This is a genomic window from Dorea longicatena (genome assembly GCF_024168045.1).
Classification (GTDB): domain Bacteria; phylum Bacillota; class Clostridia; order Lachnospirales; family Lachnospiraceae; genus Dorea_A.
This window is the reverse complement of sequence record NZ_CP100126.1, coordinates 1,055,586-1,516,958: the sequence shown is the minus strand read 5'-3', so window position 1 is coordinate 1,516,958 and position 461,373 is coordinate 1,055,586. Positions and strand designations below refer to the sequence as shown.

The window sequence follows — 461,373 nt, the reverse complement described above, 5'->3', positions numbered from 1 at the left end:
AGCTTGTAGATACTTGGCTCAGTAGAGCCATTGAACAAGAAGCCCCCACTTCAAAATCAGAGATTTAAGTGGTGGGAGCATGTCACAACAATAGAAATTGTATCGCAACAGCGATATAATAAATAAAAAGATCATATGCCTGACATGGGAAATATAAGAATCAAGGATGAAAATATGAATAAAACAACAATCATAACCAACGTACAAACCCGTCTTTTTGAGCTGCAAGACTTAAAATACCGCGACTTCCATGCAAAACTAATGCCGACAGTCAACAAAGAAAAGATCATCGGTGTCCGGACGCCGGCACTTCGTGTATTTGCGAAGAAGTATGGAAAAACGGATGAAGCAAAAGAATATCTGCAGATGCTGCCACATCAGTACTACGAAGAAAATAATTTGCACGGACTTTTGATCGAACAGATTAAAGACTATGACACATGTCTGGAAGAACTGGAACGTTTTCTTCCGTATATTGATAACTGGGCGACCTGCGATATGCTTGCGGTCAAGGTAGTGAAGAAACATCTGGATACATTTATAGATGAAGTATACCGATGGATGGAATCCGACCATGCATATACCATCCGGTTCGGTATCAGTATGCTGATGCGCTATTATCTGGAAGATGCATTTCAGATGGAGTACCCGGAGAAAGTGGCACAGATCCGTTCGGAAGAATATTATGTAAATATGATGCGTGCATGGTATTTTGCGACGGCGCTTGCAAAGCAGTATGATAAGATTCTCCCGTTTGTCGAAAAGCAAAAATTAGATGTCTGGACGCATAATAAGACGATCCAGAAAGCTATCGAAAGTTACCGGATCACGCCAGAGCAGAAAGAATATCTAAGAGGGTTAAAGATTAAAAAATGAAATCCATATCCATTTATACGATCACAAGAAATCAGAATATCGAACAGTTGCAAAAACTGGAACGTCAGTTATCCGGAAGAGACTATTTTCTGAAAATGCGGGAATGGGAACTGGAAAGTATGAAAGCACTGACAGCCGAATTGGAAACCTGTATGGAGGATGTATATGCACTTCGTTTCTTTTATTCGTTTCAGATTCCGAGACTGGGAAAAGAATTTGATCTTCTGCAGATCAAGGAAGATCAGATTATTAATATTGAATTAAAAAGCGGTGTGGTATCGGATGAGGCCATTCGCAGACAGCTTTTGCAGAACCGCTATTATCTGTCGGTGCTTGGAAGAACGATTCATTCGTATACTTATATCAGCAGCCAGAACCGTCTGGTAAGACTGACGAATCATGATCATATCGCAGAGGCAGACTGGGACGAATTATGCAGAGCTTTGAAAAGAGAAAGTCCGGATTATGATGGGAATATCGAAGAACTGTTCCGCGCAGAACTCTATCTGATCTCACCGCTCAGAGAGCCGGAACGCTTTTTACAGAAAGAATATTTTCTGACGGCACAGCAAAGAGATATCGAACGACAGATCCTGAAAGGAATCCGTGCAAAACATTCCGACTATTACTGGTTCAGCGGACTTCCGGGGACGGGAAAGACATTGCTTCTGTATGATCTTGCGATGAAGTTGTCGGTACGTCAGAGAGTCTGCATGATTCATTGCGGAGAATCAGGAGAGGACTGGAGAATTTTACATAAACGTCTGCTCCGGATTGATTTTCTGTCGGATCGTCAGTTATCACTTCAGGCAGCAAAGCAGACGATGACAGAAAATGTGTGTGCGGAAGAAGCGTTTGATACATTCTTAAAACCATACAGTGCTATTCTGGTGGATGAGGCACATCTGCTTTCTGTGGAGCAATTAAAGATATTAGAAGAATGTAAAAAGCAGATTCCGATAATCTTCTCCAGTGATACGGAAGACATGATCTCGCCTGAAGAACTGGATCGTGAAATATCGCAAAGACTTGCGAGCCTGCCGGATGTGCAGAGCTTTCATATGACGAACCGTATCCGTACAAATGCAGAACTTTCTTCCTTTATTCAGAACATGCTGGATCTGTCGCGGAGAAAAGGGCAGAAGGGCTATCCTAATATTGAAGTAGTGTATGCGAATGATGATACAGAAGCGGTATGTTTGATGCAAGGCTATGCGAGACGGGGATATCTCTATCAGAATCCGGCAATGCGGGATGTGAACCGCCTGGTAGCCGTACTGGATGAACAGTATTATTATGATGAGGACGGTTATCTCCGTGCGGGAAAGATTAGTGAAGCTTCTTATGAAATAACCCGTATAACAACGAGTGAAGGCAGAAAATCAAATGTGAGACTTCTTTTTCATCAGCTGAATCAGGCAAAAGAAAAACTGGCGATTGTGATCAAAGACAATCCGTCAGTGTATGATACGATTTTGGATATATTATAGATGCGTAAAAACAGATAAAGAACTGTTTTTACGCATTTTTCTGTATCAGTCATTTCCAGATATTTTCAGAAAGAAAATTTGCCCGGTTCCGAAATGCGTGGTACAATATTCTTCAGATAAAATATTGAATCAGAGAGGTTTTTACAATGGGAGAAAAAAATTACAGTAAAGTACCTGTATTTGAAAATGGACTGGCACAGCCTGTTTTCAAATTCACAGACGGAAAGACAGGAGAAAACTATGATCCTGCCACATCAAGTATCGTAAGATACTGCGTATATGTGGAATCTGACTACGACATGGACGGTGATGGAAAAAGAGATCTCGTCAAAGCATTTATTCAGGTTCCGAGAAGTGCTGTAGAAGGCAGTTATAAGGCGGCAACATTATATGAAGCACGTCCGTATTGTGCAGGAGTGCAGGCAGACGGATATGATCATATGAAAGAAGTAGAAAGCAAAGAATACCGCAAATTTGACTTTGCAGATCTTGACAAAGAAGTGCCTGCACGTATTCCGGAAGGGACGATCAGTGCCATGGATCTTGCATTAAAGGCAGATCCGGCAGACTGGTATTATCCGGATAAAGGAAACAATAACAGCATGGTATATGAAAATCTAGATAACTTCAATTATTATCTGGTGCGCGGCTTTGCAGTGGTTGTAAGTGCCGGATTCGGAGCGCTTGGCTCAGATGGATTCAACTATGTCGGTTCAGAGTATGAAAGAGATGCATTCAAATCTGTTGTAGAATGGCTGCATGGCGACAGAGTGGCTTACGCAGACCGTGAAGGAAAGATCGAGACGAAGGCAGACTGGGCGAATGGGAATGTTGCCATGACCGGAAGATCTTATGCCGGAACCATGCCGTTTGCAGTTGCAACCACAGGCGTAGAAGGCCTGAAAACAATTGTTCCGGTTGCAGGTATCGCAGACTGGTATACACAGCAGAATATGCAGGGTGCACAGCGTTACTGGCCGAAAGAGATGCTGAACAGTTTCCTGGCATATTTCTGTTCCAGCCGTTATAACGATGAGACATTATCTGAGAAACAGTTGGATGATATTGCAGCATTCCATCATGAATTAAGTCTTCAGCAGTTAAAATGCGGATTCGACTATGATCCGGATTTCTGGGGAGCCGGAAACTACCGTCTGCATGCAGACCAGATCAAGTGCAGTGCGCTGATCGTACATGGATTCAATGATGAAAATGTATCTACAAAACAGTTCGAAATGATGCATACCGCATTCGAACAGGCAGGACAGACTGTGAAACTGATCCTTCATCAGGGTCCACATATCACACCGACCATGGCGAATAAGAATTACGGAATCCTGATCGATGGAAAATTCTATGATGATATCGTAAATGAATGGATATCCCATTATCTGTACGGAGTAGAAAATGGTGCCGAAAAGATGCCGGAAGTACTTGCTCAGACGAACTATGATCAGAAAAAATGGGAAACAGAAAGTGCATGGGAAACAGAGTATACCATGAAGCTTACTTCAAAAGAAGAGAGTAAGACAGTGATTGATACAGACTGGGAAAAAGCCGGTGTCAGTGCAGAAAACTTTGATGATGTGATGGCACTGAAGTCTACAAATATGGCTCAGCGTTATGTGACAGATCCATTTGAAAAAGCCGTGACTGTACAGGGAACGGTATGCCTGAACTTAAAGGCAGCATTAAAAGACGGAAATATCGAAACAGATTTCGATCCGGAAAACAGAAACGATGTGGATACACTGACCATGCAGCTTGGTAATTCCAAAGTATCCGGCAAAATGGATGATGTAGAGATTGCAGTGCTTCTCTGTGATGTATGTGACGAAGAATTCGACAGTATCCAGACTGTAGATCCGGAAAGAAATATTGTTCCGGTCACGACAGTAAAAGAAGGCGGAATCATGAATGGCGGAGATCTTCCGGCATTTGATGAGGCAGAATTCAATACTGTACATAAAAAATACCGTGTGATCACACGTGCATTTGCAGATCTGTGTAATCCGGAAGCAGGTTACGCACCGGAAACGGCACAGAACAGCATCGAGCTTAAAAAAGGTGAATATCATGATTATACCGTATATCTCAATGCGACAAGATATACTGTAGAGCCGGGACACAGACTTGCAGTAGTTGTTGCAACAGAAGATCCGGTAAACTGCCTGATCCATAAGACATATTCGGTAGAGATTGATGACAACTCTGTGATGGTGGAAGTTCCTGTGACAAAAGCGAGTGAGGACATGGGACTGAATAAAGCGGAATAGATAGAATATCTATCGGAAATGAGAAAAGTACGAGCTGCTGGTTGAAATATTAGAAGTAAATGATTGAAAAAATAAGAACTGCTGTTTTAGGAGTAAAGTCTTAAAATAGCAGTTCTTTTGTGTTGCCATGTGTTCGTAAGGAGCTGCTTGGCTGCCAAAACATCTGTAAGGAGCTTTGCCAATGGTAAGTTTTTTGTATCAGCAGACGTTTTTTCAAGAATTCATGGCCACAAATCCCGGAATTCATGGCCAGTTATAACAATATTTGTAACTATCGTGGTACAATGAATGCAATAATTATGTGAATAAATACGGAGAAAATATAAATGTTTCAGATAGCAATGATAGAAGATGAAGAACATACAAGACAGGAAGTGGAAAGACTTATTAGCCGGGAGTTCGAGAAACTTAAGGTGCAGGATATAACTACCGAAATATATAAAACAGCCGAAGAATTTCTGGAAGTTAAGAAGCACTACGATGTAGTTATCTCAGATATTGATCTTCCGGGGAAAAGCGGGATCGATCTGGGAAGAATTTTAAAGGCAGAACAAAAAGATATCTGCCTGGTATTCCTGACATCGTACGCCGAATTTGCAGTGGATAGTTATGTCCTCGAGGCATATCAGTATATTTTGAAAAGAGATATGAAGGAACGTTTGCCGGCAGTATTACAGAAAATTTATCAGGAAAAGCAAAAAGAGAGCCAGAATTTCTTCTGGATCGGTGGGGTGACGGACCAGAGAAAATTATATCATAAAGACATTATCTGTATCCGCAAGGTCAAAGGGCAGAAGTATGTTGAATTTGTAATGGTAAATGGCGCATACAAAGAACGTCTGGCACTGCATCAGATTTTTGAAGATTTGAAAAGCCCGGCTTTTATATTTGCCGGAAGAAGTTATATTATCAATATCGATCATGTGGATCGGATCACGACGGCTGCCATCTATCTGGAAGACGGGATTAAGATTCAGGCAGGGGCAGAGACTATTCAGGATGTGAAGACACGGATCATGGAATACTGGAGAAATGTAGAATGAAAGAATGGACGAGAAAGCGAAAAGCAGATGTTTGTATGGGGATTCTGCTACAAATATATTTCTTCTTTCCATGGATCCGTATAGACGGAGGGTATCACACGATTCACGTGTATCTGATCGAGATATTCCGGAAAGAAAGCTGCATCAAGGCATATAATTATATTTTCTTATCTGGGCATCCAATCTTATGGAAATATTCCGGTTTTGCGGCAGTGACATTTACCATGATCATAGCATTTATGATTGTGATGCAGATGATCGAACTATGGCAATTGTACAGACATATGAAAGGGATCAAAACGTTTGATATACACAGGTATGTCTGGGTTCTTGCCATCGTTCTTTTTTTCTTATATCTTGATGCTTCATACATCTATCTGGATGACAGTGCGCTGTTCAAGCTTAGAATCTATATGTATATGGTGATATTCATAGGTATTATTGGAATCTGGATGTTTCTGGATATCGAGGCGGCTGCATGGGATACGGAGACAGCAAAGCATAAGACAGAACTGAAAGAGCGGGACGAACAGTTGCTGCAGGTAAAAGTGAAAGCGCTGGAAGAAAAATATCAGGAAATGTTAAAGAGCCGGAAGGTTGTACATGATATGAAAAATCACCTGCTTGCATTGAAAAAATACGATCAGGAGAGAGACTGGGAAGGACTGCACCAGTATCTGAATGAATTAAGTGATGATATGCTGGATGACAGCTATCAGATCTGGACGGGTAACCGCATGCTGGATATGATCCTCAATCAAAAGACGAAAGATGCAAAAGAGAAAGAGACGGATATGCAGATTGAGACAGAAGTATTTGCAACCCTTCCGTTTTCAGACAGGGAGATTATTTCACTTTTTGGAAACGTTCTAGATAATGCGCTGGAAGCCTGTGAACGGATCCAAGATAAAAAGCGCTGGATAAAAATTAAGATAAAAAAGAAGAATCATTTATTATATATTGAGACCTCAAATGCAATTAAAGAAATGCCGGTGCAGAATCAGAAGGAATTTGTATCAGTAAAAGAAGATGAGATACTTCATGGATATGGAATGAAGAACATACAGGATATTGTCAGAAAATATGACGGCATATTCCGATATAAAATTTACGGGGAGTATCTGGTCTGTATCATCTCGATATATGATATAAGAGGGGCGGAAGAGGAATGAGAATGGAAGAGAAAAAGAGACGGATGAATATTATTCTGGGGATCATACTTCAGATATATTTTCTGTTTCCGTGGATGAATATAACGGGAGAACGGAAGAATTTTATTATGTATGTAATTGCTGTGTTGAGAAATCACAGTTGTGCAGATACATATAACACGACGTTTTTAGACGGAGTAGCAGATGCATTACCACTGGATATTCATACACTGGCAAAAACATTCACGGTATGTGTTATGCTGTATGTCGTTCTTGAAGTAATCGAAACAATACGGCTTATCTGTAACATCAAGGGATGGGAAATAAAATTTTTATCTATCATAGAACTTATCGGATTATTTGCAATGCTGTCGGTAGTGGCCGAGATTGGACTTAACAGTTCATGGAGCAGTGCGGGTACGATACAGGTGTTCCCGATGTATCTACTTGGGTATCTGGCAGTATTTCCGATATGGACGGGGATACGGTTACTGATGCATAAATCCATGGAAGAATGGGAAGAATCCGGTGAACAGATCCTGAAAACGCAGGAAAATGATAAGCATTATAAACAGGAACGGAAAAGAAGATTATATTTTCCAGGGAAATATTCGAAGCTTTATTACCATGTGCTGTGGGAGAATTTTAAATATCACTGGAGAGATTTTTCTTTTTTATTTGTATCGGTTCTGTTATCGGCAGCATTTCTGTTCATTGGATTTGGAATGAGAGAGGCATTTTCCGGAAGCTATGGATATGATAATGAATTACTAGGGCTTGGGCTGACTGAGATTATGAAGGACTGCCTGATCGTGATCGTACTGATATCATTGTTTTTGATTACGGTTGTCATGGTATTCTACCGGAAAAAACGGATGGCGGATGATGGGATTTTCCGGACACTTGGCATGCGGAGCAATGCCGTGTTCTGGTCCTGGATCGGAGAATTACTTGCCGGATTTGCGGTGGCACTGGTGACGGCATTTGTGATTGGAAGAGCCATTTTGTTTGGCATATATGCCGCTGTTATACAGCATTTTCCTAAAATCGATATGAAATCAGAGGTATCGTGGAAGGTGTATCTGATCACGGCAATCGTGATAGCTGTTATCTGTTTGTTTGCTTTTGGTATCTCTGGGGATATCCATGCAGGAGAACGTTCCGCCGATGCCAGAAATGCAGCGGTGAAAAGTGAGAAGATTCCGGGAATATGCAGAAAAGCAGGGGCGTTGATCAGCGGGCTGCTGGGAGTAATCGTCCTGTATCTGTATACACAGAGAAGATTTTCAGAGAGTATCTTTCTTTTGTGTGGGTTCTTCCTGTGTTTGTATGTTTTTCTGTATAATATAGGTGCCATGATCCTGCGTAAAAAAGAAACGTCTATGGATCAATACCTGCGAACCCTTCCGGAAGAACATATGATACGACACAGATACCAGACAACTGTAAAGTATCTGACACTTATGATCGTGATACATGTATGTGTGATGTCCTTTTTCTCGGTAAAAGTTGTATCTAACAGAATCGCAGATAAGACGGATACGCTGTACCCATACGACTATGTATGGCTTGCGAATAGTAATGATACAGGGATTATCGAAAAGCTTAAGCAAGAATGCAAAGCAGAAGTGACCAGTATTCCGATGGTCCGGGCAACAACGATAGATAATACAGAACGTCTGGAAGGACCATTTGATCTTGTCTGGCAGCAAGGCCAGAATATCGGTATATCAGAGAGCAGTTATCGAAAGTTAAAGAAGGCAGTCGGAGAAAAACCGAAAAAGCATCTGAATCTTGACAAGAACGGAAAGAAAATTTATGTCGTGTATCAGCAAGATCAGGGAACAAAGGCGAAACCAATTGATCACTATCAGTTGATGATACATCCGAATCTACATATCGGACAGCCATTGTTTGGCTTTGATACAATGGAGCACCAGACTTATTATCCGGTACGGACGATTACAGGCTCCGAGACTTCGAGTCTGATCGGCGCATTCAAACAGGGAAAATACGAGAATCTTATTGTATTCGCTGATGCATATTTTGACAAAATAAAAGACTATTGGAAAACGACAGACATGAGTACGGGAGAAAAAATAAAAACGTCGGATGCGGTATTGGAAGAAAATATCCATGAATGGCCGACGAAACTTGTCCTTGCAAATCTACCGGAAAAATACCAGAAAAAAGCAGATCAGTTGACAATAGATTTTGCAAAGCAACATGCATATGATGAGTCATTTGATTCGCTTGTAAAAAGTACATATACGAAGACAGAAGCAGCGAAAAAGCGGCAGATGGAGCGAATCCTTGAATGTGTGATGAATGGATTTGTGCTTATTATTTTATCTGTGATCAGTATGCTCCTACTTCATATGAAGGTTCAGATGGAACTGCCGGATATGCGGAAACGGTATCAGTTCATGAACCGTCTGGGAATGAATCGCAGGGAACGGATCTGCATCGAGAAAAAGGAAATCAGCCGGTTTGTGACGATCCCATCTGTTATTGCCGTTATAGTTACGGTACTGTATTCTGGAATTGTATTTGGACTCAGGGATTATCATCTGAATGATGTGAAGAATTATGTGATAAATGCAGGTGTACTCTGGATTATATATTTCATATTACAGTGGCTGAATCTGAAGTGGCTGGAAGATACGATTGTGAAAAAGATTGAAAAGGGAGCAGATTTGTAATGAATGAAAAATTAGAAAAGAATGAAAATAAAAAAACGGCAGACGTATTAAGAGCAGAGAATCTGGTCCGTGATTATGTGCAGTATGGAGAAGATGGTGAAAAGAAGAAAGAGATCCACGTCTTGAAGGGATTAAATTTTTCTATCCAGAGACAGGAGTTTGTCGGAATTATGGGAAGATCCGGATGTGGAAAGACGACACTTTTGAAACTATTGGGTATGATAGACCGTCAGACCGGAGGAAAGCTGTTCTTTGAAGAACATGATACGGAAGATTTGTGGAAGGATGAATTTGCGGACATACGACGAAGAAAGATCGGATTCGTGTTCCAGGACTTCTATTTGATGGACAGTCTGTCCGTCAGGGAAAATATCATGCTTCCGAAGATCCTGGATAAGAAGAGTGCGAAAGAGTGTATGGAAGAATCGCAGAAATATGCAGAACAGTTCGGAATTACACATCTGATGAACAAGAAGCCGTATGAATTATCCGGAGGTGAAAAGCAGCGAGTGGCGATATCCAGAGCATTGATCAACAATCCGGATCTGATACTTGCGGATGAGCCGACCGGAAACCTCGACTCTAAGTCCGGTGATGTGGTAATCCATACACTGAGTCATATCAATCGGGAACTTGGCAAGACAATTGTTATGGTAACACATGATCCGAAGATGGCAAGTTATTGCAGCAGGCTGATTCTTCTGAAAGATGGAATGATTCTGGAAGATATGAGAAATGGCGTGGATCAGGAAGCGTTTTATCAGGAGATTCTTGGGAAGATGAAGGAGTTGTAGAAAGTTCACAAAAAATCAGTATTTCTAGAAATTGCATTGAAAATAAAAATCAGGCATGTTATTCTAGCGGCACGCAGATAAATTCTAGCATCTGCAACGTATCTATATTTATCAATTCATTTACTTCAAGCCCAGATATTCGGGCATTAATCAAAAATGAAAACCACAGAAAACAGATAAATACATGCCTGATAAAGAAAGTTGTTCATATATACTGGTATATATATATAAAATGTATGCTATGATATTCATAAAAATAAGCAGTTTTTCTTTTAAAGGAGTTATATCTGTATAAGAAAGGAGAGCTGTTTATGAACAAATGAAAATCATTAAAAGAATTAAAAGAATTAAACTTGCTGGACAAATTTCTATTCGATGAAGCAATGGATGACCCTGAAAATGTAAAGACGATGTTAGACATCATATTAAGTAAAAAGACGAATCTGAAGCATCCACCGCAGACAGAGAAGGAACAGAGAACGTCTACGGATAATCGGCAGGTCCGGTTAGATGTCTATGCTATGGATGAAGACGATGTGATATACGAAGTGGAGGCGCAGAAAGAAAATACGCATAATCTTCTGAAAAGAAGTCGTTTGTATCAGGGAATCATCGACAGTAAACTGCTGCCGCCAGGTGGTATCCCAAGAACTGATAGAACTTTTGAAATATATGGAACACAGTACAGATGAAGTGTCAGAACAGTGCAAAAGTGAACGGATTCAAAAGATGCGTAGACGAGTTTGTCGGATTAAAGCAAGTGAAAAAACAGAGGTGAAGTATATGCAGGCATGGGAAGAAATATTGCTGGAAAGACAAAAAGAGAATTGCTCAGAAAAATGAATCATAAGATGTCCATTGAGAAAATTGCAGATGTATTGGATATGGATGTTTCAGAGGTGAAACATATCATTGAGGAACAATATGATACAGAAGATTAAATCGGAAAATAATCGCAACGGGAGAGACCATCTGACATTATTCAGATGGCCTCTCCTGCCATTTTTTAATGCTTATACTGTTCCGGTAATTGTCAGAGTGCTAAATCCCGGATTAGAACTCCATTCACCGGTAGTCTCGTTGACGGTAAATGTTGCTGCAGGAACAGTAACTTTTCCGGAACCGGTAGCAAAAGTACCGGTAGTTTTATCATAAGTGTAGTCTTCACCTTCTGTCCATGTGCTTCCGTTAAAGGTGACAGTCAGATTAGAAAGTATTGGATTAAACGTATCGGTAACGATTACGGCCGTGGCTTCATTTGCAGGAACGTTTCCTTCATTCTGAATCAGGAACGTGTAGGTCAGGCTTCCGTTTTCAGTAACAGGTACCGGACTGATAGATTTTGTGATACCTAAGAGCGGCAAGGCTTCTGCATTTACCGTTTCCTTAGCGGTGATAGAAGTAATGCCGTCTCCACTTGCAGTAACCGTGTTGGTAATGAATGATTCATTGGTGAGAGGAGCGTATTGATTTACAGCTGTTTCATAGACCAGTGTCAGATTACCATTTGCAGGAACAGTTAATCCAGAGAAGACAAGCGGAGGACCTGCGGTTACAGCAGGTACAGCCTGTAACGTTCCGTTTGTATAGTATTTTACCGTGTTATCCAGATACGTTAACGGTGTCAGTGAAGTAGTAGAAAATGCATACGCACCAAGGTCATCTGTGAGTGTAAGTCCTGTAATAGGAGTGGTACCGGAGTTAACAATACTTATAATATAGGTGACAGTACCTCCCGGATGATAGGTATTTTTTACTGCAGTTTTCGAGATTGACAATACTTCGAGAATCTCACCGACGGCAATATTTGAATTAGTAACAGAATTTCCGTAACGGAGTTGTGCCTGGTTTGTAAATTGAGCCATATTTTTAACCTTCCTTTCATATATGTGTCTACAATATAATATATGTCTGTGGAGTAAAATTGCCCGGGGATAATTTGTAGAAGATTTACAAAAATTGAGCATTTCTAAAATATATATTGAAAGCATGAATAGAGCATGTTATCCTATCAACACGCAGATGAATTCTAATATCTGCAACGCATCTATATTTACCAATTCATTTATTTCAAGCCCAAACAATCGGGTAAGAATCCAAGATGAAAATCATAAAAAACAGATAAATACATGTCTGATAAAAGAAGATAACGGTATATACTGGTATATATATAAATTCTGTGTTATCATATGCATAAAGCTAAACAGTTCTTCTTTGCAGGTATTATATCTGTACAAGAGAGGAGAACTGCTTATGAACCAAAGAAAATCATTAAAAGAATTAAACTTGCTGGATAAATTTCTGTTCGATGAAGCGATGGATGATCCGGAAAATGTAAAGACGATGTTGGATATCATACTTCTGAATACCAGGGGCAAACATCCCGAGCTGGTGTCACCAGAATTGATAGAATTGTTTAAGTATATGGAACGTAGTACGGATGAAGTATCAGGGAAGTGTAAAAGTAAGCGGATTCAAGAGATGCATAGACGAGTTTGTCAGATCAAAGCAAGTGAAAAGACAGAGGTGAAGTATATGCAGACATGGGAAGAACAGATAATGATAAGGCAGGAGGGAATTACTGAGGGAAGAATAGAAGGCGAGAAAATTGGACGATTAAGAGGAAAAAGAGAACTCTTAGAAAAATTGTCTGATAAATTTTCGATTGAGCAAATTTCAGAAATGTTAGAGATCGATATTTCAGAATTAAAGAATATTATGAAAGAAATACAGAACGAAAAGTATCTGTAAGAAATTGTTAGTGGCAGGTTCTGTGGGTAGCAGCTTTATACTAATGCATGGTCATATTATAAGAACGGTCAGATATGTTTATCAAGACATGTCTGACCGTTTTTCGTATAGCAGGGGATGAAAGAAAACATGCGGTTTTTCTGTGTGTAATTACCACGGTAGATCCATACTTTTAAAATTTCATGGTCAGAAAACCCGCTATTCATGGCCATTATAAGGCGGAAGAAGAAAAGGCATGGTACAATAACTATAAAGATTTCACGTGAAAATAAGATGGAGAACGATAAAATGAATGGATGGACAAAAAAGAGAAAAGTAGATACTTTTATGGGGATTTTATTGCAAGTGTACTGTTTCTTCCCGTGGATGCGCATAAATAGAAAATGGAATACGATTCACAGGTATGTAATTAAGACCTTTCAGGAAAATGATTACATCAAGATGTATAATCATACATTTTTAAAACAGCATATGTGGAAATGGAAACATTCACAGGTAGTTGCGTTTATATTTTTACTGATGTTAATATTCCTGATTTTGCTTCAGAGTATAGAATTGTATGAATTATACCAGTGCATAAAAAACGGGAATCAATCAACAAATTATCATGTATTTGTTTGGATTACTTATCTTGCAGCATTTTACATCTTTATGGCTATAGCATCTACCGGATTTGCAGAATTTTATTCTATGCCGATGTTTTGTTATATGATGCTGTTTCTGGCTGTCATAGAAATCTGGATATTTCTTGATATTCAGGCAGAAGCATGGGACGTTGAGACAGAACAGCACAGAGCTGAACTGGAAGAGCAGGATAAGAAGATGCTCCAGATGAAAGTAAAGGCGATGGAAGAACAATATAGGGAAATGTTAAAGAGCCGGAAGATTGTTCATGATATGAAGAATCATTTGCTTGCATTAAAGAAATATACGCAGGAACAGGACTGGAAGGGATTGGAAGAATATCTGAACGAACTCAGCCAGGACATGTTGGATTACAATTACCAGATCTGGACAGGAAACCATATGCTGGATATGATTCTTAACCAGAAAGAGAAGGAGGCAGAGAAGCAAAAGACGCAGATGCAGATCAGCACGGAAGTATTCACAACGCTTCCGTTTTCTGACAGAGAGATCATTTCACTTTTTGGAAATCTTTTGGACAATGCGTTGGAAGCGTGTGAGCAGATCAAAGAAGGAGAACGCTGGATACATATAAAAATGAAAAAGAAGAATCAGCTCTTATACATCGAGATTGTAAATGCGGCTAAAAATACGGGAATACAGACAGATGAAAATTTTGTATCAAAAAAAAAGGATGGAGTGTTACATGGTTATGGAATGAAAAATATCCGGGATATTGTAGAACAATACAATGGAATGTTTCAGTGTAAAAGCCAGGAGGATCGGTTTGAGGTTGTGATTACTATTTACGGATAGGAGGCGGGTGAATATGAAAGAAACAAAGAAAAGAAGATATATTGTATCGACAATTATGTACGGTATGATTTTGATTTTTATTCAGCTTCCGTGGGTGGTTTTGAAAGGGAAAAATTACAGTATATATGCAGCATATTTCCGAATCAAAGAAAAAGGAATAAAAGCACTTTCGGAGATGGCAGCGTCTGACTGGGATGGGAATATTACGATAATCAGGATACAGTTAATACTGCTTATTGTATTTCAGATTGTGATTGTATTACATATAGTGACGCAGTGGCTGCATAAGGAATATTATCTGAATATCGCTGCGTTAGTTGTTCTAGGTGTATATATTGTGGTGAATGAATCCGGATTTGGAATGCTTGCGGATAATTCAACAAAAACGATTCTGATTTCTGCAATCATCATGATATTTGTTATGGCAGAAGTGCTGATCAGAAAAATGCTTGATGTATGGAAAGATGCCAAGGAATCAGCAGAAATATTTGCGGAAAAGGAACGGGAAGAAAAAGAAGAAGAGCGCAGGAGATTATATTTTCCGGGGAATTATACCAAACTTTTTTATCAGATGGTCTGGCACAATTTTAAATATGACTGGAAAGATTACGGCCTCCTGCTGTTCTGTGGCGTAATCGTTTCTGCATTCTCCTTTGCAGGACTTGGAATATATCAGATGATGGCGAAGGCTCACCGGGCAGAGAATTTCCTGCTGGGTGAAGGACTTGGAAGGATATTGCTGAATGCAATGCTTCCGATGGCGGTATGTGCCATCTTTTTGATGGTGTTTGTTCTCGTATTTTACATGAAAAAATGGACGCAGAATTACAGTGTATTCGTGACGCTGGGAATTCGAAAAAAAGCGTTGTATACGATTATTGGGATAGAGATCGTAGTCGCTTTTTTGTGTTCGCTGATTGCCGGCGGTCTATTGGGAAATATGATCATGTTTCTGTTCCGGAAAGTGATTTTCTCAATGCTGGCAAAAGGAATTGTTCTGTCAAAGGTGACGTGGCTTACTTATGTGAAAGGTACGTTGGTGGTGTTGGCAGTGTATATAATTGTATTGATGGCGACCAGGGATATCGTATCGGATTTCAATCTGGTCAGGGCATCGATCAGAAACATTGCAAAAGAACCTATGCCGCAGAGGAGGACAAAGTTATTCATAACAGCCGGAATCATAATCTGTATGATCGCTATATTCGAATACCGGCAGTTGAGAAATCATGAAAGTATGTATCTGCTCTTTGCATTCTTTGCGGGTATATTTTTACTGATTCGTTTTGTAGGAGCCGGATATTTGAGACGTGCAAAAAAGACACCGGCATATCTGCCACAGATGCTGAACCGGAATCATTTGTATTATAAATCAAAGACAACTGCAAGGTATGTGCTGGCACTTACAATATTGAACGTATGCGCAGTGTTTTACTTTCTGTTTCAGGTAGTTTCGGTAACGATTGCAGAGGAGCCGGAAAGTCTGTATCCGTATGATTTTGTCTGTATTGCAGATGATGGAGATGATGCGATTTTTGATAGGATAAAAAACGGTTATCAGGCAAAAATCATAGAATATCCGATGGTGCGCGTGGCAAATGCAGATAAGACAGAACAAAACGAAGGCGTGCAACAAGGAAAAAGACCGCAGGGACAACAGATCGGGATTTCTGAATCGACATACAAACAATTGAAAAAATATGTAGATCCATCGTATAAGGAAGAAGCAATGCATCTTGATCGAAATGGAAAGAAGATATATCTGGTGCACCAACAGGATCGCTCCGTGAAGGCACAGCCGGTGGATTGGACATTTGGAAAGAAGAAACCATTTTTGCATATCGGTCTTCCGTGTGAATATTATACCTTATATTCGCCGAGCAAAGCATATCCGAAAAGAACAATAGAAGGGGAAGAAATTGGAAGTCTGATTGGATGTTTCCGTCAGGGAAAACTGGAAAATATCGTTGTATTCTCGGATGCATATTTCAAGAAAGCACAGGGAATGTGGAAATACACGAACATATTAACCGGAGACAAGATAGAAGAAAAGGCCTTGCGAATAGATGGTGTCACAATTAAGCAGGGTCCGACGAAGCTTGTACTGATCCAGGCAGACCCAAAATACCAGAAAGCAATTGAAAAGAAAATGAAAAAGCTGGAAAAGAATCATACATATGAAGCGCAGTATGATTTCGAAGTACATTGCTGGTATTCAAAAAAGACGGCAGTCAATGATCTGAAGACAGAATATACGATGAAACTGATCATAAATACATTCGTATTGCTTACAATGACCATCTTCGGCCTTTTCCTGATGTATATTAAATCGTTATCAGAAATGAGTGATAAGAAAGTAAGGGCTGACTTTTTGAAATGTATGGGAATGCGAAAGAAAGAACGAGTATCACTCCTGAAAAGAGAACTGTATTACTTTTACTGGCTGCCGGAGCTGATAACGATAGTCGTGACCAGTATCTTTACAGCAGCAACGTTTCATGCCCGGATGTATACGCATGCCGTCAGAATTGCATGGCTGAAACATGCTGTCTGGATATGGCTTATGTATCTGGCAGTACAGTGGGGCTTTGCATGGATATTAGGAAGATTTATCATTCGAAAGGTGGAAGGAAAAGATGAATAAACGGGAAGTTATGAAAGTGGAGAACCTTGTCCGGAATTATAAAATGGTTCATTCTGACAGACAGGATGAAGAAGAAATTAAAGTTTTAAAAGGGCTGGATTTTACCATTGAAGAACAGGAATTTGTCGGGATCATGGGAAAATCAGGCTGCGGTAAGACAACACTTTTAAAAGTGCTTGGCTTGATCGACAAACCGACTTCCGGGAAGATTTTCTTTACGGGAAAGGATGCGTCAGAATTATGGAGTGATGAACTGGCGGATATACGAAGAAGAGAGATTGGATTTGTGTTTCAGGATTTTTATCTGTTAAATAGTCTGTCTGTAAAGGAGAACATCATGCTGCCGATGGTGTTGGACAAGGCAGCGGTTGATAAGTGTTATAAGAATGTAGAAGCATATGCCAAAAACTTTGGTTTATCACACCTTCTCGAGAAGCAGCCATATGAAGTATCCGGCGGAGAAAAACAGAGAGTTGCAATCTGCCGTGCGCTGATCAATAACCCGGATCTGATCCTCGCAGATGAACCGACCGGAAACCTCGATTCCAAGTCCGGGAAGATCGTGATTGATGCATTGAAGGACATTAATGAACATATGGGAAAGACGATTATTATGGTCACACATGACCCACAGATGGCAAGCTATTGCAGCCGGCTGATCCTGTTGAAAGATGGTGTGATACTGGAAGATCTGAAGAACAGTGGGGATCAGGAGGCATTTTATCAGGAGATTCTTGGGAAGATGAAAGAGTTGTAAAAGATTCACAAAAAGAGCTCTCTGTGGAATACACAGGGAGCCTTTTGCATATTTTTATTTTTTTGTGCTATCAGCATCGATGACAGACTGAATCTGTTTCATCAAAGTATCATAGTTATCTTGATTATCAATTCCGCCGAGCATCGGATCACCTACAATATTACCATTTCTATCGACCAGTATTGTTGTAGGAAATGCCATGATATCGGATGCGTATTTCCCTGCATCTGAAGAAGAGTCAATGGAAAGATTGCGATATTTAGCACCCTGCTTTTCGAGAATAGTCTTTGCTTCTTTTATAGCAGTTTTGTTTCCGTCGAAGGTTTCTGTGTTGATACCTACAACTTCTCCACCCATTGATTTGATTGCATCGTTTAATTCGTTAAGTTTAGATAATTCGGCAACACAAGGTTTGCAGCCGGTGAACCAGAAATTGATGACAGTTACTGCATTTTTGGAAAACAGGCTTTCATCAACAGAATTCCCATCATAATCCTGACCAGAGAAATTCTTGAAAGGAGATGCGTCTTTGGAACTGTTTTTCTGATCAGTCTTATCAGATCCTGTATTTTTCTTTTCAATCTCAGCGATCTGTTCCTCGATTTTTCGGATAGTTTCAATATCAGCGGTAAGTGTTTTCAGCTCGTCATCTGTAAAAGACTCCTTGTTTGATTCAACAGTGTCAGCCAGAGAATCCGCATAATTTCCATTTGGATCCGCAGCACTTTTACTCATCATGCCAAATGCTTTGTTCCATACATCTTCATGATCTGCGAAGATCTGATTTTCCTGCTGATATAAATCATTCAGTTTAGAGTCGGAATCGTCTGCAGATTTTGAGCCGGATTCAGTCTTGGTATTCTGAGATTTTTCTGTGTCTGCAGTTCCTTTCCCGCTACATGCTGTAAATAATAATGCTATGCAAAGTGTTAAAATAGAGAGAAATGTTCTTTTTGTTTTCATAAATAATTGCTCCTTAAAATAATAGTAATAAAATTAATAGTTACCGGTTGGTTATGGTTGATTGCTGCTGTTCTTTTTTGGGGCATGTTTTTCCCAGAAACTGATATTGGATCGCATCTTTTGGACAAGCCTTGATGCATGCCCCGCATCGTATACATTCTGGATGATTCGGAGTCTTGCACACATCAATATCCATTTTACATGCCTTTGAACATTGATTGCATCCGACACATTTGCTGCCTTCAACTTTAATATTAAGAAAGCTGATCTTATTAAATAATGAATAGATCGCTCCAAGAGGACAGATCCATTTACAGAACGGCCTGTAAAACAAAATACTCAACACAACAACTGTAATTAAAATAAGACATTTAAAAGAAAAAAGTGTTCCAAGTGCAGACCTTATAGCGGTATTTCCAAGTGACAGTGGTATGGCTCCTTCCAAAACACCTTGTGGGCAAATGTATTTACAGAAGAATGGATCCCCCATCCCTATAGAATTCGTTACAAACAATGGCAGAAGAATAACGAAAACAATGAGGATTATATATTTCAGGTATCTTAGCGGTTTCAACCGGGCTGTGGAAAATTTTTTCCCGGGGATTTTATGAAGTAAATCCTGAAACCAGCCAAACGGGCATAAAAAACCACAGATAAATCTTCCGAGTGTCACACCGAGCAGAATGAAAAAACCGGTTATGTAATATGAAAATTTAAATCGGGAGGATCCGATAACCGCCTGAAAGGCTCCAATGGGGCAGGCTCCTGTCGCAGCAGGACAGGAATAGCAGTTTAATCCTGGCACACATACTGTTTTAATCTTGCCCTGATATATTTTGCCTTTAAGTAAATTGGAAATATGGATATTGGTAAGTAATGTGGCAATTGCCTGTATCCATCCCCGTATTCTGGCAACTTTTTTTGATAGTAATTTCGTTTTTTTATCCAATTCCAACACACTCCAGACATAATTTTATTGCTTTGCCAAAGACGGCAGCAGCTTCACCTCGGATCACACCATAGCCAATCATGGCTGTACCTGTGATGAATATTACAAATTGAAATATTTTTTTGCACTTCAAGATTTTGTTACTCCTTTCGTTGGTTGTATTTGTTGACCAGCTGACTTCGGTATTATACAATAGTTAGTGTGAAATTTTCGTTAAGAAGAGGGTGGAATGATTTTGAGATTATTAATAGTTGAAGATGAAAAACAAATATGTGATGCGGTTGCGAAAAGTCTGTATGATGCCGGGTACGAGGTGGATACCTGTTATGATGGGGAAGAGGCATTGGAATACATCCTGACAGAAAATTATGATTTGATTGTTCTGGATCTGAATCTGCCCGGCATGGATGGGATGGAAATCCTAAAAGAACTCAGACAGAGCAATGAGGAGACAAAGGTTCTTATATTATCGGCAAGAGGGCAGATTGCAGATAAAGTCGAAGGGTTGGATGCTGGTGCGAATGATTATATGGAAAAGCCGTTTCATCTACAGGAACTTGAGGCTCGTATCAGAAGTCTGACAAGAAGGAAATTTGTACAAAAGGATGTATGTCTGGAAAGTGGCGATATCATGTTCGACACGATAAAACGTGAGGCATATGCAAAGGAAACAAAGATTTCCCTGACAAGAAAAGAAAAAGGAATTTTGGAATATTTGCTTCTTAACCTGGGAAGACCGGTAAGTCAAGAGGAATTGATGGAGCATGTCTGGGATGCATCTGTGGATAGCTTCAGTGGAGCCATCCGGGTGCATATGTCTTCGCTAAGGAGAAAGCTTAAGGCAGTGCTTGGATATGATGCGATTATGAATAAGGTGGGAGAAGGATATAAAATACGAGAGGAGTCTGATTGATGAAAAAAATGTCACTGCAGTGGAGACTTACGTGTATAACTACATTGTGTATTGCGATTATATGTGGGTGCCTGACAATGTTCGTCTATAAAAATGGTGTGTATTATATGGATTCCCTGCAAAAGGCTGTTGACGCTCAGGGAGATGACAGCGGAGGTGGTTCGGAAGAAATATACATCACCATACCAGAGGATAAGTGGGATGAGTTCTCAAATGATTTTTCTGTTCAAGTGTACAATAATAAAGAAGACTACAAAAGAAACAGTCTGATAGTTTCGGCTTTATTGGCTCTCCTTGGTGGAGTGGCCGCATATTTTATAAGTGGACATGCGCTTAAACCAATTCGTGAGTTTTCTGATAAAATTGAAGAAGTGCAGGCTCAAAACCTGGCAGATTCGGGAATAGAAGAATGTAAGATTAAAGAACTGAATCAGCTTAGTGTTTCGTATAACAAGATGCTTGAACGCCTCTCGGATGCATTTGAGATACAGAGACAATTTACTGCGAGTGCAGCACATGAGCTTCGAACTCCATTATCGTTAATGCAGGTACAGCTTGACTTGTATCATTCCACTCAGCATCCGGGCAGTGATGCAGACACCGTACAGATGATAAAGATGTTGACGGAACAAAATGACAGGCTTGGCAAGATGGTAAAAACACTTCTTGACATGAGTGAGCTTCAGACTGTAGGACGGGATGAAAAAATTATCCTTAATGATCTCGTTGACGAGGTATTGGAAGATTTGGAACCTCTTGCACAGGAAAAGAATATAAAACTTATTGGAAAATATAAGAATATAACGATGATTGGAAGTGATATCCTTATTTATAGGCTGGTATACAATCTTGTTGAGAATGCTATAAAATACAATCATTCAGATGGACAGGTTACAGTAAATGCATACAAAAAACAAAAACATATTTACCTGTCAGTAGAGGATACCGGAAGCGGAATTCCGAAAGAACTCAGGGAACGTGTATTTGAACCATTCTTTCGCGTGGATAAATCCAGAAGCCGAGAGCTTGGTGGTGTAGGACTTGGACTTGCTCTGGTTCATGAGATCGTGAGAGTGCACGATGGCAGTATCAGCATTAAGTCAAACCCTGCAGGTGGAACAATCTTTGAGGTGATTTTTGACCAGAAATCAAAGGAATAGTTATTCAAAAAAAGAACAAAAAAAGATGCTTGTAAATAGGATTGACTCCTAACGGATTACCATATATTATTATATATTAGTAAACATTGCTGAACATTGGTAAACGTTAGTCAGTATTTAGTGTTTTGCAGGTTTTGTAGTAATTTGCGATTTTGACCCCAAAATGCGACGAAAAACAGAAAAAAAACAGGCAGAAAAAAAGCCTAAAAAAAAGAAAATAATTAAAGATTTACGAAAAAAACAATAAGAAAATTATTGTGCAACATGTACAAAAATACAAGGAGATTTAATGAGAAAGCTTGCGTTAAATGATGAAATATTACTAAAAATAGAGAAACCGGCACGTTATATCGGGAATGAAGTGAACTCAGTCATGAAAGACCCTGAAAAGGTGTCTATTAGATTTGCCATGTGCTTCCCGGACGTTTACGAAATAGGAATGTCGCATCTGGGAATACAGATCCTTTATGACATGTTCAACCGCCGGGATGATGTGTGGTGTGAACGTGTCTATTCGCCGTGGACCGATCTGGATCAGATTATGAGAGAACAGAAGATTCCGCTGTTCGCACTGGAGTCGCAGGATCCGATTAAGGATTTCGATTTTCTTGGAATCACGATCCAGTATGAGATGTGTTATACCAACATTTTACAGGTGTTGGACTTAAGTGGGATTCCGATGCAGGCAGCAGACCGTACCTGGGATGATCCAATTGTGATCGGCGGGGGACCTTGTACGTATAATCCGGAACCGCTGGCGGAGTTCTTTGACCTTTTTTACATGGGGGAAGGCGAGACAGTCTATGATGAACTGCTAAATGTCTACAAAGAGAACAAGAAACGTGGCGGGACGAGAAAAGAATTTCTGGAGATGGCAGCAGAAATCGAAGGAATCTATGTGCCTGCGTTCTATGATGTGACATATAAGGAAGACGGAACGATCGAGAGCTTCCGTCCGAACAATCCACATGCAAAAGAAAAGATCAAAAAGCAGGTGGTTATGGACATGACCGGTGCAACGTATCCGGAGAAACCGGTCGTGCCGTTTATCAAGGCAACACAGGATAGAGTTGTTCTTGAGATTCAGAGAGGCTGTATCCGTGGATGCCGTTTCTGCCAGGCCGGAATGTTATACCGTCCAACCCGTGAAAAGGATGTAGAGGTATTAAAAGAATATGCATACAAGATGTTAAAGAGTACCGGACACGAGGAGATTTCCCTCAGTTCATTAAGCTCCAGTGATTACAGCCATTTAAGAGAACTGGTAACCTTCCTGATCGATGAGTTTAAATCTCAGGGAATCAATATCAGTCTTCCGTCCCTACGTATAGATGCATTTTCACTGGATGTGATGGGACAGGTACAGGATATCCGAAAGAGCAGCCTGACATTTGCACCGGAAGCCGGTTCGCAGAGAATGCGTAATGTGATCAACAAAGGCCTTACGGTAGAGGACATCATTGGGGGAGCCGGACAGGCGTTTGACGGTGGCTGGAATAAGGTAAAACTTTACTTTATGCTGGGACTTCCGACTGAAACCGAAGAGGACATGCGGGCAATCCCGGAACTTGCAGATCAGATTGCCAGACGTTACTATGAGATCCCGAAAGAGCAGCGGAATGGAAAATGTCAGATTACAACGAGTACATCATTCTTCATTCCAAAGCCGTTCACACCATTCCAGTGGGCAAGAATGTATACGAATGAAGAATACATTTCCAGAGCAGCGATCGTAAAGCATGCATTTAATGAACAGCTTAACCGAAAGAGCCTGAAGTATCACTGGCACGATGCGGAAGTTACTGTTCTGGAAGGTGTATTTGCAAGAGGTGATAGAAAAACTTCTGAAGTCATCAAAGAAGCTTACCGTCTGGGATGCCTGTATGACTCCTGGAGCGATCAGTTTGATAATGACAAATGGATGCAGGCATTTGAAAATACGGGCATTGATATCGCATTCTATAATCTCAGGGAAAGGCCTTTAGATGAGGTGTTCCCATGGGATTTCATCGATATCGGCGTAACAAAAGAATTCCTGAAACAAGAGTGGAATCATGCAATGAATGCAGAAGTAACACCGAACTGCCGTATGAAATGTTCCGGTTGCGGTGTCGCAAAATGGAAAGGAGGTGTCTGTATTGAAAGTAAGAATTAAATTCCGCAAATATGGAGTCATGCGTTTCATCGGACACCTGGATGTGATGCGTTATTTCCAGAAGGCGATCCGCAGGGCAGAGATTCCGATTGCATTTACAACTGGATACAGCCCGCATATGATCATGTCATTCGCACAGCCGCTCGGAGTCGGTGTGACAAGTGATGGGGAATATTTTGATATCGAGATCACGAAACCGATTTCTTCCGAAAACGCGGTTGCGCAGTTGAATGCAGTGATGGTGGAAGGAATAGAAGTCATAAGCTTCCGTGAGATTTCATCGGATAAGAAAGCCAGTGGTATGACGATCGTTGCTGCCGCAGATTATAAAGTAACATTTCCTGAGACGTTCAGGCATGCAGAAGAGATCCGCGTGCTCCCGGAAAGCTGGAAAGGAAAGGTGGAGTCATTCATGGCGCAGCCGGAGATTGTGGTGTTGAAAAAGACCAAGCGAAGTGAAAAAGAAGTTGATATCAAACCGATGATCTACAAAATGGCTGCACTGGACGATGGCATCTATCTGTATCTTGCAACCGGAAGTGAGCAGAATCTGAAGCCGGATCTGGTGGCAGAAGCGTTCTTGAAATTTGCAGGAGAAGATCCGGAAGAAACACCGGTGCATATTCATAGAATTGATGTGTATGCAAAGAATCCGGACGCAGAAGAAGGAAAGACAGAGTTCATTTCGCTGGATGGACTTGGGAAAGATATTTTATAAAGATATAACGGACTTCCATCAATCTGACAGGAGTGATTAAACATGAGTAAAAAGGAAGTAAAGACAAATGCCATGCGTATGCTGGACCGCGCAAAAGTTTCATATAGTTATGAAGAATATGAATGCGATGATTTTACAGACGGTATCCAGACCGCAGACAAACTTGGATACGACCACAAGCTGGTCTATAAGACGCTGGTAACAACGGGAAAAACAGGGAACCATTATGTATTCGTGATTCCGATCGAAGCCGAGATTGATTTTAAGAAAGCGGCAAAAGTTGTTGGTGAGAAATCACTGGAGATGCTGCATTTAAAGGATCTGACGAAAGTGACCGGATATGTCCGCGGGGGCTGCACGGCGATCGGCATGAAGAAGCAGTTCCCTACCGTGATTCAGGAAGATGCAAAGGAACTGGAATATATGCATGTCAGCGGCGGGAAACTTGGAATGCAGATCCGGCTTGCACCACAGGATCTTCAGAAGGTTGCAAAAGCAGAATTTGCAGATGTGATCCGCCCATAACCGCATGCAGTGATGCTGTGGGGAGAATCAGAGAGTACCTGAAAAGCATGTATATTTATGCAGTAGTTCTAAAAATCAATCGTTATTCCCGCACATATTAACACATTATTGCATTGAAGTGCGCACAAAAATGATGTAAGATAAATACAGTTACGTTTTTTATAGCGAAAGAATATGAATGCATTTCAGAAAATACTTGGTTGGAGGAATACGAAAAGTGAAAAAAGTTGTAAAATTTGGTGGTAGTTCGCTTGCAAGTGCCGAGCAGTTTAAAAAAGTAGGTAACATTATCAGAAAAGAGGAATCCAGAAGATATGTCATTCCGTCTGCACCTGGTAAACGTACGCCGGATGATACAAAAGTAACGGATATGTTATACAGTTGTTATGGACAGGCAATCCTTGGGGAAGATGCGGAAAAAGACTTTGAAGAGCAGTTAGAAGCAATCAAAGAGAGATATAACAGCATTATCAGAGGATTGGATCTGGAACTGAGTCTGGATGAGGAATTTAAGACAATCCGTACAAACTTCAGCAAGAAAATCGGAAGAGATTATGCGGCTTCCCGTGGAGAATATCTGAATGGTATCATTATGGCAGCATATCTTGGATATGAATTTATCGATGCTGCAGAAGTGATCGTATTTGATGAGAATGGTAATTTTGACGGAGATAAGACGCATGAGATCCTGTCTGCAAGACTGGAGAATACGGAACGTGCAGTCATCCCGGGATTCTACGGGGCAAAACCTGACGGAAGTATCCAGACATTTTCCCGTGGCGGATCTGATATTACAGGATCGATCGTTGCAAAGGCTGTGCATGCAGACATGTATGAGAACTGGACCGATGTATCTGGTTTCCTGATCGCTGATCCTAGAATCATCAAGAATCCAAAGCCGATCGATGTGATCACATACAGAGAATTGCGCGAGTTATCTTATATGGGAGCAACCGTACTTCATGAAGATGCAATCTTCCCGGTACGTAAAGAAGGCATTCCAATCAACATCCGCAATACCAATTCACCGGAAGATAAGGGAACTCTGATCGTAGAAGATACCTGCAGAAAACCTCGTTTTACGATCACTGGTATTGCCGGTAAGAAGGATTTCGCTTCTATCACGATCGAAAAAGCAATGATGAACTCAGAAGTCGGATTCTGCCGCAAGGTATTAGAAGTTTTTGAAAATAATCATATTTCTATTGAACACATGCCGTCAGGAATCGATACTATGACGATCTTCGTTCACAGAGATGAATTTGAAGAAAAAGAACAGGATGTCATTGCGGGAATTCACAGAGCCGTAGAGCCTGACTTCCTGGAACTGGAGTCAGATCTGGCACTGATTGCTGTTGTAGGAAGAGGTATGCGTGCGACCAGGGGAACTTCCGGACGTATATTTGCAGCACTTGCACATGCAAATGTCAATGTCAAGATGATCGATCAGGGTTCCAGTGAGCTGAATATCATCATTGGTGTCAGAAGCCATGATTTTAATGCTGCTATCAATGCGGTTTATGATATTTTTGTAAATACAATAGTTTAATAAATTGGGGAGGCTTTCATTAGCTATGAATATTATGTTTTTTCTGAAGCCGAAAAGTGATCTTGCTTACATTTATGATTATCACACTTTGCGACAGGCTTTGGAGATTATGGAATATCACAAGTATTCCTGTGTACCGATATTAAATAAAGAGGGGAAATATGTCGGTTCTATCACAGAGGGAGATCTTTTATGGTCACTGAAGGAGCTGGATCTATTTAATATTAAAGAGGCAGAATCAATCAGTATCATGAAGATTAAAAGACGTGTGGATTATCAGTGCGTGACAGCAGAATCGAATATGGAAGATCTGATCGGACGCGCAATGGAACAGAATTTTGTTCCGGTGATCGATGATCAGGGACATTTCATCGGAATTATCACCAGAAGAGATATTATAGGTTACTGTTATGACAGATTAAAAGAATGTGGAGAGTAAAATGATCATTGATTTTCATACACACATATTTCCAGATAAGATAGCCGGGCGGACGCTCGACTATCTTTCTGACATTTTTGGAGCAAGTCCGTTTGCAGACGGAACACATACCGGACTTTGTGATTCTATGAAGAAAGCGGGAGTTGATGTTTCTGTTTCACTTCCGGCGGTGACGAAAGTATCGCAGGTAGAATCTATTAACCGTTTTGCTTCTGCTTTTACAGAAGGGACAGTTATTTCATTCGGAGGAATCCATCCGGAATGTGAAAATTATAAAGAAATATTAAAAGAGATCAAAAATCTGGGATTGAAGGGAATCAAACTTCATCCGGATTATCAGGATATGTATTTTGATGATATCCGTTATGAACACATTGTCGATACAGCATCGGAACTTGGACTTATCACGGTAGTCCATGCCGGAGCGGATCCGAAATGTCCAAAAGATGTACATTGCACGCCAAAGATGGCAAGAAAGCTTCTGGATGATGTAAAGCCGGAAAAACTGGTACTTGCCCATATGGGTGGAAACGAAATGTGGGATGAGGTGGAAAAATATCTGGTAGGGCAGAATGTATATTTTGATACGGGTGTCATTCTGGATAGAATGCCGGAGGAACAGTTCTTGCGGATGGTACATATGCATGGCGCAGACAGGATCCTGTTCGGAACGGATTCTCCATGGGCCGATCAGAAGAAATTTGTGACATTATTCGATCAGATGCCGTTGACAGAGGAAGAGAAGATGGCAGTCTTTTCAGGAAATGCGAAAAAACTGCTTGGAATATAAAAGATAAAAAATATTTCTGATAATGCTTGCATTTTCGGAAAACATATGCTATTATCTTCTAGTATGCCGCACAGTGAGGTTGAAGTTCTGCCGGAATCATCAGTCAGACACCGTAACTGGCGAGTAATGATAATAGGAGGTGCCATATGTACGCAATTATAGCAACAGGTGGTAAACAGTACAAAGTAGCCGAAGGCGATATCATTAAAGTAGAGAAACTTGGTGTAGAGGCTGGAGAGACTTTTACATTTGACCAGGTTCTTGCAGTAAGTGACAACGGATTAAAAGTTGGTAATCCGACAGTTGCAGGTGCAACAGTTGAAGCTTCTGTAGTTGAAAACGGTAAAGCTAGAAAAGTTATCGTTTACAAGTACAAGAGAAAATCTGGATACCACAAGAAAAACGGTCACAGACAGCAGTATACTGCAGTTAAGATTGAAAAAATCAACGCTTAATATTGGAGAGCATCCATGATTCATGTAACGATCTTTCAGAACAAGTATAAAGAGTGTGTAGGTTTTCAGACGGAAGGACATGCCGAATATGCAAATCCGGGACAGGATATTGTATGTGCCGCTGCTTCTATTCTGGTAATCAACACAATAAATGCAATTGAAGAATTTACGGAAGATGACGCAAGTCTGATTTCGGAAGATGAGACGGGAATGATTTCTTATCATCTGAATCATCCTTCAAAAGATGCAAGACTTTTGCTGAATGCAATGATTCTTGGCCTGGAACAGATGGTAGATGATGACAACTATGCAGAATATATTGATTTAACATTCGAGGAGGTGTAACAACCATGATGAAATTAAACCTTCAGTTTTTCGCTCATAAAAAAGGTGTAGGTTCTACAAAGAACGGTAGAGATTCTGAGTCTAAAAGACTTGGTGCTAAAAGAGCTGATGGACAGTTTGTAAAAGCTGGTAACATTCTTTACAGACAGCGCGGAACAAAGATTCACCCGGGAATCAATGTAGGACGCGGCGGTGACGATACATTATTCGCACTCGTTGATGGCGTTGTAAGATTTGAAAGAAAAGGAAGAGATAAGAAACAGGTTTCTATCTATCCAGTAGCTTAATTATGAGTTGAAAAAGTGCGTTGCAATGATTAACTTCTTTCGGTTATGATGCAGCGCGCTTTTTTTGACTTCCGTTTATTTATTATAGATGAAAGGAATACAGTATGTTTGCAGACAGAGCAAGGATATTTATTAGAGCAGGAAAAGGCGGAGACGGTCATGTGAGTTTCCGGCGCGAGAAGTATGTAGCGAATGGAGGTCCGGATGGCGGTGACGGCGGACGTGGCGGTGACGTTATATTTGAAGTCGACGAAGGACTGAATACGCTTCAGGATTACAGGCACAAGAGAAAATTTACAGCAAGAGACGGTGAACAGGGCGGTAAACGCAGATGCCATGGTGCGGACGGTGAAGATATTGTCCTGAAAGTTCCGGAGGGAACGGTTATTAAAGAATCAGAATCCGGTAAAGTCATCGCAGATATGTCCGGAGACAACCGCAGACAGATCATCTTAAAAGGTGGCAAAGGTGGTCTTGGAAACCAGCATTTTGCAACTGCAACCATGCAGGTTCCAAAGTATGCACAGCCGGGACAGCCTGCAAAAGAATTGTATGTTGATCTGGAATTAAAAGTGATCGCTGATGTAGGGCTTGTGGGATTTCCGAATGTCGGAAAGTCTACGTTCTTATCACGCGTAACTAACGCACAGCCGAAGATTGCCAATTATCATTTTACAACACTGAATCCAAATCTTGGTGTTGTAGATCTTCCGGATGCGAATGGATTTGTAATTGCAGATATTCCAGGACTGATCGAAGGAGCATCAGAGGGTGTCGGACTTGGACATCAGTTCCTGCGTCATATCGAACGCACCAAACTGATGATCCATGTAGTAGATGCGGCTGGAACAGAAGGACGGGATCCGGTAGATGATATCTATAAGATCAACAACGAATTAAAGGCATATAATGCTGACATTGCGAACCGTCCACAGGTGATCGCAGCGAATAAGATTGATGCGATCTTTACAGAGGATGATCCGGTACAGCGCCTGAAAGACGAATTCGAACCACAGGGAGTAAAAGTATTTCCGATTTCCGGAGTAACCGGACAGGGAATTAAGGAATTACTTTATTATGTATCGAACGAATTACAGCATCTGGATCAGGAGACAATTGTATTTGAACAGGAATATTTCCCTGAGGAAGAGATTCCTATGAACGATCTTCCGTATACAGTCGAAAAAGAAGACGATATGTACGTGGTAGAAGGGCCGAAGATCGAAAAGATGCTGGGATATACAAATCTGGATTCCGAGAGAGGATTTGCATTTTTCCAGAAATTCCTCAAGGATTCAGGAATTCTGGAGCAGCTTGAAGAAGCTGGTATCCAGGAGGGAGATACAGTACGAATGTATGGCCTGCAGTTTGACTATTACAAATAATAGTTCAGATGCGGTCCGTTGATGGTATAAAGAGGAGATTAAAGATGACAACAAAACAGAGAGCTTATTTAAAAGGTCTTGCTATGAATTTAGATCCAATCTTCCAGATTGGAAAGAACAGCATGACACCGGAAGTTACCAAAGCTATCCAGGAGGCACTGGACGCAAGAGAACTGATCAAAGTCAGTGTACTTAAGAACTGCGCAGATGATCCGCGTGCACTTGCAGAAGTGATCGCAGAACGTACACATTCACAGGTCGTACAGGTAATCGGTAAGAAGATCGTATTATATAAAGAAGGCAAAGACAAACACAAGAAGATAGAGCTGCCAAAATAATACAGGTAGGAGATTCAAATGAAGATAGGGATTATGGGAGGAACCTTTGATCCGGTCCATAACGGGCATCTGATGCTGGGACATGCTGCATATAAAGCATTTTCCCTGGATCAGATCTGGTTTATGCCGAACGGGAACCCTCCGCATAAAAAGAGCGAGACAATAAAATCCACTGCAGAAGACCGGATGAAGATGACCAGTCTTGCGATTGCACCGTTTCCAGAGTTTGTTCTGCAGCCATACGAGGCATTGAGAGCGGAAGTATCCTGTTCTTACCAGACGATGGAACATTTTAGCAAAATATATCCGGACGATGAATTCTATTTTATCATTGGTGCGGACTCTCTTATGGCAATCGAGACGTGGATACATCCGGAACGAATCTTTCCGACATGCACAATTCTTGCTACCTATCGCAATGAGGTGAAGACAAAAGAGGAGATGAACAGACAGATACAATATTTGTCTGAAAAATATCATGCAAAGATACGTCTGCTGGAGACGCCTCTTATGCCTGTCTCATCTCATGAACTGCGTGCCAGTCTTCAGTCCGGGGATTCCGTCTCGGAATATATGCCGGCTGCTGTATGCAGTTATATAAAGCAGCATCATTTATATCGATAGTATCAGAGAAAAAACAAAAGAAGGAATACGGTAATGGATGAAAGAATCATAAAAATACAGCATGTGCTAAAGAAAGAACTGGACGATAACCGCTACCAGCATACTCTGGGTGTGATGTATACGGCCGCTTCGATGGCTATGCGTTATGATGTGGACGTGCTGAAAGCCCTGTATGCCGGTTTACTGCATGACTGCGCAAAATGTATCCCGAATGATAAGAAACTGCATCTGTGCGGGAAATACGGCTTTACAGTATCAGACATAGAAAGAGAGAACCCAAGTCTGCTGCATGCAAAACTGGGTGCCTGTCTGGCTCATGAAAAATATGGTGTGACAGATAAAGAGATTATTCATGCGATTGAAAGCCATACAACAGGGTGTCCGGCTATGACGATGCTGGAAAAAATCATATACATTGCGGATTATATCGAGCCGGGCAGAAGAGAACTGCCGAATATGGCGGCCGTAAGACGGCTTGCTTTTCAGAATATTGATGAATGTCTGTACCGGATTTTAAAAGATTCACTGGTATACCTGAACAGCAGGAAGATTGCGGTGGATCCTATGACACAAAAAACGTATGATTATTATAAAAAAGAAATGGGAAAGGAGGATTAAGTATGGATCAGGCAAAGGAAATGGCAAAAATCGCATTTGAAGCGTTAGAAGATAAAAAGGGTGAAAATGTATGTGCGATTGATATTTCATCGGTATCTGTTCTTGCAGACTATTTTGTAATTGCAAATGGTAACAGTGACAGTCAGGTACGTGCACTTGTTGAGAATGTAGAAGAAAAGATGCATAAAGCAGGATATGCCGCAAAAGAGACAGAAGGACACAGAAGCGGAGCGTGGGTGTTGATCGACTTCGGTGATGTGATCGTACACATTTTTGACAGAGAAAACCGTCAGTTCTATAATCTGGAGCGTATCTGGAATGATGGAAAGAGAATTGATGATGTAAATGAATTATAAAGTATCATAAAATAAAAGTTTGTTAGTATTTAGTATGTAGAATGAACTTTTGTTAAAGACCCCAGGCAAATATATCATGTAAAACAGAAATCCGTTTTTTGATATATTGCCTGGGGTTTTTTTCTGAAAAATATCGTTTAGAAGAAACGGAAAACCCCGATCACTTTTCCCATAATCTGAAGATCACGGACGATAATTGGTTCCAACGCATCATTTTCCGGTTGTAAACGGAAGATACCTTCTTCTTTGTAAAATCTTTTGACAGTGGCACTGTCTTCAAGCAATGCGACTACAATATCTCCGTTATCGGCAACAGCAGACTGTTCGACCAGTACAAAATCTCCATCAAGAATACCAGCATTGATCATACTTTCGCCATGTACTTTGAGCATAAAAGTCTGTTTGTTAGGCATATATTCCATCGGGATAGGGAAGTAGTTCTCTATGTTCTGTTCTGCGAGAAGTGGTTCTCCTGCAGCAACATGTCCGATGACAGGCACATTTACCATTTCGCGGCGGTTAAAATTAAAAGAGTCATCCAGGATCTCAATCGCACGTGGTTTGGTTGGATCCCTTCTGATATATCCATTCTTCTCAAGAGTTTCCAGATGAGAGTGAACAGAAGAAGTAGATTTCAGATGAACTGCTTCACAGATATCTCTGACTGATGGCGGGAAGCCACGCTCCAGTATCTGGGATTTGATATATTCTAATATTTCTTCCTGCTTTGCAGTTATTTTCCCCTGCGCCATATTATGTCCTCCTTAAGATGGATTGTAAATTCGTTAATTATTATATATTTAATGATAACACAGGATATCGGAAAACGCAAACAGATGTTTAGAAAATATGTTCGAAATATATGGCGGAATCTATTGACAAACATTTGTTCGACTTGTATAATAGATGACGTAGAGAACAAATGTTCGCACAAAACTGTTTTGAAGAATAGATGGAGGGGTACGAGATGGATACAAAGAGAATCTATAGAGAAAGCAGAGGAAGTAATTATACCGGTTACAACAGGGCAAGCAGCCGAAGAAAAAGAAGTGTACATGTAAAGAAGCTATTTGTTGGTATTTTTTCTTTGTTTATGATTCTTGGACTCAGTGCATTTTATGGGAGCGGTCTTGTGAGTGCACACGATAACGTCAAGGATGATCCGGTAAGATGCAAGTACTATAAAAGTATTCAGATTCATTCAGGAGATACTCTTTGGAATATTGCAGAGGAATATATAACTGAAGATTATGAATCTTTCAATGCTTATATTACAGAAGTAAAAAAGATCAATAAGCTTTCATCCGATCAGATTCAGGACAGTCAGTATCTGACCGTTCCATATTACGATTACAGATGATTTTTTAAATCATTCTTTAAAACAGAATCATTCCGATATATATGCTGAAAGGCTTATATATATTATACTCACCCACGGCAATGAATGAAAAATAGTAGTTCATTGCCATTTTGTTATTGGTACATATCTATACGACAAATACCGATTTTTCCAAAAGATATAGACGGAAATAACGAATTCTGCTATAATTATATTGTTTTATGAGGAATTTTTATTATTTTATTGATACTTTTATTCCATCATTTCTATTCAGGAGGTTTTCTATTACATGATTGATTCATCTACCAACCTAACAAACACGGCATCAAACAAACCGCATAATTATCATGAACAGAGTCAGATTGATCAGACGTTACGCCTTCGTGAAGTCTTAAAGACTTTGCCGCCTTTTGCGAAGGACTATTTCCGTGCTATGGAACCAAAATCATCTGCACGTACCCGCATTAACTACGCTTACGATATCCGTGTGTTTTTCCATTTCCTTATGGAAAATAATCCTGTGTATAAGAATTATACGATGGACCGTTTTATGCCCCGGGATCTGGAGGACCTTGAACCTGTAGATATTGAGGAATATCTGGAATACCTGAAAGTATATAAACGCGATGAGGACGGTGAATTGATCACCAATGGGGAAAAAGGACTGGCACGTAAAATGTCTGCTCTTAGAAGTTTTTACGGATATTATTTCAAACATCAGATCATACAGAAGAATCCGACACTTCTGGTAGATATGCCAAAACTACATGATAAAGCAATCATACGTCTGGATACCGATGAAGTTGCTTTGTTGTTGGATTTTGTGGAATCTGCAGGCGATCACCTGACCGGACAGGCACTGAATTACTATAAGAAAACGCGGGACCGTGATATTGCTATTCTTACGCTGTTATTAGGAACCGGTATCCGTGTGTCCGAATGTGTCGGACTGGATCTTAAGGATGTGGATTTTAAGAACAATGGAATTACGGTTACCAGAAAAGGTGGCAATCAGATGGTTGTGTATTTTGGCGATGAAGTTGCCGGAGCACTTGAAAATTATATAACGGGTGACCGCGAGGCAGCTACTCCCCTCTCTGGCCATGAACAGGCATTGTTCTTATCGACACAGAGAAAGCGTATGGGTGTCCAGGCAGTTGAAAATATGGTGAAAAAGTATGCCAGACAGGTAACGCCGAATAAGAAGATCACACCGCACAAACTTCGCAGTACTTATGGCACATCGTTATATAAAGAGACCGGTGATATTTATCTTGTGGCAGATGTTTTGGGACATAAAGATGTAAATACGACGAAAAAGCACTATGCCGCAATAGATGATACCCGTCGCCGTAAAGCAGCTTCAGCAGTTAAATTGCGGGAATTGTAAGATATACAGAATCGAACATTTTTATGTCGTAACATGCAAAAAATCTCTGACGTAAAATATACAATTTATATTTATACGTCAGAGATTTTTGATTTACAATTTTCTGTCTGTAACAGTTTCTTTTAATGCTACTAACTGTTCGATTGCCTTTGCTGTCCCGTCAATTCCAAGAAGAGAACTGTCAAGGCAGATATTATAGCTTTCGGCAGCACCCCATTTTTTATTGCTGTAATAGTTATAATAGCTGGAACGTCTCTTATCAGTCTTTTTAATCAGATCTTTGGCTTTTGCATCTGTCAGATCATAGATCCGTGCGATTCTGCGGACTCTTGCGTCCATGTCGGCATGAATGAATACACTTAAGACATTATTAAATTCTTCCAGTGCATAGTCGGCACAACGTCCAACAAGAATACAAGGACCTTCCGATGCGATCTTGCGGATGGTATCAAATTGTGCGAGAAAAATTTTATGATTGATCGGCATGTCTGTATAACTGGATGAAGGATATCCGAATGAGTAGGAATCCATAACCAGAGAATACAGAAAACTGTTCGTAGGTTTTTCATCGTGTGTTTCAAAAAGTTCTTCGCAGATACCACTTTCCTTTGCTGCGCGTTCCAACATTTCTCTGTCGTATAATTTGATTCCGAGATCTTCAGCAACTTTATATCCGATCTGGCGTCCGGCACTACCATATTCACGGCCGATCGTAATGATTGTATTTGTCTTTGCCATATATACCACGCTCCTATACATAAATTAATATAAACATATTATACAGCAAACTCGGAGAAATGTATAGAATTTTCACATAATTTACCTGCAAATATTCCTTAGTCTGTCTAATAGTTCGATAAAATATTCCGGAAGGGGTGCGTTGACTTCCAGGTATTCCCCGGTAGATGGGTGTATGATACCAAGAGTGCGTGCATGTAAAGTCTGTCCCTGCAATCCTTTAAAAGGACACTTTTTCGGACCGTAAACTTCGTCACCGAGCAGAGGATGACCGATGCTTGCCATATGGACACGGATCTGATGGGTTCGTCCGGTTTCAAGCTCACATTGGATATAGGTATAATCTCCGAAACGTTCCAGAACTTTGTAGTGGGTAATGGCCTCCCGTCCATTTTTACAGTGAGTACTCATTTTCTTGCGGTCTGTCGGATGACGTCCGACCGGTGCATTAACCGTACCGGAATCTTCTTTGATATTACCATGTACGATCGCAACATAGATACGACGGATAGAGTGTACCTTTAATTGTTCGGAAAGGCTCTGATGAGCTTTATCGTTCTTGCAGATGACCAGTGAACCCGTGGTGTCCATATCAATGCGGTGAACAATTCCGGGACGCATACAGCCGTTGATACCGGACAGTTCATTTCCGCAGTGATACATCAGAGCATTGACCAATGTTCCGCTGTAATGTCCTGGAGCAGGGTGAACAACCATCTGCTTTGGTTTATTGATCATAATAATATCCTGATCCTCATATAAGATATCCAGTGGAATGTTCTCAGGCACGATATCAGGCTCTTTTGCTTCTGGAAGGGTAACTTCTACCCTGTCATCAAAAGAAAGCCTGTAATTGGATTTTACAGGCTTCTGGTTTACTTTTACATATCCATCTTTGATGATTTTCTGAATATAAGATCTTGATCTGTCTTCGAACTGTTCGGAAAGATAGAGGTCAATCCGCTGGCCTTCGGCATTAAGATCGATGGAAAATTCTTTCAAGGTCTTCCTCCTTATAGTAAACGAGTATTAATATAACTAACAGGAATGCTGCAACGGTAACATAGATATCTGCAACATTAAAAATCGGAAAGTCGATCAGTTTGAAATAAAAGAAATCGACTACATAATTCAGGCGGATACGGTCAATACAGTTACCGAAAGCCCCGCCAACGATCAATACCGCACAGATACGAAGTGGCAGATATTTTTTCCCCATAGGTACTTTGCTGTAGAACCAAATCACAGCTGCGGTAATCAGGAGTACACTGATGTAAAAGAAAACTCTCTGGTTTTGCAGTATACCGAATGCAGCTCCTCTGTTTTCAAGATATTCTAATTGAAATATATTTCTGATCAGTACATAAGCCGGTCGGTCTTTTAAGTGTCCGACAACAAGATATTTTGTAAACTGGTCTATGCATACCAGTACAACAACACTGATCAGTGCTGTGATATAATGTGTGATACGTTTTGTATTTGTATTCATGATACTCCTTGCCGATCATACTATGAATCTATAACTTTTTTGAATTCATAGTACAAAAACTATATATATTTGCGTACAGAAATCATATAACGTCCTTTTTTTGTCTCAGACAGGATCCCATTATAGGCAATACGACCCATTTTACGAACGGAAATTATATCATTCTCTTTTAACCGGTATCCGTTACTGGTAATCAGTTTTCCATTCACAAACACTTTTCCGGCTTCAATCTGAGACGTGATCTTACTTCTGGAAAGAGGATATGCCAAAGCGAGAACACTATCGAGACGGATGGATGATACGGTTCCTTTTAATTCTTCGTATCTCGGTTCATAATCAACCTGAACACCGGTACCGATCGTTGCTTTTACATGAGTATGTCTGATCTGAGTCAGATTATCGGTGACATATTCTGCCATTTCTTCTTTGACAAATATCAGCGCTTTATGATCTTCTGCAATAATATCTCCGATCTTACAACGTTCAATACCAAGATTCATCAGTGCACCAAGATAATCGCGGTGAGTAAGATCTTCGGAAAACTTCTTATTCAGCGGGCTGACTTCTATTGTCTGAATCGGATATTCATACTCATAATAAAGAGCATCAGGTAGAAATACAGCCATCTGACGCTCTGATAAGTCATATCCACCATACGTCTTATACTGGGATAAGAACATGTCTTTCGGTGTCGTATGAAGAATATTCAATTCATTCAAATTAAGAAAGTCAGAAAATACAACAATTCCTCTGTTATATGCAAGTCTGGAAAGTTCAACCAGACGTTTCTGTAACATACTTTCTTCTTTGTTCATAATTAAAATCTTGTCCTCATAGATGAAGAATCCAAAGAAGTGTTCAACAGATCCTGAAGATCTCCCGAAATATCTACATTTGTAGGTGTTACCAGGAATATGTAATTCGAAATCTTCTGCAGGTTACCACTGATTGCAAATGTAGCACCTGAAGTAAAATCAATAATACGCTGTGCAATCTCAAGATCCAGTCCCTCCAGATTAAGGATCACTGTGCGTCCGCTTAACAGAGTCTCTGTGATCTCTCTGGAATCTTCAACAGAAGTTGGCTTAATTACACATACTTCCATATTTACACTGCTTCTTCTTGCAGGCTGACGCATAGGTGTTACTTTATTATTAGAGAATGAAGATTTCTGCTTTACAGGTGCTGTATATTCCTCCTCGTCATTCTCATCAAAATCTTTATCATTGTCTTTTGTGCTTTTATGAAAGAGGCTTCTCTTGGGCTTTTCTTCATAATCATCATCATATTCGTCATCGTCGAAGAATTCATCATCATCGTATTCATCGTCTCCGTCGTCTAACTTCATGATACTTAAGAACTTATCTAATACTCCCATTTTTAATAAATCTCCTATCTTCCGTTTATACTTGATGAGTATAGTCTCGTGCTCCGAAGATTCCGGTACCAACACGGACCATGGTAGCTCCTTCTTCTATGGCTACCGGATAGTCATTTGTCATACCCATAGAAAGAATACTCATAGTAATATTATCAATGTTTTTCTTTGCGATGTCAACAGATAATTTGCGTAAATGAGCAAAAACAGGGCGATTATCCTCAGGATTTTCTACAAATGGAGCAATTGTCATAAGACCTTTTACACGGATATGTGAAAATTTTGATATCTGCTCTACGAATGCAGGAACTTCTTCCGGCATAAGTCCGAACTTACTTTCTTCTTTCGCAACATTCACTTCGATCAGTATATTGGCTGTAACGTTATGTTTTTCTGCTTCTTTATCAATTGTTTCAGCCAATCGGACAGAATCCACAGAATGAATAAGATCTACTTTATCAATAATATATTTGACCTTATTACGCTGCATATGACCGATCATATGCCAGTGGATATCTTTTGGCAGAACTTCATATTTGGAAGCGAGTTCCTGTGCTTTGTTCTCTCCATTGACACGAACACCCAGATCATATGCTTCCTGCAGCATCTCTACAGGTTTTGTTTTGCTTACTGCGATCAACGTAACCTCTTCTCTCTTACGGCCGGCGCGGTCGCATGCAGCCTGGATATTTTCTTCTACTTTTGCAAGATTTTCTTTTAACATAATTTCTAGCTCCTTTTCTCTTATATCAAATTAAGAAATGACATCACCCTCATGTACGTCTTTTCCTGTCAGTGCAATGTGGTCGTAATTGGACAGACCATAATCATTTCCACTTTGTACAATATAGTAATCATCGCTTTCGCATAAAATCTGTACCTGACGGAATACCGCATACCCCCGGTTGATATTATAAACTCCCTTTAATTGCTTTGTTTCTGATAATTGATAAGTATCTGAAGAGCCTGCTTTTTTTAAGGTTGTATTTTTTTCAAAATCATCCGGATCAACATAGACAGAACCGGTCTGTGTATCGCGGTAATAGATATCAACAGCCTGAAATTCTGCATTCTCTTTCCCGGTATCGATCAATACACCGGTACTGTTACTATTTCCGCCCTGGGTAAGATAATCTTCCGGAATTACATAGAAGTCCTTCTTTGTAATCGCTGATTTCGGTATTTTAAGTCCGGACTGATCTTCGAGTATCAGTTCTACGTCAACAAAACGATCCTGGGCATAGCGTACCATCGAAGAATCAAATGCAAGATATCCGAGATAAGACCCTTTTACTTTTTTCATGGAAAATGCAGCGGTCATAGTTTCATTATCTTTCGGAAAACGTACATGGACACTAGAAGAATCTTTCAACTCTTTTGCACACTCTTTGGTTAAAGGAATAACCAAAGTCCAGTCATCATCTTTGATTAATTTGTATACCGGGGTGCCGGATTTAATCCGGGTATTGTTCTTCTGCTCTTTTTTACGATAGCCTTCTTTGCTTAACATATCCGGGGTTACATCATCCGCAGTAGTTTTTTCGAATCCGTCCACATAATAACATATGATACCGTCAGAATCCGCAGAAAACACATGAAGTCCGTCGGTATCTGCATCGGTCAGAGCAGCAAGCTGAGTCTGACGGTTCTGATTTGATTTTCCATCCAGCACATTTGAGATATTACTTTTTAATGTATATACATCTCCGAAACTTTCATCAGAATAATTTTCGCAGAAAGTCTGGGTCTTCTGACGTATATTGTTCTGCTCAACGGAGGTTAATTTCTGACTTTTTCCTGATTTTGATTCAAACTGTAACTTGTGGTCAGAAAGAGAATAAATCTGTGTTTTAGCACCGACTTTACTACCGGCTGAAACAAAGTAATTAACGTATCCATTGTCTTCGGAGCGGATTACTGTTTCATTACGGATGGCAAGACCGGTATAGGAATTGTCTTTGAGAATGGATCCTTCCCGAACCTCATAAACAGAAATATGTTTTTCTGTCAGATACATTAATACAGTTACAACAAGATAAATAAATATAACACCAAAAATGATGATCCCAATATTTAAATGTTTTTTCTTCTGATATACTTTTATATTTGATGATTGCGTGTTTCCAGCCAAATTTCCGGCCTCCTATCTTTATTGCTTTAACATACGTAACGCTGATCCATTTAAATAGTGAAATGCCTTTCCCTGATAACTTTGCCTTTCTGTCATGATTTCAAATAGTTCATCTCTTAACTTCCACCAGCTGGTGTCCCAGTTACAGAATACAGCATCCTTTTCCGGAATACGGCTGAACAGGCGCTCAATTGCAATATCCGGTCTCAGATATTCCAGAAACAGGATGAGGCGGTTCAGGTACTCTTCTTTTTTACATAGAGATATTGTACCATTTTCATACGCTTCGCACAACTTTGTATTCTTAGCAATATAAAGAGAATGTGCCTTTACGATCTGTACCGGAAGTGCAGATAATATTTTTGCCGTTTCAATGCTGTCATCCAGATCATCTCCCGGAAGATTCAGGATTACATGGGTACAGATATCGAAAGAATATTTGTTGATATGCAGGACCGCATCGATAAATTCCGCAAGAGAATGACCTCTTGATATTTGTTTTAAGGTATGATAATTCACTGTTTGAAGTCCGAGTTCGATCGTAATCTGGATTCCGGTTTTTTCCCGGACTGTATGTAATACATCCAGGTAGTCATCCCGTATACAATCCGGACGTGTAGAGACGGCAATTTCAACAATATCAGGAACGCGGGATGCTTCCTCGATATATGAACGGAATATTTCAAGCGGTAAAAATGTATTCGTAAAGTTTTGAAAATACGCAATAAACTTATGCGCATGATAACGATTCTCAATGTAGTCGCGAGTTCTAAGAAGCTGTTCTGTGACAGATACGGCAGAGTCCATTGCTTCAAATCCGGTTCCCTTTTCTGCACAGAACGAACAGCCGTTTCCGTTAATTCTATTTGGACAGCTGACCGGGAGGTTTACCGGAAGTTTATATACTTTTTCTCCATATCTTTCTTTGAGATATTGTGAATATGGATAATATTTTTCACTTTTATCCATGATAAAAATCCTTTCCGCAATGTATAATTCCACTTTTCCCGGCAATACTATTATCATTCGATAAAAGGAGGATTACTCAGATGAAATGGTTTGATAACACTGCATTGACGCTTGTAATCATCGGTGCACTTAACTGGCTTCTGGTTGGTATATTTAAACTGGACATCGTAGCCGTAATCTTTGGAAATCTCACATGGATTTCCAGAATTATTTATACCATTATCGGTCTATGTGGACTTTATCTCATCAGCCTTTATGGAAGAATCGGAAGTTCATCCTAAAAAAGGGGTATCCGTATTATGGATGCCCCTTCTATATTTTTACATATTATTTTTCAGGAATTGCTTCCACAATTGCTGTCATATCTTTATAAAGCAATGGCTTTGTATCAGCATTCATTACAATAGAGATATATGGATGATTGTTCTCATCTTCTGTAAGAAGAACGAGACAATTCCCGGCCAGCTTGGTTGTTCCTGTTTTTCCGCCGATGACAGTTACATTATCTGGTTTTTCTGCTTCACCGGTAGCATAAAAATTAGTAGGTTCCCAGGTAATACTTCTTACAGCACCACTACTTCCGGTAACCTTTGCGGTATGTGATTTTGATTTGATGATTTTGACAAAATCATCATTTTTAATGCATTCATTAAAAATGAGATAAAGGTCATAAGCAGTTGTATAATGGTCATCATTATGAAGACCATTAGAATTTACAAAATGTGTGCCTGTTGCCATTAACTTTTTCGCTTCTTTATTCATCATTTTGGCAAATCCATCCATACTTCCGCCCACATATTCTGCAATTGCTGTTGCATTGTCATTTCCGGAATGAAGTAACAGACCATATAATAAATCGGATAATGTAATCTTATCGCCAGCCTGTATTCCGCAAGTCGCTTCGTCTGCAGCAAAGCTGTTCATATCGGCATTCTGAGACACTGTAACAACGTCTGACAGATCAGCGTTTTCCAAAGCAACCAAAGCAGTCATAAGCTTGGTTGTACTTGCCGGATAGATTTTATCAAACATCTGATAGGAAAAGTCAACTTTTTTTCCGTCAACATCAAACAAGGCTGCTGAATGAAGTGTATCTGTTTCGGCAGAGGTAATCCCTTTCAGATTGACATCACCAGATGCAACAAACAGATCAGAAGCAAATAAATCACCTGTATACAGATTTGTGTTATAATTTTCGATTTCATAATCTGCTACTACATTCTTTGAACCAAAACCACAACCGGTTGTCACCATTGCCGTCAATGACAGCACAGCTATTAATTTTGAGTATTTACCGATACATTTCACGCCAGTCTAAATCTCCTCTGTCAATTGCTAAGATAATAATTTCTGCTGTTGCAAGATTCGTTGCCAGCGGAATATTATAAGTGTCGCACATACGGATCACATCATTAAGATCCGGGTCGTGAGGTTTTGGATTGGAAGGCTCTCTCAAAAAGATCAGAGCATCAATATCATTCTGCGCAATCTGCGCTCCTAACTGCTGCTTTCCGCCTAAGGGACCGGCCAGATATTTATGAACTTTCAGGTTTGTAACTTCTTCAATTAATCTTCCTGTCGTTCCTGTAGCATAAAGACTGTGTTTGCTTAAAATTCCTCTATATGCGATACAGAAATTTTGCATCAGTGCTTTTTTTGAATCATGTGCTATCAGACCTATATTCATATTATTCACTCCTTACTGGTATTTTTTCGGTTGTAATCCTACGTTCAAGACTAATCCAATTCCAATATATAAACTTACAAGAGATGTCAGTCCATAACTTACAAAAGGTAATGGTACTCCAGTATTAGGTAATATCTTGGTGGCAACACCAATGTTAATAAAACTTTGTATGCCAATCAGTCCCCCAACACCACAGCATATGATTCTTCCTGCAAGGTCTTGCGATCGTATCCCAACTAAAATACATTGTATCACAATTAATAGTAATAACGCAATAATTATACAACCTCCGACAAAACCTAATTCTTCACCAATGATCGCAAAAATGAAATCTGTCTGTGGTTCAAGAATGAAATTACCGTTTTTTACGGATGTAGTCGTGTTATTATCCAGCCCTTTTCCTGTTAGCTGACCGGAACCAATTGCCATGACAGAGTTTTTCTGCTGGTAAGCTTCATCACTTTCATATTTTTCGGGTTCGATAAAAGCAAGGATACGCTTCTGCTGATAATCCTTTAAAAGCTTCTGGTCAGGCTGAACAACGATACTTAAAAAGATGACTGCGACCGGTATTAATATAACAAGGACGGTACCGATGAATTTATAACTTAGTCCGGCTACATAGATCATAAGACAGATCATAAGAGCGGTACAAATGGTTGTGGACAGGTTTGGCTCAATTAAGATCAATACCAGCGGAATACCTGCGAGGACAGCATATTTCAACAGTGTAAATTTATCATTGATATCTTCTTCGTGTTCCATCAAAAATTTTGCAAAAAATATGATCAGTAATATTTTTGCAAGTTCTGAAGGCTGGAATTGGATAAAGCCTACCTTGATCCAGCGGGTTGCACCATTTACATTCTCACCAAATAATTTTACTGCAGTAAGCATAATGATAGAAAGTATATACAATACCCAATAAAAATTTATGATCCACATATAGTCAATCAGTGACACGATGATCATAGCCGCAAGACCTATCACGACACCAAGAATCTGTTTGTTCTGAAGAGATTCTTTTGCACTGCCTACGACTAAGATACCGAAAATGGATAAAATACCTACAAGTGCAACAATTCCGAATTTGTAATTTTTCCAGTTATATGGTTTTGTAAATCTATGTGATCTCACGTTTCTTCTCCTGCTATTCTTATCACTATCTGTGAACGGTTAATCTCTACTTGAAAATCATCTTCTGTAAGTTCCACGTATTTGGAAAGGGTTTGATATAAGTCCCGGCAGATATGATCATAAACGGAAGGCGTACATTGTACCCGATCCGATACGACCAATGCGCGGAGACGGTTCTTTGCAATGGATACGGAAGAGCTTTTCAACATATTCAGGGCCTCCTAATTCTTCTTGAATGCATGTGAGATCCTTGAGAAGAATCCCTTTCCGGTATCAAGATTTATATAAGGAACTTCCAATCCCAGAATACGCTTACAAATATTTAAATATCCTTTTCCTGCCGTTGAATCGAGACCAATTACCGGTTCCCCCTGGTTAGTCCCGATAACAACCTGTTCGTCATCAGGAAGGATTCCAATTAAAGGTACCGAGAGGATTTCGGTGACATCATCAACGGACATCATATCTCCCCGCTTCACCATGTCCATCCGGATGCGGTTGATGATCAGGTCAATCTTACGGATCTGATTCTGTTCCAGAAGTCCAATGATACGGTCAGCATCACGAATGGATGATACTTCCGGAGTTGTAACAACTAATGCACGGTCAGCACCGGCAATGGCATTTTGAAAGCCTTGTTCAATACCGGCCGGACAATCCAAAAGTATGTAGTCAAATTCTTCTTTTAATTCAGAAGTGAGCTTTTTCATCTGTTCCGGTGATACCGCCGACTTGTCTTTTGTCTGGGCGGACGGGAGCAGATATAGATTTTCATATCGGCTGTCACGGATCAATGCCTGTTTCAGGCGGCATCCGCCGGTCACAACATCGACCAGATTATATACGACCAGATTTTCCATGCCCATCACAACATCCAGATTCCGGAGCCCTAGATCAGTATCTATGATCACTACCTTTTTGCCAAGCTTCGATAAACCTGCTCCTACATTTGCAGTTGTAGTCGTCTTTCCAACTCCACCTTTTCCTGATGTAATTACGATAACTTCGCCCATGAATAACTTCCTCCTATAACTGGTTTTACTTTTACTTCTCCTATCCGCAGTTTTTTCGGCTGCATACGGAGAGCTGCAATGACAGCATCTCTGCGTCCGGAGGCACCTGCGATCACCGTACCGTATATGGTACCGGTTACAATTACATTTCCTTTGGATGCAACGGTAGCACCTTCTTCGATATCACCTATGATCACAATGCTCTGCTCGGACTCAAGAACCTGCCTTCCTCTTAATGTACCCTTATAGAACTGCCCGTCTTTTTCATGGATGGCTTCAAGGCTTTCGTCCAGCATTTTTTTATGGACTTGTTCTGTAACAGTATTTTTCTCAATGATACAAAGTATTTCGATATTGGCAGCTGATTCAATTTCTCTTGTCAGCTGCCGCTCTTCATCTTCTGTGAAAGAACGGCCTTCATATTCCACAGCCATTTTTGCGTGAGCAAAGAACCTGGAAGCAGATTGGAATTTCTTTTTTACGACTTCCAGAAGTTCCTCGAATGAACTGTCTGAATCAAAATAAATAGTGATGCCGTATTTGTTACTCTTGATGAGCACCTGGTCTTTCACATAGAATCATCCTTTCTTTAATCTCCACCATTTGATCCGGTACCAATATCTGATGCAGATCCCGTGATCAATTCATTTTCCGGTGTGACTTTATAGTAGTACTCCATGACATCATTACCGACTTCAGCTGCAAATGTCGAACTGTAGCCGTTGGCAATACGGATTGCAAATGCAATCTGTGGGCTGTCACTAGGAGCAAATCCTACAAACAGACCGTGGTCTGGATGAGTCTGACTTTGCTGTGCAGTTCCGGTTTTACCGGATAATGCAATACCACTCGAATTTAATTTCGTAAAAATATCTTTATGTTCTGAAGTTACAACTGCTCTCATACCTTCATGGACTGCCTGCCATGTAGAGGCGGACACAGCGGTAACTTTATTTTTTACTTCAGGAGTATAGTCTTTGATCGTTTTCCCTTTAGGGCTTGTAACCTTATCTAAAAGACTTAAGTTGTATACGGTTCCCTCATTTGCAACTGCTGTGATATATCTTGCAAGCTGACTGGTAGTATAGTTGTTGGTACCCTGTCCGATAGCAGATAATACAGAGTTGTCATCGGATATCTGCGGGTCAGATTCAGGAATTTCCATACCCGAAGTATCTCCAAGACCGAATTCTTCCGCATATTTTTGAAGTTTTGCAATACCACGTTCGCTTGAATAATAATTCTGTGTACTCTTTCCATCTGAGGTATCACTGTCCAGCTTTGAATCACCGGCATTATTGAGCCCCAGTCTGTAACCGACTTCATAGAAAAAGTCATTACAAGAATGCTGAATACCCTGCGATACATTCAGGTTACCATGTGATGACGGGTAAATCCAGCATTTTGGATTCGGTGTGACTTTCTTATATACTCCGGCACATGGAAGATATGTGTTAACGTCAATGACACCTTCGGTCAGACCGGCAATTGCAGATAATGGTTTGTAAGTGGAACCAGGTGCTGTCTTTTCCTGTGTTGCATTGTTGTAGAATGGACGGGACTGATTGGTAAGCAGTTTGCTGTAGTAATCAGAATCCATGGTATTTGCAAGACGGTTGTTGTCATATCCGGGATAAGAGACGCATGCAAGTACTTCACCGGTGTTCGGATCTGTTGCAACCAATGAACCGGTACAAGGCTCCAGTCCTAACTGTCCGGGTGTAATCTCCAAAGACTGGATTTTACTCCGCATAAAGTCATATGCACCGACATTTCCTGCTTTCAGACCGTTATACTGCTCATCATCCTGATCCAGTATTCCCTGTTCATAGAGCATCATGCATACCTGCCTGCCGGTAATTGTTCCGGATTTTATCATATAGCGGTAGATCAGTTTGTCAAAACTATTGTCTGAATCAACATAATCCAAAATATAATTAATAATTCCCTGATATACTTCACTGGAATCAGAATACTGTTCATTTGATTTTATATAATCTTTCAATAGTGAAGTATCTATCCAGTTCTTTGAAATAGCATAATTCAGATAGCTATATACATTAATAGATTCATCATCTTTCCAGGCTTTATAAGTATCATCTTTAGTATTGATGGATTTTGACATTACTACACCTGTTCCGTTTGTCAGCACATCCGATACCAGATAGGTGAGGTACGCCTGTATTTCTTTCGGCTGATCTTTATATGCTGCTGCATTGGAATCGCTGAATATTTTCGTAAGAGAATTCTTCACTTCTTCTTTTCTTACGGCGAATGCAGATGCAACCTCTTTTTCGGCTTCACCGGCATTTGCATCTGTAAAATGCGTCATATCAAGTACGTCATTGTTGATCATAGCGTTATATACATCACCAATCGGAATGATAACGTCACTTCCGTCTTCGACTTTATTCCGGTCAAAATTCAGATTGTTTTGTATTTTGGCAAGCAGTACGCCCGCAAGTTCCTGTTCCAGAATGTTATAAGCAGCTTTTTGAAGATTAGCATCGATCGTCAGATACAGATCATTTCCGGCTTTGGGCTTTGTGCCCTTTACTGTTTTGATTACTTTTCCGACATTATTAACATAAAGTTTCTCATTTCCCTTTTTTCCCTGAAGCTGGGAATCCAGTGCCTTTTCCAGACCAGCTTTACCGACAGTATCGGTTTTGTTGTATCTTTCCTGATCTGCATCACTTAATGCGTCATACTCTTCCTGGGAAATCTGACCGGTATATCCTATAATGTTTGCAAAACAGTTACTGTCAGCATATTTTCTCAGTGATTCTTCTTCTACATTGATACCGGATAATTTGTCCAGATTTTCCATGATGTCTGCAACTGTTGCATCACTGACATCTTCGGCAATTGTAGTTGAAATGTATTTCTGATAACTGTTCAGCCAGATCTGATAACGGATATTGATCAGTTTTAATACCATGGACTTGTCCATAGATTTTTCATCAATACCAAATTTCTGCTTATTTGTACACAGATAATGAATTAGTTCATCGGCAGTAGTCTCTTTCTGTTTTTTGGAAAGCTTATCAATTGTAGATTTACCATATACATCAGCGATAAAACGTAATTTCTGCGTTTCATTCTGTGCAACAAACTGATACATATTATTACTGTCCAAAATGATTCCAAAGTTATTGATCACGGTATCACCATTGGATTCTACCATTTTAATAACAGAAGAAATCGTCTTGTTTAAAACTTTATTCTGCTGTGCAATACTGTCATAAGAACCATTGTCTTCAATTGTGACAGAGTATGCCAGTTCATTATAAGCCAGTAGGTTGCCATTGCGGTCATATATATTACCACGGGTTCCCTGAATCTCTTTTGTTTTCTGAATCTGCAGTTTATAATCGTCAAGGTATTCCTGTCCTTTTACAATCTGAAGATAAAATATCCGCTGTACCAGAATTGCCGATGTAATACAAAAGACAATGATCAGCACGAATATTCGAGATTGTACGAATTCTGCAATGCCGGATTTGATCCGTTCCCATAAACTATACAAATTTACTTGCACTCCTTTGCTCTTCTGCTTCCAGTTTCTTGTTAATGTGTAATATGATCTGATACAGAATCAGTGTGACCAGGATTGTATATACAAGCTCGGGCATAATGATCTGTCTCAGGTATGCTTCAAAAGCAAAATCCCCCCGCAAAAGATACATACAGAAGTATGTAACTAAACCATAGATCAATTCGCTGACTGCGATCAGTGCGATTGGAAGTTTAATGTCATCATCATAAAAAAGTCTTCGGAATGATCCGTTCAGATATCCGATCACCGAGAAAAGTAACGTATAGAATCCAAGTGTATTCCCCCAGAATACATCCGTCAAAAAGCCGGAAAGGAATCCTACGGCAAGCCCCTCTTTCTTTCCACGCATAAATCCGAACGATGAAGTGATGATAATCAGCAGGTTCGGTTTGATGGATGCAAAAGATAATCGGTGGAAGATGGTGCATTCCATTAAAAAGCATATGATGATAATACAAAATGTAATCAACTTTCGTTTCATGAATTACTCTCCCTTTGTATCTGCGGATTCTTGTTTGATCAGGTCGTTTTTCGTTGTGGTAATAACGAGAACCTCCTGCAGTTTAGTGAAATCTACAGCAGGTGTAATATATCCGGACCGGGTCAGGTTATTAGAATCCACTTTCACTTCACTGACGTATCCGACAAAAAGTCCCTGAAGGAACCGGTCACTGACATGAGATGTAACAACCTGTTCTCCGACTTTAATCTTATTATCGTTATTGGCAAGTTTTTCAAACCGGATCCTGCCGTTTTCCATCTGTTTCAAGTCTCCTCTGACTACGCAGGTGTCGGAAGTTGAAAGGAGCATTGCACTGATATTACTTTCGTCGTCAATAATGGAACGTACTCTCGCATAATGCGGACCAACCTCCGTTACAATTCCGACCAGTCCGCTTCCGGCGAGGACATTGCAATTCTTTTTAATGCCGTCCTTCTTTCCTTTGTCGATCGTAAAATCACTGAACCAGTTGGAGCCGTTATTGGAAATGACGTGTGCACCTACTTTTTTGTAATCAGAATAATTTTCATCCAGTTTATATAATTCTCTCAGCCTCTCCAGTTCATATTGATCCTGGCGTAGTCGCGTGTTGTCGATCGTAAGGTCGTCTACTTTGGACTGTAATTTTCTATTTTCTTTTTTCATGTCCTGTAGTGTTTCAAAGTTATCGGAAAGATCGCTCATATAGCGTCCAACATATCCGATCCCTTTCTGCATAGGAATGACTGTATAGTTTGCAACGAAACTGATTGGTCCGTTCCCTCCGGTAATACGTTCCACACCCATCAGGATGACGCATATGACGATTACGATGATCAGCCAGTATTTACTTGGAAGGGAAGATTGATTTTTTGTCTTCATTATCTCATCCACCTATAATTATCTTCTATCATTGAAAATGTCAGTTTTCTTAAGTCTTTCGACATAATAATACGTTTCAGGCCATTGACTGCACAGGTATCCGGTTCCAGGGCAGTTCTTGACTTGATGCCTACCATCTGTTCGATATAAATTTCAAGACCGGGCATATTTGCAAGTCCGCCAGTGAGGAAAATACCATTCTCATAGATTGCTTTGCGGACTTCCGGAGGTGTTCTATCAAGAAGGGAATGGATGGCTTTGACGCATTCCAGTAACGGATCTTTCATTGCAGCACGGATCAGCATGATAGAAACCGGCTTCCGCATCGGTACACCTGTGATCAGGTCTCTGCCGGCTACCGATAAGATAGAATCAGAATCTCCGGTAAAGACATTGAAATTCCGTCTCAGTACTTCAGCAGTCTGCCGACCGATCAGGAAGTCGTGACTGTGCTTTACAAGATTGATAATCCCCTGATCAAACGTATGTCCGCCTACTTTTACGAGACGGTTCAGTACCATTCCGCCTCCGGCCAGTACAGACAGTTCGGTAGTTTCACCACCGAAATTCGCGATCATGATTCCTTTTGTATTCTGAATATCCAGATTTAATCCGACTGCATCGGCAATCGAACGTTCTACGATATTTACTTCTTTTGCTTTTGCTGTTGAATGGATCACAAGATCAAAGAACGCCTTCTTTTCTACTTCGGTAACGTCTGTTGGAACAGCAATTACATATTCAGAACCACGGGAAAACTGTCTTCCTCTTTTTAATAAGTTCTGAAGAAGAAACTGCATGTCGTTAAATCTGGAAATAACGCCCTCTTTCATCGGAAATGTGATCTCGATATTTGAGGGAGCTTTCCCATACATACTAAATGCATCATCACCAACCGCAAAAATATCACGGTCACGATTGTCTTTAAATGCGATTACGTTCTTCTCTTTCCAGATCGTGTCTTTTTTCTTATCATAGACCTTGATGTCATAAGACCCAAGATCCAGTCCGTATACATTTCTTGCCATCTGACAGAATCCTTTCTATCTTGGTTGCAGAATTTTACAGCATTCCCTCTTCACGAAAACTTATATAACAATTATTGCCAATTATAATATGGTCTAACAGCTCAATTCCAATTAATGCACCTGCATCCTGAATCCTTTTTGTTGTCAGCATATCTTCCCGGCTTGGAGACGGATCTCCGCTTGGATGATTATGTAAGATGATAATGGATACTGCATTTTTCTGCAATGCTTCTATAAAAAGCTCTCTTGGCGTGACCAGGGATGCATTCACAGTCCCTTTGGAAATGGTAGTTTCGCCAAGAAGCTTTGCCTTCGAGTTTAACATTAATAATTTCATATGTTCCTGTTTCTCATGTCTTAAATCTTCCATATAATATTGCGCAATCGTTTTTGGATCGGTAAAACATACTGTATCCTGATAAGACGCTTTTGCAAGCCTTTTTGCAAGTTCAGATATACATGATATCTGAGTTGCTTTTACGTTGCCAATCCCTTTGATCTGCTTCAGACGTTCAGCGTTAAACTGATGAATTCCGAGAATGCCGATTCCGCCGGCATGATAAAGAATTCTTCCTGCAAGTTCCAATGCATTTTCACCGCGGGTACCGGTTCGTAACAGCACTGCCAGCAATTCAACGTCACTTAAATGTTCGGCTCCGAGACGGGAACACTTTTCATATGGTCGCTCGTCTCTCGGCATTTCTCTTATGGTATTTGATTGATTCATATTATTCTTCAGATTCGCACGACATTTTTACAGACTCAGTCAAAAGACAGATTCTGTAAATTATAAGAAACGATATATGATAATGGAAAGAATCACGCCAATGATACTTGCCATGGTTATCTTTATCGATAGACCAAATGTTATGACCATTACTCCGAGATTCAGAACGATCGGATCGTCTATCCCGAAAGATTGTCCATAGCCCAGCCAGGATAAAGCCGGCACCCCTTTTGCCAGTTCACCAATAAAGCCACCAAGAACTACTCCTGCCAGCAGAAGCAGAAATAAAGCCCAGGCGTTTTTACTTCCTGCACCTTTCATATGTACTCCTCCTCGTTTTTCCTATCTAAAAAACTCAATACATTTTATCACATTTCAGAAAAAGTGTATAGGTTTATGATATTAAAAAATTCTTAAACTTCTTTTCATTTTTTTACATAAAATGATCAGATTAGATAAAAAATTAAGATTCCATCTTGAACGGATGATAAACGGAAGCAATCATTTCGGCTGCTTTGATTCCGTCCATAGCCGCAGAGGTAATCCCGCCTGCATAGCCTGCGCCTTCGCCGCAAGGATAGATCCCGCGGATTTCGCTCTGAAGGGATTTGTCTCTTATGAGTCGTACAGGCGAAGAAGTCCGGCTTTCTACTCCCGAGATGACGGCATCGCACCGCGCATATCCGGGAAGCTTGTGGTCAAAGATCTGAATTCCTTCTGTCAGCGACTCTGCAATGAATTCCGGAAAAATATTTCTGACGTTTGCAAGCTGATACATACCTTTTATATGCGGAGTGACTGTACCCAGCTGCACGGAAGGTCTGTTTTCACAGAAATCCCCAAATAACTGTACCGGAACTTTGCCGTTTCCCTCGAGATATGCCGCTTCTTCAAGCTTTCTCTGGAATTCGACACCAGCGAGCGGATGATCACTTCCAAAATCATCGGGTGAAACAGTAACGATCACTGCAGTATTGGCATTCTGGCTATCCCGGCGGCTGTAACTCATTCCGTTAACGGCAAGCCGGTGTTCTTCGGAAGAAGCATTTACGACATATCCGCCCGGACACATACAGAAGGTATATACGCCTCTTCCATTATCGAGGTTAGCGGTCAGTTTATACGGTGCTGCCGGAAGAAAGGAAGGATAATTCTTACCGTATTGATCCTGATTGATCATTTCCTGCGGATGCTCGATTCGTACACCAACAGCAAATGCCTTCGGCTGCATTGGAAGGCCGTGCTGATATAACATGGAAAAAGTATCCCGTGCACTGTGACCAATGGCAAAAACTGCAAGATCTGTATCGAGCAGATATGTTTCCTTCTTTTGCGAATCGTAGATTTTAAGTTTGCGGAGAATCTTTTGACTGTTGTCGGAATGTGTCTGAATATCAGTGACTTGTGAGTGAAACCGTACTTCTCCACCATGAGCACAGATATATTTCCGCATTTCTTTTACAACTGCAGAGAGCACATCGGTACCGATATGAGGTTTGCTCTCGTAGGTGATGGATTCCGGAGCACCGTGTTCGGCAAAGATACGTAGTACTTCATGGTTGCGTCCGAATTTGTCTTTTACCAGAGTGTTCAGTTTTCCGTCAGAAAATGTTCCGGCGCCACCCTCACCGAACTGAACATTTGATGAAAGATTCAGCTGTCCGTTTTCCCAGAATGCTTCCACATCTTTTGTACGCTGATCTACATCGGCTCCGCGTTCCAGAAGAATTGGCTGATATCCGTGCGCAGCGAGCATATAACCACAGAACAGTCCGGCAGGACCTGTTCCGATAATGACCGGCCGGTGTGTCAGTTCCTTTGTCCCTTTTACTTCGAAATGGTAGCTGTCCGGCTTAACCTGGAACTGTATCTGATTATTTTTGACCGTTTTCTTAACTTTTGCTTCATCTCTTACCTGGACATCTACAGAATAGACATAGTAAAGAACAGGCTTTTTTCTGGCATCAATCGACTGTTTGCGGATTTGAAAGCCCTGAAGTTCCTCTTTTTTTATGCAAAGTGTTTTTAAAATCTTGCGTTCAAAGTCGTCTGATGTATGTTCAATGTTCAGTTTCATCTGGTTGATCCGAATCATATGTTTTTACTCCTTTACAGTTTGTCATCTATCTGATGATATATCGTTTGCAGCAGCAGTTCCGGCAAGATAACCGGTCGCCCAGGCCCATTGCAGATTGTACCCTCCGCAGATGCCGTCCACATCCAGCAATTCCCCGGCAAGATAAAGGTGCCGGACATAACGGGATTCCATAGTGTCGGGAGTGATTTCTTCTGTTGAGATTCCGCCGGCACAGACTTGTGCATTATCAAAACCATTAGTGGTATCAATTGTTACTACGTTATTCTTAACTACCTGAACAAGACTTTTTATCTGTGTATCCGACAGATCACCTGTCAGTGTATGCATCCGGATGCGTGCCTGCTCTAAAAATCTTGGGATCAGCTTCCGGTGAAAGATTCCAAGAAGATAATCTGCGCAGGTCATCTGCTCTCTTCCGTTTCTACGTTTCAGCAAGAACTCAAAAAATGCCTCTTCCGTAAAAGCAGGCAGGAAATCAATGTTCACTTTTGCATCCTGCTTTAAATACAGAGATTTGGCAATATAGCGGCTGATCTGGAAAACCGGTATTCCGGAAATGCCGTAAGCCGTAAGCTGTAATTCCCCGTGATCGGAAGCTGCCGGTTGTCCATGGCATACTGCAGTTACGACAGCATCCGTACGGACCCCTGCGGCTTTGGCAAACGGATGATTCTTTACTTTTAATTGAACCAGAGCAGGTACGACCGGAACCATCGTATGTCCGAGCTCCTTTGCAAGTGCATAACCACTTCCGTCGGATCCGAGCTTGGAATTCGCTTTCCCGCCGCAGGCAAGGATTACAGCATCTGCCTTTTGCTTTTGATGATCTGTCAGGACCGTAAAACCATGAGATGTTGGACTAATACCCGTCACAGTCACATCAGTGGTTATTTTTACATGCAGACGATCCAGTTCTGATTTCAACAAATCAAGAACGGTGGAAGCCTGGTCGGAATAAGGATAGACGTAATTTCCTCTTGCCTTTGTCAGAAGCCCAAGAGATGTGAAAAACGCAATGGTGTCTTCATAGCCGAATTTCTGTAATACTTCTTCTACAACGGAAAGATTGTCGCTGTGGAAATAAGAGGCGTTCATATCTTTGTTTGTCAGGTTGCATCTCCCGTTTCCGGTTGCAAGAATTTTTTTGCCTGCGCTGTCTTTCTTTTCGTATATCAGGATCTGTGCCTGCGGGTTCGTCCTTGCGGCTGCAATTGCCGCCACAAGACCGGAAGCACCGCCGCCAATGATTGCTATTTTCTTCATATCTATTCTTCCAAATATTGCAATGATTATATATATTGAGGGTTACAAAGTTACAATTCCGGCACGTACCAGATACTCTAATGACATCAGTATTCCAAGCTTGGCATGCGGCCAGGTGAGACCTCCCTGAAAATATACGGCATACGGCGGTTTGATTGGTCCGTCTGCACTCAATTCGATGGATGATCCCTGAACGAAAGCACCTGCTGCCATGATAACGTCAGAATCATATCCCGGCATCGGCCATGGTTCCGGAGTCACATAGGAATCGACCGGTGCTGCTGCCTGAATTCCTTTGCAGAACTCAATGACGCCTTCCGGAATTCCAAATTCTACAGCCTGAATGATATCGTGTCTGCTTTCTGTGCTGTTTGGAATAACAGGGAACCCCAGTTTTTCATAAATATTAGCTGCAAAGATTGCACCTTTTAGTGCAGCTGCTGCCACTGTCGGGGCAAGGAATAATCCCTGGTAAAAATCTTTCATGATACCAAGAGATGCACCAACCTCTCTTCCGAGGCCCGGGGAAGTCAGTCGGTATCCGCATGCATCGATCAGATCTTCGCGACCCGCGATATACCCGCCGATCGGGGCAAGTCCCCCGCCGGGGTTCTTAATCAGTGAGCCGACTGTCATATCTGCACCGACATCACTTGGTTCGATCGTTTCGACAAACTCACCGTAACAGTTGTCCACCATACAGATCAGATCCGGTTTGAGCCGTTTGACAAATGCGATCAGCTCGCCGATCTGCTCAACCGAAAAGCTCGGTCGTGTCTGATAGCCTTTGGAGCGCTGGATTGCAACCATCTTTGTTTTCTCGTTGATTGCTTTTTTGATATTTTCGTAATCAAAGGTTCCGTCTTCCAGAAGATCTACCTGAGAGTAAGTAATGCCATATTCTGCAAGGGATCCATTTGACGGGCGGATACCAATGACTTCTTCCAGCGTATCATATGGTTTTCCGGCAGGTGCCAGAAGCTCATCACCCGGTCTTAGGTTTGCTGCAAGAGCCAGTGCCAGTGCATGTGTTCCGCAAGTGATCTGCGGACGTACCAGAGCGCTTTCGGTATGGAAAATAGACGCATATACTTTTTCGAGGGTATCTCTTCCCTGGTCATCATAACCATAACCGCTGGCATAATTAAAACATCCTGCGCTGACGCGGTTATCCTGCATTGCTTTTACTACTTTTAACTGATTGTATTCGGCAATCTTATCAATTTTTTCAAAACGTTTTTTCAGGTCTTTTTCTATTGTATTTCCGAACGAAAGGACTGTTTCACGGATGCCCATTTCGCTATAAATTGTGTTGATCGGTGTCATAATCTATATTTATCCTTCTTTCTGATTTTTTATTTTGATTTGTCGTAAATATTTCGAGAAAATCAACGGACTTCCAGCAGCTTGAAACGCAGGGATTCACACATAGCATCAAATGTTGGATTAATGGATGGAATCTGTTTCAAAACCGTTTCTGCCTCACGGTATCTTCCCATGTCATATAAAAGAGAAGCTTTATTAAGATCAAACATTGCCTGCTCGCCTTCGTACCGGATCATGGATTCCAGGCCGAGCAGTTCGCGGTAAGCAAAAGCAGTGTCCTGATTACGTGAATATATTTCCATCAGTTCATTCATTTTTCTCAAAAATTTGGATTTTCCTCTTAACTTTTTCTTCAGCATATTCTTCCCTCCAGATGCGAGAGCATTGCCTTTAGGATCCTGTCTTCATCATAATCATACACTTCTTTCTGAATCCACGTCACCTGACGTTCGCGCCGGAACCAGGTGAGCTGACGTTTGGCAAAATGCCGGGTGTCACGTTTGATGGTATAGACAGCTGTGTCCAGATCACATTCCCCGTCAAGATATGCCAGGATTTCTTTATAACCGAGTCCCTGCATGGAAACCATCTCTTTCGTACAGCCAAGTTCTTTCAGGTGTTTTACTTCGTCAACGAGTCCCTCTTCTATCATCTGGTCTACACGCCTGTCAATTCTTGCATACAACTGCTCTCTTGGCGCATTCAGAACAAAATAGACGAATTCATACGGGGATTCTTTCCGACGTTCCTCTTCGTTGTGTTCTGACATTTTCTGCCCGGTCTGACGGTAATATTCCAGCGCACGGATCACTCGTTTCACATTATTCGCATGAATATCTTCTGCGGATTTCGGATCAACTTTTCGCAGCATATTATGCAGGTATGCTGCCCCCTTTTCCTTTACAAGATTTTCCAGCTCTACCCGGTAAGTGTCATCCTGGGCGGTACCGGTGAAATCAATATCGTACAGCAATGCCTGGATATAGAATCCTGTTCCGCCGACAACGATTGGAATATGTCCGTTGGCATAAATCTGCTCCATTGCATTTTTAGCCATCTGTTGAAATCGAACGACATGGAATTCATCCCATGGTTTCAAATCATCTATCAGATAATGAGGAACACCCTGCATCTCTTCCGGGCGTATCTTGGCAGAACCAATATCCATGTATTCATATACTTGCATGGAATCGGCAGAAATAATCTCCCCGCCAATCACTTTTGCTAGTCCGATCGAAGCTTTTGTCTTCCCGACGGCCGTAGGCCCTGTTAGTACTACTAGTGGTTTCTTCTTCATTTTATACGATCCTCTTGAATTTCTTTTCTAATTCTCTCTTTGTCATTGCGATAATGGTCGGTCTTCCATGCGGGCAATGATAGGGGTTGTCCAATGATAACAGTTCACCGATCAACGCATCAACTTCTTGCACGGATAATTTCATATTTCCTTTTACGGCAGCCTTGCATGACATCGAAGCAATCTTTTCATCAATGAGATCCGGAGACTGATTGCGGGCAATCTCATCCGAAAGGCTGTCCAGCATCTGGATCAGCAGTTCTTTTTTCGCAATACTGAACAGATTATCCGGAACAGCACGAACTGCATAAGAGTCCTGTCCGAACTCTTCAATTTCGAACCCTATCCTTGTAAACCGGTCCATATAAGTGTTCAGCAATTCTGCTTCCCGCATACTTAAATTCAATACAATCGGCGGACTGATCATCTGCGAGGTGAATTCCCTGGTTTGCATAGATTTCAGAGTTTTTTCATACAGAACCCGTTCATGCGCTGCATGCTGATCGATAATATACAGACTGTTATCGTATTCTACCAGCCAGTAGGTTTCGAATACCTGACCGACTACTTTATATTTCTGCATGGCCTCTCTGGTAAGCAGATGATCTTCGAAAAGTTCCATTTGTTTTGGTGGATCTGGCGCAGTTGTCTGTCTTGATATTTGCGGTCTGACGGCAGTATTCTGCATGTAAGGTGTTTTTTCTTCTGCAATAGTTTGTATCGTATTTACCGGTTGTTTTGTTACAGCCTCTTCTTTTTTCTTCTTTTCTTCATGCTCTGCCAGTACCCGTTCTTTCATTTTGGACATGAAGTATTCCAGATTATGTTCCGGAGCAGATCGGACGGCAGGCTTTGGTTCCGGAGCAGATCGGACGACTGTCTTTGGTTCCGGTGTAGACTGGACGGCAGGCTTTGGTTCCGGTGTAGACTGGATGGCAGGCTTTGGTTCCGGCATCTCTACATGCGGAATCAGTTCTTTTTCGTGAAGTCCCTGATCAACTGCCGAATAGATAGCGTTATAGACTTCCTGTTGATTGTTAAAGCGTAGTTCCATCTTCGTCGGATGTACATTGACATCTACATGTTCTCCGTCAATCTCTATATGCAGTACCACAAACGGATATTTATGCTGCATGGTAAAATCCTTATATGCATCCTCGATGGCTCTGGAAATGATACTGTTTCTGGCATACCGGCCATTCACATAATAATTTTCAAAATTCCGGTTTCCTCTGGAGATGATTGGTTTTCCTAAAAATCCGGTGATTTTAAGTCCCGGTGTATCATATTCTGCTTGCAGAAGATTTGAAGCAATTTCGCGTCCGTAAATGTGATAGATGACATCTTTCAACTTTCCGTTACCGGATGTATGTAATTTGGATTGTCCGTTATTAATAAACTGAAACGAAATGTGTGGATGAGAAAGTGCAAGTCGCGTCATCAGGTCTCCGACATGGCTCGCTTCGGTCATCGGTGTTTTCAAAAACTTCCTTCGGGCAGGTGTGTTATAAAACAACTGCCGTATGATAAAGGTTGTTCCATCCGGTGCACCGGTATCTTCCAGAGTTTCTTCTTTGCCGCCTGCAATACGGTATAACGTGCCAAATGTCTGATCTTTTGTTTTTGTGATCAGTTCTACCTGTGCAACTGCCGAGATACTGGAAAGTGCCTCTCCGCGGAATCCCAGTGAACCGATGTGAAGCAGATCATCGACAGAACGGATCTTACTCGTTGAGTGCCGCAAAAACGCAGAGCGTACATCTTCCCGGTCTATTCCGCAGCCATTGTCTGTAATACGCATGAACGAGATCCCGCCATCCTTAATCTCTACGACAACTGCTGTAGCACCGGCATCAATGGCATTTTCCACCAGCTCTTTTACAACAGAAGCTGGTCGTTCGATCACTTCTCCTGCTGCAATCTTATCAATTGTAATCGGGTCTAACACCTGAATTTTACTCATCGTTTACCACCTGTTTTTTAGTTTGTTCTGAAGTTGATATAATGTATTCAATGCATCGATCGGAGTCAGATTGGCAAGATCCAGTTCTTTGATCTCCTTGATGACATCATCATCTTTTACAGTATCAAAAAGTGACATCTGGGCAAGATCTACCTCATCAAAATGCTTTGTCTTTGGTTTGGATGCTTCCTGCCCCTGCACTTCGATCTCTTTGATCTTACCGGTTACATCTGCCTGTACCAGTTCTTCTACGATCTCTTTTGCCCTGTCTGTAACTGACTGTGGAACACCTGCAAGCCTTGCAACCTGGATTCCGTAACTTTTATCCGCACCGCCCTTGACAATCTTACGCAGGAAGATGATATCGTCACCTTTTTCCTTTACGGCAATACAGTAATTGTTAACATTTTCAATTTTTCCTTCCAGTTCAGTCAGCTCATGATAATGTGTTGCAAATAAAGTTTTTGCTCCTAACAATTTGCTGTTACTGATATATTCAATCACTGCCCAGGCAATACTCAAACCGTCAAAGGTACTGGTACCGCGACCAATCTCATCAAGGATCAGAAGGCTCTTATTCGTCGCATTTCGGAGAATATTGGCCACTTCTGTCATCTCCACCATGAAGGTACTCTGTCCGCTTGCAAGGTCATCTGAAGCACCTACACGGGTAAAGATACGGTCAACCACACCGATATTTGCCGAAGAAGCAGGGACGAACGAACCGATCTGTGCCATCAGGACAATCAGGGCTGTCTGTCTCATGTATGTTGATTTACCGGCCATATTCGGACCCGTAATAATGGAAATCCGTTCCTTTTTGTCATTCAGATATGTATCGTTACAGATGAACATGTCATTGGAGATCATCTTTTCGACTACCGGATGACGGCCGTCTTTGATATCAATGAGTCCTTTGTCATTCATCTTTGGTCTGACATAATTATTTTGTTCTGCAACCAGTGCAAGAGAGGCAAATGCGTCTAATTTTGCAATGGCTTTAGCCGTCTTCTGGATGCGGACAACTTCTTTTCCGATAGTATCTCTGACTTCGGAATAAAGCTGGTATTCAAGAGCATACAACTTATCTTCTGCACCAAGAATCGTATCTTCCAGCTCTTTTAATTCCGGTATGATATAGCGCTCTGCATTGGCAAGCGTCTGTTTTCTTGTGTAATAATCCGGCACCAGATTTTTGAATGAATTGGTAACTTCCAGATAATAGCCGAATACTTTGTTATATTTAATACGCAGGTTCTTGATACCGGTCTTTTCACGTTCTTCTGTTTCCAGCTTTGCCAGCCAGTCTTTCCCGTCAGATTTGGCGTTGCGGAGTTTGTCCACTTCTGCATTGTAACCGTCTTTGATAATGCCGCCTTCTTTCATGGCGATCGGCGGATCTTCTTTGATGGAATCACTGACCAGCTTGCACAGATCTCCGAGCGTATCCAGTTCTTCATTCAATTCCTTTAAAAGAGGTGTCTGCATATCATTCAAGATATATTTTATATGCGGAAGCATTGCAAGAGAACTTTGGAATGCGATCAGATCTCTTGGATTCGCAGACTGATATGTGATCCTGCACACAAGCCGTTCCAGATCATAGACCGGTGAAAGGTATTCACGGATCTCCTCTCTGGAAATTGCATTTTTCACTAATTCATCCACAGCATCCAGTCGTTTTTCAATAGCGCTCTTGTCAATCAACGGCTGTTCAATATATTTGCGCAGGGTTCTTGCACCCATGGCAGTCTTCGTCTTATCCAGTACCCACAGAAGGGAACCTCTTTTCTGTTTGTCACGCAGTGTTTCACACAGCTCCAGATTTCGTCTGGTTGAGCTGTCCAAAAGCATATATTTTCCGGAAGCATAGATTGTCAGGTGGGAAATGTGTGATAAATCTCGTTTTTGTGTCTCCACCAAATACTGCATGAGTGCACCGGCTGCAATTACACCGCAGTCATAATCGGTAAGTCCCAGTCCTTCAATCGTACCGGCATGGAAATGTTCTTTCAAAACACGTTCACAGACTGCATCGTCGAAATACCATGAATCCAGAGAATATACGGTAATTCCAAGCTTTTCTTTTAACAATTCAAAATCCATACCGCTCATATAAAAGGCTTCATTACAGATCAGCTCTGACGGCATGAACTTATAGATCTCGTCAAACAATTTCTCAGAATTTTCAATCTCGGTTACCATGTACTCGCCGGTTGATACATCGGCGACAGATACGCCGTAATGATCCGATGCGTAAGCAATACACATGATATAATTATTCTTTGTTTCATCCAGTGCCTGCGTGTCCAAGTTGGTTCCGGGAGTTACGATTCTTACAACATCCCTTTTTACAATTCCTTTTGCAGCAGCCGGATCTTCCAACTGTTCACAGATGGCCACTTTATAACCTTTGGATACCAGTCTGTTCAGATATCCGTCCACTGCGTGATACGGGACACCGCACATTGGTGCGCGTTCTTTCAGTCCGCAGTTCTTTCCGGTTAATGTAATCTCCAGTTCTTTGGATGCAGTCAACGCATCGTCAAAGAACATTTCATAAAAGTCTCCCAATCTATAAAAGAGGATGCAGTCCGGATATTCTTTTTTCGTCTGCATATATTGCTGCATCATTGGTGTTAATTCTGCCACTTTTTTTACTCCTCTGATCATTTAAATTTTACATTTCATTATAGCATTTATATTTTGAATTTAAAAGGATAGATTTTTTCACAAACTGAGGCTTTTCTTCATCATACAGAAGATAAAGAATATTGGCGCTCAGATAGATCCCTGCTGCGCAGAGACATGTAAATAGCATGGTGTACGGCAGACATATCTGACCGAACAACTGAAATGGCATACAGCTGTAATCCCATACATGAAGTGCAAACCATTTATTTACGATAATACCTGTAATGAATTCTGCTGCTGTTACAAAGATGCTGCAGCGGAATACCTGCAGAAGAAAATCATCCTGCCAGTGTACCTGCTGTCCCTGATAGGAGAAAAACATCATACAGATCCCGCCCAGCACGAACATGGACCAGTGGGAAAAACCACGGAAAAGAATTTCCAGCGTATAATAGATCCAACCACCGATCCCCCACAAAAATAAATACTCACTGATTTTTTTCATACAAAAACGCCCTCACTATCTTGTTGATATTACATAGTTTGAGCGTTTTCATGGTTAATTATAATACATTTATTCTGCCAGTTCTCCCATATAATAGAAACCTTTGCATTCCGTCAGTCTGACATCGGCAAGCCGTCCGATCATTCCCTTATCACCTTTGATGTGTACCAGCAGATTATTACTTAAACGTCCTGTTACCATGGATGGGTCGTGTTCACTTACCGATTCGATCAGAGCAGTCTGAATGGTTCCTTCATGTACAGCGCATACTTCTGCCGCAATCGTATGTACTTCTTTCAGCAGTCGGTCAAAACGGTTTTTGACCACATCTTCCGGTACCTGGTCTTCCATCACGGCGGCAGGTGTTCCGGTACGTTTTGAATAGATGAAAGTGAATACGCTGTCATAACGCACTTTTCTTACAATATCCATAGTTTCTTCGAAGTCTTCTTCTGTCTCTCCCGGGAAACCAACGATGATATCAGTTGTAAGAGACACATCCGGAACATTCTTGCGGATTTTTTCTACCAGTTCCAGATACTGCTCTTTTGTATAATGACGATTCATCTTCTTTAAGATCCTGCTGCTTCCGGACTGTACCGGCAGATGCAGGTGTTTGCAGATCTTTTTGGATCTTCCCATAACTTCAATGAGTTCATCAGATAAATCCTTTGGATGAGACGTCATAAAACGGATACGCTCCAATCCTTCGATCTGCTCGATCTTTTCCAAAAGCTGGGCAAACGTAATCGGATTTTCCAGATTCTTTCCGTATGAATTAACGTTCTGACCAAGCAGCATGACTTCAACCACACCATCTGCAACCAGCTGGCGGATTTCCGATAGGATTGCCTCCGGGTCACGGCTTCTTTCTCTTCCACGTACATATGGGACGATACAGTAACTGCAGAAATTATTGCATCCGAACATGATATTTACTCCGGATTTAAAGGAATATTTGCGGTCATTCGGAAGGTTTTCAACAATCTTGTCGGTATCTTTCCAGATATCGATCACCATACGTTGTGATTCAAACCGTGTCACGATCAGTTCGGCAAATTTGAAAATATTATGTGTTCCGAAGATAATATCCACATAGCGGTAACTTGTTTTCAGCTTTTCTACAACCTCCGGTTCCTGCATCATACAGCCGCAGAGACCGATCATCATATGCGGATTTTTCTTCTTTCTTGGTTTTAACTGTCCGAGACGTCCGTAGACACGCATGTTGGCGTTCTCTCTTACCGTACAGGTGTTGAAAATGATAAAGTCAGCCTCATCTTCAGGCGCTTCTACATAACCGATCTTTTCCAGGATTCCACAGAGTTTTTCGGAATCACGGGCGTTCATCTGACAACCGAATGTTGTGACACAGAATGTCAGCGGACGTCCCAGTTCTTCGGATTCGCGCTGTACATAAGCTTTTGCTTTTTCGATAAAATAATACTGACGGGCAGTATCATCCGCAGGCGGTTCTTTTGTAATATCTATATCGTAATTCATAGTATTAAGCATTCTCTTTGCTCCTTTGTATTATTCATTATTAGTCTTTCACAGAAAGTGAAGACAACAGCTTTTTGCAGAATGTATGGCAATCTAGACAAATTGCTGTATGTCTGAATCATATGCATAATCAATCAACTTCAAAGCACTTATAATTTCTTCTTTATTGACATTCATATCGTCACATAAAGCATCCAGGCTGTGATAATAGTCTCTTAGTTTTGTATTGACCACACTGAGTAACAGCATGGGATCTCTGGGTAATCCGTTTGCCATTCTGGCTCACTCCTTTAAGTATTATATTTTTTCATATCTTAATCAGAAATTACAAAAAACATTCACCTGATTCCAATGGATAGATATGCTTTTCTGTAATAACTTTTTCCGGTTTTATATCATGTTCCTCAAAAGGCAGTTCTCTGTACATCTGCAATTCAAAAGCAACTGCAATCGTATGCAGATCCGGATGTTTTTCCAGATATTTGTCATAAAAACCGCCGCCATATCCGATTCGGTGACATTCTTCGTCAAAAGCGACACCCGGCATGATCAGAAGTCCGTCATATCCGTCGGCTTTGTATTCACCTGTCGGTTCCAGAATTCCATATGCACCAGGCTGCAGATCCTCTTTTTGTTCTACCAGATAAAAATTCATCTCGCTGCCCTCGACTCTTGGAAACCATACACTTTTACCAAGTTTCCAGGCTTCCTCCATGATTGCCAAGGTTCCGGTTTCGCCATTGTAATTCGCATAACAGTAGATGTCAGTCGCTTCTAAAAACAGTGGATGATTGATCACTGTTTCCGTGATAGTATTGGTGGTCTGTTGCCACACAAGCGGATCCATCTCTTTTCTGAGACGGATGATCTTATGTCTAATTTCCTTTTTTGTTTCCAAATTTCTCACCCAAATTCGTAATACTTCCGTCTTTTTCCTTTATAGAAATGTTGTTTAGCTGTCCGCGCAGATTTCTTTTGAAAGAATCAATGTATTCTTTTCTCAATATCTGCTGTTCTTTTAATTCCTCCGGTGTCAGACCTTCGGCTTTAGACTTGTGATATAATTCATTGATTCTTGCTACTTTCTTATCATCCATTATCTTTTGTCCTTCCTTAATATACTCAGATTTAACTCGAATAATTCTCGAGAAATCCGTATAGGGCTGCTGATGTCTCAACGTATTTTCCATTATGGATCTCCTGCTGCAGTGTCTCAGGAAGACCATCCAGTGGAATATCTGTGTATTCATATACCGTTTTTTTATCATTCAGATATACGACTACATAGCCATTCAGAGATTTCAGATAGTAACAGTCTTCTTTTAAAGCCTGTCCATCTGCGGCAACAGAAAGATCTTGTGTTTTTTGCTTCTCTGCTGTTTTCTCTGCCTGAATTTCACGTTTTCCCCTGTTTAAGCTAAGCTGATAAGCACAGGTGATTCCGAATACGATGAGGATCAGAAACAGTAAAAAGCCAATACCATACTTGTTTTTCATAATGAAGACTCCTTTTTTGAGTACAGTATTCGCTCAACTCACCCTATTTATACAATTTTCTTCAATGTTCTTTCAATTAAAAGGCCTTCCCGTTCCGGATAGTCATACTTTTCGCTTTCTCTGATACAGGCACAAACAAACGCATGCGAAGCCTGTACACTTTCCAAAAGGGAATTTCCCTGCAGAAGCTTTGCCAGGAACATTCCGTCAAATGCGTCTCCGGCTCCATGAAATTCTTTCAGGTTTTCACCATTTCCGATATAAAGAAATGCATTGTCTTCGTATAACACGATACCCTTTTTACAGTCGTCTTTTGGAACGCTGGTAATGATCATGTTTTTTGCTCCCAATTCACGGAGGATTTCACACAAATGCAGTACATTTCTGTGATTGCCTGTGAGCTGATATTCTTTTCCGGCGAGCAGATACATTTCTGTCAGATTTGGCAGAATTACGTCTGCATACGGAAGGATTTTCCGCATTGCAGCACCATAAGATTCGTCAAAATTTGTATAGTAAACTCCGTGATCACCCATGATAGGATCTAAAATAACCTTTGTGTCCGGAAATTGACTAATGAAATAGATGACGGCATCAATTACATCAGCTTTTCCAAGGTATCCGACAAAAATAGCATCAAATGTAATATGTTCTTTCTTGTAATGATCTGCACATGCACGTATATAGTCTCCGGGTACATGGCAGACCGCCGGAGTGCCATAGCCACCGGTATGTGTTGATAACAGTACTGTCGGTACTGGACATACCTCGATTCCCATCATGCTTAAGATCGGTGTCATATTCATCATGGCTGCCTTGCCGACACCGCAGATATCGTGTAACAGAGCAATTTTCTTTACTGGTCTCATACTTACTTGTATTCCCCTCTTATCAAATGTAGTCTCCGGCATATTGTCACAAGGGCTGCTCCTTTTGGCATGCCAAGTAATTCTTCTTCCGTAATCCCGCCAAGTGCAACGATAGATACTCCATATGTTGCAACTGCTGCCAGAAGTGCAATGATTGTTGCGATATACGGACCAGCGAATAATTCGAAGATCAGATGAATCACAATTGCGATCACACCCATGATCAGGGAAGCAAGTGTCGGAATTAAGAATGTTTTCTTTTTCTCCTGAACATAACCGATTCTGTCACGAAGTGCTTTCGCATTCAGTATGCAGATTGCTCCGGAGAATATGATCTTACTTAATACAACCGCATAAATGTTCCATTTTAGTACTACCAGCATCAGGAATAATGTCACGATATGGATCACCAGTGAAATTGCCGCATTTTTTACCGGTGTCATCATATCATCCAGTCCCTGTAATACAGAGTTGGTCACTGTTGACAGACAGAAAAAGACAACTGAAAGCGCCCCCATCTGAAGCATCCGTGCTGCTGTAGTATTATCCTGTGTAAAATATAATAAATTCAGGATCGGTTTTGCAAGTGTGATAAATCCAACTGCACATGGGATTGCGATCAACATGTTGAAACGGCTTACGGTATTAATCTTGTTATGTACCTGCTTACGGTTACCGGTCTGTACAGTGGCAACCAGGCTCGGCACCAGTGAGGCGGCAAGTGCACTTGAGATAGAGAGCGGCACATTGATCATTGTACTGTACTGTCCCTGAAAGATTCCAAGAAGACTTGCGTATTCTTTTTTGCTGAATCCCTGGGCAGCCATGACATTGTTAAAAAGTGCAGTATCTACAAAATCACTGATATTATATACCGTTGCACTTAAAATGACAGGTGCGATGGTCACAAACAACACTTTGTATACGGTTCTGTAACTTTCTCTTTTCCTTGAATGATCGTGTTTCATTTTCTTTTTGAATACTTTGTGGTATGCGAGAAAAATGAATCCGACAAATATCAAGGCGCTCAATGCACCAAGGACTGTTCCGAGTGTTCCGCCTGCTGCCGCATAGGCAGGACCGAAGGATTTGTCGCCTCTGGTCTTTCCGACAGCTCTTCCTGCATTGAATAATAAATATGCACCTGCGATCGATACAACAGCATTTACAATCTGCTCGATCACCTGTGAGATTGCTGTCGGGATCATAGATCCCATTCCCTGGAAAAATCCGCGTAACACCCCGAGAAGTGCTACGATCAGGATGCACGGTGCGAGAACACGGAGCGCATAGGCACTCATGTCAAGATGCATAATGGTTGTTGCAATAAAATCTGCTCCGAAAAATACCAGAAGAGAGACAATTCCACCGGCAAGAAGTGCAAAGGTCATAGCACCCCGGAAGATTTTGTTTGCATTTTTATATTCGCCGACAGCCACTCTTGCCGATACAAGCTTTGACACAGCTAACGGCAGACTGTACGAAGTCAGCATCAATGCAACTGAATAAATTGAAAATGCAACCGAATAATATCCGTTTCCTTCTGTTCCGATAATATTCAAAAGCGGAATCCGGTAAAAGGCTCCGATCAGCTTTGTGATAACTCCGGCAATTGCAAGAATCGATCCCTGTATCAGGAAATTTTTTTCATTTTTTTTATGTTGTTCCGACATACAGTTTTAACTCCATCATTTTGTAAAAAATTTATTAAGATCAATGATTATCTCAGAATGTCCAGGCGTTCCATGATCTCACGCTGTTTCTGTTCCATTACCTGACGTTCTTCTTCTTCCATATGGTCATAACCTGTTAAGTGTAACACAGAATGGGCAATAAGAAAAGCATATTCTCTCTTTGGACTATGCCCGTATTCTTCTGCCTGCGAAAGAACTTTTTCTTTTGATATCACGATATCCCCAAGCGTCAGTTCTCCGCTTTCCGGATCAAAGCAATCTTCTTCCTCTTCCAGAAAATCAAATGTTCCGGGTTCCGGATAGTCGATCATCGGAAAAGACAGTACATCGGTCGCACGGTCAATGCCTCTGAATTCTCTGTTCATTTCATGAATCTGTTCATTTTCTGTCAATAGCAGATTCACCTGTGCTTCGTACGGACAATTTACATAATCCAATGCTTCTTCTACTACTTTCTTTGCAAGTGTTTCGCATTCCAGAGGAAGCTTTATTTCGCCTTCTTCTTCAAAGTATAATGTCATGATTTTCGCCTCTTATCTTTTCCTTTGTATTTTGCGTCATTACCGTGACGGTTTTGTCTGCTTTCGTAATCTTCGTATGCTTTTACGATTTTTTGTACCAGTGGATGACGTACAACGTCCTTGCTGGTAAGGTGACAGATACTGATATCTTCGATATCTTTTATAACTTTTGCCGCCACATCAAGACCGGACACCTGTCCGGACGGAAGGTCTTTTTGTGTTGCGTCACCGGTGATCACGACTTTTGAGCCGAAACCGATTCGGGTAAGAAACATCTTCATCTGTGCCGGTGTTGTGTTCTGTGCTTCATCCAGAATAATAAAGGCATTATCTAATGTACGGCCACGCATGTAAGCAAGCGGAGCAACCTCGATCAGACCTTTTTCCGAATTCTTTATAAAGCTTTCCGCACCCATGATCTGATACAGTGCATCATAGAGGGGACGCAAATAAGGATCGATCTTACTCTGAAGGTCGCCCGGAAGGAATCCAAGCTTCTCTCCTGCTTCGATTGCCGGACGTGTCAGTATGATACGTCCTACTTCATTGTTCTTGAATGCAGTGATCGCCATTGCCATCGCAAGGTAAGTCTTACCGGTACCGGCCGGTCCGAGTCCGAATACGATCATCTGTTTACGGATTGCATCGACGTATTTTTTCTGACCGAGTGTCTTCGGCTTGATCGGTTTTCCCTGTAAGGTATGGCAGATAATATCTTTATCGATCTCCAGTACGTTTTCTTCGCTGTCTTCCATAACCAGTGCCAGAGTGTAATCTACATTCTGTTCCTGGATCGTGTTGCCTCTTTTTGAAAGTTCTACAAGCTGATCCAGCACTTTTTTTGCTTTTTCTACTTTCAAAGCATCTCCCATGATCTTGACGCTTTCACCTCTTGCGATCAGTGTTACATGAAGAGCGCGTTCTATTTTTTTTGCATATGCATCGAACTGTCCGAACACATTGGCTTCGTGTTCTGCAGGTATATCGATGACTGTCTCCATTAATCCCATGCATTAGTCTCCATTCTTTGTGTCGTCTTCCGCAATATAGTCCGACGGAAGCGGTGTGGACGGAACCTGCTTTCCAACGGAGCATCTGATCTTCAGTGTTCCTTTCGCAGAGTACGTCTCAGACCCTGTGTATATTTTAACATCATTCTGGATAATTTCTACCCCTTTTTTCTTCATTTCTTTACAGTAATTCTGAAAATCTCCGGATAATATCTTCCGGATTTGCGTTTTTGTATAATTCTTTTGTCTTTTCCGGTAAGGAGTTACTGTAATTTCTTCAAAGGTAAGAGGGAATATATTCAACGGCCTGAACTGCCACTGGAAGATGTGCTTTTCAAAATAAGGATATGTATTTTTTACAGAACCGATTCGGATCATATATCTTCCTGCCCGGATTGCATATTCTTTTTTCTGGATAAAATGATATCTTGATTTGTAATATTCTTTTTCGAAATAGTTTTTTGAGAGCATCTTTTGATACGGAATACAGGTTTCGCCGGATATGTCAGCATCCGATCTGCAGGGTGAGTACCCTGTGATTTCTTTTGCATCATTGCAGATGGGGATCTGTCCTGATACCAAAAGATCACCTTTTTTTACCTGTACACCTTTTTTTACCTGTGCGATGCCGGTTCTGGTAGTAATACTTGTGATGGTGCAGTCAGTGTCGGCAATGATATCTGTAGACTGGTTGTTTATCCGGGATATAGTGCTGTTATCCGCAAGGCCGTCTTCGTTTTCTTTTATCTGAATGACCAGCCTGCAGCCATCTATGGAAGCAGATACCCATATGATCCCGTCATATGTGCGCCTTAGATCCCGGACAATCTTCTGACAGTCTACATTTGTCTTTTTCATACCATTTTTAATCTGTTCGGATGCCAGAAATTTCTTTAAAGTATCATCCGTATACGACAGGTTCCCGCGGATATCAATTCCCCAGATATAACGTGTCATAAACAGGATAAGACAAATACAGAGAATAAATCCAGGAAACAGTATATGACGTTTCCGGTAGCGGTGAAAAAGAAAAGGAAGACCGCTGCGGCGGATGATACAAACCTTTGTGCCGGTCTTCCTTATAATTTCCTTTAGTCTGTGGAACCCACTGACCGACAGATTCATTTCATATGCTCCACAGACACGTTTCAGATCCCATATATAGATGTTTTTATAACGGCAGGCATTCAGAAAACGTTCGGGTGAATATCCTGACACACGTATCCGGACATAGCCTTTCAGATACCAGATGAACTGTTCAAACACAGCGATCCCTCCTATGTTTGGTATTCGATCGTCCTGATGTGACCGTGAATCATCATCTCATCATTGGTGTAATAGATGACTTCCAGTTTCCTGCCGCCGATTTTAATCTGTCCGCATCTGGTCTGCAGCCGGACAATCTGATCTGTATATTCCGTTATTCCTCTGTAATTTTCCACACATAGTTCATCCGTACCGGTAATCGTAAGAATCGGGAGCCCCATTGCTACATCTTTTGGGACTCCCGACATTTCCGCCGCTTTTTCTTTCCATTCCTGACGATTCATATCCATACCACTTTTGTGATTTATATCACTTTATGCATTCCGCCTCAGATATATACCTGCCCGGATTTAAGGAATCTCGTGGTATGCCTCAGCGTAAAAATATTCCTGTGCATTTACCGGTGTAAGATCATTACTCACACGGTGATAATTTCCGTCTACTTCCAGTTTTCTTGCTTTCTGATTATCAGAAAGCATAACGTCGAACATTTCCTGTAATTTCGTTTTCAGTTTGTCATTATATACCGGTGCAGCAACCTCTACACGTCGTACAGTATTTCTGGTCATGAAATCTGCAGATGCAATGTAATATTTCCTTCTTTCTTTGCTTCCGAAGATATAGATTCTGGAATGTTCCAGGAATCTTCCGACAATGCTGATGATACGGATGTTTTCTGTCTTTCCTTCCACTCCGGGGATCAGGCAGCAGATACCTCGGATGATCATATCGATCTTGACTCCGGCCTCAGAAGCCTCGATCAGTTTGTCGATGATCTTTTTGTCCGTAAGGGAATTAAGTTTGAATCCTGCATAAGCTTCTTCTCCGTTTCTTGCATGTGCGATCTCTTCGTCCAGCATATCCAACACTTTATTCTGCAAACACTTCGGTGCTACAAGAAGATGCCTGGTATGTTCAACAACTTCTCCCTTCGACAGTGCCTGAAATACATTGGAAGCTTCCAGCCCGATCTCTACATTGGATGTCATTAAAGAGAGATCCGTATATAATCGGGAAGTTTTTTCATTATAATTACCTGTACCAATCTGGGTGATATATTCTACCTGTCCTGCATTTTTTCTGGTGATCAGACAGAGTTTTGAATGCACTTTATATCCGTCTAATCCATAGATCACCTGACATCCGGCATCTTCCAGACGTCTGGACCATTCAATATTATTTTCTTCATCAAAGCGGGCACGAAGTTCAACTAATACAACGACCTCTTTCCCGTTTTCTGCGGCCTCTATCAATGCCTCTACAACCTTACTCTGCTTTGCAACACGGTATAAGGTCATCTTGATCGAGATAACATCCGGGTCTTCGGCAGCTTCTGTCAGCAAATGCAAAAACGGACGGATGGATTCATAAGGATAAGATAACAGTTTATCTTCTTCTTTGATCTGTGCTATAATGCTTTTTCCATCCTGGAACTGGTCGGATTTCTGAGGTGTTCTTTTCGGAAAATATAATTCCGGATTTTTTCTCAGCAGATCCTGGATCTGGAATACGAACGAAAGATCCAATGGTGTTGAGGACATGAATACATGATTTTCATCCAGTTCCAGATACTCACACAATACGGCAATTCCTTTTTTGTCCATATCTCTGGAAAGTTCCAGACGGATCGGAGCCAGTTTCTTACGCTGTTTGATCAGACCTGCCATGAATTCGCGGTAGTCCAGATCTTCATCGTATAAAGCATCCGCATCAATGTCAGCATTTCTTGTGATGCGCAGCAAAGATTTGGATTTGATCTTATACCCTTTGAATACAACCGGTGCAAAATGAAGGATCAGTTCTTCAGCAAGCATATATGTGCCAGGCATACCCGGTACTGCGATCAGACGTCCGAAAATATTGCTTGTGCATGGAATGATTCCGAGACGGTCTTTTTTCCCTTTTGCACCGAGTACCGCTACCGCATAGATCTCCTTGTTTTTCAAAAACGGAAATGGCTGTCTCCTTCCGATAACAGTAGGCGAAATAAGCGGTGCGATCTCTGACTTAAAATAACCTTCCAGATAACGGGCACCGTCTTCATCCAGTTCATTAAAACGCAAAATACGGATTCCCTGCTCTGTCACACGTGCCATCAGTTCTTCGTATACGGCTTCTTTTCTCTTGTTGATCAATTTAGTCTGCTTTAAAATTGCATCAATCTGTTCCTGCGATGTCATTCCTGTCTTGTTTTCGCAGATCTTCTTATCGAGAAGTGTCTGATCATATAAAGAACCCACACGCACCATGAAGAATTCATCCAGATTGCTCTGATAAATCGATGCGAACGTCAGTCTTTCGCACAACGGAACTTCCGGGTTCTCTGCCTCCTCAAGAACACGTTCATTAAACTTTAACCAGGAAAGTTCCCGGTTCATATATATCTTACTCATAACTTTTTCACCTTTCTTTGTATTGCATTTTCAATGTTTCTAATGTATCATAGTATTTCCAAACGATTATTAGATTTACGTTAAATCTATGTAAAATCAGCCTGTATCATTGCATCAAGGTCAGATAGTATGGTTTTGAAAGCCATATATTTTAAGGAGGTTTTATCTATGCATACATCATTTCTTGTTTTGATCATATTGGCACTTGTTATTGTTGCATCGATCATCACATCCATTGTTACGTATCTTATCCTTGCGGGGAGAAACAAAAGAATCCGTCTTGCCGAACAGTACCGGCAGATCGGGATTACCGATGGCTATCTGAGCATTCAGGAAGAGATAGAGAAAAATATCAAATCGGAACACATTAAGTTTACAACAGTTTCTCCTGTAAAAGCTCCGGATTTTGCGGATGAAGAACATACAGAACAGGAATCCGATTCAAAAGATATCTGGGTTATTGTCCGTGGGAAAGATAGTAATACATCCGAAAAGATCTTTGAATACTGGCATTTTATATATCAGGATTCCAGATGGATCTGTAAAGAACGTAAGAAAAAAGCTGGCTAAAAATACCAGCTTTTTTTCTTATCTTTCTTCCTGTTCTTTTTTATAGACTTTCTGCTGTGAAAATCCTCTTCCTCGTACTTCATTTACATTTCCGATGATCATAAATGCATGTGGATCAGTCTCCTGTACCAGCTGGTTCAGCCGCATCAGTTCGCGGTTGGATACAACGGTAAGGATCATCGGCTGATCATTTTTCAGATATCCGGTCTGTGTGTAGACAAGTGTTGTTCCACGGTCAAGCTGCTCCTGGATCAGACGGTTCAGCTCTTCAAATTTTTCTGTCATGATCTCTACTTTTGTACGGGTAGATCCCATCAGAAGCACCTTGTCTAAAATGACTGTGTAAATCAGTACCAACAAGATACCATATACAATCTCTTCTTTATTGGTGAAGAGCATCTGTGAGATTAAGATAACAAAATCAAATACGTACAGCATCACAGATACCGGAAGACCAAACTTCTTGTTCAGAACCAGCGGCGGAATATCCATTCCTCCGGTAGAGGCTCCGCACCGGATCACGACGCCGATCCCCATCCCGATCATCAGACCGCCGCATATAGTAGATAACATCTTATCGTCTGTTACATTCTGAAGTGCAGGCATTTGCTCCAGCACTCCCAGAATAACCGGATAATAAAAGGTACTGACCAATGTCGTAAGTGCAAATTTCATTCCAAGGACAACCGCTCCAAGCAGGAACATCAATGTATTGAATAGCAATACAAAACTATGGATTGGAAGTCCGAAATAATGATGGATCGCAATACCAAGCCCTGTTGTCCCGCCTGTGATCATATTATTTGGCAGAATAAACATGACGATTGCAAGTGCATAGATCGTATTCCCAAGTAAGATCATGCACAGATTTTTGAAATTTAAGTGTTTCATAGTTATATCATACCCTCTCCTGACATTTTCATCCATATTAGTATAAAGGATGATGGATTTTGATACAAGATTTTTCTTCTATTTCGGCAGTTTACTTATGATATGGCTCATGGCTGATAATACGGTAGCTTCTGTAAATCTGTTCCAGCAGAATTACCCGCATCAGCTGATGTGGAAATGTCATCTTTGAAAAACTCAGTGCATAGTCTGAACGTTTCAGCACTTCTTTTCCAAGTCCGATCGAACCGCCAATGATAAATATAATGTGACTGGATCCCTGGATTCCTAGTGTATCGATCTTTTCTGCCAATTCTTCGGATGTCAATAGTTTTCCCTTGATTTCAAGTGTAATGACATAGGCATCATCTTTGACATATTTGAGAATCCGTTCACCTTCTTTATCACGGATGCCGTCTTCTACAGTCTCACTTGCGTTATCCGGTGTCTTTTCATCTGCTACTTCGATGATCTCTAGTTTGCAGTAACGGCTCAGACGTTTGCTGTATTCTGCAATCGCGTCTTTTAAGTATTTTTCTTTTATTTTTCCTACTGTGATTAATGTTATCTTCATTCTATTGTTCTTTCTATATACTATTCTGTTATCTGATACATATATAATTCATGCAATGCTCTCGTTGCACAGATATATTTTGCCTGGTTCTGCATCGGATTTTCAATATCCCGGAAGACTCCGAATACCTGATCGAATTCCAGTCCTTTCGCAAGATAAAAGGTTGTGACGGTAAGCCCTTTTTTGAATGCAGAACTGTTGCGGTCAATATAGTGCACTTCTTCGCCGCGGGCTTTTAACATTTGATACAATGTGAACGCTTCTGCTTCCGTCATGGTAATAATGGCAGCAGTCTCATACTCGTCTTCTCCAAGTTTTGCTTTTAAAAAGATCTCATCCAGCACAGCATCTTCATTTTGGAAATTCTCTTCAATGACTTCTTTTCCATGACGCTTTAAAAGTTCCACGTCTTTTACACCGGTTAGTTTTTCAGCGTATCTGGCAATCTCCATCGTATTTCTGTAACTTTTATTCATTACAATCTTATGGATCTTCTGATCGAACACCCCCGGAAGGAACTGTAATACATCTCGCATCTGTTCATCCAGTGTCTGGGCCTTATCGCCGAGGATTGTCATCCGGCATTTGAAGATCTGATTCAGGATCACATACTGCAGATAAGAATAATCCTGCATTTCATCAATGACCAGATGCTTGATGTGGTTATGCACAGCTTTTCCGGTCAGACGGTACTTCAGATATAACACCGGAAATACATCTTCGTATTCCAGCTTGCGCTTTTCGTATTCGACATCCGGAAGTGCCGGATAGCCGCATTCTTCCAGAAACCATCCGTAGATCTTATAGATATCTTTTGTCACATACATCTTGTCAAACTTATTCTGCACGATCAGAAGTTCTTCTTCGGAAAGATCCCGTCCAAGTAATGTTTCGTATTCATCAACGCAGTAGTCACGGATCGCATCCATACGGGTGAGCAGAGGTGCATTTTGAAATTTGAAATAAAACAGATTGATCAGTTCTTCTTCTGTTTTTTGAATTCCTTTATATTCAATCGTTCGAAAATCCATCAGTTCATCTTCCAGGCTTGCGAGAAATCCTTCCATCATTCCGACAAAGCCTTCCAACTGCTTCTCTTCAAAGCGTTCTGTCAGATACGGGTCCTGAAGCTTCATGGTTCTTTCCAGCTGGTCATAGCGATCTTCACAGTCCGGAACGATACCTTTCAATTCCCGGTATGCGAACAGATCAAAACTCATCTCCTGAATATTTTCCTCGCCCAGTTCCGGAAGAATATGAGAAATATAGTCCGAAAAAACACTGTTGGGAGAAAGGATCAGTATATTAGAGGATTTTAAATGTTCTCTGTCGTGATACAACAGGTATGCGATCCTGTGTAATGCAACGGAAGTCTTGCCGCTTCCGGCTGCCCCCTGAATTGCAAGGATCCGATCCTGTGTATTACGAATGATGGCATTCTGTTCTTTCTGGATCGTACGTACGATATTTTTCAGCTGCACATCACTGTTGGTTCCCAGTTCCTGTTTTAAAATATCGTCATCAATCTTGGTATCGCTTTCAAATGCATAGACCATTTTTCCATTTTTTACTTTATACTGCCATTTGGCGGCAATTTCGCCTTCGATAAGTCCGGCGGGAGCTTTATAAGAACCCGGTCCTTTATCATAATCGTAAAACAATCCGCTGACAGGTGCTCTCCAGTCATAGATCAAAGGCAGCATACCTGTACGCTCTGCAAAATTGCCGATACCGATATAAAAAATCTCCGGCTCTTCTTCCCCATCATAGATAAAATCTACACGTCCAAAAAATGGGGCTTCCAACATCTTACGGAGACGATGTCTCATCTTCTGCTTTTCCTGATTATCATTTACCTGATGTAAAAGTGCTTGTTGGTTATCGTAATTCTCATAACCATATTCGTCCATCTCAGTGTAATTCTCCCAGTAGTATTCGTTCATACTCTGAATGTCTTTCTGTCCGGCTTCAATGGATGCATCTACTTCTGTCAGCCGTGTACGGATCTTCTCCGTTACTTTATTTAAAAATATCTTTCCGTCTTTCAAATCTAATTCTGTCATAATCTCCAACCTGTCTTTTTGTTTTATCCTTACTTGTCAGCAGGACTGATTTTATAATTATTTTCAGTATTTAAATATGTCTTACAATCATAACACATACAGCTGTTTTTATTCAAGTACGGATACAGCATCAAAAAAGAGATACACACAAGATTTTTTCTTATGCATATCTCTTTTATCATATATTCATATCTGAATACTTATAGAATCTTTTATCCTGTGGAGAATTAAGCATTCTTCTTAGACAGATATTCGTGGATACCTTTTGCACCTGCTTTACCTGCACCCATAGCAAGAATTACAGTTGCAGCACCTGTTACGGCATCGCCGCCTGCGAATACGGCAGCTTTTGAAGTCTGTCCGTTCTCTTCTTCTGCTACGATACATTTTCTCTTGTTCGTCTCAAGACCCTTTGTTGTAGAAGAAATCAATGGGTTTGGAGAGGTTCCAAGGGACATGATAACAGTGTCTAATTCAATCTCATATTCAGATCCAGGAATTTCGATCGGACGTCTTCTTCCGGAAGCATCCGGCTCACCAAGTTCCATCTTGATCACTTTCATACCTTTTACCCATCCGTTTTCATCGACAAGGATTTCTTTTGGATTGGTAAGGAGGTCGAACTGAACACCTTCTTCTTTTGCATGATGTACTTCTTCTACTCGTGCAGGAAGTTCTGCTTCGCTTCGACGGTATACGATATGTACTTCCGCACCAAGACGAAGTGCTGTTCTGGCAGCATCCATAGCTACGTTACCACCACCGACAACGGCAACTTTCTTACCGGCTGCGATCGGTGTATCGTAAGAATCATCAAATGCCTTCATCAGGTTACTTCTTGTCAGGTATTCATTTGCAGAGAATACTCCGTTGGCTGTCTCGCCAGGGATTCCCATGAACATCGGAAGACCTGCTCCGGAACCGATGAATACAGCTTCAAAATCTTCCTCTTCCATCAACTGGTCGATGGTTGTAGATTTACCGATAACAACGTTTGTCTCGAATTTAACACCAAGCTCTTTGACTTTTTCGATTTCTTTCTTAACAACTTTCTGCTTTGGAAGACGGAATTCAGGAATACCATATACCAGAACACCGCCAAGTTCATGCAGTGCTTCGAATACAGTTACTTCGTATCCGAGTTTTGCAAGGTCGCCGGCACAGGTAAGTCCTGACGGACCGGAACCGATGACTGCTACTTTATGTCCGTTTGTCTTTTCCGGTTTTTCCGGTTTGATATCATTTTCCAGTGCATAATCTGCGACAAATCTTTCCAGTTTACCGATAGATACTGCATCACCTTTGATACCACGAACACACTTGCTCTCGCACTGTGACTCTTGTGGACATACACGTCCGCAGATAGCAGGAAGTGCAGAAGATTGACCGATCACTTTGTAAGCCTCTTCGATATTGCCTTCTTTGATCTCTGCGATAAATGCAGGAATATTAATGGATACAGGACATCCCTGGATACATCTTGCATTCTTACAGTTCAGACATCTGGTTGCTTCTTCCATTGCTTCTTCTTTATTATATCCGTAACATACTTCTTCAAAATTCGTAGCACGAACCTTTGGCTCCTGTTCTCTTACAGGAACTTTCTTTAATACATCTGCCATTACTCGTCACCTCCGCACTGACCACATCCGCCATGATGTGTGTCACCTTCCTGTAATTTCAGCATTGCACGGCCTTCCTGGGTCTTGTACATCTGCTGTCTCTTCATAGCCTCATCGAAGTTGACAAGGTGTCCGTCAAATTCTGGACCATCTACGCATGCGAACTTGATCTCATCTCCTACATGCAGACGACAGGCTCCGCACATACCCGTTCCATCTACCATGATCGGATTCATACTTACAACAGTAGGGATTTCCAGTTTCTTTGTAAGGAGACATACGAATTTCATCATGATCATTGGTCCGATTGCGATACATACGTCATATTTATTTCCCTTTTCTACCAGTTCTTCTACCATTGTCGTAACCATTCCGGCATGACCGTAAGAACCATCATCTGTACATGGATAATAATTTCCAGATACTGCTTCCATCTCTTTTTCCAGGATCAGCATGTCCTTTGTCTTGGAACCGATGATAACATCAGCATCAACACCGTGTTCATGGAGCCATTTCACCTGTGGATATACAGGTGCTGCTCCGACACCGCCTCCGACAAACAGGATCTTTTTCTTCTTCAGTTCTTCGATATCTTCCTCTACGAGTTCTGAAGCATTTCCCAACGGACCTGTGAAATCGCGGAAATAATCTCCTGCTTTTAATTCTTTCATCTTGGTTGTGGATGCTCCGACCGGCTGGAATACGATTGTGATCGTTCCGGCTTCTCTGTCATAATCACAGATTGTGAGAGGGATTCTTTCCCCTTTTTCATCCATCTTTACAATGACAAACTGTCCCGGTTCACAATGTCTTGCTACACGAGGAGCTTCTACATCCATCAGAAAGATGTTAGCAGTTAATTGTTCTGCTTTTAAAATTTTGTACATCTTATTTCCTCCTAATTCCCAATATTACTATTATCATAATACGGCTTGTTCTATTTCGCAAGTAAAACCATATTTTTCAAAAAATGTCGATAAAATTGTTCAAGATTTATTTTATTGTATATGGAATAGATTTTGATTTTTATACCAAAGTACGCAAAACGGCTGTCACATAAACCTATGTGACAGCCGCCGTTATCTGATTTTTGTTATTTAAAAATCAACTTCTGTTCCATAATATGTACATGTAAATAATTTAGCCATTGTTGCAGGATCAATTGCTCTTGGATTAGATCCTGTACAGGCATCACCAACTGCAAGTTCTGCAATCTTATCCAGTTTTTCTTTGAATTCCTCTTCGTTGATTCCGAATTCTTTCAGAGTCTTAGGAATATTCATCTTTGCATTGAACTCATCAATCTTTGCACACAAGCTGTTGATCAGAGCTTTTTCTGATGTTCCAGGAAGTCCCATTCTGCGTGCAATCTCTGCATAACGTGATGCAGCCACTTTATCTTTTGCATTGTATTTGATTACATATGGCAGATAGATCGCATTAGCACATCCGTGAGGAATATGTCCGGTTGAGAATGCTGCTCCTGTCTTATGAGCCATAGAATGTACGATTCCAAGTAATGCATTCGAGAATGCCATACCAGCCAGGCACTGTGCATAATGCATCTGCTCTCTTGCTTCCATATTCAGGTTATAAGATGCCGGCAGATAATCCAAAACCATCTCGATTGCCTGCAGTGCAAGTGGATCTGTAAATGGACAGTTGAGTGTTGATACATAAGCTTCGATCGCATGTGTCAGTGCATCCATTCCTGTGTAAGCAACCTGTTTCTGAGGAAGTCCTTCTACCAGTTCAGGATCAACGATTGCAACGTCTGGTGTGATGTTAAAGTCTGCCAGAGGATATTTGATTCCTGTATTGTAATCTGTGATTACGGAGAATGCTGTTACTTCTGTTGCAGTTCCTGATGTAGATGGAATGGCTGCAAATTTTGCTTTCTGACGAAGTTCAGGGAAACTGAATGGCGTGATGATATTCTCAAATGTCTCATCCGGATACTCATAGAATACCCACATAGCTTTAGCCGCATCGATTGGAGATCCACCGCCCATTGCTACGATCCAGTCAGGCTCGAATTCCTGCATTACTTTTGCGCCCTTCATAACAGTCTCTACAGACGGATCCGGTTCTACACCTTCAATCAGTTTGACTTCCATTCCGCCTTCTTTCAGGTAGTTCACTGCTTTGTCCAGGAATCCCTGACGCTTCATAGATCCGCCGCCAACTACGAGGACAGCTTTTTTACCTTTCAGATTCTTTAATTCGGATAAACATCCTTTTCCGTGATAAACATCTCTTGGTAATGTAAATCTTGCCATTTCAAACACGCTCCTTTTAAAATATTGTGTTAATCTTTTAACACAATTGTACTACTCGCGAATTTCTTTTTCAAGTCTTTGGGGCGATAAAATTGTGATTTTTTTAATATTATAGTGTATTTCTTCTATCTGTTTGTTACTTCTATATAACAAATGTATATTTAGAAGATTTTTTTCCGATTTATAGCTTTTTGATGTTTGTTAAAATATCTCTTATCTTAACTACTTTTAGTTGTATTTTTGTTGCTTTTCTGTTGTAACAAAATATCTTAGTTTTAAAAATTTTAAAATCTGCAAAAATTCTTTTCTGTTTCAAAAGATTTCGCTTATTTAATAACGATTAAAAATCATTGATAAGCATTAAGTATTACATATTTTTGCCAAAAGCTTTGTTAAAAATGTAACACTAAAATTAAATTAATAAATAAAAATTTGAATTGTCAGAATAGTTTAAAATAAATATTCCTGAATGAACGAAATATCATATACAGGTATGGTTCTTTCTGTTGAGTCCAGTTTTAATGACTCAATAAATGAGTTCATTACTTCACTTGTATCATAGATGATGACCTCTGGTTTATGAATGACATAAACTTCATTTGTAAATTCTTCTGAATAATGACCTAATATCTCCGATACTACTTTCATGTTCATATTGTTTTGATCTAACAGTGTTGCATAAGTGTGCCGTAAATCGTGCATACATGTTTTGTACAATCAATATTACATTTCTTCATTAGTTTCTTAAAATAATAATACGGTCTTGCGATTGCCTTCCCGTGATCCCTAAACAAAACAAAATCTAAGTTTTCATCAAATTCCGGATCATTTTTCAGTGTTTCTTCATATCGTGCTCTTGCCAGATACAGCTCATCCATAATAAAATCAGGAAGCGGGACGTATCTTTTACTGTTACGAGTTTTTAATGTCCTCTTTTGAGAAAGTAACGTATTGTCATCGAACCCCTCATTATCATATCCTCTTCCCAACTGACAGTCGATTAAGAGTTGTTTTTTTTGAAAGTCGATTTTTGAAAAACAGATCGCTCTTGTTTCACTTACACGTGCTCCTGTTGAAGCAGACAGCAGTAAAAATAAATAGAATGTATAATCCATTTTTCTTGCGGTCAATAATAAATTCATAAGTTCGTTCAGCGTAAATGCGTTTTTCTTAGTAGGTGGTTTAGTAATCTTCTTTTCTTTTTTGCAAATTTCTATTGCCAGTGGTGCCGGATTTGATATAATAATCTGCTGATTCTTTGCATATTGAAAAGAATTTTGAATCATTTGCATCATAGCTTTGTATGCGCTAAAAGTTTCGCACTTGTTGATGAAATTTTTTAAATCTGTTGTGGTTATAGAATCCATATAGGTGTCTGGTCTAAAATATTCACAAAACCTTTTAACCGGTGTTGCATAGTATTTAAACGTATTATAAGCATATTTACATCCATCTATAATGTAGTAATATAACCAGAAATTGTAAAATTCCTTTAAAGTAAATCGGTATGGCATATATTGATTTTTGGTAAGTTTTACAATTAGATTGTCACGATATTTCATAGCTTCCTTCGCAGAAGCAAACCCACCCTTTTGACGGTTCAATGTAGAACCATCACCCAAAATCAGAGTAAAACGGATACAGTATTTTCCATGTTGAAAAGTCGGGTTTTGCGGAAAATTCCAGTTAATAATATTTAACTGGTCAAATCGTGAATCATAAGGTGGACGAATAAATTGTTTTTGATTCTTATTCATAGCTTCACCCTGCCTTTCTTGCAAGATGAGTAATCCATTACCTCTGTTGTCATTTTTTTTACTGGATATTTTTTATCTTTTTCATAACAATATGGGCATCTAAAATTGCAATTCATTGTCGGAATTAGAGTCATTGTTAATGCTTTATTCGCACCAAATCTTCCTCTATAATGCATAGATTTAATAACATTAAACTCATCAAAATTCTTAGGAATTATAAAACCTCCTTCCATTAATTGATTAATTATTGCGTTTGGAAGTTCTGCTAACTCTTTCATCGAATCTAATTTTTTAAAATCACATTTATCAAAATTATCTCTATACTCCTCATCAACACTAGCATACCCACATATTTATATAAGTATTTTCCGTCTGTTCGTTGGCTCTCTCCAGTATGCAGGATACGTCCTTTGTTATCCTTAAAGTAGGAGGTGGCACAAATGGCAAATGAAGATAAAAAAGATTTTAATGCTATGTTGCATGATAGTAAGGATATGCCAAAATTTCAAATTATCATAGACCAGAAAAGTATTGAGAAATATGGTGGAAACAAAATGTATTTTGCTCCCCCGATTGACTATGACAAAGTAATGAAAAAAGTTCCGTATGGTAAAGTGATTACGGTTGGAAAAATACGAGAACACTTTGCAAAATTGAGTGGTGCAGATTTTACAGAGCCGATTACAGCGGGTATATTTGTTTCTATTGTAGCGTGGGCGAGTTATCAGCGTTCCGAAGATGAAACACCCTATTGGAGAACATTAAAAGCAAACGGAGAATTAAATGCTAAATATCCAAATGGTATTGAAGCACAGAAAGAAAAATTAGAAGCAGAGGGACATACCATTATTCAAAAGGGGCGTAAAAATATACGATACTATGTAAAGGACTATGAAAATTCTCTTTTTGATTTGAAATAGGCAAATTCTATTTCACAATTTCATATCTCTATACACAAAGCAGTTAGTCTTAGGATTGACTGCTTTTTTCATACCTAAATTTCAGATTGGAGTGATGAAATGGTGTTTGTTAGAGCTGTTCAATAAGATTATCGGTGCATAAAATTTTATTGTGGTGCAGATATGAAAATGATATAATGTGGATATGAAGAAAGCGACAAACTTGAATTTATTTAGAGGTGTTAGACAATGGAATTAAAGAACATTTTAATTGTTGTTAAAGATATTGAGAAATCAAAACAATTTTACAATGACCTGTTCGGTCTTGATTTGGTACTTGACAATGACGGTAACATGATTTTAACGGAAGGACTTGTGCTTCAAGACGAAAAAATTTGGAAAAAGTTTTTAGGAAAGGATATTATCCCTAAAAGTAATTCTTGTGAATTATATTTTGAAGAACGAGATATAGAAGCATTTGTTGAAAAGTTGGAACGGTCTTATCCTTCAATTCAGTATGCTAATAAACTTATGACACATAGTTGGGGACAAAAAGTAGTTCGTTTTTATGATTTAGACGGTAATTTGATTGAAGTAGGAACACCGATGTAACACCAGAAATTTCAGTTTGAAAAGGGGAAATGAAAAAGTGGCAATTTCAAATATAAATACAATTATTAGTAATGATATTCAAAAAGTTTGGAACATTGTTTTAGCTGTTGATAAATATAACTCATGGCGAAGTGATTTGAGCAAAACAGAAATAATAAATGACAAACAATTTATTGAATACACAAAAAATGGATATGCTACTACATTTACCGTTACCGTTGCAGAACCATATAAACGCTGGGAATTTGATATGGAGAATAGCAACATGAAAGGTCATTGGATTGGTGTTTTTATAGACAAAGGGAATGAAACACAAATAGACTTTACAGAAAATGTGATACCTAAAAAGTGGTTTATGAAACCTTTTGTAAAAACCTATTTGAAAAAACAACAAAAGCAATTTGTTCTGGACTTAAAGAAAGCATTGGAATAATAAAATTCAAGATTGGAGGGTTGGAAATGGCTTCAAGTAAAGATTATTTACAATTTGTTTTAGAACAATTATCAGAATTACAAGAAATAACATATCGTGCAATGATGGGAGAATTTATTATTTATTATCGTGGAAAAATCGTTGGCGGTATATATGATGATAGGTTACTTGTAAAACCAACAAAGTCTGCAATTTCTTATATGCCGACAGTTACTTATGAAATTCCATACGAAAACGCCAAAGAAATGTTATTGGTGGAAGAAGTTGATAATAAAGATTTTCTGACGGGGTTATTTGATGTGATGTATGATGAACTACCAACGCCAAAACCTAAAAAGAAAAAATAAACAGCTTCTAGTTTACAATTTCATATCCATATACACAAAGCAGTTAGTTTTAGGATTGACTGCTTTTTAAAAAGACACCATTTAGGTGTAATGATGTCTTTTGGGTGTTATTTTATAGGTCATATCAAGGCTCATTCAATCGTGGTAAATTCGTGGTAAAATGAGTTTTTTCTATACTTCAAAATACTTGAAAGTATAGTGTTTATGCGGATAATCGAAAATTAGATATAAAATTTAACATAAAATTATTATATCTTATCTTTTGCTTATTTTATAAATTTTTCATATTTTTCCCTCCTCTCATCGAATTCATTAGTTCTAAAAATAGAGTGCTTGAAATAACAATAAATAATTTTGTCCAGAAAATCAGGTATGAAATAATTTCTTTCATACTATTAATGAATATCAATAATATGACTATTTACATACAAGGTGGATCTATATGAATACTAAAGACTTTAAAACCCGCAGTGAAACAATCCATCGTGCAGCACCGTGCCCGGCAAACCATTGGATCATCGGTCTGGATATCGGATATTCTGCAATCAAAGGAATGAGTCCTAATAAAATTTATTCTGTTTCAGCTTACGCAAGGAAAATCCCTGCTGATCGTGTCAGGCTCAATGAACCTTCTGAAACAGATATCTATTATAAAGCAGAAAATGGTGATATCTGGGTTGTTGGCTCTCTGGCTTACAATGAACTCTCTGCATCGGATGTAATTGACAGCGAGCAGGAATTATTTGGCCGTAAAAGATACTATTCTGATATGTTCCGTGTTATCTCGGACACTGGTATCGCCATTGGATTAATGGGAAATGATAAAGGAAATTCGAAAGGAAAGAAACTTACCATTCAGACAGGACTCCCGCCAAAATATTTAAAAGCCGACCAGAATGATTTGAAGGAAGTTCTTTCCGGACATCATCATTTCAGTCTGCGTATTGGACGTGCACCTTGGCAGCAGTTTGATTTTGTGGTAGACAGCAAAGATATTTTTGTTATGCCGCAGCCGCTCGGAGCGTTGGTTTCTGCTCTTGTCGGAAAAGATGGAAAACAGCTTGCCACTGCAGCAAAAATCTTTTCAAAGAATACGATTGTGTTTGATCCAGGATTTGGAACCTGTGATGATTATCTTGTCGATCATGGTAGTGTTGTCGATGAAAACACATTCCCGGATTTTGGGATGCGGGAGGTCTTTTCAAGAACATGTAAAAAAATTCAGGACACTTATGGTGTATCATTACAGATCCCGGATCTGCAGAACCTTTTAGAAACAGGTGAAATACGGATTCTCGATCGAAAGCATATGAAACGCAGCAATGAATCCTTCCGCACACTACTGGAAGATGCATCCAGAGAAGTATGCAATGAAACAATTGAAAAGTTAAAATCAACACATAATTATTTTGCTGACATTGATTACATTGTTGCAACCGGTGGTACTTATGATGCATGGTCCGAACAGTTTAATAATGTCTTCCGTTATATGGATGGACTGCAAATTATTCCTGGTAATATCAATGATCCGGATTTAAGCAATATCTATTCAAATGTGCGGGGATATTATTACCAGCGTGTTAATCAGATCCGCTAGGAGGTGATAATATGAACGTAATCGTTCGTTTATACTGGCAGCATGATCTGGATTTGGTCGCACTTACCTTGCATCCAATGTTTGAAATGGGAAAATGGATGAAAAAGGCCATGATTGCATATGCACAGGGGGATGAGGAATTTCATATTCCGCTTCCTCCAGAAATGCCTCCAGAGAAACCTCTGGAAAATTCTGATGCGCATTTTGCTTTGGATCCCAAAAACGAAATTGAAAATGAGGTTATCAAAATTTTACAGCAGTTTCGGAATGGACAGCGCAATAGTGTAATTAAGCTTATTTTTCGCAATTATCTGGATGAACTTTTTCTGAAACCATATATCGACACAAATACCTATATTGTAAAAGCAAGGGGAAACTATGGTGGAAAGAAAAAAGAAAATAATATATCCATTCCATCCGTAACGAAACGAACAGCCAAAGGTGATAGTTATTAGACTTCGTTGCTTCACGCCAACTTATCTCTCGTAGCCTAGCCTTATATGTGATTTCTGTTCGTCGGACCAGAGATTTGCTTACAGCTTCCTTCAGATTCTACCTCGCGATAGACACCCTTGCTGTTCGGCTATACACTTCCCACTATCTGGGCATGTTCGGGACTTGCACCCGTTAGAGCGCGCCCATGGCGCGCAAACGCAAAAAAGGGACTGGCAAAACCAGATCCCCTCTTTAAAATACACGCTGCCGTCGTGATAGATAAAAAAGCAAAACTCTTTATTCGTTTCAGCAGCATACTTTATAAGATTTTCTTTCAACTCACCAATGAGCGTTTCTTCATCATCACAAATTGCTATGTTAAACACTTCTGCACCCTCTTGTAGCTAAATTTCTTCAGTCTGAAAAGGCTCTTTTAGCACTATACAAACCGTGTTATTATACCAAAATCTAAATAATGAAGTCAATATCCCCAATGATTTGTTTATGTAGAATGCTGCAGGGTTACAATTGATGTGACACCTACCCCTACTATAATATGCCCTTATTGTAACTACAAAGGCATGTTCCAAAAGTGTACATCATATTCCTTTTTTAAATAAGAAAAAAGAATATGCATATGGGATAACGATCAACACTGCCATGATGAAAAATAACAGTATATTAGAGTCCAGAAATCCATTGGCGATCATAGCCAGGCCACAAAAGATAAACAGTCTGGAGCTGACACGGTGTGTGCGATTCCAGTTTTCTTCACTGGACAGTGTCCATGGAATCCGAATGCCAGCACTATAGTTCTGTTTTGTTTTTGCCAGATAATTGCCAATTACCAAAAGCATGAGTCCAATGATCAGATAAGTGAGCAGAGTAATATTCACATTTATTCCAAGAGCAATAGCATAGCTAGAGCACACAACAATCGGGGAAAGTGCAGCCATAAACCACACAAGTGCCCGGATCAGCTTCGGACTGATGTTCTGGCGTTTTGGATCAACATGGGTGAAAAGAAAGCAAAACCACATCATTGCAAACATAAAAAGCGGAAGTCCGAAAACGGTAATTGCCTTGCTGCTCCAGCCATCTGGAGTATTTCCAGTGGAAAAATGGGTAGGGAGCTTTGTCGGAAGCTGATTCCACAAAAGCAATCCGATCAAGATTGGGCTTAAAGAAAGAAGGCTGCCAAGTAACAAAGACCATTTATATTTTTTCATCATGAGATTCGTCTCCTTTCAAGTCTTTTAACCATAGAAGTAATTCTTCTACAACGGAAGTATTCAAATCATAGTAAATAAAATTCTTTTCTTTTGTTTCCCATATCAGATCAGCCTTTTTCAAAATCTTTAGATGATAGGAAACAGTAGCACCGGTCATATGAAAATGACTACCAATTTCTCCGGCGGACATTCGGCCATTCTTTAATAACTGTAAGATTTCTCGGCGTGCAGGATCGGACAAGGCCTTAAAAGTATCTGCAAAAGCCATAGCATCACTTCTTTCAAAAGTATTTAGAAATATTTCTAAATATAATATATTCTGACGAAGCAGAATTGTCAACAACTATTTAGAAAAATATCTAAATTCTAAAATCCTTGTGTTTCAATCGCTGCTATATGAAAAATATGGTAGTATCACTGTTCAAAAGCTGTTCAACATCTGGCTTTTCCCTTCAGTTATACATGGCCCATAGATTCCGCATCTGTCTGCTCAACTGCTCATATGACCATCTTTTTTTACTGTTTGTGCGACTGTTGCTGTCATTGATGATAAAACCGTCCCTGTCATATCCGATTATCGTTTCTTAATTTCTGATTTTTCATTTCAGCTGGTTTTCAGTTACAAAATTTTATTAAAACACCAATTACAATTCCCTTAGATTTTCGACAATGCTTTGCCTCTTGCCGGCATGGTAAAGCACAGCAGGAATCAGCCAGCCCAGCAGGAGAAATACTGGTATAATCAGGATTACAGGCATAATGGTAAAATGGTATGTTACAAACCAGAACATAGCACTCATCATATTGCCAAGCATAGGGCTGAGCACCACTGAAAGTATGAGGGATGCTATGATGGAGCCCACCGCATAAAATAAGCCCTCATAAATAAGCATGAGCTTTAGCTGTCTCTTGGTCATGCCCACAGACTGTAATACGGCAAATTCTCTTTTTCTGGACAAAATTCCTGTCATAATTGCATTGAAAAAATTAAGTATGCCCACAAGTCCGATGATAGCACAGAGGGCACCACCACAGATTAAAAACATATTTTTAAACCGGGTAAATTCACGTCTGATAGATGCCTTGCTCTCATACATGAGAGTAGATGTATCTCCTGCTGTGAGCTTTTGCAGATACTGCTCAGCACTTGCTTCTGCCTGAGAATCCGGTGTGTCAAACATATAAAATTTTGGAATGACATCTGTACCGCTGTCCTCCTTAAGTTTCTCTACCGGCAAAACCATACTATAACCCAGACTTGTATAACGGAAGCTGATGGAATCAGGAACCGTCACAAGAGCACATACACTGTACTCCACCTCCTTTGCCTCTTCCTCATGGTATTCCAAATACTCCTCAGGCGTGGTCTGTTGGTCTGCCCGCTCGCCGGTTCGGCTGTCTATGTCATATCCAATCTGGTAGTTTACGGTATAAGTGTCTCCCAGCTCAGGGTAGTTGTCCAAATTTACTATATTGCCGTAATCGTCTGTGGATACAGCTACAGCGATTGCGTGGCTATCCGGGTCAGATAGTGGCTCCAGGGAGCCTTTTACTACAGTAAGCTTATCAAAAAGTCCATCGTCAAAGCCCTCTATACTGACGTCGACAAGTATGCTGTCACCTTTCTGCTCGTAGTGGGAGATTTCCTCCTGCAGCTCTTTGCCGCTTAGATAGTTTTCTGCCAGTTTACTATACTGGTCTGTCTCCATCCACATCATAGGGGATATGTCTGCCAGGTCATAGCCGCTTCCAGAGACAGTCTCATCTGTGTTTTCCTTTATCTCATCAATGGTATCTGCTCCTATATATTCATCTGCCGTATTATAGCGGAAATAATCTGTACTGCTCACGATAAAGTCTGCACAGGTTGACCTGTCCACATATTTATCCATGTCAAAGCCGTTGACAAGTGAAAAAAGCACATTTAAAAGAGTTACGGAAAGTGTCAGCGAGACTACAACCAGGATAGTTTTCTTCTTATTTCTGCCAAGATTGGCAAAAGCCATCTGATATACCTTAGCCCCACGGCTGTGGCGCTTTTTCTTTTTGCCGGTCATACCTTCTGTATATTTTGCTGCCTCAACAGGCGATACCTTTGCAGCCATTTTGCCGGGCTTCCTGCAGGACAAAAAGACAGTGATAATGGCAAATACAGCAGAACCGATAAAAATAAGCGGCGAGCTGCTGATAGCAGCCTTTGTGCCTATAATACTTGTGGTTTCTAATGCAATAGGAGTTAAAACCGCACCAATGCCATAGCCCAGAAGCAATCCTACAGGAATACCGATAATACACAAAAACAGAGCTTCCTGTGTAATTATGTGCCTTAATTGTCTTGGGGTGGTACCGATTGTCTTTAGCAGGCCATAAAACCTGATGTCCCCAGTCACTGAAATCTGGAATATATTGTATATAATCAGATAGCCTGTAAATATAATAAGCAGGAAAAAAGCAAGGATTGCAGCTACCAGTGAGAAATCTATGTCAGAGCTTACAGATGAGGCAGTAAGTCCCCAGTTCACACCGATTCTGGCGCTGTTCTCCTGGTCTCTTGTATTCCAGTCATAGCCTAAGTCTGTATCTATTTTTTCCATCTGCTCCCTGATATTAAGCTTGGAAGGAAGCATGACATTTAAGTCTATGTCAAGAGCTTCATCACCAGCGGCTATACACTTTTCGTTGATTTTATCTACATAGGCTTTTGATACGTTGATATAGTGAACAGGCATCAAATCGTCATACTCCCAATAGCCGACGAGGATAAAGCTGTCGGTCTGTGGTATCCCGGTGTCTGTTCCATTACCAGCCTGATAAGTAATCGTCACATTTGTTCCCAGCTTCGGTTCTACGCCAAGGAGTCTTAAGGCTGTAGTGTCCATGGCTATTTCATTTTCTTTTTGAGGCTCCTTTCCCGTGGTTGGGGTGGCATAGCTCCACTTGGTACAGTTTTTATCCATGTAGCTTACTTCCGCCGCTACCTTGCCGAATACGTCAGAGGAGCTGAAGCCGCACACGATACGCTCACCAGATGCCTTGATTCCCTTGTGGGCGGCTATTTTATCAGCCTGTTCTCTTGATAAATCCTTAAAGCTGCCATCGCTATAGCCACCTGCCTGTCTGAAATTGTAGGTCTCATAGCTTGAGTTTACAGACAGCATAATGGTAAATAATGATGTAAACATCAAAGTTGTGAGTGCTATAGCACAAATTGCAATAATATTTCTTTTTCTGGATGCCCACAGAGACTTGAAGCTAAGTCTGCGGATACATTTTCTGTTCTTTACTCTCATACTGCTCTCTCCTGAATATGTCCATCCTCAATTCTTATTATGCGATCCGCAAGCTGGGCGATTTCCTCGTTGTGGGTAATCATCACAATCGTCTGCGAGAACTTCTGGCTTGTCACCTTCAGAAGACCCAATACGTCCTGACTTGTACGTCCGTCTAAGTTTCCGGTGGGTTCATCCGCAAGAATTATGGCAGGCTCTGCCGCCAATGCTCTGGCTATGGCAACTCTCTGCTGTTGTCCTCCTGAGAGCTGATTTGGAAGAGCGTCAAGTCTCTGGTCGAGCCCCAGTGTCTCTGTTATTTTTTTTACAAATTCCTTATCGACTTTACCGCCATCCAGTTCGATTGGAAGCACGATGTTTTCGTATACATTTAGTACAGGCACCAGATTATATGCCTGAAATACAAAGCCGATTTTTCTTCGTCTGAAAATGGTAAGTTCCTCATCCTTCAGGGAAAAGATATCTTTGTTTTAAAATTCCCGGTAATGATTCTTCTGTCGTTTCCCTTAATTGTATATTTTCTTGTAAATTTATTACCTGGTAATGTTCTCGCAGTATAAATCCAGATATCTGCAGTAGCGCATCCGGTGTATAATCTTGGTTTCAGCTTTCCGAAATCCAGACCAATTGTTCCATATTCGCTTCGGTCCCATTGGTATACAACGTATATTTCATCATTTTTTAAATGAACCTGCTTTCCTGTAAGGCGTTTATATTCTGTTGCAGAAATTCCAGTATACGGCAAAATAAAATTCTTTTCAACTTCCATTACTAATTCTGTCATAGTTGCCCGTCGTCCCGTTGATATATAAACAAGACTGCTGCCAACAGACGTAGAAAAAAATACGACCGATATACAGAAGATTCCACTTAAAATAACTCTTATGTAATCCTTTTTCCTTTCTCCCAGCAGTTTAAAAAATATTTTTTTCAACATACTTTTCATCCCCCTATCCTTATCAGTTATTATAGATAGAAATCATAAATATCAGATGATCTTCATATACCTTATATTCGAAGATTCCATCATACTTTTTTATAATATCCTGTATATTCTTCATTCCATATCCATGAAGTCCATTATCTTTTTTATTCGAAACGAATTCTTTTTGAATTTGCTTCGGCATTTCCTCTAATGCATTTGCAATTTCAATATATAACAATAGATTTTTCTTTTTTATCTTAATCTTTATCCAACGCTTTTTATCATTGATTTTCTCACAGGCTTCCAACGCATTATCCAATAGATTCCCAAAAAGGGATATGATTTCCCGGTCTGTAAAAGGGAGTGTCGAAAAGACTTCTGTATCAATCTGCATAACGGTATTTTGATTCTGTGCATCCTTTTCCTTTTGGTTTAAGATCATATCCAGCATATGATTTCCAGTCCAGACATGAAAATTATATTCCAGCATATCATCACTAAGTTCATTCAGATATTCATGCAATCCGGGCCAGTTCTGCTCTTGATCATAGTTCTTGAGCGCTAGAATATGGTTCTTCATATCATGAACCACTTTTCGGCTTTTTAACATTTCTTGATAGCGTTCTTCCAAAATCTTGACTTTCGTTTGTAATGCATGCTTTTCCTGTTCCTCTAATTGAGATATTAATATCTGATGTTCTGCTTCCCATGTATCCAGCATTGCATCGATTAGAATCCATACTGTTTGTGTACAAATTGATTGTATATTGAAATGTATATCTTTATTTTTCTTTACATCAATTAGTGTATCTGAATCTTGTTTTCCAAAATATTTACCTGCATATAATGTACTATATCCTTCCCAATAAGCAGAATCTTTGATGTCTTCTTGTTTTTCATCAGAATTCTCTATTCTAACGGCTATTTGATTTTCTTTTAAATTTAACGCCGGCGATTTTGAAAGCTTTCTATACGTTTTCTCTGAAATTCCAATATGATTTGCCCCATAATATGTGGATACACGCATCATAGGTACCTCGGTTAATGTTCCATTATATGTAGAAGCTAATTTTTTTGCGTATTCTTTATTGCCCTTTTCTGTTATCCAGATCATGTCATAAGGATATTGGTTTCTATATTGATCAAGCGGCAATAGTTCAGCCGTTTGTACAACAAGGTACGACAATGAGAAGAAATGAACCACAATAAGAAGTATCAATAAAATCATATGGTTCAGATATCTGCTATATAATTGATTCAGATCCAGCATATATCGATAATAAAAATTCTTGCATTTTTTAAGCAAATTCAAGAATAATGCAAGTCCAAAAACTACTGCCAATATTAATCCCATCAATAAAACACCATGTGCGTACAAATATTGCGTGTCTGAACCGCAATATAAAATTATGCCGGCCATCATCAAGACAATTCCAATAACTGCCAATATAATCCACATATAACTTATAGGTCTTTTCTCATTCTTTTTATCTTCTGCCATGAGCATTCCAAGACTTCGTCCATCTAACCATATCAGCAATACAACAAATACCAATATCATGATTGAGATACTTCCCAAGCATACATTTTTATAAATCTGATATCTTAACACATACATCCGTATATATTGAGGATAATACTTTACTAATAATCTCTGGATGATATAAAGAAGAATTCTTCCTGTTCCAATCCCCAAAATAAGAGAAATAACACAACCAATACAATATTCAAATAATAATAAAAGGCTGACAGCTTTTTTCTTCATTCCTAATATAAGAAACATGCTATAATCTTTAATTCTAAGTTTGATATAACATTTCATAGCATAAAACATTAACATCAATGTAATTACAGCAATAATACCTACTGCAATTTGAAAATCTGTTTTTAATGCTTCTGCTGTAACTTTATCTGTAATCGAATTTTTAATAATCGAACGAATTCCATAAAATACAAACAGCTCCATAATTGCAACAATATTACTCAAGAAAAACAAAATATAATTCTTTAAATTACTTCGAAAATTTTTATAGATTATTTTTGTTAACATCTTCATTCCCCTCTTCATTTTGTAATCTGCAACTAGCTACTTTGCTCCGCATAATAGTATAGTTCTACTTTACACCACATAGTAGTTATTGTCAATTCGATTACTTATCTATTGTCATGTTTTCTGGCTATGTTATAATATTGATAAATAGATTAGAAAATATCAGGTGATGCAATGTATGATAAATCTCAATTAATGCGTGGAACATTAGAAGGATGTATTTTAAAAATATTATCCCAAAATACATCTTATGGTTATGAAATTGTTACAACTCTTCTGGGTTATGGATTTAAAGATATAAAGGAAGGAACCATTTATCCATTATTGGTTCGTCTTGAAAAAAAAGGAATTATTACCTCTGAGATGCAGCCTTCTCCACTGGGTCCAAGCAGAAAATATTATTCCATTACACCAGATGGAGTAGAATATTTGAACGAATTTAAAACAAACTGGAAACAGATATCCCAATCTGTAAACCAGGTATTTGATACGGAGGTATAAAATCATGTTGAATAAAAAAGATCAAAAAATAATACGGCAAATGATGCGCCATATCCGTACCTTTCCTTTGTTAGATTCTGAAATTAGGCAATTTGAACGGGATCTTACCGGAATGGCTCTTGAAGCTGAAAAACGTGGAGAAGATTTTGAAGATGTTTTGGACATGACCCCAACTGAATTTTGTGATGAATTGCTTTACTCTATCGGGGGCAGCAAGGCTCCAGGTGGTCGCTATCTGTTAAAAGGTGCCGGAATTTATTATCAATTAACAGGAATTCTTGGAACAGCACTTTTTTCACTAATCCTATTACTTGCATTATTTTATACAATTATAATTCCGTCCGAACTTGCACAAACCGGATTACTTGTATTATTTGTTGCAGCAATTGGTCTTACTTTCTTTTTGCTATCTTTATCATTTGGAAATATCGCTGAACGCGATTGTGGCACAACCGAAAAGTCTGCACAGCTTGTTAATAATGGAAAGATTTTGTTGGTAACGGCAGTTATCTTTGATATCGTGGCTACTCTTTATATGATTTTTAATGCTGGAGCGTCTGTAGGACATTTTAATTATAAGCTTCCGCTTCTTATGCAGGTTATTATCTTTTTTTCCTGTTATATGCCGGCAATTCTATACATTATCGGTGCAAAGAGGAATCTGCCACGAGAGTATGCTTTTAATGATATATAGAAAATATTAGCTAATTATGTAGAAAAGTCAGGAAGATTAAATATAATCAACCTGACTTTTTTATCAAAGATTATGATCAGTTTCTCTCTTTTCCTACTGGGCAAGCCCTCGCGAATTGCTTTCATGCAATTTAGTCAAAAAGAAAGACCCTGTATAAAACAGAGCCTCTGGCATTTTCTTTTGAGAGTCTGCATTCTCTAGCCATCAACCGACTGTAATAACTTAATTAATTGCAAAGAATATGATGGCACAAACAAGTATTGGAATCATACCAATCACACTGAATATAATGCTTAATAACTTATATACTTTGGTATCGTAGCCCGGAATATACGACTTCTTTGGATTGTCTGGATTATATCGTATCTCGATTTTTGCCCCCTTCTGTGGGACATGATGTGATAGATATGCACCAGTATTCGTATATAGGACATTATTAACTTCGTACTCGTATAATGGATAGAAACTCAGACTGTCTCCGGAATTTTTATCCAAAATATCCTTCACTGTTGCAACTGTTGTAACTGTGCATCTCGTTGTTTTACTCTTGTTAACAAATCCTAAGATAAAGGCCGGAATCAGAAAACAAATTCCCAACCCGCATAATGTGAAAGCTAATCCAGGTTCCATATATATGCCTCTCTTGTCATCTTTCTGTATGACACTAATTCAATACATAATTTCTGGTTGTAATTCCACTGACTCTTCCCTTGGCATTGACAAGCACTGCCTTAAAGATAGTCTCGCCTTCCGGCATCTCTACCGGTCCGGTGTATTTCGTGGATGAAGTTGTCGGTTCTGACTTGTCGGTTGTATAATATGCCGTATATCCATCCGGTACTTTAATCTCAATCTCCTGGGCACTGCTGTACTGTCCGGTTGACGGAGATACTGCCGGTGCATCCTCAATTGGAAGTTCTACGGTATATGATTTCCTTACAGGGAGACTTGGAATGCCGGCTTTATTTACCGCAATTGCATAGATAGTTGTGTCACCTTCTTCAATCTGGATCGGTCCGGTATACTTGCGGCTTCCTGTTGTTGGTTTTTTCTTATTCTTTGTGTAATAAATTTTACATCCGGATGCTGCCGTCAGCTTTAACTGCTGGACATCATCATAATCTTCTCCGTCATCCAGACTGAATTTCGGAGTTTTTACTATATATTCCGGAAGTGCGTCTGATATCGAAGAATCAGCTTCATCCAGAAGTTCCGGAATCTTCTCTTTCTGATCAGAACGAATATAGAATTTGATACATGCACGGTATAATTCTATATTCTCCCCCTGCTTTTTCAGTGCAGATGTAAATAAACGTTCTGCTTTATCTGCATTGTCCTGTGCCTGATATACATTGGAAAGGCCGGTATAGGCTTCCGGTCTGGTATCATCTTTTGCCAGTGCGTTGCGGAAGCTGTCCTCGGCGGTCGTATAGTCATTCCGGCCAAGCGCCCGATTTCCTTTGTTCACTGCACCGATATACGATGTCAGGTAAGCAAATACGCCGACCACTGCTATGATCAGAAGCAAAAACAGGGCAAGTAATAAAGCGCGTTTTTTCTTTTTCTTATGTCTTGCTTTCTGTCTTGCACGTTCACGATTTCTACGCCTGCGTTCTTCTTCGCTCATCTGCAGGCCGCCACTATGGCTGGTGTTCCGATTGCGGCCGGAAGCATTTCTTGCTGCCCCTGCAGTTCTTCCCGCATTTCTATTATTTCTATTTCGGGTTGAACGTGTCGTATATGAGTCATTGTATATATCTTCATCACCATCTATTGCACCTTTGATCTGTGCTGTAAGCATATCATCTAATGGGTTGTAGTCCGGAACAATGCGGACCTCTTTTCCGCAATGTCTGCAATACAATTCCCCTTCAGGTATTCTCTGACCACAATACCTACATCTCATCTTATGCCATCCTCCTACTGTGAATACTATCTTTTATCCATTTTTCTCATTCAAATATTGTTCAAATTCTTCAGAAGACATCAGAACTTTCCGAGGTTTTGTCCCCTCTTCCGGTCCGACAGCTCCTGCCTCACATAACTGATCCATAATTCTTGCCGCACGGTTAAATCCTATCTTAAAAGCCCGTTGTAACATTCCGATGGATGCTTTTTCTTTTTCGATAATCAGTCTTCCTGCATCTGCAAAATATGCATCATTTTCATTATCATCATTTCCGCCTGCTCCGCTAAGTGGATTGCCGGTCGGAACCGTATTCATGTGAGTCTCTATTTCCTGATTATATGTAACATCTCCGTTGTGCTCACGCAGATATTCCACAACCTGCTGTACTTCCTTATCCGTCACAAAGGAACCCTGCACCCTGGCCGGTTTCTGATATCCGGATGGATAGAACAGCATATCACCTTTTCCGAGAAGCTTTTCTGCCCCGTTCATATCAATGATCGTTCTGGAATCGACTCCCGATGATACAGAAAATGCGATTCTGGAAGGCATATTTGCTTTGATCAATCCGGTGATGACATTCACAGATGGTCTCTGTGTTGCGAGCACCAGATGGATTCCGGCTGCTCTGGCAAGCTGTGCCAGACGGCAGATGGCTTCTTCCACATCTCCCGGAGCAACCATCATCAGATCGGCAAGCTCGTCGACGATGATAATGATCTGCGGCATCGGATCGAGCTTTTCCCCCTCTTCTGTCTGCACGCCGAGGTTTTTGATCTTCTCATTATATCCCTTCATATCGCGGACGTTATATTTGGCAAATGCCTGATAACGTCTGGACATCTCTCCCACTGCCCAGTTCAGTGCACCTGCTGCTTTTTTCGGGTCGGTGACAACCGGAATCAGCAGATGTGGAATGCCGTTATAGACACTCAGCTCTACGACCTTCGGATCGATCATGATCAGTTTTACTTCATCGGGATCCGCTTTGTATAACACACTCATGATCAGGGTGTTGATACATACGGATTTTCCGGAACCGGTCGCACCGGCGATCAGGACATGCGGCATCTTTGCGATATCCGCAACGACTGTCTTTCCTCCGATATCTTTACCGACGGCAAATGATATCTTGGAAGGGCTGTTCTGGAATTCCGGTGATTCCAGAAGGTCACGCAGCATAACTGCGCTGTTCTCTTTATTCGGGACTTCGATTCCTACTGCTGCTTTTCCGGGGATCGGAGCCTCAATACGGATATCTGCGGCTGCAAGATTCAGCTTGATATCATCGGCAAGTCCGACGATCTTGCTGACCTTAACACCCATTTCCGGCTGTAATTCATATCTGGTGACAGACGGACCACAGCTTACATTCGTAATCGTTACATTTACACCGAAGTTTTCCAGTGTCTGCTGTAACTTCATAGCTGTTTCACGCAAATGTGCATCCGACTCACCGCCGCCACGTTTTCCGTGCTGAAGCAGGGATAACGGCGGACATTTGTATGCCTTTTTCGGTTTTGTAGAATCGGCTGCAACACTGGCTGCAACATCCGCAACTTCATCTGCCATTCCTGCAACACCCATCTTAGGATTTTTCCGCCGCGTTGGTTTTTCTTCCGGTGCTGTACCTGCTGCAGATTCTGCAGCGTTTTTAACAGGTTCCGTTCCTGCAACTGCCGTATCTGCCGTATCAGATGCTTCCGGTTCCGGATCCGCACGGTGAATGACAAATTCTGGTTTTTCCGGTCCTTTCGCTGTCTTTGGATCGATCGGAAGTTCTCTTACTTCCGGTGATTTCTTCGCAATAGAGGTATCAAAGGAAACCCCTTCTACATGTTTGTCTCTTCGTTTTTCCGTGCCGGAAGCTTCCGCTTCTGCCCGTTCTCTTTCACGTTGCGTCCGCTGTTCCATGCGTTCGCGTTTTCGTTCTTCTGCAAGTTCTTTGTGCCGTCTGGCATCTTCTCTTGCTCTCGCATATGCCTTATCACTACCGGCCTTTACACCTCTTAATGCTGACTTTCCGGTGATAATGACGAGACAAATGATCATAAAGATGATCGTAATAACATAAGTTCCTGCCACACCGATTGCAGGTGTCATAACAGATGCTACAGATTTTCCGATCTTGCCGCCCATGTCATCGATAAGGTGTAACAATACTTCTGCAAGGATCAGAAGGATCACGCCGATCAGACTCTTGACATATGCATTGCGGTTGTCTTTATTCGATATCAGAAATGATACAAGTCCGAACAGGATAAAAGGGATCACATACGCTGCAACGCCAAAGACATTCCATAAAAATCCAGATATCGCATCTCCTAAGAATCCTGCAATGCCAAAATTACTGATCAGAAGAATAATGCTGACTGCAAGAGTTGTCCAGATCAGAATCTCATCTATCAGAAAACTATTACCGTTTCCGGTTGATTTCCGGCCGGCAGTTTTTCTTTTTCCGGTTGTTTTTTTCGTTGTTTTTCTTGTTGTTTTTTTATTCGAAGACGGCTTTTTTGCTGTCGTATTCGTCTTTTTTCCAGTTGTTTTACTTTTGGTAGACTTTGCTGCCATTACAACTCCCCCTTATGATGGCAATACTAATTATAATTATAGCATTTAGGGGTTTTGATGTCATTACACATTTTCGTTCTTTTTTTTATTTCTTTCATTGATCATTTCGTGCAATTTATTCAATGCATCTTTTAATCCGCCGACTTCATTGATGAGTCCTTCCTGTACCGCATCTTTTCCTTCCAGCAATGTCCCGACATCTTTTACCAGTTCTGTCGGATTTAACATCAGGGTCTCGATCCGCTCCTGTGTCATAGACGAGTGATCTGCCAGGAATCTGGTGATCCGGTCCTGTGTTCTCAGCATATTATCCAGGCTTTGCTGCACACCGATAAACATCCCGTTCGAGCGCACCGGATGAATGACCATTGTCCCGCTTGGCACAATAAAGGAATAGTCCGCAGATACGGCAAGCGGGCCTCCGATGGAATGACTTCCTCCAAGAACCAGTGACACAGACGGTTTACTGAGTGAGGCGATCATTTCTGCAATGGAGAGTCCTGCTTCCACATCGCCGCCAAGTGTATTCAGAAGAATCAGTAATCCGTCGATCTCATTGCTGTCTTCGACTTCCGCAAGCAAAGGAAGTAAGTGCTCGTATTTGGTTGCCTTGGTGTTTCCCGATACTGCTTCATGGCCTTCAATCTCTCCTACAATAGTAAGTAATTTGATCCGGTGGCTGTCCCTGCTGTTCTCAAGATTGGCGCTTCCTGTTTCTTTCAGTTCTTCAGTCGGTTCCGCACTTTTTTCTTTTTCCTTTTTCTCTTCACTCATAAAAAATACCTCCATACTTTTTTCTTAGTATGGAGGTATCGGATTCTTTTTATTCATCCCAGTTGTGATATACATCCTGAACGTCATCGTCATCATCCAGCATATCCAGAGTTTTCTGAATATTGGCGATATCTTTTGCGTCTGTCAGTTCTACATATGTCTGAGGAATCATTGTTACTTCAGCAGATGCCATAGGAATTCCTGCTTCTTCCATTGCAAGACGGACTGCACTGAAATCGTCCGGATCAGTCAATACTTCAAAGCTGTCTTCCTCTTCTACAAAATCTTCGGCTCCTGCATCGAGTACCTGCATCATCAGCTCATCGGCATCGCCTTCGTATTCTTCTTTATCGATTACGATCTGACCTTTCTTATCGAACATGAATGATACACATCCAGGTGTTCCTACATTACCGCTTCCCTTTGTAAATGCGTTCTTTACGTTAGATGCTGTACGGTTCTTGTTATCTGTAAGAGTCTCTACGATGATAGCTGTACCGTTCGGTCCATAGCCTTCGTATGTAATGTGCTCATAGTTTGCCGCACTCATATCTCCGGATGCACGTTTGATATTTCTTTCGATGGTATCATTCGGCATGTTATTAGATTTTGCTTTTGCAATTACGTCACGTAATCTGCTGTTGTTAGAAGGATCAGAACTTCCGCCTTCTTTTACAGCTACTGCAATCTCTTTACCGATCTTTGTAAAAATCTTTCCTTTTGCAGCATCATTTTTCTCTTTCTTATGCTTAATATTGGCAAATTTTGAATGTCCTGACATGTCTTTTACCTCTCTTTATCTATTTGTTTTTATCTTTTTTTAAAATTGTATTATTACACACGTTGTCTATTCTATCACGCTTCGAAAACTTTTTCAATCTTAACTGTCTGAATTATATTATTATCGATCTGTAATACCGTGAAACGATAGCCGTCATAGTCAACAACACAGGTTTCGTCTTCTCCAGGGATGTGTTCCAGTTTATCGATCAGAAATCCATTCAGTGTCTCATAATCTTCTTTGTCAAATGTTACCGGAATCAGATCTTCCAGATCCTCCAGTTCAGTCAGACCATTGACAATCATACTTCCGTCATTCTGTTTTTTGATCATTTCGTCTTCTTCATCATATTCATCCAAAATATTTCCGACGATCTCTTCCAAGATATCTTCCATTGCGACAAGGCCAGAAGTCTGTCCGTATTCGTCCAGCACAACGACCATATGATTTTTAGCCGCCTGCATTTCTTTGAAAAGAGTATCAATGCTCTTTGTTTCAGGAATATATGTAACCGGACGGAGGTATTCCTCCAGATTTTTTACCGGACATTGCCGTTTTGACTTGTCCAGATAGCCAGACGTTGCATCTCTCAGATGAATGATCCCGATGATCTCATCGATATCTTCCTGATAGACCGGAAATCTTGAAAAGCGTTCATCCAGCATGAATTGCAAAGCCTCTTCCAGTGACCAGTCTCCATCGATTGCTACAATATTTTTTCGGTGGGTCATAATATCCTTTGCATCCTTATCCATATAACGGAAAATATTGCGGATCAGACCTGCCGCTTCTTTCTGCATCTCTTCGTCCATTTCATCTTCGTGAAATATCTGTTTCATTCGTTGGAATAAACTTCCCTCTTCCATAATTAATTATCCTTAACTCCTTCTCTATGTATGAAGCTCGAAACTGATTCGAATTGCTTCATCAACCTTGTTCATTATCTCTTCGTCCAGATGACATACCAGATCCTTAAGTCTCTGCTTATCGATCGTACGGATCTGTTCCAGTAAAACCACGGAATTTCTGACAATATGATACCTTCTTGCGTCAATTTCCACATGTGTCGGTAATTTTGCTTTGTTCATCCTTGAGGTGATCGCCGCACAGATGACGGTCGGGCTATGCCTGTTTCCAACATCATTCTGTATGATCAGGACCGGACGGATTCCACCCTGTTCCGATCCGACTACCGGACTTAAATCCGCATAATAAATATCTCCTCGTTTCACCTGCACCTTGCTTCACACTCCGATTCTTAAGATATACTAAGTATTTCCCTTTTTCTCGGATGTATTCTGCAAAATTTCAAGAACACACGGCGATTTAAAAACTGTCGACCTGTTCTACGACTTCTCCATGCCGGATGTATTCTCTCGGAATACGTTTATTTAACACACACACAAATTCATAATTGAATCTACCGGAAAGTTCTCCCAGTTTATCAACAGAAAGGAACTCTTTTCCATCACGTCCGAAGATGACAACCTTATCTCCGAATTCTACATCTTCAATTGCCGTTACATCAACCATGAACTGATCCATGCATACACGACCGATGATCGGTGCTTTTTGTCCGTGGATCAGGACGTAGCCTTTATTGGACAGACTTCTTGGATACCCGTCTCCGTATCCGACCGGAATCGTCGCCACCTTTGTCGGACGTGTTGTGATATAAGTTCCTCCATAACTTACCGGCTTTCCTTCCGTCAGCCATTTTACATGTGCAACATGGCTGATCAGTTCCATTGCAGGTTTTAATGGTACTTTATCTTTTTCCACCTCATCGGACGGATACATTCCATATGTTGTAATTCCCGCACGCACAATATCCATATTGGCTTCTTCCAGATCAATGATGCCGGCACTGTTGGAACAATGATAATACGTGAATGTAACGTTACGCTTTTTCAATTCCTCTTTCATCCAGAGGTATTTCTCCAACTGTTCTTTTGTAAATGTCTTATCTTCTTCATCGGATTTGGCAAAATGCGTGAACATACCTTCCATTACCAGATTCGGCAGCTTGCTGATTCTGGCGATCTCATCTGCATTTTCCTTCGTAATCTGGAAACCAAGTCTTGCCATTCCTGTATCAAGCTTAATATGGACATAGACGTTACATCCCATAGCTTCGGCAAGCTCAGATACTTCTTTTGCCATCTCATAGCTGTAAACGGTCATACGTATCTCGTTACGGATCATTACATCCCACTGATCAGGGAAAATGCATCCCAGTACCAGTACTGGCTTTTTCAGGCATGCATCCTTGATCAGTATCGCCTCGTCCAATGTGGCAACGGCATATCCCCAGATGTAATCCATCGGCTCCAAAAGTTTTGCGATCTGGACAGCCCCGTGCCCATAACCATCCATTTTGATGACTGCCATCATCTGGGTATTCTTATGAATATTTTTTTTCATCATTTCTATATTATATTCAACCGCATCTAAATTGACTCTGGCTAAAACTCTTGTATATTGCTTCACTGTTATTCTTCCTCCAGTTTCATTAATGCTTTACTGATATATTCTATCAGATCTCTCGCCATTACACTATATACGCCTTTTTCAAATTTTGCAAGGTCACCGGACAATCCATGTATATATGTGCCTAATTCTGCAGCATCTTCCGCTTCTTTTTCCTGCACCATCCATCCGGAGATCACGCCGGCGAGAACATCTCCCGATCCGGCTTTTGCCATCGCACTGTTCCCGGTAAGGTTCATACGTATACCTTTCTCTTCGCTTGCGATCAGAGTTCTCGAATCTTTCAGTACACAGGTAATCCGGTATCTTGAAATAAAATCTTTCAGGATCTGGATCCTGTCTGCTTTCAGTTCCTCTACAGGAGTGCCTGTAAGTCTTGACATTTCTTTCATATGCGGTGTGATCACAAATCTGCGCTCGGCCATCTGATTCAGATAATTTTTATTTTCTGCAAGAAGATTCAGTCCGTCTGCATCGATCAGACACGGTACTTTTACATATTCAATCACAGTTTTTAATATTTTTTCGGAAAGCCTGCTCATTCCAAGGCCCGAACCGATACATACGCTATCTGCCCATGTAAGAAGTGATAACAGTTCTTCTTTATTATATTCCTCATATGTTGTGACAATTGCTTCCGGAAGGAGTGTCTGTAAGATTTCCCGATTATCTGAGGAAGTGTATATTCTCACCAGTCCTGCTCCTGTCATGTAAGCGGCATGCGCATTCAGATAAGCGGCCCCGGCCATTCCTTTGCTTCCGGCTATCACGAGGAGTCTTCCGTACGTGCCTTTATTTGAATCTTCCGGTCTGTCCGGCAGCATCTTCCGATAGATATCTTTTCCGGCTGTCCGGACTATTTCCTGATCCTCACAGATAGAATCTGTAGAAATGCCGATATCCGGCACGATAACCCTGCCGGCCATAGTTCTGCCCTGTGACAGTTCCAGACCAATCTTTTTTAACTGGAATGTCACTGTATAGTCCGCTTTGAAAGCGCAGCCCAGGATACAGCCTGTTGTGGCAGAAAGTCCGGACGGGATATCTACCGCAAATTTTGTTCCCCTCATCCGGTTCATCTGTTCGATCACCTGACGATATCTGCCCTCTACTTTACGACTCAACCCCACTCCAAAGACAGCATCTATGACCACACTATAGGAGTCTTCCTGCGGCATTCCATAAGTAATCTTCCCGCCGCATTCCTGTAAGCGGTGCATCTGTTCCTGTGTTTCCTCGGTATAATGTTCCGGGTTTCCCACACAAAATGTCTCTACGGAGTATCTGTTATTTTGTAAAATGCGGGCAATTGCGAAACCGTCCCCTCCATTATTACCCGAACCACAGACAACACAGACATGCGAAAGATCAACCTTTTCATCTTCTAATACCTGTACACACGCCTGCGCCGCATGTTCCATCAATTCCAGGGAAGGAACCCCTAATTTTTGAATTGTATACTGATCTGCTGCTTTCATCTGTGCTGCATTCACCCAAAGCTGCATCCAATCATCTCCCATCAAGTCCTGCTTTATACTTACCGCAACAAAAGAACGTGTAAAAATATGTCCATCTTCCGGACTACTCCTACACGCCTTTTTCTTTTATAATAATTTACTTATGATCCTCTTTGTAACGACTGATATTGTATGACAGCTGCATCAGGCTTTCTGACAGATGTACATTCTCGACAACAATATTATCTGGAAGATTCAGATCTGTGTGCGCAAAGTTCCAAATTGCACGCACTCCGTTATCAACCAGCATATTCGCCACTTCAATTGCTTTCTCTTTTGGAATCGTCAGCACTGCAATATCAATATTATTGTTCTGTACAAATGCTTTCAGGTCATCCATCATGCGGATCGGTACGCCTCGGATAGAGACACCCTGAAGTCTTGGATTTACATCAAAGATTCCCTTCAGGATAAATCCACGGTTCTCAAAAGCTGCATAATTTGCCAGTGCCTGTCCAAGATTACCGGCACCGATGATAATGATATTATGATCTTCTTCCAATCCTAAAATTTTTCCGATCTCTGTATATAAATACTTTACGTTATAACCATATCCCTGCTGGCCGAATCCGCCAAAGTTATTCAGATCCTGACGAATCTGTGATGCAGTCACCTTCATACGCTTACTCAGATCGTTCGAAGATATACGCTCTACACCATTTTCCAGCAGTTCACCCAAATATCTGTAATACCTCGGCAATCTACGAATGACTGCACGAGAAATCTCTCTTTCTTCCACTATATTCACCCTTCCAATCATAGTCTGAAATAATTATATAAAATTGAAAGATTATTGTCAAACTATTGTTGAATTTTATACAATTTCCGTTATAATAAAATAGCATGTGCAAATGCATTTTACGAATACGAATGTATCAATTATCCACAACGCAGGAGGAAATATATGATATTAGCATGTCACGGGATCCAGAAATCTTTCGGTGAACACCTCATCGTCAGAGATGGATCCTTCCATATAGAAGATCACGAAAAAGCAGCTCTTGTCGGACCGAACGGTGCCGGTAAGTCTACTCTGCTCAAAATGATTGTAGGCGAATCAGCCCCGGATGACGGCAACGTCATTCTGACAAAAGGTAAGACGCTTGGCTATCTTGCCCAGCATCAGGAGATGCAAAGCGGTAATACGATCTATGAAGAAGTCCGCACCGCAAAGGCCGATATAATCGCTATGGAGCGCCGTATCCGCGAGATTGAGATGGAACTTAAGCATCTCTCCGGTGACGCTCTGAACGACCGTCTGGAAACTTACAATCGCCTTATGGCCACTTTTGAACGTGAGAATGGCTATTCTTGCGAAAGTGAGATTACCGGTGTGTTAAAAGGACTTGGATTTACGGAAAATGATTTCACCAAACCGGTCGACACTCTCTCCGGAGGACAGAAAACCCGTGTATCTCTTGGCAAGCTTCTGTTAACGAAACCAGACATTTTGCTTCTTGATGAGCCAACCAACCATCTGGATCTGAATTCCATTGCATGGCTTGAAACCTATCTTCTAAACTACCAGGGAGCTGTGCTGATCGTGTCTCACGACCGTTATTTTTTGAACAAAGTTGTCACGAAAGTTCTTGAAATCGAGCTTGGAGAACTTCGTACTTATATGGGAAACTACAGTGACTATGCAGCAAAGAAGCAGCAGCTTCGCGACATACGCCTGAAGGAGTATCTTAACCAGCAGCAGGAAATCAAGCATCAGGAGGCAGTTATCGAAAAGCTTCGTTCTTTCAACCGTGAAAAATCCATCAAACGTGCCGAAAGCCGTGAAAAGATGTTGGAAAAGATGCAGACTATCGAAAAACCGATAGAAGTTAATACAGATATACATCTGAAACTGGAACCATCCTGTGTAAGCGGCAATGATGTCCTGACTGTTGAACATTTAAGCAAATCTTTCCCCGGACAGGAGCTTTTTACAGACGTTAATCTTGAGATCAAACGAGGTGAACATGTTGCAGTAATCGGTGATAACGGGACAGGAAAGACTACGCTTCTTAAGATTTTAAACCGTGTGGTATCTGCCGATTCCGGTACTTATACACTTGGCTCCAATGTTAAGATCGGCTACTACGATCAGGAACATCATGTCCTTCATATGGAGAAAACAATTTTTGACGAGATTTCCGATGATTATCCGACTCTTACGAATACGGAAATCCGGAATGTGCTTGCAGCATTTCTTTTTACCGGTGATGATGTCTTCAAACAGATCAGTTCTTTGAGCGGTGGGGAACGCGGACGTGTATCTCTTGCGAAACTGATGCTCTCTGAAGCAAATTTCCTGATCCTCGACGAGCCGACCAACCATTTGGACATCGCATCCAAAGAAATCCTTGAGAATGCTTTGAATGATTATACCGGCACCGTACTTTATGTCTCTCATGACCGTTATTTCATCAATCAGACCGCTTCACGGATTCTAGATCTTGTCAATCATACATTTGTAAATTATATCGGAAATTATGACTATTATCTGGAGAAAAAAGAAGAACTCACTACCGCATATGCCGGAGCAGCTTCTACATCTTCATCCGTTTCAGATAACAGTACAGACAAGAATGTATCCGAGTCAAAACTCAGCTGGCAGGAGCAAAAGGAAGCCCAGGCAAGACTCCGCAAACGTCAGAATGAGCTTAAAAAAACGGAAGAACGTATCGGTGAACTGGAAGACCGCGACGGTGAGATTGATGCCCTGATGGTTCAGGAAGAAATCTTCACCAACTCTGTAAAATGCCAGGAATTGGCAAAAGAAAAAGCCACCATAGCGGAAGAATTAGAAGAATTATATATGAAATGGGAGGAATTAGCGGAAGACGCTTAATTTATACGCTGTTCATTCATACATAAAAACACCATACACTGTGATCCGTCAAATTCATTCGGAAATTTTCACATTGTATGGTGTTTTTGTCATATATTATCTACTTTAATTTCTCGGCAATTGCCTTAATAAATCCCTCGCTGTTCAATACAGTTGGATTTTCCAGTGTCGTGATCAATGCCAGGTCTTTTGTCATCTTACCTTCTTCAATGGTATCGATGGTTGCTTTTTCAAGCTTATCTGCGAACGCTGTCAATTCGGAATTTCCATCCATCTCACCACGTTTTCTGAGAGCACCTGTCCATGCAAAAATTGTAGCTACAGAGTTTGTAGAAGTCTCTTCCCCTTTCAGATGCTTGTAATAATGACGTTGTACCGTTCCATGAGCTGCCTCATATTCATAATTTCCGTCCGGTGATACCAGAACAGATGTCATCATTGCAAGAGAACCAAATGCGGAAGAAACCATATCACTCATTACATCTCCGTCATAGTTCTTACATGCCCAGATATATCCACCTTCTGATTTCATAACTCTTGCAACCGCATCATCGATCAAAGTATAGAAATATGTAATTCCGGCTTCTTTGAACTTCTCGGCATAATCTTTGTCAAAGATTTCCTGGAAAATATCTTTGAATGTATGGTCATACTTCTTAGAGATCGTATCTTTTGTTGCGAACCACAGATCCTGCTTTGTATCCAATGCATAATTAAAGCAGCTTCTCGCAAAGCTTTCAATAGATCCGCATAAGTTATGCATTCCCTGTGCAACACCCGGTCCTGCATAGTTGTGTACCAGTTCTCTGGTCTCTGTGCCGTCTTCTGCCGTGTATACCAGTTCTACTTTTCCAGGTCCAGGAATCTTCATCTCTGTATTTTTATATACATCTCCATATGCATGTCTTGCAATAGTGATTGGTTTTTTCCAGTTCTTTACACATGGCTCAATTCCTTTTACAACGATCGGTGCACGGAATACTGTTCCGTCCAGTATTGCACGGATCGTTCCGTTCGGGCTCTTCCACATTTCTTTCAGATCATACTCTGTCATACGTGCTGCATTTGGTGTGATGGTTGCACATTTTACGGCTACTTTATATTTCTTGGTCGCATTGGCTGCATCGATAGTCACCTGATCATTCGTCTCATTTCTGTGCTCCAGACCCAGATCATAATATTCTGTGTTCAGTTCAATATATGACTCCAGAAGGTCTTCTTTGATCATCTTCCAGAGGATTCTTGTCATTTCGTCCCCGTCCATCTCTACGATTGGTGTTGTCATTTTAATTTTTGCCATGATGTTTGTCTCCTTTCTATCTGTTCGCGGCATCTTTCATTATTCTTCCAGATGCAGATTTTCCATCACATGTAATATATGTTCGTTTGCAAGCTGTTCTGCTTTTGCCGCATCTTTTGCCTTGATTGCCTCCAGTATTTCTCGGTGTTCTTCTATTGACTTTTCGGCACGCTCCGGTGCTTCAATCGACATCGTCCTTGCAAGCTGTACATACTTGTGAAAATCTGTCAATACATGTTCCAGGATCCTGCTGTTGGATGCCTCATACAATATCTTATGAAACTTACCATCCATTTCTGACATCTGTTCAATCTGTCCGGATCCTTTCTTATGTAAATGAAATTCTGACAGAAGAATCACTTCTTCCAGTTCTTCAATCTGCGCGTCCGTAATATATTTTGTTGCCCAGTTGGCACACAGCCCTTCCAGTTGCGAACGTATCTTATAGATATCTTTCACATCTTTTCTGGTAATGGCTGTCACATATGCACCTTTATTCGGAATGATCGTAACCAGTCCTTCTAACTCCAATTGTCTTAAGGCTTCTCTTACCGGTGTTCTGCTTACCCCCAGTTCTTCACCGATTGTTACTTCCCTTAATTCTTCATGATCTTTATATACCCCATTCAGAATATCTTCCCGCAGATGCCGGAACACTCTTCCTCGTAAGGATCTGTCCTGATATTCTTCCATAAAAACACCCCAATTAAATCAAATCTATACCCAGTCTTTTGCAGTTCTGATCAATAACTGCGATCAGCTCATCATCTGTAAGAACGGTTACACGTCCTTCTTCGTACTGTTCATCTACCCAGTCTTTTACTGCGTTTACCAGTTCTGAATTCTTATCCACTTTCTTATCATCCGGAAGCTTAAAATATGTATTGATCCAGTGGGCAATACCTGCAAGTCCCGAAGTATTGGAAATTGCCACAAGCGGCGGACGGTTCAGGAATTTATCGGTATCGAATACATTATAAATCTCTTCGTTTTTCAAGAGTCCATCTGCATGGATTCCGGCTCTGGTCACATTAAAGTTCTTGCCAACGAATGGTGTCCTGGAAGGAACCCGGTAACCAATCTCTTTTTCATAATAATCTGCCATCTCTGTGATGACTGTTGTATCCATGCCATCCAGTGTACCGCGAAGCTGTGCATATTCGAATACCATCGCTTCCAGTGGTGTATTGCCGGTACGTTCCCCGATTCCGAAAAGCGAACAGTTTACGCCACAAGCACCATATAACCATGCGGTTGAAGAGTTGCTGACTGCTTTGTAGAAATCATTGTGTCCGTGGAATTCGATCAGTTCACTCGGAACACCTGCATGTACACGCAGACCATAGATAATTCCCGGAATAGATCTTGGAATTACTGCTCCCGGATAATTTACTCCATATCCCATCGTATCACAGACACGTATCTTAACCGGAATCTTATACTCATCCATCAGTTTCATCAGTTCCAGGCAGAACGGGATCACGAATCCGTAGATGTCGGAACGGGTGATATCTTCCAGATGACATCTCGGACTGATTCCTGTCTCAAGGCATTCCCTTACAATAGACAGATAATGCTCCATTGCCTCACGTCTGGTCATTTTTAATTTATAGAAAATATGATAGTCCGAACAGCTCACTAGAATACCTGTTTCTTTCATTCCAATCTCTTTTACCAGTTGAAAATCTTTCTTGCTTGCGCGGATCCAACTTGTTACTTCCGGAAATTTATAATCTCTTTCCATACATTTGTATACAGCATCTCTGTCTTTTTTACTGTAAAGAAAGAATTCGCACTGTCTGATCTTTCCTTTTGGACCACCCAGACGATGGAAATAATCATATAATGTTACGATCTGCTCCGTACTGTATGGGGCACGTGACTGTTGACCATCCCGGAATGTTGTATCTGTAATCCAGATTTCATCCGGCATACAATGCGGAACAATTCGGTCATTGAATGCGATTTTCGGAATCTCATCATAATGGAACAGATTACGAAACACATTCGGCGTCTTTACATCTACCAACGGGTACATGTGTTCTTCCAGTTGCAATAAATTTGTATGATTATCCAGGTATACTTTCCTGTTTTCCATTCTTTCATCGCCTGCTTTCTAAAAATAATTTTTCGTAGTAAAGTACTAAATTCAACATGTATAATTGTATACAATGATACATGTGTTGTCAAGTATTATTATGGATATTTATTCAAAAAAAATGATTATGGGATTTCCATAATCATTTTTTGAATAGTCGCTGAAAAAGTTCTCTGGTATCATATTAATAAAGCTTGGCATTGACTTCTCTAGGACTTAAGCCTTCGTCTTCTAACGCTTTCATAATCTGGTGCTTGTGTTCGGTTCCGAAGGCTTCCAGTGTGATTCGAAGTTCTACTGCTGCGTTTCGGTTGGTACTTACAAACTGGTTGTGTTCCAGTTTGATTACATTACCGTTTGCTTTGGCAATCGTAGATGCAACACGTACCAGTTCACCTGGTTTGTCAGGAAGCAGTACCGATACAGAGAAGATTCTGTCTCGCTGTATCAATCCATGCTGTACGATTGACGACATTGTGATCACATCCATATTTCCGCCGCTTAAGATAGATACGACTTTCTTTCCTTTCAAATCAAGCTGTCTGAGGGCTGCCACCGTCAGAAGTCCGGAATTTTCTACTATCATCTTATGATTTTCTACTACATCGAGGAATGCCCCAATCAGATCATCATCTGCAACAGTGATCACTTCATCAATATTTTTCTCTGCGTATGGGAATATCTTCTCTCCTACACGTTTCACAGCAGTACCATCTGCGATGGTGTTTGCACTGGAAAGTGTTACAGGATGTCTTTCCTTTAATGCTTCTGTCATACTTGCAGCAGCTGCCGGTTCTACACCGATTACTTTTACATTTGGATTCAGAAGTTTTGTAAGTGTAGATACACCTGTAATCAGTCCGCCGCCACCTATCGGTGCGAGGATATAATCTACATCCGGAAGTTCATCAAAGATTTCCATAGCGATACTGCCCTGTCCGGTTGCGACATCCAGATCATCGAACGGATGGACAAACGTATATCCGTTTTCTTCTGCTAATTTCATCGCATATGCGCAGGCATCATCATAGACATCCCCGTGTAATACAACTTCTGCACCATAACTCTTGGTACGGTTAACTTTGATCAGTGGGGTAACTGTCGGCATAACGACCGTTGCTTTGCAGCCAAATTTTTTTGCTGCATATGCTACGCCCTGTGCATGGTTACCGGCCGATGCTGTAACAAGACCTTTCTTTCTGTTTTCTTCGCTCATTGTGCTGATTTTATAATATGCGCCACGTACTTTGTAAGCACCCGTGTACTGCATATTTTCTGGTTTCAGATATACTTCTGCACCTGTCTGGTTGCTTAAATATTCACTGTATACCAGCTTGGTTGGAAGGGTTACTTCTTTTACGATTTCACTCGCCTGCTTGAATTTTTCTAATGTTAACATCTCGTATTTCCTCTCTTCCTCTTATTTGTTTTCTGAAACCTCTTCTGAAGTCTCATCATCTTTTGGTCTTTCGAATAACGCATTCACGAAATCATCCGCATCAAATTTCTGCAGATCATCAATGGTCTCTCCTACACCGATATATTTTACCGGAACGCCAAGTTCTGCATGGATTGCAACTGCGATACCGCCTTTTGCGGTTCCGTCCATCTTTGTCAGAACAATTCCTGTAATTTCTGCCACATCGTTGAATTCTTTTGCCTGCTGCAGAGCATTCTGCCCTGTTGTTGCATCCAGAACCACCAGCGTCTCTCTGTATGCCTCAGGAAATTCCCGGTCGATGATCTTATTCATCTTTCTGAGTTCTTCCATCAGATTCTTTTTATTATGCAGACGACCGGCTGTATCTATCATTAATACATCTGCGTGCCGTGCTTTTGCTGCCGCAACAGCATCAAACACTACCGATGCCGGGTCAGAGCCTTCCTGTCCGCCGATCAGCTCAGCCTGCGAACGGTTCGCCCATTCTTTTAACTGTTCTCCTGCTGCAGCACGGAATGTATCAGCCGCTGCAATTACCACTTTCTTATCCTCTGCGCGGAGTTTTCCGGCCAGCTTTCCGATCGTTGTAGTCTTTCCCACACCATTGACACCGATCACCATCACTACGGATGTATGGTTTTCAAATTCATATGCCGTTTCCCCGATATCCATCTGTTCTTTGATACTTTCAATCAGAAGTTCCCGGCACTCCATCGGTTCTTTGATGTGTTTTTCTTTTACCTTTGCTTTCAGATCATCCAGAATATCATAGGTTGCCTGTACACCAAGGTCTCCCATGATCAGTACTTCCTCCAATTCCTCGTAAAAGTCATCATCGATACGGGAGAATCCGTGAAAGATGCTGTCCATTCCTGATACAATATTATCTCTGGTCTTGCCAAGACCGGCAACCAGTTTTTCAAAAAATCCCATACCTTCCTCCTATTTATCCAGTTCATTTTCCAGCAGGCTGACAGATACCAGTGTAGAGACACCTTTTTCCTGCATAGTAATACCATACAGTCTGTCTGCTGCGGTCATTGTTCCTCGTCGGTGTGTAATTACAATGAACTGCGTATATTTTGTTAATTTGTGCAAATATTGCGCAAAACGGTCTACGTTGTTATCATCAAGCGCCGCCTCTATCTCATCCAGCAGGCAGAATGGTGACGGTTTCAGATTCTGGATTGCAAAAAGAAGTGCTATTGCTGTCAGTGCCTTTTCGCCTCCGGATAACTGCATCATGTTCTGCAGCTTCTTTCCTGGCGGCTGGGCAATAATCCGGATACCTGCTTCCAGAATATCCTCATCTTCCATAAGTTCCAGCGTTCCTTTTCCACCGCCGAACATCTCCTTGAATACCTGATCAAACTCTGCGGCAATTCTGGCAAACTGCTCTTTAAACTGCTTGCGCATGGCATTATCAAGTTCCTCGATGATCTGCTCCAGTGTTTCGGCTGCTTCAACCAGATCATCATGCTGTCCTTTCAGAAATTCATACCGTTCGGATACACTTTTATATTCTTCTATCGCATTGACATTGACATTTCCCAGTGCACGGATCTCACTTTTTAATTCCTGGATCCGTCTCTTCATATCTGCAAGATCGGTCAGATTCGGATTCCTAAGCTCTTTTGCATGATTCAGTGTGAGTTCATATTCTTCCCACATATAATTAATCTGCTTCTCGGAAGCTTCTTCGCAGCCTTCTTTCTGGCTTTCCAGACGGTAAACTTCTTTATCAAGATCCGCCATATGTTTCGAGATCTCTTCACGTTTTTCAAAGAACGCTTTGTGACGTTTATTCAGTTCCATTCGTTCACTTTTTGAATGTTCGATCTGAAGTTTGATCTCTTCAAACAAATCTCCGGAATGATCAATTGTTGTTTTTAACTCGTGGATCTTCTCCTCTTTTTCGGTGATCTCCCTGGAATTGCCGCCTTTATTCTTTGTCAGCTCTTCCAATTCAGTCCGGAATTTATCGACCTCTTCGCAGATACGGGTAATATTTTCCGTGATAAATGTATATTTTTGCTCTAATCCTGCATATTCCAGATGAATCTGTTCTGATTTTCTGGTCTTAATACTCTCTTTTGTATGAACATCTTCCAGTTCTTTCTGCTCTTTCTCAATGGTGAGATTCAGATCATTCTCCAGACTTTCGGATGTATCCAGCTCAATATTAATAGATTCCTGATTGTCCATGATCTCCGTGATCTGTGCATCGAGTTTCGCAGCTTCATTCCGCAGATTATCAAACTGCTGTCTGAAGCTTCTGATCCTGGTTGATGACTGATCTGCATTCATCTTCGCCGTATTCTGTACGACATATGCTTTCTGCAGTTCTGTACTGATTGCATCGGTCTTCTCATAATACCCTGCACGTTCTTCTTTCAGACCAGAGATCTGTTGTTTCATCTCCGTCATCTCCTGCTTAAGCTTCTGCACGGTCTTTTCAAATTCTTCGATTTCCCGTCGTCTGCTCAGAAGATTACTTGAGTTTTTAAATGCTCCACCGGTCATGGAACCACCTGGATTGATCAGCTCGCCTTCCAGTGTTACGATACGGATAGACTGGTGGTATTTCCTTGCAATCATTGTTGCATGATCAATATGATCTACTACCAGTGTTCTTCCCAGCAGATAATCTGCAAGGGTTTTATATTTGCTCTCCACCTGGATCAATTTGTTGGCTGTCCCGATAACTCCCGTTTCTTTCAGTACTTCCGGCCGGTTAATCCCGGAATTCGCACGGATCGACGTTAACGGCAGAAAGGTTGCACGTCCAAACTTATTCTTCTTCAGGAAATGAATCATTCGTTTTGCTGTATCCTCATCCTCCGTTACGATATTCTGGATATTTCCTCCAAGTGCAGTCTCAATAGCGATCTCATAGTCTTTTTCAACCTTCACGATATCTGCTACTACACCCAGAAGTCCCTGCTCCCGGTCCTTATTATCCATGACTTTACGAATACTGTTACCGTATCCGTCATACCGTTCCGTAATATTCTTTAATGATTCCAGTCTGGACTGTTCCCTGTGAAAAGCAGATTGTCCGATCTGCAGCTTCTGGGATTCTTTCGAAATCTTAGTCTGCAATTCCCTGATCCTGCGTTCATATTCTTTATTCTCGTCATTCAGTGAAATGATCTTGTCGGAAATAACTTTCAATTCCATTTGGAATTTATTCAGACTCTCATTCTCTTCTGCGATCTCACTGTCATTTGCAAGGATTTCACGGTTAATCTGCGATTTTCTTACCTGAATCTGCTCCATCATTGTATCGAATTTCTGAATCTGAGCCTTCGTGGATGCTCTGTTATTCAGTATTTCCATAATATGATTCTTTTTTTCATCGACAGATCCGGTAATCTGAGCAATCTTCTCCTGCAATTCCGTCAGTTCATTTTTGATCTTATCTTCTTCTGACCGCTTTTCTTCCATCTGTTTTTCAATGGAATCTTTTTCCGTGTGAAGTTCTTTCAGCTGTCCTTCACGGACATCTATCTCCGAATCAATAACACCGGCACGCTGATCGAAGTGTTCATCATTCATCCGCGCACTGTGGATCTGTTCTTTTAACAATGCAATCTGGTTCTCTAACTGTTGCTTCAGAATGGTTGTCTCATTTAACTGACGGTTCGCTTTTTCAATGGAATCATCGATCACTTCCACCTGTTCTTCAATCGACTCATATTCTGTCTTTGTATCTGCATACTTGCTGGTTGCTTCTTCTAGTTCTCCTTTTGTAATACGCAGTTTTTCATCCAGATTCCGGATCTGATCCCGGATACGTTCCATTTCCAAAAGAAACATATTGATATCGTATGTTTTTAATTCTTCTTTGCGTTTCAGATATTCCCGCGCCTTTTCAGACTGACGTTCTAACGGTCCGACCTGTTTTTCCAGTTCAGACAGAATATCATTGACACGGACCAGATTCTGGCGTTCGTCTTCCAGCTTTTTGACTGACATACTTTTTCTTCGTTTGAATTTAACAATTCCTGCCGCCTCATCAAAAAGTTCCCGCCTCTCATCCGGCTTACCACTTAAGATCTTATCAATCTGTCCCTGTCCGATAATCGAATACCCTTCTTTTCCGATACCTGTATCATAGAAAAGTTCATTTACATCTTTTAATCTGCATGCTCTTCCATTGATCAGATATTCGCTTTCTCCGGAACGGTATAGCTTTCTTGCTACCGTAACTTCTTCGTAATCAACCGGAAGCTTATGGTCTGAATTGTCCAGAGTAATCGCCACCGATGCATAACTAAGCGGCTTTCTGTTCTCAGTACCGGAAAAAATAACATCCTGCATGTTGCCGCCTCTTAACTGCTTCACACGCTGTTCCCCAAGCACCCATCTGACCGCATCTGCTACGTTACTTTTTCCACTTCCGTTCGGACCGACAATGCCGGTGATTCCATTATGGAATTCGAATTTAATTTTATTGGCAAATGATTTAAATCCCTGCACTTCTATGCTTTTTAAATACATTCCACACCTACTTTATATTCTTTTCATGCAGTTTCAAAATGCTGATATATGCAGCCTCCTGCTCTGCTGCTTTCTTCGTCCGGCCTTCTCCGACTCCGTATTCTTCTTCTCCGATATGTACCGCAACACGGAAAGTCTTATTATGATCCGGTCCCTCTTCACCAATCAGATGATACGAGATTACTTCTTTAAAATTCGCCTGCACGATTTCCTGCAGGATAGTCTTGCTATCAAAAAAGAGTTTCTTGTTCTCCAAATCTTTCAAAATAAATCGATGTATAAACTCTTTTGCATTAGCAAAACCACCATCAAGATAAATTGCTCCGATCAGAGCCTCCATTGCATCCGATGTTACAGATTCTCTCTTTCGTCCTCCGGTAGCATCTTCTCCTTTACCAAGCAGAAGGTATTCACCAAGATCCAGATCTCTTGCGCAGAATGCCAGTGCCGGTTCACATACCATACTTGCTCTTGTCTTTGTAAGTTCCCCTTCCGGAAGCTTCGGATTATTGTGAAACAGGAATTCGCTGGACACCAGTTCAAGAACCGCATCTCCCAGAAATTCCAGACGTTCATTACACTCATACTTTGGCAGATGCTTTTCGTTGGCATAAGAGCTGTGAATCATCGCCTTTGTAAACAGGGTAAAGTCATCAAATTTGTAACCAATCTTTCCTTCTAATTCTTTAAGGTCTTTGCTCATTGTAAACTCCATCCTAAAGAACGAAAAAAGCCCCTGGCAGGGCCCTTTCGTTCTTTTTATATCTGCCTAGTTATTATTTGTTGCATTCTTGATCTGCTCAACAGCATCTCCAACTGTAGAGATCTGCTCAGCGTCATCATTATCGATCTCAATGTCAAATGTTTCTTCTATTCCCATAATAATCTGGAAGATATCAAGGGAGTCTGCTCCCAGATCATCTACAAATGTTGTGTCCTCTGTAATATCATTCACTTCTACATTTAATACATCAGCGATGATTTCTTTTAATTTTTCAAGTTCCATATCAAATCTCCTTTTCTTATCATAGTTAGTAATATATTATTCAGCGGATTTTTGCTCCGATTGAATACTTTCCCTGATCTTTTCATTGATCTTCTGCTTCTTAAATGTTACACATTGGATTAATGTATTGCTGACTTCTTTTGCTTTCGAGCTTCCATGTGTCTTTACGACCAGACCGTTTAATCCAAGCAATGGCGCACCGCCATACTCACTTGCATCAAATGACTTTAAAGTTGTTTTTAACGCCGGTTTGATAAGCAATGCTCCGATCTTGCTTCTGAGTGTGGACATCAGTCCTTCTTTTACCTTACTGATCAATACCGCCCCGACACCTTCATATAGCTTAAGGATTACATTGCCCGAAAATGCTTCTGTCACAATGACATCAGCCTGTCCATGCGGAATCTCTCTTGCTTCTACACTTCCGATAAAATTCAGTTCTTTTTCTTCTTTTAAAAGAGGAAACGTCTCCTTTACCAGTGCATTACCTTTTTCTTCTTCTGCTCCGATATTTACAATCCCAACTTTCGGATTCTTAATACCAACTACATGTTCCATATAGATAGAACCCATCTTGGCAAACTGAACCAGATGTGAGGCTCTAGCATCTACATTCGCTCCACAGTCGATCAGAAGTGCTACACCCTTCTCTGTCGGGATCAGTGACGCAAGTGGTGGCCGCTCTACACCTTTGATCCTTCCAACGATTACCTGTCCGCCTACCAGGATTGCTCCGGAACTTCCGGCAGATACAAATGCATCAGCCTTTCCTTCCTTTACCATCTTCATTCCGACTACAATAGAAGAATCTTTCTTTCTTCTGATCGCATTCACCGGAGGTTCGGCAGTCTCTATTACTTCTGTTGTATTCACAACTTCCAGTCTGTTCTTATCATAAGTATACTTCTGCAATTCAGCATTCACTATATCTTCTTTGCCAAGCAGATATACCTTTATATCCTGTTCACGTCCAAGGGCATCGACTGCCCCTTTTACCATCTCACCCGGTGCATTGTCCCCGCCCATAGCGTCCAATGCGATCACCGTAATTTCTGACATATTTATTCCTCCTAATATTACTGAATTTATTCTACTAAACATCCATGCAAAAATCAATATTTTCAAAAATATTTATCAGAAGTTTGATAATATATGATCCGGTTGGTATAATACCTTTTATCATCAAAATTAGATATGGAATTATAGAAAGAAAGGGATCAATAAATGGATTATTATAAGAGAGCTCTTGAACTCAACGATGAAACCATAAAAAACAGACGTTACTTTCATATGAATGCAGAGGCCGGTCTTCATATGCCAATGGCCTGCGTATATGTAATGGACAAATTAACCGAATATGGATTGGTGCCTTCGAGGTGCGGAGAAGGTGTGACTGCTACTGTCGGAAATGGTGGTAAAGTCTTATTATTACGTGCGGACATGGATGCCCTCCCAATGCCGGAAGAAAGCGGACTTCCATTTGCCTGCCCGACCGGAAAAGAAGCACATGCCTGCGGACATGATTTTCACGCTGCCATGTTACTGACCGCTGCAAAAATGCTAAAAGAAAATGAGGCCGAGTTAAAAGGCACAGTCAAATTTATGTTCCAGCCTGCGGAAGAAACATTCAAAGGCAGTAAAAATATGATAGAACATGGTATCCTGGAGAATCCGAAAGTAGATGCGGCACTGGCCTATCATGTATCTCCAGGGCAGATGCCGGTTGGAATCTACATGTATAACAGTACAGGAACTATGATGTACTCCGTTGACGGTTTTCATATCGAAATCAAAGGAAAGGGAGCACATGGTGCCTATCCTCAGAATTCCGTTGATCCGATCAATATTGCAGCCCATGTATATTTTGCACTGCAGTCTGTAATCGCCCGTGAGACAGATCCTTCCAAAGCCTGTCTTATGACCGTCGGTAAATTCCAGGCCGGAACCGCTGCCAATATCATTCCTGATACTGCCGTTCTCGAAGGAACTATTCGAACGAACGATAAAAATTCCAGAGAACTTCTGGTACGAAGAATGAAAGAAACGGCAATCCGGACAGCCGAAACTTTCGGAGGAACAGCCAAAATCACTATGATCTCGGAAGTACCGCCTCTGATCTGCAATCCGGAATTTACCGAACAGATCGTCGGCTTCATGAAGGAACTGGATATTCCGAAACTAACCCCTTACCCTGGCATATCCGCAAGTGCTTCTGAAGATTTTGCAAATATTGCAGAACAGGTACCATCCGCTTTCATGTATCTGTCTGCCGGATATATGGATGATCGCGGGAAGTATTCTGCACATAACCCAAAGGTACAGTTTAATGAGGATGTGTGTCCGATCGGGGCTGCGTGTCTGGCGCACTGTGCGACCCGTTATTTAAATTGATTTGGGATTTAATTGGGATTTAATTTATTAACTGGGGAAGCGGCCTCTCAGTCCTTGAAGGAAACAATAGATAAGGCTTCTTGTTCAGGTTCCATACCATAAGAAACACTAAGAGAGTCAGAATCACCTAAAAGCAAAGGAACTACGCTCAAACTCGGCGTTCGCCTCAAACACGTTCGCTTCGTTCCTTTAACGGTGCTTCTGACTCTCTAACTGTTTCTAACGGCATTCCACATTCACAATAATCCTTATCTATTGTTTCCTTCAAGTCGTGACTGGCTGCGAATGTTAATAAATGAAATGCCTGGAAGTGTAATCCGGTGAAAGCCACAACTGTTACGCAATTGCCATTTAGTACCATAAAAGTGTAGTTGTTAGAGAGTAATTAACTCTAACATCTACACTTATTTTATTATAATAAGGGAAGTAGTTGGTATGACATATTGCCATTAGGATTTTCACATCCGTGAATGAAACCGTCAGCCATCCCCTTATTATAAACATTCATTTAAGCAGGTTGAAACTCGCAGGAGCTTTCGCGTAACGAACTAAACTGAATCATAATAAGTGTAGATGGGATAAACAACTGCAATTCTATAAAAAGAAAAGGAGTATATTATGATCAGCGTAGGAATTGATGTATCAAAAGGGAAAAGTACAGTATGTATTTTGAAACCATATGGAGAGATTGTTAGTAAGCCTTTCAATATTACCCATACCCAAAAGGATTTAAGCGAATTATCTTCCATGCTTTTCAGACTAAATGATGAAGTCAAAATCGTTATGGAAGCAACCGGAATTTATCATCTTCCAGTTCTTACATATTTACAGGAAAAAGGATTTTTTGTTTCTGTAATTAATCCGTATCTTATGAAAAGTTATCGTAACGAAAGTCTGCGAAAAGCCAAAACCGACAAGATTGATTCCCGTATCATTGCTAATTATGGAATTGATCATTGGTTTAAAATGAAAGAATTTCAAACTTCTGGAGAGATTTATGAAGAGTTGAAGTTGCTTGGACAGCAATATCGGCATTATATGAAGCTTCATCTTTTATCTCTCGCTGAATTGACCCATCTTTTAGATTTGACCATGCCCGGAATAAAGAATCTTCTTGCAAGTTGGAATGAAACAAATCGAAAAGATAAAAGAAGTGATTTTGTGGAACGTTTTTGGCATTATGATGTAATAACATCTATGTCTGAACAGGAATTTACTGAAGAGTATATACTTTGGGCAAAAGAAAAGAAATACGTCCCAAGCCAGGAAAAAGCCAAAGTTATATACACCCTGGCTCAGGAAAGTATTCCCACATTACCTTCAGAAACCTCATCGTTCAAAATGCTGGTGACTGAAGCAGTTCGGGTGCTCAAGGAAGTTGATGCAACCCTTGGTCTAATTTTATCACGGATGCAGGAAATAGCCAAGACTTTGCCAGAATATTCGGTTGTAAGAGAAATGGGTGGAGTGGGAAATACATTAGCCCCAAAGTTAATTGCAGAAATAGGAGATGTTCGCAGATTTCGCAACGGGAAGGCATTGGTTGCATTCGCAGGAATTGATCCACCACCGTATGAATCTGGTCAATTTGTAGGTTGTAATAGGAAAATCTCGAAACGTGGTTCAGCATCATTGCGCAAAGTAGGATACGAAACAATGAGAAGTTTAAAAATGCGTTCCAGACCAGAAGATCCGGTTTACCGATATGTTGTAAAAAAGGAATCAGAAGGTAAAAGTAAAAAATCAGCAAAGATAGCCGGATTAAATAAGTTTTTACGCATTTATTATGCTCGAGTAACCGAACTATATAAAAATATATAATCTTATATAAAATAAATAATTTTTTAGACTGCCAATCAGACAGTCTATTTGTGGTACGCAAATATATTTTGTGACAGAAAATAAAAAAGATAAAAATAATTATTGACTTTTCTTAGCAGGTTTCATTCGTAAGGCATTTGATACACACGGAATAAAGCTTGAAAAGGCGTTCCAGTGAATGTGAAAGAGGTGTTGGTAATTCTTAAGGGGTAAAATTCTGCGTTAGGTTTTCAAAATTTGACTGTCTGAGGCGTATGCCGAGTTTCAAATTTTGAAAACCTGCTTTTAGCAGAATTTTACCCCTTTAGAATTGACCCGCCGATGGAACCTGAGCAGGAACGCCTTTTCAAGCTTTATTCCGGTTCGGGTATCCACAGCCTTCCTGAATTAAATCCCAATACACTTACATTGAAATCCACCCAAATGCATTTGCTACCGAACTGACCAGAATAATAATAGCAAAGATTGGGCACAGATACTTGATCATTACGACAAATATCTTCTTTCTGCGGAATTTACTTTCCCCATGCCGGATTTCTTCTTCCATACGATCCACACCAACTACTTTAGATACAAATAAACTTGTCATCAACGCAGCAATCGGCATCATCACAGAATTGGTAAGGAAGTCAAAGAAGTCCAGGAACTGCATTCCGATAATCTTTACGAATGATAATGGTCCATATCCAAGGCATGACAATGTTCCGAGAATAATCATAATGAATCCCACAATAACCGTGGATTTCTTACGGCTCCATTTTAATTCGTCTTCTACAGTAGAAACTGAACTTTCTGTTAATGCGATAGAACTTGTAACAGCAGCAAATAATACAAGTAAAAAGAACAGGATTCCTGCAAACGTTCCAAATCCCATGCTATCAAATACCTTTGGAATTGTAATAAACATTAATGACGGACCTGCCTGCAGCGTATCCGGATCTCCACCAGAGAATGCAAATACAGCCGGAATAATCATCAGACCAGCCATAATTGCAATTGCAGTATCAAATACTTCAACATTCCTTGTCGAATCTTCGATGGACGTGTCTTTTTTCATGTAAGAGCCAAATGTGACCAAAATACCCATAGCAATTGACAGAGAATAGAACATCTGTCCCATGGCTGTTACAACCGTCATCCATGAAAAGTTTTTAGGATTTGGTACAAGGAAGTATTTCACACCAGCCAGCGCACCCGGTCTTGTCACCGAATAGATTGCAATGATCACAGACAGTACCACCAGTATCGGCATCATAAACTTGGAAACACGTTCAATTCCATTACGGACACCCGCATAGATAATGATCAATGTGAACATACAGAAAACAATAAAGCATATTTCCGTAGAAAGACCATTGGATATAAAGTTTGAAAAATATCCATCTTCTGCTAATTTTGCGCCATTCCCTTTCAGGTATTCCACAAAATATTTAATTACCCATCCACCGATGACAGAATAATACGGTACGATCAACACAGGAATAATTGCATTGATCCATCCACCGAACGACAACCATCCGGCCTTTTTGCCAAAGGCTTTAAACGCACCAACCGGACTCTTTCTTGTCATACGTCCAAGAGCTGATTCCGCAACGATCATTGTATAACCAAATGTCAGCGCAAGCAGGATGTAGATCAGGAGGAATATACCTCCACCATATTTTGCGGCCAGATAGGGGAATCTCCAGATATTTCCCAGACCGACGGATGCGCCTGCCGCAGACAGAACGAATCCTATTTTTCCTGAAAAGGAACTTCTGTTATTTTTTTCTTTTTCCATCTCTCTTTCAGTTCTGATTTTCCATGATTACAATCAGAACTTTCCCTCTTTCTTATCAGATTATATTATCAGACATTGATTATTCTTATATGCCAGACGATTTATTTTATCACATTTACGCAGTGAAGTCACTATTAATTTACAGATATCGCATTTGAAAAAGATCCCCGTCAAATGACGGAGATCTTTTTCAAATCATTTTATGTATTTTATTTATCGTATTCGTTCATCCACTTGATCAGCTCTACGCAGTAATCATCGTGTCTGTCTACGAATGTTGTATGTCTTGCTCTCTCCCAGAGGATCCATTTAGAATTCGGGATTTCATCTGCCATAGTCTTTGCAACTAATGGTGAGCACAGATCAGAGATACCACTCATGATCAGTGATGGAACTTTGATCTCGTGAAGTCTGTCGATGTACTCGAAGTCTTTCAGTGTACCAGATGGAACGAATTCGTTCGGTCCCCATCCATACAGATAAGCTTCTCCACCGGATTTCTTAGGTCTTGTACAACACTCTGGAAGATCTTCTCTCCAGTAATTACAGTATCTGTCCATATAGTTATCTACTGCTTTCAGATAAGCTTCTCCTGTGAAGTCATTGCGCTCCAGAGCATCGTTGATTGCTGCCTGATCCTCTTCAGACATCATCTTAATTCTACGCATACCTTCTCTTGCCCACAGGCTGCTGCTTGGATGTCCGGAAGAAATGATGAAGGATTTTACCCCTTCTGCTCCACGCTCGATGGCATATGCAATCTGCATCATTCCGCCCCATGACTGTCCGATAATGTGGCATTCTTTTAATCCAAGGTGTTCTCTTAAAGCATCTAATTCATCCAGCCAGAGATCCTGTGTCCACATCTCCGGATGTCCGTCAAGATAAGATTTACCACATCCTAACTGGTCGTACATAACGATCATACGATCATCATCATCTGCAACGTTATCCAGGACTTCATAATAGTTGTGTGTAGATCCAGGTCCACCGTGTAAGCAGATCAACGGAGCTTTTCCGTTATCTTTCTGTTCTCCAACGATTCTGTAATATGTCTGATAGCCATGGAAAGGCATATATCCTTCTGTAATTTTTGCCATTTTACCTATTCTCCTTTTCTTAAAAGACGCCGCAGACCGCTGGTCCGCGGCATTTTTTTATTATAATTTTCTGACACCCCTTGTCAGTTAAATTTTCTTATGAGTAAGTAAAGTTACTTACTTGCAGCTTTTTCTATGTACTTTAGAAGTATTAGATAGCTCTTGTGTATTCTTTCAGCCATTCTCTTTCTTCATCAGTCAGATATGGACCAACCTTCTCGTAGCAGGCTTTGTGATAATCATTCAGCCATTCTTTCTCTGATCTTGTCAGTTCTTCCGGATCGATACCATCAAGGTCGATTGGTACGAAGTTCAGAGTCTCAAAGTGCATGAACTGTCCATATTTATTCTTCTCACCGTTTACAGTAAGCAGGTTGTTCTCGATACGGATACCAAAATCTCCTTCTTCATAGATTCCCGGCTCATCTGTAATTACCATACCAGGCTCAAACTGATGATGTTCGTTCTTAGAAGGAACGATGTACCAGCGGAATCCTGTTGGCGGCTCGTGGATACTTCCAAGATATCCGAAACCATGTCCGGTTCCACACTGGAAGTCTTTGTTCATATCCCAGATTGGCTGTCTTGCCAATACATCCAGAGACCATCCGTGGTTACCATAGAGGAAGTTTGCTGCGCTTAAGTGCTGCATTGCTCTGTATACAGCTGTGTAATATTTCTTCAGTTCCGGTGTGATATGTCCCAGTACTGTTGTTCTGGTAATATCAGTAGAACCTTCATAATATCCGCCGCCTGTATCGCTCAGAAGCATACCGCCTTCTTTTAATACAACGTCTGTCTCTTTAGACGGTGCATAATGCATCATTGCAGCGTGCTCACCGAAAGCCTGCAGAGGTTCGAATGAGTCACGGATATATCCTTCCTGTTCTGCACGCAGAGCTGTCAGTTTATCTGAAGCAGAAAGCTCTGTAATCTCCATCTTGTCATAATTTTTCTTAACCCAGTAAATGAACTTCGTCAGTGCAATACTGTCTTTCAATTCTGCATTTTTGATATTTTCAATCTCAACAGCATTCTTAATTGCTTTCATCAAGATAGTCGGATTAGCTCCTTCTACTACCTTACATGGAAGACTCTTATACAGTGCATAGTTCATCTTCATCGGGTCAATCAGTGCAACCTCATCTGCACCAATCTTCTTAGCATCTTCGTAAATGTCATTGTATGGATGAATGTTGACATTATTCTTTGCCATCTCTTCTCTGATGCGGTCATTCAGTTTGCTGTCATCGATATACAGATCTACACTGTCTTTACGTACGATCACATAATCAAGAACCAATGGGAAGAAGTCAATATCATCTCCTCTGAAGTTCAGAAGCCATGCGTTATCATCCAGAGACGCAATCAAATGTACCGTTGCTCCGTATTCAGCCATCTTCTCACGAACTCGTTTCAGCTTGGATGCAACATTCTCTCCTGTGTATTTGTCTTCCAGGAAGAAACAAGGTTTCTTAGAAAGAGACGGGCGGTCTTCCCAGATCTGGTCGATCAGATCTACTTCATATTCGATCGTGATATTCTTTGCACCCAATACTTCTTCATATTCCTGTCCTTCACCCATAGAAAGGACACGACCATCAAATGCGACCTTACCGCCTTCCGGGATCTTCTGGGCAAGCCATTCTGTTGTAGAAGGTGTATCATCAACGAACATCTTCATCAGACGTACTCCACTGCCTTCCATCTCTGTCAGTGCCTGTGTGAAATATCTTCCATCTGTCCACAGACCTGCATCATCTTTTGCGATTACAGCCGTTCCGTAAGAACCACTGAATCCAGTAATGAACTTTCTTGCTTTGAAATGCTCTCCTACATACTCACTTTGATGGAAATCTGCAGTTGGTACAACATATGCATCGATATTCTGCTCTGCCATCAGTGCGCGAAGCTTTTCAATACGCTTTGCTACTTCTGTCATTCTGTTTTCCTCCTTAGCTACATAGTCCATCTCTTTGCCTGTAAAATGAATTTTCACTTTCCCCATCGGCAGTTTATTTATAGACTACGTTCTATATCTGGTTAAAATTATAACACTTTCAGAAAATGTTGCAACACAAAATGTAATCATTTTATCTTTTTTTCACTATTTTATACAAAATTCAGTCAAAAAAAGAGACGACCAAAACCGATCGTCTCTTTTTATCATTTTTCAAAAATTAATCCTGAGCAATGATTTCTTTTTTGTTGTATGAACCACAAGCCTTGCATACTCTGTGAGGCATCATTAATTCGCCACACTTGCTGCATTTTACCAGGTTTGGTGCGCTCATTTTCCAGTTTGCTCTTCTTTTGTCTCTTCTTGCTTTAGAAGATTTATTCTTTGGACAAATTGACATAGGTTACACCTCCTTAAAATTCTTAAATACATCACGGATAACTGACATTCTAGGGTCGAGCCCCGTATCTTCACAGTTACAGGTACCTTTATTCAGGTTCTGACCACATACGTTGCAAATACCTTTACAGTCTTCGCTGCATAGAATTTTCGTCGGCCACCCTACCAATAACTCGTTGTAGACCAATTGTTCTACATCTAAGCTATATCCGTCAATATAGTTATTCTCGTCTAAATCTTCTGACTGATCATATGCATCTGACTCTGTATCAATCTTATGCTTGAAGTCAAGTGTCACCTTCACTTCTACATCTTCCAGACATCTGTCACATGGTGCAACTGATGTAATCTTAGCTTTACCAGTCACTTCCAACTTGCGGTCACCTGCATATTCTACAGACAATTCAAGTGGTGTCTTCTCTGTAATTGCATAATCTCCCATCTCAGACTTGAAACAAGTCATTTCGATTGGAACAGATTCATGTATTGCTTTATGCTGCTCAGACAGAACGTCGGATAGGTTTAATATCATAGTATCGTCTCCTATTCACACACTAGACTATTATATCATGTAAAATTATTTTGTCAACAGAAATTTACATTCTTTTAGTCATTTAGTCTTAAACTAATTTTGCTGTTTCACGAGCAATAGCTAACTCTTCGTTTGTAGGAAGGACAATTACTTTTACTTTTGATTCTGGTGTAGAAATTACGGTTGTCTCTCCGTGAACATTCTCATTCTTTTCTTCATCGAGCTCTACGCCAAGATATCCAAGGTAATCACAGATGTCTTTTCTGAGATCCGGAGCATTCTCTCCAACACCGGCTGTAAATGTGATTGCATCTACACCGTTCATTGCTGCTGTATAAGATCCGATATATTTTGCAACACGGTATTTGTAAGTATCCATTGCAAGCTGTGCTCTTTCGTTTCCGTCAACAGCTGCCTGTCTTACATCACGGAAGTCAGAAGACACACCGCTGATTCCAAGAAGTCCTGACTTTTTGTTCAGGATATTCAGCATCTCATCTACGCTGATATCTTCATGATTGCAGATGAACTGAAGAACTGCAGGATCAACATCTCCACTACGTGTTCCCATAACAAGTCCTTCCAAAGGAGTAAGTCCCATACTTGTGTCTACGCATTTTCCACCGATAGATGCGGAGATACTTGCACCATTACCAATGTGGCATACAATAACCTTTGCATCTTCTTTTCCAAGAAGTTTTACAGTTTCACCAGATACAAACATATGGCTTGTTCCGTGGAAACCATATCTTCTGATGCTGTATTTCTCATAATATTCATATGGGATTGCATACATAGCTGCTTTCTTTGGAATATTCATACCAAATGCTGTATCGAATACTGCTACATTCGGTTTGCCAGGCATTGCTTTTTCGCAAGCTTCAATACCGATCAGGTTTGCAGGGTTATGAAGAGGTCCGAGGTCGAAGCAGTCACGAACAACTTTCTTCACGTCTTCTGTTACAAGTGTTGCATCACTGTAAATAGTACCTGCATGCAGTACACGGTGTCCGATTGCTGTAATCTCATCCGCACTTTCGATCACACCATGCTCTTTATCCTGTAAAGCATCCAGTACTAACTGTACTGCTACACCATGATCTGGCATTGCCTGCTCTACAACATATTTATCTTTTCCTGTTGGTTTGTGTGTTAATACAGATCCATCGGCTCCGATTCTTTCACAGATACCTTTTGCAAGAACGCTCTCGTTCTCCATGTCGATCAACTGATATTTTAAAGATGAACTTCCGCAGTTCATTACTAATACTTTCATATTATTTCTCCTCTTACTTTATCTCTTACTGATTCTGGCACTGAACTGCTGTGATTGCAACAACACCTTCAATATCCTTAGCACTGCATCCTCTTGAAAGGTCGTTAACAGGTGCTGCGATTCCCTGTGTCATTGGTCCGTAAGCTTCTGCTTTTGCAAGACGCTGAACAAGTTTGTATCCAATGTTACCTGCATCAAGGTTAGGGAAGATCAGAGTATTGGCTTTTCCTGCAACCTGGCTTCCTGGTGCTTTAGCTGCTCCAACAGAAGGAACAAGTGCTGCATCAAGCTGCATCTCTCCGTCTAACATAAGATCCGGATTCTCAGCTTTTGCGATCTTAACAGCTTCCTGTACTTTTGTTACGTCATCGTGTTTTGCACTTCCCATTGTTGAGTAAGAAAGCATAGCAACTCTTGGATCAGCACCAACGAGCTGTTTGAAGCTTTCTGCTGAAGACTGAGCGATTGCTGCAAGCTCTTCGGATGTAGGATTCTGGTTCAGTCCGCAGTCAGCGAATACAAATGTTCCATTCTCTCCCATATCACAATCAGGTACTACCATTACAAAGAATGCTGAGACGAGTTTTGTTCCTGGTTTTGTCTTCAGGATCTGAAGGCATGGACGAAGTGTGTCAGCTGTAGAGTGGCATGCTCCTGATACCATTCCGTCTGCATCTTTCATCTTAACCATCATTACACCATAGTATAAGTAATTAGTAAGAAGAATCTCTCTTGCCTGTTCTTCTGTCATTCCTTTTTTCTTTCTCAGTTCAACAAGTGTTGCTACATATTCATCTGTTTTCTCGTATGTAGCAGGGTCAACGATTGTTGCTCCTGTGATATCGAAATCCCCTTTATTCTTAGCGATCTCTTCTTCGCTTCCGATCAGGACCAGATTAGCTGTCCCTTCTTTTAAGATTGCCTCTGCTGCCTCATAAGTTCTGATGTCTTCGCTCTCTGGAAGAACGATTGTTTTTTTACAACTTTTTGCTTTTGCTTTGATTTCATCTATAAATCCCATGATAAATAGACTCCTTTCCAAATATTTTTCTCAGTATTTTCATTATAATACAAAGAGCCCTTGCGGACAAGGGCTCTTACGGTAATCTTATGTCTCTTTTTGCGTACAATGTACAATATTTATCCTGCTTTTGACAAAAACTATTGCAATTTCACAGTGTTATAAGCGAAATACGTAACTCACGATCGCAAAATATACACTGATCGTGCTGATATCAACCAGTGTAGAGATCAGCGGTGTCGCCATGATTGCCGGATCAAGTCCGATTTTCTTAGCGATCAGAGGGAGTGTACATCCGACTACTTTTGCGATCAACACTGTACAAGCCATCGTCAGACCAATGGTAAATGCCATCATGGCATCTCCCTGTCCCATCAACATGATACGGATTCCATTTACCACAGACAGTATGATGCTGATGCAGAATGCAATGCGGATTTCTTTCCAGATTACTTTAAACAGATCCGAAAATTCAATCTCTCCGACAGCAAGTCCGCGGATCACAAGTGTCGAGCTCTGCGATCCACAGTTTCCTCCGGTTCCGGTAAGCATCGGAACAAATCCTGCAAGCTGCGGCATCAGTGCCAGTGCATTCTCGTAGCTGTTCATGATCATCTGTGTTACCGTCGCAGACAGCATCAGAAACAACAGCCAGGGAATACGGCTCTTTACATGCTCGAATATTGATGTCCCGAAATACGAGTCTTCATTTGGATTGACACCGGCCATGATGCTGATATCTTCCGTTGTCTCATCCTGAAGTACCTGCATCGCATCATCAACGGTTACAATACCGACCATACAGTTTTCATGATCTACGATCGGCAATGCGATCAGACCATATTTTGTAATGATATTAGCAACGTCTTCCTGATCGTCTGTCGTACGGGCATACAACATATTTGTATCCATGATCTCTTCAACCGTCTTGGATTCACTGCTGGTCAGCAGTTCTTTTATGTCAACCTGCCCGATCAGATGACGTTGTTCTGTTACATAACAGGTATAAATCGTCTCCCGGTTGAGACCAACCTGTCTTATTTTTAATATGGAATCAGCAACCGTCATCTCTCTTCGCAGTGCAATATAATCTACATTCATCACACTTCCGGCACTGTCCTCCGGATACTGAAGAAGCTGATTGATCTGCTGACGTTTTTCCGCATCTGTCACCATCAGCAGTCTGTCTACCACGTTGGCAGGCATCTCTTCCAGCACATCAACGGTATCATCCAGATACATTTCCTCCATGATCTCTTCCAGTTCGGAATCCGTCAGTGCATTGATCAGGTCTTCGCGCATATCGCTGTTCATATATGAAAATGTCTCTGCCGCTTCTTCTTTTGCAAGCAGACGGAATACCAGCACCATGTGTTTCTGATCAAATTCTTCCAGAATCTCCGCAAGATCCACCGGATACATATTTGTTTCCAGTTCTTCTTTCAATTCTTTATATTCCCGGGCATCCAGCATATCCTTAATACGTTCTTCAGTCAGTTCTTCTCTGTCTTCTACATAATCAATATCATCGTCTTTTTGCCCGTCTGCCGTTAAGGCTTCCTCATTCATATTTTCTTCCATAATAATATGCCTCCTCCTTTCTTCGGATCTTGCCCGGCAAACATCCCATTTGCGTACCAAATCATTGTATAGTATAATCAATTTCAGAATGTTATACAAGGAGATTTTCATGAAAACTGTTGGACTTATCACAGAATATAACCCATTTCACAACGGACATCTTTATCATATAGAAAGAGCCAGGGAACTAACCGGTGCCGACCGGGTTGTAATCGTCATGAGCGGCGATTATGTACAGCGCGGAACTCCTGCGCTTCTATCCAAGCATTCCCGTGCGCATATGGCACTTCTAAACGGCGCATCGGCTATCTGCGAGCTTCCTGTCTGCTATGCATCCGGCAGTGCCGAATTCTTCGCCCAAGGCGCCATCTCTATTCTGGAAGGTCTGGGATGCATCGATACATTATGCTTTGGAAGTGAATGCGGAGAGCTTTCTGTTTTACAGCATATTGCACAGCTGCTTCTCTCCGAATCAGATACTTACAGCCATATGCTTCAGGATGCATTAAAAAAAGGACATTCTTTTCCTGCCGCCAGACACCAGGCTTTGGAAAAATTAACCGGTGATGCTTCCGTTTCACAGATTCTTTCTGAACCCAATAATATTCTTGGGATTGAATATCTGAAAGCACTGAAAAAGCAGAACAGCAGAATGGTACCATACACGTTAAAGCGGGACTCTTCCGGATACCACGACACAAAACTTCAGCCACAGTCAAGTTCTGCCTCTGCCATTCGGAATGCCCTGAGACATTGGGAAAAGCAGCCATTCAGCAGATATCCGGCAGATCCTCAGCAGACACCGGACGGATTCTCCGAACTGTTGCAGAACCAGCTTCCTGAAAACGCCCTGCGTCTGTTACGGGATGCATGGAATCAATCTTGTCCCATTGAAACAAATGATTTCTCCCTTTTATTAAAATACCGCCTGCTCTGCGAAACCCGGAGATCTCTATGTGAGTATCAGGATATATCCGAGGATCTTGCAAACCGTATCATCCGAAACCGGAATCAGTTTCTGAACTTCGAACAGTTCTGTCAGCTTTTAAAAACAAAAGAACTGACTTATAGCCGTATCAGCAGATGTCTGCTGCATATTCTGTTAGCTGTAAAAAAAGAAGATATGTTGAGATACCGGGAATCTTCCTGCATCTATACCAGAATTCTTGGATTTCGTAAAGAACATGCCGATGTGTTGCGTCAGATAAAAGAAAACGCCAGCATTCCGGTTATTACAAAATTAGGGCAGACAGATTCGCTTCTTCCGGAAACAATACGAATGCTGGATCAGACCACTTTTGCATCAGATCTGTACGAAAGCGTAGTGTCCGACAAGTTCGGAATTCCTTTCATAAACGAATACCAAAAGCAGATCATACATGTATAGTATATAAATCATTCTTTCGTCAGCAGCGCTCCTTTCCTGTCCAGGCACAAAAACGTGTAGCATATGATAATATAAATTGTATTCATTATCATATGCCACACGTTTTTCTTATAGCTCTGTTCTCTTTTTAGTTCTTAAAGCTGTGTACAGGAGCAGGGATTCTTCCTTTTCTATTCACAAATGCACTGCAGTCATATTCATTGACCGGAATGATTGGTGCATAACCGAGAAGCCCACCAAATTCTGCCGTCTCTCCGACATCTTTTCCAATAACCGGAATCAGACGTACTGCGGTCGTCTTCTGGTTCACCATACCAATTGCCATCTCATCTGCAATAATTCCGGAAATAGTAGAAGCACTTGTCTTACCCGGAATCGCAATCATATCAAGTCCTACCGAACATACACATGTCATTGCTTCCAGTTTTTCAATTGTGAGTGCACCCATTTCCACTGCATCGATCATACCTTTATCTTCACTTACAGGGATAAAAGCACCACTCAGTCCGCCTACGTAAGAAGAAGCCATAACACCGCCCTTTTTAACCTGATCATTTAACATTGCAAGCGCTGCCGTCGTTCCCGGCGCACCAACACGTTCCAGACCGATTTCTTCCAGAATCTCTGCGACGCTGTCCCCAATTGCCGGAGTCGGTGCCAGTGACAGATCAATAATTCCAAATGGAATACCAAGACGTTTGGATGCTTCTCCGGCAACCAACTGTCCGACACGAGTCACCTTAAATGCTGTCTTTTTAATCGTCTCACATAACTCTTCGAAGCCTTTGCCCCGCACCTGTTCAATCGCATGCTTTACAACACCAGGTCCGCTGACACCGACATTGATCACAGCATCTCCTTCTGTTACACCAAGGAATGCACCTGCCATAAATGGATTATCGTCCGGCGCGTTACAGAATACTACAAGTTTTGCACATCCGAGAGAATCATTTTCTTTTGTTGCATCAGCTGTCTTCTTTACAATTTCACCACACAGACGTACTGCATCCATGTTAATACCGGTCTTCGTTGATCCCACATTGATCGAGCTGCAGATACGGTCTGTACATGCAAGTGCCTGCGGAACCGAGCAGATCAGGTTCTCATCGCTTTTTGTCATAGACTTTGACACCAGCGCCGAATAACCACCGATGAAGTTTACACCGACTTCTTTTGCAGCTTTATCCAATGTCTTTGCAATCGTAACAAAATCCTCAGGACTTTTGCATGCCGCACCGCCGATCAGTGCTACCGGTGTTATGGAGATTCGTTTATTAACGATCGGAATACCAAATTCCTGCTCGATCTCCTCTCCGGTCTTCACAAGATCTTTCGCAACGGTAGTGATTTTGTTGTAAATATTTTCATTTAATTTATCAAGGTCTGCATCTATACAATCCAACAGGCTGATTCCAAGGGTAATTGTACGTACATCCAGATTCTCCTCTGCAATCATCTGATTTGTCTCATATACTTCATATCTGTTTATCATGTGTTTTTCCTGCCTTTCCGTGAATATTTTTAATTTGCTTATAATCTGTGCATTTTTTCAAATATTTCTTCTCTCTGACAGTGAATGGCAACACCGATAGAAGTTCCGATCTCTTCCAGCTCCTTTGAAACCACAGCCACTTCTTTGCTGCAATTTGTTACATCAACAATCGTCATCATATTAAAGTATCCATCTACGATGGTCTGAGAGATATCAAGGATATTAACATTTGCTCCTGCAAGATACTCACATACTTTTGCAATAATACCTACGGTGTCTTTTCCTACAACTGTGATTACACATTTCTTCATGATTTGTTTTCCTCCTATTGTCTTCGCCATTGTTTCTTTCTTACATTCTACTTTTCTTATAATGCAATGATATCAGATACCTGATCCCGTTTAGCTACCATCATCGGAATGTCATTTCCCTTATAAGGATTATCACCAATGCTGATTTCCAGTCTGACCGTCTCATATGCCAGTTCTTCATAATTATTCTCTTTACTTAAATGTCCAAGAACGACATACTGCAAGTCATCATGTAATATATCGCAAAGAAGCTTTCCTGACAATTCGTTAGACAGATGTCCCTTATCTCCCATAACTCTCCGTTTCAGGGGGTATGGATATGGTCCTACTTCCAACATATGTATGTCATGATTTGCTTCCAGAACGACTGCATTCAAATCTTTTAGATGTTCTACGGTATAATCATCATATATTCCAAGGTCTGTTGCAACCGCAACTGCCTTTTTACCGTTATCTATCCGGTATCCGGATGGTTCGTTCGCATCATGGGAGATTGCAAACGGATCAATGTTCAGTGTTCCCAGTGAAAATGGCTGATCAACCTCTACCTCATGTAATAGTCCGTCTGGGAGGTTTCCCAGCTTTTTATAATTCCGGATTCCCGCAATAGTTCCAGGTGTCGCATAGATTGGAATCTCATATTTTCTGCTGAACACACCAAGTCCCTGAATATGATCCACATGCTCATGCGTAATCAGGATGCCTTCCAGTTCATCTCCTTTTATCTCCAATTTTGCCAGCCCTTCTTCTATCCTTTTTTTGCTGATACCGGTATCAACCAGAAGATGTGTCTGATCATCTCCTACATAGATGCAGTTTCCACTGCTTCCACTTGCAATACTGCATAATCTCATATTAAATATTATCTGCCTTTCTATAAGTCTTCTATGATCTTATTCAGCTGGATCTTTGTCTCTTCAAACTGTCCGCTGTTATCGATCACCCGGTCACAGTGACGCATGAACAGATCTTTCGGAAGTTGTGCTTCGAAAATCTGATCCACTTTACAGTCCTCATATCCTCTTGCATATTTCAGACGTTTTCTGCGGATCGAATCTTCCACATACACATACCAAAGTTCATCACAGATCTCCTCATAATGATCCTCGATCAGAAGTGCTCCTTCAATCAGCATCAGATTCGTACTTTTGCGTTCTTCTCTTGCAATCTTCTTCTGAATTTCTTCTTTTACTTTTGGATGTACAATCCCATTCAGTACAGAAAGTTCAACCCTGTCGGCAAAAACAATGTCTGAAAGCTTTGTCCGGTCCAACTCTCCTTTTTCATCCAGAATTTTCTCTCCGAAATGTGCAACAATTTCATCAAAGCATTCTGTTCCTTTTTTCTGCAGTTTCTTTCCTACTTCATCTGCCATACAAATAGTCGCACCATATTTATTATTCAGATATTCCAAAATCTGTGTTTTCCCTGCGCCTACTCCTCCGGTAATTCCTATAATCTTCATCTCTCACACCTCTTATTTTGCTTCGTACCAGTTCACTCCTGTATGCATGTCTATTTCAAGCGGCACCTTTAATTTGGCCGCATGCTCCATCTCTTCTTTTAAAATCTTTTGAACTGCTTCCAGTTCCGGTTCGTATGCTTCTATCAGAAGTTCATCATGCACCTGTAAGACAAGTCTTGATTTCATCTTCTGTTTTTTCAGTTTCTGATTCACCCGGATCATTGCAATCTTTATGATATCTGCTGCCGCTCCCTGAATCGGAGAATTCATTGCCACCCGCTCTCCGAACGAACGTTGCATGAAATTACTGGAAGAAAGCTCCGGAACCGGACGTCTTCTTCCGAACAGTGTTACCACATACCCTTCTTCTTTTGCATGTGTCACTGCATGATCCAGAAATGTCTTGATTCCCGGATAGGTTGCAAAATAATCATCAATATATTTTGCAGCCTCTTTTCGTGTAATGCTCAGATCCTGACTCAGTCCAAATGAACTGATTCCATACACAATACCGAAATTTACGGCTTTTGCATTCCTTCTCTGCTGCGGAGTCACCTCATCAAACGGTATATGAAATACCTGCGATGCTGTAATACGGTGAATGTCACTTTGTTCTTTATATGCCCGGATCAGATGCTCATCTCCGGAACAATGTGCTAATACGCGAAGTTCGATCTGTGAATAATCGGCATCCACGAACCGGTATCCATCTTCCGGAATGAATACTTTACGGATCAGGCGGCCAAGCTCCATCCGCACCGGAATATTCTGAAGATTTGGTTCTGTACTGCTGATTCTTCCGGTTGCCGTGATCGTCTGATTGAATTTTCCATGAATCCTTCCATCATCCTGAATATAATTTGCCAGTCCGTCCGCATATGTGGATTTGAGCTTTGTATACTGTCTGTATTCCAAAATCTTTGCAACTACCGGATGTTCCGGCGCCAGTTTTTCAAGAACATCTGCAGCAGTGGAATAACCCGTCTTTGTCTTTCGCCCACCCGGAAGCTTCATATTTTCAAACAATACCACACCCAGCTGTTTTGGCGAATTAATATTAAATGTTTCGCCAGCCTCTTCGTAGATCTCCTTTTCCAGATCACCGATCTTGCCGGCAAGCTGATCACCATACTGTTTTAGTGCCTCTGCCTCAACACGGATACCATTCTGCTCCATATCGAACAATGTAAATACCAGCGGCATCTCAATTTCCCGGAACAAGGTATCCATCTTCGTATCCGCTAATTTCCGGCTCAGGACTTCTACTGATGCATAATTTGTATAAGCTTCATAGCAGGCCTTTATTTCCTGATCTGCCTTTTCATCAACCATCAGGTCCAGATGTTCTCTCGCAACATCTTCCCATGTATAATTATTCTTAAGTGGATTCAGCAGATATGCAGCCACACTCACATCAAAACAATTTTCCGGTTTCCGGATCTTAATCTGATCCATTGATTCTTTCAGATGAAACATCGAAAATGTATCTGTCGTTTCTGCCACATCTGCAAGCTTTTCCAAAAGCCATTCTCCTGATATATCATTCCCGGTTTTTATACAAAAGCCTGCTTCATTTGAGAAGCACAGACCGATACCTCCGAGTCCGGCCTGATCTGCAAATAACGGCAATACATTTTCCATATCTTTAAAAAGTACTGTTCCTGTCGTCTGTGCCTTTTCAGCCTTTGCAAAAATCTCTTCTGCCTCTCTTTTTGAAGTGATAATCCTGAAACCATCCTCGATCTTATTTGCCGGTGCCGCAACATCGAATCTGGAAAGAAGATTTTTAAACTCTAGTTTCTGAAAGAAGACATATGCTTCCTCAGTGTATATGTTACCCAGTTTTGCTTCTGAAAGTTCATATGAAAACTCAGCATTCACATTGATTGTTGCAAGTTCTTTGCTGAGCACCGCAAGATCCCAGTATTCATTTAATGATTTAGACGCTCTCGGCGGCTTCAGTTCTTCCACATGATCGTGCGCCGTTTCTATCGAGTGATACTGTGTGATGATCTTTGTCGCTGTCTTTTCCCCGATACCAGGAACTCCCGGAATATTATCTGCCGTGTCGCCCATTAACGCTTTCAGATCGATGAATTCTTCCGGTGTCACCTGATAGCGTTCAAAAACATCTTTGGCATAATAATCTTCTATCTCCGTTCTGCCCTGCTTCGTCTTCGGAATTCGGATCTTTACATGCTCAGTTGCCAGCTGCAACAGATCACGGTCTCCGGAAATAACCACAACTTCCATATCCTTGCGCTCACAACGCTTGGAAAGTGTACCGATCAGGTCATCGGCCTCCAGACCCGCACATTCGATCGTCTTCACTCCCATTGCCTGAAGCACTTCTTTGATCACAGGAACCTGCTGCCTTAGTTCATCAGCCATCGGCTTTCTGGTGCCTTTATATTCTGCATACATTTTATGTCTGAAAGTCGGAGCATGGACATCAAATGCCACCGTCAGATAGTCTGGTTTTTCTTCTTCCAGAAGTTTAAACATAATCGTCAGAAATCCATATATTGCATTTGTATGAAGGCCTTCTGCATTCGTCAGATCCGGCAGCCCGTAAAAGGCGCGGTTCAAAATACTGTGGCCATCTATCAGAACAATTTTACTGCTCATTTTATCTCTCCACCTAAATAGTTCATTTTCTTATAAAATCACTATCTTACTATACACCAATTTGCTTCTTTTTAAAAGGCTAATTTTTACTCCTACTTATTCTTCCCTTATCTGTCACATTCACCTTTTCTTTTTTTTAAAAAAAGATTGACAGACGATACATTTATAGTTATAATTTATTTTGTTGTGTGAACAACACATATGCGGATATGGCGGAATGGCAGACGCACAAGACTCAAAATCTTGCGGAGGTGACTTCGTGTGGGTTCAAGTCCCACTATCCGCATTCAAAAAACCCAGTAAAATCAAGGGGTTTAACGATTAGAGACATTTACTTTTCTTACTATTTTTGTTACTATGTTTTCGTAAGAAGTAGATGTTTCTTTTTTTATACAAAAAGCACTAACAGAAGATTCTATTTTCTTCCGCTAGTGCTTAACTTTCATCAATCCCGTTTTTTTCTATAAATTGCAATTCCGGCCGCAACCGCTGTTCCCAGAGATCCAAGCGTCAACATCCATAAAAATGTATGATTTTCCACTCCTGTCTTCGGTGATTTACGGATGGATGAAGATGGTTTCGGATTGTCTGTGTTGATTTTCGGCGATACTGCAGATTTTTCATTATTCTTATATATAATTGTCTGATCCGCATTATCTATATTCGCTTCATCTGCAATCAGATGATCTTCCTCATCATACAGATTCTCAAATACCACAACCGCTTTCCCGCCCAATTCACGTGCATCAAGTTCGAATGTCATTTCAACTGTTCCTGCTGATTTTTCCGGCGTAAATGTTGTTCTGCCTGTGATTTTTCTGTTGTTTTTATCTGTCATTTCTTTCCCGTCTGCTTTATCCATCAAAACGCCTTTTAATATGTAAGTTTCGCCAGGCAGCAGATTTTCATAAGACACCTGATCTATGATTGTCTGCTTTTCTCTTGCATCTCCTTCCTGCGTCTTTGACTTTTTATCCATAGCTTTTGTACCAATCTTCGGGAAATAAATACTTTGTTCTTTTGCCTCCGGATTTTTATGTTCTGCGATGCTTTTTCCGTCTATTTTAATCTCTTCATATATGACTGCCGTTTTTCCCGACAGATCAGTTCCATTGATTTCAAATGCAATTTCAATACTGCCATCTGCCTTTTCCGGAATAAATTCCTGCTGTTTTTCTTCACTCAACCGCTGTTCTGTCTCCTTCTCGACTACCGTTCCATGTAATGTGTAGGTTTCACCAGGCAGTAGATTCCTGTATTCTATCGTATCTGTAAGTTCTACATATTCACCGGCATATGCATGATGTGTCCCTGTATTTTTGTCAGAAGCCGTTGTTCCTGCTGCCGGCACATGGATTGTCTGATCTTCATCTTCCAGATCTGTATGTACTGCATATAATTTATCACCATAATATAATTTTTCAAATGCGACCAATGTCTTTCCTGCAAGATTACTTCCATCAAACACAAACTCTACTTCCGCTGTTCCGTCTTTTCCTTCTGCAACAAATTCTACACTTTCTGTTATCTTTCTGCCAGACGCACTTCTTGCTGCTTTTCCTGTTTCCTTATCCATTAACGTTCCGGTAATCTTGTATTTTTTCCCTTTTTTCAGATTATGATATTCTACCGTATCTATAATCCGCATATCTTTCTCAGCTTTTACCATCTTCATATCTGTTACTTCGTCTTTTACAGAAGTTTTTAATTTTGGAAAATGAATCATCTGATCTGCATCTTCCAGATCCTTATGCACTGCGATCACTGTATTATCCAACATGCATTCTTCAAATATTGTAATACTTTTTCCGGCCAGAGACTTTGCATCAAAGTCAAATTTTACTTCCACGCTGCCTTCTGCTGTCTTTGGCTTAAATCTCTTAGAAGCAGTAATATTTCCGTTTTCGCCATCCAGAATCATTTCCCCTGTTTCCCTGTCCATCAATGTACCCTTCATGACATATTCCTGCCCTTTTTTCAAACCTGTATAAGTGACGGTATCTATGATCGTTACTTTTTCGTCTGCATTTGAATAATGTGTTCCGGTTGCTTCATCTTTTGCTGATGTTGCAATTGTAAGATCTGGATTAAGTATTGTCCCAAGATCAACAACATACCGGTCCCTGGAAATACGGAATGTTCCTTTATACAGAACTTTATCTACATTTTCTTCACAGCGAAGTTCTTCCAGCTGATAGGTATCATAAGGAAATGCACCATATGCATCATTTACCTCTACACTTTCTCCGTTACTGTTCGTTCCAAACCACACACCACTTTCAGATTGTCCGCTATTGGTATCTTTGCTGTGTTTCGTATAATCAGATGCCGATGAAAAATATCCATTTTCGTCTGTCATGATCCGGTGACATTCACCCGTCGTTACCGATGTGATCTGAAACGGAATTCCTGCCATTGCCATCTGTGTTTCTTCATCTTTTTTCTGAAATTCAATATCCCCTCTACATATACGGTCTGCTATTTTATAGTTGTTTCCACCCTGTATATTGGTCTGATTTCCATTCTGAACGATCTGTGTCAGGTAATAATTTTCTGCAAGTTTTCCGTTATCTCCTTCTATATAAGCCTTTTCCAGCATATATCCTTTTGGCGCTTTGGTTTCTTCAATGCTGACTGTTCCAAGCGGAAGCACCGGCTTATCTCCATTTTCTGCATAATAAAAATCATCACCGGATATCTGATACTCTTTTCCCATTTTACTTCTGCAGACGTCATTCTCCTTTTTGGTACGTAACACCCATACTTTCGAAGGTTTTTCAGGCAAAGATTCCTGCGTATATCTGCCTGCATAAAAGCGTACTGTAAACTCTGCACCTTCCAGGCTTCCACCGCCAAGTGCTTTTCCCTCTTTGCTCTCCTGATCGATTTTATCCAGGAGCAATTCTATATCTGAATACACCGGTACATCCTTCACATTTACTTCTGCTGTCTGTCCGGATGTAACTGTTACCGGATATATCCTCTCATCCAGTTTATATCCTTTTGGTGCTTTCTTTTCTTTTACATAATACATACCTTCTTCTAATTCCAGCGTATTAGACTCTCCGTTTTTATCCGTTGTAAATACAGCGTTTTCTCTCGTTGCGCCACGATCTGAATAGACTCCGTAGGCTGCACCTTCCAAAGAATATTCTGCATTACCATCTGTAAGCGTTGTCAGTGTCTTTCCTTTTTTTAACTTTGCATAACCGTTGTAACTGCGGTGTATGACGGCAGTTCCGCTGACTCTCTGATACCCGATCAGCCTGCCGCTGCTGTCTTTTGTCACGCCATCCGTTGCCCCATTCACACTCGTACAGTATAAGTTTCCTGTAACTTCTCCCGTTGCTTTATTCACTGCAGTGATGGTGTATTTATAGGTGCATTCCTGCCCTGTATATGGCGCAGCAGCCGTATGATCCGCACACCCTCCGTTTGCAGTAACGCCGGCAAGGATTCCGGTAAATCCGCCCATGGTTACCCCGTGTACCGTATGACCGTTTCCACCATTCACAGCCGTGACCACACAATTTCCGGTAAATACATCCCCTACTTCCGGCTTTTGTTGATTTCCCCGCGCCTGTACCATTCTTCTTGAATATACACTGCTTCTTCCTGCTTCTTCCCCGAATGTTATGACTACTTTCTTGTTCATACCCATAGCTGTAATATCACGCCAGTAACTCTTCCCCTCTGTCACCGAAGTGTCTTCCAGCTCGTATCTGCCTTCTTCATCAAGTATCTTCATGCTGATCCTGGTGTCTTCTTCTGCATCCGATTGTACACGTATACACATTCCATCAGGCACTGTTATTTCACTGCCTGATTGGACCGTTCTTATACAATCCTCTACATCTGTTACTGTTACGGAACCTTCTCCTACAACTTCAAAACTCAACTTCCTTGCCGGATTTTCCGCATTCACACTGGTCTGTGACACGCCAAACGCAGAGACCTGACATAGCAATATCCCTGCCAGTAACGAAGCTATCGTTTTCTTACTTTTTTGAATCTTCGTCATACAATTCCTCTCTTTCTTGTTATTTATATTAATCCGACCGTTGTAAATACCTCCTTTCCATGTCAAACACAACGTAAAATCTGTCAGATTATTCCATATTCACTTGGATAGATTATAAATGGGTTGTCTGGCAACGTCATATGAGAAGCATGACCTGCCTTTTGATCATTTATCTGAAATTAAATAAGACCGAACAACAGAATGTTATTCAATTATTTTTGTATATAATACAACACAGATTCCAGGGATGTCAATCCCCAAAACCTGTGTTTTACATAGTTTTTAATTCATATTTTGTTTACCGGAACCTAAAGCTGATTCTGCGGGAACAATGCATCATCTACTGCCGTGAGATCATCATTCGGAATATAATATGCTCCGTCTTTATTCACCTTTACGTGAACTTCTTTTTCCATCTTATCGCCATACGTCGGGTCAGCGAGTTTTGCACTCATAATTTCATACATCTTCCGCATAATCGCCTCATTAAGCTCTTCATCTGATGGAATTGTTTCTACATTCGAATATGTGTCTGTCACCCATTGATCAAGCTCATCTGATACAGTAGAAAATGCCGTAAACGGACACACTTCAACAGTTACAGTAAATTCATCATCTTCTGTTTCTTTTGCTTCTTTCACTTTATAATTTGCACTCTTTAACATTTTTTCAAACATCGAACGATAGTCCGCTTTTAATTCATCTGATACACCGGTGTCATCAAAGCCGGCTTCTTTCATAATTGTATCAAGATTTGTCTCGTATTCTTTTTTGGCTTCTTTTTCTGTCGTCTCTGTTATCTCGGCATACTTCTTAACTTCTGCTTTGTATCCACAATCCAAGGCAGACTGTACATAATCCATTGCATCGTCCGTTGTCATACCTCCACATCCGCATAACAGTAACATCACTCCGGCCAGCACCAGCGCCAGTACACCATGTTTTTTCATTTTATTGCCTCCTCATAAAAAATGATAGTGCCCGTTTCTTAATTGAAAGGACACTATCATTATATCTAAACCTGATTTTTTCCACAACTATTTTTCAATCAGTTTTTTTCCGATATCAAAGCAGTCGAATGTTGCGAAATAATCAGCCGGTGTTTCTGCTCTTCTGATCAGTTGTGTAGTCCCGTCTTCTTTCAGAAGCACTTCGGCAGATTTTAATTTTCCATTGTAATTATATCCCATAGAGAAGCCATGTGCTCCCGTATCATGAATTACCAGCACATCACCCATATCAATCTTCGGAAGCATACGGTCGATTGCAAATTTATCATTGTTTTCACACAACGATCCTGTTATATCATATTTGTGATCGCAAGGTGCATTTTCTTTACCCATTACAGTAATGTGATGATAAGCTCCGTACATAGCAGGACGCATCAGGTTAACTGCACATGCGTCTACACCAATATATTCTTTGTGTGTATGCTTTTCATGAATTGCCGTTGTAACCAGGCATCCGTAAGGTCCCATCATAAAACGTCCCATCTCTGTATAGATTGCCACATCGCCCATACCGGCAGGTACCAGTACTTCTTCATATACGCGGCGCACACCATCACCAATCGCACGGATATCATTTGGCTCCTGATCTGGTTTATAAGGGATACCTACACCACCGGACAGGTTAATGAATTTGATATGTACACCTGTTTCTTTCTGAAGCTTTACTGCAACTTCGAACAGAACTTTCGCAAGCATCGGATAATACTCATTGGTTACTGTATTACTTGCAAGGAATGCATGAATGCCGAATTCTTTGGCACCTTTTTCCTTTAAAATCTTAAATGCATCAAATAACTGTTCTGTTGTCATTCCATATTTCGCATCTCCCGGATTATCCATGATGTCATTACTGATCTTGAACATTCCACCCGGATTGTAGCGGCAGCTGATCGTCTCCGGAATATGTCCGATTGCTTCTTCAAGAAAATCAATGTGTGTGATATCATCCAGATTGATGATTGCATTCAGCTTGTCTGCCAGTACAAATTCTTCTGCCGGAGTATCATTCGAAGAAAACATGATGTCCTCTCCTGTTGCCCCGATCGCATCGGAAAGCATCAGCTCTGTATAGGAAGAACAGTCACATCCGCATCCATACTCTCTTAAAATATTGATCAGAAACGGATTTGGCGTTGCCTTTACCGCAAAATACTCTCTGTATCCTTTATTCCACGAAAATGCTTCTTTTAAAGCTTTCATATTCTCACGGATTCCTTTTTCGTCATATAAATGAAACGGTGTCGGATAAGTTTTAATAATCTCGTCTAACTGTGCTTTTGTTACAAATGGTTCTTTTTTCATCAATCCTTGTTCTCCTCTCGTATAGATAATAACTTTATCTCATTCGCAAGTGCTGTTTTGTACAATTCTACAAAGTTTTTCTGTCCGGAATAGAGACATGTATTCATACTCCCCTCTCCGTATTCACCTGTCAGTACATATTTCGAATCGGCAATGATTCCTATCTGCATTCCTCTGTTTTCTCCAAAATATACTTTTGCATTGTGAAAGGTCGCCGGTTGATCGGTGATAATCACCACTTTTTTTCTTTCTTCCATCAATGTATCAAGCTCCCGGATCAGAAGCAGCAGATAATTTCTTGTACAACTGATATAGACTCTTTGATCAACCTGAGATAACAGATTCTTTATCTTATTCAGTATATTCTCTGCGCCTTCAATTGTAATGTATCCTTCTACATACGCTTTCTCCGTCGGCATATGTTCCTGCAGCCATTTTCCGGATTCCTCCAGCTTACGGATACGATTCTTACAGAATTCGTTAAGCGGGACAGGCACATATTTTCTGGTACTGGCCTCTTCTACAAGGTAAGCCGCACCTTTCTCTGTCATACTAGCCAGAGAATTATATGCATTGGATCTGGATATTCCGGTCTGTTTAGCAACTTCGTATCCAGTTACCTTTCCCTCTGTCAGCAGGCACTGATAAATGCTTGCTTCTTGTCTTGTGAGTCCGAATTCCATCAGGCGCTCTGTAAATGATGTCTGTTCCATCTTCGTCATCCACCTTTTGGTTCTTTAGTAGTTCTCTACAGGAACACTATAAGTGAATTTTCACTGTATGTCAAGGAGAAACTTTCTCAAAAACATGCAAAAAACCAGAAAGCCCAGGCTGATTCAGCCTCGTTGCTTTCTGGTTCTTTATAAGCAGTCCTGCTTATTTACTATTTTTATTTTCTGTCATCTACCATCGCAATTCTCATCATGTTACTTACTGTTCTGTTCTCAGATACATTTGTAGATGGAATTCCAAGCGTTAATACAACCATGTCTCCTGCTTCTGCAAGCTTCTTTGCACAGATCAGATCGATTGCCGTATCACAGATATCTTCTGTTGTATATACAGCAACTGATTTCAGCGGCATAACTCCCCAGTTGATCTGCATTCTTCTCAGTGTTGCCTCATCCGGGCTGATACCGATAATACCTGTCTTAGGTTTGAACTTAGATACAACTCTTGCCGTAGCACCTGATACAGTTGGTGTTACGATACATTTAGCACGAAGATTATTAGCCGTTGTTACTGTTGCATTTGCAAGTGCGCTGGATGCACTCTTAAGTCTGTGTTCTCCTGCTTTTCTAAGGATCATATCATAATCCAGATGCTCCTCTGTATTTTCAACAATATGAACCATCATCTGTAAAGCTTCTAACGGATATTTACCCTGAGCTGTCTCTCCGGAAAGCATGACTGCATCTGTTCCGTCATATACCGCATTGGCAACATCTGTAACCTCCGCTCTTGTAGGACGTGGATTACGCATCATAGAATCAAGCATCTGTGTAGCTGTGATAACCGGTTTAAAGTTATCGTTACATTTCTGGATAATTGTCTTCTGAAGGTATGGAACTTCCTCTGCCGGAATTTCAACACCAAGATCTCCTCTGGCTACCATGATTCCGTCTGCGCAACGGATAATCTCATCAATATTCTTGATTGCTTCAAAGTTCTCGATTTTTGCAATTACAGGAATATACGGAGCCTTACATTCTCTTAAGAATGATTTGATCTCCAGAATACATTCTGCATTTCTGACAAATGAAGCTGCAATAAAATCTACACCCTGCTCCACACCGAATTTCAGGTCATCACGGTCTTTATCTGTGATAGCTGGAAGACGGATCGCAACGTTTGGTACATTAACACCTTTCTTTTCTCCGAGCTCGCCGCCATTGACAATTTCACAATTGATGTTATTTCCCTTTTTATCTTTTACTTTCAGTTCAATCAGACCATCATCGATCAGGATCGTACTTCCGGCTTTGACATCTTCTACCAGACCTTTGTATGTAATAGAAACAATCTTGTTATCTCCGACAATCTCGTCTGTTGTCAGGGTAAATGTCTCTCCTGCTTCAAGCTGTACTTTCTTTCCATCTTTTAATACACCTGTACGGATCTCAGGTCCTTTTGTATCCAGAAGAATTGCGATCGGTTTGTTCTCTTCTTCACGAATCTTCTTTAACATATCCATACGGCCCTTCTGTTCTTCATGATCACCGTGTGAAAAGTTAAATCTTGCAATGTCCATTCCATTCTGAACTAACTTTCTCATCATGGTTTCATCATTTGTATTTGGTCCCATTGTACAGATAATTTTTGTTTTTTTCATATTTCTCCTATTCCTCTCTTAGTTATTTAACATGTGTATGTGTGAACAAATGATCCTGGCAATATTCATAATTGCCATTACATTTTGAACAATACCGGAATTCCAGATTCGGATCATCCAGTTCTGTTCTTCCGCAGACTGCGCATCTGTGTTTTGCCCCATTTGCATAGCTGTTTACCGGTCTTTCCGCATATCTCATCTTGCGTTTGAAATCATTCTTTCTTTTCATCTGACCTGGTGTGTAAGGCTTCATATTACGTGAACTCAGGAAAAAAATGATAAAGTTCAGTATTGAGATAAATGCTGCAAGCGCATTCGCCTTATAATATATACCGAAAACACCTCCGCCGTAGGCCGGAAGAAAAGCCTGCACAATCGCATAGATAAAATACAAGCCATCAAGTATAGCCAACCATTTGATCTTAATCGGAATAACGAAAAATAATAACAGCTGGATATCCGGATACAGTGCTGCAAATGCAAAGAATAACGATAAATTCAGATACCATGTATCCATTGGTAACACAGTGCCTGTCAGTAAATATGCCAGTATGGCTCCCAGTACAATAAAGAGCATTCCCGAAAAGAAATACAGATTAAAACGAAACGCCCCCCACGCTGCCTCTAACTGCTTCCCTATCATATAATAGAGATACAATGCAAATGCAATAAAGATCAGACTGTCAGACGGAGGCTGGATAATAAATGTAACAATTCTCCATATCTGCCCCTGGAGAATCTTGCTGGCATCCAGACTTAAAAACTGGCTATAGAACGTCGGGTTAATCAACTCCAGCGCAAATCCGGCTGCATATAATATTATAATATATGTGATCAAATTTGGAATAGCATATCTGCTAAATTTCCGTTCAAGTTTATCTAACCAATTGTTCATATAACTGCTCCTTTACGTTTATTCTCACACTGTAGATATTCTACCTTCCCAACTGATATTTGTCAATTGTGCCAAGTAAAGTTCATCTCTTTTTAACATATCTTCAACATTTGTTAATTGTCTTTTGAGAACTTTTGTCGTATAATGTTACAGGTTGCAATTAAGCAAAATGCATTTAATAAGAAGAAAGACATATAGATTAACATGATAAGGAGTTACATAATATGAATCAAAAAGAATTATACGCACTTGGTATCGACATCGGTTCTACAACCGTAAAGATTGCCATATTAGATGAGAATAATGAAGTGGTATTTTCTGATTATGAGAGGCATTTCGCGAACATCCAGGAAACTCTTTCCGATCTGTTAGGAAGAGCGGTACATAAATTAGGTCCTGTCCATGCATCACCGGTCATTACCGGTTCCGGCGGACTGACTCTTGCGAAACATCTTGGTGTACCGTTTGTACAGGAAGTGATCGCTGTATCTACTGCTCTCCAGGACTATGCACCTCAGACAGACGTTGCTATCGAACTCGGCGGGGAAGATGCCAAGATTATCTACTTTGAAGGTGGTAATGTAGAGCAGCGTATGAACGGCGTCTGTGCCGGTGGTACAGGATCCTTCATCGATCAGATGGCATCTCTTTTACAGACTGACGCCTCCGGACTGAACGAATATGCAAAAAATTATAAAGCTCTCTATACCATTGCTGCACGATGTGGTGTATTTGCCAAGACGGATATCCAGCCTCTGATCAATGATGGTGCTGCCAAAGAAGACCTTGCTGCTTCTATATTTCAGGCAGTTGTCAACCAGACTATCAGCGGACTGGCCTGTGGTAAACCAATCCGCGGACATGTTGCATTCTTAGGAGGACCTCTTCATTTCCTCTCTGAACTGCGCGAAGCTTTCATCCGCACACTGAAGCTGGACGATGAACACATCATCGCCCCGACACATTCCCATCTGTTTGCAGCAGCCGGTTCTGCTCTGAATTCAAAGAAAGATCTGGACGTGCCTCTCATTGATATGCAGCACCGTCTGGAAGGAAAGATCAAAATGGAATTCGAAGTGGATCGTATGGAGCCGCTGTTTGCAACGGAAGCAGATTTTAAAGAATTCGAAAACCGTCATGCAAAACATCAGGTACCTGTGAAGGATCTTGCCACTTATCAGGGAAAAGCATTCCTTGGTATTGATGCAGGTTCCACCACAACCAAAGCTGCCCTGGTAGGCGAAGACGGTACTTTATTATATTCTTTCTATCATAATAATGAAGGAGATCCTCTTGGTACAACGATCTCTGCCATCAAAGACATTTACAGTAAACTGCCGGAAGGCGTGGAGATTGTTCACTCCTGCTCTACCGGCTATGGTGAGGCACTGATCAAAGCTGCCCTCCTGTTAGACGAAGGAGAGGTAGAGACAGTTTCTCATTACTATGCCGCATCCTTCTTTGAACCGGATGTAGACTGTATCCTGGATATCGGAGGCCAGGATATGAAATGTATCAAGATCAAGAATCAGACGGTTGACAGCGTACAATTGAATGAAGCATGTTCATCCGGATGCGGTTCTTTTATTGAAACATTTGCAAAATCTCTAAATTATACGGTAGAAGATTTTGCTCATGAAGCATTATTTGCCAAAAACCCGATTGACCTTGGTACCCGCTGTACTGTTTTCATGAATTCAAAAGTAAAACAGGCTCAGAAAGAGGGTGCGGAGGTTGCAGATATTTCAGCCGGTCTTGCTTACTCCGTAATCAAGAACGCATTATTTAAAGTTATCAAGGTGTCCGATGCATCTGAACTCGGTAAACACATCGTTGTTCAGGGAGGAACATTCTACAACAACGCTGTACTGCGGAGCTTTGAAAAGATCGCCAACTGCGAAGCCATTCGTCCGGATATTGCCGGTATCATGGGCGCATTCGGTGCTGCACTGATCGCACGTGAGCGTTACGTTGACTGCGAAGGTACAACCATGCTTTCCATCGAAGATATTGAAGCCATGGAATATTCTACTACTATGACAAAATGCAAGGGATGTACGAATAACTGCCGCCTGACGATCAATCATTTCAGCGGCGGACGTAAGTTCATCACAGGTAACCGTTGTGAACGTGGTCTCGGGAAACAGAAAACAACTAACAAGCTTCCGAACTTATTTGAATATAAATTAAAACGCTATTTTGATTATGAACCATTGGCAGAGGAAAATGCTCCTCGCGGAATCATTGGTATTCCTCGTGTACTGAACATGTACGAGAATTATCCGTTCTGGTTCACATTCTTTAATGAACTGGGATTTCGGGTTGTTCTTTCTCCTGTGTCAAACCGCAAGGTATACGAACTGGGAATTGATTCCATCCCAAGTGAATCCGAATGTTATCCGGCAAAACTGGCACACGGACATGTACAATGGCTGATCAACAACGGTATCCACACCATCTTTTATCCTAGCATTCCATATGAGAGGAATGAATTTGCGGAAGCCAATAACCATTACAACTGTCCGATCGTAACTTCCTACCCGGAAAATATCAAGAATAACATTGATGCAATTGTTCACGGAGAAGTAGATTTTCTTCATCCATTTATTTCTTTTGCCAGCGAAGACACCATCTCTTACCGGCTGGTTGATGAATTATCTGGAAAGTTCCATATCCCAGCTGACGAGATCAAAAAAGCAACGCATACTGCCTGGGAAGAACTCGCCGCCTGCAGAAAAGATATGCAGAAAAAAGGCGAAGAGACGATCAGGTTCTTAAACGAAACCGGCAACCGTGGTATCGTTCTTGCAGGACGTCCGTATCACATCGACCCGGAAGTAAACCATGGTATTCCAGAACTGATCAATTCTTATAATATTGCAGTTCTGACGGAAGATTCCATCTCCCACTTAAATCCTGCCGAGCATCCGCTCAATGTTATGGACCAGTGGATGTATCATTCCCGTCTGTATGCCGCAGCAAACTACGTAAAGACGGTAGACAACCTGGATCTGATCCAATTAAATTCTTTCGGATGTGGTTTGGATGCCGTTACAACCGATCAGGTGGCATCAATACTGAATGACTCTGACAAGATCTACACCTCTTTAAAAATCGATGAGGTTAATAACTTAGGCGCCGCAAGAATCCGTGTCAGATCACTGCTTGCCGCAATCCGTGTCAGAGAGAAACGTGGGGAAAAACGTACCATTCATTCTTCTGCAATAAAAAAGGTCGTATTCACCAAAGAAATGCGTAAGAATTATACAATTCTCTGCCCACAGATGTCTCCCATCCATTTCGAGCTTCTGGAGCCTGCATTCAACGCATCCGGATATAACCTTCAGGTATTGCCTAATGACAACAAACAGGCTGTAGACGTAGGCCTGAAATATGTAAACAATGATGCCTGCTATCCATCTCTGATGGTAGTCGGTCAGATCATGGAAGCAATTCTTTCCGGTAAATATGATACAGATAAAATCGCTGTGATCATCAGTCAGACCGGCGGTGGATGCCGTGCTTCCAACTACATCGGATTCATCCGCCGTGCTCTTAAGAAGGCCGGATACGGAAATATTCCGGTTATCTCCATCAACTTAAGCGGTCTGGAAGACAATCCGGGATTCAAGCTGACTCCGAAGCTGATCTTACGAGGCATCTATGGTGCTATATTCGGTGACATTTTTATGAAATGTGTATATCGTCTGCGTCCATATGAAGCAGTTACCGGATCTGTCAATGCAATGCACAGAAAATGGGTGAAAGTATGCCAGGACTTCTTGTCTAACGGCTACCCGAGCAGGCGTAAATTCAAACGTCTCTGCCGTGAGATCATTGGAGATTTTGACAACAACATTGAATTACTGGACATTAAGAAACCTCGTGTCGGCGTTGTCGGCGAGATTCTCGTCAAATTCCTTCCGGCTGCCAATAACTACCTGGTAGACCTCCTGGAAAGTGAAGGAGCCGAAGCCGTTGTCCCGGATCTCCTGGACTTCCTGCTCTACTGCTTCTACAACCAGAACTTCAAGGTTGAAAAGCTTGGATTCGAAAAGAAAAAAGCCACAACAGCTAATCTTGGTATCAAAGCTCTGGAATGGTTCCGTGCTCCGGCAACTGAAGCATTTGCAGCAAGCAAGCACTTCACACCGCCAGCTAAGATTCAGGATCTTGGAAAGATGGCTTCGGACATCGTATCTCTTGGTAACCAGACTGGTGAAGGATGGTTCCTTACAGGAGAAATGTTAGAGCTGATCCACAGTGGTGCGCCAAATATCGTATGTACACAGCCATTCGCCTGCCTGCCGAACCATGTCGTAGGTAAGGGAGTTATCAAAGAACTTCGCAGACGCTATCCGGAGTCTAATATCGTAGCAATTGATTTCGACCCAGGTGCAAGCGAAGTCAACCAGTTGAACCGGTTGAAACTGATGCTTTCTACGGCGAATAAAAACTTAAACAAATAATTTAGGATTTAAAAAAGAGAGAACGTTTTCGTTCTCTCTTTTCAAATCCGGCCTATACAAGCCAAACTAAATATTCAATTTCTTAGAACTTACCAGCCTTAGCTGCTTCTTCTACAGAAACGGCAACTGCAACAGTCATACCAACCATCGGGTTGTTTCCTGCTCCGATCAGTCCCATCATTTCTACGTGAGCTGGTACTGATGAAGATCCTGCGAACTGTGCATCTGAGTGCATACGTCCAAGAGTATCTGTCATACCATAAGAAGCAGGACCTGCAGCCATGTTATCTGGGTGAAGTGTACGTCCTGTACCACCGCCTGATGCTACTGAGAAGTACTTCTTGCCCTGCTCGATACATTCTTTCTTATATGTACCTGCAACCGGATGCTGGAAACGTGTCGGGTTTGTAGAGTTACCTGTGATAGATACGTCTACGCCTTCTTTGTGCATGATTGCAACACCTTCACGTACGTCGTTAGCACCGTAGCAGTTAACTTTAGAACGGAGTCCGTCAGAGTAAGAGATTCTCTGTACTTCTTTCAGTTCTCCTGTGTAGTAATCATATTCTGTCTGAACATATGTGAATCCGTTAATTCTTGAGATGATCTTTGCAGCATCTTTTCCAAGACCGTTCAGGATAACACGAAGAGGTTTCTTACGAACTTTGTTAGCCTTCTCTGCGATACCGATAGCACCCTCAGCAGCTGCGAATGATTCATGACCAGCCAGGAATGCGAAACACTCTGTATCTTCTTCCAGAAGCATCTTTCCTAAGTTACCATGTCCAAGACCTACTTTTCTCTGATCAGCAACTGATCCAGGAATACAGAAAGCCTGAAGTCCTTCTCCGATTGCTGCTGCAGCTTCTGCTGCTGTCTTACATCCTTTTTTGATTGCGATTGCTGCACCTACGATGTATGCCCAGCATGCATTTTCAAAACAGATTGGCTGAATACCTTTGATCTGATTGTATACATCAAGTCCGGCATCCTTTGTGATCTGCTGTGCTTCTTCGATAGAAGAAATACCATAACCAGCCAATACTTCATTGATTTTATCAATTCTTCTTTCATATGATTCAAATAAAGCCATTAATTTATCCTCCTGATTAAATTACCTTAAAATATTGAGATTACTCCTTACGTGGGTCGATGATCTTAACTGCATCTGCAACACGTCCGTACTGTCCTTTTGCTTTCTCCCAAGCTTCGTTTGGAGTGTCTCCAGCTTTTACGAAGTCTGTGAATTTTCCAAGGCTTACGAACTGATATCCAATGATCTCATCGTTCTCATCAAGAGCGATACCTGTTACATATCCTTCTGCCATTTCAAGGTAACGAGGACCTTTCGCTAATGTTCCGTACATTGTACCAACCTGTGAACGAAGTCCTTTTCCGAGGTCTTCCAGTCCGGCTCCGATAGCAAGTCCGTCTTCAGAGAATGCACTCTGAGTTCTTCCGTATACGATCTGCAGGAATAACTCACGCATTGCTGTATTGATAGCGTCACAAACAAGGTCTGTGTTTAATGCCTCTAAAATAGTTTTTCCTGGAAGAATCTCAGAAGCCATAGCTGCTGAATGTGTCATTCCTGAACATCCGATAGTCTCAACGAGAGCCTCCTGGATGATACCGTCTTTAACATTCAGTGTTAATTTACAGGCACCCTGCTGAGGAGCACACCAGCCTACACCATGTGTAAAACCAGAGATATCTTTAATTTCCTTAGCCTGAACCCATTTTGCTTCTTCCGGAATCGGAGCTGGTCCGTGGTTTGCACCCTGAGCTACCGGACACATCATTTCTACTTCCTGTGAATAAATCATTTTAAAACTCCTTTCAACTATGTAAGTTTGCTTATCGTAAGGTTTGTTATCTCTTTAACATCCATACTTGTATTTATTTTCTCATATATTTCGACATTCGTCAATTGATTTTTCTCTACATTTTTGTATGGAATTTTCTCTTTTTTTGGCACAATTTGCAAAAGGTTCTTCTCGGGGAAATACCATTCCCGAAGAAGAACCTTCTCATATCTCTTTCGACCTGTTTTCTTTCAAAAGAATCCTTATCTGCCTTTTTTACAAATTTCTTCTGAGCCTACATACCGCCCTGTGTCAGTACCTGTACATTCTTTGCAATATAATCGATCAAAGATACGATTGTAAGTACCAGAGATACCCAGATCAGTACCTGTGCGATCATGTTAAATGCACCGCCAAGATCTGCGATCAGAAGGATCAGCATGAACATCTGGGATACCGTTTTGAATTTTCCCCAGTAGCTTGCAGCGATCACAATATCGTTGTCTGCTGCTACCAGACGGAAACCGCTGATGATAAACTCTCTTGCAATAATGACGATCACAAACCATGCCTGAAGTTTTCCAAGCGGGATCATACAGATCATAGCCGAACATACAAGCAGTTTATCTGCCAGTGGATCCATAAACTTTCCGAAATTCGTCACAAGATTTCTTGCCCTTGCAATTTTTCCATCCAGCATATCTGTGAGACTTGCCACACAGAAAATGATCAGTGCGATCCATTTGTTTGCAGCTCCGCCCACACCTGTCAGCATGAAAAATACAAAAAACGGAACCATGATTACTCTTAAAACAGTTAACTTATTTGGTAAATTCATTACATCAACTCTCCTATCAAATCATATTCTGCTGCTCCGGTAACTTTCACTTTTGCGAAATCACCAGTCATCAGTTCTTCATCGGTATTTACAAAAATCAGTCCGTCTACATTCGGTGCATCGCGGTAAGTTCTTCCGACATATGCATTCTCATCGGCAACTTTTCCTTCGATCATAACCAGTACTTCTTTTCCGATCATATCTTCTGCCTGATCGAATACAATCTCCTGCTGCAGCTCCATAATATCTGCCTGACGGTCTTCTTTTACTTCTTCGTCGATCTGATCCGGCATGGTCGCCGCCGGAGTATCTTCTTCCGGCGAATAAGTAAATACGCCCAGTCTTTCAAATTCCATCTCATCTACGAATTCCATTACTTCTTCATGCTGCTCCTGTGTCTCCCCTGGGAAACCGGTGATCAACGTTGTACGAAGTGCGATGTCCGGAATCTCTTTTCTCAGTTTTGTGATCGTATCGATCAGCTGCTGCTTGGAAGTTCTTCTTCCCATTCTCTTTAAGATCGCATCGCTTGCATGCTGGATTGGGAGATCCAGATAATGGCAGATCTTCGGTTCTTCTTTCATTACCTGTATCAGATTGTCATCAATCTCTTCCGGATAACAGTACAGAAGGCGGATCCAGCGGATTCCTTTGATCTGACATAACTCTTTCAGAAGCTTATGCAGGGATTTTTCACCGTAAATATCCTGTCCATATACCGTTGTCTCCTGTGCAACCAGAATCAGTTCTTTTACGCCCTGGTCAGCCAGTTCCTGTGCTTCTTTGATCAGACGCTCCATCGGTACACTGCGGTAATTTCCACGGACTTTCGGGATAATACAGTATGTACAGTGTTTGTCACAGCCTTCTGCAATCTTCAGATATGCATAGTGACCTCCGGTCGTCACAAGTCTCTTTGTCTCCGGAAGCGGCAGCGCATCGATATCGGCAAGTTCTACTTCTGATTTACCTTCCAGTGCTTCTTCTACTGCTTCTACAATCTTATCATACGAAGTCGTCCCAAGCACTACATCAACTTCCGGGATCTCATCAATAATCTCCTGCTTATATCTCTGTGCCAGACATCCGGTTACAACCAATGCCTTTAATCTTCCTTCTTCTTTATATCTTGCCATATCCAGAATCGTCTGGATACTTTCTTCTTTTGCGTCATGAATAAAACAACAGGTATTAATCACCATAACATCTGCCTGTGTCTCATCATCAACAATCTGGTATCCTTTCGCATCCAGAAGTCCAAGCATGACCTCTGAATCTACCAGGTTCTTATCACAGCCAAGTGATACGAAAAATATATTCATTCGGTTCTCCTTTTTATTTATTTCTGATTTTTGCAGTATGCATTCTATTCGGCACACATCTTTGCTATCTTGCTATATCCAGTTCAAGAAAGGCAGACACCTTGCGGCATCTGCCTTTTGTATCTCAGTCAGCAATGTGTCTGAAAGAATCCGTCTGCAACGGATCCTTAAGGTGTCAGATTTTATTCTTCTTCCTCTTCATCCTGTGCAATAATCGTCATCTTTCCCTGATTCATCTCATCAATTGCAATAGAAAGCGGCTTTTCGCCCATCTTTGCATCAACAAGCGGCATAGATCCGTCAATGATCTCTCTTGCTCTCTTTGCTGTGGCCATAACGATAGAGTAACGGCTGTTAACTACTTTTGTTTCGCCCTCTTCTACGTCTTTATTTACCACTTTCATTAAATCTGTGTAAGATGGATGTAACATACACTTATTCTCCTTTCAATTCTTCTTTCATATGCTCTATAAATTCAGCGTTACGGAAACTTCTTCTGTGCTCACCCTGGATGATCTGATGCATCTCTTCTACGCATTCCTGCAAGTCATCATTTATGATCAGATAATCATATTGATCCATCTCCAGCGCTTCTTCTTTCGCACGGTTCATGCGGAATTCAATCACGTCCATTGTCTCTGTTCCACGGCCCACCAGACGGCTCTTAAGTTCCTCTGCGCTCGGCGGTGTTACAAACAAAAGCAGTGTATCCGGGAATTTTTCTTTTACTTTCAACGCTCCCTGAATTTCTATCTCAAGAATCACATCTTTTCCTGCCTCTAACTGCTCCTCTACATATGCACGCGGCGTTCCATAGTAATTATCCACGTACCTAGCATACTCTATCAGTTCTTCTTTCGCAATCATTTTTTCAAAATCTTCTACAGTTTTGAAGAAATATTCCCGTCCGTCTTCTTCTCCCGAACGCGGATTTCTGGTGGTTGCGGAAATAGATAATGCATAATTATCATACTGTTTTAACAGCTCTTTCATAATGGTTCCCTTACCGGAACCTGAAAAACCTGATACAACGATCAGAATCCCTTTTTCTCTCATTTCGATACCCTCTTTTAATCTTCTTAACAATCTGATTTATTCAATATTCTGTATCTGCTCTCTGACTTTCTCAATCTCTGTCTTAAGTTCGATTCCGATATTGGAAGTCTCCAGATCATTCGCCTTCGAAAGAATCGTATTCGCTTCACGGTTCATCTCCTGTGCAATGAAATCAAGCTTACGTCCGATTCCACTGTCATCAGACTGAAGGGTTGCCTTCATATGTTCCACATGACTTCTCAGACGTACCACTTCTTCATCGGTACAGATCTTGTCCGCAAAGATCACGATCTCTGATGCGATCCGTCCCTCATCGATCTGTGTGTCCTCCAGAAGTTCTTTTACTTTTCCTTCTAGCTTTTCTCTGTACTCCGCAATGATCTTCGGTGCACGTTCTTCAATCTGTCCGACCAGTTCAAGCATACCGTCCAGCTTCGCGATCAGATCCTTCTTCAGATTCTCTCCCTCTACGGTTCTAGTCTGTACGAACTGTGCGATCGCACCATCCAGTGCTTTCTTAAGTCCTTTCCACAGTTCTTCTTCATCATCCATCTTCTCTTCCATTGTGAGGACTTCCGGATAACGGGACAATGTGGATACACGGATGTCATTCTCCAGTGAGAATTTTTCTTCCATCATTTTAAACTTTTCCAGATATTCTGCTGCCAGTGTCTCATTGTATTTTAAAGAGACCTGACTCTCTGAAAAGTCTTCATATGTAATAAAGATGTCCACCTTTCCACGATGAACACTTTCCTTTAAAAGGCTTCGAATGGCACTTTCAAAAAAATTAAGCTTCTTCGGCATACGGATATTGGCATCCAGATAACGATGATTCACTCCCTTCATCTCAACCGTGAATTTACGTTCCTCATCAGCCGCTTCGCAGCGTCCGAATCCTGTCATACTCTTAATCATGATATGATCCTCTTCTTATTCATTATTTAAAATAAACCAGCATTTATTATAAGACATTTGGCAAAGTTCGTCAACTATGCTATACTAGACAAATATGAAATTCTGTAAGGAAAGGAAGGTCTTTTTATGGCTTTTGACGGAATCACAGTCGCAGCAGTCGTTCAGGAATTAGAACATACTCTGGTCGGCGGACGTATCTCCAAGATCGCCCAGCCAGAAAATGACGAACTGCTTTTAACAATAAAAGGAAATGAAGGACAAAAAAGGCTCTATATCTCTGCCAGTGCTTCTCTTCCACTTATCTATTTAACCAACGAGAACAAACCAAGTCCGATGACAGCTCCTGGATTCTGCATGCTTCTGCGCAAGCATATCGGAGGCGGACGGATTACCGCAGTCTCCCAGCCGTCACTCGAGCGTATCATCCACCTGGATATTGAGCATCTGGATGAGATGGGTGACTTGTGCAGGAAAAAACTGATCATCGAGATCATGGGAAAACACAGCAACATTATTTTCTGTGATCTGAACGGACGCATCATCGACAGTATCAAGCACGTCTCTGCACAGATGAGTTCGGTACGTGAAGTATTGCCGGGACGCGATTACTTTATTCCGGATACGATGTCGAAAAAGAATCCGATGACGGCTACGCAGGAAGAATTCATTTCGGCAATCCTTGCAAAACCGATGACGATATCCAAAGCAATCTATTCCAGCATGACAGGTATCAGCCCGGTCATTGCCGAAGAGATCTGTTATCTTGCAGGTGTGGACTCTTCCATGACGGCGCATGATCTTTCCGAAGATGTACTGACACATCTGTACCGTCAGTTTACCTATTATATGGAGGACGTAAGACAGGGAAATTTCCATCCTTCTATTTATTATAATGGAAATGCACCAAAGGAATTCAGTGCCCTTCCGGTCACACATTTTAACGAATATACAAAAAAAGAGTTCTTTTCCATCTCGGAAGTCCTCTATACGTATTATTCCACACGTAACACACTGACCAGAATCCATCAGAAAAGTGCAGATCTCCGGCATGTTGTCCAGACAGCACTGGAACGGAACCGCAAAAAATACGATCTTCAGTCCAAGCAGTTAAAGGGAACGGAAAAGCGTGACAAATATAAAGTTTACGGAGAACTGATCAATACTTACGGCTATAATCTGGAACCGGGATCAAAAGAACTGACTGCCCTGAATTATTATACCAACGAAGAGATTACTATCCCGCTTGATCCGACACAGACTCCGGGCGAGAATGCACAACGTTATTTTGCAAAATACAACAAACAGAAGCGTACATTTGAAGCATTGACGGAGCTGATCCAGGAAACTGCCGATGATATCCAGTATCTGGAATCTATCAGCAACGCACTTGACATTGCTCTGAACGAAGCGGATCTTGCTCAGATCAAAGAGGAACTGATGCAGAGCGGCTATATCCGCAGAAAACATACGAAGAAAAAAGTTAAACTGACCAGCAAACCAATGCATTACATTTCCAGTGATGGTTATGATATGTACGTTGGAAAGAACAACCTTCAAAATGAAGAACTTACTTTTTCTTTTGCCAATGGCAATGACTGGTGGTTCCATGCAAAAGGTGCTCCGGGATCTCACGTTATCGTCAAAAGCGGCGGGGATGAACTTCCGGACCGTACCTTTGAAGAAGCAGGTCGTCTGGCCGCTTACTACTCTAAAAACCGTGGAGCAGACAAAGTGGAGATCGACTATATCCAGAAAAAACATGTCAAGAAGCCGAACGGGGCAAAGCCGGGATTCGTTGTTTACTATACAAACTATTCTCTGGTCATTGACTCCGATATTTCAAATATAAAAAATGTGCAGGATTAATTTCTGCACATTTTTTTACAATACATTACATTTTATCTGGTTCCGGCCAGATAATCGATAAACTGCTGGGCAGTTCTTCCGGATAATCCACCGTGACTTAATTCCCATTTATTTGCTTCCAGGAATAATTCATCGTCTGACATGTCAATTCCGTTTTTCTTTGCCAGTTCACGCACAATCTCCTGAAACTGTTTCTTATCCGGCTTTCCAAAGTATATAGTAACACCGAATCTTGCCACCAGAGACAGTTTTTCCTGAACGGTATCATTTGTATGAAGTTCTTCATCTCTGTCTTCTTTATCTTTGAATGTCTCGCGGATCAGATGTCTTCTGTTTGAAGTTGCATAGATCAATACATTATCAGGCTTCTTTTCAAGTCCGCCTTCGATCACAGCTTTCAGATATTTATATTCAATCTCGAATTCTTCAAAAGAAAGATCATCCATGTAAATGATAAATTTGTAATTGCGATTCTTAATCTGTGCGATCACATCATTCAGATCCTGGAACTGATGTTTGTATACTTCGATCATACGCAGTCCCTGGTCATAGTACTGGTTCAGGATTGCTTTGATAGAAGAAGATTTTCCTGTTCCCGCATCACCGAACAGCAGACAGTTATTTGCTTTCTTTCCCTCAACAAATGCTTTTGTATTATCGATCAGTTTTTTCTTGGCGATCTCGTATCCTACCAGATCATCCAGATGTACGTGCGCAATCTTTGTGATCGGTTCGATCAATGCACCCTCTTCTGTGTGCGCAATACGAAATGCTTTGTGAAGTCCAAGTTTTCCGACACCGAATTCCTTGTAAAACTGTGTTATAACAGCCTTAAATTCTTCTGCCGTCTCTGCTTTTGCAAGTGATTTGCTCAGATCGCAGATACGATCCCGGATTCTTTGGTTGAACACACTTCCGTGTCCGCTTGTTCCCACATAATCATGCAGCATGGAAATACAGTCAACGCCCATCACACTTTCCATATCTGCAAAGTCATAATCAAATAATTCTTTGAATATTTCGAAATCGTGCAGTGCAACCTGATTGATGCTTCCATCTACCGACCCGACAATTTCGCAGGATGTACTGTAAGCATTCTCATGGCTTGCCATCAGGTAAGTCAGATAATTATGCCAGAGATCACCCTCGAATCCATGGCTGACTGCCATCTCCAGGATCTCGTTGACTGCATCATATAACAGTCCTTTCATATCTTCCATATTATAATAGTCATTCTGATAATTCTCGATCAAGAATGTGATATCCTGCAGAATCTGTCCGTTCTCCATATGTTTATATAACATCAGTTCATTTGTTCTCATCGTCTTTCCTCCAATATATATCCATTCTGCCTCTGCCTGATGACTTCGACGTTGTGTTTTTTCTTTTAATAATTTCCAAGAATTCTCAAGTTTCTGCTTTCCTCACGCAAACCACGGATTGCATTCTTTACTGCCGGATCTGCAAGATTTCCCTCAAAATCAATGAAGAAGCGGTATTCCCAGCTTTTTCCTTCCATTGGTCTTGATTCAATCTTAGTCATATTCAGATCATTGTATGCAAAATGCGACAGCAGATGATAAAGAGAACTGCTTTCATGTGGAAGTTCCAGGCAGATACTGATCTTTGTTGCATCCTTCAGGAATACTTTCTGATTGGTGATCACGATAAATCTGGTAGAATTGTTCTTTTCATCATTGATATTATCTGCAAGCACGGACAGACCATACACAGATGCCGCATATGCACTGCACACTGCCGCATGACGCTTATCCTGATCTTCCAGGATCTTCTTTGCCGCCAGTGCGGTATTTGCCACACTGATCTGCTGCCAGTCACCATGATCTCCCAGAAAATGTGATGCCTGCATCAATGCTTCTGCCTTGGAATATACTCGTTCAATCTCTGAAATGTCTGTCCCCGGTAATCCGGACAGCGTATTTTTAATCGGAATGATCGTCTCTCCGACAATATAATTTTCAAATTCTACCAGCAGATCATAAATCTCATTGACTGCACCTGCTGTCGAATTTTCAATCGGAAGCACCGCATAGTCGGCTGCACCTTCTTCGATTGCTTCCATTGCTTCCCGGAACGTATGTACATGATAATTATTACAGTCTTTTCCGAAATAATGCTCCATAGCAGCCTGACTGTAAGCACCTTCCGTCCCCTGAAAGACAACTCTGGCTGTATCTTTATCCAAAAGATCAATTCCTATAAATGGCAGTCTTCCAAGTGCTCCAGCCTCAACCAGCTGCTTATACTGCAGCTTTCTGCTGATTGCAAGAAGCTGCTCATACACTTCCCCGATGCCCTTTTTATTAATATCGGATGATACCTTGTTCATCACGTCTGTTATAGTATTTTTTTCACGCTGACGGTCAAACGTCTTATAGCCATTTTCAATCTTACAGATTCCGATCTCTTCACAGAGTTTCATCCGCTTTTCGTAAAGTTCTACGATCTTGTCATCTACACTGCCAAGCTGTGCCCTAAGCTCTTCCAATGATGCCATATACTCTCTCCTTTATGTATATTATGCAGAAAATCTGCAAATCTATTAAATTATAATACATTCTTTCCATAAAATCTACCCATCCGTATCATAGCATTTCAAAAATTACATAGATTAAATTTCTTTAAAAATTATTTCAAGACATTGAAAATCCATGTTAAATATTATATGATGTATGAAAGATTTGAAAACGGAGGTAAAACCATGAATACAATTGAATGTATGAAAACAAGACGCAGTATTCGCAAATTCAAACCTGATCCTGTAAATCATGCCACATTAGAATCTGTGATCGAGGCGGCATCTTATTCTCCATCTTGGAAAAACACCCAGATCACACGTTATACAGCAATTGAAGATTCTTCTGTTCTTGATAAAATCGTTACCGATTATACCCCAGATTTCAATGCAAAAATTATAAAGCAGGCACCGATGCTGATAGCAGTTACTTTCAAAAAAGGCTGTTGCGGCTTTGAACGTGACGGTTCTTACAGTACCAAAAAAGAAGACCGCTGGCAGATGTTCGATGTAGGCGCCGCCTGCCAGACATTTTGTCTCGCCGCACATGATGCCGGTCTCGGAACTGTTATTATGGGAATCTGGGATGAAGACGGTATCACAGATCTGCTGCAGATTCCGGAAGACCAGGAACTTGCCGCTCTCATCGCGATCGGACATCCGGATATCGATCCGGACACACCTAAGAGAAAATCCGTAAGTGATTTATTAACTTATTTATAAAACAGGAGGTTTTTACATGAAACACTTATTAAGTCCACTAGATTTTTCCGTGGAAGAACTGGACAACCTGATGGATATTGCGAAAGACATTGAAGCCAATCCAGAAAAATATGCACATGCATGCGAGGGCAAAAAACTTGCCACTCTTTTCTACGAACCAAGTACACGTACCAGATTAAGCCACGAAGCAGCCATGATCAATCTTGGCGGCAGCGTTCTTGGTTTCTCATCTGCCGATTCAAGTTCTGCTTCCAAGGGGGAAAGTGTAGCAGATACAATCCGTGTAATTTCCTGCTTCGCAGACATCTGTGCAATGCGCCACCCAAAAGAAGGAGCTGCTATGGTTGCAAGCCAGCACGCCACGATTCCGGTGATCAATGCAGGGGATGGAGGACATCAGCATCCGACACAGACCCTTACTGATATGCTCACGATCCGTTCTTTAAAAGGCCGTCTTGACAATATGACAATCGGATTATGCGGGGATCTGAAATTCGGCCGTACCGTACACTCTCTGATTCATGCGCTGGTACGTTATCCGGGTATTCGTTTTGTTTTGATCTCACCGGAAGAATTAAAACTTCCAAGCTATATCAAGAATGATGTATTAGATCGTCAGAACATTCCTTACGAAGAGGTTGTACGGCTGGAAGATGCCCTTCCTGATCTGGACATTCTTTACATGACCCGTGTTCAGAAAGAACGTTTCTTTAACGAAGAAGATTATGTACGCATGAAAGACTTCTACATCCTGGATAACAAAAAGATGGAACTGGCAAAAGAAGACATGTATATTCTCCATCCGCTTCCAAGAGTAAATGAAATTGCCACAGAGGTAGATAATGATCCGAGAGCTGCTTACTTCAAGCAGGTACAATATGGTGTTTACATCCGTATGGCACTGATACTTACACTTTTGGGAATTGAAGTTTAGGAGGATAATAACAATGGTAAAAAATACATTAACTGTCGGTCGTATCGAAGAAGGATTTGTTCTGGATCATATTCAGGCAGGGCGAAGCATGGATATCTATAAATATCTGCATCTGGACAAACTTGACTGCTGTGTTGCGATCATTAAAAATGCAAAAAGTAATAAAATGGGAAAGAAAGATATCATGAAGATTGAATGCCCTATCGACTTTATGGATCTGGACATTCTCGGTTTTATTGATCATAACATCACCGTAAATATTATTAAGAATTCCGCGATTGTAGATAAGAAAGCGCTTCATCTGCCTCACGAGATCCGCAATGTGATCCACTGCAAAAACCCGCGCTGCATCACCTCGATCGAACAGGGACTGGATCATATATTTGTACTTACCGATCCTGAAAAGGAAGTCTACCGCTGTAAATACTGTGAAGAAAAATACGACGGAAGACGTAAATAATTTCTTTGGGACAAAAAAGAGAACCTGTCAACTGACAAGTTCTCTTTTTTATACAAGCAAGACGATAAGCCGGGTTATGTCATTGGATGATCATCTATCTAGACCCGCCGTTGCCAGCGGGTTCAAGCGACCTACCTAAGACGTGACGGGCCGCCACATCGTCTTTATCCGGTCTTGCTTCGGATGGGGTTTACATATGCCCCTGCTGTTACCAGCAAGGCGGTAGTCTCTTACACTGCCCTTCCAACCTTACCAGGATCAGATCCTGGCGGTACATTTCTGTTGCACTATCCTTGGAGTCACCTCCACCGGACGTTATCCGGCATCCTGCCCTGTGAAGCCCGGACTTTCCTCACCTGCTGCCTTTCGGCAATTACAGCTGCGATCATCTGTCTTACTTGCATTTTTTCAAAAGCGTTTATTATTATAACACTATTTTATTAAAATAACAAATCTTTTTTATTCTGATTCTTTGCATTACACATTCACTTCAAATACCTGCCCCGGTTCTTTTACCTCTATTACACGTTCTTTGTATGGCTCTGCCTCAGGGTTCTCCATCAGACGGTCATAAATTTCGTAATCTCCCCACATATGCATCGGAAACACATATTTTGTATGGGTATGTTTCATAAAATAATCCATTCCCCACGCATACTGATTTTCCTGTCTGGGATCCAGCGGAACAAACGCTATATCAATTACAATATCTTTCAGCTTGTCAATCTCCCTCTGATAATCCTGACGCATCTGTTCATTATAGCTTTCTGTTTCTCCTTCCCAGTGCCACCAGTTCAGATCCCCCGCATGATAGATTACCTTGTCTTCCATATACACAATAAATGCAACCCCCTCATCGGTAGAATGAAGTGTCTGTACCTTTATACCATCAAAATCATATTTCTTATTTGCAGTTACATATACAGTCCGCTCCGACTGTTCCTCTGACTGTTCTTTTCCTGCAATATCTGCTGAAAGGATGTACCGAACATCTGGATATTGCTCACTCCACCCGAAGATTTTTTTATTAAAATGATCATAATGCGAGTGACTGGCAAATACATAAATCTTTTTCTGCTGATCAAATTCCGGAAGGCTTCCCCTGTACCAGTCAAAAATCAGCACATATTCTTTATATTCTGCTGCAAACCCACTATGTTCCAGGTATGTAACCTTCATATCTCCTATACTTCTCCTTTGATGACCTTAACAGCATGTACAAGCTCCGGAAGTAAGTATCTTAAACTCTCCTTCACTGCCTGTGCTTTTCCCGGAAGATTAACAATCAGAGTCTCTCCACAGATTCCTGCCGCACTTCTATTCAGCATACTGCGTCTGGTGAGCTTCATTGTATGTGCCCGCATTGCTTCCGGGATTCCCGGAACCGGTCTTTCTACAATATCCATCGTTGCTTCCGGTGTACAATCGTCCGGATTGCACCCTGCTCCACCTGTGGTAAGGATCAGGTCTGCTGCTTTTCCATCTGCCAAACGTTTCATAATTGCGGACAATACTTCTCTGTCCAGCGGCAGTGCTCTCATAAATACAACTTCCAGTCCGGCTTCTTCCGCTACAAGCTTTACTGCCTCTCCGCTTTCATTCGCTTTTGTCCCTTTGTATATATCTGTATTTGCTGTAATAATTGCTACTTTCATATTGTACCTCCAACATTTATCTGTGATAGTCATATACCTTTATATTTTAACTCTTTTGTCATGATAATGCAATCTTATAAGCTTTATTTCCGACACTTACGGATGCCAAAAAACTTATTCCACGGCTTTCCGCATGTTCCCACAAAAAAAGATTCACATTTTCCATTTTCTAAAATATTGGTCAAAATGTGAATCTTTTTCTATTATCTTTTTTCGCTATTTTATTTACAGTGCTTTGCGGTACAACATCTCCACATCCTTTAATGTTGTCTGTCTTGGATTAGCCGCAATATTTCCACTCTTCATCGCATCTACAGCCATCTGTGGAATCTTGTCTTCTGTTACACCGACTTCGGAAAGAGTCTTTGGAATACCAAGAGATGCATTTAATTTCTTGATCTCTGCCACCAGCATCTCTGGTTTGAAATCTTTTACCGGCTCTTTATCTTCACTGATATAATTGTAGATTTTTTCATAGCGTCCGTGATCTGCCAGCGCATTATACTCTACGATCACAGGAAGCAGAATAGAGTTCGCCACTCCATGCTGTACACTAAAGAATGCGCTGACCGGATGTGACATAGCATGTACATCTCCCAGTCTTGCCCATGCAAATGCAATTCCGGCAAACATACTTCCTGACATCATTGCACATGCAGCTTCCTCGTCCTTTCTGTTTGCCACAAATCTACGGATATTACCACCGATCAGTTCCATTGCTTTTTCTGCCATTGCATCAGAAAACGGTGAAGCGCCAAGTGATGTATATGCTTCCCATGCATGGATCAGTGCATCAATTCCGCAGGAAGCCGCAACCATCGGTGGTACAGACATGATCATCTCCGGATCTAACAGTGCATATTTTGGAAGTAATTCGTAACTGAATACTGTCAGTTTATAATTTCTGGAGGTATCTGTAATAACGGAGAACGCCGTCACTTCACTTCCCGTACCGGCTGTTGTCGGAATTGCAATGATTGGTTCGATCGGTCCCGGAACAAGATGTGCACCTTCATACTCTGTAATGGATCCGCCGTATCTTGCCAGAACACCTACCGCCTTGGCAACATCCATCGGGCTTCCGCCTCCAAGTGCTACGATACTTGTCGCTCCTGATTCCTTATATACCTTTGTCGCCGCATTTACCATATCCACTGTAGGGTTTGGAAGAATATCAAGAAAACTTACTGTTTCTATACCTTCTGTCTCCACAATATCCAGCACTTTCTGTACGACTCCTAATTTCTCCAGCCCTCTGTCTGATACTACCATCATCTTTTTAGAACCGCTTTTTTCAAGAAGCTCCGGCAGTCTTTTTAAAGAACCTACACCAAATACAATATCCTGCGGTACTTTGAACGTGTAATCTTTCATTTTTATCATCCTCCAGATTCTTATTATCTATTATGGTAAAAAAAGAGACCACACCCTGACGAGTATGGCCCCTTTACCAATTTCTAATTCATATTATAGACACGGTCATTCACAGATTTCAAGTATTTTTTCATATTTATTTACTTTTTTTCTAAATGATAATGCATACCATGCCTCCATTACTGTCATTTACGATTTTCTGCATACTATCCTGAAGTTTTTCCTGGCTTTCTTCATTGATGACCGCCATCTTATTTTTCAGACCGTCCATAACCAGTTCTTCCACTGTTTTTCCGAATATACTGGTTTTCCAGATACCTCCTTCCATTTTTTCTTCATTTTTAATATACTGGATCAAATCTTCCGCCTGCTGCTCATTTCCAACAATCGGGGCTATCTCCGTCTCTATATTTGCACGGATCAAATGAATGGAAGGCGCCTGCGAATGAATTTTCACCCCATATTTATTTCCCTGCCTGATGATCTCCGGTTCATCCAGAATAATCTCTTCTTTTGTCGGACTGACTACTCCATACCCTTTCATCCGGACTGCTGTAAATGCATCTTCTACATTTTCATATTCATTCTTTAACATTGAAAGCTTCTTCATCGTCTTTATCAGATCATACTGACCTGAAATTGTAGTTCCTGTCATCTCACTCAACATTTCATAATAATACTTTTCATACATATGGATCCGAATGATAACACAGCCTGTATCCATCTGTATCTGTTCTACATACCAGTCTTTTATGTAAGAACTGTCCGGTCTTCCGGTCAAAGATACCGCATCCTTAATTTCTTCAAGATTTCCAAGAATTTCTTGTATATGTTCCAGCAGATCCTGTTTGATCTTATGCGTAACCGGAAGCATTTCCACCCATTTCGGTATATAAAATTGTACCTCCGATACCGGAAATTCATACAAAACGGCCTCCAGAATCTGGTAAATATCTTCTTCTTTTATCTGTTCACAATTTACAGTCATCGCTCTGACCTGATAGGTATCTTCCAGCTTTTTAACCTTTTCTTTAGCTTCCTGTCCATGCGGTTTTTTTGAATTTACCAATACCACGAACGGTTTCCGGATAGACTGAAGTTCCCTTATCGTACGTGCCTCCGCATCTTCATAATTATCTGACGGGATATCTGTGATCGTTCCGTCTGTTGTGACCACGATTCCTATCGTTGCATGCTCACGTATCACTTTCTGGGTACCTGTCACTGCCGCTTTGGTAAATGGTATTTCTTCCTGGTACCACGGGGTTTTTACCATACGTTCATGCCCGGCCTCCTCGTATCCCGAAGCACCCTTCACCAAATATCCGACACAGTCTATCAGACGAACCTTCACTTCAACGTCCCGGTTCAGATGTATTACTGCCGCATCTTTCGGTACAAATTTTGGTTCTGTTGTCATAATCGTTTTGCCTGCGGCAGACTGCGGAAGTTCGTCTCTTGTCTGCTCTTTCATATGTTCATCTTCCATTCTCGGCAATACCATTACATCCATAAAACGCTTAATAAATGTCGATTTTCCCGTTCTTACCGGTCCTACAACACCGATATAGATTTCTCCGTGCGTTCTTGCTTTTATATCTTTATATAACTGTTCTGTGTCCACTTTCCCTGCTCCTTCCTGCTGTGCTGTTAAAGTATATGCACTTCTTCGCTCTTTATAGAACTTGCACTACAGATCAATAGTCATTTTCTATCGTTTCCGTATCTGTTTAGCATTTGATTATACATCTGCATTTTGTTAAAATATAGGCAAACATAAAGATAATTTTTATTACAAAAAGGAGATTCTTATTATGGAAAGACATCAGATTACCGGACACACCGAATTAATCGGTCTTCTGGCTTATCCTATCCGTCACTCACAGTCACCGGCAACACATAATGCAGCTTACGAAAAGCTTGGTGTTGACATTGTAAATCTAGCATTTGAAGTAGATGCACCTGAGCTTGAGGATGCAATTAAGGGCTTACGCGCGCTGAAACTCCGTGGTGCCAATGTTTCTATGCCAAACAAAACGATCGTACATCAGTATCTGGATGAAATCTCTCCGGCTGCCAAACTCTGTGGCGCAGTAAATACTATCGTCAATAAAGATGGCTATCTGGTCGGACACATCACAGACGGTATCGGTTATGTACAGTCTTTAAAAGACAATGATATTGATCCTACCGGAAAGAAACTGACAATTGTAGGTTCCGGCGGAGCTGCTACTGCTGTTGAAATTCAGGCTGCACTGGATGGTGTCGCTGAGATGTCTATCTTCGCAAGAGACGATAAATTCAAGCAGAATGCACTGGATACAGTAAAGAAAATTAACGAAAACACCAATTGTAAAGCAACATTCTACCCTCTGGAAGATCTGGACAAATTAAAAGAAGAGATGCATTCATCTTATCTCTTCACAAATGCCACAGGTGTTGGAATGAAACCGCTCGAAGGAATTACCTATATTCCTGATCCTTCTTTCTTCCGTCCTGATCTTATCGTAACAGATGTTGTCTACGCACCACACGAAACAGCAATGCTGAAAATGGCAAGACACGCCGGATGTAAAACAATGAACGGTCAGGGCATGATGCTCTTCCAGGCAATTGCTGCTATCGAACTGATCCTCGGCAAACGTGTGGACAGTGAATATATGAAAGAAAAACTGGGAATTTCCTACGTTTATGAAGATTAAGGAGAATTTTTCTATGAACACTGTAAAAGTAAGAAATTTGGAACTCGGAAACGGAATTCCGGCAATCTGTATTCCTAATGTTGGAAAGACAAAAGAAGACATTCTTTCTCTTACCCGTACCTACCTTGACATGCATATGGATCTGATGGAATGGCGGATGGACTGGTACGAAGATGTCGAAGATATTGCAAAAGTCACAGAGCTCGTAAAAGAACTTCGCGATGTAATGGGCAATACTCCTCTTCTCTGTACATTCCGTACAGACAAAGAAGGGGGCGTACATCCAATGCCCACTGAAAAATACGCCGAACTTAACAAAGCAGTTGCTGCAACCGGCAATGCTGATATTATTGACGTAGAGATCTTTACAGGCGATGACATTGTACGGGAGATGATTGATGCAATCCACGTTTCCGGCACAAAGGTTATTGCTTCTAACCATGATTTTGACAAAACACCTGCCAAATCTGATCTCATTTACCGCCTCCGCAAAATGCAGGATATGGGAGCCGATATTCCTAAAATGGCGGTTATGCCACAAACCAAAAAAGATGTCCTGACTCTTCTTTCCGCTACTGAAGAGATGGCATCCGATTATGCCGACAGACCAATCATCACCATGTCTATGGCAGGGCTTGGAAGCATCAGTCGTATTGCCTGCGAGGCATTTGGTTCCTGTCTGACATTTGGTTCCGGAGCACAGGCTTCTGCACCTGGACAGATCGGAGCAGAAAAATTACATCAGGCACTTCAGATTGTGCACGATGCATTGTAAAAAACGAAAAAAGAGAGAGGGCCCATGGATATTCCCACAGGCCCTCATTTTATGTTTATTACATTTATTTTAATATATTATCCTGCCACACAACATAACACAGGCACATATTTTTTATCCCTGTTTTTTCTGGGCAAGAAGCCTCTGCACTTCTTCGTTTCTTTTCGCTTCTACCTGATCCAGTTCTTCCGTTGTAAGCGCTCCCAGTTTTTTCTTCTGGAAATCCATATTTGAAAGTAACAGGTTCATTACAAAACCGACAAGCAATGCCCATCCGGATCCTTTGAATGCCAATACCGCTGCCATAACACCTGCAATACTCTTATCTGTGTTAGACTGACAGTATTCCATACCTATTCTGGCACAGACATAAGCCTGGAACAATAATGTGATTGCCGATCCGACTCCCATGATTGGTTTCATGAAAGATGCGATCGGTACCAGAATAACACTGATAAATGTCGCCATACGGAAAGAACTCATTCCACCGATCAATGATTTCATTGCTTTCTTTCCTTCTTTATAACGCATTGCTACCGATACGGTCATTCCAACCCAAAGCGGTCCTGCCAGTGGTGGGAATGGTGCGAAAATCGCAAGGATCAGGTTTCTCAGTCCACTGATCAGATTTGATCTGCTCGAGTTAAAGTCAATATATTCATCGCTTCTGCTCTCCTGTGCTTCCTCTACCAGAGTCTTTGATGTAACAAAATCTCCAAATGCCAGTACATAGCAGATCAAGGCCAGAGGTATGGCACTGATGAACTTTGAAAGCGGAGGGAAACCTACCGCAAAGATACTGACTGTATGGAATATATTACTGAAATCAGGAATTCTGATGACTGTTCCAAGTTCTAATACAGGTTTTGATAACTCTCCAAGAGCAACCCCTGCTACCATAGCAATCAGATACGGGAACAAATTGCCGTATTTTGCCATGATATCTAATATTTTATATTTACTTCTGTTCTTTTCGCAGAATGGTGAAAAGCTTAAAAATGCGAGCAATAATGTACCGGCGAGTGTTGCTACCGGTGCAGTCATAAGCTGGCTTCCATCCGATAATTGTCCCTGCAATACCGTAATCGGTGCAGCGATCAGGATACCACCTTTAATTGAATTTGGCACACCATTTACAAATTTGTCTGCCAGTTTCGTAATTCCCATAAATATAAATACAAATGCGACCAGAAGCTGCAACGCGATCATTGCCTGTATTCTGTCTGGTCCCTTTTCGAACCCATTTAAATACGCCAGGGTAAATGGCAGTGTCGGAGTAATCCATCCCGGAACTACCGGATCCCCTAACCATCCATGAAGCATATACATAAATACTTCAATGATGACACAGCTCCATGCAAGTTCATATGGAAGTCCAAGATTATCTGTCAGATACGGAATAGAACTTAAAGCTGTTGCGCCAAGGATCAGACCCTGAAAAAATTCCACATATTCTACTCTGTAATGGATTCCCGGAATTCTCCATTGAAATGGACCAAGAGGAATAAAGGGAAGTTCATTGGCTCTTTTTGCTCTTTTCGGACTCATCTTTGAGTGTCCTCCTTCGTCTTATGATTTTTTCATACAAATATTCTTCGTATGCTTCAGCATCAGCTAGCTATTATGATATAACACCGGTCATTCCATAGATGTTTTCTATAGAATGACACGTATTATCCTCTAATTTTTTAGTGTTTTCTATGAATGTCTTTTTTTTAACAATCCTATGTTAAAAGGAAGGGACTGTCTATCCGCTGCCATCCGGAACAACAGTCCCTTTTTGTCCTTCATTACATTTTTTTACAATGCACTCTTTCCGAAGATTTTCTTGTGCTGCGCTACTAAGTAGAGGGAACTTAAAATAGCAAGAATTGCAAATACCAATAACATGATCATGAGGCTGTATACTGCATTTGCCTCACCCGATGCTTTTGTAAGCTGTGCTGCCACTACCGGGATCAGGTAGCTTGCTGCACCCATAAATGTGTAATAGATACCGGTGTTTCTTCCCTTTGGTCCCGGGTTGAATAACTGAACCACTGCAAGACCAGTCTGAAGAGCACCACCTGCTGCAAAGAATCCTAACATTGCAATTGCAATGTAGATAATTGCTACCTGATGAATAAACAGAACACCTGCAAGTGCTACTGCAGTACAGATAGAATCAATCAAGACAACTTTCAGTGGGCTCCATTTTAATTTAGCCATCATGAATGCCCAAAAAAGTACTGCACAGATAGAACCGATTGTATAGATAGATGTCATACCTGCTGCCTGCATCTCAGACAATCCACATACAGATAATCCGAACGCTTTCGTATACTGCTGAGCACCATACATGATTGCCATGCAGAGGAATGCATAAAACATTACCAGAAATACTACAAATTTGCTCGGTTTTGTAAGCATAGCTGCTTTCGCTGCATCAATTTCTGCCTGTACTGCATCTTTTGATTTTCCATCATTTCCTTCCGATGCCTTCTTCTGATCATCATATACGAATGGTGCAATAATTGCAAGTACTAAACAGATAATAGACATAACTACCGGAATCATAACATTTAATTTCCAGTTTCCACTGTTTGCATTATGTACTACTAGAAGTGGATATACCATACCTGACAGTGAAACAAAGAATTTGATTCCTACAAGCGCTGATCCAGGTGCTGCCGGATAAGCTTCCTGTACTGCAGGGTATCCTGAAGCATCCCAGAATCCTGAAGTTGCAACTCCAGATGCAAAACCGCATACAGAAGCAACCAGTGCACTCTTAGTAAATAAGAATCCAAGGAAGCAGATAATATATAATGCTGCTCCACCGATCATCAGTTTCTTACGTCCGACACGGTCAGAGATTTCTCCACCAATCCATACGCTTATGAATTTACCAAATCCAGTCCATGCAACTGCTGTACTTACTGCTGCAAGTCCTGCTGCATATGCTGCAGACTGCGGATCTGACATATTGAATCCCCACTGTTTTGCGAAATTCACATTATTCTGGCTTAATATAATTGCCTGAATTCCATGTGTCAGATAGCAAAAATATACGCAGATGATAGACCATAAATATTTCTTTGCTTTCATTCCCTCATTCTCCTTTGTCTTTTATTTTGCCTGTGCTTTCTGGAATTCCTGATACTCGGCAAGCGGCATTTCTTTTCCAACGAACAGTCCATAGTTTACTGCTCCCTGCTGCTGAAGCATTCCCACTCCGCCGATTGCCTTGCATCCTGCTTCTTCTGCTTCCAGGATCATTTTTGTTTTTTCCGGGCTGTATACAGTATCTGCAACAACCAGATCTTTACGGAATAACGATTTGTCAACCAGTGTCACATCCTGATGTGGTTTCATTCCCATAATTGTAGCATTTACAAGAATGTCACATGCTTTGATTGCTTCTTCCAGTTTAGCCTTGTCATCAAGGTCATCTACGGTAACTACACACTCCGGACACTTCTCTGCTAATTTAGCTTTTGTTCCTTCTGCTCTTTCAAAGAATTTATCTTTGATATTGAAGATATTTACTTCTTTTGCTCCATCCAGTGCTAACTGAACCTGAATTGCTGTAGCAGCTCCGCCTGCTCCAAGAACAACAACCTTTTTGTCTTTTACAGGTGCTCCGTTGAGTTCCAGATTCTTAACGAATCCGACACCATCTGTAATGTGTCCTGTGATTACTCCGTCATCGTTAACGAATACATTGCAGGCTCCGATGATCTCAGCTGCAGGTGATAGTTTGTCCACCAGCTGTGCAGCGATGTTCTTGCATGGCATAGTAAAGTTACCACCACGCATATTTAATAAACGGATAGATTCGAATACTTTCGGCATTTCCTCTTCTGTTACATCAAATGCCATATACGCATAATCCAATCCATCATGCTGGAAGCTGAAGTTGTACATTGCAGGAGATCCTGAATGTCCGACCGGTGTTCCAAATAACGCCATTAAGCCTGTATGTCCGGAAATTCTTTTTTCCATGATCTTAACCCTCCTGGTTTTCTTTCTAAATTCAATTATTAAAGTTTTAATGCCACATCGTAAGCTTCTTTTGTAGCATCCAAGGCACGACGTGCTCTTACTGCATCACCTACTACATGAACTTCCGGAACAATGTCCTTTAATTCATCGGCGAAGTCATATACAACATTCTGACCATCGCGGTGTGTATAACGGGAGCTGAATCCCATAGAAAGAACAACTGTGTCGAATCCTCTTGCCTCGTAAATTGTCTCATCAGATTTATCTGCGGCATTCTTATAGCTTACGCCGTCTGAGAAGATTTCAGATACTGCGGCACTTGTAATCTGTTCAATTCCGTATTTTTCAAATGCTTCCATAAGGAAGATACGGTGCTCGTGGATCACATCCGGTCCAATGGCATCTCTCATCTCGATAACAGATACTTCATGTCCCTGTTCAGCAAGGAAATCTGCTGTCTCGGCACCTACCATACCGCCGCCTACAACTAAGACTTTATGTCCTACCGGACGTGTTCCTTCCAGACAATCCACACCATATACGATATCAGGGTTGTGGATACCTTTGATAAACGGAAGGACTAATGTCTCAGATCCGGTTGCAAGGATAACTGCATCCGGTGTATCTTCTTTTAACATCTGTGCTGTTACTTTTGTGTTCATCTTGATATTTACACCGGCTTTTTCGCATTTTACGATATAGCTTCTGATCATACCTGTGATGTCACCTTTTCCCGGCGGATAAGCTGCCAGTCTCATGTTTCCACCAAGTTTATCTGTAGCTTCAAATAATGTCACGTCATGCCCACGTCTCTTAGCTGTAAATGCGGCACACATACCTGCTACTCCGCCACCGATGACATATACTTTCTTTGCCTTTTCTGCTTTCGGAAGACCTTCTGACTCACGGCCAAGCACAGGATTTACCAGACAGCAAAGAGGTTTTCCGGCATACATGTTAGCGACACATCCCTGCAGACATGCGATACAAGGTGTCATATCTTCCAGTCTCTCTTCCTGCGCTTTTTCAGGAGTATGAGGATCTGCCAGTGACTGACGTCCAAATGCCACCAGATCAGCTTTTCCAAGTTTTACCATCTGTTCTGCGAACTGTGGCTCTGTGTAACGTCCGACTGTAATAACCGGAACAGATACACAATTTTTGATATTTGCTACAAGCTCTGCCGAGAATCCGCCATGAATTCCTGTCGGAGCCCACATATACTCATCTTTCAGATGTACCGCACGTGATACATGAAGTCCATCCACTCCGCAATCTTCAAGATAAGAAGCAATTGCACACATATCATGGTTATCCAGACCGCCAAACATATCTTCTGTACTGTTGATACGTGCAAGCACTGCAATTTTACCTTCTGTTCTCTTCTTAACTTCTTCAACGATCAGACGAGAAAATCTCATTCTGTTTTCGAAGTTTCCACCAAATTCATCTACACGTTTATTCGTTCTTGGTGACATAAAAGAATTCACAAGATAACCGTGTGCCATGTGAATTTCCACTGCATCTGCTCCGCCCTTCATTGCGCGGACCGCTGCATCTCCATATCCTTTAATAAGCTCATATACCTGCTCTGTAGGAACTGCTTCCGGAATATCTCTTCCATCAGCCGCTGCAATAGCTGTTGCTGCCTGGATTGGTGCTCCCGCATTCTTGGCATTTCCTTCCGGTCCGGCATTCTGAAGCTGAATGGAAATCTTAGCACCTTCTGCATGACAGGCATCGGTAATCTTTTTCAGACTCTCAATGCTGTTGTCATCATACAGACAAGGTTTTCTCGGGCCACCCTTTGCTCCTTTATGGACAACTGTTGCTTCGATCGTGATCAGGCCAAACTGACCTTTTGCACGTTCAGCATAGTATGCAACAGACTCATCGCTCCATGTTCCATCTGTATTTGCAAAATTATTTCCCATTGGTGGTACTACAAAGCGGTTCTTTACTGTCATTGGTCCGATCTGAATCGGAGAAAACATATTTTTGAACTTCATTATTTTTTTCCTCTCTCTTTTGAACAAATCTGATTTCTATAAATTAGTCTACCAGTTCTGGCCAAGCTTCTTTTAATACTTTTTCAGTATTCTCATATGTATAAGCTGCTGCTTCGTTAATTCCTCTTCCAAGGATCTCGTCAGAAATTACTTCTACACCAACAACCTTTGGATCAATTCCTGCATCTTTGATCATCTTAACGAATCCAGCTGTATCTTTTGCTCCTGTTCCAGGTGCAAGACGGTCATGCATGGACTCATCTCTTAAGATTGAATCTGCATACGGTCTCTCATATGCATCATTGATCTGGATGGAAATAACTTTTTCAGCGATTTCCGGTGTAAGAATATCATATGGCTGATTAGCTCTTACCCAGTGCCATGTATCAAGGATAAGCATTGCATTCTCACATCCGGATGCTTTTACAACTTCCCAGCCTTTCTGAAGGTTTGGAATACCGCTGTATGGCATTGGCTCAACACCAATAATGTATTTTCCGGCTCTCTGACACAGCTCTTTTAATTTCTGCGCTGTATATTCTACGGAATAATTTTCCATCAGTCCACAGTTGATATGACCAACTCCGAAAAGTTCACACATATGGAAGCACATCTGCTCTTTGTATTTCTGCTCGTATGAACGATGCTCTTCGCACCACTGAACGATATACTCAACTTCTGTTACTTTCATGTCATGTTTATCAAGAATTGCAAGAATGTCTTTGTCATGAAGTCCCTCATTCAACGCATCAACATAAGTTTCTGCACGAAGACCGATTCCTTCATACCCTGCTTCTTTTGCAGCGATCACACGGTCTTCAAATTTGCACTGATCTCCAAGTGTCCATGAACTTACTGTAATTGGATTCTTTTTTGACATAATTCTACCTCCATTGTTAAAATTGAACAGATTCCCTTTTTGCTTAATGTTCAATCTAGTAATATTTGCTATGGTTTGATTATATATCCTTGTTAAATAAAAAACAAATTGGTTATTCTATTATAATTTATAGATTTTATTCATAGTTTTTCCACTCCGTTCATGATAAGATATAAACATATATAAATATAACAAAAGAAAGGGGGACCGGCTTTATGAATCTGTATCATCTAAGATATTTTGCCACGTTGGCACATCTGGAGCATTACACAAAAGCCGCTGAAATTCTTTCCATCACTCAGCCAAGCCTGAGTCATGCGATCGCATCTCTTGAAAAAGAACTGGGGGTAAAACTTTTTGAGAAAGAGGGCCGGAATGTAGTCCTTACAAAATGCGGGCAGGCCTTTCTCATTGATGTGGAACAGGCTCTGGATATGATCGATTCCAGTGTTAACAAGCTTCAGATGACAGGTCGTGGTGAAGGTCGTATCGACATCGTGGAACTGCGCACTCTAAGCAGTACTGTGGTTCCCGGTTTCGTAAAAGGATTCCTGGATTCTACGCCGGACAAAAAGATTGACTTCTATTTTCATAGTTCTACAGGTCTTACTTCTGATATGATCCAGGGGTTAAAAGACCGAAAATATGACATTGCATTTTGCTCTATGATGGACAATGAACCGCTGATCGAATTCATACCTGTCGCAAAACAGGAACTGGTATTGATCGTGCCAAAAGGACATCCTCTTGAAGAACGCAGCTCTATTGATCTGAAAGATACACTTTCTTATCCGCATATTGCTTTTTCCAAACGAAGCGGCTTAAGATATGTTATTGACAAATTGTTTCATAAATGTGGAGGTTACCCGCAGATTGCTTACTCCATGGAAGAAGATCAGGGCGTTGCAGGTCTTGTCGGTGCAGGTTTTGGTATTGCAGTTGTTCCAAAGATGCCCATTCTTTCTTATATGCCGGTATCTATTATCGAAATAGAAAAACCTTCGTGGGAAAGACTCTTTTATATGGCTACTTTAAAAAATGTCTATCAGGCACCTGTCATCATGGATTTCAAAAAGTATGTAATAGAACATGCGGATCTTTAAAAAATAACAGAGAGGAAAGATTTTTAACAATCTTTCCTCTCTGTTATTTTTATATCATATTGCAAAACTGACTCTTTTTATTCTTCCCATGGAAGAGCCATATGTTCCGCTTTTCCAACACGCAGCATCAGTTCATTTACCGCTTCTTTCGGACTTTTGTCCTCAAACAGCACCTTATTTACTTCTTCAATAATCGGAAGTGATACCTGATATTTCTTTCCAAGCTTCGCTGCTGCCTTTGCAGAATATACACCTTCCACTACCATCTTAACTTCATCCATAGCTTCCTGCATCGTTCTGCCCTGTCCCATCAGATATCCGGCCTTGCGGTTACGGCTGTGTACACTTGCACAGGTTACAATAAGATCTCCGATACCGGCCAGACCACCAAAAGTCTCAGCCGCTCCTCCCATCTTCACACCAAGTCTTGATATCTCGGCAATTCCACGGGTGATCAATGCAGCCTTGGTATTATCTCCATATCCCATTCCGTCTGCAACCCCGGCTGCAAGTGCAATAACATTCTTAAGCGATCCGCCAAGTTCAATTCCCAGAATATCCGGACTGATATATACGCGGAATACTTCATTCATAAAAAGCTGCTGTAAATACTTTGCAGTTGTCTCTGTATGTGCTCCGATACAGACCGTTGTAGGAAGACCTCTTCCTACTTCTTCGGCATGACTTGGTCCTGAAAGAACCGCTACATCTGCCTGCGGTATCTCCTCTTCGATCTGCTGAGACAGTGTCATCAGGGTGTCTTCTTCTATTCCTTTTGCTACATCCACTAAAATCTGTCCGCCTTTTACATATGCGTTCATCTTTTTCGCAGTATTTCTCACATGAATAGACGGTACTGCAAGTACAACTACGTCCTTTCCTTCTACCGCCTCTTTCAGATCCGCAGTAAAAAAAATCTCATTTGGAATCTTTACTCCCGGAAGCTTACTTACATGTTCTCTTTTCTCACTCAGCGTGCGCACTTCTTCTTCCTTATATGACCATACCGTCACATCATGTCCATTTTTACATAATAGTAATGCCAGTGCTGTTCCCCAGCTTCCGGCTCCGATCACACTTACGTTTGCCATAGCCTGTCCTTTCTTTTTATCTGTCATCCCTGACTATTTTTTATCCTTTCCGCCAACACTGATCTTATTCTCTGTGCCGCTTAAAAGTCTCTTAATATTCGCTCTGTGTCTCCAGAATGCCAGTATCATTAGAAACGCTGCTACACCATACATCTCATGCAGATAGGATACATTCTCCACACCAAATCCACCGTGCTGACCATATACGATTACACTGATCAGATAGATTGTAACAACCGTCATGGAACCAAGAGATACATATTTGGTTGCCGCAACAATTGCAATAAATGCTGCAAGACAGATCAGTACGATCCATATATTCGTAGTACTGATGATCAGACCTGCTGTCGCTGCTATACCTTTTCCGCCTTTGAATTTCAGATAGAATGGATAATTATGTCCGAGGACTGCTCCCATTCCGGCATACATGGAAAGTAAAGGCATCATATCTGTATGTGTCTTTCCATAGATCAGATGTACGACAACCACTGCCGCTACGCATTTAAAGCAGTCTCCAAGCAGTGTGACCGCTCCTGCTTTCCAACCCATAGTACGAAGTGCATTCGTTGTTCCTGCATTTCCGCTCCCCTTTTTTCTAAGGTCAACGCCATTCTTTTTTCCATATATGTATCCGGTCTGTATCAGACCAAACACATATCCGACAAGTACACATATCAACCGTTCCATGATTACTGATCCTTTTCCTTTCTTTCCCTGATAAAGAATTTCAAAGCTGTACCACGGAATCCAAATGCCTCCCGGATCTTATTCTCCAGATATCTAGTATAAGAAAAATGCATCAGTTCTTTATTATTTACAAAAATCACAAATGATGGCGGTTTTACCGCTACCTGTGTAATGTAATACAGTTTGAGTCTCTTTCCTTTGTCTGAAGGTGGCTGCTGCATTGCAACAGCTTCTGTCATGATCTCATTCAGAACACCTGTTGCGACACGCAGTGTCTGGTTCTCAATGACCATATCAATCATATCATATAGCTTGTTCAGGCGCTGTCCCGTCTCTGCCGATACATACATGATCTCTGCATACGGCATAAAAGAAAGCACACGGCGTACATTATTCTCGTACTCTTTCATAGTCTTGTCATTCTTTTCAATGGCATCCCATTTATTTACAACAATAATGATACCTTTCCCTCTTTCATGTGCGATACCGGCAATCTTCGCATCCTGTTCCGTTACACCTTCCGTCGCATCGATTACTACCAGAACGACATCTGCCCGTTCCACTGCAGTTACCGTACGGATGATACTGTAGCGCTCCAGTTCTTCTTTTATCTTGCTCTTTCGTCTCAGCCCTGCAGTATCAATAAACACATAATCTTTTCCATTATATTTCACATTGGTATCAATAGCATCTCTAGTTGTTCCTGCTATATCTGATACGATCACACGCTGCTTTCCGGTCAGTTTGTTGATGATTGAAGATTTTCCTACATTTGGTTTTCCTACAATCGCCACTCTCGGACGCTCGTCCTCTTTCTCTTCAGCTTCATGTTCCGGGAAATGTGCGATCACAGCATCTAACATGTCACCGATACCAAGTCTGGAAGCTGCAGATACCGGCACAGGATCACCAATCCCCAGATTATAGAATTCGTATACATCCGGCATAAACTTCTCAAAACTGTCTACTTTATTCACTGCCAGAACGACTGGTTTGCCTGATCTGCGGAGCATATCCGCAACTTTTGAATCGGCATCTACAAGTCCCTGTCTGACATCCGTAATGAAAATGATCACATCTGCAGTATCAATAGCAATCTGTGCCTGTTCTCTCATCTGTGCAAGAATGATATCTTTGCTCTCCGGCTCAATACCACCGGTATCGATCATAGTAAATTCTTTGTCCAGCCATGTGACATCTGCATAGATACGGTCTCTTGTTACTCCGGGCGTATCTTTGACGATTGAAATCATCTCTCCCGCCAGTACATTAAAAAGGGTTGACTTCCCTACATTCGGTCTTCCCACAATAGCAACTACTGGTTTACTCATCTTAACTCTCCTCTATATTTCATTCTATATTTGTCTCTTAACGATACTATTATACATTACCTTTGTCAAATAGTCCAATCAGTAGTTGACCTTTTTATAGAAAAAGTGATATAAATAATTAGGAGTAACTTAATATATAAAATACACAGGAGTTTTTATTATGCCAAATATCAAATTAATGGAAAGCGGACTTCCTGTTGCGCCATTAAAAATCGGTGCTTTGGAATCATGCCGCGAACTTGGTGAAAAAGTAAATGATTACATTGTACAATTCAGGAAAAGCACAATGGACAAGAACACAGATTCACCATTATATTATAATTACCTGCGTGACAATTATCTGATCGATTGTCCGTGTCCACGTTTTGGAAGTGGCGAAGCAAAAGGACTTCTTACAGAATCTATCCGCGGAACAGATCTGTTCCTTATGGTAGATGTCTGTAACCACAGCCTTACTTATTCTGTAAACGGCCATCTGAATCATATGTCACCGGATGATCATTTTCAGGACTTAAAGAGAATCATTGCTGCCGCCAATGGAAAAGCGCACCGTGTCAATGTGTTAATGCCTTTCCTCTATGAAAGCCGTCAGCACAAACGTACCAAACGTGAATCTTTAGACAGTGCCCTTGCACTTCAGGAACTGATCGATATGGGTGTGTCTAATATATTTACATTTGATGCCCATGATCCACGTGTACAGAATTCTATTCCTCTCCACGGATTTGACAGCTTTAACCCACCGTATCAATTTATGAAAGCATTATTAAAAGCGGAGCCGGATCTTAAAGTTGACAAGGAACATCTGATGATCATCAGCCCGGATGAGGGAGCTATGCAGCGTGCTGTATACTTTTCTAACGTTATGGGTGTTAATATGGGTATGTTCTACAAACGCCGTGACTATTCAACTATTGTAAACGGAAAGAATCCGATTGTTGCACATGAATTCTTAGGTGAACATCTGGATGGAAAAGATGCGATCATCATTGACGACATGATTTCTTCCGGTGAAAGTATGCTGGATGTTGCAAAACAGATTAAAGCCCGCGGAGCAAACCGGGTATTTGTCTGCACCACATTCGGACTCTTTACCGATGGTTTTGAAAAATTTGATGATTATTATGAAAAAGGTTACATCGACCGCGTGATCACTACTAATCTCACTTATCTTCCTGCCGAAGCAAAGGAAAAGCCTTATTTCCTGATCGCAGATATGAGTAAGTTTATCGCACTGATCATCGATTCTATGAACCATGATATCAGCATCGGAAAGGTTATGGATCCTACAGAAAAGATTCACCGTCTGTTAGCAAAACATAATACTTCGTTATAAACGAACCTAAAAACAGGATCAACTTTTACCGGTTGATCCTGTTTTATAATAGATATATCAAATTATTTTTTACTTGTACTTACAAAATCACTGTAAGCAGTTCCGTTTTCCAAGGTCTTGTTTTTTGCCGCTGCCATTTCTGAAACGGTTACGAGCTGATAGCCCTCTTCTTCCAGTTTTGGAATCAGCTGAAGCGCCGCATCTACTGTCTGTGTGTGAATATCATGCATCAGTATGATATCTCCGTCTTTCAAATTACGCATAACCTCGTCAATTGTGCTCTGTGTATTTCTCGTCTTCCAGTCCAGTGTATCCACATTCCAGAGGATCATCGGCATACCTACGCTTGATTTCACTGTATCATTAATTGCACCATACGGAGGCCTTAATACAGTAGCCGGACTTCCACAGATATTCTTGATATTTTCATTCGTATCATTGACCTCTTTGGCTATTGCTTCTGCATCAATCTTCGTCAGTTGCTGGTGATCATAGGAATGGTTTCCAAGTTCATTTCCATCTTTCAACATCTGCTTTATGGCATCCGGATAGGATTTTACATTTTTTCCGAGCATAAAAAATGTAGCATGTGCATTATATTTTTTCAACTGATCCAGAATCTCTGATGTTCTTGGTCCGGGTCCATCATCAAATGTAAGTGCCACCATCGGTTTTCCCGGATCTATCTCTGTTTTTTCTTTCGAGAGCAATTCTCCCGACTCGCTGAATTTACATTTCTCAAGTCCGAGCTTCAGCTCTCCTGTTGCCGCAATTCCTTTTGAATCAAAATAATACTCTTTTCCGTCAATGGTCTGCCAGCCGCTCAGTGCCTTTCCGTCATCACTCAGATATGCTCTTCCGTCATCCGTTGTAATCCATCCGGACTTCTGCATGATTCCTTTTTCATCAAAACAATATAACGCATTCTCAATGGTCTGCCAGCCGGTCACTTTATTTCCATCTGCATCAAAATAATATGTATTTCCCTTCGACACCACGAAATCTGATGTTACATAAGTTCCATCGTATTTTTTAAATTTATTACCATTCCATACACCGATTGGATTCTTCACGGTACAGGTTCCGTTCCTGATTGTTACCTGCGCCTTTTTCTTCCATGCTCCATTCAGTTCTTTTTTAATCTTCTCTGACAGTTTTGCTGTAATCACATAAGTTCCTTCTATATTCGAATCAGCTTTACTGGAAATGGTAATATCTTTTCCTTTTTGCAGATCTTTTGCAAAGTCCTCAGCAGTATATGTCTTTGTAAGCTTGTTCTTATCTTTGTCCTGTATCTTTACATCTGCCGTATACGACGGAAGTGCTGTTCCCTGCGTAACCTCAATATCAGCGACCTGTATCGTAATCTGTGCCGGTTTTCTTAGCATTTCACGTATGACCGGTATTGCCACAGCGATCAGGCATATGACAAAAAGAGTAAGACCCACACGAATGTTTCTTACTCTTCTCCTATATTTCTTACGTCTTGATCGAATCCCTGTATTGTCCATTCCCTGTATCCCCCGGATTTCATAAGTTCTGTTTATCAGAGATGAAGATATCTTCACTGCATCTCTTTCATTAATAGGATACTCTAATTCGACATATTTCGCAATTAAGGGATTCTTACAAATTTATTAAGTTTTATTTAACATATAACACGTACACGTAACACTTCACCGATCTGTTTCAGTTCTTCCACAACACCTTCCGGCACTTCGGAATCTACATCGATCATTGTATACGCATATTTCCCCTTGCTCTTATTCGTAAGGTCTGCAATATTCATATTATCTTTTGCAAGAACAGCGGAAATCTGACCGATCATATTCGGTACATTGTGATGTAATACAAGAATACGTGTCTTATCTCCTCTCAGCCCCATATCACAATCCGGATAGTTCACCGAATGTCTGATATTACCGTTTTCCAGATAATCCATCACTTCTTTCACTGCCATCTTTGCACAGTTATCTTCAGATTCTTCCGTAGATGCTCCGAGATGAGGAATTACAATCGCTCCCTTTACACCTGCAATCTCAGGTGTCGGGAAATCTGTAACATAATGCTTTACTTTACCGGCAACAAGTGCATCTACCATTGCTTCGGAATCCACCAGCACATCTCTTGCAAAGTTCAGAACGATCACACCTTCCTTCATAAGGCTCAGGGCATCTTTTCCGATCATTCCCTTTGTGCTGTCAAGTGCCGGCACGTGAACGGTAATGTAATCACAGTTTTCATAGATTTCATCTACATTTGTTGTATGATGAATACTTCTGGAAAGTCTCCATGCAGAATCTACCGACACATATGGATCGTATCCGTATACATCCATGCCAAGATGTGTTGCAGCATTTGCCACAAGCACACCGATTGCTCCAAGACCGATAACTCCAAGTTTCTTTCCCTGCAATTCCTGTCCCGCAAATGCTTTTTTCGCCTTTTCTGCATCTTTGGCTATGTTTCCATCCTCTTCATTCTCCTGCACCCAGTTGATGCCGCCAATGATATCTCTGGATGCCAGCAGCATACCGGCAATCACCAGTTCTTTTACTCCATTTGCATTAGCTCCCGGTGTATTAAATACAACAATTCCCTGTTCCGCACATTTCTCAAGCGGGATATTATTCACACCTGCACCGGCTCTTGCAATTGCTTTCAGATCTGTTGCAAATTCCATTTCGTGCATTGCCGCACTTCTTACCAGGATCGCATCAGCCGTCTCCGGTGTGCTTACAGGTGCATAGTCTTTTGTAAATTCATCCAGTCCTACCTGTGAAATTGGATTCAGATTATGATACTTATACATGATTACAGATTCTCCTTTTCAAATGCTTTCATAAATTCCACGAGTTTTTCCACTCCTTCAACCGGCATCGCATTGTAGATACTTGCACGCATACCTCCGACACTTCTGTGTCCTTTCAGATTTTCAAATCCGGCTTCTTTCGCTTCTTTTACAAATTTTGCATCCAGCTCTTTATTACCTGTTATAAATGGAACATTCATAAGTGAACGGTCTTTTGGAACAACTGTACCTTTGAATAATTTACTTTCATCCAGGTAATCATAGAGAATCTTTGCCTTCTTTTCATTACGCTTTTTGATTGCTTCCAGACCACCCTGCTTTTTCAGCCATTTGAATACTTTCCCGCAGATATAGATTCCATATGCCGGCGGTGTATTGTATAAAGATCCGGCATCTGCATGTGTCTTATATTTCAGCATGGTCGGTGTACCATCTAATACATCATCTGTAATCAGGTCTTCACGTATAATTGCGATCACCACACCCGCCGGTCCTACATTTTTCTGAACTCCTCCATAGATCACGCCATATTTTGACACATCTACCGGTTCAGACAGAAAGCAGGATGACACATCTGCCACCAGTGTCTTCCCTTTTGTATCCGGAAGTTCTTTGAACTTTGTACCATAAATCGTATTATTCTCGCAGATGTATACATAATCTGCATCTTCAGAGATTTCAAGATCCGAGCAGTCCGGAATATAAGAAAATGTCTTATCTTCGGAAGATGCGACTACATGAACCTCTCCGTATTTTTCTGCTTCTTTGGCTGCCTTTTTCGCCCATTGTCCGGTTACGATATAGTCAGCCACTTTATTTTTCATCAGATTCATAGGAATCATGGCAAATTGCTGAGATGCGCCGCCCTGCAGGAATAATACCTTATAATTATCCGGAATCTGCATCAGATCACGGATATCAGCTTCTGCAGTCTCAATAATCTCCTGGAACACCGATGAGCGGTGACTCATTTCCATAACCGACATTCCACAGCCTTTATAATCTAACATCTCTGCTGCTGCCTCTTTTAATACTTCTTCCGGCAATACAGCCGGACCTGCTGAAAAATTGTACACTCTGCTCATTGTTGTTCCTCCACTTTCCTTTACTTTTTGCTTCTTTTATTCTGCATTTTTTGTTTTCAGGTCTTTCTCATCAAAAGCTTCACTGATCGGGGCACCTGGGGCAACCATCGGCCATACTTTGTCATCGCTGTCAATCTGACAGTCAATCACTACCGGATGACCGCTCTTTAATGCCTTTGCAAATGCTTCTTTAAATTCTTCCCTTGTCGATGCACGTACTCCTTCTGCTCCCATAGCTTCTGCAAGTTTTACGAAATCTACTGCATCATTGAGCACAGTTGCCGAGTAGCGCTGTTCATAAAACAGATTTTGCCACTGGCGCACCATACCAAGTACATGGTTATTGATCACTACCTGAATTATCGGGATATTATGGCGTGTTGCGGTAGCAATCTCATTCATATTCATACGGAAACATCCGTCTCCTGCAATATTGACTACCGTCTTTTCCGGTCTTCCGACCTTCGCTCCAAGTGAAGCACCAAGACCATATCCCATCGTTCCAAGCCCTCCTGATGTAAGAAATGTTCTTGGTTCTGTATATTTATAATATTGCGCCGCCCACATCTGATGCTGTCCGACTTCCGTAGAAATGATTGCTTCGCCATTTGTCTGACGGTAAATTTCTTCCACTATGAACGGACCACTGAGTACATCCGGATGATATGTCATTGGATACTTCTCTTTATAAGAAATGATCTTCTCTATCCATTCCTTATGATTCTGCTGTTCCAGGCGTTCATTCATCTTCTGAAGAACGACTTTCAGATCACCGACTACCCCTTCTGTAATCAGGATGTTTTTATTCATCTCCGCTGCGTCTACGTCAAACTGCAGGATTTTTGCATCCTTGGCAAATTTCTTAGCATTTCCTGTCACACGGTCACTGAATCTTGCTCCTGTTACAATCAGAAGATCACATTCACTGACTCCGTAATTGGATGTTTTTGTGCCATGCATTCCAAGCATTCCGGTATACAGCGGATCCGTTCCCGGGAATGCACCTTTTCCCATCAGGGAATCGGTAACCGGTGCGTCTACCTTCTTTACAAATTCATATAATTCCTTGCTGGCTCCTGATAATATTGCCCCGCCGCCAACAAATATATATGGTCTTTCCGACTCCCTGATCATGCGAACTGCACTTTCCAGATCTTCTTCGCAGATATCTTCGGACGGTTTTACAATCTCTGGTTCCCGTGATATAAATTCTGCTTTATTAGCTGTTACATCCTTTGGAATATCGATCAGAACCGGACCTGGCCTTCCTTCTTTAGCGATCACAAATGCCTTGCGGATTGTATCCGCCAGGTTATTGACATCCTTTACAATATAATTATGCTTTGTGATCGGCATCGTAACACCTGCTATATCGATCTCCTGGAAACTGTCTTTTCCCAGAAGTGCTACTCCTACATTGCAGGTAATTGCAACCACCGGAATGGAATCCATGTATGCGGTTGCAATCCCAGTTACAAGGTTCGTTGCACCTGGTCCGCTGGTTGCAAGACATACACCGACTTTTCCTGTTGCTCTTGCATATCCGTCCGCCGCATGAGCAGCACCCTGTTCGTGTGATGTAAGAATATGTTTAATCTCATCTTTATGCTTATATAATTCATCGTATACGTTCAAAATCGCTCCGCCAGGATAACCGAATACGGTATCCACTCCCTGCTCTTTCAAACATTCGATTACAATTTGTGATCCTGTTAACTGCATACCATTCATTCCCCTGTCATAATTTTTATTTTGCTTTTGGAACTTCAAGGATTGCGCCTCTGTTTCCGGAAGTAACCATTGCCGCATATCTTGCAAGATATCCGGTTGTAACCTTTGGCTCTCTTGGAGTCCAGTTTTCCTTTCTCTTAGCCAGTTCTTCATCCGATACATCCAGATGAATAGAAAGATTCGGAATATCAATCTGGATCAGGTCTCCCTCCTCTACCAGTGCGATTGGTCCGCCGACAGCAGCTTCCGGAGATACATGCCCGATAGATGCTCCTCTTGATGCTCCACTGAAACGTCCGTCTGTGATCAACGCCACACTCGATCCAAGCCCCATACCTGCGATTGCAGATGTAGGATTTAACATCTCGCGCATTCCCGGACCTCCCTTTGGTCCCTCGTAACGGATAACAACAACATCACCGGCTACAATCTTACCACCTTTGATTGCTGCAATTGCATCTTCCTCACAGTCAAATACTCTTGCAGGTCCTTCGTGTACCAGCATCTCATCTACGACTGCCGAACGCTTTACAACACTTCCATCCGGTGCAAGATTGCCTTTTAACACTGCAAGCCCGCCTGTTGGTGTATATGGATTGTCAATCGGACGGATAACCTCTGGATCTTTGTTCACTACTCCTTCAATATTCTCTCCTACTGTCTTTCCTGTAACTGTCATACATTCTGTATGAAGGAGTCCCTTCTTATTCAGTTCTGCCATAACTGCATAGACACCACCTGCTTCATTCAGGTCTTCCATATAAGTAGGACCTGCCGGTGCAAGGTGACAGAGATTTGGTGTCTTTTCACTGATTCCATTTGCGAAATCAATCTCAAAATCCATTCCCACTTCATGTGCGATTGCCGGAAGATGAAGCATACTGTTTGTAGAGCATCCAAGTGCCATATCAACAGTAAGTGCATTCAGAATAGCTTCTTTTGTCATAATATCTCTTGGGCGGATATTCTTCTCAAGAAGTTCCATGACTTTCATACCTGCATGTTTTGCAAGACGGATTCTTTCTGAATATACTGCCGGGATTGTTCCGTTTCCGCGAAGTCCCATACCAAGTACCTCTGTCAGACAGTTCATGCTGTTTGCTGTGTACATACCCGAACATGATCCGCATGTAGGACATACTTTATTCTCGAATTCACACAGGTCTGCATCTGACATTGTTCCGGCCGCATTCGCTCCTACCGCCTCAAACATACTGGAAAGACTTCTCTTCTGTCCTTTTACATGTCCTGCAAGCATCGGTCCGCCACTGACAAATACAGTCGGTACATTAATTCTTGCTGCAGCCATCAGAAGTCCCGGTACATTCTTATCACAGTTCGGGATCATAACTAACGCATCAAACTGATGTGCCATCGCCATTGCTTCTGTAGAATCTGCGATCAGGTCTCTGGTTACCAGAGAATACTTCATTCCGATATGTCCCATTGCTATTCCGTCACAAACTGCAATTGCAGGAAACATGATCGGTGTACCACCTGCCATGGCAACTCCCTGTTTTACTGCATTCGCAATTTTATCCAGGTTCATATGCCCCGGCACGATTTCATTATAAGAACATACGATGCCGACCAATGGTCTGTTCATCTCTTCTTCCGTCAGTCCAAGTGCATTGAACAATGAACGGTGAGGTGCCTGCTGTTTTCCTTTTGTTACTGTATCACTTCTCATTTTTATCCTCCTGTTTTCTTTCTGTCAAATACTTCTTATCTATATATAATTCTATAATTAACGAATGTTTTCTGAAATCAGATCGCCCATCTCTTCTGTTCCAATCTGTGTCTTTCCTTCTGACATAATATCAATCGTACGGTATCCGTCTTTTAACACCTTTGCAACAGCTGCTTCGATTGCATCTGCTTCTTTATCAAGATCAAAGCTGAAACGCAACATCATTGCTGCAGAAAGGATAGTTGCGATTGGATTGGCAATTCCTTTTCCTGCTATATCCGGTGCCGATCCGCCGCTCGGCTCATACAAACCGAATTTTGTCTCATTTAAGCTGGCACTTGCAAGCATTCCGATAGATCCGGTCACCATACTTGCTTCATCGGAAAGAATATCTCCAAACATATTCTCTGTAAGAATGACATCAAACTGTTTTGGATCTTTTACAAGCTGCATTGCACAGTTGTCTACCAGCATATTTTCCACTGCCACCTCCGGATAATCTTTTGCAACTTCTTCTACCACTTTTCTCCATAATCTTGAAGAATCCAGAACATTTGCCTTATCTACGCTAGTTACTTTTTTGCGTCGCTTCATTGCAATATCAAATCCCCGTTTTGCGATTCTTCGGATCTCCTCTTCATTATATGTAAGAGAATCTTTTGCTGTCATCACTCCGTCAATCTCTTCTGTCTTTCTCTCTCCAAAGTAAAGACCACCAGTCAGTTCTCTCATGATCATCATGTCGAACCCACCTTCTGTAATCTCTTCTTTCAACGGACATGCACCTTTTAATTCCTCATAAAGTACTGCAGGTCTTAAGTTTGCAAAAAGATTCAGGGCTTTTCTGATCTTCAAAAGTCCTGCTTCCGGTCTTTTAGACGGCTCTAACTTATACCACGGAGATGTCTTTGCATCTCCTCCGATGGAACCCATCAGAACTGCATCACATGCTTTTGCCTCTGCGATTGTCTCATCTGTAAGAGGCACTCCGTGAACATCAATGGATGCTCCCCCCATGAGTAACTGTGTATAATCACAAGTGTGTCCATATACTCCTGCAACTTTATCCAGAACTTTCATTGCCTCCGTTACGATCTCCGGACCAATTCCGTCTCCCTTAATCACACCAATTTTAAGATTCATCGTTCTTCTTCCTTCCTTCGGTAAAAATCTATAAAAATAATATTATCGTATTTTTATACATGTTTCAAGACTTTAATTGGTTAAATTGACAAATTGCTACATTTTACCTACTTAAAAAACGCTTTTTATAATATTTCTTGTACACTTTGATGATTGATTGCTATAAAAAAATGCGGAACACATTATTTCCATGTGTTCCACATTTTTTATGCATGATATTTTGCTGTTTCAAGAATCCGGTTCGCATTTTCCACCCGTTCTTGCGATGGTGGATCAATGCCCTCCAACTGATACGGAATCCCCAGTTCTTTCCATTTATATACACCAAGTGTATGATACGGAAGGACTTCTACTTTCTCCACATTATCTAACGTCTCAATAAAATCATGAAGTCTGTGCAGATATTCGTCTTTATCACTTCTTTCCGGGACCAGTACATGACGGATCCAGACTGGTTTTCCGGTCTCTGAAAGATATTCTGCCATATCAAGAATATTCTTATTCGTCTGACCGGTAAGGATCTTATGCTGCTCATCATCAATATGCTTGATATCCAGCATTACAAGATCTGTCACCTTCATAAGTTCCTGGAATTTACTGAAGAATGGCTCTTCTCTTGTGAATGGATTTCCACAGGTATCCAGTGTTGTGTTGATTCCTCTTTCTTTTGCTTTCTGGAACAACTCCAGCAGAAAATCGATCTGCAGAAGCGGTTCGCCCCCACTGACGGTAATACCGCCCTTACTTCCCCAGTAAGTGCGGTATTTCCAGGCTTTATCAATCAGTTCATCTGCTGTGTAGAGAGTCCCTGAATTCATGTTCCATGTGTCCGGGTTATGACAAAACTGGCAGCGCATAGCACAACCGGTCGTAAAGATCAGATAGCGGACACCTGGACCGTCAACGGAGCCGAAACTTTCCAGAGAATGAATATATCCTTTGGTCATAGCTTTGCTCCTTTTCTTATTTATTACATGTAATTCGCCATGTACTCCGCCATGCGCAGCTCGATTCCGCTTTGCTTCATCTCGCTGACGGCTGTCGCCGTATATCATCTGATCCAGATATCATAATTCAAGCAAGCTTGATTATAACATCTGTCTCATCTGATGCATGGCTCATAGCTTTTACATATGATCGTGGCAAGTTCTTGCGATAACGTCTAACTGCTGTTCGCGGGTCAGGTCGATGAACTTAACTGCGTATCCAGATACACGAATTGTGAAGTTAGCGTATTCTGGTTTTTCCGGATGCTCCATAGCATCAATAAGTTTATCTGTACCAAATACGTTAACATTCAGGTGATGTGCTCCCTGATCGAAGTATCCGTCCATTACACGTGCAAGATTTTCTTTACGCTCATCATCTGTATGTCCAAGTGCACTTGGGCTGATTGTCTGAGTATTAGAAATACCATCCAGTGCCAGCTCGTATGGAAGCTTAGCAACAGAGTTAAGGGATGCAAGAAGTCCGTTCTTTTCTGCACCGTAAGATGGGTTAGCACCTGGTGAAAGTGGCTCTCCTGCTTTTCTTCCGTCCGGAAGAGATCCTGTAGCCTTACCGTATACTACATTGGAAGTAATTGTAAGGATTGATGTTGTAGGTACAGAATTTCTGTATGTATGGCACTTATTCAGTTTGTGCATGAATGTCTTCAGAAGCCATACAGCCATGTCGTCTGCACGATCATCGTCGTTACCGTATCTTGGGAAATCTCCTTCGATCTCGAAATCTGTTGTGATTCCATCTTCATCACGGATAGCTTTTACTTTTGCGTATTTGATAGCGCAAAGTGAATCTACCACATGAGAGAATCCAGCGATACCTGTTGCAAATGAACGCTTAACGTCTGTATCAATCAATGCCATCTGAGCTGCTTCATAGTAATACTTGTCATGCATGTAGTGAATCATATTCAGTGTATCTACATACAGTTTGCTCAGCCATTCCATCATAGCATCATATTTTTCCATTACTTCATCGAAGTCAAGATATTCAGATGTGATTGGTCTGTAAGCAGGTGCAACCTGAATTTTATTCTTTTCATCAATACCACCGTTGATAGCGTATAACAGACACTTGGCAAGGTTTGCACGAGCTCCGAAGAACTGCATCTCTTTACCTGTCTCTGTAGCAGATACGCAGCAGCAGATTGAGTAATCATCGCCCCATACCGGACGCATAACATCATCATTTTCATACTGGATTGAGCTTGTCTCTACTGAGATCAGGGCTGCAAACTTCTTGAAGTTTTCAGGCAGTCTTGAAGAGTAAAGTACAGTAAGGTTTGGTTCTGGAGAAGGTCCCATGTTTTTCAGTGTGTGAAGGAAACGGTAATCATTCTTTGTTACCATAGAACGTCCGTCCTGTCCAAGTCCACCAACTTCCAGTGTTGCCCATGTCGGGTCTCCTGAGAACAGTTCGTTGTAAGATGGGATTCTTGCGAACTTAACCATACGGAATTTCATAACCATGTGGTCAATTAATTCCTGAGCTTCTTTTTCTGTAATCTTTCCAGCTTTTAAGTCTCTTTCAATATAGATATCAAGGAATGTAGAGATACGTCCAACACTCATTGCAGCTCCGTTCTGAGTCTTGATTGCTGCAAGATATCCGAAGTACAGCCACTGTGCTGCTTCATGAGCATCTTTCGCTGGCTGTGAAATGTCATAACCGTAAGCAGCTGCCATTTCTTTCATTTCTTTCAGAGCTTTGATCTGATCAGCAAGCTCTTCGCGGAGACGGAAATCTGTTCCTTTCATTCCGTGTCTTGCATAACGCTCAAAGTCATACTGTTTTCTTTCGATCAGGAAGTCGATACCATAAAGAGCTACTCGACGGTAATCACCAACGATACGTCCTCTTCCATATGTATCCGGAAGACCTGTGATGATCTTATTGTGTCTTGCTTTCTTCATTTCAGGTGTATAGATATCGAATACTCCCTGGTTGTGTGTTTTATGATATTTTGTAAAAATCTCGTGAAGCTTTTCGCTCGGCTGATAACCATAAGTTGTACAAGCCTGCTCAGCCATCTTAATTCCACCATATGGCATAAAAGCTCTCTTCAGAGGTTTGTCTGTCTGAAGACCAACGACCTTCTCAAGATCTTTTGTCTCTTCGCTAATGTATCCAGGTCCATATGCTGTAAGTCCGGATACTACTTCTGTCTCCATATCAAGAACGCCGCCTTTTGCACGCTCCTCTTTCTGAAGTTCCTGAAGTTTACCCCACAGAATATCTGTTGCTTCTGTTGGTCCTTCCAGGAAAGATTCGTCTCCTTCATAAGGTGTGTAGTTCTCCTGGATAAAGCTGCGAACATCTACAGAATTTACCCATTCTTTTCCTTTAAAACCAGCCCACTGCTCAAAATGTGCCATTTTTTGTTCCCCTTTCCTATCTTTCATTTTCTTCTGCGCCGTCAGTATAACATTTCGTGAAGAAAATATCAACCTTTATTCTGATAATCGTTTTCAATATCACGCTTGTATGCAATTTTATGCAATTTGTGTATATTTATATGAACAATGCACTGTTATTTTGTATTTATTCCAACACAATTTCACATATATGTACTATTTTGTTTTCTGATATTTCCGTGTACAAAAAGAAAAAAGAGAACCTGCACACAACAGATTCTCTACGTTCATCTTTTATTCTGCAGAAGCCTTTTCAACCTGTGCGATTGCTGCTTTCTGCATTGGAATACGGCAGTTCTTATTGCTTCCGAATTCTACGATCACATCTTCATCACTGATGTCAATAAGCACACCGTAAAATCCACTTGTTGTCAGTACTGTATCGCCAACTTCCATCTCGTTGATCATAGCCTGAACTCTTTTCTGCTCTTTTTTCTGAGGTCTCATAAAAATCATGTAGAATCCTCCGAAAATAACTGCATATACAACAATTAAAATAACCCAGCTTGTACCACTGGAGCTCTGTGCTGCTAATGAAAACATCTCTTTTCCTCCTACTTATCTTTAAACACTATTGCTATCATACACAAAAACCTCGCATTCAGCAAGGTTTTTTATGCTTTTTTCATTATTTTATTCATTCTTTCCTGTTACAGCAGCGATTTTTTGGGTTTTATACTCTTTGTAACAGTCATGATCAATTGCATCTCTGATTTCTTCCATCATTGTATTATAGAAATAAAGGTTATGAAGGACACACAGACGCATACCAAGCATCTCTTTTGCTTTTAGCAGATGTCTGATATATGCTCTCGAATAATTACGGCATGCCGGACACTGACATCCCTCTTCAATCGGTCTGGCATCCAGCTCAAATCTGGCGTTAAACAGATTCAGTTTCCCATGGTTTGTGTACACGTGTCCGTGTCTTCCGTTTCTGCTTGGATATACACAATCAAAGAAATCCACTCCCCTGTCGACTGCTTCCAGAATGTTTGCCGGAGTTCCGACTCCCATCAGATAAGTTGGTTTATTATCCGGAAGATGTGGAACAACCGCATCCAGAATGCGATACATCTCTTCATGCGATTCACCAACCGCCAGCCCGCCGACTGCATAACCATCCAGATCCAGTTTTGAGATTTCATCTGCATGTTTGATACGGATATCTTCATACACACCGCCCTGATTAATACCAAAAAGCATCTGATGCTTATTGATCGTATCCGGAAGTGCATTCAAACGTTCCATTTCTTTCTTGCAGCGCACCAGCCATCTTGTCGTACGCGCTACGGACTTTTCCATATAATCCCTGTCTGCAACGCTGGATGGACATTCATCAAATGCCATAGCGATCGTAGATGCAAGGTTTGACTGTATCTGCATACTCTCTTCCGGTCCCATGAAGATTTTTCTTCCATCAATATGCGAATTAAAATATACGCCTTCTTCTTTAATTCTGCGAAGCCCGGCAAGTGAAAACACCTGAAATCCACCCGAGTCGGTAAGAATCGGTTTGTCCCAGTTCATAAACTTGTGAAGTCCCCCCAGTTTCTTTACTACTTCATCTCCGGGACGCACATGTAAATGATATGTATTAGACAATTCCACCTGAGTCTTTATCTCCTGAAGATCTGAGGTTGCAACAGCACCTTTGATTGCCGCTGCAGTACCCACATTCATAAATACAGGTGTCTCAATGACCCCGTGTACTGTATGTAGTCTTCCCCTTTTTGCAAGACCATCTTTTTTTATTAATTCATACATGTTCTATTTCCTTTTCCCTAATTATGTACCACTACCGGTGTGCCTGCCGAAATCAGATCAAACAGCTTTGCTGCCATCTCCGGTGGCATATTTACACATCCGTGCGAACCATTTGTCAGATATCTGCTTCCACCAAAAGTCGGCTGCCATGATGCATCGTGGAATCCCACGCCTCCATTAAATGGCATCCAGTATTTTACCGGCGTTTCATATTCATATGTTCCGTCGGCTTTTTTCGTTCCCCTAAGAGTCTGATCCTTGGCTTTGTATGCCAGTGAATATACTCCTGTCGGAGTATCGTTTCCTTTATTGGGATTACCTGTTACTACATCTGTTTCCAGTGCAATCTGTCCGTCTTTTACATAATACATATGTTGTGTTGTCAGATTTACTTCTGCATAAGTATTTCCCACATCATTGCCCTCATGACTTGCAGCGCGGCTTGAATAATTCGGTTCTCTTGTTACTGTTTCTGCATTCTGAATATTCGCGATCAACGCATTATATTCTGCATTCTGGTCAATCTTCCAGCCGTAGCTTCCACCAGAAACAGTGACAGTGTTACCACTTGCGGATGTAAATGTTCTTTCTTTTCCTTTTGTATCGTATTTTGCCGCAAGTGACTGAATGTATTCTTTGACAGCGTTATCATCAAACGTAACATTCATATCATCATCTACCTTTACCCACTGGGATATCATTGACGAGTCCACCACTTCCGTGTTTGGTTTAAAATCATAAGTAACCATGGCTCCGAGATATTTATTCATTGCATCACAGGCCTCTGTCACTTTTTTTGATTCAGCAGTATATGACGGTTTTAAATAGCAGCCTTCTTTCGAAAGATCCAGCTCCGCATTCAATCCATCTACAGCAGTGATCACTTTTTCCCTGAATGTATCTGTATCAATCTTTGTCCCGTCAGTTTCCGGTATGACTACAAATTTATCATTCTGAAATTCCGGATGTGCATTAGCCGGTTCCGTCTGATTTTCTTCCTTCATACAATCCAGATTTGCAATCAGTGCTTTCAATGCACTTTCATCGTATTCAACACCTACTTTTGCTTCCATCTTTCTGGATTTCCAAAAAGCTTCCGGCCACAGAAACGGGTTCTGGCTCTTCACAAGTTTCTCAACCTGCTTTCCTTCCACATATTTCAAAGAAATATCCTGCCCGCTGATTTCTTCCGTTTTTCCTTCTGTTTCCTTCAAAGTAAGATTATAATCAGAAACCTGCTTCTCCAGATAAGCTTCCACTTGCTTTATACTTTTATTTGAGCAGTCCACTCCGTTTATTTCTGTATTTGCGAAAAAATGTGTGCTGTAAAATACCGCTGTTGCCACATATCCGATTGCTATAACTGCCACAATCAGCGAAAGGACAATCGCTACTTTATTGCTCATTTTCCGCTTTTTTCTTCTTGATTTTCTTTCTGCTTTTTTCTCTTTTTTCATTGCTTTCTTCGATTCATGCCGGTTATCTTCTCTGTCAATATCCTCAAATCCCTCATCTGCATACTCATCATCGTTCAGCATTTCTTTCATTATTTCTTCAATCTCATCTGACTGCATATCTTTTCTGCTCATTAATCTTAACTCCTCTATATGAATATTCTACTTCTATAAGATTCATGCTTTCTAATTATAATATGCATATATCAAAAAGTACAGTCTAATTCTTATTTTTTTACAGGATATTTTATACACATTTTATGATTGCGGCTTCATTTCTTTTTATATATAATACTTTATAGATTATTATATTCACGATGACTAATACATAATTAAGGAGACTATGATATGGCAGGATCAACTTTTGGAACTTTATTTACTATTACAACATGGGGGGAATCCCATGGTCCGGCACTCGGTGTTGTTGTCGATGGATGCCCGGCAGGCATTCCCCTTACCAGTGATTATATACAGACATTCCTTGACCGCAGGAAACCCGGACAAAGCAAATTCACCACAGCAAGAAAGGAATCCGATAGCGTAGAGATTCTTTCGGGTGTCTTTGAAGGATATACAACCGGAACACCGATTTCTCTTATCGTACGCAACACTGACCAGCGTTCTCATGATTACAGCAAGATCAAAGACTGTTACCGCCCCGGACATGCTGATTATACCTTCGACCAGAAATACGGAGTGCGTGACTATCGCGGTGGCGGACGTACTTCCGGGCGTGAAACCATCGGACGGGTTGCCGGCGGTGCAATTGCCTGCCGGATTCTTGAAGCACTCGGAATTCATCTTACCACTTACACCAAAGCTATCGGACCTTTTTCTATTCCTTCTGATGCATATGATTACTCTGCAATTAACGAGAACCAGCTTTATATGCCAAATCAGAAATATGCTGAACAGGCAAGTGCATATCTCGAATCCTGTATCAGAGAACAGGATTCTTCCGGTGGACTGATCGAATGCATGATTCACGGCATGCCATCCGGTATCGGTGAACCGGTATTTAACAAACTGGATGCCGCTCTTGCAAAAGCAGTCATGTCCATCGGTGCTGTAAAAGGTGTCGAAATCGGCGATGGATTTTCTGTCGTCTCTTCTAAAGGAAGTAAGAATAACGACTCATTCTTCGCTGAAAACGGGCAGATATCCAAACTGACCAATCACAGCGGCGGAATTCTCGGAGGTCTCAGTGACGGAAGCACGATCCTTTTACGTGCGGCCATAAAGCCTACTCCATCTATTTCCCAGCCGCAGAAAACAGTGAACACTAATGGTGAAAATATTAAAATTGAGATTTCCGGACGCCACGATCCAGTTATCGTTCCTCGTGCAGTTGTTGTGGTAGAATCCATGGCTGCCGTTACACTTGTAGATCTCCTGATGCAAAATATGAGTTCCCGGATTGAATATATGAAACAAGTGTATCTTGGGATTTAATTTATTAACGGGGAAGCGGCCTCTCAGTCCTTGAAGGAAACAATAGATAAGGCTTCTTGTTCAGGTTCCATACCATAAGAAACACTAAGAGAGTCAGAATCACCTAAAAGCAAAGGAACTACGCTCAAACTCGGCGTTCGCCTCAAACACGTTCGCTTCGTTCCTTTAACGGTGCTTCTGACTCTCTAACTGTTTCTAACGGCATTCCACATTCACAATAATCCTTATCTATTGCTTCCTTCAAGTCGTGACTGGCTGCGGATGCTAATAAATGAAATGCCCGGAAGTGTACCAGTGGAGGCCACTACGGTTACGCATTTGCCATTTAGTAAGGCATTTGATACCCACGGAATAAAAAGTAGGAAGCCGTTCCAGTGAATGTGAAGAAGGTGTTGGAAATAGTTAAGCGTCAAAATTATGCGTTGGGTTTTCGAAATTTGCCTGTTTGAGCCGAATGGCGAGTTGCAAATTTCGGAAGCCCGTTTTTAGCATAATTTTGACGCTTTAGTATTTCCCACCGACGGAACCTGAACAGGAACGGCTTCCTACTTTTTATGCCGGTCCGGGTGTAATCATGCCTTCCTGAATTAAATCCCAAAAAATCACACGTGAAAACACCCGCCCCCTATAAACTCTCTAAGTAATGAATTCGCCGGTACATTCTCACTTCCGATTCCAACAAAGTAATCAAGGAATTTCAATAAACGTTTTGCTTCCAAATATTCCGGACAGTCTCGTTCAATTCCAAAGAGTTGAGCTTCTACGTATGGTTTCAATACTGCAAGTTCATAGATCAATGCTGAATTAAACATCACATCTGCCTCTTCCTGATAAGGAAAAATATTCCTCTCTTCTCCTTTTCTCACCGCCGGCCACATACGGATCGTCTCCTTTGCTGATGTACCTCTGGTTCTTGCATCGCGTACAATTCTGCGGATCAGACGTCCATCTGTTGTCGGGATACGATTATGCTCATCAATATTCAGCTGTGTAAGTGCACTGATATAAATCTTAAACTTATTTTCATCCGGAAGCTTTCTGGTCAGTTCCGGATTCAGGCAATGAATTCCCTCAATTACCAGCACTTCGTTTTCTTTTAATTTCTTTGGCCTTCTTTTGTATTCCTTATGACCGGTTACAAAGTTAAACTCCGGTATTACGACTTCTTTTCCCTCCAGAAGTTCCTGAAGCTGAAGATTGAACAATTCCACATCAACCGCACCAAGTCCTTCAAAATCAAATTCTCCATTCTCATCTCTTGGTGTCTCTTCACGTTCTTTAAAATAATTGTCCACAGCAATCGGATACGGACACAATCCATTAGCCCGCAGCTGCACAGACAGTCGATGTGAAAAAGTAGTCTTACTCGAAGACGATGGTCCTGCAATCAATACAAAGCGGACATCCGAACGCTCTTTGATCTGTTCAGCGATCTGTGCAATTTTTTCTTCCTGAAGTGCTTCCTGCACCAATACCAATTCGTTCACATCACTTTTTGTAATCTTGTCGTTCAGGTCTCCAACTGTTTCGATACCCTGAATATCTCCCCACTTGGTTGATTCCTGCAGCACACGGAACAAGTGATTCTGCGGTTCGAACGGAGGTACTGCTTCCGGCTCATTCATCACCGGCATCTGAATCACAAATCCCTCATCGTACAGGTACAATTTAAAATATTTCAGATATCCGGCACTCGGTACCATATATCCATAATAATAATCTTCAAATTCATTCAAACTGTAAATGTTCACCCGAGACACTCTCCGGTAATGGAACAGACGTTCTTTATCATGCATGCCATGCTGTCCGAACATTGCAATTGCATCATCTGTATGCACGCTTTTTTTTCTGATAGGAAGATCCATTTCCACCATAGCTCTCATACGGCTTTCTACGCGATCAAGAAATTCCTGTGTAAGATCAATATTTCCTTCTATCGTGCAATAATAACCCCTACTTACAGAATAATGAATTCTGACTTTATCGATATTCTTATGTTCTGCCACATCATAAATTGCTTTCACGAGCATCAGGCTCATACTTCTCCGGTAACTTTTATAACCCAGCGGATCCGCAGTCGTCACAAATTTCAACTCACAATCAGTTTCCAGTGTCTTGAACAATTCCTGAAGTCGTCCATCCACAAATACCAGCACAATATCATGCTGATATTCCTGCTGATATGTTCTGGCTATCTCCTGATATGTCGTTCCTTTTTTGAATTTTTTGTCTGTTCCATCTACATGGACCGTATATAAAATATCATTCATAGACACACCTCATTTTCACACTTTTACTTTGGCCGTTTCATAACTTCCTCATCTCATTTTACCTCTGGCTCACAGACTTTCTCATCTTTACACAAGCAGAAACGGATGAATGATCGGAGCCGCAATAACTTCCACATCTTTCAGATTCTTTTCCAGATACTGTCTCATATCTTCAATAAAAATGTGCTCGATTCCATAATGACCGCCATCTATGATTGCCAGCCCCTGTGCCACTGCATCAATTCCTTCATGATGACCGATATCTCCGGTAATCAGTACATCTGCATGTTTATCCAGGGCTGCCTGGATCACACTTTTCCCGGAACCCGGACAGATTGCAATACGCTTCACTTTGTCTTCCAGATTACCGAACACCTTTACTGTTCCCAGATGAAATGCATCTTTTACATCCTCACAGCACTCTCTGAGCGTCATAGGAATCTCAAGATCTGATACTCTTCCGATCCCTTCCGGCTCATCTTCTTCCCCGATATCACCTTCTGCCATCACTTCCAGTATCTCAGCGTCTTTCATATTCATCTTGTCTCCAGAAAGTTCCGCCATTCCCAGTACATCATAATTCGTATGCATTGCATAATAAGAAATGTCGTTCTGAATCAGTTTAAGAATACGACCTCCTACAAAATCAAGATTATGAATTTTCTTGATCGGTGAAAAGATCATCGGATGATGTGTAATCAGCATATCTGCACCATTCTTAACCGCTTCATCTATTACTTCATCTGTTGCATCCAGTGCGATATATATTTTTTTCACTTCTTTATCGTCTCTCCCCACCAGAAGTCCGACATTATCCCATGAAAGTGCGTAATTCAGCGGATATTCTTTTTCAATTACATTCATTACATCTCTACACAACATCTTACATACTCCCTTTCTTCTACTCGTAATACTTCAATGCCTCTTGCGTCAGTATGATCTCCTTTTTCAGTTCTTCCATTCTTCTGGCAGCACTTTCACTGTTCTGATGTTTAAAAAGCTGCCCGAATACATGCTCCTTAATTGCCATCTCCCTGTCCAGATATTTCTTGAGTACCGGATGCCGCTGCTTCAGCAGACATTTTCCATATGTATATTCACATACAGTATACTCTTCTTTTTCTCCATGTATGACTTTCATCATCGGATAAAATTTCCCATCTTCTTCTACCATATTCTCCTCTATGATCTGAAGCCGATGTTCATTCAAAAATCGTCTGACTTTTCCAATCTCCGACTGTGGCTGCAGGATCATTGTATCCAGCGCATCTGCTACCATTCTTCCTTCCATCAGGATTTTTATCACCAGACCGCCGCCCATGCCGGCAGCAATCATCGTATCCACTTCTCCCGGAAGGACTTTTTCCAATCCGTCCGAAAGTCTGGTTTCTATCTTTTCTTTCAGTCCATGGCCGACTATATGCATTCTGGCTCTCTCCAAGGGACCCCTGTTGATATCCAGTGCGATCACTTTCTCCGCTATATGATGTTCTATCAGGTAAATAGGAATATAGCCGTGATCTGTACCAATATCTGCAACAGAAGCGCCCTCTGTCACCAGATCTGCAACTGCCTGCAGTCTCTTTGATAGTTCCATAGGCGCCTCTTTTCTTAATCTAAATAATCTCTTAATTTTCTGCTCCGGCTTGGATGACGCAGCTTGCGAAGTGCTTTTGCCTCAATCTGACGGATACGTTCACGGGTAACATCGAATTCTTTTCCTACTTCCTCTAGTGTACGTGCACGTCCATCGTTCATACCGAATCTTAATCTCAATACTTTCTGTTCCCTCTCAGTCAGAGTATCCAGAACTTCATCCAACTGCTCTTTCAAAAGTGTCTGAGCTGCCGCTTCTGCCGGTACCGGCACGTTATCATCCTGAATAAAGTCTCCGAGATGACTGTCTTCTTCTTCACCGATCGGAGTCTCCAATGATACCGGTTCCTGTGAAATTTTCAAAATCTCTCTTACTCTTTCTACCGGCATATCTAATTCTGCCGCAATCTCTTCCGGCGTAGGTTCACGTCCTAATTCCTGCAACAACTGTCTAGATACACGAATCAATTTATTGATCGTCTCTACCATATGAACCGGAATACGGATTGTTCTTGCCTGATCTGCGATTGCTCTCGTAATAGCCTGTCTGATCCACCACGTAGCATAAGTACTGAATTTAAAACCTTTGTGATAATCAAATTTTTCTACTGCTTTAATCAGACCCAGGTTTCCTTCCTGAATCAGATCCAGGAATAACATACCACGTCCAACATAACGCTTTGCAATACTTACAACCAGACGCAAATTCGCTTCTGCCAGTCTTTTCTTTGCTTCTTCATCGCCCTCTGCCATTCTCTTGGCAAGTTCTACTTCTTCATCTGCTGACAGAAGCGGTACTTTACCAATCTCTTTCAGGTACATACGGACCGGATCTTCAATGCTGATTCCATCCGGCACCGAAAGGTCGATTTTCTCCACATCAATATCATCTTCGTCTGACATCACAATATCATCCGGTATATCATCGTCATCATTACTGATTCTGAGCACATCAACATTATTTGCTTCCAGGTAATCGAATACTTTTTCCATCTGATCAGAATCAAGTTCCATATCAGAGAAAAAATCATTGATTTCCTGAATCTCCAGGATTCCTTTTTTCTTCTTTCCAAGTGATACAAGTTCTCTTAACTTTTCCTGGAATTTTACGATATTTTCGTCCATGTAGTGTCCATCCTCTCATTGCTTGTTTATATTTTATCCTTAATTAATGGAAATATGCAGTGTCCGCAGATCCTGCATTTTTCTTTTTTCATTCATCAGGCGCTGCAGTCCCTGAATGTCTGTAGGATCCAGATTCTTCGTCGCTTCTTCAATACTGTAATCTTTGACCCGTAGAATTGTCTCCTGCAATGCCTTTTCCTGTTCTTTCACAGTTGTCAGTTCTTTGATCTTCGTATGGAACAGACCTGCCACTTGCCGATGTTCCTCTTCATCTGTAAAGTGATTCATGATCTGAGCCGGATTAACCTCATGCTTTTCATATTGTTCATATAAAAGTTCTGCCACTTGCCGGAAAAGCCCTTCCGAAAAATCTTCCGGTGTAATATACTTTTCAATCTGTCGAAAGATATCTTCACTTTCAATCAGCCATGTGAGCAGTATTTTCTGAGATACCAGAATTCCATCTTCTTTTTTATTCTTCCTGTTATTCTGTATCTCCCTGGGTCTTTCAACCGGTTTTGCAAGTCCTGCCTGTACCGCCATCTTTCCAACCAGTTTCCTGAGATCTTCAAATCCGACATGATAGGCTTTCGCCACTGCTTCTATGTAGTTATTGCGTTCAATCTCTTCTTCAAACTGTGTCAGCCTTCTCGCCGTTTCTTTCATAAACTCTGTCTTTCCTTCTGGCGAATTCATATCATACTCCTTCTCCAGCACTTCCAGACTGTACATAAATACATTTCTCGCACTTGCAATCCGTTCTTCGAATTTCTCTGCTCCCAAATTCTTAATAAATTCATCCGGATCTTTATACGGTTCCATCCTTATGATCTTAGCAGTAATCCCTGCATCTCTTAAAATCGGCATGGCTCTTAATGCTGCTCTTGTACCGGCTCCGTCACTGTCATAGGTCAGATACACTTCCTGTACATATCTGCGGATCAGTGCAGCATGTCCCGGTGTCAGCGCAGTTCCCAATGACGCAACAGCATTGGTGAACCCTGCCTGGTGAAGTGAAATCACATCCATATATCCTTCACACAAAAGGAAATATGGCTTCTTGGTACGTCTTGCCCTGTTCAATCCATACAAATTCCGGCTCTTATCAAAAACCATTGTTTCCGGTGAATTCAGATATTTTGGTTTTGCATCTCCCATCACACGACCACCAAATCCGATTACCCTGCTATTGACATCCATAATCGGAAACATCACACGGTTCCAGAACTTATCATACACACCATTCTTTTCATCAATACTGATCAGTCCTGCTTTGGCAATCATGTCATCCTTATATCCTTTCGACTTCAAGTAACGGTACAGATCATCACTGTACTTATTCGAATAACCCAGACCAAATGCCTTGATCGTCTCGTCACTGAGCTGTCTTTTCTTAAAATATCCAAGTCCTACGGCTCCTTGACTGCTCTTAAGCTGCACGTAATAATATTGTGCTGCAGCTTTGTTGATTTCCAAAAGAATTGCCCTTGTATCCGCACGTTCTTTTGCCTCTTTCGAGTATTCTTCCTCCGGAAGTTCTACCCCTGCTCTGTCTGCCAGATATTTCAGTGCCTCGACAAATGTATAATTCTCATACTCCATCAAAAATGTAAATACATTTCCTCCGGCACCGCATCCAAAACAATAATACATCTGCTTCTGCCTGCTGACAGAAAAAGACGGAGACTTTTCATTGTGAAACGGACACAGGCCAAAATATGAGCTGCCTTTTTTCTGCAGTTTTACATAAGTAGATATTACATCTACAATATCATTTCTTGATCTTACTTCTTCGATAATCTCATCAGAATAATACATTTTGAATCTCCTCATTATTATTATTCGACAAAACTTTTTGATTTCCTTTAATTTTTCTCTTTTTTATTAAAATTCCTTATCGTTAATCAAAAAAATTATTAGTATGTAAAAAAATAAGAAACCCAAAACAAATCAAGGGTTTCCATCTTTTAGATGAATGCGGAAGATGGGACTTGAACCCACACAAGCGCAATGCTTACAAGATCCTTAGTCTTGCTCGTCTGCCAGTTCCGACACTTCCGCATATTCACTATGTAATTTTCAGTCTCCGTTACTCTCAAAAAATAACTGCGGAAGATGGGACTTGAACCCACACAAGCGCAATGCTTACAAGATCCTTAGTCTTGCTCGTCTGCCAGTTCCGACACTTCCGCATTCATCTTTGCTCTCTCGCGAAGACAAGATATATAATACATCGAAATTGTTATTGTGTCAACAGTTTTTTTGAATTTTTTTATTTTTTTGAACTATTGCATAAACTGTTAATATTTCTTCTGTTTCAGAAGGACTCTCTTAATATACCGGAAAGTTTTTTCCTCTCCCTCTTCTGCCAGCATTTTCAACAATTCGTGCAGAAGGCCTGCTGTATCCGGATGGATCATTTTTCCAAGCCGCCCGGCTCCCTTCTCATAATACTCCAATGGATGACTGTCTCTGTATGCGTCCCCCTGATATGTCTTAGATGCCGCAATACGATCCATGAACATCTCCACAACATATTGAAGCGGCATCTTAAGGCCTATGATACCTTCCCCCGGATCTACACTATAATCGATCCAATATTCATAATGATGTTTGTTACGTCCTTTATGATGTAACCATGCCTTAGAATAACCCGTTGCCTCCCGTTCAGCATTATTCGGACTTCTATTTCCCTGGTAATACCTGCATCCAACTAAAAATTCTGTCGGTGAATATTTGGACAGGTCATGAAGAAGTCCCTGTCTGTAAAGTCCTACTTTAAAGCATTCCTTCATAACAAGATATTTATGATGATTGATCGTCTGTAAGTGTTGTAATGTTTTCATTTTTCTTCGTTTCAACCTCCACAATCCGTTCTGCTGTAAGCACTGTAACCGACCGCTCTTTTAACTCTAATTTTCTCTGATCTTTCAAAAGCACCGGCACATCTAACATCCCCCGTTCCGTCGTCGCTTTCACATACCAGCCATATCCCTTTGGTAAAGCCGGCAGTGCAAATACATGTTCCAGCCAATGCATATTATATGCAACATAACAGTCCTCGCTTTTTGTCTGTGCTCCACTGTAATATACGCCCAATTGCCTGCTCGACACCTCCCCCGGTATCTGCCACGCCTCTTCCCCGTGATAAGATACATCCGGCACACCGCAACAGCTAAGATCTATCCCCTGCAGTTCTCGCTCCGGTGTGAGAATCGGATGCGATTTACGGAATGCAATCAGTTCTTTTACAAAATCATGCAGTTCTTTCTTCTTTTCCAGTCCCCGCCAATCTGTCCATCCTATCGGATTATCCTGACAGTATACATTATTATTACCTTTCTGAGAATTTCCAAACTCATCTCCTGCAAGCATACACGGAGTTCCCTGTGCCAGAAAGAGCAGGAAAAATGCATTAAATATCTGATGATTCCGCAGTTCCATTACTGCCTTTTTCCTGCTCGGTCCTTCCGCCCCGCAGTTCCAGCTATAATTATAATCCGGTCCATCCTGATTATGTTCACCATTCTCCTCATTGTGTTTCGCATCGTAAGACACCAGATCATTCAGGGTAAATCCATTCTGATCAGTAATGTAGTTAAAGATTCCCTGCTCTTTTGAATGGTGTTTCAGCCAGTAGATCACGTCATGGATCATCCCTTCGTCACCTTTCAGAAATCTTCGCATGACTGTCTGGAATCCCAACTCGTGTTCCATAATCTTGGTGTTTTTCAAAAACGGATCCGCATGCACACTCTCCATCGAAACCACAAACGGATTCAATATAAATCCATCTATATGGTATTCCATAACATAATACCTCAGACATTCTAACATCATCATCTTATCTGCAGCCGTGCAGAATGGCATCTCCAGAACGACCTCTATTCCGGACCGATGACAAGCCTTCACCATATCTTTCAGTCCTCTGGCGCCATCTCCATCTGCAGAATATGCGCTTTTGGGTGCAAAATAGCTTCCCGCACCGTATCCCCAGTAATTTCTATATATCTGGCATTCTTCAAATTCATATACCGGCATACAATGGATCTGGTTAATCCCAAGATCTTTCAGATATTCCAGCTTTTCAATTACTCCCTGAAAAGTTCCCTTCGCCTTTACTTTTGATGATGGATGTCTTGTAAATCCGCGTATATGCAGACTGTACGCTATTACCTGATGATATGGTATCTGTAATGTATGATCTCCTTCCCAGTCATAATCACTCATCTGCAGCCGTCCCCGGATCTCATGTTCTGACAGTTCCTTTTTTACACCCCAGCGTTCTTTGCCGGCAATTGCTTTTACGTACGGATCAGTTACAACTTCTTTATTGATCAGATAATTGTATTCATAATCTCCCGGCTCGATATCCTCAAGTGCTATACACCTCACTTCACCGATCATTGGTTTCATATCAAACTGCCTGCACGGTTTCTTTCTCCCTGTGCGGTATAATAACAGTTGGCAGTCCTTATCTGCCGGAACTGCAATGGAAAAATTAACCCTGTCTTTACTTATCTGCACTCCCAATGGTAATGGATATCCTTGAACCTCTCTCATCTCTGTTATGTCCTTCCCGTTGCCCGTCTGCGCCTATTGCCATCCGTCTGCGCCATACATTTCAACATTATCTTTATTAATCATAAATACGTCTATTGCCGTCTCCGCTTCAAAATCTTTTCCGTCAAGAACATTCAATGCAATATCTACTGCTTTTTTCCCGATATTGATCGGAGACTGTGCGACTGTCCCTGCGATCTGACTATCCGCTTTCATTAATTCCTTCTTAATATCAGGCGAACCATCTACACTGTAGACAACAGTCTGATCATTATTCGCAAGATTCAGTGCTGTCTTTGCTGCAACAGCCATCTGGTCGTTTCCACACATGATTGCCGTCACATCCGGTTGTTCCTCCAAAATCTTCTTGGCTGCTTCCAGCGCACTGTCAAATGTTCCGTTTGTATCTTCTCTCGCTACAACTTCAAACCCTTTTTCCGCCTTGGCAACTGCCTGCTCAAACCCTGTAATACGGTCATTCACCGAATTCTGTGTCGTAGCCTCCAGGATTGCAACTGTACCGCCATCCGGATACTTTTCAATCAGATCATTGCCACAAAGCTTCCCTGCCTCTGTATTATCAGAGCCCACATATGCATCAATATAATCTGTGTCTTTTACCTGTGAATCAATATTAATAATTTTTACCCCTGCGTCCTGCAATGCCTGAAGCGAAGGTGTAATCTTCTCCCAATCGACCGGGCAAAGGAAAATTGCATTGATCCCCTCATTGATCATCTCCCTGATCTGCTCTGCCTGTGTATCCGCATCAGATGCCGGATCTTTTACCAACATGGTACATTCTTCTTTTTCTACGATCTGTTGTGCAGCTTCTTCCAATGTTATAAAATATGGATTCTGCATATCAATCACAGAGAACCCAAACTTGTACTTTCCTGCGTCTTCTGTCTGATCCGTATCCTCTGAATCATCTGTTGTATTCTCACTGACTGCATTATCCACCGGCTTTCCAGCCTCTTTCTTGCATGCAGATAATGCGAAAATGCATACGAGTAATACTGCAATCACTCCTAACATTCTCTTCTTCATCATGTTGTTATTCCTCCTTATTATTGCGTTACATACAGCTACATTCTACAACATTTTTACCTGTTTGACTACTATCATCTTGCTTTTTATCCGTTTCTTTGTTAAAGTTAAGATAAGTTTTAATGTTAGTAAAGGAGACTATGATATGAGCGACACAAAGGAAACTGAAAGCTACACAACCGTAGAGCTTACACTCGATAACGATGAGATCATTGAATGTGCAATCCTCACAGTATATGAAGCTGCAGGCAAAGAATACATTGCCCTGCTTCCTCTGGATGAGAATCTTGAACCTAATGAAGCCGGTGATGTTTATCTCTATCAATACAATGAAACCGAGGACGGCGAACCAGATCTCGGCAACATCGAAGATGATGACGAATACGAAATTGCCGCTGATGCTTTTGATGAATGGATGGATTCTCAGGAATTTGATGAATCAGACGTCGAAGAGTAATTCGGACACAAAACGGGAAGGAGTCATATCTTTCCCGTTTTTTTCTTTTACATAACTGATGATCAGTTTTCTCTTCGCTCTGGTCATTGCTACATAAAAAAGCCGTCTCTCTTCTTCGATTTCCTCATCCGTCACTGCTTTCTTATACGGACTGCTGCCCTCATCTGCCTCGATCACAAATACCGTATCAAATTCCAGCCCTTTTGCCGCATGCATTGTCATCAGATTCACACCCTCTGCCGCATTTTTTTTACAATTCTGCTCCTTTAATATTTCCCCGTATCGTTCTACATGTTCAAACCAGTCACCGATCGTTCTATATCCTTTGGAATTCTGCCATATCTCTTCCAACACCGCAAAAAGATCTTCCACTGAAATCTTCCGATATGCCGCATAGTCTTTTAAAAACTCATCATAACCCATATGTTTCCGGATATATTGGATTGCTGCATATGGTGTTTTGTCTTTTATCATCTTCATGTCCCATTCCAGCTGATCCACTCTGTCCCTCATCCAGTTTTTATCCCGGTAATATTCTCTGAGCGAATCATAGGTAACTGTTCCGCCTTTCATACTATCCCTTGAGAAAAACCTGTTTGGCCGGTTTGCGATCTGCAAAAAATATTTCCGGCTATATTCCCCCTGTGAAAGGTGAAAATAACTGCTGATATCCTGTGCAATAAAATGTTCATAAATATTATTCAGATGTTCTTTCATCACGAACGGAATCTGATATTCCATCATAAGTTCCGACATTGCCCTTGCATCTACATTCGTCCGGTACAACACAGCTATATCTGTATAAGCAATACCTTTTTCCTGACATTCCTTTATTTTTCCCAGCACATATTCTGCCTCCTGCACAGGGTCTTTTACTTCCTGAACATGAACTGTTTCATCTGCTTTCTGAAACGCTTCGATCTTTTTTTCAAACCGGATTTTATTATTACCGATCACTCTTAAAGCACCATTGACAATATAAGCACTGCTGCGGTAATTAATATCCAAAAGTACCCTCTTGGCCTTTGGATAATCTTTCATAAATTCCATCATGATTCCCGGCTTTGCTCCACGAAATCCATATACCGACTGATCATCATCCCCCACTACAAACAGATTATTCTGCGGTTCAGCCAGCATACGGACCACATCATACTGTGCCTGATTCACATCCTGGAACTCATCTACCAGAATATACCGGAATTTATCCTGCCATTTTTTCAGAATATCCGGATAATTAAAAAACAGATCCCTGCACTGGATCAACATATCCTCAAAATCAATCTTCCGGCATTTTTTCTTTTCTTCTTCGTAATCTTTGTATAGTGCACGGAATTTTTCTGTTGTATATTTTACCGGTTCATAGGCTTCAATAGCCATACAATTATTCTTTACATTTCCAATTTCTGCGGCCAGTTCCTGCAAATAGTCTTTTTCTTCATCCGTTTCCGGCTCCTGATCCCATCCGACTTTTGGCAGAAGAGTTCTTAACATCCGGTATTTTTCTTCATCCGTAAGGAGATTCGATGGTTCCAGACGGTACGCCCATTTCAGGATTCCGTAATAGATTCCGTGAAACGTTCCGAATGTAACAGCATAAGAAGACGGACCACAGATCCGTCTGGTTCTTTCTTTCATCTCCTGAGCTGCATACTTAGTAAAGGTAATGACCAGAATTTCTTCTGGCCTTACCTTATACTTCATGATCAGATATTCTATTCTCTTTGCAATGGTTAGAGTTTTCCCCGAACCGGGGCCGGCGAGAACCATACATGGTCCTTCATTATGGGCGACTGCCTCTGTCTGAGCATGATTTAAACTCATAGAATCCCCTTACTTGTTTAATAATTCAATTCCGTCTTTGATTCGTTTTACAGATTCTTCTTTTCCAAGAATCTCCATAATCTCTGTGGCTCCACCCGGTGTACTCTGCTTTCCTGATACAGCGGTACGGATTGGCCACATTACATAACCGACTTTTACACCCTTCTCGTCAACATAACTCTTAAGAAGCGCAAACAGCGCATCATTACTATAGTCTTCCTGTGCTTCCAGAAGCGGAAGAACTTCTCTTAATACTTCCAGTGAATTTTCTTCATTGGTTTTCATCTTCTTATGGCAATACATTGCTGTATCATATTCCGGTACTGCTTCAAAAAAGTCGATCTGCTCTGCAATATCCGGGAAGATCTCAATTCGTGATTTTACCAATGCTGCGATTTTCTTCAGGTCATAATCTTTTGTAATAACTTTGCGGATATACCCTTCCGCTCTTTCATAGAACTTATCAAAATCCATAGCTTTGATATATTCACCGTTCATCCATTTTAATTTGCCAAGATCAAATACAGCCGGTGATTTATTCATGCGGTGGAAGTCAAATGCCTTTACCAGCTCTTCCAGTGAGAATATCTCCTGATTGCCTTCCGGCGACCAACCAAGCAGTGCTACATAATTAACAACTGCCTCTGTCACAAATCCCTGCTCGATCAGATCTTCATAAGAAGAATGTCCACAGCGTTTGCTGAGTTTCTTATGGTTTTCATCTGTGATCAGCGGGCAATGTACATATATCGGCACATCCCATCCGAATGCTTCATAAATCTTGTTATATTTTGGTGCAGATGACAGATACTCATTACCACGTACAACATGTGTGATTCCCATCAGATGATCATCGACAACATTTGCGAAGTTGTAAGTCGGGTATCCATCTGATTTGATCAAAATCAGGTCATCGAGTTCTTCATTCGGAACTGTGATATCGCCATATATCTCATCGTGGAATGTAGTAGTTCCTTCTGTTGGCATGTTAAAACGGATTACATGCGGTTTTCCTGCTGCAAGGTTCGCTTCAATCTCTTCTTTACTTAAATGCAGACAATGCTTGTCATATACAACAATCTCTGTTCCGCCATCCTCGTCAGACACTTTGCTTTTCAAAGATTCCAGACGTTCTTTGTCACAAAAGCAGTAGTAAGCATCCCCCTGTTCGATCAGCTGTTCTGCATATTTCAAATAAAGTCCCTGTGCATTCCGTTCACTCTGCACATACGGTCCTACCCCGCCATCTTTATCCGGACCCTCATCATGAACCAGCCCGGTCTCTTTCAATGTACGATAAATGATATCCAGTGCACCCTCTACAAAACGTTCCTGGTCTGTATCTTCAATCCGGAGGATAAAATCTCCATCTTCATGTTTTGCGATCAAATAAGTATACAGCGCTGTTCTTAAGTTTCCTACATGCATTCTTCCTGTAGGACTTGGTGCAAATCTTGTTCTTACCTTACTCATAACTGTCATTATCTCCTGTTTCATTATTATTTTGAAATGTATGAAATCTATGTATTGCTACATACATTAGAACACTATCCGTCTCTACATTGTAGCACAAATCCAAGGCGGACAGCAACCTTTTATATCAGATCTTTCATCTGTGTCTTTCACCCGGAAGATTTACCGGATTCCTCTTTCCATTTTTCTGTTGTTTTGCAATCTTTCTTTCAACCCAGTATTCTTTCTGGAACACTTCTCTCGGGACAGATACAATGCAGACAATTCCAAGCACAATCCCAAAAGCTACTTTTATTGCTCCGATCCCTTTCGCAGCAGCCATTGCAAACTGATTTGTCACCAGATAATACGCTGTAAAATAGATGCCAGCTCCCGGCACCAGTGTAATGATACCCGAAATCATAAAGATAGTGATCGGACATTTCAGGCGGACCGTCAGCATTCTCGCAACCAATACAGCACATACCGTTCCTACAAAGGACGCAGCTGCAACCGAACAATATACAGACGCAAACTTGTACATCATCCATCCCACCGATCCGGTGATTCCGCATCCGATATAGAACCTTCTCGGCACCTGAAACATAACCGCATATGCAATCGTCCCGATAAATGAACATGCCAGATTTGCTATAATTTTTATGATCATTATAAAATGCCTCCTAACACATGATGATATACCGACAATGCCGTTCCCACACCGATTGCAATATAGACAAATACCATAATCGCATCAATCATTTTAACTGTACCTGCAAGATAATCACTGTCCGCCAGATCACGGATCGCATTCACAAATGCAAGTCCGGGCACCAGCGGCATAATCCCGCCGGTCACGATCCCTTCCATCCTAAGTTCCCCTAAAAGCGGAATCTGCATTGCTGCCAAAGCCATAGAGGCAATAATGATCCCGCCTACAATGTGAACCAGGATCTTTGAAACACCGTGTTTTCCGGCAAAAAGTGACCATGAAAACACAACACAGCCGACAAAAAATGCCACAAATGCTTCCATTGATGTTCCGCCAAGCAGATAACCCAATCCACCGGCGCTTAATCCCGCCGCCGCTATCTGATAAGGAATACGCTTGACCGGCATCTTGTCGATCTTCTTTAACTTCTTTATTGCTTCTTCAATTCCGACATGTCCTGCTGCAATTTCCCGGGACAGATCATTTACTTCTGCTACTATTCCAAGATGTGTAGAGGAAAGCGGTACCTGTTTTACTTTTGTATACAACTTTTCTTTATCCGTTCCTGCACAGATAAACAATCCATGACTCAAAGTAAACAGCTCCACATATTTCACCCCGAATCTACGACAGATTCTCATCATCGTCTCTTCTACACGAAAGATCTCGCCTCCGTTTTTCAAAAGCATTCTTCCTGCTTCCATTGCAAGATTAATTACACGTTTTGTGTCGATTTCCGACATCAGTTCCTTTTTCAGATATACCTCATCTTCATCTGTGAATCCACATTTTTCACAGAATTCCATGATGTCCCGGCATCGGTCTTTTTTCATATATCCCCAGTCATACTGTGAGCAGTAATGTTCACAGATATAATGGATCATATACCGGCCATACCCCTTGCCTCGGTCTTTTTCTATGGTTACAATATTTTTTATCTCACATTTCTTTTCTTCCGAAAATATAACCACGCACAATGTACGGAGTTTTCCATGCTCTTCAAGTAAAAAGAGTTCACCTTCTTCCAATACTTTACGGATTCTGGATTCATCCGGATCTCCCATACGAAGCAATTCTATATAATCTTCTTTGCCGTCTGTTATCTGTCGAATATTCATGCCTTTTCTTTCTGCTCCTTTTTGCTGTAAAGAACTCCATCTATGCTTTGATATGCCGGATTGTCCGGTGCAACCTCTATATACATAAGATTTTCCAGTTTTTCCAGGGCTCCAGGTTCAATCCATGTAATATTGGCCGGAATATAGATTTCTTCCACTCCCGTAATTCCAGTTAATGCTTCTGCTCCGATCCCCTTACATCTGTCGTCTGACGGCAATATAATAATTCCATCCTCGGCAGCCAGAGACGGGTTCTCACAACGTTCGATCATGCCATTTTCTCCTATGATAAATCCATCAAGATTCAGCATACCACTCTGCTGTTCTTCTGTGCTGCTCTTGTCCTCTTCAGCGCTCTCAACCGCTGCTTCCGCAGTTGTTGTATCTGCCGCAACAAGTGCAGCGTCCGCATTCTTTTCAGCTTTCAAAATCTCAGATCCATCTTCCGAAGCAGACGTGTTCATCTCTTCTGCAGCAGGCAGCTTTGTAATTCGGCTGTCATCTTTTCCGGCATCAGCTGTTGATGTGGTCACATTCATAATTGTTCGATTCGGTGCCGCTGCCTGAGCGCACAAATTTTCGATTATATTCTTCGCATTCGAAACACACGATGCTTTTATTTCCACATATCCTTTTACAGTTTTCCGTCCGCAGCCTTCCATTATGCCGCCGGCTATCTCATACCCGTTCCGGCTTTGAATATATCTTTCCCCTGTATATTCCAGCCTCGTGAAACACTGTATGGAAACTGCGATCACAAGTACCATTGCCAGATCCGTATATCTGCACCTTCTGACCCGGTATTGTTTTTCTGACGCTGTACCATTCTTCATATTCTTAATCTTTTCCATAGCCTTTTCCATATATCCGCTTTCTTCCCCCTTATACTTCCATATGGATTTATTATAAATCATATATACAAGAAAAGAAAGTGATGTTCCATTGCTCACTGAAACTCCACTTTCTTTTTCATGTTTTTATTTGTTACAGAATCTTATACATTGATCTCTGCTGTTACTCCAAGAATATCCTTATTTGCTTCCAGCACAGGATTCACGACGTTCTTCAGATATACATCGACCTGAATCGGCGCACGTCCCACATATTTTGCAGGATCCATCGTCTTCTGCAGTTCTTCCAGCGAAAGATTGAATGCAGGATCTGCAGCGATCAGTTCAAGAAGGTTGTTGTCTAATCCTTTTTCTTTGACATTGCGTCCGGCTTCCATAGACAGCTCACGGATTCTCTCATGAAGTTCCTGTCTGTCTCCACCTGCTTTTACAGCATCCATCATGATATTTTCTGTTGCCATGAACGGAAGTTCTGACATCAGTCTCTTTTCGATAACTTTCGGGTATACTACCAGTCCGTCTACAACATTCAGACACAGATCCAGGATACCATCAATTGCCAGAAATCCTTCCGGGACACTGAGACGTTTGTTAGCAGAATCGTCAAGCGTTCTCTCAAACCATTGTGTTGCAGATGTGATTGCCGGATTCATGGCATCTACCATCACATATCTAGAAAGTGAAGCAATTCTTTCACTTCTCATAGGGTTTCTCTTATATGCCATTGCCGAAGATCCGATCTGACTCTTTTCAAATGGTTCTTCAATCTCTTTCAGATGCTGAAGGAGACGGATGTCATTGGACATCTTGTGTGCGCTTGCTGCAATACCTGCAAGTACATTTACCACTCTTGTATCTACCTTACGTGAATAGGTCTGACCTGATACCGGATAACATGTCTCAAATCCCATCTTTTTGGCGATCATCGGATCGATCTTATCAATTCTCTCCTGATCTCCGTCAAAGAGTTCCAGAAAGCTTGCCTGTGTTCCGGTCGTTCCTTTTGATCCGAGAAGCTTTAAACTTCCTTTTACATATTCCAGATCTTCCAGATCCATCATGAATTCCTGCATCCAGAGTGTTGCTCTCTTACCTACTGTTGTAGGCTGTGCAGGCTGGAAATGTGTAAATGCAAGTGTCGGAAGACTCTTATGTGCATCCGCAAACTTTGCGAGTTCGGCAATCACATTGATCAGTTTCTTTCTGACAATCTCCAACGCTTCCGACATCAGAATGATATCTGTATTATCGCCTACATAGCATGAAGTCGCACCAAGATGAATGATTCCTTTTGCATTCGGACACTGTTTTCCATATGCATACACATGAGACATAACATCATGACGGACTACCTTTTCTCTTTCTTTTGCCACATCATAATTGATATCATCTGCATGTGCTTTTAATTCTTCAATCTGTTCTTCTGTAATATCCAGTCCCAGTTCTTTTTCCGTTTCAGCAAGTGCGATCCAGAGTTTTCTCCATGTACGGAACTTCTTATCCGGCGAGAAAATGTACTGCATCTCTTTGCTTGCATATCTTTCTGAAAGTGGACTTGTATATCTGTCATTACTCATACTAATAATCTCCTTCGTCAATTCTTCCACCCGACTATTTTAACCTGTTTTCTATTCAAATGCCAGCGAAACATCTCTTCCAGGTACTTCCATCGGATAATTACCGGTGAAGCATGCGTCACAATATGCCAGATCACCGACCATGTTTTTTAATTTATCAACTTCCATATAGCCAAGCGAATCTGCCCCGATCATCTCACGGATCTGCTCTGTTGTATGGGAATGTGCAATCAGTTGTTCATTCGAAGGCACATCTGTTCCGAAATAGCATGGATGCAGGAACGGTGGTGAACTGATCCTTACATGTACCTCTTTCGCTCCGGCCTTTTTGAGCATCTTGATAATGTTCGCACAGGTTGTTCCTCGTACAATAGAATCATCTACCATAACAATACGTTTTCCCTTTACAACCTCTTCGATCACGTTCAGCTTAATCTTCACACTGCTTTCCCGCTGACTCTGTTTTGGCTTGATAAATGTTCTTCCGACATAACTGTTCTTGTGGAATGCCATGCCATACGGAATTCCCGACTGTTCCGAATATCCTTTCGCCGCAACCAGCCCGGAATCCGGTACTCCGACAACCAGATCCGCATCAACCGGATAAGATTCTGCCAGAGCTTTCCCTGCAACAATTCTCGCATGATATACATTCACATCATCGATCACGCTGTCCATTCTTGCGAAATATATATATTCAAAAATACATCTTGCCTGCTTTTTGGGATCGATTGCCATAGTTTTATCTGATTTCATTCCATGTTTTGTAAAACTTACAATCTCTCCAGGCTCTACGTCTCTTACAAATTCTCCTCCGACGGCAGCAATCGCACAGCTCTCCGAAGCCAGGAAATAAGTATTATCTCTTTTTCCAATACAAAGAGGTTTCAATCCAAATGGATCTCTAGCACCGATCATCTTTCTCGGCGAACTGACAACCAGTGCATACGCTCCCTGTATCTTCTTCATCGCATTTTTTACCGCATCTTCTGCCTTCTCTACATTCAGACGTTCTCTGGCGATATGATATGCGATCACCTCCGAGTCAATCGTTGTCTGGAAAATAGCGCCTGTGTACTCCAGTTCATGGCGAAGTTCAATGGCATTTGTCAGATTGCCGTTATGTGCAATTGCAAGGATCCCTTTCACATAATTGATAACCAACGGCATCGCATTCTCAGCTCTGGAAGCACCTGCTGTCGAATATCTTACATGTCCGACACCAAGATTTCCCTTCAATTCCTGTAAAGACTCTTCATCGAACACTTCATTTACCAGTCCAAGTCCTTTCTTGGAATGTACTTTTCTTTCTCCATATGTATCCGTTACCGCAATACCACAGCTTTCCTGTCCTCTGTGCTGCAATGCAAAAAGTCCATAATAAACGGATGGTGCAACATCTCCGCCATCCATATCATAGGCTCCAAACACACCGCATTCTTCACCCAGTCCTGTTGTTACTTTTTCAAATTCACTCATAAATGCAGACTCCATTCTTTTCAAATTTTTCATTTGTCAAAACTGTCTTTAAAAAGCATTTTGCTATATCAGTATAATACAAGGCAAACGGAAAAGCAATATTTCCATCTACCTTGTATTCCTGCTGATACATTATTTATAACGCGTCGTTTAATAAGCATAGCTTATAATCCAGTTCTATTCATTAGTTTTCCCGCGGTTAATCATTGAATTTTCCGAGAAATTCTTTCATTCTTTCATTAGATGAATCGAATACTTCTTCCGGAGTTCCTTCTACTGCGATCACACCTCCATCCATGAAGATTACATGATCCGATACGTTTCTCGCAAAATTCATCTCATGCGTAACAATCACCATCGTCATATGCTCCATCGCAAGTTCCCTGATAACTTTCAGGATCTCTGCAGTCAGTTCCGGATCCAGCGCGGACGTCGGCTCATCAAAAAACAGAATATCCGGATGCAGTGCAAGTGCTCTCGCGATTGATACACGCTGCTGCTGTCCTCCCGACAACTGACAAGGATATGAATCTTCCTTGTCGGCAAGTCCCATCTTCTTCAAAAGTTCTCTCGCTTCTTTATAGACTTCTTCTTTCTTTCTCTTCTGTACTTTCAGCGGTGCATCAGTGATATTCTTCATCACCGAATAATGCGGAAACAAATTAAAATTCTGAAACACCAGTCCAAAGGTTCCGGAATAATGGATTTCCCCTGCATCCGCAGTCTCAAGCCCCGTTGCACATCGAAGAAGGGTTGATTTTCCCGAGCCGGAAGGACCGATGATACCAAGGACTTCTCCCTTTTCCACCTTCAGAGAAATGTCTTTCAGAACTTCGACCCCGTTAAAACTTTTTTTGATATTTTTCATTTCAAGCAGACTCATGATCTATTCCTCCTAGTGGTAATAATTCAACTTTTCTTCAATCTTTTCCATAATCATCGCAACAAGCAAATTAAATACATAATAGAAGATACCTGCTGCAATATACGGAACCATGGAAGTCTGTGCCGCCGCAATCTGTTTTGCCATTGTAAACATCTCCGTTACAGCCAGCACAAATGCCAGTGAAGTGTCCTTTACCAGCGTGATGATCTCATTGGTCACTGCCGGCAGAATATGCTTACATACCTGAGGAAATACGATTCGGAAAAATGTCTGGCTTTTGGAATATCCCAGTACCTTTGCCGCTTCATACTGTCCTACCGGAATTGCCTCAATCCCGCCTCTGTATATCTCAGCAAAATATGCCGCATAATTAATTGCAAAACCGATCAGCACCGCAGTCATACGGTATCCTGTGGAAATGCGCATTCCAAACAGATAATATGGTCCGAAATACACTACCATCAACTGAAGCATCAGCGGGGTTCCTCTCATAATCGATATGTATAATTTTGATATCCATCTGACCGGTGCAATCTTCGACATTCTCCCGAATGCAACCACCAGTCCAAGCGGCAGTGAAAAAAGTAATGTCAGAATAAATATCTCTGCCGAGATCCACATTCCTCCGCCAAGTTCTCTCATCAGTGTTCCTATCTCCATCTGTAATGTCCTCCAGTTTTTTCACGCTTCTTCCGAATGAATGGCGAGCCAAAAGGGACCAATCCCCTCCGGGGTTGGCCCCTTCATTTTACTTGCTGTTCTTTCCTATACAAAGAGCTCCCGGAACTCCGTAATCTGCATACTTTTCTGCAATTTTATCAACCGTTCCGTCTTCGGCCATCTCATCCAGTGTCTTCTGAACTTTATCTTTCAGCTCTGTGTTTCCTTTTTTGAATCCGACTGCATACTGTTCAGATGAAATTTCTTTGTCCAGGATCTTGTAATCATCCGGATTTTTCCTTGAATTCACCTGATAGTTTGCAACTCCGATGTCCATAGCGATCGCATCACATGCACCGGATTCCAGATCCATGAATGCTGTATTGTATTCTGCAACCTGATTAAGATCTGCGAAGGTTGCCGCCAGGTCTTTCTGATCTCCTTCCAGAGCCGCAAGTGCCGAAGAGTCTGTCTGTACTTCTACATGTTTTCCTTTCAGCCCCGAAAAGTCATCAATACCCGAATCACTTCTGACTACCACAACCTGCTTGTTGTCAATATATGGATCTGACCATGTATAATCATCTTCACGGCCATTCATAGTGAATCCATTCCAGATACAGTCAATTGTTTCCGAATTTAGTTCCGCATCCTTAGAATCCCAGTCTATCGGCTGTTTTACCAGTTTCCAAGCATTTCTATCACATACTTCCTGTGCAAGATCAAGATCGAATCCTACATATTCTCCGCTATCATCTTTATAACCATATGGAGGGAAAGAAGCATCAAACCCAACGATCAATGTGTCATCATCATTTTCTACTTTTGATTCTTTTGCCGATTTCTTTCCACTGTCAGATGAACCTGAATCTTTACTTCCACAGCCTGCCAATACCGTTGTAGCTGCCATTGCCGTAACAAGGAGCAGTACTAATCTCTTTTTCATAACATATATCCTCCTGTATTCCTTTTACGTGTGCCAAACAGCCGCTACGCTCTTTTACCAGTTTAGCAGTTGATTACTTTACCACACTAAAACCTTTTGGATATATTATCATATTCCACGGTGTTTGTCAATCCTGCGGTACTCCTTTTTCCATTCATTCAGCTTTTCTTCCGGAATATCCGCACCTATCTTTTTCTTTGTTTTTTCCATTTCATCACGCAAAATAGTGTCCAGACTCAGAAGGATTGGATTCCCCGACAGCATTTTTAAGTATTCATCATGCGGAAGAGCTTTATAACAGCTATAAAGATACGCCTTCAATATATCAGGCTGTTCACATATCTTATACGCTTCCTGATAAGCCTTTGCCGCTTCTTTATACAGGAACTGATGACCATATGCAGATCCCATGCTTGCATACACACGACCGTAAAACTTTTTATCTACCGATTCATCCCAGTCTTTGTTAAGGATGGACTGATATACTAGAATCGCTGATTCGTATTCTTTACTGTTTTGAAGCGTATCCGCCTTATATTTTTCTTTTTCTACGTCTCTCTGTGACTGCAGTTGTTCCAGAACACTCTGCATCTTATGAATTTCTGCCGCAGCATAGATATTAGATTCCTTCAGGATCGTAAGTACAAATTCTTCCATCGATCCATTCTCCCGAAGAAGCCTTCTTAATTCCTCTGCCAGCTTCGGCAGTTCCAGTTCATCCCCGACCCACCGGCACAATCGTTCATTGACGATCGTATAATCGATCAAATACAGATTATTACAGATGTAATAACACAATTCTTCTATCGTGTAAATCCGCATATGAACTCTGGATATTTCAAAAGGTCGTTTGGCCCGTTTTTTATGACAAAGAATTAAACTGCCCATTGATACCTCCTAAATGTAATTCCTTTTCTACAAGGAAATCTGATGCCGGATAAAATTCTCCGAAACCAACATCTTTAAAACGCAGCCTGCAGGTACGCTCATCCATAAACATGACTTCAATCTGAAGACGCAAAGAATAATCTGTTCGTTCCGGCAGTTCTTCCAGTGACACTGTCTCAACTTTAAGATCCTCTCCGTCAAGTGTCTCTATATGGATCTCAATATCCGATGTATCCTCCAAAATCACTTCCCACTGTCCGTCTGCCTCATACCAGTGTGTTCCCCATGCAACAATCGGATACCATCCTTCCTGTCCGCCAATTCTCATACGCAGGCAGATCTGTTCTGTCATCTTTGTTCCATCCAGATAAATCGGACCATCATCATACGGATCTGCATAGCGCATGGATGAATAACATGCACCCTTACTGTATAAGTTATTTCCAAGGAAAGCCCTCCGTCCGTTACACAGTACCTTCAGGGAATTCGGATACCAGTTATTCTCAAATCCCTCTCCTGTCAGATAAACAGACGATACCACTTTTTTATCAAATACATTCTGGATGAAAGACTTAAAACTCTCATCCGCATCTTTGGCTTTATCTACATTCAACACAGGATAGATTGCTTCCAGTTCTTTCATGTGCGCATTGGCGACTTCTTCTACTGTCACAAACATATCCCTGCTCTTGGTGCTTACTGTATTCAGGCGGCGCAGCATATATGCACGGATTTCCTGCGCATCACAATAAAACAATGCTGATTCATATTGCCACAATTCTTTCGGCTGATAAAACATATACTGACAGAAACTTTCCTTATAATCCTGTACAAATACACATTCTCCCGGAACACCGATATATTTTCCGATTCCCTTTAACATCTTCGACATATCAACATTCGTATACGGAACGGAAAACGTAATATAATCAATCTGTTCGAATTTCTTCAATGTCATGGAAATGAACTTTGCAAGAAGCCATACGCCATCATGGATTTTCCCGCCTACACGTACTTTTTTTCTTTTTACAGCTTTACGGAACAGATGAGTGACAATATCTCCCTCTCCCGCTTCTCTCAATCGTTTTGCTTCCTGTCCATATACCCATCGTTCTTTATAATAGCCAAGGATCAGAGGAATCTGATAATTATCAACTGCTGCTTCCATCGTTTCCGGTTCTTCTTTATTTTCATCATAATAACTGATCTGACAATTCTTTTCATTCAGATCATAGCCCAAAACACTTCCTTTTTGCATTATCGTCTCCTCCTTTCATTTTAATATATCTTAAATATCTGATCTGCCATCTGTTCTTCTTCTTCAAACTCAAGCATGGCTTTCGAACGTTCCGCATCCGAATCCATATCTGTCATTGCATTCAGCATCTGATATTTTCCGGCAAATACACGTTCTTTATCTGTTTTCAGCGTCTTTTTGTCTGTTGTGATCATTTCTCCGTTTCCGGATTCCTGGAAATAATAATTCACTGATTCGTCATTATAAAGGACAAATTGTTTTACATACAGGTTTTCATAGACCGGCATCATTGCCTCTGCTCGGTATCCCAGTTCTTCCCGGTCTTTTTGTTTCATCTTATAGTACAGTCTTACTTTTCCTCCTGGTTTACAGCGGTATGCTGCCATCACCTTATTATAGAGTTGTACTTCCCGCAGCCATTCCTCTTTATAATTCATGTAATATGGGAAGACTAGTTGTTTTTCGCACATTTCCCGTAGTACCTGATGAAGGACATCTTCCAGTTCACCTGTGTATTCTTTATCTGAATAATATTTCAGAAGTGCAATCTTACATACATCTGGCAGATCTTCTTTCTGATCACATTCATTTGCAATGATTTCAAATACACATTTTTCCAGGCTTCGTCCATATACGATATATTCCCTTGTAACGTAAGCAAGATATGCCTGTTTTAAGCGGAAATATACATTGTCCGACAGATAATAATCTTCAAAAATATGCTCTTCCTCATACAATGTCTCCGAAAAGACCATCTGTGTAATGATCCGTTCACTGACCTTATAAGACGGAACCCCATATTGTTTTAATACTTTCCAGAGTCGCTTCATATCTCCGATTGCGCCACAGTAATACTCCGCAAGATACGTAAGTGTCACCTTGTCATACTGTCCTCTCCGGAACATTTCAAAAGCAAGATAACTTAAGAAGTCATCCTCCGTATAATTTTCTTCCCTGATTCTTCTGCTGCAAACCAGGAAGACATCCTTATCCTCAAATGAATCTATCCCCTTTGCCTGGATCTTTTCATAATCCGGTTTTTCTTTCTCCGGCTCCTGATTCCAGAATCCTGTAGATGCTGCATATTTTCTGCACATATCTACAAAACGCGGCTCATAAAACAGTCTTTTCGTCTCATATGGAATGGAATCCGTATAATGTCTGCCCTCTACAGACTCCCATACAATTCTCGATTCCTTATCATACAGATAAATGATAGCTCCATTCTTCGTATCATACGGGATACGCTGACGTACCGAACCATCTTTTTCGATTACCAGCACACATTTCATCCCGCGTACCTTTGTCCTTACTTCATAAGAATAACAGATGTCTCGCATCGCCTCCATACGTTCTGCCGTCATCTCGTCTTCTCTGCAAAATCTTTTGTACAATGTACGCAGTGATTCTGTTATGTGGCGCTTTGCCAACTGTTCCCATGTAAATGCCACCATCTGTTCTCTGTAATTCAGATACAGATCTCCTGCCTGTTCCTCATGGATCACAAGACTTGCATACAGATACGCAGCCTTCTTATAATCGAGAGCATTTCCATGCATAAAATATAAAACCAGCGATTTCGGCAACGGTCCGTGCGCACTGTCTTCGTCGATTGTCATCATATAATATTCATAAAGCTGGGCAATCTTAAGATCTGAATCAACTGCCTTCTGATACCATGAAAAATACTTCTTTGCCGTTTTATTTCCTTTGATCAAAAGTGTACAGATCGTATTCAGTATCATCGGTTCTTCATACATCTTATAGATTCTTTCCAGGATTCTGAACAGATTGTCACTGTATTTTTTCTGCTGACTGGCAAAATTTGAAATATAAAGTGCCAGTTCTTTTGTCATCATGCGGTATTTGGTCGCAAAATTCAACACCTGAATCTCAAATGTGCCTAATTTCTTAAGAAGTGTCGGCTTTTCCTGATAGCACAGATATGCTTCCAAATAAAACATTACTGCATGGATTCCATACTCAAACTGCTGTTCCAGAACTTCCAGACGTTTATAAGGATTCTTATATCTGTTGTCAAGATTCAGGATCATATAGAGCAGCCACCAGGAATCCTGATGACGCATATATGTCTTTCCAACCTCATCCAGCACCCGTTCTTCATAGTTCACATCTCCGCGGATCTTTGCAGTCAGATACAGATAATAACAGTTTGTCAGCGGATCTTTTCCGATTGCGAACCGATTATAATTGTAATTCTCAAGAATCCATTTTGCTTCTTCCGTCTTGCCTCCGAGCAGATAGATATTACCAAGCATCAACTGATATACTTCATTCAGAGGATCCAGCTTACGCAGTGCTACCATCTTCTCGACCGCACTATCCACCCAGTGTTCCAGTGTTACTCTTCCTGCCACATATCCTACATATTCTTTGATAATCTGAGCCAGTAAAAGTTCCGGCATCCTGTGATCTTCGTCATACTCCTGATTCTGCAATACCTCAACTTCATAAGTGAGTGTCTCATATGGTGTCACGAACTTCAATGCTCCGTAATTCCGTCCGCCATGAAGTTTCTCTGCTCTTACCACATATTCAATCTCATGCGCATTTCCCACAAAATCTTCTGTGCTGATCTCAGGTCTGGACACCCGGATAAAATCACCGACTGTCTCAATATGGATTGGCATATATCCCCATGTATTTTTCATCAGAGTCAGTGTTCCCTTTGTCGACTCTGTCAGATCTTCGAATAGCATCCCCTCTCCCTGAAGCGTAAGGAAAATGCATTCTTTCTGTTTGATCCCTACCATGAATTCTTCCATGGCCTGTTCTCCGAGAGACCATTTGCGCATATTATCGTACAGATAGAATGTACGCTCATTCTCATATTTTAAAATTTCATAGAATTCTTTGGAACGGAAGAGCCTTCCCGCTTCTGAAAAATCCTTAATTGCAAGTTTGCGGAAATCATCGGTACTCTGTACTTTTCCATAGGTTGTCATCACATATGGTTTCTCAATGATTGCCGTAAAAGCCAGTTCAAACTCACCACCGGTACATACGACCGTGAACTTTCCTGCCTCTACATGTCCCGGACGAAGTCCCCGTCCGTCATACGTAAATTCCACTCTTGCCGGATTTCCCTCAAATCCCTGATCTTTAAAATGGACGCGGAAAGAAGACGAGTACACCAGTCCTCGTATCCTTCCCTCATTGTTTGCCCTCATTGTAAAACTTCCTCTGTATACTTCCCCTTCACCTATAATGAGTACCAGATTGGTCTCATCGAATATAACATCAGGTCGTATCAACTGAAAGTCGCCTTTTGAAAATTTTTGGATTTTATTTTTCAAGTCCTACACCTGCTTCTTTCGTTGCTTTTTTCTTAAAACATACTATAATAAATTATAGCATTGTTTGTCAACGAATGGCAATGCCGGAAAGAGAAAATATCAAAATTGTGTCGATAGGATGGAAAATTATGAAAAAAAAGCCAGAATTTCACGGAAGCGATTTGGAAAAGATCGCAGATTATTATCACCTTGATAGGGAAAAGATTGTTTTGTTCGGTGCCAATGTAAACCCGCTCGGATTATCCGCACAGGTAAAAAAAGATCTCGCAGAACATCTGGATATCATCAGCAGTTATCCAGACAGAGATTATACAGATCTGAAAAAAGCAATTGCTGCATATACCAATACCTCGCCGGAACATATTGTTGTCGGAAATGGTTCTACGGAGCTTATCTCACTTCTGATCAGCCAGCGCGCACCAAAAAGAGCGCTGCTTCTGGGACCGACCTATTCCGAATATGCAAGAGAGCTGAATCTGGTCGGCGGCACACTGGAATATTATAATCTGAAAGAAGAACAGGATTTCAGACTGGATATTTCCGATCTGACCGATACACTGAAAAGTGATATTGATCTTCTGATCATCTGTAATCCGAACAACCCGACCTCTTCAGCCATCAGTACCGCTGATATGAAAAAGCTGTTAACCGTATGCCGGTCACTTGGTATCTTCGTTATGATCGATGAGACTTATATCGAATTCGCACCGGAAGGCACTTCCCTCTCTGCAGTTTCTCTTGTACCGGAATTCGACAACTTCATGGTCATCCGCGGTGTATCCAAGTTCTTCGCCGCACCTGGACTTCGCTTTGGTTATGGTCTCACCAGTAATCAGGCATTTCTTCAGACGCTTCTTACCCACCAGAATCCGTGGAGCCTGAACAGTGTCGGAGCTTATGCCGGAGAACGGATGTTGAAAGATACCGATTATATTAAGAAGACCTGGACTCTCATTGATTCCGAGCGCACCCGAATGTGCAAAGAGCTTTCTGAACTGGATACTGTAAAGATTTATCCTGCTTATGCCAACTTTGTCCTTGTAAGGATTTTAAAAGAAGGACTCACTTCTTTCGATGTCTTTGAAAAAGCGATTCACCAGAATTTCATGATCCGGGACTGTTCTTCTTTCGAAAGCCTGAACGGAGAATATGTACGGTTCTGCATTATGAATCCAGAGGATAATGACCGGCTGCTGGATGTATTCCGTTCATTATAATCAATGCAGAGAACCTGCCACTGGCAGCTTCTTCCGAATGCATGGCAATACAAACACCTGTCTGCGGCCCGGTATCATTCCTGAAATGATCCCAGTTACAGACAGGTGTTTTTCATATTTTCCTATGTTATTTTTTTAAGATCAATGCCATAAAGGTAAGTTCTTCATCACCGGTGTTCTTAATTCCATGTGCATCTCCGTCTTTACACAGGAACAAATCGCCAGGATTTGCCGGCTGTTTTTCACCGTTATCGTCATAAGTTCCGTGTCCGGTCAGAATGAAGTAAGACTCCGTCTCACCATGATGATAATGGTATCCTACTTCACATCCCGGATCCAGATGAATCTTGGCATACATCTTACATGCTTCTCCAACTTCTTCCGAAGTAACCATTGCTTCTCTTACAATATAACCGTCTCCGCCATTTACATGTTCCACTTTTACCAGTTCTCTTTCGCCTTCTCTTGTCATTTTTAAGTTCCTCCTTGATTCGTAAAACATTCTAAAACAACAATACAACCTGAAAGATACAAAGTCAATGGTAAACCCTTAATCTTAATTCACGATCCGGTAATATTCTTTCGCAGTTATACTGTAAACGATGATATAGAATACCGCAAACACCGCTATCGTAATGATTGTGCATACCGCAAACAACGATACATTCGTAAGATTTAATACTCCCAGAATTTTTGTCATTACTTTAAAGGCTACTGCAACATGGATCACCGCTACAATCAGCGGGAGGAAGAATACGCTTAAGACCTGGCTTCGAATGGAACGCTTCACTTCTTTTTTACTCATGCCAACCTTCTGCATGATCTGGTAACGCTCCCTGTCATCATAACCTTCCGATATCTGTTTATAATAAATGATCAGTACCGTTGCCATAATAAACATACTTCCCAGATAGATTCCAATAAAGAACAGTCCGCCATACAATTCATAAAAAGAAGAACGGCTTAACATACGGCTTTCCATCATTCCGTCCGGGATCTTTTCATAAAATTCATTCTGTATCTGTTCCAGTGCCTCTTTTTGTTTTCCGTCATCTCCTTTCAGGTTGAATTTATCTGCATAAGAAAATGGCTCGATACGTTCAATCTGCTCTGCATTTGCAAATACAATATATAATGTCTTGTACATTTCTGCCGTACTCTTCGGCTGACTCGTCATCTCGGACAGTTCTTTTTTCACCTGATAGTTCCGTCCTGCAATGTTTATCTCTTTTTTCCCACATTTGCCGTTCGAGGTATAGGTCAGTATCTCCTGTTCCTCTAACGATACATTCCGTTTTTCTATCCGGTTATACTCATCCTGTGTCATCATCTCTACATAGTAGAAATGATTATCCGGATAATACTGATCCACATTTTCCAGTTTATCTCCCTTCAGAACCGCATTCATACTTCCATATCTGTACCAGACTCTGTCGGTTATTTTCACACCTGCTTTTTCACATTGCTCTTTCAGCAAACGTTCAATGATCTCTTCATGGTCCACATCTGCCTGTTTGCAGACAATTGAAACATCTCTCGGAAAACGTGAGTCCAGGATATCTTCCATTCCCGCATACAAAGATACCGTTGTGGATACCATAACCAGCACCATCGTACTTAACACACAGATGTTCGCAAGTCCCGCTCCGTTTTGTTTCATACGATAGATCATGCCTGATACACTGGTAAAATGCTTTGGATTATAATAATAAGCTTTATTTTTCCGGAGTATTTTCAATACCACAATGCTTCCGGCAATAAAAAGTGCATAAGTTCCAATAATCACACAGACCACTGCAACAAAGAATTTCAAAAGTGCTTCTAACGGTGCCTCTGTTGTAAGTGCAATCCAGTAACCATTGCCAAGTGCCGCCACACCGACGATCACAAGCAGCCATCTGCTCTTCGGCTCTTTCTCCCCCTGATTGCCTCCGTGCAGAAGTTCCACCGGATTCACCAGCTGTATCTGTAAAATGTTATATAAATACGTCAGAAGAAAAATTCCTGCAAATAATATGACAGTCTGTACAATTGCAGTCCCATTGACCGAAAACTGCATATCTACGCTATTGTGCAGAATCTTAAGGAGCAGCAGATACATCAGTTTCCCAAATATTATTCCAAACACCAGACCGCCAAGAATACTGATTCCAGCCGTCAGGATCGTCTCAACCGCCATCATTCGTGCAATATGCCGTTTTCCCATTCCCAGAATATTGTATACCCCGATCTCCTTCTTTCGTCGCTTGATCAGGAAACTATTTGTATAGAACAGAAAAATCACTGCAAATACAACAATCACACCCGTTGCATACTGCAGACATATCTTTAATGTATCCTGTGTAATACCTTTCCCTCTGCTCAGCGCATCAATAATATAGAACATCATGACAGTCAGAACACCGGTAAAGATATAAGGTACATAGGTCTTACGGTTATTCTTAAGATTGGTCACAGCAAGTTTTTCATAGATGAAATTATTCATCCTCCTCACCTCCTGTGGTAAGAATCTTCAGCGTATCTGAAATTCTTTCATACATTTCTTCGTTCGTAAGATTCCCCCTGTAAAGCTGATGGAATACTTTTCCGTCCTTGATAAAAAGCACCCTTTTCGCACTACTCGCCGCTTTCACACTATGTGTCACCATAACAATCGTCTGACCTTCCTGGTTAATCGTTGTAAAAAGATTCATCAGACTGTCTGCCGCTTTCGAATCCAGTGCTCCCGAAGGTTCATCGGCAAGAATCAGCTGTGGTTTCGTGATCAGCGCTCTTGCAATTGCAGCTCTTTGTTTCTGCCCACCGGACACCTCATATGGATATTTCTCCAGTAGTTTTTCAATTCCAAGTTTTTCTGCAATCGGTTTTAATCTCTTTTCCATCTCCGGATATTTCTTTCCGGATAATACCAGTGGCAGGAATATATTATCCTTTAATGAAAATGTATCTAACAAGTTAAAATCCTGAAATACAAAGCCGAGATTCTGACGTCTGAACGTTGCGATCTCTTTTTCTTTTAATTTTCCCAGATCCCTGTCTTTTAAATAAACCTTTCCTTCTGTCGGTTTATCAAGTGCCGCCAGAATATTCAGCAAAGTCGTCTTTCCCGATCCAGACTCTCCCATGATTGCAACATATTCCCCGCGTTCTACCGTAAAATTCACATCTCTTAAAGCCTCTACCTGATTGCTCCCAAAACGAGTCGTATATATCTTCTTCACATTTTTTACTTCCAGTAATGACATAAGTTTTTCTTCCTTTCTTTTTAAGATTTCTTCTTTACGGTATCTATTATAAAAAAAGAGGAAATATCCTGCCATCGAAGCATGTGACATTTCCCCTGTTTAATCTTACATTCCTGTAAGGTTTTCTCTTTTTGTCTGATCGTTATTCCGGATTCCATTCTTTCCTTGTCAATTCCAGATATACACGGGTTCCTTTTCCCACCTCTGAATCAATCCATATCTTATGTCCCATCTTATCCATGATCTTTTTGCAAAGATACAGTCCAATCCCGGTAGACTTCTTATCTGCTCTTCCATTATATCCGGTAAACCCTTTTTCAAATACTCTAGGAAGATCTTCTGCCTGAATACCGATTCCATTATCCTCGATCACCAGACACTCCCGTCCTCTTTTTTCTTCCAGACAGATTCTGATCTCGCCGCCATTCTTTGTGTATTTCAAAGCATTAGACAAAATCTGTTCTATCACAAACTCCAGCCATTTTTCATCTGTAAGAACTATTCGTTCCACCGGCCGGTAATCCAGACGGATCTTCTGAAAAATAAACATCTGAGAATATTTCCGGACAGATTGTTTCAGAATCTTATCTAAAGATACCTTCTCAAACTGCAGATCCCCTGACATATCTTCCATGCGGAGATACGTCAGCACCATCTCCACATACTGTTCCATTTTAAAAAGTTCCATCTTCATCTCTTTTAATTCCGGCAGTGCCGGGTTTTCATCTTCCACCGATTGCAGCAATATGTGCATCGCAGCGATAGGTGTCTTGATCTGATGCGCCCACATACCATAATAATCACTTAAGTCCTGGCCTTTGATTCTTGCCTCTGATTTCAACTCCAGAATCTTTTCATCAAAGATCCCCAGTAATTCCTGATAATCCAATTCCAGAAGATTCCTGCACTCTGGAAGTTCTTTTGTGCACTCCTGCGTGCTCTTCTTAAACCGTTCCAGCAGAAGATGCTTCTTCCGGAAGCGATGATATTCCGTTATTACATAAAGGAGCAGCCACAATATCACCAGCAGCAGTGCATATTTCAACGCATCCATCCTGATATTATAAAGAAATGCTACAACAATAAATATTCCGACCGTTCCGGCATAAAGGCTGATCTCTCTTGTTTTATCTTTTAAAAATGCTATTAAAAGTTTCATGCCTCCACCATATATCCTATTCCTTTTTTTGTGATGATCTTTCCACCAAGGCCAATCTGTTCCATTTTTTTACGAAGTCTTGCCACATTGACCGTCAGTGTATTGTCATCAATAAATTCATTGCTGTCCCAGAGTCTCGTCATAATACTTTCACGGCTTACGATCTTCCCCGTATTTTCCAGAAGCATCTGCAAGATCTTAAATTCGTTCTTCGTCAGTTCCTGTTTCTGATCCTGATACAAAACTGTTGCATCTGCCAGATTCAGGATCGCACCATTCCACTCCATGATATCTGCCGTTCCACGGAATTCATAGGTTCTTCTTAACACGGCCTGCACCTTTGCCGTCACCACATTCAGGTCAAATGGTTTCTCGATGAATTCATCGCCGCCCATATTCATTGCCATCACAATATTCATATTGTCATTCACAGATGACAGGAAGATAATCGGCACCTTTGATATCTTCCGGATCTCCTGACACCAGTGAAACCCATTAAAAAACGGAAGCACAATGTCCAATAACACAAGCTGCGGTTCAAATTCCAAGAATTTACCCATTACGTCTTTAAAATCTGTCATACACTCTGTCTGATAATTCCATTTCTCCAAATGGGTTTTCAGTCCACCTGCTATTGTCTCATCATCTTCCACGATTAAAATTTTATACAATTTTTTTATCTCCCCATACTTTATAAAAAGGACAAAAGTTTAAAACTTTTGCCCTTTTATCGTAATACAACCGTTATACAATTGTCAATTCCGGCTTTCTTAAGATTTCTTTGGAATTCTGTTTGAATCCTAATGGAAATAGTGCGCTCCGATCTTCATTCCGGAACCTCCCTGGTCAAAATAAAGGCAGCTTCCGATTGGATTTGATCCATTCAATGCATCTACAGCTGCCTGAAGAGCCGTCTGTGAATATCCCTTTGAACTTCTGACTCTGTTCAGCCATCCGGTTGTGGCCGGTCCGAACTGTCCGGACTGGTAGATGACTTCTTCGATGGAATTCGGATAGCTCCCACTCTTGACACGATTCATAATAACCGCACCTACAGCAACCTGCCCCTCATATGGCTGATTACCGGCTTCGCAATAGATGATGGATGCCATTAGTTCCTGATTCGCTCTTACGTACGCTTCTCTTGCTTCGCGTTCCGCCTGTTCCCTTGCTTCCTGCTCTGCCTTTTCTCTTGCAATACGTTCTTCCTCTTCTTTTTTTGCTATATTTTCTGCGATCACCTGCTGGCTTGCATCTGTCATCTCCTGTGCAGATGCAACGATACTCTGTGATATTGTCTGTACAGCGGTATGTGTATTCGCATCTTCCTTTTTTGTCTCTGTGATTGTTGTTACTTCCGGCCGTTCAGAGGCTGCCTGACTGGTAAAACCAGTTGCCATTACTGCACATGCCGAATACAGCACGAACATTGATTTCAGTCTCTTCGCTTTTAACATAATATAAATACCCTCCTGATTTTGTTGCAATGATTTACATTTCTTTTAATAAAGTATATTCACTTTTTGCAACTTTATTACAAATATTACAAATTTGTTACAAGCAACGATTGGTATCATATCATGTACATCGTGTTTTGTCAACTTTTTTATTTACTTATTTTTGAACACACAGATTACACAGTTCTTTTTTTCGTTTTTATTATTTATTTTTCTCTGTTATTTCACTGTTTCTTAAGCTTCCCTTTTACAATAACTCACCACCGTTATGACCAGAAATACCGGAATCCAGATTGCCGCCGCAATCGCAATAATATATGGTGTCCAGTAATATCCACTGCCAATCTGTACAAAGTTTCTGGCAAGCAATTCTCCCTCCAGACTGTTCATAAAGGCAAGTCCGCTGGTCGGGAAGATACACCTTAAAATCTCCAGAATATTCCGGCTGTTTGATATTGTAAAAATAACCATCGGTACAAATGCAGTTGCAAATGCACAGATCAGTGCCGACTGTACTGTCTTGCATTTTGCCGAAAAGAACAGTATACTCGCTCCAACTGCCACAAGTGAAAGCAGCCCACCCGCAACCATGACCTTATACATTTTTCCTACTGTAAATGCAGGAATATAGTACAGATATCCAAGCATCTGCAATGGATTTTTAAATACTTCCGCGCCATATAATATACGCATTATAATAGAAAAGACTGTCGTTCCGACCGCAAATACTGCGAAAATTAATGTAAATACCACAGCGATCTTTGTAATGGCAAGACGAAATCTTCCATGTTTCGTACAGCGCAGAATCTGATCCGATCCAGTCTGATACTCGGTCGCAAATACCGGTGTTATGATCACCATGAAGAAGATCATTACCAGGAACAGATAGATTTGATAATAGTCCAGCTGATCAGTTGTAAACTCCGAATAATAAGCAAGTGGTATCTGTATATGTTTCGTCATCTGATTGATTTTCTTCTGAACTTCCGGATTTTTATTCAGATTCTGAACATTTTCCCGGTATGCAGTATATACATTCTTCGCATCATCTTCACTGATCTCTGAATACTCCAATGTATACAGGTTCTTTCCATTTGGAATAATCGTCTGTTCCAGTACTGCAATGATATCCAGATGCGAATATACTTTTTTCACATATACGTCCAATGGAATATTCTGCCGCTCCAGAGACCCGTATTCTTTCAATACTTCTTTTATATCTGCGATTGTCTCACGGATCTTTGCTTCTGTCATCTCGCCATGCAGTGCTTTTTTGTCTGCTTTTTTTGCCTTTATCGCTTCGATTCCGGTGACCACCTGGATTGTTCCCGACTTGTCTGTCTTATAAGCCTGGATATAAGTTACCGGCAGATAGGACAGCACTGCCGAAAGTATCAGTGCCGCAATGATCAAAATACCGACACTTCTCGTCTTCAGCAGACGTTTTAATTCTAATACATACAGTCTCATCGTACTTCCTCCTTTCCCTGCTCCGGGAACATCCACAGATACAAATCTTCCATTCTTGCATCCGCCGGTTCCGATCCCGAAATGACCGGTCGCTCTGCCAGATAACGCAGTACCGTCTTGCCATCTTCACGGTTGTAAATGTTCACCACCGGAACTTTCGTCTCATAAGTCATTGCCTCTGCCATATCAAGAACTGCATTCCAGACTTTTCCTTCGACTTCTTTTACCAGTTCTTCTGTCTCTCCTACTGCTGCAATCTTCCCGTCTTTCATAATCGCATTGCAGGTGGCAATATATTCCACATCCGACACGATATGTGTGGAGATCAATACAATCCTGTTCCTTCCGAACTCCGATAACAGATTACGGAAACGCATTCTCTCTCCCGGATCCAAACCGCTGGTCGGCTCATCTAAGATGAGTACTTTCGGGTCATTCAACAATGCCTGTGCGATTCCCACACGGCGTTTCATTCCGCCGGATAATTTTACAATCTTCTTCTTTCTGACATCGGTAAGTGATACAATCTCCAGCAGTTCCTGTATCTTTTCCTTCGTCTCTTTTTTGCCGATTCCTTTTAATGCGGCCATATATTCCAGATAATCCTGTACCGAGAATCCTGGATAGAATCCGAATTCCTGCGGCAGATATCCGAAGATATCTCTGTATTTTTCTCCCAGTGTGTCGATCTCGATCCCGTCATAACGGATCTCACCGCCAGTCGGCTTCATGATCCCGGCGATCATCCGCATAAGCGTCGTCTTGCCTGCACCGTTAGCTCCAAGGAGTCCCCAGACTCCCGGTGTCAGTGTCAGGTTCGCATGATCAACAGCACATTTATCCTTATATTGTTTACTGACATCACATATTTCAAGTTTCATATTTTATTCCTTTCTTTGCAAAAGCTTCTGTGATTCATTTCTATTTTTAAGATTGTATGATGATAACCTTCTTTCCCTGATACAGCATAGCTCCTGCCGCAATCACGAGAATGCCGATCCACCATCCCGTATTTCCATACACAGATGGCAGCTTGATGTATAAAAGATACTGCAAAATCAAAAGTCCCACACAGGCACCTTCACAAATCTGGATACATCTTAAGGTCTGATCTTCCATATCAAATTTTGCTTCTATCTTCTGCATCCACCCCGTGCAGAAGCTTCCTATCAAGAATAACGGTGCCAGATACCACAGCAGAACCATACCGGCCGATGCATAATTCTTACTGCTGATCATGATCATGCACAACAGGACAGTAACCAGATCTCCGACTGACAATACAACCATCCTGCTTAAAAGCATCCTTGCAAATCCATTCTTTGCCGCTTTTTCCATCTCATACATCCGATACCGGAAAGACTGCATCACATAAGGGATCCCGATCATCGCCATAACAGTTCCCAGTGCTCCGACCCAAAACGCAAGCTGCCTTCCCGTGAGCAGCCATGTCATATCCACTGCCCCCCGGTCTGTTCCACAGAAGAATATGAGCGCAGTTATCATTACCAGCGCCTGTATGCTCCACATCTTCCATCCGATGAACGGAATCTGACGAATCAGAAATTCTGTAAAACCTGTCCGGGCTTTCTTCCTCTCGCTCAGTCGGTCAGCCTTGCTCATTTCCATGATTTTTTCGATCTGTTCCGACTTTTTCTCTTCGCTTACCTGCAGCGATTCTCTTAACTGCAATGCTTTATATAAATACTCCTCTTCGATTGTTTCCCGTCTCCTACGCATCCGGCTTTCCCTCCTTTTTTCTTAATTTCTTCAATGAAATCCTGAGCCTTGACTGAACCGTTCTTGCCGGAATTCCGAGTATCTCTGCGATTTCACGAAACGAAAGTTCCTGTGCATATTTTAGATATACCACTTCTCTCTGCTCCTTTGAAAGCTCCCGGATCAGTCTTAGGAAATTGATATTACCTTCTGTCTTTGCATAACCGGTTTCCAGATAGATCATTTCTTCAGACAGCTTTTTCTCGCCATCCGATTCCTCACTGTCTGTATCAAACCATTCTTCCCTTGCACATTTCCTCCACTGGTCTTTGCAGGTATTCGCAGCGACCTTATATAAGAATGCCCTGAACTTCCCCCGGTGTCTGTAGTTAGGCATATACCGGATCACTTTCAGAAATGTCTCCTGTACCGCGTCTTCTGCCGCCGTCTTATCTGGCGCATGGTAGATACAATAACGGAGGATATCTTCGTAATACATCCCGATCAATTCTTCCCAGTATTCTGTTTCACCTTTTGCTATCTTCCTAAGTAATTCATTTTCACGCATCAAAATTCTTCCTCCTAAGGGCGTCCCCTATATATAGAACGTATTACATGAGATAAATGATCATATATTTTTAATTTTTTGATTTTATAACTGCCATATGTTCGAAAAACTGTCAATGGCAGGTTCTGTCGATATCTGGTAACAAAAAAAAGCGGCATACCGCAAATACGAATGCTGTATGCCACTTCTAATTTTCTTTATTTAATTTTGGCAATATCAATCAGTGTCAGCTTCTGGATATCTGTATTCTCCAGACTGGTGATCAGTGCTTTTGCTGTATCGATCGCTGTCAGTACATTGACACCTGTCTCAATCGCATTTCTACGGATCACGAATCCGTCTCTTGAGTGATCAGCTCCCTGCGGAGGTGTGTCAATAACCAGGTCGATCTTATGTCCGAGGATCAGATCCATAAGGTTCGGTGATTCCTGCTCGATCTTATTCACTGTCATAGCCTTTACTCCGGCATCTGTCAGAACCTTGGCAGTTCCTTCTGTAGCAAAGATCTTGTAACCGATCTTCTCGAATCTGCGTCCGATCTCTACTGCTTCTTCCTTATCTTCATCACGAACTGTCATGATCATGTTCTTGTGTTTTGGAAGTTTGACTCCGGCACCGATGAATGCTTTATAAAGAGCCTCATCAAATGTCTTGGCAATTCCCAGACACTCTCCGGTAGACTTCATCTCAGGTCCAAGGCTGATATCTGCACCACGGATTTTCTCGAATGAGAATACCGGCATCTTAATTGCAAAATAATCTGCTTCCGGCTGTAATCCAGGCGTATATCCAAGTTCTTTGATCTTATGTCCGATGATCACTTTTGTTGCAAGTGGTACGATCGGAATACCTGTTACCTTACTGATGTATGGAACAGTACGGCTGGAACGAGGGTTAACTTCGATTACATATACATCTTCTCCACATACGATGAACTGGATGTTAATCAGTCCGATTACATGTAAGGATTTTGCAAGTCTTCTTGTATATTCGGCAATCGTCTCTTTTGTCTTCTGAGAGATGCTCTGTGCAGGATATACAGAGATACTGTCTCCGGAATGGATTCCGGCACGCTCGATATGCTCCATGATACCAGGAATCAGGATATCTTCTCCGTCACATACGGCATCAACCTCTATCTCTTTACCCTGTAAATACTTATCAACCAGGATTGGGTGATCCTGTGCGATACGGTTGATGATTCCGATAAACTCATCAATATCGTGATCGTTGATCGCAATCTGCATTCCCTGTCCGCCAAGTACGTAAGAAGGTCTTACCAGTACCGGATAACCCAGTCTGTTTGCAACTTTCTTCGCTTCTTCTGCTGTAAATACAGTTCCACCTGTCGGTCTTGGGATCTCGCACTGCTCAAGAATCTCATCAAACAGCTCACGGTCTTCGGCTGCATCTACATTTTCAGCAGATGTTCCAAGAATCGGAACGCCCATCTTCATAAGAGATTCTGTCAGCTTGATCGCTGTCTGTCCACCGAACTGTACAACTGCTCCGTCCGGTTTTTCCAGATCTACGATACTTTCTACATCTTCCGGTGTCAGAGGCTCGAAATACAGCTTGTCAGCGATATCGAAGTCTGTACTTACTGTCTCAGGGTTGTTATTTACAATAATCGTCTCGTATCCTTCTTTGGCAAATGCCCATGTACAATGTACAGAACAGAAGTCGAACTCGATACCCTGTCCGATACGGATCGGTCCGGAACCAAGTACCAGTACTTTCTTCTTGCCGGAAGTTTCAACTACTTCATTCTCACTTCCGAATACAGAGTAGTAATATGGTGTCTCTGCTGCGAACTCAGCCGCACAGGTATCAACCATCTTATAAGAAGCGGTGATGCCATTGTCATGACGAAGGTCATGGATCTCACGCTCTGTCTTTCCTGTCAGTTCTGCGATCACATTATCCGGGAACTCTAAGCGTTTTGCTTCTTTTAATGTCTCTGCTGTTAATTCTTCTGTCTTTAATTTCTGTTCCATCTCTACAAGAATTGCGATCTTGTCAATGAACCAGTTGTCAATCTTTGTAATTCTGTGAATGTCTTCGTAGCTGATGCCCTGACGGATTGCTTCTGCGATTTTCCAGATACGACGGTCATCTACAACTTTCAGTTCTTCTAACAGTTCTTCTCCTTTTAAATGAGAGAAGTCATAAGACATAAGGCTGTCTACATGCTGTTCCAGAGAACGGATGGCTTTCATAAGTGCTCCCTCGAAGTTATCACAGATACTCATAACTTCTCCGGTCGCTTTCATCTGTGTTGTCAGTGTACGTTTTGCACTGATGAACTTATCAAATGGAAGTCTCGGGATCTTTACAACACAGTAGTCAAGCATAGGCTCGAAACTTGCGTATGTCTTCTTTGTTACTGCGTTCTTGATCTCGTCCAGTGTATATCCAAGAGCGATCTTTGCTGCAACCTTGGCAATCGGATATCCTGTTGCCTTAGATGCAAGTGCAGAAGAACGGCTTACACGAGGGTTAACCTCGATTACACAGTACTCAAATGAATCTGGATTCAGCGCATACTGTACGTTACATCCACCAGTGATATTTAACTCACTGATAATATTAAGAGCAGATGTACGGAGCATCTGGTACTCTTTATCGCTCAGTGTCTGAGAAGGTGCTACTACGATACTGTCTCCGGTATGTACACCTACAGGGTCCAGATTTTCCATATTACATACGGTAATGCAGTTACCATTGCTGTCACGCATTACTTCGTACTCGATCTCTTTCCATCCTGCGATGCAACGTTCTACCAGAACTTCCCCAACTCGGGAAAGACGAAGTCCGTTTTCCAGGATCTCTACGAGTTCTGTTCTGTTGTCAGCGATTCCTCCGCCGCTTCCGCCAAGTGTATAAGCCGGACGAAGTACAACCGGATATCCGATGCTTTCTGCGAATTCGATACCTGTCTGCACATCCTTTACGACTTTAGAAGCTGCACAAGGCTCACCGATCTTCTCCATCGTCATCTTGAATTCCAAACGATCTTCCGCTTTTTTGATCGTCTCGGAAGTAGTACCGATCAAACGTACATTATTTCTCTTAAGGAATCCATTTTCTTCAAGTTCCATAGCCAGGTTCAGCGCTGCCTGTCCGCCAAGTGTCGGAAGAACACTGTCTGGTTTTTCTTTTAAGATCAGCTGTTCTACTACTTCAACTGTCAGAGGTTCAATGTATACGCGGTCTGCGATATCTTTATCTGTCATGATTGTAGCCGGATTAGAGTTCAGCAGAACTACTTCCAGACCTTCTTCTTTTAACGAACGGCAGGCCTGTGTACCTGCGTAGTCAAACTCCGCTGCCTGTCCAATGATAATAGGACCAGAGCCAATTACTAATACTTTCTTAATATCTTTAATTCTAGGCATTATTTTGCTCCTTTCATCATATCCATAAATCTGTCAAACAGGTATCCGGAATCCAGTGGTCCCGGACAAGCTTCCGGATGGAACTGAACTGTAAAAATGTTCTTTCCTTCATATGCAAGTCCTTCGTTGGTTCCGTCATTAACATTGATAAACGCTTCTTTTGCTACTTTCGGGTCAATTGACGTACCGTCAACTGCATAACCATGATTCTGTGAAGAAATGTAAACCCTGTTGTTAGTCAGATCCTTCACCGGATGGTTACCGCCGCGGTGTCCATATTTCAACTTATAAGTCTTTGCGCCATTTGCAAGTGCCATAAGCTGATGTCCAAGACAAATTGCAAAAATAGGAATATCAGTATTGTATAATTTCTTGATCTCTTCGATAATAGATACGCATGTCTCCGGATCTCCAGGTCCATTAGACAACATAATACCGTCCGGTTCAGAAGCAATGATTTCTTCTGCCTTTGTACCTGCCGGATAGACTGTTACTTCACAGCCGCGTTCATTTAAAGACTTGGCAATGTTCTTTTTCGCACCAAAGTCCATAAGAGCTACCTTTGGTCCATTGCCTTCTAAGACATATTTTTCATCACATGTTACTTTTGATACCACATCACCAACTGTATAAGCTTTTAGCTTCGGAAGGATCTCGTCTAAATTATAATTCTCATTGGTGGTGATCATTCCATTCATGGTTCCCTTTTCACGAAGAATCTTTGTAAGGGCACGTGTATCAATTCCTGCAATTCCCGGAATATCCTGTTCTTTCAGGAAATCCTGAATTGTTCCTTCACAACGGAAGTTGCTTGGCATTCTGGAAAGTTCTCTTACGATATATCCATCCGGCCATGCCTTCCTTGACTCCATATCCGGTGTGATGCCATAATTTCCAATCAATGGATAGGTCATTACTACGGCCTGTCCCGCATAAGAAGGGTCGGTTAATACCTCCAGATAACCTGTCATTGAAGTATTAAACACTATCTCACTAATCATGTCTTTTGTCGAACCGATACTGGTTCCGGTAAAGACAGTCCCGTCTTCTAATATAAGAAATGCTTTCATATATTCACCTTTTCCCTTCTGTGTTTCTTTTTCTTTTTTATGAAGCCATCCCGCCGTCCCTCAGGTATATTCCTATATTTGGGCAAAAAAAATTCGTTGTAACAAGGAATTTTTTCTTAAAAATATAGAACAAAAGGCAGTTTGTGCAAGCACAAAACTGCCCTGTTTTAATCCATCGGTACCAGACAATTTATGTCTTCACAAATTGTAAAAATTATACTACATAATCCGAGGATTTTCAACGGATATTTTTGTTTTTTTATGAATACTGCCAAAATATTACAATCTTGTGTAATCTCGGATCATCGATGTACTGGTACTTCACCTGTAATAACCCATAGTAGTCTGCCAGATTCTGCGCTGCTTTTGCAAGTTCTTTCTGGAAAATGTCATCATGCGCCTGTTGATAAACCGCATTGTCAGAGAACTTGAAAGTGGTCGCACTTTTCTTCGTCCAGATTGTCTGGTTCATGGCTCCCAATGCCTGTTCCGCATCATACTGCGTGTAATACATTCCATTTACCACATAATAATTGCAATCCATCTTGCTGCACTCCGGCATCTGCGTGTCTTTATCCAGGATATGTGTCTGGAACAGTTGTGTATCATCACAGCACATGTAATCATAACTGATATTTGTTTTATTCCCGGAAGTGTCTGTTTCTTGATTTGTATCCTGGGATATATCCTCGCCTTCTTCCTGCTGAAACACCGGATCTCCCCAGGTTGTGTCAACGTAATAATAATCGCCGTTGCACTTCACCAGATTCCATGCATGGTTTCCGCCTTCTGTCGTCTTTCCTGTCACATAAGTACAGAACACACCAAGCTGTTCCAGTAAGTATTGCGTTGCCTTTGAATATCCGGCACATACGGATTGCCTGTTGACAAATATACTGTAAATGTTCTGGTTATCCGGTGCACTCTCGTCATAGTCCACTTCATCTACGATTTTTTCATACACATAGAGAATTTTTTGATACTCATCTGCATCAGCATCCAGACCTGCCAGCCACTTTGCTGCCACCTGCGTAATCTCTGTCTGCATCGTCTGGCTTTCCTTAGCTGTATAAAAATATTTTGGTTTCAGAACCGTATAGCTTTCCGTTCCCTTATGCGTTGTAGCTGTCGCTGTTCCATCACACCAGAAGATATCCGGCTGATCTTTCATCAGCTTCCGGAATATCTGATTCGTCTCATCCGCATCTGTATCATGTACATAGATCTCCTCTGTATGATTTCTGACACCTTCCAGGATTTCCCGATAAACTTGCTTCTGTTCTTCCGGCAATTGCCGGTAATAGTATTTTTCTGTGTTCTCTTCTGCCGTTTTGGATACTTTCTGATAAGGAATCGCTTCCTGTTTATCGGAAATAAACTGTTCCATATCTATGTATCCGATTCGCTCTGCTGCCGCGATCCCTATGAGTAAGATGCATATCAGAATCAGGATGAGCGTTTTCTTTTCTCTTCTTTTTCTATATATTCGCAAATGTCTTCTTTTCATGCTCTGTTTTTTCGCTCCTGTTTCTATCATTCTTATGATTTCCTGCATAATGTAGGAATACTTTATTATACCGGTTTCTTTCTCTTTCCGCAATTCTCACATTTTTCTTACTTTTGCATACTCTGTCAGTAACAGAGTCTTAAAAGAGGTCCTATTATTATGAATGGAGCGACTCCAACCACTCAGGATACTCCTGATAAAGGCCGTCTGCAGATCAATCTTGTCTCCGACATCACTGCATATCCGATTCAGGGAGCCCGGATTTCCATCTCCTACACCGGTATCCCGGAAACTCCTTTAGAGCAGCTTACTACCGACAGTTCCGGACAGACCGATATGATCGATCTCGCCGCACCACCGCTGGAATACAGCCTGGACCCTGAAAATGAGATTCAGCCGTATTCAGAATACACCTTACAAATATCTGCTGCCGGATATGAATCCGTCAGCATTGCCGGAGCAGAGATTCTGCCCCACGTAACAGCCCTGCAGAATGTCAGCATGAAACCCGTCGATAACCAGGAAGAAAATGAATCTATATTCGTCATACCCGCTCATACATTATATGCCACATACCCGCCCAAGATTCCAGAGGATGAGATCAAGCCAACCATTGAATCCGGTGAGATTGTCTTAAGTCGTGTCGTCGTTCCTGAATATATTGTTGTCCACGATGGAAGCCCGCGGGATTCTACTGCAAGAAATTATTACGTAAAGTATAAAGACTATATCAAAAATGTGGCTTCCAGCGAAATCTATGCTACCTGGCCTGAAGATACAATCCGGGCAAATGTTCTGGCGATCATGTCCTTTACACTGAACCGTGTGTATACAGAATGGTACCGGAACAAAGGATATGATTTCACGATTACCTCATCTACCGCTTTTGACCATAAATGGATTCCTGAACGGAATATCTATGATACAATCTCTGTGATCGTCGATGAGTTGTTTGCCGATTATCTTTCCAGACCGAATGTGAAGCAGCCGATACTGACACAGTATTGTGACGGGCGGCAGGTGCAGTGTCCGAACTGGATGACACAATGGGGATCCAAATCATTAGGCGATCAGGGCTACTCCCCTATCGAAATCCTACGCTATTATTATGGTGATGACATGTACATCAACACCGCCGAAGCCATCTCCGGCATTCCGTCCTCCTGGCCTGGTTATACTCTGAAGATTGGCTCATCCGGCAACAAAGTCCGGCAGATGCAGGAGCAGTTAAATGTGATTGCAGGTGCTTATCCGGCTATTCCAAAGATCACTGCTGACGGTATCTATGGACCGGCAACTGCCGAAGCTGTCCGGGTATTTCAAAAAGTCTTTGGACTGCCTCAGACCGGAGAAGTGGATTATACGACCTGGTATAAGATATCGGAGATATATGTGGGGGTATCGCGGATTGCGGAATTGAACTGACAACCATTTTCCCCACATGGGAAAATGCTAACTTTGAATTCTATATCAACGAATGCTTTAAAAAGGCATGGAAAAAATGACCTTTCATTTTTCACATGCCTTTTGTTCAAAAATAATACCTATTTCTTCTATCCCCCAAAGAATATCCGATGCACATCATTAAACATCACAAACACCATAAGCGCCATCAACAGCACGATCCCTGCAAAATGTACATACCCTTCTTTCTCCGGCGGCACACGCTTTCCTCTGATTGCTTCAATGATCAGGAATACCAGTCGTCCCCCATCCAGTGCCGGAAGCGGCAGAAGGTTCATCACACCAAGGTTCGCCGACAGCAGAATTGCCAGATTCAGCATCTCTACAATGACGACAAACAGACCATAGGAACGGCTCTGCTTATAGGTGGTATCTACCGTATTAACAATTCCGACCGGTCCGGAAAGTTCGTTCACTCCAATCTGTCTGGTCACTAACATCTTCAAACTGTCCAGTGTCGTGCAGATCCAGAATTTCACTTCATAGCCGCCATATTTGACCGCCGTCAGTGCATTGGCTTTGGTATAACCGGAACTGCCGATTCCGAGTCTCTTATATCCCAGTTCTTTGTCCATCTTCGGAGTCAGTGTAACGGTCTTTTCTTTTCCGTTTCTCAGCACAGTGACAACCACGTCTTCATCAGAGTGAAACTGATTATAAAAACTGACTTCACGGAAAATGTGGATCTTTTTATTCCCCATCTGCACGATCTCGTCACCTTTTTTTAAACCAGCTTCTGCTGCCGGATATCCGGATTCCACTGCCCCGATCACCGGCTTATCGTAACCAACCATTGCCGTTATGATCACTGCAAAGATAAAAGCCAGAATAAAGTTAAACACAGGCCCTGCCGCTATGACTGAGATTCGCGCCCATACGGATTTATTATTAAAGTTATTCGGCGAATCATTCGCCTCTTCATCTTCCCCCATCGCACAGAACCCTCCGATTGGAAGGATACGTACGGCGTATCTGGTCCCTTTATATTCTTTTGAATAAATTGCCGGTCCCATTCCTATAGCAAACTCATCTACATCAATTCCATTTTTCTTCGCCAGTAAGAAATGCCCCAGCTCATGAAAAAATACGATGAAGCTGAATAACAAGATTGCTAATATAATTCCCAAATTTCTAATTACCTCCTGCTGTTGATTCTTTCATAGGTCGCTGCTTCTGTCTCCAGAATCTGTTCCAATGTTGGATTTTCAATATTTTTGTGTGCCTTCATACAGTCTTCGATGATCTCCGTGATCTCCAGATACTTGATTTCTCTGTTCAGGAACTGGCTTACCGCAAGTTCATTTGCTGCATTGAATACAGTCGGAAGGCTCCCGCCCTTTCTTCCTGCTTCGTATGCAAGCTCCAATCCATAGAATGTATCTGTATCCGGCTTCTCAAATTCCAGTTTTCCCAATGTCCAGAAGTCTACTCTGTCCCCCGGGAGGAATCTTCTCTCCGGATAATATAATGCATACTGGATTGGAAGCTTCATATCCGGTGTTCCAAGCTCTGCAATGATCGCACCATCTACATACTCTACCATAGAATGAATAATACTCTGTGGCTGTACTACAACCTGCACCCGATCCACATCTACATCAAATAACCATTTAGCTTCGATGACTTCGAGACCTTTGTTGACCATTGTAGAGGAATCAATTGTGATCTTACGCCCCATTGACCAGTTCGGATGCTTCAATGCATCTTCCACCTTGATTTCCATCAGTTCCTCTGACTTTTTGCCACGGAACGGGCCGCCGGATGCGGTCAGAAGAATCTTATGAATCGCCCCGTGACGATTGCCCTGTAATGACTGAAAAATGGCACTGTGCTCACTGTCTACCGGGAGAATCGATACTCCCATCTCTTTTGCCAGCGGCATAATGATATGCCCAGCTGTTACCAGTGTCTCTTTATTGGCAAGTGCAATGTCTTTTCCTGCCTTGATTGCTTCAATTGTAGGACGGATACCGATCATACCGACAACCGCTGTCACAAGAATCTCTGTATCATTCATGGTTGCGACTTCCAGAAGTCCATCCATGCCTGCCACGATCTGCGTGTCCGTATCTGCTACATTCACACGTAATTCCTCTGCTTTTTCTTCTGACCATACAGCCACGATCTGCGGATGGAATTCACGGATCTGTTCTTCCAGCACCTTAATATTACTTCCGGCTGCCAGTCCAAGCACTTCAATATCGCCGTTCTCTCTGACCACTTCCAGCGTCTGTGTCCCGATAGAACCAGTGGAACCTAAAATTGCTATCTTTTTCATATGAACCTCCTACAATCTGCCTGCAAGAAATGTTGCAAGATAATAAATGATCGGCGCCGTAAAGATAACACTGTCAAATCTGTCAAGAATTCCGCCATGTCCCGGAATCAGTTTTCCATAATCTTTAATGTCATGATTACGTTTGATCGCAGAAGCTGCAAGATCACCAATCTGTGAGATCATTCCTCCAACTCCACAGATAATTGCATACTGTCCCGGATTCACACCTGCTCCTGTAATCTTATTCGCTGCAAGAGCAAAGATTGCCCCAAGAAGAGCTGCTCCTACGATTCCACCGATTCCACCTTCTACAGATTTCTTCGGGCTTAACTTCGGTGCCATCTTATGCTTTCCAAGAAGCATACCTACGCAGTACGCGCAAGTGTCGCATCCCCAGGAGCTCAAAAAGATAAGCCATACTGCAACAGCTCCGTCATCCAGCATTCTTGTCTGGTATACATAAGACAGCATCACTGCAACATAAAATACACCAAAGAATACCGTCATCACCTGCTCTGCTTTAAATACCGGAAATGAAAATACATATACCGCCATCAGTACGACCAGAAATACAATCGTAAGAAATGTCACATACTGCATCTGTCCGGTATATAAGATTCCGTAATATACAACGGCTGCCAGATAACCGGTAAAGCCTAATATCTTGCTCTGCACATCCACAACTTTATAAAGTTCCGACAATCCGATCAGACTGATCAGTGCCAGAAAACCGAACAACAATCCGCCACCGGTTCCAACTGTTGCTATTAAGATAATGACCAGAACAATCCCACTTAATAATCTTGTCTTAAACATTCTGTTCTTCTTCCTCCTTCACACCGCCGTAACGTCTGTCGCGGTGATTATACTGTTCAATCGCCTTTTCCAGTTCTTCTTTACTGAAATCCGGCCATGGAACATCTGTAAAATAAAACTCTGTATACGCCAGCTGCCATAACAGATAATTGGAAAGTCTGAGTTCCCCGCTTGTGCGGATCATCAGATCAGGATCCGGAATTCCCTTTGTATCCAGATATTGTTCAAATGTCTGTTCTTCAATCTCTTCTGGATTCACTTTTCCATCTATACAATCCTTTGCAAGCTTCCGGATTGCACGGACCATCTCATCACGGCTTCCATAATTGATCGCAATCTGGAAATTCAGACCGCTATTATTCTTCGTTGCCTCTTCCAGTTCCAGAATTCTCTTCTGAATATCTTCATCCAGTCTGGTGATATCTCCAATCACACGAACCTTCATATCATTCTTTGCTGCTGTCTTCAGACATGTCTTCATATAATTACGTAAAAGCTTCATCAATGCATTGACTTCATCATCCGGACGATTCCAGTTTTCTGTAGAAAATGCATAGACAGTCAAGTACTTAATCCCCATTCTCCATGCTTCCTCACAGATACGCTCTACATTCTTACTGCCCTGTGCGTGACCATAATTCCGGGGCATTCCCTTTGCCTTTGCCCAACGGCCATTTCCATCCAATATGATTGCAACATGCTTTGGTACATTCATATGATTATTTCCTCCTACTAACACATTCGAACTTATGTAATCAAAAAACTTTTTAGTGCTCTTCAGTCATACAAGAACAGAGGGGACAGTTCCAGATTCTCTGGATCTTATCCCCTTCTTATTCTATACCTTTTTATCTGTTGCAGATCTTATACTGTCATAACCTCTTTTGATTTTGATTCTACAGCTTTATCCACTTCTTTTACATATTTATCTGTCAGTTTCTGCAGATCATCTTCCATGTCCTTGATCTCATCTTCTGAGACATCTGTTCCTTTTAATTTCTTAGCTGCATCAATTCCGTCACGACGGATGTTACGGATTGCAACTTTTGCAGCTTCCCCTTTTTTCTTAACATCTTTAACCAGTTCTTTTCTACGATCCTCTGTAAGTTCCGGGAAGAGAAGACGTACAGTTGTTCCGTCATTGGTAGGATTGATTCCGAGATCAGAAGTCATAATTGCTTTCTCGATCTCTCTTACCATGCTTTTCTCCCATGGCTGGATCTGGATCATACGCGCTTCCGGTACAGATACGTTAGCCACCTGCTGGATTGGTGTCGGTGTTCCATAATAGTCTACTACAATTTTATTTAACACATTTGGATTCGCACGTCCTGCACGGATTGCTGAAAGTTCTCCGTCCAGATTTCCAATTGTTTTTTTCATCTTTTCCTCAAATGTTTTTAATCTTTCATTCATAGCGTGATCTCCTTTTATCGCAATAATCCATAATAATACTTATACTGTTACTTTTGTTCCTGTAAATGTTCCCTTCATCGTCTCAACAATGCTGTTCTCTTCATTCAGTCCGAATACCAGCATCGGCATCTTATTCTCCAGACACATAATAGATGCTGTCAGGTCTACAGCCATCAGCTTCTTATCAATAATTTCCTGAATAGAAATCTCGTCATATTTCTTTGCTTCCGGATTAACCTTCGGATCGCTGTCATAAATCCCGTCAATTGCTTTTGCAAGAAGCATAGCATCTGCTTCAATCTCAATTGCTCTTAAAACCGCACCAGTATCTGTCGAGAAATATGGATGTCCTGTTCCGCCTGCGAAGAACACAACTTTTCCTTCATTCAGTGCTTCTACTGCCGCATCTTTAGAAAACAATGTAGTAAATGCGCCACACACAAATGGTGTAAATACTTCTGTCTTCATTCCTGCATAACGGAAAATATCAGATACATAAATACAGTTCATAACTGTTGCCAGCATCCCGATCTGGTCTGCTTTAACACGGTCTATCGTCTCGCTGGTTCTTCCTCTCCAGAAGTTACCACCACCTGTTACAATCGCAACCTGTACCCCATCATCTACAAGCTGCTTTACCTGTTTTGCAACACCCATACAGGTAGCTTCATCAAATCCTGTCTTTTTATCGCCTGCGAGAGCTTCCCCGCTGAGTTTTAACAATACTCTTTTCATAAGTTCTTACTCCTTACTATAAGTTCTCTTTATGCATTCACATACTTATCATAAAGTATAGCATAGGAATAAAAAAAAGGGAATATGAAACCCTCACATTCCCTTAAAAAATCCTTTGAATTTTAGCTGTTAATTACGGAAAACGACTTCCCCTGTCTTCTCATCCATACTTTCTACGATTGCCAGCGACTCCAGATGAATTCCTTTGGAGCGGATGATATCTCCACCAACCTGAAATCCTTTCTCGATCACAACACCAGCTCCGACCAGCTCGGCTCCTGACTTTTTAACCAGTTCTGCCAGTCCCTCCAGTGCTTTCCCGTTAGCAAGGAAATCATCAATCAGAAGAACCTTATCTCCTTTTCCAAGAAATTCTCTGGAAACGATAATATCATAAACTCTTCCGTGTGTGAATGATTCTACCTTTGTTGTATATACATCCCCTGCAATATTCTTTGTCTGTGTCTTCTTTGCAAATACAACCGGTACATCAAATACTTCAGCCGCAACACATGCGATTCCGATCCCAGAAGCTTCGATCGTAAGAATCTTCGTAATCTCCTCACCTTCAAATCTTCTCTTGAATTCCTTCCCGATTTCCTGAAATAGCTTTACATCCATCTGATGATTGAGAAAGCTGTCCACCTTTAAGACATTGCCTTCTTTTATCTTTCCATCCTTGCGGATTCTGTCTTTTAATAACTGCATCTTAGCGGCCTCCACATATTTTTCTAAACGTTACCCCATATTGTAATGACTTTTCGTTCTGATTGCAAGTCATTTATACATATATTTTTTAATATATGATCTATTTTATATCTTCCTTCTCAAAAACTCCCATTGCAATCTGCTCACTGGTAATCGGAAGTTCCTTAAACCAGATTCCTGTCGCATTGGCAATTGCATGTGCAAGTGCCGGTGCAGGAGTATTAATTACGATTTCTCCGATGGATTTTGCTCCGAACGGTCCCGTCGGCTCAAAACTGCTTTCAAATTCCACCTGGATGTTTCCCATATCTCTTCTGGACGGGATCTTGTACTGCATGAAAGAATTATTCAACATGGTTCCTTTGTCATTGTACTGGATGTTCTCATAAAGCGTCATGCCAATTCCCTGTACCAGACCACCCTCGGTCTGTACTCTTGCAAGATTTGGATTCACTACTGTTCCGCAGTCCACAACCGCTTTATAATCCAATATCTCCACATGACCGGTCTCTTTGTCCAGTTCAATCTCCACAGCTCCTGCCATGAATGGCGGCGGTGATGTCGGTGAACTGTTACTTTCTGTTGCTTCCAGTGCACAGCCATTTCCACACATTGATTTCGTACCAATATCTATCAGTGATACAGACTTCCGTGCTTTTGGCCATTCTACACGGTCGCTTGCAAATTCCAGTTCTTCCACCGGTGCATCCAGCATACCGGATGCAATCTCAAGAATTCTGGCGATCAGTTTCTGGCAGGCTTTTTCTACCGCTTTTCCTGTTACATATGTCGTACTTGACGCATAAGATCCCGAATCGTATGGAGACGAATCCGTATCTGCTCCGAGGACTTCTATATTTCCCACCGGACAATCCAGGCATTCTGCCGCCATCTGTGCAAGGATCGTATCACATCCGGTACCCATATCTGCCGCTGCGATCATCAGAGTATAGAATCCATCATCATTCATCTTAATGGTTGCAGATCCTACATCGACACCGGAGATTCCGGAACCCTGCATAGCCATTGCGATTCCCACACTTCTGACTTTGCCGTTTCCCATATCTTTGTATGGATATTTATCTTTCCATCCGATCAGCTCCGCAGTCCGTTCAAGGCAACGGTCAAGTGCACAGCTCTTCGCCGTCTCACCGTAATATGCAGGCATAACGTCGCCTTCTCTTACCATGTTCTTAAGACGGATCTCCACAGGATCCATATGAAGTCTCTGCGCCATCTCATTTACCGCAGATTCCACCGCAAAGATTCCCTGTGTTGCTCCATATCCACGGTACGCTCCTGCTGCCATGTGATTTGTATAGACAACATCATATGCAAAACGGTGTGCTTCTGCAGAACTATATAAAGGAATGGATTTGTGTCCCGATAATCCGACCGTTGTCGGACCGTGATCTCCATATGCCCCTGTATTTGACAGTGTATACACATCAATCGCACGGATTTTTCCTTCTCTAGATGCACCAAGACGTACATGAACTTCCATCTCATGTCTTGGAGACGATGCAATCTGTGATTCTTCTCTCGTAAAGATCATCTTCGATGCTTTCCCGGTCTTCCATGTAACAAATGCTGGGAATAATTCAGCCACAACCGACTGTTTTGCACCAAATCCTCCTCCGATCCTTGGCTTACTGACACGGATCCTGGATTTCGGAATTCCAAGTGCATTGGAAATGATTCGTCTTACATGATATACGATCTGCGTGGAACTTAAAATATTCAGTCTTCCATAAGCATCCATAAAGCAAGTGGTACGGAATGTCTCCATCATGGCCTGCTGCGCAGCCCTGACGTGATAAGTTCCTTCTACGACCTCATCACAATCTGCCAGCACTGCATCCACATCTCCGTCTTCCGTAGAATCGCTTGCACAGAGATTTCTCTTATTATCGGCGCCTACCTTGCAGAGTGCTTTCCAGTTATCTTCCGGATGTACCAGAACATCACCATCTTTTGCCATATGAAAATCCAGAACTGCCGGAAGCACTTCGTATTCCACCTTCAGCATCTTTAACGCTTTATCCACACATGCCTCATTCTCACCTGCAACGATTGCCACCGGATCTCCCACATATCTAACATGCCGGTCCAGGATCAGCCGGTCATATGGGCTGAACTCCGGGTAGGTCTGTCCTGCTGTTGTAAATCTTTCCTGCGGCACATCTTCCCATGTGTAAACGTCTTCAATCCCCGGCACTCTTTTTGCCACATCTGTCTTTACTGATTTTACGATCGCATTGGCATGCGGGCTTCGGAGTACCTTTACGATCAGGCAGTCCTTTGGAGCAAGATCATCCATGAATACCGGTTTTCCTGTCACCAGTGCCATTGCATCTTTTTTTCTTATCGGTTGTCCGACTGCTTTCATGATCTTTCTCCTTTCTTTCTGTATTCGATAAATGCTTCCATTGCACGAAGCTGTCCTTCATATCCGGAACATCTGCAAAGATTTCCCGCAAGATATGCCTTGATCTCTTCTCTTGTCGGCTCCGGATTCTCGCGGAACATGGCAATTGCATTCATGATCATTCCCGGATTGCAGAAACCGCACTGTTCTGCACCCTGATCTGCAACAAATGCACCGAATTCTTTTGCTTCTTCCTGAAGTCCTTCTAACGTATCTACCTTGCATCCGTCGACTCTGGCTGTCAGCATCGAACAGGATAATACCGGTTTATCATCTACAAACACTGTACACAGGCCGCAGTTCGACGTCTCACATCCACGTTTTACACTATAGCATCCATGATCTCTGACAAAATCGATCAGAAGCTGATCGCTGGATATTTCCGCTTCTCTCATTGTCCCATTTAAAAGAATCTTTACTTTCATATCCTACTGATCTCCTCCTTTTGTATTCAGTGCTTCCAATGTCCTGTGGATCAGAACATATGCCAGACGGCTTCTGTATTCTTTGCCGGCGCGCATATTACTGTCCGTCTTCACCTGTGAAGCAATGCATTCTGCCTCTTTCTTCATCTCTTCTTCAGTACAGACACCGCTCCATACTTTTTCTCTGACTGCTTCTGTCAGTTCCAGTCGGACCGCCTTCTGCGGTCTTGCACCGATACATACGCATCCATTTTCAGCATTTACTGAAACCGCACATGTCAATACCGGAAAATCTGTCTTGGAATTTCTATGTGCCAGATAGACCATATTTCTCTGATCCTTTTTTACAATGACTCTGACTAAAATGTCATTGTCTCTTTTCATCTGCGCAAATTCCTGTAATGGAACAATCCCTCCTTTATACAGTTCTACGTAACTGTCCATTGCAAGAAACACCGTCAGTACATCCGAAAATCCATAGCGTCCGAATATACTTCCACCAATCGTTGCAAGGTTCCGGAACTGTACGCCGACAATATCACTGACCGCATCTTTTACTGCGCCTTCACACCACTGGTTCAATCTTTCATGACATTCCAGTTCACGGAGTGTCGTCATACATCCGATCCGGAATTCTTCTTCTGTCTCTTCGATCTGATTCAGACCAAGTCCGGACAGATCAATCGCTTTCTGTACATTCCGGTTCGACATCTTAAGCCACAACATGCCGCCCAGAATGCAGTTCGTCCTCTTCTGGTTCAGTTCATATGCCTGTTCCAGACTTTCTGCCTTCACATATTCCTTGATTTTTAACATACGCCTTTATCCTTATCTCTCTTTACTTAGCTTTATCCAGTTTCATCTATTCTTACTTTTATCAGTCTCACCTTTTTATCTATTCGTCTTTATTCCAGTGTGATCGCACCGGGAAAACAGACTCTGACGCAGGCAGGTTCCCGCCCTTCCCTGATTCTTTCAATACACCCGTCACACTTTTTCATTTTTCCGTCCTTGTCAAAATGGATCACGTCTTTCGGGCAGACCTTTTCGCAGGCATGACATCCAATACATTTTTCTTTGTCTGTCAGTACAAATCCAGTCTTCGGATCTTTGTAAATTGCCTGCACCGGACAGGCTTTGATACAGATACCGCAGTGATCACAGCCCGGACAGATATTCTTTTCAAACTGATTTTTCACTACCTTTTTGACCGTCCGATGGCTCTTTGCATCTACATCTTCCACATCATGGTGTGCATCCAGACAGGCTATATGACAGGCATAACAGCCGACACATTTATCCGGATCAAATTTTAATCGGTAACTCATGCCTTCACCTCGCCTTTTTCTTTCTCGATTTTACAGAAATAACTTTTATATCCCGGGAATCCTGAAATTGGATCCAGATAATTTCTGTCTATCAGATCATTTGCCTCACCCTTTGCATTGCCATGATAGACGTGTACAATTCCCGGCTGGCTGTTCAGGTAAACCGCCGCAATTCCGCAGATACTTCCCACCGGGGAAGATACCCTCACCATGTCACCATCTGCAATACCATACTTTTTCGCATCTTCCGGATGGATCTCTACCAGTGTTGCCTTTTCAAGTCCTGCAAGCCACGGTACCCGGTATGTTCTTGCATGGAAAAGCTGTGGTTTTCTGGAACCGGTATTCAGAATCAGTGGATATGCTTCCCTGTCCATGCCTGACACCTCACGGAAATCTCTGTATTCCGGAAGTCCGGAATATCCGTGGCTGTCTTTGTAACGTTCGAGTATCTGTGATACAAATTCCACCTTACCGGATGGTGTATGAAAGCCTTCTTTTTCATATCTCTTAAATGCCGGCGGAATGATCACACGTCCTTTTACCCCTTCCGGATGCGCCCGCAATTCCTCCAGTGTGACACCGGATGGCTCCAGAATATATTCCATATATTTCTCATAGCCATGTTCCAATGCTTCATCATGTAACTGCATGGCACGAAGCATGCCGATCATGATCTCAATATCATTCTTCGCCTCTCCGACCGGTTCGATTGCTTTTTCTGACAGGAAGAACATTCCTCCCCGTCCATTCAGCACAACATCTCGTTCAAAGGAAGACGCTGCCGGAAGAACCAGGTCTGCCATCTTGCTTGAATCTGAAAAAAACAGATCTACATTCACATAAAAATCCAATGCTTCTAACGCCTTCTGAAAATATTCCGGTTCCGGCCACATTCTGTGGTTCAGACCGAATCCCACCACAGCTTTCAGCGCATATGGTTCTTCCTTCAGAATATAATCTGCAATTCTTGTACACTGCGCTTCCTCACACGGGAGATCAAACCATGCCGGAAAATCTTTCTCACCGATGGCTTCTATCGTATCCAACCGTTTTACTTTTCCGTATTCATTGCAAGGAGACACCGGACCCGGTCTTGACGGATTGCCGCCCGGGATATCATAATTGCCGGTAAGTGCGATCAGACACATCACTGCCCGGTAATTCTGCATTCCGTTAATATTATGTACAACCGGCGACGCTGAAAACATTATGCCTGCCGGCCCGTTAGATGCATACATTCTGGCAGCCTCACGGATCAGTTCTTTATCTACACCGGTAATCTTCTCTGCTTTTTCCGGCGGAAACTGATTCACATATGCCTGATACTCCTCAAAACCATATACATATGTTTCTACAAATTCTTTATCATACAGACCTTCTTCTATGATCACCTGCGCCATAGACAACGCCAGTGCCCCATCTGTTCCAGGCAGCAATTTCAAGTGGATATCCGCCGCCTGTGTCGTTACGGTCTCTCTTGGATCTACGGCTATGATCTTCGCCCCACGTGCTTTCAAAGCCTGATAAGATCTTGCCATCCCTGCATTGGAATGATACAGATTGTTACTCCATACCAGAACCGTCTGTGCATGCATCAGATCCGGAAAGCAGATGTCATTTCCATAAATGGATCTCCATGCCATTGCCGCCGACTGAAAACAGGTACTAGATTCTGTACAGTAATTCGGAGACCCGTAAGCATTGGAAAGCCGCAGAAGTGCCGGTCTGTACCATTTCGGATATCCCGCATAAAACGCTGTCGCCTGAGGACCATATTCTTTTTTGACCCTGAGAAGATTCTCAGAAATCATCCGATACGCTTCATCCCAGGATACTCGTTCGAATTCCCCGCTTCCTTTTTTTCCGATCCGTTTCATCGGATACAGGATCCTGTCTTTGTTATAAACATACTGTCTGGAGGCCGCTCCTTTGGAACACAATCCCCCACTCTGTCCCGGAAGATCCCGGCTGCCTTCTACCGACACAAGCGTTCCTTCTTCTACATAAGCATCGATCGGACATCCCGCTGAACAGATATTACAGCGGACTTTTTTTATTACTCTTTGATTCATGCTGTTTCACCCATCAATGTTTCTATGTTTATTCGTACATTTTATTATAACAAGTTGCTTTTCAGTTTTCTATCTATTTTTCAAATTTCTGTCTTTCTTTCCTTTCATGATCTCAAAGTACATAATAAGAAGAAGTGTTCCCGCCAGCACCCATGCCGCCGGAGATGCTAGACAGATTCCCATATAGCTGCCAAAATGTGATGCAATCAGCGATGCACCGCTCCGTCCGACAAGTTCTGCAATCCCCGCTGTCATCGGAAGCAGTCCATATCCCATTCCCTGAATTCCGTTTCTATACAAATTAACAATAACAAGAGGCAGGAATGACACGCTTACACACCTCAAATAAATATCCACATATTCCATGATCTGATTTACATTCTCTGATACAAAGAATATCGTCATATATTTTCCGACAAAGAAAATAATCACACCTGTCACAACCGCATAAATAAATCCAATCAATGTTGCACTCTTAAATCCTTTACGGATTCTCGTATATTTCCCTGCCCCCATATTCTGTGCACAGTAAGTCGCCATCGTTGTACCAAGCGCAACGTAGGCCTGCGTAAACACCTGCTCGATCTTGCTTGCTGCCGCAAATCCGGCTGCAGCTGTAGAACCGAGGATATTCAGGCAAGACTGTACAACAATCGTTCCTATCGCCGTGATGGAATATTGGAATGCCATCGGAAGTCCGATCTTCAGCTGCCATCCGGCCAGATTCTTATCTATTTCCCAGTCTTCTCTATGGAGATGCAGTACAGGAACCTTCTTTGCAATATATAGCAGACACAGGATTCCCGAAATTCCCTGTGCGATCACTGTCGCATAGGCTGCCCCTGCCGCTCCCATTCTAAATACAATGATAAACACCAGATCCAGCACAATATTCAAAAGTGCTGCAATCACAAGAAAATAAAGCGGACGCTTACTATCGCCCAGTGCCCTTAATACACTTGCAAGATAATTGTAAAGTGCCTGTGCCACAATCCCGCCGCAAATGACCATAATATATCCGTAAGCTTCTCCATACATGTCTGACGGTGTATTCATCAGATGCAGCACCTTCGCCATACTGATCATGCTCAGCAATGTAAGAATAACGGTTACGATCCCTGTAAGTACCGCACCGGATGCCACAGACTTCTTCATCGCCTTCATGTTTCCGGCTCCGAAGTGCTGTGCTGTAACAACCGTAAATCCCGCCGTAACTCCCTGCAGGAATCCAATGATCAGAAATACCAGTGTTCCACATGCTCCTACCGCCGCCAGTGCCGCATTCCCGACAAATTTCCCGACGATCACCGTATCTGCCATATTATAAAACTGCTGAAAAATATTACCGATAAAGATCGGCATTGTAAAATTGAAAATGATCTTCCCGGGAGTGCCGGCCGTCATATCTTTTTCCATCCTGTTTTCCTCCTTTTCCGTCATCTGTGTATATCGCTATCTTTCATCTTCAAGCTGCCTTCTATGTGTTTACGTCAAGAAAAGACCCTGATATCGCTTCAGAGCCTTTTCTCGCAAAACTTTATTCATTATATAAAACAGAGAAAACAATTGCAACTATTTTTCTGCAGATTTATTTACAAATCCAACTTTATTAAGCGGCCAGTACCGGAATCCTGCTTTGGCCAGAATTGCCTCTTTCTTTACATACGTGTTATCCCAGTATCTGGAATCCAGACTATTGTTCCGGTTATCCCCCATTACAAAATAACTATCTTCCGGAACTTCATAAGGTCCGAAGCTTCCTGCCATCTCTTCCGGACAGAAGCTTACCGCCTGTGTCTGCTCTTTTCCATCAATGTAAATCTTCCCGTCTTTCACGGTAACCGTCTCTCCTGGCAGTCCGATCACGCGCTTGATAAAAATCTTGGACGGATCATCTGGATATTTGAAGATTACAATGTCATATCTCTCCGGATCATCTTTGATATATGCCAGACGGTTCCCCAGCACCCGGTCTCCTTTCATGATCGTATTCTGCATAGATTCCGACGGAATCACGGCATTGATATACACCAGTTTGTTCATTGCAAATACAACACAGAATATGATCAGAAATGTTTTCAGATAATCCCATACAGCCGCCATACCGGTCAGTTCTTCCTTCTCTTCTTTTCCATTCTTCTTGGTCTCTTTTTTCTCGTCTCTGTCTTTCACCTGAAACTCCCCTTTATTACTTATTATTACCCGTCTTATTTACTTATCGTCTTCTGAACCGGCTCCCTGATCTGTTTACATCTTGATCATGACTCCATCCGGACTGACTGCAACTTCGCTCCCCTCAACAATCTCTTTCCGGTAAAGTTCCGCATCCGGAATCTCTAACTGAATCTCTTCTTCACTTTTCAGCTTCAGAAGGGTTACTTTAGCCATTGGTTCTACCCCGTCCGGTCTTCCTTCACATCCAAAATCCGGTTCATCAATTCTCATCACCAGATATCCCATATCCAGGATATCTACTGTCTGCGCATCTAATTTTCCATCAAAGAACTTATCCAGTACTCTCCGAAAGACTTCATTCTCTTTTGCCGCCAGCGCAAACAACGTCATTGACGAACGCAGTTTCAGATCATCAGGCCATCCCATGACTCTGGTTGCATCATCTGATTCCAGTTGCAAAAGTGCCTCTGAAATCTCTCTTAAATGTGCATTTGTCACTGCGTTTTCTATATATGCTTTAGCTTCTTCATAGTCTTCAATAGCGTAGTACATTGCAGTACCACTACTCCCCAACCCCTGAATCTGCGGAAAAATGTACCACATCCAGCAACTTCTCTTATGTCCACTCTTAATCTCTGCAAGAGCTGTCTTAAAGTCTGACTCCTGCGCTTTGATAAACCTCTCTAGATTATTCTCTCTCATTCTTTTTTTGAACCTCCAGTCCATACATCTGTCTGTACGCTGCTTCTTTTCCAGTACAGTTTTTATAACAACATCTTTTTCTATTTTAGCATACCTTTCTATGTCATGTATACATCAAATCATCCGACATCTATAGAATAAAGAATAACCAGAACACAAAAAGCAGAAACTGTTTTTTACACCAGCTTCCGCTTTTCTTACTTTTATTACTTATACCAATTCAGCAATCTTTTCTCCTTTTTTTATTTTGCCCGGAGATTCTTTTTCTATTTTTCTTCCATTTGCATCTGTAGCAATTAACATCACTGACATATCATAACCTTCTGCTTTTATCTTCTCTATATCCTCTGTCACAAGAATATCTCCCATTTTCACCTGATCACCAACAGCTGCCTGTACATCAAAATATTTTCCATTCAGATTAACTGTATTAATTCCAATATGAATCAAAAATTCATTGTTATTTTTATCCATCAATCCGATTGCATGTCCAGTATCCATTACCATAACCACTTCTGCATCAAACGGAGCGTATATATTTCCATTTTCAGGTATGATTGCAATTCCATCGCCCAATACCTTCTGCGCAAATGTGTCATCATCTACTTCTTCAATCGGAATCAATACACCATCTGCATATGCAGCGATCTCATTCTTTTGTGTTTCAGCCATTTTTCTCTCTGTCACATGAATCTTTTCAAATATATTTTCACCCACTTCATCTGTAGTTGTAACTGTTGCTTTTTTCTTTCCTAATAAAGTTCCAAGAATAAGTGTCATCAAAAATCCAGTTCCAAGAGCCACAACATGTGCAATTACATAATTCATATATCCATGATGTGCCGGATCTGCAAGTGCAATTCCTGGTACTACAGTTGTTCCAAATCCAAGTGCTGCAAGGTTTGTAATATATACAATTGCGCCTCCGACTGCACCCCCGATACAGCCTCCTGCCAGTGGATATCTATACCGGATGTTCACGCCAAAAAGTGCTGGTTCTGTGATTCCAAATAATACAGAAACAAAACTTGGAATACAAAGTTCTTTTGCCTTTGCATCTTTCATATTTCTCACCATATATCCAAGTACTGCTCCACCCTGTGCAATGATTGCTACAGACATTAACGGATTCAGAAAGTTTCTTCCAGTATCCACCAAAAGCTGCGATTCAATTGCTCCAAACACATGATGTAAACCAGTAATAACAATCAACTGCTGAACTCCTGAAAATGCAGCATATCCAAAAATTCCCAAGTTTCTGGTCATCCACACCAGTACATTTGTAATTCCTGATGCTAATCCCCTTCCAATTGGTCCAATCAAAAGGAATAATAAAAATGAACTTACCAATGTCGTAAGAAGTGGTGATACCAAAAGTCTGATCACTTCTGGCACTTTCCTTTCAAAGAAAATATCTAATTTAGCAGTTACAAGTCCCATAAGCAAAGCCACAATGATTCCACCCTGAAATCCCACAAGATCTACACCAAGTCCGAAAATATGTAATGTTGTTACTTCTACAGTTCCCTGTGCGGCCGCATAAGCATCTGCCAGACTCCCAGATAACATGATACATCCAATTACAATACCCATAATTGGTCTTCCACCAAATCGTTTCACTGCACTATAGGCGACACAAAGTGGAAGGAAACCAAAAATCGCACCTGACGAAATATTAATCAGTCTTGCAATTCCATATAATGTCTCATTACTTTCCACAGCTTTCATATTTCCAAGCACGCTTGAGAGTCCGGTCAGAAGCGCTGCTGCCAGGATTCCCGGCATAATCTCGATAAACACATCAGATAATGCCTTCAACGCTTTCTGAAGAAAATTCATCTTTTGTCCTGCTTTTGTCTTTAGATCTCCAAGACTCATGGTATCCATATGAAGTGTCTCTCCCAATACCTGACATATATCATTCACCAGTCCGGCGCCAAAGATAATCTGTACCTGATCCCCTGCTACAAATACACCTTTTACCAAATCTACATTTTCCATATTTTTAAGATCTGCACTGTCATTATCTTCTAATACCAGTCTTAGTCTGGTTGCACAATGTGCAATTCCGAGAATATTCTTTTTTCCTCCTGCAAGCTCTATTACCTGCTGCACAATAGCTTCATATCGTTTTCTTTTTTTAGTGTCCATTTTCTTCTCCTTTCTCTATCTCTTCAAAGCAATACATTTCTCCTCTGAAATCCTCTTTTTTCAACGGAATGCTGATACCACAATACATCAGTTCATCTCCACTGTAGATTTCTCCATTATCATATCTACGATACAATTTATCCGGATGTAAACCTTTTAATTTTAAAATTCTTACTGGTGCGGCCGGCTGACTTAATATTTCGAAAAAGAATGCAACTGCCCGCTTCTGATCTTGCGACACAAAGTTCCATGCCGCGAGATTTTCATTGAACGGATTCCTTATCCGATAAAAATCTCCATGTTGTATAACCGGGCGAATCATTTTATAACACTGAATTTGCTCTTTCACATATTCTAATTCTTCATCCGTTAAGTTGCCAAGATCCAATTCGTATCCAAAGTTTCCACTCATTGCCACATAGCCTCTTGTAGCCAACGGAGATACTCTTCCTGTCTGCTGATTCGGAACAACACTTACATGCGCTCCCATCGTGATCGGTGGATAAGTCAGTGATGTTGCATATTGGATTTTCATACGGCAAACTGCATCCGTATTATCGCTACACCATGTCTGCGGCATATAATAAAGCATTCCCGGATCAAATCTTCCACCTCCACTGGAACAGCTTTCAAATAATATTTCCGAAAATTCCGATGTTAACACGTCCATAATATAATAAAGTCCCAACACATATCGATGTGTAATCTCTCCCTGACGGTCTGGTTCAAAATACATACTTCCCACATCGGTCAGATGACGGTTCATATCCCATTTTACATAGTCAATTGGATTATCCTTTAATATCTGTCTGACAGCTGCAATCACATAATCACATACTTCTTTTCTTGACAAATCTAAAACCAACTGACCACGTCCGATTGTATACGGTCTTTCTTCTGTATGTAATACATAATCCGGATGTTTTCTGTACAACTCACTGTCCTGCGATATCATCTCCGGCTCAAACCAGAGCCCAAATTGCATACCCATATCATGAATTTTCTCTGCAAGTGATTTCAAGCCATTTGGGAGTTTTCTTTTATCAACAAACCAGTCGCCCAGCGAGCTGTCATCTGCATCCCGATGTCCAAACCATCCATCATCCAGTACAAATAGTTCTATTCCTGCAGAAGCGGCTTTTCTCGCTAGCGACAAGAGCTTTTCTTCATCAAAATCAAAAAATGTTGCTTCCCAATTGTTAATCAAAATCGGTCTTTCTTTTTTAGCATATGGGCTCCTAACCAGATGGTTTTGATAGAATTTATGAAATGTACGGGACATTTCTCCCAACCCCTGTTTTGAATATACCATTACTACTTCCGGAGTCTGAAACATCTCTCCTGCTTCTAATTTCCATTCTCCATTCCATGGATTCATTCCCATCTGGAATCTGATATTTCGGTACGGATCTACTTGTACTTCTGCCAGGAAGTTACCACTATAAACAAAATTCGCAGCAAATACCTCCCCCTGGTCTTCATCAGCACCTTTTCTTAAGAGTGCCATAAACGGTGCCTGATGTGGCGAGCTTGTACCTCTCAGACTCTCGATCTTTACCGTTCCACTACTAAGAGGCCGCCTATCCATATTACGTTCATTATTGTGTGCTCCATACAAGGTCAAAACATCAAATTCATCTTCTCTTATGTCTACTGACATACTTAACATTTTCGTCAAATGCAACGGCTTTTCCCCCTTATTCAGGAAAATGACGCTACGTGTAATAACGCTCTCGCTGGCAAATGCACTATATAAAAGACATACTTTAAGGCCTGCTACGGCATCTTCCATATACACTTTCAGGGTCTGTACATCCTTCTTACTTCCAGATGATGCTGGAAGGCCTGGAAGTTTCGGTTTTCCGTCTGAAATCTCATACCCTATATATTCAAGATTACTAATCCGGCTTCCATTCTCCTGACGTATCCCGTATGCTGGATTCCTAAAATCTCCATTTCCTGTCTGGGGATACTCCTGCGGTAATGTATCTAATGAAAATGTTCGATCTGATGCATCCGGATTAGGTGCAAAACCACGATCTTTCCAGATAATCCTCCTGCTTTCATGATATGAAGAAATGCGTCTTCCCCAATACAAATGTACAAGATACTTTTCTTTCACAATCTGCATAATATAACTTGTATCTCCAGCCTGCAAATGAAAAATTTTTCTTGATTTATCGTAAACAATCGGCATTTTCTACTCCTTTCCCATTTCCTTATTGCAATTCTAATTATAATCTGATATTTTAAATTATATATGGATTTATGTTGTTTATCTATGTGATTTTGTTGAATATTTGAAAGGTGGACACTATGAAAGATTATATATTCTCAAATGATTTTTCCCGAAATCTGGATGCCATGATTTATACTTGTGGATATGAAACCTGTATTCCCGGACACAGTTATGGTCCTGCCATCCGCAGCGGCTATATGATTCACTACATTTTAAAAGGGAAAGGAATTTATAAGACAAACGGTAAGATTTACCAGCTTTCAGAAGGAGATGCTTTTTTGATCAAACCGGATACCCTCATCTATTATGAAGCGGATCACAACCATCCATGGAGTTATACATGGATTGGATTTCAGGGGATCAAAATGCGTCAGTATTTTGAACGCACTTCTTTACTGGAACATCCATGTTTTCATTATGACAAAGATGACCGCGTCCGCCTTTGCCATGAAAAAATGTATGAAGCCTATCACCTAACCCAAAATCGTGATCTCATACTCAATAGTATCCTGTACGAATACCTATATCTTCTTGCCACCAAATATCCGCAGGAAAATATTTCACCGGAAGCTAAAAAGCGTTCTTATGTTGAAGACTCTTTACAATACATTGAAAATAATTATGATCATTCTTTCAGCATTCAGGAAATTGCAGATTCTCTCGGACTGGAACGTACTTATCTTTACCGCCTTTTTAAAAAAGCAACCGGCTTCTCCCCACAGGAATATCTTCTGGATTACCGTATCCGCAAAGCATGTGAACTTTTGCAGAATACAGATCTTCCAATTGCCCAAATTTCCAGATCTGTAGGATATGAAGATTCCTTATATTTTTCCAGGCTTTTTAAACAGTATATGAAATCCTCCCCTTCTTCTTACCGGCAGAAAAATTTTCTTGCATTTTCCGATATGCCAGACTATAATAACGATTGAACAAAGTTTTTTATAAACAGGGGAGCTGGAGAAAATCGGCTGAGAGGAAACGTAATTCCGTTTCGACCCTTTACCTGATTTGGATAATGCCAACGGAGGGATTCATACCATGTATTGATTTGACAGAGATGCCCCCGCATCTCTTCTTTTTTTACTTTTTGTACCCTCCATCCGCTTTATGAATGAAGGGTATTTTTTTATGAAAGGAATGTTTATTTATGACACACACAACTTTATCATCAGACTCTTCACGGACAAGACGACTAGCTCTTGCCGGTGTATTTACGGCTCTTGCCATCGTCGGAAGTTTCTTAAGCTTTCCGGTTGCAGGCAGTAAATGTGCACCTGTACAGCATATTATTAATATTCTGGCAGCAGTCACATTAGGACCCTGGTACAGTGTAGGAATTGCATTTTGTGCCAGCCTGTTACGAAATCTGCTTGGTCTTGGCAGCATGATGGCTTTTCCCGGAAGTATGGTTGGAGCACTTTGCTGTGGACTTGTATACTCCATTTGCCACAAGCTCAGCCTGACTTGTCTTGCAGAGGCACTCGGCACAGGAATTCTTGGCGGCCTGGCTGCTTATCCTGTTGCAGTATATATTATGGGAATCACTCCTGCCGGGATCTTCGTCTACGTAGTTCCATTTCTGATTTCTACTATTGCAGGAAGCATTCTTGCATTTCTGCTGATTACAGCGCTGAATAAAAGCGGCGCAATGGCTATGATAAAAACGACTCGTTAAGAGTTGTTTAGAAACGGTACATTGGGGACACCACCTTGTACCGCATACACAAGTATCAGATTTTCCCATCTGATATAGGCGTCAGTAATTTCATAGTTCTTTTATGAACCGCGGATCTGTGTAGAGAAATGTTTTCCCGCATCGAAATCTGTGTGTTTTTGCTGACGCATTATAACCTTATATTTATTTTTTTAAACGGAGGCAAAACATGAGAAATTACACAACACAGATGGATGCTGCAAGAAAAGGAATTGTCACTCCTGAAATTGAGATTGTAGCAAAAAAAGAAAACATGACAACAGAAGCACTTATGAAACTGGTTGCAGAAGGCAAGGTTGCAATCTGTGCCAACAAAAATCACACCAGTCTTGATCCGGAGGGTGTCGGAAGCATGCTCCGTACCAAGATCAATGTAAACCTTGGTGTATCCCGTGACTGCAAGGATTACAATATCGAAATGGAAAAAGTTATGAGTGCTGTAAAGCTTGGTGCTGAAGCCATCATGGATTTATCAAGCCACGGTAACACACAGCCATTCCGCCAGAAACTGACACATGAGTGCCCTGCTATGATCGGTACGGTTCCTGTATACGACAGTGTCATCCACTATCAGAGAGATCTTGCAACTCTGACTGCGCAGGACTTCATCGACGTTGTCCGTCTTCACGCAGAAGATGGCGTAGACTTTGTCACACTTCACTGCGGAATTACACGTAAAACGATTGAACAGATAAAAAAACACAAACGTAAAATGAATATTGTAAGCCGCGGCGGAAGTCTTGTATTTGCATGGATGTGTATGACCGGAGAAGAAAATCCTTTCTACGAACACTATGATGAGATTCTTGATATCTGCGAAGAATATGATGTTACGATCTCCCTTGGTGATGCATGCCGCCCTGGATGTCTGGCCGATGCTACCGATGTATGCCAGATTGAAGAACTGGTGCGTCTTGGAGAACTTACAAAACGCGCATGGGATCACAATGTACAGGTAATGGTAGAAGGACCGGGACATGTACCGCTTGATCAGGTTGCTGCCAACATGAAAGTACAGCAGAGTATCTGCATGGGTGCTCCGTTCTATGTACTTGGCCCTCTTGTTACGGATATCGCTCCTGGTTACGACCACATCACATCCGCTATTGGTGGTGCAGTTGCTGCTATGAATGGTGCCGCATTCTTATGTTATGTAACACCTGCAGAACATCTGGCACTTCCTAATGTAGATGACGTAAAACAGGGAATCATCGCTTCCAAGATTGCTGCACATGCTGCCGATATCGCCAAAGGTGTTCCCGGAGCACGTGATATTGATGATAAAATGGCTGAAGCACGTCAGAAACTTGACTGGGACGCACAGTATGCCTATGCATTAGACCCTGAAACAGCCAAAGCTATCCGTGACAGCCGAAGCCCGGAAGATGATCATAGTGATACCTGCAGTATGTGCGGAAAATTCTGTGCAGTCAGAAGTATGAATAAAGCTTTGGCCGGAGAATATATTGATATTCTGTAATTCTTGGGATTTAATTTATTAACTGGGGAAGCGGCCTCTCAGTCCTTGAAGGAAACAATAGATAAGGCTTCTTGTTCAGGTTCCATACCATAAGAAACACTAAGAGAGTCAGAATCACCTAAAAGCAAAGGAACTACGCTCAAACTCGGCGTTCGCCTCAAACACGTTCGCTTCGTTCCTTTAACGGTGCTTCTGACTCTCTAATTGTTTCTAACGGCATTCCACATTCACAATAATCCTTATCTATTGTTTCCTTCAAGTCGTGACTGGCAGCGGATGTTAATAAATGAAATGCCCGGAAGTGTAACCCAGCGGAAGCCACAACCGTTACGCAATTACCATTCGTAAGGCATTTGATACCCACGGAATAAAAAGTAGGAAGCCGTTCCAGTGAATGTGAAGAAGGTGTTGGAAATAGTTAAGCGTCAAAATTATGCGTTTGGTTTTCGAAATTTGCCTGTTTGAGCCGAATGGCGAGTTGCAAATTTCGGAAGCCCGTTTTTAGCATAATTTTGACGCTTTAGTATTTCCCACCGACGGAACCTGAACAGGAACGGCTTCCTACTTTTTATGCAGGTCCGGGTAATCATGCCTTCCTGAATTAAATCCCAATTTAAATCTCCACCTCAAACGGCAGCCTGTCCAGAATATCTTTCTGCATATCTACTCCTGGGTAGACTTCGATCAGTTTTAAGCCTTTTGGTGTCAGTCTGAATACACATCGTTCTGTTACATACAATACCTTTTGTCCGTTTTCAATCGCACGTTTTGCAGAAAAGCTTACACTATTGACCTTCTCTACAAATTTTGGTATCTCTCCTTCTTTCCGAATCGTTACCACACCTTTTTCCTGCGTAACATCCAATCCCTTGGCATCAAATGTCATACAGAATACAACCGTTGGTGTTTTTGCCGTAATATTCGCAAATCCACCAATTCCGGCAAAAGCTCCGGGACCTCTATGTGCATTGATGTTTCCATATCTATCCACTTCCAACGCACCCATAAAACAGATATCAAGTCCGCCATTATCATACAGATCAAACTGGTTTGCCATATCATAGACAGATGCTGCCCCGATCATTGCTCCAAAAGCCTCTCCTGATACCGGAAATCCTCCAATTCCACCCGATTCTACTGTTAAGGTTACCATATCAAGCATACCACACTTTCGTGCATATCTTGATACCATCTCCGGAATTCCGATCCCAATATTAACAATATCATCTACCCTGAGTTCCTGCGCCGCTCTTTTGCCGATAATATTTCCGGTTACACTGTTTTTCTGTGGCTTCGTAGACACATTCTCTATCTTTTCGCTCCATGCATGCCACTCCTTATAAGGAATCTCAAAACTTCCGGTAAGTGCAGTATATGCTTCGTTTCTCTTCTCCGGCTCTGTCACAACGATTGCATCTACCAAACAGCCCGGAATAATGGCATTACGTGGTCGGGATGGTGTATCAACCAATCTGTCTACCTGCACAATTACTTTTCCCCTATTTGCCTTTACTGCCTGACAAATAGAAAGCGCATCTCCCGACATGAACATATCATCAAATGTAATATTGCCTTTTCTGTCTGCCGCAGTTCCTTTGATCAACGCAATGGTAATCTTTGGAAGTTTATAATACAGAAATTCATCCCCATCCACTTCAACATGTTTTACCAGTGAGTCATCAATAGAAATTCTGTTAATTCCAGGTCCTTCTCGTCTTGGATCTACAAAAATATCCAGACCAACTTTGGAAAGAGCTCCGGGAAGCCCCCCTGCCTGTGCACGGATTGCGTGGGAAATACATCCAAGCGGCAGATTATATGCTTCAAACCGATCCTCCAGCACCAATTTTTTCGTGCTAAGCATTGCTCCAAAATGACCACAGATCAGCTTGTCCACTGCACCTTCTTTGATATATCTTTCTGCATTATGTTCCTCGTCCCAGACACCAAACCCTGCACTCGATACAATTGTCAGATGCGTCGGTGACTGCATCTTCTGATATCTTCGGTAGATTGCCTCATGAAGTTCCGTCGGATTCTCTATTCCTACAAATGAATTGACACAGATACAGTCACCGTCCCGAATCAGACGAATCGCTTCATCTGCACTCATAATTTCATACATAATTTTATCTCCTTCGTCCTGGGTATTTTTAATCAGGCGGATATTCACACTCCGCATTCTGTTAAATATTATTTTACCTGATTACTTTAACTAAGTCCAGTAAAGGAATCCACTACCTTCCTCGTCTATCAATAAAACCAAGCTTTTTCATTCCATTGACAGATCAGACGTTTTCAATATATAATATTTTTATTACAAACGTAAGATTTGGAGGGATGTCACATGAGCAATTTGCCTCAAATTTCAGAAGCTGAATTTGAAGTTATGAAAATCGTTTGGAAATACGCACCAATCAGCACCAATGAAATTACTGAAAAATTAACACAAATTTCCAGTTGGAGTCCTAAAACAATTCAGACATTGATTAAACGTCTCGTTTCTAAAAAAGCACTAACCTATGAAAAACAAAGCCGGGTTTTTGTCTATACTCCATTGGTCAAGGAAGACGAATATATTCGGCAGGAAAGTAATTCTTTTTTAAAGCGATATTATAATGGTAATATCACTTCTATGCTTGCCTCTTACATTGAGGATGATAAATTGTCTGAAGAAGACATTGCCAGCTTACGGGATTTTCTTTCCAATCATTAACCATGGGAGGAGCATATTTTGATATATTTTAGTTTTCGATTTTTACTCTGTAATGCCATCATTTGTATTTTTTTAGGTAGTTTACTGGGATTAAAAAATTTATTGCAAAGGCAATTATCCGCATGTATGCAATATAATCTTTCGATTATATTTCTTGCCGTTCTGATTGTTCCCTTTTTACCGATAAACTCTGCCCCATCTTCTATATCGTGGAGACATTTGCTGACAGCCAGTTCAAGTACCAATGGTGACATTCAAACCACTTTTCTTTCTGGTAATGGTTATAATTTGGATAAAATAAATGATTTTGCTGTCTCTGTCAGCACCCAAATACCAACTTTTATTCACACATTACTTGTATTTTTCTGGAGTATCGGTATATTCATAATGTTTTTTCTTCTCTACCGCTCAGCAAAACAAGTAAAAGCCTTACATAGTTCTGCTTTACCTCTTCAAAATGAAGAACTAAACGCTCTTTATATAGAATGTTTAAACGAAGTGAACAGCAAGCATACCATTCCGATTTATAGTACAGCATTTTTGAAATCTCCTGTTTTGGCTGGTTTCCTGCATCCTCGCATTTATCTTCCAATTCACTTGATTTCAGATTTTAACGCTGGAACTATAAGCGCAACTGATATTCGATATATGCTTCTTCATGAACTACAGCACTACAAGCATAAAGATATTCTAATTGGATATTTGATAAATACAGTAAATGTTTTCTACTGGTTCAATCCCATAATCTGGTATTTTCTAAAAAGAATACGGCAGGAACGGGAACTTGCCTGCGACAGTGCTGTATTACAATTATTGAAAGAAACAGAATACAAGTCATATGGAAATACACTGATTAACTTTGCCGAAACAATAGCTCTGTCTCCATTCCCTCTTACTATGGGAATCAGTGGAAATATAAAACAGTTAAAAGGACGCATTTTAAATATTGCATCATTCCACCAACCTACTTTTAAACAAAAAATTCGTGGATATCTTATATGCATATTCGTCTCTACTATCATCATTGGATGCATTCCCATACTTTCTGTTTATGCTTCTGTTCAGACTGGCTATCATTTTGACACAACCGAAAAGAATATTACTCAGCTAAATCTTTCTTCCAATTTTGGGGACTACACCGGAAGTTTTGTTTTATATGATCAGTCTGCTGATAGATGGAATATTTATAATATGGATCATGCTTCCACACGTGTATCACCGAATTCGACTTATAAAATATATGATGCATTACTTGGCTTGGAATCTGGAATTATTACACCGGAACATTCCACTTTCACATGGAATGGAGAACCATATCCTTTTAATTCATGGGAAGCCGATCAAGATTTAACCTCGGCTATACATAATTCCGTAAACTGGTATTTTCAGGCAATTGATTCACAGGCAGGTTTTGAAGCTGTAAGAACATTTTTACAGACAATAAACTATGGGAATCAGAATACTGGAACAAATCTAAATCTCTATTGGACAGATTTCTCTCTGAAGATATCACCCATAGAACAGGTGGAATTGTTACAGGATTTCTATCAAAATAATTTTCATTTTGACAGTAAAAATATCCAGGCAGTAAAAAAAGCCCTGCTGCTTTCCACTACTTCTTCCGGTTCTCTTTACGGGAAAACAGGAACTGGGCGTGTCAATGGTAAAGATGTCAATGGTTGGTTTATCGGATACATTGAAACAGCGAATAATACTTACTACTTCGCAACAAATATTCAATCCTCTTCTGGTGCAACTGGAAGTCAAGCTACCGAAATAACAGAATCTGTACTTTCTAATCTTGGTATTTGGAAATAAATAAAGAGAACTGATAGCATAATTTCCCGTTATCAGTTCTCTTTATTTCATTCTTCTCTACTGATCAATTCTGCAAATTACCTAACCGGTACTGATACCTCGGTATATTATCAATACCATTATCTAAAATCCTGTTTCCAACATACTGAATCGTTCCATCATCCTGAATTTTCATCGTAAGTTCGTGTGTAATAACAACATCATTACATACAACAGAATCACATACTGCATGAATTGTCAAAACAATGGTTCCATCTTCATTGTTCCTGACTTCTGTTACTTCCGGTAAAGACAAGCCAAAATGTGTTGGTGAATAATTACCATATCCCAATCGTTCCCAGATAAACATATTACTTTGTTCATCGTAGACCGCCCATTCTTTCAATTCTTCTTTTGTAACAGGAAGATATGTCATAATTACATTTTCGAACTCTTCTGCTGGAATTCCCACAACCTCTTTTTCTGCAGTAAATTTTTCTCCATATTTCATTTGATAAAAATATTCATAAAGTCCATTATAATCCAACCCCTGCATATCCTCCGCATTCCAGTTTGAACATAACAGATTGTTTCCCTGATAGCCGAACGTACTCACATATTTTTTTGAATATTCCCGACACTCCTCACTCAAAGGCTTTACCCGGATAATACAACTTCCATCTACAATCTCTGTCACTTCCGGTGGTTCAGGTACGCATAATTCATAACAGAAATTCCCATTTTCAGTATATGCCCATTCTTTTATTTTTGATAGCGATATGTATGTAAGTACAGGCTCTGTATCCTCACTCCAGATCATTTTTGCGGACATCACACTCATTTCTTTTCCATCATAACTATATTCTTTTCTGGTAATTCCACCATCTGTATCTGCTTCATATAAAATTACACTTCCTTTTTCTTCTTGTTCTGCAGATTTTAAAAATTGTTCCATCTTCTGATAATTATCCATAACAGAATAATGATCGGAACCAATGACCGGATTTCCATTTTGTTTGATAATTTCTTTCATCCGATTCATCATTTGCTCAGCAGTGTTCTGATCTGCTTCTTGTATTCCATTATATTCAGAATAAATGTCTCGGACAATGCCCATAATTTCTTCACAATCGTTCACAACTTCCTTTTTCTTGTCTTCATCGATTGGTAGATTATATCCCTTATCCAGATTTTCCATGGTAGTGTTTTTCTGATTCTTCTCATTTTTTACATCTGTGCTGTTTAACGATATCTTACTTTCACAGGAAGTCAGAATCATTCCTATACAAAGTACTAACAAAATACTTTTTCTTTTCATATTGCCCCCTAATTATTACTGTAATTCTCTTCCCACTCTTCTTCTGTTAACCTTGGCATATACCACCCTGCATTTGCATTTTGATCTGAACTAATTACCTTATTTGATAAATACTGGAAACTTCCGTCTTCCATAGGTTTTATCATCAATTCACTGGTGATTGCCTGATCTAACATTCTGATTTTCCATACTGCTTCTATCGTAAGTTTTAATGTTCCATCTTGTAATTTTTCATATGAGATAACTTCCGGATATGGCTCATATGGGAATTCACAATCATATAACCCTCGCGGTCTGTATCTAAAAGTTTTATTATCAGAGTTATAAAAAGTTCCCTTTTCAATCTCGGTATTACTAAATGGTAAATAGGTCTTTATAACCTCTTCAAACTCATCTTCTGGAACTTCATATTCTGCTCCACCATAATTTGCTTCATATGGAACTTGCTTTCCATATTTCATATAATACATTTTTTCATAAAGATCATAAAAATCAAGTTCCGTATAATTCTGGTTATCCCAATTTGTAATCAACAGATTATTAAGTGCATACCCCAACGGCATAACATATTTTCGATTCAATTCCCGGCATGTTTTATCTAATGGCTGCACTCTGAATCCAGTTTCACCCGGTGCTCCATCAAATCCCGGTGGGTGATATTCCTCCAGAAACAAGTATCCTTTTTCTGTATATTTCCACTCATATGCTTCATATTCATCATAATAATTAGCCTGTGGACTATTATCCTTCCATTTAACCTGACATAATCGAACATTTATCTTTCCATTCATTGACTCTAAATGATATTGTATAATTTCCCCTTCATCAAATACAACAACAATATCAACTGCTGCCTGTTCTTCTTTCTCCGCTGCTTTGCAAAATTCTTCTACTTTTTCACGATTGACCATATCAATCTGATTATCACAATCTACTGCCGCATATCCTTTCTCTTCCAGACAATTGATAATTTTTCTTTTCGCCTTTAATGTATTTAACTCCGACTTCTCCTTCATATAAACAGACCGAAAAGTTTGCGCTGCTTTTTTTGCTTCTGCATTCATTTCAGATTCTACGGTTTCTTTCTTTTCTTCTTTTTCCGTAATTCGATTTTGTCCGCACCCTGTAAAAACAATAAGAACTATCAATATCATTGCAAATTTCTTACATATGTAATAATTCCCCGTAAAAATTTTTTTATTTTTCAAAATATTCCTCCAATACGGTTGCATCCTTTTTAACAACATAACCACTTCCACCGATTCCTTTCACATTCTCAACCATACTGATAAGAAGAATTGGTTTGTCCACGCTTTTATCTGCCGTAAACACCGAAAACCACCCGATTTCTTTGCCAGAAGTATCTTCTTTCGTTGCCTTCAACTCGGCTGTCCCTGTTTTTCCAGCCAGCAAAATATCGTCACGATGTGCAGCATATCCGGTTCCTTCCGGATCATTTACAACACCTTCCACCCCTTGCATAATTTCTTCTACATTTTCTTTGCTAAACGCATTTTCTATCCATGTTTCACCAGATGCTTCTTCTTTGTATTTCAAATACGGTTTTATCATATTCCCTTCATTTAAAAATGAAGTATAAATACTTGCCAGATGTAATGGATTTACAAGAATCTGCCCTTGCCCATAACCACTATCTGCCAATTGTATTTCTGTTTCTATTTTATCTGTATTGGAATATGTTGATTCCTGCATCGCAATCCCAAACGGCATATTCTGATTAAATCCTATTTCATTTAAAGTATTCATAAAATTCTCACTACCAATTTTAAGAGCTGCCTTTGCAAAATAAATATTATCAGAATAGATAATTGCATTTTTCATAATAACCGGTTCATACTCATGAAGTGTTGTCACTTGATAAGACCCCCAGGACGAATCTTTCTGCCATTCCAGACCTTCATTTCCAAAATCCTCTTTTGGATCTATGGTTCCCGTTTTCAACCCAATTCCTGCTACAACTGGCTTAAATGTTGAACCAGGACACCATACTTGACAGAAACGATTATATAATGGTTTCTTTTCATCTTCGTTTAATGATGTCCATTTCTTTGATGATAAGCCCCGTATAAATTCATTATTATCATAAGATGGGGTACTTACCAAAGCCAATACTTCTCCCGTATAAGGATTCATTGCGACAGAACACCCCGGATCTTCTTTAAACTGCTCGTATAATGATTTTTGCAAATCGGAATCTATCGTTAATCTTATATCCATACCATCTTCTTTAAAAATACTTGCAAGAACCTCTTTTACTTCCCCATCATTATCCAAAATCTTTATATCACAACCATCTTTTCCTTTTAATTGCTTTTCGTATAACTTTTCCACCCCAGATCTTCCGATTACACTTTCTGCTGAATATCCTTCCCCTGGATGATTTTCCAAATCTTCTGCTGTTGCAGACTGTACATAACCAATTAAATGAGCTGCTGCCTCCCCTAACTCATAGGTTCTAACTTCCACATCTGATAGCATAACCCCTGGAATTTCCAAAAGTTTATTCTGACAATCCTGCTCCTCAAGTGTCTTTTCTTCTGGCTGTATTTTCATTAAATCTATTTCTTCTACTTTCGGAATAGTTTCAATTGGTACAAAAGAATCTTCTTTTACCCACTTTGCTGTGAGTTTGTTATTTATTGTTTCTACATCTATCTCTAATAACTCCGCTATTTTTTCAATAGATACATTCCTGTCTTCCAGCTTTCCCGGTATAATGCCAACTGATGTTGCTACTCCTTTTCCTGCAAGCATTTTACCATTCCGGTCTAATATTTCTCCTCGCTCCGCTTTTGAGGTAGTAACGCTTATTTTATCATCACTCTCTAAATCTGGAAAAATCAAACTATCCTGCCATACTAATTTATATCCCTGTTTCGTCTTCTTCAGTTCCGCCATATTGTCAAATTGTATTGTTCCGGCAATTGTATTACATGATGTTTCATACGAAAGCGTAACTGTATCTGCTTTTTTCTCTTTCACAGCTATATGACTGATTTTAATGTCACTGACCTCTATTCCTTCGTATATCTTAGAATTTCGTTGTATGTATTCTTCTTTTTCCAGATAACCTTTCTCCCCTGAATCTATCATGGCATACATCGCTTCATATTCCTTTTTTTCAATATGATTCATATATTCCACCAGTGTGTCTTCTGGTGATTCCGTAATTGATCTTTTTAATAAAACACCTCCCCAAATAGCAATTACTGTTATAGCCATTATTAACCCCAAAATCCTACAAGTGTAAGATTTTTTAGTGCTTTGTTTTTTCCGTCTTTTTTTCATAGATACCCCTTTCTTTCAACGCTTTTATTTTTTAAATCTTACACTTGTAGTATTTAAAAGTCAAGTCTTTTCTCAGGCATTATATATAGCAGACTTAGGATCAGAAAATCCTGCCTTTGCTTTATCAATATGGTTCGTGCTAAGCAACTCGTCATAAGTTTCCATACTCATAACTACCAAATCTCCATAACCATTTTTTGTAATGAAAACTGGCTGCTGCTGTTTATGACATAATTCAGATATTTCATTTGTATTACGTAAATCTGTAATTGGTTTGATTACTGGCATTGTAGCACCTCCTTTCTTTGTACATTATTACAACAGAATATTGTACATCTATAAACCAATTTATGAAATATCTAAGAATAACACTCTTCATCTTTCTCACAAAAAAAAGAAGACAAGAGTTCTGACAGCTCATTGCCTTCTTTCATCTCATGTTCAAATAAATTTATTCGTTTTCTTTGTCTATCTTATATGAAAAATCCGCTTAACAAATCAATTCATTTTTTTAAGTTTCTATAAAAACAACCCTCACAAACAGTGTCACCACCATTCGCAAGGGTTATTATCATTTCAGAAATTCAACACACTATTCGATTATGCGTTCATCTGTGCTGCAACTTCAGCTGCAAAGTCTTCATTCTTCTTCTCAAGACCTTCTCCTGTCTCAAAACGAACAAACTTCTTAACTGTCATGTTAGCTCCGTTCTCTTTAGCTACCTTCTCTACGTATTTAGCTACTGTAAGGTCGCTGTCCTGAACGTATACCTGATCTAACAGGCAGATTTCTTTCATCTCTTTGTTGAGACGTCCGATAATCATCTTTTCGATAATATTATCCGGTTTGTTTGGATTCTCCTGTTTAGCCTGAGCAAGAAGAATCTCTTTTTCATGCTCTAAGAAAGAAGCATCTACTTCATCACGTGAAGTATATTTTGGAGACATAGCTGCAACCTGCATAGCTACGTTCTTCAGGCATGATCTGATCTCATCATTAACAACATCTGTCTCAGCTTCTACAAGAACACCGATACGTCCGCCGCCGTGGATGTAAGATACTACACAACCATCAGTAACAACTTTCTCAAATCTTCTGATGCTGAGCTTTTCTCCGATTACAGAGATTTTCTCATTTAATGCATCCTGTACTGTCTTAGAAGCGTCTTCATTCCAAGCTTCAGCCATGAATCCATCCATATCTGCAGAATCAGAAGCGATTGCCTGATTAACAACTGCTTTAACGAATCCCTGGAATTCAGCATTCTTAGCAACGAAGTCTGTCTCTGAATTAACTTCTACGATAGCTGCTGTCTTGTCATCCTTAACATCAGCCATAACAATACCTTCTGCTGCGATACGTCCGGCTTTTTTAACAGCCTTAGCTTCTCCGTTCTTTCTTAAGAACTCGATAGCTGCATCCATATCACCATTTGTCTCATTAAGAGCTTTCTTGCAGTCCATCATTCCTGCACCGGTCATTTCTCTTAATTCTTTTACCATCTTAGCTGTAACTGCCATGATCTTATCCTCCAATTATGTTTTTTAAGAATCTTATTCTTCTACTGCTTCTTCAGCTTCTCCAACATACTCTTCTTCGCCTGCAACACCCTGGTTAGCTTCTACTACAGCATCAGCCATCTTAGAAACGATCAGTTTTACAGCACGAATAGCATCGTCATTTCCAGGAATTACATAATCAAGTTCCTCTGGATCACAGTTAGTATCAGCGATACCGATAAGTGGAATTCCAAGAGTGTGTGCTTCCTGAACACAGATTCTTTCCTTCTTAGGATCTACGATAAAAATAGCATCTGGAAGTGTCTTCATGTCTTTGATTCCGCCAAGGTTCTTCTCAAGTTTATCCCATTCTTTCTTTAACTGGATAACTTCTTTCTTAGGCAGTACATCAAATGTTCCGTCTTCTGACATTCTTTCGATATCTTTCAGACGAGCGATTCTGCTCTTGATTGTCTTGAAGTTTGTAAGCATTCCTCCAAGCCATCTTTCATTTACATAGTACATTCCGCAACGTTCAGCTTCTACTTTGATAGCATCCTGAGCCTGCTTCTTAGTACCTACAAAAAGGATTGTTCCACCTTCTGCAGCGATATCAGCTACTGCCTGGTAAGCTTCATCTACTTTACCTACAGATTTCTGAAGGTCAATGATATAGATACCATTTCTCTCTGTGTAGATATAAGGAGCCATCTTAGGGTTCCATCTTCTTGTCTGATGTCCAAAGTGAACACCTGCTTCTAAAAGTTGCTTCATTGAAATAACGCTCATGTTTCTTTCCTCCATTGGTTTTTTACTTCCGCATATGTTGTTATACGTCCCCGAAACCGTCCTGTTACCAGGCTTTGGCACCATCGGGACAAGCCTATGCGTGATTTTTTGCGACTTTTTAATATTACCATAAAGGTTGTCTGTTTGCAAGGATTTTCATTTTATTTTTCTGCAAACTTTAGCATAAAAAATAAAAAACCGAAGCCAGTTCCCTGATTCCGGTTTTTATTTTATTTACTTTTCATTATCTACGCACATAGATCATACCAGACTGTACCGGTCCGACTTTTACAACATCTCCTGTGTGCGGAGCATGAATCATCTGACCATTTCCGATATAAATACCACAATGTGTTGCTGTTGTTACAACATCACCAGGCTGCGGGTTACTTACTCTTGTCCATCCCATGAATGTAAGTGTTGTTCCGAGACGGCTATAGCTTCCTGTCAGACAATAGCTTACAAATCCGGAACAGTCGAAACTGTTTGGTCCGCATGCACCCCATACATAAGGTTTTCCAAGCTGGCTGTATGCTCTGCTTACGATTGAACCTCCGTTTGCATTCGTTCCACTCGTTGTAGTACTGCTGCTTGAATTGGATGGCTTTGTCGTAGCAGATGCACTTGAACTGCTTGACGAGCTGCTGCTTGTTGTGTTATTTCTGTTGCTTGTAGCTGTTGAACTGCTTGTTGTATTGTTTCTATTCGATGTTGAAGCCGAATTATTATTGCTTGCTGCTGCCTGCTGTCTTTCCGCTTCTCTTGCTGCTTTTTCCGCTGCCTCTTTTGCCGCTCTTTCTGCTGCTTCTCTGGCTGCTGCTTCTGCTGCTGCCTGAATCTCCGAATCCAGATTAGCAACTTCTGCTGATTTAGAAGTAATCAGGTTATTCAGGTTATCACCCTGTTTTTCATATTCCACCTGTTTACTTTCCAATTCTTTCTGGTCTTTTTCAAGACTGTCTTTCAGATCGGAAATCTGCTGTTTTGTCTCTACATATTCCTGCAATTGTTTTCTGTCGTAGCTATGTACATTCTGAACATATTCTGCTTTACTGAGAAGATCTGTAAAGTCTTCTGATGTAACCAGCGTCTCAAATGCTGAATCATTACCGGCTTCATACATATACTTGATACGCTTCTTCATTGCTGCATACTGTTCTTTTTCTTTTTCCTGCGCAACTTCCAAATCGCCCTGTGCTTTTGTAATGTCCTCACCGGTCTGAATCAATTCACTTTCCAGTGTATTGACTTTTCCCATTAATGTTGTCAGCTGCGACTGCAAGGAACTTACTTCACTCTGCTTTGCAGCTTTTTCCTTCTTCAAATCATCGACAGACGGTGCTGCCAAAACAGGTGTTACAATCATTGAACTTGTCACCACTGCTGTGATCAATCTGATTCCGTGTTTATTCATACTCACTCTTCTTTCTTTTTGTTTTAATTATTGCTTCCCCTCAGGCGCAAGATTATTCTTTCTTCCGCATCTGATTGCTATTATAGCTCAACATAGAGCAAATTGCAACATTTTTTAATACTTTTGTAACAATTACAGGCCGGAATATATGATTCCGACCTGTTCTTTCCTATTATAGTTCAGCTTTTTATTTTATGCAAGGAAATTTTTCGCCCATCCTTTTGCTGTACTTTTTCACTACTGGACATACATATTCGTATATCCCATCAAACTGATATCTACAGCTTTTGCAGCCTCGCGCCCTTCACGGATTGCCCACACAACCAGTGACTGTCCTCTGTGCATATCGCCTGCTGTGAAGACATTTTTAACGTTTGTACTATATGCTCCGGCTGCAGTCTTAACATTTGTGCGTTCATTTACTTCTACGCCAAATGCTTTGGTCACATAATCCTGACTTCCCAGGAATCCTGCTGCAATCAATACCAGATCTACATCCACCGTGTATTCACTTCCGGCCACCTCTGCCATCATCATACGGCCTGTCTTTTCATCTTTTTTCGGCTCTAATTTCACCAGAACTGCCTTGCAGACTTTACCGTTTTTGTCTTTTTTGAATTCTTTGACGGTTGTCTGGTATACACGCGGGTCATGTCCAAATACGGCAGCGGCTTCCTGCTGACCGTAATCTGTCTTGCAGACTCTCGGCCACTCCGGCCAAGGATTCATCTCTGTACGTTCATCCGGAGCTTTCGGCATCATCTCAAGCTGCAGTACACTCTTGGCACCATGTCTCATCGATGTTCCCACACAGTCATTTCCTGTATCTCCTCCACCGATGACCATAACATTTTTTCCTTTTGCGGAAATGTATGTGCCTTCCTTCAGACTCAGGTCATAGGTTCCATCTGCATTCGGTTTTGCATTTTTCCAGAGTGCTTTTGTTGTTGATTTTAAGAAATCTACTGCGAAATAGATGCCTTCGGCTTCTCTTCCTGGTACTTTAATATCTCTTGGATTTGATGCACCGCAGCAAAGTACTATACGGTCAAATTCTTTTAATAATGTAGCTGCTTTCTTATCTTTTCCGATATTACATCCTGTCACAAACTGAACCCCTTCTTCTTCCATGATTGCAATCTTGCGATCAATGAACTGCTTTTCCAGTTTCATATTCGGGATACCATATCGGAGGAGTCCACCGATTTTATCTTCTCTTTCAAAGACAGTCACACTGTGTCCTCTTCTGTTCAGCATATCAGCAGTTGCAAGTCCCGACGGACCGGAACCTACAACTGCAACCTTCTTACCGGTTCTTACTTTTACCAGTTTTGCTGCTGCATAACCTTTTTTGTATGCATTTTCAATAATGCTATATTCATTCGCCTTACTTGAAACTGCATCTCCGTTCAGTCCGCATGTACATGCAGCCTCACAGAGTGCCGGACATACCCTTGATGTAAATTCCGGAAAGTTGTTCGTCTTTTTCAGTCTGTAATATGCTTCTTCCCAGTTTTCCTGAAAGATCAGGTCATTCCATTCCGGTACCAGGTTGTGAAGAGGGCATCCGCTTGCCATTCCCATCAGCATCTGACCGGACTGGCAGAACGGCACGCCACATGCCATACATCTGGCTCCCTGCAGCTCCTGTTCTTCTTTTGACAGAGGTGTATGAAACTCTTTAAAATGCTTAATTCGCTCTTTTGGATCTTCAGCCATCTTATCCTGCCTGTCATAATCCATAAATCCTGTTGCTTTTCCCACTGTTCTTACCCCCTATCTTCCTTCTTTGATCGCATAAAATGCTTCTGTCTTTGCCTGTTCACTGCTCATGCCCTGTTCTTCCATCTGAAGGATGGTTGTCAGCATACGTTCATAATCAATCGGAATAATCTTCTTGAATTTCGGAAGATATTCAGTGAAGTTATCCAGAATCTTCTTACCAAGTTCCGAATTGGTATTGGCAACATGTTCTTCGATCATGCTCTTTAATTCTCCGACATCGATCTTGGTTGTCACATGTTCAATATGAACCATCTCTTTATTGACTCTTGTATAAAGATCATTTTCCATATCCAGTACATAAGCAACTCCACCGCTCATACCGGCTGCGAAGTTCTTACCTGTTCCGCCAAGGACTGCTACGCGTCCGCCTGTCATATATTCACATCCGTGATCTCCTACACCTTCTACAACTGCTGTCGCACCGGAATTACGTACTGCAAAACGTTCTCCCGCCACGCCATTGATGAATACTTTACCGCTGGTTGCCCCGTAAAGTGCCACGTTACCGATGATAATGTTTTCTTCCGCTTTATAGCGTATTCCTTTTGGTGGATATACTACAAGTTTTCCGCCGGAAAGTCCCTTTCCGAAATAGTCATTACTGTCACCGGTCAGTTCCAATGTCAGTCCTTTCGGAATAAATGCGCCGAAGGACTGTCCGCCGGCACCCTTACAATGTACCACATAGCTGTCTTCGTCCAAACCTTCCGGATATCTTCTCGTAATCTCCGAACCAAAGATTGTACCAAATGTACGGTTCGTATTTGTCACATCTATTTCAATGCTTCTCTTCTGTTTCTTCTCTACCGCCGGGAGCAATTCTCTGACCAGAACTTTTTCATCCAGAGTTTTCTCCAATTCAAAGTCGAAGACTTTCTTCGGATTGAATGTCATCGGTGTCTTTGTGCCTTCATATGGATTATCGAGAATCTGTTCCAGATTCAGTGTGGCTGCACGTTCTGAAGTTGCTACTTCCTTTACTTTTAGAAGATCTGTTCTTCCAACCAGTTCATCCAGTGTACGGACACCGAATCTTGCCATATATTCTCGCAGTTCTTCTGCAATAAAACGCATAAAGTTCACGACATATTCCGGTTTTCCGCGGAAACGTTTTCTCAGTTCCGGATTCTGCGTTGCCACACCGACCGGACAGGTATCCAGATTACATACACGCATCATTACGCACCCCATCGTTACCAGCGGCGCAGTTGCAAATCCGAATTCTTCTGCTCCAAGGATCGCTGCGATCGCCACATCACGACCACTCATCAGCTTACCGTCTGTCTCGATACGGACTCTTTCTCTTAAGCCATTCTGAATCAGTGTCTGATGCGTCTCTGCAAGTCCCAGTTCCCATGGAAGTCCTGCATTATGGATAGAGCTTCTTGGTGCTGCCCCGGTTCCTCCGTCATATCCGGAGATCAGTATCAGGCCTGCTCCCGCTTTGGCTACACCGGCTGCAACTGTACCGACACCGGCTTCTGATACCAGTTTTACTGTAATTCTCGCATCTTTGTTCGCATTTTTACAATCGTAAATGAGTTGCGCAAGATCCTCGATCGAATAGATATCATGATGCGGCGGTGGTGAGATCAGGCTGACCCCAGGTGTAGAGTGACGTGTCTTTGCAATCCACGGATATACTTTTCCGCCCGGCAGATGTCCGCCTTCTCCCGGTTTTGCCCCCTGCGCCATCTTGATCTGGATTTCCTGTGCACTTACCAGGTATCTGGATGTAACGCCAAATCGTCCGGAAGCTACCTGTTTGATTGCAGAGCATCTGTTCGTATCCAGACGTTCAATCTCCTCTCCACCTTCACCACTGTTGGATTTACCATGCAACTGGTTCATCGCAATTGCCAGTGTCTCATGCGCTTCTTTCGAGATAGAACCATAAGACATTGCTCCTGTCTTGAATCGTTTTACAATCTCGTCGACGCTTTCTACTTCTTCGATTGGAATGCCTTTCTTTGGATAGTTGAATTCTAACTGTCCACGCAGGTTGATGTGTTCTCCTTCCGCATTGACCAGCTCTGTATACTGTTTGAACATACCATAGTCACCGCGTCTGGTAGATTCCTGCAGCATATGGATCGTCTGTGGATTATAAAGATGTCTCTCTCCGCCGCTTTTTAGTTTGTGCTGCCCTACACTGTTCAGTGTCATATCCACTTCCAGTCCGAGCGGATCAAATGCCTGTGAATGACGCGCAATATAATCTGCTGCAATCTCTTCAATTCCGATTCCGCCAATTCTGCTGACAGTATCTGTAAAATATTTATCAATGAATTCCTGTTTTAATCCGATTGCTTCAAATATCTTTGCTCCCTGATAAGACTGGATTGTGGAAATACCCATCTTTGATGCAATCTTTACAATTCCGCTAAGTACCGCATTGTTATAATCATCTACTGCTGCATAATAGTCTTTCTGAAGCATATCCGTATCGATCAGCTGTTTGATGGATTCGTGTGCAAGATACGGGTTGATCGCACATGCACCATAACCGATCAGTGTTGCGAAGTGATGTACCTCTCTTGGTTCTCCGGTCTCCAGAACGATTCCTACAGAAGTACGTTTCTTTGTGCGCACCAGATGCTGCTGCAGTCCGGAAAGCACCAGGAGCGAAGGCATTGCCACGTGATATTCATCTACACCTCTATCTGAGAGGATCAGAATGTTGGCTCCTTCACGGATAGCTCTGTCAACTTCAATAAACAGATAATCAATTGCCTTTTCAAGGCTCGAATTCTTGTAATAAATGGTCGGAATCTCCGCAACCTTGAATCCATCTTCTTTCATATTTTTAATTTTCAGAAGATCTGTCTCTGTAAGAATTGGATTGTTAACCTTTAACATCTTACAGTTCTCTGCTTTTTCTTCCAGAAGGTTTCCATCTTCACCAATATAAACCGTTGTAGATGTAACGACCTTCTCACGGATTGCATCGATTGGAGGGTTGGTTACCTGTGCAAAACGTTGTTTGAAATATCCAAACAGGTTCTGATGCATGTCAGATAATACCGCAAGCGGCGCATCAATACCCATGGCTGCTGTTCCTTCGGCACCATTCTTCGCCATGTTCAGGATAGAAGTCTTTACTTCTTCATATGAATAGCCGAATGCTTTCTGAAGTCTTCTGCATTCTTCTGCTGTATAAGCTGGAACCTTCTGATTCGGGATCTTCAGATCCTTTAATTCGATCAGATTGTTATCCAACCACTCACCATAAGGCTGTCTGCTTGCATAAGTTTCTTTTAATTCTTCGTCATCAATGACTTTTCCTTTTTTGATATCTACCAGAAGCATCTTTCCCGGATGCAAACGTTCTTTCACTACAATCTTCTCCGGTGGAATATCCAGTACACCAACTTCCGAAGAAAGGATCAGCATATCATCATCCGTGATATAATACCTCGATGGACGCAGGCCATTTCTGTCAAGCACGGCTCCCATGCAGTCACCATCACTGAACAGGATAGACGCCGGACCATCCCATGGTTCCATCATAGTTGCATAATACTGATAGAAATCTTTCTTTTTCTGGGAAAGGTTTCTGTTATTTGCCCACGGTTCAGGAATTGCGATCATAACTGCCAGCGGAAGATCCATACCACTCATAACCATGAATTCAATTGCATTATCCAGCATTGCCGAATCAGAACCGCTGCTGTTGATTGCAGGAAGCACTTCATGAAGTTTTCCTTTCATACACTCGGATTCCATATTTTCTTCTCTGGCACGCATCTTATCTGTATTACCGCGGATCGTGTTGATCTCTCCATTATGCACGATAAAACGGTTCGGATGCGCTCTCTCCCAGCTTGGATTCGTGTTCGTACTGAATCTGGAGTGAACCAGTGCGATTGCAGATTCATAATCCGGATCCTGCAGATCAGGGAAGAACAGTCTGAGCTGATCTACCAGAAACATTCCTTTATAAGCGATGGTACGGCTGGAAAGTGATGCCACATATGTATCATCTGCACTCTGCTCAAATACGCGCCTTACAATATACAGTTTACGGTCAAAGTCAACCCCCTGTTCTACCTTCTTAGGTCTTTCAATAAATCCCTGCATAATACATGGCATACATTCGACCGCTCTGCTTCCAAGTACGTCTGCCTTCACCGGAACTTCTCTCCATCCAAGGAAATTCATTCCTTCTTTTTTGACGATCACTTCGAATATCTTCTTTGCCTGATTTCTCTTTAATTCGTCCTGTGGAAAGAAGAACATTCCCACTCCGTAATCTCTTTCAGAACGCAAAAAGATGCCGAGAGGTTTACAGACTTTAGAGAAGAATCTGTGAGAAACTTGTAATAAGATTCCAACTCCATCACCTGTCTTACCTTCGGCATCCTTGCCAGCTCTATGTTCAAGATTTTCAACGATTTTCAATGCATTTGCCACTGTATCGTGACTTTTCTGTCCTTTGATATTAACGATCGCACCGATTCCACAGTTATCATGTTCAAATTCGGAACGATACAGTCCACGTTGCTGGACTACATTTCCTTCTTTCATACATCTGTTCCTTTCTTTTGTTTTTTCCTACTATATCACAAGGCTTTACTGTTGTAAAGATAAAAATTATTTTGAGTTGTCAGATTATTCGACTTTTTATATTCTAGTTTAAAAAGAATCCGACAACTTACATTGCCAGATTCTCGTTTTCTTTCTTCTTTGTTGGTTTTTCTTCAATGCGCTGGATTATAACAAACATTGTTGATGCAACTGCTGCACAAACAACTGTAATTATACCGATCCGGATATTATCTTTCAGCATCCAGTTATAGAGTCCATATCTGGTAGCCAGCACAGATAACAGATTCATTGACATATGTGCTGCCACCGGTGCTTTCAATGAACCATATTTTTCATACACATATGCCAGCATCATCCCCAGGGCGAATCCATAGAGCATCTGCACCAGATTCACATGCAATATGCCAAATACGACGGATGAATAGACCATCGCATACACAAATGAGCTTTCCCTTTCCATCCTTCTGAAGAACAATCCTCTGAATACATATTCTTCACAGATGGGTACCAGCACTGCCAGACACACGATCTGTATTGCAAGCGGTGCCGAATACATCGCATTCATAGTTGCCTTATAATTTGCATCTATCGCTGACAGATTTCCAATGATGATCAGGTTATTCAGCCCCAAACTCATGGCAAGTGCCATAATGATCACTGCCGGATATTGCCACAACGGCGCTTTCTTATCCTGTACGATACCGGCTGTCTTCTCTTTCTTTCTGTCCCCGTGATACATAAGTGCCATAACAGGGATTGTAACAAGTGCCGACAGACCTTCTACCCATGTCGTATAGTCGATATACTTATTCAACATCTTTTCATAAAAGGCCATCAGCTTATTCTGATCAGACATCAACGCCTCTAATGCTGCCTGCGTCTGATAGTGTGTCTTCATATATGCCATCATCATGGCTGCCATGACTGCCATACCTACGCCGATTCCGATCCCCCATTTGATCAGGAGCGGTCCCCACATCTTCCAGAAACGTTTTCCCGGTGTCTCAACTGGTTTTCTTTCCTGTTCCTGGTGATAATGGTATCCCGGCTGGTCGTGTCCGTTCTGCCATTCTTCCATAGTTATCCTCACTTTCATCTGTTGCTTCGTATCATATACTGTTCTATTCTACTTCTACGTGAGGAAAGTTGCAATTAAAAAAATATAAACTTTTTTACAATTTGATCTTTACGACATCGACATCCAGATTCCATAAAAACTTATCCAGATCTTTGAATGATATGAATACTGTTGCTGTATTTTCCAACGGATGGATTCCCATACTTTTACATCTGCTTAAATTTTTATCGATGAAAAATTCTACCGCATGCTCGGTATCATTCATCAGCGCAAACGGAGTTACGCTCCCCTGCTTTACGCCAAGATATTTCTCCAGGCGTTCTTCGGATGCAAAGCTTAGATTTCCTGCTCCAAGCTGTCTTCCGAGCGTCTTTAAGTCTACTTTTGTCTTCTCATCTGCTGTGATTAGGAAGTGTCTCTTTCCTTTGGAATCTCTCAGGAATAAGTTCTTGCATAAAGTTCCTTTTTCCGGGAGTCCCAGCCGGTCCATATCCTCCATCGTATGTACGGGTTCATGCTCTACCACCTCGTACTTAATTCCCATCTTGTTTAACGCATCATATACACGCTGTTTCTGGTCTTCCATGCTGTTTCTCCTTTCTAATTCGGGTAATGTACTACGATATTCGCAGTCACCGTTCCCTTTCCTGTGTTCTTATACACGTAATCATCAAAAGCATTATACGAAGCCGCATCGCCGGCTCTCAATACATATTCCTGGTCTTTAAAGATCAGTGTCAGTTCACCGGAATACACGGTAATGAATTCTCTCGTACCATTCATCTGACGATTCGCCTGCATCATTCCGTTCTCATCAAATTCCAGGTCAAAGATTTCAAAATCCTGTCCCTCCCGGAAACTGAAGATCGGATAAAGACGGTATCTTCCATCATCCCCCGCCAAAGGTTCTACTTCTTTCTTCCCGGTTTCAAAGAATGGCTGTGGTTTGTCTGCGGTAAATGCAGTAACCGGTACCTTTAATCCCAATGCCAGTTTATACACTGTTGATATCGTAGGATTGACTTCTCCTCTTTCCAGCTGACTCAACATACTTTTGCTGATTGTGGTAAGGGATGACACCTGTTCCAGACTCAGTCCTTTTCCTTTCCTGATATCTTTCAGATTTTCTGCGATCAACTCATTCAAATGATCCAATTCATGCCCCTCCCTTTTTCAAAATTCCTGTATATAGAATTTTTATCTATTATATTGCATACGTTTTCAAAAGTAAAGGATTTCTTCTACAGCTGCTTCATAGCGGTCCAGTTTCTCTGCCTTCCGGATCTTTTTTAACTGTTTTTCTTTATCCGGGAACAAAGTTCCAAGATAACACCAGAGTTCTTTCATCTTGAACAACACATTCTTATCCCCACTGCTTACCTCCTGGTAATCCTGAAAAATCTGGTCATGGAATGCCCTTAATTTCTTCACATCAATTCTCCCGCCACCGGATTCGATAATATCTGTCAGTTCCGGATTCCTCAGGATTCCACGCCCCAACATAACACAGGATATCTCCGGAAACCGTTTTTTTAACCTTTCCATATCCTCAACTGTAAAGATATCGCCGTTATAACACAATGGATGCCTGCATTCTTTCACTGCGTCCGCAAATGCATCCAGATCTGGATGGCCTTTATAAAACTGTTGCTGCACCCTGGGATGCACGATCAGTTCTTCCACCGGATATTTATTATAAATATCCAGAAGCTGTCCCCACTCATCGACGTCATATTTTCCGATTCTTGTCTTAATAGAGATCTTTACATCCGCTTTCGCATAGATCTCATCCAGGAACCGTTCCAACTTCTCTGTATGGATCAGGAATCCGGATCCCCGCCCTTTCGATACTACGGTCTTCGACGGGCATCCAAGATTCAGGTTCACCTCGTCATATCCATACATCTTTAACTTTTCTACTGTATCCAAAAAACCTTTTGCATCATTTGCCAGGATCTGCGGCACCAGATACATGTCCGGATTGTGTTCCGGCAAAATATCATTCTTCTCCCGTGTATTAAAATCCTTTTTGGTATGCGGCACCAGAAACGGTGTGAAATATTTCTCCATCGGACGGTAATGTGTGTGATATGCCCTCCGGTATATGTAAGTTGTGATTCCTTCTAATGGCGCAAGATAGTACTTCACCTTTATGTCCTCCTGATTGTCTTCCTATTATTGCTCTGTCCGATCTCACAGACCGTCAGCACGCAGTCTTTCACCCGGAATTTGATCTCGTATCCAGCATATTCCATTCCATACACCCTGTCCGGGTCATTCTGATAAGATGGTCTCGGATCACCGGCAAGAATCTGCCTCACACATTCCCTGTGCTTCTCCGGCAGTTTTGACAGATAGATCTCCGGAATCTCTACCTCTAATGCATAATTCTTTACCACATCAGCGAATCCGCCTCTGGCATCCGGTACACAATCCGCATATGGAAGATATGGTTTGATATCGAAGATTGGTGTTCCATCCATCAGATCTGCCCCTTCCACTTCAATAACCATTCCTTTTTCCGGATGCTTTTTAATTCCGGTCAGCTTCACACAGGATAATCCGATCGGATTCGGACGGAACGGTGATCTGGTTGCAAACACACCGCACCGTTTATTCCCCCCAAGCCGCGGCGGACGCACGGTCGGACTCCAGCCTGTTCTGACAGCCTCTGAAAACTCCCAGATCAGCCACAGATGTGAACATTCTTCGAGTCCTTTTAGTGCCTCTTCTTTGCGGTATTCCGGTTCGAATACAATAGTTCCTTTCGTATTCACAAGTCCCGACTGTCTCGGAATCCCGAATTTTGTCGGAAAGTCTGTTTGGATTTTTGCTATATATTTCAGTGCATTCAAATATGTTCGCTCCTTGTTTCCCCCAGATACTCTTTTAATCTGGCAATTTCATCTTTGTGTCCGGCATCATCAAGCGGTGTCTCCAGATAGAATGGAAGATCTTTTAGCTTTGGATGACGCATCACATTCAGAAGAGCTTCCAGTCCGATCTCTCCACCTCCGATCACTGCATGACGGTCCTTTCTGGAATCAAACGGCATCATACTGTCATTTAGATGGACAGCTCTTAAAAGCGGCAGTCCCAGTATCCGGTCAAATTCTTCCAGCACTCCATCTAGATTATGAACAATATCATATCCCGCCGCAAACACATGACAGGTGTCCAGACAGATTCCGATCCTTTCCGGATGCTGCACACCGTCCCGGATCTCTTTCAGCTGTTCAAACCGGTAACCGATCTCTGTACCCTTTCCACTCATCGTTTCCAGTAAAACCGTAATGTTCTCCGAACCTGTAATTGCCTGATCCAGTCCACGGATGATATTGGCAATTCCTGCTTCTTCTCCAATCCCGGTATGACTGCCCGGGTGGAATACCAGATTTTCTATCTGCAATTCATCCATACGTCTGATATCTTCCCGTATCACCGTACAGGCAAATTCATACGTTTTTTCTGTTGCACTTGCCAGATTCATCGTATACGGTGCATGTGCGAGAACCGGACCGAATGCATGATCTTTCCGTATCTTCTGGAATCTTTCTATTTCTTCCGGCAGATACGTTTTATAACTTGATCCTCTTGGATTCCTGCTGAATATCTGCATGGTATCAGCATTCATCTTTACTACGTTTTCCGCAGTTTTTGCAAGTCCTCCTGCGATGGACATGTGTGTTCCGATTGTATACATTATTTCCCTCCATAGAATCATCTTAAAACTCTGATGCTCATTATAACATGCTTTCTATTTCAGCAAAAGAATCTCTTTTTCCGGCAGTTTCAAATAATCCGGAATTCCTTTTTCTTCCAGTTCTGCCCAGAGGGTTTTCTGTACATACCAGCAGATATCGTCGCTTTCTTCCGTCTCTCCTTTTAAGAAATATTTCCATTCGAATGGAAATTCTGCCTTTCCTTTTACCTTAACCGGAATACAGTTGTCTTCTCTTTCTCCCCATACCGGAATGAACTCGTGGGCGCGGAGCCCGATATGGGTGATATCCACATCTATCATCTGTTTCAGATGAAGACAGGTTCCCCAGTCCGGAATCCTGACATGATGTGCATCCAGACGTTCTGCCGGAACGATATTCTTACACCCGGTAAGTCTTGCAGCTTCTACCTTCTTTGGATGGTCAAATATCTCCTTTGTATCACCATAACAGATCTGCTTCCCGTCATCGATAACAAGAAGTTCTTCGCTGAACCGGTAGATTTCATCCCTGCTGTGGGACACCAGGATCACCGTCCCGTCATAATCACTCAAAAGTTCCATCATCTCCTGCTGCAGACGGTCTTTCAGGAAGACATCCAGTGCCGAAAACGGTTCATCAAGAAGGATGACGGACGGCTCATATGCCATAATCCTCGCCAGTGCAACTCTCTGCTGCTGACCACCGGAAAGCTCTCTCGGAAGTCTTTTTTCCAACCCCTCCAGGTGGAAATGCCGTATCATCTTCTCTACCTGTTCCTGCTTCTTCTTTTTATCACCGGAAAGTCCGGCTCCTACATTCTGTGCCACGGTCATTGCAGGGAATAATGCATAGTTTTGGAACATATAACCGACATTTCTTTTCTGTGGTTTTAAACACGTTCCGGAATCGGAATCATACAGGATATGCTCTCCGATCCGGATATAGCCCTTGTCCGGATGTTCAATTCCCGCAATGCTTTTCAAAGTCAGACTCTTGCCGCTTCCAGAAGCCCCAAGGATTCCGATTCTCTTCTTCTTGGATTTCCAGTAGACATCCAGTTCATATTCTCCAAGCTTCTTATGTATCTTTACTTCCATCGACATCTGTCTTTCCTCCTACCATCTCCGGATATTCTTCATATTCCGGCCTGTCACCAGATTCATGAGGAATATCAGCACAAATGCAACCAGCATAATGATCACAACCCAGATTCCGGCTGTCATGTAATCACCATCCTGGATAACCATTGCAATCCTCTGGGAAATGGTTCCCGTCTTTCCCGGAATATTGCCTGCAAGCATGGACGTTGCACCGTATTCTCCCAGTGCTCTTGCGAATGTCAGGATCGTTCCTGCCACAAGGCCCGGTCCTGCCGAAGGAACCGCAACCTTCCAGAATATCTTATATTCCGGCATACCAAGTGTCCTTGCCGCATGGATCAGATTTACATCGATCTGTTCGAATGCCGCTCTTGCATTTCTATACATCAGCGGAAATGCGATCACCGTTGCTGCGATGATACAGCCTGCCCAAGCCTGTACAACCTTGATACCAAACTCCTCATACAGCAGAATTCCAAACGGACGTCTTCTGCTGAACAGAAGAAGCAGGAAGAATCCTGCTGCCGTTGGCGGCAGTACCATCGGCAGTGTCAGGATTCCATCTGCAATTGCTTTCACTTTCGGACCTGCCTTGATCACTTTTCTCGCAGCAAACAGACCAAGGAAAAATGAGAATATCGTTGCAACGATTCCTGTCTTCAATGATACATACAACGGACTGTAGTCCAGTCCCTTTAATATCTCTATCACTGCATCCATGTATTTTCCTCCTCGTATTTCATCTATTACATCTATTACATACTTTATCTGTAATATACTTTGATAAACAGAAAACATGCAGCCGTAACCGTCTGCATATTTTCTGTGTTTGTACTCCTATAGATTTTCTTATCTTTCTACATCTGTATCAAAGTAGTATGCATCAAAAACTTTCTTGGCCTTATCAGATAATACGAATTTGTAGAAGTTTTTTGCTGCTGCAGTCTGTGTCTTATCTGCCTCATCATTCTGTACCTGGCAGATCGGATAGATAACATCACCTGTCAGATCATAGCTTACTGTCTGAAGGATATCGAGTTTGTCTTCATATCCGTAAGTATCTGAATAGTATGTTGTTCCCACTTCGCAGGATCCTTCTGCTACTGCTGTAAGTACTTTGCTTACATTGTCTTCCTCACTGATCTCAACTCCACCGAGTGCCTGTGATACCTGTGCTGTTGTAATGGCATCTACTTCCCCGTCTGTTTTTAATGTTCCGAGATTTACAAGTGCCTGTCTTGTATACTTTCCGACCGGAACGCTTCCTCCTGCAAGTGCAATACTTTTGGCATCTTTCAAATTCTCAAGCCCTGTCACCTTTGTTCCGCTGTCCTTTAGAGATATAACTACTACCTGGTTGTTCAGGACGTTTGCTCTTGTTCCGTCTACTACCAGTCCGTCTGCTTCGAGCTGATCCATCTGCTTCTGTGCTGCCGAGAAGAACAAGTCGCACTCATATCCTTCTTCAATCTGTGTCAGAAGCGTTCCCGAACTGTCTGCGTTGAATGTGATCTTCACTTCCGGATGATCTTCGTTATACTCTTTAGCAAGTTCTGTCATAACTGTATTCAGACTTGCTGCGATGAATACCTGGATCTCCGTCTCTTTTTTGCTGTCATCTGCTGCCTTTTCTTCTGTCTTTTTGTTTCCTCCGCATGCTGCCAGTGAGACTATCATCACTCCCGCCAGAAGGACAGCTGCGATTCTCTTTACTATCTGGTTTCTCATAATACTTTCTCTCTCTGTTCTTGTGTTTTTATAAGTTTACCAGTTGCTATATCTGCACCAGGATTATTTTCTGCCACATTCCTGTACATTTCCCCGCAGAACATCCAGTCCGTGAGGAAGTCTCGGAAGAATATACTCCAATGCTTCCGTCACTGCTTTCGGGCTTCCCGGAAGATTGATAATCAGTGTCTTCTTCCGAATTCCCGATACTGCCCGGCTAAACATCGCACGGTCTGTAACCGTCATGGAATAATTCCGGATCGCATCTGCAATTCCATTTGCCATGCGGTCACAGACTGCACAAGTAGCTTCCGGCGTTACATCCCTTGGTGCGAATCCCGTTCCACCTGTTGTCAGGATCAGATCAAGCTGCCTTTGATCTGCCAGACGAATCAGCTGCTTTTTCAGTCCTTCTTCGCCGTCTGGCAGAAGAAGTGTCTCTTTTATATCAAATCTGATATGTTCTTTTTCTTCACTTTCTCTTAGCATCTTTTCAACCGCCGGCCCGCTTAAGTCTTCCCTCTCCCCGGCAAATGCTTTATCACTCAGTGTGATCACCGCAGTGCTGTATGGCCGGTTTGCCTGCGGCATTCTGACTTCTACACTGTCACCCACACAGATGTTTCCACCTTCCAGCACTTCTGCAAAAATTCCTTCTCTCGGCATGATACAGTCTCCCATCCGCCGATAGATTGCACAATGGCTGTGACATTCTTTTCCAATCTGTGTAACTTTCAGTCTGACAGTATCCCCGATCCGTATCTCGGAATCTACCGGAACATTTCTCAAGTCGAATCCCTCTATGATCAGATTCTCTCCAAATGCCCCGAAATCCACATCTGCTCCCTGTTCCCGGAACGCTTCAATCTTCTCCAGTGCAAGGAGGCTGATCTGTCTGTGCCATTTCCCGCCGTGTGCATCTTCTTCGATTCCCCAGTCCGGTACGATCCTGGCTAACTCTACCGGATACTTGGCAGTTCCTCGTTTTTTGCTGATACAGATTCCTCTGACTACGCCTTTCTTCTGATCCATCCTGTTTTTATCCTCCAATCTGTGCCATCTGATGTGCTTCTGTAATCTCCCCCGGCTTTTCAAAACAATGTGCCGCCGGCTTATTCTCTATGGCATGCTTTATCTGTTCTCTTATCTCATCATCTGTTCCGCTTTTCAGTAATTCTTTAAGCGGATATATATCCCCGTAGCACAGACACGGCTTCAGGTCTCCGGTTGAAGTCAGCCGGATGCGGTTACAGGTGTTGCAGAATTTACCGTGCATCGCACTGATGAATCCGATGCTTCCTGCAAATCCCGGGATCCGGTAATATACCGCAGGTCCGTTTCCATGTATTTCCGGATCTATCCGGATATCCGGATACTCTTTCTTTATTTCATCCAGTAATTCCAGATTCGATACACCTGTATTCCTCTTTCCGCAGCCAATCGGCATCAATTCTATAAACCTGACATCTACCGGCAGTTTTTCTGCCAGTCTTACCAGTGCTCTCCATTCCTGTCTGTCACCGGCATCCTGCAACACACTGTTTACTTTGGTCCGTATTCCACTTTCTGCCGAAGCCTCCACTGCTTCCAGCACAGTATCACAGGCATCTGTTCCGGTGATCTTGTAGTACTTTTCATGATCCAGTGTATCCAGGCTGATATTTATCCCATCCAGTCCGGCATCCTTTAATGCTTTCAGGTTTTCTTTCAATAGGACACCGTTTGTCGTCATCGTCACCTGTATGATACCAGGAATCTCTTTTATCATTCCGATCAGATCCACACAACCTTTTCTTACCAGCGGCTCTCCTCCTGTAATCTTGATCTTCCGGATTCCAAGCTCTTCCGCAAGCGTGCATATTTTTTTAATTTCTTCGTATGTGAGAATCTCAGACATAGCCACCTGCGTAATTCCATCCGGCATACAGTACCTGCATCTCAAATTACACCGGTCCGTAATGGAGATCCTCATATAATCAATTGTTCTTCCGGCAGCATCGATCATACGTTCTTCTCCTGTCCGGCCTTCCACACTCCACTTTTTCCACCTGTTTTCTCCAACAGCCGGATATCCTTCATGCACATACCTTTATCCACTGCTTTACACATATCGTAGATAGTAAGCAGTGCTACCTGTACACCGGTGAGCGCTTCCATCTCTACACCGGTCTTTCCGACTGTCTTCGCTGTACAGCGTGCTTCAATTTCACAGGCTGCCTCTATATATTCAAATTCTATCATAACCTTGCTCAGATTCAGGATGTGGCACAGCGGAATCAACTCCGATGTTCTCTTAGCTCCCATGATTCCTGCAATTCTGGCCGTTCCAAGAACGTCTCCTTTTTTCATTCCGCCTGTTTTCACTTTTTCGAAACACTCCTGCGACATTGAGATTCTTCCCATTGCCGTTGCTTCACGCACTGTGTCTGATTTTTCACTGACATCAACCATCACTGCATGTCCCTGTTCATTAAAATGCGTAAATTCTCCCATGATTACTCCTTTTTACTATGTGATTCTGCTTATATCCTGATTACCCGGACGGCTTCTCCTTCTGTATACGTCCGTTCACCTTCCGGAAAAATCACCAGGCAGTTACTTCCGATTCCGTTCTTAAGCTGACCGTTTTTCTGGATCTGTGGTAGATATACACCGCTTTCATCGCATCTTCCTTTTACAATCCGTTTCATTTTACCTGACTTTACAAATGTCTGTTTCAATATTTTCATCTGATTCTTCTGCAAATACCTGCTGGCTTCCATATCTGTCAGATAGCCGCCGGCTAATACTTCAAATAACGCTTCCACAGCAAATGGATTGCCTGAAAGCGACAGAACCGGAGTTCCCTTCACCATCGAAAGCATCGTCGGCATTCCGGGTTTTACCTGTATCCCATGAAATAACACGTTTCCGGTTAGATTTTCTATGACACCCGGCAGAAGGTCTTTCTCTCCTACCGACACACCTCCGGTTGTAAGGATCAGATCTGCTTCTTTCCATGCTTCTCTGATCTCATCTGCAATTTTATTTTGGTCATCTCCTGCTGTCTGATACCGTACTACCTCGCAGTCCATCTCTCTTAACCTTGTACACAGCCAGATTCCATTCGCATCGTAGATTTTTCCCGGCTGCAGTGGTGTCTCCGTATTCTGTAGTTCATCACCCGTTGTGATCACCGCCGCCTTCAGTCTTTTGTACACCGTAAGGTTTCTTACTCCTGCTGCCGTGACAGCTGCCAGCAGATAAGAATCTACCAGGGTTCCGGCTTCTGCCAGCAAATCTCCTGCCGAAAAATCTTCTCCCGCCGGGCAGTAATTTTCTCCGGGCTTCGCATTATGATATATCCGGACTGCTCTTTCGTCCCATTCTGCATCTTCCTGCTTTACCACACAGTCTGCGCCTTCCGGTATCATCGCACCGGTCATGATCCGTACTGCCTGATACGGCTTTAGCACAAGTTCCGTCTTCTGTCCGGCACACACGCACCCTGTAACTTCTAATGTAACCGGATGCTGCATATCCGCCCTGCATATATCTCGGCTTCTCAATGCGAATCCATCCATTGCGGATCTTGGAAACGGCGGCTGTGTCACTGCCGCATATACCGGCTTTGCCAGAATCTGTCCCAGACAGTCTGCCGACCGCTTTTCTTCTTTTTTTCTTACAGGCATACAGGTTTTAAACAACTCCTGCGCCTGTTCAAGTGTTACTCTGGATGGCCGCACTTTATGTCTCCTTTCCAAATGGGCAGACCGGATAATGGCATTCCCGGCATCCCAGGCAGAGTCCTCCATGTCCCATCCGGATAATCGCTTTCCGGTCAATCCGGACTCCTGCCGCTATTCTCGGAAGAATCAGGTCAAATACCGTCGCCTTTGCATACATCACACACCCCGGAAGTCCGACAATCGGTGTCCCGTCCTCAAAATATCCAAGACACAACATTGCCCCAGGAAGTATCGGTGCTCCATAGGTTACAATCCCTGCTCCGGAAGCTTTGATCGCCCCCGGCGTCTTATCATCCGGATCAACACTCATTCCTCCTGTACAGATGATCAGATCCACTCCTGATTTCTTCATATCTGCAATCGCCTGTGTAATCATCTCCATGTCATCACTGCACAGCACATGTTTTATCATCTGTATCCCGAATACTTCCAGTTTCTTTTCTACTACCGGCGTAAACTTATCCTTGATCAGGCCTTTATAGACTTCACTTCCTGTCGTGATCACACCTGCAGTCTTTAATTTCCACGGTGTCACCTTCAATAATGGTTCTTTCCCCGCTGCTTTTTCTGCTTCTTCCAGTTTCTTTTCATCTATGACCAGCGGAATCACACGCATTCCCGCAAGCTTGTCTCCTTTTCTCACTGCCACATTCGTATGTCTGGTCGCAATCATGATCTCATCGACACTATTCACATCATATAAACGCCCGACATCCACTTGAAATAAACCGTCAATATCCGCAATCAATTCAATCTTTCCTTCTTTTACTTCTGACGGATGCATATTTTCATTCTGTGCGATCTTACGCAGGCGTTCCGCACCTTCATCTTCATGAAGCATTCCATCTGTCTTCTCCCAGACATACAGATGTTCTTTCCCAATCGAAAGCAATACCGGAATATCTTCTTCTGTGACAACATGTCCCTTTCGGAATCTTGCATCTTTCGTTACTCCCGGAATGATCTGTGTCATGTCGTGACATAATACATGTCCTGCTGCATCTTCTGTTCTGATCAGTCTCATATTTTCCTCCTCATTTTTTTGTTTACATTATCATCATGATATATTCTGTATATAGCGAAATAAAAAATCTGCCGTTTTCTCAATCTCTTCCAGTGGGAACACATTTTTGCAATCCAGAATCTCCACATCACTGATCACCGCCAGACATTCTTCCGGCAATAGCAGCATGGGTTTTCCGGTCCCCTTCCGGTGCAGCATAATCTTCGGCCATGGTCCTTGTTTAAATCCTTCCGTCAGGATCAGATCTACTCCGTCTATCTTTTTCAGAAATTCTTCCGGATCTGTCTGCCTGTTTTCCATCAATACCGCTTTTTCCGATGAGATCAGTCCTGTTACATCTGCCCCGGCTTTTGTGAAACGGTCACTGTCTTTTCCTTCGTGGTCAATTTCAAAGCGGTGTCCGTCATGTTTTACAATTGCGATCTTAAGTCCCCGTGCTTTCAGCTTTGGGATTAATCTCTCCAAAAATGTCGTCTTACCGGTGCCGGAATATGCAACAAAAGATACAATCGGAATATCTGTGTGCAGTTCTTTATCCGGTCTGACTGCTGATCGTTCTGTAAACGTCTGATATTCCTCCCTGGTATTGATATTTTGGAATTTACGGCTTCCATCCGTCAATCCTTCTACAGCTACATAACACACTCTCAGACGCTCCAGCAGGTGCTTTACTTTCAAATCTCCGGATTCCAGCTGTTCTTTCAGAATCTCCAGTATAGATTTCCGATACCATGCACAGAGAACGTATTTCTTTCCGGTTCTGTCTACCGGGATTACTGCATCGATTCCATCTGTCAGATAATGTTCCAGTTCCTGTGCCGTATCCCAGTTGACCAACGGCATATCACAGGACATTACCCAGACCTTGTCGTAACTGCATTCTTCCAACGCAGAACAGAGTCCCATAAGCGGACCCTTATCCGCTTTCCGGTCTTCGATATGCCTTGCTCCTATCTCAGGATAATCCCGCCGGTCTTTTACCGAGAGCAATATCTCATCTGCGTCTTTTAGATTTTCCTCAATCTGTTGTAAAAATGTCTTCTTTCCAATCAGAAGTCCTGCTTTATCCTGACCCATCCGGGTGCTTTTTCCTCCGCAAAGTATCACTGCGCTGGATCCGGACTTTATCTTATTCAATTCTGCATTCATAATATAAAAAACCTGCTCTTTCCGAAAAAAGAGCAGGCAGACACAGAGAACTTGCCCTCCATTCAAAAGATCTGCCACTGGCAGTTCTTTACAGATGCTTGGATATCCGGCAACTTCTCTTGTATATCTTAGGTACTGCTCTCCTTTCCAAATATGCGGGAGGCAGATACGTTTCCACATCTACCCTGAGGAACTGACGTATCTGCCGTTCCTGGCCAGCATCCCATCATCACAATTCTTCTGATCCCTTTATGTCTGATTTCGATTTCATTTTCTATGCATCGACGTCTCAGATATGATACTTTATGTGATCTTAGGTATGAAGGCTTCGGAGAAACCTAGTATTTTCACTTATTTAACATGCATATTATAAACGTAGTTCTCCGTTCTGTAAAGAAATATCTCCCACAATCTCCGGAAATGCAATCACCGGCGGCTGATCTGCCACGTGCTCTCCAATCTCTTTTTCCATCCACGCCAGATTATACCATCTGTGGAATTTGTAACCACAATTTGTAAACCAGCCGACCATACGATATCCCAAATGTTCATGGTAATGGATACTTGCATTGGTCAGATATTCATCTTCCTGTTCCGTACAGGCGATACACGCATTCATATTCAGTATATTTTGCCTCTTTAATATCTTCTCCAGCTTATCATATAGTGCTGTTCCGATTCCCATTCCTTTTTTATTTTGGTCCACATAGATAGATGTCTCTACATTCCATCCACCTGCCGGTCTGTCGTGAAAGGCACTTGCATATGCATATCCGCATATTCCCCCATTTAACTCTGCCACAAGATATGGATATCTCTCCAGCACATGTCTGATTCTTCCTCGGAATTCTTCCACGGTCGGCACATCATACTCATATGTAATAACTGTGTGCTCGATATAAGGCGCATAGATTGCAAGCAGTGCTTCCGCATCTTCCTCTTTTGCAATGCGGATCTTCATTTCTTTTTTCTCATTCTGATTCATTCTATCTTCAGCTCCAGTCTGCTTATTTTTCATTCTCACTATTATAAACATATCTGTAAAAAAATGTCATCTCCCTGCAAAGTTTTCCTTGCAAAAGAAATGACATTTCTGATACTTTTCATTATCCCTGGTTCTGTGCTGCAACCAGCTGTGTTGCTCCGTATTTCGCACGAAGCTTTGGTTTTTCAATCTTTCCGGTAGGATTACGTGGGACATCTGCAAATATAATCTTTCGTGGTCTCTTATATCTTGGAAGCTTCTTACAGAATTCCTGAATATCCTCTTCCGTACATTCTACTCCCGGCTTCAGTTCAATGATCGCCGCAGATATCTCGCCCAGTCTGTGATCAGCAAGCCCGATAACAGCTACATCCAGAATTGCCTCGTTGGTACGCAGGAAATCTTCGATCTGCACCGGATAGATATTCTCACCGCCACTGATGATAACATCTTTCTTACGGTCAACCAGAAAGATAAAGCCATCTTCATCTTCCATCGCCATATCTCCGGTATATAACCATCCATCATGCAGAACTTCTGCGGTTGCTCTTGGATCTCTGTAATAACAGGTCATGACTCCAGGTCCTTTGACTGCAAGTTCTCCAGTCTCGCCCTGTTTTACAGGCTCACCCTGTTCATCAATAATCTTCGTTTCCCATCCATATCCGGCTTTTCCGATAGCTCCTACTTTATCAATATTGTCCACTCCAAGATGTACACATCCAGGTCCGATAGACTCACTTAAGCCATAGTTCGTGTCGTATTTGTGATTTGGGAAGTATTCTTTCCAATGTTTGATCAGACTTGGCGGTACCGGTTGTGCTCCGATATGCATCAGTCTCCACTGGTCCAGATCATAATCTGCAATATTCAGTTCTTTGTTGTCAAGTGCAAGAAGAAGATCCTGCGCCCATGGTACTAACAGCCATACGATTGTACAGTGCTCTTCAGATACAGCCTGTAAAATTGTCTTCGGACTTGTTCCTTTTAACAATACTGCCTTTCCACCAGTCAGAAGACTGCCGAACCAGTGCATCTTGGCTCCGGTATGATACAACGGCGGAATACACAAAAACACATCGTCTTTTGTCTGACCGTGATGATTCTGTTCTGCTTTTGCCGCATGCATCAACGATTCATGATTATGCAGGATTGCCTTCGGAAATCCTGTTGTTCCGGATGAAAAATAAATAGCTGCATCGTCATCGTCGTTCACATCAATCTTAGGTGACTGACTGGAACAGTTAGCTGTATGCGCATTGTAATCCTCCGCAAAACCGGGACATCCGTCTCCTACAAAATATAACAGACGTCCTTTGCTGATCTCGTCTGCAATCTCCTCTACTCGTCCGATGAACTCCGGCCCGAATACCAGAATATCTATCTCTGCAAGTTCTACACAATACTTGATCTCATCCGCAGAATAACGGAAATTCAAAGGTACTGCCAGTGCTCCGGTCTTCAGGATTCCGAAATAGATTGGCAGCCATTCCAGACAGTTCATCAGGAGAATCCCCACTTTTTCTCCTTTTTTGATTCCTCTTTCAACCAGCAGATTGGCAAATCTATTTGCCTTTTCGTTAAATACATTCCATGTGATTTCTCTTCTGTAATAAGCTGCACGGGATGGTTCAATCAGGTCAAACTCCTTCCATGTAGTTCTTTTTGTCTCCGGCATCTCCGGATTGATCTCTACCAGCGCAACATCGTCTCCGTACAGGCGGCAGTTTTTCTCCAATATATCTGTAATCGGCATTGGAAAATTCCCCTTTCGTGTTCATTTCATATTTATTATGTTTTATATGATTCTTAGCGTCTTTGGCTTTCGTACTTTAACGCTTTTATTCATTAAAGTCTATAATACTCAACTTTCCTTCAAATGTCAATCTATATTTGTATTATTTTCCATTCGATCGAATTTTTCTGCACTTTCGTTTGATTTTTCTGCTTCCCCAGCCTATAATAGGCAACGGGTGATAAAAATGAATTGGATACATAATCATAAACGTGCATTACTGCACATAAACCTTGCATTTATCGGTGGACTGACCGGTGTCTACGCCATCTTAGTCCGCGGTGGTAACTTCGGTGCCGCACAGACCATGAATCTGATTGAAATGATCTTAAATTTTGCTGAAATGAATCTGACAGATGCTTTTCTGCGTCTGGCGATTTTTATTTTATATGGTCTTGCAATCATTGCAGCTTTCTTAATCGGGGAACGTTTTTCCTCCGTAAAATCTTATATCGCGCTGGTGATAGAAACTGTCTGTGTATGGATTGCCGGAATCATTCCGTCATCCGTTCATCCATTGATCGCGCTGTTCCCTGTATTCATTCTGAATGCATACCAGTGGCAGACGTTTACTACTCCGGAATGTTATAACAGTTCCACCATCTTTTCGACAAATAACTACAAACAGACCGTCCTTGCGTGGATGAGATATCATATGACTCATGATCAGTCACAGAAAAAACGTGCATGGCTTTTTACAGGTACACTGATTTTCTTCCATCTAGGAGTTCTTGCCGGATATTTTGCAGTAAAGCACGCCGGAATTCATGGAATATGGTTTACATTCGTGCCGCTCATTACAGCCACCTGTCTGGTGCTTCCGATTGGTGAGGCAGAGATACTTGAGGCTGATGTTGGGATTTAATTCAGGAAGGCTGTGGATACCCGAACCGGAATAAAGCTTGAAAAGGTGTTCCTGTTCAGGTTCCATCGGCGGGTCAATTCTAAAGGGGCAAAATTCTGCTAAAAGCAGGTTTTCAAAATTTGAAACTCGGCATACGCCTCAGACAGTCAAATTTTGAAAACCTAACGCAGAATTTTGCCCCTTAAGAATTACCAACGCCTCTTTCACATTCACTGGAACGCCTTTTCAAGCTTTATTCCGTGTGTATCAAATGCCTTACGAATGGTAAATGCGTAACCGTAGTGGCTTCCGCTGGGTTACACTTCCGGGCATTTTATTTATTAACATTCGCTGCCAGTCACGACTTGAAGGAAACAATAGATAAGGATTATTGTGAATGTGGAATGCCGTTAGAAACAATTAGAGAGTCAGAAGCACCGTTAAAGGAACGAAGCGAACGTGTTTGAGGCGAACGCCGAGTTTGAGCGTAGTTCCTTTGCTTTTAGGTGATTCTGACTCTCTTAGTGTTTCTTATGGTATGGAACCTGAACAAGAAGCCTTATCTATTGTTTCCTTCAAGGACTGAGAGGCCGCTTCCCAGTTAATAAATTAAATCCCAATTCTCCTACAATGCCGCTTTATATATCTTATACATATCTTCTTCATGCAGCACCTTCGCTGATCCTTTGCTTCCCTTGCATCCGATACTGCATTTATGTGCCATCAGTTTCAACTCATCATCGCCCGGATCAATGCCAAGTTCATGGATAGATGTTGGCATTTTAATCTCACGGTAGAAATCTTCCATTGCCTCTATTCCGCGTAAGGCCACATCATCGGCTGTTCCTTCCGGATCCACCTGCATAACATTCATTGCAAACTTTTCAAATCTTGGAAGACAGTCTTTGTATACATATCTTGCCCAGGATCCCCAGATTGCAGCAAGTCCTGCACCATGTGCCACATCATAGATTCCTCCTATCTCATGTTCCAACGCATGAGATGCGAAGTCTCCTCCGACGACAGCGCCGCAGCCGGTCAGACCATTATGCGACAAACTTCCTGCCCACATCACTTCTGCCCGGGCATCGTAGTTCTTCGGATCACGGACCAGAATTCTTGCATTTTCAATTACGGTACGCATCAGACCTTCTGCAATGCTGTCTGTAATCTCCATATTCCCGCCATTTGTAAAATAACGTTCCATCGTATGCATCAAGATATCCGTACATCCGCATGCAGTCTGATAATCTGGCAGTGTCATGGTAAGTTCCGGATTCATGATTGCAAAACGCGGTCTTCCATAATCACTGCTGTATCCTCTCTTGACCCATCCTTCTTCTTTTGTGATAACAGAAGAATTACTCATCTCGCTTCCGGTTGCTGCAATTGTAAGTACAACACCAATCGGAAGACAGCCTGCTGCCTGACGCTTTCTGTCATAGAAATCCCATACATCCCCTTCATTGGCTACTCCGTATCCGATTGCTTTTGCAGAATCAATCGCACTTCCTCCGCCTACTGCAAGAATGAAATCTACACCTTCTTTCTTTGCAAGCCCGATTCCTTCATACACCAGAGAAAGTCTTGGATTCGGTACTGCTCCTCCAAGTTCTATATAATCTACCTCTGCATCATCCAGAGAAGCCTTCACTTTATCTAAAAGCCCAGAACGTCTGACACTTCCACTTCCGTAATGAATCAGAACTTTTTTACAGCCCTGTTCCTTTACGAGTCCTCCACATTGGTCTTCTGTATTCTTTCCAAATACAACTTTGGTCGGTGTGTAATAATTAAAATTATACATAAGTTCTCCTTCTTTCCCACATACCTAAAATATGCTACAGATTTCTCTATAGCATATTCTAATCTTCCTCTTTACTTTTTTCAACAATCATTTGCAGCCTTATACCATCATCTGATATTATTTTTTCTTATACACTCCTTCAGTGCCGTCATCATTTTATCTGCATCAATAGGCTTTGTAAGATGCCAGTTCATCCCTGAAATATGGCTGTTAATGATATCTTCTGCAAACGCATTTGCACTCATTGCTATGATTGGTATCTTATCCGCATCCGGTCTTTGCAATGTCCGGATCTTCCTTGTCGCATCCCATCCATTCATATACGGCATCATAATATCCATAAAAATCACATCGTAATATCCCGGTTCCGACTCCTCAAACTTCGCAACTGCTTCTTTACCGTCTGCCGCACACTCTACACAGATTCCTTTCTCTTCCAGCATTAACTTTGCAATCTCCAGATTCAACTCATTATCTTCTGCGATCAATGCATGCAAGCCTTCCAACGGAATATCTTCTGTACTTTCTGTATTCACATTCTCTGTATATTGCATCAGATTCTGTACCCCGGTCTTAAATGGAATCGTCATAGTCACAGTTGTTCCATAGTTCTTTTTACTCTTTATCTCAATTGTCCCGCCAAGTCTTTCTGTAATCTTCTTCGCTATCGCAAGACCGAGCCCGGTACCTTCATACTGTGTCCGGCTTGTCTTATTTTCCTGCGAAAACATCTCAAATGCGTGTCCTGCAAACTCCTCACTCATACCAATTCCATTATCTGAACACCCAAATTCATAAAACGCTCTCTCGTCATCTTCCGATATTTCCCTGCACCACACACTCACATTGCCGCCTGGCTTTGTAAATTTCACTGCATTATCAGTAATTACTGTCAGAAGTTTTTCTATATAAACCGGATTTCCCATCAGATACATATGATTCATCTCCGATTTTTTCCAGTCCACAACATAATCAATCTTTTTTTTACCTGCCTGCATCTGTTGATCTGTGTTGACTCGGTTTAACACTGCCGCCAAATTAAACGGTATATCATTTTCGACAAATTGCTCCGTCTCTAACTTGTTCATATCCAGAATATCATTTACCATAGAAACAAGATGCCTGGCGGATTCCAAAAGCTTCTCTCTACATTTTTTCTGTATCTCCGGATTGTCCGGATAACGATCCGCAAGCTCGGTCATACCGATGATTCCATTTATCGGTGTCCGGATATCATGACTCATATTAGACAAAAACCGTGATTTAAGCGCTGCATCTTTCCTGGCTTCCGCAACCTGCTGTAGCAGTTCCTGTTCTTTTTTCTTAACATCACTGATACTGCGGATCGCACACAGTACATGGGTCAGATTACCGTCTTTGTCCCTTTTCTTCTCGATAAAACGAAGTTTATGCCAGTTGCCATCTTTCATCTGGTACTCCATCACAATGGTCTCTTCATTCTTCATTCGTACAGGCAGTGTCGTTATATCTGCAAATTTAAGAAATGCTTCCTGATACTCTTCTGCCACAAACTTCTTGCATGCATTCCTGTTGCCAGAAGTCACTTCTCCGGATTTTTTATAATTCATATTCTCAACAGCCCGGTTTGAAATTTCTTCAAACCAGTTTTTCGAAATATCAATTCTTGAAATATACTGATAGCTTTTGGCAATAGCCTCTATAATCTCATTGCTTAGTTTCGCTTCATCCAGTGCCTTCTGTAATTGTTTCTGAATTGCTTTTTCTTTATACAGAATACCGTCCACATTCCGATACCCCAGAAATATGTAAAAATTTTTCCCGTCTGTCTTTCCTTTCACTGCATAAGCCTCATAATAACTGTCTTTTCCGTCTTTGGAAACACTGTGATAATAATAAGTAAGGCTTTCCTTCTCCTGAAGTCTCTTTTTCAGATTTTCACACTTATGCCAGTCTAAAAATTCCTCCTGTTCCGTTTCCGGAATAAAGGTCTCTGCATACCGTCTTGTAAATTCATCATAATCAGCAAATATTCTGTACTCCTCTCCGACGATTTGTTTTGCGTTCGTATTTTCAATCAGCCGCAGAATTTCATATTTTCCGGAATTCAATTCCAGCCGGTATAATGATACATATTCCGTGAACAGTTTCTTTAAAACATACATATCCTCCGATGACATATCCTGTTGTGTATTCAGTTGTAACTCTTCTTTCTGTGTTGGCATAATATTTCTCCTCATAGAATACATCTGTACATACCATAATAATATTATACACTACTTCTCTGAGAATGTGTCAATGTAATATTTATTTACACACAAATGTTAACCAATCATTTGACTGATGTTGACTTTCTCTTTTCAGTATGTTAACCTTTTGACTATATCAGTTAACAAGTGATTTATACTACATATAAAGGAAGGTAACACCATGATTTCAGAAATTCACACACACGAAGATCCCATTTTAACACGAGAAGAAGCCATTGAAATTCTTAATACTCCTGATGATCAGTTAGATATGCTCATCGAACGTGCCGGGATTCTCCGTAAAAAATATAAAGGAAACCGTGTCAGCATTCATATTCTGACCAATGTCCGCAGTGGCAACTGTACTCAGGACTGTGCTTACTGCGCACAATCCTGCCGTTCTGATGCAGACATCGACACTTACAAATGGGTAGACGACGACAAATTATATAATGATAATGATTTTGTAAATGAATATCATCTTTCCCGCCACTGCATCGGATTAAGTGGTATGGGATTCACCGATGCCGATATTGAACAGCTTGCCGGGCGTATCCGCAAGATGAAGGAAACCGGAACCCATCTCTGCTGCTCCATTGGATTCTTAACTGAAAAGCAGGCCAGAATGTTGAAAGATGCCGGGCTTGACCGCATCAACCACAATCTGAACAGCAGCCGTAATTATTATAGTCATATCTGTACTACGCACACCTTTGACCAGCGTGTGGAAAATATACATATGCTTCAACGGCTCGGATTTGAAATCTGCAGCGGTGGTATCATCGGTATGGGAGAAAGTAAAGAAGATGTGGTCGATATGCTTTTGGAACTAAAAGAGATCAATCCGGAAGCTCTTCCGATCAACTTCCTGCTTCCGATTCCCGGTACTCCTCTTGGCGATCAGGATATCTCCGGGCTTACTTATGAATATGGAATGAAAGTCCTCTGCCTTGCAAGACTCCTGGTCCCGCAGTCTGATATCCGATGCGCCGCAGGTCGTGAAGTGTATTTTAAAGGACATGAAAAAGAATTATTAAGTGTGGTCGACTCCATCTTTGCCTCCGGTTACCTTACTGCCGGTGGACAGGGAATCAACGATACAATCCAGACGATAACCGATGCCGGATTCACTTACGAGATAGAATCTGCGTAATTGGGATTTAATTTATTAACTGGGGAAGCGGCCTCTCAGTCCTTGAAGGAAACAATAGATAAGGCTTCTTGTTCAGGTTCCATACCATAAGAAACACTAAGAGAGTCAGAATCACCTAAAAGCAAAGGAACTACGCTCAAACTCGGCGTTCGCCTCAAACACGTTCGCTTCGTTCCTTTAACGGTGCTTCTGACTCTCTAACTGTTTCTAACGGCATTCCACATTCACAATAATCCTTATCTATTGTTTCCTTCAAGTCGTGACTGGCAGCGAATGTTAATAAATAAAATGCCCGGAAGTGTAACCCGGTGGAGGCCACTACGGTTACGCATTTGCCATTAATTCTTGAGGCATTTGATACACACGGAATAAAACTTGGAAAGGCGTTCCAGTGAATGTGAAAGAGGCGTTGGTAATTCTTAAGGGATAAAATTCTGCGTTGGGTTTTCAAAATTTGACTGTCTGAGGCGTATGCCGAGTTTCAAATTTTGAAAGCCTGCTTTTAGCAGAATTTTGCCCCTTTAGAATTGACCCGCCGATGGAACCTGAACAGGAACACCTTTCCAAGCTTTATTCCGGTTCGGGTATCCACAGCCTTCCTGAATTAAATCCCAATCACATCTGCTTCCTCACCACCATATACTCATCCCCATTCCGGTAATAAGGACACTGATAATGCTGGTCAGATATAAGACGCATATATTCATCTTCATCCATATTGATATCGCACATATAACTTTCATAATCTTCATCGTATGTATAATAAGTACAGCTTTCACAGCTATTCTGAGCCATCGTAATTCTCCTTTTTCTGATTTGATAATTGAATTTCTCTGTTTTTCATCGATTATAACATATTTTTCCGATACTGTATGTAAAAAAGAGCATAAACATTGCGATTACAGGTTGCCCCTGCTTTGTTATCCATGTTATATTTTATGTGATATTTTTATTAAACTATTACTAAAGGAAAGGGTTATTATGGATTCAATGTTTAACACTCCGCAGGAAGTTGTACAGGCCAATATGAACGGTGCTGTAAAAAAAGCTGCGACTTCTAAAAAGAAAGTATTCTTTATGGGAATCATGGCTGGTGTCTGCATCGCACTCGGTGCTCAGTCCAGTAATGTTGCCATGCATGATATTTCAAATGTAGGGCTTGCGCGTCTGGTTGCAGGATGCGTCTTCCCGGTAGGTCTGATGATGATTGTATTTATCGGAGGAGAATTGTTCACCGGAGATTGTATGATGACGATGGCATGTATTAAGAGAAAGATCAGCGTTGCTTCTCTCATCCGTACTCTGGTAATTGTATATTTCGGAAATATGGTCGGTGCAGTTGCTCTCGCGTATCTGGTATATCTGTCCGGACAGTATAATTACACCAATGGTGCTCTCGGTGCATTTACAATAAAAGTAGCTCTCGGAAAAGTCAGCCTGTCTTTTCTGCCTGCTCTGATCTCCGGAATTTTATGTAACATCCTGGTATGCGCTGCAGTATTGATGGCTTCTACTGCAAAAGATATTGCCGGAAAATCCCTCGCCATCTTCTTCCCGATCATGGCATTCGTTATATCCGGCTTCGAACACTGCGTTGCAAATATGTATTATATCCCGGCCGGAATCTTTGCTTCCATGAATGCGGATTATGTTGCCAAAGCAAAGGAATTATACGGCATCACCGGAAGTCAGATTGCTTCTTTGAACTGGGAAAATTTCTTTCTTGTCAATCTTCTGCCTGTTACAATCGGTAATATTATAGGCGGTGGATTTATCATCGGCGGCTTATTTTTCTATCTTCACGGAAAGAACTGTAAATAAAGATAAAAAAACTGCAATTGATAATACCGTTATAACAATATTATCAATTGCAGTTTTTTTATAGGTCAAAATTAACAGGAGACATAGCTTTTTCCAGTTCCCGGATCATCTCTACCAGCTTTTCTGCTGTCACTTCAATTCCAAGTCTAGAACTATTAATACACAGATCATAATTATGTGGTCTGCCCCAGCTTCTTCCGGTGTAATAATCATAATATGCTTTTCTGTCTTTGTCTTTCTTTCTAACCAGCGAAGTTGCCGCTTTCTCGTCTATGGAAAGCTGTTCCATCTTTCTCTGTACACGCCACTCAAACGGTGCAGCTATAAACAGGCTGATATGATCAAGGTTTGCCTGTTCCAGTATGTAATCTGCGCAACGTCCGACAAACACACAGTTTGCTTTTTCTGCCAGCTCCCGGATAATAGAACTGTATGCCTGATGCAGTGTATCATTGGCTGTCATTCCGTTGAGTTCCTGATTCGGCACATCATACCACACCTGATGCAGCCATGGATTATGTTTTTTCTCATCCGCCTTTTCCAGAACTTCTTTGGGCATTGCAACAATCTTTTCTGCTGCCTTGTCAATCAGATCCCTGTCATATAATTCCATCCCCAGTTTTTCTGCAATTATTTTTCCGATTTCATGACCGCCGCTTCCAAATTCTCTTCCGATACAAATAATCATAACACTTCCTCCTTTTCGCAAGTATATTCTGTCTTGTATACTTTAACTATAGCTCTTTTTTTCAGATCATAAAACCAACAATCCAGAGAAAATGTCTATTTATATCCATTTTATTCACTCATAAATTCTTCCGTTGAAAATCGTCTTATCCATCGGCCGTTCTTCACCTGAGTTCCTGATCAAAACTTACCACTGCGGCCTCCATGACTCTTACCGGAAGATCCGGTATGCACAGAACTTCCACCGCTTTCCTGCTTCCGTTCGATCTTTCTTGTTGTTACGACACGGTTCACAAAGTGATCCGTCCTGACCGTCAGATCCAGGCTGCCCGCTTTTTCATATTCGGCTGCCGTTACCTGGGATTTTACGGATTTGAGTTTTGTTTTTTTGATCATTGCCATTACAAATGCAATCATGGCGCCGATCAGCAGATCTCCCGCTATCCACCATGGTGATACCTTCTTTTTCGGAAGGTGCCCCGTATCATACGGCTCTCCTTTCTCCGCCTGTGTCAGAAAATCATCACACAACGATGTATATTTCGAAAATGCGTCCAGATACGCTCCGTCACTCAGATCTGGTACGAACTGGTCTTCCATGTATGCAAGCCCGGCATCCGTAAACGCCGTGATCGCATCTCCACTTGTAGATATATTCCATTGCCGGTCATCCATTGCCACCAGAAACAGAATCCCACTGTCGTTTTCTCCATACCCATAGCCGTTGTCATCATAATAATCATCTGCATATTCTTCCACGGTCTTTCCATTCAGAGAATCCACAGTCACTATGATCACGTCACACTCCTGCTCCTCGCTAACTGTATCCAACTGCTGATTCAGTTCTTTTTCTTCACTGTCTGTTAGGATATCTGCATCATCTACCAGCCTTGGCAGTTCGCTGCCAGCCGGTACATCTTCTGCATTTACATTCTGAACTACGCATAGTAGAAACAGGAGAACTGCCACGATCATACCGGATATATACCGTCTTGTTTTCTTTCGTTTCATGTCTTTTCTCCTTTTCTTATATCAGAACCGTCAGCCACATCAGTGCATAAAGTATGACTCCGATCACCAGTCCTCTGGATACAACATACTTCCAAAATGCGCCTTTATCTGCCGGCAGATCTCCTACCATCTTTCCCGTCTGTCCGTTCATGGCAAATACATACTTTTGATCCCGCCAGGTTGTATTTAATATCCACACCGGATACAGTGCATATTTCTGAGATGCCTTTTGAATCTTCACATTGTCTGAAACCGGTTTTACGATCGAATAGCCTTTCACTGTGTCCCGAAGTTCCCGCTTTATGCTTGCCTTTGCACGTTTTTTTGCCCGTTTCTTACACTCATCTGCTTCCACATCATACCGTTCTGCCACATAACCTGCCAGATACGGATCTTTGAACGGCACAGCATCTTTGAAATCGTATGGTTCCAGAGATTCCATCAGATCATCTTCCATCTTCCTTGATCCGTCTTCCGGAATATGCTCGAATGCCATCGTTCCTCCACGCTCAATCTTGAAGAATTCATGTTCTGTATATTCTACATCACCGCTCATCCATACTCTTGATCGTTCTGCATCATAAGTAACCAGTGCATTTGTCTCCATATCAAACAGCCAGAATGGTACATAAATTCCTACAATCTCATCAATATGATTTTCCTCTTTAAAAACAGACGGTACAAAAGCTTTTCCTTCCAGATGCTTCTGGTAAGCCGCCTTTGCCGCTTTCTTATCCAGCTTAAACGGAATGACATAGTCCGGTTTTAATCCGCCTTCAAACTGCCCTTTTAGTACAACACGGTTCCCGCAGAACGGACAGGTTGTTGCCCCGGTCGTCTTATCGGCCGTAATCTCTCCTCCACAGGATTCACAGATATATGTAACAAAAGTGCTTTCTTTCGTGCTTTTTTCCGTCTGTCCGCTTTTTTTGTCCTCACTCGTCTGCGATTCATTCAGTGCTTCATATTCTTCCACCGAAATCTCTGTATCACAGTAAGGACATTTCATCTTCTGGGAAGTACTGTCGAATTCCATCGTTCCTCCACAGGCCGGACATTTATATTCTTTTATAGCAGACATATATACTCCTTATCTGAGTCTCATCCAATCGTAATTCTTAAGCAAATGGTTTGCCGCAGTTTGTACAGAATTTCCCATGATTTACAGCTCCACAGCTGCAAATCCAGTTCTCCGGTGCCTGTGGCTTCGGACTTCCACAGTTCATACAGAACTTTCCTTCATTCAAAGTGCCACAGCTGCAAGTCCAGCTTCCGGTCTGTTGCTGTGCAGACTGTTCCTGTGCAGCCATCTGTCTTGCCTGTTCTTCCTGCTGACGTTTCTCTGCCCCCTGGTTATAAAGACCCTGCAGATTCGCCCCGCCATTCATACCGGACGCCATATTCATACCCATGAAGCCCATCATTGCTCCATTCGGATTACCTGCCGCACTCTTCATTGCCTCTGCCTGCGCCATGCCAAGCGTTGCAGCCATCATACTCGGATCTGTATACATAGCAGTATTCTGTGCCTGCTTGATCGCTTCTGCATCCTCATCCTTGATCGTGACCGGATTGAATGCAACCGATACAACTGAGATTCCCCTGAGTTCTGACCATTTCTTCGTCAGAATCTCATTCATCGCATCACTGATTTCCATCGAATGTGCCGGGATCTGACTTGGGCGGATCTCAAGCTCTGCAATCTTCGCAAATGCCGGCTGCAGGGCATTCACGAATTCCGTCTTTAACTGTGGAGCAATCTGGTCTTTCTCATAGCAGTCCGTCACATTTCCGCCGAGACTTGTATAGAATAACAGTGGATCTGTGATACGGAACGAATAGATTCCGTTACAGCGGATCTCGATATCTTTATCAAGATTAATTCTTTTGTCTACCACACGGAACCATACCGGATTCGCCGTGCCGAATTTATTGTCCGTAATTTCTTTGGTATTAAAATAATACACTCTCTGATCTTTCGCCGTATCTCCGCCGAACGTAAATCGTTTCCCGATCGTCTGAAAGGTCGCCTTGATCCCTTCTCCAAGACTGCCGCAAAAAACACTTGGTTCCGAAGACATATCATATGTGTATTCTCCCGGTTCCGCACATACTTCCACAATCTTCCCTTGATCCACGATCATCATACACTGCCCGTCCGCCACGGCAATTCCGGATCCGTTCGTGATCACATTATCGTGTCCTTTTGTGTTCGATGAATGCCTGTCTATACGTTTTTTTCCGCGTACCATCAACGTGTCATTGTCTAATGAATCAGAGTAGAAGAATTCTTTCCACTGGTCTGCCAGTGTTCCACCTGCTGCGCCTGTTGCTGCTTTGATAAGTCCCATATATTTTTCCTCCTTTATCTATCTCTTTTTCACAAGCTTTACTACCGTCTCGATATGATCGCAGAACGGGAAGTTATCCACCGGCTGGATCTTCATTGCCTGATATCCGTTTCCCGTCAAATATTTCAGATCTCTTGCCAGTGTCTCCGGATTACAGGACACATAGACAACCCTCTTTGGCCCGAGCTTTATTACAGAAGAAAGGAACTTCTCATCACTTCCGGCTCTCGGCGGATCCATGAATACCACATCTGCTTTTTGGTTCTTCGAAGCCATATCTACCATGAATCTTCCCGCATCACCTGCATAGATCTCGGCATTCTTGATGCCATTTTCTTTTGCGTTGATTCTCGCATCTTTCACCGCATCTTTGTTCAGCTCTACTCCAATGACTCTCTTTGCATTCCTGGCTGCAATCAGACCAATTGTACCGGTTCCGCAGTACGCATCGATCACCGTCTCTTTTCCGGTCAGTTCCGCATAGTCCATGGCTGTATTATAAAGGATCTCCGTCTGTACAGGATTCACCTGATAGAACGATTTTGGAGAAATACGGAACGTACAGCCGCATAATCTGTCTTTAATAAATCCCGGTCCGTAGATCGGCTTTTCCTTTTCTCCCAGCACCATACTGGTCTGCTTGTTATTCACATTCAGTACTACGGTCGTAATCTCGGGATGTACTTTTCTCAAAGCCTTCACAAAGTTATTCTTTGATGGCAGAATTGGCGATCCAAGCACCAGAACGACCATAATCTCACCAGTCTCAAAGCCTCTGCGGATCAATACATGTCTCAAAAGTCCATATCCTGTATCTTCATTATATGTCTTAATCTTAAAAGACGGCAGAAGTTCACGGATTGTACGGATGATCTCCTGACTTTTCTTATCTTCGATCAGACATTCTTCCACTGCGATCACACGGTGCGTTCCTTCTGCATAGATGCCGGATATCACATTTCCTTTTCTGTCATGATCGAACACCGCATGTACTTTATTTCTATAAAAATATGGATGCTCCATACCGATAATCGGACTGACTTTGCAAAAGCCGCCCAATAATTTTTCTTCCTGCTTCTGTTTTCTTTTCAGCTGTTCTTTGTATGGCATCTTCTGGAACTGGCAGCCGCCACATTTTTTATCGATTTTACATGCAGAAGTCTGATTCCGTGTCTGCTTTTTATTTTTCTGTACTTTACTCTTCTGACCTGATTGCCCAGCGCATTTTCGTGCATTTCGCACGGCTGTTGCGGAAGCATTCTTCTTTGGACGGTCGGATGACGTCTTTTGCGATCTCACTGTACAGGCCCTCCTTTTTCCATTGTTTGAATGATTTCTTTACCAGACGGTCTTCCCCCGAATGGAAGGTAAGGATTGCCACTTTTCCTCCCGGTTTTAGCACACCCGGCAGCTTATCCAGGAAATCATACAATACTTCAAATTCATGATTCACATCAATACGAAGTGCCTGGAATACCCGCTGGCTCGACTTACGTATTGCTTCTTTTCTTTCTTTTTCCGGAATAAATGCAAGTGCCTCTCCGATCACCTGGTGCAATCCCGTTGTTGTTTCAATCTTTCCGCCTTTTCGGATCTTTTCCGTAACTGCTTCTGCAATCTCTTCTGCATAAGGTTCATCTGCATTTTCAACCAGCATCCCTGCAAGTTCTTCTCTTGAAATGTCATGCAGCCGTTCTGCCGCACTGATTCCTTTCTCCGGATTCATCCGCAGATCCAGAGGACCTTCTGCTTTAAATGTGAATCCCCGGTCCGGATTATCGATCTGCATGGATGACACACCAAGATCTGCCAGTACAAAATCAAATTTTCCGGCTTCTTTTGCTACTTTGTCAATATTAGCAAAGTTCTCAAGCTTTACTGTCAGGATGTCTGATCCAAATCCTTTTTCCTCCAGACGTTTCTTTGTCTTTGCTGATTCGATCGGATCTACATCCAGTCCGTAGATATGACCCTCTCCCTGCAGTTTTTCCAGCATCTTTGAGGTATGCCCTCCATATCCAAGCGTTGCATCCAGTCCCTGCTGTCCCGGCTGGATATCAAAAAAGTCTAAAATCTCCTGTACACAGATGGAAATGTGCATTCCTGCCGGTGTTCCGCCTTTTTGGATCACCTTTGAAATAGTATCTGCATACTTTTCCGGATTCAGTTCTTTATATTTTTCTTTATAATTTCTCGGATGTGTTCCAGAATATCGGACTCTCCGTTTATGTTTCTTCTCTTGATTTTCCTGATTCTCCATAATCTCTCTCCCATTTTATCAGTTGTTCCGGTACATCTACATCCCGGAGTTCTGCTTCTTCTGTCTCACAGAGCACCACATCTTCTTTATGTGCACAGATGATCTGTTTTCCGCCTTTATCACCGGAAAGTCTGCACAACTCCCGGAAAAAGCACGAATCCCATAATACGGGATTCCCGGTTCTTCCTTTCCATCCGGCACATACAATCTTTCCCGGATGCATCTTCCCCATCTCAAGCATACGGGCAAATGTCCCGGCTGTCAATCCCGGCTGGTCACATACGATGAACATAGCCCCCTTTAACCCCGGATTCTCATCTAATGCTCTCTTTAATCCTAACTTCAGCGAATGTGCGATTCCAAGATCCGGCTCCGTATTCTGTACCACCAGCATCCCCTGTGTTTTTGCCGCATTCTCTATCTCTTCAAATCTTGTTACCACTACCTGTGTACACAATGGAAATGCACGCATTTTACGAAGGGTATGTTCGAACATCTGCCCTCCATCCAGTTTCTCCAGCAGCTTATTGTTCCCGTATCGGCTTGACTTTCCGGCTGCCAGGAGAATCATCGCATAATCTTTATCTGACAGGCGTGCTTCTACTGTCTTTACCACGGAACTGCCAATCTCATTTGCCTTATCCGAGATCAGATAACACAATTTCTTGTCCTTTCTCGGATCCACATCTCCAATCTTCAGACCCTTTTTTACCTGCACGCCTTCCTGTAACATCCCCCGGATCACACCGTCCAACTGAGAATAGACCGGTTTTCCTCCGGTCAGAGCCAGAAGTTGTCCTTTTCGGACGACATCCCCGATCTGTGCTTTCGGCTCCATCCGTCCGGCTGCCGACGCCCTGATCAGACGTTCCAGCGCATAGCCGCCCACATATCCCGGAATGCCGGTATTGGGAATCGGCTGTCCGTCATAGATGATATCCGCAAGTGTTAATCCACGCATTGTCTCTATGACAGCATGGACATCTTTTCCCGCTATAAACCCCGGTCCGAGACCGATCACATATGGTGCATCTGCCCGACTGGTTCCTGTATTTCTTTTTGCAAGAATTGCATCCACAAGTACATCCGGTCTGAATTCTCTCCGGATCTCTGCCTCCGGGTCTACGATTACGGCAATCTTATCCGCTGCCAGTACCCTCCTGGCTTCCTGATAATTTTCCACAAGAATTCCTTCTATTCCTTCTACTTCTATCCTGCCTTCATAGACTGCCCGTGACATTGCAACTTCACGTCTGACGGTAAGCGGCACTGCAATCTCCGTCATGATCACCCGGAATCCTGCCCTGTGAAGTGCCACTCCTACACCCGTAGCCAGATCTCCGGCTCCTCTGATTAATACTTTTTTTCTGTTTTTATACATTTCTGACATAGTTACCATCTTTCTTTCAACGGAATCAGGTCCGATACCACATGCACTCTGCGGATCTGCCCCGGGCATTCCATACTATCTGCATGCCTGTCTGACAACTGCTTTACGATCTCTTCCGCAAGTTCCACTGCCATTTTTTTCTGCTCCTTAGTATCTGCCTGATTCAGTATCACCTGATATTCCATATCATCCGTCACGTATTTTCGTCCCGCACTCTGACTTACCGCAAGTGTGACAATATCTTCCGGACACAGAATATCTTCTTCTGTCTTTCCGAGAATCTTCCCGGTTTCTTTCACCCGGAAACAACCTTCTTTCAGCTTCTTTCCAACCGCACTCATCCCATATACATTCAAAACAATATCTGTCTGCTCACAGATCACCGGCTCATGTTCCGCAGGGGTTTTAACCGGCAGACGCTTCGCTCCGTCTGCCTCTAGAAGCAGTACGCCTGGTTCACGGCTGATCTCTTTTAGATATTCTTCTTGAAAAGATGCAAGCTTCCCATCCGTTGTCTCTCTTCCCATCCATACAACACCATATTTTATCATAATCTGACGGAACATTTCCAGCGAAGGTTTCCCCAGAAAATATCCGGCATCACATTTTTGTATATGAGTTGTTGTAGAAACCGCACATGGAATTCCGGCATTCCGGCATTCATCCATAAGCCTGCGGATCACTGTCGTCTTTCCGCCTCCGCCGACAACGGATACCGTCTTATGAAAATTTTCTTTAAAAATTCCAATAGCCTGGCATAAACTGCCAGGCTCTTTCCATTCACCATTTATATAACTTATTATCATATAAGGATTATTTCTCCTCTTTTTTCTTTGCTTTTGGAAGGGTTAAATTTAACACAATTGCTACAATCGTTGCAAGAACAACCGGAGATTTTCCGAAAATTGTTGTCACCCATTCCGGGAACTGTGCCAGTGAAGCATTTGCCTGTGTCACACCCATTCCTACTGCTACTGCAAGTCCTACAACTGTTGTATTACGGAAATCCATTGGCTCTGTCGTGATCAGTTTGATTCCCGTCATTGTAATCGAAGCAAATACAGAGATTGTCGCACCGCCGAGTACACAATACGGAATTGTTGTAAGCAGAGAAGAAAACTTCGGAATCAATCCTGCTGCCAGTAATATCACTGCTGCCAGCCCCATTACCACACGGCTGACGACCTTTGTTGTTGATACGATACCTACATTCTGGCTGTATGTCGCAGTCGGAAGTCCTCCAAAGAATGCACAGAAAATGTTACTGATTCCATAGCCTACAATTCCACCTGTCAGTTCTTCATCTGTCGGCATACGGTCCATAGATCCTGTTGTTGTTGCCGAAAAATCACCAATTGCCTGTACTGCATTGATCGCAAACAGAATTCCGATCGCAACACATGCAGATGGTTCAAACTTGATTCCAAAATGCATTGGTTTCGGAAGCTGGAAGAGCGATGCCGATGACACAGATGAAAAATCTACCATTCCAAAGAACAACGCTACGATATATCCTGCAATAATTCCGATCAGGATGGATGCCAGTTTCCATACCCCTTTTCCGTAATGATTCAATGCTGTTACAATGATCAATGTAATAATCGCAACCACCCAATTCTGCCATGATCCATAAGTCTTGCTGCTCGCACCTCCGGCCATATAGTTAATTGCTGTCGGATACAGAGAAAGACCGATAGAAAATACGACCGTTCCTGTAATCAGCGGCGGGAAGAATTTGCGGATTCTCTTAATATTCAATCCCACCAGAAGTGCAACCACACCTCCGATAATCTGTGCACCCAGAATTGTTGCAATGTCAAAATCAGACGCAATTGCCTGCATACTTGGAACATACGCAAAGCTGATTCCCATCATAACCGGAAGTGCCGAACCGATCCGGAAATTCTTTGTTTTTATAAATGGAAACAATTGCAGTAATGTCGTCAGTGCCGACATCACCAGTGCTGCCTGTATTAAGATCACGGAATCTTCCTGTGAAATTCCGGCCACTCCCGCAACAATGATCGATGGTGTTACACATCCGACGATCATCGCAAGTACATGCTGGATTGCAAGTGGCAAAGCCTGTCCGATAGATGGTTTCCCATAAAAATCAAATAATGCTTTGTCCATCTGTTTTGCTTCTTTTGTACTCATATATATCCTCCTGTAAATTTCTTTCGAACGCATGGCGATTCATATTATTTTCAACTTAAATATTATATATTTTTTCTTCTTTTTTGTGTAGTCCTGCAGTTATTGAATGTTTTAATAAAATCTTATAAGCTACAGTTATTATAACTATTACATTCCGTTATGTATACATTAAATTTTATCATGGTAAAGTGCTGAATTTCATGGTACAATGACAGATAGAGACTAAAGACAAACGGAGGAATGAACAATGGGAATTTTGTCTAATATTGAACCAAAAGAAGTATTCCATTACTTCGAAGAATTAAGTATGGTACCTAGAAGTACCTTCCACACAAAAAAAATCAGTGATTTTTGTGTGGAATTTGCAAAAGCTCACAATCTGGAATATATCCAGGATGAAGTGAACAACGTAATCATCAAAAAACCTGGTACTGCCGGATACGAGAACAGTGATCCGGTTATCATCCAGGGACATCTGGACATGGTCGCTACAAAGACAACCGACAGTGATCATGATTTTGAAAATGATCCTTTAGACCTTTTTGTAGATGGTGATCTGATTGGGGCAAAGAACACCACTCTCGGTGGCGATGATGGCATCGCCGTTGCTTACGCTATGGCAATCCTTGCCAGCACAGACATTCCACACCCACCGATCGAAGCTGTATTCACAATTGATGAAGAGATTGGTATGGGCGGTGCACATCACCTGGATACATCTGTATTAAAAGGAAAGATCTGTCTGAACATTGATTCTGAAATTGAAGGTGTTATGACTGTCGGATGTGCCGGCGGCTACATTTACGATACCTTCATCCCGATCGAATGGAGTGAAGAAAACGGAACAAAGATGACGATCTCCATTTCCGGTCTGCAGGGTGGACATTCTGGCGCAGAAATCCAGAACCAACTTGGAAATGCACACAAGATCATTGGACGCGTCCTGTATGCTCTTGCAAAAGATTACGACTTCAACATTGTAAGCACAAACGGCGGAAATGCAGCAAACGTAATCGCACAATATAATACGACTGAGATTATTGCTGACCCTGCACAGGCTCAGGCTATCGCAGATGCTGTTACCGAACTGGAACAGACGATCTCCGCTGAGTTTGCCGGACAGGAACCAACTTTATCTCTGAACGCTGTTTCCGAAGGCGAGACTGCCTTAAAAGCATTTGACGCAGATACTACCGCACATGTAATCGGATTCCTGTATGGAGCAATCGATGGTGTACAATGCTATGACCGTGCGTTCCCTACAGCTGTAGAATCTTCCCTGAATACAGGTATCGTTGAAACCACAGAAGATACGGTAAAGATCAAATTTCAGGTTCGCAGCTCCGTTGCTACCAAGTTAGATGATATGCGAAACAAACTGGATCTTGCAACAGATCTTGCAGGTGCTTCCCGCGAAATCTCTGGTGAATATCCGGCATGGAGCTACAATGCAGATTCCGTGATCCGTCCGAAAGCAATTGAACTTTATAAAGAAATGTTCGGCAAAGAGCCTACCGTTGAGACAACTCACGGAGGACTGGAATGTGGAATCTTATTCGGAAAGAAGAATGATCTTGATATCATTTCTTTCGGACCGGAACTGACAGGTGTACATACTTATAATGAGCGCGTACATATCGAATCTACAAAGCGTATGTGGGATTATCTGAAAGAACTTTTAAAGATCTGTAAATAATCCATATCTATCCATCGTTTTTTATGAATGCAACGTAATATTAAAAGACAGCTTTTCAAACTTTCAAATCTGAAAAAGCTGTCTTTTCTCATTTTTATTTTATTCTTATTTCACAAGAAATACATCTGCATTTGTCACCCCGAGCGCCGTTGCCTCTGCGTGATTATTTACATAGATGTCAATGTGGTTTCCCTGAATTGCACCGCCGCAATCCTCAGCTGTAAATATATGACCTCCGATGATCACTTTCGTTCCGTAAGGAATAACTCTTGGATCAACCGCAATCGTCTGACCTTCTACCACCGGCGTTCCTGTTGCTGTAATTCCGTCTGCTTTATTACAGCAGATTTCACATGCACAGTAATATGTAATCTGGAAATTACCAAGATTCTGTCCATACATTTCGTTCGTTGCATTGACATTACTGATTCCGCCTCCGGCAAGTGTATAATCATCATTGATAATACGTGTTGCCCATACTGCATTTTTAGTATTTACTTTGCTTTCAATAATCCCAAGTTTCGTGCTGGCTGCTTCAATAGTCTTTCCATCACCTGCATACATCACTACGTGGTATATATGGCCTTCTTTTGCATAAAAGATCAGGTCACCCGGCTGTGCATCCTCTACAGGAATCTTCGTCCCACACTGGCTCTGGTCCTCTGCCACTCTTGGAAGATCATATCCATATTGTTTGTATATCTGCTGTACAAATCCGGAGCAGTCTGCCCCGTCTGTCAGACTTGTACCTCCCCATACATATGGATTACCGATAAACTGGGAAGCAAATTGCAGGATGGACTCTCTGATCTCACCACTTGGCGTTCCTTCTTTCACAGAAGCCAATGTATAATATAAAGCAGCATTTTCTTCTGGTTTTACTGTTTCTTCCGCCGTTTTATATTGTTCTTCCCCTGTTGTCGTGATCTGCTGTTTTGTCTCATCGCTGTTATCGAGATATTTCTTTTCAACAAACCCTCTGACATTACCGGACTCTATATATACCCAGTCGACATCTTTATCGGCAAGGATATAACAGAGCTGTCCCTGTTTCAGCGTTCCGACAGTTCTCGCATCTGGATTATTCTCTTCTTTTATATTCAGTATTCCTGTCTCGATCTGATCATTAACCAGCGCATAATCCTTCTCTGCTACCGTCGGGTTCACCGTCGCACGCAGATATGTGTATGCCTGATTTTCTTTTGCATCGACAGTCGCTTCCGCTGTCTTTGCAGTTCCCTCAATACCGGTATATTCCATTCCGGCTTTCTCTGCCTTCTTCTGAGCCTTGGTCTGATAAACATCCAGGATTTCCTGTGCCGCATCCCCTGTATATACTTCTGATGCTTTTACAAACCCTCTGACATTTCCAGATTCAACGTAAAGCCAGCCATTCTCTTCTTCTTTCAGGATATATAACAGACCATCCTGTGATAAAGTTCCTACTGTACGGACTTTTTCTTCCAGCTGCTGATTTGCAAGTGCTGCGTCCAGACCTTTCTGTTTCAGGTTCTTTCTTTCTTCCATCGTCTTCTGAAGATTTCTGACCGCTTTACTCTTTGCTTTCTTGAATATTTTATTTTTAATTGTTTTTGTCTGTTTCTTTGTTATTTTCTTTTTTTTCTTCTGTAGCTTTTTTGTATCTGCTTTTGCATTTTCCAGATCCGTCTTTACATCCTGTGTATTACTGCCATCAATATTCTCCGGAATTGCCTCGCGGATATTGATCTTCGATTTTGCAAATGCATATTTTCTGGCAACTGTCCAGAACCGGAAATCTTCCACGATCTGTGGTAATTTTATAATCTGCTGCTTTGCAACAAGTGCTTGATTGCTTTTTGCACTTGTAACTGTATCTGCCGGCTGTTCCGGCTCTGCTGGTGCCTCCGGTTCTGCTGGTGTCGCCGGTGCCGCCGGTTCTGCTGGTGTCGCCGGTGCCTCCGGTGTTGCTGGTGTTGCCGGCTGTTCCGGCTCTGCTGGTGCCTCCGGTTCCGCCGGCTGTTCCGGCTCTGCTGGTGTCACTGGTGTTGCCGGTTCCGCCGGCTGTTCCGGTTCTGCCGGTGTCGCCGGTATCGCCGGAATCTGATCTACACGTTCTCCTGTAACCGGATTCGTCTTTTGTCCGGTTGTTGTATCTATCAGATATCCTGTACTTTCATCCAGCTTTACCTCACCTCTTTGGATCATCTCTTTCACTGCATCTGATACATCTGTAAGTGTATCCTTGCCATCTACTGATTTTGCCTGCAGCTTCTCTGCCTGTGCGGCCGGTGTCTGAGAGGCTGTGCTCTGCGTCCCGGCTGTCTCTGCCCCTCCATCTGCCAGCGCTGCAGCCGGAGTACTGATGATAAGTCCTATTGCAAGCACTCCTGCAAGTGCTTTTGTTCCCAATCTCTTTGCTACTTTATTATTTCTCAGTCTCAAAATCTAGCTCCTTCCCGGATTTCTATATTATACCAGGTCTTCCTTTTTTCTTCTTGTATAGATTAATATACATTATTTTAATTATACGCTTTCTGCTTTTAAATTTCCACCCTGTTATTGCTTTGTTTTTATCATTTTCATAAAAACTCATAAAAACACGCTGTCTTATTACTAAAATTTTTGGTATCTGCACAGCAAAAATGCGTCTGAATAAGTTTAAAAACCATACTCCGACGCATCCTTGATTTTCTTATTTTCTTTCGTTATTCTCGAATATTACATATCCAGAGGATATTTTGCAGTCAGCTCTGCAACCATTCCTTTGACTTTTTCAATATTGTCTTCACTTTGAAGTACCAGTGCGATGCACTCTGCGATCACATCCATATCTTCTTCTTTTAATCCTCTTGTTGTAACTGCAGGTGTTCCAAGTCTGACACCACTTGTCACAAACGGAGATCTTGGATCGTTCGGTACCGTATTCTTGTTACATGTGATGTGTGCGGCATCCAGACGTTTTTCCAGTTCTTTACCGGTTACCTCTTCGCCTCTTAAGTCAATCAACATCAGGTGATTATCTGTTCCGCCGGATATGATCTTTACACCACGACCTATCAGACCTTTGCTGAGTGCCTGTGCATTTTTGATGATCTGCTTCTGATATTCTGCAAATTCAGGCTCCAGTGCCTCTTTAAAGCACACAGCCTTTCCCGCGATCACATGTTCCAGTGGACCTCCCTGAATTCCCGGGAATACAGCTTTATTAAAGTTGAACTTATCTGCTGCTTCCTGATTGCAAAGGATCAGACCTCCTCTTGGTCCGCGCAGTGTCTTATGTGTAGTAGTTGTAGTTACATCTGCATACGGGATCGGACTTGGATGAAGTCCTGCTGCAACAAGTCCCGCGATATGTGCCATATCGACCATAAGGTATGCTCCTACTTCATCTGCAATCTCACGGAACTTTTTGAAATCAATGATTCTTGCATAAGCACTGGCTCCCGCAATGATCATCTTTGGTTTTTCTTTCACTGCGATCTCACGGACTTTATCATAATCGATCACGCCTTCGTCGTTCACTCCATATGATACGACGTTGAAATATTTACCGGAAATATTAACCGGAGAACCATGTGTCAGATGTCCGCCGTGATCCAGGTTCATACCCATAACTTTGTCTCCGGGCTCCAGCATCGCAAAGAATACTGCCAGGTTTGCCTGTGCGCCGGAATGCGGCTGTACATTGGCATAATCACAACCGAATAACTTCTTTGCTCTTTCTCTTGCAAGATCTTCCACTACATCCACACACTGACATCCACCATAATAACGTTTGCCCGGATAGCCTTCTGCGTATTTATTTGTAAGCGGACTTCCCATTGCTGCCATGACCGCTTTACTTACCCAGTTCTCCGATGCGATCAGTTCCAGATGCGAATTCTGTCTCTCCATCTCGGCCTGAATGGCATCTGCAATTTCACTGTCTGCTTTTTTAATTTCATCAAATGCGTACATACTTGAGTCCTCCTGGTTTGTTAAAAATTCGATTTTTTAATATGATAGCACTTTACCACGGTGAATGCCAGCATTTTTTTGTATATTTTTCAATACCTGTCAGATTTACAGAACCTGCCGTCACCGGTTTTCCATAGATAGTTCTAGGCAAAAAGAGGAAACCCCTGATGAAATTAATCATCAAAGGTTTCCTTTAATTTATCCATAAATCCTTTTTTCTTTTTACCTTTATGCTCTTCCGTCTTGTCACTCTTTTCTGTTCCAAGAGAATTACCTGTCAGTTCATCGAATTTACGAAGTGCTTCTTTTGCTTCGGCACTTAAGTGTTCCGGTGTCTGGATAACAAGCGTTACATAATGATCGCCGCGAACCTGTGCATTTCTAAGAGATGGAACTCCCTTTCCTTTCAGACGTACTTTTGTATCGGTCTTGGTTCCCGGTTTTACAGTATAGATTACTTCTCCGTCTACCGTCTTGATACGGATATCCGCACCAAGCGCCGCCTGTGCAAATGTAATCGGTACCGTTGAGAAGATATGCATATCCTGACGCTGGAAGATCGGATGTCTTGATACCACGACCTCTACCAGAAGATCTCCTCTTGGTCCGCCGTTTACACCTGGCTCACCTTTTTCACGGATACGCACACTCTGACCATTATCAATACCTGCCGGAATGGATACGGATATCTTCTTCTTGCTGGCTACATAACCTGTACCGCCGCAATCCGGACATTTTTCCTTAATAATCTTACCAGTTCCCTGGCAATCTGGACAGGTCTGTACATTCTGTACAGTTCCAAAGAAAGACTGCTGTGTATATACAACCTGACCTTTACCGCCGCATTTCGGACAAGTCTCCGGAGATGTTCCCGGTTTGGCACCTGTTCCGTTACATTTCGGACATGGATCTTTTAATACAACGTCCAATTCTTTCTCGCATCCGAATACAGCCTCTTCAAATGTGATCCTGACACTCTTCCGGATATTCATACCTTTCATCGGTCCCTGGTTCGCACGTCCGCCTCTGCGTCCGCCGCCGAACAGATCTCCAAAGATATCTCCGAAAATATCACCAAAATCAGCACCGTTGAAATCGAATCCGCCATATCCGCCGCCTGCTCCTGCACTTCCGTCAAAAGCAGCATGTCCAAACTGATCATACTGACGACGTTTTTCCGGATCGCTCAAGACTGCATATGCCTCAGAAGCTTCTTTGAACTTCTTTTCAGCTTCAGCATCACCCGGATTCATATCCGGGTGATACTTCTTGGCAACCTGTCTGTATGCTTTTTTCAAAGTTGCTTCGTCAGCATCTTTACTGACTCCAAGCACCTCATAGTAATCTCTTTTTGACTCTGCCATTTCCTATTCCTCACTTAATGTTCTTAGACTTCTTTGTAATCTCCGTCTACGACATCGTCGCCCTGGAATCCTTCTGGAGCCGGACCTGCTCCTGCTGAAGCATCTGCCTGAGGACCTGCTCCCTGAGCTCCTGCTGCTGCACCAGCCTGCTCATACATCTTTGTGAAAAGCTTCTGAGCACTTTCTGTCAGTTTTTCTTTGCCTGCTTTAATCTCAGCAACCTGCTCGTCTGTAAGAGTATCTGTATTTGCTTTTTCCAGTAACTCTTTCAGAGCTTTGCAGTCAGCTTCTACTGCTGCTTTATCTGCACCGTCAAGCTTATCGCCAACTTCCTGCAGAGCTTTCTCTGTCTGGAATACCATGGCGTCAGCTTCATTCTTAGCATCAATTCCTTCTTTACGTTTCTTATCCTGAGCTTCGAATTCAGCAGCTTCTTTTACAGCTTTGTCGATATCTTCATCAGACATGTTAGATCCTGCTGTAATTGTGATGTGCTGTTCTTTTCCGGTTCCAAGGTCTTTTGCAGATACATTTACGATACCATTTGCATCGATATCGAATGTAACTTCGATCTGTGGAATTCCACGTGGAGCCGGTGCGATTCCGTCCAGTCTGAACTGTCCGAGAGATTTGTTATCTCTTGCGAACTGTCTCTCACCCTGTACCACATTGATATCAACGGCTGTCTGGTTATCAGCAGCTGTAGAGAAGATCTGGCTCTTCTTTGTAGGGATTGTTGTATTTCTCTCGATCAGACGAGTAGCTACACCACCCATTGTCTCGATAGACAGTGACAATGGAGTTACATCCAGAAGAAGGATGTCGCCGGCGCCTGTATCTCCTGCAAGTTTACCACCCTGAACAGATGCTCCGAGTGCTACACACTCATCCGGGTTCAGAGATTTGCTTGGCTCTTTACCTGTCAGACGTTTTACTTCTTCCTGTACTGCCGGGATACGTGTAGATCCACCAACTAACAGTACCTGACCAAGTTCAGAAGCTGTGATGCCAGCGTCTGATAATGCTCTCTGTACCGGCTCAGATGTCTTCAGTACAAGATCATGTGTCAGTTCATCGAATTTTGCTCTTGTAAGGTTCATATCAAAATGTTTTGGACCTTCAGCTGTAGCTGTGATAAATGGAAGGTTGATATTTGTTGTTGTTGCAGATGAAAGTTCTTTCTTAGCTTTCTCAGCTGCTTCTTTTAATCTCTGAAGTGCCATCTTATCTGTAGATAAGTCAACACCCTCCTGTTTCTTGAATTCAGCGATCATGTAATCTGTGATCTTCTGGTCGAAGTCATCTCCACCAAGTCTGTTGTTACCGGCTGTAGATAATACTTCGATAACTCCGTCACCAATCTCGATAACTGATACATCGAATGTACCACCACCAAGGTCATATACCATGATCTTCTGTTCTTTCTCGTTGTCAAGTCCATATGCAAGTGCTGCTGCTGTCGGCTCGTTGATGATACGTTTTACATCAAGACCGGCGATCTTACCAGCATCCTTTGTTGCCTGACGCTGAGCATCGTTGAAGTAAGCAGGTACTGTGATAACAGCCTCTGTTACTTTCTCTCCGAGATATCCTTCTGCATCTGCTTTCAATTTCTGAAGGATCATTGCTGAAATCTCCTGTGGAGAATATTTCTTATCTTCAATTGTTACCTTATAATCGGTTCCCATCTCTCTCTTGATAGAAGAGATTGTTCTCTCTGCGTTTGTTACTGCCTGACGTTTTGCAGGTTCTCCGACAAGACGCTCACCAGTCTTTGTAAATGCAACTACAGATGGTGTTGTTCTTGCGCCTTCTGTGTTGGCGATAACTGTCGGCTGTCCACCTTCCATTACGGCTACGCAACTGTTTGTTGTTCCTAAGTCAATACCTATAATTTTACCCATGATAAATTTCCTCCTGTATTATTCTTTATTCTGATAATTGTGAATATGCTTGTTTCTAGTTTGCTACTTTTACCATGCTGTGTCTTACGACCGAATCACGGTATGTGTAACCTTTCTGAAATTCTTCGGCAACAATATTTTCACCAAAGTTTTCATCTTCCACATGCATCACCGCATTGTGGAAATTCGGATCAAACGGCTGACCTACTGCTTCAATAGGCTTCACCTCTATTCCTTCAAGTGTGGTAACCAGGTGTTTGTATACCTTTTCCATTCCCTGAACGAACGGATCTTCTTTTTCTTCTTCCTTTACCGCATCTAATCCTCTTTCGAAGTTATCTACAACCGGAAGAATCTTTTCTATGATATCTTTCGCTCCAATTTCATACATCTGAGACTTTTCCTTTTCTGTACGTTTGCGGAAGTTATCAAACTCTGCCATCTGACGAGTAAGCTTATCTGTCAGTTCTTCTATCTTCTCGTCCTTTTTATCTTTCTTTTTACCAAATAATTTTTTGCCAGTTTTCTTTTCTGCATCCTCTTTGGCTTCTTCGCTTCCGGCTTCTTCGGAAGTTTCTTCTGTCTCTTCCGCCTCAGCTTCTGCAGATTCAGTCTCAGCTGCAGACTTTTTGGCTTCTTCCACAGCTTCTTTTACCATATCTTCCTGACTTTTTTCCTGCTTATTCTCCAAGGGTTATTCCACCTTTCTATCATTCTTATGAAACATCTGATCCAGTTCTGTCTGGAGACGCTTCATAGATTTTAAAACATGTTCATAATCCATACGTTTCGGTCCGATAATTCCTATCGTTCCTTTCATACCATCCCCCAGTTCATACGTTGCGGTTACCACACTGCAGTCCCGCATGGTCTGTACCGGCGTCTCATCACCGATATATACCTGGATTCCTGTATTGTCTTCCTTTGCCAGGGTCTGGGTTACCAGCTCGGATAACTGCTGTTTTTCTTCAAATGCACTGATGATCTCCTGTGCACTCTGGTTATCACTCAGCTCCGGATATTTAAAAATATTCGTTGCACCGCTTGTATAAATCTGCATGTCATCATCCAGATGAATGGCATCCGCAACTGCATCCAGAACATATCCGACCACCTGACTGTGGATTCCTGCCTGCTCTTTCAATCTGGCGATCAGCCCCAGGTTGATCTCTTCGATTGCCATGCCATTGAGTGTTGTATTCAACAGCATGTTTAACTTCAGCAGATTCTCATTACTGATTGGTTCGTCAATGTTGATGATCTTATTCTTGATCACATTGCCGCCCAGTACAATGACTGCGATCACCTGTTCCTCATCTACCATAGACAACTGAATGAACTTAATCTTATTCGAATTGTTCATCGGAGTGGAAACCATCGTTGCATAATTTGTATTCGTTGCAAGAACCCTTGCCGCCTGCTTCAGAAGCTGATCCATCTTGTCAGCCTTATCAAGCATCTGCTCCTGCATCTCATTTAATTCCTGCTCTTTCTCCTCCATCAGCATGTCTACATAGAGCCTGTATCCTTTGTCCGAAGGAATACGTCCTGCCGACGTATGAGGCTGGATGATATATCCCATCTCTTCCAGATCAGCCATCTCATTACGAATCGTTGCTGAACTTAAATTCAGATCCGTATATTTGGAAATTGTTCTGGAACCAACCGGTTCTCCTGTCTCCAGATAATTCTGAATGACTGCATGAAGTATTTTCAATTTTCTTTCACTCAGTTCTTCATAATTTATCACCGGTACCTCCTCCTTTCGGTTTTGGGTTATTAGCACTCTTTATATCTGAGTGCTAACACCTTTCGACTATTAAGATAGCACTCCCGCATATTTTTGTCAACACTGTTTAGATATTTTTTAGAAAGAGGCCGTTCCGGTTAATAAATGACATTCCGGAATTACTGATTCTGCCGAATATACTGCATCCACTCTTTAATCTTTCTCTCATGTCCATTCTCACACGGCACATAGAATTTTTCTCCTGCGATCTCGTCTGGAAGATATTGTTGTTCTACGTAATGGTGCGGATAATCATGAGCATATTTATATCCGGTTCCGTGTCCCAGTTTCTGTGCTCCTTTATAGTGAGCATCCTGCAGATGTGACGGAACAGTCGTCTTTGTCCTCTTCACACTTGCCATTGCATCAGCGATTGCGATATATGAGGCATTACTCTTTGGGGCAGTTGCCACATAAGTGACTGCCTGTGAAAGGATGATCTGTGCTTCCGGCATACCGATTCTTTCAACTGCCTGGGACGCAGATACTGCTACCGTAAGTGCCATCGGATCTGCATTTCCGACGTCTTCCGATGCACAGATCATAATACGCCTGGCTATGAACTTGATATCTTCTCCTGCATACAGCATTTTTGCAAGATAATACACTGCCGCATCCGGATCAGAACCCCGCATACTTTTGATAAATGCAGAGATCGTATCGTAATGATTATCCCCGGTCTTATCGTATTTGACTACCCGTTTCTGAATACATTCGGACGCAACATCCAGTGTTATATGAATCTTTCCGTCTGCCCCCCGTTCTGTTGTCAGGATACCAAGTTCAACCGCATTCAATGCACTTCTGGCATCCCCGCCGGAAATATCTGCAAGAAATTCCAATGCATCTTCCTCTATCACTGCCTGATAACTTCCCATACCTTTTACCGTGTCATAGACCGCTCTCGTGATCAGCGTCTTAATATCTTCTTTTGCAAGCGGCTGCAACTCAAAAATGCTCGATCTTGAAAGCAGTGCCCCATTCACTTCAAAATACGGATTTTCCGTCGTTGCACCGATCAGGATGATCGTACCATCCTCCACAAACGGAAGCAGATAATCCTGCTGTCCTTTATTAAATCTGTGGATCTCATCTACGAACAGGATGGTCTTCTTACGGTACATTCCCTGCATCTCTTTTGCTTTGGCAATCACTTCTTCCATATCTTTTTTACCCGCAGTCGTTGCATTGATCTGGGTAAATTCCGCACTGGTCGTGTTGGCAATTACTTTGGCAAGCGTGGTCTTCCCAGTTCCCGGAGGACCATAAAAAATGACTGAGCTTAATTTGTCCGCCTTGATCGCCCTGTAAAGCAATTTATCTTTTCCTATAATATGCTGTTGTCCCACTACTTCTTCCAATGTTGTCGGCCGCAGTCTGGATGCAAGCGGAGCTTCCTTTTCCATGTTTTGCTCCCGCATGTAATCAAATAAATCCATTCTTTCATCTCCATTTAGTTGAACCACAAGAGTACAACTCTAATTCATTATCAGTTCATCGACTGTTACAAATTCAAACCCTTCTTTCTGCAAAATATCCACTATACGTAGTGCTGCATTCACGCTAGATTCATAACAGTCATGTAATAAAATAATATCATTTTCCCCCGCCTGCGTCACTACTTTATTGATAATTTCGTCTTCATTGTCCGTTGTCCAGTCCAGCGGATCTATGGTCCACAACACAGGCATGACATCCAGTTTCCTCTCCAGATTCTTCTGCCAGACTCCAAACGGCGGTCTCATATAAGAGACTTCCTCTCCGGTAATTCCGGTGATTACTTCATTTGTCATCAGTATTTCTTCCTGTGCCGTCTCATCCGGCACCCGTGTGATTTCCACATGATGATAGGTATGATTGCCTATCAGATGTCCTTCTTCCGCTTCCCTCTTTACCAGTTCCGGATTATTTTTTGCGTTTTCTCCGATCAGAAAAAATGTTGCTTTTACATTCCGCTCTTTCAATCCATCCAGAAGCTGCGGAGTCCATGCCGGACTTGGTCCGTCATCAAAGGTAATTGCAATCTTTGGATCCTCTTTTATCATATTTGATGCAACATACCGAATGGCTTTTTCATTCTGTTCCGTATGCATGTTATGAACTTTCACCGTTGTCTTATCTTCCACCCGCACCATCCTTGTCACAAGAAAACAGATTCCAACTATGCAAATGAACAAAACAAATGCTTTCTTTCTCTTCTTCCGCCATTTATATATTGCAGCAGATTCATAATCCCGATTTAATTCCATGCTGTCCCCACATACCACCATTTCATTTTACTATATGCAAAGACAGAAAATTCCATGCTCATACCCTTATTTCGAACGCATGGAATTAAAAAAAGCGTCAGCATTCTGACGCCCTACATTTATTTTGTTTTTATTTCTTTCGTTTTCGTGATGTCGCTTTTCTTCCCGACGCAGAAAGCTTTCTGACACTCCATCCAAATGTTCCGAGAGTCTTTCCCAATGTCAGGTATTCTCCGTGAGAATATGCCAGAAGTCCGGCCTTTCCCAGCTGTAGTCTTCCCTTTTTATCCAGATATTCTTCTCCTACCTGAACAGCCTCTACTTTTGCCAGAAACATATGATGCGAACCAAGTTCTTTTATCTCTGTTACTTTACACTCAATGTTCACCGGACATTCTTCTATGATCGGTGCATGATCAAGCTTTGACGCTTTGCCGGCCGTCAGATGCATCTCTTTCCATTTGTCGACATCACGACCGGAACGTACACCGCACCAGTCTGTTGCCTTTTTCAGCTTCTCGGTCGTCAGATTTACTACAAACTCTCCGCTGTCTTTCAAAAGATTGTACGAATATCGTTCCGGTCTTACAGATATATACAGCATCGCCGGATTCGTACATACTGTTCCTGTCCACGCAACTGTTATGATATTCGATCTGCCGGATTTATCTGCAGTACTTACCATCACAGCCGGAAGCGGATACAGCATATTTCCCGGTTTCCAGATCTGCTTTGCCATGTCTTCTCCCCCGCTTCCTTTACTGCTGTAATTCACTTACCAAAGTCGGTATCAGCTGTTTCTTTCTGGATACCACACCCTTTAAGATCATCTTCTCCGTGTTTTCTTTCAGGTCAAATGCATCAATGATATACTCTTTTGCCCTTGCCCCACAGCATAACAGTTCTGTCGACTCATCCAGAATGTCTGTCAGCATAAAGAACACCATCTGCACTCCATTCTTCTCCAGTACTTTCGGAAGATATGGTGTCAGCATCTCTTTTACTTTCTGCAGTTCCTCTTTACTCATGGAATTCAACTGTCCTACGCCAAATACCATATCATTGACTGTAAACTGCTTAAAATCCTGGAAGCAAATATCTTCTGCTGTCTTTCCGGCAAGGCTGCTTCCTGCCTTGAACATCGCCTGTGCCTGTTCTTCCAGATTGATACCCGCAATCTTCGCCAGTTTTTTGGCAATCTTTTCATCCAGCGGTGTGCAGGTCGGTGAACGGAATAAAAGTGTATCTGAAATAATTGCCGAACACAGAAGTCCTGCAATTGTTGGCTTGATCTCCACATCATTTTCTTTGTACATCTGATATACAATCGTTGCGGTACATCCTACTGGCTGGTTACGGAAGAACACTGGTCCCATTGTCTCTATATTTCCCAGTCTGTGATGATCGATGATCTCCACAATCTCTGCTTCTTCGATACCGTCTACAGCCTGATTCTTCTCGTTATGATCTACCAGAATTACTTTCTTCTTACTTACATTTAAAAAACGACGTCTGGATATGAACCCCCTGAACTTTCCATGTCTGTCAATGATCGGGAAATCACGGTACTTCTTCTTTGCCATCACTTCCTTGATATCTTCCACATAATCACTCATATGGAAAGAAATCAGAGGTGCCTTCGTCATAAAGCGCTTAACCGGGACACTCTGGTTGATCAGTCTTGCCGCGGTAAATGTATCGTGTGGCGTACTGATGATCACCGTACTCTGTTCATCTGCACGCTTGATCACTTCTTTTGAAACCTCCGCATTCTGGCAGACAACCATGCAGCTTACATCAATATCCAGGGCACACATCTGTGACTCTACACGGTTTCCAAGAATCACCAGATCATCCTTTTCAATAAATTCCTGCATCAGTTCCGGACTGGACGCACCGATTGCCGCTTTCCCTTTGGTAAAATATCCGTGTTCATTACCGGTTACCATCTCTCCATCCAGTGTATTCATAATGTTACGGTACTGTGTTTTTGCTTTGGAAAGGATCATGTTATCATATACTTCCATATAAGATGTTGCAATATCTCCTGTGGAAATCACACCAAGAAGTTCTTCGTCTCTTAATATAGGAATGGTCTTGATATTATTCTCCTTCATCTTTATCCATGTATCTTTCATAGACACATTCGGACCGATACCATCAATCTGATGGATATCCATATCCTTTACCTGCAGTTTTACATTTTCAAGAAGTGTCGGTACTTTTACCCCAAACTTCTGTAATACATAATGTGTCTCTTCATTTATCTGACCGGCTCTTTTGGCTACATAATCATTACCGGTTATTTCTCTTTTTAAATTCGCATAGGCAATTGCCGAACAGATGGAATCCGTATCTGGATTCTTATGTCCCACAACGTATATTTTTTCTTCTTTTTTAGCCATCTTTTATCTTTCACATCCTTTTGCTTATATCCTTCAAGTATTAAGCTTGCCATCTTTTTGAAGTTTCGTCAACCTTTATTTCCATGTATTTCGTATTTTTCTTTGAACAATATTATGGTTCTATGCTATACTGAAATTAATACTGGAGAACATGTTATTTGCATGTTCTTACTATTACTAAGAAGGGAATTATTACACTATGAGCGAAGAATTATTACACGAACAAACACAGACAGAAGCAGCTGTTACAATGGCTGACCTTGAGGAACATTTCGATGATGCAAATCCATGGAACGTAGTAAAATCTTATATGGAAAAAGGCACGATCCTGCCTGTAAAAGTAGAAGGAATCGTGAACGGCGGAGCCATTGCCATGATCGAGGGAATCCGCGGATTCATTCCTGCATCCAGATTATCTCTTTCTTATATCGAAGATCTGGAAACATATCTGTTAAAAGATATTGAAGTCAGGGTCATTGATGTAGATGAAGCCAATAACCGTCTTGTGCTCTCTGCACGTGAGATCCTACAGGAAAAAGCAAGAAAAGAAAGAGAAGCCCGAATTGCAGCTGTTAAAGTCGGCAGCATAGTAACTGGTACGGTAGAAAGTCTTCAGAACTACGGCGCATTTGTAGATCTCGGCGACGGACTCTCCGGGCTGGTACACATCTCCCAGATCAGTTTAAAACGGATCAAATCACCTTCTGATGTGTTAAATGTCGGAGATGAGGTAAATGTAAAGATCATCGGCGTAAAAGACGGTAAGATCAGTCTCAGCATGAAAGCTCTTGAAGAAGAGAAAAAAGAAGAAGAGGAAATCCATGTAGAGATTCCTAAAGCTGAGGCGATTGGTACAAGTCTCGGAGATTTATTCAAAGGGTTGAAATTAGATTAGTTGGGATTTAATTTATTAACTGGGGAAGCGGCCTCTCAGTCCTTGAAGAAAACAATAGATAAGGCTTCTTGTTCAGGTTCCATACCATAAGAAACACTAAGAGAGCCAGAATCACCTAAAAGCAAAGGAACTACGCTCAAACTCGGCGTTCGCCTCAAACACGTTCGCTTCGTTCCTTTAACGGTGCTTCTGACTCTCTAATTGTTTCTAACGGCATTCCACATTCACAATAATCCTTATCTATTGTTTCCTTCAAGTCGTGACTGGCAGCGGATGTTAATAAATAAAATGCCCGGAAATGTAACCCGGTGGAGGCCACTACGGTTACGCAATTGCCATTTAGTACCATAAAAGTGTAGTTGTTAGAGAGTAATTAACTCTAACATCTACACTTATTTTATTATAATAAGGGAAGTAGTTGGTATGACATATTGCCATTAGGATTTTCACATCCGTGAATGAAACCGTCAGCCATCCCCTTATTATAAACATTCATTTAAGCAGGTTGAAACTCGCAGGAGCTTTCGCGTAACGAACTAAACTGAATCATAATAAGTGTAGATGGGATAAACAACTGCAATTCTATAAAAAGAAAAGGAGTATATTATGATCAGCGTAGGAATTGATGTATCAAAAGGGAAAAGTACAGTATGTATTTTGAAACCATATGGAGAGATTGTTAGTAAGCCTTTCAATATTACCCATACCCAAAAGGATTTAAGCGAATTATCTTCCATGCTTTTCAGACTAAATGATGAAGTCAAAATCGTTATGGAAGCAACCGGAATTTATCATCTTCCAGTTCTTACATATTTACAGGAAAAAGGATTTTTTGTTTCTGTAATTAATCCGTATCTTATGAAAAGTTATCGTAACGAAAGTCTGCGAAAAGCCAAAACCGACAAGATTGATTCCCGTATCATTGCTAATTATGGAATTGATCATTGGTTTAAAATGAAAGAATTTCAAACTTCTGGAGAGATTTATAAAGAGTTGAAGTTGCTTGGACAGCAATATCGGCATTATATGAAACTTCATCTTTTATCTCTCGCTGAATTGACCCATCTTTTAGATTTGACCATGCCTGGAATAAAGAATCTTCTTGCAAGTTGGAATGAAACAAATCGGAAAGATAAAAGAAGTGATTTTGTGGAACGTTTTTGGCATTATGATGTAATAACATCTATGTCTGAACAGGAATTTACTGAAGAGTATATACTTTGGGCAAAAGAAAAGAAATACGTCCCAAGCCAGGAAAAGGCCAAAGTTATATACACCCTGGCTCAGGAAAGTATTCCCACATTACCTTCAGAAACCTCATCGGTCAAAATACTGGTGACTGAAGCAGTTCGGGTGCTCAAGGAAGTTGATGCAACCCTTGGTCTAATTTTATCACGGATGCAGGAAATAGCCAAGACTTTGCCAGAATATTCGGTTGTAAGAGAAATGGGTGGAGTGGGAAATACATTAGCCCCAAAGTTAATTGCAGAAATAGGAGATGTTCGCAGATTTCGCAACGGGAAGGCATTGGTTGCATTCGCAGGAATTGATCCACCACCGTATGAATCTGGTCAATTTGTAGGTTGTAATAGGAAAATCTCGAAACGTGGTTCAGCATCATTGCGCAAAGTAGGATACGAAACAATGAGAAGTTTAAAAATGCGTTCCAGACCAGAAGATCCGGTTTACCGATATGTTGTAAAAAAGGAATCAGAAGGTAAAAGTAAAAAATCAGCAAAGATAGCCGGATTAAATAAGTTTTTACGCATTTATTATGCTCGAGTAACTGAACTATATAAAAATATATAATCTTATATAAAATAAATAATTTTTTAGACTGCCAATCAGACAGTCTATTTGTAGTACGCAAATATATTTTGTGACAGAAAATAAAAAGGATAAAAATAATTATTGACTTTTCTTAGCAGGTTTCATTCGTAAGGCATTCGACACCCACGGAATAAAAAGTAGAAAGCCGTTCCAGTGAATGTGAAGAAGGTGTTGGAAATAGTTAAGCGTCAAAATTATGCGTTGGGTTTTCGAAATTTGCCTGTTTGAGCCGAATGGCGAGTTGCAAATTTCGGAAGCCCGTTTTTAGCATAATTTTGACGCTTTAGTATTTCCCGCCGCCGGAACTTGAACAGGAACGGCTTCCTACTTTTTATGCAGGTCCGGGTCGTCGTGCCTTTCTGAATTAAATCCCAATTACATCCCTACCGGCTTCGCCTTCTCCAGATCTCTCAGCCATACTTCCGCGCATGCATCACTCGGCATTCTCCAGTCGCCTCTTGGAGACAGTGCCACAGTTCCTACCTTTGGTCCGTCCGGCAGACAGGAGCGTTTAAACTGCTGGATGAAGAATCGTCTGCAGAACGTATATAACCATTTGTAAATGGTTGCATCATCATATTCACCGTCAAATGCATATCTCGCAATACGGTATATCTTACCCGGTTCATAACTGAATCTCAGCAGATAATACAAGAAGAAGTCATGCAGCTCATACGGTCCGACCAGATTCTCTGTCTTTTGGGCAATCTCACCGTCTTTTGGCGGAAGAAGTTCCGGACTCACCGGTGTGTCCAGTACATCATACAAGACATCTTTTAATTCCTGGTCTTTACAGGTATCCGCATAATAATGGACCAGATGGCGTACCAGTGTCTTTGGAACCGACGCATTGACTCCATACATAGACATATGGTCCCCGTTATAAGTCGCCCATCCAAGAGCAAGTTCAGACATATCTCCTGTACCAATTACAATTCCACCGGTCTGATTGGCAACATCCATCAGTACCTGTGTTCTTTCTCTTGCCTGGGAATTTTCATAGGTTACACTGTGATCTTCCGGATCATGTCCGATATCTTTAAAATGCTGCTCTACTGCTGCCCCCACCGGAATCTCACGCAGTGTTGCTCCCAGTTTTAGTGACATCTTACATGCATTCTGATAAGTTCTGTCCGTTGTTCCAAAACATGGCATTGTTACCGCTGTAATTCCACTGCGGTCCATTCCAAGTGCATCAAATGCCTTTGCGGACACAAGAAGCGCAAGTGTAGAATCCAGTCCGCCGGAGATTCCGACAACCGCACTCTTTGCATGTGCATGTGCAAGACGTTTCTTCAGTCCCATTGCCTGAATTGTCAGAATCTCTTCACAACGTAAATTTCTCTCTGCCATCACACTTGGAACAAACGGTCTGGAAGCAAATTTTCTGGTAAGTTCCGTCTCTTCCACATGGATTGAAAATGGAATACGGATCAGCATTCTTTCTTTTTCTGTCTGGAATGTTGTATTCTTACGTCGCTCGCTTAACAGGCGCTTCACATCCAATTCTGTATAAATCACTTCATTTGCGAAGCGATCACTCGACACAAGTGTTGTTCCGTTCTCCGCAATAATATTATGTCCTCCGAATACCAGATCTGTCGTAGACTCTCCCTCTCCGGCATTGGCATAAATGTATCCGCAGATCAGTCTCGCTGACTGTCCCTCGATCAGGCTTTCACGATAAGATGCTTTACCGATCGTCTCATCGCTTGCAGAACAATTCACGATCACAGTTGCTCCTTCTCTTGCTGCAAGTGTACTTGGCGGAACCGGCGACCATACATCCTCACAGATTTCTGCGGAGATTACCAATTCTTCCATCTGATCTGCCACGAATAAAAGCTGTGGTCCGAACGGGATCTGCTTTCCATCCAATGTGATCCATCTCGCCTTATCCGGTCCCGGACGGAACTGCCGCATTTCATAAAACTCCCCATAGTTCGGGAGAAATGTCTTCGTCGTAAGGCCGAGGATCTCACCATGATTCAAAGCTGCTGCGACATTATAAAGTTCTCCATCTATGGCAAGCGGAACCCCGATAAATATAATCGCATCCTTCTCTTTTGTATATTCGGCTATTTTAAACAGTGCTTCTTTCGATTCCTTTAACAAAATGTCCTGCGTAAAAAGATCACTGCAGGTATATCCCGTTACACATAATTCCGGAAATACGATAACTTTTGCTCCTTTTGCAACAGTCTCATCAATCATCTTACAGATATTTTGTGTATTATAGGCAACATCCGCCACACGGATATCCGGAGTTACTGCTGCCACTTTTACAAACCCGTCTCTCATGACTTTTCTCCTTATCGTTTACAGCGTTTTAAGATATCTTTCAACTCTTCTACGCTGTATTTATATGCCGTATTACAGAAATGACATTTTACTTCTATATCCTGACCATCATCTATCATATCCTGGATTTCTTTCTTTCCGACACTGATCACAGCCTTTTCTACTCTTTCTTTTGAGCAATTACAATAGAATTTTGTCGGCATTGTACTTGTAATTTCAAGTCCAAGATTTCCAAGCAGGATTTTCAGGATCTGCTCTGGTGTTTCACCTTTTTTCAGATGATCCGTTACAGATGTGATATTCTTCAGATTTTCCTCAATCTGACTGATCGTCTCTTCCTTTGCAAATGGCATCATCTGGATAATGAAGCCTCCTGCACATGCCACTGTATTATCTTTATCCATCAGCACCCCAAGTCCTACCGAAGATGGCACCTGCTCTGAATTGGCAAAATAGTACGTCAGATCTTCCGCAATTTCACTGGATACCAGAATGGTCTGTCCGGAGTATGGCTCTTTGAGTCCCATATCTTTGATAACCTGGAGAAGCCCGATTCCAACAGCACCGCCTACATCCAGCTTTCCATTCTTTGGCGGCAGCATGACATCCGGATGATTTACATAACCTTTTACATCTCCCTTGCTGTCCGCAGTAACTGTAATTCCGCCAAGCGGTCCGTCTCCTCTTACCTGAAGTGTCAGCATATCTGTATCATTCTTCATCATACTTCCCATCATAGCTCCTGCAGTAAGAAGTCTTCCCAGTGCTGCGGTTGCCACCGGGCTGGTATTATGATGTTCTCTGGCCGCTTCCACAAGTTCTTTTGTTGTTGCAGCAAACGCTCTTACCTGGCCGTCTGCTGCGGTTGCTCTTACGATATAGTCGTTCATATATATTCCTTTCCATCTTCTGTTTTCCTATTTTTATTCCGATGAGTTACTTCTCATCTCTATTATTTACCATGCTCTCTTGCGATCACAGTGATCCGTTCACTCGTATGCATCGGTGCTTTCTTTGTATACGCATCATAAGCTGCAACGAATTTCAGACCCGCTTTTTCAATTAGTCCTCTGATTTCTCTGAGTGTATATGCTTTCTGGAAATGACTCTCCTGATACTTTCTGTACAGTGCTTCCTCTTCATCCTCGCGGACAAATAATGTCAGTTCGTATTCATTGATCATCGATGTATGGTTATAATAATTTTCCCAGATAAAGCTACACTCATCCCTGTCTTCTGCGATTACCTGATTACCCAGAATTTCTCTGTACTTATATTCTGTATTAAAATCAAAGATCAAGATTCCCTGCGGGTCCAGATAATTATTGACCAAGCAGAATACTTCCTGCAATTCATTTTTATCTGTCACATAATTTACACAGTCACATACACTGACAATAGCTCTCACTGTTCCATATAATTCGAACTCCTGCATATTTTGTAACAGATAGAGGATATCATGTCCGCTCTCGATACGCTTCTCCATTGCGATTTCCAGCATGTCTTCGGAATTATCCACCCCGATCATATCATATCCTTTTTCTGCCAGTAGTTCCGTCATGCTTCCGGTTCCGCATCCCAGTTCCAGAACCAGCCCGTCTCTTATTCCATATTCTTTTAATCTGTCTTCCAGATAATCTGCCCATTCCTCATATGGCACATTATCCATGAATGTATCATAGACCTCGGCAAAACTTGTATATGCCTCCATCTCTTCCTCCTTATAAATCCTTGCATATTTAACATTTCTATTATATCTGCTATCCGTAAAAAAGGCAACGTAGAAAATATGACCATTAGTCAATTTAATTTTGACTTCTTATCTTTATTTTGTTATACTTATATTATTGAATATATTATTTCAATATCTTGTTCAAATGAATTTTATATAACGAACCAAGAACTGTAGATCTGTGAATTTTAAGAAGGAAGTCTGATTACTCATGGGAAGAGTCGAAGAAAACAAAAAGAAAAAAAAAGAGGCGCTCTTTCGCACCGCATATGAATTATTTACCACAAAAGGAATTAATTCAACCGCCATTTCCGACATTGTTGAAAAGGCCGGTGTAGCGAAAGGAACGTTCTATTTATATTTTAAAGACAAATATGATATTAAAAACAAGCTGATCGCACATAAAACAAAAGAACTGTTTGATCATGCTGCCGTTGCACTGGAAAATTCCGGCATCACCGGTCTGGAAGATCAGCTTGTCTTTATTATCGATGACATCATTAATATTCTGGTCAACAACAAGCCATTGCTGAATTTCATTTCTAAAAATCTTGTAATGGGTGCCTTAAAGTCTGCTTTCTGGTCAGATGAAGAAGCCGACAAGATCTTTTATGAAAGATATCTTGAACTGGTAGCAGCCGACACCTATAATTATAAAGATATTGACATCATGCTGTTCACGATCCTCGAACTGGCCGGTTCTACCGGATATAATTCTATTCTCTTTGAAGAGCCTGTATCTATCGAAGCGTACAAGCCTTTCCTGTACCGTACGGTCCGCCTGATCATCCGGAGTCACCGCGAAGAAGCTTAAAGCTTCTTCCGGCTACAGGACTTGTCATCCGGCTACTGATACCGTGCAATTATTTCTTTCACGGCGTCTTCTGTTCCTTTCACAGAACCCTGGACCATCTCCGGCTTTCCGCCGCCGCGTCCTTCTAATGTACTGTTTAACGTTTTACTGATTGAACGGACATCTTCACTTCTGCTTCCGATCACATAGCGATACCCCTCCTCGTCCGTTCCTGCAAATACCGCACAGATGACTGCCCCTTTATCCAGCAGTTGGTTCATCATCTCTCTCGGAAGATTTCCCGATAAAGATCCGTCAAATACAGTCACAATCTTCTCATCCACCGGTATCTCTGCCACACAAAACTTCAGAAGTTTCTGCTGCAGTTCTGCAATCTGACTCTTCATACGTGTCTGCTCACTCTTCAGTCTGCCGACCGCTTCTGCCACTTCATATTCTTTCGCACACAACATGGTTGAAATTTCTTTTGTCATGGCATCCTTTTTCTCATAGTCTCTCATGGCACGTCTTCCGCAAAGCATCGTAATGCGTTCACCGCCTTTATAACTTACCATGCTTACCAGTTTGACAGCTCCGATCTCACCGGTTGTCTTCACGTGCGGAGCACAGCATGCACATACATCATATCCCGGAATCTTCACGATACGAACCTGACCTTCAATCTCGATCTTACTGCGGTAATCCATATCTTTCAATTCCTCTTTGGATGGATACAGAACCTCAACTTCCAGATTCCGGTATACTGCTTCATTGGCTTCTGTCTCGATTTCTTTCAGCTGCGCTTTACTGATCGGTCCGTCAAAATCCATGGTACAATAGTCGGCTCCCAAATGGAAACCGACATTATTATAGCCAAATCTTTCATGCACAATACCGGACACTATATGTTCTCCTGTATGCTGCTGCATCTTCTCAAAGCGTTCTTTCCAGTTGATCTTACCGGATACTATACTTCCCACTTCCAATGGTGCTGTCACAGAATGAAAGATCACATCATTTTTTTCGTGCACATCGGTAACTTCTGTATTGCCGAGAATGCCCGTGTCGGCATACTGACCGCCGCCTTCCGGGAAGAATGCTGTCTGATCCAGCACCACACAGAAACCATCCTTCGCTTCTTCACAGGAAATTACTTTTGCTGTAAATTCGGTTCTGTGACTGTCCTCATAAAATAATTTCTCTGTCATTTTTCCTACATCCTCTCCGGTGCTTCAAATCCAAGTACGTCGATACAAGCTTCCAGTACATCCTTCGTCACTTTCAGAAGCGCAATATAACTCTTTTGTTTTCCGGCATCTTCTTCTGCCAGAATCTTTGTCTCATGATAAAAACGATTGAATGCATTGGCAAGATCATAAATGTATGCACAGATCTTATGCGGTGCAAGATCCTGGAATGCATTCGCCATCACATCATTATATTTTGCAGCTTCCAGCATCAGAGCTTTTTCACAATCCGCATATGCTTCCTGTACTTTCAGTCCATCCAGGCTATTTCCCTGTGACTGGTATTTATTCAGGATCGATTTGATACGTACAATTGTATACAGAATGTACGGACCGGTATTTCCTTCAAAGGAAGTAAATCTGTCTACGTCAAATACATAATCTTTTGATGCCTGGTTTGACAGATCTCCGTATTTAATTGCTGCCATTCCGATGAGTTTTGCTGTCTGTTTTGCTTCTTCTCCCTCGATAGAATGATTTTCAGAGATTTTCTCATACATCTTCTCTGTAATCTCTGAGATCAGTGTCTCCAGACGCATTACCCCGCCTTCTCTTGTCTTGAACGGCTTGCCATCTTTTCCATTCATGGTACCGAAACCTAAGAATTTCAGTTCTGTTTCCGCAGGAACGATTCCTGTCTTCTTTGCAGCACGGAACACCTGTGTAAAATGCAGTTCCTGACGCTTATCCACCACATAGGCAACCTTGTCCGGATGATAATCCTGTACACGTTGTACCAGTGTGGCAAGGTCTGTTGTTCCATAAAGAGATGCTCCGTCTGATTTCTGGATCATGCAAGGAGGAATCTCTTTGGTATCTGTCTCTTCCTGCACATCAATCACCAGTGCTCCCTGGTCTTCATGTGCAAATCCTTCTTTCTTCAATCTCTCGATCATATCCGGGATGTATGCCTGAGCATCAGACTCCCCTTTCCAGAGATCAAAACTTACATTCAGATTCGCATAATTTTTCTTAAGATCAGATACCGATACACGAATGATATGATTCCAGATCGCACGATATCCTTTATGCCCGTTCTGTAACAGATACGTCGCATGCAATGCATTCTCCCTGTATGTCTCATCTTCTTTTGCCTTACCGCTTGCTGTCGGATAGATTTCTTCCAGTTCGCTGATTGTAAATGGAGCCTCTTTTGGATATTCACCTTCAAACGCTTCATCAAAATATGGCAGTTCCGGCTTTCTTTCTTTCAATTCTGTGATGATCAGTCCCATCTGATATCCCCAGTCTCCAAGATGGATATCGCCAAGAACTTCATGCCCCATCTTTCTTGAGATGCGCTTTACGCTTTCTCCGATGATCGCCGAACGGAGATGTCCTACATGTAACGGCTTTGCCACATTTGGTCCGCCATAATCCAGCACGATCATCTCCGGATGTTCTGTCTTCTCGATTCCGAGATTATCCGTCTCTTCCATCTGATTCAGATAATCTGCAACAAATGACTTTTTCAGTCTGATATTGATAAATCCAGGTTTTACAACCTCTACTTCTTCCATACATGCACTGTCTTCTAACAGGGCAACGACATCCTCTGCGATCATGAACGGTGCTTTTTTGTAAGCTTTTGCTCCTGCCATCGCTCCGTTACACTGGTATTCGCAGAGATCCGGACGGTTTGACAGTGTTACTTTTCCATACGTTCTGTCATAACCTGCCTTTTCGAATGCTTCTGAAAGTTCTTCTGCAATATAATCAATGATTTTCTTCACTTCATATCTCCTATATTTTCTATAATTCCTATAAATTTCCATCAAAAATAGCAAAAAAAGTACACACCCGGGCGGATTCGAACCGCCGCTCCCGCCTCCGGAGGGCGGTGCTCTATCCCCTGAGCTACGGGTGCGTATACAATTACTATATGAAATTGCCTTAGTAATATTAACACATCTTTGAGATAAAGTAAAGGAAATGCATCCCACTTTTCGATCATTTCCTCTACTTTTTTAATATTTTTCTTTAATTTCCCTTTTTAAATCTTACAGCGCAAGTTTTCCACTCTCCCGGTCATAATAATATGCCCTGTCCGAAAGTACTTCTTCCGCCTCTACCTGTGTCTCATTGATCTCCTCGATCATGCTTCCCAGTTCTTCTCTGCCCGGCGCTTCGCTTTCAGCCACAATAATGGTCTCATGCACACTGCTTGGGATCACAAAAAAATTTTCTCCCACTACACCGGCAATCTTTCTCAGACAATCCGGATAGATCAGTGCCGCAGCCCCATAGCTACGCATTTCATTGCTCAGGATATACATTTTTTCTGCCGGTCCCTCTTCCATCCCAAGTCCCAGCAATTCTTCGATCACCGTGCGCATCGGTGCAAATTCATACGGCAGTAACTCCTGGGTATTCTTAGAAGCCCGGTAATATAGATCTTCTTCCGTTACTTTCCACATATCCATATGTTCTGCTCTGACCATCATGGATGCCATGCCATATTCATCTACCTCTAACAGTACATAATAAATAATTGCAAGATCCAGATAACTTTTATATGGAATTTCTTTTAAAAGCTCCTGATTCTCCTCTCTGCCTATCAGACGGTATATGATCTTATCTTTGACAAATTCATAGTCTTTTACCTTTTCACCGTCCTCCCATGAATTCTGAAACCGGATTTTCTCATATAATCCGACAATATCTTTTGCAATCTGTTCCAACGGATACCCCATCCGGAACTGATGAAAATACTCTTCCAGATAAATCGTCGGTGAAATATTGATTCCTTTTTCCGAAATCATAATACCGCTTCTCCTCACACCATTATTCTTCACATTGGTATGAATGCTTACTGTTTTTTCTCCTTCCACCTCTTTCTTTACTTTTGTCTCTACTGCATGGATAAACTGAAAATATGTCATAAAAGCTCCTTCCTATCCAGCAATATACAAAAATCATCTTGAAAATCTGCGGTGATATTACCGCCTGAGATAACAGAACATCTTTTGAATTGTTTCTGAAATATTATGGTAATTAGATTATAAAAAAGCCCTGCACAAAATGCAAGGCTTTTTATAATTATTTAATTTAGAATTCTTATGACTCTTATGCTCTTGAGAGGTATGCTCCTGTACGGGTATCAATCTTGATCGTCTCGCCCTGATCAACGAAAAGCGGAACGTTAACTTTCGCACCTGTCTCAACGATAGCCGGCTTTGTAGCACCTGTAGCTGTGTTACCTTTTACACCTGGCTCTGTCTCTGTTACAACCAGTTCAACACTGAGCGGCGGCTCGATCGCAAATGCATTTCCCTGATAGAAGCTGATAGATACTTCTTCGTTTTCTTTTACAAACTTCATAGAATCTGCTGCATCATCTGCGCTGATCATAATCTGCTCAAATGTCTCGTTGTCCATGTAGTTATAGAATTCTCCATCGTTGTACAGATACTGCATTTTCTTTCTTTCAATGTGAGCCTGTTCAAATGTCTCTGTAGGACGGAATGTTGTCTCTACCACACCACCGTCGATAATATTTTTCATCTTAACACGCACAAAAGCTGCACCTTTACCAGGTTTTACGTGCATGAAATCAATAACCTGACATACTTTTCCATCAACTTCGATTGTTACACCATTACGGATGTCTCCTGCTGAAACTTTAGCCATTACCTTATCCTCCTTAAATCGCGTATACACGCTTACGTAATTTCATCTCATATTATTCTATAATACATGATATTATTTTTCAACCTTTTTTTCGTGTCTCTGACTCTTCTTGTAGAAATGTAACACAATTTTTTCCAGATAACGCTTCAAAACAATCTGGATTTCTTCCTTTGGATGTATCGGTTTTACCAGAATATTCGGGATTCCGGCACGTTTTGCTCCCCATACATCTGTAAAAAGCTGGTCTCCGATAAACACAGAACTCCTTCTGTCTGTTCCCATAATCTCCATCGCCCTGAGATAATTCCTGGTTGATGGCTTGTGCGCATTATAAACATAGTCCACCTGGATATCTTTATTGAACATCTCTACCCTTGGCTTCTGGTTATTCGAGATCAGACAGCATCGGAATCCGATTGCTTTCAGTCTGGCAAATAATGCCTTTGCTCTCTCGTCCGCCGGTGCTCCGTGCGGAACCAGCGTATTATCAATATCAAAGATCAGTCCGCGTACACCCTCTTCATATAATTTTTCAAAATCGATCACATAAGTGGATGCTACATACTGATCCGGAAAAAATCTATCAAACATATTATTCTTCTGACTCCTGCAGATGCTGTACCAGCTCTTCACAGATCTGAAGAACGGTCTTATCATCCGTATTGATTACTATATCTGCTGCCGCTTCATATTTCTCACGGCGCTGCTCCATAAGTTCTGAAATGCCTTTGACATTCTTTCTGCCATTTAATACCGGTCTGTCATTGCTGTCTTTTACACGTTCAAAAATCGTCTCCGGTGTAGCAGTAAGAAGAACAACTCTTCCGTTCTTTTTCATCTCTGCTACATTTCTCTCTCTTAAGGCCGCACCACCACCGCATGAGATTACTGCATTCTTATGCGACTGCATCTCGATCAGAAGATTCGTCTCCAGATCACGGAAATATTCTTCGCCATATGTAGCAAAGATATCCGGAATACTCATCTCTTCACGTTCTGCAATCACCTGATCCATCTCTACAATATCCATATCAAACATCGTGCTCAGATAATCAGAAATTGTTGACTTTCCAGCCCCCATGAATCCAATCAGTACAATGTTATAATCAAAGAGTTTTCTTGCCTGGATTCTCTTACTGTTACGCAAGATACATCCAAACACATCAAAGATTTCTTCTTTATATTTATTTTCTTTCAGTTTTTCTTCCAGTCTTCTCTTCTGTTTTTCTTCCTGATGCGGCTGTAAGATTGGCATACCATATTCTTCTTTATACGCCATGATCTTTTCAATAATAGAACTACGTTCTACCAAAGCGTCAATAATCTTATCATCACACAGAGCCAGCTGCTCTCTGTACATTTCTAAATCGTTCATTCTTCTGTACTCTCCTATAAATTGCAAACTATTGTCCGATATATTCATGTATTATAGCAAGGAATCTACTTTCACGCAAGATTATCCGGCGTATTCCTGCATATTTCCTGCATATTTTCTGCATATTCCCTGCATATTCCGGTCGTCAGGAAATTCCTGTGCTCTCACTGTTCTTCTATTTTTCCCGCATCTGCCGTTCCCATTCATGCAGCTTTCTCGCTGCCTCCGGATTCTGTTTTTCCAGCCGTCTCTCCAATCGTTCGCGGTTCTTTTTCAGATGGTCCAGGATCTCCGGATGATGCATTAATAACTGCTGCTCGATCTTGCGTCTTCTCTTTTCAATCAACTGCAGGATCACTTTTTTGTCTCCACGCAGATTCTCCGGAAGTTCATCCAGATGCATTTCCATTCGTCTTAAGATCTCATCTTCATCCAATGCCCCCAGTGAATGCCAGTTTTTGAGTTTTTCTTCAAACCCTACGTCTGCAAGCCTTTCCAGATCCGGAAGTCTATGGATCTGTTCCATAACCTGATGGACTTTCTTTTCCATCTCTTCCACCGCATCATCACCGAACGCCCATGCGAATTCTTCTAATGTATTCTCTTCTTCTGCCGGGATCATTGCTTCGTGAACTGCATGCACTGCCGCCGGGATTTCCAACTGCCACGGCATCTGGATAACCGGAGATTTCTCCGATTCCATACTCGTCCCCGGTGTTGCAACACCTGCATCCTGCAATGCTGCAAGAATCGTTCTTCTGACCTTTCCTTCCTCGATCAGATGACCGATCCCAAGACTGCGCATCTGTTCATTTACATTTTCGGAATGCTCCGTAATATAAAACCTGATCCCTTTCTTATCAAAATTTTCCGCCATCATTTCCAGCCGGTCTGCTGCCGTAACGTCAATACTGTTGATCGCAGCCGCATCCACGATTACAACCTCTGTATCCTCTTTGATACTGTTCTCAATGTCCGACTGGAATATCTTTACATTTGCAAAGAAAAGGTTCTCACTGAACCGGTAAATGATCGTATGGCGTATCGGATATGCATTGCGGTTTCTCTTAAGATCGTAATAAGCCTCTTTTCCCGGAATCATACCGCGGAAAGACCTCGGAGGATTCGTCGCACGAAGTACCACTGCTACAAAAGAAAGCAGCAATCCGATCACCACACCATAAATAGTACCTAAAAATAATACACTCACACACGCAGCTACAAAAATATAGAATTCATTACGGCTTACTTTAAATAAGCGCACCGCCAGATGCAGTTCTACTACATTCATCAGTGCCGAGATTACGATCGCTGTCAGAATCGGAACCGGCAGGTATCCGATAAATCCAGTTGCACATAGCAATACGGCTGCCATCGTAATTGCCGCTACGACAGATACCGCCTGTGTCTTTCCTTCATACTGTTCATTCATGGATGTTCTGGATATACTGCCATTCACCGGACAACAGCCTACACATGCCGCTGTGATATTTCCCATCGCACAAGCCAGGATCTCCTGGTTTTCATCAATCTTATAGCCATTCTTCATGGCAAAATTATTTTCCGACAACAGCGTCTCCGACATGATAACCGCTGCGATCATCAGACTTCTTCCAAGTGCCTGCCTCAGGTCAATTCCCGCAAAATGGAAATGTACCAGCTTCGGAAGTCCTTTTTCCACCGCATCCAAAAGTACCACACCATGTTCGTCTACACGAAAGCACATCGTTGCTGCTACACCTGCTGCCATGATCACAATTGCTGCCGGGAATTTGGGAATTACTTTTCCTGCCATGCGAAGCAGCAGCAACGCTCCCACACCAAGTACCACTGACAGCCAGCTGATTTCTTTGCACGTCTCTGCGATATGCCTGAGCAGTTCCGGAAGTTCTCCAGATCCGGCCTTTCCGCCAAGGATCTTCGGTATCTGCATCAGAATAATTGTCAGTGCAATCCCGCTGATAAATCCTCCCATCACCGGTGTCGAAATGAAGTCCACGATTCTTCCGGCTTTTAAAAAATAAAACAGCAGCAGCCAGATTCCTGTCAGAAATGCGATCACAGGCACATACTGCATTGCCGCTTCACTTCCGCTTTCAATCCCAAGTGATACCAGTGCTGCTCCGACAATTGCCGCCGGTGCCGCATCGACTCCGAAAATGAATTGCCGCGATGTTGAGAACAGCGCAAAGAACAGAATCGGGAATACCGAACCGTATAGTCCATATACTGCAGGCAGTCCGGCAATCTGTGCATAGCCCATCGAGATAGGGATTGACACTGCTGCCATGATGATCCCCGAGAAAATATCTTTGGGAAGATATTCTTTTTTATAATTTTTCATTGTTGAACACAATATATGTTTCATGCAACCTCTCCTTACGATTTTATAATCCGGGTATAAAAAAGAGACAAGCCAGCTATTTACACAGTGTCCCGTCTCTTCTTTCTACATTTTCAACATCTGTAAAACAATTAACAGATCTTGCAGATCCATCCTTCCGGAGCTTCGATGTGTCCCATCTGAATACCGGTTAATGTCTCATATAATTTCTTTGTAACTGGTCCCATCTCTTCCATTCCGCTTGGGAAACAGATCTCTTTGCCGTGGTCAACAATCTTTCCTACCGGAGAGATAACTGCTGCTGTACCGCAAAGTCCGCATTCTGCAAAGTCGCCAAGTTCATCTAAATAAACTTCTCTTTCTTCTACTTCCAGTCCAAGATAGTGTTCTGCAACATACATCAGAGAACGTCTTGTGATGGATGGAAGGATTGTAGATGATTTTGGTGTTACAACTTTGTTATCTTTTGTTACAAAGATAAAGTTAGCTCCACCGGTCTCTTCCACTTTTGTTCTGGTTGCTGCATCCAGATACATATTCTCATCGTATCCTTCTTCATGAGCTGTTACGATTGCATGAAGGCTCATCGCATAGTTCAGTCCGGCTTTTACATGCCCTGTTCCATGCGGTGCTGCACGATCGAAATCAGACACCTTGATCGTGATCGGTTTTGCGCCGCCTTTGAAATATGGTCCAACCGGTGTTGCAAACACACGGAACTGATACTCATCTGCCGGTTTTACACCGATTACAGCACTGGAACCGAACATATATGGTCTGACATATAAGGTTGCTCCTGATCCATATGGCGGTACATAAGCTGCATTAGCCTTTACAACCTGTTTAATAGCATCTACAAATCTATCTTCCGGGAATACAGGCATCTCAAGTCTTGCTGCAGAGTCTGCCATTCTCGCTGCATTTAAGTCCGGGCGGAATGTTACGATATGACCGTCTTCTGTGGTATACGCTTTCATTCCTTCAAAACATGTCTGTGCATACTGAAGTACACCTGCACATTCACTGATAGTAATCTGATCATCGGAGGTAAGTGTACCTTCATCCCATGCTCCGTTTTTAAAATTGGAAACATATCTCTTATCTGTCTTCATATAGCCAAATCCTATGTTTGACCAGTCAATATTCTTCTTCTCCATTGTGACTCCTCCGTCCTTTAAACAAATGTTTGATTTATCATCTTGTCTTATTATAATACTACTGTTTTTAAAATTCAAGAGTGCACTCTGTTTTTTTATCTTTCCATCATACTTATGGATTCAATTCCCACACTTCCGCCTCGTACAACTTCAATACTGGCGAATTCTTCTTTCATAAGTTTGATTACTGCATCATTTTTCGTTGCCGTCTGTACAAATTCCAGCAGTACACTGTCTTTGCCGTAATCAATGATTTTTGCCTTGAATGTCTCTGCAATCTGAAAACATTCCACTTTATCATCTTTTGAACATTTTCGCACTTTGACATACAGTATTTCTTTCATACGGACAAATACATCTGTAAAATCGATGACCTTGATCACTTCCACCAGACGGTTCAGCTGTTTCTTAATCTGTTCAAATGTCTCATCATCGCTGACTGTTGCGATCGTCATTCTGGACACGGTCGGATCTTCTGTCGTACCAACAGTCAGACTGTCCAGGTTATAAGATTTGCCGGAGAACAACCCTGAGATTTTTGACAGAACTCCTACCTGGTTCTCTACATATAAGGAAATCCATCGTTTTTTCATACCGTTATTATTCATTGTTTTTTTCCTCCTGTCCTCTTCTTCCTAACAATCCATGATCAGATCTTCCAGTGTCCCGCCCGGTTTTACCATCGGATATACCAGATCTTCCGGATCAATGTCGAATTCCAGGATATATGGTGTCTTTGTACTCTTCATAGCTTCTCTGAATGCCGGCTCGATCTCTTCTTTTTTCGTAATATGGATGCCTTTTGCACCATAAGCGTCTGCCAGTTTCATAAAATCCGGTGTGTAAACAGGACATTCAACCTCTCCGCATTTTCCTCTGCAGGCTGCTCCCGAGCGCAGACATGTCATGGAATAGCGCTTTCCATAGAATAATTTCTGCCACTGACGCACCATTCCAAGATTATTATTATTAAAGATACAACTGATGATCGGCAGTTCTTCCAACACTGCGGTTGCCAGTTCCTGACTGTTCATCTGAAAACCACCGTCTCCGGAGATTGAGATGACCGGTGTATCCGGATTCCCGATCTTCGCTCCAATCGCTCCCGGCATACCATATCCCATTGTTCCAAGTCCTCCGGACATCAGAAGCTTTTTCTTCTCTGTAATCTCAATAAACTGCGCAGTGAACATCTGGTGCTGTCCGACATCCGTTACAATGATCGCCTCATCAAAGATCCGGTTAATCGCCTCAATAACATCCTGCGGTGTCATGATCGGTTTCTTTTTCATCTTCAGCGGATGCTCCGCTTTCCAGTCTTCGATCGTATCCATCCATTTTCCCGTCTCAAAAGGAGTGACATACTCTAACATCTTCGTAACGGCTTCTTTGGCATCTGCTACGATCGGCACATCCACCTGCACATTTTTAGAAATTGCGGCTGTATCAATGTCAATATGTACAATCTGTGCATTCGGTGCAAATGAATGCAGCTTTCCTGTGATCCTGTCATTGAACCTGGTTCCGATCGAAAATAACAGATCACATTCATTTACCGCCATATTACATGCATAGGCACCATGCATTCCAAGATTTCCTATATATAACGGATGTGTAGTCGGAACCGCCCCACGTCCCATAACTGTTGTTACAACCGGGACATTCGTCACATCCACCAGTTTCGTAAATTCTTCATTGGCATGTGCTATATTGATACCTCCGCCTGCGAGGAACAATGGTTTCTTTGCCTTGGAAAGCATCTTAACCGCACGTTTTAACTGTCCGACATGTACATGGGTATTCGGCTTATATCCACGGATATTCACTTCATCCGGATACTCGGCACTTCCCAATTCTCCCATTACATCTTTTGGAAGGTCGATCAATACCGGTCCCGGCCTTCCTGTTCTTGCAATATAAAATGCTTCTTTCAGGATACGTCCGAGGTCTTCCCTGTTTCTGACCGTAACACCATATTTCGTAATACTTCTGGTGATTCCGATAATATCTACTTCCTGGAACGCATCATTTCCGATCAAATGTCTGGACACCTGCCCCGTAAAGCATACCAGTGGTACACTGTCGTAATAGGCAGTTGCAAGACCTGTCACAAGATTCGTTGCCCCCGGTCCGCTTGTAACCAGACACACTCCTGTTTTTCCGGTTGATCTTGCATAAGCATCTGCCTCATGTACCAGTGCTACTTCCTGTCTCGGAAGAATTACCTTCGTATAATCCTGCTTATAAAGTTCATCACTGATATCGATCGTACAGGCTCCCGGATACCCGAAAATTGTATCTACCTGTTCTTCTCTCAGCGCTTTTACCAATAATTTATTTCCACTGATCTTTTTCATATACTACCTCCTTAAATTTTTACTTTTCTATAAAATAAAAAGAAAAGCCCTAAGCTGCAAGCTCAGGGCGATTATTGCATCTTTACAGCATTTCACTGAATATTTATAAAACATTATAGGTGACGTTCTTTGGTATTGTCAACTCTTTTTATCCGATTCATTTACTGCTGATTTTTATAATGAACTTTTGCACAATCGTGTTATTGATCTTTTTTATCATTTTCCCGACAAATTTCGTTATTTTTCCATCTTTCACAAATTTCACATTTAATTTTAAATTTTTTTGTGATTTTTTGTATTTTTTTCCAAAAATGTATAGCAAAAAAATGCAAAAAATTATACAATAGATACATAAGCAATAAGGAGGATATATCATGAAACAAAATAATATGTTAGCGATGATATTAGCCGGCGGTAGAGGCTCACGCCTTCACGAACTGACAAATAAAGTTGCAAAACCAGCTGTTTCTTATGGTGGAAAATACAGAATCATCGATTTTCCACTCAGCAACTGCGCAAACAGCGGAATTAACGTAGTAGGAGTTTTAACGCAGTATGAATCAATTCTGCTGAACAGTTATGTGGCAGCCGGACGTCGTTGGGGATTAGATGCCAAAGAAAGCGGCGTATTCGTTCTTCCGCCACGTGAGAAGGCAGATGCGAACCTGGATGTATACAGAGGTACAGCAGATGCAATTTCTCAGAACATCGATTTTATTGATACATATTCACCGGATTATCTTTTGGTTCTCTCCGGTGACCATATCTATAAGATGAATTATGACAAGATGCTGCAGGCGCACAAAGACAACGGTGCCGATGCAACCATCGCAGTCATCGAAGTTCCTATGAAAGAAGCAAGCCGTTTCGGTATCATGAATACCGACGAAGAAGGCCGGATCATAGAATTTGAAGAAAAGCCGGAACATCCAAAGAGCAATCTTGCTTCTATGGGAATCTATATCTTTAACTGGAAGCTTTTACGTAAGAAATTAATTGCTGATATGAAAGATCCTGATTCCAACCATGACTTCGGAAAAGATATCATTCCGTCTCTTCTGAGTGATGAAAAAAAATTATATGCATACAAGTTCAAGGGGTACTGGAAAGATGTCGGAACAATTGATTCTCTCTGGGAAGCAAATATGGATCTGCTGAGCAAAAACAATGAACTGGATCTGAATGATCCGACCTGGAAGATTTACACCGAAGATGCAACTACTCTTCCTCAGTACATCGGTCCGGATGCCAATATCAGACATGCATTTGTCAATCAGGGTTGTGTGATCGAAGGTGATATCCAGAATTCCGTTCTCTTCACCGGTGCCAAAGTCAGAAAAGGCGCAAAGATCATCGACAGCGTTCTGATGCCTGGTGTTGAAGTGGAAGAGAATGCTGTCGTTACACGTGCACTGGTTGCCGATAATGTAAAGATTGGTGCAGGCGCAGTTGTCGGCGATGCCAAGAGCGAGCACATCGAGCTCATTTCAAAACGTGTAAAGGGGGTAGAATAACATGGCTAAAGCATTTGGAATCGTAAATTTTGCCGGAAATCACATTGCAGTAGAAGGTATGCAGGAATATCGTCCGGTAGGTGCTTTTTCTTTCCTTGGACGTTACCGTGTCATCGACTTCACGATCTCTAATATGAGTAACAGCGGCATCGACCATATTCAGGTTTATATCCGCAGAAAACCGCAGTCACTGACTGCACATCTCGGAACCGGACGTCATTATAATATCAACTCCAAGAGTGGTAATCTCCAGATTCTTTATTCCGGACTCGGAATGAATATGAGTCTGTATAACAATGACATTGCATCCTACATCGAGAACTTAGAATATATTGAACAGCAATTGGAGGAATATGTCGTAATCGCTCCAAGTTATATGATCTATACCCAGGATTACAACAAACTGTTAAACACTCATATCGAATCCGGTGCTGATATTACCTTACTGTATCACTCCGTAGACAATGCAAAAGAATATTTTCTGAATTGCTATGCTGTTAATCTGAACAAGCAGAAAGGGGTTCTTTCACTGGAACAAAATCACGGAAATGCAAAGAACAAAAACATCTTTATGGATACTTATATCATGAAGAAAGATTTGTTCATCGAACTGATCCACAAATCAAGAAAGACTTCTTCTGTATACACATTACTGGATATCGTAAATGCTTCCTGCGAAGACCTTGATATCCGCGGAGTTTCTCACAGAGGTTACTTTGCAGCAATCTCAGATTTTAACAGCTACTATGAGTCCAACCTGTCCCTGACAGATATCAAAACAGCACAGAATCTGTTCGTGCCGGACTGGCCGATCTATACCAAGACCAACGATTCCTGCCCAACCCAGTATTTCGAAACCGGAACAGCCAAAAACTCTGTTGTGTCAAATGGCTGTCTGATCGAAGGAGAGATTGATCATTCTGTTATCGGACGTGGATGTATCATCAAGAAAGGAGCTGTTGTCAAAAACTGCATCGTACTTTCTGATGCTTACATCGGTGAAAATGTTCACGTAGAGAATCAGGTAATTGACAAACATGCTAAGATCACACATGCAAAAGAGTTGTCCGCTTCTGAAGACCGTCCTGGATATGTAAGAAGGAACGATACATTATAGAATATACTTTTAACGGAAATATAACAAAAGAGAGCGGAAAAATCATCAAGTTGATCTTTTCGCTCTCTTTTATCTACCTTTTACCGGATGACTTCCTGCGCAATCTTCTGCCAGGATATTCTGCTCACATCACATGCCCTGTTTTTCACAAGTCCTCTATTTTCCTGTTTTACTGTCCTAATTGCATCTTCCAGTGCCTGTGCCAGTCTTTTTTCAAAAACCGGAAGTTCTTCTTCCACTGCTTCATCCGCACCTTTCATCTTTGGCAGATCCACATAACGGATATCAGCATCCGGTATCATATCCTCAAGCCAGTCTGCCACTCCATCCAGCCTCGTCATCACTACGCGGTCACCACACGCCAGGCTTTCGATCACTGTAAGCGGCAGTCCTTCATACATAGACGGCAAGACAAAGATATCTCCGTCGTTATACAGTTTTGCCAGTTCCACCTGCGGCACACAACCGGCAAATCTGACCGGATATCTGCAGTGTGCAGCCAGTTCTTTTATTTCTTCATATTCTTTCTGATTTCCAGCTCCACCCGCAAGCACAAGTTTTATCTGTCCGCTTTCTTCATCCAGCAGGTTCATCGCACGCAAAAGACTTTTTACGCCTTTCTTCTGCGTGATTTTCCCGGCAAAAACCAGCCGCACCACATCATCCTTTTTTCCCGGCTTCTCACCGGTTATCCGGAACACATGACTATTGTACCCCGTACCGATTACCGTCATGCTCTCACTTTTCACCGGATATATCTGTCTGATCTTTTCTTTCTGTGCTTCCTGAAGTGCAAAGATCCGGTCAAGACGCGGAATCTGACTGCGTATAAATTCCCGTTGAAATGACGTATTTTTCATCTGTCTCAAATCCGTATTGTGACAGAATCCATATACTTTCTTTTCCGGATAGTGCTCCCGCACCAGTGCTGTCAGATAATACAGATGATGGCATAAGATCAGTTCCGGATCTTCTCTTTCTATTACTTCATCCAATACTGCAAGAAATGCATTTCTGAACTGTACTGTCATATCTTCTGTCATATCCTTGTATCTTGTACTGATATATGGCATCTCATCTGACATACCCACAACCGGATATGGTAATCCTTCCGATTCAAAATATACCGGATATGCCTTCACACCATCCGGCATATCCATCTGTTCCCCTCTTGCAATGCCTGCCAGCACAGTCTGCGTATGTCCCTCTTTTGCAAGTGCTTTCACAACCTCTGTCAGATAGACTCCACTCCCGGTACTGCATGGTTTCTGTGCCGTGACACTAAGTATTCTCATCCCGCTTTCTTTATCTCCTCTCATATATCGCAAATACATATTCCAGATCAAAATACGTCTGTTCGTCACTGATTTTTGTCATCTCCCATTCCGGATCTGCATCCAGATCCGGGAAGTATGTATCTGCATCATACGCATGATCGATCTTTGTAACATAAGCCTTTGTACAATACGGAAGAAGCTGGCGGTAAATACTCTCTCCACCGATCACATAGATATCTTCCGAATCGTATTTTTTTAATTCTTCTACCATCTCTTCTACAGAATGTACGATCACGGTATCTTTTACTTTATAATTCTTATCTGTCGTAAGTACCACGTTAACTCGGTTCTTCAGCGGCTGTCCTCCCGGAAAGCTTTCCAGTGTCTTTCTGCCCATCGCAACAACTTTTCCATTCGTTGTCTCACGGAAAAATTTCATATCCTGCGGAATACTCACCAATAATTTATTTTCTTTTCCAATTGCCCAGTTCGAATCTACTGCTACGATCAAATTCATATTATTTCCTCCTACTTATACCGCTACCGGAATATTTTTAATCTGGTCATGTGTCTGATAATCGATCAATTTCACATCATCTCTTGTAAACTGATAGAAATCCCTAATCTCCGGATTCAGCCAGAACTTCGGTGCCGGAAACGGTTCACGGCTGATCAGTTCTTCAATCATCGGTACGTGTCTGTCATAAATATGTGCATCTGCAATCACATGGACAAATTCTCCCACTTCCATATCACACACCTGCGCAAGCATATGGATCAGCACAGCATACTGACATACGTTCCAGTTATTTGCAGCCAGGACATCATTGGATCTCTGGTTCAGGATCGCATTCAGTGTCAGTTTATCATGTCCCGGTTTCTTCGTCACATTAAATGTCATACTGTAAGCACATGGATACAGGTTCATCTCATGCAAATCCTGATGTACATAGATATTCGTCATGATCCTTCTGCTGTATGGATTATTTTTCAGATCGTAGATCACACGGTCCACCTGATCGAACATTCCTTCTTTATACTGATGCTTTACGCCCATCTGATATCCGTAAGCTTTTCCGATCGATCCGTCTTCATCTGCCCAGCTGTCCCAGATATGGCTGTGCAGGTCATTGATATTATTTGATTTCTGCTGCCAGATCCAGAGAAGTTCATCCGTACAGCTTTTAATCGCGGTTCTTCGAAGTGTCAATGCCGGAAATTCTTTCGACAGATCATAACGGTTCACGACTCCGAATTTTTTGATCGTATACGCTGGTGTCCCGTCTTCCCATACCGGTCTGACCTTTTCTCCTCTGGTATCGGTACCGTTATCGATGATGTCACGGCACATGTTGATAAACACTTTATCTGCATAACTCATTTTTACATCTCCTGTCTCTCTGCTTTTCGTTCTGTCTACGGATCACTGATATTATAAAGGACCCTGTCCAGCATCTTTTCCAATGCTGCAATTTCTTTTTTACTCATTCCGATCGTAAGCCGCCGGTCGATCTTCTTCCGGTAGTTATCCATTTTTTTCTGGATATCGTACGCTTTTTCTGTCGGGTATATGTTCTTGCATCTTTTATCCTGATTACTTGGAACCGCCAGAATGAACCCCTTTTCATCCAGCCTTTTTAAGATTCCTGTCACCGTCGGATTCTTAAGACTTAGTGCTTTCTCAATGTCTTTCTGATTCATGAATTCTTTGCTGCTGCCAAGAAGGTAATCCAGCACCGCACACTGTGACGATGTGATCCCAATCCCGCGGAGCAGACTGTTGAATTCTTTCTCGTAAATATTATTAATCTGTTTAAACATAAATCCAACGGGTAATCGTTCTTTCATCCTTTGTCTTCTCCCATTCCCCTGTAAACATCATCCGTCCGGGAAGATTCACATCCCCGGACGGACTCATTCAATCAATTTATTTTACCATATTCCAACAGGCTATGCAATCTCATCCATCGCACGAAGCTCTTTTAGCGCAAACCCTATTGCAACAATTCCTGCTGCTGCATCAGCAATCGGTCCTGCATACATTACACCATCAATTCCCATATAAAGCGGGAAAATAAGTATCAGTGGAAGCAGGAAAATCACCTGCCTTGTAAGTGAAACTACAATACCCAGCTTTGCCTTACCGATCGATGTAAAAAATCCGGAGGACATCGGCTGTATTCCATTGATAAATGTCATGAACATAAAAATCCGGAAATATCTCGCTGCAAATTGATAATATTCCTTACTTCCTGTACCAAAGATACTCACAAGCTGCATCGGGAAGAACTGGAAACACAGAAAAAATACAATGCCAACCGTCATGGCGATCTGGAATGCTTTCCAATAGGTCCTCTTCACCCTGTCATACGCCTCCGCACCGTAATTGAATCCCCAGATTGGCTGGCAGCCCTGTGAAATCCCGATTGCGATTGCCATAAACACCATATTTACTTTAGAGATCACCCCCACGCATGCCAGTGGAATATCCGTTCCATACACAGAAGCCGCTCCATAATGCCGCAATGTATTATTCATCGTGACCTGTACCACAGCCATAGCAATCTGATTGATACAGGAAGCCATTCCCAGTGATATGATCTTCTTCAAAATCTTTCCTGACGGACGGAACATCTCTTTTTTCAGTTCCATTTTACGGAATCGTCCGAAATATACAATGACCATAATACCTGATACGATCTGACCGATCACGGTTGCCCAGGCAGCACCTTTGATTCCCCAATGGAATCCGAAGATAAATAACGGATCTAAGATCGTATTAATGATTGCTCCCGTCAGCATACACGTCATCGAATATGTCGGACTTCTGTCTGCACGGATCAGATGATTCCCACCCGTCGTCAGGATTAGAAACGGTATTCCGAATGCGGTAATCCCCGTGTAATCCTGTGCGTATGGCAGGATCTTCGCTGTTACCCCAAAGATGTGCAGTAACGGATTCAAAAATACAAGTGTGACCGCCGCAATGATCACTCCGCAGATCACCAGCATAGCAAGTCCGGTTCCTGCGATCCTGCTTGCCTTCTCATGATCTCCCGCACCGGAACACAGGTTAAAATTCGATGCACTGCCGATTCCCAGAAGAAGCGCTGTTGCCGTACAGATGATCGACACCGGAAATGCGATATTGGTCGCCGCATTTCCCAGAAGTCCGACTCCCTGTCCGATGAAGATCTGGTCTACAATATTATATAACGAGCTCACCAGCATACTGATAATTGCCGGAATTGCAAATTTCGCGATCAGTTTTCCTTCTTTTTCTGTCTCCAGAGGATTTCTTTTTTTCTGTTCCTCCATCTCATCTTCACTCCTTATCCGATTATAAAAGACGGAGCTTGTTACAGTCTCCGTCCTTTAAAAATATTCTGCTATTTATGCTCTAATATTCACGGATCACAGTTCCGATCTCACGTGTCGTATCCATATCCGCCAAATGTTCCAGTGCATCTTCCAGATGCTTTTCCTTTACTGCTTCTGTCACGATAACCAGTTCTGCCGCATCATCTGCCTCCGTCTTCTGGATGACTCTGGCAATACTTACCTTATGCACTCCAAATACACTCGCGATTGCTGCAAGCACACCCGGTTTATTATCCACCAGCATACGGATATAGAATTTATTCTTTACTTCTTTAAAATCCTTTACCGGTGTGTCACGATAACAGGTGCAGCTGATTCTTCCCGTACAATGATACTGAATATCACGGATCACATCGATCACATCACCCATGATCGCGCTGGCTGTCGGAAGTTCTCCCGCTCCACGTCCATAAAACATCGTATCATCTGCTGCATCGGAATGTACGAATACTGCATTAAAGGAATCTCTGACAGATGCAAGAGGATGCTCCTTCGGAATCATCATCGGATGTACTGCAACTTCTATACCACCTTCTGTATTATGTGCGACACCGAGCAATTTTATCACGTCACCGAATTCTTCTGCGTACTCTACGTCTTTTGCCGTAATCTTCGTAATTCCTTCTGTATATACATCATCAAATGTCACTCTGGAATGGAATGCGATCGATGCCATGATCGCTACTTTACGTCCGGCATCCAGTCCTTCGATATCGGCTGTCGGGTCTGCCTCAGCATAGCCAAGCTCGGTAGCAAGTGCCAGTGCATCGCCAAAATCCATGCCTTCTTCGATCATCTTGGTCAGGATAAAGTTCGTTGTACCATTGACAATACCGATGACTTCCTGGATCTCATTTGCCGCCAGACACTGCTTCAGTGGACGGATGATCGGGATTGCTCCTGCTACGGCTGCCTCAAATAAGAAGTCCACTCCACTTTCTTCTGCAGCTTCCAGAAGTTCATGTCCATGTGTTGCCACCAGATCTTTATTTGCAGTTACAACATTCTTCCCTGCATGCAGAGCTTCCAGAATCATAGTTCTTGCAGGCTCAATGCCACCCATCACCTCGATCACGATCTCGATTTCATCATCGTTAATGATATCTTCCCACTTATCTGTTAAAAGAGACTGGTCTACGCCTTTTCTCTTCTTATTCATGTTATGTACCAGTATCTTCTGGATCTTAAGACCTGCCCCGGCTTTCATTGCCATCTCATCTTTCTGGCATTCTACAAGCTTATATACACCACTGCCAACCGTTCCAAGTCCCAGAAGACCTGCTTTTACTACTCTTTCCTGATTCATCTTCTCACATCCTCGTTTTCTTGTTCACTCTCTTTTTGTTTATGTACACTTTAGTATAGCACAGTGCCACATATGATTTCAATCGGATTCTTTCTCTGCTCGTAAATTAGTACAACAAAAAAACGTTGCAAACAGTCAATTCAGAGCGACAGACGGGACTCGAACCCGCGACCTCCACCTTGGCAAGGTGGCGTACTACCAACTGTACTACTATCGCATAACAACTACTTGCAACGTCTTTTCAGAGCGACAGACGGGACTCGAACCCGCGACCTCCACCTTGGCAAGGTGGCGTACTACCAACTGTACTACTATCGCACATCAAGTATATTTTATGTTTTCGTATTCATCAGAACGATATTTAGTATATCGCAACTTTCTCATTATGTCAATATCTTTTTCAAGTTTTTTGAATTTTTCTTTCTATCTGAAAATTCAAATAATTTAATAAATGCCAGGAATAATCTTTATCTGACTGTTCCCGGCATTTTATTCTTTACTTACTCAGCGTCGTCTTTCTTCTCTTCCTTTGCCACAACTGCAATTCCGAGTTCCTCCAGCTGTTTTGCATCTACATGTCCCGGTGCTTCTGTCATCAGGTCAGATGCATCTTTTACCTTCGGGAATGCGATCACGTCACGGATGCTGTCCTGTTTTGCCATCAGCATAACCAGACGGTCCAGACCGTAAGCCAGTCCTGCGTGCGGCGGTACTCCGTATTTGAATGCTGTCAGAAGGAATCCGAACTGCTCCTGAGCCTGTTCTTCCGTAAATCCAAGTACTTTGAACATCTTGCTCTGAATATCCTGATCGAAGATTCTGACACTTCCGCCACCGATTTCATTACCATTTAATACGATATCGTATGCTTTCGCACGCACTCTTCCCGGATCACTGTCGATATACTGAAGATCTTCTTCCATCGGCATCGTAAACGGATGATGCATTGCCGTGAAGCGGTTCTGTTCTTCACTCCACTCAAGAAGCGGGAACTCTGTTACCCACAGGAATTTGTATTCGTTTTTATCAAGGAGTTCCATCTGGCGGGCAAGTTCCAGACGAAGTGCTCCAAGTGTATCCCATACAACTTTATTCTTATCTGCCGCGAATAATAACAGGTCACCGTTCTCTCCGCCCATTGCCTCGATCAGCGCTTTCATCTCGTCATCTGTCATAAATTTGGCAAATGAGGATTTTACAGTTCCGTCTTCATGGATTGCAATATAGGCAAGTCCTTTTGCGCCGTAATCTTTCGCAAAATCAACCAGCTTGTCGATCTTCTTGCGGGCCATTCCACCCTGTCCTTTGGCGTTGATACCGCGAACAGTTCCACCATTTTCAATTGCATTTTTGAATACAACGAACTCGCAGTCTTTTACAACATCTGTAACATTCGTCAGTTCCATACCGAAACGGATATCCGGCTTGTCAGAACCAAAGCGATCCATTGCCTCCTGCCATGTCATTCTCTGGATCGGAAGGGATACTTCTACCCCCAGTACTTCTTTGAATAATTTTGCAAGCAGTCTTTCATTTACCTCGATGACATCATCAACATCTACAAAAGATAACTCCATATCAATCTGTGTGAATTCCGGCTGACGGTCTGCACGTAAGTCTTCGTCACGGAAACATTTTGCAATCTGAAAATATCTGTCATATCCGGAGCACATCAGTAACTGTTTGAATAATTGCGGCGACTGCGGCAGTGCATAGAACTGTCCCTGTTGGATACGGCTCGGTACCAGGTAATCTCTTGCTCCTTCCGGTGTACTCTTGATCAGGACCGGTGTCTCAATCTCCAGAAATCCTTCTTCTGCAAGGAACTGACGTGTCAGAGTTGCAACTTTACTTCTCATCATCAGATTGCGCTGCAGATCCGGTCTCCTGAGGTCCAGATATCTGTATTTCAGACGTACTTCTTCTTTTGTCTTGGAATTTTCTTCAATGTGGAACGGAGGTGTCTCTGACTCGGAAAGAATACGGAGTTCTTCCGGAAGTACCTCAATTTCACCTGTTGCAAGATGATCATTCACCGCACCGGAACGCTTTGCAACCGTTCCCACGATTGCTACTACATATTCTGCACGAAGCTTTGCTGCTTTTTCGATCAGCGCTGCTTCTGATTTTCCTTCTTCAAATACCACCTGAATGATACCGGAGCGATCTCTGACATCTACAAATACCAGACCTCCTTTGTTGCGGTTCTTCTGTACCCATCCCATGATGGTAACTTTTTCTCCTACATTGGCTGCAGATAATTCTGTACATCTATGGGTTCTTTTCAACCCTTTCATTGATTCTGCCATGTTCTTTTTTCTCCTTTTTCGGCGTCTTTACGCCGTGATTTATTGTTCTCTAAAACATATTATAAGTTCTCTACGGAATCTGCATAGCAATCCACGATTTCTATATAACCATCTTCTGCCAGTTGTTCTTTCTGGAATTTCTTATTCTTTTTCATGTTGACGATCAGAACCTGTTTTCCTGCCTGACGGTCTGTCTTTGCAAGTGACATTACTTTTAAAAGACCTTCTTTTGTCATCTTCTTTTCTAACAGATATGCTTTCTTCTCTTTTACAGTCGGAACTTCATATCCATTTTCCAGGAGCAGCATAACAATTCTCTCGAATCCGATGGAGAATCCACATGCAGGTGTATCCTGTCCGGTAAATTTACCGATCATCTTATCATAACGTCCGCCTCCGGCTACTGATCCGCCGAAGTCATCCATTGTTACTTCAAAGATAGTTCCTGTATAGTAAGACTGTCCTCTTACAAGTGTCGGGTCGAATTTGATATTAAATTCGCATTCCTTTGCAGTCTCAACGCTGGAAATGATCATTTCCATACTATCTGCTGTCTCTCCACTTAAGCAGTCTCCTAATTTTTCTTTCAGAAAACGGATACCTGTCACATCCGGTGCAACATCCTGAAACAGCTGAAGATAAGTCTCTACATTTTCCTTTGCATATCCCATCTCTTCCAGTTCTTTTGCAACGCCTTCTGCCCCGATCTTGTCCATCTTATCCAGGATAATGAAGACTTCATCATAGTCTTCCTCACGGAAGCCACTATATGCAGCCATTGCCTTCAGTATGTTACGGTCATTGATACATACCGTAAAGTTCTGGAAGCTTAACTTTCCAAGCATAGCTGTGGTTGCAAGAATCAGCTCAATCTCTGCAAGATTTCCCGGTTCACCCAGAATATCAATATCGCACTGCATGAACTGTCTGAAACGTCCTTTCTGCGGACGGTCTGCTCTCCATACATTCCCGATCTGCAATGCTTTGAACGGTGCCGGAAGCTCATTCGAATGGTTCGCATAATATCTGGCAAGCGGTACGGTAAGGTCGTAACGCAGACCTCCATCCACCAGATCATTCTCTTCTTTTGCTGTATCGATCTTCAGTTTTTCACCTCTTTTTAAAATCTTGAAGATCAGTTTCTCGTTGTCTCCTCCCTGCTTGCTGCACAGGTTCTCGATATGTTCCACACACGGTGTCTCGATGGAACAGAATCCGTATGTCTTATACGTCTCTTTAATAAGTCCGATCAGGTAATCACGGATCTCCATCTCACGTGGGAGCATGTCTTTCATACCGGTAACCGGTTTTTTCTTTAATGCCATAACCATTCTCCTTTGCGTTCTATCATTTCGTCGATCCTGTCGATATAGGCATCTACTGCCTTGACATTCTCCTGACGGATCAGACGTGTCATTTTCTTCTTTTTACTGCCCGGCATAGGAATCGGATTCTTTAATACGATTTTTGTCGACGCACCTGCGCCTGCGGCAATAATAGATTGTTTTTCTTCCATAATAAGTATATTGTATATTCCGGCTTTGTCAACCTTTGCATAACCAACATTTTCAAAATTCCCTGCAATATTCTTCTGTCTGTACAGATAATACGGGAAAAGTTCCATCTCTTCTGCTGTTTTTGCTGCTTTTTCGATCATGCCGGAAAGGATGTCATGTGTCTCCTTCACATCCCGGTGTAAATCTCTCATTTCCATTCTGGCCGCTCTCTTGATTGCCAGTGAATGCACCGTCAGACTGTCCGGCTTCATCTGAGCGATCTGAGCCAATGTATCTTCCATATCAGAAATATCTTCCCTCGGAAGTCCTGCGATAATATCCATATTGATATTATCGAATCCGGTCTCTCTGGCCAATGCATAGGCCTCTTTTATCTCTTCTACGGTATGTTTTCTTCCGATCGCATCCAGTGTCTTCTGCTGCATGCTCTGCGGATTGATGGAAATCCTGGTAATGCCGTGGCTCTTTATAACCTTTAATTTTTCTTCTGTTATGCTGTCTGGTCTTCCTGCTTCTACAGTATACTCCAACAGATGTTCTCTCGAAAATTTCTCATCAATCCATCCCAGCAGTCGTTCCAGCTGCTCTGCCGTCAGAGTAGTCGGTGTACCTCCGCCGATGTAGATTGTATTCAGCTTTTTATTTTTTGAACGCTCTGCGATAAATTCCAACTCTTTACAAAGTGTATCTACATATACATCTACTTTTTCTTCCCAGCGATCCAGCGGTCCGGAACTGAAAGAACAATAAGAACAGACCGACGGACAGAACGGGATTCCTACATACAAGCTGTACCCTTCTTCATAATCCAGTTCTTCCAGAATCTTCCGCTCCCTCTCGGCAATCTCCCATGCAAGCACTGCCTTTTCTTTTCTTACTCTTGCGCTTTCCCATGCCCATCTGATATAATCTTCTTTTTTCCAGCCGGCTTCCAGCTTCTGCATAGCAAGCTTGGTCGGACGTACGCCTGTAAGCACTCCCCATGCAAGTGGTTCTCCGGTGATCTTCTCCAGTTGGTCATACAGATTCAGGTCTGTCTGCCGTTTTTTCTCCGTTTGCAGATTCTCCGTTTCTGCAAAAATTTCCTGACCATCCGGTAATTGTACCGTTACATAATTAGAGGCTTCTTCATCCGTCTTGCAGGATACTTCCTGCGACGGATAAAAAGCCTTTAATATATGATACGCATTATAAGTATAAGACTCGCTTTTACATATAATCTGAATCATTTTAATTCTCCATTCTGTTTTTTATCACTGTCTTTTGCCAACATTCATTATATAAATGGATTATGGAGTTTTTCATAACCGATCGTCGTTTCTTCCATATGCCCCGGATATACATGTGTCTCTTCCGGCAGTACCAACAGTTTCTCCTTTACAGAACGAACCAATGCCGATGCGCTTCCGCCCGGGAAGTCTGAACGGCCAACCGATGTCTGGAATAATGTATCACCGCTAAAGAGGACGCCTTCCTGTTCCATATAATAACAGCATCCACCCGGTGTATGTCCCGGTGTATGGATCACACGGAACTGAAAACCTGCAATTTCCAGCTGTTGCCCATCACTGACCGGAACCGCCTCCTCAAACCGGTATCCTCCACGCACATATGTAGAAGACAGATTACTTTCACCGTCCGTCATCATCGGAAGGTCCGCTTCTTCTACATATACCGGAACTTTTACGTCTTCCATCACATCAGAAAGTCCCATAATATGATCAAAATGTGCATGTGTCAAAAGCACCGCTTTCAGTTTCAGTCCCTGCTCCTTTACCGCATTCTTTACCTTCGCCGGATAAGCTCCCGGGTCAACCATGACCGTCTCTTTTGTCTCTTCGTTGATTACCAGATAGCAATTCGTACCAATCATTCCAACTACGTATTTCTTTATCTTCATACTTTTAGCCTGTTGCCCTTTCTATATCAATGATTCCGGAAAGCTGCTGCAATTTCTTCACGATACGCTCCAGTTCTTCACGGCCGTGAACGATGAATCCCATCTCAATTGTTGCTGTTCCTTTCTTGCTGGTACGGACATTCATAGATTTGACATCCACATTTTCTTCTGTGAAAATTCTGGAAATCTCCATCAGAAGCCCCTGCTGGTCATTGGCATACATCTTGATCTCGGCAAGATACTGACCTCCTGATTTTTCTGTCACTTCCGTCTCCCACTCTGCCGGAATCAGTCTTGCGCGTTCCGCTTCGGACAGATGTATCATATTGATACAGTCTGTACGGTGAATGGACAGACCTCTTCCACGGGTAACGAATCCGATAATCTCATCTCCCGGTACCGGATTACAGCATCTGGAAAAACGGACCGCCATATCATCAATTCCCTTGACTACAATACCGCTCTTGGACTTGGCAATATGCACCTTATTTTTTGCAGCCTCAGCCACTCTCTCCAGAACAACTTCATCCGTAATTGCCTGTCTGTGATCTTTTCCATACTCTTCTGCAAGCCGGTTTACTACCTGTCCTTCTTTTAATCCTCCGTGACCGATTGCCGCCAGCACAGATTCCCAGTCTTTGAATCCATATTTTTTCTGCACGATCTCCTGGTACTTCGGCTGAATAATATTTGTAAGATTGATACTCTTTGCCTTGCAGTATGTAGCAATCATATCCTTTCCACGGATGATATTACTTTCTTTGAATTCTTTTTTAAACCACTGGTTGATCTTGTTCTTTGCCTGTGTACTTTTTACAATATTCAGCCAGTCCCTGCTTGGCCCCTTGGAATTCTGTGAAGTCAGGATCTCAATTCGATCCCCGTTCTGAATTTTATAATCGATATTGACCAGTTTTCCGTTCACTCTAGCCCCAACCATCTTATTTCCAACTGCACTATGGATCGCATAAGCAAAGTCAATCGGCGTCGAACCATTCGGCAGGTTCTTGACATCTCCCTGCGGTGTAAAGCAATACACATCTTCTGCAAACAGATCAAGGTCACCTTTGATCAGATTCAGGAATTCCCGGTTATCCGACATGTCTCTCTGCCATTCCAGGATCTGGCGCAGCCAGCTTAACTTCTCTTCTTCCTGTGCTTCAACACTCTTCTTACCGTCATTCGACTCTTTATATTTCCAATGCGCCGCAATACCATATTCAGCTGTCTTATGCATCTCTTCTGTACGGATCTGGATCTCGAACGGCTGTCCGACCGAACTCATCAGCGTTGTATGCAGTGACTGGTACATATTCGGTTTTGGCATTGCAATATAATCTTTAAATCGTCCCGGGATCGGCGTATACATCTCATGAATCACACCGAGTGCCGCATAGCAGTCCTTTACAGATTCTACGATAATACGGACTGCGAACAGATCATAGATCTGATCTACTGTCTTATCCTGATTGACCATCTTTTTATAAATGCTGAAGAAATGTTTGACACGCCCGTTGACTTCTGCTTTGATGCCCGCATTCTTCATATGTGTCAACACTTCATCTACAATCTGCTCTACAAATTCTTCCCGCTCAGTCTTTCTGGCATTGATCTGATTCACCAGATCATAGAACACTTCCGGCTGTGAATACTTAAGTGCCAGATCATCCAGTTCTGTCTTGATCTTGGAAATTCCAAGACGCTGTGCGATCGGTGCGTAAATGTCCATCGTCTCTTTTGCTTTTTCTTTCTGTTTCGCCGGTGTCATAAACTGCAGTGTACGCATATTATGCAGACGGTCTGCAAGTTTGATGATGATGACTCGGATGTCCTTTGCCATTGCCAGGAACATCTTTCTTAAATTTTCTGCCTGTACCTCCAGTTTATCCGAAGAATAAGAAAGTCTTCCCAGCTTGGTAACTCCATCTACCAAAAGTGCTACTTCTGCTCCGAATTCCTTTCGGATATCTTCTTCCGTAAACTTTGTATCTTCAACCACATCGTGCAGCATTCCTGCAGCGATCGTCTCTTTATCCATCTCAAGATCTGCCAGAATGATCGCTACCCATAACGGATGGATGATATATGGCTCTCCGGATTTTCTGCGCTGATCTCCATGTGCTTCAACTGCCAGCTTATAAGCTTTCTCAATCAGGGAAACATCTGTGGACGGATGATACTTTCGGATACGGGCAATCAACATGCCATACAACCGGTCCGGATCTTCATAATCTTCCTGCGATTTCACCGCATGTCCGTCTACGACAGCGAGTCCTTTTGTATGGTCTTCCGTCAGGGCTTCCGGTGCAATCCGGTTGTCCAGTGATTCATATGTTGTCTTGTCTGACATATCAACGCCTCCTTCCCTTGATGCTTCTATTACTTACCCGGATATGTGATCACGGCATCCACATCATATCCTTCTAATCGCTCTCTTCCCTTTAATCCCGCAAGTTCCATAAGAAATACTGTCTTTACTACTTTCCCGCCAAGTCCTTCGATTAGTTTTACCATTGCCTCATTGGTTCCGCCTGTTGCGATCAGATCGTCAATGATAACCACTCTTTGTCCCGGTTTGATCGCATCTTTATGCATCTCGATCGTAGCAGTACCATATTCCAGTTCATATTCAACAGAAACAGTCTCGCAAGGGAGCTTTCCTTTTTTTCTGATCGGGATAAATGGCTTATGCAGGTTATATGCAATCGGAACTCCAAAAATAAATCCTCTGGATTCCGGTCCTACAACCACATCAAACTCTACGTCTTTTAATTTTTCCTGCATCAGATCTATTGCCAGATGTAACCCCTCCGCATCCTGAAGAATGCTTGTTACATCTCTGAATATAATTCCCGGTTCCGGAAAATCCGGAATGCTTCTTACATACTCTTCTATCGCTTTCATGATACTCTCTCCATTTCTGTCTAAAATACAACTTTAAGTATAGCATTACTTTTTCTAATTTTCAATCTATGGTTTAACGGTAATGCGTCACCACAATCTGTGGTGTCTTTTTCCCCATATATTCATTAATATCCGGATAATATGTCATCGAGATCCGGATCTGTCTGCCACGACCTTTTAAGAGTGCCTCCACTTCTGTCTTTCCATACTGTTCTTCCAGTTTGCCCAGGAAATCATCTGCATGATGGAACAGCATTGCTTCAATCCTGCATCCATTCACATCCTGCACCTGTAATTTCAGTACATTTCTATTCTTCCCAAGAATTCTTGCACCAAGTAATGTGACATCGCGTGCTGCAAATACCGGTTTTGTATTTCCTTTTCCAAATGGTTCCAGAAGTTCCAGTTCTTTCACCAATCCTTCCGTCACACATCCGAACGGCATCTCCATATCGATAGTTACTTTTTCTTTCATCTCTTCTTCGGTCAGCGTACAGTTTTTATTCAACATCTCGCGAAATTTCCCGACATTCTCTTTCGGAAGTGACAATCCGGCTGCCAGCCGGTGTCCGCCAAACTTCGTCAGCAATTCTTTGCATTTATTCAGTTCTTCATACATGTGGTATCCGTCGATCGACCTGCCGGATCCTTTCACTCCTTCTTCTGCATCCGTCAGTACAAACACCGGTTTATAATAGTTCTCTCTTATCCTTCCGGCGACGATACCTGCCAGACTTTCATGACAATCCGGAAGATAAACGACCAACACCTTGTCCTTGGAAATGGTTGTTGTCTCCACCTGCTCTTCTGCCTGTTTTACAGCCTCTTCCGTCATATCCTTCCTGCTGTCATTCAACGCTTTCAAGTCTCCTGCAAGGATATCTGCCTCCTTCTGCGTTCCTGCTCTCAGTAATTCCAGCGCACGTTTTGCTGTATCCAACCTTCCGCTGGCATTGATACATGGCCCGAGTACAAAACCGATATGATAGGAATTCAGGCTGTTCTTGTCAATCCCTGTACACTCGATCAAAGCTTTCAATCCCGGATTCTTTGTGCGTCTCAGCATCTGAAGACCTTCTTTGACAAAAATACGGTTCTCATCTTCCAGATCCATCACGTCTCCGATCGTAGCGATCGCAACATTTTCGATCAGATCATCCAGATCCGCCGAATCCTTTCCCATACTCTCCCACAATGCCTCCATCAGCTTGTATGCAACCGCAGCACCGCAGAGTCCTTTAAATGGATAGAGACAATCCGGCTGCTTAGGATCCATAACCGCATCTGCCGGCGGAATTCTGTATCGTTTTTCTCCATCCTGTTCATCAAACGTGACCTCATGGTGATCTGTTACGATCACTGTCATCCCCATTTCTTTTCCATACGCGATTTCATCTGCTGCCGCGATCCCATTATCACAGGTAATGAGCGTATCTACACCGGCTTCATAAGCTCTTTCGACCAGATGCCTGTTCAGTCCATATCCGTCACTGATACGGTCTGGTATATCACTGTCCACATCCGCACCGAGACGTTCCAGTCCTTCCAGCAGAATGTAAGTTGCATTCACTCCGTCTATATCATAATCTCCGATCACCCGGATTTTCTTATCTTCCAGGATCTTCTCTTTCAGAATATCGATTGCTTTATCCATATCTTTCATCAGCATTCCATCATACAGATCACTGATTGTTCCATTCAGATAGCGGTCAACCGCTTCTTCCCCGATCACATCCCTGTTCCGGATCAGACATGCCAGCCGCGGGCTGATCTGGTATTTTTTCCCTATTGCCTCAAAATCTGCGCCTTTCCGCAGCAGAACCCATCGTTCCATTGTTGTCGCTCCTTTGTCTCTTCAGTCTAAGTACAATTACTTTTTAATTTTAAAAAAGCAGTTATACCCTGTCAACAGGCACAACTGCTTTTCAAATCATTTTCTGATTTATTTTTTCTTTTTGTTTGTTGCTTTTTTAGAGGCTTTTGTTTTCATAACATACCACAGGGCTCCTGTGATACATACGGAAGAATATCCTCCGCAGATGATACCTGCCATAAGCGGTGCTGCAAATTCACGAATAGAACTTACACCCATAATAAACAGAACAAATACCATGATAAATGTCGTCAACGATGTATAAATACTTCTTGTCAACGTCTGTGTTATACACTTATTTACCACTTCAGCCAGATCATCGTTTCTCTTCATCAGTGGAAGTTCCTCACGGATTCTGTCAAAGATTACAATCGTTGCATTGATGGAATAACCGACAATCGTCAGCATACATGCAATAAATGTTGTTCCCACTGAGATTCTGGATGCCGCATAGAATGCAAGTACCACCAGAACGTCATGTAACAGTGCCGCAACCGCACTTGTAGCAAAACGTACATCTTTGAAACGGAACCAGATGTAAAGCAGCATAAAGATTGTTGCCACGATCACGGCAATTACTGCATCACGACGCATCTCACCACTGATCGTAGAACTTATATTTTCAGCTGTGATATCGGATTCTTTCACTCCAAATGTAGTTTTCAGTGCTTTGTTGACCTGCTCACGTTTCGCAAGACTTAATGTCTTTGTTTTAATAATGACCTGTTTGGTTCCGGACACCTTCTGTGTCTGAATGTTGTGGTCTCCGGTAATCTTTTCTACTACAGGAACAATCTCTTCATCGATCTCATCGATAGAATAATCTTTGTCAAATTTCACATTCATAGAAGTTCCGCCCTGGAAATCCAGACTGTATGCCAGTGCTCCATTTCCCTTTGCTGAATTAACTCCCATGATCACAAATCCTGCAAGGATCAGTGCAATGGAAACGCTGAAGAATATCTTCTTCTTTCCGAGGAAATTCACCGGCTTTCTTTCTTTCATCTGATGATAATACAGACTCTCTTTGCGGATTCCGATTCCATAGAATGCATATACGATCATACGTGTGATCACCAGTGCGGTAAACATGGATACCACAATACCGATTGCCAGTGTCTGTGCGAATCCTTTTACTGTTCCGGAACCTTTGAACCACAGAACCGCTGCTGCAATCAGGGTTGTTACGTTACCGTCAACGATAGCTGACATTGCTTTCTGGAATCCTGCCTTAAGTGATGACTTCACAGTTTTTCCTTTCATCATCTCTTCACGCACACGGGCAAAGATAATAACGTTCGCATCCACCGCCATACCAATACTTAAAATGATACCTGCAATACCCGGAAGGGTTAAGGTTACATTAAATGCATTCAGGATCACTAGTACAATCTCTGTATAGATCAGCAGTGCAAGACTGGATGCCAGTCCCGGAAGCCTGTATACCAGAATCATAAACAGGAATACCAGGATCAGACCGATCACTCCCGCCTTCAGACTTGTGCTAAGTGCCTGCTCTCCAAGTTGTGCTCCGACTACATTCGAACGTAATTCTTCCAGTTCCAGTTTCAGTCCACCGATACGGATCGTTGATGCCAGATTATCAGCTTCTTCGTATGTAAAGTCTCCGGTAATATAAGCCTGTCCGCCTGTGATCGCAGACTGGACAACCGGACTGGAGATGGTCTCACCGTCATAAATGATCGCAATCTGTTTTCCGATATTGTTCTGTGTTGCTGTAGCAAATTTCTTTGTTCCTGATTTTGTCAGGTTCAGTTCTACGGAGTATTCTTTATTCCCCATATCATCCTGACCACTCTTTGCAGATGCGCTCTTTACATCGGTTCCTGTAAGGACCGTCTCACCATCTGCTGTTTGGAAAGAAAGGGAACCTGGTTTTCCAAGTTCATCCAGAATCTTATTGGCATCTGTAACACCAGGAATCTCGATATTGATTCGGTCGTCTCCCTCCTGGTATACACTTGCTTCTGTACTGTACTGCTCTACTCGCTTTTGCAGCTTATAGATTGTATCACTCATCTCTTCTTTGGTCGGATTCTTATCTTTTACCTGATAAGTGATGCTGACACCACCGGCAAGATCCAGACCAAGTTTGATGTTCTTCATCGCACCGGTCTTAGATTTTCCAATTCCTGTGATAACAGTAAAACCAAGACCGACGATGAGAATTACAGTCAGAAGCAGACTCAGTATGCTTTTTGACTTTTTCATCGTTCTCCTACACATCCTCTCGAATTATTTATTCTTCTGCAAGTGCAGCCTTCATCATGATCGCACACTCTACACGCTTCCTTTGCATCTCACAGCCGATCTCATAGGTATCATGGATCGTACCGTGGAAATTGTAAGAGTTCGCCATACATCCACCACTGCAATAGAATTTTGCAAAACAGTTTCTGCATTTATCTTTCGAATACACATTACAGCTTCTGAAATCGTCCGCGATCTCCGGCTTCACGATTCCATCGTCCACATTCCCCATCAGAAACTCTTCCTGTCCGACGAACTGATGGCATGGATAGAGGTCGCCCCATGGTGTAACAGCCAGATACTCTGTTCCGGAACCACATCCGGATAAACGTTTTGCCACACACGGACCACCGTTTAAATCTATCATAAAATGGAAGAAATTGAAGCCTTTTCCCTCTTTCTCGCGTTCGATCATCATCTTCGCAAGTTTGTCATATTCCTCCATGATCTTAGGAAGATCTTCCTCCCTGATCGCATACGGATCACTTTCATCTCCAACGACCGGCTCGATCGACATCTGTTTGAATCCAAGATCTGCAAAATGCATAATATCATTGGAAAAGTCCAGATTGTTTCTTGTAAATGTTCCACGGATATAATATTTTTCCTGATTTCTGCTTTCTGCAAGCTTCTGGAATTTCGGAACGATCAAATCATAGCTTCCCGTTCCGTTACGGAACGGACGCATCTGGTCATTGATTTCCTTTCTTCCATCCAGACTTAATACAACATTGTCCATCTCTTTATTTACAAATTCCTGGATCTCATCATTTAAAAGGACACCGTTGGTCGTAACGGTAAAACGGAAATGCTTGTTATGGATCTTCTCCTGTTCTCTTCCGTAAGCCACCAGATCTTTTACAACCTGCCAGTTCATCAGAGGTTCCCCTCCGAAGAAGTCAACTTCCAGGTTGCGGCGGTTTCCGGAATTTGCGATCAGGAAATCCAGTGCCTTCTTACCCACTTCAAAACTCATAAGTGCACGTCTTCCGTGGTACTCTCCCTCTTCTGCGAAGCAATATTTACAGGCAAGGTTACAGTCATGTGCAATGTGCAGGCACAATGCTTTTACGACCGTTTTCCTCTTCTTCACCTCTTCAATCATACATTCGTATGTATCTTTTACAAATAACTGTCCGCCTTCTGTCAGCTCGATCACGTCTGACAATGCATCTTCGATATCTGACGCTTCGTATTTATTTCCCAGTGACTGCAGAAGCTGATCTTTTACACCTGTTTCTTTTAATGTTCCGGCAGTTGGTTCTGTCTCTGATCCGTTCAATTTTGCGATCACATCATAACAGACATCATCTACCACATGTACAGAGCCGCTGTACACATCCATAACGATATTGTATCCATTATTACGGTACTGATGAATCATATCTGGTACCCCTTTCTTGTTTTTCATATTCTATATCGGAAAATTCCTGTTATTTCTCTGATTGTCTGAAATCTCATGCTGTCAGATAATTCCATGAACAGCAAGAAACAGCGACCCTAAAGACCGCTGTCCCGAGTATCCATATGATTTTAAATTATTTGTTCTGTTCGCAAGTCTGATTTCCTACTGTGCAGGATGTCTTACATGCTGACTGGCATGATGTCTGACATTCGCCACATCCACTTTTTTTCAGGTTGCTGTTCATAGGTTTATTCAATGATTTTACATGTTTCATGTTCATGTCCCTCCTTACTATTGCTTAACTTATATTATTATAACATTTCAACATAGGTTTCGCAATCCTTTTCTTAGGATATCATTCCGCCGGCCATGCCGCCTCCCGCACACAACGCAAACGTCACCAATATCTCTGTACTGCTTCCATGAAATGTGCGGTAGATTCCGACTGTGACAAGCAAAAGTAACGCAAAATACAATATTCCCAGAACAATTCCCCACAGGAACCGCCTGACTTTTGCAAGTTTTCCCACCACAAGTCCGCCGGTAAATGTCGAGATCAGATAGACTGCCGTCACTCCTGCCGTCACCGCGCCTTCATTTAATTCGAATTTATAAAGAGCCAGCGCCAGTATTATCAGAAGAATACCTGTCACTACATATGCCGCAAGAAGAGCTTTCACCATCCACATGATCCATACTTCATTTTGTTCTTTTTTTCTCATCTGCTCCCTCCTCATCTATCACAGATTATGAAGGGAGACTCTCATTTATGCTTCTGTTCTGTCCATAATTGTTCTATTGTTCCATCTGTTTTCCCAGAACCTTCGCTGTATATTCCGCAAGGCAGATTTCTCTTTCTTCAAACAGGTCTTTCTGATCCATGTTCAGCAGGAGTACCGCCCCGATCACATCCCCCGCACACAGGATCGGACTGATCACCTCCTGACTGTAAGGTTCTGTTTTGCTCACCACCGGCACATATCTTTTTTCTCCTGCTTTTGCATTCTGCGTCTTTCTTTCCTTCAGAAACTCTCCGAGTTCCCTTGTTATATCTTCATCCTGCAGCTCTTTCTTCCCGTTTCCTGCCGCTGCGACCACCTGATCCATATCACAGATTCCTGCCAGACATCCCAGCATCTGCGACAGACTTTCTGCATACTGTTTGGCGAATGCCGATAATTCTCCGATCGGAGAATATTTCTTCAGAATAATCTCTCCTTCCTTGTCCGTGAATATCTCCAGTGGGTCGCCTTCCCTGATCCTCAGTGTTCTTCTGATTTCTTTTGGAACGACTACACGTCCCAGATCATCGATTCTTCTTACGATTCCTGTTGCTTTCATAGCATTTATCTTCCTCCTGTTTTTTTCTGTTTTTTCCATATTTTCTAACATATGGTTAGTATGCTGAGAAAAAGATGGAATTATTCATTCTGATATTAGACTGGATATTTTTTCAATAGTTTTGTATAATAGTTGGAAGAAAATATTAGGAGGAATGAATCATGAGTAAAATTGATGAAGTACGTGCTGATATGGTCAAAGCCATGAAAGCAAAAGACAAAGACACAAAGGAAACTTTATCCATGCTGCTTGCAGCTCTTAAGAATAAAGCAATCGACAAACGTGCGGATCTGACACCGGAAGAAGAGACACAGGTTATCTTAAAAGAGATCAAGCAGACAAAAGAGACACTCGATATGACTCCTGCAGACCGTACAGAGATCATCGAAGAATGCAATAAGCGTCTTGCAGTTCTGGAACAGTATGCTCCTAAGATGATGGATGAAGCAGAGATCAAAGAAGTTGTTGCTTCTGTTCTTGCAGAAATGGGACTGGATGCTCCTACTGCAAAGGATAAAGGAAAGATCATGAAGAACCTGATGCCTAAAGTAAAAGGCAAGGCAGACGGAAAGCTCGTTAACGAGATCGTATCTGCTTTTATGAATTAAGACAGTACCATTATTAATGGGCGGCACCCGGTTGGATGCTGCCCATTCTTCTTATCTCTATTCGTCTTAGTTACCCGAAGCACTGTCTGTACTTGTTCCGGTTGTACTTGTATCTTTGGCTTTTACGCTCAATTTCGTGAAATCAATCTTATTCCATGTTCCTTTGTGAACAGTGATTTTTTCCTCTTTCTTCCATTTCTTTAATACTTTTTTATAGTATTTATCCTGTTTCTCCGTGAGCAGGGACTGTTTCTTGGTCTCTGTGGCTGCTTCATCATTGAGGCTTGTAACTTTTGCCACATAGCATGCGGTATCGCTTTCAACCACACCCGTAAGCTCACCTTCTCCCAATTTGTCTGCTGCTTTTACAACTTCTTTAGACGGACTTACAGAATCCGAATCAAACGTTGCATCTTTTGCTTCGGTTCCCTGTTCGGTTGCATAGGATGCAAAATCTTCCGCCGTCTTTGCTCCCTCTGCAAATGCCGCAGCTTTTTCCTTTACCTGCTTCTTCTCATCATCGGATACAGTCGTATCTGATGAATCGGACGAATCTGATGATGTAGTATAATCAAACTCCACATACTGCATATGCTTCTGTACTGCTTCTTCATCTGTTACATTCACATTTGCTTCCGCTACGATTGCCGAACGCATCTTCTGCTCGATCACCATCAATGTCATGACACGTTTTACATTCTCTTCGGAACCAGATACCTTGTCTTTTTTCTTCTGGGAGTTGGCCTTGTCAAATTCTTCAGCCGCATCATCGATTGCTTTTTTATCTGCTTTTGTAATCTTTACGTCATAATCCTTCATATGCTTTTCCAGAAGTGCCATATTCTTCAGATCATCCAGCAAAGTTTCTTTGATCGATTCTTCATAGGTCTTGCCATCTGACGCATTTTTCGTCCACATATCATCTCCGCCGAAATAACTCGCAAAGTATGTTTCGTACTGAGCCTGTGTATATCTTGCATAGAAATTTGCAACACCTGCCGTGATCTCTTCATCTCCTGCTTTTACGACCACCGCATCATCCTTCAGCGATCCACATCCGGTAAGTGATGCTGCCATAATCCCTGCCAGCGCTAATATTAATGCTCTTTTTTTCATTTATCCTAACCTGCCTTTATTTGCTTAATGGGTCAATTATACCGCTTTTTTCTCCGCCTATCAATCCTTTCAACCCATTTAACACATTTTTCGTAATTTCCAGTGCATCTGTCTGCTTCTCTTTCAGATTTCTTCTCTTCTTCTCATAGATAAAACACGGCTGGGTTCCATCTGCTTTGAATGTCAGTTCCCCACGGAAATCTTCGATCAGCTTCGGAATCCGTTCCGGATGTACCTTCGCTTTTTCATACATGATAAATGTGTAAACCTCTCCCTTTTGTTCGACAGCCGTTACATACAACTGATGTGCCTGTGCTTTCAATGCGGCAACTTCCAAAAGTTTCTCCACCTTCTTCGGAATATCTCCAAACCGGTCTGTCAGTTCTTCTGCCATATCTTCCATTTCTTCCCGGCTCTCAATTGCAGCGATTCGTTTATAGACATCCAGTTTCTGGTATTCATTCGGAATATAAGATGCCGGAATAAATGCATCCACATTCAGATCCATCGTAGTTGTGAAGGTCTCCTCTTCTTCCATCTCACCTTTCAGATGCTTCACCGCTTCGTTCAACATCTTACAGTAAAGGTCATATCCGACCGCCTCCATATGACCATGCTGCTCCGCACCCAAAAGATTTCCCGCTCCACGGATTTCCAGGTCACGCATCGCAATCTTGAATCCTGAGCCAAGGTCCGTGAATTCACGGATAGCAGCCAGCCTCTTTTCTGCCACTTCTCTTAACATCTTATCTCTCCGGTAGAGAAGGAATGCATATGCCATGCGGTTGGAACGTCCGACACGTCCGCGCAGCTGGTAAAGCTGTGAAAGTCCAAGCCGGTCTGCATCATGAATGATCATCGTATTTGCATTTGAGATATCCAGTCCGGTCTCTATGATCGTTGTGGATACCAACACATCGATCTCTCCGTTGATAAAGTCGTACATGATCCTCTCCAGTTCATGCTCCCGCATCTGTCCGTGCGCATAGGCAACCGACAGATCCGGCACCAGCTTCTGCACATGTCCTGCTACCTCATCGATATCTTCCACACGGTTATAGACATAGTATACCTGCCCCTGTCTTGCGCATTCCCGTTCGATTGCTTCACGTACCATCTCGTCATTATATTCCATAACATATGTCTGGATCGGCATACGGTCATTCGGTGCTTCCTCCAATACACTCATATCGCGAATACCGATCAGGCTCATATGAAGTGTTCTCGGGATTGGAGTCGCTGTAAGTGTCAATACATCTACATTTTCCTTCAATTTCTTGATTTTTTCTTTGTGCTGAACACCGAACCGCTGTTCTTCATCGATGATCAGGAGCCCCAGATCTTTGAATTTCAAGTCTTCACTCAGTACCCGATGTGTTCCGATAATGATATCTACCAGTCCCTTTTTCGCATCCTCGACCGTCTTTTTCTGCTGTGCCGGTGTACGGAATCTGCACATCAGGTCAATCCGCACCGGGAACTCTTTCATACGCTGTACGAATGTCCGGTAATGCTGCTGTGCAAGAATCGTTGTCGGAACCAGATAGACTACCTGCTTACTCTCCTGTACAGCTTTGAATGCCGCACGGATTGCAACCTCCGTCTTACCAAATCCAACATCCCCACAGATCAGACGATCCATGATCTTATGACTTTCCATATCTTTTTTTACAGCCTCGATCGCCATCATCTGATCTTCCGTCTCTTCAAACGGAAACATCTCTTCAAATTCTCTCTGCCATACTGTATCTTCTCCGTAGACATAACCATCCTGCTCCTGTCTTGCCGCATACAGCTTCACCAGATCTCTTGCAATCTCTTTTACGGCACCGCGCACCCTGGTCTTGGTCCGATTCCACTCCTGGGTTCCCAGCTTATTCAGCTTTGGTTTCTTTGCATCGGCACTGGCATATTTCTGTATCAGATCCAGATGTGTTGCCGGGATATAGAGATTCCCGCCCTGTGCATACGAGATTTTCATATAATCTTTTGAAATCTTGTCTACAACGATCTTTTCAATTCCCTGATAGACGCCTACACCATGATTCTCATGAACAACATAATCTCCCGGCTTCAGTTCCGAAAAGCTCTGGATCTTGCGTCCTTCATAAGTCTTTCTCTTTTTCTTCTTTTTTCTTTTTCCGAAAATGTCCGACTCTGCGATCACAGTGAATTTAAGCATTGGATATTCATACCCTTCCGCAATGTATCCATATGCCGTCATAATTTCTCCTGGCTTTACTTCGCGCTCCAATTCTTCACCGTAATAACTGCTTAGATTATAATCTCTTAAATCTTCCGCCAGCCTCTTTGCACGGGTTCTCGATCCTGACAACAGGACTACCCTGTATCCGTTTCTTTTCAGTCTCTTAAGATCCTGTGTCAGCATCTCAAAACTGTTATTGTACGGATTCACACTCTTAGCCTGGATTTCATAAGATTCTCTTACTTCCAATCCCCTGCACTTCATCTCTAACGCAAAAAAGCCGATACTGCTGTAAGTATTGATCTTCTTCAGGATATCTGCAACCGGAAATATCTTTGCCTCTTCCTCTTCCAGTTCATACCCGTTCTCCAGACGCTTTTTCTGCGCTTCCAAAAACTCTTCTTCAATATTCTGTCCGCGCTCCACAAGACGCACCGGTTCATCCAGAAAAAGAATGGTATCTTCTTTCGAAAAATAATCCAGGAACGATACTCCCTTCTCTTCTCCCTGCGGAAATTCCACCGCCGGATAGATGGTAATTTCTGTCATATTCTCAATGGACCGCTGACTCTCCACGTCAAAAGTCCGGATAGAATCCACCTCATCTCCCCAAAATTCAATCCTTACCGGAAACTCCTCCGTCAGTGGATAGATATCCAGTATTCCTCCCCGCACTGCAAACTGCCCCGGGCCTTCTACCTGTACTTCCCTGTCATACCCTACATCAGAAAGTCTCTCTGCCATCTCGTCCAGTTTAAGGACACTGTCGTTTTGTATCTTCAGTACTTTTTCTTCAATACTCTCTTTTGGTGCGAGGTGATCCATGAACCCATCCAGACTTGTCACAATCGTCACAGGTGTTCCGGAAAGCACTGCCTGGATTCCTTCCATTCTCTGCTTCACCAGCTCTTTACTACGGATATCTGCTTTATAGAACAGAAAATCCTTTGCCGGATACAGATAAGTATTGTTGTCCAGGAATCGGTATTCTTCATATATCTGTTTTGCTTTTGTCTCACTGGAACAGGCGATGACCTTGTATTTACAGCCATCGCCAATTGCATACATCATATGAGATTTCTGGGAATTCACACATCCGCATACACGGATCATTCCTGCATCTTTTTTCTTATTTTTACAGAGTTCTTCAAACTCTGCAAGTTCTTTTAACGGTCCGATTAAGCCCTGCATCTTTTTATGCCTCCTTAGGCTTTACTTTCCTGTTATACTGGTTCATGGCAGCCTCGATCTCTCCATTTAAGATCATTCCCACCGCATGGTCTGCGCGGTCATATCCCTCTTCCATCAATTCACGATCTTCTTTCGAAAAATGTCCCAGTACATAATCCGCCAGGTCGTATTTCTTTGGCTTCTCCCCAACGCCGATCTTGATTCTCGGAAACACATCGGTTCCAAGGTTGGCAATAATATTTTTTATTCCATTATGCCCTCCGGCGCTTCCTTTCTTACGGATTCTCAACTGCCCTACATCCAGACTGATATCATCATAGATCACAAGAAGTTCGTGTTCTTCATCAATCTTATAATAATTGACCAGTTCTCTTAAGCTTTCCCCGCTCAGATTCATATACGTCTGCGGTTTTACCAGAAGCACCTTCTGTCCCCCGATCATTCCTTTGCCGATCAGTGCTCTTCCTTTTCTTCCGTCTACAGAAATATTATATCTGTCTGCCAACATATCTATGACATCAAACCCTACATTGTGTCTGGTTCCTTCATACTGAAGTGTAGGATTTCCAAGTCCTGCAATAATAAACATAATTTTTCACCTTCCATTTCTTTTATCATTCTACAAGAACCTTTTCCATTTGTCACGGAAAAATTAAACGAATAATTCTTCCACATTTTTCATACATTATAGAAAATGAAACAATCTTTGAAACCAATTACCAGGAGGTCTCACTATGAGTTCCAAAACAAAAATTGTTGTACTTCACATGAAAGAAATCATCTATACCGTTATTTTCGCAGTATTGGCCATTATTCTGATCCTGCTTTTGATATTCATGTTCCGCCCGGAACATCGCTCCGCCTCAAAAGATAACCGGATCTATACTCCGGGAATCTACACCTCAGATATCACTCTGAACAATACTGCGCTGGAAGTTGAGGTGACTGTAGATGAATCCCATATCAATTCCATCCGTTTCACCAATCTGAACGAATCTATCACAACCATGTATCCGTTCATCGAACCTGCGATCGAAGATATTGCCGAACAGGTCTACAAAAAACAGTCACTCGACAATATCCAGTATTCATCTGACACTCCTTACACTTCCCAGCTGATTGTCCAGGCCATTGAAACTGCATTGAAAAAAGCCGGAACTACAAAGTAGTTGCGGCTTTTTCTTACATCTGACAGTGGCCTGTGCGATGCCACCCGGCAGGTACTTTCGTCTTTTTGCTTTTATCCTTCAACGATAAGATAACGACCATCCGATAGCGCAAATACTTCTGATGCATCTTCAATCTCTTCGTCAGACATTCCACTGACATCCATTCCTTCCTGATCAAGGAATTCCCTGACTTCTCCGATATTATCTACGATAGAAGCCATACAGTCCTCCAGAAAAGCCTCTGCCTCTTCCAAAGTCTCTGCAACCGGTTCATCAAACAGCTGTCCCTGATTCAAAATAAACGTCTGCAGACATTCTTCATCATACTCGTACATACATCTCAACCTCCCTTATCGTAATATTACACAAACTGCAACAGTTCATCCGGTCTGTCGATCAGATCATCTACTTCCGCAGTTTCTAACGTTTTTCTGTCCCGGAATCCCCACAACACACCTATCGTCTTAAGGCCTGCATTCCTTCCGGTTGCCGCATCAACTTCTGAATCTCCGATATACAGGCATTCTTCTTTTGATACGTGCATCTGTTCCATAAGATACCATACTCCGTCCGGCTCCGGTTTCCTTCGGATACCTTCTTTCTGTCCCTGTGCATAATCAAACAATTCTTCTCCAAAGATTGCTTTCACAACTTTTACTGTCTGACGGTCCGGCTTATTGGAAAGGACTGCCAGTTGAATTCCTTTATCTTTCAATGCTTTCAACATCTCCGGGATTCCTTCATAAGGTGTTACATGATATGTACAATTCCGGTCAAATATACGTCCGTATATTTCCATCCCCTCTTCAATCCTTGAAGCATCTGTGTCTCCGGCTGCTTTCAGTGACTTTTCTATTAATACCCTGGCTCCATTCCCGACGAACAATCTGCACTGATCTTTTGTGATCTTGGAAAGTCCCATCTCCTCAAGTGTCAGATTTACGGAATATGTCATAGATTCCAATGTATTTGTTAATGTTCCATCCAGATCAAATATACAAGCTTTCATTATACAAATTCCTCCTGCAAATATCATAGTATGAGACCGTCAAAAATGCAATACCAAAAATACGCCAGCCCTTAGATAAGGTACTGGCGCATAGTTTTCAACGCATTCTTCTCCAGCCTGCTGACTTGAGCCTGGGATATCCGTATCTCCTTTGCAACTTCCATCTGCGTTCTTCCCTGAAAGAACCGGAGCTTGATAATATAACGTTCCCGTTCATCAAGATGCTTCATTGCTTCCTCCAGTGACAGGTCTTCCACCCATTTTTCTTCTTTATTCGTCTGATCACTCAATTGATCCATCACATACAATGCATCTCCACCATCATTATAGACCGGTTCCTGCAGACTCATCGGTATCTGGATTGCATCCAAAGCAAACATAATATCCTCTTTGGATATGCCAATTTCTGTCGCAATTTCCTGCACCGTCGGTTCTTTCTGGTTCTTCTTTCTGTAACTTTCCCTTGCATAGATTGCTTTATATGCCGTATCTCTGAGTGACCGGCTGACACGAATGGAATTGTTATCTCTCATGTACCTTCTGATCTCTCCAATGATCATTGGTACTGCATAGGTGGAAAATTTTACCTCTAATTCTGTGTTAAAATTATTAACCGCCTTAATCAGTCCGATACACCCAATCTGGAACAGATCATCCGGGTTCTCCCCGCTTGCCCCAAATCGTCTTATCACGCTCAGGACAAGTCGTAAATTTCCTTTAATGTACTCTTCTTTCGCTTCCCGGTCTCCTTCTTTGATGCGTGCAAACAAAGCTTCCTTCTCCTCCTCATTCAGGATAGGAAGCTTTGCCGTATTCACACCACATATTTCTACCTTTCCCTGTGCCATTACAGACCTCCTGTCAGAATCTCATCCATCAGTTTCTATTAAGATGATGCTCCTTATCGCACAGGCTTATGCGGTTTCTTATCAAATAAAAAAAATTTTACTCCTTGACATCTGACAGATTCTGCGTTATCTATCCCACTTATCTGCCAGATTCTGGATCTGGGTCTCGAACTTGGCCATATCTTTATTCGCCAGGCCTTCATTCTTATACACAACGTTCAGCAAACGCTTTGCAGCTGCCACCAGACGATTAAATGCGGATGCACTCTTAAGCTTACTCGGTTTCTCATCTGATTTTTTCGGAATCTTCTGTCCGATCGTTATAATCTCATTTGCTGCGAGGTCTACCGTTCCACCTGAATATGGTGCGAATGCCGGACAACCGAATGTATCTTCTACCAATTTTGCAAAATGATCTGTCACTGTATCTTCCCCATGCACAACCATTACGCGGTCCGGTATTTTTTCAAATCCCCTGATCCAGTCCAAAAGACCATTCATATCTGCATGTCCGCTGATTCCTTTCAATACCTCGATCCTGGCATTGACCGTGATATTCTCTCCAAACAGCTTTACACTCTCTGCACCCTCAATCAGTTTTCTTCCAAGCGTTCCGACTGCCTGATATCCCACAAAACAGATCGTGCATTCCGGACGCCACAGATTGTGCTTCAAATGATGCCGGATCCGTCCTGCTTCGCACATACCGGATGCAGACAGGATAACTTTCGGTTTTGTGTCAAAGTTGATCTGTCTGGACTCGTCACTGGTAATCGTCGTCTTCAGACCCCGGAACAGCAGAGGATTGATCCCCTGATTTACCAATTCCATTGCTTCCTCATCAAAACATCCTTTGACATTTTTATTAAACACATTCGTAGCTTCGATTGCAAGCGGACTGTCCACATATACTTCAAATCCCGGAAATTCCGGAAGCAGATTCTTTTCTTTGATCTCACGGATAAAGTACAAAATCTCCTGCGTACGTCCAACCGCAAAAGAAGGAATCACCACATTGCCGCCTTTTTGGAATGTCTCTCTCAAAATCCTTGTAAACTCTCCCACATAATCTGGAATATCCTCACCATGTGTACGGTCTCCGTATGTAGATTCGATTACCAGATAGTCTGCCTCTTTTACTAACTGGGGATCTTTAATGATCGGCTGATTGACATTTCCTACATCTCCGGAAAATACAACCTTCTTTGAGACATCTCCTTCGGTTATCCATACTTCAATGCTTGCCGATCCAAGCAGATGCCCCACATCATTGAATCTTACTTCAATTCCGTCACACAACGTAATCTTCTGTCCGTAATCTACCGGTGCCAGAAGCTTCGTTGCGGCATCTGCGTCTGCAACCGTATAAATCGGTTCGTATTCCGGTTCTCCGCTTCTTCTTGCCTTCCTGTTTCTCCATTCCGCTTCAAATTCCTGAATATGTGCGCTGTCACGAAGCATAATATCACAAAGATCCGCCGTTGCAAATGTGGTGATGATCTCCCCGGAAAATCCTTTTTTCACCAGAAGCGGAATATTTCCGGAATGATCAATATGTGCATGTGTCAGAAGAATGTAATCTACATCTCCCGGTGCAACCGGAAGTTCCTGATTCTCGTAAAGATCCGGTCCCTGCTCCATTCCACAGTCAATCAAGATATTCTTTCCGCATGCTTCAAGAAGATGACAGCTTCCAGTCACTTCATGGGCTGCTCCAAAAAAACTAAGCCTCATATGACCAACCCCTTTTTCTTTTTATTGTAGCACATTTTCAGGAATACTTCACCATTTCCCGGCGCAATCTTTGCATAATCTTTTTCTCTAATCTGGATATGTAAGACTGGGAAATACCAAGCATATCTGCCACCTCTTTCTGTGTCTTTTCTTCTCCGTCGGCTGTCCCCAAACCGAACCTCATCCGGATGATCATCTGTTCCCTTCCTGACAGGCGGCTGATTGCTTTGATCAGTACTTTCTTCTCTGCATCATTTTCCAGATCCTTATAGACAGCATCTTCCTCTGTTCCCAAAATGTCCGACAACAGCAGTTCATTTCCATCCCAGTCGACGTTTAAAGGCTCATCAATCGACACTTCCATCTTGGTCTTACTATTTCTCCTCAGATACATCAGAATCTCATTTTCAATACATCTGGATGCATACGTTGCAAGTTTGATATTCTTATCTGGATCAAACGTATTAATTGCTTTTATCAACCCAATTGTACCTATAGAAATCAAATCCTCAACTCCTACTCCGGTATTATCAAATTTCTTTGCAATATACACAACCAGACGAAGATTGTGTTCAATCAGCATTTTTCTTGCCTGTTCATCATTCTCTGTCCCCAGTCCCCGTATTGCTTTTCTTTCTTCCTCTGTTTCCAATGGTGCCGGAAGAATATCCGATCCTCCTATATAATGAATGTCTTTTTTGTCCGAAAAAAAGAGAGACCGGAAATCCGGAATAACTTTCAATTTAAACTGATGTGGAACTGCCACTTTTATCACCATTTTTCTTTCCTCCTGTCAATATATCTGGATTGATAATCATCTGATAATTTTCTGAACCTAATTCTTCTTCACTTACTGCCACTAATGGATGTTCCACATTTATCTTGTTTCCATCCCGTATGATCTGCATCTTATCCAGCCGGAACGCCGGCATCACACCCTCTTTTTTCCCGATGGAATGATAAGAAATATATCTGAATCGTTCCGGTTTCTTTTCCTCTGTCAGTCTTCTTACAGATGCTCTGTCTATAATACTGACAGGATCATTACTGATCGTATCACTCAATGTATTCCCTGTATCTATCAGTCCTCTCAGTCTGTCATTTTTTTCTCCAAAAAACACTTCGACTTCACAGTAACGATTTCCTTTCTCTGAAAAGAATAAAATGATTTTCCAGATTACCGACACGAGGTAGTAACTGATTACAGCCAATAAAAAGAACATACTTCCCCGCCTTATATACTGTTGAACGAACTGGAACACACCTCCCAGCAGAAATGACTCTATATACAAGAGCACCCATCCTCTGAACAATTCCCGGCCCCATTTTATTCCAAGGCCGGCCTTCATCATTACTACATTAATGACTCCATGAAATACTACAAATCTTAATACCGGTGTTTTCCTGAATATGACAATTGCAATACATGTCATCGCGGCTCCAGTTGCCGCTCCTGCAAAAACCCTTCCATACCCCGCCGGACAGGCAAGTAATTTCTTCAGAAGGATCAAAAGAATCGCATCCATTGTAAAATTCACCATAAAAAACACATCTACATATAATTCATAGTACACATCAGGCCTTCTTTCTCTTTCCGTGCACAGAAATAAATTTGTTGTTTTAAACAAGTAACATTATATAAATTTTTTCAAAAGGATTTTGTCAGATACTGTATGTGATTCCGTTTTTCGTTCGACAGCTCTCGTAACCCTGCGAACATATTAGTAAAACTAAGATACACAAAAAAGACCGTATACAAGTCAGCTCACGCCAACCTGTGTACGATCTTTCTTATAGAAATGTATGTAAGAGAAACTGCCTGCGGCATATTCTCTGTATTCTAAGTAGTACTATTCTTTATGTGATTATTTTTTAAAGAAATCAGGAATTTTAATTGACTGTTCTTTCACCTTGCTTGTAGGTGTTCTAGGTGTATCCAGTGTAGGAGTGGTTCCACCCATTGGACGTCTTGTTGCAGTTCCCGTTGTCTCTCTCTTTGTTGTTGTTCCGAAATCAAGTCTTGGTGATACCGGACGTTCTGCCTGCGGTGTACGTACTGCCTGCTGCTGTCCATACATTGCACTGCTCTGACGTACCGGTCTCTCATATGCAGATGCATGTCCTTGCTGACCATGTGGCATCGCAGATGTTCTTCCTTGATTTTCCAGTCTTGATTTTAATTTTGAAGCACTTCCGCCAACATTATGAAGTCCTGTAGCAATTACAGTAATTGTAGCTTCGTCTGCTCTGGAATCATCATACATTGCACCAAAAATGATGTTCGCATCTTCTCCGGCCAGTTCCTGTACATATTCTGCTGCATCGGATGCATCCATAAGTGTGATATCACCGGATACATTGATGATGACATGAGATGCTCCGGCAATAGTTGTCTCCAGAAGCGGACTGGCAACAGCCTGTTTTACAGCTTCCAGTGCTTTATCATCACCACGTCCCTGACCGATACCAATGTGGGCAATTCCCTTATCTGTCATAACTGTCTGTACATCTGCGAAGTCAAGGTTAATCAGTGAAGGTACATTGATCAGATCTGTGATTCCCTGAATACCCTGCTGTAACACTTCGTCAGCTTTCTTCAAAGCTTCCGGCATCGTTGTACGTCTGTCTACAACTTCCAGCAGTTTATCATTCGGGATTACGATCAGTGTATCTACACTTTCTTTTAATTTTTCAATTCCTGCAAGGGCATTGTTCATACGTGTCTTTGACTCAAAACGGAAAGGCTTTGTTACAACACCAACTGTTAATGCTCCCTGTTCTTTTGCAATGCGGGCAACAACCGGTGTAGCACCTGTTCCTGTTCCGCCGCCCATACCACAAGTTACAAATACCATATCAGCACCTTTCAGTGCTGCTGATACTTCTTCTGCACTTTCTTCTGCAGCTTTCTCACCAATCTCTGGTCTTGCACCAGCTCCCAGACCTTTTGTGATCTTATCACCGATCTGCATCAATGTCGGAGCTTTACACAGCTGAAGTGCCTGTTTATCTGTATTGATCGCTATAAATTCAACACCGGCAATCTGCTCATCAATCATTCGGTTTACTGCGTTATTACCGCCTCCACCGACTCCAACAACAATTATTTTTGCCGCTGCTTCTGATTCATTTGTTTTAATTTCTAGCAAGGGTTTCTCCTCCTTTGTTATCCTTATTATATATTATACATCCCATTGATAGAGCAAGTGAGATGAACTCAGTTTGCTATATATAGTATATAATATAGACTTTCGTGTAAAATATCAATAGAATTTCTCTAATTTTTCTAATTTTCTTGTGAAATTTCTTTCATCTCAAAAGTAATCGTAGTGTTATTCTCTGAATAGGTCTCCAAATGCAGGATTCCCTCTTTATCACCAAGCTTTTTTAAGATCGGCTTGATCTGAGCAATCTGTTCACCAGATACCTGGCTTCCCAGACAGGCACTTACATTTCCAAATTTCATATAGATCTGCTGCTGTTTTACCGTCACATTTTCCGGATATATCCCATATTTCTGACTTTCTGCACATGCTTCCAGTATTTCATTAAATTTTGTCTGATTTGATGTTCGGATCTGCTTATACAGTTTGCCTGATTTTATCTTCAGTCCCTCTACAACCGGTATCTGCGCATCTTTTACCGAAGATTGTTTTACCACAAGTCCACTCTGATCAAAATAACTATAGGTTGTTCCGGTTTTCACGCACCCGGTAATTGCCTTTTCTTTTACCGTAATCTGCAGTGTCCACGGATTTTTCATTCTGACTTTTAAAGAATCCAGACATTTCGGTACGGTTCCTTTTCCCATAGAATATTTTGCAACTACATATAAAGAATTATCCGACAGCTTATCATTCTGCACGCAATTCACAATCTCCTGACTGTCACAGTACTCATTTCCGCTTACTTCTATTTCTTGAATATAGAACAGCAAAATACCTCCGATAATGATGATCGCTGCTGCCAGCAGCAGAACAATCACTGCATATACATGATGCTTTTTTCCATTCTTCTTGTTCCCTTGTTTTTTCTTTGGCCTCTGGTTTCCCATATATGATTCAAACTTCCTTTCATCCACATGTATATTATTTTACCAAACATGACACATTCAACACAAGCCCCATTTCAAAAAGCAGGAACATAACCGAAGTTCCTCCATAACTGATGAATGGCAATGTAATTCCCGTATTCGGTATGGTATTTGTCACAACCGCAATATTAAGAATTACCTGTATCATCATGTGTGCCATTGCGCCGGATGCGATCAAAGCTCCCTCCAGATCGGGTGCATGAGATGCAATAATAAAAAAGCGCCATATCAGGATGAAAAATAATAACATTACAAATACTGCCCCGATCAATCCCATTTCCTCACAGATAATAGAAAATATCATATCATTCTGCGCTTCCGGTACAAATCCGAGTTTCTGGATACTGCTTCCAAGTCCCCTGCCAAACAATCCTCCTGATCCGATTGCATACAGCCCCTGAAGTGTCTGATAGCCTTTCTCATATTTTTCCGGATGCTGCCAGATCTGCAGCCGTTCAAGCCGGTAACTTTCCATAGCAAGAAATATCCCCATAAATGCACACCCCAGACACACCATCCACGCAAATTGCCCATACTTCGGACTTGCGACAAATACCAGGATGACTGCTATTCCCAGAATAATAACCGCTGTGCTCAAATTGCTCGCCCCAACCAGACCTACAATTGGCAGCACACTGATAACAATCTTGCAGACTGTTGAAAATTTCCACATTTTTTCTGCATTTCTTAGTATGATATATGTCAGGAACAGAATCACCGCAACCTTTGCAAATTCCGATGGCTGAAAAGAAAATGGTCCAAAAGACAACCATCTTTTGGACCCATTGTATTCTTCTCCGAACAACATTACCAGTACTCCGAGTAAAATAGATAACAGATATCCCGGAACTGCCCACTTTTTCCAGATATGATAGTCTATATTCGCTATACACCACATACCCATAATCCCGAGAAGCGTTGCAAATACCTGTTTTTTCAGATAATAAAACGTATCCTGGAATTTTATCTCTCCATTATATGCACTTGTGCTGTAGAGAATCACAAGACCAGTTACGATAATGATTGCCAGTACTAATATCAGAACTCTGTCACATTTTTTCTGTTCCGTTTGTTCTGACTGCCACGAATACTTCAACCCGTTCACTCCTTATAAGGAATTTACAATCTCTTTGAACTTCTCTCCGCGTACTTCGTAACTTGGGAACATATCCCAGCTTGCACATGCCGGTGAAAGCAGAACCGCTTCTCCCTCTTTTGCAATCTTCGCTGCCGTGAGCACTGCTTCTTCAAATGAATCTACAAACATATAATCAGTAAATCCGCACTTTTCAGCGTCAGCAGCAATTTTTTCTCTGGTATCCCCAAGAAGAATCAGTTTTTTTACTTTTCCGTCAAAACTTTCTATCCACTCTGTATATTCAGAGCCTTTATCATATCCGCCACCGATCAGAACAGTCGGACGCTTCATTGCCTGGATTCCTTTGATCGCAGCATCCGGATTGGTTCCTTTTGAATCGTTATAATATGTAACTCCATTCTTCTCTGTTACATATTCAATACGATGCTCCACACCACCAAACGCTTTCACACTTTCACGGATCACTCCTACAGGAACTCCGTAAACTGCTGCCATCGCACATGCCGCCATAACATTCTCGTGATTGTGTGTTCCAAGAATCTGCAGTTCATCTACATGGCAGATTGTCTCTTTTACACCTTCATAATTGTAGATGATATTTCCCTCTTCCAGATATATTCCCTCTTCCAGTTTACGCTGACTGCTGAAATATAGAACTCTGGCTTTTACTTCATTGCCAAATTCCCTTGTCAGTTTGTCTTCATAATTCAGGATACAGTAGTCTTCTTCTGTCTGATTCTTTGCAATATTCTTCTTTGCATTCACATACGCTTCCATCGTATGATGCCGGTTCAGATGATCCGGTGTAAAATTAAGAATTGCACTGACCCTCGGACGGAATTCAACAATACTTTCCAACTGGAAACTGCTCATCTCCGCAACCGTGATCGAATTCTCTGTCATATCTTCTACTGCAGTTGTGTACGGTGTTCCAATGTTTCCAACAACAAATACATCATCCTGATAATTCTTCATAATCTCACCAAGAAGTGTAGTTGTAGTCGTCTTGCCGTTCGTTCCTGTAATAGCAAGAACATCGCCTTTTCCAAACTGATAAGCAAGCTCCACCTCTCCGATAACCGTAATTCCCTGCTTACGCATCTTTTCGATCACCGGAAGGTCTGTCGGAACTCCCGGACTTAATACAGTCATATCAAGTTCTGCAAGGATTTCTTCAGGAAACTCACCAATTATGATCTTTGCGTTGCTGTCTGCACCGGACTGCTGTCTTACTTTTTCTTCCATAAGCTTCTTATTTCCATCATACAGTACGACTTCCGCTCCCTGTCTTTCCAGAATCTTTCCAGCTCCGATTCCACTGATCCCAAGACCAAATACAAGTACTTTTTTTCCTTTTACTTCCATGTTACCCTCCTACATAGCCATCAGTGCGATCAGGCATAAAATTGCTGTGATAATCGAAAATACTGCAACAACTCTTGTCTCTGACCATCCGCACAGTTCAAAATGATGATGTATCGGCGCCATCTTAAAGATTCTTTTACCGCCGGTCTTTTTAAAATATGTTACCTGGATCATAACGGATAATACTTCTACCAGATAGATAAATCCAACAATGATGATGAAAATCGGCATCTGGAGCATATATGCTGCGGATGCTACAAATCCTCCCAGCGCCAGGGAACCCGTATCCCCCATAAACACACTTGCCGGATATACATTAAACAGCAGAAATCCAAGGAGTGCTCCCACCACCGCACAGGTAATCGGCTCAATTCCGCTTTTTGTTCCAATTGCGACAACCGTAAAGAATGTTGCAACCAAAACCGTAACACTGGATGCCAGGCCGTCCAGTCCATCTGTAAAATTCACACCATTTACGGTTCCGATCACTACAAAGAACATCAATGGAATTGCCAGCCATCCAATGTTCAGATATCTTCCCCCACTAAAAGGAATCAGCATTGTAAGTGGAACCCCTGCAAATTTCACCATATAAAATGCAAAGATTGCTGTTACCACGATCTGAAGTGCCATCTTCTGCTTTGGATATAATCCGTCCGAACGTTTCATTACAACTTTCAGATAATCATCCAAAAATCCGATCAGACCAAATCCAAGTGTCAAAAACAGGATCGGAATGATCTTCGGATAACGTCCGATATAAATAACGGAAGTGATCACAACCGCCAACAGGATCATTACGCCTCCCATCGTCGGAGTTCCTGCTTTCTTCAAATGAGACTGCACTCCATCTTCTCTCTCCGTCTGATCCATCTTAAGTCTTCTGAGTACAGGTATCACAAGAGGACCAAGAATCACACTTAACACAAATGAAATCAATACCGGAATAAACACCTTATAATCCATAATCCACCTCTTTAATTCTTTTGTTATTCAGTTAATCTCTAACTTTACCTAGTATACTGCATTTCCAATTGTTTTTCAATGCCAAGATAAGGCAATATATTTTCGAAAATATTACCGATTACCGGAGCTGCGATCGTACCTCCGTAATAAATTCCCTGCGGATCATAGATCACACACATTCCCAGGATCTCCGGATCATCTGCCGGGGCAAATCCCACAAAAGAAGATATGTACTTGTTCGCACTTCTCGGTAATGTCTGGGAGGTCGCCGTCTTGCCTCCGATTCTGTATCCTTCCACATACGCATTCTTTCCGGATCCTTCAGAAACGACACTTTCCAGAAGTATCCTCATAGTCTCAGATGTCTTTTCCGAAACAATATGCTTTTTTTCACTATAGTGAAATTCTTTCGTTACTTTCCCGTCTTCATTCAGGATCTCCGTTCCAAAGTGCGGCGTCACTCTCTTTCCCCCATTGATCAGTGCACTTACTGTCGCTGCAAGCTGGATTGGTGTAATCTGAAACGACTGTCCAAAACTGATCGTAGCCAGTTCTACCTGTCCGATATTTTCCTTTTTATGCATGATCGTCCCTGCTTCTCCCGGGATATCTACCCCCGTCAGATTCATCAGACCAAACTTATGAAAATAATCGCAAAATCTATCGACTCCGATACGAAGTCCCAGTTCTATAAATACCGGATTGCATGAATTCTGTATGCCCTGCACAAAGTTCTCCGTACCATGCCCTCCCACCTTATGACAGCGTATTCTGCGGTCTTCTACCATTTTATATCCGGGACATTGAAACTGATCTGTAAGACGGACTACCCCTTCTTCCAGACCTGCAGATGCTGTAATGATCTTAAATGTGCTCCCCGGCTCATAGGTATCGTTGATACATCCGTTTCTCCACATCTGATTCAGAGCATCCTGCTTCTGCTCATCCGTCATATTTTCATCCGACTCTTCTTCCGTATTCAGCTCAAACGGCCGGTTCAGATTGAATTCCGGAACGTTTACCATCGCATATATTTCCCCGTTCTGAGGATTCATAAGAAGAATTGCCGTTTTTTCCGCCTGCTTTTCCTGCCGCACTTTTTCCGCCATCTGCATAGCATACTTCTGCATATTATAATCCAGACTGATCTTTAATGTATTCCCTGCCACTGGCTCTTTTCTGTCTTCTGCGACACCATCCAGTTCGATTCCTCTTGCATCTGTTGTTGTCAGGATCTTACCGTCAACACCTTTCAGATATTTATCATATTTTACCTCAAGTCCGATGATTCCCTGATTGTCAGCTCCGGTAAACCCCAATACTTTAGAGGCAAGCGCATCATATGGATAAAATCTTTTAAAATCTTCATCTACTTTTACTCCTGCCATCCCCAGATTTCGGATCTTATCTCCCGTTTTTTTATCCACATTTGATTTTATCCTTTCTATGGATGATATCTTTTCCACACGTTTGCGCACCTCACTGCTATTCATTTCAAGAAGTTCCGATAAATTATCAATGACTGTTTCCGCTTCCCTGATCTGACTATGTATCACAGAAATTGTACATACCGTCCGGTTTGTTGCCAAAACTTTCCCATTCCTGTCAAGGATTTCTCCTCTCGCAGCCTTAATGTCACGTTCCCTCTCATGCAGATCTTCCGCTTTTTTCTGATAATATTCTGCATCAAATACCATAAGATAGGTCAGTCTTCCGATCAAAACAAATATCATCGCAAAGGCTCCGGCGAATACCACCAGTATTTTTCTTTTATGAAATGTTTTGTTTTTCATAATAAAAAATCCTCATAGAAGTTTTTCTTATAATTTATGAAAACTTCTATGAGGTTATGAATTCCATATACTTTTACAGTTATTCCTGTGCTGTCTGTGTTGTTGTCTCTTCTGCGGATGTTTCTATAGTATCAGACGCACCGTCTTTTTTCTCTACTCCAAGATAAGGGAATATATCTGTCATGATCTGTGATGCAAGCTGTGTTGCATAACCACTGTTTGCCTGAACAGCCGAGTTTGGCTCATCAATGACAACATACACCATAACCTGTGGATTTTCCTGTGGTGCATATCCGATGAAAGAAACAAGATATTTTCCATTTCCACGAGGCAGCTTCTCGGCTGTACCGGTCTTACCTCCGACAGCATACCCCTCTACCGCCGCACTCGCACCGGTTCCTTCCTCAACAACTCCCTGCATATAATCCTTAATGATATCACTGGTCTCTTTTGAAATTGTTTTCTTAACCAGCACCGGATCTTTGTTCTCTGTAACATTTCCATTTTCATCCTGAATCTGCTTTACAACATGCGGCTCATAATAATTGCCGCCATTGAGCAGCGAACAGAAAGATGCCGCCATCTGAGTCATTGTAACATTAAAATTCTGCCCAAATGCATTTGTCGCCAGACTGGCCGGATCCATAGTCGCCGGTGTATACAACAGTCCGCTCGTCTCTCCCTCTCCCGGAAGATCGATTCCTGTATATTCTCCGAACCCAAACAATCTTTGATACCTGCAGAATTCTTCTGTTCCGATACTTGCACCGATCTGCATCAGTGCAACGTTGCACGAATTCTCCAAAGCCTGTTTCAACGTCTCCGGCCCGTGTCCTGATCTGTTACTACAGTGAATGTCATGATCTCCCACGTGCAATACACCGCCGCAGACATAATTCTCATTTCCTGTAAGATCTCCAAGTTCAAGACCTGCCGATATGGTAAATGGTTTGAATGTCGATCCCGGTTCATACGTATTGCTGACACAATAATTATTCCAAAGATCATTCAGTATATTCAGCTTTTCTTTATCCGTCATCTTTTTCAGCTGTGCTTTTGTATAATACTTTGTCAGATCTCTTGGATGATTCAGATCATAATTCGGATACGAAGCTTCTGCAAGAATCTCTCCATTCTGAGGATTCATCACGATCACTCCGGTATTCTTACTTCCTTCTCCCTCTGTCTCTTCATCCTTGTGTTCTTCGTTAAATGCAAGTATATGCTGTTCTACAATACTCTGCACCTGAAGATCAATTGTTGATACAACAGTGCTTCCATTATCCGGTTCCTTCACAGTTCTTTCAAATCCAGAACTTTCATCCAGATACCCATACTCCCTGCCATCTGTTCCATTCAGAATGGAATTATATGATGCCTCTATTCCATTACTTCCTACATTTCCATTCGTTGTAAATCCGATTACATCACTTGCCAGTGTTTTATACGGATATTGCCTTGTATAATCTTCCTCCAGCCATACGCCCTGCACATTAGGATTATGCTTCGTATCTGCTGTAATCTTCTCAAATTCCTGCGCCTTTGCATAGCTGACTCCTTTTTTCAGGACAATATACCGGCTGTTCGGATTCTTCTTCACCTGAGTACGGATTGCTTTCTTCTTCAAACTGAAGCACTCTGCCAATACTTTTACTGTCGGATTCATATACTTTTTGTTACTTGTTATCACTTTGGCATCGACTACAACATTATATACTCTCTCACTTGTCGCAAGTTTCGTACCGTTACGGTCTACGATATCTCCACGTTTAAATGGAATCGTACGGTTATTATACTGTTGTTGATCCAGCACGACTTTGGTATATTTTTCTCCTTTCGAAGCATTGATATAAGTAATCCACCCTATCAAGAAAACAAAAGCTAGTATGATTACTCCAAAGAGCATTACTAGCTTTCTCTGCATAAGGCCTGAAATTTTTTTCTTAAAGAAATTTTTCTTCTTTCTTGCCATATTTCCACCTATTTCTTATTCTTGTCTGACTGAGCAAGTACACCATTTTCCGGAATATTTTCATACTGTTTTACATAGTCTGAAGCAGGATTATCATATTCCACGATCTGATCAGCCGCAGCATATGTCATGCCAAGTTGATTGATCGCTCTTTCCCGGATCTCGTCAAGATTGACAGAATCCACTACTGCGTTATATTTTGTCGTATTTTCCTCTTTCAGATCCGCCAGTTCTTCCTGTAATGCAGTGACATGTTTGGATCTTCGAGTCAGTTCCGACTGTAAGCGTACATAATTAACGCACAATAACAGCACAACAGTTGCTGCAACTGCGAGAAAAATCACATAAGCTGCATTCATATGCAGTGCACGATTTCTGTTCTTCTGCACCTGTCTGCTTACTTTCTTTTTTGGTTTTGCAGATGATTTTCTTCTTCGCGGTTCATATTCCGGCTTGGTAACTATATTACCATACATATAAGCCTGTCTGCTTCCATACTGCATGGAACGATATCCACCGGACTGGCGTCTATCGCTTGCATAAGATCTTCTTGCTGCCATCTACGCCACTCCTTTCTGTCTGATCACATATCATTCTTCATTAAGAACGCTCAAATATTCTGAGTTTCGCACTTTTAGAACGACTGTTATACTCTAATTCTTCTTCACTTGGAAGAATCGGCTTTCTGGTAACAACACGCCCTTTAGAAACATTGCCACATACACACACAGGAAAATCCGGAGGGCAGGTGCATGGATTCTCATTTTTCTTAAATGCACTCTTTACAATCCGGTCTTCCAGCGAATGGAATGTAATAATACACAATCTTCCACCCGGGTTTAGTATTTCAATCATGTCATCCAGAGAATTTTTCAATACTTCTAATTCTCTGTTCAGTTCAATCCGAATAGCCTGAAATGTTCTCTTTGCAGGATGTCCGGATTTTTTCTGATATTTCATTGGTATTGAAGCTCTGATGATCTCTGTCAGCTGCCCCGTTGTTTCAATCGGACTTTTCCCGCGTGCCGCCACGATATGTTTTGCAATATTTTTTGCAAACTTATCCTCCCCGTAGTCTCTGATCACGCGGTACAAATCCATCTCTGAGTAATCATTGACGATGTCTCTGGCAGTCATCTTCTGACGTCTGTCCATTCTCATATCCAGAGGTGCATCTTCGCGATAGGAAAATCCCCGATCTGCCGTATCTAACTGATAAGAAGATACGCCCAAATCAAGTACTATTCCATCGACCTTGTCAATTCCCTGTTCTTGAAGCTTCGACTTCATATCACAATAATTGCTTCGGATTATTGTGACCTTCTCCCCGAAGTCTTTTAATCGGATGCCTGCAGCTTCGATTGCTGCTTCATCCTGGTCTATTCCTATAATACTCCCTTTTTCACCGAGACGCCTGCACACCTCGTATGCATGTCCGCCTCCACCAAGCGTTCCGTCTACATAGATACCATCCGGCTTGATGTTTAATCCTTCAATTGTCTCATTCAGTAATACTGATTTGTGTTCGAATCCCATATCTTCTCCCTCTAGATACTGAATCCGTTTTCTTCCATATCAGATGCAATATCTTCAATGTTAAGTTCCACTTCAGCATTCTTTTCATCCCATCTTGCCTTATCCCAGATCTCGGCACGCTTCCCCATACCGATGAATACAACTTCTTTATCCAGATGTGCAAATGTACGCAGTACAGAAGGGATTAGAGTTCTGCCTTGCTTATCAAGGTCGCCGTCCGCTGCACTTCCCTGAAAGAAATATGCAAACGCACGTGCTTTTTTGTCAGTGGTGGTTGGCAATGCATTAAGTTTTTCTTCAAAAGTGTTCCATTCTGCTTCCGGATATACGTACAGACAATTCTCCATTCCTTTTGTAATGACGAAATGCTCCCCTAAATCGTCACGAAACTTGGCCGGAATGATCAGCCGCCCTTTGGCATCAATATTATGACTGTACTCTCCTTTCAGCATAGAATTCTCCTTTTCCCGGTGGTATCTCCTGAAGTTCTTCCGGTAAAATCAGTTATTCTTCCTTTCCGGCTTCATCCATTTTCATACCACTTTGTTCCACTTTTCACCACTTTCTACCACTTGAACCCATTGTAAACTACTTTTTTACTGTTTTCAAGCCTTTTAGGGAAATTAAGAGAATTTTAAGGCAAAAAAATAGTGAACAGGATTTTTCCTGTTCACTCGCATTTTTCTTTCTTCTTCTCTATTCGGCCGACGTTCCGTTATCTGACAAAGACTGACTGAGACTTGCTATTGCAGAATAATCAACCGTTACTTCCTGCTTCGGCTGTTTTGACTCATATATATTATATATAGAAAAACCTGCCATTCCTATCAGTGCTGCTGCAACGATACATGCCACACCTCTGCGCAGATAGCTTTGTATCTTTTCTTTTTTCATCTGCTTCTTCCGGTTTTTCTTCGCTTCTTTATATTTATCTACTTTTGCCTGACTCATAGTTCTTTTGCTCCTTTTTTTCCGATGTATCTATTCTACCACACTCCATCGGATTATACAACTACAATCACGCCTCCGTCAGCTGCATACATACTACTGATTCCCGCAGTATCTACAATAATAATATCTTTGAATCCTGCTTTTTCAAGAAGCATATTTTTCACTGTCTCTGCGCGTTCTCTGCAATTGCAGTGAGAGATCGCAAGTATCTTCTCTTCCGGGTTCTTAAGATCAGCCACTATTTGTTCCACCATTCTGACCAGCCCTTTTTTCATTCCTCTTGTATTTGCAAGCTGTTGAATATTTCCATCCGGAGTAGATCCCATCACCGGCTTAATATTTAATGCCGTTGCGACCACTGCTTTTAACCCTTTCAGTCTTCCGTTCTTTTTCAGTATATCCAATGTTTCCAGTAAGAAATAGGTATGCTGCTCTTCAATATAAGCTTCTACTGTATCAATTACTTCCTTAAAGCTGAGTCCTTTTTTCTCACATTCGGCAATCTTCAACCCGATCAGCGTCTCTCCTACCGATGCCGATCTGGAATTAAATACGTAAATATCCTTCTCTCCGTATTCTTCTTCGTATAAATTCTTTCCAAGTACCGCACTGTTATAAGAACCGCTGAGTTCTGCAGACAACGTCACTGCATATATGTGCTCTGCCTCACAGTGATATTCTTCCATATAACGTTCCGGAGACGGGCATGATGACTTCGGGCATTCTTCAGATTCTCTGATCTTCTTCAAAAAATCTGCCTGATCAAATGTTTCATCATCTACGATATGATGTCCGCCAACATCGATCTGTAACGAAGCTGTCTCGAAATTCCCCGATTTCTTCATTTCTTCTGTCAATTCACCACAACTATCTATGATAATCTTGTAACTCATATATTCCTCCCAATGTAACGTATTATTACTTTATATTATTGATATCAAAACTCTTTCCGAGTCATCTATTCTCATTAGAAGTAGTTTTAAATACTACATTATTTATCATAGCATATTTGAAAAAGAAATGAAAGCTTTTTATTCAGCAATTTTAATCTTTGAAGAGACTCCCAATGCCAGTCCCATTTCCGCCATTAAGAATAGCACCGACGTACCGCCATAGCTGATAAAGGGAAGTGTGATTCCTGTTGTCGGAATACAATTGATCACAACCATAACATTTAATATTACCTGCAATGCAATATGTGCAAATATTCCGCTCACCACTAATGAACCATAAAGATCCGGTGCATTCTGCGCAATAAATAATAATCTGTACAGAAGCATTCCGAACAGGATCAGAACCATGATTGCACCAAATACTCCAAGCTCCTCACAGATAATAGAAAGAATCATATCATTCTGAACTTCTGGAATGATCATTTTCTGGGCACTGTTACCAAGACCTTTTCCAAAAAAACCTCCTGATCCAATTGCGTACAATGCCTGCATGATCTGGTAGCCGCCTTCTGATGCATATTTCTCTGGATTCAGCCATACCAGAATACGTCTCAGACGGAAGTTCCCGCTGGTCTCCATTGCCATACCAAGAACCCTCGCACCGACAATTCCTATTAAAATAATTCCCACGGCAATTATGATAAATATTCTTGTCTTTGGATGTACCACAAAAATCATAATACACGTAATTCCCATAACAATAATTGCCGTACTTAAATTTTCTGTAATAATAAAGACTACTGCTGCTGAAAAAGCCCCCCATGCCAGTACTTTCACAATTCCTTCCAGCGTCTTTATCTCTCTTCCCATCGTACAGATCAATGCCGGAATAAACAATATGATCGCAATCTTGGCAATCTCTGCCGGCTGCAGCTGCTGTCCGAACGGAAGTTTAATCCATCTTTTTGCTCCATTTACTTCTTTTCCCAATGGTGTCTTTACAAGGAACATCATAAAAATAGAAATAAAATAGAAGAACTTTGATCTTTCAAAATACCAATGATAATCTATTCTACTTACGATCCACATCCCGATCAAACCCACAATGCAGAACAGGACTTGTCTTTTAAAGTAAAACAGGCTGTCTCCGTTTTGTTTCATCATTGCGCTGTAAGAGCTCGTACTATATAGCATGACCAGTCCAAAGCAGATCAGGCAGATCAATATTGCCAGCAGACTGTAATCGAAGTATGCGATGCTGTGTTCTTTCTTTTTCACTCTGGTATTCGTGCTTCTTTTTTTATTTTCTTTTACCATATTCTACTCTCCAATCGTATCTATTATACTCAGATACGTTCTTAAAAACAACTGTCTGATTCACAACTTTCTTTAATTTTCATATACTATTATTGCATAATCTTATCGAAAGGAGTACTTTAAATGCCAAATTATCGTTATAATACGCCGGATTATATGCGTCAAAACCATTCTAACGGATGTCATGTCGGTGGAAGCAACAGAACAATGCCGCCTTCTGTATCACCGTCCACACCGTCCCGTCCGTGCTGTAATATTTACGATCACGACAAATTAAGCGGTCTTTCCATTGCAATGGCCTATGTTCCATGGCAGGAGTGGCGTTCTCTCTATGAAGTTGAAAAAGGATTCCGGTGCGGAACTATTTTTGCCGAACTGAATCTTCCATTTTGTTGGAAAGGTGGTAGTCCTCGATGAATGAAAACAGACCTTGTAAAAAAGAGCTTCTGGAATGGATCAATATCGTAAGTTTTGCTGTTGATGACGTAAAATTATTTCTCGACACACATCCAAATTGTCCTGAAGCCTTGGAATTCTTTGATGAATTCAAAAAGCAGCGTGTGCAGGCCTTAAAGGAATATGCAAAATATTATGGACCTCTAACACTGGATACGGCAAATACACCTATGGATTGCTGGAAATGGATCAATGAACCGTGGCCATGGCAGGAAGGAGGATGTTAATTTATGTGGAATTATGAAAAACGGTTACAATACCCTGTTAAAATTACTCAGACAAATCCTAAGATTGCTCAGATTATCTTATCACAGTTCGGTGGACCGGATGGAGAATTAGGAGCTTCTTTGAGATATTTTTCTCAGAGATATACCATGCCTTATAATGAAGTAATTGGCACACTAACAGACATTGCTACCGAAGAATTTGCCCATATGGAAATCGTATGCGCCATTGTACACCAGCTCACACGCAATCTGACTCCGGAACAGCTTGAAAAATCCGGTTTTGATAAATATTATGTTGACCATACACTTGCTCTTTGGCCACAGGCTGCCAGTGGAACTCCTTGGAGTGCTACAACTTTCCAATCTAAAGGTGACCCTATCACAGATCTTCATGAAGATATGGCTGCCGAGGGTGCGATTGTATAAAGACAACATTGAGGTTTTAAAAGAAAGTTCCCGATAATCTGGCATACTAGCTGCCAGATATGAGAACCCTAGAAATTCCAATGTATTTCAATAGGTACTTCCTTAGTTACAGGGTCTTTTTTGCCAACCAATACATAATCAATCAGCTTTTCAACCGTTTCCCTGTCTAAGTGTTCAAGATTTGTATATTGCTCGATTAACTGTCGTCTGTTGTCGCCAATCAGCATTTTTCTTTCAATAACATCAAGCTGTTTCTGCGTATCAATCATCAGTTTTTCGAGCCTTTCTTTTTGTGTTGAGAAGTCTTTGGATAAATCCAAGTAATCAAGTTCGGAAAGAATACCCTTTACCTTATCTAAATATAATTCTCGGATTCCTTTTGTATATTCCGCAATCTTTTTTTGATAAGCAGCAATCTCCGTTTCCAGAGCTTCTTTTTGACCTCGCAAGTCATTGTTGAATTGCACATTTTGTTCAAGCTCATCTTTGTCAAGATATTCTGCGGATAACTTATTAAGTTCATCAATCACAGCTTTTTCTAATTTGTCTACTGAAATGAAAGAACCTATACAAGCGTCCTTTGCTACATGGCGGTTAGAGCATTGTAAATAATGCTTACCATGATTCTTTGACGAACGCATTGTATAACCACAATTCATACAGCGAGCTTTTCTGGCAAATAAACCGATTGTGCCAACTGTGAAAGGTTTTGCCTTTTGAGCTACCAATGCTTGAACCCTATCCCATAACTCACGGTCAATAATCGGCTCATGTGTACCCTCAACTCTGTACCACTCGTCTTTGGGTCTGGGTTTGTTTTGCTTTGTCTTATAAGAAACGCTGCCATATTTCCCTTGAACCATATTCCCGATATAGATTTCATTCACCAACATATCTGATATGGCAAAATATTTCCATAGGGTACTGTTTTTCGTTTTAGGCTGCTTGTAACGCAAACCATGAAGTCGTTTGTATTCCGTAGGGTTTGGTATTCCTCTGTCATTCAGCATACGGGCAATGGCGGTCTTTCCATATCCCTGTGAAAACAGTGTAAAAACTTCTCTGACAACTTCCGCAGCTTCTTCATCAATAATCAAATGCCCTTTTACGTCAGGGTCTTTTTTGTAACCATACAGAGCAAAAGCACCGATATGGTGTCCGTTCTTTCTTCTGTCAGTGAGAACGCTTTTAATGTTCTCTGACATATCCTCCAAGTACCACTCATTCACCAGACCGTTAATCTGTCTTGATTTCTTATTTCCTTTATTAGCGGTATCTGCATTATCAACAATGCTGATGAAGCGAATACCCCAAATAGGAAAAAGACCGTGGATATATTTTTCCACTAATTCTAGTTCTCTGGTAAATCTGGATTGTGTCTTACAAAGGACAATATCAAATTTACGATTCTTTGCGTCCTCCAACAACCTGTTAAATTCTGGTCGTCGTCTGTCAGAACCAGTGTAATCATCATCACTGTATATGTTGTAGACTTCCCAACCATGCTCTAATGAGTATTGAAGTAACATTGACTTTTGATTCTGAATACTGTTACTGTCGTCTGTTTCTGATTGTTTGTTTCTATCTTCCTCTGATAAGCGGCAATAAATAGCAACTCTTGATTTTGATTCTATCATGCTTCGTTCTCCTTTTTGAGAAGACGAAACAAACTATCTCTACATAATGTTATTATAACATCTTGTAGGATAGTTTGTCTATCATCTGGCAGGAGTTGCCCTTCCTTTATTTTTTTCATATTGATTTATCAACTCTATCCATTTTAGAGTAAATGCTTTTGTAAACGCCGCTTTATCACAATTTTTAAAAACATTCTTGCAAACTACCTTTGCGTCATTTGCCATTGAACCACCTCACTACAATATATTTACAAAGTATGCAAAAATGCTTGTACATTATGAAAGAATTTGTCTATAAAGTAAGAAGTAATCAGATGGCTTTGGAAAGCTCCACTGGAATTTCACCATTCCCATTCTGATGGGTGAACCGCACCATGCGAGTGTATCATTATTCTGATATACGGGTCATGGCAGCAACTTTTCCAACAGTCGCTTACGGATCACTGGCGTGGTCGCTCGCTTCTTTATCCCTCCTTTTCATGGGTCATGGCGTTCCAGTCCGTCGGCTCACCGCATATCAAACGTATCTGATTACTTTATTCAATTTTCAAAGAACACTTGTAAAACGGAGCTGGAATGAGGTGGTATCACACTCCGTATATATTCGCTTATTTCACTCTGACTTCAAAACCTAGAATTGCTTTAATAAGGGCAGCTCTAATTCTGCCTTTCAGTTCCATATCGACCACAATATACATATTTCCGTGTTCATCATAGAACGGGCGTAAACTTGCTTTTGATATGTAAGCGTCATAGTGATTTAAAATTTTCTCTATTGCCACTTCGTCGCCATCAGCAGCTAAACTGATTGTGGAGAATAGAGGACACTTTTTTGTAGACTTCATCATGTTATAATTCCTCCTCGTACATATCTCTAATGAGCTTTAGTGAACACATTCTGTTTCTATAAACAGAGTTTCTGGAAATATCCAAAATCTCTGCGATTTCTGCGTCTGGTAATTCCAGAAAGTAGAACATCAACACAACATTGCGTCGTCTTTCACTTAATTTTTTGATTGCTTCACATAATTTCTCATCATAGACACGAACTTCTGTACCGAACACATCAAAGGAAGTAAATTCAAGCGAGTATTCGTCCGATACACCCAACTGGTTTAATTCCAGCTCTGGTATTTCACAGAAAGATATTTCATGCTTTGCACGTCTGGCAAGTTCTTTGTTGTAGTTCTTTACAGTTCTGCCAATCACCTTACGAGCCAGACAGTCAAATTGAAGTCTTGTTCTTGTTTTATTCTTGCATATAGGACAGTATATCCATTTTGCTGTTCCCATTTGTTTCCTTTCTGATATACTATTTTAATGTAAATTCACATGCCAAATAATAAGTGTCATAATCCCAATCTTTAGGGGATTCGAAATAAGAAATACTTACTATTATTCTATAGTGCCCTGATGGGAGTTCGCCATAAACCGAGGAAATATCAAATGGTAAACTTAATCTTTCGGTGGGATTTATAACTGCATCATCTTCGTTATCTTTTGATGGGTCATAAAGTTGAGTTAATTGATACCATGTTTCTGATTGCTCCGCTTCAATTTCAAAATAGGCTTTAGAATAATGATACTCTTTGTTGGAGTTATTTTCTAAAAAAAATTTTGCGTTTTCTAAGTCAGAATACTCTTTTTCACTTGATGTAAGCTCAACATCTGATAAAGTATTAATTTTTTCCTCAGTTCCATAGGACGAAACCTCATAATTCTCTTTGAAATCCTGTGATGATATTATTTCTTCATCTGATGTTGAATTGCACCCGGACAAAATGCTTGTGACAGTTATTAAAATAATACAGATAATTTTTTTCATAATCGAAACCTCCTTTATAAGTGCTTAATGCAATTATATGGGGAAAATGTCTATTTTTCATCAACATATGCAATTTTTATACAAGCTGTAACACAGGCTCCCCCCTTATGATTATTTGAAATTTTTATTGTACCTCCATGCCTTTCACATAATATTTTACAAATGTTTAATCCCAGACCTAGATGTTCAGACGTAGTATCTTGCGATGGTTTATAAAATGGTAATGTTACACGTTCTATATCCGTACTTTTGAAACCACAGCCATCGTCAGAGACCGTAATCAATAAAAATTCCTCCTGTTTATTTACATCAATAGCTATCATCGACTTAGCATATCTAATGCTATTAGACAACAGGTTTTCATAAATTTGTATGATAATTTCAAGATTGATAAATAGAGTTTGCTGTTTATTACAATTTGTTTTAATCGTATATTCTATATCAGAACAGAGCATTTCCGTTGTATTTGATAAGGTTTTTAATAAGAAGTCAAAGTTTATGTTTTCTTTTTCGATTTCTATATCTTCTAAACGGTATAAGTTTGTCATAGCACTAACGTATTTTTCAAGCCGTTCCACATTGTTGCGTACTGTTGATAATTCGTCGAGTACCTCCTGTTGAGAAACTAATCCTTTGGGAATAAATGATAACAACATTGTGGTATGTCCTTTTAGTATTGTTAAAGGCGTGCGTAAATCATGTGAAAAAGCAGCATTTAATCTCCTTTGTTCAGTAAATTGCCGTATCATTTTTTGGTTGTTTTGATATAAACAATTTTTCATCTTCTCAAATGCAAGACACAGCCTCCCCATCTCGTCTTTATAAGGGTACGGCAACGTAAAATCCAGTTCGTTGTTTTCGACTTTTCTGTATGCATTCGTCAGTAACTTTATGGGTCTTACTAATTTTCGGTTTACAAAGATAGTCACACAAAGAATCATGCTAATTGAAAGAACAATAGGAATGGTGACAATATTAACCACACCTAGAGCAGAATCCACAATTCTATCATGTTTAGTAAACTTTGGTGAAACTTCAATGTAAGAAACATGATTAGGATAAATATATTCTTGTACTGGACGTTCCTTTTGATAGTCTACAACAAAATTACATACTTCCTTTTCACTTGCATTATATATTGTGTATTCTGTTTGGTCTTTGTTATATTTCGCTGTAAATGAACCATTTTCAGGTATATCATACCTTGTTGTCATGTCCTCATATTTATAGTTAAGGTTTATTCTGTAATCATCTACAAGAGTAATAGATATAACACCTATTACAATACCAATCACTAAGGAAATAAGAGCATAAAAAACAAACGAATTTTTAATACTCATGTTGTCAATATAATGCCTTGAATTTTTTCGCCTTACTTTTTCCATTTATATCCGCACCCCCAGACAGTTTCTATATAAGGATTGTCGCCTATAGAAAGGAATTTTGTTCTTATCCGGCGTATATGTTCTGTAATAACAGAATTGTCGCCAGAACCATCTAAGCCCCATACTTTTTCATAAATTGTCTCACGATCAAAAATAATCCCCTTGTTTTGTGAAAGAAATTCAATAATATCAAACTCTTTCTTCGTAAAATTTATTTCAGCATTTCTATAAAAAACAACTCGTGATGAATAATCAATTACTATATTATTATCGAACTGAACTATTGCGGACGAACCATGTCTTTTTTCTCTCCGCAAATGTGCAGCAACTCTGGCTTCTAATTCATCAACGGAGAAAGGCTTTACAACATAGTCGTCACCACCGACAGCAAATCCTTTGATTTTATCACAGTCCTCAATCCGAGCTGTTAAAAAAATAATAGGACAGGACACAAAATTCCTGATTTTTTCACAAATTGTAAAACCATTCATATCTGGCATATTTATATCTAATAAAATAATATCTGGATGTTTTGTGATTGCATTCAGTGCTTCTTTTCCGTTAATTGCTGTGTATACTACATAACCAATTTTGCAAAAATATTGATTTAGCATTGATACAATATCTCTTTCGTCGTCTACAATCAAAATGCTCTGTGCCATATCTCGTTCCTCCTTAGAAATATATCTTATCATTGAAAAAGCAATTTTTTATCAACTATGTCCACATACTACTGTTAAAAATTGATAGATTTTAGCTATTTTAATTATTATAATCTCTTAAACGAAATGTAACAACTATATTAATCAGCTTGCAAATCATACCGAAATGAGGCTTGCGGAGCATACTATACGGTTTATGACGCAAGCCTTGATTATTTATTCTACAATCTTCCAGTTATCGTCCTTATGAAGCATAAGCTCATACTGTGAGATTTGTGTCATTTTCGACTTGTTATCCAGATACTTCACAGACACACTGACCTTGAGGTTATCGCCGTCTTTGGTAAAGACAGGGTTTACCAGTTCCGAAAATACATAGTCGCCGGAAACAGGAGCAAGCACACCGTCTTTGACGTAATAGGCAAGTTCTTTTTCCGTAGCTGTCGGATACAGCTTAAAGAATGTTTCCAAGAAAGCGGTAGCGTCCTTGACTGTGTCGGAACTGACACTGACATCTGCTTCCTGTACTTTCGGTTCATACTTTGATTTCTGTACCGCCGGAGCAAGGGTTGGATTCTGGGTAATGACCATTGCACCGTCCTTATCCACATGAACGGTCACGGTGTAGTTTTCTGTGACTGCCTGTGTCTGTTCTCCCTCTTTTACCTGCTGATCTACTTCGTAGGCAACGGTAAAATCGTTCATTCCAGACTGTTCCACATTCCAGACCAGCACATTTGTAACCGTAACACTGGTTGGTATGTCCGTTCTGATGGTATCAGCGTTCAAGTCCTGTAATTCTTTGGTAAGGTATTTACTGATTTCTGTTGTCCTTGCTTCAATGGCTTCCTTGCTGGTATCCCATGAGTAGTAGGCTTTCGCAAAGTTCTTGACGAAATTCTCAATACCGTTGGTATCGTTCAATCTTAGCTGAATGATTTCTTTTTCATGTACCGTGTGGGTGTCAATGGCGGTAAAGTTCTTATACACACCAAAGCTGGTGCTTGCCAGAAGCACCGCCCACAACAGCAGGACAGATTTCTTATGTGTCCCGACTTTCATGGTACGCACTTTCTTATTCTTAGGTGCTTTCTCTGTTTTTTCTTTTTTCTTAAACATATTTCAAGTCCTTTCTATTGTTTGATTCTTCCGGCACAAATGATGTGCTGTTGCCAGTAGGCAGAGGTCAAATCGGTATAGCCGATTGGATTTCCGGCATGATACATCTGATTGTTTCCCACATAGATTCCTACATGGGTAACATAGTCACTGGTATTATAAGTGGAATGGAAAAAGACCAAATCGCCAGCCTGTGCCTGTGACAATGGGATATGCTGGGTTGCGTCATACTGTGCCTGTGCAGTTCGTGGCAGGCTGATTCCGGCTTTTCCGTAGCACCACTGGGTAAGACCAGAACAGTCAAAAGAGGTGTTCGGATTACTGCCACCATAGACATATTTCCAACCTTGATATTTCAATGCTTCATTCATAACCGCCTGTACCGTTTCGTTGCTGAACTGCTTCACGGTCAGATATTGGTTGACCAGCTCCACATAAAACATATTTCCGTAGTTATAACGCCAGCCACCATTTTTACTGACAGCTATCGGATTGGTATAGGTCACTTTTGTACCGCCAGATTTGTTTCTTGCGAAATTCTCTGCAAGATTGAAACTGTGCTTTTTCCCATTCTTCGCCACATAGTCAGCATAGCCACCGCCATAGTTATAAGACTGAATGACCACGTTAATGTCTGTCATACCTTTCCCTTTACAGGAAGAAAGCAGGGACGCAAAATATTTACACCCCTGCTTGATAGATTCCTCTGTACTTAATGAGTTCGGCGGTAACCCCAGACTTTCACTGGACTGCATGACATCGGTAGCCGTACCGCCACTTTCCACCTGTATGATGGCAAGCAGGACGTTTACATACTCCGAAATACCGTTTTCTCTGGCGTATTTTTCTACCATCGGCTGATGTTTGAGGACATCGGCTGACAGGTTCATGCCAGAATAAACAGGCGAATAGCTGTTTGAATTGTCGTCATCTTCGCCGGAAATCAATATCCCGAAAAAGAGGACAATAGAGAAAAGGACAGGAAATATCGTACCTATGATAAGGATACGTTTTAATCTCATTTCTTCCGTCCTTTCTCTGATTGTTTCGTAACAGTCTTACGGGCAGATTTCCCATTGACCTGTGTTTTCTGTACCGTAGATTTCTTATGATTGCTGATGGATTCCGCTACGTTTGTCTGGTTCTTTCTGGCAACCGATTTGACCTGCTGTTCCTGTCTGATATTGGTTCGGACAGTTTCTTTTCCAGCCTTGACTTCTGCATTTTTTATCACAGGAGAAGTAGCAGGACGCTTCATATCCGGCTTTATGACCGTATCGGTCTGTGCTGTTTTTGGAACAGGTGTGGCAACAGGGCGTTCATGGCTTCTGGTAGCTCCGGCTGTCGCTGATCCATTCGCATGAACTGTCTGCCTTGCTTCTTGTGCTTTCTGTAATTCCTGCTTTTTCTGTGAGATATTTTCCCTGTGCAGGTTACGTTTCTGTGTACGCTGTTCCTGTCGGTTTTCCCGTTCTTCCACAACGCCACGCTTAAAGTCCGATACATTATCCTTTGCTTTCTGTTTTGCAGAGTGAACAGCATAACCAGCCTGTGTCGGTAAGTCTTTCACATTTTCTTTCAGAGAAGAAGCACTGTCACGGACTTTATTTTTCGTATCCATTACAGCACCTACCGCAGAACCAACACGGCTTCCCATGGAAACCTCATTATTCCTTTGTGGTCTGGCTGGCGTATTTTTATGTGTAGAACGAGAGTGATTATAAGCAGAACCAGCGACTGCACCAGCACCAGCTCCGACCATACTTCCTGTACCCACAGCCCTTGCAAGTCGGCGTTCCATACGTCTTGCCCTGTGTCGCATAAACACCATCGGTCTACGGAATATCCGGCGACCTATCTGCTGGCTGTCATTGGCATTAAGACTGAACATACTCATTAGTTCTCCGAGCTTCATGTAGATTCCGGCAAAACAGATTATCTGCAAAAATGCCACCATGAAGAACGGGTAGTCCGTGGAGATGTTGTAGAACATACTGGAAATCGAAAATGCCACGGTCACAATCAGTGTGATTCCGGCTCTTGTCATAATGGCATTGAACACACGGACAACTGCCTGTTTCGCCATGTTCTCATAGGTCGGTATCATGGACAGTAAAAAACTAATCGGTAAAAACATGGCATATATGATAAATAATATCTGGGAAAATAACATCATGCCGGTAAGCAGAAAGATAAAGATTGTGATACCGAGATTGAAGATGAGTAGGAAGAACACCATGCCAAGACGGTTGACGACCTGCGGAATCGTTAGGTTGTCATTGTCGTTATCCTCAATCTCTGTTTTTACAACATTTTCCCTTGTTTCTCCATCTTCGTCTGATGGGCTGGCAGATACCAGAGCTTCCACACGGTCAGCTCCGATTTCTTCGGTATCACTGTTTCCGAACTGCAATAACAGCCACGGTTTCTGTACCTGTATCTCAAACAGGCTGTCACGGATAAGGTCTACGCTGTCCTTTCCCTTGCTGTCAGAATCGGGAAGCATGATTTTTGTCCCCAAATCCAGAGAAGCGGTGCTGATGTCCGAACTGAAATCATTGATTTTCTGGATATAATTGGGAGCGTAGGCAATAAAGGAAGCCGACACGATGAACACCACCACAAAGTTGATAACGGCGTGAAGTGCCTTGCTTGTTTCCCGTTTGAGAAGTCCTGTATAGGCAGTGTAAACACCTACAATCAGAATGATAATGAGCAGGAATCCCACATAGAATCCACTGCTGGAAAATCCATGTTCGGTCACTCCGGCAAGTGTCTGGATACTTTTCCCGATACTGTCTGCCATATCATTGATGTAGTCCAGCTTATACGCCTGTTGCACCACATATCCTGTGGCATTGCTAAGATACAGGCTGATTGTCCAGACAAAATTTGTGATACAGTAAAGTCCGTACTGCACTGATTTCCCAATGCCGTCCAGCCAGTTCCACGGAAGCCATGACCAGCTATTGTCCACATAGAAATCAAGCTGATAATTGGAAAGCGGATACTTTGAATACAGGTTGTCTGCATTGACTGTATCATCGACCAGTCCAGACGCATGAGCCACTGTCCCAAGCAGGGACAGCAGTACCAGCGTGACGGTCACGGCAAGCAGAACCATTTTCAGTACATGGAATACCTTTTCTTTTGTGACAGATTTCATCATTCCAAATCCACCTCACTTTTTATCGGCGGTCTGGTATCAAAAGCGTGGAGCAGTTCTACAAAGACAGGGTGTATCTGTACCACACCGACACGCCCGTATAAATCCTGCATTAAACATTGTCCGTTCTCCAAGTTCCTCAGCCGTTTCTGGTTGTTTTCATCTTCACTGTCCAATCCGAAAAAATCTAAGGTCTGCTTGATTTCGTTGGTATCTGTAGAACGGAACGCAAATTTTAAACCGATGTTATTTTTCAGACTTTCTTTCGATACGTCCCCAGAGGACTGTGTGACAAAATATACTCCGGCGTTCATGGCTCTACCAGCACGCACCAGTTTATTTGATAAAGTTTCGCCCTGTGCCACATTTAGAAACGCCCATGCTTCGTCTAAGTCCACGATTTTGAAAATACTTCGGTCGCTGTGGATAAAATCTAAGGCAAATGTACTGATAACAATTAAGATGGATACCGATAATAATTCAATGGTGGTGTATTCCTCAAAAGTGGTATCCTTATCCGGCAGAACCAAATCTGCCACCTGTATGATATTGAGCTGGTTATCCAGACTGATTGCATTTTCCACCGAACCGTCCGAGAATAAAAGCTGTGCAAAATCATAGTCGGTAAAACTTTCGATGTGGTCAGCAATATTACGGGATACGGCGGTATCTTCTTTTCGCAGTTCCTCAATGACCTGCAACAGCCCGTGGTTCTGGTTCTGGGATACCGTGCGGACAGCTTTTCTAAGGACAGGGAACTTTTCGCCATCACGACTGCTGATACCTGTAAGGAATGTCAGAATGTCGATGGCAAGACTTTCGGCGTCCTTGACATCTTTCATAATCACATACGGGTCTAACAGCCCTTGATTGCTGGAATCACTGGTAATGTTTACAATGTTGATTTCCTCTGCAATCTCCGGCAGGGTTGCTTTCCAGTTGCCACGTTCACTTTTCGGGTCAAGGATAACTGCCTGTCCACCGAACAGGACGGAATAATACACCAGCAGGTTATTACAAAATGACTTTCCACCGCCAAGCGAACCTACAAAAGCAGAAGCCAACGCATTTGTGACCGTACCTTTTACCCCTTGACTGGCAAGGGACGGTTGCAGGTAGACATTTCTTCCTGTATCCACGGAATATCCGATATAGATTCCTGTATTTTCTCCCAACATTTGGGTAGCACCGAAACCAAGTCCGGCTAAAAAGTCGGATTTCACATACTGGATATAATCATTGATATAACGCCTGCTGGCTGGAAGAAACTCTCCATGCAGTCCCATCATATCTCCGGCAGGGCGTACCAGCTTCACATTCAAATCATCGTAAAAGTCCTTGACTTCATCACAACGGCGTTTCAGTTCGTCAAGATCGGGTGCAGACACCCGTATGACGTAACTTAACTTATACATACTTTCCTTGCTCTGGTCTAAATCTGTTTCCAGTTCATCGACACTGTCCAAAGCTTCCACCACATTTGAATTTGTTTCGTTTCCGGCTTGATAGGCGTGATTATCCAAGTCCTTTAATTCCTTTTTCTTGTTACGGACAGTGGTTAAGGCTTTCTTATTCCCGACAATCTCAACATTCATAGACGTATCCACAGGGAATGTGAACTGCTGTTGCTGAAAATAAAAGATTTCCGATGATGGGAAGTCCAGCTCCCCGACAATGGCATTGACCGTAAAGTAGGATACATAGCTTTTGCTGTCCTCATGTTCCAGACGCAAATATCGCTGGCTTTCTTCCACCACACAACGGGTAGGACGAATAAGGTCATAATACTTAATCAGTGTTTCTCTTTTTAATTTTCTTTTTGGCAGAGGATACACATAATCTTCATAAGCTATCCCGTCCCTGCCGTAGAGATGTTCCATCAGATAGGCAAAATCTTTGGCTTCCAGTCGGCGGATTTTGAATCTACGGGAGATTTTGTTTTCCAGCAGTTTTTCCATCTTCGCATAACGGTTGATTTCATCATTGCTCATGGAAACAAAGTCATTCATCAGCGTATGCCTTACCTCATTCAAAAACTCACGGAATGTCAGAAATACCGATTTTTTGATGTTCTTCAGATTGACTTCGTCCTCTGTGACCATGAGCTTGAATCCCAGAAAGAAACGGTAATCAACTTGATTGTCGCCTATCATGGATACAAGGGCTTCGGTCTGGTCGTCTATTTTCTGATAGGCGATTTCCTTTAATTTCCCCGTTACCAGCTTCTTTGACTGTTCCTGTATGCTTCGGATTGAGCTTTCGGTTGCAATCTGCAACGCATGAATCTTTCCCTCACGGGACTGTGCGATAAGCTGACGGAAGCTGTCATGCACAAGGTATTTCTGTTCTGGGGATAAGAATGAATAATTGTACGGTATCAGCTCATAGTAGGCGAACACCTCATTGTCCTTATTCCAGACAAGGTTGTTGTCGATATATTTAATCGGGAACATAGGTCACACTCCTTACTGCCGTGATAGTTTCCTCAAATTTCTGCTTATGCAGGTTCACGGCTTTTCCGGCATAAGTCACTTTGGGACGCAGGGCATACAGCACCATCGTCTTGATGTAACTGTATGGCTTTTTCCCGTCAAAGGTTTTCTGTGACATAAACCATGTGAGGGCAACGGGAATCCCGAAATATTTTAAAAATGCACCCTCTATCATGGAAAGTGGCGGTACATCTGCAAACAGAATGATAATAAATTCCGTCAGCACAAACCATGTAATCTGGGTAAAGGTCACGGGGAATGGCAGGTTTACATCATTGATGGCATACAGTACCTTTTCCACGTTCCAGATACTTGTATAACTTCGGATTTTCTTCACTTGTAAATACTCCTTTCTTCATTTTCCTAACAACAGGGACAGCCGGATTTTCCAGACTGCCCCCAAGAGAAAAGCTGACAGTAGCACCAGTGGCGGTGCTGATCTGCCAGCCCTTAACGCAGTACCTCACAGATACCAGCGTTTGTTGCAATAAATGTCCCCTCTATATCGAGGTCACGCCCGTAGGCTTCATAGTCGATATAGTTCTGTAAAGAGGACGGGATTTCTCCGAGTACCTGTTCTTCATCAATCAGATAGTAGGCTAGATCGGTCATCGTTTCACAGCCGGAATACAGAATGATGTCGTCCTTATGTTCCACCAGTTCTTCCAGACTTCCATAGCAGGATATAAAACTGTCCAAGTCGTCCAGCAGGTAATCCGGTAATTCTTCCAACTGCTCATAGATACGGTTCAGTTCTTCGATGGAAATGTATTCGCTAATCTCCATCGGGAAGTTGTCCGTATCATGGATTGCGTATTCTTCATACTCTGCATTTAAGCCGATACGTTCTGCAATCACTTCTTCGTCCAACGGAAAAGAGAACCAGTCCCCGACCAGTTCTCCCTCATTGTACTTGCCAAGATTGGCTATATAGACTTGCATATCATCAATCATAAGCGGTCACTTCCTTTCGGTTGTATTCATAAAATCTGCCATAAGAATCACCGCACATTACAGCTTGAACATACCGTTGTTGCAGAGAGCATAACGTCCTTTTTCTTCCAGCTCATGGGCGTAGGCTTCCAGATTAAAATATTTCTTTCCCTTTTCGGAGAGAGCAGAAAATTCAATGTTATGCTCCAAGCGGTAACGGGCAACGTCCATGATGTTGTGGCACTCTGGATAAAACAGAAATTCTTCCGACTTCTGCAATAAATCCTCAACACCGCCACAGTAGGGAATCAACTCTTTATAAGCCTGCTGAACCTCTGGCGATAAATCCGTGTAAGCAAAGTACAGCTTGTTTAACCGTCTGACAGAAGTTGTCCTTACAATGTCGCCAGCAAAAGGGAGCTTCATGTCTGTGATTTGATAATCTTTACTGTCAGCTTCCACCCCGAGCAGGTCACGGAACAGCTCATAATCAATGGGTAAATCAAACCAGCGAGAGGTTTTATCCTCTGCTGATTTGGTCGTTTCAATCAATACGCTACATTCTTCCATAGGCTTTACGCTCCAATAATCTTATTGAATAACTGTAACAATACGTCTTTTACGCCGGACGCATTGAATACAAGACCAACGGCTACTAAGGCAACTACCAAGAATCCGATAAGTTTGGAAAACTCACGCTTGAATCCCAAGTAGATACCGATAACAACAATCGCCATCAGCACAAGGCTCTGTGCATTGCTTAAAAACCAGTTATAAAGGTTCTGTCCAAAATTCATGCTTTCTTTTCTCCTTTCAGTTCCATCATTTTTCGGTCAGACTGTCTGCCAGCCTGTAAAATACACATGGCAACCACGCCAACTGTTCCCCCTAAAGAGAAGAACAGGAAGTCAAATAATAATCGTTGCATTTTTCAATTCTCCTTTTCTAAAATCACATCTTCGGTAGATGTGGTCTGCTGTTCAATTATCTTGTAATGCTTTTCCGTCAGTTTCGTGGATTTACGGATTTCTTTCAGATAATCAATCCCTGTTTTCGCTGTGATTGTTTCCAGCATTTTGAGTGTCGGGTCAACCTGCCGTTGAATCCAGCGTAGGGTTCTGTCCAGTGTGTAGGGTTCGGGTTTGGTCGTGAGCTTTAACGGCTCTCTGTTTTCCCCGATGAACCACGCCCAGCGGACAGATAATTTCCAATCGCTCCGTTTCTTGTCTGCTTCCTTATCCACAAAGCGTACATAACGGTTGATAATAGAAAATGCCGTCCGTTCAGCGTCATAGTAGGTCAGCAGGTCACGGACAGCATAATAAGCACGTTCATTTTTCAACCGTATTTCAAATCTGTTTTTTATCGGTGCTTCCTCAATGGGAATCCCCAGTTTGATGTACTGTTCATAGTTTTTTTCATAGACACAGAAGTACACCTCACTTTTTAGCGAGCCGATATAAAGCGTATAACCCATACCAGCCTTGTCCTGTTCCTCATGCTTGACCAGTTCGCCGGAAGCATAGGACTTAAAGGAACGGAACACCGATACACATTCCTCATTCCGGCATTTTTCGGTCAGTTCTGGAATATCCAACATTCCTGTATGGTCATTGATGGCAAGGTCAAGGCGTTTCATCACACCGCCGTCCACCAGAGCGTCCATAAGGAAGTCGTACCAGCTCCGTTCCTGTGCCAGCAGATAACTTTCAAACTGGCGACAGCCTTTTCCTTTCAGTTCCAGCAGAACACCTTTTTCTTCATCGGGAGAAGTGTATACGAAAATATCTCCGATGTAGTAGTGTTCCGTGTAGCTGTAATGCCCGAAGTCCTCATGTATCATGTACTGGATATTGAGCTGTAAGATGTCCTTAATGATGTGTCCAATATCCAGTGTCGGAAACCGTATCCTCACATAATCAAACAGCATGGTAAGCGGTGCTTCTGGGTTGAATTTTTCCAGAGCTTCCAGTAGTTTCACTTTCATTTCTTCTGTGACCGCCACCTTGCCGGATTCGATACGGCTTAAATGTTCACGGCTGATTCCAGCCATGACCGCAAGTTTCGTCTGGGATACACCGTACTGCAAACGCCTGTCTGCAAAATCCTGTATCCACTCTGTATCATTCAGTGTGATACCCCCTTTACGAAAAAACTGTGACATTTTTAATCCGATGTCACAGCAGTAAAAAAAGCTACCAAACGCTTGATTTTAGCCAAGAATCGGTAACTTTTGTGTATGTTTCCTTGTGATTTGTGCCCCTCTGTTAGATACCGAGGGGCTTGATATATGCTGGCGTGGCTACCGCCACACCAGCAAGGCTAGTCCGTACCTGTGGCTTTCGCTTCGCACGCCACTTGTCCGTCCTGCCTTATGTGTGTAAGTTCCCCAATCGTACCCAAGAAATCATATCCTTTGGGTACAAGGGGAGTATAAAATTCCGATATGACGCTTGTTCCTACATCACAGTATCCACGCCCTTTGATTCGCTTCTGGAAAAACTGTTTTTTCACATCACTTCCAAAGAGCATACCGTAGCCGAGTTCACTCATGCGACCAAGCCCCACACGGAAGTTAAAGTTATCTCTGATACCGTCCCCGAAATACTTTGCGTCTGGACGCTGGCAAGCCACAATCAGAAAGTATCCAGCCTGTCTGCCAAGCATGACGATTTTCTTTAGCTGGCTTAACAGGGCGGTGCTTTCTTTTGTCGTGAGCATTTCTAGGAAAGCCACGTATTCATCAAAGATAAGGAACTGTGGAGCAAGCCCCAGATAGGCATAGTTTTCCCCTGTACGGTAGTTCGGGTGCAGTTTCATTTCTTCCGAGCGTGTGACCATGCCCTCATAAAAGGCATTGACGCAGTCAATCATATCGTCTTTCGTGTGGTAGACATTTTCCATGACCATTCCCAAGTCTGCAAGGTCAGATAGCGATAGGTAACTCTTTGATGTTATCTCCAAGTTTTCCCCCGCTTCACACCGTACATGAAACTTTCGCTTCATACGGCGTTCCATCATATTCAAATAGATTCATAAGTTCTGGTTATTTTATTGCTTGGTATCCATAGTTCGCTCGTATTTTGTTCAGCTTTTTCTTTTGTTGACTGCTCAAGCCATAGTTCATCAACCACATTTTCGCCTGTTGTACTGATTCAGTCAGTATCGCTTTTGATATTGGTATTTCAACAAATACAAGATTTTGGTATTTATCTCTATCTGTTTCGGTAATATTCTTGTAGATACAAACCATATCAGTCGGGCTATGCCTTCGATTAGTGATATAGCAATTGCCTTGTTGGGCTATAAATACCGAAATTCGATTATCATTAAATTCAACACTCTTTGTGGTGTCTTTATACTCTAAAAGAATCCGTATCTCTCCTTTCGTTACCAATGCTATTTCCTCATGTATTTTGCTTCTTCCGTGTTCTGTAAAGTTGCATATATCCTGTGAGAAATTCAGCGGATTTTTGTGTTTTACTCCGTTGATTGGCAATAGAGGAGTATCGGCAATCATAATAATTTTTGTTTGTGGTCGTATTCCAGTTGTTTTCATCTGGAAATCTTGACTTGTAGTTTCAAAAGGTATTAGCTTTGCAATCTTTTTAAAACGAACTCTGGTGGTCGGTAAGAGAGCGTAACTTACTTCTGTTAAATTGTTGTATATATTCGTAGCCACACAATAATAATTCTGCATTCCCATAACCGCCAGATTATAACGTGCAATCTGGAAAGTAGTTGTGTGCCTGACTATATCCTTGACTTTTAACTTTAGATTTGTTTTTGCTTTCTTTAGTGCTTTCTGGTTCATATCTGTTTTGGCAACATATCCATGTTTTGTCTTCCCTTTTGGAATCACTTTAATTTTGAATCCCAGAAAATCTGATGAATTTTTCTTCAGATTTACTACCTTTGATTTTTCTGGACTGATTTCTAATTTCAGCCTTTTGTTTAGAAAATCTACGGTACTGTGATAGAATCGCTGTGCTTCTTCATAGGTCGAACACATAATTTTAAAATCGTCAGCATAACGCACAATAAAGCCACTTTTTAACCTCGTATGTTTCTTTGCATATTGAAACCAACCGTTTTTATTACGGTGCTTTGGCTGGAAAGTTTCCCATTGACTGCTTACCCACCAATCCAATTCATTAAGGACTATGAGCGAGAGCAGGGGACTTAACAGACCGCCTTGCGGAGTTCCTTTTTCTGGAACACCCTCGCCGTCAATTTCAGCTTTCAGCATTTTACTAATAATGCAAATCAGTCTTTTATCCCGAATGCCAAGTGTCCAAATCTGTTTTAACAATTTCCCGTGGTTGACATTATCAAAGAATCCTTTAATATCTACATCAACGCAGTAATGATACTTTGATATGTTTATCAAACTGGTTACTCTGCCAAGTGCATGGTGGGCACTTCGATTCGCACGGAATCCATAGGAATGATTATGGAACTTAGGTTCGCATATCGGTTCTAGGACTTGTAAGATACATTGTTGTACAAGTCTGTCCCAGATACAGGGGATTCCGAGAGGTCGCCTTTTATCGCTTCCAGATTTAGGAATAAAAACCCGTCTGACTGATTTTGGTTGGTAATTATCCAGGCTGCTTCGGACTTTCATAATAATATCTTCATCACACAAATGTTTAATATCATCAATCGTTAGCCCATCTGTACCAGCGGTTTTGCTTCCGCTGTTTGTTTTTAAATTTCGGTATGCCAAGCAGATATTTTGTTCTGAACCAATAATTTCCAGTAACTTATAAAAGTTATTACCATTTTTGCTCTGTGCGTATAACTCATCATAAATATGTTGCATATCATAATATTCGTTATAGCGGAGCTTGTCTTTCTTTAGCATGGTCTGTACCCTCCTTAATCACAGGAGCAAGTACATCTCTTAGTCTTACTCGAACCCATACCATTCTTAGTAATTCTATTCTTCAATGACTAGTGGCTATCCCTCCACCGTTTGTTATCACGGTTTCATAGGTACTGTGCCACCACTTTCACTGGCATAAACACACCTTATATTATTGCTAATCTCACAACAACCTTATGATGTGAACACTTCATAGACAGTAAAATCTCCATGTTGCCAGCTTTCAACGTTCCAAACACACTATCTGTACATATATATCCGTAGGTTTCTTCTCTAAGCCTGCTACTTTGATAATGCCTGTAACATTATATGGGTTTTCATAAAAACGAGTCTTACTCACCCACAGTAGCGACACTATTTGTGTCACTGGACATTTCTATCCAGTCCCGATATAGACCTGTACATTCAAAGATTCGTCAGTAGACCGCTCATCTACATACTAACCATAGATATTTTATAGACTTCCGGCATATAGGATACGACACCCACCTCTGGGTATCTTTCGACAGCGCTATCTGTTACGGTATCTCTCTGCCGACTTCACCGAGCTTCTGACAGACCTATGTTTACTCATAATCCTGCCAGTCGGAGTATTAAAGTAGCCTTTCAGGGCGTTACCCCATCATTCGACTATTCGTGTGTTCAGTTCTCCAACACAATTTTAATTGATTGTGCAGTGTCTACTTTTTTCAAGTAGAAACGTCTCGCACCGTTCTTCGGGTCAAGAATGTATAAATCCGCATTGGTTCTAAGCAAGGCTTCAATGATGGTCAGCAGAAAATAGGTTTTTCCACCACCTGTACCACCGCAGATAAGGGCATGGGGAAGTGAATCGTATTCCCACACCAGATTTTTCATTAACCGCAGACCGCCGTTTTCGGCAATCACTTCATCAATCGAAATACGGTTCGCTATCATATCATAGAGCAGGGTGTATTCAATGTATCCGTCATGCAGTGTCTTGTCGGTCAGCTCACAGTACAGCCCCGATTCCAGTTTATCCTCTAAGGACAGGAGCTGTTCTTGATATTTTCCCATTGTGATTTCACAGCAGATATGAAGCAGTCCCTTTTCCATCTGGTAATAAATCTTTGGAAACCACACGATTTTTTCTCTTGATCTGCTTTGCAGGTCAGTGAAAAAAACGGTGTCTTTGGTGTTCTCCGCTTCATACCATTTATTTTCCAGCACCATGCGAGCCAGCTTTTGTCTGTGTAGCAACCGCTTGATACGGTCATATCCGTAACGGTAGTAGAGGAAAGCGACCAATGCACAAACACCAGTCGCTATCAGAACCGTAATGGAATTGTAGGCAGTCCAAGTAATTCCGACATGGAGCAGGTTAAAATCTTTCCAGTCTATAACAAGGAGCTGTCGCAGATTCAGTAGCAGGAACACCGCAACGAACAGGAGCAACAGCCAACCGATACAGAAGTGATAGACCAGCGATTTGTCACTGGCACGAATCCTGTTACCTTTCTTTTTCCACGTCATACGCTAACACCTCTTATTTCTTCGGCGGTTGCTGTGGAGCATTGTTCTGTGGATTTCCGACATGAGTGCCTTTGTTCTTCAAAACAATATCGTCTGCCTTTACATACCAGTCCACATCTGCACCACGGTAATTCGCATTGGCTACCGTATCTGCAACAGGATTGATAAGTTCCACTTCGGCGTTGTAGTCATAGTCCTTTAACGGAACAGTCGCTGGAACGGATACCTGTATCATGCGTCCCTGTGTGTTGCATTTTAAATCATAGGTGCGTTCCTTGATTTCTTCACTGACTGTTCCATCTTCATTCTGTACATGAACCTCACGGCGTAATGCGGAGAACTTCAACACTCCAAAAGTCTTTTCTTTATCAATGACGATTCCATTTGCTAATCTCATAATCTGAATACCCCCTTATTTACTTTCTGCTGGTAACATATCGTCTGCAAGCAGGATATAATTGACAAATCCACGTTCCCCGATTTTATAACCATCGGTAGTGATTCGTGGGTTGATAAGTTTTACTTTCTGTTCCGGCGAAAAATGTTTTTCACCAGCTTTGGCAGGAAGCACAACGACAACATCATCAGCTCTCTGCACATCGGAATACAGGTTGTAGCTTCTGGTAATGACAGCCATACGCCCGTTGATTCTCTGCTGTTCCGTAGTATTTTCTCCGGCAAACTCCAAGTTTCCGAATGTCTTTTCCATATTTGGTACGACAAATCTTAATTCCATAAATAATTGACCTCTTTTCTTTCTATTTGTAAGTTCTTTCCTGCTGTACTTTGTGGGGAGCTACACTCCCCACGCCCCTAGTGGACTTCACACTCCCGTAAATCAGAGCTTCACGGGAGCGTGAAATTGTAAAAAGGGTGGCGACCTTGAACGCTCTACCAACCGCTACATTACCGCCTTACGATTTCTTTCTACGGCGTTTGAAGTAAAGCATACCGCCAAGCCCTACGCAGGAAAGACCGAGCATGGCAAGATAAGCATAGATATTGGTATTGTCGCCTGTTTTTGGACTGTCACTTGTCTTAGTAACCGTAGATGGTGTATCCGGCGTGTCGGTATCCTTTGGTGTGTCTGGGACTTCCGGCACTTCCTTGATTGTCACAGTCTGTCCATCGTCTGTGATGTCCTTATGTTCTGTCACTTTCTTTGCTTCGTCTGGATTGCTCATATCGTATAATTCCTCAAATGTGACAAGGCTCTTGCCACCAAGAGAAGAACCATCAAAGGTAAAGGCAATCTCAACCGTCATTTTTTCATTGTCGGCTGTAAACTCATAATCATTGGATACTTTCTTTCCATCAATCAGAAGTTCTGCATTTTCCTCTTTTAACATCTGCCAGCCGGAAAGTTTGTATTTTGTTCCAACTTCCAGACCATCTAATGTGACTTTATCCACAATCGTTACATCTTTTCCGGCTTCGATTTCTTTCTTGCCGTCCTTATCCGTAGCGGTCGTATGGATTTTGATGATACGTTCTGTGATAAGAACCGTCTGTCCATCATCGTTGATGTCTTTATGTTCGGCAACCTTGACAGGCTCTTTCGGATTGTTCATATCGTACAATTCCTCAAAGGTAACAAGGTTCTGACCGCCAAGAGATGAACCGTCAAAACTGTAAGTAATCTCAACCGTCATTTTTTCACTGTCAGCAGTGAAAGTATAATCACTGTCTACACGTTTCCCGTCAATCAGAAGTTCGGCGTTTTCTTCCTTTAACATCTGCCAGCCGGAAAGCTTATATTTTCTGCCTGTTTCCAATCCATCAAGTGTGACTTTGTCCACGATCTTGATGTCTTTTCCGGCAACAATCATTTTTTCGCCTGTTTTCTTGTCGGTAGCTGTGGTATGGATTGTGATTTCTTTTTCGTATTCATCGGTCAGTGTCCCTAAATCTACGGTCACTTTATTTCTGGATACGACCACCTCAAAGGCTGGAATCAGCTTAAATCCGGCGTTGGAATCGCACTTTAATTCCTCAATCACATAGGTATCATAGAGTAATGCACCTTTGCTGTCGTCTGGTTCAGATGTCCCAAACCATACACCGTTCTCACTGGATTTTCCGGCATTGGTATTGACCTTGTGGGAAGCCCAGCTTGAAGCAGTGGAGAACTGACCGTTTTTGTCAGTAACTACAATATGGGATTCTCCCGTTGTCTTGCTTGTGATTCTGAATGGAACACCTGCAAGGCGTTTGTGTGTACCTGCACCGATTTTTACACCCTCAATATCGCCACGCTTAATCTGGTTGTAGACAGAGTGGGATTTGTCGGTCAAGTCAACGATTTTTCCATCTTCCGTGATAGAAAAGTCGATTGCTTTTGCACCGTCTGTCAAGTAACCCTCTGGTGCTTTGCTTTCTTCTAATCTGTAATTTCCGTAAGGGAGCAAGTCAGCAGAAGTAGAAGCAATTCCATCAATGCCTGTCTGAATCTTCTTGACAGTTTCATTCTTGTTGTATAATTTTCCCTCTACCAGTACAGGACTGTCATTTAAGGAAATGATATTAAATTCTGTGTACTGTAAGGTCGCACTTCCCTGTGCTTTGGTATCCTTTGTTTCAAGGTCACGTTTCTGGATTTTTACACCGCCACGGATAACCTTGTCAGATACGGAATACTGGTTACTTCCAGAAAGTATGGCAAGTTCGCCATCTTCGGAAATCTGTGTAAGGTACGTCCCCTTAATTTGTTCAGAACTTCCGTCAGCCTGCATATATGCACCATCTAATAAGTAGCCGTTTGGTGCTTTTGTTTCTGTGACAGTGAGTGTACCAAGTGGCAGTACATTTTTACCGTCCTGTGTATAGAAGCTGTCGCCGGATACTTTGTAGCTGTCGGCAAGTCTGGATACATAATGGATAGTTCCGTCACTGTCTTTTTCGGCAACGGTTTTGGTTGTCCATGTACGGGTAGCTTTTGCAGGTAGATTATCTGCATTGTAGTATCCGTCATAATAGCTCCATGTGAACTCTGCACCCTCTAAAGAAGCAGTTCCCTGTGGAGTAGATTTTCCTGTTTCCATGTCAATTTTGAATAAATCAATCAAAGTCTCTGTGACCTTTGGAGTGTCAGCAACAGTTAATGTCGCTGTTTTTCCAACTTCCACATTTAAGGCATGGACAGTAGAATCCAGCTTGTAACCTTTTGGTGCGGAAAGTTCTTTGATGTAAACTGTTCCGGCTTTTACCTCAACTTCTTTGGTATCGCCGTTTCCATCGGCAGTAAGTGTGGCAAGCTGGCTGTTACAGCCCTTATCAGAATAGACACCAAATGTCGCACCCTCAAAGGAATAGTTGGCATTGCCATCTGTGACCGTTGGATTGGAAGAAGTCTTTTTGACCTTTGCATTTCCTACATTTAACTTCGCCCAGAACTGTCCGATGTCCTGTCCTTCGCCAGTATAAATGTAACCGCCACATTCATAGCGTCCCTTATTTGCTTTCACAAATGCTTTCGCACCAGCGTAAACTTCGTTCTGTACTGCCTGTGAGATTTCATTATAGGAAGCTCTGACGTTATCGCACTGCCAGCCGAGCTGTTCACTCAATCTCTGCCAGACAACACACTGTTCCAACAGATAACCTTGTTTATAATTCAAGTTCGTATGAGAAGCGGTATATTGCTTGACGTACTCTAAGGAAAGAGCAACGTCCGCAATCTGATCGCTACTCATACGGGTGTTTGCGTCAGAACGTGTTTTATAGCCATTCTTGAAATTGGTGTTGATGTCCACGCAGTAGGCAGTTTCGCCCTCAACTTTCATGTGTCCCTCATTGAATGTAGATTTGATAGAACCATCATTCATAACGTGTTCAATGTAGCCGACACGTTCTGCTGATTCTGTCCAGTATTGATTGCCGGAAGCATGAACCGCCGTCACAGGTAATGTCGTGAGAATGGTTGCAAAAGCAAGCGTTCCTGTCAGCAATCGCTTTACTAGCTTATTCATATTTCTTCTTTCTCCTTTCGATTTTGGGTAAAAAAATAGACGCTCATTTCTGAACGCCTAAAAATTATAAAATTGTTACATCATCAATATTCTTAAAGATTTCATCTTGTAACAAAGATAATGTTTCAAAAATTGCAGTATATTTGTTTTGATAATTTATGCCTTTTATAAATTCAACTAAAGGACTAGTAAATTTCCTAAAATTTTCAAATTCATAATCAAGGACATCTAAGCCTAGTTCTTGTTCTGGGGATAATCCAAATTCTTCTCGTTGTCTACCATATTCTTTTATTTGCAACCATACCTCATAATAGAAATCCTCAGAACCATAAGTCATGTCTGTAGAAAATGTATTTGAATAATCACCTCTTACAAAATCAACATCATATACCTGTCCAAACCATATTATACCTTTTTGGGTTAATATTCCTTCTTTTATCTCTTGAGGAAAAGTTGTTCTAATAGCTATTTCACAATCAGTACAATTATTATTTTTATATACTGAAAATTCCTTTATCATAGCATAATATTGTTTGCGAAAGATATTTAAAATAGATCGTACATCATCATTTACTGCTGTCTCATAAATTTCTATACTTTCGTTTAATAAAGTTAATATGTTTCTTGTCCTTTCATAAAAGTAAATTCTTTTATCAGCTTGAAGATATTTCAGTAATTCCTGAAGTTCCTGCTCACAACTATTTTCACCTTGAAAGGTAACATAACAATTTTCTTTTTTTGTTAATTCAACTATTTTTTTCTGCAAATTTGAAATTGCAATAGAACATGGTATCCAATATTCATCTCTTGCCTTAGTTTGTGCATTTACTTTTAATTCACTTTTTTTACTCGAAACAGTAACAAAATATGTAATATAAGCTCCTAATAATGTTGAAATTAAAGGCAATATTTTATCCAAAAATTGAAATAAATTATCCATCTACTAAATCCTCATTTGTTATTTTTTTATAGTATAAATCACTTCCTCCCTTTTTTAAAGTTTATTCTATTAAAAATACTAGAACTATGTAGGATAGCTTGTTTTATCTTCATATTATATTGTGTAATGTTGTTCTTACGAAGTCGCCCCAGAACAAAAAGCCCGTACTACCTATGATAATATTTTGCGTCTTATCAAAGATCCTGAAGTCTGTGATCCGATCCGATTCCTTCGCGAACGTGAAATTGTTCATTATCAACGTTTTGGAGAAAGCCTCAGAATTGTCCAGGATAAATTAGATAGTAAAAACTTCTACGCATTTAATCCTGAATTTGATCATAAATCTTGTTGTAAATAAATATAAAAATTCTCTCACTGATATTTTTTCTGTAAAAAAAGCAACCAACATATGTTGATTGCTTTTTACCTTTTATATATACCTTCAAAACTGCATACAAGAAATATTTTCTTTCATCCTACCTATCACCTTGCTTGGTCATGCCCTCGACCGATTAGTATCAGTCAGCTCCATACATTACTGTACTTCCACCTCTGACCTATCTACCTCGTCGTCTTCAAGGGGTCTTACTACTTACGTAGGGATATCTCATCTTGAGGGGGGCTTCACGCTTAGATGCCTTCAGCGTTTATCCCGTCCCGGCTTGGCTACTCTGCCATGCACTTGGTATGCAACAGATACACCAGCGGCCAGTCCATCCCGGTCCTCTCGTACTAAGGACAGCTCCTCTCAAATATCCTACGCCCACGCCGGATAGGGACCGAACTGTCTCACGACGTTCTGAACCCAGCTCGCGTACCGCTTTAATGGGCGAACAGCCCAACCCTTGGGACCTACTTCAGCCCCAGGATGCGATGAGCCGACATCGAGGTGCCAAACCACTCCGTCGATGTGAACTCTTGGGAGTGATAAGCCTGTTATCCCCAGGGTAGCTTTTATCCGTTGAGCGATGGCAATCCCACTTTATACCACCGGATCACTAAGTCCTACTTTCGTACCTGCTCCACCCGTCGGTGTCGCAGTCAAGCTCCCTTCTGCCTTTGCACTCTTCGAATGGTTTCCGTCCATTCTGAGGGAACCTTTGAGCGCCTCCGATACCCTTTCGGAGGCGACCGCCCCAGTCAAACTCCCCACCTGACATTGTCCCCCGACCAGTTCATGGTCGCTGGTTAGAAATCCAATACTGCAAGGGTGGTATCCCAACAGCGGCTCCGTGACAACTGGCGTCATCACTTCCTAGCCTCCCACCTATCCTGTACATGCAATACCGAATCCCAGTATCAAGCTGGAGTAAAGCTCCATGGGGTCTTTCCGTCCTGGCGCAGGTAACCAGCATCTTCACTGGTATTTCAATTTCACCGGGTGCATTGTTGAGACAGTGCCCAAATCATTACGCCTTTCGTGCGGGTCGGAACTTACCCGACAAGGAATTTCGCTACCTTAGGACCGTTATAGTTACGGCCGCCGTTTACTGGGGCTTAAATTCAAAGCTTCGCGTTACCGCTAACCTCTCCTCTTAACCTTCCAGCACCGGGCAGGCGTCAGCCCATATACTTCACCTTACGGTTTTGCATAGACCTGTGTTTTTGCTAAACAGTTGCTTGGGCCAATTCTCTGCGGCCAGCTCTCGCTGGCACTCCTTCTCCCGAAGTTACGGAGTCATTTTGCCGAGTTCCTTAACAATGCTTCTCCCGTCGGCCTTAGGATTCTCTCCTCATCCACCTGTGTCGGTTTACGGTACGGGCTTAAGTAAAACAATAGCGGCTTTTCTTGACGCATGGCTCACACACTTCCCTACTCTTAATTCGGTCCGCATCACGTCTTCGGATTGATGAACGGATTTGCCTATTCATCTCCTACCCCGCTTGCACCGGCTTTTCCATTTCCGGCTTGTGCTCTCCACACGTGTCCCCACAGTTCTGTTTACTTAAGGTACAGGAATTTCAACCTGTTGTCCATCGGTTACGTCTTTCGACCTGGCCTTAGGCCCCGACTTACCCAGAGCAGATCAGCTTTACTCTGGAAACCTTAGATATTCGGCCGGAAGGATTCTCACCTTCCTCTCGCTACTCATTCCGGCATTCTCTCTTCTATACAGTCCACAGCTCCTTATCGGTACTGCTTCGTCCCGTATACAATGCTCCTCTACCAATGTACTAGGTACATTCCTGAGCTTCGGCAGTGTGTTTCAGCCCCGGACATTTTCGGCGCAGGACCTCTCGACTAGTGAGCTATTACGCACTCTTTGAATGTATGGCTGCTTCTAAGCCAACATCCTAGTTGTCTTTGAAATCCCACATCCTTTTCCACTTAACACACATTTTGGGGCCTTAGCTGCAGGTCTGGGCTCTTTCCCTTTTGACTGTCCAACTTATCTCGTACAGTCTGACTCCCATACAACATCTACACGGCATTCGGAGTTTGATATTCTTCGGTAAGCTTTGACGCCCCCTAGGAAATTCAGTGCTCTACCTCCGCAAGACTTATATGAGGCTAGCCCTAAAGCTATTTCGAGGAGAACCAGCTATCTCCGGGTTCGATTGGAATTTCTCCCCTATCCACACCTCATCCCCACCCTTTTCAACGGATGTGGGTTCGGTCCTCCATTGCCTTTTACGGCAACTTCAACCTGGACATGGATAGATCACCCGGTTTCGGGTCTGCTCCGACTGACTCTTTCGCCCTATTAAGACTTGGTTTCCCTTCGGCTCCACACCTTTGGTGCTTAACCTCGCCAGCCAGCGCAACTCGCCGGACCGTTCTACAAAAAGTACGCGGTTCCACATATAAAGTGGTTCCACAGCTTGTAAACATATGGTTTCAGGTTCTGTTTCACTCCCCTCCCGGGGTCCTTTTCACCGTTCCTTCACAGTACTATGCGCTATCGGTCACTAAGGAGTATTTAGCCTTACGGGGTGGTCCCCGCGTGTTCAGTCAAGGTTCCACGTGTCTCGACCTACTCTGGATACCGCCATGTCAACTCATCTTTCGCTTACGGGGCTTTCACCCTCTCTGGCCGGCTTTCCCAAAACCGTTCTGCTAAATTTGTTGAATCAATTATGCGGTCCGAACCCCGGGATGCACGCATCCCGGTTTGGGCTCTTCCGTTTTCGCTCGCCGCTACTCACAGAATCACATGTTGTTTTCTCTTCCTCCGGCTACTTAGATGTTTCAGTTCACCGGGTTCCCTTCCTTAAGTTATGTATTGGCTTAAGGATACTTGAGGTTTGCTCAAGTGGGTTTCCCCATTCAGAGATCTCCGGATCAAAGGATATTTGCTCCTCCCCGAAGCTTTTCGCAGCTTATCACGTCTTTCATCGGCTCTTAGTGCCAAGGCATCCACCATACGCTCTTTCTAGCATGACCAACTTGCTCTCATTCACGGGAATGAATGATCGCTACACCGATATAGCGTTATCGGCGTTGGCTTAAGGTCAATTTTATTTACGTCTGTTTTCTTCAGACAGTAATTATTACTCTGTTTATAACAATTACCTCGGATGTCTTGATTAAGATATTTAAAAATCTTATCATTTCTATTTCTTATATGCAATTTTCAAGGTACATAGAGATGCTTTTTCTCTTTAGAGCTTTTGCATCTATTCAATTTTGACTGAATCTTTATCAGTCATTAGAAAACTGAAATCGCATTCTCAACTTCAACTCTCTAATCACTGGTAAAACCAGCTATCATAACAGCACTTCCTTGCTGATAAGGTTGGCACCGATAAGTTGTTGCTCATCTTTTGCCTGTATCTATATGAATCTCCCGAACATTTGCAGCGGATCTGCTTCGTGTTCTTCAATTTTTTTATAGCCTGGCGGCCACCTACTCTCCCGCACCGTCTCCAGTGAAGTACCATCGGCCGCTTGAGTCTTAACCATCGTGTTCGGGATGGGAACGGGTGTTACCCTCAAGCGCATCGCCACCAGTAATCATTATTAAGCTTTTGACAGCCTTAATAACTAAACAATAGATAACAACCCTTACTTTTATTCCTTAGAAAGGAGGTGATCCAGCCGCACCTTCCGATACGGCTACCTTGTTACGACTTCACCCCAGTTATCGGTCCCACCTTCGGCAGCTCCCTCCTTGCGGTTGGGTCACTGACTTCGGGCGTTACTGACTCCCATGGTGTGACGGGCGGTGTGTACAAGACCCGGGAACGTATTCACCGCAGCATTCTGATCTGCGATTACTAGCGATTCCAGCTTCATGTAGTCGAGTTGCAGACTACAATCCGAACTGAGACGTTATTTTTGAGATTTGCTTACCCTCGCGAGTTCGCTTCTCTTTGTTTACGCCATTGTAGCACGTGTGTAGCCCTGGTCATAAGGGGCATGATGATTTGACGTCATCCCCACCTTCCTCCAGGTTATCCCTGGCAGTCTCTCCAGAGTGCCCAACATCACTTGCTGGCTACTGAAGATAGGGGTTGCGCTCGTTGCGGGACTTAACCCAACATCTCACGACACGAGCTGACGACAACCATGCACCACCTGTCACCGATGTTCCGAAGAAAAGCTTCCATTACGAAGCGGTCATCGGGATGTCAAGATCAGGTAAGGTTCTTCGCGTTGCTTCGAATTAAACCACATGCTCCACCGCTTGTGCGGGTCCCCGTCAATTCCTTTGAGTTTCATTCTTGCGAACGTACTCCCCAGGTGGACTGCTTATTGCGTTAGCTGCGGCACCGAATGGCTTTGCCACCCGACACCTAGCAGTCATCGTTTACGGCGTGGACTACCAGGGTATCTAATCCTGTTTGCTCCCCACGCTTTCGAGCCTCAACGTCAGTCATCGTCCAGCAAGCCGCCTTCGCCACTGGTGTTCCTCCTAATATCTACGCATTTCACCGCTACACTAGGAATTCCACTTGCCTCTCCGACACTCTAGCTCAGCAGTTCCAAATGCAGTCCCGGGGTTGAGCCCCGGGCTTTCACATCTGGCTTGCCGTGCCGTCTACGCTCCCTTTACACCCAGTAAATCCGGATAACGCTTGCCCCCTACGTATTACCGCGGCTGCTGGCACGTAGTTAGCCGGGGCTTCTTAGTCAGGTACCGTCATTTTCTTCCCTGCTGATAGAAGTTTACATACCGAAATACTTCATCCTTCACGCGGCGTCGCTGCATCAGAGTTTCCTCCATTGTGCAATATTCCCCACTGCTGCCTCCCGTAGGAGTCTGGGCCGTGTCTCAGTCCCAATGTGGCCGGTCACCCTCTCAGGTCGGCTACTGATCGTCGGCTTGGTAGGCCGTTACCCCACCAACTACCTAATCAGACGCGGGTCCATCTCATACCACCGGAGTTTTTACCACTGTACCATGCGGTACTGTGGTCTTATGCGGTATTAGCAGTCATTTCTAACTGTTATCCCCCTGTATGAGGCAGGTTACCCACGCGTTACTCACCCGTCCGCCGCTCAGTCACAAAAGTCTTCATCCGAAGAATCAGACTTAAGTGCTTCGCTCGACTTGCATGTGTTAAGCACGCCGCCAGCGTTCATCCTGAGCCAGGATCAAACTCTCGTTAAATATAATTTGCTTTGCATCTTCGATGCTTAGCAAATTAATTGTTCCTCGGCTCCGCCGATGGAACTTCATTAAGTTCGTTCCAGTTCAAGAAAACTACTAGCTTTCTTATCCCCTTTACTGTTTTAAGGTTCGACATTAAATGTCTGTTCTGAATAATTCTCTTTAGAATTTTCAGGGTTGTTGTCTATTGTTTAATTATCAAGGTTCTTTGTCTTTGCTGTTTGAAACAGCTTATTTAGACTATCATATTCATTGACATTTGTCAAGAACTTTTTTAATCTTTTTTCGACCAGCTTTTCAGCTGTCCGTCTACCATCTCTTTCTCAAACATTCGTTTGTCTCAAGCGACAGCTTATTAAGAATATCACAAGCCGTTGTGTTTGTCAACTGTTATTTTATTCTTTTTTATTTCTTTTTGATTTAACTCTTTTTCAGCTTAATTTCAATCTTTTCATCTCGCAAAAATGCTGACTTACCTGTAGGCAAGTCAGCACTTTATGTTCGCTTTAGATAATTTGTTGTCGGTATACTCCCTTGATCAATTATCTGAGTAACATGAATGCAATTAATCCAGCTACTACAATGATAGCAATTGCAAGAATAATGATCGGTGCTTTTGACATCTTCTCTTCTTCTTCGTCGTCGATATCATCATAATATTCATCCTCTAATTCTTCTCTGCGCTGCGGCTTCGGAGCTGGTTTCTTTTTCTTTTTCCCATCTCCTACTGCAAGGAGTTCATCATACGCATCTCGCATTTCCTGTTCACGTTTTTCGCGTACTTCTTTTGGCGGTATATTCGAATACTTCTGTTCTTCAGGTTCCGGTTTTTCCGCTCTCTTCTGTACTTTATGAGCACTCTGTGGAATTTTGAACTTCTTTTTGCAATTATAGCACAACAGATAATTCGGATCTTTTTTTCCTGGTCTTAATTCCTGACCACATATTGGACACTTCATATGAATCTGTCCCTCCCCATAGTGTATTATTTCAAACTGTGCTTTGCGCCTTTCGGCCTTGTATATTCCATATACATTGACATTATACTACATCAATTTACAAATATCAATTTTTTATCCAAATTATTCCGATTGTTTTCCTAATGTTACTTCAACATCTTTTTTCTCGTATTCACCATTCTTATTCTGTGTCTGAATCGTGATTTTTACTTTTTCTCCTGCTTTATAATATTGAAGCTGTTCCTGCAATGCATCCATTCCATCTACGCTTGTTCCTTCGATTCCTGTAATAACGGCTCCTTTTGTAATGCCTGCTTTTTCTGCACCGCCACCGGAGATCACTTCTGATACATATACTCCTGTCGGCATATTATACATCTGTGCACTGTCTGCTGTTACATCTACACCTTTGATTCCAATGTAGCCTCTTTCGGATTCTGCTACCTTGGTTTTTGTCTTCTGATTCATCAGATTTGTGATCAGATCACTTACATCAGATACCGGAATCGCATATCCTATTCCCTCTACTGTTTCCGTTGCAATCTTTGCAGAATTGATTCCAATCACTTCTCCATTTGCATTCAGAAGAGCACCTCCGCTGTTTCCCGGATTGATAGCCGCATCTGTCTGAAGAAGTTTTCCATCGTAACTATCCATTGTGCGGTCTTTTGCAGATACAATACCTGTCGTTACTGACTGTCCGTATCCGAGAGCATTTCCGATCGCAATTACCTGATCTCCTACCTGTGTCTGATCTGAATTTCCCAGTGTTGCCACCGCAATTTTATCCATCGTAGAATCCTTGATCTCGCTTAACGGAACTGCCACAACTGCAAGATCCTTGTCTGAATCCGTACCTTTGATGTCAGCTTTCACGCTTTTCCCATCTATAAAGGTAACTGTCAGTGTACTGCTTCCTTCTACTACATGGTTATTGGTTGCAATCAGAAGTTCTGAATCGTTCTGTCCAATAATAATTCCAGAACCGGCACTTTCACTTTCCTGTTTCTGTGTACCACCGAAGAAATTCTGCACTTCCTGTACACTCATGTTTGTAATGGACACAATTGACGGCATCGCATTTTTAGTTACCTCTGTTACATTTGCGGTTCCTATTGAGCTGTTGGTTGAAGTTGTCAGTTTTGCATTGCTGGTCGTTGTTGTCTTAGCTGTTTTATTCGTTGTCTGTGTTGTACCAAGAACTTTTCCTGCCACAATATTACTCGTCTGAAATGCAGCACTTGCAACCACTCCAAATACCAGTCCTGCACAGACCACCTTTGCCCATCTCGCTGCGCCTTTTCCTCTTTTTTTCTGCGGTTCTTTTCCCGGTTCCCCACCGCCGCCATAATTTCCCGTATTCATATTCTGATCGGTTGTATAATAATTATATTGATTTTCCATATCTTATTGCCCCTTTCATATCTTATATTGGTAGTGTACAGCGTAATTGTGTTTAATCTGTGATAAAACTAAGGAGATTTATTGATATTCCTTTAATTTTTCCAGCTTTACTCCCACATCACCCTTGAACTGTTTCCATGCATCTTCATGTTCTACAAAATATTTGGGGCAAATCTTTCCAGTCACATCATAATGACGTATAACATCATTTTCATTCAGATCGAACTTCAGACACAGCCACGCGCAAAGATCTACCATAGACTGATACGTCTTTTGATTGAATTTTCCCGTTTCGTCCGGATGACAGCATTCTATCGACACCGTATCAATATTCCTGCTGTTTGAGGCATACGCCATCTCCCATGTTGGTACACATTGAACAATCTCACCTTCCAGACCCACAACAAAATTACTGCTTGCTTTCGTAATGTGACTGTCCTTCAATCCTTCGAAATAATCCCGGTTATTCATAGCCGAAGCACCGGGATTTGCTGTATAATGAATCACAATTCCTGTAATCTTATTTGTTGCGATTCCCGCTCTGGAATACTCATTCGGCGTCAGCAGTTCTACGTCTATATCCGGTCTTACAGAATCTATGTAATCACTTTTATTTTCCGTATATTCTTCCGGCTGCTCCTGCTTTTTTAAAACCGTCACCACACACAGTACAACTGTTATTATAATAAGAATGATTAGACCTTTTTTAGAATGGCTTCTCGTTTTTTTCATCTTTTCTCTCTTTTTTATCTATCCTTATATAGTACACTTTTATCTATTTTATCATTCATTTTTTAATGTACCCGAAAGAGATTCTTATGGTTTTATGAAAATCAGCAAAACCTATACGTTGTTGTTGTATCATATACTTCTCCGGCTTTTGTAATCGGAGATTCAAAATTATCTTTATGAATTGCATCCGGGAAATACTGCGTTTCAAAGCATATACCACAACCCTTTCCATAGACAGCTCCTTCCTTTCCCTTAGCTCCTGCCAGGAAATTGCCAGAATAGAACTGTATACCCGGAAGGTCTGTATATACTTCCATCTTAATACCTGTCTCTTCCGATTCGGCTGATGCCACTTTTCTGAATCCCGACCCGTTTAATACCCAGTTATGATCATAGCCGCCTGCCAGTTTCAATGGTTTATAATCTGCTCCGATCTCTTTTGCAACCTTTTTTCCTTCACGGAAATCCATTGGTGTGCCCTCTACCGGAATTACCGTTCCTGTTGGAATCAGTTCAGCATCCGTCTCTGTAAATGCATCTGCATCCAGCCACACTTTTGCATTACATGCGGTTCCGGATGCATGTCCTGCCAGGTTGAAATAGCTGTGATTCGTCATGTTCAAAAGTGTATCCTGATCAGGAATTGCATAATAATGAATCTTTAATTCATTTTCTTCCGTAACTGTATAGGATACTTCTATCTTTACTTCTCCCGGGAATCCCTGATCCCCGTCCGGACTGACAAGCATAAATACTACATGTGTATCATCCTCTTCTTTTACACTCCACATTCTTTTATTATAGAAATCTGTTCCTCCATGAAGTGTATTTTCCCCGTTATCATTCTTCGTAAGCTCATATTTCTTTCCGTTCAGTTCGAATGCACCAGTTCCAATACGGTTTGCCACACGTCCGACAGTCGCTCCTACAGAATCTCCACCATTTTCATAATCCTCAAGTGTCTCGTATCCCAATACGACATCCTGAGACTTTCCATTCTTATCCGGTACGTAAAGCTTCAGTAAAGCAGCTCCAAAATCAGATACAACTGCTTTCATTCCTTTGCTGTTTTTCAATATATAACAGCTTGCTGTTTCCCCGTTTCTCGTTGTTCCAAATTCTTTTTTCATATCCAGGCATCTCCCTTTTACTTTATTTTTTTTAATATTACTTGTGTATTTATTATGTGCATTTATATACCAAGCAGACTACCTAAATCTTATTATACTCTATATATTCATCTCTGAAAACCATGATATGAAGAATTTTCAGGATATTTTTTCTGATATTATTCATTTAAACTCTCTCTTTGCCAGACACATATAATACAAAAAGGCGCCGTTTTCACGACGCCCGAATCTTTTTTATTCGTCTACACTGTAGTTTGGTGCTTCTTTTGTAATATGAATATCATGAGGATGACTTTCTTTTAATGAAGCCGAAGAAATCTTCACGAATTTTCCTGTCTGTTTCAAATCCTCAATTGTTGGTGCTCCGCAATATCCCATACCTGAACGAAGACCACCCATTAACTGGAATACAGTATCTTCCACGCTTCCTTTGTAAGCAACACGTCCTTCGACACCTTCCGGAACCAGTTTTTTCGCATCTGTTTGGAAGTAACGATCTTTACTTCCGTTCTCCATTGCTGAGATAGATCCCATACCACGGTATACTTTATATTTTCTACCCTGGAATAATTCGAATGTTCCAGGACTCTCATCACATCCTGCAAAGATACTTCCCATCATACATACATTCGCTCCGGCTGCGATTGCTTTTGTCATATCTCCGGAGTACTTTATTCCTCCATCCGCAATGATCGGAATTCCATATTTGTCTGCCGCTTCATAGCAGTCCATAACTGCTGTGATCTGAGGAACACCAATACCTGCAATGATACGTGTTGTACAGATCGATCCAGGTCCGATTCCAACTTTAACCGCATCAACACCGGCTTTGATCAGATCTTCTGTTGCAGCTCCGGTAGCAACGTTACCTGCAATTACCTGCAGATCCGGGAATTTGCTCTTAATCATATCAACTGTATGAATAACGTTTGCTGAATGTCCGTGTGCTGAATCCAAAACAACCACATCAACCTTTGCATCTACCAGAGCCTTTGCTCTCTCAAGACAGTTTGCTGTAATTCCGATTGCAGCTCCGCAAAGCAGACGTCCCTGCGCATCTTTTGCAGATAATGGATATTTAATCTGTTTTTCAATATCCTTAATTGTGATCAAACCTTTCAGGTTGAAGTCTTTATCTACGATCGGAAGTTTTTCCTTTCTGGCTTTTGCAAGAATCTTCTTTGCTTCTTCCAGAGTAATTCCTTCCGGTGCTGTGATCAACCCTTCCGAAGTCATTGACTCTCTGATTTTCTTTGAAAAGTCTTCTTCAAATTTCAAATCACGGTTTGTGATAATACCAACTAATTTTTTTCCCTCTGTGATCGGCACACCTGAGATTCTGAACTTTGCCATCAGATTGTTGGCATCTTCCAGTGTATTATCCGGTGATAAATAAAATGGATCTGTAATAACACCGTTTTCTGAACGTTTTACCTTATCCACTTCCTCAGCCTGCTGTTCAATAGACATATTTTTATGGATAATTCCGATCCCCCCCTGTCTGGCCATTGCAATTGCCATACGGTGCTCGGTAACAGTATCCATTCCGGCACTCATCATCGGAATATTTAACTTAATTTTCTTAGTCAGGTAAGTAGATAAATCCACCTGGTTCGGAATTACTTCTGAGTACGATGGAACTAAAAGCACATCATCAAATGTAATACCTTCTCCAATTATCTTTCCCATGATTTCTTCCTCTCTTTCTTTTGCATATTCATATTTAACAGCTATCTTAGCGAATCATACCCATATTTGTCAACAGCTTTTAACATGTTTTTATTTTAATACAATCTTTTTTACATTTTACGTATTATTTTCTGATTACTTTTCTTGGTGCTTTTACAAAGAATCCTTCTATGATCGTCTCATTTGGCTCAAACAAAACTTTACACAGTTCTCCTTTGTTCGAAGCAATCAATGCATAGATTTCTGCATGATTTTTTCCTGATGTATAATCATATGTCCTGACCTTCTTATACTGCATTAATTCTACAGCTCCTACCGGTGCAAGAAGTTCCATCTGATCTGCATCTACAGAAAACATTCTTTTTCTTCTGGATTTGTTCATGATCTTGTCTATATCAAGATCTCCATTCACAAATACATACTCATACTCCACATTCATATTGCTGAATACCAGCACATCAACCACGATCATTACAACTGGAAAAATAATCCCCACCGGTATTGCAAAAACCAAAAGCACTGACAAAACCGTCAATACGATCAGCCCCGCTTTCTTAAGTGTATCCTTTGAGTCCGCCTGTTTTTTTATCAGCTGCTCTGTGTAAAAATCATCCATTTTTTCTTTCCTCCAAGTCTGCTTTAAGCTATGTCTATTGTAGCACACCTGAAGCAAAAAAGAAAACTCCTCTGACGAGGAGTTCTCAAAAATTTAATATTCTGTTACATCATACCCATACCCGGATTTCCTGCCGGTACAGCCGGTGCATCTTCTTTGATATCTGCTACAACAGATTCTGTTGTGAGAAGTGTAGAAGCAACAGATGTTGCGTTCTGCAGTGCACTTCTTGTAACCTTAGCAGGATCCAGAATTCCGTTTTCCACCATATCTACGTACTGTTCTGTCAGAGCATCAAATCCGGTTCCTACTTCTGATTCTCTTACCTTGTTAATGATAACAGCACCTTCCAGTCCTGCATTGGCTGAGATATGGAACAGTGGTGCTTCCAAAGCTTTCAGGACAACCTTTGCACCTGTTTTCTCGTCACCTTCCAGTCCGTCAATCGCTTCAGCAACTGCTTTGGACGCATGAATGTATGCAGATCCACCACCGGAAATGATACCTTCCTCTACTGCTGCTCTTGTGGCGTTCAAGGCATCTTCCATACGAAGTTTTGCTTCTTTCATCTCTGTCTCCGTTGCTGCTCCGACACGGATAACAGCTACGCCGCCTGCAAGTTTTGCAAGTCTTTCCTGAAGTTTTTCTCTGTCAAAGTCAGATGTTGTCTCTTCGATCTGTGCCTTGATCTGGGCAACGCGGTCTGCGATTGCATTCTTATCTCCCATACCATCAACAATTACTGTATTTTCTTTCTGTACCTTTACAGATTTTGCACGTCCAAGCTGATCCATGGTTGTATCTTTCAGTTCCATACCGAGTTCCTCAGAAATAACCTGACCACCTGTCAGTGTAGCAATGTCTTTTAACATTTCTTTTCTTCTGTCACCGTATCCAGGTGCTTTTACAGCTACAACATTGAATGTTCCACGCAGTTTATTAACGATCAGAGTTGTAAGTGCCTCTCCCTCAATATCTTCTGCGATAATAAGAAGTCTTGCTCCAGCCTGAACAATCTGCTCCAGAAGCGGAAGGATTTCCTGAATATTAGAAATCTTCTTATCTGTGATCAGAATATATGGATCATCCAGATTTGCTTCCATCTTATCCATATCTGTAGCCATATATGCAGATACATATCCACGGTCAAACTGCATACCTTCTACAAGATCCAGCTCCGTCTTCATAGTCTTAGACTCTTCGATCGTAATAACTCCGTCATTAGATACTTTCTCCATAGCATCTGCCACCATCTGTCCAACTTCAGCATCACCTGCAGAAATTGCTGCCACTTTTGCAATCTGATCTTTGTCTTTTACTTTGCTTGACATCTTCGCAATGGCTTCTACTGCCACATCTGTTGCTTTCTTCATTCCTTTACGGAGAATGATCGGATTCGCTCCTGCTTCCAGGTTCTTCATACCTTCATGAACCATTGCCTGTGCAAGTACAGTTGCTGTTGTAGTACCGTCTCCTGCTACATCATTTGTCTTAGAAGCAACTTCTTTGATCAGTTGTGCTCCCATATTTTCAAATCTGTCTTCCAGTTCAATCTCTTTTGCAATTGTTACACCGTCATTTGTGATCAGTGGTGCTCCAAAAGATTTATCCAGAACGACATTGCGTCCTTTTGGTCCGATTGTTACTCTTACTGTATCAGCGAGCTGATTAACACCAGCTTCCAGCGCTCTTCTTGCTTCTGCACCATATTTAATTTCTTTTGCCATTGGTATCTACCTCCTGAAATATATGAATTAATTGTACAATTACTCGCAGATGGCCAGAATATCATCCTGTTTTACAATGATATATTCCTCGTCATCAATCTCAACATTCGTTCCTGCATATTTGGAATAAATTACCTGCTGTCCTGTTGTAACATGCATCTCAACTTCTTTACCATTCACCATTCCACCTGGTCCTACAGCAATAACCTCTGCCTGCTGCGGTTTTTCCTTAGACTGTCCAGGAATCACGATTCCCGACTTTGTAGTCTCCTCTGCTACACACTGTTTTAATACAACTCTGTCACCTAATGGTACTAACTTCATATCTATTCCTCCTTAATTATTTCTGTATTATTAGCACTCAACAAAAGAGAGTGCTGAAAGATTCTAGATATAAAATAGCACTCTCCTTTTGGTTTGTCAACACACTTTCTATTTAGTTTAGAACTTTTTTATAAAATCCATTTTGAATTTTAAATTTCATAACCCTGCCTGCCTTGTTCCAGTAACGTTCTTTTAATATTCCTTTGCAGACCACAGGATCTTTCGGATCCTCTATGCTGCACTCATAGATTCCATCCAAAGAATAAAAGGTGAGTTCCGCCTCTTCCGATACCAGATACAACGTCTCCTCCTCTTCATCATATGCTATGATCTTGCATAAATATTCCGTTTCATCAAAAAAACTGTCTTCCAGAATTACGCGGTCCATTCTGAGTTTTGCCGTACATCCTCCATATTTCACTATCCGCATCCTCCTTTATACTGTGAAAAGGGTATCAGTTGCCCGATACCCTTTATAGTTCTTATTATTTTGTACGTTCTGCTTTAATGCGGTCAAGTTCCGTAAATACATAATCATTGATTACTTTAATATACGTTCCTTTCATGCCGGAAGAACGGGATTCAATCACACCCGCACTTTCGAATTTTCTCAGGGCATTGACAATTACCGATCTGGTAATTCCGACACGGTCTGCAATCTTACTTGCGACCAGAATTCCTTCCGCACCATCCAACTCATCAAATATATGAATGATTGCTTCTAATTCCGAATACGACAATGTACTGATTGCCGATTGTACAATATGCTCTTTTCTGGTTTCTTCTGCACTTTCTTCATTCACAGATCTTAACATCTCAAGACCAACAACCGTTGTTCCGTATTCACTCAAAATGATGTCATCAATCTCATACACTTTATCTTTTTTATAGATAAACAGTGTCCCGAGTCTTTCCCCTGCAATGTCAATTGGCGTAATAATCGCCTGATAACCTTTGACAGCTTCTTCGGAAAATCCCAATGTCTGAAGATTTACATTTTCTTTTGTTGATAAGATACTAAGCAGCCGCTCATTCAGCATATCATCTACATGTTTTCCGATTTCTCTCTCGATCAATTCGGTAATGTAAGGCACACCTTCGCATTTGCTTCCGCCAAGCACTTTTCCTTTTTTACTGATCACTAATACGTTCGAATTTAAAATTTCTGTAAGGACTTCGCAGATATCATTGAAGACAACTTTACTCGAACTATTGTTATGCAGTAATTTGTTGATTTTTCTGGTTTTATCCAACAATTGTACGCCCATTTACATTCCTCCATCCTTATGAATGTATATTATCATACAATTCTGAAATATTCAACGAATATCATTAATTATCCTTATTATTTTCAATATTTTCTACATATCCGCACTGTTCATCGCTGCAAACCAGTTTATTTCCTTTTTCCAGCATGTATTTACCACATCTCGGACATTTTTTTGTCGATGGCTTCTGCCATGACATAAATTCACATTCTGGGTTATCCTCGCAGCCGTAATATCGTCTTCCCTTTTTCGTCTTCCGGATTACCACATCTTTACCACAGACAGGGCATGGTACACCTATCTTTTCCAGATATGGTTTCGTGTTACGGCAGTCAGGGAATCCCGGGCATGCAAGGAATTTTCCATGCGGGCCGTATTTGACAACCATATTGCGGCCGCACTCCTCACAGATCACATCTGTCACTTCATCTTCAATCTTCACCTGTTCCAGTTCTGTCTCGGCTTTTTCCACTGCTGCCTCCAGATCCGGATAAAAATTCTCGATGATTGTCTTCCATCTGACTTTTCCTTCCGCAACGCCATCCAGAAGGCTCTCCATATTTGCCGTAAAGTTCACATCCACAATACTCGGGAAGGACTGTTTCATAATATTATTCACTACTTCTCCGATTTCCGTCAGATACAGATTCTTATTCTCTTTTGCCACATAGCGTCTTGCAATGATCGTAGAAATTGTCGGCGCATATGTACTTGGACGCCCGATTCCAAGTTCTTCCAGTGTCTTAACCAATGTTGCCTCTGTATAATGTGCCGGTGGTTGTGTAAAATGCTGCTTACTGTTCAGACTTTCTTTCGTAAGGACAGAATCCATATCCAGCCCTTTTAACAGCACATTGTTCTCTTCTTTTGTCTCACCGGCTTCCGTATATACACTGCGGAACCCTTCAAAAACAATCTTGGATGCAGCGACTGTAAAACGATACTGTCCTGCGGCAATCTTTACAGAAGTCGTCTCGTATCTGGCCGGCTGCATTCTGCTGGCAATAAAACGTTTCCATACAAGCTGGTACAGACGGAACTGGTCACGGCTTAAGAATTCTTTCACTGCTGCCGGTGTTCTGGTTACATCTGTCGGACGGATCGCCTCATGTGCATCCTGAATGATCTTCTTGTCTGAAGATTTCTTAACGTCTCCGTCGGCAACATACTCTTCACCGAAGCCTTCCCTGATATATTCTCTTACTGTTGCATCCGCTTCCTCTGAGATACGGGTAGAATCCGTACGCAGGTATGTGATCAATCCCACAGTACCACTGCCTTTGATATCCACACCCTCATATAACTGCTGGGCAATACGCATGGTCTTGGCTGTTGCAAAATTCAATGCCTTGGATGCTTCCTGCTGCAACGTACTGGTTGTAAACGGTACCGGTGCCTTCTTGGTACGTTCTCCTTTTTTTATATCGGCAACAGAATACTCCGCATTTTCTACTTCTTTCATGATCGCGTCCAGTTCTTCCCTGGATGAGATTGTCATCTTATTCTTTTCTGTACCATAGAACTTAGCAGTCAGAAGTTTTCTTTCTCCTTTGACCTTCAGATCCGCATCCAGTGTCCAGTATTCTTCCGGAATAAAAGCATTGATCTCTTCTTCTCTGTCTGCGATAATACGCAATGCAACCGACTGTACACGTCCGGCACTTAATCCTCTCTTAACCTTTGCCCACAGGAGCGGACTGATCTTGTAACCTACAATTCTGTCCAGTACACGGCGTGCCTGCTGCGCATCCACCAGATCCATATCGATTTCTCTTGGATTCTTAAGCGACGCTTTTACTGCATTCTTAGTAATCTCATTAAAACTGATTCGATAAACTTTCTTATCTTCTAATTTCAAAGCTTTACTCAGATGCCAGGATATTGCTTCTCCCTCCCGGTCCGGGTCAGTTGCAAGATATATCTTGTCCGCCTTTTTGACTTCCTTACGAAGCTTCGCAAGAATCTCTCCCTTTCCTCTGATCGTTATATACTTTGGTTCGTAATCATTTTCAATATCGATACCCATCTGGCTTTTGGGCATATCTCTCACATGACCGTTCGATGCGGTCACTACATAATTACTTCCTAAGAACTTCTTAATGGTCTTCACCTTTGCAGGTGACTCCACGATTACCAGATAGCGTGCCATAATTTCCTCCATAATACCGACCGTTCTTACAACAGCCTTATATAATAATTTCTGGATACTTCTTCTGCGTATCCTTTCAATTCCAAAGTAATCAGTCTTTCCATCAATTCTGAAATAGAAAGTTCTGTTTCTTTCATCAGTTCATCGATTCCTTTCGGGAACAAATCGAGACAACTATACACCATACGCTCAGGACTTTCAAGCATTTTTTCATTTTTGTTATTTTTTTGTCCAATTTGCATCCGATTCAGATTCCATTCATCCATCAGTTCTTCCGGTGTGATCAGTATTCCCGCTCCCTGCCGGATCAGTCTGTGACATCCCTGACTCAACGCACTTGTCACCGGTCCCGGAAGTGCATAGACATCCTTCCCCTGATCCAGTGCAAAATCTGCAGTGATCAAAGATCCGCTCTTTTCTTTTGCCTCTATCACCAGTATCCATTCCGCCAGTCCACTGATAATCCGGTTCCGCATCGGAAAATTTCTTGCAAGTGGTTCGGTTCCGGGTGGAAATTCCGATATGATTCCGCCTTTTTTTTGAATGTCCATATATAATCCTATATTTTCTCTTGGATAACACACATCCACTCCACATCCCAGAACAGCAAACGTTGTTCCGTCTCCGTTCAAAGCACCTCTCTGCCCTGCTCCGTCGATTCCTCTCGCCATACCGCTTATCACCTGTACTCCCGCATGCCCAAGACATTTCCCATACTGCAATGCCATTTGTTCTCCATATGAAGTACAATTCCTGGCCCCTACGATTGCTGCGCTTTTCACATTTTCATCCGGCAGCGATCCAAGTACGTACAAGGCGTACGGGGGATCTGTGATCACTTTCATTTTTTTCGGATAATCATCCGAAAAATACGGCACAAATTTTATCTTCTTTTTCACGGATTTTTCCCATTGCATTTCGAGATTAACTGTTTTCTTTGCTTTTTTCAGTCTCTCTATATCCTTCTCATTCAGAAATGTATGTTTCTTCAAATTAGTTTCTTCTATATAATATATTGCTTTTCCATTTCCATATACCTCTCTTAATTTTCTTTTTTTCAGATTCGAAATGCCTTCTATCCCTGCCAGCCAGTATTCATATATCATTCACATCCTCCTAACGTCCCCAATACTTCTTATCCAGTGACCGGTAAGCAATAGCTTCTTTTAAATGTTTCTCCTTTACCTTCTCACTGTAATCCAAATCTGCAATTGTCCTTGCCACACGCAGGATCTTATGATAGGTCCTTGCTGTAAGCCCGATTCTTTCAAATGCAAGCTCCATCATCTTTCTTTCGCGCTCTCCCAGTTCTACGTAATGTCCGATCTCCTGCGGTCCTAATACTGCATTTGTCCTGATATCTGTTCCTTTATATCTTTCCCTCTGTATATTCCTTGCATCCGTCACTCTGCGGCGTATCGTCTCAGATGTCTCTTCCCCTTCCAGATCTTTCCGTTCTCCGTCCAGATCCCGGTATACAACTTTCGGAGTCTCTATGCAGATATCCATACGATCCAGGAACGGCTGGCTGATCTTGCCAAGGTATTTCTGAATCTGCCCGGGTGTGCAGGAACATTTCTGCACATCCGGATAGTTTCCGCATGGACACGGATTCATTGCTGCCACCAGCATGAATTCCGCCGGAAATGTAAAATTTCCATAATTTCTCGCAATATGAATCTGATGTTCTTCCAATGGCTGTCTTAGTACTTCCAGAACATTTCTTGGAAATTCCGCAAGTTCATCAAGAAACAGCACACCTCCGTGTGCCATACTGATCTCCCCGGGCATCGGTATTCTGCCGCCCCCTGTCAGCGCTGTTCTGGTGATTGTATGATGAACATTACGAAACGGACGCTGTGTGATCAGCGGGTATTCCTGATCCACCAGCCCCAATACACTGTAGATCTTCGTAATTTCCAGACTTTCTTCCCATGACAGTTCCGGTAAAATGGTTGCGATCCGCTTTGCGATCATCGTTTTTCCGGATCCAGGTGATCCAGCCATTAACAGATTGTGCCCTCCTGCCACTGCAATTTCTGCTGCACGTTTCACCGCTTTCTGTCCGCAGATATCCGCAAAATCTTCTCTGGTTCTATGTTGTTTGTTTTTTTCATTTTCTTTTTTCTCCCTTTTAGACTTTTCCGAACGCGCAGCTCCGTTCAGATACGCACAGAGTTCCTCCAGATTATCTGCCGGTAGAATCTCGATTCCTTTTACGAGTCTTCCTTCTGTCTCATTCTCTCCGGGCAGGATAAAGCTTTTACATCCTTGTTCTTTCGCCTCTATCACCATCGGCAGAACTCCCGGTACACCTCTTATTTTCCCCTCCAGACTCAATTCCCCTGTTACGATCACCCGTTCCATTGCTTCTTCCGGTATATACCCCATAGCTGCCAGCACCGCCAGAGCAATCGGCAGATCAAACGATGCCCCTTTTTTCCGGACAGTTGCCGGCGCAAGATTGACAATGATTTTCTTTGCCGGAAGTTTCATCCCCGAATTGCGGATTGCTGTTCTCACCCGTTCTGATGCCTCTTTCACTTCCGAAGACAGATATCCCACCATATGGAACATCGGAAGTCCGTTACTTACATCCGCTTCCACACGGATCATCTCTACCCCCAGTCCCTGAACTGAAGCAGATAAAACTGTACAAAATGCCATCTGCACACTCCTTTCCATACCAGACCATGCAGAACCTGTCCTTATATAAGCATCTTTTCTGCCTTATTTGTCCGGCACTCATATAAAATTGTTTTGATATAGTTGATAACTTGACCGATTCGGTCATCTACAGAATCCGCCACTGGCGGTCCAGATTTAGAAAACGAAAAAGAATAGTCTGTACTTGATCACTCATCTTCGTTAAATGTGCAATCATCATAGCCTATTCTTTCCGCCGTGTCAATATTTTTCTAATTTCACTTTCATTTTACTTTTTGATTTTCTATCCATGCGTCCAAGCACGATGCTAAAGATTCCACTTAATATCAGCAAAAAATAAAAGCTGATCCCCCGATTCACCAGTACTGCCGCTGCCACCGGAACAGAAGTAAAGATACCTGCAAACAACTTTACGAATGAGAATTCACTAATTCCCTCAGCTCCCGGGAACGGAAGAAGTGCTGTAGTCATATACAAAATGATCTGATGCAGAAACATACTTCCATAAGAACTGCCGGACTCTCCCATTGCATGATACACTGCCCATGGAACACTGAACCAGCAGATGATCTGGATCAGACTGACTGTTGTCACTTTTAACGCAAGTACCGGATCTCTTTTAAAAAACAATTTACAATCTTCAAAATCACGAACAATCTCGTCCATCTTAGCGCCCAATCTCTTCTTATTCCCAAACGGGAGTTTCATGATCAGGAAACGTATTCCATTTACAATCTTCTTTTTCAGACCTTCGGATAACATTATGACCACCAGTGCTGCTATAAAAATCAGATTCATCAGATACCCGAGAGCCGCCAATGCCAGCATCATCTTATTCAGACGTATCCTTCCCGTCAGTATCCAGAACGTTGCTACATTTTCCATCAGAAATGCTGCAATCTGAAAACTGGTGAGTTCTGTCAGAAGAGCCATCGTTCCATGTGCCACATGGATATTATCCTTATTCATCACATATAACTGTACCGGCTGTCCGCCTGTTGCAGATGGGGTGATCGAACTGAAAAAATAGCCGGTATAAGCATATTTCATACCCTGTCTGAAACTTACCTGATATCCAAATGAATTCAATACGCTCCTCAGATTGATCGCTTCCGCGATATTGAATACCGCCGCCAGTATAAGCCCTGCTGCCATCCATTGCGGCTTCGCACTTTTCATGGCATTCCACACAGCTTCCATATCTGCACCCTTCAAAATAACGAAACATACCAACAGTGCTAAAACCGGAAATAAAACCATATACTTTTTAATCGATCTCTGACTCACCTGCTGTTCCATATTTTTCTTCTATCCTTCTGAATTCATACCCCTGCGCTTTCAACAATGGGATTGCTTTTTTCAATGCTTCTATCGTTCTTCCCGGTGCTCCGTTCTCCCCTCTGCCGTCATGCAGACAGATAACCGCACCCGGAAAGACTCTTCTTAATATCTTATTGCAGATACTGTCCGGAGTCTCTTTCGCTGACCAGTCCTGTGCCATCACATCCCAGAATACCAGATTCAGATGCAGCTTCCGTATCCAGAACAGACTTGCCAGGTTCAGATGTCCCCACGGTGGTCTGTACCATTTCACTGCAATATCCATCTTCTCCATAATCTTTTTCGATTCTTTCACATCCCGGCCAGTTCTTCCCGGTCCGGAAAGCATCGCACTTTCGTGGCTCAACGAATGTATTCCGACCTGGTATCCGCTCTTTCTCATCCGTTCCACGATCCCGGGATGCTTCCGAGCAGATCCTGCGACCATGAAAAATGCTGCCGGAATCTGTTCCTTCTCCAGAAAATCGAGTAATATATTCGTATATACTGTATCCGGACCGTCATCAAATGTCAGGTACAAAACCTTCTCTTCCCGGGATGCCCTCTGTCTGCTTCTGAAAATCCAACGGTATTTCAGCAAATACGTCGGAATCACACTATAACTCAGTGCTGCGACACAGGCCAGTCCCAGCTTTGCAGTCTTTGGTATATTCATTATGCCGTCATCCTTTCTTCCATGATCCCTACTGCCTCATCCAGTGATACTTCTATCATCTCTTTACAGGCACGCCTTACATTTCCGGTCATTTCTTCCATCATTTTTTCATCACTTAACAGCTTTTCCAGTTCCGGAATATAGTCTTCACGTCTGCCCCATATGACTTTGGCAAATCCTTTTTCTGCCGCATACCTTGCATTATTCATCTCCTGCTCCAGAAACGGGTGGATGACAAATAGCGGAACCTGACTGTGCAGAATTTCAAACAACGTAATTCCACCTGCTTTTGTAATCACAAGGTCTGCCCCACGCATATATCTGCTGATATTTTCCGTGTATCCAAGTACTTCCACATCCTCATAGCGGTTCACCCATTCCTCATACATCTTATGATTTTTTCCGGTAATGACTACGCTCTCAACACCTTGCATGCTATGTAATTTTTCAAGCAATTCTTTCAGATCCGGCATCAGCCCAAGTCCGCCTCCCATAATGAGCACCCTGCGTGTTCTGTTTCTTTCCCGTTTCTGACGGTAATCTGCATCCAGGAACTGCTGGCGAACCGGAATTCCTGTCACAAGAATATCTTCCGCCCTGGTCCCCTCCTTCATCAGATGCCTTTTGATCTCCTGTGTCGGAACAAGATAGATGTCTGTCTGTGGTGCTGTCCACTCCGGATGCATACTGATATCTGTGATGCAGGTCACAAGTGGTGTTTTAAGCCCTGTCTTTTCTTTATAGGATGCAATTGCTTTTACACACATCGGATGTGTACAGACGATCACATCTGGTTGTTCTCCATCCATGATCTTCTTTAACCTTTTATAGAGTGCCTTTCCCCTTGGCTGTATTTCTACCTTCATCCTTCCGGACATTTTGTAGATAAAATTATAAATCCCGTAACAGTGCTCTACCATCATGCGGAATCCACCGAAAATGAATTTACTGATATGTGGATATAACTCTTCCAGAAGATCTTTTTTTTCAATTTCTGCCTGTTCATCTATTTTCCGGAACTGTTCGCAGATCGCATTGGCTGCCATCTCATGTCCCATTCCAAATCTACCACTTAACACCAGTACTTTCATAACTGCCACCCTTTCTCACATACCATTTTGCATGCCTCTTTCTTATGGTGTTAAGTATAGACTTTGATTCTTAAAATAACGGATATAGAATTCTAAAGATTTTTTAAAGACTTTTCTAAGAAGTGAAAAAGTTTCTTAATTTTTCAATCGCACTCTTCTCAATTCTTGATACATACGATCTGGAAATGCCGAGCATTGCTGCAATTTCCCGCTGTGTATATTCCTCTTCATTATACAGGCCGTACCGCAGCTTCAGTACCATTCGTTCTCTCTGAGACAATACCGATTCCACCTGCTGATACAGACGGATCACGTCTTCCTTACGTTCCAGTCTTCGGTAGACATCTTCTTCATTCATCTCAATCACATCAAATAATTGTATCTCATTGCCTTCCCGATCCGTTCCGATCGGTTCATACAAAGATACTTCTTTTGAACTTTTTTTCTTACCTCTCAAGTACATCAATACTTCATTTTCGATGCACCTTGCTGCATACGATGCAAGCCTTGCGCTCTTATCCGGATCAAACGTTACAACAGCCTTCATAAGCCCGATGGTTCCGATCGACAGAAGGTCTTCCATCTCTTCCGGAGGCGGCTGGTACTTTTTCACGATATGTGCAACCAGACGCAGATTCCGTTCTATTAGAATGTGCTTTGCTTCCAGATCACCCTCTGTATATTTCTGCATATAGTACTTTTCTTCCGCTGCCGTCAATGGTTGGGGAAATGACTTCAAGACAAAGCACCTCTTAGGCAGATTTATTATATTCTATGCAAAAAGCAGTGATTCTGTGCTTTTCCATTTTTGCACTGAATCACTGCTTTCTCTGTTACTTGTCTGCCCTATTCCGTTACACCTTCCTGGCGTCTTAAAATATCATATACGGAAGCTTCTCCGCTTAATGCCACATACAGCACCTGCTTTGGATGCGGCGCACTCTCCTGCTCCTGCCCATCCTCATCTATGATCTTTTCCACCGTTACTTCTACGTTCTGTCCGTCCGGTTTCATAATCTCGACAGTCTCACCTACAGAGAACTTATTTCTCTGTTCGATGCGGTACATGCCATCTTTAATCCCGCCGATAATCCCAAGATAAGTGTACTCTTTGATATACGTGTTACTATCGTAGATCTGGCTCTCGTCACCCGGTTTTCCAAAATAAAATCCTGTCGTAAACTGACGATACGTACAGTTCGAAATCTGATCCCTGTACCAAGGCATATTCGCCTCATATTTCTTCGGATCCTCCAGATAATCATCGATCGCCTTGCGGTAAGTTCTTGCAACCGTTGCCACATACAGAGCCGTCTTCATACGTCCCTCAATCTTAAAACTATCAATTCCCGCATCGATCATTTCCGGAATGTGTTCAATCATACACAGATCCTTGGAGTTGAAAATGTATGTTCCTCTTTCATTCTCATACACCGGCATATATTCGCCCGGTCTTGTCTCTTCTACCACGGAATATTTCCAACGGCACGGATGTGTACAGGCACCCTGATTGGCATCTCTTCCCGTAAAGAAATTGCTCAGCAGGCATCTTCCGGAATAAGAAATACACATTGCCCCATGGATAAAACTTTCAATCTCCATCTCTGCCGGGATATGCGCACGGATCTCCCTGATTTCTTTTAATGAAAGTTCTCTGGCTGTTACCACACGCTTTGCCCCCAGGTTCCACCAGAAGTTGAATGTTCCATAGTTCGTGTTATTTGCCTGTGTGCTGACATGTCTTTCTATCTCCGGGCAAATCTCTTTTGCAAGCATAAAAATTGCCGGATCTGCAATGATCAGCGCATCCGGTCCGATCTCTTTTAGTTCTTTTAAATACTCTGCCGCACCTTCCAGGTCATCATTATGTGCAAGAATATTTACAGTGACATGAACTCTTGCTCCATGCTCATGCGCAAA

General features: G+C 41.8%; 398 protein-coding genes, 6 tRNA genes, 3 rRNA genes, 1 other RNA gene, 6 pseudogenes and 2 riboswitches (1 of these 416 cut by a window edge). Of the genes and pseudogenes, 79 read left to right on the top strand and 335 right to left on the bottom strand.

What is annotated here, in order from left to right; all coding sequences use genetic code 11:
* Positions 1 to 174 precede the first annotated feature (174 nt).
* The 9 genes from NKF87_RS07135 (at position 175) to NKF87_RS07095 (ending at position 11,273) form a co-directional block, all read left to right on the top strand.
* Positions 175 to 876: a DNA alkylation repair protein gene (locus NKF87_RS07135; RefSeq protein WP_253583346.1), complete on the top strand. Its 702-nt coding sequence runs from the start codon at positions 175 to 177 to the stop codon at positions 874 to 876.
* Positions 873 to 2,366 carry an ATP-binding protein gene (locus tag NKF87_RS07130; protein ID WP_253583345.1) on the top strand — a complete coding sequence of 498 codons (1,494 nt, stop codon included), beginning with the start codon at positions 873 to 875 and terminating at the stop codon, positions 2,364 to 2,366. The genes NKF87_RS07135 and NKF87_RS07130 overlap by 4 nt, the downstream gene beginning before the upstream one ends.
* Before the next feature lie 146 nt (positions 2,367 to 2,512).
* Complete coding sequence (locus tag NKF87_RS07125; RefSeq protein ID WP_253583344.1) at positions 2,513 to 4,642, top strand: CocE/NonD family hydrolase; 2,130 nt, start codon at positions 2,513 to 2,515, stop codon at positions 4,640 to 4,642.
* Positions 4,643 to 4,968: 326 nt separating this feature from the next.
* Positions 4,969 to 5,685 carry a LytR/AlgR family response regulator transcription factor gene (locus NKF87_RS07120; RefSeq protein WP_117597453.1) on the top strand — a complete coding sequence of 239 codons (717 nt, stop codon included), beginning with the start codon at positions 4,969 to 4,971 and terminating at the stop codon, positions 5,683 to 5,685.
* Positions 5,682 to 6,857 carry a sensor histidine kinase gene (locus NKF87_RS07115; protein WP_006426523.1) on the top strand — a complete coding sequence of 392 codons (1,176 nt, stop codon included), beginning with the start codon at positions 5,682 to 5,684 and terminating at the stop codon, positions 6,855 to 6,857. The genes NKF87_RS07120 and NKF87_RS07115 overlap by 4 nt, the downstream gene beginning before the upstream one ends.
* Positions 6,858 to 6,859: 2 nt before the next feature.
* Positions 6,860 to 9,538, top strand: coding sequence for an FtsX-like permease family protein (locus tag NKF87_RS07110; RefSeq protein ID WP_253583343.1), 2,679 nt, complete (start codon positions 6,860 to 6,862; stop codon positions 9,536 to 9,538).
* A complete protein-coding gene (locus NKF87_RS07105; RefSeq protein ID WP_055181816.1) occupies positions 9,538 to 10,332 on the top strand; it encodes an ABC transporter ATP-binding protein in 795 nt (264 codons plus the stop codon). The genes NKF87_RS07110 and NKF87_RS07105 overlap by 1 nt, the downstream gene beginning before the upstream one ends.
* Positions 10,333 to 10,685: 353 nt before the next feature.
* A complete protein-coding gene (locus NKF87_RS07100) occupies positions 10,686 to 11,024 on the top strand; it encodes a hypothetical protein (RefSeq protein ID WP_253583342.1) in 339 nt (112 codons plus the stop codon).
* Positions 11,025 to 11,123: 99 nt separating this feature from the next.
* Positions 11,124 to 11,273: a hypothetical protein gene (locus NKF87_RS07095; RefSeq protein ID WP_243144065.1), complete on the top strand. Its 150-nt coding sequence runs from the start codon at positions 11,124 to 11,126 to the stop codon at positions 11,271 to 11,273.
* A gap of 72 nt (positions 11,274 to 11,345) precedes the next feature.
* Here NKF87_RS07095 and NKF87_RS07090 read toward each other — a convergent pair whose 3' ends face one another.
* Complete coding sequence (locus tag NKF87_RS07090; protein WP_161143601.1) at positions 11,346 to 12,197, bottom strand: DUF11 domain-containing protein; 852 nt, start codon at positions 12,195 to 12,197, stop codon at positions 11,346 to 11,348.
* Between the two features lie 388 nt (positions 12,198 to 12,585).
* Between NKF87_RS07090 and NKF87_RS07085 the strand changes: the two genes are divergently transcribed.
* The 4 genes from NKF87_RS07085 (at position 12,586) to NKF87_RS07070 (ending at position 17,924) form a co-directional block, all read left to right on the top strand.
* Complete coding sequence (locus tag NKF87_RS07085) at positions 12,586 to 13,083, top strand: hypothetical protein (RefSeq protein ID WP_253583341.1); 498 nt, start codon at positions 12,586 to 12,588, stop codon at positions 13,081 to 13,083.
* A 288-nt stretch (positions 13,084 to 13,371) separates the two neighbouring features.
* A complete protein-coding gene (locus NKF87_RS07080; protein WP_253583340.1) occupies positions 13,372 to 14,523 on the top strand; it encodes a sensor histidine kinase in 1,152 nt (383 codons plus the stop codon).
* Between the two features lie 13 nt (positions 14,524 to 14,536).
* Positions 14,537 to 17,167 (top strand): hypothetical protein, encoded by a 2,631-nt coding sequence (locus NKF87_RS07075; RefSeq protein WP_253583339.1) that lies wholly within the window; start codon positions 14,537 to 14,539, stop codon positions 17,165 to 17,167.
* Positions 17,160 to 17,924 carry an ABC transporter ATP-binding protein gene (locus NKF87_RS07070; protein WP_253583338.1) on the top strand — a complete coding sequence of 255 codons (765 nt, stop codon included), beginning with the start codon at positions 17,160 to 17,162 and terminating at the stop codon, positions 17,922 to 17,924. Before NKF87_RS07075 ends, NKF87_RS07070 begins: the two co-directional genes overlap by 8 nt.
* Positions 17,925 to 17,978: 54 nt before the next feature.
* Here the strand turns inward: NKF87_RS07070 and NKF87_RS07065 are convergent, their stop codons facing one another.
* Genes NKF87_RS07065 through NKF87_RS07055 form a run of 3 tightly spaced genes read right to left on the bottom strand, consistent with a single transcriptional unit; the run spans position 17,979 to position 19,972 of the window.
* Positions 17,979 to 18,887: a TlpA disulfide reductase family protein gene (locus NKF87_RS07065; protein WP_161143598.1), complete on the bottom strand. Its 909-nt coding sequence runs from the start codon at positions 18,885 to 18,887 to the stop codon at positions 17,979 to 17,981.
* Between the two features lie 40 nt (positions 18,888 to 18,927).
* Positions 18,928 to 19,836 carry a 4Fe-4S binding protein gene (locus NKF87_RS07060; RefSeq protein ID WP_253583337.1) on the bottom strand — a complete coding sequence of 303 codons (909 nt, stop codon included), beginning with the start codon at positions 19,834 to 19,836 and terminating at the stop codon, positions 18,928 to 18,930.
* On the bottom strand, positions 19,829 to 19,972 hold the full coding sequence (locus tag NKF87_RS07055; protein WP_044919706.1) for a CD1871A family CXXC motif-containing protein: 144 nt from the start codon (positions 19,970 to 19,972) through the stop codon (positions 19,829 to 19,831). The genes NKF87_RS07060 and NKF87_RS07055 overlap by 8 nt, the downstream gene beginning before the upstream one ends.
* Positions 19,973 to 20,065: 93 nt before the next feature.
* Here NKF87_RS07055 and NKF87_RS07050 point away from each other — a divergent pair, with 93 nt between their 5' ends.
* The 16 genes from NKF87_RS07050 to rsfS all read left to right on the top strand — a co-directional run bounded on the left by NKF87_RS07050 (position 20,066) and on the right by rsfS (position 32,493).
* The gene (locus tag NKF87_RS07050) at positions 20,066 to 20,749 is read left to right on the top strand and encodes a response regulator transcription factor (RefSeq protein WP_006426539.1); all 684 of its coding nucleotides are present in this window, start codon (positions 20,066 to 20,068) and stop codon (positions 20,747 to 20,749) included.
* Positions 20,749 to 21,909, top strand: coding sequence for a HAMP domain-containing sensor histidine kinase (locus NKF87_RS07045; RefSeq protein ID WP_253583336.1), 1,161 nt, complete (start codon positions 20,749 to 20,751; stop codon positions 21,907 to 21,909). The genes NKF87_RS07050 and NKF87_RS07045 overlap by 1 nt, the downstream gene beginning before the upstream one ends.
* A 289-nt stretch (positions 21,910 to 22,198) precedes the next feature.
* A complete protein-coding gene (locus tag NKF87_RS07040; RefSeq protein WP_118377857.1) occupies positions 22,199 to 24,064 on the top strand; it encodes a TIGR03960 family B12-binding radical SAM protein in 1,866 nt (621 codons plus the stop codon).
* Between the two features lie 19 nt (positions 24,065 to 24,083).
* Complete coding sequence (locus tag NKF87_RS07035; protein ID WP_055284271.1) at positions 24,084 to 24,782, top strand: TIGR03936 family radical SAM-associated protein; 699 nt, start codon at positions 24,084 to 24,086, stop codon at positions 24,780 to 24,782.
* A 42-nt stretch (positions 24,783 to 24,824) separates the two neighbouring features.
* Positions 24,825 to 25,307 (top strand): Cys-tRNA(Pro) deacylase, encoded by a 483-nt coding sequence (ybaK, locus tag NKF87_RS07030; protein ID WP_028085907.1) that lies wholly within the window; start codon positions 24,825 to 24,827, stop codon positions 25,305 to 25,307.
* 217 nt (positions 25,308 to 25,524) lie between these two features.
* The gene (locus NKF87_RS07025) at positions 25,525 to 26,856 is read left to right on the top strand and encodes an aspartate kinase (RefSeq protein WP_253583335.1); all 1,332 of its coding nucleotides are present in this window, start codon (positions 25,525 to 25,527) and stop codon (positions 26,854 to 26,856) included.
* Between the two features lie 25 nt (positions 26,857 to 26,881).
* Positions 26,882 to 27,295 (top strand): CBS domain-containing protein, encoded by a 414-nt coding sequence (locus tag NKF87_RS07020; protein ID WP_055284222.1) that lies wholly within the window; start codon positions 26,882 to 26,884, stop codon positions 27,293 to 27,295.
* A 1-nt stretch (position 27,296) separates the two neighbouring features.
* A complete protein-coding gene (locus tag NKF87_RS07015; protein WP_253583334.1) occupies positions 27,297 to 28,085 on the top strand; it encodes an amidohydrolase family protein in 789 nt (262 codons plus the stop codon).
* A 146-nt stretch (positions 28,086 to 28,231) separates the two neighbouring features.
* Positions 28,232 to 28,540 carry a 50S ribosomal protein L21 gene (gene rplU / locus NKF87_RS07010; RefSeq protein ID WP_028085911.1) on the top strand — a complete coding sequence of 103 codons (309 nt, stop codon included), beginning with the start codon at positions 28,232 to 28,234 and terminating at the stop codon, positions 28,538 to 28,540.
* A 15-nt stretch (positions 28,541 to 28,555) separates the two neighbouring features.
* On the top strand, positions 28,556 to 28,885 hold the full coding sequence (locus tag NKF87_RS07005; RefSeq protein WP_028085912.1) for a ribosomal-processing cysteine protease Prp: 330 nt from the start codon (positions 28,556 to 28,558) through the stop codon (positions 28,883 to 28,885).
* Between the two features lie 5 nt (positions 28,886 to 28,890).
* Positions 28,891 to 29,172 (top strand): 50S ribosomal protein L27, encoded by a 282-nt coding sequence (gene rpmA, locus NKF87_RS07000; protein ID WP_016225477.1) that lies wholly within the window; start codon positions 28,891 to 28,893, stop codon positions 29,170 to 29,172.
* Between the two features lie 104 nt (positions 29,173 to 29,276).
* A complete protein-coding gene (gene obgE / locus NKF87_RS06995; protein ID WP_117597468.1) occupies positions 29,277 to 30,557 on the top strand; it encodes a GTPase ObgE in 1,281 nt (426 codons plus the stop codon).
* A gap of 44 nt (positions 30,558 to 30,601) precedes the next feature.
* The gene (gene yhbY, locus NKF87_RS06990; RefSeq protein ID WP_028085914.1) at positions 30,602 to 30,895 is read left to right on the top strand and encodes a ribosome assembly RNA-binding protein YhbY; all 294 of its coding nucleotides are present in this window, start codon (positions 30,602 to 30,604) and stop codon (positions 30,893 to 30,895) included.
* A gap of 18 nt (positions 30,896 to 30,913) precedes the next feature.
* Positions 30,914 to 31,519, top strand: a complete 606-nt coding sequence (gene nadD / locus NKF87_RS06985) for a nicotinate-nucleotide adenylyltransferase (RefSeq protein ID WP_253583333.1) — start codon at positions 30,914 to 30,916, stop codon at positions 31,517 to 31,519.
* 33 nt (positions 31,520 to 31,552) lie between these two features.
* Complete coding sequence (gene yqeK / locus NKF87_RS06980; RefSeq protein WP_253583332.1) at positions 31,553 to 32,137, top strand: bis(5'-nucleosyl)-tetraphosphatase (symmetrical) YqeK; 585 nt, start codon at positions 31,553 to 31,555, stop codon at positions 32,135 to 32,137.
* 2 nt (positions 32,138 to 32,139) lie between these two features.
* Positions 32,140 to 32,493 (top strand): ribosome silencing factor, encoded by a 354-nt coding sequence (rsfS, locus tag NKF87_RS06975; RefSeq protein WP_028085917.1) that lies wholly within the window; start codon positions 32,140 to 32,142, stop codon positions 32,491 to 32,493.
* A gap of 137 nt (positions 32,494 to 32,630) precedes the next feature.
* On the opposite strand, the gene lexA is transcribed toward rsfS, so the two are convergent.
* Entirely contained in the window at positions 32,631 to 33,245 is a 615-nt protein-coding gene (gene lexA, locus NKF87_RS06970; RefSeq protein WP_055284226.1) for a transcriptional repressor LexA, read from the bottom strand.
* Between the two features lie 215 nt (positions 33,246 to 33,460).
* Between lexA and NKF87_RS06965 the strand changes: the two genes are divergently transcribed.
* Positions 33,461 to 33,853 carry a LysM peptidoglycan-binding domain-containing protein gene (locus tag NKF87_RS06965; RefSeq protein WP_117597469.1) on the top strand — a complete coding sequence of 131 codons (393 nt, stop codon included), beginning with the start codon at positions 33,461 to 33,463 and terminating at the stop codon, positions 33,851 to 33,853.
* Positions 33,854 to 34,121: 268 nt separating this feature from the next.
* A complete protein-coding gene (locus tag NKF87_RS06960; RefSeq protein WP_253583331.1) occupies positions 34,122 to 35,222 on the top strand; it encodes a tyrosine-type recombinase/integrase in 1,101 nt (366 codons plus the stop codon).
* Positions 35,223 to 35,315: 93 nt separating this feature from the next.
* Here NKF87_RS06960 and NKF87_RS06955 read toward each other — a convergent pair whose 3' ends face one another.
* The 8 genes from NKF87_RS06955 to NKF87_RS06920 all read right to left on the bottom strand — a co-directional run bounded on the left by NKF87_RS06955 (position 35,316) and on the right by NKF87_RS06920 (position 41,927).
* Positions 35,316 to 35,960 carry an AAA family ATPase gene (locus NKF87_RS06955; RefSeq protein WP_055284228.1) on the bottom strand — a complete coding sequence of 215 codons (645 nt, stop codon included), beginning with the start codon at positions 35,958 to 35,960 and terminating at the stop codon, positions 35,316 to 35,318.
* Positions 35,961 to 36,041: 81 nt separating this feature from the next.
* Entirely contained in the window at positions 36,042 to 36,962 is a 921-nt protein-coding gene (locus NKF87_RS06950) for an RluA family pseudouridine synthase (RefSeq protein ID WP_195256614.1), read from the bottom strand.
* Positions 36,937 to 37,449: a signal peptidase II gene (gene lspA / locus NKF87_RS06945; protein ID WP_195256613.1), complete on the bottom strand. Its 513-nt coding sequence runs from the start codon at positions 37,447 to 37,449 to the stop codon at positions 36,937 to 36,939. The genes NKF87_RS06950 and lspA overlap by 26 nt, the downstream gene beginning before the upstream one ends.
* A 59-nt stretch (positions 37,450 to 37,508) precedes the next feature.
* Positions 37,509 to 38,264 carry an RNA-binding protein gene (locus NKF87_RS06940; RefSeq protein ID WP_177999861.1) on the bottom strand — a complete coding sequence of 252 codons (756 nt, stop codon included), beginning with the start codon at positions 38,262 to 38,264 and terminating at the stop codon, positions 37,509 to 37,511.
* Between the two features lie 2 nt (positions 38,265 to 38,266).
* Positions 38,267 to 38,827, bottom strand: a complete 561-nt coding sequence (locus tag NKF87_RS06935) for a cell division protein SepF (RefSeq protein WP_028085924.1) — start codon at positions 38,825 to 38,827, stop codon at positions 38,267 to 38,269.
* Between the two features lie 25 nt (positions 38,828 to 38,852).
* A complete protein-coding gene (locus NKF87_RS06930) occupies positions 38,853 to 39,551 on the bottom strand; it encodes a YggS family pyridoxal phosphate-dependent enzyme (RefSeq protein WP_253584304.1) in 699 nt (232 codons plus the stop codon).
* 30 nt (positions 39,552 to 39,581) lie between these two features.
* Entirely contained in the window at positions 39,582 to 40,958 is a 1,377-nt protein-coding gene (locus NKF87_RS06925; RefSeq protein WP_253584302.1) for an HlyD family efflux transporter periplasmic adaptor subunit, read from the bottom strand.
* Between the two features lie 18 nt (positions 40,959 to 40,976).
* Positions 40,977 to 41,927: a TIGR01212 family radical SAM protein gene (locus NKF87_RS06920; RefSeq protein ID WP_195256611.1), complete on the bottom strand. Its 951-nt coding sequence runs from the start codon at positions 41,925 to 41,927 to the stop codon at positions 40,977 to 40,979.
* Positions 41,928 to 42,007: 80 nt separating this feature from the next.
* Here NKF87_RS06920 and NKF87_RS06915 point away from each other — a divergent pair, with 80 nt between their 5' ends.
* A complete protein-coding gene (locus NKF87_RS06915) occupies positions 42,008 to 42,208 on the top strand; it encodes a DUF378 domain-containing protein (RefSeq protein ID WP_028085928.1) in 201 nt (66 codons plus the stop codon).
* 46 nt (positions 42,209 to 42,254) lie between these two features.
* Here the strand turns inward: NKF87_RS06915 and NKF87_RS06910 are convergent, their stop codons facing one another.
* From NKF87_RS06910 to ppk1, 32 genes are all read right to left on the bottom strand, one after another.
* Entirely contained in the window at positions 42,255 to 43,235 is a 981-nt protein-coding gene (locus NKF87_RS06910) for a D-alanyl-D-alanine carboxypeptidase family protein (RefSeq protein ID WP_253584300.1), read from the bottom strand.
* On the bottom strand, positions 43,219 to 43,614 hold the full coding sequence (gene mgsA, locus NKF87_RS06905) for a methylglyoxal synthase (protein WP_006426567.1): 396 nt from the start codon (positions 43,612 to 43,614) through the stop codon (positions 43,219 to 43,221). The genes NKF87_RS06910 and mgsA overlap by 17 nt, the downstream gene beginning before the upstream one ends.
* 12 nt (positions 43,615 to 43,626) lie before the next feature.
* On the bottom strand, positions 43,627 to 44,751 hold the full coding sequence (locus tag NKF87_RS06900) for an FtsW/RodA/SpoVE family cell cycle protein (RefSeq protein ID WP_118308952.1): 1,125 nt from the start codon (positions 44,749 to 44,751) through the stop codon (positions 43,627 to 43,629).
* Positions 44,748 to 44,960, bottom strand: a complete 213-nt coding sequence (locus tag NKF87_RS06895) for a cell division topological specificity factor MinE (protein WP_028085931.1) — start codon at positions 44,958 to 44,960, stop codon at positions 44,748 to 44,750. Before NKF87_RS06895 ends, NKF87_RS06900 begins: the two co-directional genes overlap by 4 nt.
* Positions 44,961 to 44,972: 12 nt before the next feature.
* Positions 44,973 to 45,764, bottom strand: a complete 792-nt coding sequence (gene minD, locus NKF87_RS06890; protein ID WP_117597478.1) for a septum site-determining protein MinD — start codon at positions 45,762 to 45,764, stop codon at positions 44,973 to 44,975.
* Positions 45,746 to 46,336 carry a septum site-determining protein MinC gene (locus NKF87_RS06885; protein ID WP_028085933.1) on the bottom strand — a complete coding sequence of 197 codons (591 nt, stop codon included), beginning with the start codon at positions 46,334 to 46,336 and terminating at the stop codon, positions 45,746 to 45,748. The genes minD and NKF87_RS06885 overlap by 19 nt, the downstream gene beginning before the upstream one ends.
* A gap of 17 nt (positions 46,337 to 46,353) precedes the next feature.
* Complete coding sequence (locus NKF87_RS06880) at positions 46,354 to 49,293, bottom strand: penicillin-binding transpeptidase domain-containing protein (RefSeq protein ID WP_253584299.1); 2,940 nt, start codon at positions 49,291 to 49,293, stop codon at positions 46,354 to 46,356.
* Positions 49,286 to 49,804, bottom strand: a complete 519-nt coding sequence (gene mreD / locus NKF87_RS06875) for a rod shape-determining protein MreD (RefSeq protein WP_028085935.1) — start codon at positions 49,802 to 49,804, stop codon at positions 49,286 to 49,288. Before mreD ends, NKF87_RS06880 begins: the two co-directional genes overlap by 8 nt.
* 3 nt (positions 49,805 to 49,807) lie before the next feature.
* Positions 49,808 to 50,686 (bottom strand): rod shape-determining protein MreC, encoded by an 879-nt coding sequence (gene mreC, locus NKF87_RS06870; RefSeq protein ID WP_226853538.1) that lies wholly within the window; start codon positions 50,684 to 50,686, stop codon positions 49,808 to 49,810.
* On the bottom strand, positions 50,686 to 51,714 hold the full coding sequence (locus NKF87_RS06865) for a rod shape-determining protein (RefSeq protein WP_055284239.1): 1,029 nt from the start codon (positions 51,712 to 51,714) through the stop codon (positions 50,686 to 50,688). The genes mreC and NKF87_RS06865 overlap by 1 nt, the downstream gene beginning before the upstream one ends.
* 34 nt (positions 51,715 to 51,748) lie before the next feature.
* Positions 51,749 to 52,441 carry a RadC family protein gene (radC, locus tag NKF87_RS06860; RefSeq protein ID WP_226853536.1) on the bottom strand — a complete coding sequence of 231 codons (693 nt, stop codon included), beginning with the start codon at positions 52,439 to 52,441 and terminating at the stop codon, positions 51,749 to 51,751.
* 60 nt (positions 52,442 to 52,501) lie between these two features.
* Positions 52,502 to 52,762: a DUF4321 domain-containing protein gene (locus tag NKF87_RS06855; protein WP_028085939.1), complete on the bottom strand. Its 261-nt coding sequence runs from the start codon at positions 52,760 to 52,762 to the stop codon at positions 52,502 to 52,504.
* 142 nt (positions 52,763 to 52,904) lie between these two features.
* The gene (locus tag NKF87_RS06850; RefSeq protein ID WP_253584297.1) at positions 52,905 to 54,536 is read right to left on the bottom strand and encodes an NAD(P)/FAD-dependent oxidoreductase; all 1,632 of its coding nucleotides are present in this window, start codon (positions 54,534 to 54,536) and stop codon (positions 52,905 to 52,907) included.
* A gap of 24 nt (positions 54,537 to 54,560) precedes the next feature.
* A complete protein-coding gene (locus tag NKF87_RS06845) occupies positions 54,561 to 55,802 on the bottom strand; it encodes an NAD(P)/FAD-dependent oxidoreductase (RefSeq protein ID WP_226853533.1) in 1,242 nt (413 codons plus the stop codon).
* Between the two features lie 42 nt (positions 55,803 to 55,844).
* Entirely contained in the window at positions 55,845 to 57,128 is a 1,284-nt protein-coding gene (locus NKF87_RS06840; protein ID WP_195956781.1) for an aminotransferase class I/II-fold pyridoxal phosphate-dependent enzyme, read from the bottom strand.
* 62 nt (positions 57,129 to 57,190) lie between these two features.
* A complete protein-coding gene (locus NKF87_RS06835) occupies positions 57,191 to 57,487 on the bottom strand; it encodes a hypothetical protein (RefSeq protein WP_117597483.1) in 297 nt (98 codons plus the stop codon).
* The gene (gene miaA, locus NKF87_RS06830; RefSeq protein WP_253584295.1) at positions 57,481 to 58,425 is read right to left on the bottom strand and encodes a tRNA (adenosine(37)-N6)-dimethylallyltransferase MiaA; all 945 of its coding nucleotides are present in this window, start codon (positions 58,423 to 58,425) and stop codon (positions 57,481 to 57,483) included. The genes NKF87_RS06835 and miaA overlap by 7 nt, the downstream gene beginning before the upstream one ends.
* A 1-nt stretch (position 58,426) precedes the next feature.
* Positions 58,427 to 60,388: a DNA mismatch repair endonuclease MutL gene (gene mutL / locus NKF87_RS06825; protein ID WP_253584293.1), complete on the bottom strand. Its 1,962-nt coding sequence runs from the start codon at positions 60,386 to 60,388 to the stop codon at positions 58,427 to 58,429.
* Between the two features lie 3 nt (positions 60,389 to 60,391).
* Positions 60,392 to 63,040, bottom strand: a complete 2,649-nt coding sequence (gene mutS / locus NKF87_RS06820; RefSeq protein ID WP_330642811.1) for a DNA mismatch repair protein MutS — start codon at positions 63,038 to 63,040, stop codon at positions 60,392 to 60,394.
* 28 nt (positions 63,041 to 63,068) lie between these two features.
* Positions 63,069 to 63,527, bottom strand: a complete 459-nt coding sequence (locus tag NKF87_RS06815) for a putative ABC transporter permease (protein ID WP_253584292.1) — start codon at positions 63,525 to 63,527, stop codon at positions 63,069 to 63,071.
* A gap of 69 nt (positions 63,528 to 63,596) precedes the next feature.
* Entirely contained in the window at positions 63,597 to 65,042 is a 1,446-nt protein-coding gene (miaB, locus tag NKF87_RS06810) for a tRNA (N6-isopentenyl adenosine(37)-C2)-methylthiotransferase MiaB (RefSeq protein ID WP_253584290.1), read from the bottom strand.
* 81 nt (positions 65,043 to 65,123) lie between these two features.
* Positions 65,124 to 65,306, bottom strand: a complete 183-nt coding sequence (locus NKF87_RS06805) for a DUF4250 domain-containing protein (RefSeq protein WP_055284249.1) — start codon at positions 65,304 to 65,306, stop codon at positions 65,124 to 65,126.
* Positions 65,307 to 65,355: 49 nt separating this feature from the next.
* Positions 65,356 to 65,937 carry a 5-formyltetrahydrofolate cyclo-ligase gene (locus NKF87_RS06800; protein WP_253584288.1) on the bottom strand — a complete coding sequence of 194 codons (582 nt, stop codon included), beginning with the start codon at positions 65,935 to 65,937 and terminating at the stop codon, positions 65,356 to 65,358.
* Positions 65,906 to 66,127 carry a DUF896 domain-containing protein gene (locus tag NKF87_RS06795; protein WP_028085951.1) on the bottom strand — a complete coding sequence of 74 codons (222 nt, stop codon included), beginning with the start codon at positions 66,125 to 66,127 and terminating at the stop codon, positions 65,906 to 65,908. Before NKF87_RS06795 ends, NKF87_RS06800 begins: the two co-directional genes overlap by 32 nt.
* A 31-nt stretch (positions 66,128 to 66,158) precedes the next feature.
* Positions 66,159 to 66,527 carry a hypothetical protein gene (locus tag NKF87_RS06790; protein ID WP_028085952.1) on the bottom strand — a complete coding sequence of 123 codons (369 nt, stop codon included), beginning with the start codon at positions 66,525 to 66,527 and terminating at the stop codon, positions 66,159 to 66,161.
* A gap of 47 nt (positions 66,528 to 66,574) precedes the next feature.
* Positions 66,575 to 67,396, bottom strand: a complete 822-nt coding sequence (locus tag NKF87_RS06785) for a pyridoxamine kinase (protein ID WP_117597487.1) — start codon at positions 67,394 to 67,396, stop codon at positions 66,575 to 66,577.
* Between the two features lie 2 nt (positions 67,397 to 67,398).
* Complete coding sequence (locus NKF87_RS06780; protein WP_253584286.1) at positions 67,399 to 69,069, bottom strand: putative polysaccharide biosynthesis protein; 1,671 nt, start codon at positions 69,067 to 69,069, stop codon at positions 67,399 to 67,401.
* A gap of 47 nt (positions 69,070 to 69,116) precedes the next feature.
* Positions 69,117 to 69,611, bottom strand: a complete 495-nt coding sequence (gene ybeY / locus NKF87_RS06775) for an rRNA maturation RNase YbeY (protein WP_055284254.1) — start codon at positions 69,609 to 69,611, stop codon at positions 69,117 to 69,119.
* Positions 69,608 to 70,621: a PhoH family protein gene (locus NKF87_RS06770; protein ID WP_117597489.1), complete on the bottom strand. Its 1,014-nt coding sequence runs from the start codon at positions 70,619 to 70,621 to the stop codon at positions 69,608 to 69,610. The genes ybeY and NKF87_RS06770 overlap by 4 nt, the downstream gene beginning before the upstream one ends.
* Before the next feature lie 3 nt (positions 70,622 to 70,624).
* Positions 70,625 to 71,887 carry a sporulation protein YqfD gene (locus NKF87_RS06765; RefSeq protein WP_117597490.1) on the bottom strand — a complete coding sequence of 421 codons (1,263 nt, stop codon included), beginning with the start codon at positions 71,885 to 71,887 and terminating at the stop codon, positions 70,625 to 70,627.
* 11 nt (positions 71,888 to 71,898) lie between these two features.
* Complete coding sequence (locus NKF87_RS06760) at positions 71,899 to 72,171, bottom strand: YabP/YqfC family sporulation protein (RefSeq protein ID WP_117597491.1); 273 nt, start codon at positions 72,169 to 72,171, stop codon at positions 71,899 to 71,901.
* A 66-nt stretch (positions 72,172 to 72,237) separates the two neighbouring features.
* On the bottom strand, positions 72,238 to 74,280 hold the full coding sequence (ppk1, locus tag NKF87_RS06755) for a polyphosphate kinase 1 (RefSeq protein ID WP_117597492.1): 2,043 nt from the start codon (positions 74,278 to 74,280) through the stop codon (positions 72,238 to 72,240).
* Between the two features lie 168 nt (positions 74,281 to 74,448).
* Here ppk1 and NKF87_RS06750 point away from each other — a divergent pair, with 168 nt between their 5' ends.
* A complete protein-coding gene (locus NKF87_RS06750; RefSeq protein WP_117597493.1) occupies positions 74,449 to 74,850 on the top strand; it encodes a hypothetical protein in 402 nt (133 codons plus the stop codon).
* An 18-nt stretch (positions 74,851 to 74,868) separates the two neighbouring features.
* On the opposite strand, the gene NKF87_RS06745 is transcribed toward NKF87_RS06750, so the two are convergent.
* The 10 genes and pseudogenes from NKF87_RS06745 to NKF87_RS06705 form a co-directional block, all read right to left on the bottom strand.
* On the bottom strand, positions 74,869 to 75,741 hold the full coding sequence (locus tag NKF87_RS06745; protein WP_117597494.1) for a YitT family protein: 873 nt from the start codon (positions 75,739 to 75,741) through the stop codon (positions 74,869 to 74,871).
* A 91-nt stretch (positions 75,742 to 75,832) separates the two neighbouring features.
* Positions 75,833 to 76,312: a 23S rRNA (pseudouridine(1915)-N(3))-methyltransferase RlmH gene (gene rlmH, locus NKF87_RS06740; RefSeq protein WP_028085962.1), complete on the bottom strand. Its 480-nt coding sequence runs from the start codon at positions 76,310 to 76,312 to the stop codon at positions 75,833 to 75,835.
* Between the two features lie 20 nt (positions 76,313 to 76,332).
* On the bottom strand, positions 76,333 to 78,375 hold the full coding sequence (locus NKF87_RS06735) for a HelD family protein (protein WP_117597495.1): 2,043 nt from the start codon (positions 78,373 to 78,375) through the stop codon (positions 76,333 to 76,335).
* Positions 78,376 to 78,602: 227 nt separating this feature from the next.
* Positions 78,603 to 79,997 (bottom strand): NADPH-dependent glutamate synthase, encoded by a 1,395-nt coding sequence (gene gltA, locus NKF87_RS06730; protein WP_055181773.1) that lies wholly within the window; start codon positions 79,995 to 79,997, stop codon positions 78,603 to 78,605.
* Positions 79,997 to 80,884 (bottom strand): sulfide/dihydroorotate dehydrogenase-like FAD/NAD-binding protein, encoded by an 888-nt coding sequence (locus NKF87_RS06725; protein WP_055181772.1) that lies wholly within the window; start codon positions 80,882 to 80,884, stop codon positions 79,997 to 79,999. The genes gltA and NKF87_RS06725 overlap by 1 nt, the downstream gene beginning before the upstream one ends.
* A gap of 210 nt (positions 80,885 to 81,094) precedes the next feature.
* Complete coding sequence (locus NKF87_RS06720) at positions 81,095 to 82,276, bottom strand: iron-containing alcohol dehydrogenase (RefSeq protein WP_006426608.1); 1,182 nt, start codon at positions 82,274 to 82,276, stop codon at positions 81,095 to 81,097.
* A gap of 450 nt (positions 82,277 to 82,726) precedes the next feature.
* Positions 82,727 to 82,924, bottom strand: a complete 198-nt coding sequence (locus tag NKF87_RS14250) for a hypothetical protein (RefSeq protein ID WP_301291904.1) — start codon at positions 82,922 to 82,924, stop codon at positions 82,727 to 82,729.
* Positions 82,925 to 82,941: 17 nt separating this feature from the next.
* The gene (locus tag NKF87_RS06715) at positions 82,942 to 84,033 is read right to left on the bottom strand and encodes a tyrosine-type recombinase/integrase (protein ID WP_253584284.1); all 1,092 of its coding nucleotides are present in this window, start codon (positions 84,031 to 84,033) and stop codon (positions 82,942 to 82,944) included.
* Positions 84,030 to 84,311, bottom strand: coding sequence for a hypothetical protein (locus NKF87_RS06710; RefSeq protein WP_253584282.1), 282 nt, complete (start codon positions 84,309 to 84,311; stop codon positions 84,030 to 84,032). The genes NKF87_RS06715 and NKF87_RS06710 overlap by 4 nt, the downstream gene beginning before the upstream one ends.
* A 68-nt stretch (positions 84,312 to 84,379) precedes the next feature.
* Positions 84,380 to 84,475 (bottom strand): annotated as a pseudogene (locus NKF87_RS06705) (integrase DNA-binding domain-containing protein); the annotation flags it as partial.
* On the opposite strand from NKF87_RS06705, the gene NKF87_RS06700 reads away from it, so the two are divergent.
* The 6 genes from NKF87_RS06700 to NKF87_RS06675 all read left to right on the top strand — a co-directional run bounded on the left by NKF87_RS06700 (position 84,474) and on the right by NKF87_RS06675 (position 88,376).
* Complete coding sequence (locus NKF87_RS06700; RefSeq protein WP_002322212.1) at positions 84,474 to 84,953, top strand: MGMT family protein; 480 nt, start codon at positions 84,474 to 84,476, stop codon at positions 84,951 to 84,953. The pseudogene NKF87_RS06705 and the gene NKF87_RS06700 overlap by 2 nt on opposite strands.
* A 228-nt stretch (positions 84,954 to 85,181) precedes the next feature.
* On the top strand, positions 85,182 to 85,544 hold the full coding sequence (locus tag NKF87_RS06695) for a VOC family protein (RefSeq protein ID WP_117628206.1): 363 nt from the start codon (positions 85,182 to 85,184) through the stop codon (positions 85,542 to 85,544).
* A gap of 37 nt (positions 85,545 to 85,581) precedes the next feature.
* Positions 85,582 to 85,977, top strand: a complete 396-nt coding sequence (locus NKF87_RS06690) for an SRPBCC family protein (RefSeq protein WP_010775277.1) — start codon at positions 85,582 to 85,584, stop codon at positions 85,975 to 85,977.
* A gap of 26 nt (positions 85,978 to 86,003) precedes the next feature.
* On the top strand, positions 86,004 to 86,324 hold the full coding sequence (locus NKF87_RS06685) for a TfoX/Sxy family protein (protein ID WP_004612621.1): 321 nt from the start codon (positions 86,004 to 86,006) through the stop codon (positions 86,322 to 86,324).
* Between the two features lie 442 nt (positions 86,325 to 86,766).
* A complete protein-coding gene (locus NKF87_RS06680) occupies positions 86,767 to 87,921 on the top strand; it encodes a ParM/StbA family protein (protein WP_117597504.1) in 1,155 nt (384 codons plus the stop codon).
* A gap of 11 nt (positions 87,922 to 87,932) precedes the next feature.
* A complete protein-coding gene (locus NKF87_RS06675) occupies positions 87,933 to 88,376 on the top strand; it encodes a hypothetical protein (RefSeq protein WP_028087976.1) in 444 nt (147 codons plus the stop codon).
* Positions 88,377 to 88,955: 579 nt separating this feature from the next.
* Here the strand turns inward: NKF87_RS06675 and NKF87_RS06670 are convergent.
* From NKF87_RS06670 to NKF87_RS06645, 6 genes and pseudogenes are all read right to left on the bottom strand, one after another.
* Positions 88,956 to 89,588 (bottom strand): SdpI family protein, encoded by a 633-nt coding sequence (locus tag NKF87_RS06670; protein ID WP_117597505.1) that lies wholly within the window; start codon positions 89,586 to 89,588, stop codon positions 88,956 to 88,958.
* A complete protein-coding gene (locus NKF87_RS06665; RefSeq protein WP_023923479.1) occupies positions 89,572 to 89,856 on the bottom strand; it encodes an autorepressor SdpR family transcription factor in 285 nt (94 codons plus the stop codon). The genes NKF87_RS06670 and NKF87_RS06665 overlap by 17 nt, the downstream gene beginning before the upstream one ends.
* Positions 89,857 to 90,232: 376 nt before the next feature.
* Complete coding sequence (locus tag NKF87_RS06660; RefSeq protein ID WP_117597506.1) at positions 90,233 to 92,878, bottom strand: ABC transporter permease; 2,646 nt, start codon at positions 92,876 to 92,878, stop codon at positions 90,233 to 90,235.
* Positions 92,875 to 93,345, bottom strand: a pseudogene (locus NKF87_RS06655) (ABC transporter ATP-binding protein); the annotation flags it as partial. The gene NKF87_RS06660 and the pseudogene NKF87_RS06655, both read right to left, overlap by 4 nt.
* Positions 93,327 to 93,815, bottom strand: coding sequence for a hypothetical protein (locus NKF87_RS06650; RefSeq protein ID WP_253584280.1), 489 nt, complete (start codon positions 93,813 to 93,815; stop codon positions 93,327 to 93,329). The gene NKF87_RS06650 and the pseudogene NKF87_RS06655, both read right to left, overlap by 19 nt.
* 22 nt (positions 93,816 to 93,837) lie before the next feature.
* The gene (locus tag NKF87_RS06645; protein ID WP_253584279.1) at positions 93,838 to 95,853 is read right to left on the bottom strand and encodes a GHKL domain-containing protein; all 2,016 of its coding nucleotides are present in this window, start codon (positions 95,851 to 95,853) and stop codon (positions 93,838 to 93,840) included.
* Positions 95,854 to 96,027: 174 nt separating this feature from the next.
* Between NKF87_RS06645 and NKF87_RS06640 the strand changes: the two genes are divergently transcribed.
* Together NKF87_RS06640 and NKF87_RS06635 are read left to right on the top strand one after the other, a co-directional pair.
* Complete coding sequence (locus NKF87_RS06640) at positions 96,028 to 96,354, top strand: PadR family transcriptional regulator (RefSeq protein WP_117597516.1); 327 nt, start codon at positions 96,028 to 96,030, stop codon at positions 96,352 to 96,354.
* A gap of 4 nt (positions 96,355 to 96,358) precedes the next feature.
* Positions 96,359 to 97,048, top strand: a complete 690-nt coding sequence (locus NKF87_RS06635; RefSeq protein WP_117597517.1) for a hypothetical protein — start codon at positions 96,359 to 96,361, stop codon at positions 97,046 to 97,048.
* 222 nt (positions 97,049 to 97,270) lie between these two features.
* On the opposite strand, the gene NKF87_RS06630 is transcribed toward NKF87_RS06635, so the two are convergent.
* From NKF87_RS06630 to NKF87_RS06585, 10 genes are all read right to left on the bottom strand, one after another.
* Positions 97,271 to 97,678, bottom strand: coding sequence for a DUF3592 domain-containing protein (locus NKF87_RS06630; protein WP_117597518.1), 408 nt, complete (start codon positions 97,676 to 97,678; stop codon positions 97,271 to 97,273).
* Positions 97,679 to 97,712: 34 nt separating this feature from the next.
* Entirely contained in the window at positions 97,713 to 98,954 is a 1,242-nt protein-coding gene (locus NKF87_RS06625) for a chitobiase/beta-hexosaminidase C-terminal domain-containing protein (protein ID WP_242998848.1), read from the bottom strand.
* Between the two features lie 33 nt (positions 98,955 to 98,987).
* Positions 98,988 to 101,528 carry an FtsK/SpoIIIE family DNA translocase gene (locus NKF87_RS06620; RefSeq protein ID WP_117597519.1) on the bottom strand — a complete coding sequence of 847 codons (2,541 nt, stop codon included), beginning with the start codon at positions 101,526 to 101,528 and terminating at the stop codon, positions 98,988 to 98,990.
* A 63-nt stretch (positions 101,529 to 101,591) separates the two neighbouring features.
* Positions 101,592 to 102,302 carry a ClpP family protease gene (locus NKF87_RS06615; protein WP_117597520.1) on the bottom strand — a complete coding sequence of 237 codons (711 nt, stop codon included), beginning with the start codon at positions 102,300 to 102,302 and terminating at the stop codon, positions 101,592 to 101,594.
* A gap of 49 nt (positions 102,303 to 102,351) precedes the next feature.
* Entirely contained in the window at positions 102,352 to 103,083 is a 732-nt protein-coding gene (locus tag NKF87_RS06610) for a YebC/PmpR family DNA-binding transcriptional regulator (protein ID WP_117597521.1), read from the bottom strand.
* A gap of 74 nt (positions 103,084 to 103,157) precedes the next feature.
* The gene (locus NKF87_RS06605; protein ID WP_055284505.1) at positions 103,158 to 103,949 is read right to left on the bottom strand and encodes a hemolysin family protein; all 792 of its coding nucleotides are present in this window, start codon (positions 103,947 to 103,949) and stop codon (positions 103,158 to 103,160) included.
* A 24-nt stretch (positions 103,950 to 103,973) separates the two neighbouring features.
* The gene (locus NKF87_RS06600) at positions 103,974 to 104,321 is read right to left on the bottom strand and encodes a type II toxin-antitoxin system PemK/MazF family toxin (RefSeq protein ID WP_055284503.1); all 348 of its coding nucleotides are present in this window, start codon (positions 104,319 to 104,321) and stop codon (positions 103,974 to 103,976) included.
* Between the two features lie 88 nt (positions 104,322 to 104,409).
* A complete protein-coding gene (alr, locus tag NKF87_RS06595) occupies positions 104,410 to 105,573 on the bottom strand; it encodes an alanine racemase (protein WP_028086222.1) in 1,164 nt (387 codons plus the stop codon).
* A gap of 2 nt (positions 105,574 to 105,575) precedes the next feature.
* On the bottom strand, positions 105,576 to 107,093 hold the full coding sequence (locus tag NKF87_RS06590) for an NAD(P)H-hydrate dehydratase (RefSeq protein ID WP_242859270.1): 1,518 nt from the start codon (positions 107,091 to 107,093) through the stop codon (positions 105,576 to 105,578).
* 94 nt (positions 107,094 to 107,187) lie between these two features.
* On the bottom strand, positions 107,188 to 107,829 hold the full coding sequence (locus NKF87_RS06585) for a redox-sensing transcriptional repressor Rex (protein WP_028086220.1): 642 nt from the start codon (positions 107,827 to 107,829) through the stop codon (positions 107,188 to 107,190).
* Positions 107,830 to 107,994: 165 nt separating this feature from the next.
* Here NKF87_RS06585 and NKF87_RS06580 point away from each other — a divergent pair, with 165 nt between their 5' ends.
* Entirely contained in the window at positions 107,995 to 109,929 is a 1,935-nt protein-coding gene (locus tag NKF87_RS06580; RefSeq protein ID WP_055284501.1) for an ABC-F family ATP-binding cassette domain-containing protein, read from the top strand.
* A 100-nt stretch (positions 109,930 to 110,029) separates the two neighbouring features.
* On the opposite strand, the gene NKF87_RS06575 is transcribed toward NKF87_RS06580, so the two are convergent.
* The 9 genes from NKF87_RS06575 to plsX all read right to left on the bottom strand — a co-directional run bounded on the left by NKF87_RS06575 (position 110,030) and on the right by plsX (position 121,336).
* Entirely contained in the window at positions 110,030 to 111,229 is a 1,200-nt protein-coding gene (locus tag NKF87_RS06575; protein ID WP_253584277.1) for an NADP-dependent isocitrate dehydrogenase, read from the bottom strand.
* Between the two features lie 39 nt (positions 111,230 to 111,268).
* A complete protein-coding gene (locus NKF87_RS06570) occupies positions 111,269 to 111,922 on the bottom strand; it encodes a GntR family transcriptional regulator (RefSeq protein ID WP_055284496.1) in 654 nt (217 codons plus the stop codon).
* Between the two features lie 13 nt (positions 111,923 to 111,935).
* On the bottom strand, positions 111,936 to 113,327 hold the full coding sequence (locus NKF87_RS06565; protein WP_055284494.1) for a hypothetical protein: 1,392 nt from the start codon (positions 113,325 to 113,327) through the stop codon (positions 111,936 to 111,938).
* Between the two features lie 184 nt (positions 113,328 to 113,511).
* Positions 113,512 to 114,726 carry a threonine ammonia-lyase gene (gene ilvA / locus NKF87_RS06560; RefSeq protein WP_028086215.1) on the bottom strand — a complete coding sequence of 405 codons (1,215 nt, stop codon included), beginning with the start codon at positions 114,724 to 114,726 and terminating at the stop codon, positions 113,512 to 113,514.
* Positions 114,727 to 114,747: 21 nt separating this feature from the next.
* On the bottom strand, positions 114,748 to 115,701 hold the full coding sequence (gene ftsY / locus NKF87_RS06555; RefSeq protein WP_028086214.1) for a signal recognition particle-docking protein FtsY: 954 nt from the start codon (positions 115,699 to 115,701) through the stop codon (positions 114,748 to 114,750).
* Between the two features lie 9 nt (positions 115,702 to 115,710).
* A complete protein-coding gene (gene smc / locus NKF87_RS06550; protein WP_055284492.1) occupies positions 115,711 to 119,271 on the bottom strand; it encodes a chromosome segregation protein SMC in 3,561 nt (1,186 codons plus the stop codon).
* Between the two features lie 7 nt (positions 119,272 to 119,278).
* Positions 119,279 to 119,974, bottom strand: coding sequence for a ribonuclease III (gene rnc, locus NKF87_RS06545; protein ID WP_055284490.1), 696 nt, complete (start codon positions 119,972 to 119,974; stop codon positions 119,279 to 119,281).
* Between the two features lie 66 nt (positions 119,975 to 120,040).
* Positions 120,041 to 120,277, bottom strand: coding sequence for an acyl carrier protein (gene acpP, locus NKF87_RS06540; protein ID WP_006426671.1), 237 nt, complete (start codon positions 120,275 to 120,277; stop codon positions 120,041 to 120,043).
* Between the two features lie 36 nt (positions 120,278 to 120,313).
* A complete protein-coding gene (gene plsX, locus NKF87_RS06535; protein ID WP_253584275.1) occupies positions 120,314 to 121,336 on the bottom strand; it encodes a phosphate acyltransferase PlsX in 1,023 nt (340 codons plus the stop codon).
* Positions 121,337 to 121,501: 165 nt separating this feature from the next.
* Here plsX and NKF87_RS06530 point away from each other — a divergent pair, with 165 nt between their 5' ends.
* Positions 121,502 to 122,668 carry a M20 family metallopeptidase gene (locus NKF87_RS06530; protein WP_253584273.1) on the top strand — a complete coding sequence of 389 codons (1,167 nt, stop codon included), beginning with the start codon at positions 121,502 to 121,504 and terminating at the stop codon, positions 122,666 to 122,668.
* Positions 122,669 to 123,286: 618 nt separating this feature from the next.
* Complete coding sequence (locus NKF87_RS06525; protein WP_118310317.1) at positions 123,287 to 124,489, top strand: IS110 family transposase; 1,203 nt, start codon at positions 123,287 to 123,289, stop codon at positions 124,487 to 124,489.
* A gap of 403 nt (positions 124,490 to 124,892) precedes the next feature.
* Here the strand turns inward: NKF87_RS06525 and NKF87_RS06520 are convergent, their stop codons facing one another.
* The 8 genes from NKF87_RS06520 to mgtE form a co-directional block, all read right to left on the bottom strand.
* Positions 124,893 to 126,269 carry a sodium-dependent transporter gene (locus tag NKF87_RS06520; protein WP_055284484.1) on the bottom strand — a complete coding sequence of 459 codons (1,377 nt, stop codon included), beginning with the start codon at positions 126,267 to 126,269 and terminating at the stop codon, positions 124,893 to 124,895.
* 209 nt (positions 126,270 to 126,478) lie between these two features.
* Complete coding sequence (gene pepI, locus NKF87_RS06515; RefSeq protein ID WP_055284482.1) at positions 126,479 to 127,369, bottom strand: proline iminopeptidase; 891 nt, start codon at positions 127,367 to 127,369, stop codon at positions 126,479 to 126,481.
* Between the two features lie 151 nt (positions 127,370 to 127,520).
* Positions 127,521 to 129,311 (bottom strand): aminopeptidase P family N-terminal domain-containing protein, encoded by a 1,791-nt coding sequence (locus NKF87_RS06510; RefSeq protein WP_006426676.1) that lies wholly within the window; start codon positions 129,309 to 129,311, stop codon positions 127,521 to 127,523.
* Between the two features lie 238 nt (positions 129,312 to 129,549).
* Positions 129,550 to 129,729 carry a 50S ribosomal protein L32 gene (gene rpmF, locus NKF87_RS06505; RefSeq protein ID WP_005332600.1) on the bottom strand — a complete coding sequence of 60 codons (180 nt, stop codon included), beginning with the start codon at positions 129,727 to 129,729 and terminating at the stop codon, positions 129,550 to 129,552.
* A gap of 3 nt (positions 129,730 to 129,732) precedes the next feature.
* Entirely contained in the window at positions 129,733 to 130,260 is a 528-nt protein-coding gene (locus NKF87_RS06500; RefSeq protein ID WP_028086207.1) for a YceD family protein, read from the bottom strand.
* A gap of 88 nt (positions 130,261 to 130,348) precedes the next feature.
* Positions 130,349 to 131,536 (bottom strand): acetate kinase, encoded by a 1,188-nt coding sequence (locus NKF87_RS06495; protein ID WP_028086206.1) that lies wholly within the window; start codon positions 131,534 to 131,536, stop codon positions 130,349 to 130,351.
* A 25-nt stretch (positions 131,537 to 131,561) separates the two neighbouring features.
* Positions 131,562 to 132,557, bottom strand: a complete 996-nt coding sequence (gene pta / locus NKF87_RS06490) for a phosphate acetyltransferase (RefSeq protein WP_028086205.1) — start codon at positions 132,555 to 132,557, stop codon at positions 131,562 to 131,564.
* Between the two features lie 159 nt (positions 132,558 to 132,716).
* On the bottom strand, positions 132,717 to 134,054 hold the full coding sequence (gene mgtE, locus NKF87_RS06485; RefSeq protein WP_171029357.1) for a magnesium transporter: 1,338 nt from the start codon (positions 134,052 to 134,054) through the stop codon (positions 132,717 to 132,719).
* A gap of 193 nt (positions 134,055 to 134,247) precedes the next feature.
* Between mgtE and NKF87_RS06480 the strand changes: the two genes are divergently transcribed.
* Positions 134,248 to 135,525 carry a nucleotidyltransferase gene (locus NKF87_RS06480; protein WP_253584271.1) on the top strand — a complete coding sequence of 426 codons (1,278 nt, stop codon included), beginning with the start codon at positions 134,248 to 134,250 and terminating at the stop codon, positions 135,523 to 135,525.
* 127 nt (positions 135,526 to 135,652) lie between these two features.
* Here NKF87_RS06480 and NKF87_RS06475 read toward each other — a convergent pair whose 3' ends face one another.
* Genes NKF87_RS06475 through polA form a run of 5 tightly spaced genes read right to left on the bottom strand, consistent with a single transcriptional unit; the run spans position 135,653 to position 141,421 of the window.
* Complete coding sequence (locus tag NKF87_RS06475) at positions 135,653 to 137,017, bottom strand: PFL family protein (RefSeq protein WP_118309679.1); 1,365 nt, start codon at positions 137,015 to 137,017, stop codon at positions 135,653 to 135,655.
* Between the two features lie 38 nt (positions 137,018 to 137,055).
* Positions 137,056 to 137,328, bottom strand: a complete 273-nt coding sequence (locus NKF87_RS06470; RefSeq protein WP_055284476.1) for an ACT domain-containing protein — start codon at positions 137,326 to 137,328, stop codon at positions 137,056 to 137,058.
* 56 nt (positions 137,329 to 137,384) lie between these two features.
* A complete protein-coding gene (locus NKF87_RS06465) occupies positions 137,385 to 138,182 on the bottom strand; it encodes an MBL fold metallo-hydrolase (RefSeq protein WP_117598567.1) in 798 nt (265 codons plus the stop codon).
* Between the two features lie 20 nt (positions 138,183 to 138,202).
* Positions 138,203 to 138,793: a dephospho-CoA kinase gene (gene coaE, locus NKF87_RS06460; protein ID WP_117598566.1), complete on the bottom strand. Its 591-nt coding sequence runs from the start codon at positions 138,791 to 138,793 to the stop codon at positions 138,203 to 138,205.
* 12 nt (positions 138,794 to 138,805) lie between these two features.
* Positions 138,806 to 141,421 (bottom strand): DNA polymerase I, encoded by a 2,616-nt coding sequence (gene polA / locus NKF87_RS06455; protein WP_253584269.1) that lies wholly within the window; start codon positions 141,419 to 141,421, stop codon positions 138,806 to 138,808.
* Between the two features lie 203 nt (positions 141,422 to 141,624).
* On the opposite strand from polA, the gene NKF87_RS06450 reads away from it, so the two are divergent.
* A tRNA-Leu gene (locus NKF87_RS06450) sits at positions 141,625 to 141,707 on the top strand.
* Positions 141,708 to 141,866: 159 nt separating this feature from the next.
* On the opposite strand, the gene NKF87_RS06445 is transcribed toward NKF87_RS06450, so the two are convergent.
* The 6 genes from NKF87_RS06445 to NKF87_RS06420 all read right to left on the bottom strand — a co-directional run bounded on the left by NKF87_RS06445 (position 141,867) and on the right by NKF87_RS06420 (position 150,981).
* Complete coding sequence (locus NKF87_RS06445; protein WP_253584268.1) at positions 141,867 to 145,442, bottom strand: VaFE repeat-containing surface-anchored protein; 3,576 nt, start codon at positions 145,440 to 145,442, stop codon at positions 141,867 to 141,869.
* 308 nt (positions 145,443 to 145,750) lie between these two features.
* Positions 145,751 to 146,392 carry a hypothetical protein gene (locus NKF87_RS06440; protein ID WP_117598563.1) on the bottom strand — a complete coding sequence of 214 codons (642 nt, stop codon included), beginning with the start codon at positions 146,390 to 146,392 and terminating at the stop codon, positions 145,751 to 145,753.
* An 87-nt stretch (positions 146,393 to 146,479) separates the two neighbouring features.
* Positions 146,480 to 147,754: a diaminopimelate decarboxylase gene (locus NKF87_RS06435; protein ID WP_118224938.1), complete on the bottom strand. Its 1,275-nt coding sequence runs from the start codon at positions 147,752 to 147,754 to the stop codon at positions 146,480 to 146,482.
* Positions 147,754 to 148,467 carry a TrmB family transcriptional regulator gene (locus NKF87_RS06430; RefSeq protein WP_028086151.1) on the bottom strand — a complete coding sequence of 238 codons (714 nt, stop codon included), beginning with the start codon at positions 148,465 to 148,467 and terminating at the stop codon, positions 147,754 to 147,756. Before NKF87_RS06430 ends, NKF87_RS06435 begins: the two co-directional genes overlap by 1 nt.
* 176 nt (positions 148,468 to 148,643) lie before the next feature.
* The gene (gene pyk, locus NKF87_RS06425) at positions 148,644 to 150,086 is read right to left on the bottom strand and encodes a pyruvate kinase (RefSeq protein ID WP_055284462.1); all 1,443 of its coding nucleotides are present in this window, start codon (positions 150,084 to 150,086) and stop codon (positions 148,644 to 148,646) included.
* Positions 150,087 to 150,108: 22 nt separating this feature from the next.
* Positions 150,109 to 150,981 (bottom strand): rhomboid family intramembrane serine protease, encoded by an 873-nt coding sequence (locus NKF87_RS06420; protein WP_253584266.1) that lies wholly within the window; start codon positions 150,979 to 150,981, stop codon positions 150,109 to 150,111.
* 224 nt (positions 150,982 to 151,205) lie between these two features.
* Here NKF87_RS06420 and NKF87_RS06415 point away from each other — a divergent pair, with 224 nt between their 5' ends.
* Positions 151,206 to 155,450 (top strand): 2-hydroxyacyl-CoA dehydratase, encoded by a 4,245-nt coding sequence (locus NKF87_RS06415; RefSeq protein WP_118309676.1) that lies wholly within the window; start codon positions 151,206 to 151,208, stop codon positions 155,448 to 155,450.
* A gap of 82 nt (positions 155,451 to 155,532) precedes the next feature.
* Here the strand turns inward: NKF87_RS06415 and NKF87_RS06410 are convergent, their stop codons facing one another.
* The 7 genes from NKF87_RS06410 to NKF87_RS06380 form a co-directional block, all read right to left on the bottom strand.
* Complete coding sequence (locus NKF87_RS06410) at positions 155,533 to 156,543, bottom strand: GGGtGRT protein (protein WP_028087576.1); 1,011 nt, start codon at positions 156,541 to 156,543, stop codon at positions 155,533 to 155,535.
* A gap of 40 nt (positions 156,544 to 156,583) precedes the next feature.
* Positions 156,584 to 157,276, bottom strand: coding sequence for an iron-sulfur cluster assembly scaffold protein (locus NKF87_RS06405; RefSeq protein WP_006426700.1), 693 nt, complete (start codon positions 157,274 to 157,276; stop codon positions 156,584 to 156,586).
* Positions 157,277 to 157,550: 274 nt separating this feature from the next.
* A complete protein-coding gene (pgsA, locus tag NKF87_RS06400) occupies positions 157,551 to 158,093 on the bottom strand; it encodes a CDP-diacylglycerol--glycerol-3-phosphate 3-phosphatidyltransferase (RefSeq protein WP_006426701.1) in 543 nt (180 codons plus the stop codon).
* Positions 158,093 to 159,415: a 30S ribosomal protein S12 methylthiotransferase RimO gene (rimO, locus tag NKF87_RS06395; protein ID WP_117598533.1), complete on the bottom strand. Its 1,323-nt coding sequence runs from the start codon at positions 159,413 to 159,415 to the stop codon at positions 158,093 to 158,095. Before rimO ends, pgsA begins: the two co-directional genes overlap by 1 nt.
* A 182-nt stretch (positions 159,416 to 159,597) precedes the next feature.
* Complete coding sequence (gene rpoZ / locus NKF87_RS06390) at positions 159,598 to 159,846, bottom strand: DNA-directed RNA polymerase subunit omega (protein ID WP_117598532.1); 249 nt, start codon at positions 159,844 to 159,846, stop codon at positions 159,598 to 159,600.
* Between the two features lie 4 nt (positions 159,847 to 159,850).
* Positions 159,851 to 160,471 carry a guanylate kinase gene (gmk, locus tag NKF87_RS06385; protein ID WP_253584264.1) on the bottom strand — a complete coding sequence of 207 codons (621 nt, stop codon included), beginning with the start codon at positions 160,469 to 160,471 and terminating at the stop codon, positions 159,851 to 159,853.
* Positions 160,472 to 160,507: 36 nt separating this feature from the next.
* A complete protein-coding gene (locus tag NKF87_RS06380; RefSeq protein WP_006426705.1) occupies positions 160,508 to 161,389 on the bottom strand; it encodes a YicC/YloC family endoribonuclease in 882 nt (293 codons plus the stop codon).
* Between the two features lie 126 nt (positions 161,390 to 161,515).
* Here NKF87_RS06380 and NKF87_RS06375 point away from each other — a divergent pair, with 126 nt between their 5' ends.
* The gene (locus NKF87_RS06375; protein ID WP_118378406.1) at positions 161,516 to 163,255 is read left to right on the top strand and encodes an Rqc2 family fibronectin-binding protein; all 1,740 of its coding nucleotides are present in this window, start codon (positions 161,516 to 161,518) and stop codon (positions 163,253 to 163,255) included.
* 32 nt (positions 163,256 to 163,287) lie between these two features.
* On the opposite strand, the gene NKF87_RS06370 is transcribed toward NKF87_RS06375, so the two are convergent.
* Together NKF87_RS06370 and pheA are read right to left on the bottom strand one after the other, a co-directional pair.
* Positions 163,288 to 164,577 (bottom strand): ATP-binding protein, encoded by a 1,290-nt coding sequence (locus NKF87_RS06370; protein WP_055284808.1) that lies wholly within the window; start codon positions 164,575 to 164,577, stop codon positions 163,288 to 163,290.
* A gap of 65 nt (positions 164,578 to 164,642) precedes the next feature.
* Positions 164,643 to 165,773, bottom strand: a complete 1,131-nt coding sequence (gene pheA, locus NKF87_RS06365) for a prephenate dehydratase (RefSeq protein ID WP_253584262.1) — start codon at positions 165,771 to 165,773, stop codon at positions 164,643 to 164,645.
* Between the two features lie 204 nt (positions 165,774 to 165,977).
* On the opposite strand from pheA, the gene NKF87_RS06360 reads away from it, so the two are divergent.
* From NKF87_RS06360 to NKF87_RS06350, 3 genes are read left to right on the top strand one after another with little or no spacing between them, the layout of a single operon-like run.
* Positions 165,978 to 166,514, top strand: coding sequence for a nitroreductase family protein (locus NKF87_RS06360; RefSeq protein ID WP_117598530.1), 537 nt, complete (start codon positions 165,978 to 165,980; stop codon positions 166,512 to 166,514).
* Between the two features lie 16 nt (positions 166,515 to 166,530).
* On the top strand, positions 166,531 to 167,448 hold the full coding sequence (gene pyrB, locus NKF87_RS06355; protein ID WP_055284802.1) for an aspartate carbamoyltransferase: 918 nt from the start codon (positions 166,531 to 166,533) through the stop codon (positions 167,446 to 167,448).
* A gap of 13 nt (positions 167,449 to 167,461) precedes the next feature.
* Positions 167,462 to 167,908: an aspartate carbamoyltransferase regulatory subunit gene (locus NKF87_RS06350; protein WP_028087588.1), complete on the top strand. Its 447-nt coding sequence runs from the start codon at positions 167,462 to 167,464 to the stop codon at positions 167,906 to 167,908.
* Positions 167,909 to 167,957: 49 nt separating this feature from the next.
* Here NKF87_RS06350 and rnpB read toward each other — a convergent pair.
* The 5 genes from rnpB to spoIVA all read right to left on the bottom strand — a co-directional run bounded on the left by rnpB (position 167,958) and on the right by spoIVA (position 172,561).
* An RNA gene (rnpB, locus tag NKF87_RS06345) (RNase P RNA component class A) lies at positions 167,958 to 168,309 on the bottom strand.
* Between the two features lie 76 nt (positions 168,310 to 168,385).
* Positions 168,386 to 169,087, bottom strand: a complete 702-nt coding sequence (locus NKF87_RS06340; RefSeq protein ID WP_253584260.1) for an MBL fold metallo-hydrolase — start codon at positions 169,085 to 169,087, stop codon at positions 168,386 to 168,388.
* Positions 169,088 to 169,092: 5 nt separating this feature from the next.
* Positions 169,093 to 169,563, bottom strand: coding sequence for a MogA/MoaB family molybdenum cofactor biosynthesis protein (locus tag NKF87_RS06335; RefSeq protein ID WP_055284798.1), 471 nt, complete (start codon positions 169,561 to 169,563; stop codon positions 169,093 to 169,095).
* A gap of 225 nt (positions 169,564 to 169,788) precedes the next feature.
* Positions 169,789 to 170,937, bottom strand: coding sequence for an iron-containing alcohol dehydrogenase (locus NKF87_RS06330; RefSeq protein WP_253584258.1), 1,149 nt, complete (start codon positions 170,935 to 170,937; stop codon positions 169,789 to 169,791).
* Positions 170,938 to 171,088: 151 nt separating this feature from the next.
* Positions 171,089 to 172,561: a stage IV sporulation protein A gene (spoIVA, locus tag NKF87_RS06325; protein WP_118309672.1), complete on the bottom strand. Its 1,473-nt coding sequence runs from the start codon at positions 172,559 to 172,561 to the stop codon at positions 171,089 to 171,091.
* A gap of 190 nt (positions 172,562 to 172,751) precedes the next feature.
* Between spoIVA and NKF87_RS06320 the strand changes: the two genes are divergently transcribed.
* Both NKF87_RS06320 and aroD read left to right on the top strand, forming a co-directional pair.
* Positions 172,752 to 173,639 (top strand): shikimate dehydrogenase, encoded by an 888-nt coding sequence (locus tag NKF87_RS06320; protein WP_118378409.1) that lies wholly within the window; start codon positions 172,752 to 172,754, stop codon positions 173,637 to 173,639.
* A gap of 13 nt (positions 173,640 to 173,652) precedes the next feature.
* Positions 173,653 to 174,414 carry a type I 3-dehydroquinate dehydratase gene (gene aroD / locus NKF87_RS06315; protein WP_253584256.1) on the top strand — a complete coding sequence of 254 codons (762 nt, stop codon included), beginning with the start codon at positions 173,653 to 173,655 and terminating at the stop codon, positions 174,412 to 174,414.
* 114 nt (positions 174,415 to 174,528) lie between these two features.
* Here aroD and NKF87_RS06310 read toward each other — a convergent pair whose 3' ends face one another.
* The 5 genes from NKF87_RS06310 to NKF87_RS06290 form a co-directional block, all read right to left on the bottom strand.
* Positions 174,529 to 175,962: a hypothetical protein gene (locus tag NKF87_RS06310; protein WP_253584254.1), complete on the bottom strand. Its 1,434-nt coding sequence runs from the start codon at positions 175,960 to 175,962 to the stop codon at positions 174,529 to 174,531.
* Between the two features lie 252 nt (positions 175,963 to 176,214).
* Positions 176,215 to 177,501: an MFS transporter gene (locus tag NKF87_RS06305; RefSeq protein ID WP_118224949.1), complete on the bottom strand. Its 1,287-nt coding sequence runs from the start codon at positions 177,499 to 177,501 to the stop codon at positions 176,215 to 176,217.
* Between the two features lie 21 nt (positions 177,502 to 177,522).
* Positions 177,523 to 178,398, bottom strand: a complete 876-nt coding sequence (locus NKF87_RS06300; protein ID WP_055284786.1) for a shikimate dehydrogenase — start codon at positions 178,396 to 178,398, stop codon at positions 177,523 to 177,525.
* A gap of 38 nt (positions 178,399 to 178,436) precedes the next feature.
* Positions 178,437 to 180,407 carry an FAD-dependent oxidoreductase gene (locus NKF87_RS06295; RefSeq protein WP_117598521.1) on the bottom strand — a complete coding sequence of 657 codons (1,971 nt, stop codon included), beginning with the start codon at positions 180,405 to 180,407 and terminating at the stop codon, positions 178,437 to 178,439.
* A 43-nt stretch (positions 180,408 to 180,450) separates the two neighbouring features.
* The gene (locus tag NKF87_RS06290) at positions 180,451 to 181,287 is read right to left on the bottom strand and encodes a sugar phosphate isomerase/epimerase family protein (protein WP_055284782.1); all 837 of its coding nucleotides are present in this window, start codon (positions 181,285 to 181,287) and stop codon (positions 180,451 to 180,453) included.
* A gap of 215 nt (positions 181,288 to 181,502) precedes the next feature.
* Between NKF87_RS06290 and NKF87_RS06285 the strand changes: the two genes are divergently transcribed.
* Entirely contained in the window at positions 181,503 to 182,390 is an 888-nt protein-coding gene (locus NKF87_RS06285; RefSeq protein WP_144101486.1) for a LysR family transcriptional regulator, read from the top strand.
* Between the two features lie 77 nt (positions 182,391 to 182,467).
* Here the strand turns inward: NKF87_RS06285 and NKF87_RS06280 are convergent, their stop codons facing one another.
* Genes NKF87_RS06280 through der form a run of 3 tightly spaced genes read right to left on the bottom strand, consistent with a single transcriptional unit; the run spans position 182,468 to position 185,499 of the window.
* Positions 182,468 to 183,481 (bottom strand): NAD(P)H-dependent glycerol-3-phosphate dehydrogenase, encoded by a 1,014-nt coding sequence (locus NKF87_RS06280; protein ID WP_243013663.1) that lies wholly within the window; start codon positions 183,479 to 183,481, stop codon positions 182,468 to 182,470.
* Positions 183,482 to 183,514: 33 nt separating this feature from the next.
* Positions 183,515 to 184,168 (bottom strand): glycerol-3-phosphate 1-O-acyltransferase PlsY, encoded by a 654-nt coding sequence (gene plsY / locus NKF87_RS06275; RefSeq protein WP_253584253.1) that lies wholly within the window; start codon positions 184,166 to 184,168, stop codon positions 183,515 to 183,517.
* 2 nt (positions 184,169 to 184,170) lie between these two features.
* Positions 184,171 to 185,499 (bottom strand): ribosome biogenesis GTPase Der, encoded by a 1,329-nt coding sequence (der, locus tag NKF87_RS06270; RefSeq protein WP_028086296.1) that lies wholly within the window; start codon positions 185,497 to 185,499, stop codon positions 184,171 to 184,173.
* A gap of 160 nt (positions 185,500 to 185,659) precedes the next feature.
* Between der and NKF87_RS06265 the strand changes: the two genes are divergently transcribed.
* Complete coding sequence (locus NKF87_RS06265; RefSeq protein ID WP_028086295.1) at positions 185,660 to 186,835, top strand: ribose-phosphate pyrophosphokinase; 1,176 nt, start codon at positions 185,660 to 185,662, stop codon at positions 186,833 to 186,835.
* 62 nt (positions 186,836 to 186,897) lie between these two features.
* On the opposite strand, the gene NKF87_RS06260 is transcribed toward NKF87_RS06265, so the two are convergent.
* From NKF87_RS06260 to NKF87_RS06210, 11 genes are all read right to left on the bottom strand, one after another.
* Positions 186,898 to 188,346, bottom strand: coding sequence for a polysaccharide deacetylase family protein (locus NKF87_RS06260; RefSeq protein ID WP_253584251.1), 1,449 nt, complete (start codon positions 188,344 to 188,346; stop codon positions 186,898 to 186,900).
* 137 nt (positions 188,347 to 188,483) lie between these two features.
* Entirely contained in the window at positions 188,484 to 189,647 is a 1,164-nt protein-coding gene (locus NKF87_RS06255; protein WP_138377269.1) for a phosphoglycerate dehydrogenase, read from the bottom strand.
* 2 nt (positions 189,648 to 189,649) lie between these two features.
* Complete coding sequence (gene serC, locus NKF87_RS06250) at positions 189,650 to 190,732, bottom strand: 3-phosphoserine/phosphohydroxythreonine transaminase (protein ID WP_215720756.1); 1,083 nt, start codon at positions 190,730 to 190,732, stop codon at positions 189,650 to 189,652.
* A 36-nt stretch (positions 190,733 to 190,768) separates the two neighbouring features.
* The gene (gene ilvB / locus NKF87_RS06245) at positions 190,769 to 192,454 is read right to left on the bottom strand and encodes a biosynthetic-type acetolactate synthase large subunit (RefSeq protein ID WP_253584249.1); all 1,686 of its coding nucleotides are present in this window, start codon (positions 192,452 to 192,454) and stop codon (positions 190,769 to 190,771) included.
* A gap of 25 nt (positions 192,455 to 192,479) precedes the next feature.
* On the bottom strand, positions 192,480 to 194,153 hold the full coding sequence (gene ilvD / locus NKF87_RS06240) for a dihydroxy-acid dehydratase (protein ID WP_028086290.1): 1,674 nt from the start codon (positions 194,151 to 194,153) through the stop codon (positions 192,480 to 192,482).
* A gap of 57 nt (positions 194,154 to 194,210) precedes the next feature.
* Positions 194,211 to 195,296, bottom strand: a complete 1,086-nt coding sequence (gene leuB, locus NKF87_RS06235) for a 3-isopropylmalate dehydrogenase (RefSeq protein ID WP_028086289.1) — start codon at positions 195,294 to 195,296, stop codon at positions 194,211 to 194,213.
* Positions 195,297 to 195,502: 206 nt separating this feature from the next.
* Positions 195,503 to 196,243: a pyruvate formate-lyase-activating protein gene (pflA, locus tag NKF87_RS06230; protein ID WP_055284769.1), complete on the bottom strand. Its 741-nt coding sequence runs from the start codon at positions 196,241 to 196,243 to the stop codon at positions 195,503 to 195,505.
* A 180-nt stretch (positions 196,244 to 196,423) separates the two neighbouring features.
* Positions 196,424 to 198,676 (bottom strand): formate C-acetyltransferase, encoded by a 2,253-nt coding sequence (gene pflB, locus NKF87_RS06225; protein ID WP_028086287.1) that lies wholly within the window; start codon positions 198,674 to 198,676, stop codon positions 196,424 to 196,426.
* Positions 198,677 to 198,949: 273 nt separating this feature from the next.
* Positions 198,950 to 199,258 (bottom strand): preprotein translocase subunit YajC, encoded by a 309-nt coding sequence (gene yajC / locus NKF87_RS06220; RefSeq protein WP_022416065.1) that lies wholly within the window; start codon positions 199,256 to 199,258, stop codon positions 198,950 to 198,952.
* A gap of 90 nt (positions 199,259 to 199,348) precedes the next feature.
* Entirely contained in the window at positions 199,349 to 200,482 is a 1,134-nt protein-coding gene (gene tgt / locus NKF87_RS06215) for a tRNA guanosine(34) transglycosylase Tgt (protein ID WP_055284765.1), read from the bottom strand.
* Positions 200,483 to 200,499: 17 nt separating this feature from the next.
* Positions 200,500 to 202,071 carry a L,D-transpeptidase family protein gene (locus NKF87_RS06210; RefSeq protein WP_253584247.1) on the bottom strand — a complete coding sequence of 524 codons (1,572 nt, stop codon included), beginning with the start codon at positions 202,069 to 202,071 and terminating at the stop codon, positions 200,500 to 200,502.
* Between the two features lie 213 nt (positions 202,072 to 202,284).
* On the opposite strand from NKF87_RS06210, the gene aroC reads away from it, so the two are divergent.
* Positions 202,285 to 203,388 (top strand): chorismate synthase, encoded by a 1,104-nt coding sequence (gene aroC / locus NKF87_RS06205; RefSeq protein WP_253584245.1) that lies wholly within the window; start codon positions 202,285 to 202,287, stop codon positions 203,386 to 203,388.
* Between the two features lie 602 nt (positions 203,389 to 203,990).
* Here aroC and NKF87_RS06200 read toward each other — a convergent pair.
* From NKF87_RS06200 to NKF87_RS06155, 10 genes are all read right to left on the bottom strand, one after another.
* Positions 203,991 to 205,658: a nucleoside kinase gene (locus NKF87_RS06200; RefSeq protein ID WP_118225006.1), complete on the bottom strand. Its 1,668-nt coding sequence runs from the start codon at positions 205,656 to 205,658 to the stop codon at positions 203,991 to 203,993.
* An 87-nt stretch (positions 205,659 to 205,745) separates the two neighbouring features.
* A complete protein-coding gene (locus NKF87_RS06195; RefSeq protein WP_253584243.1) occupies positions 205,746 to 206,540 on the bottom strand; it encodes a Nif3-like dinuclear metal center hexameric protein in 795 nt (264 codons plus the stop codon).
* Positions 206,541 to 206,559: 19 nt separating this feature from the next.
* Positions 206,560 to 207,255, bottom strand: a complete 696-nt coding sequence (locus NKF87_RS06190; RefSeq protein ID WP_161144492.1) for a tRNA (adenine(22)-N(1))-methyltransferase — start codon at positions 207,253 to 207,255, stop codon at positions 206,560 to 206,562.
* Positions 207,256 to 207,269: 14 nt separating this feature from the next.
* Complete coding sequence (gene rpoD / locus NKF87_RS06185) at positions 207,270 to 208,379, bottom strand: RNA polymerase sigma factor RpoD (protein WP_055281247.1); 1,110 nt, start codon at positions 208,377 to 208,379, stop codon at positions 207,270 to 207,272.
* Between the two features lie 39 nt (positions 208,380 to 208,418).
* Positions 208,419 to 210,197 (bottom strand): DNA primase, encoded by a 1,779-nt coding sequence (gene dnaG / locus NKF87_RS06180; RefSeq protein ID WP_118309832.1) that lies wholly within the window; start codon positions 210,195 to 210,197, stop codon positions 208,419 to 208,421.
* A gap of 158 nt (positions 210,198 to 210,355) precedes the next feature.
* A tRNA-Leu gene (locus tag NKF87_RS06175) sits at positions 210,356 to 210,440 on the bottom strand.
* A gap of 46 nt (positions 210,441 to 210,486) precedes the next feature.
* A tRNA-Leu gene (locus tag NKF87_RS06170) sits at positions 210,487 to 210,571 on the bottom strand.
* Positions 210,572 to 210,679: 108 nt separating this feature from the next.
* Positions 210,680 to 211,225, bottom strand: a complete 546-nt coding sequence (locus NKF87_RS06165) for a DUF5662 family protein (protein ID WP_055281243.1) — start codon at positions 211,223 to 211,225, stop codon at positions 210,680 to 210,682.
* Positions 211,185 to 212,942, bottom strand: a complete 1,758-nt coding sequence (locus NKF87_RS06160) for an alpha-amylase family glycosyl hydrolase (RefSeq protein WP_118309833.1) — start codon at positions 212,940 to 212,942, stop codon at positions 211,185 to 211,187. Before NKF87_RS06160 ends, NKF87_RS06165 begins: the two co-directional genes overlap by 41 nt.
* Positions 212,943 to 212,975: 33 nt before the next feature.
* Positions 212,976 to 213,995, bottom strand: a complete 1,020-nt coding sequence (locus NKF87_RS06155; RefSeq protein ID WP_118225009.1) for a sugar ABC transporter substrate-binding protein — start codon at positions 213,993 to 213,995, stop codon at positions 212,976 to 212,978.
* A 142-nt stretch (positions 213,996 to 214,137) separates the two neighbouring features.
* Here NKF87_RS06155 and NKF87_RS06150 point away from each other — a divergent pair, with 142 nt between their 5' ends.
* Positions 214,138 to 214,449, top strand: coding sequence for a DUF1292 domain-containing protein (locus NKF87_RS06150; RefSeq protein ID WP_028086274.1), 312 nt, complete (start codon positions 214,138 to 214,140; stop codon positions 214,447 to 214,449).
* On the opposite strand, the gene NKF87_RS06145 is transcribed toward NKF87_RS06150, so the two are convergent.
* The 13 genes from NKF87_RS06145 to NKF87_RS06085 all read right to left on the bottom strand — a co-directional run bounded on the left by NKF87_RS06145 (position 214,432) and on the right by NKF87_RS06085 (position 231,417).
* Positions 214,432 to 216,273 (bottom strand): ATP-dependent helicase, encoded by a 1,842-nt coding sequence (locus NKF87_RS06145; RefSeq protein ID WP_118309834.1) that lies wholly within the window; start codon positions 216,271 to 216,273, stop codon positions 214,432 to 214,434. The two genes, NKF87_RS06150 and NKF87_RS06145, sit on opposite strands and share 18 nt — an antisense overlap.
* A 9-nt stretch (positions 216,274 to 216,282) precedes the next feature.
* Positions 216,283 to 217,746, bottom strand: a complete 1,464-nt coding sequence (gltX, locus tag NKF87_RS06140) for a glutamate--tRNA ligase (RefSeq protein WP_253584241.1) — start codon at positions 217,744 to 217,746, stop codon at positions 216,283 to 216,285.
* A gap of 136 nt (positions 217,747 to 217,882) precedes the next feature.
* Positions 217,883 to 218,395: a threonine/serine exporter family protein gene (locus NKF87_RS06135; protein WP_118309836.1), complete on the bottom strand. Its 513-nt coding sequence runs from the start codon at positions 218,393 to 218,395 to the stop codon at positions 217,883 to 217,885.
* Positions 218,395 to 219,555, bottom strand: coding sequence for a threonine/serine exporter family protein (locus tag NKF87_RS06130; RefSeq protein WP_253584239.1), 1,161 nt, complete (start codon positions 219,553 to 219,555; stop codon positions 218,395 to 218,397). Before NKF87_RS06130 ends, NKF87_RS06135 begins: the two co-directional genes overlap by 1 nt.
* Entirely contained in the window at positions 219,552 to 220,418 is an 867-nt protein-coding gene (locus NKF87_RS06125; RefSeq protein ID WP_253584237.1) for a hypothetical protein, read from the bottom strand. The genes NKF87_RS06130 and NKF87_RS06125 overlap by 4 nt, the downstream gene beginning before the upstream one ends.
* 131 nt (positions 220,419 to 220,549) lie before the next feature.
* Entirely contained in the window at positions 220,550 to 221,983 is a 1,434-nt protein-coding gene (purB, locus tag NKF87_RS06120) for an adenylosuccinate lyase (protein WP_253584235.1), read from the bottom strand.
* Positions 221,984 to 222,034: 51 nt separating this feature from the next.
* Positions 222,035 to 223,462 carry an amidophosphoribosyltransferase gene (gene purF, locus NKF87_RS06115; RefSeq protein ID WP_028086268.1) on the bottom strand — a complete coding sequence of 476 codons (1,428 nt, stop codon included), beginning with the start codon at positions 223,460 to 223,462 and terminating at the stop codon, positions 222,035 to 222,037.
* A 199-nt stretch (positions 223,463 to 223,661) separates the two neighbouring features.
* On the bottom strand, positions 223,662 to 224,345 hold the full coding sequence (locus NKF87_RS06110; protein WP_118378705.1) for an amino acid ABC transporter ATP-binding protein: 684 nt from the start codon (positions 224,343 to 224,345) through the stop codon (positions 223,662 to 223,664).
* A 12-nt stretch (positions 224,346 to 224,357) separates the two neighbouring features.
* Positions 224,358 to 225,008, bottom strand: a complete 651-nt coding sequence (locus tag NKF87_RS06105; RefSeq protein WP_253584233.1) for an amino acid ABC transporter permease — start codon at positions 225,006 to 225,008, stop codon at positions 224,358 to 224,360.
* An 88-nt stretch (positions 225,009 to 225,096) separates the two neighbouring features.
* Positions 225,097 to 225,954, bottom strand: coding sequence for an amino acid ABC transporter substrate-binding protein (locus NKF87_RS06100; RefSeq protein WP_253584231.1), 858 nt, complete (start codon positions 225,952 to 225,954; stop codon positions 225,097 to 225,099).
* A gap of 108 nt (positions 225,955 to 226,062) precedes the next feature.
* Positions 226,063 to 226,842, bottom strand: coding sequence for a hypothetical protein (locus NKF87_RS06095; RefSeq protein WP_055281229.1), 780 nt, complete (start codon positions 226,840 to 226,842; stop codon positions 226,063 to 226,065).
* The gene (locus tag NKF87_RS06090) at positions 226,817 to 228,100 is read right to left on the bottom strand and encodes a DUF5716 family protein (protein WP_055281227.1); all 1,284 of its coding nucleotides are present in this window, start codon (positions 228,098 to 228,100) and stop codon (positions 226,817 to 226,819) included. The genes NKF87_RS06095 and NKF87_RS06090 overlap by 26 nt, the downstream gene beginning before the upstream one ends.
* A gap of 20 nt (positions 228,101 to 228,120) precedes the next feature.
* Positions 228,121 to 231,417 (bottom strand): DUF5717 family protein, encoded by a 3,297-nt coding sequence (locus NKF87_RS06085; RefSeq protein WP_253584229.1) that lies wholly within the window; start codon positions 231,415 to 231,417, stop codon positions 228,121 to 228,123.
* Positions 231,418 to 231,545: 128 nt separating this feature from the next.
* On the opposite strand from NKF87_RS06085, the gene NKF87_RS06080 reads away from it, so the two are divergent.
* The gene (locus tag NKF87_RS06080; RefSeq protein ID WP_253584227.1) at positions 231,546 to 232,634 is read left to right on the top strand and encodes a pyridoxal phosphate-dependent aminotransferase; all 1,089 of its coding nucleotides are present in this window, start codon (positions 231,546 to 231,548) and stop codon (positions 232,632 to 232,634) included.
* A gap of 127 nt (positions 232,635 to 232,761) precedes the next feature.
* On the opposite strand, the gene NKF87_RS06075 is transcribed toward NKF87_RS06080, so the two are convergent.
* From NKF87_RS06075 to NKF87_RS06015, 13 genes are all read right to left on the bottom strand, one after another.
* Positions 232,762 to 233,106 carry a cupin domain-containing protein gene (locus NKF87_RS06075; RefSeq protein WP_022416046.1) on the bottom strand — a complete coding sequence of 115 codons (345 nt, stop codon included), beginning with the start codon at positions 233,104 to 233,106 and terminating at the stop codon, positions 232,762 to 232,764.
* An 84-nt stretch (positions 233,107 to 233,190) separates the two neighbouring features.
* Positions 233,191 to 235,119, bottom strand: a complete 1,929-nt coding sequence (locus tag NKF87_RS06070; protein ID WP_253584225.1) for an ABC transporter permease — start codon at positions 235,117 to 235,119, stop codon at positions 233,191 to 233,193.
* Positions 235,112 to 235,879 (bottom strand): ABC transporter ATP-binding protein, encoded by a 768-nt coding sequence (locus NKF87_RS06065; protein ID WP_028086259.1) that lies wholly within the window; start codon positions 235,877 to 235,879, stop codon positions 235,112 to 235,114. Before NKF87_RS06065 ends, NKF87_RS06070 begins: the two co-directional genes overlap by 8 nt.
* 142 nt (positions 235,880 to 236,021) lie before the next feature.
* On the bottom strand, positions 236,022 to 237,038 hold the full coding sequence (locus NKF87_RS06060; protein WP_253584223.1) for a sensor histidine kinase: 1,017 nt from the start codon (positions 237,036 to 237,038) through the stop codon (positions 236,022 to 236,024).
* Positions 237,035 to 237,709: a response regulator transcription factor gene (locus NKF87_RS06055; protein ID WP_118378668.1), complete on the bottom strand. Its 675-nt coding sequence runs from the start codon at positions 237,707 to 237,709 to the stop codon at positions 237,035 to 237,037. The genes NKF87_RS06060 and NKF87_RS06055 overlap by 4 nt, the downstream gene beginning before the upstream one ends.
* Before the next feature lie 129 nt (positions 237,710 to 237,838).
* Complete coding sequence (locus NKF87_RS06050) at positions 237,839 to 238,495, bottom strand: cell wall hydrolase (RefSeq protein ID WP_117598055.1); 657 nt, start codon at positions 238,493 to 238,495, stop codon at positions 237,839 to 237,841.
* A gap of 234 nt (positions 238,496 to 238,729) precedes the next feature.
* A complete protein-coding gene (locus NKF87_RS06045) occupies positions 238,730 to 239,965 on the bottom strand; it encodes an ABC transporter permease (RefSeq protein ID WP_118309847.1) in 1,236 nt (411 codons plus the stop codon).
* Positions 239,962 to 240,846 (bottom strand): ABC transporter ATP-binding protein, encoded by an 885-nt coding sequence (locus NKF87_RS06040; RefSeq protein ID WP_117598057.1) that lies wholly within the window; start codon positions 240,844 to 240,846, stop codon positions 239,962 to 239,964. Before NKF87_RS06040 ends, NKF87_RS06045 begins: the two co-directional genes overlap by 4 nt.
* 46 nt (positions 240,847 to 240,892) lie before the next feature.
* Positions 240,893 to 241,705: a hypothetical protein gene (locus tag NKF87_RS06035; RefSeq protein WP_117598058.1), complete on the bottom strand. Its 813-nt coding sequence runs from the start codon at positions 241,703 to 241,705 to the stop codon at positions 240,893 to 240,895.
* Complete coding sequence (locus NKF87_RS06030; RefSeq protein ID WP_330642810.1) at positions 241,698 to 242,252, bottom strand: RNA polymerase sigma factor; 555 nt, start codon at positions 242,250 to 242,252, stop codon at positions 241,698 to 241,700. Before NKF87_RS06030 ends, NKF87_RS06035 begins: the two co-directional genes overlap by 8 nt.
* A gap of 197 nt (positions 242,253 to 242,449) precedes the next feature.
* On the bottom strand, positions 242,450 to 245,650 hold the full coding sequence (gene carB, locus NKF87_RS06025) for a carbamoyl-phosphate synthase large subunit (protein ID WP_117598060.1): 3,201 nt from the start codon (positions 245,648 to 245,650) through the stop codon (positions 242,450 to 242,452).
* Positions 245,650 to 246,720 carry a carbamoyl phosphate synthase small subunit gene (locus tag NKF87_RS06020; protein WP_028086254.1) on the bottom strand — a complete coding sequence of 357 codons (1,071 nt, stop codon included), beginning with the start codon at positions 246,718 to 246,720 and terminating at the stop codon, positions 245,650 to 245,652. The genes carB and NKF87_RS06020 overlap by 1 nt, the downstream gene beginning before the upstream one ends.
* Before the next feature lie 259 nt (positions 246,721 to 246,979).
* Positions 246,980 to 248,257 carry a transglutaminase domain-containing protein gene (locus tag NKF87_RS06015; RefSeq protein WP_253584219.1) on the bottom strand — a complete coding sequence of 426 codons (1,278 nt, stop codon included), beginning with the start codon at positions 248,255 to 248,257 and terminating at the stop codon, positions 246,980 to 246,982.
* 129 nt (positions 248,258 to 248,386) lie between these two features.
* Between NKF87_RS06015 and NKF87_RS06010 the strand changes: the two genes are divergently transcribed.
* Positions 248,387 to 249,652, top strand: coding sequence for a peptidoglycan-binding domain-containing protein (locus NKF87_RS06010; protein WP_253584217.1), 1,266 nt, complete (start codon positions 248,387 to 248,389; stop codon positions 249,650 to 249,652).
* A gap of 128 nt (positions 249,653 to 249,780) precedes the next feature.
* Here the strand turns inward: NKF87_RS06010 and rseP are convergent, their stop codons facing one another.
* From rseP to NKF87_RS05925, 17 genes are all read right to left on the bottom strand, one after another.
* The gene (gene rseP / locus NKF87_RS06005; RefSeq protein WP_118378672.1) at positions 249,781 to 250,818 is read right to left on the bottom strand and encodes an RIP metalloprotease RseP; all 1,038 of its coding nucleotides are present in this window, start codon (positions 250,816 to 250,818) and stop codon (positions 249,781 to 249,783) included.
* 8 nt (positions 250,819 to 250,826) lie between these two features.
* Positions 250,827 to 251,969, bottom strand: a complete 1,143-nt coding sequence (locus NKF87_RS06000) for a 1-deoxy-D-xylulose-5-phosphate reductoisomerase (RefSeq protein ID WP_253584215.1) — start codon at positions 251,967 to 251,969, stop codon at positions 250,827 to 250,829.
* Positions 251,970 to 251,978: 9 nt separating this feature from the next.
* A complete protein-coding gene (locus NKF87_RS05995; RefSeq protein ID WP_055281126.1) occupies positions 251,979 to 252,785 on the bottom strand; it encodes a phosphatidate cytidylyltransferase in 807 nt (268 codons plus the stop codon).
* Positions 252,778 to 253,500 (bottom strand): isoprenyl transferase, encoded by a 723-nt coding sequence (locus NKF87_RS05990; RefSeq protein ID WP_117598065.1) that lies wholly within the window; start codon positions 253,498 to 253,500, stop codon positions 252,778 to 252,780. The genes NKF87_RS05995 and NKF87_RS05990 overlap by 8 nt, the downstream gene beginning before the upstream one ends.
* Positions 253,501 to 253,649: 149 nt before the next feature.
* Positions 253,650 to 254,201: a ribosome recycling factor gene (gene frr, locus NKF87_RS05985; RefSeq protein WP_028086241.1), complete on the bottom strand. Its 552-nt coding sequence runs from the start codon at positions 254,199 to 254,201 to the stop codon at positions 253,650 to 253,652.
* A gap of 39 nt (positions 254,202 to 254,240) precedes the next feature.
* A complete protein-coding gene (gene pyrH / locus NKF87_RS05980; protein WP_006426852.1) occupies positions 254,241 to 254,936 on the bottom strand; it encodes a UMP kinase in 696 nt (231 codons plus the stop codon).
* Between the two features lie 129 nt (positions 254,937 to 255,065).
* Positions 255,066 to 255,644 (bottom strand): xanthine phosphoribosyltransferase, encoded by a 579-nt coding sequence (locus tag NKF87_RS05975; protein ID WP_028086240.1) that lies wholly within the window; start codon positions 255,642 to 255,644, stop codon positions 255,066 to 255,068.
* Positions 255,645 to 255,744: 100 nt separating this feature from the next.
* Positions 255,745 to 258,033, bottom strand: coding sequence for a xanthine dehydrogenase family protein molybdopterin-binding subunit (locus NKF87_RS05970; RefSeq protein WP_253584213.1), 2,289 nt, complete (start codon positions 258,031 to 258,033; stop codon positions 255,745 to 255,747).
* Positions 258,030 to 258,497, bottom strand: a complete 468-nt coding sequence (locus NKF87_RS05965; RefSeq protein WP_006426855.1) for a (2Fe-2S)-binding protein — start codon at positions 258,495 to 258,497, stop codon at positions 258,030 to 258,032. Before NKF87_RS05965 ends, NKF87_RS05970 begins: the two co-directional genes overlap by 4 nt.
* 3 nt (positions 258,498 to 258,500) lie before the next feature.
* A complete protein-coding gene (locus NKF87_RS05960; RefSeq protein ID WP_253584211.1) occupies positions 258,501 to 259,313 on the bottom strand; it encodes an FAD binding domain-containing protein in 813 nt (270 codons plus the stop codon).
* 89 nt (positions 259,314 to 259,402) lie between these two features.
* The gene (locus NKF87_RS05955; RefSeq protein WP_253584209.1) at positions 259,403 to 259,825 is read right to left on the bottom strand and encodes a 4Fe-4S dicluster domain-containing protein; all 423 of its coding nucleotides are present in this window, start codon (positions 259,823 to 259,825) and stop codon (positions 259,403 to 259,405) included.
* The gene (locus NKF87_RS05950; protein WP_253584207.1) at positions 259,822 to 261,900 is read right to left on the bottom strand and encodes a molybdopterin-containing oxidoreductase family protein; all 2,079 of its coding nucleotides are present in this window, start codon (positions 261,898 to 261,900) and stop codon (positions 259,822 to 259,824) included. Before NKF87_RS05950 ends, NKF87_RS05955 begins: the two co-directional genes overlap by 4 nt.
* A 69-nt stretch (positions 261,901 to 261,969) precedes the next feature.
* Complete coding sequence (locus tag NKF87_RS05945) at positions 261,970 to 263,316, bottom strand: MATE family efflux transporter (protein WP_253584205.1); 1,347 nt, start codon at positions 263,314 to 263,316, stop codon at positions 261,970 to 261,972.
* A gap of 156 nt (positions 263,317 to 263,472) precedes the next feature.
* Complete coding sequence (lepB, locus tag NKF87_RS05940) at positions 263,473 to 264,003, bottom strand: signal peptidase I (RefSeq protein ID WP_117598100.1); 531 nt, start codon at positions 264,001 to 264,003, stop codon at positions 263,473 to 263,475.
* A 144-nt stretch (positions 264,004 to 264,147) separates the two neighbouring features.
* Positions 264,148 to 264,777 carry a DUF1810 domain-containing protein gene (locus NKF87_RS05935; protein WP_117598070.1) on the bottom strand — a complete coding sequence of 210 codons (630 nt, stop codon included), beginning with the start codon at positions 264,775 to 264,777 and terminating at the stop codon, positions 264,148 to 264,150.
* 210 nt (positions 264,778 to 264,987) lie between these two features.
* Positions 264,988 to 266,928 carry a PTS beta-glucoside transporter subunit IIBCA gene (locus NKF87_RS05930; RefSeq protein WP_253584203.1) on the bottom strand — a complete coding sequence of 647 codons (1,941 nt, stop codon included), beginning with the start codon at positions 266,926 to 266,928 and terminating at the stop codon, positions 264,988 to 264,990.
* Positions 266,918 to 269,125, bottom strand: a complete 2,208-nt coding sequence (locus NKF87_RS05925; protein WP_253584201.1) for an alpha-galactosidase — start codon at positions 269,123 to 269,125, stop codon at positions 266,918 to 266,920. Before NKF87_RS05925 ends, NKF87_RS05930 begins: the two co-directional genes overlap by 11 nt.
* Before the next feature lie 119 nt (positions 269,126 to 269,244).
* Here NKF87_RS05925 and NKF87_RS05920 point away from each other — a divergent pair, with 119 nt between their 5' ends.
* The 3 genes from NKF87_RS05920 (at position 269,245) to thiC (ending at position 272,364) form a co-directional block, all read left to right on the top strand.
* Complete coding sequence (locus NKF87_RS05920; RefSeq protein ID WP_118378678.1) at positions 269,245 to 270,099, top strand: AraC family transcriptional regulator; 855 nt, start codon at positions 269,245 to 269,247, stop codon at positions 270,097 to 270,099.
* A gap of 8 nt (positions 270,100 to 270,107) precedes the next feature.
* A riboswitch (TPP riboswitch) is annotated at positions 270,108 to 270,218 on the top strand.
* 99 nt (positions 270,219 to 270,317) lie between these two features.
* Positions 270,318 to 270,845, top strand: a complete 528-nt coding sequence (gene thiW, locus NKF87_RS05915) for an energy coupling factor transporter S component ThiW (RefSeq protein WP_253584199.1) — start codon at positions 270,318 to 270,320, stop codon at positions 270,843 to 270,845.
* Positions 270,846 to 271,053: 208 nt separating this feature from the next.
* A complete protein-coding gene (gene thiC, locus NKF87_RS05910; protein WP_253584198.1) occupies positions 271,054 to 272,364 on the top strand; it encodes a phosphomethylpyrimidine synthase ThiC in 1,311 nt (436 codons plus the stop codon).
* A gap of 613 nt (positions 272,365 to 272,977) precedes the next feature.
* Here thiC and NKF87_RS05905 read toward each other — a convergent pair.
* The gene (locus NKF87_RS05905) at positions 272,978 to 274,489 is read right to left on the bottom strand and encodes a CoA-transferase (protein ID WP_118225532.1); all 1,512 of its coding nucleotides are present in this window, start codon (positions 274,487 to 274,489) and stop codon (positions 272,978 to 272,980) included.
* Between the two features lie 222 nt (positions 274,490 to 274,711).
* Here NKF87_RS05905 and NKF87_RS05900 point away from each other — a divergent pair, with 222 nt between their 5' ends.
* On the top strand, positions 274,712 to 275,080 hold the full coding sequence (locus NKF87_RS05900; protein ID WP_253584196.1) for a BlaI/MecI/CopY family transcriptional regulator: 369 nt from the start codon (positions 274,712 to 274,714) through the stop codon (positions 275,078 to 275,080).
* Positions 275,081 to 275,098: 18 nt separating this feature from the next.
* The gene (locus tag NKF87_RS05895; RefSeq protein ID WP_253584194.1) at positions 275,099 to 276,898 is read left to right on the top strand and encodes a BlaR1 family beta-lactam sensor/signal transducer; all 1,800 of its coding nucleotides are present in this window, start codon (positions 275,099 to 275,101) and stop codon (positions 276,896 to 276,898) included.
* 64 nt (positions 276,899 to 276,962) lie between these two features.
* Here NKF87_RS05895 and NKF87_RS05890 read toward each other — a convergent pair whose 3' ends face one another.
* The 26 genes from NKF87_RS05890 to NKF87_RS05765 form a co-directional block, all read right to left on the bottom strand.
* Positions 276,963 to 278,195, bottom strand: coding sequence for a DUF6070 family protein (locus NKF87_RS05890; protein WP_253584192.1), 1,233 nt, complete (start codon positions 278,193 to 278,195; stop codon positions 276,963 to 276,965).
* A gap of 8 nt (positions 278,196 to 278,203) precedes the next feature.
* The gene (locus NKF87_RS05885; protein WP_253584190.1) at positions 278,204 to 279,403 is read right to left on the bottom strand and encodes a DUF6070 family protein; all 1,200 of its coding nucleotides are present in this window, start codon (positions 279,401 to 279,403) and stop codon (positions 278,204 to 278,206) included.
* Positions 279,393 to 281,504 (bottom strand): penicillin-binding transpeptidase domain-containing protein, encoded by a 2,112-nt coding sequence (locus NKF87_RS05880; protein WP_253584188.1) that lies wholly within the window; start codon positions 281,502 to 281,504, stop codon positions 279,393 to 279,395. The genes NKF87_RS05885 and NKF87_RS05880 overlap by 11 nt, the downstream gene beginning before the upstream one ends.
* 72 nt (positions 281,505 to 281,576) lie before the next feature.
* On the bottom strand, positions 281,577 to 281,792 hold the full coding sequence (locus NKF87_RS05875; protein WP_055281104.1) for a type II toxin-antitoxin system prevent-host-death family antitoxin: 216 nt from the start codon (positions 281,790 to 281,792) through the stop codon (positions 281,577 to 281,579).
* 312 nt (positions 281,793 to 282,104) lie between these two features.
* Positions 282,105 to 283,025: a translation elongation factor Ts gene (gene tsf / locus NKF87_RS05870; protein WP_138376267.1), complete on the bottom strand. Its 921-nt coding sequence runs from the start codon at positions 283,023 to 283,025 to the stop codon at positions 282,105 to 282,107.
* Positions 283,026 to 283,058: 33 nt separating this feature from the next.
* A complete protein-coding gene (gene rpsB, locus NKF87_RS05865; protein WP_253584186.1) occupies positions 283,059 to 283,793 on the bottom strand; it encodes a 30S ribosomal protein S2 in 735 nt (244 codons plus the stop codon).
* 244 nt (positions 283,794 to 284,037) lie between these two features.
* Positions 284,038 to 285,207, bottom strand: a complete 1,170-nt coding sequence (locus NKF87_RS05860; protein WP_253584184.1) for a coiled-coil domain-containing protein — start codon at positions 285,205 to 285,207, stop codon at positions 284,038 to 284,040.
* 237 nt (positions 285,208 to 285,444) lie between these two features.
* Positions 285,445 to 286,971, bottom strand: coding sequence for a glutamate synthase subunit beta (locus NKF87_RS05855; RefSeq protein WP_253584182.1), 1,527 nt, complete (start codon positions 286,969 to 286,971; stop codon positions 285,445 to 285,447).
* Positions 286,972 to 286,983: 12 nt separating this feature from the next.
* Positions 286,984 to 291,519 (bottom strand): glutamate synthase large subunit, encoded by a 4,536-nt coding sequence (gene gltB / locus NKF87_RS05850; RefSeq protein WP_253584173.1) that lies wholly within the window; start codon positions 291,517 to 291,519, stop codon positions 286,984 to 286,986.
* Positions 291,520 to 291,646: 127 nt separating this feature from the next.
* Positions 291,647 to 292,618: a CPBP family intramembrane glutamic endopeptidase gene (locus tag NKF87_RS05845; protein ID WP_226851264.1), complete on the bottom strand. Its 972-nt coding sequence runs from the start codon at positions 292,616 to 292,618 to the stop codon at positions 291,647 to 291,649.
* 94 nt (positions 292,619 to 292,712) lie between these two features.
* Entirely contained in the window at positions 292,713 to 293,204 is a 492-nt protein-coding gene (locus NKF87_RS05840) for a prolyl-tRNA synthetase associated domain-containing protein (protein WP_055281090.1), read from the bottom strand.
* 14 nt (positions 293,205 to 293,218) lie between these two features.
* Positions 293,219 to 293,773 carry a helix-turn-helix domain-containing protein gene (locus tag NKF87_RS05835; protein WP_118225524.1) on the bottom strand — a complete coding sequence of 185 codons (555 nt, stop codon included), beginning with the start codon at positions 293,771 to 293,773 and terminating at the stop codon, positions 293,219 to 293,221.
* Positions 293,774 to 293,839: 66 nt separating this feature from the next.
* Positions 293,840 to 294,766, bottom strand: a complete 927-nt coding sequence (locus NKF87_RS05830; RefSeq protein ID WP_253584171.1) for a tRNA dihydrouridine synthase — start codon at positions 294,764 to 294,766, stop codon at positions 293,840 to 293,842.
* A gap of 2 nt (positions 294,767 to 294,768) precedes the next feature.
* Entirely contained in the window at positions 294,769 to 295,464 is a 696-nt protein-coding gene (gene tsaA, locus NKF87_RS05825; RefSeq protein ID WP_371278794.1) for a tRNA (N6-threonylcarbamoyladenosine(37)-N6)-methyltransferase TrmO, read from the bottom strand.
* A gap of 5 nt (positions 295,465 to 295,469) precedes the next feature.
* Positions 295,470 to 296,321: a deoxyribonuclease IV gene (locus NKF87_RS05820; protein WP_028087109.1), complete on the bottom strand. Its 852-nt coding sequence runs from the start codon at positions 296,319 to 296,321 to the stop codon at positions 295,470 to 295,472.
* A gap of 54 nt (positions 296,322 to 296,375) precedes the next feature.
* A complete protein-coding gene (locus tag NKF87_RS05815) occupies positions 296,376 to 297,425 on the bottom strand; it encodes a sulfate/molybdate ABC transporter ATP-binding protein (protein ID WP_117598090.1) in 1,050 nt (349 codons plus the stop codon).
* 12 nt (positions 297,426 to 297,437) lie between these two features.
* Complete coding sequence (modB, locus tag NKF87_RS05810; RefSeq protein ID WP_226853931.1) at positions 297,438 to 298,142, bottom strand: molybdate ABC transporter permease subunit; 705 nt, start codon at positions 298,140 to 298,142, stop codon at positions 297,438 to 297,440.
* Positions 298,143 to 298,271: 129 nt separating this feature from the next.
* Positions 298,272 to 299,150 (bottom strand): molybdate ABC transporter substrate-binding protein, encoded by an 879-nt coding sequence (gene modA / locus NKF87_RS05805; RefSeq protein ID WP_253584167.1) that lies wholly within the window; start codon positions 299,148 to 299,150, stop codon positions 298,272 to 298,274.
* A gap of 63 nt (positions 299,151 to 299,213) precedes the next feature.
* Positions 299,214 to 300,182 (bottom strand): MOSC domain-containing protein, encoded by a 969-nt coding sequence (locus NKF87_RS05800; RefSeq protein WP_253584165.1) that lies wholly within the window; start codon positions 300,180 to 300,182, stop codon positions 299,214 to 299,216.
* Positions 300,183 to 300,189: 7 nt separating this feature from the next.
* A complete protein-coding gene (gene moaA, locus NKF87_RS05795) occupies positions 300,190 to 301,155 on the bottom strand; it encodes a GTP 3',8-cyclase MoaA (protein WP_253584314.1) in 966 nt (321 codons plus the stop codon).
* Entirely contained in the window at positions 301,152 to 301,643 is a 492-nt protein-coding gene (moaC, locus tag NKF87_RS05790) for a cyclic pyranopterin monophosphate synthase MoaC (RefSeq protein WP_118310105.1), read from the bottom strand. The genes moaA and moaC overlap by 4 nt, the downstream gene beginning before the upstream one ends.
* 29 nt (positions 301,644 to 301,672) lie before the next feature.
* Positions 301,673 to 302,875 (bottom strand): molybdopterin molybdotransferase MoeA, encoded by a 1,203-nt coding sequence (locus NKF87_RS05785; RefSeq protein WP_253584163.1) that lies wholly within the window; start codon positions 302,873 to 302,875, stop codon positions 301,673 to 301,675.
* A gap of 1 nt (position 302,876) precedes the next feature.
* Positions 302,877 to 303,902 (bottom strand): molybdopterin-binding protein, encoded by a 1,026-nt coding sequence (locus NKF87_RS05780; RefSeq protein ID WP_253584161.1) that lies wholly within the window; start codon positions 303,900 to 303,902, stop codon positions 302,877 to 302,879.
* A 33-nt stretch (positions 303,903 to 303,935) separates the two neighbouring features.
* The gene (gene mobB, locus NKF87_RS05775; RefSeq protein WP_253584159.1) at positions 303,936 to 305,051 is read right to left on the bottom strand and encodes a molybdopterin-guanine dinucleotide biosynthesis protein B; all 1,116 of its coding nucleotides are present in this window, start codon (positions 305,049 to 305,051) and stop codon (positions 303,936 to 303,938) included.
* 124 nt (positions 305,052 to 305,175) lie between these two features.
* Positions 305,176 to 305,397, bottom strand: a riboswitch (molybdenum cofactor riboswitch).
* A gap of 21 nt (positions 305,398 to 305,418) precedes the next feature.
* The gene (locus tag NKF87_RS05770) at positions 305,419 to 306,036 is read right to left on the bottom strand and encodes a GNAT family N-acetyltransferase (protein WP_253584158.1); all 618 of its coding nucleotides are present in this window, start codon (positions 306,034 to 306,036) and stop codon (positions 305,419 to 305,421) included.
* Between the two features lie 121 nt (positions 306,037 to 306,157).
* Positions 306,158 to 307,792: a class I adenylate-forming enzyme family protein gene (locus NKF87_RS05765; RefSeq protein ID WP_118225515.1), complete on the bottom strand. Its 1,635-nt coding sequence runs from the start codon at positions 307,790 to 307,792 to the stop codon at positions 306,158 to 306,160.
* 226 nt (positions 307,793 to 308,018) lie between these two features.
* Between NKF87_RS05765 and NKF87_RS05760 the strand changes: the two genes are divergently transcribed.
* A complete protein-coding gene (locus NKF87_RS05760) occupies positions 308,019 to 308,696 on the top strand; it encodes a YoaK family protein (RefSeq protein ID WP_227080828.1) in 678 nt (225 codons plus the stop codon).
* 604 nt (positions 308,697 to 309,300) lie between these two features.
* Here the strand turns inward: NKF87_RS05760 and NKF87_RS05755 are convergent.
* Together NKF87_RS05755 and NKF87_RS05750 are read right to left on the bottom strand one after the other, a co-directional pair.
* Positions 309,301 to 310,482: an iron-containing alcohol dehydrogenase gene (locus NKF87_RS05755; RefSeq protein WP_253584156.1), complete on the bottom strand. Its 1,182-nt coding sequence runs from the start codon at positions 310,480 to 310,482 to the stop codon at positions 309,301 to 309,303.
* A 107-nt stretch (positions 310,483 to 310,589) separates the two neighbouring features.
* Positions 310,590 to 312,686, bottom strand: coding sequence for a hybrid sensor histidine kinase/response regulator (locus NKF87_RS05750; RefSeq protein ID WP_253584154.1), 2,097 nt, complete (start codon positions 312,684 to 312,686; stop codon positions 310,590 to 310,592).
* A 205-nt stretch (positions 312,687 to 312,891) separates the two neighbouring features.
* Here NKF87_RS05750 and bioB point away from each other — a divergent pair, with 205 nt between their 5' ends.
* Positions 312,892 to 313,863 carry a biotin synthase BioB gene (gene bioB, locus NKF87_RS05745; RefSeq protein ID WP_173792072.1) on the top strand — a complete coding sequence of 324 codons (972 nt, stop codon included), beginning with the start codon at positions 312,892 to 312,894 and terminating at the stop codon, positions 313,861 to 313,863.
* 615 nt (positions 313,864 to 314,478) lie between these two features.
* Here the strand turns inward: bioB and NKF87_RS05740 are convergent.
* Complete coding sequence (locus tag NKF87_RS05740) at positions 314,479 to 314,658, bottom strand: DUF6472 family protein (protein WP_006426050.1); 180 nt, start codon at positions 314,656 to 314,658, stop codon at positions 314,479 to 314,481.
* Positions 314,659 to 314,844: 186 nt separating this feature from the next.
* Between NKF87_RS05740 and NKF87_RS05735 the strand changes: the two genes are divergently transcribed.
* On the top strand, positions 314,845 to 315,684 hold the full coding sequence (locus NKF87_RS05735) for a formate/nitrite transporter family protein (protein ID WP_117598034.1): 840 nt from the start codon (positions 314,845 to 314,847) through the stop codon (positions 315,682 to 315,684).
* A gap of 58 nt (positions 315,685 to 315,742) precedes the next feature.
* Here NKF87_RS05735 and NKF87_RS05730 read toward each other — a convergent pair whose 3' ends face one another.
* The 9 genes from NKF87_RS05730 to NKF87_RS05690 form a co-directional block, all read right to left on the bottom strand.
* Positions 315,743 to 316,372 carry an AAA family ATPase gene (locus NKF87_RS05730; protein ID WP_117598033.1) on the bottom strand — a complete coding sequence of 210 codons (630 nt, stop codon included), beginning with the start codon at positions 316,370 to 316,372 and terminating at the stop codon, positions 315,743 to 315,745.
* 179 nt (positions 316,373 to 316,551) lie between these two features.
* Positions 316,552 to 317,382: a TPM domain-containing protein gene (locus NKF87_RS05725; RefSeq protein ID WP_253584152.1), complete on the bottom strand. Its 831-nt coding sequence runs from the start codon at positions 317,380 to 317,382 to the stop codon at positions 316,552 to 316,554.
* Between the two features lie 16 nt (positions 317,383 to 317,398).
* Positions 317,399 to 318,463, bottom strand: coding sequence for a hypothetical protein (locus tag NKF87_RS05720; protein ID WP_055281046.1), 1,065 nt, complete (start codon positions 318,461 to 318,463; stop codon positions 317,399 to 317,401).
* A 37-nt stretch (positions 318,464 to 318,500) separates the two neighbouring features.
* Positions 318,501 to 319,733 (bottom strand): SPFH domain-containing protein, encoded by a 1,233-nt coding sequence (locus NKF87_RS05715; protein WP_253584151.1) that lies wholly within the window; start codon positions 319,731 to 319,733, stop codon positions 318,501 to 318,503.
* Between the two features lie 18 nt (positions 319,734 to 319,751).
* Positions 319,752 to 321,032 (bottom strand): 23S rRNA (uracil(1939)-C(5))-methyltransferase RlmD, encoded by a 1,281-nt coding sequence (rlmD, locus tag NKF87_RS05710; RefSeq protein ID WP_181978364.1) that lies wholly within the window; start codon positions 321,030 to 321,032, stop codon positions 319,752 to 319,754.
* A complete protein-coding gene (gene rsmH / locus NKF87_RS05705) occupies positions 320,929 to 321,993 on the bottom strand; it encodes a 16S rRNA (cytosine(1402)-N(4))-methyltransferase RsmH (protein ID WP_117598030.1) in 1,065 nt (354 codons plus the stop codon). Before rsmH (NKF87_RS05705) ends, rlmD begins: the two co-directional genes overlap by 104 nt.
* Complete coding sequence (gene yqeB / locus NKF87_RS05700) at positions 321,959 to 323,452, bottom strand: selenium-dependent molybdenum cofactor biosynthesis protein YqeB (protein WP_330642807.1); 1,494 nt, start codon at positions 323,450 to 323,452, stop codon at positions 321,959 to 321,961. The genes rsmH (NKF87_RS05705) and yqeB overlap by 35 nt, the downstream gene beginning before the upstream one ends.
* Positions 323,386 to 324,189 (bottom strand): selenium cofactor biosynthesis protein YqeC, encoded by an 804-nt coding sequence (gene yqeC / locus NKF87_RS05695; protein WP_253584149.1) that lies wholly within the window; start codon positions 324,187 to 324,189, stop codon positions 323,386 to 323,388. Before yqeC ends, yqeB begins: the two co-directional genes overlap by 67 nt.
* A gap of 7 nt (positions 324,190 to 324,196) precedes the next feature.
* Positions 324,197 to 325,540, bottom strand: a complete 1,344-nt coding sequence (locus tag NKF87_RS05690; protein WP_253584147.1) for a uracil-xanthine permease family protein — start codon at positions 325,538 to 325,540, stop codon at positions 324,197 to 324,199.
* Between the two features lie 247 nt (positions 325,541 to 325,787).
* Between NKF87_RS05690 and NKF87_RS05685 the strand changes: the two genes are divergently transcribed.
* Positions 325,788 to 327,236, top strand: a complete 1,449-nt coding sequence (locus NKF87_RS05685) for an aminoacyl-histidine dipeptidase (RefSeq protein WP_117598028.1) — start codon at positions 325,788 to 325,790, stop codon at positions 327,234 to 327,236.
* 105 nt (positions 327,237 to 327,341) lie between these two features.
* Here NKF87_RS05685 and NKF87_RS05680 read toward each other — a convergent pair whose 3' ends face one another.
* The 10 genes from NKF87_RS05680 to NKF87_RS05635 all read right to left on the bottom strand — a co-directional run bounded on the left by NKF87_RS05680 (position 327,342) and on the right by NKF87_RS05635 (position 340,886).
* Positions 327,342 to 329,660 carry an NlpC/P60 family protein gene (locus NKF87_RS05680; protein ID WP_117598027.1) on the bottom strand — a complete coding sequence of 773 codons (2,319 nt, stop codon included), beginning with the start codon at positions 329,658 to 329,660 and terminating at the stop codon, positions 327,342 to 327,344.
* 276 nt (positions 329,661 to 329,936) lie between these two features.
* Positions 329,937 to 331,175: a serine hydroxymethyltransferase gene (glyA, locus tag NKF87_RS05675; protein ID WP_253584145.1), complete on the bottom strand. Its 1,239-nt coding sequence runs from the start codon at positions 331,173 to 331,175 to the stop codon at positions 329,937 to 329,939.
* A gap of 173 nt (positions 331,176 to 331,348) precedes the next feature.
* A complete protein-coding gene (gene dnaJ / locus NKF87_RS05670; protein ID WP_028087089.1) occupies positions 331,349 to 332,539 on the bottom strand; it encodes a molecular chaperone DnaJ in 1,191 nt (396 codons plus the stop codon).
* Positions 332,540 to 332,562: 23 nt separating this feature from the next.
* Positions 332,563 to 334,443: a molecular chaperone DnaK gene (dnaK, locus tag NKF87_RS05665; protein ID WP_118224648.1), complete on the bottom strand. Its 1,881-nt coding sequence runs from the start codon at positions 334,441 to 334,443 to the stop codon at positions 332,563 to 332,565.
* Between the two features lie 55 nt (positions 334,444 to 334,498).
* Positions 334,499 to 335,101, bottom strand: a complete 603-nt coding sequence (gene grpE / locus NKF87_RS05660) for a nucleotide exchange factor GrpE (protein ID WP_253584312.1) — start codon at positions 335,099 to 335,101, stop codon at positions 334,499 to 334,501.
* Between the two features lie 36 nt (positions 335,102 to 335,137).
* Positions 335,138 to 336,193 carry a heat-inducible transcriptional repressor HrcA gene (gene hrcA, locus NKF87_RS05655; protein ID WP_055281023.1) on the bottom strand — a complete coding sequence of 352 codons (1,056 nt, stop codon included), beginning with the start codon at positions 336,191 to 336,193 and terminating at the stop codon, positions 335,138 to 335,140.
* 158 nt (positions 336,194 to 336,351) lie between these two features.
* Entirely contained in the window at positions 336,352 to 337,671 is a 1,320-nt protein-coding gene (locus NKF87_RS05650) for a replication-associated recombination protein A (RefSeq protein ID WP_173791460.1), read from the bottom strand.
* A 39-nt stretch (positions 337,672 to 337,710) separates the two neighbouring features.
* On the bottom strand, positions 337,711 to 338,325 hold the full coding sequence (locus NKF87_RS05645) for a polysaccharide deacetylase family protein (RefSeq protein WP_226854003.1): 615 nt from the start codon (positions 338,323 to 338,325) through the stop codon (positions 337,711 to 337,713).
* Positions 338,326 to 338,611: 286 nt separating this feature from the next.
* Positions 338,612 to 339,220: a flavin reductase family protein gene (locus NKF87_RS05640; RefSeq protein ID WP_118224645.1), complete on the bottom strand. Its 609-nt coding sequence runs from the start codon at positions 339,218 to 339,220 to the stop codon at positions 338,612 to 338,614.
* A gap of 19 nt (positions 339,221 to 339,239) precedes the next feature.
* Positions 339,240 to 340,886, bottom strand: a complete 1,647-nt coding sequence (locus NKF87_RS05635; protein ID WP_118309441.1) for a putative manganese-dependent inorganic diphosphatase — start codon at positions 340,884 to 340,886, stop codon at positions 339,240 to 339,242.
* Between the two features lie 199 nt (positions 340,887 to 341,085).
* Here NKF87_RS05635 and NKF87_RS05630 point away from each other — a divergent pair, with 199 nt between their 5' ends.
* Entirely contained in the window at positions 341,086 to 341,781 is a 696-nt protein-coding gene (locus tag NKF87_RS05630; RefSeq protein WP_253584143.1) for a S1 RNA-binding domain-containing protein, read from the top strand.
* Between the two features lie 606 nt (positions 341,782 to 342,387).
* Complete coding sequence (locus NKF87_RS05625; RefSeq protein WP_253584141.1) at positions 342,388 to 343,590, top strand: IS110 family transposase; 1,203 nt, start codon at positions 342,388 to 342,390, stop codon at positions 343,588 to 343,590.
* Positions 343,591 to 343,986: 396 nt separating this feature from the next.
* On the opposite strand, the gene NKF87_RS05620 is transcribed toward NKF87_RS05625, so the two are convergent.
* From NKF87_RS05620 to NKF87_RS05610, 3 genes are all read right to left on the bottom strand, one after another.
* Positions 343,987 to 345,912 (bottom strand): NAD(+) synthase, encoded by a 1,926-nt coding sequence (locus NKF87_RS05620; RefSeq protein ID WP_253584139.1) that lies wholly within the window; start codon positions 345,910 to 345,912, stop codon positions 343,987 to 343,989.
* An 11-nt stretch (positions 345,913 to 345,923) separates the two neighbouring features.
* Positions 345,924 to 346,802, bottom strand: a complete 879-nt coding sequence (gene hslO / locus NKF87_RS05615) for an Hsp33 family molecular chaperone HslO (protein WP_253584137.1) — start codon at positions 346,800 to 346,802, stop codon at positions 345,924 to 345,926.
* Between the two features lie 62 nt (positions 346,803 to 346,864).
* A complete protein-coding gene (locus tag NKF87_RS05610) occupies positions 346,865 to 347,623 on the bottom strand; it encodes a class I SAM-dependent DNA methyltransferase (RefSeq protein ID WP_118224641.1) in 759 nt (252 codons plus the stop codon).
* Positions 347,624 to 347,855: 232 nt separating this feature from the next.
* On the opposite strand from NKF87_RS05610, the gene NKF87_RS05605 reads away from it, so the two are divergent.
* Entirely contained in the window at positions 347,856 to 348,458 is a 603-nt protein-coding gene (locus NKF87_RS05605) for a TetR/AcrR family transcriptional regulator (RefSeq protein WP_118224640.1), read from the top strand.
* Positions 348,459 to 348,490: 32 nt separating this feature from the next.
* On the opposite strand, the gene NKF87_RS05600 is transcribed toward NKF87_RS05605, so the two are convergent.
* From NKF87_RS05600 to ilvB (NKF87_RS05550), 11 genes are all read right to left on the bottom strand, one after another.
* Positions 348,491 to 349,645, bottom strand: coding sequence for an alanyl-tRNA editing protein (locus NKF87_RS05600; RefSeq protein WP_118309438.1), 1,155 nt, complete (start codon positions 349,643 to 349,645; stop codon positions 348,491 to 348,493).
* Positions 349,646 to 349,650: 5 nt separating this feature from the next.
* Positions 349,651 to 351,417 (bottom strand): arginine--tRNA ligase, encoded by a 1,767-nt coding sequence (gene argS / locus NKF87_RS05595; protein ID WP_138376254.1) that lies wholly within the window; start codon positions 351,415 to 351,417, stop codon positions 349,651 to 349,653.
* Between the two features lie 62 nt (positions 351,418 to 351,479).
* Positions 351,480 to 351,551 (bottom strand) — tRNA-Arg (locus NKF87_RS05590).
* Between the two features lie 133 nt (positions 351,552 to 351,684).
* Positions 351,685 to 352,566 carry a DUF5688 family protein gene (locus NKF87_RS05585; RefSeq protein ID WP_253584135.1) on the bottom strand — a complete coding sequence of 294 codons (882 nt, stop codon included), beginning with the start codon at positions 352,564 to 352,566 and terminating at the stop codon, positions 351,685 to 351,687.
* A gap of 184 nt (positions 352,567 to 352,750) precedes the next feature.
* Positions 352,751 to 353,314, bottom strand: coding sequence for an elongation factor P (gene efp / locus NKF87_RS05580; RefSeq protein WP_028086671.1), 564 nt, complete (start codon positions 353,312 to 353,314; stop codon positions 352,751 to 352,753).
* A 72-nt stretch (positions 353,315 to 353,386) separates the two neighbouring features.
* Positions 353,387 to 353,905, bottom strand: a complete 519-nt coding sequence (locus tag NKF87_RS05575) for a YqeG family HAD IIIA-type phosphatase (RefSeq protein WP_028086672.1) — start codon at positions 353,903 to 353,905, stop codon at positions 353,387 to 353,389.
* Position 353,906: 1 nt separating this feature from the next.
* Positions 353,907 to 354,689, bottom strand: a complete 783-nt coding sequence (locus NKF87_RS05570; protein ID WP_118378535.1) for a shikimate kinase — start codon at positions 354,687 to 354,689, stop codon at positions 353,907 to 353,909.
* A gap of 175 nt (positions 354,690 to 354,864) precedes the next feature.
* A complete protein-coding gene (locus tag NKF87_RS05565) occupies positions 354,865 to 357,057 on the bottom strand; it encodes a SulP family inorganic anion transporter (protein ID WP_253584133.1) in 2,193 nt (730 codons plus the stop codon).
* Between the two features lie 107 nt (positions 357,058 to 357,164).
* On the bottom strand, positions 357,165 to 358,190 hold the full coding sequence (locus NKF87_RS05560) for a branched-chain amino acid aminotransferase (RefSeq protein WP_028086675.1): 1,026 nt from the start codon (positions 358,188 to 358,190) through the stop codon (positions 357,165 to 357,167).
* Between the two features lie 95 nt (positions 358,191 to 358,285).
* Complete coding sequence (gene ilvN / locus NKF87_RS05555) at positions 358,286 to 358,798, bottom strand: acetolactate synthase small subunit (protein ID WP_055280996.1); 513 nt, start codon at positions 358,796 to 358,798, stop codon at positions 358,286 to 358,288.
* Positions 358,799 to 358,825: 27 nt separating this feature from the next.
* Positions 358,826 to 360,547 (bottom strand): biosynthetic-type acetolactate synthase large subunit, encoded by a 1,722-nt coding sequence (gene ilvB / locus NKF87_RS05550; RefSeq protein ID WP_253584131.1) that lies wholly within the window; start codon positions 360,545 to 360,547, stop codon positions 358,826 to 358,828.
* A gap of 374 nt (positions 360,548 to 360,921) precedes the next feature.
* On the opposite strand from ilvB (NKF87_RS05550), the gene NKF87_RS05545 reads away from it, so the two are divergent.
* Both NKF87_RS05545 and glgD read left to right on the top strand, forming a co-directional pair.
* On the top strand, positions 360,922 to 362,061 hold the full coding sequence (locus NKF87_RS05545) for a glucose-1-phosphate adenylyltransferase (RefSeq protein ID WP_118224631.1): 1,140 nt from the start codon (positions 360,922 to 360,924) through the stop codon (positions 362,059 to 362,061).
* Between the two features lies 1 nt (position 362,062).
* Entirely contained in the window at positions 362,063 to 363,178 is a 1,116-nt protein-coding gene (gene glgD / locus NKF87_RS05540; protein ID WP_117598016.1) for a glucose-1-phosphate adenylyltransferase subunit GlgD, read from the top strand.
* An 80-nt stretch (positions 363,179 to 363,258) separates the two neighbouring features.
* Here glgD and NKF87_RS05535 read toward each other — a convergent pair whose 3' ends face one another.
* From NKF87_RS05535 to NKF87_RS05440, 20 genes are all read right to left on the bottom strand, one after another.
* The gene (locus NKF87_RS05535; RefSeq protein ID WP_253584129.1) at positions 363,259 to 364,473 is read right to left on the bottom strand and encodes a glycosyltransferase family 4 protein; all 1,215 of its coding nucleotides are present in this window, start codon (positions 364,471 to 364,473) and stop codon (positions 363,259 to 363,261) included.
* Between the two features lie 10 nt (positions 364,474 to 364,483).
* The gene (locus NKF87_RS05530) at positions 364,484 to 364,972 is read right to left on the bottom strand and encodes a dihydrofolate reductase (RefSeq protein ID WP_118309432.1); all 489 of its coding nucleotides are present in this window, start codon (positions 364,970 to 364,972) and stop codon (positions 364,484 to 364,486) included.
* A 15-nt stretch (positions 364,973 to 364,987) separates the two neighbouring features.
* Complete coding sequence (gene thyA, locus NKF87_RS05525) at positions 364,988 to 365,836, bottom strand: thymidylate synthase (RefSeq protein ID WP_253584127.1); 849 nt, start codon at positions 365,834 to 365,836, stop codon at positions 364,988 to 364,990.
* A gap of 35 nt (positions 365,837 to 365,871) precedes the next feature.
* Entirely contained in the window at positions 365,872 to 366,303 is a 432-nt protein-coding gene (locus tag NKF87_RS05520) for a MarR family winged helix-turn-helix transcriptional regulator (RefSeq protein WP_253584125.1), read from the bottom strand.
* A gap of 102 nt (positions 366,304 to 366,405) precedes the next feature.
* Positions 366,406 to 367,773: an MATE family efflux transporter gene (locus NKF87_RS05515; RefSeq protein WP_253584123.1), complete on the bottom strand. Its 1,368-nt coding sequence runs from the start codon at positions 367,771 to 367,773 to the stop codon at positions 366,406 to 366,408.
* Positions 367,774 to 367,855: 82 nt separating this feature from the next.
* Entirely contained in the window at positions 367,856 to 369,142 is a 1,287-nt protein-coding gene (locus tag NKF87_RS05510) for a homoserine dehydrogenase (RefSeq protein ID WP_117598014.1), read from the bottom strand.
* A gap of 144 nt (positions 369,143 to 369,286) precedes the next feature.
* Positions 369,287 to 369,359: transfer RNA gene (locus NKF87_RS05505), tRNA-Gly, on the bottom strand.
* Between the two features lie 28 nt (positions 369,360 to 369,387).
* A tRNA-Gly gene (locus tag NKF87_RS05500) sits at positions 369,388 to 369,460 on the bottom strand.
* A gap of 182 nt (positions 369,461 to 369,642) precedes the next feature.
* Positions 369,643 to 371,451, bottom strand: coding sequence for an aspartate--tRNA ligase (gene aspS / locus NKF87_RS05495; protein WP_117598013.1), 1,809 nt, complete (start codon positions 371,449 to 371,451; stop codon positions 369,643 to 369,645).
* A gap of 59 nt (positions 371,452 to 371,510) precedes the next feature.
* Positions 371,511 to 372,782, bottom strand: coding sequence for a histidine--tRNA ligase (gene hisS / locus NKF87_RS05490; protein WP_055280980.1), 1,272 nt, complete (start codon positions 372,780 to 372,782; stop codon positions 371,511 to 371,513).
* Entirely contained in the window at positions 372,767 to 374,197 is a 1,431-nt protein-coding gene (hemZ, locus tag NKF87_RS05485; protein WP_117598012.1) for a coproporphyrinogen dehydrogenase HemZ, read from the bottom strand. The genes hisS and hemZ overlap by 16 nt, the downstream gene beginning before the upstream one ends.
* A gap of 47 nt (positions 374,198 to 374,244) precedes the next feature.
* On the bottom strand, positions 374,245 to 374,868 hold the full coding sequence (locus tag NKF87_RS05480; protein WP_055280976.1) for an MBL fold metallo-hydrolase: 624 nt from the start codon (positions 374,866 to 374,868) through the stop codon (positions 374,245 to 374,247).
* Between the two features lie 4 nt (positions 374,869 to 374,872).
* A complete protein-coding gene (locus NKF87_RS05475) occupies positions 374,873 to 377,218 on the bottom strand; it encodes a RelA/SpoT family protein (protein WP_117598011.1) in 2,346 nt (781 codons plus the stop codon).
* A gap of 29 nt (positions 377,219 to 377,247) precedes the next feature.
* On the bottom strand, positions 377,248 to 377,772 hold the full coding sequence (locus NKF87_RS05470; protein WP_055280971.1) for an adenine phosphoribosyltransferase: 525 nt from the start codon (positions 377,770 to 377,772) through the stop codon (positions 377,248 to 377,250).
* Positions 377,773 to 377,845: 73 nt separating this feature from the next.
* Entirely contained in the window at positions 377,846 to 379,606 is a 1,761-nt protein-coding gene (gene recJ / locus NKF87_RS05465) for a single-stranded-DNA-specific exonuclease RecJ (protein WP_117598010.1), read from the bottom strand.
* Positions 379,607 to 379,714: 108 nt separating this feature from the next.
* On the bottom strand, positions 379,715 to 381,877 hold the full coding sequence (secD, locus tag NKF87_RS05460) for a protein translocase subunit SecD (protein WP_117598009.1): 2,163 nt from the start codon (positions 381,875 to 381,877) through the stop codon (positions 379,715 to 379,717).
* Between the two features lie 28 nt (positions 381,878 to 381,905).
* Entirely contained in the window at positions 381,906 to 383,300 is a 1,395-nt protein-coding gene (gene scfB, locus NKF87_RS05455; protein WP_117598036.1) for a thioether cross-link-forming SCIFF peptide maturase, read from the bottom strand.
* A 154-nt stretch (positions 383,301 to 383,454) separates the two neighbouring features.
* Complete coding sequence (scfA, locus tag NKF87_RS05450) at positions 383,455 to 383,595, bottom strand: six-cysteine ranthipeptide SCIFF (RefSeq protein ID WP_044924571.1); 141 nt, start codon at positions 383,593 to 383,595, stop codon at positions 383,455 to 383,457.
* A 73-nt stretch (positions 383,596 to 383,668) separates the two neighbouring features.
* Positions 383,669 to 384,043 carry a TIGR04086 family membrane protein gene (locus NKF87_RS05445; RefSeq protein WP_028086694.1) on the bottom strand — a complete coding sequence of 125 codons (375 nt, stop codon included), beginning with the start codon at positions 384,041 to 384,043 and terminating at the stop codon, positions 383,669 to 383,671.
* 73 nt (positions 384,044 to 384,116) lie between these two features.
* Complete coding sequence (locus NKF87_RS05440) at positions 384,117 to 384,662, bottom strand: stage V sporulation T C-terminal domain-containing protein (RefSeq protein WP_055280965.1); 546 nt, start codon at positions 384,660 to 384,662, stop codon at positions 384,117 to 384,119.
* Positions 384,663 to 384,823: 161 nt separating this feature from the next.
* Between NKF87_RS05440 and NKF87_RS05435 the strand changes: the two genes are divergently transcribed.
* Positions 384,824 to 385,270: a GatB/YqeY domain-containing protein gene (locus tag NKF87_RS05435; RefSeq protein WP_028086696.1), complete on the top strand. Its 447-nt coding sequence runs from the start codon at positions 384,824 to 384,826 to the stop codon at positions 385,268 to 385,270.
* A 66-nt stretch (positions 385,271 to 385,336) separates the two neighbouring features.
* Here NKF87_RS05435 and NKF87_RS05430 read toward each other — a convergent pair whose 3' ends face one another.
* Genes NKF87_RS05430 through pth form a run of 3 tightly spaced genes read right to left on the bottom strand, consistent with a single transcriptional unit; the run spans position 385,337 to position 390,372 of the window.
* Positions 385,337 to 386,386: a peptidylprolyl isomerase gene (locus NKF87_RS05430; protein ID WP_117598008.1), complete on the bottom strand. Its 1,050-nt coding sequence runs from the start codon at positions 386,384 to 386,386 to the stop codon at positions 385,337 to 385,339.
* A gap of 16 nt (positions 386,387 to 386,402) precedes the next feature.
* Positions 386,403 to 389,783 carry a transcription-repair coupling factor gene (gene mfd / locus NKF87_RS05425; protein ID WP_253584121.1) on the bottom strand — a complete coding sequence of 1,127 codons (3,381 nt, stop codon included), beginning with the start codon at positions 389,781 to 389,783 and terminating at the stop codon, positions 386,403 to 386,405.
* Between the two features lie 4 nt (positions 389,784 to 389,787).
* A complete protein-coding gene (pth, locus tag NKF87_RS05420; RefSeq protein ID WP_028086699.1) occupies positions 389,788 to 390,372 on the bottom strand; it encodes an aminoacyl-tRNA hydrolase in 585 nt (194 codons plus the stop codon).
* 145 nt (positions 390,373 to 390,517) lie between these two features.
* Between pth and NKF87_RS05415 the strand changes: the two genes are divergently transcribed.
* Entirely contained in the window at positions 390,518 to 390,952 is a 435-nt protein-coding gene (locus NKF87_RS05415; RefSeq protein ID WP_028086700.1) for a hypothetical protein, read from the top strand.
* A 71-nt stretch (positions 390,953 to 391,023) separates the two neighbouring features.
* Here the strand turns inward: NKF87_RS05415 and NKF87_RS05410 are convergent, their stop codons facing one another.
* The 19 genes from NKF87_RS05410 to NKF87_RS05320 form a co-directional block, all read right to left on the bottom strand.
* A complete protein-coding gene (locus NKF87_RS05410; protein ID WP_028086701.1) occupies positions 391,024 to 391,287 on the bottom strand; it encodes a hypothetical protein in 264 nt (87 codons plus the stop codon).
* Between the two features lie 26 nt (positions 391,288 to 391,313).
* Positions 391,314 to 391,961, bottom strand: a complete 648-nt coding sequence (locus NKF87_RS05405; RefSeq protein ID WP_242998890.1) for an HAD family hydrolase — start codon at positions 391,959 to 391,961, stop codon at positions 391,314 to 391,316.
* Positions 391,962 to 392,032: 71 nt separating this feature from the next.
* Positions 392,033 to 392,809: an RNA polymerase sporulation sigma factor SigG gene (gene sigG / locus NKF87_RS05400; protein ID WP_117598005.1), complete on the bottom strand. Its 777-nt coding sequence runs from the start codon at positions 392,807 to 392,809 to the stop codon at positions 392,033 to 392,035.
* A 126-nt stretch (positions 392,810 to 392,935) separates the two neighbouring features.
* Positions 392,936 to 394,543 carry an MBL fold metallo-hydrolase RNA specificity domain-containing protein gene (locus tag NKF87_RS05395; protein WP_055280952.1) on the bottom strand — a complete coding sequence of 536 codons (1,608 nt, stop codon included), beginning with the start codon at positions 394,541 to 394,543 and terminating at the stop codon, positions 392,936 to 392,938.
* Between the two features lie 37 nt (positions 394,544 to 394,580).
* Positions 394,581 to 395,321, bottom strand: coding sequence for an RNA polymerase sporulation sigma factor SigE (sigE, locus tag NKF87_RS05390; protein ID WP_055280951.1), 741 nt, complete (start codon positions 395,319 to 395,321; stop codon positions 394,581 to 394,583).
* Positions 395,287 to 396,117, bottom strand: coding sequence for a sigma-E processing peptidase SpoIIGA (locus NKF87_RS05385; RefSeq protein WP_028086706.1), 831 nt, complete (start codon positions 396,115 to 396,117; stop codon positions 395,287 to 395,289). The genes sigE and NKF87_RS05385 overlap by 35 nt, the downstream gene beginning before the upstream one ends.
* A gap of 291 nt (positions 396,118 to 396,408) precedes the next feature.
* Positions 396,409 to 397,692 carry a cell division protein FtsZ gene (gene ftsZ / locus NKF87_RS05380; RefSeq protein ID WP_117598004.1) on the bottom strand — a complete coding sequence of 428 codons (1,284 nt, stop codon included), beginning with the start codon at positions 397,690 to 397,692 and terminating at the stop codon, positions 396,409 to 396,411.
* Between the two features lie 137 nt (positions 397,693 to 397,829).
* Positions 397,830 to 398,597 (bottom strand): hypothetical protein, encoded by a 768-nt coding sequence (locus NKF87_RS05375; RefSeq protein ID WP_055280949.1) that lies wholly within the window; start codon positions 398,595 to 398,597, stop codon positions 397,830 to 397,832.
* 34 nt (positions 398,598 to 398,631) lie between these two features.
* Positions 398,632 to 399,678, bottom strand: a complete 1,047-nt coding sequence (locus NKF87_RS05370) for an FtsW/RodA/SpoVE family cell cycle protein (protein WP_171029286.1) — start codon at positions 399,676 to 399,678, stop codon at positions 398,632 to 398,634.
* A 66-nt stretch (positions 399,679 to 399,744) separates the two neighbouring features.
* Complete coding sequence (gene murD / locus NKF87_RS05365) at positions 399,745 to 401,100, bottom strand: UDP-N-acetylmuramoyl-L-alanine--D-glutamate ligase (protein WP_055280947.1); 1,356 nt, start codon at positions 401,098 to 401,100, stop codon at positions 399,745 to 399,747.
* 9 nt (positions 401,101 to 401,109) lie between these two features.
* Positions 401,110 to 402,066 carry a phospho-N-acetylmuramoyl-pentapeptide-transferase gene (gene mraY / locus NKF87_RS05360; RefSeq protein ID WP_028086711.1) on the bottom strand — a complete coding sequence of 319 codons (957 nt, stop codon included), beginning with the start codon at positions 402,064 to 402,066 and terminating at the stop codon, positions 401,110 to 401,112.
* 44 nt (positions 402,067 to 402,110) lie between these two features.
* Positions 402,111 to 403,859 (bottom strand): peptidoglycan D,D-transpeptidase FtsI family protein, encoded by a 1,749-nt coding sequence (locus tag NKF87_RS05355; protein ID WP_117598003.1) that lies wholly within the window; start codon positions 403,857 to 403,859, stop codon positions 402,111 to 402,113.
* A gap of 79 nt (positions 403,860 to 403,938) precedes the next feature.
* Positions 403,939 to 405,831, bottom strand: coding sequence for a peptidoglycan D,D-transpeptidase FtsI family protein (locus tag NKF87_RS05350; RefSeq protein WP_117598002.1), 1,893 nt, complete (start codon positions 405,829 to 405,831; stop codon positions 403,939 to 403,941).
* An 8-nt stretch (positions 405,832 to 405,839) separates the two neighbouring features.
* Positions 405,840 to 406,391, bottom strand: a complete 552-nt coding sequence (locus NKF87_RS05345) for a fused uroporphyrinogen-III synthase HemD/membrane protein HemX (protein WP_055280940.1) — start codon at positions 406,389 to 406,391, stop codon at positions 405,840 to 405,842.
* Between the two features lie 40 nt (positions 406,392 to 406,431).
* Positions 406,432 to 407,367 carry a 16S rRNA (cytosine(1402)-N(4))-methyltransferase RsmH gene (gene rsmH / locus NKF87_RS05340; protein WP_028086715.1) on the bottom strand — a complete coding sequence of 312 codons (936 nt, stop codon included), beginning with the start codon at positions 407,365 to 407,367 and terminating at the stop codon, positions 406,432 to 406,434.
* A gap of 11 nt (positions 407,368 to 407,378) precedes the next feature.
* Positions 407,379 to 407,819 (bottom strand): division/cell wall cluster transcriptional repressor MraZ, encoded by a 441-nt coding sequence (gene mraZ / locus NKF87_RS05335; RefSeq protein WP_028086716.1) that lies wholly within the window; start codon positions 407,817 to 407,819, stop codon positions 407,379 to 407,381.
* 244 nt (positions 407,820 to 408,063) lie between these two features.
* Positions 408,064 to 408,318 carry a hypothetical protein gene (locus NKF87_RS05330; RefSeq protein ID WP_028086717.1) on the bottom strand — a complete coding sequence of 85 codons (255 nt, stop codon included), beginning with the start codon at positions 408,316 to 408,318 and terminating at the stop codon, positions 408,064 to 408,066.
* A gap of 53 nt (positions 408,319 to 408,371) precedes the next feature.
* On the bottom strand, positions 408,372 to 409,211 hold the full coding sequence (locus NKF87_RS05325; protein ID WP_055280938.1) for a DegV family protein: 840 nt from the start codon (positions 409,209 to 409,211) through the stop codon (positions 408,372 to 408,374).
* Between the two features lie 138 nt (positions 409,212 to 409,349).
* A complete protein-coding gene (locus tag NKF87_RS05320) occupies positions 409,350 to 410,528 on the bottom strand; it encodes an FtsW/RodA/SpoVE family cell cycle protein (protein ID WP_117598001.1) in 1,179 nt (392 codons plus the stop codon).
* A gap of 123 nt (positions 410,529 to 410,651) precedes the next feature.
* On the opposite strand from NKF87_RS05320, the gene NKF87_RS05315 reads away from it, so the two are divergent.
* From NKF87_RS05315 to NKF87_RS05305, 3 genes and pseudogenes are all read left to right on the top strand, one after another.
* Complete coding sequence (locus tag NKF87_RS05315) at positions 410,652 to 410,945, top strand: spore coat associated protein CotJA (protein WP_226850725.1); 294 nt, start codon at positions 410,652 to 410,654, stop codon at positions 410,943 to 410,945.
* Positions 410,942 to 411,211 carry a spore coat protein CotJB gene (locus NKF87_RS05310; RefSeq protein WP_055280934.1) on the top strand — a complete coding sequence of 90 codons (270 nt, stop codon included), beginning with the start codon at positions 410,942 to 410,944 and terminating at the stop codon, positions 411,209 to 411,211. The genes NKF87_RS05315 and NKF87_RS05310 overlap by 4 nt, the downstream gene beginning before the upstream one ends.
* A 3-nt stretch (positions 411,212 to 411,214) precedes the next feature.
* Positions 411,215 to 411,622 (top strand): annotated as a pseudogene (locus NKF87_RS05305) (manganese catalase family protein); the annotation flags it as partial.
* Positions 411,623 to 411,705: 83 nt separating this feature from the next.
* Here the strand turns inward: NKF87_RS05305 and NKF87_RS05300 are convergent.
* From NKF87_RS05300 to NKF87_RS05185, 24 genes and pseudogenes are all read right to left on the bottom strand, one after another.
* Positions 411,706 to 413,274: a recombinase family protein gene (locus NKF87_RS05300; protein WP_006857572.1), complete on the bottom strand. Its 1,569-nt coding sequence runs from the start codon at positions 413,272 to 413,274 to the stop codon at positions 411,706 to 411,708.
* An 81-nt stretch (positions 413,275 to 413,355) separates the two neighbouring features.
* The gene (locus NKF87_RS05295) at positions 413,356 to 413,499 is read right to left on the bottom strand and encodes a hypothetical protein (protein ID WP_006857573.1); all 144 of its coding nucleotides are present in this window, start codon (positions 413,497 to 413,499) and stop codon (positions 413,356 to 413,358) included.
* Between the two features lie 383 nt (positions 413,500 to 413,882).
* Positions 413,883 to 414,122: a helix-turn-helix domain-containing protein gene (locus NKF87_RS05290; protein ID WP_006857574.1), complete on the bottom strand. Its 240-nt coding sequence runs from the start codon at positions 414,120 to 414,122 to the stop codon at positions 413,883 to 413,885.
* A gap of 1 nt (position 414,123) precedes the next feature.
* On the bottom strand, positions 414,124 to 414,567 hold the full coding sequence (locus NKF87_RS05285) for a sigma factor-like helix-turn-helix DNA-binding protein (protein WP_253584119.1): 444 nt from the start codon (positions 414,565 to 414,567) through the stop codon (positions 414,124 to 414,126).
* Between the two features lie 19 nt (positions 414,568 to 414,586).
* The gene (locus NKF87_RS05280; RefSeq protein WP_006857576.1) at positions 414,587 to 415,099 is read right to left on the bottom strand and encodes a membrane lipoprotein lipid attachment site-containing protein; all 513 of its coding nucleotides are present in this window, start codon (positions 415,097 to 415,099) and stop codon (positions 414,587 to 414,589) included.
* A gap of 50 nt (positions 415,100 to 415,149) precedes the next feature.
* Positions 415,150 to 416,484 (bottom strand): HAMP domain-containing sensor histidine kinase, encoded by a 1,335-nt coding sequence (locus NKF87_RS05275; RefSeq protein ID WP_006857577.1) that lies wholly within the window; start codon positions 416,482 to 416,484, stop codon positions 415,150 to 415,152.
* The gene (locus NKF87_RS05270) at positions 416,472 to 417,146 is read right to left on the bottom strand and encodes a response regulator transcription factor (RefSeq protein WP_020994080.1); all 675 of its coding nucleotides are present in this window, start codon (positions 417,144 to 417,146) and stop codon (positions 416,472 to 416,474) included. Before NKF87_RS05270 ends, NKF87_RS05275 begins: the two co-directional genes overlap by 13 nt.
* A gap of 216 nt (positions 417,147 to 417,362) precedes the next feature.
* A complete protein-coding gene (locus NKF87_RS05265) occupies positions 417,363 to 418,265 on the bottom strand; it encodes a conjugal transfer protein (RefSeq protein ID WP_006857581.1) in 903 nt (300 codons plus the stop codon).
* Between the two features lie 14 nt (positions 418,266 to 418,279).
* Entirely contained in the window at positions 418,280 to 419,287 is a 1,008-nt protein-coding gene (locus NKF87_RS05260; RefSeq protein WP_055158653.1) for a lysozyme family protein, read from the bottom strand.
* Positions 419,284 to 421,434 carry a CD3337/EF1877 family mobilome membrane protein gene (locus NKF87_RS05255; protein WP_253584117.1) on the bottom strand — a complete coding sequence of 717 codons (2,151 nt, stop codon included), beginning with the start codon at positions 421,432 to 421,434 and terminating at the stop codon, positions 419,284 to 419,286. The genes NKF87_RS05260 and NKF87_RS05255 overlap by 4 nt, the downstream gene beginning before the upstream one ends.
* Positions 421,431 to 423,884 (bottom strand): ATP-binding protein, encoded by a 2,454-nt coding sequence (locus NKF87_RS05250; RefSeq protein WP_253584115.1) that lies wholly within the window; start codon positions 423,882 to 423,884, stop codon positions 421,431 to 421,433. Before NKF87_RS05250 ends, NKF87_RS05255 begins: the two co-directional genes overlap by 4 nt.
* Positions 423,871 to 424,260 carry a conjugal transfer protein gene (locus NKF87_RS05245; RefSeq protein ID WP_005611098.1) on the bottom strand — a complete coding sequence of 130 codons (390 nt, stop codon included), beginning with the start codon at positions 424,258 to 424,260 and terminating at the stop codon, positions 423,871 to 423,873. Before NKF87_RS05245 ends, NKF87_RS05250 begins: the two co-directional genes overlap by 14 nt.
* Positions 424,261 to 424,373: 113 nt before the next feature.
* Positions 424,374 to 424,877, bottom strand: a complete 504-nt coding sequence (locus tag NKF87_RS05240) for an antirestriction protein ArdA (RefSeq protein WP_005423194.1) — start codon at positions 424,875 to 424,877, stop codon at positions 424,374 to 424,376.
* A gap of 57 nt (positions 424,878 to 424,934) precedes the next feature.
* Entirely contained in the window at positions 424,935 to 425,426 is a 492-nt protein-coding gene (locus tag NKF87_RS05235; RefSeq protein WP_055200583.1) for an antirestriction protein ArdA, read from the bottom strand.
* Between the two features lie 5 nt (positions 425,427 to 425,431).
* Positions 425,432 to 425,653, bottom strand: coding sequence for a hypothetical protein (locus NKF87_RS05230; RefSeq protein WP_004844214.1), 222 nt, complete (start codon positions 425,651 to 425,653; stop codon positions 425,432 to 425,434).
* A complete protein-coding gene (locus NKF87_RS05225) occupies positions 425,650 to 425,784 on the bottom strand; it encodes a DUF3789 domain-containing protein (RefSeq protein ID WP_081021271.1) in 135 nt (44 codons plus the stop codon). The genes NKF87_RS05230 and NKF87_RS05225 overlap by 4 nt, the downstream gene beginning before the upstream one ends.
* 3 nt (positions 425,785 to 425,787) lie before the next feature.
* A complete protein-coding gene (gene mobT / locus NKF87_RS05220) occupies positions 425,788 to 427,020 on the bottom strand; it encodes a MobT family relaxase (RefSeq protein WP_196002206.1) in 1,233 nt (410 codons plus the stop codon).
* Positions 427,021 to 427,178: 158 nt separating this feature from the next.
* Positions 427,179 to 427,787: pseudogene (locus NKF87_RS05215) on the bottom strand (ATP-binding protein); the annotation flags it as partial.
* Between the two features lie 115 nt (positions 427,788 to 427,902).
* Positions 427,903 to 429,723, bottom strand: coding sequence for a group II intron reverse transcriptase/maturase (gene ltrA / locus NKF87_RS05210; RefSeq protein WP_253584113.1), 1,821 nt, complete (start codon positions 429,721 to 429,723; stop codon positions 427,903 to 427,905).
* A gap of 732 nt (positions 429,724 to 430,455) precedes the next feature.
* Positions 430,456 to 431,238 (bottom strand): annotated as a pseudogene (locus tag NKF87_RS05205) (ATP-binding protein); the annotation flags it as partial.
* 13 nt (positions 431,239 to 431,251) lie between these two features.
* The gene (locus NKF87_RS05200) at positions 431,252 to 431,635 is read right to left on the bottom strand and encodes a YdcP family protein (protein WP_196002204.1); all 384 of its coding nucleotides are present in this window, start codon (positions 431,633 to 431,635) and stop codon (positions 431,252 to 431,254) included.
* Between the two features lie 15 nt (positions 431,636 to 431,650).
* The gene (locus NKF87_RS05195; protein WP_005423177.1) at positions 431,651 to 431,974 is read right to left on the bottom strand and encodes a YdcP family protein; all 324 of its coding nucleotides are present in this window, start codon (positions 431,972 to 431,974) and stop codon (positions 431,651 to 431,653) included.
* Positions 431,975 to 432,152: 178 nt separating this feature from the next.
* The gene (locus NKF87_RS05190) at positions 432,153 to 435,206 is read right to left on the bottom strand and encodes a VaFE repeat-containing surface-anchored protein (RefSeq protein WP_253584111.1); all 3,054 of its coding nucleotides are present in this window, start codon (positions 435,204 to 435,206) and stop codon (positions 432,153 to 432,155) included.
* A gap of 64 nt (positions 435,207 to 435,270) precedes the next feature.
* Entirely contained in the window at positions 435,271 to 436,146 is an 876-nt protein-coding gene (locus NKF87_RS05185; RefSeq protein ID WP_055067932.1) for a hypothetical protein, read from the bottom strand.
* A 139-nt stretch (positions 436,147 to 436,285) separates the two neighbouring features.
* Between NKF87_RS05185 and NKF87_RS14485 the strand changes: the two are divergent.
* Positions 436,286 to 436,504 (top strand): annotated as a pseudogene (locus NKF87_RS14485) (manganese catalase family protein); the annotation flags it as partial.
* 134 nt (positions 436,505 to 436,638) lie between these two features.
* Here the strand turns inward: NKF87_RS14485 and NKF87_RS05175 are convergent.
* From NKF87_RS05175 to NKF87_RS05075, 21 genes are all read right to left on the bottom strand, one after another.
* A 23S ribosomal RNA gene (locus NKF87_RS05175) occupies positions 436,639 to 439,531 on the bottom strand.
* Positions 439,532 to 439,981: 450 nt separating this feature from the next.
* A 5S ribosomal RNA gene (gene rrf, locus NKF87_RS05170) occupies positions 439,982 to 440,099 on the bottom strand.
* 70 nt (positions 440,100 to 440,169) lie between these two features.
* A 16S ribosomal RNA gene (locus NKF87_RS05165) occupies positions 440,170 to 441,701 on the bottom strand.
* The 16S, 23S and 5S rRNA genes sit together here, the layout of an rRNA operon.
* 542 nt (positions 441,702 to 442,243) lie before the next feature.
* The gene (locus NKF87_RS05160; RefSeq protein WP_055281525.1) at positions 442,244 to 442,660 is read right to left on the bottom strand and encodes a hypothetical protein; all 417 of its coding nucleotides are present in this window, start codon (positions 442,658 to 442,660) and stop codon (positions 442,244 to 442,246) included.
* A gap of 123 nt (positions 442,661 to 442,783) precedes the next feature.
* Positions 442,784 to 444,064 carry a S1C family serine protease gene (locus tag NKF87_RS05155; protein ID WP_118309323.1) on the bottom strand — a complete coding sequence of 427 codons (1,281 nt, stop codon included), beginning with the start codon at positions 444,062 to 444,064 and terminating at the stop codon, positions 442,784 to 442,786.
* 78 nt (positions 444,065 to 444,142) lie between these two features.
* The gene (locus tag NKF87_RS05150; RefSeq protein ID WP_253584109.1) at positions 444,143 to 444,796 is read right to left on the bottom strand and encodes an N-acetylmuramoyl-L-alanine amidase family protein; all 654 of its coding nucleotides are present in this window, start codon (positions 444,794 to 444,796) and stop codon (positions 444,143 to 444,145) included.
* 101 nt (positions 444,797 to 444,897) lie between these two features.
* Entirely contained in the window at positions 444,898 to 445,926 is a 1,029-nt protein-coding gene (locus NKF87_RS05145; protein ID WP_192934763.1) for an aldose epimerase family protein, read from the bottom strand.
* A gap of 234 nt (positions 445,927 to 446,160) precedes the next feature.
* A complete protein-coding gene (guaB, locus tag NKF87_RS05140) occupies positions 446,161 to 447,615 on the bottom strand; it encodes an IMP dehydrogenase (protein WP_028086975.1) in 1,455 nt (484 codons plus the stop codon).
* 124 nt (positions 447,616 to 447,739) lie between these two features.
* Complete coding sequence (locus NKF87_RS05135; protein WP_055281534.1) at positions 447,740 to 448,231, bottom strand: DUF6106 family protein; 492 nt, start codon at positions 448,229 to 448,231, stop codon at positions 447,740 to 447,742.
* Between the two features lie 104 nt (positions 448,232 to 448,335).
* The gene (groL, locus tag NKF87_RS05130) at positions 448,336 to 449,958 is read right to left on the bottom strand and encodes a chaperonin GroEL (protein WP_055281536.1); all 1,623 of its coding nucleotides are present in this window, start codon (positions 449,956 to 449,958) and stop codon (positions 448,336 to 448,338) included.
* 39 nt (positions 449,959 to 449,997) lie between these two features.
* Entirely contained in the window at positions 449,998 to 450,282 is a 285-nt protein-coding gene (locus tag NKF87_RS05125) for a co-chaperone GroES (protein ID WP_028086978.1), read from the bottom strand.
* A 112-nt stretch (positions 450,283 to 450,394) separates the two neighbouring features.
* Positions 450,395 to 450,703, bottom strand: coding sequence for a hypothetical protein (locus NKF87_RS05120; RefSeq protein WP_226851666.1), 309 nt, complete (start codon positions 450,701 to 450,703; stop codon positions 450,395 to 450,397).
* 64 nt (positions 450,704 to 450,767) lie between these two features.
* Positions 450,768 to 451,550: a GTP-sensing pleiotropic transcriptional regulator CodY gene (gene codY, locus NKF87_RS05115; RefSeq protein WP_055281541.1), complete on the bottom strand. Its 783-nt coding sequence runs from the start codon at positions 451,548 to 451,550 to the stop codon at positions 450,768 to 450,770.
* 64 nt (positions 451,551 to 451,614) lie between these two features.
* Positions 451,615 to 453,699: a type I DNA topoisomerase gene (gene topA, locus NKF87_RS05110; protein WP_253584108.1), complete on the bottom strand. Its 2,085-nt coding sequence runs from the start codon at positions 453,697 to 453,699 to the stop codon at positions 451,615 to 451,617.
* A 26-nt stretch (positions 453,700 to 453,725) separates the two neighbouring features.
* Entirely contained in the window at positions 453,726 to 454,805 is a 1,080-nt protein-coding gene (gene dprA, locus NKF87_RS05105) for a DNA-processing protein DprA (RefSeq protein ID WP_055281543.1), read from the bottom strand.
* 10 nt (positions 454,806 to 454,815) lie between these two features.
* Positions 454,816 to 456,366 (bottom strand): YifB family Mg chelatase-like AAA ATPase, encoded by a 1,551-nt coding sequence (locus NKF87_RS05100; RefSeq protein WP_117597230.1) that lies wholly within the window; start codon positions 456,364 to 456,366, stop codon positions 454,816 to 454,818.
* 240 nt (positions 456,367 to 456,606) lie between these two features.
* Positions 456,607 to 457,665: a lysylphosphatidylglycerol synthase transmembrane domain-containing protein gene (locus NKF87_RS05095; protein WP_253584106.1), complete on the bottom strand. Its 1,059-nt coding sequence runs from the start codon at positions 457,663 to 457,665 to the stop codon at positions 456,607 to 456,609.
* Positions 457,634 to 458,362 carry a polysaccharide deacetylase family protein gene (locus NKF87_RS05090; RefSeq protein ID WP_117597226.1) on the bottom strand — a complete coding sequence of 243 codons (729 nt, stop codon included), beginning with the start codon at positions 458,360 to 458,362 and terminating at the stop codon, positions 457,634 to 457,636. Before NKF87_RS05090 ends, NKF87_RS05095 begins: the two co-directional genes overlap by 32 nt.
* Positions 458,362 to 459,453 (bottom strand): MGDG synthase family glycosyltransferase, encoded by a 1,092-nt coding sequence (locus NKF87_RS05085; protein ID WP_117597224.1) that lies wholly within the window; start codon positions 459,451 to 459,453, stop codon positions 458,362 to 458,364. Before NKF87_RS05085 ends, NKF87_RS05090 begins: the two co-directional genes overlap by 1 nt.
* A gap of 115 nt (positions 459,454 to 459,568) precedes the next feature.
* Positions 459,569 to 460,192: an RNA polymerase sporulation sigma factor SigK gene (gene sigK, locus NKF87_RS05080; RefSeq protein WP_028086987.1), complete on the bottom strand. Its 624-nt coding sequence runs from the start codon at positions 460,190 to 460,192 to the stop codon at positions 459,569 to 459,571.
* A gap of 107 nt (positions 460,193 to 460,299) precedes the next feature.
* Positions 460,300 to 461,373: the 3' portion of a peptidase U32 family protein gene (locus tag NKF87_RS05075; RefSeq protein WP_117597222.1), read on the bottom strand. Its footprint extends 165 nt past the window's final position; only the last 1,074 of its 1,239 coding nucleotides appear in the window; its start codon lies beyond the right edge, outside the window; the stop codon is at positions 460,300 to 460,302.

Coding starts and splice junctions, on each gene's coding strand:
- NKF87_RS05920 (WP_118378678.1), top strand. CDS start 269,245: ATGAAAGATTATATATTCTCAAATGATTTTTCCCGAAATCTGGATGCC.
- NKF87_RS05780 (WP_253584161.1), bottom strand. CDS start 303,902: ATGAGACTGATCAGAACAGAAGATGCAGCAGGACATGTATTATGTCAC.
- NKF87_RS05880 (WP_253584188.1), bottom strand. CDS start 281,504: ATGAAAAAAAGACGGAAAAAACAAAGCACTAAAAAATCTTACACTTGT.
- NKF87_RS06785 (WP_117597487.1), bottom strand. CDS start 67,396: ATGAGACCAGTAAAGAAAATTGCTCTGTTACACGATATCTGCGGTGTC.
- NKF87_RS06060 (WP_253584223.1), bottom strand. CDS start 237,038: ATGAAACTTTTAATAGCATTTTTAAAAGATAAAACAAGAGAGATCAGC.
- NKF87_RS06915 (WP_028085928.1), top strand. CDS start 42,008: ATGAAATGGTTTGATAACACTGCATTGACGCTTGTAATCATCGGTGCA.
- NKF87_RS05185 (WP_055067932.1), bottom strand. CDS start 436,146: ATGGATAATTTATTTCAATTTTTGGATAAAATATTGCCTTTAATTTCA.
- NKF87_RS06000 (WP_253584215.1), bottom strand. CDS start 251,969: ATGAAAAAGATAGCAATTTTAGGTTCCACTGGTTCTATCGGGACACAG.
- tsf (WP_138376267.1), bottom strand. CDS start 283,025: ATGGCAGTTACAGCTAAGATGGTAAAAGAATTAAGAGAAATGACCGGT.
- NKF87_RS05585 (WP_253584135.1), bottom strand. CDS start 352,566: ATGACATATTTTCAGTTTATCCATGCAGTAGAGACAAAAGTAAAGAAA.
- codY (WP_055281541.1), bottom strand. CDS start 451,550: ATGGGCGTACAATTGTTGGATAAAACCAGAAAAATCAACAAATTACTG.
- aroC (WP_253584245.1), top strand. CDS start 202,285: ATGGCAGGATCAACTTTTGGAACTTTATTTACTATTACAACATGGGGG.
- NKF87_RS05900 (WP_253584196.1), top strand. CDS start 274,712: ATGAGCAATTTGCCTCAAATTTCAGAAGCTGAATTTGAAGTTATGAAA.
- NKF87_RS05820 (WP_028087109.1), bottom strand. CDS start 296,321: ATGTATACAATCGGAACACACATGTCCATCGCAGGAGGACTTGCAAAA.
- yhbY (WP_028085914.1), top strand. CDS start 30,602: ATGACAACAAAACAGAGAGCTTATTTAAAAGGTCTTGCTATGAATTTA.
- NKF87_RS05240 (WP_005423194.1), bottom strand. CDS start 424,877: ATGATTGATGATATGCAAGTCTATATAGCCAATCTTGGCAAGTACAAT.
- NKF87_RS06520 (WP_055284484.1), bottom strand. CDS start 126,269: ATGGAAAAAGAAAAAAATAACAGAAGTTCCTTTTCAGGAAAAATAGGA.
- NKF87_RS07075 (WP_253583339.1), top strand. CDS start 14,537: ATGAAAGAAACAAAGAAAAGAAGATATATTGTATCGACAATTATGTAC.
- NKF87_RS05620 (WP_253584139.1), bottom strand. CDS start 345,912: ATGAGAGACGGGTTTGTAAAAGTGGCAGCAGTAACTCCGGATATCCGT.
- NKF87_RS06645 (WP_253584279.1), bottom strand. CDS start 95,853: ATGTTAACAAAAATAATCTATAAAAATTTTCGAAGTAATTTAAAGAAT.
- NKF87_RS05150 (WP_253584109.1), bottom strand. CDS start 444,796: ATGAAAAAAACGAGAAGCCATTCTAAAAAAGGTCTAATCATTCTTATT.
- NKF87_RS06615 (WP_117597520.1), bottom strand. CDS start 102,302: ATGAGTGAAGAGAAAAAGGAAAAAGAAAAAAGTGCGGAACCGACTGAA.
- NKF87_RS05545 (WP_118224631.1), top strand. CDS start 360,922: ATGAAACAAAATAATATGTTAGCGATGATATTAGCCGGCGGTAGAGGC.
- NKF87_RS06210 (WP_253584247.1), bottom strand. CDS start 202,071: ATGAGCAGAAAAGATATGCAGTCAGATGAGATTGAAGAAATAATGAAA.
- NKF87_RS05950 (WP_253584207.1), bottom strand. CDS start 261,900: ATGAATCAAAGAGTAATAAAAAAAGTCCGCTGTAATATCTGTTCAGCG.
- NKF87_RS06570 (WP_055284496.1), bottom strand. CDS start 111,922: ATGGAAGAATATCAGGACAGATCCTTACGAGGAAGAGTGTTCCGGCAT.
- rpmF (WP_005332600.1), bottom strand. CDS start 129,729: ATGTCAATTTGTCCAAAGAATAAATCTTCTAAAGCAAGAAGAGACAAA.
- NKF87_RS06045 (WP_118309847.1), bottom strand. CDS start 239,965: ATGAGACTGTATGTATTAGAATTAAAACGTCTGCTGAAGACGAGAAGT.
- NKF87_RS06835 (WP_117597483.1), bottom strand. CDS start 57,487: ATGCTGAAGAAAAAGTTAAGAGGAAAATCCAAATTTTTGAGAAAAATG.
- pepI (WP_055284482.1), bottom strand. CDS start 127,369: ATGGCAAAAATTACAGAAGGATATATGCCTTTCCATGGCTATCAGACA.
- groL (WP_055281536.1), bottom strand. CDS start 449,958: ATGGCAAAAGAAATTAAATATGGTGCAGAAGCAAGAAGAGCGCTGGAA.
- hisS (WP_055280980.1), bottom strand. CDS start 372,782: ATGGTTATGGCATTAAAGAAAAAACCGGTTACCGGTATGAAAGACATG.
- NKF87_RS05575 (WP_028086672.1), bottom strand. CDS start 353,905: ATGTTTGATAGATTTTTTCCGGATCAGTATGTAGCATCCACTTATGTG.
- NKF87_RS06265 (WP_028086295.1), top strand. CDS start 185,660: ATGCCAAATATCAAATTAATGGAAAGCGGACTTCCTGTTGCGCCATTA.
- tgt (WP_055284765.1), bottom strand. CDS start 200,482: ATGTATGAATTAATAAAAAAAGATGGTCTTGCAAAAAGGGGAAGACTA.
- scfA (WP_044924571.1), bottom strand. CDS start 383,595: ATGAAACATGTAAAATCATTGAATAAACCTATGAACAGCAACCTGAAA.
- plsY (WP_253584253.1), bottom strand. CDS start 184,168: ATGGAACGGTTGATATGTGTACTTGTCGGATATGTGTTTGGTCTGATA.
- NKF87_RS05250 (WP_253584115.1), bottom strand. CDS start 423,884: ATGTTCCCGATTAAATATATCGACAACAACCTTGTCTGGAATAAGGAC.
- NKF87_RS06895 (WP_028085931.1), bottom strand. CDS start 44,960: ATGTTGAAAAGCTCTTCCGTATCCATTGCAAAGAACCGTCTCCGCGCA.
- NKF87_RS05290 (WP_006857574.1), bottom strand. CDS start 414,122: ATGATGAAGTCTACAAAAAAGTGTCCTCTATTCTCCACAATCAGTTTA.
- NKF87_RS05255 (WP_253584117.1), bottom strand. CDS start 421,434: ATGATGAAATCTGTCACAAAAGAAAAGGTATTCCATGTACTGAAAATG.
- recJ (WP_117598010.1), bottom strand. CDS start 379,606: ATGGAACGATGGGTTCTGCTGCGGAAAGGCGCAGATTTTGAGGCAATA.
- NKF87_RS06725 (WP_055181772.1), bottom strand. CDS start 80,884: ATGTACAAAATTTTAAAAGCAGAACAATTAACTGCTAACATCTTTCTG.
- rplU (WP_028085911.1), top strand. CDS start 28,232: ATGTACGCAATTATAGCAACAGGTGGTAAACAGTACAAAGTAGCCGAA.
- NKF87_RS05715 (WP_253584151.1), bottom strand. CDS start 319,733: ATGGGACTTATCAAAGCAGCAACAGGCGCAGCAGGTGGAACACTGGCA.
- modA (WP_253584167.1), bottom strand. CDS start 299,150: ATGAGAAACCAGATAGTAAAGAGAATCGCAGCTGTCCTTCTGGCGGGA.
- NKF87_RS05520 (WP_253584125.1), bottom strand. CDS start 366,303: ATGAAAGAACGATTACCCGTTGGATTTATGTTTAAACAGATTAATAAT.
- topA (WP_253584108.1), bottom strand. CDS start 453,699: ATGGCACGCTATCTGGTAATCGTGGAGTCACCTGCAAAGGTGAAGACC.
- NKF87_RS07005 (WP_028085912.1), top strand. CDS start 28,556: ATGATTCATGTAACGATCTTTCAGAACAAGTATAAAGAGTGTGTAGGT.
- murD (WP_055280947.1), bottom strand. CDS start 401,100: ATGGAAGTAAAAGGAAAAAAAGTACTTGTATTTGGTCTTGGGATCAGT.
- NKF87_RS06015 (WP_253584219.1), bottom strand. CDS start 248,257: ATGATAGAAACAGGAGCGAAAAAACAGAGCATGAAAAGAAGACATTTG.
- moaC (WP_118310105.1), bottom strand. CDS start 301,643: ATGGGAGAATTTACGCATTTTAATGAACAGGGACATGCAGTGATGGTT.
- lspA (WP_195256613.1), bottom strand. CDS start 37,449: ATGAATACAAATACAAAACGTATCACACATTATATCACAGCACTGATC.
- ppk1 (WP_117597492.1), bottom strand. CDS start 74,280: ATGAGTAAGATATATATGAACCGGGAACTTTCCTGGTTAAAGTTTAAT.
- NKF87_RS05690 (WP_253584147.1), bottom strand. CDS start 325,540: ATGAGTACAAAAGAAGCAAAACAGATGGACAAAGCATTATTTGATTTT.
- NKF87_RS05565 (WP_253584133.1), bottom strand. CDS start 357,057: ATGAAACATATATTGTGTTCAACAATGAAAAATTATAAAAAAGAATAT.
- NKF87_RS06300 (WP_055284786.1), bottom strand. CDS start 178,398: ATGGAAAAAAGAATTTCCGGACATACAGGCTTAATGGCGTTATTTGGA.
- NKF87_RS06660 (WP_117597506.1), bottom strand. CDS start 92,878: ATGAGAGTAAAGAACAGAAAATGTATCCGCAGACTTAGCTTCAAGTCT.
- dnaG (WP_118309832.1), bottom strand. CDS start 210,197: ATGTATTATTCTGATGAGATTATCGAAGAAGTAAGATCAAGAAATGAT.
- NKF87_RS05280 (WP_006857576.1), bottom strand. CDS start 415,099: ATGAAAAAAATTATCTGTATTATTTTAATAACTGTCACAAGCATTTTG.
- NKF87_RS06745 (WP_117597494.1), bottom strand. CDS start 75,741: ATGAAACACTTAAATTTCAAAAATCTGTGCATGATCTTACTTGGGAAT.
- NKF87_RS06935 (WP_028085924.1), bottom strand. CDS start 38,827: ATGGGAGTATTAGATAAGTTCTTAAGTATCATGAAGTTAGACGACGGA.
- NKF87_RS07110 (WP_253583343.1), top strand. CDS start 6,860: ATGGAAGAGAAAAAGAGACGGATGAATATTATTCTGGGGATCATACTT.
- NKF87_RS05935 (WP_117598070.1), bottom strand. CDS start 264,777: ATGAGAGAGAATAATCTAGAGAGGTTTATCAAAGCGCAGGAGTCAGAC.
- NKF87_RS06605 (WP_055284505.1), bottom strand. CDS start 103,949: ATGGAAGAGGGAAGTTTATTCCAACGAATGAAACAGATATTTCACGAA.
- NKF87_RS06020 (WP_028086254.1), bottom strand. CDS start 246,720: ATGAAAGCATTTCTTATATTAGAAGACGGGACTGTCTTTACCGGAACC.
- NKF87_RS05965 (WP_006426855.1), bottom strand. CDS start 258,497: ATGAAAGTAAAGATTCTTTTAAATGGGACAATGAGAGAAGCGGAAATA.
- ilvB (WP_253584131.1), bottom strand. CDS start 360,547: ATGAAAAAGATCAGTGGAAATAAATTATTGGTAAAAGCGCTGAGAGAA.
- NKF87_RS05685 (WP_117598028.1), top strand. CDS start 325,788: ATGGGAATTTTGTCTAATATTGAACCAAAAGAAGTATTCCATTACTTC.
- NKF87_RS06650 (WP_253584280.1), bottom strand. CDS start 93,815: ATGTTGAAAAAAATATTTTTTAAACTGCTGGGAGAAAGGAAAAAGGAT.
- NKF87_RS05100 (WP_117597230.1), bottom strand. CDS start 456,366: ATGGCATTTTGTACAGTTTTATCTGCTTCAGTTCAGGGACTGGGGGTA.
- dprA (WP_055281543.1), bottom strand. CDS start 454,805: ATGATATATGAATACTGGCTGGCAGGGATAGAAGGCATTTCGAATCTG.
- NKF87_RS05650 (WP_173791460.1), bottom strand. CDS start 337,671: ATGGATTTATTTGATTACATGCGGGAGCAAAACATGGAAAAGGAAGCT.
- NKF87_RS05730 (WP_117598033.1), bottom strand. CDS start 316,372: ATGATTATTTGTATCGGAAGAGAATTTGGAAGCGGCGGTCATGAAATC.
- NKF87_RS06360 (WP_117598530.1), top strand. CDS start 165,978: ATGAATACAATTGAATGTATGAAAACAAGACGCAGTATTCGCAAATTC.
- NKF87_RS05800 (WP_253584165.1), bottom strand. CDS start 300,182: ATGGATCAGAAGAAAGGCGTAGTCAGAGGAATCTGTATCAGCAAAAAA.
- NKF87_RS07130 (WP_253583345.1), top strand. CDS start 873: ATGAAATCCATATCCATTTATACGATCACAAGAAATCAGAATATCGAA.
- yajC (WP_022416065.1), bottom strand. CDS start 199,258: ATGTTTTCATTAGCAGCACAGAGCTCCAGTGGTACAAGCTGGGTTATT.
- NKF87_RS05645 (WP_226854003.1), bottom strand. CDS start 338,325: ATGCATACGGAACAGAATGAAAAAGCCATTCGGTATGTTGCATCAAAT.
- leuB (WP_028086289.1), bottom strand. CDS start 195,296: ATGAATCTTAAAATTGGTGTGATTAAGGGAGACGGAATTGGTCCGGAG.
- NKF87_RS06630 (WP_117597518.1), bottom strand. CDS start 97,678: ATGGAACCTGGATTAGCTTTCACATTATGCGGGTTGGGAATTTGTTTT.
- NKF87_RS05960 (WP_253584211.1), bottom strand. CDS start 259,313: ATGTTAAAAATCAAGGAATATGTGAAGGCAGAAAGTCTGGAACAGGCA.
- NKF87_RS06855 (WP_028085939.1), bottom strand. CDS start 52,762: ATGAAAGGTGCAGGAAGTAAAAACGCCTGGGCTTTATTTCTGCTTCTG.
- NKF87_RS06010 (WP_253584217.1), top strand. CDS start 248,387: ATGAATGGAGCGACTCCAACCACTCAGGATACTCCTGATAAAGGCCGT.
- NKF87_RS06380 (WP_006426705.1), bottom strand. CDS start 161,389: ATGATTAAGAGTATGACAGGATTCGGACGCTGCGAAGCGGCTGATGAG.
- sigE (WP_055280951.1), bottom strand. CDS start 395,321: ATGGTGATAAAAGTGGCAGTTCCACATCAGTTTAAATTGAAAGTTATT.
- NKF87_RS07125 (WP_253583344.1), top strand. CDS start 2,513: ATGGGAGAAAAAAATTACAGTAAAGTACCTGTATTTGAAAATGGACTG.
- efp (WP_028086671.1), bottom strand. CDS start 353,314: ATGGCTAAAGTTTCAGCAGGAGACATCCGTAATGGTGTAACAATCGAA.
- NKF87_RS05330 (WP_028086717.1), bottom strand. CDS start 408,318: ATGAGTCAGGCAAAAGTAGATAAATATAAAGAAGCGAAGAAAAACCGG.
- ftsY (WP_028086214.1), bottom strand. CDS start 115,701: ATGGGATTTTTTGAAAAACTGGTTGCCGGTCTTGGCAAGACCAGAGAT.
- pyrH (WP_006426852.1), bottom strand. CDS start 254,936: ATGAAAAGAGTATTGTTAAAACTCAGCGGGGAAGCTCTCGCAGGCGAT.
- NKF87_RS05435 (WP_028086696.1), top strand. CDS start 384,824: ATGAGTAAAATTGATGAAGTACGTGCTGATATGGTCAAAGCCATGAAA.
- mgsA (WP_006426567.1), bottom strand. CDS start 43,614: ATGAATATAGGTCTGATAGCACATGATTCAAAAAAAGCACTGATGCAA.
- NKF87_RS06525 (WP_118310317.1), top strand. CDS start 123,287: ATGATCAGCGTAGGAATTGATGTATCAAAAGGGAAAAGTACAGTATGT.
- NKF87_RS06760 (WP_117597491.1), bottom strand. CDS start 72,171: ATGAATCGTCAGGAATGGAAAGAAAAAGCGGCGGAAATGTCGGGAGTC.
- pgsA (WP_006426701.1), bottom strand. CDS start 158,093: ATGAATTTACCAAATAAGTTAACTGTTTTAAGAGTAATCATGGTTCCG.
- NKF87_RS06280 (WP_243013663.1), bottom strand. CDS start 183,481: ATGGCAAACGTAAGTGTGATCGGAGCCGGAAGCTGGGGAACAGCACTG.
- NKF87_RS06865 (WP_055284239.1), bottom strand. CDS start 51,714: ATGGCAAGAAATGTATACGGACTGGATCTTGGGTCTTATGACATCAAG.
- NKF87_RS06445 (WP_253584268.1), bottom strand. CDS start 145,442: ATGACGAAGATTCAAAAAAGTAAGAAAACGATAGCTTCGTTACTGGCA.
- NKF87_RS05270 (WP_020994080.1), bottom strand. CDS start 417,146: ATGGCACAGAGCATTTTGATTGTAGACGACGAAAGAGATATTGTATCA.
- NKF87_RS05735 (WP_117598034.1), top strand. CDS start 314,845: ATGGATTCAATGTTTAACACTCCGCAGGAAGTTGTACAGGCCAATATG.
- mreD (WP_028085935.1), bottom strand. CDS start 49,804: ATGAAACGAAAGTTGATTACATTTTGTATTATCATCATATGCTTTTTA.
- NKF87_RS06145 (WP_118309834.1), bottom strand. CDS start 216,273: ATGAGTTTAAATCATGCTCAGACAGAGGCAGTCGCCCATAATGAAGGA.
- NKF87_RS07085 (WP_253583341.1), top strand. CDS start 12,586: ATGAACCAAAGAAAATCATTAAAAGAATTAAACTTGCTGGATAAATTT.
- NKF87_RS06285 (WP_144101486.1), top strand. CDS start 181,503: ATGAATCTGTATCATCTAAGATATTTTGCCACGTTGGCACATCTGGAG.
- NKF87_RS05570 (WP_118378535.1), bottom strand. CDS start 354,689: ATGAACGATTTAGAAATGTACAGAGAGCAGCTGGCTCTGTGTGATGAT.
- NKF87_RS06100 (WP_253584231.1), bottom strand. CDS start 225,954: ATGAAAAAGAGATTAGTACTGCTCCTTGTTACGGCAATGGCAGCTACA.
- NKF87_RS05325 (WP_055280938.1), bottom strand. CDS start 409,211: ATGAGTTACAAGATTATCATAGATAGTTGTGGTGAATTGACAGAAGAA.
- NKF87_RS05190 (WP_253584111.1), bottom strand. CDS start 435,206: ATGAATAAGCTAGTAAAGCGATTGCTGACAGGAACGCTTGCTTTTGCA.
- NKF87_RS06430 (WP_028086151.1), bottom strand. CDS start 148,467: ATGGAACAGACATCATTTACAGAGCGCCTGATGGAATTCGGACTCACA.
- NKF87_RS05345 (WP_055280940.1), bottom strand. CDS start 406,391: ATGGCAGCAAGAAGATCTTATGCAAGCGATAGACGCCAGTCCGGTGGA.
- rlmH (WP_028085962.1), bottom strand. CDS start 76,312: ATGAAGATAACATTAATCACAGTAGGAAAAATAAAAGAAAAATACTTA.
- NKF87_RS05720 (WP_055281046.1), bottom strand. CDS start 318,463: ATGTCTGCTATAAAAGAATATAAATGTCCGGCCTGTGGAGGAACGATG.
- NKF87_RS05410 (WP_028086701.1), bottom strand. CDS start 391,287: ATGTACGAGTATGATGAAGAATGTCTGCAGACGTTTATTTTGAATCAG.
- obgE (WP_117597468.1), top strand. CDS start 29,277: ATGTTTGCAGACAGAGCAAGGATATTTATTAGAGCAGGAAAAGGCGGA.
- NKF87_RS05905 (WP_118225532.1), bottom strand. CDS start 274,489: ATGTATGAAATTATGAGTGCAGATGAAGCGATTCGTCTGATTCGGGAC.
- NKF87_RS05200 (WP_196002204.1), bottom strand. CDS start 431,635: ATGAGATTAGCAAATGGAATCGTCATTGATAAAGAAAAGACTTTTGGA.
- rsmH (WP_117598030.1), bottom strand. CDS start 321,993: ATGGAGAATCAGGAAAATCAAGAGAAGAAACATAAACGGAGAGTCCGA.
- NKF87_RS05225 (WP_081021271.1), bottom strand. CDS start 425,784: ATGCAACGATTATTATTTGACTTCCTGTTCTTCTCTTTAGGGGGAACA.
- serC (WP_215720756.1), bottom strand. CDS start 190,732: ATGAGCAGAGTGTACAATTTTTCAGCAGGTCCGGCTGTATTGCCGGAA.
- NKF87_RS05815 (WP_117598090.1), bottom strand. CDS start 297,425: ATGTCGATGGAAGTAAAGATACATAAGAAGCTTGGAGAATATGAACTG.
- NKF87_RS05445 (WP_028086694.1), bottom strand. CDS start 384,043: ATGAGAAAAAAAGAACAAAATGAAGTATGGATCATGTGGATGGTGAAA.
- NKF87_RS05095 (WP_253584106.1), bottom strand. CDS start 457,665: ATGGAACAGCAGGTGAGTCAGAGATCGATTAAAAAGTATATGGTTTTA.
- NKF87_RS05440 (WP_055280965.1), bottom strand. CDS start 384,662: ATGAAAGCAACAGGAATCGTAAGAAGAATCGATGATCTGGGACGTGTA.
- NKF87_RS06305 (WP_118224949.1), bottom strand. CDS start 177,501: ATGAAAGCAAAGAAATATTTATGGTCTATCATCTGCGTATATTTTTGC.
- NKF87_RS06580 (WP_055284501.1), top strand. CDS start 107,995: ATGATATTAGCATGTCACGGGATCCAGAAATCTTTCGGTGAACACCTC.
- scfB (WP_117598036.1), bottom strand. CDS start 383,300: ATGATTCATCAGTACCGTAATAATGGATACAATATCGTTATGGATGTG.
- NKF87_RS06155 (WP_118225009.1), bottom strand. CDS start 213,995: ATGATGAAGAAGAGAATGTTAGGAGTGATTGCAGTATTACTCGTATGC.
- NKF87_RS05160 (WP_055281525.1), bottom strand. CDS start 442,660: ATGAAGTGTCCAATATGTGGTCAGGAATTAAGACCAGGAAAAAAAGAT.
- NKF87_RS05275 (WP_006857577.1), bottom strand. CDS start 416,484: ATGGAAAAAGTAAGGCGAAAAAATTCAAGGCATTATATTGACAACATG.
- purB (WP_253584235.1), bottom strand. CDS start 221,983: ATGAGTAATGACAGATATACAAGTCCACTTTCAGAAAGATATGCAAGC.
- NKF87_RS07015 (WP_253583334.1), top strand. CDS start 27,297: ATGATCATTGATTTTCATACACACATATTTCCAGATAAGATAGCCGGG.
- NKF87_RS06960 (WP_253583331.1), top strand. CDS start 34,122: ATGATTGATTCATCTACCAACCTAACAAACACGGCATCAAACAAACCG.
- NKF87_RS05195 (WP_005423177.1), bottom strand. CDS start 431,974: ATGGAATTAAGATTTGTCGTACCAAATATGGAAAAGACATTCGGAAAC.
- frr (WP_028086241.1), bottom strand. CDS start 254,201: ATGAATGAAAGATTAAAAACATTTGAGGAAAAGATGAAAAAAACAATT.
- NKF87_RS05845 (WP_226851264.1), bottom strand. CDS start 292,618: ATGGAAGAATGGCAGAACGGACACGACCAGCCGGGATACCATTATCAC.
- NKF87_RS07080 (WP_253583340.1), top strand. CDS start 13,372: ATGAATGGATGGACAAAAAAGAGAAAAGTAGATACTTTTATGGGGATT.
- NKF87_RS05430 (WP_117598008.1), bottom strand. CDS start 386,386: ATGAAAAAAAGAGCATTAATATTAGCGCTGGCAGGGATTATGGCAGCA.
- NKF87_RS05760 (WP_227080828.1), top strand. CDS start 308,019: ATGAATTGGATACATAATCATAAACGTGCATTACTGCACATAAACCTT.
- NKF87_RS06030 (WP_330642810.1), bottom strand. CDS start 242,252: ATGCGTGAAAATGAATTACTTAGGAAGATAGCAAAAGGTGAAACAGAA.
- NKF87_RS07065 (WP_161143598.1), bottom strand. CDS start 18,887: ATGAAAACAAAAAGAACATTTCTCTCTATTTTAACACTTTGCATAGCA.
- NKF87_RS05515 (WP_253584123.1), bottom strand. CDS start 367,773: ATGGAGGAACAGAAAAAAAGAAATCCTCTGGAGACAGAAAAAGAAGGA.
- radC (WP_226853536.1), bottom strand. CDS start 52,441: ATGAATCAATCAAATACCATAAGAGAAATGCCGAGAGACGAGCGACCA.
- NKF87_RS06375 (WP_118378406.1), top strand. CDS start 161,516: ATGGCTTTTGACGGAATCACAGTCGCAGCAGTCGTTCAGGAATTAGAA.
- NKF87_RS06735 (WP_117597495.1), bottom strand. CDS start 78,375: ATGACAGAATTAGATTTGAAAGACGGAAAGATATTTTTAAATAAAGTA.
- NKF87_RS07050 (WP_006426539.1), top strand. CDS start 20,066: ATGATTTTGAGATTATTAATAGTTGAAGATGAAAAACAAATATGTGAT.
- NKF87_RS05725 (WP_253584152.1), bottom strand. CDS start 317,382: ATGAAACGAAAGAAAACAAGACGGTATATATCCGGTATGATCGTGGCA.
- ilvD (WP_028086290.1), bottom strand. CDS start 194,153: ATGAGAAGTGATACAGTAACAAAAGGAAAACAGCAGGCACCTCACCGT.
- minD (WP_117597478.1), bottom strand. CDS start 45,764: ATGGGCGAAGTTATCGTAATTACATCAGGAAAAGGTGGAGTTGGAAAG.
- NKF87_RS07070 (WP_253583338.1), top strand. CDS start 17,160: ATGAATAAACGGGAAGTTATGAAAGTGGAGAACCTTGTCCGGAATTAT.
- NKF87_RS06320 (WP_118378409.1), top strand. CDS start 172,752: ATGGAAAGACATCAGATTACCGGACACACCGAATTAATCGGTCTTCTG.
- rpmA (WP_016225477.1), top strand. CDS start 28,891: ATGATGAAATTAAACCTTCAGTTTTTCGCTCATAAAAAAGGTGTAGGT.
- NKF87_RS06310 (WP_253584254.1), bottom strand. CDS start 175,962: ATGAGTCCGAAAAGAGCAAAAAGAGCCAATGAACTTCCCTTTATTCCT.
- NKF87_RS06190 (WP_161144492.1), bottom strand. CDS start 207,255: ATGGAACTATCAAAGAGACTGCAGGCAGTTGCAGATCTGGTGACAGAG.
- NKF87_RS06435 (WP_118224938.1), bottom strand. CDS start 147,754: ATGAAAAAAGAACCATTTGTAACAAAAGCACAGTTAGACGAGATTATT.
- NKF87_RS06665 (WP_023923479.1), bottom strand. CDS start 89,856: ATGGCTTTTGCAGATACTTTTAAGGCCTTGTCCGATCCTGCACGCCGA.
- NKF87_RS05145 (WP_192934763.1), bottom strand. CDS start 445,926: ATGAAAAAAGAATTTGGAACAACGAGAAACGGGGAAACAGCAAGCTGT.
- NKF87_RS05770 (WP_253584158.1), bottom strand. CDS start 306,036: ATGAATCAGAATGAGAAAAAAGAAATGAAGATCCGCATTGCAAAAGAG.
- glyA (WP_253584145.1), bottom strand. CDS start 331,175: ATGTACGCATTTGATGAAATTAAAAAAGCAGACAGTGAAATTGCAGAT.
- NKF87_RS05750 (WP_253584154.1), bottom strand. CDS start 312,686: ATGCCAACACAGAAAGAAGAGTTACAACTGAATACACAACAGGATATG.
- mreC (WP_226853538.1), bottom strand. CDS start 50,686: ATGAAGACAAAAAATCAATCTTCCCTTCCAAGTAAATACTGGCTGATC.
- NKF87_RS05860 (WP_253584184.1), bottom strand. CDS start 285,207: ATGAATAAACACGGAATCAGATTGATCACAGCAGTGGTGACAAGTTCA.
- sigG (WP_117598005.1), bottom strand. CDS start 392,809: ATGGCACAGGGAAAGGTAGAAATATGTGGTGTGAATACGGCAAAGCTT.
- NKF87_RS05315 (WP_226850725.1), top strand. CDS start 410,652: ATGCCAAATTATCGTTATAATACGCCGGATTATATGCGTCAAAACCAT.
- NKF87_RS06495 (WP_028086206.1), bottom strand. CDS start 131,536: ATGAAAGTATTAGTAATGAACTGCGGAAGTTCATCTTTAAAATATCAG.
- NKF87_RS05610 (WP_118224641.1), bottom strand. CDS start 347,623: ATGGAGGCATATACAAGTTTTGCCGAGGTCTATGATACATTCATGGAT.
- pyk (WP_055284462.1), bottom strand. CDS start 150,086: ATGAAAAAAACAAAAATTATCTGTACAATGGGACCAAATACAAATGAT.
- NKF87_RS06635 (WP_117597517.1), top strand. CDS start 96,359: ATGTTGAATAAAAAAGATCAAAAAATAATACGGCAAATGATGCGCCAT.
- plsX (WP_253584275.1), bottom strand. CDS start 121,336: ATGTCAGAAATTACGGTGATCGCATTGGACGCTATGGGCGGGGACAAT.
- miaB (WP_253584290.1), bottom strand. CDS start 65,042: ATGCTTAATACTATGAATTACGATATAGATATTACAAAAGAACCGCCT.
- guaB (WP_028086975.1), bottom strand. CDS start 447,615: ATGGGAAAGATAATTGGAGAAGGTATTACATTTGATGATGTGCTTTTA.
- NKF87_RS05085 (WP_117597224.1), bottom strand. CDS start 459,453: ATGAAAGTACTGGTGTTAAGTGGTAGATTTGGAATGGGACATGAGATG.
- NKF87_RS06105 (WP_253584233.1), bottom strand. CDS start 225,008: ATGGAGATAGGAACACTGATGAGAGAACTTGGCGGAGGAATGTGGATC.
- NKF87_RS06965 (WP_117597469.1), top strand. CDS start 33,461: ATGGATACAAAGAGAATCTATAGAGAAAGCAGAGGAAGTAATTATACC.
- NKF87_RS07090 (WP_161143601.1), bottom strand. CDS start 12,197: ATGGCTCAATTTACAAACCAGGCACAACTCCGTTACGGAAATTCTGTT.
- NKF87_RS05755 (WP_253584156.1), bottom strand. CDS start 310,482: ATGTATAATTTTAATTATTACACACCGACCAAAGTTGTATTTGGAAAG.
- pyrB (WP_055284802.1), top strand. CDS start 166,531: ATGAAACACTTATTAAGTCCACTAGATTTTTCCGTGGAAGAACTGGAC.
- NKF87_RS05480 (WP_055280976.1), bottom strand. CDS start 374,868: ATGAAGATAAAGAAATACGTAGTTGGAATGATTGGTACGAATTGCTAT.
- NKF87_RS05310 (WP_055280934.1), top strand. CDS start 410,942: ATGAATGAAAACAGACCTTGTAAAAAAGAGCTTCTGGAATGGATCAAT.
- grpE (WP_253584312.1), bottom strand. CDS start 335,101: ATGGTAAAAGAAGCTGTGGAAGAAGCCAAAAAGTCTGCAGCTGAGACT.
- NKF87_RS05135 (WP_055281534.1), bottom strand. CDS start 448,231: ATGGATGATTTTTACACAGAGCAGCTGATAAAAAAACAGGCGGACTCA.
- pth (WP_028086699.1), bottom strand. CDS start 390,372: ATGTTTATTATTGCAGGACTTGGAAATCCTACACTTCAGTATGAAGGA.
- NKF87_RS06195 (WP_253584243.1), bottom strand. CDS start 206,540: ATGTTGTGTAGAGATGTAATGAATGTAATTGAAAAAGAATATCCGCTG.
- NKF87_RS06845 (WP_226853533.1), bottom strand. CDS start 55,802: ATGAAGAAAATAGCAATCATTGGCGGCGGTGCTTCCGGTCTTGTGGCG.
- NKF87_RS06670 (WP_117597505.1), bottom strand. CDS start 89,588: ATGATGAAAAAATATAAATGGTCTTTGTTACTTGGCAGCCTTCTTTCT.
- yqeC (WP_253584149.1), bottom strand. CDS start 324,189: ATGATAATAAGTTATATAAATGGTGAATGGAAAGAGCCTGGCAGTTTA.
- rsmH (WP_028086715.1), bottom strand. CDS start 407,367: ATGGGATTCGAACACAAATCAGTATTACTGAATGAGACAATTGAAGGA.
- rimO (WP_117598533.1), bottom strand. CDS start 159,415: ATGAATATATTTTTCGTATCACTTGGCTGTGATAAGAACCTGGTAGAT.
- NKF87_RS05605 (WP_118224640.1), top strand. CDS start 347,856: ATGGGAAGAGTCGAAGAAAACAAAAAGAAAAAAAAAGAGGCGCTCTTT.
- NKF87_RS05355 (WP_117598003.1), bottom strand. CDS start 403,859: ATGAAAAACAAAACATTTCATAAAAGAAAAATACTGGTGGTATTCGCC.
- gltB (WP_253584173.1), bottom strand. CDS start 291,519: ATGAAAGAAGGAAATGTAGTCCAGCAACGTGGACTGTATCGTTCCGAA.
- NKF87_RS05970 (WP_253584213.1), bottom strand. CDS start 258,033: ATGAAAGCAGTCGGACAACCGATAAGAAAAAAAGATGCAATGGCACTG.
- NKF87_RS05925 (WP_253584201.1), bottom strand. CDS start 269,125: ATGCCGATTGTTTACGATAAATCAAGAAAAATTTTTCATTTGCAGGCT.
- NKF87_RS05630 (WP_253584143.1), top strand. CDS start 341,086: ATGAGCGAAGAATTATTACACGAACAAACACAGACAGAAGCAGCTGTT.
- NKF87_RS06805 (WP_055284249.1), bottom strand. CDS start 65,306: ATGGCAAACGGATTACCCAGAGATCCCATGCTGTTACTCAGTGTGGTC.
- NKF87_RS07120 (WP_117597453.1), top strand. CDS start 4,969: ATGTTTCAGATAGCAATGATAGAAGATGAAGAACATACAAGACAGGAA.
- aroD (WP_253584256.1), top strand. CDS start 173,653: ATGAACACTGTAAAAGTAAGAAATTTGGAACTCGGAAACGGAATTCCG.
- NKF87_RS06295 (WP_117598521.1), bottom strand. CDS start 180,407: ATGAAGTTCAAAAATATGTTTTCTCCGATTCAGATCGGACCAATGACA.
- mraZ (WP_028086716.1), bottom strand. CDS start 407,819: ATGCTGAAAGGAGAGTACAGTCATAATATTGATGCCAAAGGGCGGCTG.
- NKF87_RS05740 (WP_006426050.1), bottom strand. CDS start 314,658: ATGGCTCAGAATAGCTGTGAAAGCTGTACTTATTATACATACGATGAA.
- NKF87_RS06575 (WP_253584277.1), bottom strand. CDS start 111,229: ATGGCAAAAATTAAAATGACAACACCAATCGTAGAGATGGACGGGGAC.
- NKF87_RS05875 (WP_055281104.1), bottom strand. CDS start 281,792: ATGCCAGTAATCAAACCAATTACAGATTTACGTAATACAAATGAAATA.
- hslO (WP_253584137.1), bottom strand. CDS start 346,802: ATGAACGACTATATCGTAAGAGCAACCGCAGCAGACGGCCAGGTAAGA.
- gltX (WP_253584241.1), bottom strand. CDS start 217,746: ATGAGTAAGGTAAGAACAAGATTTGCACCAAGTCCTACAGGAAGAATG.
- lepB (WP_117598100.1), bottom strand. CDS start 264,003: ATGGCGGCTGTATGGGATTATCTGAAAACATTTCTGATCATATTCTGT.
- NKF87_RS06695 (WP_117628206.1), top strand. CDS start 85,182: ATGGAATTAAAGAACATTTTAATTGTTGTTAAAGATATTGAGAAATCA.
- NKF87_RS07115 (WP_006426523.1), top strand. CDS start 5,682: ATGAAAGAATGGACGAGAAAGCGAAAAGCAGATGTTTGTATGGGGATT.
- NKF87_RS05475 (WP_117598011.1), bottom strand. CDS start 377,218: ATGTCAGACAAGACAACATATGAATCACTGGACAACCGGATTGCACCG.
- rnc (WP_055284490.1), bottom strand. CDS start 119,974: ATGAGCAAAGACCTTAAAGAATTAGAAGGAAAGATTGGTTACAAATTT.
- NKF87_RS06090 (WP_055281227.1), bottom strand. CDS start 228,100: ATGCAAAAAGGAAGTGTTTTGGGCTATGATCTGAATGAAAAGAATTGT.
- NKF87_RS06130 (WP_253584239.1), bottom strand. CDS start 219,555: ATGAATATTCGACAGATAACAGACGGCAAAGAAGATTATATAGAATTG.
- pflA (WP_055284769.1), bottom strand. CDS start 196,243: ATGACCAAAGGATATATTCATTCTCTGGAAAGTTTCGGCTCCGTTGAC.
- NKF87_RS06955 (WP_055284228.1), bottom strand. CDS start 35,960: ATGGCAAAGACAAATACAATCATTACGATCGGCCGTGAATATGGTAGT.
- NKF87_RS06075 (WP_022416046.1), bottom strand. CDS start 233,106: ATGACAAGAGAAGGCGAAAGAGAACTGGTAAAAGTGGAACATGTAAAT.
- NKF87_RS06255 (WP_138377269.1), bottom strand. CDS start 189,647: ATGTATAAGTATCATAATCTGAATCCAATTTCACAGGTAGGACTGGAT.
- NKF87_RS05945 (WP_253584205.1), bottom strand. CDS start 263,316: ATGGAAAAAGATATGACGGCCGGCACTCCCGGGAAGATCATTTTCAAT.
- NKF87_RS06795 (WP_028085951.1), bottom strand. CDS start 66,127: ATGGATGATAAGAAAGTAGCAAGAATCAATGAATTATATCACAAGTCT.
- NKF87_RS05990 (WP_117598065.1), bottom strand. CDS start 253,500: ATGAATGTACCAAAGCATGTTGCAATCATATTGGATGGAAATGGCCGT.
- carB (WP_117598060.1), bottom strand. CDS start 245,650: ATGCCTAGAATTAAAGATATTAAGAAAGTATTAGTAATTGGCTCTGGT.
- NKF87_RS06440 (WP_117598563.1), bottom strand. CDS start 146,392: ATGAAAAAACATGGTGTACTGGCGCTGGTGCTGGCCGGAGTGATGTTA.
- ltrA (WP_253584113.1), bottom strand. CDS start 429,723: ATGCTAAAGAAAGACAAGCTCCGCTATAACGAATATTATGATATGCAA.
- NKF87_RS06680 (WP_117597504.1), top strand. CDS start 86,767: ATGAATACTAAAGACTTTAAAACCCGCAGTGAAACAATCCATCGTGCA.
- NKF87_RS06200 (WP_118225006.1), bottom strand. CDS start 205,658: ATGAATGATATTTTATATACGGTCCATGTAGATGGAACAGACAAAAAA.
- yqeK (WP_253583332.1), top strand. CDS start 31,553: ATGGATGAAAGAATCATAAAAATACAGCATGTGCTAAAGAAAGAACTG.
- polA (WP_253584269.1), bottom strand. CDS start 141,421: ATGAGCAGTAAAATTGTTCTGATAGATGGCCACAGTATTTTGAACCGC.
- NKF87_RS05640 (WP_118224645.1), bottom strand. CDS start 339,220: ATGGCAAAGCAGATCTGGAAACCGGGAAATATGCTGTATCCGCTTCCG.
- NKF87_RS06675 (WP_028087976.1), top strand. CDS start 87,933: ATGAACGTAATCGTTCGTTTATACTGGCAGCATGATCTGGATTTGGTC.
- NKF87_RS05405 (WP_242998890.1), bottom strand. CDS start 391,961: ATGAAAGCTTGTATATTTGATCTGGATGGAACATTAACAAATACATTG.
- NKF87_RS06165 (WP_055281243.1), bottom strand. CDS start 211,225: ATGAAAACATTACAACACTTACAGACGATCAATCATCATAAATATCTT.
- mfd (WP_253584121.1), bottom strand. CDS start 389,783: ATGCAGGGCTTAATCGGACCGTTAAAAGAACTTGCAGAGTTTGAAGAA.
- NKF87_RS05530 (WP_118309432.1), bottom strand. CDS start 364,972: ATGAATTTGATCGTAGCAGTAGATTCGAACTGGGCAATTGGAAAAGAA.
- pta (WP_028086205.1), bottom strand. CDS start 132,557: ATGGGATTTATAGATGAAATCAAAGCAAAAGCAAAAAGTTGTAAAAAA.
- NKF87_RS05415 (WP_028086700.1), top strand. CDS start 390,518: ATGAGTTCCAAAACAAAAATTGTTGTACTTCACATGAAAGAAATCATC.
- NKF87_RS06700 (WP_002322212.1), top strand. CDS start 84,474: ATGGCAAATGAAGATAAAAAAGATTTTAATGCTATGTTGCATGATAGT.
- NKF87_RS05155 (WP_118309323.1), bottom strand. CDS start 444,064: ATGGAAAATCAATATAATTATTATACAACCGATCAGAATATGAATACG.
- rpsB (WP_253584186.1), bottom strand. CDS start 283,793: ATGAGCGTTATTTCAATGAAGCAACTTTTAGAAGCAGGTGTTCACTTT.
- NKF87_RS06750 (WP_117597493.1), top strand. CDS start 74,449: ATGCATACATCATTTCTTGTTTTGATCATATTGGCACTTGTTATTGTT.
- NKF87_RS05955 (WP_253584209.1), bottom strand. CDS start 259,825: ATGAGTTACCGATTAAAATTTGATCCGGATAAATGTGTCGGCTGTTAT.
- thiC (WP_253584198.1), top strand. CDS start 271,054: ATGAGAAATTACACAACACAGATGGATGCTGCAAGAAAAGGAATTGTC.
- NKF87_RS06335 (WP_055284798.1), bottom strand. CDS start 169,563: ATGAAAGTAGCAATTATTACAGCAAATACAGATATATACAAAGGGACA.
- NKF87_RS06620 (WP_117597519.1), bottom strand. CDS start 101,528: ATGGCAGCAAAGTCTACCAAAAGTAAAACAACTGGAAAAAAGACGAAT.
- smc (WP_055284492.1), bottom strand. CDS start 119,271: ATGTATTTAAAAAGCATAGAAGTGCAGGGATTTAAATCATTTGCCAAT.
- gmk (WP_253584264.1), bottom strand. CDS start 160,471: ATGAGAGAAAAAGGGATTCTGATCGTTGTATCAGGTTTTTCAGGTTCC.
- mobB (WP_253584159.1), bottom strand. CDS start 305,051: ATGAATGCAGAATTGAATAAGATAAAGTCCGGATCCAGCGCAGTGATA.
- NKF87_RS07040 (WP_118377857.1), top strand. CDS start 22,199: ATGAGAAAGCTTGCGTTAAATGATGAAATATTACTAAAAATAGAGAAA.
- NKF87_RS07095 (WP_243144065.1), top strand. CDS start 11,124: ATGGGAAGAAATATTGCTGGAAAGACAAAAAGAGAATTGCTCAGAAAA.
- NKF87_RS06510 (WP_006426676.1), bottom strand. CDS start 129,311: ATGACAGAAGTAGCAAAGCGTATTGAAAAGCTTCGCGCACTGATGGCA.
- NKF87_RS05535 (WP_253584129.1), bottom strand. CDS start 364,473: ATGAGAATACTTAGTGTCACGGCACAGAAACCATGCAGTACCGGGAGT.
- NKF87_RS07135 (WP_253583346.1), top strand. CDS start 175: ATGAATAAAACAACAATCATAACCAACGTACAAACCCGTCTTTTTGAG.
- NKF87_RS06465 (WP_117598567.1), bottom strand. CDS start 138,182: ATGAGATTATGCAGTATTGCAAGTGGAAGCAGTGGAAACTGCATCTAT.
- NKF87_RS06530 (WP_253584273.1), top strand. CDS start 121,502: ATGGATTATTATAAGAGAGCTCTTGAACTCAACGATGAAACCATAAAA.
- thiW (WP_253584199.1), top strand. CDS start 270,318: ATGACACACACAACTTTATCATCAGACTCTTCACGGACAAGACGACTA.
- NKF87_RS06415 (WP_118309676.1), top strand. CDS start 151,206: ATGAATCAAAAAGAATTATACGCACTTGGTATCGACATCGGTTCTACA.
- NKF87_RS06330 (WP_253584258.1), bottom strand. CDS start 170,937: ATGAAAGATTACACGTTCAAAGTACCGCAGGATATTGTATTTGGTGTA.
- lexA (WP_055284226.1), bottom strand. CDS start 33,245: ATGGCGCAGGGGAAAATAACTGCAAAGCAGGAAGAAATATTAGAATAT.
- NKF87_RS05295 (WP_006857573.1), bottom strand. CDS start 413,499: ATGGCAAATGACGCAAAGGTAGTTTGCAAGAATGTTTTTAAAAATTGT.
- dnaK (WP_118224648.1), bottom strand. CDS start 334,443: ATGGGTAAAATTATAGGTATTGACTTAGGAACAACAAACAGTTGCGTA.
- NKF87_RS06040 (WP_117598057.1), bottom strand. CDS start 240,846: ATGAAACTTGAAATATGTGATGTCAGTAAACAATATAAGGATAAATGT.
- NKF87_RS06590 (WP_242859270.1), bottom strand. CDS start 107,093: ATGGGAGATGATTGGATGCAGCTTTGGGTGAATGCAGCACAGATGAAA.
- NKF87_RS06135 (WP_118309836.1), bottom strand. CDS start 218,395: ATGATCATAAAAATTATAGCAAATCTGGCATGTTCATTTATCGGGACG.
- mobT (WP_196002206.1), bottom strand. CDS start 427,020: ATGTCACAGTTTTTTCGTAAAGGGGGTATCACACTGAATGATACAGAG.
- NKF87_RS06405 (WP_006426700.1), bottom strand. CDS start 157,276: ATGATTTATTCACAGGAAGTAGAAATGATGTGTCCGGTAGCTCAGGGT.
- NKF87_RS06125 (WP_253584237.1), bottom strand. CDS start 220,418: ATGGAAAAGGCTATGGAAAAGATTAAGAATATGAAGAATGGTACAGCG.
- NKF87_RS05930 (WP_253584203.1), bottom strand. CDS start 266,928: ATGGACACTAAAAAAAGAAAACGATATGAAGCTATTGTGCAGCAGGTA.
- NKF87_RS06260 (WP_253584251.1), bottom strand. CDS start 188,346: ATGGACAATACAGGGATTCGATCAAGACGTAAGAAATATAGGAGAAGA.
- NKF87_RS06420 (WP_253584266.1), bottom strand. CDS start 150,981: ATGAACAATTGGTTAGATAAACTTGAACGGAAATTTAGCAGATATGCT.
- NKF87_RS05300 (WP_006857572.1), bottom strand. CDS start 413,274: ATGATAGAATCAAAATCAAGAGTTGCTATTTATTGCCGCTTATCAGAG.
- ilvA (WP_028086215.1), bottom strand. CDS start 114,726: ATGTTAACATTAGAAAAATTCAAGCAGGCGAGTGAAATCGTAAAAGAA.
- NKF87_RS05260 (WP_055158653.1), bottom strand. CDS start 419,287: ATGAGATTAAAACGTATCCTTATCATAGGTACGATATTTCCTGTCCTT.
- hemZ (WP_117598012.1), bottom strand. CDS start 374,197: ATGATTCAGATTATATGTAAAAGCGAGTCTTATACTTATAATGCGTAT.
- NKF87_RS07035 (WP_055284271.1), top strand. CDS start 24,084: ATGCGTTTCATCGGACACCTGGATGTGATGCGTTATTTCCAGAAGGCG.
- NKF87_RS05265 (WP_006857581.1), bottom strand. CDS start 418,265: ATGTTTAAGAAAAAAGAAAAAACAGAGAAAGCACCTAAGAATAAGAAA.
- NKF87_RS06410 (WP_028087576.1), bottom strand. CDS start 156,543: ATGGCTTTATTTGAATCATATGAAAGAAGAATTGATAAAATCAATGAA.
- NKF87_RS05320 (WP_117598001.1), bottom strand. CDS start 410,528: ATGGTAAAAGAAAATAAAAAAAGAAGCACGAATACCAGAGTGAAAAAG.
- NKF87_RS05560 (WP_028086675.1), bottom strand. CDS start 358,190: ATGGAGAAGAAGAATATTGACTGGTCAAACATAGGATTTGGCTATATG.
- NKF87_RS05285 (WP_253584119.1), bottom strand. CDS start 414,567: ATGGGAACAGCAAAATGGATATACTGTCCTATATGCAAGAATAAAACA.
- ilvN (WP_055280996.1), bottom strand. CDS start 358,798: ATGAATAATAACGGTATGAAAAAACGATGGATTTCCTTATATGTAGAG.
- NKF87_RS06610 (WP_117597521.1), bottom strand. CDS start 103,083: ATGTCAGGACATTCAAAATTTGCCAATATTAAGCATAAGAAAGAGAAA.
- rsfS (WP_028085917.1), top strand. CDS start 32,140: ATGGATCAGGCAAAGGAAATGGCAAAAATCGCATTTGAAGCGTTAGAA.
- NKF87_RS05510 (WP_117598014.1), bottom strand. CDS start 369,142: ATGAATCAGGAAAGAGTAGTAAAAGCAGGTCTTCTGGGACTTGGAACG.
- NKF87_RS05395 (WP_055280952.1), bottom strand. CDS start 394,543: ATGAGGCTTAGTTTTTTTGGAGCAGCCCATGAAGTGACTGGAAGCTGT.
- NKF87_RS06685 (WP_004612621.1), top strand. CDS start 86,004: ATGGCTTCAAGTAAAGATTATTTACAATTTGTTTTAGAACAATTATCA.
- NKF87_RS05635 (WP_118309441.1), bottom strand. CDS start 340,886: ATGGCTAAAAAAGAAGAAAAAATATACGTTGTGGGACATAAGAATCCA.
- yqeB (WP_330642807.1), bottom strand. CDS start 323,452: ATGCCCGGGGCAGATCCGCAGAGTGCATGTGGTATCGGACCTGATTCC.
- bioB (WP_173792072.1), top strand. CDS start 312,892: ATGATTTCAGAAATTCACACACACGAAGATCCCATTTTAACACGAGAA.
- NKF87_RS06780 (WP_253584286.1), bottom strand. CDS start 69,069: ATGTCGGAACAACATAAAAAAAATGAAAAAAATTTCCTGATACAGGGA.
- NKF87_RS06290 (WP_055284782.1), bottom strand. CDS start 181,287: ATGTCAAAAAAGAATCCAATTACAGTAAGTTCATGGACACTTGGAGAT.
- NKF87_RS06930 (WP_253584304.1), bottom strand. CDS start 39,551: ATGTTAAAAGAAAATCTTGCAAAAGTAGAAGAAAATATCCAGGCTGCA.
- miaA (WP_253584295.1), bottom strand. CDS start 58,425: ATGAAGAAGAAACCACTAGTAGTACTAACAGGGCCTACGGCCGTCGGG.
- NKF87_RS05840 (WP_055281090.1), bottom strand. CDS start 293,204: ATGGAAGACCAGAAACAGCGTGTATATGATGCGTTAAACAAGATGGGA.
- NKF87_RS06720 (WP_006426608.1), bottom strand. CDS start 82,276: ATGGCAAGATTTACATTACCAAGAGATGTTTATCACGGAAAAGGATGT.
- NKF87_RS05230 (WP_004844214.1), bottom strand. CDS start 425,653: ATGAATTTTGGACAGAACCTTTATAACTGGTTTTTAAGCAATGCACAG.
- NKF87_RS06565 (WP_055284494.1), bottom strand. CDS start 113,327: ATGGAAAACAGGAAAGTATACCTGGATAATCATACAAATTTATTGCAA.
- dnaJ (WP_028087089.1), bottom strand. CDS start 332,539: ATGGCAGAGTCAAAAAGAGATTACTATGAGGTGCTTGGAGTCAGTAAA.
- NKF87_RS05090 (WP_117597226.1), bottom strand. CDS start 458,362: ATGAATATACCAAAGACTGCAAAGCTGGGACTGGCCTGTGTCGCAGCA.
- der (WP_028086296.1), bottom strand. CDS start 185,499: ATGAGTAAACCAGTAGTTGCTATTGTGGGAAGACCGAATGTAGGGAAG.
- NKF87_RS06050 (WP_117598055.1), bottom strand. CDS start 238,495: ATGTTAAAAGCGAAGAGACTGAAATCAATGTTCGTGCTGTATTCGGCA.
- pheA (WP_253584262.1), bottom strand. CDS start 165,773: ATGGCATCATTGGAAGAGCTTAGGGCACAGCTTGGCAGTGTAGATGAC.
- NKF87_RS05600 (WP_118309438.1), bottom strand. CDS start 349,645: ATGACAGAGAAATTATTTTATGAGGACAGTCACAGAACCGAATTTACA.
- NKF87_RS06035 (WP_117598058.1), bottom strand. CDS start 241,705: ATGCGTAGGAGACGGGAAACAATCGAAGAGGAGTATTTATATAAAGCA.
- mutL (WP_253584293.1), bottom strand. CDS start 60,388: ATGAGTAAAATTCAGGTGTTAGACCCGATTACAATTGATAAGATTGCA.
- NKF87_RS06840 (WP_195956781.1), bottom strand. CDS start 57,128: ATGACACCGATCAACACAATTTATAGCGAAATGGGCATCCGTGAAACA.
- NKF87_RS06500 (WP_028086207.1), bottom strand. CDS start 130,260: ATGATATTAAACCTATCCGACGTTCTGTCTGAGCAGCATAAAGCAATA.
- thyA (WP_253584127.1), bottom strand. CDS start 365,836: ATGAGTTATGCAGATAAAGTGTTTATCAACATGTGCCGTGACATCATC.
- moaA (WP_253584314.1), bottom strand. CDS start 301,155: ATGATCGATGCTGCCGGAAGAACAATTGATTATATGAGGATCTCCATT.
- NKF87_RS06150 (WP_028086274.1), top strand. CDS start 214,138: ATGAGCGACACAAAGGAAACTGAAAGCTACACAACCGTAGAGCTTACA.
- NKF87_RS07105 (WP_055181816.1), top strand. CDS start 9,538: ATGAATGAAAAATTAGAAAAGAATGAAAATAAAAAAACGGCAGACGTA.
- aspS (WP_117598013.1), bottom strand. CDS start 371,451: ATGGCAGAATCAATGAAAGGGTTGAAAAGAACCCATAGATGTACAGAA.
- NKF87_RS06815 (WP_253584292.1), bottom strand. CDS start 63,527: ATGAAAAAAATCAGTGAGTATTTATTTTTGTGGGGGATCGGTGGTTGG.
- modB (WP_226853931.1), bottom strand. CDS start 298,142: ATGGATGCAGTGATAGAGATATTAAAGGGACTGGACTACAGTCCGTTG.
- NKF87_RS06940 (WP_177999861.1), bottom strand. CDS start 38,264: ATGAACAAAGAAGAAAGTATGTTACAGAAACGTCTGGTTGAACTTTCC.
- NKF87_RS06340 (WP_253584260.1), bottom strand. CDS start 169,087: ATGAAGGTTACATACCTGGAACATAGTGGGTTTGCAGCAGAATATAAA.
- ybaK (WP_028085907.1), top strand. CDS start 24,825: ATGAGTAAAAAGGAAGTAAAGACAAATGCCATGCGTATGCTGGACCGC.
- NKF87_RS05765 (WP_118225515.1), bottom strand. CDS start 307,792: ATGCCGATTACAGATATATTGGAGAAAAACTGCCGCCTGTACGGAGAC.
- NKF87_RS06475 (WP_118309679.1), bottom strand. CDS start 137,017: ATGATAAACAGATATGAAGTATATGAGACAAATCAGATGATTGCAGAG.
- nadD (WP_253583333.1), top strand. CDS start 30,914: ATGAAGATAGGGATTATGGGAGGAACCTTTGATCCGGTCCATAACGGG.
- NKF87_RS06470 (WP_055284476.1), bottom strand. CDS start 137,328: ATGAAGAAATGTGTAATCACAGTTGTAGGAAAAGACACCGTAGGTATT.
- rpoZ (WP_117598532.1), bottom strand. CDS start 159,846: ATGTTACATCCATCTTACACAGATTTAATGAAAGTGGTAAATAAAGAC.
- NKF87_RS05995 (WP_055281126.1), bottom strand. CDS start 252,785: ATGTTTAAGACAAGATTATTAAGTGGGATTGTTCTGGTCATTATCTTA.
- NKF87_RS05350 (WP_117598002.1), bottom strand. CDS start 405,831: ATGGCAAGAAAGAAGAAAAATTTCTTTAAGAAAAAAATTTCAGGCCTT.
- NKF87_RS14250 (WP_301291904.1), bottom strand. CDS start 82,924: ATGAAAGTAGTATCGGAGATATTAGGTCATTATTCAGAAGAATTTACA.
- NKF87_RS05235 (WP_055200583.1), bottom strand. CDS start 425,426: ATGGAAGAATGTAGCGTATTGATTGAAACGACCAAATCAGCAGAGGAT.
- coaE (WP_117598566.1), bottom strand. CDS start 138,793: ATGAAGATTATAGGAATTACCGGAGGAGTAGGCGCAGGGAAAACACAG.
- NKF87_RS06790 (WP_028085952.1), bottom strand. CDS start 66,527: ATGAAAAACAAGTATGGTATTGGCTTTTTACTGTTTCTGATCCTCATC.
- NKF87_RS05470 (WP_055280971.1), bottom strand. CDS start 377,772: ATGAAAGCGATAGAAGAGTATGTAAGAAGCATTCCGGATTTTCCGGAA.
- NKF87_RS06080 (WP_253584227.1), top strand. CDS start 231,546: ATGAAAAAAAAGCCAGAATTTCACGGAAGCGATTTGGAAAAGATCGCA.
- secD (WP_117598009.1), bottom strand. CDS start 381,877: ATGAAAAAGTCAAAAAGCATACTGAGTCTGCTTCTGACTGTAATTCTC.
- NKF87_RS06640 (WP_117597516.1), top strand. CDS start 96,028: ATGTATGATAAATCTCAATTAATGCGTGGAACATTAGAAGGATGTATT.
- NKF87_RS06065 (WP_028086259.1), bottom strand. CDS start 235,879: ATGTCATTACTGGAAGTAAAAAATGTGAAGAAGATATATACGACTCGT.
- NKF87_RS05975 (WP_028086240.1), bottom strand. CDS start 255,644: ATGCAGTTATTAAAAGACAGAATCCGCAAGGATGGAAAGATAAAAGAA.
- NKF87_RS05375 (WP_055280949.1), bottom strand. CDS start 398,597: ATGGGAAACCAGAGGCCAAAGAAAAAACAAGGGAACAAGAAGAATGGA.
- glgD (WP_117598016.1), top strand. CDS start 362,063: ATGGCTAAAGCATTTGGAATCGTAAATTTTGCCGGAAATCACATTGCA.
- NKF87_RS06095 (WP_055281229.1), bottom strand. CDS start 226,842: ATGGGCAGTTTAATTCTTTGTCATAAAAAACGGGCCAAACGACCTTTT.
- NKF87_RS06710 (WP_253584282.1), bottom strand. CDS start 84,311: ATGAAAGAGTTAGCAGAACTTCCAAACGCAATAATTAATCAATTAATG.
- NKF87_RS06350 (WP_028087588.1), top strand. CDS start 167,462: ATGGTAAAAAATACATTAACTGTCGGTCGTATCGAAGAAGGATTTGTT.
- NKF87_RS06070 (WP_253584225.1), bottom strand. CDS start 235,119: ATGAATAATTTCATCTATGAAAAACTTGCTGTGACCAATCTTAAGAAT.
- NKF87_RS06625 (WP_242998848.1), bottom strand. CDS start 98,954: ATGAGATGTAGGTATTGTGGTCAGAGAATACCTGAAGGGGAATTGTAT.
- NKF87_RS07020 (WP_055284222.1), top strand. CDS start 26,882: ATGAATATTATGTTTTTTCTGAAGCCGAAAAGTGATCTTGCTTACATT.
- rpoD (WP_055281247.1), bottom strand. CDS start 208,379: ATGGACGAAAATATCGTAAAATTCCAGGAAAAGTTAAGAGAACTTGTA.
- NKF87_RS06110 (WP_118378705.1), bottom strand. CDS start 224,345: ATGAGTCTGCTTGAAATGAAAAATATCAAAAAAAGTTTTAACGGGGTC.
- NKF87_RS06920 (WP_195256611.1), bottom strand. CDS start 41,927: ATGGATAAAAGTGAAAAATATTATCCATATTCACAATATCTCAAAGAA.
- NKF87_RS05625 (WP_253584141.1), top strand. CDS start 342,388: ATGATCAGCGTAGGAATTGATGTATCAAAAGGGAAAAGTACAGTATGT.
- ybeY (WP_055284254.1), bottom strand. CDS start 69,611: ATGACATTATACTTTGAAGAAGAAGGCGAAATAAAGCTTCCTCTGGAA.
- mraY (WP_028086711.1), bottom strand. CDS start 402,066: ATGGATTATAAGGTGTTTATTCCGGTATTGATTTCATTTGTGTTAAGT.
- NKF87_RS07045 (WP_253583336.1), top strand. CDS start 20,749: ATGAAAAAAATGTCACTGCAGTGGAGACTTACGTGTATAACTACATTG.
- NKF87_RS06715 (WP_253584284.1), bottom strand. CDS start 84,033: ATGAATAAGAATCAAAAACAATTTATTCGTCCACCTTATGATTCACGA.
- NKF87_RS05125 (WP_028086978.1), bottom strand. CDS start 450,282: ATGAAGTTAGTACCATTAGGTGACAGAGTTGTATTAAAACAGTGTGTA.
- gltA (WP_055181773.1), bottom strand. CDS start 79,997: ATGGCAGATGTATTAAAGAAAGTTCCTGTAAGAGAACAGGAGCCAAAG.
- NKF87_RS06770 (WP_117597489.1), bottom strand. CDS start 70,621: ATGGGATTAATGGAGACAGTCATCGATATACCTGCAGAACACGAAGCC.
- NKF87_RS06160 (WP_118309833.1), bottom strand. CDS start 212,942: ATGAGAGAGGTTCAAGGATATCCATTACCATTGGGAGTGCAGATAAGT.
- NKF87_RS05890 (WP_253584192.1), bottom strand. CDS start 278,195: ATGAAAAGAAAAAGTATTTTGTTAGTACTTTGTATAGGAATGATTCTG.
- NKF87_RS06850 (WP_253584297.1), bottom strand. CDS start 54,536: ATGATTCGGATCAACCAGATGAAACTGAACATTGAACATACATCAGAC.
- NKF87_RS06370 (WP_055284808.1), bottom strand. CDS start 164,577: ATGAGAACAAATGAACTGATGTTATATAAACATATGGAGAACGGACAG.
- purF (WP_028086268.1), bottom strand. CDS start 223,462: ATGAGTGAATTTGAAAAAGTAACAACAGGACTGGGTGAAGAATGCGGT.
- acpP (WP_006426671.1), bottom strand. CDS start 120,277: ATGGAACTTGAAAAATTAAAAGAAATCATCGCTGATGTATTAAATGTA.
- NKF87_RS06480 (WP_253584271.1), top strand. CDS start 134,248: ATGAAAACTGTTGGACTTATCACAGAATATAACCCATTTCACAACGGA.
- ilvB (WP_253584249.1), bottom strand. CDS start 192,454: ATGCAGTTAACAGGATCACAAATTGTAATCGAATGTTTGAAAGAGCAG.
- pflB (WP_028086287.1), bottom strand. CDS start 198,676: ATGGCACATTTTGAGCAGTGGGCTGGTTTTAAAGGAAAAGAATGGGTA.